The organism is Spirosoma liriopis (assembly GCF_023196085.1).
Classification (GTDB): Bacteria; Bacteroidota; Bacteroidia; order Cytophagales; family Spirosomataceae; genus Spirosoma; species Spirosoma oryzicola.
Map to the genome: position 1 here is coordinate 461,372 of NZ_JALPRF010000002.1, position 461,373 is coordinate 922,744.

The following is a 461,373-nucleotide window of genomic DNA, read 5'->3' on the forward strand; positions in this document are numbered from 1 at the left end:
TTCACTCGAACAGCGGAATTACCAATTTTGCTTATTACAAATTTGCGACGGCTATTGGCAAAGACAAGGCCGAACAGGTTTACTACCGGGCGCTTACCCGGTATCTGGTGCGCACATCGCAGTTTCTGGATTTGCGGTTGGCCGTTATCAAGGCGGCTGGTGACCTGTATGGTCCTTCGGGAGCTGAAGTGACCGCAGCTCAAAAGGCGTTCGATGCGGTAGGTATTGTTGAAGGTACGGGAACCGATCCCGGTCCAGGTAAAAATCCGGATCTGCCTGTGGCTTCTGGCGAGGATCTGATGCTGCTCACGGAGATAGAAAGCGGACAGTTGTATTCGACCAATATGGGCGTAACGCCCGCCAATTTCGAGCAAAAAACAACGACCGCTTTGACGCACCGTCCGAGTGTGACCGATGATGGAACGCTGGCGTACTATGTTTCATCCGACAAACGAATTCGAGTCGTCAATCTGACGGGTACACCCAGCGAGTTTGTCGTCTCTAGCGACACCATCTGGGACAATGTGGCTATTTCGAAAGACGGGACTAAACTGGCTGCGCTGACGGCCGACCGCGACGGCTCCATTTACGTGTACAGCTTCGAGCAGGAAAAGTGGGCTCAATTCAAATTGCACAACCCAACGTATTCGGAAGGTGTTCAAACGGGTGACGTTCAGTTTGCGGATTCATTTGAATGGGATTTCTCCGGCGAAAATCTTATTTACGACGCCTACAACGGGAGTGGAGATACTGGTGGTTATTGGGACGTAAGCTTTATCAATGTCTGGAGCAAGAAAGCGGGTGACTTTGCCGAAGGGCGAATTTCGCGGCTGTTCTCACGGCTGGATAAGGGCGTGAGCATCGGAAACCCGTCTTTCTCGAAAAATTCCCCTCATATTATTGCTTTCGATTATATGAATGAAAACGACGATACCTACGCGATTGTGGTCGCTGATCAGAACGTCGGCAAAGCGGTGATTGTATACGAGAATAACACACTGGGCCTGCCCAATTATTCTCGTCTGGACGATCAGCTGGTGTTCAGCCATATAATTGACGACAAGGAAACGATTGTCAGCATTGCTTTAGGAGCCGACAAGCTATCTGCTACCGGTAAAGCCGTTGAACTGTACAGCGGGGCGAAATGGCCGGTCTGGTACACACAGGCCACGCGGACTATACCCGCCAAAGCAGCGCAAACTATTACGTTCAATACCATTGCCGACCGCTATACCAACCAGGGCGATCTGACGCTCAAAGCAACGGCATCTTCGAAACTAAAGGTTAGCTTTCAGGTGAAAAGTGGCCCGGCCAAGCTAAACGGAACAACGCTTAAATTCACGGGAACAGGAACGGTTACGATTCGCGCTATCCAGGAAGGTAATGACCAGTTTAGTGCGGCTGCCCCGGTTGAACGGACATTTAAAGTGAAGGCCGTTACCGCTCTGGAGCCGACCTGGGCGGATGTGCTGTCGGTTTACCCCAACCCGGTTAGTTCAACCCTAACGATTGAACTGCCTGCTTACGAAACCGTAGAAAACATTTCTCTCAAAACGGTCAGTGGTGCTTCGGTAGCGGTTCCTACCATGCGAGAGAATCGAAAAACCGCGACGCTCGATATGGCAAGCCTGCCCAAAGGGATGTATATTCTTCAGGTCCAGACGCTCAGCGGAAGCACCAGTAAGAAGATCATTAAAGAGTGATTTTTTCAAGGTATTCCATTCAGTCTAAAACCAGTGGGGGCATCTGATGATCAGATGCCCCCACTGGTTTTAGACTACAGATAACACCGTTTACTTGGTAGTGATGGAAGCGGTGCCGGTCTTACTGGAAACGTCTACGCGGGCTATTTTATCGGGTGAAAACGCGTTAAATTCTTCTTTGGAAACCGGTTTTCCGTTGATCAAAAAACGTGCAATCTCCACGGGTGCGCTGGCAGTTTTGCTGGGAACGGGCGGTGGGGGCGGAGGAAGGGCTACCCCGGCGGTTGATTTATCGGAATCCTCCAACTGAAAATTAATGGGTAGGTTGAACTTCACATTCACGGGCTTACCCGACTGCATGGCAGGCTTCCAGTTAGGCATCTGACTGATAACACGCATTGCTTCTTCGTCCGCGCCGTGACCAATGCCTTTCTCCAGTTTCACATCCGTAATCTCACCGGTTTTGGTGACAATAAAACTCACAAACACTTTACCTTGTGCTTTGGCTTTCTGGGCAGATTCGGGATATTTTAAATTTTGACCCAGATACTCAAAAAGCTTATTTCTCCCACCCGGAAACTCAGGTGAGTTCTCTACTGCTGTAAAGACTTCGCCCTCTACTTTTACTGGCTTTCGAGCCGACGAAGTAGTTGCTGCCGTTTGGGGCAGCTCTTGTTCCGACTGCGTACACATGGTTAGCAGAGCGGCCAGGGGGAGCGTCAGGGCATAGCCGAGTAACGCCCGGTGGTTGGATGCGGGTTTTTGTAGCATAATAATCCGTTGTTTAAGGGTTGATTTAGAGACAAAAGGAGTAATTAACGTTGTTGCTGGTACGTTGAGCGCATAAGCGACCAACTGTTGTGGGTAGTCGGGTTGTGGTGTTTTCAGTACGGCCCGATCCGCCAGAAATTCATGGACTTCCTGTAAGCTGTGCTTGTAAAGCCGCAAAACCGGATTGAACCAGAAGGCTGCTTGTAGAAGCTCGATCAGCAGAATGTCGAGGGTGTGGCGCTGCTGGATGTGAGCCTGCTCGTGGCGCAGAAGGGCATCGGGCGGAGTCTGGGCATCGGTTTGGTTTAGAACCAGGTAGCGACCGAAGGAGAACGACGGTGAGGTGTCATCGGCTAGACGTACTAGGGTAAATTGCGACTCCTTTTGTGGAATCCCACTTTTGATGAGCCGAAGCACGGAACGCACCTTCAAGGTCAGTCGAATCAGCATCACTCCAACGCCTAATCCATACATCAGCCAAAGCCATTGATCGATGGTTAGCGTGTTGGTTTGGGTTGAGCGCGAGCCAACCGTAAAGGCCGGTAATCGAAGGGTTTCTATGGGTAATCCCTCCGTTCCGCCGGGTAGCCTGACGAGGGGCAGCACCAGCGAAAGCGCAATTGAACTCAGCAGGTAAGCCCGATTCAGGCCGAAGAAGGTGTTCCGGCGTAGTAATAGCCAGTAGCAGCCGTAGAACAAAAGCATATACAGGCTGGCGATGAGAAAATAGGGAAGACCGCTCATTGCTTTTTCGTGGTTATGATGACGACGCCATTTCTACCTTTTTCGCCATACTGTGCTATGGCTGATGCGTCTCTCAAGGCGTCAATACTGTTGATTGTTTTACGGTCCATTGATGCCAGTGTGTCGCCCGGAACCTCCACGCCATCCAGTATATAAAGCGGTCCAGGGCCTAACTGACCAAGTGGGCCTCTACCCCGAATGGTTATGGTGCTTGCTTGTTTCCGACCCGTATCGGGCGGTGTCGAAAAGCTAACGATCGGTTTGTGAGCAGGATCCCCAGTATTCAGTTGTCCTGTTCGCTTGTCTTCGTTTTTCTCCAACGTAAAGCGAATCGGGAGCTGATAACGCACGGCCACGGCTTTGCCATTCTGTTTCGCCGGAATCCAGTTAGGCATCTGGCTGACGACCCGCATCGCTTCTTCTTCGCAGCCTCCGCCAAGTCGTTTGCTATTTTTGTTCACGCTGGCTTCACTGACTGCCCCCGTTGGTAGTACGGTAAACAAGACATATACGTCGCCTTCGATTCCAGCTGCTTTAGCTTTGGCCGGGTAACGTAATGCATGAGCAACGTACTGCATCAAACCCGGAATGCCCGTTGGAAAGACGGCTTTTTCTTCGACGGCGGTGTACACTTTTCCGTTAATGGTTTGGGAAGATGGAGGGGTAACCAGCGGCATAGCCGGATTAGGCTTGATCGCTCTGTACATAGCCGTTGCACCCATTGCTGGTAGCTCGTCTTCCATAACCGCCGTTAGTGTATGATTCATCGTCAGTGTGTTACGTCGAATGCGGTGGTCCAGCGCGTCTAGTCGCAAGACGTCCATTCGGTAGCCGAGGTGACTATAGGCCAGTTGCGATGACTTTGGTACGTTGGCGATTGTGTAGTATCCGTTCCGGTCGGTTATTGTGCCTTTACCTGTGCTGCCCACGCCGACATGACCACCCGCCAGCGGTTTCCCCGCTTCGTTTGTTACCCGGCCCGATACGGTGATTGTTTCGTCTGTTGCCTGATGCACGACGGCTTCGATCTGCTTCTGTGCCGTGGTCATAGCTAGCAAGGTAAGCGCCAGCGGTAGGATCAGGACGTATTTACCCAGCGCCCAGCGTGTAGTGGCCTGACGATGCAGCATCTGAATCCGCTGTTTCAGCAGGGATGGATTAAAGAAGCCATTGGTGAGTGGACTCGGTTGCAGCCCAAAGCTGTATTCGACCAGAAAATGGGCGTAGCGGGTAGGTTGATCCGCGTGTTGATCGGCGGTGAATTCGTGCACTTGCCGAAGCATACGGTCGAGCAGCCACAAGGCGGGACACGCCCAGAATACGATTCGCAGCAGGGCCAAACTCATTACGTCGATGCTGTGCTGTTGTCGGACGTGGATCAACTTATGCTTTAGAATCTGGTCATTGGCCCGGTCGGCTGGGTTCAGGATGATGAACCGAAAAAACGAGAACGTTGGCGTCGTTGCGTCGTTTATTTCTACCAGCGTATAGCCGTCACGCACTTGCCGGGGAGCGCGTCGTATGAGTAGCAGCAGGCTCCTGATCTGGATAATTAACCGAGTCAATAAACCGAAGGCCACCAGCGCGTAGGCCAGCCTTCCCCATAATTCCCAGTTCAGTCCGGTCTCTGCTACCGATGGACTTGCTTCGACTGCGGGAAGGGTAGCGATTGGAATGGTAAGAACGCCAGTTGGAACCGGTAACTCCTCAACGGTCTGCGTGGGCAGACTTACGAGCGGTAAGGCCAGGGTTAATAGCACAGAAACCAGTAAATACGCCCGGTTCAATCCAAAAAACGTATGTCGGCGCAGCAATAACCAGTAGCAGCTCGCAAAGAGCAAGCCGTATAGGTTGGCTTTTAGGAAATAGTCGAGGGCGGTCATTGATCTTTCTTTTTGTTTAGGAGGTTAATGATCTCGTCGGCTTCCGAAAGACTGATGTTTTTATCTTGGACGAAAAAGGAAACCAGCTTTTTAAGCGAATTATCGAAGTAGTTCGCCATCAATTGCTCGGTCTGAAAACGGCGGTATTCCTCTTCCGTGATGAGCGGATAGTACTCATGCGTTTTTCCGTATGCCGTGTAGCCTACCAACTCCTTTTTCTCCAGAATGCGAATAATGGTCGATACGGTATTATAGGCTGGTTTTGGTTCGGGCAATTCGGCAAGCACGTCTTTGACAAAACCTTTTTTTAGTTGCCATAAGACGCGCATAATCTCTTCTTCGGCTTTGGTGAGTTCTCGGAGCTGCATAGAATTAGGTGGAGTGCTGTTGGCTGGTGAAAGGTATGACTAATGATTTAGTTTTACAACTAATGTATTAGTTGTATTGTTCAAAAAAAAGAACAGCCCGAAAAGACTGTTTAGAAATTAGTTGTTCTGACTACTATGGAATCTTTCGCCAAAGCGACAAAAAAGAAGGCAAAAGCCCTGATGGTAAGTAGCTTCTACCGCTTGCTGGTCTGTCTAGCCGGGCAAGCGGTAGAAGCAGTGATGCTTTCTCTTAAAGCGTTTCGGCACTATTCGTGTAAATCAGAATCGACTCGGCCTGTACCAAAACTGACGCATCGCCCGCCAATTCGAGAGGTGACGCCAACGGACCGGCCCACTGCGGAGAAGCCGAATCGATCAGGACTTTCCAGGGCCGGATGCTTGCCGGTAGCACAAGCGGTGCTGGCTGCGATGAGAAGTTCATGAGGCAAACAACGGCGACATCGGGCGTGTGCTGGCGGAGCAGGCAGAGTGTATTTTTTGTTTCGTCCATAATGACCGCTACAGATTCGCGGTTTGGGTGTCGCAACGACGATTGCTTGCGAAGGGCTAGTAGCGTTTGGTAGTACCGAAAAAGAATCCGATGCGGTTCTTGGTTCAGTCGCCCCCAGTTTAGTTTAGATCGTTCGAAGGTCTGTTCGGCTTGGGGGTCGGGTGCTTCCTGCGACGTTTGAAAAGCGGCAAATTCCCGCTTACGGCCCTGCCGCACCGCTTCGATCAGCGCTGGATCAGAATGGCTAACAAAGTATAAGAACGGATTCAATTCACCCCATTCTTCGCCCATGAACAGCATCGGCAGGTACGGACTGCTGAGTACCGCTCCGGCCATGAGCTTTTGCATCGAAAAACTAACCAGCTCACTGGGTCGTTCACCGAGCATACGGTTACCGATCTGGTCGTGATTTTGGGAGAAAACAACAAACTGTCGGCCTGGATGGCTGATCGTTGTTTTGCCGACAATTTTAGCGCGTCGGGGCATGTACACGCCATCGTACACGTAGGCATCACGAAACGATTTGGCGAGGTGCTCGATACCGTTGTAGTCGGCGTAGTAGCCGCTGCGTTCGCCCCCTGCTGTAACGCGCAAGGCATGGTGGAATTCGTCGTTCCACTGGGCATCCATTCCGTAGCCATCGTTGGCGATGGGCTGAATAAACCGCGTTTCGTTCTGATCGGACTCGATAATCAGGTAATGCCGTTGTCCCGTTTGCTGCGATAACTCATCGACGTACTGCCGAATCTCGCGGAGAATGTGTAATGCACTCTCGTCACGAATCGCATGAACGGCATCCAGTCGTAAAGCGTCAATGTGAAAATCGCGGAACCACATCAGCACGTTTTCGATGAAATAACGCCGGACGCTATCGCTGTAATCGTCGTCGAAGTTAAGCGCATCGCCCCAGGGGGTCCGGTGTTTATTGGTGAAGTAAGGCCCGTAATCCGTGAGATAATTGCCTTCGGGGCCAATGTGATTGTACACCACATCGAGCACAACGGCCAACCCTTTCCGGTGACAGGCATCAACCAGTTGTTGCAATCCGGCTGGACCACCGTACGAGTTCTGGACCGCGTAGGGAGAAACGCCATCGTAGCCCCAGTTGCGCGTACCGGGAAACTGAGCGACGGGCATGATTTCAATCGCATTAACGCCCAGTTCGACAAAGTAATCAAGCTTTGCTTCGATACCGGCGAACGTGCCTTCGGGTGTAAACGTACCCGTGTGCAGTTCATACAGCAGATAATCCTCCAACGGCAGGTTGTTCCATTCCGCATCCGTCCACGCAAACTGACTCGTATCAATCGCCTGCGACGGGCCATGAACGCCTTCCGGTTGGAACAAGGATGCCGGATCGGGCCGCTCGATTGTGTCGTTCAGGACAAATTTGTACGTGTCGCCGGGGTGTAGCTGCGTGGTTTTCGCTTGCCAGTAGTACCCGTTATTTTGCAGGGGAATAGCCGTATCTTGTTGACAAAGACGAAGGGAAACGGTTTTGGCCAGCGGTGCCCAAACCCGCACGGTCGCGCTGTCGGCTGCGAACGTAACGCCGAGGGTTCGTTGGTTTATTAATGACTCGTTCATACGTTGAGAATGGTGAAAATCAATGCATCTAAGGATTAACAACCTACAAAGAGTATCTGTTAGCGTAATCGGCGAAAAACTCTATTCCACCGCCAGACGTTACGAAACAGCATCAACCGTTACTTCAACCGTAGTACCTTCTTCGGCAAAAACGCGGAAGCTGCCACCGAGTTCTTCCGCACGGGTCTGCATGTTTCGCAACCCATAATGATGATCGGAAACCGCTCCGTTCGCCCACGTAAAACCCCGACCATTGTCGTGAATACGTAGACTAATGCGGCCGCCCGCCAGAACCTGCAACCGTACCTTCGCTTGCGTGGCGTTGGCATGTTTGATCACATTGTTCAGGGCTTCCTGTACGATTCGGAAGAGATTCAAAACCTGCGTCGAGGTAAGCCGCTGCGCCTGCGTGCCCGTTACGACCACATCGACGTGCAAACCGTCGGTTTCCTGCACGTAACGGTTGATGTACTGATTGAGCCGCTCCGAAAATTCTTCAACCGTAAAGCTTTCCTGATGAATCGCCCAGATTGTTTCGCGCAGGAGCTTGATGGCTTCGCGGGTGTAGCTGACAATGGTTCGCAACTGGTCAGACCACAATTGTCTATCCATGCTGGGCTGTTTTTCCGCCTGATCGCTGATGTGCGTGAGGTTGGTAACGACAAAGGCCAGATGAGCGCCCACGTTATCGTGCAGATCGCGGGCGATGCGCGTCTTTTCGATCAACAGGCTGTTTTTCATCGCCAGTGTCTGAACCTCTGCTTCATACGTTCGCTTTTGCTGAATGGTTCGTTCTTTAATAAGCCGCTCCGTCTGATCGCGATTCATCTTGTAGCGGTACGCAAGGCCAACCGTCAGCACCAGCACTTCAAACAGGGCGGCTGGGGCATAATACATGAACTTGGCAACGAGTTCATACGTAGGCAAGAGGCCAAAATTGGCCAGAACCTGTCCAAGATTCAGAGTATAGAACGGCAGCACGGCAATAAGGTACAGCCAGGCTTCTTTAACGTGGTAGTTCCGAACGATGCTAATAACAATGTACGCGACAATGACCGGGACCGGAAACCAGTAAAAAATAGAAAACAGCCGAATTAGAAACAGTTCCAGCAGGGGCGAGTAAGGCGTAAAACGTTCGATGATAAGCGCTAACAGGCAGAAAACGCCACACCCTAACACGACGGTGCCGATCTTGTGCCAGCGGTAAGACGGTGTCCGGTGCAACGGCAGAAAGGTACGGACAAACAACAGCTGCGAATAAAAAAGAATGAGCGGGAACAAAAAATAAACGTTCTGCCGGGGTAGCCAGAATTGCTCGTCAAACGCAAACTGATTCAGGAACCCATCGTTGATAATGAAAAAACCAACGAGGCCGAGTAAACAAAAGATGTATTTCGAATAAATGCGGTCGAGCGTAATCAGAAAAAAGATGAAGCTCATGACGGCCACGAAAGCCAGTGTAAACAGGACCCCGCCCCAGAACAAATAGCTTTCCTGAAGCAGTGGTTCGTAAGCCGACGCGCGGATCAGTTCAAGCGGGACAATTTGTGTACCTCGTTGTTTGACCACACGCAGGTAAGCGGTGACGTTTTGGTGACCAGCTAGATTGATCGGAAACCAGTAATGCCGGTGATTGAACGGGCGCCTGGCTGCGGGTGTTTTCCAGCCGATAACGGGAGAGGTCGAAAAAATCCGGTTCTGATCATCGACCAAGAAAAGCTGAAGCTCGTCGAAACACCAGAAATCGATTTCGGCCAGCCACCGTTGTTCTTCCGCCGACTTGTTCTGAACCCTAAACCGGAGCCAGGCCGGTTTTGCCACCTTCACCCCCGTGATAATACCAAAGTTAGGAACCGGCGTCGTGACTGGCTGAAATGTTGCAGTAATGACATCCTGAACCGACTTACGGGCTGACGAATCCCGGAAATAAGCCAACTTCCCCCGCAAGCTTATCTGATCATCGCTGGTCGATAGATCGACAACCGGCTGATGGCGTAAGGGTTGCCCCAACAGAGGCAGCGTTGTTAGGCAAGCAGTCAGAAGACCAAAAAGTAATCGGCGAAAAGGACCCATTAGTGCTCTTGTCTGTCACTAAAGTAAAGCCTATTCGATTAGAAACAAAGTTCCCTAACTGCCTGCCTATGAGAAGATTTAATGAAGCTGATAGCTGATTGTACTATTTGGATGGCCCAAAATGAATCTATAACGTATAGCCACCATTGTACTGGCGTCTTACAAACTGGTTAGCGTAGTCGTAATTGGTAATTTTCATGGTAGCGCCGTCCCACAAAAGTTTCTTGCGCCCCGTGAATTTATCGCCTTCGCGTGCCAGATACGAACGCGTAGCCAGATTGCCCATCAGGACGGTTTCGGTGAGTGGACCCGCTTCTTCGAACGAAGAGGATGTATACGCGCCGTAGCCTTGCTTGCAGGCTTTGACCCACTGCTGCTGGTGCCCTTCCGTTTTCCCGTCAACCAGCGGTTTTTTCGGACTGGGTAAGGCTGTATTGGCAAACTTATCGACAGGCAGCAGCTTGGGGTCGTTGCCGAACAGACTACCAACCAGCATTCCTTTTGTGCCGATAAATAAAACGCCACCGTCGATGTCGCGAAATACGTCGCTGTACTCCACGCCGTCGGGCAATTGTGGGCGGATACCCCCGTCGAACCAGGAGAGCTTGATTTCCTTCACCTTCTTGTCGTCGGACGGAAAGGTCAGGTGAATAGCCGATGAAGGGGGGCATACATCATCATAAAAGGCTTCTTTGAAAAAATCGGCGTATACCGATCCGACGCTGCACTCTACTGAGGTAGGATACTTGAGTTTCAGCGCCCGAAATGGTACGTCCATAAAGTGGCAACCCATATCGCCGAGCGCGCCCGTGCCAAAGTCCCAATAGCCGCGCCAGCGGGTCGGCATGTAGGCTTCGTGATAGGCGCGGGTAGGAGCGGTGCCAAGCCAGAGCGGCCAGTTGACTTCGGCGGGAACGGGTTGCGATTCGCCTTTGTCTTTGGGCGAGCGCACGCCCTGCGGCCAGACGGGGCGGTTTGTCCAGCAATAAACCGTGTGCACGTGACCGATTATCTTGTCCTGGATGGCCGTTTCGATAATCCGTGTCGCGTCGCCCGAACTTCCCTGATTGCCCATTTGGGTCACCACTTTGTATTTGCGGGCTGCTTCGGTTAGCATTCGGGCTTCGTAAATATCGTGCGTAAGCGGTTTCTCAACGTATACGTGCTTGCCAAGCTGCATGGCGGCCATCGCAATGGGCGCGTGCATATGGTCGGGCGTACTGATGATGACGGCATCGAACGTATTCGCCACCTTGTCGAATAGCTCGCGGTAATCCTGAAAATAAGGTGCTTTGGGAAATTGAGCCCGGTATTTTTTCGACTGACGGTCATCCACATCGCACAAGGCTACCATGTTGTCAGAACCTTTGTTGTAAGCCAGTCTGATGTTGACATCGGCCTTGCCTCCGCAACCTACTGCCGCTATATTGAGCCGATCAGAAGGGGCAATGTAGCGGGAGCCATCGGGGTGTTTGCCGCCTAGTACATGACGGGGAACGATAAAGAAGCCAGCGGTAGCCAGGATGCTACCTTGCAGAAATTTACGACGGGAAGTAGGCTGCTGATTAGACATTGGACGGTAGATATTGGTACGATGAACTACACTATAAAAAGCCTACCGTCCAATATCTAATGTCCAGGTGAAAAGATTTTAGGCCATGACCTGCCCCATCTTCATGGCAATGCCCATATCGCCTTTTACTTTAAGCTTTCCAGTCATGAAGGCCATCATCGGATTCAGGTCGCCCGTGCCCATTTTTACCAGATTATCGACACTGACGTGCAGGTCGCAATCCGCTGGTTTGTCGTCGTTCGAGACAACAACGGGCGACTGTGTGGCATCGATATAAACAACCCCCTGATCCGTGACGAGCTTTGCCGTAGCATTGAGACTGTCAGCGTGAGAGGCTTTTGTGCGAATTTGGTCTGTTAGTTCTTGTAAAGTCATGTTTGACAGGTTTCGTTGGTTGATTATGAAACTCTGCCGCGAAAATAAGGTTTTCTCCTGGTGCGGATGGACTGCCGTTACAGTATCTTGCCCGCTTATTAATAAAACGGCCCAAAAGCCGTCCTGACAATGCGCTCGCAATTTTTGACCTTACTTTGTGTTCTTACGTTTCTTAGTTGCACCTTGGGCCTTTTTGACTCGGTTGTATCGTTTTCGAAAACGCGCGCTGTAGCCGAAACCTCCTACGTCAAACGCAAGCCCGACGCCGAAGAACGTCGAAATCAGCCAAAGCAGTACTTTGAGGATCGGGCTGCCACGGGCGAACAGCCGATGCCCGGCGATCCTGATGAAATTCGATTGCTGGCGGTTGCTCAATTTTTTTACTCGCTTATTACGCTGGTTGGCGCCATTCTTATGTTTCAACTGCGTCGAGTCGGTTTTTGGGTGTATATAGCGGGTATAGCCGTCGGTCTTTTGTTACCCGTGGTCTTGGTTGGTTTTGGTGCGTTGAATACGTCGTTTGGTGTTTTCTTTAGCATTATTTTCGCTGGACTCTATTGGCTAAATCTAAAAGATATGCATTGAGCGAACGGATGTTGAGCATCAGCTTAAAAATTCAATGCTTAACAGTCAACACACAACAGCTAGCCAAGCGTTAAATCCAAGGCTGCCAGCTTTTCGCGGGTCGATTCGTAGCTGGTGTGGTGTATGCAGTGCATACCCAGCGTCCGGGCCACCTGCACAAACATGAGCCGATCATCGATGTACACCACCTGATTAGGTTCGATCTGGGATACATCCAACGCTAGTTGAAAAAGGTCCGTGTCGGGTTTGCGTAGGTGGGCGTAACACGATGAGACAAACGCATCGAAAAAGGTATTGAGTTGAAACTGCTTGATCCGGTACGCGTTGATCTCGCGTCCTTCGTTATTGACCGCAACCAACTTTAGATTATGTTCCTGCTTTAACTGGCTCACCAGCTGAATCATATCCGGATACGGCTGCGACTGTTCCATAATGAACTGAGCAAATTCCTGGGGCGAGTAGGGCCTTTCTTCATAAAACACAATGCGCTTCAGGTAGTCATCCAGACTCAGTTTGCCCGATTCATAAGTGTCGAAGGTAAGATGATGCCGCTCGTCCAATTGCTCGTAGTCGAGATTAAAGAGTTGGGCCGCTCGTCGGCGGGCGTGCCGGTCCCAGCCGTTCGTTAACAATACTCCACCGATATCCAGAAAAAGCGCTTTGATCGACTGCGTTGGCAACGTACTCATGGTTGTCGTGAATTAATTGATACTTGATTTGTTCGCTTATTGACTTAAGAAGCTTTTTCCACCCAAATCGTTTTCACGTTCGTAAATTCTTTGATGCCTGCTTCGGAGAGTTCACGCCCAAAGCCGGAAGTCTTGATACCGCCGAACGGAACGCGGGCGTCTGATCGCATCAGTCCATTGACAAATACAGAACCGGCCTGAATTTGTCGGGAAAGCCGGGCCGCTTTGTCCAGATCCTCTGTCCAGAGCGCTGATCCCAGCCCAAAGTCAGATTGATTAGCCAGTTGTATGGCGTCGGCTTCGTCTTTGGCTTCAATAAGAACGGCTAGTGGACCAAAGGTTTCTTCGTCAAAAGCAGCCATACCGGGTTTTACGTGGTCCAGCAGCATAGGCTGCACGTTGCAACCCTCCCGGTGGAGTGTAGTTCCGCTGCCTCCCGCAATCAGTTTGGCCCTTTTCGTGATGGTTTCGCGAAACTGACGTTCGATATTGTCGGCCAGATCGAGCCGAGCCATTGGCCCCATTGTCGTTGCCTCGTCCATTGGGTTCCCTTGTTTGATTTGCGCGATATGATGCTGGACAAGCTCCGTGAACTGCTTTTTAACCGACTTCTCGATGATAAACCGCTTGGCCGCGATGCAACTTTGTCCCGCGTTCTGCATCCGGGATTTGACGGCTGTCTCGGCAGCTTTTTCCAGATCGGCATCGGCCAGCACGATCAAGGCATCCGAGCCCCCCAGTTCCAGCACCGATTTTTTGATCTGACTTCCCGCAATAGCCGCCATCGACGCACCCGCCCGACCGCTGCCCGTAAGCGTAGCGGCTTTGACGCGCCGGTCTTTCAACAGCGTTTCAACAACCGGAACGTCAACCAGCAGCGATTGAAAAACGCCTTCGGGCAATCCCGATTCGCGGAACGATTCTTCAATCGCCAGTGCGCAGCCCATTACGTTGGGCGCATGTTTGAGTAACCCGACATTGCCCGCAATCAGGCCGGGTATGGCAAAGCGCATGGCTTGCCAAAACGGAAAATTCCAGGGCATAATTGCCAGGACAGGACCCAATGGCTGATAGGTGATCACACTGCGGGCCGCCGGTCCACCGTCGCTATCTGATTCAATCGACTGGTCGGCTAGATATGCTGCGGCATGATCGGCGTAAAACGTGCAGGTTGTTGCGCATTTCTCGACTTCGCCGAGGGCTTCCTGTAGTGTTTTTCCCATCTCGGCGGTGATCAGCTCCGCGTACCGCTGTTTATTGGTTTTTAAATAATCGCCTACTTTTCGAAGAGACGCGGTGCGGTCCGACAACGACAAAGCCGACCAGTCGGCAAAGGCCCGGTCGGCTTGTTTTAGTTTACGCTCAATACCAGCGGAGGAGTCAGGCCGGTAGGTTTTGAGCTTTTTCTGCGTATATGGGTTGATTGACGTAAACATAAGCCGGATGATGTATGCGATTGGATGAGTAATGGACGCGAGCGTCAATCATACATCCTATACCATACATGATCCGTTCCTTTATTGTTCGTCTTGTTCGAGCGTGTTTACCAATTGGGACATCGTTTCAATAACCTGTTCCATACGGTCCGCGCCCACAATCGAATTGAACTTAGAGCGTACTTCCTGCATGCATTCCTCCAAGGCAACAAATAGCTCTTTCCCCCGCTCATTGAGGAAAATGATGCTCGACCGCGAGTCGTTGGGATTTTTCTGCGTATATATATACCCTTCCTCTTCCAGCAAACCGACAATTTTACTCATCATCTGCTTCGTCACGCAGGCACGCTTCGCCAATTCGTTATTCGTTATCCCATGTTCCTCAATATTTGACAAGAACATCAGGTAACTCATTTTGAAGTCAGTATAACCCATTGCCTGCAAACGAGGCTCAATAAAATTTGAGGTAAATCGCTTCAGCCGCCAAAAAAGCCGACCAACCGACCGATCTCTTATCAATCGAAACTGGTTAAAATCAAAGGAATTTTTATCTGTTTCCACGATCATTCACGAAAATAACAAAAACTGAAACAATCTACGACTGAATTTTGTACAAATATAGTCAACCTCCTTGACTTCATAGTCAACCTGGTTTACTTTTGCTGTACAATAGTCAAACAAGTTGACTAAAGAAAAGTTCTGTATTTTCATTAACACGTCCTGGATAATACGACCATGGCAACCACAATGGCGACTGAAGAAACAACTACTGAAGAGAAGAGCGCGGTAAAAACGTACTTGCCTCGTATTATAATAGCGCTCATCGTATTGGTGGGGGGCTATTTCGGCTACCGCGCTTACGTGCATAGCCAACACTACGAATCAACGGACAACGCCCAGCTTGAAAGCAACTCGGCCCCGGTACTGGCGCGCGTAGCGGGCTATGTGCAATCGGTCAATGTACAAGACTATGCAGACGTAAAGCAGGGGCAACCACTGGTTACGATTGATCCACAAGAATTTGATGTGGCACTGGCTCAGGCGGAAGCCGATTATCAGCAGTCGGTGGCTGATCTGGAAACGGCACGGGCCGACCTTCAAACTGCACTAGCCAATGCCCGCAACGTCACTCAGAACGCACGGGTAGCTCAATCAAACGCGGATGTACAGGCATCGCGTCGTAGCAAGGCGCAGCAGGATCTACAGCGTGATCAGAATCTGTACAAAGAACAGTCGCTGACCCGCAAACAACTGGAAGATTCGCAGAACAACGTAGAAGTGCAATCCCGGCAGTACACGGCCAGCGTCGAGCAGATCAATCTGGCCAAAACGTCGCAGGGCGTTGCGCAGGCGGGTATTGCTAAAGCACAGGCAAACATCCAAAAAATTCAGGCTGTGTTGAAAGTGAAACAGGCTGCCATCGACAACGCTAAGCTGAAAGTAGGTTACGCGCACCTGACGGCTCCCATCACGGGTAAAATTGGCCGGAAAAACGTCATCGTCGGTCAGTACGTGCAGCCTGGGCAAACTCTGTTCACGATTGTTGACAACTCAACCTTATGGGTTGTGGCTAACTTCAAAGAAACGCAGCTTGAGAAAATGCAGTTGGGACAACCCGTCGACATCAAGCTGGATGCCTATCCCGACCTCGATATCAAGGGCCGTGTTAGTTCGCTGTCGGATGCTACGGGTGCTCGCTTTGCTTTATTGCCACCGGACAATGCATCCGGAAACTTCGTGAAGATCACCCAACGGGTTCCGGTCAAGATTGAAATCCTGAATCCAGAAAAATACAAAAATCAGCTGCGGGCAGGTCTGAGTGTGGACGCTGAAGTACGAGTCGCAAACTAAACGGTTTTCGGTCTTACGTTTTCGTGACAGTCGCTTGACGCCGTAACGGGCAATGAGAGCGACCTCAGAAAACTACACCCCGAACGGAAAACGCACACAAATGGCAACTCAAACAATGGCCCTCCCGGCACAACCGGCTTTGCCAACGGGTTTTAAGCGGTGGATAATTGTGATCACAGCGGTTTCGGCGGCTATCGTCGAGCTGATCGACACATCCATCGTCAACGTTGGTCTGACGGATATTGCTGGTAATCTGGGTGTAACCATCGAAGACGTATCCTGGGTAGTCACTTCTTACGCGATTGCCAACGTCATCGTCATTCCCATGACCGGCTTCTTGCAGCGGTACTTTGGGCGAAAGAACTACTACGTCGGATCGATTATCCTCTTTACGCTATCATCCTACGGGTGTGGATTTGCGACAAATCTGGAAACGCTTATCTTATTCCGGTTTTTGCAGGGAGTAGGGGGCGGTGCTTTGCTCTCCACGTCGCAGGGGCTTATTTATGACGCTTTTCCCGCATCACAACGAGCACTTGCTTCGGCTTTGTTCGGTATGGGTATCGTACTCGGCCCAACGCTCGGTCCAACGCTCGGCGGTTTTATCATCGATAATTACCACTGGAGCTGGATGTTTTACATCAACGTTCCGATTGGTATCATCGCAACGTTTCTGAGCCTGACCTACATCGACAAGAAACCCGACGAAATCAATATCAACCGACGGGCTATTCATATTGACCAGCTTGGCATTCTGCTACTCGCGGTTGGGATCGGTAGTTTGCAGTACGTGCTGGAACGGGGTGAAGCCGATGACTGGTTTGACAGCGACGCGATTTTTTATCTGTCGATCGTTGCGGCCATATCACTGCCATTCTTTATCTGGTGGGAGCTGCGGGGGACCAAAGAGCCCGTTGTCGATCTAAGGGTAATGAAAAACCGGAACCTGACAATTGGCTCGATACTCGTTGTTGTTGTCGGGTATGGTCTGTTCACGTCCGTACTGCTGTATCCCTTGTTTGCCCAGCGAGTTGTAGGATTGACCGCTACGCAGACAGGCTTACTGCTCATGCCCGGTGGCATTATAACACTACCAATGTTTGCCATTTCGGGACGGATGCTGGCCAAAGGTGTATCGCCGAGGCTGATCGTGGCGGTGGGTTACGTCGCTTTTTCGTCCTTCTGTTTCCTGATGTCAACGTACAACGCCGATGCATCGAATGGTGATTTTATCGTAGCGCTTATCATTCGGGGTATTGGACTGGCCTTTGTCAACGTGCCGCTGATCAACCAATCGGTATCAACGCTGGAACCACGCCAGATGCCTACGGGAATCGCCATTGTCAACATGATGCGCCAGATTGGCGGAGCCTTTGGGGTGGCTATCACCAACACCTACGTAACGCAACGGACCGCACTGCACCGGAGCGACCTGGTTTCGAACTTGCAACCCGGAAGCCCGCAGCTGACCGAACGGCTTAACGCGCTTACGCAGGGGCTGAGCGCGCGTGGTATAAACCCATTGGATGCGGTATCGGGTGCGTACAAAACACTCGATGGGATTATTACCCGGCAGGCGCTGATGATCTCTTATCTGGACACTTTCCGGCTGGCAGGACTCTTTTTCGTCCTCTCATTCCCGCTCTTGTTCTTACTGAAACGTAAACAAATGTCTGCCGAAGCGGCCAAAGCTGCTGCCGATGCAGCCCACTAATAGTAGAGTACCGTTTTTCGCTGATCCAGTTTTGGAAGCGCTGAAAACGGTACGTTGAAACGTCTATCAATGAAATCGACATTTTTAACCCTAATCGCTCTTAGCACGATTGGTTTCGCTCAGGCTCAGAATCAAACGGCAGCTGTTACGGTGCCCGACGATCTGAAAGCGTTGGTGCAGCAGGCGAACACAAACTATCCCGCGCTGAAGCAGCAGCAACAACAGATCCAGGCTGGCGAAGTACGGGTCGATATTGCCCGGACGGCTATGCGGCCCAGCGCTACCCTGAACGGTACGTACACGTATGTAACGCCAGTCCCCCAATTTGCTATTCCGCTGAATGGGCAGGAAGTCGTTGCTAAACTGGCTCCCAACAACAACATCAACGCGAACGTATCCGTTGGGCAAACCATCTACGACTTTGGCCGGACGGATGCCGCGATCAAGCAGGCCGCTGATAACGTGCAGATTCTGCGCCGAAACTTTGAGCTGACGCAGCAAACGCTTGGCTATCAGGTGGCTGCGGCTTATTACGGCATCGGGTACTTACAGCAGGGCATTATCGTTCAGGACTCGGTGATTAAAACGGCAGCGGCTAATGTGCGTTTGCTGGCATCCCGCTTGCAGAATGGCGATGCACTTGAGTACGATGTACTGACGCAGCAGGTACGACTGAAAGCGTCAACCAACCGCAAGATCGAACTGCAAAATCAACTGGAGCGTCAGTTAGCGACCTTAACGTACCTGACCGGTGTGGCCAATCCTGCTACCGATCTGGCGATACAGCAGTTTCAGTTAGGTGTGCAGACGGCTCCGGTACAACTGTTTGATATTGAGGGTCAGCTACAGTCGGCGGCTACCGGCAACAAAGAGGTTCAACTGGCTCAGGACCGGGTTCGGGCGGCTGAAACGGACGTTCTGGTTTACAACCGGGCTGGCCAGCCCAGTATTAGCTTCAGTGGGTCAGCGGGTTACAAAAATGGTTATCCGCTTGAGGTCGAAAAGCTCCGGGCTAACATGGCTGCTGGGGTCAACATTGTAGCACCCCTCTACGCGGGCCGACGGTACAAACTGCAAAATCAAGCCGCTCAATTGAACCTGAATGCGAGCCGATATGCCGTTGAAACCGCCAATGCACAATTGCGACAAACGATTGCACAGCTAAACGCCGACATACGGAGTAACCAGACTCGGTTAGCCAACCTCGAAACGCAGGTAGTTCAGGCACGTAAGGCCCTGCAAATTGCCAATGCCCGGTTGCGGAACGGTGTTATTACCAACGTAGAACTACAAAGCGCTGAAACCGGCGTAGAGGAAGCCGAACTGGGCCGCCTGACTTTTCAGTACCAGTTACTGCTCAATCAGCTGGAACTGAAGCGGCTCTTGGGTGAACCGTTGTTTTAAAAGATCGTATTCCGAAGATTACAAAGCAACGGCTGTATCCGAATACGAGTCATTTGTTAAAAAACGATTAGTAAAGCAACAAAGAATAGTAACCAACCGTTACTAACGAATGGTAGCGGACTTCCTTACCGATCGATTATGAAAGCGCGTGTTACGGAGATATTGAAAAACTTTGGCGTTGCAGAATCCGCCATTACGAACGATGTACACTTTGTTCGCGACCTTGGCTTGGACAGCCTCGATACCGTCGATCTGATCATGCGATTGGAGCAGGAGTTCGGTATTCGGATTCCTGACGAAGACTACCCGAAACTAACGACGCTGCAAGGAGTCTTAGATTACCTCGAACACGAACAGCGCGTATCGGTTACGGCATAATCTAATTGGTGAATGCATTGGCTGGCGTCGCGCACGCCAGTCAATGCATTCACCAACTGCTTTTTTTATACTTCCATACTCACCAGCGAATTGCCCCGCAAAACAGGAACAACGTCGTACAGATCGTGTTGTAGACAATAGGTGATGTCTTTCTGAATGCCCAACCGTTGCAAGCGCCGAATGTGCGACGAGTTTGCCAGATAGCTAGGCAGATTATCTTTACCCTGGCAGTAAAGCCGCCAAGCCATGATGGCACTGTCTTCCGCCATCGCGTAGCTTTCCTTTAACCGTTCTACCAGCGCTCCGGCAAATAACGTGTCCTCCAGGTTGACGCGGCCTTTCCAGCCAGCGCACAAAACCAGCACGTCATACGGCTCCGTTTTCAAGCTTCGGGCAATGGCGTCCAGATTCAGGAACGACCCGACCAGCACTTTTACGGCTCCCCGCGAACGAGTGATCGCTAACGTACCATTGGTTGTTGTCATCGCTACATCAGCGCCCCGAATCTGCTCGTCCATGTAGGTGAATGGCGAGTTGTCGAGTTCAAAACCCTCTACTTTACGGGCGTTACGCTCGGCAGCCGCCAGGTAACCGCGCTCCTGCCACTGCCGACATTCGTCAATGGTTGCTACGGGTATAATACTATTAACCCCGTAAGCGAAAGCCGTAACCATGCACGATGTTGCGCGAAATACGTCGGCAACCACCACAATGGTATTTTCGGTGGTGTGAAGGTGTAATAAATCAGGGGTTAAGCAAACGTCAATTTGTTTCATAGAGCGATGTCTGAACCAGGATTTTTTTGATTAAACTGATCCTATCGATTATGTCGTAGAGACACTAATCAGGGTCGTCACTCAAATCAAAAAATCCTGGTTCAGACAGTTATTTTTTCACGAAAGGAAGTTTAACAACGTGCGATTTTAAGAGCCGGTCCCGCACTTTCACGTAGATTTCTGAGCCAGGTTTGCTAACAGCGGTTGGAACATACCCCAGACCAATACCTTTGCCGAGCGTAGGCGATTGAGTACCCGACGTTACTTCGCCAATGGTATTGCCGTCGGCATCGGTCAGTTCATAATGCCCGCGTGGGATACCCCGGTCAATCATTTCAAAGCCAACCAGTTTTTTGCCCACACCTTGTTCTTTCTGGCTCTTCAGCACGTCGGCGTCAACGAAATCGTGGGTGAACTTAGTAACCCAGCCCAGCCCCGCTTCGATAGGGGAGGTTTCGTCGGTAATGTCGTTGCCGTAGAGGTTGTAGCCCATTTCTAACCGGAGCGTGTCGCGCGCGCCAAGACCAATCGGCTTGATACCGTAAGGTTTCCCGGCTTCCATGATCGCATTCCATACGCCCTCAGCTTGGTGGTTTGACACGTAAATCTCGAATCCACCCGCGCCGGTATAGCCCGTTGCCGATACGATCACGTTCGCGTAACCGGCAAAATCGGTTTTCTCGAATGTGTAATAGCCCATCGAGTCCAGCTTGGCGGGGGTAAGTGATTCCAGCGCTTTAGCCGCTAACGGTCCCTGAACGGCAAACAAGGCCATATCGTCGGAAATGTTAACCAGCGTAACGTCGTAGTCAGGTGCGTACTGGTTGATCCAGTTCCAATCCTTCTCAATATTCGACGCGTTGACAACCAGCATGTATTCGGTTGCGCTGATACGGTACACGAGCAGGTCATCAACAATGCCGCCCCGACCGTTGGGCAGGTAGCTGTACTGAACCTTACCGTCGAAGAGGGTGCTGGCGTCATTGGCCGAAACCCGCTGAATCAGGTCCAGGGCACCGTCGCCTTTGAGAATGAACTCACCCATGTGCGACACGTCGAACATACCGACGCCGTTGCGGACGGTATTGTGCTCGTCCAGATCGGACGAATAACGAACGGGCATCTCGAAGCCCGCGAACGGCACGATCTTCGCGCCTAATTGCTGATGAATGTGATGGAGAGGGACTTGCTTAAGCGACATTTGCGCGGAATTTATCCGGCGAATTTACGAACAGATTATAGGTTTTGTCCTGTGGTTGTTCAGATTAACTTCAATGAAGCGAAAAATTGATCGGTAGATTGTACAAGACCCGGACGTTCTGACCTCGTAAGGAACCCGGTTTCCAGCGACCGCTCATTTTTCTAACTACGCGCAGAGCCTCTTTGTCCAGTTCGGGATGCACACTGTTGATCACTTCGTAGTCGCATAACGTACCATCCGTACAAACCACAAACTTAATAAACACTTTCCCTTCAGCACCAGACCGTTGTGCGTTAACAGGATAACTTAGGTTCTGCGCCAGGAAACTACCCAACGCGTTCATCCCCCCTTTGAATTCGGCTTGTTTTTCGACTTCGGTGTATCGCAGCGTATCGCTTCCGCTGATGTATGCTTTCCCCTGCTGACAAATACCTTTATCATACTGCTCGTCAAAGCCGTACGATCCGTCTTTGTAGCGACCCGTCCAGACACCTTGTTTAAGGCCATTCTGGTACAAACCCTGTTCTACCAATGTCGTTTGCTGTGAGCTGTCGATTTGTGATTCTACCGCTTCTGTGTAGACGGCATAACCGTTTCCTTCTTTTACGAGCTGCTGTCCTGCATCGTTCCAGTAAGAGGTCACCTCAATAGGTTTGTTGGTAGCAAATACGGTGGTACTATTGCTCGTCCATACGCGCTTGATCTGGCCGTTGGGATGCCACGATGTAAAGGCAAACCCGGTATCCGTTGATTCCGATTTCTGGGCCACTAATCCGTTCGGGTGGTAAGTCGTCTCTATGCCCGTTGGTTTTCCACCGTTATAGTAGGTTTGTTTCAGTAGATCCCCCGACTCGCTGAACGTTAAAACCTTGCCCTCCCACAGACTATCGGTATGATAATAGCCATGACGACGGGTCGGGGGATTGGATGAATCGTTTTTAGTATCTGTCTCGCGTATGAACGGTATGCGGTATTCTTCTTTCCAGGACGAACCTTTGGTTCTGTACACAATAATGTCGCCGTTGGCAAAGCCGTTGCTATCCAGCGGAGATACCTGTTTGAATCGAACGTTAGCGCTGCTGTCCGTCAGGCGTTTTTGATCGGCATCGAAGTATGCGATTTGTGCTCCGTCGCGATAAACGAATGGCTGATTGGCCTTGAACACAACCGAAGCTGTGATTTGCTGCCGAACGGCTTTGCCATCTTTCTGCGCGGGTTTCCAGGCGTTGAAAAGGTGAAAGACCCGCAGCGCTTCCCGGTTAAAGTCGGGCCGCAGATTATTCATCAGCTTTACATCGGATGGCTTGCCATCGGGTTCGATAACAGCGCTGATAATAACCCGTCCGCCAACGCCCGCTGCTTCAGCCGCAATAGGTTTTCGCAGATTAGCCTGAACGAAGGTGTTGAAATAAGCAATGCCACCACGCGGCTCGGCAACGCTATCGACTTCGAATGACTGGTAAGGCGTTTGTTGAGCGACAGCCGTCAAGGACAACAATAACAAGCTAAAAAGAAAGAATCGCTTCATAGGATTAAATGGATAGAAAGACATTTGGTAAGTAATCAGATACGCTTCCGGCAGTCGCAAAACGGGCGTGTATCGGTGCCGGGTAGAGACTACAATAGGGAGAAGCTGATGGGTATGTTGTATTTTGTTCGTGATTTCTGACCTCGCTGAATGCCTGGCTGCCAGTGGCCGCTCATTTTTTCGACAACCCGCAGGGCTTCCTGATCCAGATCGGGATGCAGGCCTTTCACGATATCATAATCACACAAACTACCATCTTCACAAACAACGAAGCTGACAAAGACTTTGCCCTGAGCCCTGTCTCGCTGAGCACTGACCGGATACCGCAAATTTGCGTTTAGAAAATTCTGTAATCCAGGTAATCCACCCTTGAACTTGGGATCTTCTTCTAACTGGTTGTAATGAACGGTATCTGCGTTCGCTGTCCAGGATTTCCCTGACTGAAAAATGCCCTTACTGTACTGTTCTTCGTACTGATAAGAGTTGTCTGCGTATTGACCGGTCCATTTCCCCTGCTTAACGCTGTTTTCGTAGGCTCCCTGTTCCGTATAAGAAATTTGCTTAGCTGGCTCCTTTCGCGATTTGACGGTTTGGGAAAAGACAGCCCACCCGTTTCCGTTCTTAACCAACTGACGGCCTGTGCTATCCCAGAGTCCAATACATTGGTTTGAAATCAGTTCGTGGGACGGACCAGCCGTCATTATTTCTTGTACTGACTTAATCTGACCCGTATCATACCAGGAGAATACAAGCTGGCCAGTACCTGAGTAATCTCGTTTTTCGGCGATTATTCCGTTTGCGTGGTAGAAGAGATGCGTATCAGCTGGCCGATTATTTTTGTAGGTGACTTTTTCGAGCAAGTTGCCTTCTTTATCGATTGTATAGATGGAGCCCAAGCCATCCTGCATCGCACTTTTGTAGCCTACCTGATACACCGGATGACCCAAAGGGCTTACGCGCTGCGTCCTTCTGCGTAGCAAACGATCTCTGTAATGCTCCTCCCACGTTTTGCCGTTTAGTTTATAGACAATACGATCGCCGTTAGGCAAACCATTCGTATCAACCGGCACTACTTCCTTAAAAGCTAATACATTGCTGACGTTCGTAGACGCTTGATTGTTGTCATTCAGATAGGTAATAATTGTCCCGTTCCAATAAGTAAACGGGGCGTTAGGCTCAACAAGTACAGGAGCCGTTATTTGCTGTCGAACGGCTTTGCCATCTTTCTGCGCGGGTTTCCAGGCGTTGAAAAGTTTGAATACCCGCAACGCTTCACGGTCGCAGTCAGGGCGTAAACGGCTGACCAGTTTTACACTCGAGGTACTGCCATCGGGTTCGACAACGGCGCTGACAATGATTCGGCCACCAATGCCTTCCGCCTGGGCCGCAATGGGTTTTCGTAAATTAGCTTGGATAAACGTGTTCAGCGAAGCAATACCGCCATGAGGACTAGCGACACTATCAACTTCAAAGGATTGGTAAGGTGTTTGCTGGGCAAAGGAACTGACACTGATAAAAAGCAAAAAGCAACGGAAAAGAACCTTCATAAACAGGAATGATGTAGATAGCCACTAAGGTATACTAAAAGCAAATTCCTGGTACGTGTTCGCCGATAAATTTAAGGGGTAAGCGGGCTTATCGACAATCGGTCAACACCAACTGCTACAAGTTGCTCAAGTTCTGCTTCTGTTGCGCCGTCGGCCACAATTTTGACGCCTACGGACTTAGCAACGTAACGACGAAAGGCCAGTGCCGCATCCAGCGAAAAATGGGTCGGTAAAGCACCCGTTTTATCTTTTATAAAATCGGCTCCGGCATCGGTCGCTAATTTGATCATCGCTTTCGTCTGATCCTGGTCGAGCAAAGACGATTCCAGAATGACCGTAAAAAACGTTTCCTGCGCGTGAGCCAACGCGACTAGCTTGGCTAGTTCGATTTTGAGCCAGACGGAAGTGGGGGAGAACAACGCCGATGTATTCAGGACAACTTCTAGTTCGCCCGCTCCGTCGCGCAAAGCCCACTCCAGTTCGGCTTGTTTTGCTTCGGTGCGCTGATACCCGAACGGATAACCAATAACCGTCGACAGAACCGCCGGGTGGTTGTCGCCTAGTTCGCGCCGGAACTTCTTAACCCAGAATGGCGCAACGGTCAGGCCCGCCAGACCAAGCTGGGTAACCTCGTCGAGCGCTTCGTATTGCTGGTTGATCGTGACACCGGGGTGTAGCAGTGTTCGTTCGATATAAGGGAAAAGATGATTCACGGCCGTTGATAAACAAATGGACGACCAATTTGGTCGTCCATTTGTTTGCTCTGAGAATACTAGTTGTTGAAATATTTCAGCTTTACCACCTCTTTGGGGTCGAGGAACCGCCATTTGCCGCGTGGAAGCTCTTTCTTGGTAAGACCCGCGTACGTCGTCCGGTCGAGTTTCGTTACTTCATAACCGAGGTGTTCGAAGATCCGACGCACGATTCGGTTACGCCCTGAGTGAATTTCGATGCCGATAACCTGAGCGTCGGGGGTAACGATGCTCACAGCGTCGGGTTTGATCGGGCCGTCTTCGAGCGTGATTCCCTGCTGAATCTTTTCGAAATGTTCGTCCGTGATCGGTTTATCAATCTCAACCTGATAGATTTTCCGAACGTTATTAGACGGGTGCGTCAGTTTGTCGGCCAGTTCGCCGTCGTTGGTCAGCAGCAGCAGGCCCGTTGTGTTACGGTCCAGGCGGCCAACCGGATACATCCGGAAATTGCCCGCGTCGGCAACCAGTTCCATCACCGTTTTACGCTCTTCAGGATCTTCCGTCGTTGTGATATAATCCTTAGGCTTGTTCAGTAACACGTACACAAAACGCTCGGGATTGAGAATTTTAGTGCCGTACTTCACGGTATCGCCATCTTTCACCTTATAGCCCATCTCCGTCACGACCTTACCGTTGACCGAAATATCACCCCGCGCAATCAGTTCGTCGGCTTCACGACGCGAACAAACGCCTGAGTTGGCAATGTACCGGTTCAAGCGCGTTAAGCCCGAATCAGCTTCCGAACGGTCGGGACGTTCACTGGTGTCTTTCTGCCGAGTGTTGCGAGGTTTGCTGTAGCGTTCGGTACGAATCTGCTCCAGGTTGTAGTCCGGAGCCTTTTTGAAAGCACCCGTCCGCCGTTCGCCCGATTCTTTACGTTGCTCTGGCGAAAAGCGCGGGGTACTGTCCTGCGAATCCCGGCTACGGAAATCGCTCCGTTTGTTATCGCGCTGATCGTCACCGCCGAAGCGGTTGCGCTCATCAGCATCCCGATTGAAACCGCCAACCCGTTTAAAAGCGGGCTTGTCCGAACTATCGTTTCGGTTGCGTGAGAAGCGCGAATCTTTACCGGCAAAGCGGTCGTTGCCACGCGATCCTGAACGATCCGACCGGTTTCTGGACTCATCGTTACGGTCAAACCGGGGGCGGTCGTTACCCGAACGGTCGTCATTACGTGGTCCGTCATTACGTGGTCCGTCATTACGGTTGAAGCGGGGCCGGTCATTGTCTGAACGATTTGACTCATTGCCAAAGCGATTCCGGTCGCGGTCGAAGCGGGGCCGCTCATCGCTTCGGTCGTTGAATCGCCGTTCGGTACCGAAACGATCGTTGTTCCGATCGAAACCTGGCCGTTCATCCCGGTTAAACCGAGGCCGTTCGTCGTTCCGGTTCGGACGCGAATCGCCAGACCGGTCGTCGCGACGACCCCGAGCGTTATCGTTCCGGTCAAAGCGCGGTTTGTCGTCGCGGTTGAAACGTGGCCGGCCGTTATTCTGATCCCGATTGAAGCGCGGGCGGTCGTTGTTCTGGTCGCGGTCGAAGCGGGGCCGACGATCACCAGAGCTGTCTGACCGCTTATCGTCGCGGTTAAACCGAGGCCGTTCGTCATTACGTGGTCCGTCATTACGGTCGAAACGGGGTTTGTCGTCGCGGTTGAAGCGAGGGCGGTCACCTTCAGAACGGTCGTTGTTACGTGGTCCGTCATTACGTGGTCCGTCATTACGGTTAAAGCGGGGTCGGTCGGAGTTGGTATCGCGGGAGCCATCGTTGCGATTGCCCGAGCCAGACGCGCGGTTGAAACGTGGGCCGTCATCCCGACGACCGAAGAAACGAGACTCACCGTCACGGCGGTCGTTCTTATCTGAATCCTGATTCATGGAAAAATACAGTAAATCGTACTGCTGTGCCTAATTTATTTGCTGATTATCAGCTTAGTCGCTGAAGCGTAGTTCAAAAGGGACGCAAAGTTACGGCTTTTCCTGATAACCGTACCGTGTCCGCTTTTGTCTAAACACATTTTGTTTTAAAAACAATCCATAGAAGGCATTGGTCGTTACAGATTTGTCATCTGTCTATGGCGCAGCTACGGACGACCAATTGGTAACGGTAACGGTTATTATTATGTCTCGCCCAACACTCACTCCTGTTTACACTCCCTCCCGACGCATTGCTGAGCAGTCACTCCTGAAAAAATACATGGACTGGCTATTTATTAAGAAAGGTTTATACTTCCGAGATTATGATGATCTGTGGGATTGGTCGGTGACCGATCTCGAAGATTTCTGGGAAAGTATCTGGCAGTTTTTCGACGTATACAGTCATTCGCCTTACCTACAGGTCGTGCTGGAAGGAAACTCGCGCGATATGATCGGTACGGAGTGGTTTAGAGGGGCAACGCTCAACTACGCCGAGCACATCTTTCGGCATAGCAACCTCCAACGGCCCGCCCTCATCTTCGCTTCCGAACAACGACCAAGACCGTTGAGTATATCCTGGCAAACGCTGGAACAGCAGGTCAACGCCGTAGCGACGTACCTTCGGCAGCAGGGCGTTGGCGTTGGCGACCGGGTCGTATCGGTATTACCCAATAGTCCCGAAGCCGTAGTCGCGTTTCTGGCTACGAATGCAATCGGAGCCGTTTGGTCGAGTTGCTCGCCCGATTTTGGTACCGCGAGCATTACCGACCGGTTTCAGCAGATCGAACCGAAGGTGCTGATTGCCGCCGATGGCTACACGTACAATGGAAAAGCAATTGATAAAACCGAAGCCATCCGGGAGCTGCGGATCAACCTGCCCACGCTCCAACGTGTTGTCTGGGTGCCATATCTCGACCGAAACAGTCGGCTGGAGCGGGCCGTTCTGTGGCAGGAGGTGCTGGACACGCCCACTTTTGACGAGCTGACGTTTGAACCCGTCCCGTTTAGTCATCCAATCTGGGTGCTTTACTCATCGGGAACGACGGGCAAGCCGAAGGCGATTACCCATAGCGTGGGTGGCTGTCTGCTCGAACACCTCAAAGTGCTGGCGCTGCATCAGGACGTTCACGTTGGCGAACGGTATTTCTGGTACTCAACAACGGGCTGGATGATGTGGAATTTCGCCATTGGGTCGATGCTGGTTGGCGCTACTCTTGTCCTGTACGATGGGGCTGCGGGTAATCCCAACCTGAATGTACTCTGGAACCTGGTCGATGAAGCCCGGATCAACCACTTTGGCGGGGGAGCCGCTTATTATATGGCTTGTCTACGAGCGGGGTTGACACCGATGAAAACAAACAAGCTGACACAACTCCGGACAATTGGCTCTACCGGGTCTCCCTTACCACCGGAAGGATTTCGCTGGATTTATGAACACATCAAGTCCGATGTGTGGCTGATTTCATTCAGTGGGGGGACGGATGTGTGCAGTGGCTTTGTGGGCGGCAATCCGTTGTTACCCGTCTACGAAGGCGAAATTCAGTGCAGGCTACTGGGTTCTAAAGTTGAAGCGTTCGATGCGGCTGGTAAACCCGTGCGGGGGGAGCTGGGTGAGATGGTGATCCTGCAACCCATGCCGTCGATGCCCATTTATTTCTGGAACGATCCGGGCAATGAGCGCTACCGCAAAAGTTATTTTGACGTATATCCGGGGGTGTGGCGACACGGCGATTACATTCGGATTACAGAACACAATGGCGTAATCATTCACGGTCGTTCCGATGCTACGCTCAACCGAGACGGGGTGCGGATTGGTACCAGCGAAATTTACAGTGCCGTAGAAAGCCTTCCCGAGATCATGGACAGCCTGATCGTTGGTCTGGAACAGCCGGGTGGCGGCTATTTTATGCCGCTGTTTATCGTGCTGAACGAGGGTTTTTCGCTCACCGACGAGTTGAAATCACGCATTAAACAAGCGTTACGGACTCAATTCAGTCCTCGTCATGTGCCCGATGCCGTGTACGAAATCAGCGAAATTCCATACACCATCAACGGTAAGAAGCTGGAAGCGCCCGTAAAAAAAATCTTGTCGGGGGTCGATGCATCGCTGGCGGCCAGCAAAGATACGTTGCGCAACCCGGCCTCATTGGATCAGTTCACGAGTTTTACAATCGGTAGTTAGGCGATGTTTTGGGGGAAATCGTTGTACAGAATTTGTACGTATACCAGCGTAAAATTCGCCAAAAAGGACGCGAGGATTGTAACTGGACTTAGGGATAATTCGGTAAGCCTGCGTGATCATCAATCAGTTCATTAATTGTTTTACAGCATTCCCTATTTTTTTGTGCCGAATACGGCTATGTGGCAAACATTTCGCTATATTCCAATCGTTTAGGGTATATACGAATGTGTTTAGGGAGGAACGAACGAATGGAGTCAGGAGAGCGCTTCAATAATGATCCGGCGGGCCAAAAAGGGGGCCGTCCAGTGATTCAAAACAGTAAGGCAACGGTTCGGCTACCTATGCTGCTGGGTATTACCCTAGCCGGTGGAGTGCTTATCGGCGCAACGTTTTTTGGTGGTACCAAAAGCCTGAATACCATCGGTCGAGGGTACACCAAATACCGGGAGATTTTACAGCTCATCGAAAATAACTACGTCGATACGGTCAATACCGACGAACTGGTTGATTATTCGATCGAGAAGATGCTGCAAAAACTGGATCCGCACACCGCTTACATGAATCCCCAGGATGCTATTGCGGCCCGGTCGCAGCTGGAAGGGGGGTTCGATGGCATTGGCGTCGAGTTCAACATCTTCAAGGATACGGTTTATGTGGTGACGCCGTTAGCCGGTGGTCCGTCCGAAACGGCTGGTATCCAGAGTGGTGATAAGATCATTAAGGTGGATGATACGCCTTTGGCGGGTAAGAAGATCGAAAATAGCGCTGTATTCAAAGCGTTGCGTGGTAAACGGGGAACGGAAGTAAAACTGACGATTCTGCGGAAAGGAGAGAAGGAGCCTAAGGTATTTGCGATCACCCGCGACCGGATTCCGACGTATTCAGTGGATGCCGCTTACATGATCGATAACAAGACCGGTTATCTTAAAGTCAATCGTTTTTCGGAAACTACGTACGACGAGTTCAAAACGGCCTTGACCGCACTGAAAGCGCAGGGAATGACGCAGTTGCTCATGGACTTGCGCAACAATCCGGGAGGGTACATGGATCGGGCTACGAGTATTGCCGATGAGTTTATTTCGGGTAACAAACTTCTTGTCTACACCGACGGCAAAGACAACCGGTATGACCGTCAGACATTTGCGCGTATTGCCGGACAGTTTGAAGAAGGTCCGCTGATCGTGCTGGTTGATGAGGGTAGTGCGTCGGCATCGGAGATTGTAGCCGGTGCGTTGCAGGATCACGACCGGGCTCTGATTGCTGGTCGCCGGTCGTTTGGAAAAGGACTGGTACAAATGCCGGTAACGCTTTCCGATGGTTCGGAGCTGCGTTTGACCATCTCACGCTACTATACACCAAGCGGTCGTAGCATTCAAAAACCGTACGTGCCGGGCCAGGAGGGCGATTACGAAAAAGACCTTGAACTACGCTCGAAGCGGGGTGAATATTACATCGCCGATTCGATTAAAAATGACCCAAAGCTAAAGTTTAAAACCGACGGTGGACGCGTCGTATACGGTGGTGGTGGTATCACACCCGATTACTTTATCCCGCGCGATTCGAGCTGGCAGACGAGCTATCTGGTGCAGTTGTACAGCAAGAACATCATTCGTGAGTTCGCGATGGAGTACACCAATGATAACCGGAAGAAACTGGAAAAGATGCCATTCGCTGAGTTCGACCGGGCTGTTACAATCAACGACGAAGAACTGGGCAAATTGACAAAACAAGCAACGGCTGAGGGCGTAAAATTCAACGAGAAAGAATACAATCGCTCGAAAAATTACATCCGTACGCAGGTGAAGGCGCTGGTTGCCCGGAGCATTTACCAGAAAAATAACAAAGGCGGACAGAACAACGAATTCTTTCGGGTTATTAGCGAATCGGACGATACGTACCAGAAAGCCCTGCGACTTTTCGACCGGGCGGGCAAACTGGAGCACGGCATGTTTACATACAACGCGCCGGATAAAAAGTAAGCGTAGATAAAAATGGATCAGGGTCCAATGAGCAACACAAATCGCTCGTTGGACCCCGGTCCGTTTTATGGCTTTGGCTTTTTGCTAAACTGGTAAGCTAACCCGAGGTAGGTTTGCATGATACCGTACTTAAAATCTTTGCGGGAGTAGGGCGACAGTTCGAAAGCAGCCCGTAAGTTTGGAATAAAAGGCACTTTCGCCCGAACGCCAAAATGAAGCGAATAGCCTTCCAGCACATCGCGGTTGTCGATACCGTTCAGGAAGTTGGCCCGAATACCGAGACCTGCGTAGTAGTTTACCTGCTCGCGCCGAACAATGTTGACCATGGGGCAAAGTGTCGTACTCAACGATTCGAACGCGGTGTTGGTCTGAAAACGAGCGTCTAGCCAAATGGCGCGGTCGGCATTGCTGCTAACTGTCACAACGGAGTTAAACGGGTAGTAGGCCACAGAAGCCTGACCAAAGGCAGTAGCGGCAAGGCTCAGTAAGAGGGCGGTTAATGCATGTTTCATGGCCGCAAAACAACAACTTTCCGGCCACAAACAAAGTCAACGGTCGGTAAAACGACTCATTGGCATTGTTGGCAGTAATTGAGAGGGGGTCTGATTTGTGGTATGCCGTATCCCCAGGATACGGCATACCACAAATCAGACCCCCTCTCAGTCGGTTACTTCATCATTTTATTCAGCTTGCCCGATGCCTGCATGGTGTTCATTTTCTTCATCATCTTCCGCATCTCGTCAAATTGCTTCAACAGATTGTTTACCTGCGTGATGTTGGTACCGCTACCGGCAGCGATGCGTTTTTTACGGCTTCCGTCGATAATGTCGGGACGTTGCCGTTCTTTAGGCGTCATTGAGCTGATGATTGCTTCAATAGGCTTGAAAGAATCGTTGTCGATATCCAGGTCTTTGATCATCTTGCCCATTCCCGGAATCATACCCAGCAGATCCTTGACGTTACCCATCTTCTTGATCTGCTGTAGCTGCGAGAGGAAGTCGTCAAAGTCGAACTGGTTTTTGCGCATCTTGGCGTTGATGCGTTTCGCTTCTTCTTCGTCAAACGCTTGTTGCGCCCGCTCTACCAGCGAAATGACGTCGCCCATCCCCAGAATCCGGCTAGCCATCCGGTCGGGATAGAACACGTCAAGGGCTTCCATTTTTTCGCCCGTGCTGATGAACTTGATAGGCTTATTGACAACCGTCTTGATCGAAAGAGCCGCACCACCGCGTGCATCACCGTCGAGCTTGGTTAGTACAACACCGTCGAAGTCAAGGCGCTCGTTAAACGTTTTCGCCGTGTTGACCGCATCCTGACCCGTCATGGAGTCAACGACGAACAACGTTTCGGTCGGGCTGATCGCTCGCTTAACGGCTTCGATCTCCTGCATCATCGCTTCATCGACCGCCAAACGGCCGGCTGTATCAACGATCACAATCTTCTTGCCCGTTTTACGAGCTTGAGAAATCGCGTTCTGCGCAATCTGAACAGCATTTTTGTTTTCTGGTTCCGAGTAGACCTCTACGCCAACCTGCTCGCCAAGTACTTTCAACTGGTCGATAGCCGCCGGGCGGTAAATGTCAGCCGCTACCAGCAGTACATTGCGACCCTGCCGTTTCAGGTGCGATGCCAGCTTACCAGAGAACGTGGTTTTACCCGATCCTTGCAAACCGGCGATCAGAACAACGGCAGGATCACCTTTGACGTTGATGCCCTGCGCTTCGCCCCCCATCAGTTCGGTCAACTCTTCCTGCACGATCTTAACGAACAACTGGCCGGGTTCTACCGAGATAAGCACTTTCCGGTCGAGGGCTTTGTCGCGAATCCGGTCTGTAATGTCTTTGGCAACCTTATAGTTTACGTCGGCATCCGTTAATGCTCTACGTACTTCTTTAATGGTGGCCGCAACGTTGATTTCGGTGATGCGACCTTGCCCTTTTAGGGTCTTGATCGCCTTATTGAGTTTATCCTGAAGGTTCTCGAACATAGTTTATTACAAACGATAGCACAAAGATAACAGTTTCCGTCGGGCATCAATTGTTACATCGTATTCTGCCTTATTTTATGAAATGCTTTCCGACAAGCTAAGTATACAATAAGAGTAGCTGCTATATGCATAGATAATAGACGAAATACACACGTATGTAGCTCACCATAAAAATATGTTCTTTTTATGATTGTCAGAACAATATAATATTTGGCATTATAGTTGATAGTGTAAAACTATTTCCAGTTGCTTAGTTTGAAAATAAATACAATTATATGGCTTAATTGTACTAATCTTGTGGTTATATTTGTAGCTGTGCTTCATACGTACATAGATTACTGATACTACCCTAGAGTAACTTTACTAAACTACCTCATGAGAACTAACTTAACTAGGAAAGTAACGAACTGCGTAGCTATTCTATCATTGGTAGCCTGCCCGTTTGTACCATCAGTTGTCAAGGCAATGCCAGCGCAGGGTGGTCTCCGAACCGTAACCGAAACGGAGAAGCTTGCTAAAACGCCCGTCTTAGCGCGCAACACAACCGCAAAAACGGAAACTACGCCGACTACAACAACATCGAAAGAGCCACAACATGACAAGAAGACAATCAGCCGCTGTTGGAAGCGACTGATGAATATGGTTCGCGAGGTAAATCAGGCTCATAAAAACACGGATAAATAACCTATCTTATTTCTTATAGATAAGGCTCTGCTCACGCAATCAGGTGGGTGGAGCTTTTTTTCGTCCTTTCGCAGGACTTTTTAGCACGCATCGGGCGAAAAATAATAGTATATTAAGTTAAAATTGTCTGTAAATAAGTGCATATAAAAAGAATTTCGCATAAGTAGAATAAGCCGATCTTACTATTACGTAAGTACATTTAACGCTCTGGTAATATAGACCAATCTAATTTTGCAGCATTATCAGCGATGGTAATGGGTGTCTTTTTATAAGTCTGTATCGTATTCCAATTCGTTAGGACACGTAATTCTTCCTCAATTTTTTCTAAATTTTAAAGCTATGAAGAGAAATGTACCGCTAAGGCAGGTTGTTTTTCATTCTTGCAGAACAACGCGTGTGAAGTTAGCTGCCTCGCTGCTCATTGGAGGCTTATCAGTCGGCAGTGTGTTTGCTGGAGAGGCCGTTCGGCACACCAAGCCTTTCGTTCATGCGGCTCATTCGGTCGCAGATCAGGTGGTGACGGGGACGGTATCCGACGAAAAAGGCGATCCCTTGCCGGGCGTAAGCATTGTGGTCAAAGGGCAGCAGCGCGGCACAAACACAGATGCGAAAGGACAATACCGCATCTCGGTGCCGAACGGATCCGCAACGCTGGTCTTTTCCTTTGTCGGGTATCTCCCGCAGGAAATCGTAGTTGGCAATCAAACGGCGCTGAGTGTTACGCTTAAGACTGACACTAAATCGCTGGAAGAGGTTGTCGTCGTTGGGTATGGTACGCAAAAGAAAATCAACCTGACGGGCGCGGTCGATCAGGTGACGAGTGAAGTGCTTGAAAACCGCTCGTTGCCTAACCTGACCCAGGGCTTGCAGGGTACGATTCCGAACCTGAACCTGACGATGGGTGATGGTAAACCAACTCAGTCGCCTGTTTATAACATTAGAGGAACTACATCGATCGGTCAGGGTGGTAATGCACTGGTGCTGATTGATGGGGTAGAAGGTGACCCCAGCCGACTTAATCCCAACGACGTAGCGACCGTTTCGGTGCTGAAAGACGCGGCATCGGCGGCTATCTACGGAGCGAGGGGTGCGTTTGGCGTGGTATTGATCACGACGAAAAATCCGACTAAAGATCGGACCAGCTTCACGTATTCGGTCAATCACTCGATCAAAAGCCCGACGACCGTTCCGAAGTTTGTGACGAACGGATATCAGTTTGCCAAGCTGTTCAACGAAGGCTGGACGGCCTGGAACGATTACTCGCAGACGCCCCAGAACATTAACAAAACGGTGCGTTTTTCGCCTGCCTATCTTGCGGAACTTGAGCGTCGGAACAATGATCCGAGTCTGCCCAAAACGGTTGTCGATCCAACATCGGGGGAGTATGTGTATTACGAAAACACGGATTGGTACGGTGAACTCTACAAAAAGAGTACCAGTGCTACTGAGCATAACCTGTCGTTTTCGGGCAGCAGCGGTAAGGCCGACTTCTACGTGACGGGTCGCTACTACGGGCAGGATGGTCTTTTTCGGTATAATTCCGACGATTACAAAATCCTGAGTTTGCGGGCCAAAGGGTCTATCCAGTTGTACCCCTGGCTGAAAGTGTCGAACAATGCCGACTTCTCGTCCATGAAATACCATAACCCGCTGAACGTCGGTGAGGGCGGTGGTATCTGGCGCAATATTGCCGACGAGGGCCACACGGTTGCTCCCATGTTTAACCCGGATGGTACGCTAACTTACTCGGCGGCTTATACGGTTGGCGATTTCTGGTACGGCAAAAACGGCATCGACATGGACCGTCGGGTGTTTCGGAACACGGCCGACTTCGCTACCCAGTTTTTCGATGACCGCTTTCGGGTAAAAGGAAATTTTACGTTCCAGACAACGGACAACAACGAATACCGCACGCGCGTACCAATTCCGTACAGCCGCAAACCGGGCGTTATCGAATACGTCGGAACGAACACGAACGACCTGCAAAATATTTATCGCGAAACGCTTTATACGGCAACCAATCTGTACGCTGAATACGAACCTCGGTTCAGCCAAAATCACTACGTAAAAGTGCTGGCCGGTTATAACTATGAGAACTCGAATTATCGGCGGCTCGAAGTGCTTCGCAATGGGCTTATCTACGAAGATGCGCAGGATATTAACCTGGCCTTGGGCCAAGCCATTACAACGGGCGGTGGTATGGAAAAATGGGCGATCCTGGGCGGATTCTATCGGCTGAACTACGGCTTCAAAGACCGTTATCTGCTCGAACTGAACGGGCGCTACGACGGCTCATCGAAGTTTCCGTCCAGTGAACGGTACGCGTTTTTTCCATCGGTGTCGGCGGGCTGGCGCGTCTCGAACGAATCCTTCTGGAAAGTATCGCCCAAGTTGTTTACGGATCTGAAAATTAGGGCCTCATACGGATCGTTGGGGAACGGTAGCATTGCGTCTTACGCTTTCCAGGAGCAATTCGCGATTTCGCAGGCCAACGTTATTCTGAACGGAGTAAAGCCGCAGTACACCCGTCAGCCGAGCGTAATTCCAAACGGTCTGACGTGGGAAACGTCCACAACGGCTGACTTAGGTATCGATCTGGGAATGCTGAACAATCGACTGACCTTTACGGGCGATGCCTATGTTCGGAAGACGACCGGAATGTTTACCGTTGGGATGACGCTCCCCGCCGTTTTCGGAACCGATGTGCCGAAGGGTAACTACGCTGACCTAACCACCAAAGGGTGGGAAGCGGTGCTGACCTGGCGCGATAAGTTTGCCGTTGCCAGCAAGCCGTTGAACTACGAAGTTCGCTTTACCATGTCTGATTATCAGGCTACCATCGACAAATTTAACAACCCAAACAAGCGGCTGACGGATTATTACGATGGGCAGAAAGTAGGCGAGATCTGGGGTTATGAAACGGCTGGCTTTTTCACGTCCGAAGAAGATATAAAAAACTCGCCGAAGCAGACGCTGTTCAAAGCGTCCAACACGGGACAGTGGCTACCGGGCGACATTAAATTCCGGGACCTGAACGGCGACGGCGTTATCAATAACGGCGACAATACCGTGGGGAATCCCGGCGACCGGCGCATTATTGGTAACTCGACGCCCCGCTATACCTACGGTGTTATGCTCGGAGCCGACTGGAACAACTTCTTCGTCTCTGCTTTCTTCCAGGGCGTCGGTAAGCAGGACTGGTGGCCCGGTTCAGAAGCAGGTAGTTTCTGGGGGCAATACAACCGGCCTTACAACAAACTACCCGAATGGCAATTGGGTAACATCTGGTCGGCAGACAATCCGAATGCGTACCTGCCACGCTACCGGGGGTATGTATCGCAGAACAGCGCCGGAGAATTGTACCAGACTCAGACTCGGTACCTTCAGAACGCGGCTTACCTACGGATGAAGAATGTTCAGGTCGGTTATAATCTGCCGCGTTTGTTTATCAAAAAAGTGGGTATGAACAGTGCGCGCGTGTTTGTGTCGGGCGAAAACCTGCTAACCTGGTCGCCACTTTACAAGATCACGAAGGATATCGACATCGAGAACATTGGCCGGTCGGACGCGGTGCTGAACCCACCATCCAGCAGCGATCCGAACAGCAACAACAGCGGTAACGGAAACAACTACCCAATTCTGAAAAGCTTCACGTTCGGGCTGTCGGCTACATTTTAATAGCTACGGCAAAAACGAACGGTGCTTTCAATAGACAAATCATTGACATCATCAATCATGAAATCATACTATAGCTTGCTTGTCGGGGTTGGGCTTTTCCTGACCGGATGCAGCGATCTGGAGCAGATCCCAGAATCGACGGCTTCGAAGACAGCGGTATTTTCGAGTGAAAAAGGGCTTGAACTGTACGCCAACTCTTTTTATACCCCGCTGACGGGCCCCGACTTTAGTATTCTGCCAACGGCCAACAGCATTATCCGGGCCGATGAAATGGCCGATTATTCGGCTCGTACGCAGGTACCTGATTTTCTACGTGATGGCGCGTATGGACCTCGGCAGAGTTCGGGCTGGGATTGGCGCGCTTTGCGGAACATCAATTACTTTATTGCTAACGTACCCAATCCGGCCATTGCACCCGATGTACAACGCCATTACATTGGCCTGGCCCGGTTTTTCAGAGCCTTATTTTACTTCGATAAAGTGAAGCGGTTTGGCGATGTACCCTGGATCAACAAGCCCCAGGATATTACCGATCAAAGCTTATACAACGGTCGCGATTCGCGGGCAGTGGTCATGGACTCGGTGCTGGCCGATCTTGACTACGCTACGCAGAACATCCGAACCACGAGTGATAACTCACGTAGTATGATCACCAAGTCGGTCGCGTACGGCTTCAAATCGCGGGTGTGTCTGTTCGAAGGAACTTTCCGAAAATACCGCACCAGCTATAACCTGGGTAGCACGGCCAGCAAATGGCTGACCGAAGCGGTCAACGCGGCTGATAAAGTGATGAAAGAAGGCGGGTTTAGTCTGAACGAAGCGGGCGGGACCGACAAGTCGTACCGGCAACTGTTTATCAACAAAACCCCGGTGACGAATGAGATTATGCTGTCGGCGGTGGTTGACCCAACGTTAAGCGTGTATAATGACGCCAACTGGTGGTGGACAAGCGCAACCTACGGTTCGCGGGTAAGCCTGATCCGAACGTTTGTCAATACGTACCTGAACAGCGACGGAACACCGTTCACGAGCAAAGCCGGTTACGAAACGTTGCCGTTCACCGAAGAAGTAAAGAATCGCGATAAGCGGTTGCAACAAACCATCCGTATGGGCAACTACACCCGCGTAAACGGCGGTGCGGTTGAAGCTGCTCCACCTATTTTCTCCTACACCTACACGGGTTACATGCCCATCAAGTGGTCGCTGGACGATACGTATTACGATGGCGGCACGCGCAATGACAACTCGATTTCGATTATGCGCTACGCCGAAATCCTGCTGAACTACGCTGAAGCCAAGACCGAACTCGGCACACTAACCGATGACGACTGGGCGAAAACGGTGGGTGCACTTCGGAAACGGGCCGGAATTACGAGTGGCTTAACCACCAAACCGGCAGTGGCGGACCCGTATCTGAAAGCTAACTATTTCCCGGATATAGCTGATCCTGTCCTGTTGGAAGTGCGTCGGGAGCGGGGTATCGAGCTGGCGTTGGAAGGATTTCGTTTTTACGACATCGTCCGCTGGAACCGTGGACAATTGATGGAGCAGACCTGGAACGGTTTTTACGTACCCGCCCTCGACAAACCGCTCGATTTGAACGAAGACGGTAAAAACGATGTCGTTTTCTACAAAACCAAGCCCGCTACGCAGCTACCGGGCGTTACGTACGTCAATGTAGCCGAGACGGTCAACGGCGTTGCGAATCCACAACGTTTGAAAAACGATACCTACGGCGAATTAACCTGGCTGGCTAACATTCCCCGAAAATGGGATGAGAAATATTACCTCTACCCAATCCCGGAAAATGATCGGCTACTGAATCCCAAGCTCGGCCAAAATCCCGGCTGGTAAACAAACCGGTCTTATTTCGCGCCTTTATGGGGAGAAATAAGACCAGTTGCCCTTCCTTTGACAAGCGTTTCTAAAACAAACATACAATGCGCGTACTCTTTATTCTTTTAGTAAGCAGTGTTTTGATGGCACAAGCTAGCATGGCTCAACCGGTCAATTCGTTCAATGTTGCCTCCTACAACCTTCGCTACAACAACAAAGGCGACGGAATAAATGCCTGGCCGAACCGCAAGGAAAACGTAAAAGCGCTAATCCAATTCCACGAGTTCGACATTTTTGGAACACAGGAAGCACTGCGCGATCAGTTGAATGATGTTGCTGAATTGAAAGACTTTGCGTTTTTCGGCGCCGGTCGCGATGATGGTAAAGAAGCGGGTGAGCACTCCGCTATTTTTTACCGCAAAGACCGATTCAAGATGCTACAGTCGGGTAATTTCTGGCTGAGCGAGACACCCGACAAACCCGGTAAAGGCTGGGACGCGACCTGCTGCAACCGCATCTGCTCGTGGGCTAAATTCTCGGATTTAAAAACAAAAAAAGAGTTTTACTTTTTCAGCGTTCACTTCGATCACCAGGGCGTTGAAGCGCGTCGGCAGTCGGGTAAGCTGATGGTGGAAAAAATTAAAGAAATCGCGAAAAACACACCGGTTATTCTGGTTGGCGATTTAAACTCGACTCCCGATACCGAGCAGGTCAAAACAATTGAAACCCTGCTGAGCGATTCGCGGTCCGTTTCGGCGCTACCTCCATACGGTCCGGAAGGTACATTCAACGCCTTCAAATTTGACGCGCCGATGAATCAGCGGATCGACTACATCTTTGTTAGCAAGCAGTTCAACGTGCTGAAGTACGGGGTGCTGACGGACGCCAAAGAACAGCGTTATCCATCTGACCACCAACCCGTAGTGGCGAAAGTGGTCTTGAAATAAGCAGCCTTACAGACCAATGTCCGCCGGTAATCAGTTATCGGCGGACATTTGCTTTTTATCCGCGTACATCGGCGAGAAATAACGTTGATTAAAAACAAAAAAGCGGTGATTGATAGCCATCACCGCTTTTCGTTAGCCTAGACAAAGATCCCGAACGTTTTCACCAGAACGTAAGTGGTGCCGCATTCGGGAAGATTAGACCGATCCGTTGTCTAAACGAATGGTATACCTACCGAGACGACGAAGAAGATACTTTTGCCGCTGTCGATTTTTCTTTTTCTACCTGCTTCTTGACCGCTGTCCGTTGATCGTCGCGCACGGTTGGGTACTTGATTCCTAGTTGTTCGAGGTACGTTTTATACTTGCTCGGATCGTAGTAAAACTTCTCCAGCTTCGGCTTAAATTCCGCCATGATCTTCTTGTTCAGATAAATAGCTGGCTGCTCTTTGGGCGAAATGAGCGGTTCGTATTTGATATCTTTAGTTTGCTCATCTTTGTAATACGCCCAGGCATCTTTGATGATTTCGGGTTTCAGCAGCAGATCAAGCAAGGTCATAGCCTCCGCTTTGGCACCGTAGACGACGCCTTTGTGCGCAATGGGCGTAGCCATCGAAATCGCATTGGCCCAGTGGTGACCTGGCAAGCCCGGAATGTTGCTCGGATAGCGCAAAACAATTGTTGGCAAGGACCATGAAATGTCGGCAATATCGTCGGAGCCACCGCCCATTGGCGTCATCGCCTGGCCACCCATCATCACGACCGGAGCCGACGAGGTCGGCATGCCCATTGAATCCAGTTTTACGGCCAGCCCCTCGGCTTTGGGTGCCTGTAACTCAATCTGCGAAGCCCGCGCCAGCAACTGGTCTTCTTCCGACCAGGTTGGCAAACCTACTTTCTTGATGTTGTCGTACGCTGCGGCTGCGATTACGCGGTTGGTATGCACCGGCCAGGCTGAACCCAGAATTTCGTACGTAAACTTTGTATCGGTCATCATCGCGGCTCCTTCGGCGATTTTTACGCCGGTTTCGAACAGCTTCTTGATCTTGGGGTACGTCCGTTCGCGGAAATAATACCAGACGGCGGCTTTTGATGGTACAACGTTGGGTTGGTCGCCACCGTCCGAAATAACGTAGTGGGAGCGTTGGGTCAGTTCGAGGTGTTCGCGCCGGTAGTTCCAGCCGATGTTCATCAACTCTACCGCGTCCAATGCACTACGTCCGCGCCAGGGTGCACCCGCTGCGTGAGCCGCCTGTCCTTCAAAATTGAATTTTACTGAAACCAGACCGTTGTTGCCATTATCGCCCCAGGAAACGGCCAGGTTGTTGCCAACGTGGGTGAAAATACAAGCGTCTACATCTTTAAAGTAACCGTCTCGCACGTAGAACGCTTTGGTACCAACTAACTCCTCGGCAACGCCCGGCCAAAGCATGAGCGTACCCGGAATTTTTTCCCGTTCCATCAGCTTTTTCACCGCCAGTACCGCAACGATGTTCAGCGCCTGACCCGAGTTGTGCCCTTCGCCGTGGCCGGGAGCGCCTTCCACAATGGGGTCTTTATAAGCTACACCCGGCTTCTGACTGGCTTTGGGAATACAGTCGATATCGGAGCCGACGGCGATCAGTGGCTTCCCTGATCCCCAGGTAGCTATCCAGGCGGTGGGAATACCCGATATGCCTTTCTTGACCGTAAAGCCTTCTTTTTCAAGCAGGTTGGTTAGGTATTTAAACGACTCTTCTTCCTGAAAACCGAGCTCCGAGAAGCTGAACAGCATGTCATTGATCTGCTGAGCCATAACCGTATTGGCTTCAACGGCAGCCACGGCTTCCTGCTTCAGTTTTTCGATACGGCCAGACGGTTGGCGGTCACCTGACTTCGCCGTTTTTTTCGACTGACCGAACAGGAGCGCGGGCAGTAAAAATAAGGCTACTAATAGATTTGTACAGTTTTTCATTGATAATGCCAAATTATATGAGGTATGATTGGGTAGAACTTCATAAAAATACGGAAAATACGTTGTTTGTGCGAATGATCGGATTCTGATTTTCGATTTCACCCGTTGCCCCTAATTCACTACTTTTGCGCCGGACCGCCGGGCGGCCAAGTAGTGTATCGTTTCAATCGTTTTATATACCCAAGTCCAATGGAAAAAATTAAGGTGGCAAATCCGGTTGTCGAACTGGATGGCGACGAAATGACCCGTATCATCTGGAAATTCATCAAAGACAAGCTGATTTTGCCGTATGTCGATGTTGATATTAAGTACTATGACCTCGGTATTGAGTACCGCGATGAAACCAACGATCAGGTAACGATTGACGCGGCTAACGCGATCAAAGAATACGGCGTGGGTATCAAATGCGCGACCATTACGCCCGACGAGGACCGCGTTAAAGAGTTCAATCTGAAGCAGATGTGGAAATCGCCAAACGGTACAATCCGTAATATCCTGGATGGTACGGTGTTCCGCGAGCCGATTGTGATGAGTAACGTGCCACGTCTGGTTACCAACTGGACGGCTCCGATCATCATCGGTCGTCACGCGTTCGGTGATCAGTACCGCGCTACGGATTTCGTTGTTCCCGGTCCCGGTAAGTTGACGATGAAGTTCGAAGGTGAAGACGGCTCTGTACACGAGTTCGACGTATACCAGTTCAAAGCGGGTGGTGTAGCAATGGGTATGTACAACGTTGACGAGTCGATTCGTGGCTTTGCCCGGGCTTGTTTCAACGTCGCGCTGGACAAAGGCTGGCCGCTGTACCTGTCGACCAAAAATACCATCCTGAAAAAATACGACGGTCGTTTCAAAGACATCTTCCAGGAGATCTACGACGCCGAGTACGCGGGTAAAGTACATTACGAACACCGCCTGATCGATGACATGGTCGCTTCGGCCCTGAAATGGGAAGGTAATTTCGTATGGGCCTGCAAAAACTACGATGGTGACGTTCAGTCGGATACCGTAGCGCAAGGGTTTGGTTCACTGGGTCTGATGACGTCGGTATTGGTTACGCCAGATGGCAAAACGCAGGAGGCTGAAGCGGCTCACGGTACCGTGACACGTCACTACCGCGAGTACCAGAAAGGTAACAAAACGTCGACCAACCCAATTGCATCGATCTACGCCTGGACCCGTGGTCTGGCTTTCCGGGGTAAACTCGATGGCAACCAGCCGCTGATCGACTTCGCTAACGCGCTTGAAGCCGTTTGCGTGGAAACCGTAGAAAGCGGTAAAATGACGAAAGACCTGGCGCTGTCGGCTTTCCCTGCTGGTACGAAACTAGTAGCTGGTGAGCACTACCTGTACACCGAAGAGTTCCTGGAAGCGCTGGACGAAAACCTACAAGCGAAACTGGCGAAGTAATCGCTCAGGATTTGACCCATTTTCCAGTGCTTTATCAGAGCAAAAAACCGGGTTAAGCAATTAAATCAAAAAAAATCCTGGTTCAGACGAATGCCGCTCTATAGTAGGGCGGCATTTTTATTTTCTTTGCTAGCCAAACGCTTTTTGTCTTATGAAACATATCTTCGCCGTCGTAGTCTTGGCACTGCTATCTGTCACAACCTACGCTCACACGCCGAAAGGCGAACCACCCGTCAAAAAAATGAAATCAAATTCTGTCCAGCACATTGTGCTGTTTAAGTTCAAACCCGAAACGACACCCGAGAAGCTGAAGGAAATTCTGGCGGCTTTTGAAGCGCTTCCGTCGAAGATCAAAGAAATCAAAGGGTTTCAGTGGGGAACCAACAATAGTCCCGAGGGGCACGCGCATGGCCTGACGCACGCTTTTATTCTGACGTTCGACTCGGAAAAAGATCGCGATGCATACCTACCGCATCCGGCTCACAAAGAATTCGGCTCCATCGTGGGACCCTGGATTGCCGACCTGACCGTCGTTGATTTCACCAACCAGGCAAAATAAAATCGTCCTCACTCGTGGTGTCAGGTTTGAGAACCGCACGGGCGGCCCCGCTGACACCACGAGTAAGGACGATTTCTAGACAAGACAGTCGCACCCCGGCGGCTGATTGAGTTAAGGAAATTACTTAACCGGTTCCGCTACCGCATTCTCGGGTAAGAAGCCTTTCCGGCGCAGAATAGCATCCGTAAATTTCAGGTCGTGATCGCTGTTGAAAATCGAATAAGGCAGGTAAATAAACTGCGCTTTCGCTAGTCCTTTCGTCACAGTGCGGGCAATCCAGTTGGCTTTTACATTTTTCAGCGCTTCCGCGTTATTGAGGTAAAGAATGTAAGCCTCTTTGTCTTTTTCGACACCGCTGATCTGATCCCATTTCAGAATACCGCCTTCTTTAACATTGATACGCATCAGAATCTGACGGCTATCAATTTCGTAGATGTATTTCTGAAACAAAGCTTTGCTCTGCTCCATCTGCGCTATTCCCGTAATCTGGACGGCCCAGAACAATACATACAAGATCGTAAGCAGTACGATAACAATATAAATCCAGTAGTTGGGATAAACCCCCGTCAAACTCAGAACGACATTCAACAGGATAAGCCCCAATGGTACGAATCCCCACTTCCAATTATCTCTTACCCACTGCCGTAGCGCGAGGTTGATGTACGTTTTCTGGTCTAATGCGTATTTTTTTGTTTTAACAATCATAGTACTGGCAACGGCCAAACGTCAAAATGAAACACAAAGATACGGCGATTTAGCATGTATGCTTTCGTGTAGTTCATGAATTATGAGTTGACGAATGGACCAGCCACCAATTATTTACTCCGGAAGATCTTTATTCTTTTCGAAAGTGAAGTGCGTTGATAACGTATTGGTGGTTAGCGTTCTGACGCATGAGCACGTAAACCGAGAAGGCATTTCCTTCGGTGGCGTAGGTACCGGTACTGTAACGTAGTCGGTTGGACGATCCCCGGTACACGAATTCAAAGCCGTGGGGTGGGTATCTGCGGAAGAACGTACGAAGTATCAGTTCAGCGTGCGTAGCATCCACCGACGAAAAATCGACTTTCTCGGTGTCGATCACCAATTCAATGGTTTTGTCGAACTGAGTGGCTAGCTGGCCCGCGTTGCCTTTCCGTAACGAAGTCTGTACAGTCTGGCTTACCTCCGCATCGGATGCAGTTTCGGGGAAAAAGCAAGTCAACGTAAAGCCCAAAAAGATGGTTAGTAGGAAGTTCATAACTCGTTAAGACCAGCAGATCATGTTTACGAGTTGCGAAAATTATGCCAGAAATTGAGGGTGGATAACAATATATTTAGGCTACCCGCAAACTTGCTTCGTTGTCTTGCGTCTATTTTCCCATCTTTGCGCCGTCAATTGAATTTGCCGTCTCTATGAAAACCGCTGAACCGACGCTTATTCTGAATGCAGAGCAGATCCGCCAGAAAATTCGACGGATTGCCTTTCAGATTTACGAAACGAATTTTGAAGAAACGGCCTTGCTGCTGGCCGGTGTTGCCGGTGAAGGCTATGTGCTGGCGAAGGCGTTGGCACGCGAACTAGAGATGATTACGCCGTTTACAATCGAATTGATTCAGGTTAATCTGGATAAGTCGCAGTCTCTGCAACCCGCTGTCGATCTCGATCCCGCTGCCAGCAATTATACCGACAAGGTAGTCGTGGTTGTGGATGACGTTTTATACACAGGACGTACGTTGACATTTAGTCTGCAACCGTTCTTGCGCGTGCCGGTGCGCAAGTTGCAGGTAGCCGTCCTCGTTGACCGTAACTTCCCGAACTACCCCGTAGCGGCTGATTATAAAGGGTACGAACTCAGCACAACGCTGACCGACCACGTAGAGGTGGTCCTTGGCGACGAAGACCGAATGGGCGTTTACTTGCGCTAACAAAAAGGGAGTAGGTGATTGAGCCGAATCGGCGCATAGTCACCTACTCCCTTTTTAGCTAGGCCCTGGTGCCGCGAATTAAACTGACGCCGGTAAAGAAAAAGATACCACCCAGAATCAGGTACACAAACGATGCCTGTGCCACACCGCCTTTGGTAAAGTCGATACCCCCGTACACCAAACCAATCAGGCCGACCAGAGTCAGGATAATGCCGAAGATGCTTTTAACGTTCATATGTTGAGCTTATTGAGGTGAATGATATGTACTGGGCTAATAACTAATTTCAGTCGATTTCTTCCCTGAAACTCATCAATCTCGTTTTAAAACTTATTCGAGCAGTACCATAATATCTTCCTTGGTCAGCGATTTCATGAAGTTTTCCTCTGTGGCAATCAGACTTCCGGCCAGTTGCTGCTTGGCGCGTTGCAAGGACAGAATCTTCTCTTCGACCGTGTTTTTGGCAATGAACTTATACGTGAAAACGGTTTTCTGCTGACCAATGCGATGGGCGCGGTCAACGGCCTGCGCTTCAATGGCTGGGTTCCACCAGGGGTCCAGAATGAAAACGTAATCGGCTGCGGTCAGGTTATGACCTAATCCGCCCGCTTTCAGTGAAATCAAAAACAGCTTTACCGAATCGTCGGTCTGAAAGAGTTGAACCTGGCTTTGACGATCCTGCGTAGAGCCATCCAGGTACGCGTACTTGATGTTTTTTTCTTTTAGATACTGCCGAACCACATTCAGGTGTTTGATGAACTGGCTGAATACCAAAACTTTGTGATGCTCGATCATGGCGCTTTCCAGGCGAATGAGTACGTCGGAAAGTTTGCCCGAATCGCCTTCGTACTCGTCGTCAACCATGCGCGGATGGTTGGCAATCTGGCGTAACTTCGTCAGACCCTGCAAGACAATCATCTGCGATTTAGCCATGCCGTCTTCCTCAATGCGTTCGAGAATCAGATTTCGGTAGAAGGATTTCGCTTCTTCGTACTGCTTCTCCTGATCGGGCGTCATTTCCGAAAAAAGAACACTTTCTACTTTTTCCGGCAGATCAGTGGCGACCTGCGCTTTGTTGCGCCGAAGCATAAACGGCTTGATGAGGCTATACAGTCGTGCGGTTTTAACGTCGTCGTGGCGCTTTTCAATCGGTATCTGAAACTCATTCCGGAAAAACGACTGACTACCCAGCAAACCGGGGTTGATAAACGACATCTGCGTCCAGATATCCATCGTACTGTTTTCGAGCGGGGTACCCGTCAGGATAAGCCGGTTTGCCGTGTTCAGTTGCATCACCGCTTTGGTGATGTGCGACGAAGGATTTTTGATGGCCTGCGATTCGTCCAGAATGACGTAGTTGAAGCGGTAATCGCTCAGGATATCGATGTCGATGCGGACAATGCCATAGGAGGTCAGGATAAGGTCGTAGCCGTCAAACTGAGCCGTATTTTTCTCCCGATACGTACCTGTATACACCATCACGCGCAGGTTAGGCGTAAACTTTCGGGCTTCCAGTTCCCAGTTGTACAGCAGCGACGTAGGCATGACCAGCAGGGAAGGTTCGAGCGCACCCGCTTCCTTTTGTCCCTGAAGCATAGCCAGCGTCATTACCGTTTTACCCAGACCCATGTCATCGGCCAGGCAACCACCAAAGCGATACTGCCGCAGAAAATTCATCCAGTCGTAACCAGCCTGCTGATAAGGACGGAGGGTTCCGTTAAAACCTTGGGGCACAGCAAACGATTCAATTTCTTCAAAATCGCGCAGGCGTTCGAGCTTGCGGCTCATAATCGTCGTCGCGAGATTGTCACGCTCCAGTTCCTGAACCAGCGCCAAGTGATGTTTTTGCAGGACTAGTCGGTCGGCATCGCGCGGATCAACACTGTCGGGTTGCTCCATGAAGCCGAATAATTCCGAGTACTTGGTGAACCACACCTCCGGAATAACGGCAATCTCACCATTGGGAAGCGTAAACTCATGCTTCTTGTTGAGAATAAGGGTCCTGAGTTTCAGAAACGGAATTTCAAACTCACCGAACCGGACATTGGCGTAAATATCAAACCAGTCGCGGCCCTCTTCGATGGAAACATCAATGCTCGAATACCCCAGAAAATACCGCTTGGTGTCCTCGGCGTTCTGCCGAAGCGTGAAACCTGCTTCGTTGATTGCCAGGTTATTGGCTGACAACCAGGCAAAAGCTTCTGATTTGGGGATAGCCAGACGGCCATGACGCAAGTCCAGACCCGTTTCGCGCAGAAACGCCAGCTTTTGTTTTTCCAGACGCAGGTCACGCCGAATTTTGTGGAAAATGTAATCTTCTCCCTTTTTTTCCAGGCTGACATTGGCCGATGGGCCGAAACTATCGAACCGAAACGTAAAATCGCCGTATTGAAACGACAGGTCAAACGCAATGCGCTGGCTGGCTTCATCATCGGCGTCCGGTCCGTCGTTGGCGGCTCCAACGGCTACCGTCCGGCTTGACGTTACCATTTCCGAAACGGTCAAAACAGGAACGGGCTCAATGATTTCAGCCCGTATTTCGAACCCTTTGGCATATACGTCATAGGATGCTATAAGCTGCGTTACAAAGCGTTCGTAGTACTGCTGCTCAATATTTTTCGGGATAATAATGTGGTTCTTCGTAAAGAACGGCCTGAGCTTTTTACCGTCGACGTGCTTGCTGAAATGATAGACTCGGTTGTTAACCATCAGGTAAGCCGGTTCGTCACAGATCATCAGCGCACCTTTGAATTGAAACTCCACGCGTTCGGTTTCGCCATTTTCGCCAATCGGGTAACGAATGATCGGGAAGTAGTTGGTCGAATCGGCGTTACGGACAAAATGGAAATGCACTCTGGCGGGCTGCGGCATCCATTCGATGGGTGCCCAGACAGGGTTACCGTCGCTGCCCATCACGTAAAACGTTTTGCCGGGAAGAAGCGCCAGAATTTTTGCCTTGATCGTTTCCAGATAACTGCAAATTGCTTCCTGAATGAGTTTGTCGCCTTTGTGGGGGTCGTATATCTTCAGGAAGAAATCGATAGCGGGCAGTTTGCGCGTGTTGAACTTCTTGACAATGGTATCCTGCTGGATGCTTTCGATCAGGCGGACCAGCTCAAAATCACGTTCGTCAAGCTCCTGAGAAAACTCGCTCACGTTTTGTGTGGAAAGCGTCTGGTTCAGTAAGGTCAATTCGCCCCGCCCATTTAATTGCACGACAAATGCTTCAATAAGATAGCCCAGAAATTCATGCTCCAACAGCGAGTAAACAATCTGGAAGGGTTCGGAAGGCGAAACTTTCATGATACAGCAACGACAATAATCTACAGCTTACAGATAAGCAGCCTCAGAAAGGCGCGTCAACGGTCGAAAAAGATGGCGGTGGGCGACCTTAAAAGAGTTACTGAAAGCGAGCAAGTTAGGCTCGTTTCGGTATGGCTACTGGTCTCAAATATACGAACAGAAATAAGAAACCCAACTGTAGATTTACCCGCCGGGAAAAACTTCAAAAGTGAGCTACAGGGCCGTATTTCATCTATTAACCCGGTCGCTGTCTCTGCGGGAGCAGCGCTCGACAACGGTGAAAACAAGGACACAGCGTCTGCACCCGATTGACGAAAAAGTCATTGACGATCAAGCTAGTAAATGCTCTGTTGCTGCTAAACTCTTTTGCTTTGCTCTGTTCGTTCCGGTAGTGTGGCCGGAAGCCAATTTGAAAAATCGGCTGAAAGAGAGCGGAGCAATCCGAAAAGTGAGGATAAAAACAATTGTGTAAAACCAGCCAATGGGACTACACGGCTTTTTTCGATGAGTCGCGTACGATCAGTTCCGAGTGTAAAATAATTGTGTTCGTGGTTTGAATGTCCATCGCTCCGTTCAGATGATTGATCAGGCTCTGGGCTGCGACTTCGCCCATCTTTTCACCCGGATAATGAACGGTCGTCAGGGTAGGCTCAACAACGGATGAGACCGGGTCGTCGTTAAACCCCACAACGGCAATATCTGCCGGGATAGACAAGCCCGCTTTTTTAAGCGCACTCATGCAACTGACGGCACAAAAGTCATTGGTAACGAACAGGCCATCGGGGGGATTTTTCATCGTCTGTATATGGCTAGCTGCTTTCAGACCCGCTTCGTGACTCAAATCGGTTACCATAACCAGCTCGTCTTCGTAGGCCAACCCAAAGTCAAGCAGGGCCAGCTTGTAGCCTTTCAACCGGTCGGCATAGACGTTTCGTTTTAAGTTGCCCGTTACGTGCATTACCCGACGACAACCTTGCTGAATCAGATGGGCCGTCGCTTCGTAACCCGCTTTTGCGTTGTCGATAACAATGCAGGTGCTTCGTTTATGGGCAAGGACGCGATCAAAAAACAGCAACGGAATCCCTTTATTGACGAAGGCGTCAAAATGTTCCGACATCTCGGTATCATAGGCAACCGAAACAAGCAGCCCGTCCACGCGGCTGTTAAACATTGTTTTTGCGTTGGCTATTTCTTTCCTGACAGACTCTAGCGATTGGCTGATAATCAGATTATAAGAAGCTGCATTGGCTACTTTTTCCATGCCCGCCAGGACGGTTGACATAAAATGACTGTCCAATCGGGGAACAATAACGCCGATGGTATTGGTACGCTGACGGCGCAAATTGCTGGCGAAAGTATTGGACCGATAGCCCATTTCCTTTGCCGTAGCAGCAATCGTGCTTTTGGTGTTACTGTTGATAGCCGGGTGATCATTCAGCGCTCTACTAACCGTTGCGGGCGAGAGCTTTAGCCGTCGCGCAATGTCGTATATAGTAGTTTCTTTTTCCATGAGAGCCCAAAAGCGGTGTGCAAACTAATTAAGATACAGGACGATTGAGTAAAAAATTAATGCAATCGGTTGCAATTATAAAAATTAATAGGATATTTATATCTCAAATTTTATTCTCGGGCAAATTGTGAAGCGGAATAGGCTACCAAAGTCCCCGTTTCGTCAGGTACGCTATCGGTAATTAACGCTTTTTCTGTTCATCATAGGTAAACAGGACTCCCTTCTGCCAGTTGGCGGGAGGGATGTTTAATAAGAATAAGCCTCCAGGCTTACCCTGTGGTTAGAAATTCAATCGGTTGCAGAGGGTAGAATTGGGGGTGAGTGAACCTTATTCCATACGAATGCTAAACCCTTAAATTCTGTATCATTTGTATGAAATTGGTGATTGGTATCCTGGCCACGCTATGTCTGGCCGGAACGATAACAAAATCGTCAGGTCAGCAGATTTCCCGCGACGAGCTGATCTTTTTAACCCCTGATTGGAAAGGTGAACGCTTTCCCGATGGTCGCCCTAAAGTATCCGATGCGCTTCTGCAACGGATGAAACGAGTAACGCAGGAGGAAGCTTGGTCCGTGCTGAAAGGCGAAAACTACAAATACCAGTTTGCGGGCGACTGGCAGACCATCAACCCCGACAGTGTGCTGGTCGGGCGTGCTTTAACCGCGACGTTCATGCCCGGTCGGCCCGACGTGCATCGGGTGACGGACGAGAAAGGACATACCAAAGACAAGCGGGTAAAATCGCAGAATGCCTGGCCGATTGATATGCTGACCAAAGGCGATGTGTACGTTGTCGATCAGTTTGGGATGCACGAAGACGGGCCAACGATCGGCGACAATCTCGGTAACTCCATCTTCGCCAAGACTGGCAACGGCATTGTGTACGAAGGGGCTATCCGCGACTTGGCTGGCCTGAAAGAAATCGGCGGGTTCACCTCATACTATCGGAGCTACCACCCGTCTCACCACAATCCCGAAGGCAATCTGAATACAACGCTGGTGGGTATCAACCGCCCGACGCGGATTGGTAAAGTCATGGTCATGCCGGGCGATATCGTACTGGGCCGCGATGGGGGCGTTTGTTTTATCCCGCCACACCTGGTCGAAAAGGTGGTCAAAACGTCGGAAATCATCCGATTGCGGGATATGTTCGGTCACCAGCGCTTACGGGAGCAGAAATACACGCCCGGTCAGATCGATACACGCTGGTCGGATGAGATTGAGAAGGACTTTTCGCAGTGGCTCAACGCCCACATTAGCGAACTGCCCGTTCCGAAAGAGCAGATTCAGGATTATCTCAAAACCCGCACCTGGTAAACCGAACACCTAAACCTTTACAAACCATGAAAAACTCATCATCTACCGGCGGAATTGACCGTCGCTCGTTTCTGACCAAAAGCGCCTTAGCCAGTGTATTTAGTGCGGGTGCTTTATCCAGTTTCGGCGAAGGGCTGGAAACGGCCGTTGACCGTGCTCCACTTTCGTCGGCTCCATCGCAGTTAAAAATTACGGATATCAAATGCGGCTACACCCGCAACGGACATAGCCTGTTCGTGAAAGTGCATACCAACCAAGGCATCTGGGGTTGTGGTGAAGCGGTCGATGCCTCGGTCGGAACGTACCATCTGGTGAAGCTGATTGGCGAACGAATTAAAGGCAAAAGTCCGCTGAACGTAAACCGTATCTTCGAAGACGTGCGCAAAGCGGGTTTTTTCGAGGGAGCGCAGGCGGGTATTTACATTTCCGTGCTCTCGGCGGTCGAAACGGCCTTGTGGGATTTGGTCGGAAAAGCGCTCGGTATGCCGGTTTACCAGCTGCTGGGCGGTAAATTCCGGGATAAGATTCGCGTTTACTGCGACACGGGTGCTTATCGTGAATCGGATACCAGTGCCGAGGCTTTCGGGAAAAGTGCGAAGAAAGCCGTCGATATGGGTTTCACGGCGGTGAAATACGACATCGATGAACGCAACGACCCCAATAAATACGACGCGTATAACTGGACCGCCAGCCAGGGCGAACTGGAACGGATGTACAACCAGATCGCGGGTGTTCGGAAAGCCGTTGGCCCGAAAATCGACATTTGCGTCGATATGCACGGACGCTATGATGTAACGACCGGTCGACGCGTGGCTAAGATGATGGAGCCGCTGAATCTGCTGTTTCTGGAAGAACCGATTCCGGCCGAAAACCCCGAAGCGTACAAGCAGATTCGCGAAGCCTCGAACACGCCGATCTGTGCGGGTGAGAATCACTATCTGGCGCACGGGTTCCGCAAACTACTCGAAATAGGAGCCGTAGACATCATCATGCCGGACTTACAAAAAGCGGGCGGCCTCGGCGAAGCGCAGCGAATTGCGAACCTGGCGAACCTGTATTACGTGCCGTTTGCTCCGCACATGGTAGCCTCGTATTTGGGAGCGATGGCGTCGAGCCACGTTTGTGCGTCGGTGCCGAACTTCCTGATCCTGGAATGGCAGATTTACTTCCACGAGGAGCCGATGTTCAAAGATATCGTCACGTTTGATGGACCCATGATCGAGAAAGGATTTATTCCTTTATCCGAGAAACCGGGTATCGGCGTTGAAATCAACGAAGAAGGCATGAAAAAATACGCGCCCAAAGACGTACCGTTTTTTGTCTGATCAAGCTGACGGCAACGTGGTGTCAGCAGGGGCGCCCGCGTCTCAAACCTGACACCACCCTAACTCAAACGCCTGCCCGAACTGGTTTGTCAATTTGCCCACAATCATGAGAGTCAACATGCGTCCCGGCTGGTTTCTGATTCCTTTCGTAGTGCTCGCTCTGACGGTACATCGGGTCAATGCCCAGGCTCCTGATTTTCAGAAAATGACGCCGGAGGAGCGAAAAGTATATATGGACAAGATGCGCGAGGCTAGTCAGGAAGACTGGCAACGCGTTATGAATCGCCTGAACCTGAAACTACCGACGCTGCCGCCCCCGGCTGATGACCCCAAACGACCATCGCATCTCAAGCAAAAGGAAGGATCAACGAACTGGTACGACGACGAAGGCAATACACACGTACGGTCGGGCTGGGGCAACTGGTCGAATTATGACGAAGCCAAAGCGGGGGGCTACACACTGCCTGATCCGCTGGTGTTGAAAAACGGTAAACCGGTAAAAAATGCCAACTCCTGGTGGAAACAGCGTCGTCCTGAACTACTGGCCGATTTTCTAACCGAGATATACGGCAATACGCCCAAAAACACGCCAAACGTAACGTTTACTGTAACCGCTGTTACCGACACGGCCTTGCGCAGCCGGGCGATTCGCAAAACGATTGCTGGCCGGATCGATAACTCCCGGTATCCTTCGGCTAAGCCGAGCATCGACATGACACTGTACACACCCGCGAATGCGAAGGGGCCGGTACCGCTGATCGTACTGGTCTGGGGTGCTTTCCCAACACCGATGGTAACCATTGATCGCGTTATTTCGGCGGGGTGGGCCGTGGCTGTTGTCAATACCGGCGCTGTTCAGATGGATAGCGGAGCGGGTCTGCACGAAGGCATTATCGGGCTGGTCAGCGAGGGCAAAGACCGGAAACCCGACGAGTGGGGCGTTCTGGCGGCCTGGAGTTGGGGCCTGAGCCGTGCGCTCGATTATTTCGAAACCGATAAAGCCATTAATCCCAAACAGATCGGCATCCAGGGCCATTCGCGATGGGGCAAAACGGCACTGCTGGCCGCTGCTACCGATCCCCGCTGGGCTATCGTCTATGCCAGTTGTTCAGGGTCGATGGGCGCTTCCTTAGAAAAACGGAATTACGGCGAAACGATTGATAACGTAGCGGGTTCGGGTGAATACCACTGGATGGCCGGAAATTTCGTCAAATACGGTGGGAACTGGCAGGCTATGCCCGTCGATGCGCACGAGTTGATCGCCCTGATCGCCCCGCGTCCAGTATTTATTACGGGTGGCACGAAGGATAGCTGGTCTGACTCGCACGGTGAATTTCTGGCCTGCGTAGCGGCTAGCCCTGTCTACGAATTGCTCGGTAAAAAAGGGTTGTCGACAACGGTCATGCCGAAGCCCGACGAATCGCTGATGGATGGCGATCTGGCGTTTCGCAACCACGAAGGCGGCCACACCGATTTGCCCGACTGGCCCGTATTTATCGAATTAGCCAAAAAACAGTTTAAACAAACCAACTAATTATAGGGCACGTCAACGATGCCCGTAACGGTATCGTCCGACTGTCAAATTTTGCTTATGGGAATGCTACAAACCATGCGCTGGTTCGGCCCGAACGATCCGGTTTCTCTGATGGATATTCGACAGGCTGGCTGTACTGGCGTGGTAACCGCACTACACCAGATTCCGGTGGGGGCCGTGTGGTCCGTTGAGGCCATTGAAGAACGGAAACAACTTGTCGAAGCGGCTAATGATCGCTATTCGCCGTTGCACTGGGCTGTGGTGGAGAGCTTGCCCGTTCACGAGGATATCAAAAAAGGTAATCCGGATCGTAGCACCTACGTTGAGCATTACAAACAGTCGTTACGGAATCTGGCCGCTTGCGGGATTCAAACGGTCTGTTACAATTTCATGCCCGTCCTTGACTGGTCGCGGACGAATCTTACCTACGAAATGCCGGACGGATCACGGGCGTTGCGGTTCGTGTGGGAGGATTTTGCCGTGTTCGATTTATGCATCCTGAAACGGGCCGGTGCCGAAACCGACTACGAACCCGAAGTAGCCCAGGCTGCCCGACACCGGTTTGATCAGATGACCGCACAGGAGATTACCCAACTGAGCAATATTGTCTTGCTGGGGTTACCCGGTTCCGAAGAAGCGTTTACGCTCGATACGTTTCAAGGGTTACTGAATGAATACGCGACTATTGACGACCAGGCCTTGCGCGAAAACCTGTATTATTTCATTCGGGAAGTAGCGCCGGTAGCCGACGAACTGGGTATTAATCTGTGTATTCACCCCGACGATCCACCGAGACCACTGCTGGGTTTACCGCGCGTTGTCAGCACCGAGGCCGATCTGGCGCAACTGATGGATGCCTGTGATGTTGTTGCCAACGGGATTACGTTCTGCACTGGCTCGTTGGGCATTCGCCCCGACAACGACCTGCCCGGTATGATTCGTCGGTTTGGCAATCGGATTCATTTTATTCATCTCCGCACAACCAAGCGCGAAGACGATCCGCGTAATTTTCACGAAGCCGATCATCTGGCTGGCGATGTAGACATGTACGCGGTGGTGAAAGAAATCGTATTAGAGCAACAACGACGCGCTCAGGCGGGGACTGGCGTTACGTCCATTCCAATGCGTCCCGACCACGGGCACCAGATGCTCGACGACCTGTATAAAGTGACGTATCCCGGTTACTCAGCCATCGGGCGTCTGCGTGGATTAGCTGAGTTGCGCGGACTGGAATTTGGCATTATTCGGTCGCTGGCGGAGTAAAAAGAGTATACCCACTTCATTGCGAAAAATGATACATCGTAATCAATCCATGATTTTGACAATACGCGTTCTCTTTTCTTTACTGCTGTTACTGACTAGCCGCAGCTATGCCGACGACGGCTATCGGCTTTGGCTAAAATACGATCTGATCAAAGACGCGGCTAAGCGGGACGCGTATGCCCGTTCGGCCCAGTTTATTGCGGTGACTGGAAACAGTCCTACTTTAAAGGCTGCTGCCGACGAATTGCAAGTGGGCTTGCAGGGCTTGCTGGGCAAAGCGGTGCCGGTGCTTACCAATGCGGGCAATCGTACGGGGGGCATAATTTTGAGCGTTGGCAATGGACCTGTCGCGGGAGCACAACTGCGTACGCAGGAAGGCTATCAGATTACCAGTCGTTCCAACAACATTGTCGTCAGCAGCAAAAGCGACGCGGGCGTTTTGTACGGTGCCTTTGCTTTGCTACGGCAACTGCAAACGCTACAGCCCATCAATGCGCTGTCGTTAACGAGTGACCCGAAAGTACGGTATCGGATGTTGAACCATTGGGACAACCCAAACGGTACGATTGAACGGGGTTACGCGGGTGAAACACTCTGGAAATGGTATGAGCTTCCCGAACGCATCAGCCCGCGTTACCGCGATTACGCACGGGCGAATGCGTCGCTGGGTATCAATGGTACGGTTGTCAATAACGTCAATGCCAGCGCCCGGTTTTTGACTGCTGAGTATCTGGGAAAGGTAGCCGCCCTGGCGAACGTCTTTCGGCCTTATGGCATCCGGGTGTATGTGTCTATCTATTTCCCGGCTCCGAAGGTGATTGGAGGTTTGAAAACCGCTGATCCGCTCGACCCGGAGGTTCGCAAGTGGTGGGCCGACAAGACCAAAGAAATTTACAAGCTGATTCCCGATTTTGGCGGGTTTCTGGTAAAAGCCAATTCGGAGGGCGAACCCGGACCGCAGGATTACAACCGGACCCACGCCGATGGGGCGAACATGCTGGCCGAAGCGCTCAAACCCTACGATGGTATTGTGCTGTGGCGGTCCTTCGTCTACAAAGCGGACCCGAAAGCCGACCGGTTCAAAGCAGCACTCGAAGAATTCGGGCATCTCGACGGTACATTTGACAAGAAAGTAATTGTACAAGTTAAAAACGGTCCGATTGATTTTCAGCCACGGGAACCGTTCTCGCCTTTGTTCGGAAAAATGCCCAAGACCCCGCTGGCGATAGAATTTCAACTGACGCAGGAATACCTGGGCTTTGCTACGCACCTGGTTTACGAAGCGCCGATTTTCAAGGAATGCCTGGATTCGGATACGTACGCGAAGGGGCAAGGAGCACCGTCCAGTGGGGCAACCGTTGCTAAAGTCGTTGACGGTAGCGTCGATGGGTATCCGATTACGGCGATGGCGGGTGTGGCCAATACGGGTTCCGACCGCAACTGGACGGGGCATCCGATGGCGCAGGCTAACTGGTACGCGTTCGGTCGGCTTACCTGGGATCATACCTTATCCTCCGAAGCGATTGCCAGGGAATGGATCGCCATGACCTTGACCAAGGAGCCGCAGGCTATAACGCGTATTGCCGACATGATGCTTAAATCGCGGGAAATTTACGTGAATTATAATACGCCAATGGGTCTTTCGCGTCCGTGGACGGGTGTGCATTTTGCGCCTGAACCCTGGCAGAACAAAAGCCCCCGGCCCGACTGGACCGCCGTGTATTACCACCGCGCGGATTCTGTCGGCTTAGGTTTCGACCGGACCGAAAAAGGAAGTAACGCGCTGGCTCAGTACAATCCCGAGGTTCAAAAGCAGTGGAACAATCCCGAAACGTGTCCTTTGCCGTACCTGCTTTGGTTTCACCATGTGCCGTGGACGAAAAAACTGTCTACGGGTCGAACGCTGTGGGATGAGCTTTGCACACGTTTTTACACCGGGGCCGATTCAGTTGGCTGGATGCAGCAGCAGTGGGCGCAGGTAAAAGGCTCGGTCGATCCAGAAACGTACGCTGAGGTAGCGGGTCGTCTGGAAACGCAGCACAAAGAAGCAATCTGGTGGCGTGATGCCTGGGTGCTGTACCTTCAGGAGTATGCCAGGAAACCGATTCCGGCCCCGTTCAAAAAGCCAGAACGGACGCTGGATGAAGTGAAGCAGTTGGTTGATGTTTACCTGTTGCGGTAAGTTTTTTCGCCGAGAAGCACGGATGTAAGGCAGATCTCGCGCTGATTAGTCAGAAAGGTCTGGGTTACATTCTTAGGGAAGTCGGTGCGAAAGAATCGGATGAAATCCGTTCCGAATGGATAGATAGAATAGTGAAAAAGCTTTTGATTAGTATCAAGTCCTAAACCTGTAAAGTCATGAAAAAAGATGAAGTCGTAGATGCATCGAGACGTAACTTTCTGAAAACAACCGCCACCGGCGCCCTAGCCACAACGGTTTTGGGTGGCTTTCCAACGATTGTACCCGCGTCGGTCTTTGGAAAAAATGCGCCTAGTAATCGGATCAACGTAGCGGCCATCGGAACCGGTCGAATTTCGCGCGGACACGATATACCGGGCGTCTGGCAGTACGACAACGCGCTGATCATGGCTGTTTGCGATCTGGATAGCAACCGGGCCGAAGACGCTAAAAAGCTGGTTAATAACTATTATTCAAAGAAAAACGGAAAGGAGTACGACGGCGTTCGGGTCTACACCGACTACCGCGAATTGCTTCTCAACAAAGACGTTGACGCGGTGATCGTCAGTACGCCCGACCACTGGCACGCGCCGATTGTGGTTGATGCGGTACGGGCGCGCAAGGATGTGTACATGCAGAAACCGGCTTCGCTCACGATTGCGGAAGGGCGCATGATGGCCAATGCCGTGAAGCAGTCGGGGCAGATTGTACAGGTCGGAAGTCAGCAGCGTTCGTCCGAGCAGTTTCGGTATGCCGCCGAACTGGTGCGAAACGGTCGGATCGGACAACTGAAAACGGTATACGTTGGACTTCCCGGCGATCCGGCGGGTGACGACGAGCCGCAAATGCCTATTCCCAAAAATCTGGACTACGACATGTGGCTGGGCACCACGCCAGAGGTGTATTATACCGAAAAGCGGGTCCATCCGCAGGTTGGCTACGACCGGCCCGGCTGGTTGCGCTGCGAGCAGTTTGGCGCGGGTATGATCACCGGTTGGGGATCGCACCACATCGACTGCGCACACTGGGCAATGGACACGGAGCATACCGGACCCGTCCAAATCTGGGGACACGCTGATTTCCCCAAAAAAGGCTTGTGGAACGTGCACGGTATTTTTCGGACGGAAGCCTTGTACGACAACGGCGTACGCATGATTGTCAGTAACGAGATTCCGAACGGGATCAAGTTTGAAGGGACCAACGGCTGGATTTTCGTGTCGCGCGGAGACGGATCGGTAACGTCCAGCGATCCCGTTGCCAAACAGAATGCCGCCAAAAAACTAGACGCCAGCGACCCAAAACTGCTGACATCAGTGATCGGCCCAAATGAAATACACTTGCCTGTCAGCAAGGAGCATCACGGCAACTGGCTCGAAAGCGTGGTCAGTCGGAAGGAGCCTATTGCGCCCGCCGAGATAGGGCATCGGTCTTGCTCCGCTTGCCTGCTCCATCACGCGGCCATGAAACTCGATCGGAAGCTGTATTGGGACCCGAAAAAAGAGCAGTTCAAAAACGATGCGGAAGCAAACGCGCTATTATCTCGTCCCCAGCGGGCACCGTATGCGATCAAGGCGGTAGCTTCTGCGAAAGGCAAATAGCGGTTGCGGCAAAAACTCTCTTACAACCTACCATTTACAAACCGAAAGTATGAAGTTAATACCCACCGTTAGTAGCCTGTTTCTGGCGGCCCTGTTTGCCGCCTGTCAATCGTCGGAGAAAACGACCGGACAAGGTTCGGAGAAGGATATGATTCGCCTGATTACGTTAGATCCTGGTCATTTCCATGCTGCTCTGGTGCAGAAAACGATGTACGACGGGGTCGATTCGGTCGTGCACGTATACGCTCCCGACGGCCCGGATGTTCAGTTGCATCTGGACAAGATCCAGGGTTACAACACGCGCGCTGACGAACCGACTCACTGGAAAGAAGAGGTGTACAAAGGCTCGGATTTCTTCGATAAAATGATTGCGGATCGGGCCGGAAACGTAGTCGTTATGGCGGGTAATAACCGACTGAAAACCGACTACATTCAGAAAACCGTCGGGGCTGGCTTTAACGTACTGGCCGATAAACCGATGGTTATCAGTTCGGACAAGTTTAACGAGTTGAAAGATGCCTTTGCCACCGCCGACCAAAAAAAGGTGCTACTGTACGACATCATGACGGAGCGTTACGAAATAACGACGATGCTCCAACGGGCTTTTTCACGGCAGGCCGATGTGTTTGGAACGTTGCAGAAAGGGACGCCCGAGAATCCGGCGGTAACCAAGGAAAGTGTACACCACTTCTACAAAAACGTGTCGGGAAGCATCCTGACGCGTCCGGCCTGGTTTATGGACGTGGCGCAGCAGGGCGAAGGCATCGTCGACGTAACAACGCACCTGGTCGATCTGGTGCAGTGGGAATGTTTTCCCGAGCAAACGATTGACTATGGGAAAGACATCCGCTTGACGTCGGCCCGGCGGTGGACAACGGACATGAACCTAAGCCAGTTCAAGGCCATCACGAAACAAAACGCGTTTCCCGATTACCTCAAAAAAGACGTGGTAAACGACAGTATCCTGCGTGTCTACAGCAATGGCGAAATCAATTACCAGCTGCGGGGTATTCACGCGAAGGTGTCGGTTACCTGGGCTTACAAAGCACCCGAAGGCGCGGGCGATACCCATTACTCGATTATGCGGGGTACAAAAGCCAACCTGATCATCCGGCAGGGGGCCGAACAGCAGTACAAGCCAACTTTGTACATCGAATCGGCCTCGGGTGATGCAGCGACGGAAACCGCGCTTAAAACGGCGTTGCCTGCTATTCAGAAGGAGTTTCCGGGCATAGACGTCAGGAAGCTGGCTAAAGGCTGGGAGGTAATCATTCCCGAGAAATACAAGGAAGGCCACGAAGCGCATTTCGGGCGGGTCACGCAGAAGTACCTGCAATACCTGAAAGACGGGAAGATGCCTGCCTGGGAAGTTCCTAACATGATCGCCAAATATTACACCACCACCCAGGCGCTGGAACTGGCGAAAAAATCAAAACAAAAGTAACCCGGACAGTTACGTTCGGAAGCAGTTTTCGTACTTAGTCTTCTCCGGACAGGAATGTCCGGAATAAAAATCCTACCCTTATGAATCGCTCACAAGATAATCGACGCAAATTTCTGAAAGATTCGGTGGCCACGGCGGCTGGTCTGGTTATGCTTCCAGGCTTATCGACCGAAGCCCTGAGTAGCCCCCAACGACTGGTTATCGACCAGGCCCCCGAGAAAATCAGCCTGCCCCTTGCATCCCGGATTCGATTCGCAGTGATCGGTATGAATCACGGCCATATCTACAGTCAGGTCGAAGCGGTTATTCGGGGTGGTGGCGAACTGGTTTCGTTTTACGCCAAAGAACCCGATCTGGCGGCTGCTTTTGCCAAGCGATATCCGCAGGTGAAGCAGGCCAAAAGTGAGAGCGAAATTCTGGACGATAAGACTGTTCAGCTCGTGCTGAGTTCGATCATTCCTGATGAACGGGCACCACTGGGCGTTCGGGTTATGAAGGCGGGCAAGGATTACATGGTCGATAAACCCGGCATCACCACGCTTGACCAGCTAGCCGAAGTGCGTCGCGTTCAGAAAGATACCAAGCGGATCTACTCGATCATGTACAGTGAGCGCTTCGAAAACAGGGCGACCGTAAAAGCCGGTGAACTGGTAAAAGCCGGAGCTATCGGTAAGGTTATTCAGACCATCGGTTTGGGACCACACCGCATGACGCCCCAATCGCGACCCGACTGGTTTTTCGACCGGAAGCGTTTTGGCGGTATTATCTGCGACATTGCATCGCACCAGTTCGACCAATTCTTGTTTTTTACCGGCTCCACAAAGGCCGATATCGTAGCCGCGCAGGTGGGTAATACAAACCATCCGCAGTACCCTAATTTCGAAGATTTTGGTGATGTAATGTTGCGCGGTGATGGCGGAGTGGGCTACATCCGCGTCGATTGGTTTACGCCCGACGGGCTGAAATCCTGGGGCGACGGACGCTTGACAATTCTGGGTACCGAAGGATTTATCGAGATCCGTAAAAACATTGATCCCGGTGGGCGCGAGGGTGGTAATCATTTGTTCCTGACGGACAATAAGGAAACTCGCTACTTCGATTGCAGCAAAGAACCACTACCGTATGGCGAACAGCTAGTCAACGATGTGCTCAACCGCACCGAAACAGCTATGTCGCAGGAGCATTGTTTTCTGGCTACTGAATTAGCCCTAAAAGCGCAGAAACAGGCCCAGACCATCCACCTAAGTCGGAAAAGTTAATAGGCGATGTAACGGGATCGCTACAATACAACCAATCAAACCAAAATGGAACAAGTACAAGACGTTCAGGGCGACGCACGACAAGCAACGGCCCCGATATTTCCAACCGTTTTTTCGCTCGATGGGAAGTTAGCGCTCATTACGGGCGGGGGCAGCGGTATCGGGTTCGATATTGCCCGGTGCATGGTACAAGCCGGAGCCAGCGTCGTCATCACGGGTCGTCGGGAGCAGCCGCTTCAGGAAGCCGTTGCAAAACTATCGGAAGGGCAGTCGACCGGGCAGGCTCACTATAGAATCAATGATGTAACCGTTCGTGAATCGCTGGATAGCTTGGTGGAGGAAATCGAAGCGACACACGGACCCGTTGATATTCTGGTTAATAACGCAGGAATCAACATGAAAAAACCGGCCCTGGAAGTCAGTGACGAAGATTTCGACCGGATCGTGCATACCAACCTCAATTCTGTTTTCAGCCTGACCCGCGCCTGCGCAAAACGCATGATGGCCCGTAAGAGTGGTTCGATCATCATGATTTCATCGATGGCAGCCTACTACGGTATCGACCGGGTGGTAGCATACGCAGCGTCTAAATCGGCGGTCGAAGGGATGGTGAAAGTGCTGGCGTCGGAATTTTCGGGCAACGGTGTTCGCGTCAATTCAATCGCTCCCGGTTTCATTGAAACAGCCATGAGCAAAACCGCCATGAGTGGCGATCCTGACCGCTTTGCTCGTGCTATGCGTCGGACCCCAATGGGTACGTTCGGCAAACCCGATGATATTGGCTGGGCTGCCGTTTTTCTGGCTTCGGAAGGGGCCAAGTACATTACAGGGGCCTCGTTACCTGTCGATGGGGGCAATTCGATTGGCTTTTAAAGGTACACAGGTCTAATTGCTTTCGTTTTACTGCTATCCTCTATGAAACCGCTCTTTCAATACTTGCTTGTTAGTATGTTCGGGTTATCCGCCCTGGCCGCAAACGCACAATCAGAGAAGACGTTTACCTATCTGATCTATCACAAATTGTCGCCCGGTCTGACGATACAGGACGCCTTGCCCGTCGAACGTGAGTGGCGGGCTATTAACCAGGCTGCCGTTGACGAAGGAAAATTGCTTGGCTGGTACATGATGGTCAGGCAGATGAGCTCCGATCAAAACGCTGAGTACGATTACATAACGATGATCGTTTCGCCGGAGATGAACATGAAAGGGGCCTCGCCAGCGGCTATGGCGAAAATCTACGGCGACAGCGTCCAGACGCGGATGGCTAGTCTGCAAAAGCGCGACAAGGCCACGGCTCCGGTCGTGAAGATGGAAATCTGGGAGACGATGGTAGCGTCGTTTGGTGCTGGCTTCGACCCCAGCAAATCCCCACTACTCGTCGTTGACTTTATGCGATCGCGTGATGCAACGCCCGGCTGGAAAGTCATGGCACCCTTGTCGCATTCTTATAGCGAAGGAATAAAGCGCAACGAGATTGTAGGAGGAGGGTTGTCTGGACTGGTCGTTCCAAGAGGTAGTGAAAAAGGATACGGTCTGATTTCGTTTCAAAACGTGACGAACCTGAACGTACTGGGCAATCCAACGTCCGAAGTAAGACAACTTCGAAATCAGCTGGCGCAGTCATACGACATCGTCCGTGAAGAAGTGCTTCGTGCCACGGAATTTACGGTGAGGCCGAAGAAGTAGTTATGCTCGTGGTGTCGGTTTCTGGCTGTGGTGTCGGTTTTGAGAAACCGACACCACGAGTCAATTAAAAAATAGTACTTCTATTCGTACACCCTGATTTCGAGTAAGGAAGCGAGTGCGTCGCCGTTCATGGCTTCGAGGTGAACGCTTAAACTCGTCGTGTCGAGGGGTTGTGCGAACCGGATGACGTTGCGGCTCTGGTGGTTCTCGGTCTGGTGAAACACCCGCTCGTTCCGGTCATTGCAAAGCACGTATTCCCGCACGCAAAATGGTGACGCCGTTTCGGGATGAATCATAATCACCGATTCCAGTGGATGGTCGTAATCCGAATCAAAAAACAACTCGACACGGCTGATTGCTTTTCGTTCCGGCCAGCGTAGTGTCAACGTCGGTCGGGTGTCGGTCGGGGCGGCTACCCAGGCGTTGGGCTGGTTCGTTGGCCGTTGGAGTCCATTGCGCACGTTTTCGGCTTCAAACAGCCGAACCCCCGGTTCAATGGTCAGCGCAAGGTTATGGCCTTTGGGACGCCGTTCGGGACACCAGAACTCAAACGTATCGACGCCAATGTCTTCGGTCGGTTCCTGCTTGCCGTAATTGGACACCGCCGGATTGGTTTTATTGAAAACGGACAGCAGCCCCGTGGCTTTCCGCAAACTATACTGAAGCTGAACAGCGTCGTTTTTTAGAAAACAGACGAAGATGTAGCTAGCCTGATGGAGATGTGCATCAAACGCCAGCGGGATCTCCTGTTTGCCTTTTTTAAGCGAAATAGACAGCGTTTTCAGGGTTACATCGGGTGTATGATTGTCCGGTTTGCTACTTTTCCGCAATTCCACTGTCAACACCGTATCTTCATCCGCCGTGACCCAGGCCGTCAGACGAGGGATCGGGCCAGCGGGTAAGGGAAGCATCTGAGCCGCTGGTTGTGCCAGCTGAACCAACGGGCCATCGGGGGGTAAACTAGTCAGAACGAATTCGCTGGATGCCGTCAGTTGTGCACGATGCGTTAAGTCCTGTTCATCGTGTAGCCGCAGACCAGGTATGTGCTGACCGGTTTTTAATAGCTTCTGTTGCAGCGATGCGATGCGGGATGTTTCGCTAAGATCGCGCGGATTCAACCCATCGCGGACGCACAAAGCTGCGGCCATACCAACTGCCTGTCCAACATGGGCGCTGGTTCCCATCACCCGCGACGAGCCAAACGCTACGTGTGACGCGCTGATGAGCCGACCCGCCAGAAACAAATTGCTGACGTTACGCGAGTACAGGCACCGGTACGGAATTTGGTAAATGCCTTTGCTGTGCCACTGGTTGCAGCCCGGTTTTTCGCTGAATACGCCGTCGGCGGGGTGTAGGTCGATGCTCCAGCCGCCAAACGCCACAGCATCCGGATGTTCGCGCTGCTCAACAATGTCCTGCTGCCGGAGTATATAATCTCCTTCGAAACGTCGGCTTTCGCGCTTGCCGGGAATTTGTCCAACCCATTCGAGCGTCAGATTTGCGGCTTCGGGAAACTGACCGGAGTTTTTAATGTAGTTCCAGACGCCATACACGACTTTCCACAACTCCCACTTAATCTGCTCGGTGTCATGAACGGTGTCCAATCGTCCGCCGTATTCGATCCACCACAACTGACAGCCGTATTCCTGCGCGTTGAACCGGCGGTAACGCGGAATTTTCGTGATGTCGTCTAGTGCGTAGGCGGGTGGCACGAAACGAACGGGTCGACCCGTATCCTTGGTGTAGAAATACAGCGAATGACCCAGCAACTCCCCGTACTCAGCCGAAGGGGCAAATTTTTCGTTGAATTCATCCCCTGACTCGGCTCCCATCCGAAAAGCGGCCCCCGCCTGAAAACCAACGATTCCGTCCCCGGACGCGTCGCAAAACAAGGGAGCTACCAGATCGTAGAGCGTACCGTTCTGACTGCAAAAGGCTTTGAGCTGACGAATACGGTCGTGATTTGTCGGATCTTTCTCGACTTCGTAGACCGCCGTGTTCAGCAGTAAGGTTATGTTTGGTTCACTAATGACTTTTTCCAGCAGAATCGTGTCGAAGATAAGCGGATTGCCTTCGGGATTTCGGTACCAGTTTTCGAGCAGCAACTCGTCAATAACACCGCCCTCGCGCGCCCAACGGTTGTTGTTACCCATGTGTGACGTGGCTCCGAGAACCCACAGTCGTACTTCGCTCGATGCGTTGCCACCAAGCACGGGGCGGTCCTGCACCAGTACCACGCGAATGCCCGCCCGTGCCGCTGTAAGGGCACCGCATACGCCCGACACGCCACCGCCCACTACAATCAGATCGGCGTCGTGACGGATGGTTTTTAAGGTTCGTTTATCGGTTGCTTGTTCGCGTATCATTCGTTAAGTCGATAGATTGAGAAAGAATAGAAAAGTCGGTCGGTTTCGAAACCGTAACGGTAAGCGTTTTGTCGAAGCCACGAACCGGAATGGTCAGGTCAACGCTTTGCCCCGGTTGGAGCGTCGGAAGGGGTAATTTGTCGGCTCGCGCCAACACATCTCTTTCCAAAGAAGGATCGGTCGAGAGTCGAAGGGAATAGCCCTGCACCACATACGCCGGAAAATCCTTGCGAGCCGTTACGCGTAGGGTAAGTGTATGAACGCCTTCCGGGCCGGGTTGCCAGCTTAGTTTCTCAACGGTGACCGGAGCCATTTCGCGCTGGTAGGTAGCGTACATCGGGCGTTTGTTGCGGTCCGGTCCGACAAGGCCCCACGGGCGGTAACCGTTAGCGTTCGTACCCTGATGGCGGCTTTGGTAATCGTTGAACGACCACCACGACGCACCAATCACGTAAGGCCGTTTTCGTATCTCCTGGATGACCTGTTCTACGTCGGCGATTTGTCCGGTATCGCCCTTGTCCGTATCAGCCCGGCGGCCCCATTCGCTGATGAGTATCGGCTTGTCGGGGTAAAGCTGATGAATATGATCGAGCGCCCGCGCGTGGTTGCCGTAGGTATTCGTTGACACAAAATCGCAGTACTGACTCGCTTCATCTTCCGGCTTCTTCGGAAGAATATTCAACCGCATCGACGCGAAGGTGTACAGCCGGGTTGGATCGACCGAGCGGGCAAAAGCGATCATATCTTTGGTCCACCGTTGGCCGGAAGCCATTTCCGACAGGTACTCATTCCCAACGCTGTAGGCAATCACGCAGGGGTGGTTCCAGTCACGTTCGGCCATTTCGCGAAACTGTTGCTGAAACTTCCGCCGAACGGTGTCGCTATCCATCTGGCTGGGCGTCAACTGCCAGTTGCCTGCTTCGGTGATGATCAGCATCCCGTTGCGGTCGGCCCAGTCGTACACGGCTTCGCTGGGTGTGTAATGCGTCAGCCGATGAAATTCCATGCCCGCTTCTTTCATCAGCCGCAGGTCTTTCTCAATCAGCCAGTCGGGTTCCATCGAACCTAGTCCAGGATAGTCGACAACCCGGTTGCCGCCCGCCACTTTAATCGGCTGGCCGTTCAGCAGTAACTGTGTATTCCGAACCTCGACTTTTCGAATACCGAAGTGGGTCCGTACAGTATCGTTTCCAGCAACAACTTGTAGATCGTACAGCGTTGGCCGGTCAACGCTCCAAAGCGTTACGTCGCTTGCTTTAAGCGGAGCTTCGGCTTCGAACACCGCCGTCTGATTCGAACCAACCGCGCTACCCGTATTTTTCCATTTCAAGGCCAGCGTCTTGTTGCCCTGCCGAACCTGATACTGCGTCGTTGGCGTAACCGCCTGGCCCGATGCGTTGCGAATGCGGGTTCGGATGGTCAGGGTAGCGGTTCCTTTGGCTAAGTCCGGTACGGCTTCAACCTTCACGTTTTCGACGTAAACGTCTGGCTCAACGGTTAGGTATACCGGACGGATCAGACCGCCGTAATTCATCCAGCCGGGAAACGGATCGTTGGGGCGGCCATTGTCTTTGGCTCCCGGAATAGAGCCCGGTAGCCACGTATTGTTATTGACCGAAATTGCCAGATCGTTGTCCGAACCGGTGGTTAGGAAATCCGTAACGTCGAAGCTGAATGGTGTATAGCCACCTTCGTGCGAACCGACTTTTTTGCCGTTAAGCCAGACCGTTGTCGCGTAGTAGGAACCGTCGAAATGCAGCAGAACGCGTTTACGGCCCGATGGTTGCCAGGCAAACGTGCGTCGGTACCAGGTTGCGCCGGTATAAAACTGGTAGCGCGGATCGACCGAGAAGCAATGCGGCACCTTTACTTTGTCCCAGCCATTGGGCTGATTTTTGGACCCGTACCATTGTTCGGTTTCGCCGACACCAACGGGGTCGAGGGCAAACCGCCATTCGCCGTTCAGCGGTATTGCTTTCGGATCACGAATCGAGTACTGACCCTGGGCGAAACCCGTGACTAAAAGGCCAGCGGCCAGCAGCAAACGTTGTATTTTTCTGCGCATGTTATTCGGTAATTCGTTCGTTAACGGGAGCATCAACAGAAGCTTCCAAAGTGCTGGCAGACCCCGCTGCCCGCCAGGGAATCAGGGCGGCTACTAGAACCACGCCGGCAATGCCTGCGGTGATACCTGCGCCGGTAGACGTTAGTAAGCTTAAGCCAAACAGCATAAAGGCCGTGAAAACCAGCGATCCGGCAATAACCTGCAAGCCGAACCGGTTCTGTTTGCGTACCTCGACCGCTTCGGCGGCTAATTCAGTTTGGGCGTTTGCGGTTTGGGCTTCATCCCTTTTTTGTTGCCGGGCTACCAGATAGCGGTAGTATTCGTTGGCAACGAGATTGCGGGAGCGCGCCCATAGTTCATAGCCAAGTAGCAACAGCAGCGGGATGCCCATGCCAATCGCCGTTTCCCAGGCGCGGGTCAGTTTGAAATCAAGCAGCCAGGGCGACAGCACTTTAAAGAACAGGTTGACTACCAGGCCAATGCCTGTAATCCAAAGCGTTGCGCGACTGGTCAGGCGTTTGGAAAACAAGGCCCATAGGGGAGGAGCCAGTAACGGACCACCCGAAATAGCCGAAATGCTCAGCACGACTTCGACAATGCCACCAGCCGCCGGAACCAGCAAGGCGATACCGATCATGCCCAGGCCAAACACCCACGACGAGCCACGGGCCACCCGAATAAGCTGTCTATCAGACGCGTTTGGGTTGATGAGCCCTTTGTAAATGTCGTTTGTGAAAACGGCAGACACGACGTTTAACGCAGTATTCGCACTGGCTGATGTCGAGAAATACATGCCTGTCAGCATCAGGCCCAATAGACCGGGCGGTAGTACAAGCTGGCATATTTTCAGGTACGCATTTTCGGTGTCCAGCCCTAATAAATCTGGGTTGATGGCCTTGTAAATCATGGGTGGCATCATCCAGATAATCGGACTAATCAAGTAAAGTCCGGCGAACAGGAACGCCACTTTTCGGGCCGACTTCGGGCTATCTACGCTGGTGTAGCGCTGTACGAACGTCCAGTTGCCGCCGATGTAAGCGATGTGGTAGAACACAAAGGCAAGTACAAACCCAATCGTATATTCTCCGTTGAGCAGGTTGAAAAAATCGTCGGGAACGGCCTGCGTAAAGCCATCAAAACCGCCCACCCGGTCCAGCGACAAGGGCAACAGAATGAAAACGGCGGCAGACAGCACCACAAATTGCAGAATGTCCGTCACCATCACGGCCCATAACCCGCCTACTGCCGTGTAGGCGATCATAAACAAACCTAGCCCAATCGTGCAGGGAATCAGCGGTAGATTGAGCGAGGAGCTAACGAGTTTGGCCACCGGATAGAGTACTGATCCTTTGATGAATACACTGACCAGCGTGAAAATAAAAATGTATACTTTCTGAACCGTCAGGCCGAGCCGCTCCCGAATAAACTCAGCCGCGGTCAAAGCTCCGGCTGCTTTCCAGCGCGGGGCCAGATACAAACCCGTTACCAGCGCGCCAATGCACATGGTCCATTGGATGGTAATGGCTACCCAACCGTACTTGTAGGCAATGGAACCCCAGGCCACGAACGTACCGGCGGAGAAAAAACTCATGAACAGCGATAACCCACCGATGAACCATGGAACGGCTTCTCCACCGGCAAAAAACGATTTCAGGTTGCGTCCCGTCCGGGCAAACAGCATCCCAATTCCCAGCACGAAGGCGGAGAAAATAACGATAACGGCGGTATCAATGGTTGTATTCATCAGGTCAAAAAGAAGCGGTTGGGCTAAAGGTCAGGCGGTCATTTCCATTCGTAGACGAGCGTGGTGATCCCATAGGCTGGCAAGCTAATCGTTGTATCGTTAATGCTGGTTATAGCCTGCTTGGTCGTTAGGTTGGTTAGCTGACCATTCCCCGTACGAAGAAGCGCCGGTTGAAGTTTCACGGTCGTATTGACAGGTTGGGCCACATCGTTGAGCAGGATGATAAACAGCTTTTTCTGATCGGTTGAAACGGCGGTGATTGCTTCAATGTTTGGGTTGACAGACGTTGCCAGACCGTCCTGGATCAGCAGATTCGCCTGTTCACCCAACACCGTTCCGGGTGCAAAGCCGTAGGTCTGGTGCGGACCGACTTTAGGCGTTACAAATCCGCGCGGAAACGAAATCTGGCCTTTCGACCGGAGGTTTGCTTCGGCCAGCAGATAATCGTTGATCCAGCCGATTTGCCACCAGGCGTGGTGTGGATACGGACCCGCTCCCCGGTTCATGGCATTCCAGTAATAGGACGCAACGCTCGTCTTGGCGTCTACGAAAGCGTCGCGACCGATCGCTCCGGCGCGGGCCATGTCGGCAAAAATCGGTTCGCCGGTCAGCTGGTATAGTCGGATAAACAAACCCGCGTGGCTGGCTAACTGAATCGGTCCGTGTCGATTGGCCGACCCGAAAATGCCCCCGTGTTCAAAACTCAATCCCGATTGCGAAATTTCCCAATCTTCGCGCGCTGTACCGTTAACTGTCTTGGGTTTGTGACTGGCAACTGGGTGCGTGTAGATAGACGTCGTGTAGATCTTGGCAGCCAGAATAGCCGCTTCTTTGTACCGGGTGTCGTTCGTCAGGTCAAACAAATCGAGGAGGGCCTGCGCTGATTGACCCGTGGCAAAGTCGGGCGCGTACCGAGCGTCGCCACACACGCCCAAAAAGCTCCCCGTCTTGACCGCGTTTTCGATAAACCAATCGGCCCCTTTACGGGATGAGGCCAGGTATTTGGGATCTTTCAGAATGCGATAAGCCACCAGTGATCCGTAAAATGTAGGTCGGAGGTCTTTGATATCGGTGAAGGCTTCGGCTTCCGATTGCCGGTCGTAGGCAACGGCCCAGCTACCATCGGGTTTCTGCCAGTCGAGCAGCCGGTCGGCTCCGATTCTCAACCGTTCTTTCAGTTCCTGGTTATCCGGTTCGAACAACAGCATATTGCCCACATCGAGCATGATGTAATAGGTCAGCGCAATCGGTTCGACCACGGCTCCCCATTCTTCCACGAATTTTTTAGACTTCGCCAGGTAATATTGACCGATGGCCGCCCCCTTGAAAAAACCGTCGGCTGTTTGCTGCTGCGTGAGCTTGAAATTCAGCGCGTAAGGCAATACATTCTTGGTCAGCAGCGAGTCTCGGGTTGCGGTTGCCAGTAGCCACATCGCGCCGTAATCGGAGTTTTTCATGGCGTCTTTGTTCGAACCTACCACCCCGCCCAGGTATGACTGTGCGCCAATCGACCGACCTTTGTACGCTTCAACATTCCAGAGCGACGTTTTGGGGTCCGTCAGATAATGGTGCATCTTCTGTACCCGATCCGTCAGTGACTGTTTGTTCTGCCGTAACGCCAGCGACTGCTTGAAGTCGTATAGGTCGTAGACGGCATGATTCAATGCCCGGAACCAGTCGCCGTCGGTCAGGCTGTAGCGGAAGGTGTAGCTGATCACATCACCAGCTTTGAGCATGGATTTTGGTTCGCCTAAAACCGGGTAGTACAGCGTTGGTGTCAGTTGCGACTTCCGGTTTTTGTGCGATAAACCGATAAGCCAATCTTCCTGCGTAATCTTGTCCGACGCCCACGGATCACGACCGAGCGAAGGGTCGGGAATGACCGATACCGTTACCCCCTGTTTGCTGCTAACCAGTGGACACAGCGTACTCGCGCACCGCTCCCGATACACAACGGGTAGGGACGGCACCCCGTGGCCGTATGCGTACGCCAGCGCGAAGTTGGGCTGAATCTGGTTGCCCTGAAAATAGCCCGGTACGGTTGCCCAGGCCAGGTCTTTTTCGGACACGCTCGCCAGCGTTGGACTGGCCAGCGAAAAATAACCCGGTTTCTTCGCCGTCAGCGTTTGCCTGACCAGAATGTCCGTAGGAAACTTCGGATCGAATGACCAGGTGGTTTCGACGGAAGCAATAGTTGTTTCGTGCCGGAACTGAAGCTGGTTCGCACTGGTCTGCTTTCCTGACTGAGCCGCAAAATGATACGCTTCCCCCGCTTTGTTCAGCGAAACCGGATTGGTCGTCTCGGCCCACTGCGACTGCTGGTAGTGGTACAGCGGACCCGGAAACAGGGCCCCTGTTCTATCCGTGAATGTTGTATCGGGCTTAGCGCTCGGTTTGTCGGCTGCGTAGAGCAAGGTGTTTTCACCGGATGGATTCGCTATCGTTACCCACCCATTGCCCTTGCGAACGGCTAGCTTATGGATTGCCCAGCCGGTTTTTGTTAAATGCCAGTCCAGATTGATGCGGTCGTTTTTCAACGATAGCGTCTTTCCCGACTGGCCCTGAACCAGTCCGATGGATACCAGTAAGCAAAACCATACATAACCCGGTCGTATGCACATCATAAGTGGAGCGTTTGGGTTTAAAAGCAACTTACTTCCAATCCGCATTTTGGTCCAGCTTTCCGTTGGCATTCAGCTCATCCAGCGGAATCGGGAAATACTTGTTTTTTGCCAGAACGGGTCTGTTGGGATAGACGCTGTTTACGGCTTTCGTCAGGGCGGTTGTAAACTTACCCGTCCGGGTCAGATCATACCAGCGGTCACCCTCGGCGAAGAATTCCCACGACCGTTCCTGTAGAATAGCATCAATGAACGCATCTTTACTCAATCCGGTAGCCAGATCCGTTAAACCCGCCCGTTTCCGAACGGTGTTGATGAATCCATAGGCCGTAGCCGTTGGTCCATTTTGGCGGGCTTCGGCTTCTGCCGCGATCAGGTACATGTCGGGTACCCGAAGAATCGGGATGTTGGGCGTGTTGCCGACCGTCGAAGCGGGGTCCTGGTATTTCTTGATCAAAACACCCTGCGTGGTGATCGGGGTGATGCTGCGTTGCGGAACGACTTTGTTGCTTTTGTCTACGTAAGTCGTGTCCAGCAGTTGCCGCCGTTTGTCTTTCGGGTCGAACGAATCGAAAAACGACTGATAGGCAAACATCGAACCGTACGAAGTTTTCGAATAAGCCGGGGCGGCACTACCCGATGGACCACACAAACTCGTCAGCTGGTGACCGCGCGACGGACTAAACCCACCTTCCGATTCAAAAGCCCACATGTTTTCGACGCGGGCTGCATCTTCGTTGTCGTAGCGGTACACATCAAGCACATTCGGGAGGAGCGAGTATTTGCCGGAGTTAATAACTTCCTGCGCTTTCTGCGACGCTTTTACCCAATCCTCGTTGTAGAGTGCCGCTTTGGCGTACAGCGCGCTCACGGTTTCTTTCGAAGGCCGGCCTTTTTCAATGCCGGGACCAGAGACCAGTCCGGCGGCACCGGCCAATTCCAGATCAGCATAGATCTGTTTATAAACGTCTGCTTTCGCGCTTTTGCCAACAACGGCTTCGGCCTGCGTAACGCTGGCTTTCGTTTTGATGGGCACGTCACCAAAGTTTTTCGTCAGGGTCCAGTGGTAGAATGCCCGCATGAAATACGCTTCGCCGATGATCTGTTTTTTGCGGGTTTCGTCCATGCTGGCAGCGGGCACTTTCTCGATGATCCAGTTCGCCTTTTCAATGCCGTCGTAGCAGGAAGACCAGATTTGCTGGGGTGATTCACTGACGCGACCGGCGGTTTTCTGCGTGGTATAGTTCGGGTCGTACGCAAACAGCGTAAGCGTGTTCCGACCGACCACCGCTCGGGGATACGACTGATCGGCGCTAAAATCCGACACGACCGTCAAAGCAGGACCAACGCACATGTCGGCCAGCGGGTCGTAAACCGCAATCAGCCCTTTTTCGGCGTCGGCCGCTGTTTTGTAAAACGCTTCGGTGTAAATCGACGAATAAATCGTCTCGTCAAGCTGGCAGGAAGCCAGACTCAAGGCAAGCAGTATAGGAAGAACTATCTTTTTCATGGATTTAGAAATTAGCTGAACCGCTCCGGTAGATTGTTAGGGTTAATCGGACTGCCTTTGAATTTCTTTTTAGGGAAACAGATGAATCAAAGTCAGTCCGATTAATCGTATAAATCCCGGTTTAGAAAGTAACTTGTAGACCACCTAAAACCGAACGAGCGGGTGGGTAAACCAGATTGTCGACGCCGAGAACGGTATTTGACCCGGCATAACTGTTGACCTCCGGATCGAAGCCTGAGTACTTGGTGATCGTGAATAAATTGTTGACGCTGGCGTAGAACCGGATGCGCTGAATTCCTTTGATCTGCGGCAAGGTATAGCCCAGGGTGATGTTCTTGCACCGGAGGTACGAACCATCTTCAACGAATCGGTCGCTAACTGGTAGGCGGCTACCCTGAGCGGCACTGGCGTACTCCTGATTTGGGTTCGTAGCCGACCAGCGATTCGCTACGCCTTTTAGCAGATTGCGCTGACCCAGCGGGGTTTCGAACGCAAACCGAGCCTGGTTGTAAATGTCGTTGCCTTGCGAGCCGGACAGAAAGGCGCTGAAATCGAAGTTTTTGTAAGCAAGGTTCGTCGAGAAGCCGAAAATAAGCTTGGGATTTGGATTGCCCGTAATCACCTGATCGGCAGCCGTAATCTGACCGTCACCATTGATGTCTTTCAACTTGTGACCGCCGAGCCGACCGTCGTAGCCCGGCAGAATGGTTTCACCTGATTGGTTGATCCCATCAAACACGTAGGTTTTGAACAGACCCAGCGGTTGGCCAACGCTCAGGATGCTGTACGTTGTTACGAACCGCTCCTGCGTGGTGCCACCGTCCAGGTCGAGTACCTTGTTGCGGTTGATCGTCGCGTTGGCCGATACGTCCCATTTCAAGGCTCCCTGCAAAATGCGGGCGTTGGCGGCAAGTTCGATGCCTTTGTTTTGAAGAGAAGCAAAGTTGCCGGTGATGGTAGCGTAACCCGACGAGAGGGGGAGCGCCCTTACGTACAGCAGATCGCGGGTCGTTTTTTGGTATACATCGACAATGAAGCTCAGGCGGTTATTCAGCAAGCCAATGTCCAGACCAATATCGGTTTGCGCCGATTTTTCCCAGCGCAGATCGGGGTTGGCAATGCCCGACGGGTTGATGCCAGTCAGGTAGGTATGATTGAACTGGTAGTCGCTGCCTGACGACGAAACCGTGGCTAACGACTGGTATGGGTTTATACCGCCCGCGTTGCCCGTGATTCCCCAGCTACCACGTAATTTCAGATCAGACAGCCAGTTGACGTTTTTCAGGAACGGCTCGTCAATAATCCGCCACGCACCCGCTATCGCCGGAAAAAAGCCGTATTTATGATTTGCTCCGAATTTGCTTGACCCGTCGATACGAGCCGTCAGGTCCAGAAAATACCGGTCGCGGTAGCCGTAGTTGATGCGTCCCAGATACGAATCCAGTCCTTCTTTAGACCGGTAGCTGTTAACGGTTCGGGCCAGTGCCAATTGAAGGGCTTCGTCGCCGGTGGCATCGTTGGGAAAACCTGTCGCGTTGATCGTGTTGGTATTGTACAGGTTGCTTTGTGTCGCGAACACGCCCGTGAACTTAAGCGAATGCCGTTCGGCCAGGGTTGTGTTGTAGGTAAGGATGCTTTCGTGCAGCAATACCGTGCTGTTGCTGTTGATTTTGGAACCTGAGCCCGAATTATCGTTTAGATCCGTCCGGCTGACAATGGAGCGGGGCGAGTACGTATCGCGCAGGCTATTTTGCAGGTCGATGTTAAAGCTGGCGCGGTAGTTTAAGCCTTTCAACAGCGTGGCATCGGCAAAAAAGTTGGCGAGTGTGCGCCGGATGTTGGTTTGGTTCATCACTGCCGCCAGTCCCAACGGGTTAGTTACTTCCCGATACTGGCCGTTAGCCTGTTCGCCGAACGGAAAAACGCTGCCGTCCGGACGGTAAGGCTGTAGCGTAGGGGGCGCACCGAGTGCCGCACCCAAAATACTACTCGACACCACATCGGCATCACCCAAACTTGTTGACCCGTAAGGCACGCCATTGTTGATGGCGTAGGTACCCAAAATACTGGTTCCGATCTTTAGCCGGTTGTTGATTTTATGATCGACATTGATCCGGTAGGAATACCGTTTGAAGTTGGACGCGATGATAATACCATCCTGATTAAAGTAATTGCCCGACAGGGACAGCTGCGTTTTTTCGGAACCACCCGTGATGCTTAGCTGATGGCTTTGAATCGGAGCCTGCCGGAAGATGAGATTTTGCCAGTTGACGCCTTCGCCTAAGCTGGCAGGGTTCTGGTAAAAGTTATTTCTGAACACCTCATTTTCAAGCTGACCAAATTCGGCTGCGCTTAATACGGGCAGCGTTTTAGCCGCTTTTTGTACGCCGTAATACCCGTCATACGTAATCCGCGTAGCACCCGCTCGTCCACGTTTGGTCGTGATCAGCACAACACCGTTAGCCGCCCGTGACCCGTAGATCGCCGTTGCCGACGCATCTTTCAGGACCTCGATCGACTCAACGTCATTGGGGTTGATGGTCGAAAGCGGGCTTAGGGTGGTGACGTTGTCGCTGGGATTGCTGTTCGAGATCTGAATGCCATCGACGATGTAAAGCGGTTCCGAATTCCCGTTGATCGAGTTGGTACCCCGAATCCGCACGCTGACATTGCCGCCGGGCGCACCTGAATTTTGCGTGACCTGTACGCCCGATACCCGCGCCTGAAGACCCTGAGCGACGTTGGCTACCGGGGTCTGGACCAGATCTGTCGACTTCACCGAAGCAATTGAACCTGTGGTTTCAATTTTGCGCTGCGTACCGTAGCCGACCACGACGACTTCGTTGAGTGAACGATCGTCCGTTTGTAGTGTGAGGTCGATTGTCGTCCGATTCCCCACCGTAACGTCCTGCGAAACATACCCGATGAACGAAAAGGTAAGCACTGCAGGCTGACCGTTGGTAGCCTGCACGTTGGGGAGTGAGTAGCGACCGTCGGCATCGCTTGTTGTGCCACGCTGTGTATTTTTCAGAATGATGCTGACACCGGGCAAGGCATTTCCATCGGGACCCGTTACGCGTCCACTGACGGTAGACCCCTGAGCGTGGGCTTTCCAGGCTGCTACCAGAATCGTTAACCCCAAAACCAGAAAGAAGCGTATTCGTATTTTCATGAGGATGGTTATAGGAATAGTTTAATTTTTGGACGAACAAAGACGGATGAGAACAAAGCGGGTGTACATAAGACAAATAAGTACAGAACGCTTAAAACAGGCTGATTTTGCGTCTTCTGTTCGAATCTCATCACAGAAATGGCTTTTGTCAAGGAAAATTTGGGCTATTTTTTTGGGAACATTCCCAAAGATTAATGGGAATGTTCCCAAAAAAATAGGTACTTGATTAGAGTATTTAAGCCTTTAATCTGCCTCTTATAGTTAAAGTACAATTTCATGCAACAGCATCTGACGACAATCATTGATATTGCCCGGCAACTGGGGATATCAAAATCGACAGTATCGCGGGCCTTGACTGGTCATCCGAACGTAAATACGAAAACTCGTCAGCGCGTACTGGAACTAGCTGAGCAACTCGACTATCAGCGGAATCAGTTAGCTATTTCATTGCTTACGAATCAGACCCGGACAATCGGGATTATGGTCCCCGAATTCATTAGTTTCTTTTTTCCGAAAGTGATTATCGGGGCTCAGGAGGTATTGGCCGAAGCAGGCTACAACGTTGTGATCTGTCACTCCAATGAATCGTACGAAACCGAAGTAGCCAACGCTAAAGCGTTGCTGGCGAGCCGGGTCGACGGGCTGATTGTATCGCACACAAAAGAAACCCGCAACTTCGATCACTTTCGGGTGTTTCAGCGAAGGGGCATCCCGGTGGTGTTTTTTAACCGGGTCTGCGAAGACATGAACGTATCGAAGGTGACTGTCAACGATTATGACGGCGCGTTTCAGGCGGTTGAGCACCTGATTCAGACGGGCAAACGCCGAATTGCCCACCTTGCCGGACCAGACAGCTTACCCAACAGCCGCAACCGGCTCAATGGGTACCGGGATGCGTTGCGGAAGTACGGTATCGACGAGGAGCCAGAGCTAATCATTTCGTATGATCTGACGCTGGAAAAAGCGAATATCTATGTCAATCACCTCCTAAACTTACCGCAGCCACCCGACGCCCTGTTTACCATCAATGACCCCACGGCCATCGAAGCGCTGCAAGTCATCAAAAATCGTGGCCTGCGCATTCCTGACGACATTGCGATTGTCGGTTTCAGCAATGACCCTATCTCGGCGCTGGTCGAGCCGGGTCTGACCACCGTTGCTCAGCCCATTAGCGAAATCGGGCAGCAGTCGGCTCATTTATTGATGGAGCAATTGGCTGATAAGGAACAGATGAAGCCTGCGCGAACTGTTGTGCTGGAAACGCAGCTGATTGTCCGAGGATCGACCGTACAGGGAAAGTAAAGCACTAAAAAAAGCAACGCGGTCAGCACGTTGCTTTTTGAGTATACTGAAGTGATTAGGCTAGCGATTACGCGTTGTGAAATAATAAACGGGAATGCCTAAACCTGCAATTAGAAGGCCCATGCCCGTATTGAATGTCTTCGTGTAAAGCAAAATAAAGCAGATTGTCAGGCCCGCGATGATGTAAAGCGCTGGAACCAGCGGATAGCCGAATGCCCGATAAGGCCGCTCGGTATTGGGCTCCGTGCGCCGAAGCCGGAACAAACCCGTAATAGTGATGATGTAAAACAGCAGCGAAGCAAAGGTGCAGTAATCCAGTAAGTCGCCGTATTTGCCTGACAGACACAGCAACGAAGCCCAGATGCATTGCAGCCACAACGCCCGGCCCGGCACGGCGTTTTGGTTCAGGTGTGAAGCCTGCTTCAAAAACAAGCCATCTTTTGCCATAGCGTAGTACAGTCGCGCGCCCGCCAGAATTAACCCGTTGTTACAACCAAAGGTGGATATCATGATAAGCACCGCCATTACGCCGACCGCTACGTTACCAAAAATCGTTTCGACGGCGGCCGTAGCGACCCGGTCGGCTTCGGCAAACTGAATACCGCGGCCAACAATATCCGTCGCGGTAGGCGAACCTTTCAGGGGAAGAAGCGACAGGTACGAGATATTCGCCAGAAAATAAATCGTGGTAACCAGCAACGTTCCGAAGAATAACGCCAGCGGAATGTTCCGACGCGGATTCTTGATCTCGCCCGCAATGAACGTGACATTGTTCCAGGCATCCGCCGAAAACAGGGAGCCAACCATCGACGTACCGAAGGCCAGCACGAGCGCAATGCCCGCCAGCGGAACGATGTCGCCCGTGGCCGATGTGCTACTCGCTTCCCAGGCGTTGGTCAGATTGACCGATAGTAGGCCACTGCTTAGCCCGAGGGCAATGCCGACGATGATCAATCCAAACAAGGCAATGAGTTTGGCGGAGGTAAATACGTTCTGAATCAGCTTCCCGCTTTGCACCCCCCGACTATTCAGCCAGGTAAGTAAAACCAAACTCCCAATGGCAAACAGGGAGCCTAACGTAATTTTTATAGGACCGAGAGCCAACAACACGTTTTCGGGACCGAGCGCCGGAATAAAAACGGCGGTATATTTGGTAAACGCTACCGCGACAGCGGCAATGGTGCCGGTCTGAATCACCGTGAAGACGGTCCAGCCGTATACGAAGCCGGTCAGATGACCGTAAGCGCGTTGAATGTAAATGTATTGGCCACCGGCTTTAGGCATCATACCCGCCAGTTCGCCGTAACTAAGGGCAGCCGCTACGGTCAATACGCCCGTCAGCACCCACAGCATCAACAGCCAGCCCGACGAGCCCAGGTTACGGGCCATGTCGGCGGTGACGATAAAAACACCTGAGCCAATCATCGAACCCGAAACGATAAGCGTCGAGTCGAGCAGGCTTAAAGAACGTTTGAATTCGGTTGGTTCGTTGGCTACATCAGCCGGAGAAACGGAATTAGTTTGGTTGTCTGCCATGAAGAAGGAAAGATCTACCCAAAATAGGGCCTCAAGTGGCAGAATAGCAAACCTTCACCCGTAAAATTGCAATCTTGACAAACGAAAAATTCTGTCATCGTGCTTCGTGACAGAATTTTTGCATCGTTCTTTGGGCCTTATTCAAACCAATACGGCTTCGGGTATAGGCGGAATCAGAGGGACGCTTACCAGAAACTTCTGCTCGTCCTCCTGAATGAAAACCGACGGATGATCAAGCAATTTGTACTTCATGGTAATGTTTTGTAAGCCGATCTGATTCGACGGGACCGTCTGCTTCTTTTTCTGCAGGTTGTTCTCTACGTAAAGCTGACCGTCCTGCGTGTAAAGCTTGATCGTAAGGGGGCGACTGGCCGAAATTACGTTGTGTTTGATGGCATTTTCGAAAAGGACCTGGATCGTCAGGGGTGGGATCAGATAACGCATGTACGACGTGTCGATGGCGTGTTCCATAAATATGCCATTGCCGTAGCGGGTCTTGAGCAGATGAAAATAAGCGTTGATGAAGGTGATTTCCTCCGTAAGCGGGCAAAGATCGCGGTTGTCCTGCTGAAGCAGGTAGCGATAAACGGATGACAGTTCGTCGAGAAATCGTTCGGCCTGTTCGGCGTCACTGGTGATCAGCGATGACAGGGAGTTCAGATTGTTGAACAGAAAATGCGGATTGATCTGCGTTTTGAGCGAGTCGAGCTGGCTTTGCAGGTTTGCTTTTTTGAGTTCCTGCGCTTCGGTAAACGACACTTTCCAGCGCTGGTACAGATAAACCCCTTCGTAATAGGCGGCTAGCTGAATTGTGCCGACAACGGATACGAGTGTATTGAAAAAATAGGGCTTGAAAAGTAAGTAATCTTCTGACGGCCAAAGACCTATTACGTGGTAAAAAAACGTTTGGGTGATACGGATAAGACTCGAAAAAATAAGGAACCAGATCAGCTGATAAAGCACTCGCTGGCGCGTCTGCGTCAGGTCCGGATAGCGCCGTCGCGACAGAATAATGCCCCGCCGATTTATTTCCCACACCACTACCGTGCCCAGGATAAAAAGGAAAGGAATGCGCCAGTCGTTGGGATACGGGACATTGGTATAGCCGTACATCATCCACTGCCCCGCCAGAGCCAGCAGAGGAATTCCGATAAGGCGCATCCACTTGTCGTTCAGCTTCTGCATCTTATCTGCTTAGCCATTGATAGAATTCGTTGGCGCGGTCACCACTCACCAAGGCATTCGTTGGGTTCGAATCAACTTTGTACTGTCCGTTTTGGGGGTGAATTGGATCAAGCGGTGTTTCGGACGAGGTTACTGGTTTGACTTCGGGTGCCTGCTGATACTTGGCTAAGATCTGATCAAGCTCTTCTTTTTTAATAGGTTTGAGAAGGTAATCCAGACTATTGCCTCGGAAGGACTGGATGGCTGATTCGTTATAAGAGGTCGTGAAGACAACTGGACAAGTGATCGATACCAGGTTAAAAATCTCGAAACTTTGCCCGTCGGCAAGTTCAATATCCATCAGGATCAGATCGGGCTGCGGGTTGGCGTTCAGCCACGCGACGGTTGATTCTATTCCGTCCGTGACCCCTGCTATACGAGTGGTACACGCGCTGGAATTCAGCAGTTTTATCAACTTCTGAACGGCCAGAGACTCGTCTTCAACAATCAGGATATCCATAGGTCTAACGTATTCTCCTTTCAAGTAAGGACAAATTCTGTTCCTAAAAAACCAGGTGTGGAATAAGACGGAACAAGTAGTGTATGAACTGTTGATTTAGCTGTATGAACTGTACGTCTCTAAAAAGAAGCGGCACCGATTAGTGGACTTCAATTTCGTCTACGGCTAACTGAGCGGCTTTGCCGGGGTTTCGTAAACCGGCGGGTACTCGTCCGACGTTGTAAGCAACGATACGTACATAACGGGCAGTAGTAGCCGTAAAGTCGAAAGAAAGGCGGACGAAACCCCTTTTCCCGCCTTCAGCAGCGTTGGTCTTAGTCATTGACACCGACTGGAATGTCTTTCCGTCTTCGGATACGGCGATAGCAACCTGTCTGGGTAAGCAGATATTGCGGGCTGTGTATTTGAGAAACCCCACCCGAACGCTCCGAACGGACTGCGACTGCCCAAGATCAATTACGGCATTAATGTCGTTCGCGAAGGATACGACGCCCGCTACTTCATAACCGCCCATACCGCCGGTGGTGCCATCCGTCAGACTATAATTTTTGTCGGGACGGCCACGCGTTGGGGCGTTGAGTAGGGTATAGGGTTTGCCCGTCGCTTTCGAAACCAAATACTCGTTCTTTACTTTGGCCGGTTGGCTGATTGGCTGTCTGTCAGCAAAAGCTGCGGTTCGGATCGTTGTTGACTGGGCAAGGATAATTGGCTTTTCGTAGCGGGGAGACTCACCCGAAGGAACACTACCGTCCAGCGTGTAGCGAATTGTGGGAACCTGCGTATTCGCTGATAGTGAGACTTCTACCTGACCGCCAGCTGTTGGCTTAGCCGCAAACGATACATCGTAAAACGTCCTGGCATAATTGACGTTAAGAGTCGTTAAGCGCTCAAAATGCACAGGTAGGCGACGACTAAAATCGTCGTAATTTTTTACGTTCAACGGTGTCCAGACGACTTCGGCCAGGGCGGCTGCTCTGGGCCAAATCATGTACTCAAGCTGATCGGTATTGTTGATATACTCCGTCCAGAGATTACCCTGTGCGCCCAGGATGTGGGTGGCTTCGGCGGGTGTTAACGTTGATGGTGTGGGATTGTATGCGTACACCGTTGACAGCGGCAGATAATCGCCAAAGGCAGTGGGTTCCTGCGCCGGATTGCCCTGGTAGTGGTCGAGGTAGCAGAACTGGCCGGGTGTCATGATTACATCATGGCGCTGCTTGGCTGCCTGAATTCCGCCCTTTGTACCACGCCAGCTCATCACGGTTGCATTAGGCGAAATACCACCTTCCAGAATTTCGTCCCAGCCAATAATCCGACGACCTTTTGACGTAACAAATTTGTCGATGCGTGTGATGAAGTAGCTCTGCAACTCGTTCTCGTTCTTAAGCTTTTCGCGCTTGATCAATTGCTGGCAAAAAGCGCTATTTCGCCAGGCTACCTTAGGACACTCGTCGCCACCGATGTGAATGTATTTGCCCGGAAACAGACCCATTACTTCCGTGAGTACATCCTGTAAAAATGAAAATGTTTTCTCAGTCGGGCAGAATACATCGTTGAAAACGCCCCACTTGGTCGCCACCTGGTAGGGGCCGGGGGCGCAGGCAAGCTCAGGGTAGGCCGCCAGTGCTGCCTGTGCGTGGCCGGGCATTTCAATTTCCGGTACTACGTTGATGTGTTTGGATGCGGCATAGCGAATAACCCCGCGCACGTCGTCTTGCGTGTAAAAGCCGCCGTAGGGTTTACCGTCAAACACTTGCGGGTCGTATTCGTCGTAATGATCGACAATGGTCTGGCGTCGCTGCGAACCGATCTGCGTCAACTTGGGATACTTTTTGATTTCAATCCGCCATCCCTGGTCGTCGGTCAGGTGCCAGTGAAAGTTATTGAACTTGTGCAACGCCATCAAATCAAGGTAACGCTTGATGAAAGCAACCGAGAAAAAATGCCTGCTCACATCAAGGTGTAAACCCCGGTAACTGTAGCGCGGCCGATCCTGAATGCGGCAGGCCGGAACGCTTAACGTTGTCAAGTTGGTCGCGGGAACGGCGTGACTTGTCGCCAGAACGGTTGGCGGAAGCAGCTGATATAGGGTTTGAACGGCGTAAAAAAAGCCTTTCGGATTGGTGGCTTCGATGGTGATGAGTCGGTCCGTGGCGTCGATGCGGTATCCTTCATCGCCCAGTGTTGTATCGACCGAGGGGGCAAACTCGATGAGATTGTCCGGCTGATTCATTTTCGTCACGTTCCGCACGGACAGGGCCAGACCCGTACTACGGTTAATGTGGCTGGCCAAGGTATCAGCTATCGCTTTTAACCCATTCTGGGCAAAGGGTACACCGATGGTAGTGGTTCGACTAATGATAAAATCGCCAGCGCGGGGTTCGAGCTGGGCCGGACGAGGAATAAGGGAATAGCGCTCAACGGATTGGCCATTGACGGAAATCAACCGCAACAGCAAAGCAGCAACTAAGAGAATACGATTCATTCGCAATACAACTAAACGGCGGGAACACTACCGCTTCAACGCGTAAAGCTACAAAACCGTATGGAGGCCATTGTGTTCGTATGGGCAATACAGAATGTTTTCAAGCTACCACCGAGTAAAGAAGAAATTAACCGCTATAAGCTTACCGGGCTAGTAAAATGAAGTCGTATTGGGACGTATAACCAATCTGCGCAGCACAGCAATCTCCTTTTGACTGGTTGTTGAAAGTGACGCTATAATCCCTGTATGTATGGTATAAGGTCGAATCGGTATTGAACTGATTCGCTACTTCAAGGCTTCTATATTGGTTGGATGGTACAAAGGTGATCGTATACTCGCCCTGTCGGTTTGTGTAAACCGCTTCCAACTTATCAAAATGATACAGCGTACCTTTTCGTAGACCGGCAATGATGATGGGCACATTCGCAATGGGTTGATTGCTGTCGTCGGTAACCTTACCGTGAATGGTCGTAGAGCGGTTGCTGTGAATACAGCCCGAAAGACAAAGACCGAGAAGTAGAATTGAGAAGACCAGTGGTAATTTCATAGCTTGGTAAACAGCTATTCGTCAGTAGCCAGCAAGCCCGTTACGCCGAATAACAGGGTTCCTACGATCTTGGGTCCGAACTTCTTTCCAGCAAACCGACCAAATTCGCTCATCCACCGGGTCGTTTCGAGGGCTTTGTCACCCGTTTCTTTTAAAGCTTCTGACGCTTCCTTCCCAGCGGCCCGTTTGGTGAGGTACATGACAGGAGCGCTCAAGCCAAATACAGAAATACCCAGCAAGGTTCCGGCTACCGCACCAACCGCGCCGGATAGTTCTTTACCCGATTCCTCCAGCTGCTTCCATTTTTCTTCAAACTCCTGCTCGTTGGCTGCCATAACTTCGTTTGTGTTAAGAAAAATTATGCTTAAAGATACTGACAATCAGTGTAGAATGTTTACGGTGGAGCGAGGAGCTATCAGTGCTGCCAAGCGTTGAATCCTGAATTTTTGTCGGTTATTGAGCCACAATGGCTTCGTTTGCCTGATCCAATCGTAGTCAGTTTTGTTAAAATTTATTGTAAGGTTACAGGTTGGCCAGGGATTTTTAGAAACGCCCTGTGTAGCTCGTAGGCGCATAATTTTCGCATGAACGTGATTATCCTGAACCGCTTTAGTCAGCCAACAGCATATAAAGTCAAAGATGGTTAAATCGTAAACCATTGATTTATACGCTTTTCGTTGTAGTTTTGTGAATCATCCGGATGAAATAAAGTGTCTATTGCAAGTTAAGGCAAATATTATTTGCTAATCGAGCGGATGGATAAAGTGCCTTATCGGCGTATCAGTCGATAAAAAAGAGTACAATAAGCGTAAGTTAAGCATACGTGACGCGGCTGCTGGATTCGTGCAGCACAGGCAGAACAGAGAGAGGAGCGAGAAGCCGCAATAATCAATTACCGTTCAAATGAGCGGCTTGTACGCGTACCTACCGTAACTCACTGTTGTCAATGACGAAATTCATTCAGATGGTTGCAGCTGGAATCGGCTGTTTAACCACTCTTAGCAGCCTGTCGGCCTTAGCCCAAACAAACCAATTCCTTGCCCTCAATGCGAGCAGTTCAACTACCGAGTTCCTGCTGTCAGCAAAGCCCAACTTAGTTGAAGCGGTACATTTCTGTGGCGAAAATCTGCCGACCAATCAACCGACGATCACGGCGCATTGGAGCCGGACCTTATCTCGTCAGGCTGCGCTGGCCAGTACATTGTCTTTACTGAAACGGCGGGCGTCAGTCGTATTTCCGTTAATCGAGCCTATTCTAAAGCAATATGGAATTCCGTCCGATTTTAAGTTTTTGCCACTGCTGGAGAGCGCCGTAACCAATCGGGCTGTTTCGCGGAAAGGAGCGGCTGGTTTCTGGCAGCTTATGCCCCAGACAGCGCAGTCGCTTGGACTGAACGTATCGCGCCGACACGACGAACGCTTCAATCTTCAGAAAGCGACCCATGCCGCCTGCCAATACCTGAACGAATTGTACGATCAGCTAGGTTCATGGATGTTAGTGGCTACGGCCTATAACGCCGGACCGAATTATATTCAGCAGTTGAGTCGTCGGTATCCTGATGTGCACCCAATGGCACTGCCTTATCGGGCCGCAGAAACAAAAGCCTATCTGTTTCAGGCTATTGCTATCAAAGAACTTCTGACACGGCCTCAGGCTTATCCATCGCATCTGAGCAACCACCACATAGCCGCATTGAGTGATTCGGAAATGTCGGTATCCGCTGCTGAGCGAGCAGCTATTTTAGCGTCCTTCGACATGGATGAAACGGATTTCCCGGAAGCGATCGAAAAAGGAGAACCGACGTTTATCGCTGACTCGACGACAACGGTAGTGCTGTTGACTGAAGATGAAACGCCGGCTGAAAGTCCCGAACCAATGGAGTCGCCAGTGGCCAATGTAGCTGGTTCGTCTAGTTCAGCACCGGTAGTAGCGCCAAATCGATTAATTACCCGAAGTTTAAGTGATGGCCCTCTTGTCGAAGGAAAGTTCTTTATGTTCCAGGTCGTACAGCCTGTAACAATCAATGAACGGACGTTTGCCGTTGGCGACGTGATTCACGCGTACGTAGAATTGATCGATCCGGTCTCCAAACGAGCTTTTTTGCGTACAGACCGGCTGATCAGCGCTCAGACGCAGGAAACCATTCCGCTGAAATTAGTGGCCACTGAGCAGCCAAAACAACCCGGCGCGGCCCTACCGACGCAGGTAAATGGCTGGCAACTCGGTTGGGAGCAACTTTAGCATGCCAGCAGTGTACCAAGTAAAAGCGACGAAAACGTTTACTGTTCGTTGGTAACTGCTTAGTGAGCTAATACTTTTGGTCCCTGCCGATTGATCTCCGAAACGTACGTCTCGCTCGTAATGCCGACCGATAAAAAGGCTTGCTGCATAGCCGCTCCGACCTTCTCCGCTGTCTGTATGTCGCGGCTGAGGGCAAACATCGACGGACCCGATCCCGAAATGCTACAGCCGAGCGCACCGTTCGCTAAGGCAGCCTGCTTCACTTCGTTGAACTCAGGAATCAGAATAGACCGTACGGGTTCAATAATTACATCGACCAGCGAACGACTGATCAGGCCGTAGTCTGGCGTCATCAGACCGGCAATCAGGCCGGCTACGTTGCCCATCTGCGTGATGGTGTTCTTGAGAGACACCTCGTTTTTCAGAATAAACCGGGCATCTTTTGTGTTGACCTCTATATCAGGGTGAACAAGCGTACAAAATAACGTGGCGGGTGTTTCAATGCGAACCACATCCAGTGGTTGATAGCTCCGAATGACGACAAAACCGCCTAATAATGATGGGGCAACGTTGTCGGCATGGGCCGAACCGCAGGCAATGCGCTCGCCTTCCATAGCGAACGGCAACAGCTTTACGATTGGCAATGGCCGTCCGAGCAATTCATTGATGGCATACACGCCTGCTACGGCGCTGGCTGCGCTGGAACCCAGTCCACTACCCAATGGCATCTGTTTGCGCAAAATAACGTCAACGCCAATGTCGGTCCGATTGATCTGTTTAAGATAGGTCTGGATAGCAATACCGGCTGTGTTTCGTCCGGTTTCGCGGGGTAGGCGCCCTTCATCGCCGATGATGTCCTTGATGCGCACACCTGGTTCAGGACTAATTGTCAACGTGATCTGATCGCCGGGATTATCGACGGCAAAACCAAAAATATCGAATCCGCAAGCCACATTGGCAACGGTAGCAGGAGCAAAGACTGTAATTGAATCCACGATGGAAGAGAGCAACGTCAACGCAAGTTTAGCAATTTCAGGCCAGTAAATCAATTTAATAGCGTTCGCTCTTAAATCCTTTGGGCTCGGTAACCTATTTCTTAGCAAACGCTTAGTTATTGGAGTTATTAAGCTTGGTCTGGTTTGCGAAAACGCAGCTCATTAACTGACTGCTTAAACTATTTGGTGCTGTATAATCGTTTAATCTATAGTTCTACTATGGAATTTAAGTCTGTATTTCGTTTCTTCGTAACAAGTGTCGGCGTGGCTCTTTTGCACGCCTGTACGGGTGTTGGTCCGGCAACAAACCTATTTCGTCCATCGTCACCCCACGACCAGTACGGCCAGTCGCTGAAAGACGCGAAGCTGGATCGTACGGCATTAGGGGCCGACTGGGCCGCTGCTGGCGAGCGTGCGCTACGTGATTCATTAACAATTTCAATTCCCTACCGCGAGAGCGGTTATTTCTCGGCCAATAAGCCCTTTGCCGTTGGGTATCGGATGAGTGCCCAGCGGGGAGATCGCTTCTTGGTAAAGGTGGAAACGCAGGGTCAAAAAGAAGCACAGGTATTTATTGATGTGTTTGCGCTGGATGACCGAAATCGAACCAGTTTGCAGGCGGCTTCAAAAGCCGATACCAATGTGTTGGCCTGGGAGCCCCGCCGAACGCAAAATTTTCTAATCCGAATCCAGCCTGAGCTGTTGCGGAGCGGCAACTACACCATTTCCATTACCCGGGAGCCTGCGCTTAGCTTTCCGGTGCAGGGTCGCGACAGTCGGCAGATCAGTAGCTTTTTCGGAGCCTCGCGTGATGCCGGACGCCGACGTCATGAAGGCGTGGATATTTTCGCCCCGCGCGGAACACCCGCGGTGGCATCGGTCGATGGCGTTATTACAGGCGTCACAACCAATAGTCTGGGCGGTAACGTTGTGTTTCTGTCGGACAATGAACGCGACATTCGGCTGTACTACGCCCATCTCGACCGCTGGAATGTGAACGCTGGTCAGCGCGTGTCGATTGGTGATACTGTTGGTTATGTTGGTAATACGGGTAATGCCCGCACTACGGGACCTCATCTGCATTTTGGTATCTACAGCTCTGGTGGCGCAACTGATCCGTTGCCGTTTATCCGGCTTGGTCGGGGCCCTGCCCGGCAGGCATTGTTGCCTGCGTCGCGGTTGGGAGATTCTGTTCGTGTGGTGGCCGCACGCACGTTTATTCGGTCAGCACCCGGCAGTGATGCGCCCGTTGTCCGGGAGGTCGTTAAATCAACCGCGCTAACGATTGCAGGCGGAACAGAAACCTGGCTTCGTATAGAACTACCTAATGGCGAACTAGGATATGTAGCCAGCAGTGCAACGGAAACGATCAAACGACCGCTCCGGCGATTCGCGCTTACAACATCCACTAATTTGCTCGATGCCGCCGATAGTCAGGCTGGTATCCTAAACACGTTGCCATCGGGTTCGTCCATCGATATATTGTCGGTATTCGCTGGTTTTCAGCTTGTTCGTAGTATGAACGGCCAAATCGGTTGGGTTAACAAAGGAACCCTTTCCTACTAGAATAAATATTGTTTAGAAATTATCTAAATTGAGCGTTCGTTTTTTTATATTTGCACATCTTTTGTGTGACTATGACCAGTAACGTACCGGCTACCTATCAGGAAGTCTTTAAAACGGATCGAGGTGTTGTTTATCAGTGCGATGTAACGAATCGACTGGTTCTGGAGTTTTGGGACACCCATACACAACTGTCAGCGCGCGATTTTGCGCAGTTCCGGCGGATGGTCGAAACGATTGATGTTCGGCAAATGGCACTCAGTACCGACGCTGCCTATGACGTAGAGATCTTGACGCCACCCCGTTCTGAGCGTTGCTATGTGCTAACGCTTTGTGAAATCATTCATTTGCGGGAGTTGTTGAATGGCGCTAAACTCATGCTTGAACTCAATACGATGCTTCGTGAGTGTGGTTGTTCGTTATCCAAATACTAATAAATAGACTGCTTCTAAATTTTCTGATAATCAACCGGCTGCGTAACAACAGTCGGTTTTTTGTTGTTGTTTTGTTGAACAATTAAGCAGAATCAACTCACCGAATACGGTAACACATACTATGAAAGATCTAGCAAGACTTCGTACGTCTATCAAAGAAAGCGTCGAGCTGGCCCTGAATCAGCAAATACAAATGGAAATGATCTCGTCGTCGAAATATTTGGCGATGGCGGGTTGGTGTGATCGGAACGGCCTCGATTACAGCGCTGGGTTCTTCTATAAGCAGTCGGAAGAAGAACGTAACCACGGTATGAAGATATTTCATTATCTCTGCGACCAGGGTGCAACTGCTTATTCTCCGGAAGTACCCGCTGTCAGCCAGGAGTTCGATTCATTCCGGTCCGTGTTCGAAGCTGCCTTAGAGCAGGAGATCGCGGTAACCGACTCAATCAACCGGATCATTGGAATCTGCCGTCGGGAGAGCGATTTCGCTTCCGAAGAACTAATGAAATGGTACGTGAAAGAGCAGATGGAAGAAGAATACATCGCTCGTCGCTGCCTCGATCTGTTTGATCAAATCCCAGCCGATCAGATCTACTACCTAGATCAAAAAGTATCGAGCGTTACTTACGACGGAAACGTTTTTGAAGCGTAGCTCCGAATCAAACTATACAAAAAGGCACCTGTTGAGGGTGCCTTTTTTCGTTTAAGCGATACGCGTTTTAAAAAGTCGGTGGGTATATCTAATTCAACACTTCACATTGAAGGCCGGCCCGAGTCAGCAACCTGATAATATCCGACTCAGTGAGCGATTCGGTTTCAATGCGTAGAACGCAGTCACAGTCTTCCAGATCAACGCTCCATCGGCATATTCCCCGCAATTTACAGAGTCGACAGGCCGCCCGATGAACTCGTTGGTCAGTATTGATATTTGTCCTGAAAACAAGCACGTTTTGCATGGTATTTAATTCTGTGCGTTACGGAGGGTTTCAATCCAATGGAGTCTGGCCACCGCCCGACCTAACATCTGCCTCAACTCAATTAGCTCATTTGGACGAAAGCTAAAGCTTAAGTAGCGGGAAGGGGTGCTTAAATGAACACGATCCTCGTGCGGGTGAGCGTCAAAATAAGCGTTCGCGTCGATGCATCTTACGTTCCATTCCAACGCCAGAAAGTCTTCGTAGCACAGCCATTGAGTTATGTTGTTGAACTGTAAGGCAATATTATGGGTGTCGTCGGGAGCGGTATGTCCATAAAGCACGATACGCCCACTGACTGATTCAGACAAGAGGTGGCACTGGCATATCATAATAATATATATTTTAAGCAGTTAGCCTGAAAACTTCGATTTATAAGCTGGTTGCAGCCGCTCACCAATAACTGACGAGACAAGGCTTGTACAGCGGTTCTGTATGGCAAACCTAGTCTTTGTTTAGAAAGATTCCAAACAAATAAGTATATTATTTATAATAAATCTAAATAATTATAAAAGGAGCACAAAAGCTTATCAAGGATGTGGTTAAGTCAATGCGAGTGGGTCAATTGTGAACATGCCCGCTGATAAACTAATCATCGTTCTCCTTTACCTCAATAGGTTGAGAAGCCAAGAGTCTCGCCTTTAGTTGTGGCTAACAACATGTTTCGAGTCACGGGGAGATAGTTGCCAGGAGGTGTCGATGGGAGCGACGGAGTCAACCGTGTCGCAATTTTCGAGTCGTTGCTGTAGATTCTTGATCTGCCTATCCTGCTGATCGAGGCTGCGTCGGAGGTCGTGTGTCGTATCTTCGAGCCTCTGGTGTCTGCTGTACGCTACCATGAGCAAAGCCGCAATGCCTAACAGTAGAACAAATACTACGGTCAGGAGCGAATAAACGACTCCTCGGCTAGCAGACATGTGGTTTAGTTGGAAAACTGCAAATAAACAAAAAGCTATGGCCATAAAAAAACCTACGGTACAGACGTACCGTAGGTTTTAATTAAGGACCTGAATTCCTTAGCGCGCTGCACCGTAGTCCTGACCAGCACTTTCTGGGAAGTTTTTCATGATGCTGGTTACTGTTTCCCGGAAGGTTTGATCGCGGTCGCGTTCTTTGTTTCGGTTGTTTAGCTGACCGGTTGCCCAGCCCTGCCAGACGATATCGTTCGTACGAGCGTCGGAAACGTTAATAACGACACGGTTCTCTTCATACTGCCGTGAGTAAACATTGTTACCCATACCACCGTACCACCACGAATAAGGTGAGTACATATTGTTAGACTGGATTTGCTGACGATCACGGGAGTCCGTAAAGAAACGAACAACAAGATCCGCTTCACCTTGCGTAACAGGCTTATAGCCGCGCGCTTTCAGCGACTGATCAAGTGCATCAGCGATCCGGCGTTGGTTTAGGTTGCTACCAACGATAGGATCAGCGTTACGTTGACGGTCCGCTTCAATCCGGTAGGTAGTAAACTGACGAACGTTTACTTTAGGATCGTAATCGTATTTAACCGTAATGGCAGGAGCGCAGGACGCCAGCGTACCGGCGATAAAAAGACTGCTAATTATACCTTTGAGTTTCATGTGATTTGGAATCGTTATGGGTGTCAAACCGATTACTTAACGTTAAGAAAAGCGTCCTTCGTATATGACAACTAAATAACTAAATGTTACCTTGATTGGTTCCTGATTTTGCTTGATAATTAATGGCTCCAATAGAATGTAAATTATTGATAATCAGAGTATAATGAGTTTTTAATCAGGCCTTAAGCCAATCTTAACAAGGATTGGCTTAAGGCAATTATACACAAAAAAAGCACGACTGGATCGGTCGTGCTCTTTGTACGATAGAAAAAGATATTTAGGCGCTGGCCAACGCTTCAGCACCACCGACAATTTCGAGAATTTCGGTCGTAATAGCAGCCTGACGAGTCCGGTTGTATACCAGGCGAAGCTCTTTCAGCAGTTCACCGGCATTGTCAGTAGCCTTATCCATGGCCGTCATTCGCGCACCGTGCTCTGACGCGTTTGAGTCAAGGACGGCTTTGTACAGCTGAATCTTCAGCGTTTTAGGAATCAGCTCCGTGATGATTTCTTCTTCGGCGGGTTCGAAAATGTAATTGATAGCTGATGCTGTTGATCCCGCTGGCGCTTCCGTAGCGACAATGGGTAGCATTTGCTCCGTCCGCACGATCTGTACCGCTGCGTTCCGGAACTCATTATAAATCACTTCAACCACATCGTAGCTTCCGTTGACGAAGCCTTCCATTGCTTCCTCAGCCGCAGCTCGTACGGTTGCGAAGTTTAACGATCCGAAGGTATCAATGTGGTTTGTATTGACTTTGAAACCCCGACGCTGGAATGCCTCTGCACCTTTCTTGCCAATGCCCATAATCTGTACGTTGCCCTGGCGAGCCTGTGCAGCGTATTTTTCATCGATCAAGGTCAGCGCAGCTTTTACAACGTTTGCGTTAAAGGCTCCGCATAAGCCACGATCGGATGTAATAACGATCAGAAGCACCCGGTCAACAGGGCGAGCCTGCTTGTAAGGACTTTCTGACGCTGTTTCTGCACCCGCCGATACCGTGCCGAGCATCTGGCTCAGCTTCTGAGCGTAAGGACGTAGTTGCGTAATGTTATCCTGAGCCCGACGTAACTTGGCCGCAGCCACCATTTTCATGGCTTTGGTGATCTGCTGCGTTGAGTTAATCGACGATATCCGGGCGCGTACTTCTTTTAGTGAGGCCATATGATAGTTTTCAGTTAATAGTTTACAGTTTTCAGCCTGACGTCAACGCGTTGATTGCCCGCTAAAAACTGTAAACTGAAAACTAGTTTAATACTGTGCTGACAGATCAGCCGCAACTTTCTTAAGCGTCGCGGTTGCTTCGTCGGTAAGCTTACCTGCGCGGAGGTCAGCCAGAATGTTTGGATACTGCGCGCTAAGTACCATCGCAAATTCGCTTTCAAACGCTTTTACTTTGTTGACGGGGACTTTGTCAAGTAACCCGTTTGTCGAAGCGTAAATGATAGCTACTTGCTGATCGACAGGAACTGGTGCATACTGAGCTTGTTTCAGCATCTCCTGGTTCCGGCGACCCCGTTCGATGGTCAGCTTCGTCGAGGCATCAAGGTCTGAACCGAATTTCGCGAAGGCTTCTAACTCGCGGAACTGAGCCTGATCAAGTTTAAGCGTACCCGCTACTTTCTTCATCGACTTGATCTGCGCGTTACCACCTACCCGCGATACCGAAATACCAACGTTGATAGCAGGCCGAATACCAGAGTTGAACAAGTTCGACTCCAGGAAGATCTGTCCGTCCGTAATCGAAATTACGTTGGTTGGAATATAGGCAGATACGTCACCGGCCTGGGTTTCGATGATTGGAAGTGCCGTCAACGAACCACCACCTTTCACCTTGTCTTTCAACGAAGGTGGCAGGTCATTCATGTTTTTGGCAATCTCGTCGTTACCGTTGATTTTAGCCGCCCGCTCTAATAACCGGCTGTGCAGATAGAATACGTCTCCTGGATACGCTTCACGTCCTGGTGGGCGACGCAGCAGCAGCGATACTTCACGGTAAGCAACCGCCTGTTTCGACAGATCGTCATAAACAACAAGCGCTGGACGGCCTGTGTCGCGGAAGTATTCACCAATAGCTGCACCCGTAAACGGCGCAAAGAATTGCATTGGCGAAGGGTCTGACGCGTTAGCCGACACGATAACCGTGTAGTCCATAGCGCCTGCTTTCCGTAGGGTGGCTTCTACCTGCTTTACGGTCGAGGCTTTCTGACCGCAGGCAACGTAGATGCAGTATACGGGCTGACCTCTGTCGTAAAATTCTTTTTGGTTAATGATGGTATCGATGGCCACAGCGGTTTTACCCGTCTGACGATCGCCGATGATCAACTCGCGCTGACCCCGTCCGATGGGGATCATGGCGTCGATTGCTTTGATACCTGTTTGCAGCGGTTCATTTACCGGCTGACGGAAGATAACGCCTGGTGCTTTCCGCTCCATCGGCATTTGGAATAGCTCGCCCTGAATAGGACCCATGCCGTCAATAGGCAGGCCGAGCGTGTTAACAACACGACCGAGGATACCATCGCCAACGCTTACGTAAGCAATCTGATCAGTGCGCTTAACCGTGTCGCCTTCTTTGACTTCCGAATAGTCGCCGAGTAATACGGCTCCAACGTTGTCTTCTTCGAGGTTCAGGGCCATCGCCTGAAGCCCGTTGTTGAACGACAGCAATTCGCCGGCCTGCACTTTCGAGAGGCCGTAGATACGCGCTACGCCGTCACCGATTTGCAGCACCGTACCGACTTCTTCGAGTTCAGCCTCGGTTTGTGTACCGGCTAGCTGCTGGCGCAGGATGGCTGATATCTCGTCGGGTCTTACGGATTCCATATAAGTAGGATGAAATTTATAGATCGATTTTCGGCCGCAAAGGTATGATTAAAATTTAATAAAATTATGAATAATTCAATAATCATTCGCTGAACCTTAGACTTTTCCGGCAGACGCCTATTTATTAGAAGGACCATTAAGCGAAGAATTAAGCCGTTCGTCCAAATTTGGAGTATTTTAAGAAGGTAAGCGTAGCGAAAGCAGTTTGTATGCGTTACTTTTAATGGGTAAGCAGAATAGTCTTTCTGGAAAGGTTTATCGCCACTGTTTATGGAGCGGTAAAGTAAAATTTCATCGAAACCGTTATTCTCCAAACTTTTCTAGTATCTGTTCACGTTTTATCAGTAATCAGTTTAGTGTATATCACTCCCTTTTAAGTTCGCATGAAGTTCAACCAATGGATGCTGGCCGGTGTTGCGTCGGCTGTTTTTGTCGCCAGCGCTGCGACGGCCCAAGTTAAAAAACCAGCTGTTAAAAGACCCGCCACAGGTGTCAAACCTGCTTCGACTGCCAAATCAACTACAGGAGGTGCCATCGTGTCGTCTCAGGATTCCATAAGCTACAGCATTGGTCTTTTTATGGCCCAGAACCTGAAACAACAGGGCATGACCGAGCTGAATAACGACCTGTTGACGCGTGGTCTTCAGGATGCATTGAGTGGTCAAAAAACGCAATTGACGCAGGAGCAGGCCGGGCAGATTCTAAATGCTTACGCTCAAAAGCAATACGCCATCCGTAACGCTGAAGGGCAGAAAGCATCGGCCGAAAACAAAAAAATCGGGAGTGCTTTCCTGACTGAGAATAAAGCAAAATCGGGCGTTGTTACGACAGCCAGCGGATTGCAGTATTCTGTTGAAAAAGAAGGTACAGGTGCTAAACCAACTGCCACGGATCGGGTTAAAGTACATTACACGGGCCGCTTACTTGATGGTAAAGTATTTGATAGTTCAGTAGAACGTGGTCAGCCAATGGAATTTGGTGTGAATGAAGTGATTAAAGGTTGGACCGAAGCGCTTCTGTTGATGCCGGTCGGTTCAAAATGGAAACTATTCATTCCTTCTGATTTAGCCTATGGTGACCGGGGGGCCGGTGCTGACATCAAACCGGGCTCGACATTGGTGTTTGATGTCGAATTGCTTGATATAGTTAAACAATGAGGGAATGGCGAATAAATAAATGAGCGCCGATAGTCTGAACAGACAATTGCTGGCTCATTTACTTATTCGCCCGTTCGCGACTAATCTGGGTAATGTAGATGAAGAAGTATCTGGTGACCCTATTGCCCGTGCTGATGCTGAGTTTTCAGCCGGATTCTCCTTCTGGAGCCTACACTCCAGGCGGTGCGCCCCTTTCAGGTGGCCAAACCTCGTCTCCCAATGACGATTTGAAACCGTCTATTTCGCAGGAGAAGGTGGAAACGCTGGTAGCTAAGCTATTAACGACCTACCATTACCGCAAAGTAAGACTGAATGACTCGCTGTCGTCCGTTGTTTGGGACAATTATCTGAAAGAAGTAGATGGTAGCAAAACCTACCTATTGGCGTCAGACGTAGCGGCTTTTGAGAAATATCGTTATCAGATTGATGACGCCTTGGTTAACGGCGATCTGACAGCGGCCTACGACCTGTACAACGTCTTCCGCAAGCGGTACCAGGAACGTAGCGAATTCATTAAAGAGCAGCTCAAAAAACCGTTGAGCTTCACGACGGATGAGACGTTCAATACGGATCGTGAAAAAGCGGCCTGGCCAAAAACGGCAGAAGAACAAAACGAACTGTGGCGGAAAATCCTGAAAAACCAGGAGCTGGAGCTTCGTTTAGGCAATCGCAAAGACAGCGCCGTAGTCGCTCTGATGACCCAGCGGTACACGAATCTTGATAAGGCGATCAACCGGATCAAGAGCGCCGATGTATTTCAGATGTATATGAACTCGTTTGCCGAAGCGCTTGACCCTCACACGAACTATCTTTCGCCCACAAACGCGGATCGCTTCAACCAGGAGATGAGCCAGTCGCTGGAAGGGATCGGTGCGATGCTTCGGGAAGATGGTGATTACATTCGTATCACGGACATTCTGCCGGGCGGTCCAGCTTTCAAAAGCAAGCTGCTCAACAAAGACGATAAGATTGCCGGCGTTGCGCAGGGCGATAACGGGCCGATGGTTAACACCATGAACTGGCAGGTCGATGATGTAGTCAAGCTTATCAAAGGACCGAAAGGCACGATTGTGCGGTTGCAGGTTATTGCTCCTAACGCATTAGCTGGTGCGCCACCGAAAGAAATCCGACTGGTACGGGAGAAGATCAAGCTGGAAGAGCAGCGAGCCAAAAAAGAAGTCATTGAGGTTTCCGATAACGGTCGGGCATTCAAAATCGGTGTTATCAACATTCCGATGTTCTACCGTGATTTCGAGGGAGCCCGCAAGCGCGAAGAAGGATTCAGCAGCACAACGAGTGACGTGAAGAAATTCGTGGAAGAGCTGAAAGGCGAGAAAGTAGACGGTATTGTTATCGATCTGCGCGACAACGGAGGTGGATCGCTTACCGAAGCTATTAACCTTACCGGTCTGTTTATTCCCAAAGGACCCGTTGTTCAGGTTCGCGAGTCATCGGGTGAAACAGAAGTTTACACCGATCCCGATCCGTCTGTGGCTTACGATGGCCCAATGGCTGTGCTGGTAAACCGATTCAGTGCTTCGGCGTCTGAAATCTTTGCTGCGGCTATTCAGGATTACAAACGGGGCGTTATTGTGGGTGGACAGACCTTCGGTAAAGGTACGGTTCAAACATTGATCGATTTAAACCAGTGGCTGCCTAAAGAGCCGGAAAAAGTTGGTCAGGTGAAAATGACGATCCAGAAGTTTTATCGGATAAATGGTAGCAGTACGCAACACCGGGGTGTTACGCCAGACATCGAGCTGCCATCCGCTTTCTCGGCTGAAGAGTATGGCGAAAGCTCGCAGCCAAGTGCGTTGCCTTGGGATCAGATCAATTCGACGCGTTATGAGCAGTCACGTGGCCTCGACGATAAAATCCTGGCTCGTCTGCGGGATCGCTTTGATCAGCGACTTAAATCCGATCCGGAGTTGAAGCAACTGGCGCAGGATCTGGCCGATTTCAAAAAGGCAAAGGAGAATACGGTTGTGTCGTTACAGGAAACGAAACGTCGGAAAGAACGGGAAGAGGCAGAACGCAAACGCACTGCTGCGAACAAGGTCTCTCAGATAACGGCTACTGTTGATGAAACCGGAACGCCGACTCCGAAGAAAAAGAAAGATTTGTATCTGACTGAGGCTGGTTTAGTACTCGCTGATTACATCTTGGCAGCTAACAAGTAAGCGAGTCAGGTTGTGTTGCCCCAGTAAAACGAAAACCCCGTGTAGCAAACTGTTACGCGGGGTTTTCGTTTATTGACATAAATCTTATTTCTACATGTGGTACTTCCTTATAAAACAGGCTACCCTCGAAACAAATCAATATCAGGCGCTGCAGAAAAAAGCCTCGCTGACGGAAGTTGAGCTATTCAACGAACCTTACGAAAACTGGTACGTGTTCACGGTTGAGAAAGACCGGCACCGTGAGTTTATGGACTATCTGGACCTTGAAGGCATCAGCTATGATTTGAACGCTGATCGACCAACCCGAGAAGAAATGCTGGCCGGAATGCGCTAAGCCATAACGCTACTTCTTCCAAGCAAGGGCATTGACATTGGCTCCAATCTTCTTTCCTTCGGCTAATCCCGTCTCATTGTCCTGACGGGTGTGAATGTTTCCGTAAAAGCGGGAGTCTGCCGATTCCTGCGCGGACTCGACAAACGATTTGAACGAGCGGGCTTTAAACTCAACGTTCCGACTGGCATCCTTTGCCCGACCGACGTGCGAATCATCTGTGAAAGCGAAACTCTCGCCGTACAAGTCAGTCAACACGATAGCGGCTGACGACGACTGCGTAGCGTGACCTGAAGGATAGCCGGGGAAGGGGGGAGCTGGCCAGAATGGAACCCAGGCCGGATCAATGGCCAGCCGAGCATAGGTGTAGGGCCGAAGGTTATTGAACAAATATTTACACCGCCAGCATAATACGAACGCATCAGAGACTGCGATACCTGTTCTGGCAAACGTTTCGGCGGCTTTCGCCAGATCTGCTTTAGCCGTCTTAACAGTAATGTTGGCGATGCTGTACGAATGACCAGGTGGTGTGAACGTTTCAGCAGGATTATCGGCCCACCATACGGCAATCTCCTTTTCTGTCTGGGTCAAGTTTTTCGATTTTACATATACATCCAGATACTGTGCGAACATTGCTGACTTCACATCCGTCGAATAGGGTAGCGGTTTAGGCATCGGCAAGTCCATATTTGCTTTGACAAACGTTCGGTTCTTCCCCCAGTAAGGCTGCATCGGAATCTTCTGTCCGTTTTCTGTCGTTTGCCAAAGTCCCGGCCCCGTCGGTACGACATAGCTGGTCGGAAAATTTCGGCTATAGCCCTCATGTCCCCCGTCGGTTTTAGACCATTCAAACAACGCATTGGCTACATTCTGCCCAAACGTTACAGAACGTTGATTGACGCCCTCGTCTGAGCCCTTAAAGTCGGCGTACAGCGTTTTTTCGAGCGCGTCGATGGCTGACTTGTTCGCAGTCGAGGCCGTTGTGTACAGGCTACGTAAGATCGTTGCTTCGGCAGCATTGGCGCAAAGTGCCCAGTTATATTCCTTGGCGTCGGGCTTGGGGAGGGTTGTTAAGCCCTGAAGTTGACCCGCCAGCGACCTGTGATCCGTTATGCCGGGAACAACCGCTTCGTACATAGCCAGACCAGCGTAACCAAACGCTCGGGAAGCTACTGGTGGACTAAAGCCAGGTGTTGTCATTGTCAGCTTCAGTTGAAGGGCTGCCCACTGGCTAGCTACGTCGGCATTGTATTGATTGGCTGGTTTACCGCTTGGTGCGTTGGCATCCGGTTGGGTTGGTTCAACAGGCTGAAGGCGGCACGCTTGAAGAATAGCTAAAATTAGTAGCGGCACCCATGCTCCGCGTAGCACACGCAAAGACACCAGTTTGTCCACTAGAACTAACGGTAAATAATCGTTCATAAGCTACGGATAAGGACATGATCTGGGATCAAGTGCCTAGCTGATCCGTCAGCAAAAAATTTGCCAGATGCAGATTAATATTCCTGTTTTGCGTTTGCGAACTGGCAAAGGGGCCGACTTTCAGAGTAAATTTGATTTCTCAATTCTCATTGTCCATGCGTATTCCCGAAGAAACAGTTGAGCGAATCCGCCAGTCGGCTGATATTCTCGAAGTTATTAATGACTTTGTCTCTCTAAAGAAGCGCGGCAGTAATTACATTGCCTGTTGCCCGTTTCACAACGAGAAAACGCCGTCATTCAACGTTAACCCCGTTCGACAAATCTATAAATGTTTTGGCTGCGGTAAAGCGGGAGATGCGGTGAAATTCGTAATGGACATAGAAAACATCGGTTACGGCGAAGCACTTCGGTACCTGGCTAAGAAGTACGGTATTGAGATTGAAGAACAGGAGCAGACGCCCGAAGAGTTGTTGCGGCAAAACGAGCGGGAGAGTTTGCTGATTGTTTTAAATTTCGCCAAAACGTTTTTCCAGGAGGCTCTGCTGAAATCGGATGAGGGGCGAAGTATCGGACTAACTTATTTCCGTGAGCGTGGTTTTACCAACCCTACGCTCGAAGCCTTTGAACTGGGCTACAGCTTCGATCAGTGGGATGCGCTCATGAACGAAGGAGTGCGTAGAGGCTACAATCGCGATCTCCTGGAGAAAGCGGGTCTCATACTGAGTAAGGAAGGCGGTAAAGTATTCGACCGCTTCCGGGGGCGCGTTATGTTTCCAATCCATAACGTTTCGGGGCGTGTCATTGCGTTTGGTGCTCGTATCCTAAAGACGGATAAGAACCAGCCTAAATACCTGAACTCGCCCGAGACGACGGTTTACCACAAAAGCCAGGTTCTGTACGGAATCTATCAGGCAAAACAAACCATCAGGCAGGAAGATGTCTGTTACCTGACAGAAGGCTATACCGACGTTATATCGCTTCATCAGGCCGGGATTAAAAACGTGGTGGCTTCGTCGGGTACTTCGCTCACAACGGAGCAGATCCGGTTGATTGCCCGCTTCACATCAAACGTTACTATTTTGTATGATGGCGATGCTGCCGGGATAAAAGCGGCCCTGCGTGGCCTTGATATGGTGCTTGAAGAAGGGTTGAACCTAAGGTTGCTTCTTCTTCCCGACGGCGAAGACCCCGACAGTTACGTTCATAAGGTAGGCGCTGATGCATTCAAGCAATACATCAAGACAAACTCACAGGATTTTATTGACTTTAAAGCTGGACAGTGGCTCTCAGAAGCTGGTGATGACCCGCACAAACGAGCGGAAGGTATTTCAGACGTGTGCGCTAGCATTACGCGAATTACGGATCACTTAAAGCGCCAGACACTTTCGCAGCGGGTCGCGCAAGTGTTTCATGTCAGTGAGCAGTCTGTCATCTCCGAGATCAACCGCTTGCTCCGAAAACGGCAAGCCCAGACTCAAAAAGAATATGATCGTCAGCATGACCGTGCTTCTAGGCAGGATACACCACAGCAGGAGCCATCGGTCGACGAATTGAACGCGCTGTTTGCTGAGTCAGGTATCGAGGGTATACAGCCAACGGTTCCGAAACAGCCGCTTGCTCCGGGAAACCGAACATCCACTGCCCGAACACCCCTGTCGTATCAGGAAGAAGAGTGCATCCGTCTGTTGATGAACTACGGCGCTCGGGAGCTTGAACCCGGAATTACCCTTTGCCAGTATGTGCTAAGCGAACTTCACGATATAGAGTTTCAAACGCCCCCCTTCGACCTTATTCTTACGCTTTTCCGGGAAGCCTATCACCGGGGAGATATCTTGACGGCTGGCGACTTTTTGACGCAACAAGCCTCGGACGATTCTATCGTTCAGAATCAGGCTATCAACCTAACTACGCCACGCTACGAAATCAGCGAAGGGTGGATCAAGCACGAGATTTATGTGCCATCCGAAGAAGAGATTTCTATTCTTGCTGATTCAGCGTACAAGAATATCCTACGAATCAAGAAAATGCTCGCTGAGCGACGCATGAACACCTTGCAGCAGCAATTGCGGGACAGTAAAAACAAGAGTCCTGAAGAAGCAGATCAACTTTTGTCCGAATTCATGCACTTCAAGCGAATCGATATTGAAATATCTAAGCTTTTGGGCACAGTCATATCCGGCTAGTACTCACACCATGCATTAAAGCCTTTCGTAGTAACAAAATAACGCAGAGTGTTAACAATCTGTCGATTACTTTTTTATCTTAGTACAATAGTAATTTTTTACTATAATGACCACAAAAAAAGTTCCCTAATTACCTAGGGAACTTGCCTTTATCAAGAAGGAGAGGTGAACACTAAGCTATAGCTACCGTTTTAACACTGGTCAGTTCAGCGTCAATTTCCCGGTTCAGTTCAGTTAACAAACGAGCGTGAGAATGAAGTTGTCCAGGCTTAGAAGGTTGCATGGCACGGCCCGCTTTTTGACCAGACATATCAACCATTAAAGTCATTAAGACATCGCTCATATGATGACGTAATGTAATAAGTTTGCGTAAGCGCGACCGGTTGTTTGCGTTCGACTGCCGATGACTATTAGACTGGAGCGAATTGATAACCTCAGTGAGTTTAGCGTAGCGACGATGGAACTGTTCCGTGGCTTCTACCCACTCCATGATTATACTTTGTATTTCAGTTGAGGACGCTTCGTAAGCAGACGACATTGTTTCTTCCTGGATCATCATATCGCTAGTTTCTGAATAGACAGACGGTTGGCTGATGATCAAAAGTAGTATGGTACTATAAGGTAAAACAAGTCGTTTTGCGTGAAATCACCATTTCTCCGGACGAAATCACCCATAAAAAGGGCCTGTTTTCGGTGATTTCGTCCGGAGAAATGGTGATTTCAGAATGTTGTTGTTGTTTAAACTCTAAATAGGCTAGTACTTTCAATCACTCTTTTACAAATAACAGACATGGATCAGCCAACGACAAATCAGGATGGCGCAAAAAACTTCGCACTACGTCGACGGGATTTTTCTATTCTCGTGGCGCAGTCAGAAGTATTCAATTGTGAAGTATTGAGTCAACTGCTAAAGGAGCAAGGATACAATGTAGTAGGACGTGCTGTCGAGATGGAGGATACGCTGAAGCAAATTCGTGTCAAACGTCCCCAATGCGTTATTCTTGAGTCCGAGATCTCCGGTAAACGAAGTTTTGATATAGTTGAAGAGATGCAACAGTCTAATTATCAGACTAAGTTCATTCTGTATACGAGTAAACCTGACCTGCGCATGATTGCCAAAGCCATGCAAATGGGCTTCTTTGGCTTTTTGTACGCTAGCGATGGGTTGGATGAGCTATATCGTTGTTTTCAGACCGTCAGTGCAGGCGGGTGCTATTACAGTAGCGGATTTATGAGCTTGCTGAAGAATTTTGGTGTGGAAGTACTCTCCGATAGCACACGAGATGAACTAAATCGATTGACGGACCGGGAGCGCGAGGTCTTAAGAATGGTCGCTAATGGCTTAACTGCTGGAGAAATTGCCGATCAGTTGGGGATTAGCTACCGAACTGCCGTAAATCATAAGACCCATATAGCAAAAAAGCTACAATTAGGTAGCTGTCGTCAATTGCCAAGATACGGTATATCCGTAAAGAGTTACTTATGAAATCAATTACTTAGGAGGCCATGATAAACGAATCCGTAGACGTATCAGCGTATGGACGCTGACCATTACCCTGTAACCATTCACGAAATTCCTGCATACGGGCACGAGGAACCACTATTTCGTGTCGATCAGGTGTGTTTAATCGAACAATGTATTTACCATTCTCCCAATATGCGTAATTGAGAACAGCCTGCCGATTAACAATATAGTCGCGTTTGATGCGGAAGAAACGACTAGGATCTAATTCCGTTTCTAGTTCATTCAGCGTTTTTGCGACTAAATACTGGCCTTTTTCCAGCTGAGCGTAGTAGTATCGATCTTCAATGGTGAAGAAGTAAACGTCTTCAACGGGGAAGTCGAGTTCGCCGTGCTGGTTTTTACCCTTCATGTGGGATAAATAATTGCTGGCGGGCGCAGCAGCTACGGTTGTTTGTGCTGCAATGGCAGCTTGAGCTGCCTGAACGGCCATAGCCGCCTGACTCTCAGCTGCTTCCTGAGCTTCCTGTCGCTGCGTAAAATAGTCAGATAGCAGAGACGTATTGGTTACAATGTAACCAATCAACAGCATTGGAATTAGATAACGAAAGTAGATACCAGCGGTAAAAGTGCCTCCCAGGTATACTTCCCAGTATTTTGAAAAGGTATAGTTAGGAAACTGCTCTAGCAAAAAGCGGATCGTTTCAGTTGCCGGGTTGAAAACGAAAAACGACAACAGAATCGTAGGCAGCAGTAAAAGCTCGTATTTGGTTATATCACGCCACGTCAAATCGACCGAATCGATCTTATAACGGGTATGATGCAGATTGATTAATGTAATAATGATGTATGTGCTGCATATTTCCGGAATAAGCAGGCTTCTCAACCAAAGGCTGACGTAGGGCAGAAGGCCCCCAGCTTTAACCAGCTTTTCTACTTTGACTGTGTAGGCAGATGTCCAGGATAGCCCTTCAATAAGCAGAACGATACCTAACAGAAGCCCAATTCCGTAGATCGGCTTTTTTAGGAAAGTCCTTGTTAATTGTATTGCTTTCATGTTGCCCTTAGCAAAAATCTGGACTAAGATAATGGTAATAATTGACTAATCCAATACGCATTATTGAGACTTTTCTTCGATTGATGACCCTTGCCCTGGAATCTAATTTTGTATCAATCAAACGGCGCACAAAACAGCGCCAACCAGGCAAGTAAACCAAACGAAAAAATAGAAAAGTCATCATGAAAAAGCAATTCGCAATCAAAGCCGTTCAAGCAACTAAAAACAACGTTCTATCAATTGCTAAAAGAGAATCAGCAAGCATTCTCCGACTAGCTGCCGACGATAACGGTTGCTGCCAAGTAATGGCCTTCAACAGACTTTCTTCCAAGCTTACTCTTTCCCTTTAATAGGTAAAAGTAAGCCATCCGCCCAGCATCTCCACAAACAAGAAATTGCTTCTTGCCGAGATCGCTTTCAAACAGTGCCTAAAACAGCGCTGATCAAGCAAACAAATCGAACGAAAAAACAGAAAAGTCATCATGAAAAAGCAATTCGCAATCAAAGCCGTTCAAGCAACCAAGAACAACGTTTTGTCTGTTGCTAAAAGAGAATCAGAAAGTATCTTACGACTGGCTGCTGGAGATATACCATGCTGCTATGTAATGGCCTTCCAAGGAGTCTCTTCTAAACTTACTTTTTCCCTTTAACAGGTAAAAATTATGTCATCCGCACTGCGTCTTTACAAACAAGAACTTTCCCGTTGTCGGGATCACTTCCAGCAGATTGATCTGCACAAGGAACGAGGCTACCTGATGAAGTTCACAACGTTTTCTGCTAATGTCGAAAACATCATGCCCTTCATTCCTCGCAGTGAACACGAAACGCTATTTCAGGAGTTATTGTTGCAACAGGTTTTTACTACGTTCGATCACCAGTGTTTAACGGCCGGCGATCTAGTAAAAACAAGTGGAGCGCAGGAATTATTAACAAAGCTGGATAGCCCTCGCATCTATTGTACCTATCACCTTGGATCGTATCGAATTCTGACGAGTTTATTGTTTCGACGGGGAGTCGATTGTGTACTGCTGCTTGGCAGCAATGCAAACCGTCATCAAGGAGAAGGAATGATAGAACATGCTGAAGGTTTACGCAAAAAGTATAACCTGACCAATATTTTCCGCATTGTCGAAGCGAACAGCCCCTCTGCTGGGCTAACCGTTCTGCGGGAATTGAAAGCAGGAAGGTCGTTGATTGTTTATGTCGATGGTAGCCCTGAGACAGCACCTGAACCCGGCGAGGAAGATAAGTTTATTTCAGTGCCGCTAGGGGATCGTCGAGTATTGACGCGTAAAGGAGTTGCGTATCTTTCTCATGCTACCGGTGTACCCATTGTACCCGTAGTTTGTTATCGTCAACCTGATTTAAGAAATGTAGTTCATTGTCTTGACCCCATCCGGCCTATTCGCCACAGTGATCGGGATATGTACTGTCAGGAAGCAATGACGCAGTTGTACAAGGCTTTCTGGCCTTATCTAAAGCGCTACCCAGCCCAATGGGAAGGGTGGACATATATCAATTCGTTTTTGGAACCAGAAGAACCAAAACGAACGGAACAGGGGCGCTGGCCTGCACGCCCAAGGTTTAATCAAGATCGGTACACCCTTTGTGATCTTGAAAAGGCACCTATTCTATTTGACCGTCGTTTGTATCAGACGTATGAAATTACGGAGGACCTACGTGATCTGCTTTTGAACATCAACTCAGTTGATTCCGTAGAGGGACTTGTCGGCAAAGATATGTTCGGCGAGTTAATGGAAATGGAGGTTCTCCACTAAGACATTGTAGCGAAAGTAAAGGGGTTTCATTCGAGATGAATGAAACCCCTTTACTTTTAACGGGTTACGTTAAATTACTTGTAGCATTACTTTATTTATTAAGCTCCGCTACCTGTTTCGATCTCCTCACCTGACTTATTGAAAAATTTGAAGTTGACAATGCCCAGTGAGCTGTCCTTTACAATCTTGATCCACGTTTTGTACTTCATATACCATTGCATTTGCTTGGAATAAAAGCCTTTGGTATAGTAGGCATACAGAAATGGGTGCATTGTAATGGAAATCCCTCGCTCATTCTGTTTGGTCAAAATGTAATCAAGGTTATTTTCAATAACGTCGGTGACAAGCACACTTGCCTGGATCGTGCCGGTTCCTCCGCAAGTTGGACAAACCTCGCGAGTAACAATGTTCATTTCGGGCCGTACTCGCTGACGCGTGATCTGCATCAGCCCGAACTTCGTTAAAGGCAGTATCGTAAATTTAGAGCGGTCTGACTTCATCTCATCGCGCATGATGTCTTGCAGAAGCTTTTTATTTTCTGCTTTTTTCATGTCGATAAAGTCAATCACGATAATCCCGCCCATGTCCCGTAACCGAAGTTGCCGGGCAATTTCTTTGGCTGCCTCACGATTGACACTGATAGCGGTTGCTTCCTGATCTTCTTCCGAATTCGACTTATTACCGCTGTTGACATCAATGACGTGCAGCGCTTCCGTGTGTTCGATAATCAGATAGCCGCCACCGGGCAAGCTTACCGAACGGCCAAACAAAGATTTTAACTGCTTCTCAAGCCCTAACGCTTCAAAGATCTTTGCCTTGCCGCTATGAAGTTTAACAATTTTCTCTTTCTCGGGAGCAATCGTATGAATGTACTCCCTGATCTCGTCGAACGATTCGCGGGTATCAACTGTGATGCTTTCGAACGACTCATTGAGCATATCGCGCAGGATGGACGACGCTCGATTCATTTCACCCAGTACCCGGTCGCGGGGTTTGGCGTCGGCTAATGTCTTAATTGCCTGTTCCCATTTAGCGAGCGAATGCTGAAGGTCGCGATCAAGCTCTTCAACATCTTTGTCCTGCGCAACAGTACGTACAATGACGCCGAAGTTTTGCGGTTTAAGCGACGACATCAGTCGTAGCAACCGCGACCGCTCGGCTCGGTCTGTAATCTTTTTGGATAAATTTACTCCGTCCGAAAACGGCACGAGGACCAGATAACGGCCCGCAATCGATATATCGCAGGAAAGGCGTGGACCTTTGGTCGAGATGGGTTCTTTGACCACCTGAACCAGGATGGGAGCGTTCTTTGTCAGCACCTTATCGATCTTCCCAATCTTCTCGATAACAGGCTCCAGCTTCATGTTGCTGAGCTTGCCGGTAGTGACGCGCTTGGCGATTACATCTTTGACAAACTTATTAAACGAATTGATATTCGGTCCTAAGTCCTGGTAGTGCAAAAAGCCATCTTTCTCGTGCCCAACATCCACAAAAGCGGCATTGAGCCCTGATGAAAGCTTTTTGACGGTTCCTAAGTAAAGATCGCCAACGGTGAAGCTGCTGTCTAACTCTTCTTCGTGATATTCCAGCAATCTCTTGTTTTGCAAGAGTGCAATCCGATCACCTTTCTGAGTCGAACTGATAACTAATTCATTACTCACAAGATGAATGAACGGTTAAGAATGGCTATATAAAAAAAAAGAAGCCACGCTCGGGCTTTTTACAGACCGGCACGAGGCTTCCAAAACGCGTAGGCAGTAGACAAGTTTACAGTAGGCAGCTATCGGCGGAAAAGCCGACTGTAAACTGCCGACTACTTACTACTTTTTCTTGTGCCGGTTTTTTCTGAGCCGTTTCTTCCGCTTGTGGGTGGCAATCTTGTGCCGTTTCCGTTTTTTACCGCAAGGCATAGTGCGAATGCTGTTTAGTGGTTTAAAATATGTGTCGGCCTATCACTCGATAAAGCCCAAATGGTTGTAAAGTTTTAACGTTGACGGTTCCTAAGTATCAATGAACTTTATCCGTGTCAACTATATACCCTACTTATTTTAACCGCTCTTCGTATTCTTGAACAGCGGCTAGAATTTGTGGATCTTTCTCCTGTGTTTTTACCTGAGCCAGTACTTTTTTAGCTTCCGCTTTCTGACCCGATTCCGCTAGACTGACGCCCAGATAAAACTGCGCTTTACGACTCGCCGGATTCGTAATTAATATCTGACGGAACCGTTCAACAGCCCGCTCGTACTGACCTGACCGCATCGATAATAGGCCGAGGTTGAACAAGGCTAGCTCGTTGGTCGGATCTTGCTTCAGCACATCGCGCAAAAGCATAATTCCTTGCATCGGTGTATCCGTATTGACGTAGGTCATCGCCATATTAGCTTTGGCCGCCAGTAAGTTCGGATTCTTTGCAAGTACTTTCTGGTAAAAATCACGGGTCTTCTGACCCAACATTGCTGTTTTGTTCTCGTCAACAGCGAACGTGTAAGCTTCAAAATACTGATCGCCCGCCTGGAGCATATTCTGTTCGGTTGGTTGACTAGTCGCTAGCAGATCAGCGTAGTGAGCTGCGCTATCATACTTGGTCACGTCCCGGAACAGAGCAATTAACTTTGTTGCTGCCGATTCTTTCTGGGCCGAACTCGCCGTTAAAAACTGAGTCCTTAACGCCGTTAGTTGCTTTTGTTGTTCTGGAGAAAGAGGCTTTTCATGAGCCGCTGCGCCCTCAAGGGCTTCGTTGCCAGCAGCTGCCCCGTGCTGAGTCGAGGTAGGTGTTTGCTTCGTGCGGTTTACTGGTAGTGATTCACCCAATTGTTTGCTTTCATTGCGCACGACAACTTTAGGCAAGGTATACAACCCTGCGGTTAAAGCGGTAGCTAACACGACAACAAACAGTACTGACTTATTCATGATAGAAACGAATCACGGAGCAAATGCCTAGACTGGACTCAGACACTGAGGACCGCTTTTAGTGCTTACTCAGCCGCAACTTTGGCTTTGTCGCTGGTTTTTACTTGTTCAACAAAAACCTTGGCGGGCTTAAAGCTCGGAATATAATGCTCATCGATTACCATAGCGGTGTTCTTCGAGATGTTCCGGGCTACTTTCTTGGCTCTTTTCTTGTTGATGAAACTGCCGAACCCTCTCACATAAATATTCTCTCCCTCGGCCAACGAGTCCTTAACTACCGAAAAGAAGGTCTCAAGGGTGTTCGTTACCTCAGCCTTATCAATTCCGGTCTTATCGGCGATCTCTGCAATTACGTCTGCTTTCGTCACGACTTCTTAAACTTTAACGTTTACTGTGTTGTTGAAAATTCGGGTGTCAAAAATGGGAGCACAAAGGTAGGGGTTTCTAAGAAATTATAAAACCCTGTGTTCCAGTTTTTCATCGTTAACGACGCTTTTTCCTTTTTTATTTTGAATTGGCAATCAGACCTTAACGTCAATGAAACGGTATTTGTACCTAGTCTTGAACACTGGTATGAGTACCACAAACGCGACTTGCCCTGGCGTCACACGCGCGATCCATATTCCATCTGGCTGTCGGAAGTAATTCTCCAGCAAACCCGTGTAGCGCAGGGAAAACCTTACTATGAACGGTTCCTGAAGACCTATCCAACAGTACAGGACATGGCCCGTGCTGATGAGCGCGAATTGCTTCGACTCTGGCAAGGGCTTGGGTATTACTCCCGTGCTCGAAATCTGCACCAGACAGCCCGTTACGTAACGGACGAACTTAATGGAAAGTTTCCGGACACCTATCATGATCTGTTGAAAATGAAGGGCATAGGCGTGTATACCGCTGCCGCCGTTGCTTCGTTTGCTTTTGGTGAGCGGGTACCCGTTGTAGACGGCAATGTGTATCGGGTGCTCGCCCGCGTGTTTGGTATCAACGAGGACATCACGACAACGGGAGCTAAGAAGACATTTGCGGCACTGGCGACTCGTCTGATTCAACAGGCTAACGATCCGGCAACGTACAATCAGGCTATTATGGAGTTTGGTGCCATCCAGTGCACGCCCGTAGCGCCCGACTGCCTGCTATGTCCGGTTCAGCAGCAGTGTGTAGCGTATCTGACCGGTCAGCAACATCGCTTACCCGTCAAGGCAAAAAAGGCTCCCGTTCGCGAGCGCTATTTTCAGTATCTGATTTTTAGAAATGGCGATAAGGTAGCCATGCGTGAACGTACTGACCGGGATATCTGGCAAAATCTGTACGATTTTTGTTTGATTGAGACGGATGAACCTAAAGCGATGTTACGCGATCTGCCGCTGCCTAACTTAGTGAACGAATTGGTAATGCAAGGCGTTTTTGCCACTATGCCGACCGAAGCAACGCAACTGCTGTCGCACCAGCGGATCAAGGCAACATTCTATGAAATCGACTTACCCGACAAGCTTGCAGACCAGTTGCCTATGGGCTTACAATGGTACTCAACAGGTGAAGCGGGGCAGTTGCCCAAGCCCGTATTAATAACGAACTATTTGGAGAAATCCCTTGGATAAGTGCGTTGATTTCAGTATCTTTAATCTCATTAAACCCAGCGAAATTTTCGCACGTAACTAATAAAACGATACATATGGCAAGCCTTAACAAAGTAATTATTATTGGTAATGTGGGCAATGATCCGGAAGTACGCTACCTAGATGGCGGTTCCGTTGTTGCCAAATTCAGCGTTGCCACTAATGAGCGATATACCACTCGCACCGGTGAACAGGTTGAGTCAACGGAGTGGTTCCGGGTTGAGGTCTGGAATGATCAGGCAAAAACAATTGAAAAATACGTGCGCAAGGGGCAGCAGATTTATGTCGAAGGCCGCCTGCGGACAGAAACCTATACAGATCGGGAAGGTAAAGAGCGGTTCTCGCTCGGCGTTCGTGCTACTACATTTCAATTTTTAAGTGGCCCGAATGATCGTCAGGACGGTGCTTCGTATGAAGCGCCCGCTCAGCAGTCGGCTCCGGCTCCCCGTCAGCAGCCTGTTGCTCAAGCCGCTCCGGCACCAGCACCTCGTCCGCAGGCCGCTCCGGCACCGCAGCCAGCCGCAGCGCCCGAACGTCGTAGGCAACCCGATCCGGTGCCTTTTGAGAGCAACAGTGGCGACGACGATTTGCCGTTCTAAACTGCTCAACGCTCTATTGTTGAACGAGATCTGATATACATGGACCCCAGTAGTGATCCTCTTCCTCGACAGGTGCTTTCAGCCGCTGATGGCTGGAGCACCTATTTTGATTTATACGCACCTTACGCGGCCCTGATTTTGCTGCTTCTGGTTCTGGCTGGTTTAGTATCCGCTTCCGAAGCTGCTTTTTTCTCTCTTTCCCCGGACGATCGTGCTCAATGCCGGAGCAGCGTTCAGCCCAGTGATCAACGAATTGCCAATCTACTTGACCGTCCCAAACGGCTGTTGGCATCGCTGGTTATTTTTAATAATCTATTAAATATCGCCATTGTTGTTATCGTCACGTATTTGACGTGGGAGTTTCTGGAAGCATACCATGCCTCGGGCTGGATACTTTCCGGTGTAACTCTGGTGGTTACATTGGCAATTGTTTTGTTTGGCGAGATTGTACCTAAAGTATATGCTAGCCAGAACAACATAACCGTTGCCCGACGAACAGCCCCGCTGGCACAAATCGGGCTAGCTGTCTTTCGGCCCTTAGCGATGCTACTTGTCAACTTCAGCAACCAGATTGACCGACGAGTTGAACGCCGGGGGTACAAATTGTCCGTCGAAGAGCTTAGCCAGGCTGTCGAATTAACGGGCACGAATGCTACAACCGAAGAGAAGGAAATACTTAAAGGTATTGTCAATTTCAGTAATCTGACGGCTCGGCAGGTGATGCGGGCCCGACTCGATATCTCAGCCATTGAAGATGACCTTACTTTCTCTGAGCTGATGACGCAGATCAATGCCTCGGGCTATTCGCGAGTACCTGTTTACAAAGAGTCATTGGACCAGATTGAAGGTATCCTTTACATAAAAGACTTGCTTCCACATCTTCACGAAGATGATTCCTTTCAATGGCAGACGCTGGTGCGACCCGCGTTCTTTATCCCTGAGAACAAGAAGGTGGACGATCTGCTACAGGACTTTCAGAAACGTCGCGTTCACATGGCCGTTGTGGTGGACGAATACGGTGGAACGCGCGGTCTGGTAACGTTGGAAGACATCATCGAAGAAATTTTTGGTGATATCAACGATGAGTTCGATGATGAAACGCCCCTTGGTTATCGACGTGAAGACGAGCGGACAGTGGTATTCGAAGGCAAGGTTCCTATCACTGACGTGTGCCGTGTATTAAACGTAGACGCTACTACCTTTGAGTCTGTGCAGGGCGATAGTGAATCGTTGGGCGGGTTGTTACTCGAACTGTTTAGTCGGTTGCCCAAGTCCGGCGACGAAACAACCTACGCTGGCTTTACTTTCCACGTGTTATCGGCAGACGACAAGCGGATCAATGAGGTCCGGGTTACGAAAGATGACGCCGTTGAAGTTAGCTGAAAGATCAACACGCTACAATCTCGTTAAACCCAAAGACCTTTGCCGCGATTATAGTCTTCGCCGATGCGTTGGATGTCGCTGGCTGAATAGGTAAGAAAGTTCTTGGCACGTAACTGGCGGAGCCGCTGTTTTTCAACCCAAGACAATTTACCATCCACCAGCACACCAAAAACAATTAGTCGCTCAAGACTTCTGCGTACTTCGTCGGGAGCGTTGGCTGCCTGCTCAACAAAGTGCCCTGTCAATGTAACGTTTGTCCGTAAGTTGAACCGATCAACCAGCGTCTCTGTGAGTAGAAAGTGGGCGTAGTTGTACTGACGTTTCAGAATAGCCACGTATTGCAACGCTTCTAGTATGAGGGGACGGAACTGCTCGTTGTTGCCCCACTCGTCGTAAAGTTCGTTTACAAATTCGCGGATTGTGAGTGGAGCCATAACCCGCACTTGCGCTTCGTGAAGGACCTGCCAGGATGCATAAGCATTCCAGGCCGCGTAGATTGGCATCCCTGCCAGATCGGTAACCTGCCGTAACGCAAAACGGCCTAAGAAGCGCTTTAACAAAAACTTCAGAACCAGATTAGTTAGAGCCGCTTTAACAACATTTAGTACAAAGAAGATAGTGAGTCCCCAACGCGGCATGTTCAGGTAAGGATCGATGCCAAAGCGCAAAATGCCCCGGTTTGTTTTTTCCAGTGCGGCACTAGCAAGCGCTTGCAGATGGCGATCATATTGCGCATCGTGAGCACGAGGAAACTGGCATACCTGCATGATTGTCTTAACGCCCAGCAGATTCAATCCGACCAACAAGTTGATCTCGATGTAGACCAGCAACAGGCCATACAAGGCTGTGATGATAGGTACGTAATAAGTCGTTCCAAAAATGGGAATCGGGGTGTTCTGAAAAAAATCCGGCCACGTGTACTGCGGAATGTACAACAGTAAAACGCCCATAATACCCAATAGGGCCGCCAGGCTGAGCGTCAAAATTTTTGTGCGCCGAATTATGCGGCTTTCAACGGGATTAAGTACGTACGGCTCATCAGTCGGATGCGATGTGTCGAGTGCCTGCCGCAGATAGCGCATGGCCAGATGGTCGAGGGGACCAAAACTGTTATTCGGTGGCCGGGTTGACATGATCGTAGAGTGACAGTGGATTTATTTCTACAACTAGTGAAAGGGCCGGGTTGTTAGCAAAAAGTGTACAAATCATCAAAGCTTTTGACTGATTTCAATCGAGAGGGATTGGGACGAAATACTTGGCAACTTTCGGCGATAGAGCGCTACTTACTACTCAGTAAAATTTAAGCGGGGAGTGCTTTACAAAAAAAGCACTCCTTATGTTGAGGTTAGTACGCATTCTCTTTTGCTGTCTGATCGTCGGACAAATACGAGCACAAAGCGTAGCTCCACCAAAAAGCAAGCCGTCAACTCAGCAGGTACGTGACGAAATGCAGGAAGCGGTTCAGGCTTTCCTACAAACGTTGTCCCCAGCCCAACGGCAGCAAGCAATCTTCGCCTTCGATGATCCCGAGCGGTTCAACTGGCACTTTGTTCCGAGAGAACGCAAAGGATTACCCCTAAAGCAAATGACTCCTGAGCAGCGTCGGACTGCTATGGCGATGCTCAAGACGGGGCTTAGCCAGCAGGGATACGATAAAGCATCGTCTATAATGGATACGGAAAACGTGTTACGAGTCATCGATAACCGTCCGCCCAACGATACATACCGTGATCCAGAAAATTACGCGTTTACCGTGTTCGGCGATCCGACGACCAAAAATCCGTGGAGCTGGCGGGTCGAAGGGCATCACCTATCGCTTCAGTTTTTGTCTCTGACAGGACGCGTACTTGCCCAGACACCTACGTTCTTTGGTAGTAATCCGGGCGTTCTGGAATACGATACCCACATGGCCGATAAGCGGATGTCTGACCCGCGCGTTCAGAATCTTCCCCAGAAAGGGCGGCAAATTTTGAAACAGGAAACCGAACGCGCGTTTGCGCTGCTAAAAACGCTTGATTCTGAACAGCGTAAGAAAGCAGTACTGGCTACTGTCGCATACCCCGACATCATTACGAGCAATCGGCGGAAGGCATCGATTGAAAAGATGGATGGTCTGACATTGTCAGACATGAACGCCGACCAGCGTAAGTTATTTCTGGAACTGCTACAGATCTACTTAAACAACTACCGGATCACGCTGGCCAACCAGCAGATGGCCAAGCTACAGAAATCAGGTCTGGACAGTTTACGCTTTGCCTGGGCCGGCGATTTGACGCCCGAATTGGGGGAGGGTAAGGGCTGGTATTACCGCATTCATGGCCCGACGATCTTGATTGAGTATGACAATACGCAGACTAATGCCAATCATATTCACACGGTTGTGCGTGACTTAACCAACGATTTTGGTGAAGATCTGCTGAAAGAGCATTATCAGAACAGCACGCACGGCAAGCCCTGAACGTTAAAAAGTTAATAAATCGCACCGATTGTATCTACCTATATGAATGAGTTAACGCGCCGACACTTTTTGCAGACAACCTTAGGGATGTTTGCCGCTATGGGTACAGCAACAGCCTCACGTTCGTACAGACCCAAGCCGTTATTAGCTTTTTCAACACTGGGTTGCCCGAAGTGGTCGCTGGAAACGAGTTTGGATGCAGCCGCAAAAAATGGCTACGATGGTATTGAAATCCGAGGAGTCGCGGGCGTGCTGGACTTAACCAAAAGCCCTGCTTTCGACAGTGCGGAGCATATTGCCAGTAGCCGCCGACTTGCCGCCGACAAAGGCGTGAAAATCATCAATCTGGGTGCGTCAACGCAACTGCATCATGCTGACGCGGCAACCCGCCAACGCCATCTGGATGAAGCAAAACGATTTATCACGCTGGCCGATCAATTGGCCTGTCCCTACGTCCGGGTGTTTCCCAACGATATACCCAAGAACGAAGAGCGCCGACCCACCATTGATCGAATTACGCAAGGGCTGACCGAACTGGCTGATTATGCAAAAGGTAGTCAGGTAAGTATACTGCTCGAAACCCATGGTGACGGCGTTCAGCCCAACGAATTAGTGGGCATGATGCAAGCGGTCAAATCACCCAAAGTGGGCCTGATCTGGGATGTTTTCAACATGTGGTCCGTCACTAAAGAGCCGCCCGCCCAGGCGTACGCAACCTTAAAGCCTTATATCCGGCACGTCCACATCAAAGACGCAAAACTGGTGAATGGGGCGTACCATTATGTACCGTTAGGTCAGGGAGAGTCCCCAATTTTTGACGCTATCACGGCCTTGGCAGATGGAGGCTACAAAGGGTATTACAGCCTGGAATGGGAAAAAATGTGGCATCCTGATCTGGAAGAGCCCGAAGTTGTTTTTCCGCAGTACCCCAAAATTTTTAATCAGTTTTATGCTTCGGGTAACAAGCCTGGACAAAGCAAATAGGGCCGTTGATAATCCTTTTCAAACGTTGGCCTTTTTGACTATTCTGAGAAATAAGTGTGCCATTTAACAACTTTTAAGTCCTACTGCTGCTTGTTTCTTCGTAATTTGTGAATATTTTTTTGTTACCAATTCATGAAGAAACTCCTTATCAGCGCGTCTGTCTGTCTGTTTTCCATAGCAGCAACGGCGCAGGAAACGCAGTGGTATCTGCGGGATAAAACCGATAACACAGCTGGCATCAGCGTTGAACGTACCTACCGCGAGTTGCTCAAAGACCGGAAACCCACGCCTGTAATTGTCGCAGTGATCGACGGTGGTATCGACACAACGCATGAAGATCTGAAGCGGGTATTGTGGATCAATCCAAAAGAGGTTGCAGGTAATGGCAAGGACGACGATAATAACGGCTACGTAGATGATGTGCATGGCTGGAACTTCATCGGCGGTAAAGATGGGCGTAACGTCAGTTATGAAACGGCGGAAGTAACCCGGCTTTACGCGCAGCTCAAGCCAAAGTACGAAGGAAAAACCCGCTCTTCGCTGAAACCCGATCAGCAGAAAGAGTACGATCTGTACGTAAAAACAAAAGCGGAAGTCGAGAAAAATCAGGCGCAGTACAAAGCGCAATACCAGGGTATCAGCCAGTTTTACGAGCAGTACACCACCGCCGTTGACGTGTTGAAAAAAGCGCTGAATGTCACAAAGCTTGACACGACTACGTTGCAAAAAGCCGCTGATACACTGACGGACGCTAACCTTAAACGGCCTGTGGCGGGTATCCTGCGTCTGTTGAAGCAGCAGGGAGCATCAGACGCTGACGCCGTCACCAGCGAACTGGAAAAGGCCAACGAGCAACTAAAGTCGCGGGCAGAATATAACTACAACCCAGATTTCGACAGCCGGGCTATCGTAGGTGATAATCCAAACGATATGAACCAGCGTGATTACGGCAATGCCGACATCGCTGGACCCCGGGCCGATCATGGCACGCACGTTGCCGGAATCATCGGCGCTGACCGGACTAACAATCTGGGTATTATGGGCATTTCTGATGCGGTTCAGATCATGGGTGTTCGGGCCGTTCCCGATGGCGATGAGCGCGACAAAGACATTGCCAATGCAATCCGCTATGCCGTCGATAACGGCGCGCAAATCATCAATATGAGCTTTGGCAAAGACTACTCGCCCCAGCGTAAAACAGTTGAAGATGCCGAGCGTTACGCACTATCGAAAGGGGTTCTGATGGTCCATGCGGCTGGCAACGACGGAAAGGACATCGACACGGCGGCCAACTATCCGGCTCCTCGCTTTATGGATGGCAAAGAAATTCCGAACGTGATTACGGTTGGCGCTAGTGCCGAAACGAATAACAGCGAGCTGGTTGCCAGCTTTTCGAACTACGGGAAGCAAACGGTAGACGTTTTCGCGCCGGGTAAAGATATTTACTCGACCGTACCGGGCAGCAAATACGAAAACAACAGCGGAACAAGTATGGCGTCTCCAGTGGTAGCAGGCGTTGCGGCTGTTCTTAAGTCGTACTTCCCCAAGCTTACTTACGCCGACATCAAGCGAATTATCATGCAATCGGCGACACCTTACAAGACTAAAGTGCGTCGGCCCGAATCAACCGACACGGTCGAATTTTCAAGCTTGTCGAAAACGGGTGGTGTCGTAAATCTGTACGATGCGGTTAAACTGGCGCTTGCTCAGGAAGGGAGCGCGAGCAAAGGAAAATAAGCGAACGAACGGATTTATTGATGAGGCCAGCTATCGCCAAAGGGCGGTGGCTGGTCTTTTTGTTTTGACGTTTGAACAAAGCCCGAAAAATGAGTAGAACGTAACGGGCTGATTCGATAAAACCTATTGGTCTTATGGAAACTCCCCTTGGCTGTTTTACGTTGTTCCTTAGAATAAGCCAACCGCAACGCGGCCCGATTCCAACGTGACTGAAGAAAAAACAACAAATCGGCGTTCTGAACTTACCGATATTGATCTGACGGGTTTTGACCAGATTGAAGTGCTGGGCGCCCGCGAACATAATCTAAAAAATATCGACGTTACAATTCCCCGCAACAAGCTGGTTGTTGTAACCGGAATCAGCGGTAGTGGCAAGTCGTCGCTGGCGTTCGATACCATTTACGCCGAAGGCCAACGGCGCTACATGGAAAGCTTCTCTGCGTACGCCCGTTCGTTTATCGGTGATATGGAGCGACCCGACGTAGACAAAATCAACGGGCTAAGTCCGGTGATTTCCATCGAGCAAAAGACCACGTCTAAAAACCCCCGTTCAACGGTTGGAACCACGACGGAGATTTATGACTTCCTGCGGCTATTCTACGCCCGCGCTGGCGAAGCGTTCTCCTACGTGACAGGCCGCAAGATGGAGCGCCAATCGCAGGACCAGATTATCGACACGATTCTGGGTCAATATGCCGGTCAGAAATTAACCTTACTGGCTCCCGTTATCAAAGGCCGGAAAGGACACTACCGCGAACTGTTTGTGCAGATCGCCAAGACGGGCTACACCAAAGTTCGCGTTGACGGCGTCGTTCAGGACATTGTTCCGAAGATGCAGCTGGACCGCTACAAAATTCACGACATCGAAATTGTCATTGACCGCATCATTCCAAAACCCGACGATCGGTTTCGGCTGAGTCAGTCCGTGCAGACGGCCTTGAAGCAAGGGAAAGGAGCGATGCAGATGCTCGACGGAGAAGGACAGCTGGTCTATTTCTCCCAGAACCTGATGGACCCCGAATCGGGTATCAGCTACGACGAGCCTTCACCGAACTCGTTTTCGTTTAATTCGCCGTATGGTGCCTGTCCCGTTTGTAATGGTCTCGGCGTTATCGAAGAAATTACGGAAGAATCAGTTATTCCGGATAAATCATTGAGTATCAGTCGGGGTGCTATTGCGCCGTTAGGCGAGTATCGGGAGTTGTGGATTTTCAAGGAAATCGAAGCGATTCTAAAGAAATACAAACTCAATCTGACAACGCCCGTTTCCAAGTTCCCACCGGAATTGCTTCACGCGCTGATGAATGGCACCGAAGATGAGTCGGCTGTTCCGTCGAAAAAGCCGTCTGGTGAAGATGCGTATAATTTCAAGTTCGAAGGCATTGTAAACTTCCTTAAGCGGCAACAGGAAAACAGTACCGATAAAATTCAGGAGTGGCTCAAAGACTTCATGGTTGTCAAGTCCTGCCCTGAATGCCACGGTGCCCGGTTGAAAAAAGAATCGCTGAATTTTAAAATCGACCAGAAAAACATTTCCGAGCTGGCCCGTATGGACATCTCGGAACTGACCACCTGGTTCGATGGGCTAGAAGACAGCCTGAGTGATCGGCAGAATGTCATTGCGAAAGAGATCCTCAAAGAAATTCGCAAGCGTATTGGTTTCCTGCTCGATATCGGTCTAGACTACCTCACCCTTGACCGGGCGTTGCGGACGCTGTCGGGTGGCGAAGCGCAGCGTATTCGCTTGGCTACACAAATCGGAACGCAGCTGGTGGGCGTCCTGTACATCATGGATGAACCGAGCATCGGACTGCACCAGCGTGATAACGTGAAGCTGATCGATTCGCTCAAGAACCTGCGCGATCTGGGCAACACGGTTCTGGTAGTTGAGCACGATAAGGACATGATGCTTGAGTCCGATTTTATTCTGGACATCGGCCCTGGTGCCGGTCGGCATGGTGGTCAGGTGGTCGGTATCGGAACCCCCGAAGAGTTTTTGAAAAATGGCAGTACAACGGCGGATTACCTCAGCGGTCGTCGGGCCATCGAGGTTCCTGTCGAACGGCGCAAAGGAAATGGTAAGTTCTTGATCATCAAGAATGCAACCGGTCATAACCTGAAGAACGTAACGCTGAAATTGCCACTCGGCAAGATGGTTACGATCACGGGCGTATCGGGCAGCGGTAAGTCATCGCTGATTCACGAAACCCTATTCCCCGTGTTGAATCGCCATTTTTACAAGTCGAAGCGGGAGCCGCTGCCGTTCAAGACGGTTGACGGTCTGGAACACCTAGACAAAGTAATCGAAGTCGATCAGTCGCCAATCGGTCGGACACCCCGCTCGAATCCGGCCACGTACACGGGTATGTTTTCGGAGATTCGGACGCTATTCGCTGAACTACCCGAAGCCAAGATTCGTGGGTACAAACCTGGTCGGTTCTCGTTCAATGTCAAAGGTGGTCGCTGTGAAGACTGCGAAGGCGCGGGCATGAAGAAGATCGAAATGGAGTTTCTGCCCGATGTACACGTCATGTGCGAAACCTGCAAAGGCAAACGCTTTAACCGCGAGACGCTGGAAGTGCGCTTCAAGGGAAAATCCATTGCCGATGTGCTGGACATGACTGTTGAGCAGGCGCTCGATTTCTTTGCCAGTCAGCCGAAAATTCTGCGCAAAGTGCAAACTCTGAACGATGTAGGGTTGGGCTACATTACGCTCGGTCAACACGCGACAACGCTCTCGGGTGGCGAAGCGCAACGCGTAAAACTTGCCGAAGAACTGTCTAAGAAAGATACTGGCAAGACGCTTTACATTCTTGACGAACCGACAACGGGTCTGCATTTTCAGGACATTGCGCACCTGCTAGACGTGCTAAACAAACTGGCCGACAAGGGTAATACGGTCCTGATTATCGAGCACAATCTGGACGTGATCAAAGTCTCGGACCACCTGATTGATCTTGGGCCTGAAGGCGGTAACAAAGGCGGTAACATCATCGCCGAAGGTACGCCGGAAAAGGTCGCTGATGTGCAGGGAAGCTACACTGGTAAGTTTTTGAAGCTGGAATTGGCGGGATAAAAGACGCAAAAGCTAGTATCTTCGCTGATTGTAAAAACAGCCTGAGAAAATAGAAAAATGCGTAATCCCTTTTTTTACATTTTATTGCTTGCGCTGGTCGTTGTAGACGGCTGGCTGTTGTCGCACCCCAATCTGATCGGTCAGGCTGGGGTGTTCTTTTTCGAGTATGACTACATCGCAACGTTTCCCAAAGCCCTCGGAACGGTAGCGATTGTCGTTGGCGTAACCCTGCTGGTGTCCTGGGGCGTCAGACGATTGAGTCAGGCCGTCGCTTTGGGTATTCTGGTCGCGCTCTTAGCCGCATCAGCTTATTATCTGTTTCAAAGTTTTACCCAGTACAATACGGGTGTTTACAAACTTACCGGAGCTGGTTTTCGGGCAGGCGCTATCCTGTTGCCAGGGCTTCTTGTGCTGGTTTTTGGTAAGGGCGTATGGGATGCCGTGACGAACAAGCGGCCTCAAGTATAAATACCGTCGAACGAGAAAGGGGATGGTTTAAACCGTTCCCTTTCTTATGCTTCTCCTGAATCAACCGACTTTTCTATGAATAAGCTTTACATCCTCTTATGCTGGCTACCCACGGCGCTTTTTGCCCAAACAACCTATCTGCTTAAACCTGATCGTGTCTTCGACGGTGAAACCAGCCATGAGGGGTGGGTGGTTCGGGTTACCGGGGAGAAGATTGAAGCCGTAGGTGCCGCTGCTGCGGTTTCGGCCAGCGGAGCCGAAGTGATTGATCTGAAAGGAACGACGTTAATGCCGGGACTGATCGAAGGACACTCGCATCTGCTGCTGCATCCCTACAACGAAACACCCTGGGATGATCAGGTTCTGAAAGAAGCCCGGTCATTGCGGGTGGCGCGTGCGACGGTTCACGCCGAAAAAACGCTGCTGGCTGGTTTTACAACCGTACGCGATCTGGGAACCGAAGGTGCTGATTACGACGACGTAGGCATCAAACAGGCTATCAACAAAGGAATCATCCCCGGTCCGCGTATGGTTGTCGTGACGCGGGCGCTTATCGCATCGGGTAGCTACGGTCCGAAAGGCTTTAGCGCTGATATTGAGGTGCCGCAGGGCGCAGAGGAAGCAGACGGGCACGATGCCTTGATTCAGGCTGTTCGGCGGCAGATCGGTAAAGGAGCCGACGCCATAAAAATTTACGCTGATTACCGCTGGGGACTTATGGCCGAAGCCCGTCCGACCTATACGGTTGACGAAATCAAGCTTATTGTCGAAGTGGCAAAGAGCAGCGGTCGTGGTGTCGTTGCGCACGCCAGCACTGCCGAAGGAATGCGTCGGGCGATTATAGGTGGCTGCGAAACGGTAGAACATGGTGATGCCGGAACCCCCGAAATCTTTGCGTTGATGAAACAGCAGGGTACGGCGCTTTGTCCAACATTGGCGGCTGGCGATGCGGTTAGTCAGTATCGGGGCTGGAAAAAAGGACAGGAGCCAGAGCCCGCTCGTATTCGCGAGAAGCGGGTGACGTTCAAACAGGCGCTCGACGCGGGCGTAACCATCTGTGCCGGTGGCGACGTCGGCGTGTTCAGTCACGGTGATAACGCCCGTGAACTCCTGATGATGGTCGATTACGGCATGAAGCCACTCGATGTGCTCCGGTCGGCTACGTCTGTCAATGCTGATGTGTTTCACCTGACCGATCGCGGGCGGATCAAAGCAGGGTTACTGGCTGATCTGGTAGCGGTAGACGGCGATCCAATAAAAACAATTGCTAATCTGCGTCAGGTTAAGGCAGTTATAAAAGGCGGAATTTTCTACAAACGATGAGTATAAACTTATTGTAATTTCTCTCTGTTACATTTTAATGCAAATGTATTGCTGCTTTTTTCACATAATTTCATTCGCCGTTAGGGTTTTTGGGTTAATTTCGCCCGGCATGGACGTGACCCGACACTCAACGAGCTGCTAATCCATTATATCTGAATACTCTACCCTGATTTTTTGTATGGCCAACACTGCTGAACTTACTGTCGATGGTAAATCGTACCAATTTCCAACCTTTGAAGGAACGGAACACGAAAAAGCCTTCGACATCTCTAACCTCCGTGACCAAACCGGCTACGTCACCCTAGACCGGGGCTACAAAAACACTGGTGCCACCAAAAGCGCCATTACATTCCTAGACGGTGAGCAGGGTATCCTGCAATATCGGGGGTACTCGATTGAAGATTTGGCCGCCAAAGCGTCATTCCTTGAAGTGGCTTATCTGCTTATCTACGGTGAGCTGCCAACGAAAGAGGAGTATTCCAAATTTGAGAACGCTATTCGGCGTCATACCCTGGTGAACGAAGATATGCGGAATATCTTCAACGGTTTTCCCGTTAGCGCTCACCCGATGGCCGTTCTGTCTTCGCTCGTGAGTGCGATGAGCGCTTTTTATCCTGATTCGCAGGACGAGAAAGGCGACGTTGACAAGCATATCGTTCGGTTGCTGGCGAAATTGCCAACGATTGCGACCTGGTCGTACAAGCGGGGAATGGGCCATCCAACCAACTACCCGAAAAACGAACTCGATTATATTCCCAACTTCCTGCACATGATGTTTGCGCTGCCGGTAGAGGAGTATAAAGTTGATCCGGTTGTAGCCGAAGCGCTGAACATTCTGCTGATCCTGCACGCTGATCACGAACAGAACTGTTCAACGTCAACGGTTCGGCTGGTCGGTTCGTCGCAGGCCAACATCTATTCGTCGATTTCGGCGGGTGTAAGCGCCTTGTGGGGACCTCTGCATGGTGGTGCCAACCAGGAAGTAATCGAAATGCTCGAAGCGATTAAAGCAGATGGCGGTGATGTAAGCAAGTATGTGGATATGGCGAAGAACGCCAAAACAACGGGCTTCCGTCTCTTTGGTTTTGGTCACCGCGTCTACAAAAACTTTGACCCACGCGCTAAGATCATTAAGAAAGCGGCTGACGATGTACTAGGTAAGCTTGGCGTAAACGATCCTGTTCTGGAGATCGCCAAAGGTCTGGAAGAAGCCGCGCTGAATGACGAGTACTTCATCCAGCGGAAACTTTACCCGAACGTTGATTTCTATTCAGGGATCATCTACCGGGCGTTGGGCATTCCAACCAACATGTTTACGGTTATGTTTGCCATCGGTCGGTTGCCGGGCTGGATTGCGCAGTGGAAAGAAATGCGTGAGCAGAAAGAGCCAATCGGTCGGCCACGGCAGATTTATACAGGAGCAACGCTACGTGAGTTTGTTCCCCTCGAAAATCGGTAAGCAGTTACTATACTGTAATACTAAAAAACCCCAGTCGTCCAACTGGGGTTTTTTAGTACTCTAAGCGACTGTCTAAGAATTTGTCTTGTACCATTTTGTAGGAGGGATCTTCGGAGATAGTATAATATACCGGTTCGCGGAGATCCCTCCTACGTCGGGATGACAAAAACACTCGTTTCGATCCGTCCAGGACAAAATTTATACAGCCTTTAAAAGGTTAGAAAGCCAACTCCGAGAGCACCTAACAGGAAAAACATAGCTGTGAGGCCGTACATCATGCTCAGCAGGAAAAACTTGAGGATTGTCTTACCCCACGACTGTCCATAAACGCGCTTGATCGAGAGGAGGAAATAAAGCCAGCTAATCCAAAAGGTCCACAATAATACCGATGAGCTGAGTTTTGGATTGGCAAAAAATGTGGTGGCCAGTGCGATTGAAAAGAGCAGAAAGAGAACGGTATGAATATGTACGGAGAAAATCAAATGCTCGTAATAGAACCGACCGCGTCGAAAATAAAAGAGTAACAGCAGGATGGCGACGAACGGCATCAGGATAAACATGACGACAGAAAAGTTTTTCATGATCGCATGTAGCAGTTCATGGGTATTCTCGCCTTTCATCAAATGGGAAAATTTGCCCTGTTGCCCGTATAGCTTTCTCGTAAACCAATTGGGCGTACTTCCTTCGGCTCGGATGAGTGAATCGATCTGTACGCTGGACATCTGCCCTAGTTTCGCTTCGTAATTTTCCCGTTCCTCCTTTGTTTTAAACTCTTTGCCCATCATATTGGAAAAAGATAGTGACAATGTCGGTTGCTGAGGAACAAGGGCGATCAGCTCACGCAGCTTGGTCTGGTTTGAGTCGACTACGGTTAAATTAGCCTCCTTCAACGTAGAATCCAGTTGGGCTGGCTGGAGTCGTTTGATACGGCGGGCCGTTCGTGCCAGACCCTCTCTGGTCAGTGATGTATTAACGTCAATCTTTCTGGCCATTCTATGCAGCCCACGACTACGAAGTAAACTATCATTGCTAATCAGATCTTCAATGTCAACTCTTATCACGCTGGAAGCGTCAGTTGTGTCGGTGCCTGATACATTCTTCAAGCTGTTTATTCCCTCTTCCAACTGGTGGTCGGCGAATTTTCCAATCAGAAAGAAAAAGATAACGCTCACGAAAACGTAAAGGCGGGCAGGTGGCACATACCGCGCCCGTTTTCCTTCCAGAAACTCGGCGGTCATCTTACCGGGGCGGGTAAAAATGGCTTTTAGCGAGTTCCACAGCTTGTTATCAAAATGCGTGATGCTTTCAACAAACTCGTAGATGATGTGGCCCAGGGGCAGCTTGACTTCGTGGTTTTCCTGCCCACAGTTCGGACAAAAATTGTCATGGGGACTAAGGTTTTGTCCGCAGTTGGGACAAACCGAGAGTTTGTTGTGATGGTTGGACATTCGGTGTTAAATCGGTTGATGGGGCAACTGCCTCATCGCGTTAGGTAGGTGAATTGACGAATGAACACAGCGAATGCTAGTTGCTTAGCCGTGGTACGTACATACAAAAATAAAAAAAGAGGTGGCTGAGAAAACTCAACCACCTCTTTCTGTACAGATTTATGAAGCTTAATCGTCAATTTCGCCTTCATCGTCAGCATCAGTGCCTTCGATAACAGGGTCAAGCAGCGCATTTTCGTCTTCAGAAATTTTCGTCCGGATTTTATTTTCCAGTTCTGCCATCAATTCAGGGTTGTCGAGCAGCAGTTCTTTAACCGCGTCACGTCCTTGAGCCAGACGGCTGGTACCGTATGAGAACCAGGAACCTGATTTCTTAACGATATCCATCTCAACAGCTAAGTCAAGAATTTCGCCGACTTTCGAAACGCCCTGGCCGTACATAATGTCGAACTCAACCACTTTGAACGGAGCGGCCAGTTTGTTCTTCACGACTTTCACTTTCGTGCGGTTACCAACAACGTTGTCGGCACCTTCTTTGATCTGGCCGATACGACGAATATCGATCCGAACCGACGCGTAGAATTTTAGGGCGTTACCACCGGTCGTTGTCTCGGGGTTACCGAACATCACACCGATCTTCTCACGCAGCTGGTTGATGAAAATGCAGCAGCAACCGGTTTTGTTGATCGTACCGGTCAACTTCCGCAGCGCTTGCGACATCAATCGGGCTTGCAGACCCATTTTGCTTTCTCCCATTTCGCCTTCAATCTCGGCCTTCGGCACAAGAGCGGCAACGGAGTCAATAACGATAATATCAATAGCACCTGAGCTGATCAGATGTTCCGCAATTTCGAGGGCTTGTTCGCCATTATCGGGTTGCGAGATCAGCAGGTTTTTGGTATCAATACCAAGTTTCTCGGCGTATACGCGGTCGAACGCGTGTTCGGCGTCGATGAACGCAGCTAGGCCACCGTTCTTCTGGGCTTCGGCAATGCAGTGCATTGTAAGCGTGGTCTTACCTGACGATTCAGGACCGTAGATTTCAACAACGCGGCCGCGTGGCATTCCACCAATACCCAATGCCAGATCAAGCCCCAAAGAACCCGTTGAGATAACCGGAACGTCGACAACTTTGGTTTCGCTCAGGCGCATCACGGTGCCTTTTCCGAACGCTTTGTCTAACTTCTCAATGGTGGTTTGAAGGGCTTTTAACTTGTTGTCATTAGCAGATGCTGTGGCTTGCGCCGTATCTGATTTTGCCATGTTAGGATGGTTGTTTAAACAGATAAAATTAACGAAAAAGGCCCAGATTACCAAACGGATTTTTGAAATAATTAAGGCGTTTTAGACTTCCTGAAAGCACAAATTTTAGGCCAGTTTATAAGTCTATAATACTAAGCCTGTTAGCGCTTAAAAAGTTATCGGTCTAGCGCTTCGTATAACCCAAACACCTGCCTTTTCTATTGATTATCAATAAATTGTAAAATGAACAAATAAAAACGGACAGCTCAGGCGTTGGAGCTGTCCGTTTATGAAAATGATAGTCTAAATAGGCTAAATGGTCGAGTCGGCGTTGACCGGCTGCTGTTGCGTTGGAGCCGGTTGCGCTTGCTGCTGCTGACCACCCGGATAACCCGGATTTGTACCATACGGATTCGGTGGTGGACCGACCGCTTCTACGTCCGTGATGTAGTATTTCGTTTCTCCGTTCCAGGGAAATTTGATAATCTTTTCTTCGTAGTGAAGCGTGACCCGCTGGCCGGTTTTTACCGCATCGGTGAGTTTTTTGGCTACGGCTTCATCTTTGACCGAGAAGTCGAAATATTGGGGCGTCAGCGAGCCGGTTTCGCCTGAAAAACCACCAACGTTCAGCACGCCTTCGTAGGTTTTGAAAAGGTAGCCCCGGCGGCTAAATTTAGAGATCGTACCAGCTCGTTCGCCATCACTGAAGCTCCAGCCGGTAAGCGCGTATAGAACGCCAAAAACAACTAATAAGAATAATACAAAGTACAATAATCCTCGCATCGATTTGGTCAGTTAAGTTGCGGTTTACTTTGTGCAAATAGACAAAAATTTTAAACAAGTTCAGAAAACAGAACAGAGTCTGCCTTGAATTGTTCGCGAAATGCTATTAACGACAAAGGAAGGGGATAACTGCGCCCAATTGATCATTCGTAACCTACTTCGATCGGATCGCAATAACGGGATCGAGACGCGACGCTGAGTAGGCGGGAATAATGCCAGCCAGAACACCGATGACGCTAGACACGCCCAGGCCCAGGCTTATGTTGCCAATGGTCAATTCCAGCGTAAGGGTACCCAACTGTATAAAGGACAGCAGATAAACCAGCGCTATACCCGCCAGACCACCCACCAGACTTAGCAGTACGGATTCAAACAGAAACTGGAAAAGAATAAAGTAATTCTTGGCACCGAGCGATTTTTGAATGCCAATAATATTGACGCGTTCTTTGACGCTTACAAACATGATGTTGGCTATGCCAAAGCCACCGATCAGGATCGAGAAACCGCCGATTACCCAGCCAGCCGTGGTCAGTACGGCGAAGATACCGCTGATAAACTTAAACAAGGCTTCGGGACGGTTAATGGCAAAGTTATCTTCCTGCGTGGGTTTTAAACTCCGACGCGTGCGCATGATGCCCCGGATTTCACCTTCCAGATTTTCCAGGCCGGGGTCGCTGTCGTATCCTTTGGCAAAGATGGTGATGCTGGGATTGAGAGATGCAAAGTACTTGGCGTAGGTGTTGTAAGGGATCAGGCAGCGTTTGTCCGCGCTACCGCCGATTTCCAGAACGCCCGAGCCTTTTTTCTCCTGAATGCCAATGATCGTAAAATTCAAGCCTGCCACCTTCATAGCCTGGCCAACCGGGTCCTGACCGGGGAACAAGGTTTCGGCTACCTCCGATCCGAGAATGACAGCGTTTCGGGAGCCATCCTGTTCCTGAGCGGTAAAGTAACGGCCATCGGATAGCGCAACATCGGTAACCTGGTTATAATCGGAGGTAACACCCGACAGGCGGATTTTCATGCTGTTATTACCGTTCTTGACGGTCACCCCGTTTTTGCCGCTGGCTGCGGCTACAGCTTCGGCGTCTTCGAGGTGCTCGTGGAGGTAGCGGAAGTCAGCATACTTGAGTTCGGGACGCTGAAAGTACTTCCACCATTGAAAAGGACCATCGAATGTCCAGGGAATCTTCTGAATGTATAACGCATTGCTGCCGAGCACGTTTACGCTATCCTTGACATTGCGTTCCAGCGAATCTACTAGTGTAAACACGGCGATAATAGAAAATATACCGACAGTTACGCCCAATAAGGAGAGCGTTGTGCGCAGGAGGTTGGAGCGAAGTGCCTGCCACGCAAACCGGAAACTTTCTAATACCTGACGGAGAAATCGCATGGTGATTGTATAATTCTGACAGAAGTTATCTCGTCAGTCTAACAAATAAAAAAATAAAATCCGTCCATACCCAATTGTTTCGGACAAGCAGGCCGTTCCAGCGGATGAATGGTTCATTGTATAAGCATCGGGGCTAGGTTAGTTACCCAAGGATTACACGACCAGTCGGTAACCTTCTTTTACGTCGTTTCCTCCCCATTAATTCACTGCGGATGAGTAACGCAAATTTTGTAGTTTAGTGGTTTACAACCGCCTTCCCGCAGTTCTGTATGAAAAAAAATAGTATTTATTATCCTTCCCTACTACTGTTTGCCCTTGCTGTTGCTTCCTGCAAAACGCAGACATCATCTACCGGAACCAGTGCAAAAGTTGGGCAGAGTCAGGGTGTTTACCAATATCGTGACGAAGATCCAACCGTTAAACCATTTTTCTCGGACCGTCAGGGTGTAATTGGCCGTAACGGCATGGTAGCGTCAGCCCATCCGGAAGCTTCTCAGGTCGGATTAACCATTTTAAAAGCGGGGGGCAATGCCGTTGATGCTGCCGTAGCTGTACAGTTTGCGCTGGCGGTGGTGTATCCGGGGGCGGGTAATATTGGTGGTGGTGGATTTATGGTTTACCGGGATAGCCAGGGCAAATCCTATACGATTGATTACCGCGAAAAAGCCCCTGGTCAGGCCAGTAAGGATATGTACCTCGATTCGCTCGGTAACGTTCGCCAGGGCCTGAGTATCAGTGGTCATTTAGCCAGCGGTGTGCCCGGTTCGGTAGATGGAATGGCCGAAGCCCATAAGCGGTTTGGTAAATTACCGTGGTCGCAGGTGATCCAGCCCGCTGTCGATCTGGCTCAGAAAGGTTTTGCGCTGACCGAACGCGATGCACTGGGTTTAAATCGAATCAAAACGGACCTGAATACCATCAATCCGGGTAAGCCTTATTTCCTGAAAAGCACCGTCTCTACCGATACGGTTACCTGGCATAAAGGGGACTTGCTGGTCCAGAGTGATCTGGCGAAAACATTGCAACGTATTCAGGCGCAGGGCCGCGCCGGGTTTTATGAAGGCGAAACCGCGCGGCTGCTCGCTGAAGAAATGAAGCGGGGAAATGGCCTGATCACCGAAGCAGATTTGAAAAATTACCACGCTGTCTGGCGCGAACCGATTCAGGCGAACTACAAAAACTACAAAGTCATCACCATGCCGCCAACCTCCAGTGGCGGTGTTGCGCTTGTGCAGTTGATGCGCTTTACAGAGCCGTATCCACTGCGAAAATGGGGCTGGAATCGTGACTCAACGGTGCAGGTAATGATTGAGGCCGAACGCCGTGTTTATGCAGACCGCGCGAAGTTTCTGGGTGATCCGGATTTTGTTAAGGTACCCGTCGATAATTTGATCGATCCGGGTTACCTGCGCACACGCTGGACAGACTTCTCGTTTGCCAAAGCGACCGACAGCAAAGCCATCAAAGGCGGTACGATTCCGGGTTACGAAAGTCTCGAAACGACGCATTTTTCCATTGTTGATAAAGAAGGGAACGCGGTGAGCATCACGACCACGCTGAACGGTGGTTATGGTAGCCGGGTTGTTGTGAACGGAGCCGGGTTCTTTCTAAACAACGAAATGGACGATTTCAGCATTAAGCCGGGCGTTCCCAACATGTTTGGATTGATTGGCAATCAGGCGAACGCAATTGCGCCGAACAAGCGAATGTTGTCATCGATGACACCTACGATTCTGGAAAAAGACGGTAAGCTGTTCATGGTTGTTGGAACGCCGGGTGGTTCTACGATCATTACCTCGGTTTATCAAACCATTCTTAATGTCATTGAACACGGCATGACGATGCAACAGGCCGTTAACGCACTGAAATTTCACCATCAATGGCTTCCCGATAAAACAACGTTTGAAAACGGTGCCTTTTCTGATCAGACAGTTCAGATGCTGCAAACGCGCGGTTATATCCTTGAAAAACTAACCAATACACTTGGCCGTATGGACTGCGTCTTGATTCGTCCCGACGGTTCGTACGAAGGGGCATCGGACCCAAGAGCCGATAATACCGCCAGAGGATACTAAGTTGACCGCTGGACGGACGGAAGTAGAAGAATCAGTCCGTCCAGCAATAGACTAATCCAGTACGTTTTTCAACTGTTTCGCCAAATCCTTATGCTTACCATCGTCGGTTACTAGCTTCTTTATGAACGCTTTTACACCATCGTTCGGAGCAAGGTCCTGAAGATCATCGGCAACCGAGAGCGCGTCGTCGTTGACGGTCGCCATGTTGTCGAGGTATTGCAGGTCGAACTCGGTGCCCGCATCCATCCCGGTTAGTTTACCCAGCGCACTTTTGCTTTTATCCGAGAGTTCAGTCGGTAAGGTTACGTTCATTTGCTTGGCGAGCGATTGCAACGTCTTGTCGTGCTGCTGATGCTCGTTCATGGCCCGCTGGGCAAAGCCTTTTACCTCAGGATTGGTCGCTTTCTGAAGGGCTACTTTACTCAATTCATATTCAGTCATGCCGCTATTTGACAGGTGAACCATATAACGGCTTACTTTTTTGGCGTCTTCACGGGCGTCGTTACTAACCGCTATGGCCTGTTTCTCAATGCGTTCATCGTTGATCTTATCGGCTTTATCGGTACTGTCGTTACCGGACGAACAGCCGAAAACGAAGGATAAGCCTAGAAACAAGCTGGGGATCAATACAGTGGATTTCATCGTGTAGTTCATTTTGCTGTTTTATGACAACACGCTTTTGAAACACTTGTTCGTTTACCGGACTTGCAGCAGCGTCAGCCAGGCGTCTTTAACATTATTGTTGGCAAGAAGCTGCCTGGCCCGCAGATGGAGCAAATCCGGCAAGTATTGACAACCGTAGCGAGCCTCGTCAAATAGCTCATTTAAAACGCCCGTTTCTTTAAAGGCTTCTATTTCATCAGTTGTCGGAAGCGCGTTGAAGCTGCCTAATTTACCTAAATCGTTGCCCGTTAAAATCGGGCTGTTGCGGATAGAAGCCGGGATCTGGTCAACGCCAATGCCTACTTTAGGGCGAGCTACTTCGAATAATGCATCGCCTTGAGCGCGGGCGTACCAGTCGCCACCCATACGGCCAATTAAATCAATACGGTGCGGATGGATAGCGCCTGTTTCGTCAAAAATGCTGTCGTGGACGTGCGCCATGACTACCTCGCAAATAACCAGATGACCCGCGCCGGGCGTGTCCTGCGTGGATTGGTTATTGGTTGGAATAATCTGTTTGACGACACATTCGTAGGCCGCAGGTGATTCGGCGACTCTTGGTGGACGGACTTTATCGGAAGCCACAGCCGTAAAACCCGCTTTTTCAAACTCATTGACGCCACGCTCGAATTCTGCGCTGGCCAGCGACATTTGCTCGACCATAGTATAATTGACAATGTTAATGACCACTTCGCCTACCTCTTCCAGATTCAGCAATGTGTGTTTCTTTTGACCGTGCCGGTTGATGGTCGGCGCAAACACCACCGTTGGCGGGTTGTAGCCAAACAAATTGAAAAAGCTAAACGGACTTACGTTAACATTTCCCTGGGCATCAACCGTACTGGCAAATGCAATCGGTCGGGGACCAATCGTACCAATCAGATACCGGTAAAATTCATTGGGTTTCAGGTCGGCGGGGTTGATGGTTTTGGTCATCACAGCAAGAAAAGAGACAAGTTGTGGGAATTGCTTCAGGTGGTGGCAGGTTGTCTAGCCTGCAAGAACAGGTGAAGGCAGACGCTTAGCCGCTATTGGCTGATGTTCGTATAAATCGAATCCATGATCCGGACAAAGTGCTGGTAATCTTCCTCGCTTAACTCACCCCAGCCTTTGCGACGCATCGCCGACACAATGGGCAGCACTTCATCGTGTTTTGCTTCACCTGTTTTGGTCAGGTACACCAGAAACTTACGTCGGTCACTATCAGCCATGCGCCGTTCGGCCAGCCCTTTTTGCGAAAGCAAATCGATGATACGGGTTACGGTCGGCGCATCTTTCGTGGTTATTTCCGAGATGGTGTTCTGACTAATGCCGGGGTTACGGTAAAGATGATCGATAATAACCCACTGATCGACTGTCAAATCAAATCCGGCATCGTTGAATTGCTTTTGAAGCGCGTTGCGGATTTTCTTTATCGTGGTGTCAATCTTAAAAAAATAGGCCCGGCTGTCGGAGGGATGCGTCATCGATGAGTGGCATTGGTTGATAATGATCCTGAGAAAAAGCTACGGAGGACTTACCACCGCGAAGCTACTGACAAAACGTTAACCGGTCACTATGCTTGTGAGAGGGCCTGTTTATCGCCAAAAGAATCAGGGTTGCTGGAAGGACAGGGTATGTAGTAGACAACCGTTGTTTTGAACAGAATCCTTACGATAACTAATTCAAATTGTATGTTGTTAAGAATGAATTACCTTAAAGAATGGCGCAAGGGATAAATGAATAGTAAAGGCGCTTTGATTAGGTAGCCGAAATCTTTTGCCTAATTTTGGCGCTGACTGACGATAACAGATTATTGACAAACAATTAAACACTAATGCAACCTACCCTTTTAATTCTGGCTGCTGGTATGGGCAGCCGTTATGGCGGTGTCAAGCAACTCGATCAGTTCGGGCCGAACGGCGAGACAATCATGGATTATTCGTTATTCGATGCGATCCGGGCGGGCTTCGGAAAGGTCGTGTTTATCATACGGGAAGAATTGCGCGCTGATTTTGAGGAGATATTCAACGAAAAACTAGCCGGAAAAATAGAAGTAGATTATGCGATTCAGTCGCTTGATGCATACGTTCCCGCCGAGCTGGGGGAAGTGAGACGCACGAAGCCCTGGGGAACGGGTCACGCCATGCTCTGCGCCAAAAACCACACGATGACGCCTTTTGCTATCATCAACGCCGACGATTTCTACGGCCTCGAAGCGTTTCAACTGATCGGTGAATTTTTGAAAACGGATACCGACGATCAACTGCACGCCATGGTTGGTTATGAAGTGAAAAACACGTTATCTAAATACGGTTCGGTTTCGCGGGGTGTGTGCGAGGTAAATGATAACGGCAACCTGGCGTCGGTCATCGAGCGGACGAAAATCTACGAAAAAGAAGGACGCATCGTATACGAAGAAACCGATGGTGATACGCTTTTGTCGCCCGACACGCCCGTTTCGATGAATTTCTGGGGTTTCAAACCCTCCGTATTTCCGTCTCTAGAACGCCAGTTCGAAACGTACGCCATTGCAAATATCGATTCGCTAAAAGCGGAGTTCTACATTCCGACCGTTATGACGACGCTTATTCAAACCGATCTTGGACACTGTAAAGTATTTCGCAGTCAAGGGGAGTGGTTTGGCGTAACCTATCCCGACGATAAGCCCATTGTACAGGAAGCCCTAAAGCGGCTCCACGATGAAGGGAAATACCCGGATCAGTTGTGGTAAACCGAAAATGGATCACGAAAAAGCCCGCTATCGTTTAATGATAGCGGGCTTTTTCGTAGTATAAGCCTGTTAACTGTTTCGTTCCGGGTATTTTTCAACAATCCGCTCCACTTCTTTAGTCAGCTGAGCCGTGATTCGTGATGGGTCAGCTACCGCGTTTTCGACGGCACCACGCCAGACCAATTTACGGGTACGCGCATCGACCATATCAACTACGAGTATGCCCGCTTTATACTGCTCTTGCGTGTACTGCTGACCACCCCATCCCCACCAACCGGGACCCCAGCCGCCATAGCCCCACCGACCCCAGCCCATGTAAGGACCGTAAAAAGCGGAGTTTGGTGTCGAGACCGTGCGTGTTTTGTCTTCCACGAAAAAGTGGTAGCCAATCAGAAGATCCGGCTTGGTGTTGCTTTCTTTGAGACCCTTTTGGTTCAGCACCCCATTGACCGTGTTCTCCACACTTTCGGTTGCTAGTTGATTGTAATAAACAGGGTTTTGGCCCGCTTTTACGTCGGAGTCCATCCAGGCAAAGGTTTTGTATTTGCTGAAGTCCGTCCGGCTGCTCTTATCGACCGCTACGCGCGGTGAGCACGCATAAATTATCGCCAGTAAACTGGCTAGCATCAGTACCTTTCTCATAACGTTTTGTTGTTTACTTGCTTTTGTAAACGGGTTGATTTATGGAAAGGTTTGCAAAAAATGTCCTAACGGAGTCGTTGTAAGCTATCTCCACTACGAATTTACAGCGCTGGATGCTTCTTGTGCCAATCGGTAGCGTCCTGATAAGCCTTGGCAACGGCCAGTACTTTACCTTCTTCAAACAATTGGCCCATGAACGTGATACTGCCTGGGGTTTGCTGCTTGTTGAAGCCATTAGGAAGCACCACGCACGGATGACCGGTCAGATTCGTGACCGTTAAATTACCGCCCGCATAGGTCGGACTAAGGTACACATCCACGTTAGCGTTCTTAAGCTGAGCGGCCATTTCGTTAATGAGTTTTGTACGAGCGCGGTTTGCCTGTATATATTCCACCGCCGGAATAAACCGCGATGAGCGAAACTCGTTCGGCCAGGCATTCTTACCCTGCCGTACCAGCTGGTCATCTTTTCCCGAACGCGTCAGTTCATCGAAGGCAGCTGCCGCTTCGGCCCCCAGCAGGAACGAAATCCGGTTGGCCGACACGCCTTTTGGCAACTCAAACGGAACGAGTTGAGCCCCTAGCTTACGCAGCACTTGTAACGTCAACGAGTCGTTAGCCCGGTTTGCGTAATTGCTTTCAAACGCATTATTAACATAACCAATCCGCATTCCTTTCAGCGATGGCAACGGAGCGTACCGGAAAGGCGCTGCCATAACGGTCGGGTCATTGCCATCGGGGCCGTAGATAGCGTTGAATACCAGCGCGCAGTCTTCAACGGAGCGCGCAATAGGTCCTATTTTATCCATGCTCCAGCTTAATGCCATTGCACCATGACGACTTACGCGACCGAATGTTGGCCGAAGGCCGGTTGTACCGCAAACTGTCGAAGGAGAGACGATGGAACCCAACGTTTCGGTACCGATTCCAAAGGGTAATAAGCCCGCTGATACCGCCGATGCCGTTCCAGCCGAGGAGCCGCTCGAACCCGTTTCGGGCTTCCACGGATTGCGCGTCATGCCGCCAAACCAAACATCACCCATTGCCAGCTCACCGACCGACATTTTTGCGCAGAGTACAGCACCTGCCGCTTCCAGCCGTTGGATAACGGTAGCGTCCAGATTCAACTTTTGGTCTTTATAGGGTACTGATCCCCACGTTGTTTTGTAGCCTTTCTTGGCCAGAATGTCTTTGGCACCATACGGAATGCCATGTAGTGGGCCACGGTATTTTCCGGCTTTCAGTTCGGCGTCGGCTCGCTCCGCCTGTTTTAGCGCCAAATCGTCGGTCAAGGTGATGACGCAGTGCAACTTAGGATCGTACGTTTTCAGCCGATTCAGAAAAAATTTGGTTAACTCGACGGACGAAATCTGCCGCGTTCGAATCAGCTCGCCCAACTGCGAGACGGTATAGTACGCAAGATCGTTGCGATTGTCCGGTAAGGTGACTTTAGCGGGAGCCGACGCTCTAAACGATGACTGTCCACTGGATAGTTTAAAACCCGTCGGTAATGGATTGAAATACAGAGCCGGAGCAACGTCGTTCGGTAACTCGACTTTTCGCAGAGCCTCGTAGTCCGCACGTGATTCGTTCAAACTGCTGAGCATGGAGTCTTGCTCAGCGGGCGTGAAGTCCAGGCCGAAGATGCGAGAAGCAACCCCGACCATATCGGCTGTTAAGGGTTTTTTGGAGTCATCGGCGGTTATGAACGCGCCAAAAAAGAAACTACCAGCGCAGGCAGCAAGAAGGGTAAAAAATCGTTTCATCAGATCAGGCTGTTGATAGGAGAGTAACAGCCTAATTTACGGCGGCTGAACGATTAAATTGTTTCTTGCCGCAAAAAATCGTTGTGTAGCGCCACCACTTGAGGAAGGAGCAACTGCGTTTCGTCGTTATCAATAACGTAGTCAGCCAGTTTCAACCGCTCGGCGTCGCTAATCTGTCGATTGATGATGTTGATGATTTCTGCTTCGGAGCGGTGCGGGTCCCGCTGTTTGGTGCGTTCGATCCGCAGGGCTAGTGGTGCTTGGACAACAATAACTTTGTGAAGTGAATTGTTTTGACCAGCCGCGTTCATAATAGCCGCTTCTTTGACGACGTAAGGCTTATCGGCATGTTCATTGACCCAGGCGTCGGTATCGCTCATGACACGGGGGTGAATTACGCCATTGAGCCCGGCAAGCAACGTTGGATCTGCAAACACCTGCGAGGCTACCCAGGCCCGGTTGTAGCGTCCCAGCGCGTCGTAGGCTTGCGCACCCAACACGCGCACGATGTCCGCTTTCAGAATAGGATCGTTTTCGGTAAGCCATTTCGCCCGTTCGTCGGCTTCGTAAATCGGAATACCGAACGCCTGAAAGATTCGACAAACAACACTTTTACCGGCTCCAATTCCACCCGTTACGCCAATCTGAAGAGGAGCTTTCATAACGTCAGAGAATCAATACCTAGCGTTTCGTTGCTGGCTTTGGTTTCATGGGTACAGGTGCTGGCGCTGGTGTCGGCAATGGGGATAAGAGTTCACCCACTTCAAAGCTAACGGCAATCCGGTCGGTGCTAACCCGCAGGAGCGGATGCCGAAAATGATTCAGCGTAACCTCGTTATCGTAGTTGTCGGCAATGCGTTTTCCGGGAATACTAACGGCTAATGTATCCGAAATGCCACGCACCAGCCGAGCCGGCCCTTCGACCTGGATCGTATGCGGAGTTAGGTTGATAACGCTCGAAACGAGGTAACGGGGAGCCAGATCGATATGCAAACTATCCGGTATCAACTGAATCGTTTTGGTCATACGACGGTCGAAACCCATCTCGACCGTATCGGCCACCACGTAGTTGACGTGCAGTTTTTTGATGTGTTCAGCCAGAGCTGCTGTCAGCGACGATGTGTTGATTACCGATGCCTGCAACGGATTGGCTACCGTGTAATCAACGGGATCAACCCGAAAAGGAAGCCAGGAATGACGCAGTAATCCCCAGCCATCGCCCGAAACGTTGACGCGCACGGTGCGTGGCAGGGGCTTTATCGGCACAAAAAGGGAATCGTTGTAGACGAAACGAATGGGGTATTCGACGTTCAGCGTGTAACCGGTTTTGTTCAGAGCGCTTAAAAACCAGAACAGCGCAGCCGCTCCCAGACACAACAGGGCCTTGGTCGGCTGAAACGGTCGGTTGTTTTGGGGAATGGTCACAAGGTAGTAGTGTAGTGGACCGACGGAGTTGGCGAACTGTGCGCCTAACTTACCAGGGTTCTTTTATTTTTCAGGTTCGGCTGGTTTTGCCGTTGCTTCGCGCGAAATCGACGATTTCTCAAACGTCATCTTGATTCCCCGGTCAACTTCAAGAGTAACCGTCGTACCTTCAACGGATGCGATACGACCGTGAAGTCCACCGATCGTTACCACGCTATCCCCTTTTTTAAGGTTGTCTACAAAGCTTTTCTGATCCTTTTGTTTCTTCTGTTGGGGACGGATCATGAAAAAATAAAAAACACCGATGATCCCTACCCACAGCAGTACGTTGTAAAGCATGGATGGACTGGAACCGGGTATCGCCTGTACTAAAATCGAATGCATGAGTGAGTGGGTTATGAATTTTTGGTTGAATCGGTCTTTGGGTTCACCAAGGCTCTGAATTGCAAATCAGTCATGGCCGGGTCGGTATTCGCAATAACGGTGACCGTTTTGTTTTGCTCTCCGCTTTTACCCCGGCTATTAAACCGAACGCGAATTGACGAGGAAGCTCCCGGGGCAACCGGTTCGCGGGGCCATTCGGGCGTCGTACAGCCACATGAGGCCGTAATGTTGTTGATAATGAGCGGAAACTCGCCCGTATTGGTGAACTTGAACGTATGTTCAACGGTATCACCTTCGGTTAGCGTCCCGAAGTTGTAGATTCCCTTTTCCGCAAAGGTAATTTTCGGCATCTTGCCCGTAGCTGAAGCCTGAGCCGACTCGCCCTGTTTCCGATTGTCGCAACTGATTTGCCCACAACCCACTGCAATAATAGCCAGGAGAAGGAGCCCTTTTTGTAAGTGCATTGGTAGGAAGGAGTTTTCAGAGTATGACTTTCCGTTTCCCGTTACCTGTCGAAAACTGCTGAAAGTCATACCCTGAAAACTCAGTTTATTTTAGGCATTCTGTTGTTTGATCTGAGCCATCAGACGGTCAACATCTTCCAGCAGCCGCTCGGCTTTTTCACGCGCATCATTCACCACACGCTGCCCTTCGTTTTTCGATAGGTTTTCAGGTAGTTCGGCTGAGTTCACCAGATCGTTGATCATAAACTCAATCTGTTCGCGATACTTCGACAAACGGAACGTTAAACGATCACGGGTGACTTTGCCCTTATCGGGGGCGTACAACAATCCTAGGATAGCACCCGCTGATAGTCCGGTTAGCAAAAAGGTTAAATCACGGCCAATTCTGCTCATTTCTAAAAAAGTTTTCAGTTTACAGCGTTTAGCTTCGGCACAAATTGATATTCATACCGGTAACTAACAACCGAAACCCAATTACTACACTATTTATTGTCCAGCAACCCACGTCCGCTCTTGCGCAGACGCCCTGTAGCCTGTAGCTTTTCGGAGAGGTTGTCTAAAATTCCGTTGACAAATTTACCGCTTTTAGGCGTACTATATGCTTTTGCCAATTCGATATATTCATTAATCGTCACTTTAACCGGAATGTTTGGGAAGTTGAGCAATTCACAAACGGCTAATTTGAGAATAATCTTATCGAGCATGGCGACACGCTCGACATCCCAGTTGCGAAGTTGATCGGTGAGCAACTGCTCGTAATCGGCATCGTTGTTCAGCGCGTTCTGAAATAGCGTGTTCAGAAACCGCTCGTCTTCTTCCCAGTCGTCCGTAAGCGGTTCGAGTTTCAAGCCTGTCGGGCTTTGCGCCGATTTAAGCGTGCGAATAGCCAGCCCCCGTACCACTTCACTGTTTTCGGCCCAACTCAGGTCAATTTCTGCCAGGTGATCGCGAATAACTTCGTGCTTAAAGATAAGCGTACGCAACACATACTGAATCAAGGCCTGGTCTTCGTCGGCCGTATGCGTTCTTTTCTCGCAGTAGGCTCGGTAGGTGTCGTCCGTCTTAAGAACCTCACGCAACGCTTTCCGAATAAAGCCTAGATCTTCGGCCCACGATATGTTGTGCCGGAGTGCTTCATTTTGCAGCGTTTGCAGGTCAGCCAGCGCTTTTATGACGCTATTGTCGTTCAATGCCGACTCAAAGGGGAAAGGCGCTTCATCGACATCGCGGTATTGCCGTTCGCGGTCAATGCGGGCTGCGTGACCAAGTTCGATCAGCAACAACAGAACCCGGATGTAATCTTCGTAGATACCGTTCACCTGCTTAAGCATCATCTGCGCAAAGTGCTGACGATCTTTCTTGGTGCGTATCTGGTAAAATACGAAACCGTCGTTGGCGGCTTTCAATACTTTCGTGGGAGCGTCGTCGTCCTGAGCGGGCTGGTTTGCCTTAATGGCCTCTTCGAAGAGTAGGCCCGCCAATTGTCGGTAGCCTTCCAGCTGCCGTTTGTCCTGAGGCTGCATCGAGTTCAGATCGGGCTGAAAGAGATCCGCGATGCCATCGAGGGCTAGTTGTTGATTAGAGAATTCGGCCTGACGAAGGGCATATAGCGCCTGCATGACCTTTATTCGGAGTAGTCGCCTGTTGAGCATCCCGGATAAAACAAATAAATCTACCGATAAAAAAAAGAACTGCGTTTACGGATTGCAAAAATACGGCTTTATTCGTAGTTTTCCCAATTACAAACCGTATGACTTAACCTCTACCAACTCTTTCATGTTCTTCACTTTCTGGCGTAAGGGCAGCGTTGTCGCTATCCTCGCCATCGCCATGCTATCAGGCTGTGGACCGGCTCACTATGCCTATTTCCAACCGCAACGGAACGCCATTTCACACAGCCGTGTAAGCCCTATTTCGGATAAGATAACCGAAGAAGCCGACACATTAGTGCCCCAAATCGCCACTATTTCGTCCGGCGAAAGCACGTTGGATTCACCCGTAACCACAGCCGCATCGGCAACGAGCTTTACAACACCTACAGCACGGGCGAAATTCACCGTCGATGCGACGCACCACCGAAACCCGGATAGCTACCATACCCGGCGCTCGCGTGGTTGGTTTCGATCCCTGCCCTTGGGCCATGTAGCGCCCCGTACCCACATGATCGACCGAAACAGTGCCGGGCGTAAGACGTATGCACTGGCGTTGGTCGCCCTGGGCGTTGCTGCGTTGTCGCTTGGTTCGCTGTTCGTCGTGTCGAGCGGAACGCTGATGTGGGTCCTGAGCTTAACCTTGCCATTGACCGCTACGCTATTAGGTACGGCCAGCCTGACAACCATCAAGCGCAACCAGGACCGATACCGGGGCAAAGGCTGGGCCATGGCCGCTATTATGCTGGGTACGGGCGTTTTGGGACTGGCGCTCGTTGCCTTAGCCGCGATATCGACATCTGAATTAATCAGCCGGTAGAAACGTCGGAGCAGGGTGGTAGGGGGCTAGATCCTTGATCCACCCTTTTTCGATTGACCACTTACAAAAAGCCTTGCAACTTTTCTAAGATTCGGACGGTTACGAAAATAAAGTTGTTTGGCTGCACTGTGAAAGCACTTTCCTACCTGAATAAATATCTCCTCAAATACAAATGGTATCTGATTTGGGGGACGGTATTTACCATCATATCCAATCTTTTCGGCATTTTTCCGGCGCAGCTGGTACGCTACGCGCTGGACCTGGTGCGCGAAACACTGGACATCTATTATCTCTACGATAAGTCGCCCCTGCAATCGGCTTTGTACGACGTGTTTGCGTTTAGTTTGCTACTGTTTGGTGGACTTACGCTCGTGATGGCGTTGCTTAAAGGATTTTTCTTGTTCCTGGTCCGGCAAACGCTGATTGTGATGTCTCGCCATGTCGAGTACGATCTGAAAAACGAGATTTACGATCATTATCAGACGCTACCGCTCAGCTTTTACCGGCAGCACAGCACCGGCGATTTGATGGCACGGATTTCGGAAGATGTGAGCAAAGTGCGGATGTACGTTGGCCCGAGCATCATGTACGGCGTAAACCTGCTGGTGCTCTTCGTGCTGGTTATTACGTACATGGTGAGCATCAATGCGCGCTTGTCGCTCTACGTGTTGCTGCCCTTGCCGATCTTGTCGGTTGCCATTTACCTCGTTAATAACATCATCATCCAGCGGTCGGAAGAAATTCAACGGAGTTTGTCGAAACTCTCGACCTACGTGCAGGAAGCTTTTTCGGGAATTCGGGTACTGAAAGCGTTTGTGCAGGAGCAAAACTCGGCCACTCGGTTTGAATTGGAAAGTGACGAATACCGGAACAAGTCACTAAGCCTGACGCGCGTGGACTCCCTGTTTTTTCCCATCGTAGCCATTCTGGTGGGTTTAAGTAACGTGCTGGTTGTATTTGTAGGAGGGCAGGAGATTATGGCCGGTCGCCTGACGCCCGGAAATATCACTGAGTTTATTCTGTACGTAAATATGCTGACCTGGCCAGTAATGGCACTCGGTTGGACAACCAGTCAGACACAGCGGGCGGCTGCTTCGCAGGAGCGGATCAATCAATTTTTGCGGATCAAAACCGATATTGTCTCTCAGAAAAATATACGACGGACCATTGCTGGTGAAATTGAGTTCAAGAATGTGCGGTTCGTTTATCCCGATTCGGGTATCGTCGCGATCAAGAATTTTTCGATGCACGTAAAGGCGGGCGAAACCGTGGCTATTCTGGGTACAACGGGTTCGGGCAAAACGACGCTTGCGAACCTGCTGACGCGGATGTACGATGCTTCGGCGGGTGAGATCCGAGTTGATGATGTGTCGATCAAAGATTACAACTTAACGTCGGTTCGGGAGCAGATGGGCTATGTGCCGCAGGATGTGTTTTTGTTCTCCGAGACGATCAGCAACAATGTTCGCTTTGGTAAACCTGACCTTTCGCAGGAGCGCGTCGAGCAGGCCGTTCGGGATGCCGATCTGTACCAGAATGTTCTGGATTTTCCAGAGCAGTTTGAAACGCGGGTTGGCGAACGGGGTGTAACGCTATCCGGTGGTCAGAAACAGCGGTTAAGCATTGCGCGCGCTATCGTTCGTGATCCTAAAATTCTGATTCTGGACGATTGTCTGTCTGCCGTCGATACGAACACCGAAAACAAGATTCTGAATAATCTCAAGCGTATCATGGCTGATCGCACATCGGTGATTATTTCACACCGGGTTTCGTCGGCAAAATTAGCTGATCAGATCATTATGCTCGACGACGGGGAGATTGTCGAACAAGGTACGCACGAGGAACTGTTGGCTAAAAACGGGGCCTACCGCGAACTTTACGAGAAGCAGTTACAGACCGAAGAGGTATAAAAAGCAACGAAGCCTGTCCATTTTATGGACAGGCTTCGTTGTTTAAGGACGAGACTGGTTACCCAACTATCAGTTTCTGACCCGGACGGAGCGCGCTGTTGCGCATGTGGTTCAGCTTTTTGAGTTGATCGATTGTTAAACCGTCGTACCGTTGAGCAATATTCCAGAGAGTATCGCCTTCCTGAACGCGGTGGTATTTCGGCTTATACCGCTTCGTCTTAGCAACAACTTCAGCTTTTTTGCGTCCTTTGGCGGTACCCTGATCGGCCAGTTTTTCCGCACGGGTTTCCGCTGCTTCTTTCAAAATTGTTAGCTTCTGCCCTCGCTGAATTCGAGTTGACCGTAAGTGGTTCCAGCGCTTTAGGTCGTACAATTCAACGCTGAACCGTTCGGCAATGTCACCCAGGTTATCACCACGCTTGACGACATACGTTTGCTTGCGGGGCTTTCGTAAAACGACCGTTTCCATGTCTTCCTCCGGTTCGTCGGCGGATTCCGCTACGGCCAACTGAGCCGCTAGCTTAGCTGGTTTTTCACCCGGGATGGTACCAAGCGAAGGCGTTTCATCCAGCGTCATCCGTGCCAACGGATTGCTACCCAGATTCGACCAGGCCCCAATCGAATCGGCTCCGTAGCGCACATCTTCGGCACTTGCCAGCAGCATATGGGCCATCGCCGGGGGTATTTGGCTGGCCGAGTCCATAATGGCCCGACGCCGTGTCGAGAAATACGCGTATTGCTGACGAGGTATTCGTAACGGGTATCGTCTGGTATACTCGGGCAGAATCGTCGTTGTGATGGCTGGATTCATCTTCTGCAAGTCGGCCAAGGGCATCGTACTGTGTTTGGCGAACGTCTCCAAGTTGAAATAACCCGTAATCTGGATGGTGTCGTGCGGGATCGGATGCTCGTAGTTCTCGGCGAAAATACCGTGGTCGTTAGCGTGGTGCATCAAGTAGGTGAACGCTACAAATTGCGGAACGTAGCCACGTGTTTCCTTGGGCAGGGCATCAAAAATGGTGTAGAATGAATCACCTCCCGAACGGCGCATGGCTCGTTTGACGGCTCCTGGGCCGCAGTTGTAAGCAGCCATGGCCAACTCCCAATCACCAAAGATGTTGTATAGATCGCGGAGGTATTTGCAGGCAGCCTCCGTTGCTTTGACCGGGTCCATACGCTCATCGACGTAATCGTCCTGATACAGGCGCAGGTCGCGGCCCGTACCGGGCATGATTTGCCAGAGGCCACCGGCTCCCGCTCGTGATATGGCACGCGGGTTCAACGCAGACTCAACAATAGACAGGTATTTCAGTTCGTCAGGTAGCCCATAATCTGACAGCATTCGCTCGTAGAGGGGAAAAAAGAGCGGCATCCGTTCGAGCATCAGCTTCGTAGCGCTTGCCTTCCGAAACGTAAAATAATCGACATAGGCCTGAACCGACTTGTGGTAGTTGAGCGGAATCGTTTTCTGAATTTTGGTCAGACGTTCGCGCAGGATACTGTCGGGAACCGTCGGTACTAAGGCAACGGTATCTTTTTTGACAATCGTACTATCAGAGGATTGTGGACTGGCACCACCTTGTCCGGATTGAATCGTAGTCTCGGCGCTGGACATGATCGTCAGGCCCAGCATCGCACTCAACAGCCCCATTCGTAACAGGCTACGGTTCAAGTGATTCATGCAGTTTGTCGGTTATGTAATTGTTACGTTATCTACGATGCCGGATGTATAACCCAGGCAGAATCCTATCATACATCCGGCGTCTTATAGCCTACATCAGTTGCTCATTGCTTTTGCGATCGCCACTAAAGCACTTTCGGCAAAGGGTGGAGCCATCAGCTGAATGCCAATGGGTAGCCCGTTGGAATCGGTGCCGTTCGGGATTGAAACGGCTGGATAGCCTACTACATTGGCCTGCACGGTAAAAATATCGGCGAGGTACATTTGCAAAGGATCATCTCCAGAACGCCGACTCGTTTTTTCGCCTAACTGAAACGCTGGTGTTGGCGTGGTTGGCGACAGTAAAAAATCGTATTGCTCAAAGACACGCTCGGTTTCTTCCCGAATCAGCCGCCGAACTTGCTGCGCTTTGGTATAATACGCATCGTAGTAGCTGGCGCTCAGCGCAAAAGTGCCGAGTAATATCCGCCGACGAACTTCAGCCCCGAAGCCTTCAGTCCGGCTTTTTTTGTACAACGCCAAAAGGTCCATCGCTGGTGTATCCGCTCGATAACCGTACCGAACGCCGTCAAAGCGAGAAAGGTTGGAGGACGCTTCGGCGGTAGTCAGAATATAGTACGTCGGCAGTAGGTATTTCAAAAGCGACAAATCGACAGGTTCGACGGTATGTCCCGCAGCCCGTAACTCGTCGATCCGACGCTGGGTAGCTTCGCGAATACGGGCATCAACGCCTGTACTTTCAACGCCGTCGCGTAGATAAGCAATTCGTAACGGGCGATCTGGAAGTTGTGCCTGCGCGTAAGGCTGGACTGGTTGGCTGGATACGGTGCTGTCGAAATCATCGGGGCCTGCCATAATTTCGAGTAGGAGAGCGGCATCGTCAACGGTGTTGGCTATAGGACCGATGCAGTCAAACGAAGAAGCGTAGGCAATCAAACCCCAGCGGCTAATCCGTCCATACGTCGGTTTTAAACCCACAACGCCACAAAAGGCGGCTGGCTGGCGTACCGAACCGCCGGTGTCAGAGCCGATACTAGCCAAACAAAGACCCGCCTGAACCGCTACGGCAGAACCACCACTCGAACCACCTGGTACCCGGTTGGGATCGGCGGCATTTCGAACCGGTCCAAAAAATGAGCTCTCGTTAGACGAGCCCATGGCGAACTCGTCGCAATTTTGCCGACCAATGATGATTACATCCTCGTCGAGTAGGCGCTGGATGGCAGTTGCTGTAAACTGTGCCGTGAAGTTATCCAGGATTTTACTACCCGCCCGAACGCTGTGGCCGGCATAATTTAAAACATCCTTGATACCAATGACCATACCAGCTAATCGTCCGGCGGTGCCAGCGGCTAGTTTATGGTCGATACGGTCGGCTTGTTGCCGGGCCTCGTCGGCATACACTTCGGTGAAAGCGTTGAGGTGACGCTGTTCGTCAATGCGAACCAGGTATTGCTCTACCAACTGACGGCAGGTGATCGTGCCCGATGTGAGATCGGTCTGTACGGTAGCGAAGTTGCGGTAGTAAGTCAAACGGCAAATAGGTTGGGCATTGGACTCTGGCGAATAGACTTTGGGGTTGTCTAGATCCAACGTTTACGGGCCGGAGTCCTTTAATGCAGAAACAGACAATCAGACGGCTCCAGATTGGGACCGTCTGATTGTCTGCTTATAATCGATTAAATTACTTCTCCGACTCTTTAAGACCTTCTTCGATGTTTTCGCGAACGTCTTTAGTGGCGTCTTTGAACTCTTTAATGCCTTTACCAAGGCCGCGTGCGAGTTCGGGAATTTTCTTAGCGCCGAACAACAAGAGCAGTGCTAAGAAAATGAACACCATTTCTTGACCGCCCAAACCCATAATTGCAAAAATACTTGCCAAGATCATGATTACTAGGATTTGAATGTATGCAAACTTACAAAAACTCTCTCGTACAATCTATTAAAAGTAGGTAAACTTATTGGCTATTCAAACAAAATGGAAAGCAGCCAACTGACAATTTCTAATCGGTTTAGTACTACTTTCTACCAGTGAATACCAATTCGCTCGATTTTAATCACCCAATTTTAATCGCTTCCGTTGCCCGCGCGGCTTCTGAACTCTGACCGGGGACCGTCGATTCCCAGTAGCGGAATTTTTCGATATCATCCTTAATACCGCTGAAAAGCCACAGCATCAGTGCAATATCATCGGTAAGACCAATAATGGGCAAAAAATCAGGTAAGATGTCAATGGGCGAAACAAAGTAAATAAGGACGGCGATCATTCGAATGAGCGTCTTCCAGGGTAACTGCCGATACTCGCCGGATGCGTACGCTTTCAACAAACGGGTTACAACACCCAACTGATCACGAAAGGCCGCAATGTTGGCACCCGATAGACCGCCACTTTTGTCAAGCGCTTCCCGAATCAGATTATACAGACTGCGGGTGTTACGGGCATAACGGACAGCGCCAAGATTAGCTCGCTTAAAAAAAATTGAGCTCAGAACGCGGGTTAAAAGACTTTTATTAGCCATTCGCTTGATAAGGGGACTGGTAGATTGTTGATAACTAACTACGAAACACTGAGTATTAGATGGCTGCTTTATCCTTTTGGTTTAAAGCCAGTCTTTAAGGCAAGCGTTTGTAATTGGTTTCTAGGGTATCTAACAAAAAAATTCCTGTTATAGTCCATAAACTGAGCAATAGGGACGTAAGTTTATTCTAAAGCTTTGGTTTGTCAGGAACTGGGACCTTACTTTGCGCTGCTTGTTCACTTCAAATTCCAAATATTGTATGAAAGTTACTGTAGTAGGTGCCGGGGCCGTTGGAGCCACCTGCGCCGACAACATTGCCCGCCGGGAACTTGCCCACGAAGTCGTACTATTGGATATCAAAGAAGGCATCAGCGAAGGTAAATCCCTCGACATGCTTCAGGCATCTACTTTGCTCGACTGCGATGTGAAAATTACGGGCTCTACTAATGATTACGAAAAAACAGCCAATTCGGATGTTGTCGTTATCACATCGGGTTTGCCTCGCAAGCCGGGTATGACCCGCGAAGACCTCATTGGTATCAACGCAGGCATTGTAAAGGGGGTTACCGAAAATATTCTGAAGTATTCGCCCGAAACAATTTTTGTTATTATCTCCAATCCGATGGACACCATGACGTACCTCGCACTGAAGTCGTCGGGTTTGCCAAAGAACCGTGTGATTGGTCTTGGCGGAGCGCTGGACTCCGCTCGTTTTAAAACCTATCTGTCGCTGGCGTTGAACTGCTCGCCGAACGATTTGCAGGCTTCGGTGATCGGTGGACACGGTGATACAACCATGATTCCGTTGACAAGACTAGCTACGAAAGCGGGTGTTCCGGTAAGTCAGTTTCTGGATGAAGAGACGCTGAAGAAAGTAGCTGCCGACACGATGGTAGGCGGGGCTACGCTAACCGGCCTGATCGGAACCTCGGCCTGGTATGCGCCGGGAGCGGCTGGTGCTTATATGGTTGAAAGCATTCTGCGCGATCAGAAGCGGGTTATCCCGTCGTGTGTATTCCTGGAAGGTGAATACGGTCAGTCTGATATTTGCCTCGGTGTACCGGTTGTTCTGGGACGTAACGGCTGGGAGGAAATCATCGATTATAAATTAAACGACGAAGAGCAAGCCGCTTTCAACAAGTCGGCGGATGCGGTTCGGAGCATGAATAACGTGCTCAGTACGCTGGACATCAATGTGTAAGCGATCAACGTGCGTGTAAAAAAGACAAAAAGGCTTCGTCAGAGAAGCCTTTTTAGTTTACCGTTTCCTAAGCGATCGATTCATTAAAAGAGGATCATCTCTTATTTTGGCACAAGTAAAATCGACAATTCATCATTTGACTTTACGTTCAACCATGAGAAAGTTATCTTTACTGATACTGCTTTGTTTTTGCTTTCTGATGTCGGCGTTTCGGAGCGACCGGATTAGTGTTGACCGAACGGATGATCTCGCGACCATTTACATTTATCGGAGTGGCCAGTTTTATGGATCTGCTCTGAATTATAGTATCTACGTCAACGGTGAGAAGATCTGTAAGCTGAGCAACAACAAATACATTGAGTACAAGGCGAAGCCGGGCAAATTAGCCATAACGGCGCAACGGGGCGGTATCGAAGTGTTCAAGCGTGAAACGGAACTCGAACTCGATGCGGATGCTGGTAAAAAATACTACGTTAAGGGCGATATCAAATCAAGTATTACCCGGACACGGCTGGAAATGTCGGAAGTGACCGAAAATACGGCCAAGCGGGATATGAAAGACATGACCGTTGATAACTGCCAGGAATCGCTTAACAAGCAATAGCACACTACTACCTTCATTCCAAAAAAAAGACCCGCTAGAATCCAGCGGGTCTTTTTTTTGGAATGAAGGTAGTAGTGGTTATTAGTACTTATTTAGAATAGAATCCGGCAAAAACTTCACGTCCAGGCCCGTCGCTTTCATCAGATTAGCGCGATTATTCTGGCCGTCAACGTAGGCTGGGTTCACCACCATCGACCGGTTGTAATAGTAGGAAGCCAGTTGTAATTTCTGCGCGTTGTTCTGCGCGAAACCTTCGCCCTGATAGATCACCCCCAGGTTGTTATAAGCGGGTGCATAAGCGTTGGCCGCCCGAATCGTTTGCTTGTAGTAATACTTGGCCGAATCGACGTTAGGCGTGATTTTTTGAAACACGTAAGCCATCGAAAAATACGCTTCGCCGAAGTTCGGGTAAATCCGAGTCGATTGTTGCAGGTGATCGAGTGCCCAGCGACCGTGGACGTTGGCGTGTGCAATGTTGGAGTCAATCAACGTCTGAGCTTTTTTGATTTGCTCGGGCGATGGCTTGGGCTTGATCGCGTTTGTCACGTTGGCAATAGAATCCGCTTTATTACGGTCTTTAAGCCCTTTCTCGATCCACTCGTTGGCTACGTGCCGCTGTACCTGACAACTGTTGGGCGCATAGGGGAGAGCGGAGTTAAACAGCACGAAGTTATTTTCCCAATCCCGGTTACGTTCTACAGTCTTAAACGAGTACAATCCCGCTACGACGGCCATAATGCCAAGAACAGGCGCATAACGGGCGAAAACGGGTTTTGCAGGTTGTTCCTCGGTGCTAGTGGCCGATTCTTTTACCAGCAGTTTCTGCAAGGCCCAGATCAGGACAAAGCCAAAGCCCATTACCGCTGCGTAAGCAAAACGTTCGGCAAAAATGCCGCCCCGCAGCCAGATGAAGCCCAGACCCGGTGTCATGGTCACGAAGAACCAGAACAAACCGAAACCCCATAGCGTCCGTTTCACGAAGCCTTTCCAGGTTAACCAGATCAGACCAACAAACGTGAAGAACCCTGCCCAAGTCATCCAATCGCCTTTGCTACCTGATGGAATAACGTTGTACGAATAATCGTATACCAGCGGATGCGGCAAAACCAGCAGACGGATGTAATAAAGCAAAAACTTAAACGTGGTCGATTTCTGCGATTTCTCGATAGCATACGGATAGTTCGCCCAATCGACGGGGGGCGTACCGCTCAGCGTGCCGATCATTTTCTGTTTCTGGTAGAAAAACAAAGCGGCTACGATCAGGAACGGCCACAAGCTAATCAGTGATTGCCAGACATTCCGGCGTGCGAACCAATACTGCATGGCTGGAATCAAGCCAAGACTGACAATAGACGATTCTTTGGATAGGAAGGCGAGGTACAAAGACGCACAGGCGCCAACAATCCAGCCGCTCTGCTTGGTTTCCAGATAACGCCAGTAGGAAAGTAGCATGAGTGAGATAAACAGGAAGCTCAAAATCTCGTCACGTCCTTTGATATTAGCGACGATTTCCGTGTGAATTGGATGGGCAATGAATACCAACCCGATCAGAAAAGCGATAATCGTTTGTCCTGGTAACCACTTTTGCAGTAACGCTCCGATCACAAGACCGGTAAGGGCGTATAATCCGGCGTTGATGACGTGGCTAATGTTCGGATCGTCTTTGAAGTATTCCTGTTCAATCGCAAACGTAATCAGCGATAGAGGCCGGTAGTAACCAAGAGAGATATTACTGAAATGCCAGAATTCGGTTCGCATCAGGTCCGGAATACCAGACAGCCCTTTTTTAACGAACAGGTTCTGGCTTACCGCTGCAATATCATCGAGTGCATACTGATGACTAAACGTGTTTGCGTAAAGCACAAAGCCAAGCAACGCCAATACCGCCAGCGGCCACCAAACGACCGGGCGTGTAGCCAATGGTATATCAGACGTTGACGCCGATTTCTCAGCCGTCGGCCGGATGGGCGGACGTACCGGCGTTTCGGTTGTGCGACCTGGTATAGGACGACTATTGGTAGGAGTCAGAGCCGGTTTGGGAGTAGTCGGACGATTAGGACGGTCCTGACCGGGCCGTTCTGAGCCGGGTCCGGCAGGTTGTTTTTTTTTAGCCATGACAGCAGATAACTCGTCTATTTATGGGCAAATTTGTAATTACTTAGCTAGTTAATAGGCTAAGTAGGTTCAAGTTACTTTTTCTCAGTGGTAAAGTTCCGTAAGAATGTCAGTAAAATCAATCAGCGTGCATCATCAACTTAAAAGTATTCTTATTGGGTTAAGTTTAATTACTTGCCTCAATGGCTGTTTACCGAGTGCAGCGCCTAAATCGACGGGCCGTGGATCAACCGAACCCACGCGTGATGATAACCTGGCGCTCGGTAATCCGAGCGGAGCGTCAGTCAGCGATCCGAATAATTATCTGCTCGTTAAATCGGCTTATGTGCTATCCTACAGCCGCAGCCTGGGAATTGCGAACTGGGTTAGCTGGCACCTGAGTTCGGCCTGGAAAGGAGGCAGCCCACGTACCAACGACTTTAAGCCTGATCCTGCTATTCCAACCGGCTGGTACGCAGCTCGCACGTCGGATTACACAAACACGGGATTTGACCGGGGACACCTATGTCCTTCCGACGACCGCGACAGTTCGCCCGACGACAATGCCGCTACATTTCTCCTATCTAACATCGTGCCACAAGCACCCCGACATAACCGCGAAGTCTGGAAAAATCTGGAGGAGTACGAACGGCAATTAACGACAACGGGTAACGAGGTTTACGTAATTGCCGGAACCTATGGAGCCGGAGGGACCGGGCAAAACGGGTATGCTGCCAAACTGGCGAATGATAAGCTAACCGTTCCTGCAACGCTCTGGAAAGTCATCGTGGTACTGCCGACGGGCTCGAATGACGCCGAACGGGTTTCAACCGATACGCGCATTATCGCAGTTAACATTCCAAATAATCAAACGGCTGCCGACAAACCCTGGCGGGCCTACCTGACTAGCGTTGATGCACTGGAGGATCTGACGGGTTACGACTTCCTGTCAAATGTTCCCGCATCGATTCAACGAATTATCGAAGCTCGTATTGATAGCGGGAACAGCTAACACCTGGGAACGAACAGAAACAAAAAAGCGGACAAAGGTCCGCTTTTTTGTTTAAACGACGGCTACAGCAACAGGAACCGTTGCTGGGATACGCTTGGTTCGTCGTTGCAGCAGCGCAATAGCTTCGTGGTCTCCGTCAAAAGCACCATCGACATTAACCATGTGATGAGCCAGTACGTCATAGCGTTTGCGCATCAGCAAAAAGAAGATTTGCAGGAAGTCAAGACCGTCAAAAATGATCGCTTGGTTCTGGGCGTACTTATCAATTGTTTTTTGGAAAAAGGAAGGGTGTTCCGTCCAGTGCAAAGCGGGTCGAATGTGATGGCTGATGTGATACCCATCATTCCAGCATTTTTTGTTGTACTTTACGTTGATGCAGGTGATGCTGTTTTTATACGCATTACCAGGATCGTCGAAATCCACAAACGCGTGCTGAGTCCAGTTGCCCATCATGGCAATTAACCGGTAGATAACCAGCGGTAGGATAAACACCAGTACCGTTGCGGGCCAGTTTATAAAACACAGCGCTATGCAGACGATGGCAAATGCGATCTCGCCCCGCATCGCGCGTGTAGCTAGCTTCGTCCGGTTTTTCCGGCGGAGGTAGTTGAGCAGGTTATGAACGCCTAACACAAAAAAGCGCCCGAAGTAGCTTAAGAAACTACGAAAGCTATCACGCTGAAATTCCATCGTGCTGCTGTCGTCGTCTTCAAGATTGTTTTCGGGATGGTGCATCCCAATGTGATGGCTATAGTACGTTTCAGGTGTATGGCCGAAAAACGGAGCCAGTACCCACGGTAAGTAATTGTTGAGCGACGCGTATTCGGGCTTAAAGAAAGGACGATGGCTTGTGCAGTGGAGCATAAGTCCGAACGGGCCTTTAAAGACGAAATTGCTAATGTAAAAATGAATGGCGGCAACGGTCCACCACAACCAGCCAGTTACGAATGGCATAAATAACAAAACCGCCAGAGGGATCAGGGTAAAACTTATGCGAAGCGTAAGGTACACAAAGGGTAGGTCGCGCTCGTCTTTGATGTAGCCGAGAAAAAACTGGTCAACCCGGTTGTACGGGCGGCTTGTAAAGGTGGGGTCGTGAATGGTGCCAAGCACTTTCATAGACGGTACGGTGGTTAAAGGGTTAAGTAAAAAATTAGGCAGTCTCGATTGTGCTATAGATGACAATAGAGACTGCCCAAACTATTGTTATAACGGAAAAATACAAACTAAATTGAGTAATCCGTTATTTGATTCACTATTAATTCAGTAGACAAGGCAATTAGTCGAAAGAAAAGAACATACTGAGATGATTATCAGTACTATATGTTTCTTTTTTTAACCATTTGCCTATATTATTTTTTTTCGACGGCGTGGCCACCAAACTCATTTCGCAGAGCCGCTACTACTTTTCCTGTGAAGGTATCTTCCTGCAACGAACGGTAGCGCATGATGAGTGAAAGCGCGATAACTGGAGTCGGAACGCCTAAGTCAAGTGCGGTTTCGAGCGTCCACTTGCCTTCACCCGATGAAAACATCTTTCCTTTGATCGCGTCGAGTTTGGCGTCTTTCTTAAACGCGTTTTCGGTTAGCTCCATCAGCCAGCCGCGAATCACCGATCCGTGACTCCACATGCGGGCAACGGCTTCAAAATCGAACGGAAACTGGCTTTTTTCAAGTACTTCAAATCCTTCGGCAATGGATTGCATCATACCGTATTCAATGCCATTGTGCACCATTTTTGTGAAGTGACCGCTACCTGCCGGACCCGTGTAGAGATAGCCGTTTTCAACCGATACATCACTGAATACACCGTGCAGTGGTTCAATCACATCCGGATCGCCACCGACCATTGTGCAGGCACCGTTTAAAGCGCCACTAATGCCACCGCTGGTTCCGCAATCCAGGAAGCCGATACCTTTTTCTTTCAGATAAGCATATCGGCGCAACGAATCCTGGTAATGTGAATTACCGCCGTCAATGACCACATCACCGGGCTGCATTACGGCCAGCAATTGTTCGATCACGTTATCAACGAGCGGACCGGCTGGAATCATCAGCCACAAAACGCGTTTCTCGGGTAAGGCATCGTACAGTTCCTGCAACGTATTAGCTCCCTGAGCACCTTCTGTTTTAATATCTTCTACCAGCGCTGCGTTAATGTCATAGCCAACAACCGTATGGCCGTGACGAACTAGGTTACCAACGAGGTTGAACCCCATTTTACCTAAGCCAATAAATCCAATGTGCATAATGGTCAACGATTAAAGTGGTCAAATTGGCGATTTCCCAAAAATCGCGCTCACGAATAAAAATTAAAAACGGTTTGGGTACAGCCTGGCCCAAATGAGAGCGGCAATGACTCCCAGAATTGTTCCGCCAAAATCAGCGGCCAGATCGTCCCAGTCAGCACTACGGTTGATGGGCAACACATACTGAAGAACCTCGATCAGCGCACCAAACAGCAATCCGGCTACTATGACGGTGCCCACCCGAAAACCAGCTTCTTTCCAGAGAAAACTAAACAAGGCAAATATGGCAACGTGCTGTAGCTTATCGTTCCAGATTGTCAGTGTATCCGGTAGTTCCTCGTGCGGTGTTAAACAGCCTATCAGCATGACAATCGACCAGCCGACAGCCAGCCAGCGTGCTACGGCTACGTAATTCAGTTTGCTGAGGTCAATTCTAAGCATTTGTTTTCAGGCGATTCACTGTTAATAACAAAAAAAAGGCCATTAAGCTTATCAAATAAACGACATTCCGCGAATCTATTAGCCCACGGCCTAGGGAGCGGTATTGCTCATCCAAAGCAAAATACGACAAGTAATACGATAAACTACCCACTATCGACAAACCGGCCAGGGCACTCAAACCGCTGTAAAGCAAGAAACAGAAGAAGACACCCAGCACAAAAGCGACAACCTGGTTATCATTGAGCGATGACGCCCAGAGGCCAATGGCCACAAATACGCCCGCCAGCAGCAAAAGCCCTAGGTAAGAACCGAATACCCCCGCCGAATCGATATTGCCGACCGGGGAGCCAAGCTGGTATAAAGAAACATAGTACAGAACGGTTGGCAACAGAGTCAGGATAACCAACGACCAGCTTGCCAGAAATTTTCCGCCTACTACACCCCAGCGGCTGACAGGCTTTGTCAATAACCATTCCAGCGTACCCGAGCGCACTTCGTCGGCGATGGAGCGCATGGTAATGGCTGGTACAAGAAACAGCATGACATAGGGAGTCAGGTTAAAGAAAGTCCCCATGTCGGCATAGCCGTTTTCGAGCAGACTCGTATCCGGAAAGACCCATAGCATCAGGCCAATGGCCGTCAGGAACGCGGCCATCACGATGTACGCAATGGGAGAGGAGAAAAACTGATTGACTTCTTTGCGAAAAATGGCCAGCACGGATGGTTGATCAGGTAAGCGTGGTCAGCTAATAGAACTCTATTTAGTCAAACGGATTGGCTTTGTTCTGGCGTATAATGGCGGCTATAACTAATGATAGCAGCAGCCCAATGATCAACGTACCGAACACGCCCGCAATGAATGTAAAGCCTGGTGACTGAAACTTCTGCGATATTTCAAGCGCCTGATCGATCTGTTCGTCAGACAAGCCCTGATCCTCCAGTTTGTCCCGGGTTTGTTCAAATATCCGCTGCTGAATCGTCGGATCGATCACAACATTGTAAAAAGTAATAAATGCCGACGACAGTAGTCCGGCTATGGCCGACAGTAAAGCACCCAGGCCAACGCCTTCACCAAAGGTCATGTAGCCGCCTGTACTCATCTTGTATTCGCGCATGCCAAGTACCAGAAAAGCAATCATGGCAACAAGGGTCAGGATATTGAACAGGCCATTCGTGCTTTGATCGGTTACGTACATAACCAACGTAATCAGGATCAATGTCAGGCCCAGAAAAAGGCCCCACTTCAAGGCAATGCGGGTGGAGGTTGGTTGTTCGTTCATAATTAGCGTAAAACATTATAATCCTGCTTTCGGAAAATAAGCGAAATAATCAGGACGGGCAGCACAGCCAGCGCCGTTTTCTTCGTCAGCTCGTCGGGTAATAATACGCCCGGTGTCATATTGCTTACTTTCGCCCACTGGTCCTTGAACGTCTGCGGGCCGAACTGATCGACGAGCTGTTTCTTTCCTTCGAGCAACAACTTCTTCGAATTAATGACGTATTCAGCAAATACGTCCGGATTGATCTGGGTGACGAAAAAGTAAATCAGCCAGCCCGTTACCAATGCCGCAAAGGTGTTCAGTACATAGCAGATGGTGATCCCTTCCCACAAATGCAGCATCCCGTGACCAATGTGTTTTCGGTAGTACCAGACGGATGCAATCATCATAATAATGTGAATCCCAAAATCAAGCACCCGGATATTACCCAGGGGCGGTACACCCAGCGCATACAGCGCGAGGAAGTAAAAAAAGCACAAAACCCCCGTTGCGATCCCGCTAAAGAACGGGATTTTCAACAACGGATGATTGAAGTAAGCAATGAAGTCTTTCATGCACAATGGTTAAATTGTCCCTGATGCACAGTCCCGATCACTCGTCCGATAAGCGTTTGGCCTAAGAAGGGCGAATTCTTTGATTTGGAAGCGGTTCTAGAATAAGTCCAGGTTCCTGTCGGATCGAAAAGCGTCAGGCTGGCGGGTTGACCTTCGGCAATCGTTACAGCCGGTAAACGCAAAATTTGGCGAGGCCGATGGGTTAGTTTGTCAATCAGTTGCGTCAGCGATAGGTTACGGTTGTGGGTGATGGCGGCAGCAAATACGGTTTCGAGGCCGATGATGCCAAATTCAGCCTGGTCAAATTCCAGATTTTTGCTTTCGGCATCCTGTGGGCTGTGGTCGGATACAATAGCATCAATCGTGCCATCGGCCAGTCCCGCCCAGAGCGCAGCTACATCGTCGGCTGAGCGGAATGGCGGATTAACTTTCAGGTTGGTGTCAAAACCGGCTAGTGCCGAGTCGTCAAATACCAGCTGATGCGCGGCAACATCACAACTGACGGGTAGCCCCTGTGCCTTAGCCTGCCGGATTAACTCGACCGACCGCGCCGACGAAATGGTGGAGAAGTGAAGCACGGGTAGGGCGGAGGTCTCAGTCTGCCGGTCGGTAACGCCCAGTACGTAATCCAGCAATCGCAAGTCCCGCTCGATCATCAACTCTTCGGCCAGCGCCGGAAGCCCCTTCAGACCAAGCAGCGTGCTCTGAATCCCTTCGTGCATTTGCCCGAAAAGCGTGAGTAACGTTTCTTCGGGACGGTTCATGAGCAAGCCGTTGACGGGTTGCAGGTACTGCAATGTTTTCAGCAACAAATCCGGATTCTGGAGTGGGTGGTGACCGTCCGTGAACGCGATGGCTCCGGCATGGTGCAGGTCCAGCATTTCGGTAAAGTCCTCACCAGCGGCTTTCTTGGTGATAGCCGCTGTAACATGCACACTCACGGGCTGTCCTTCAGCCATGCGTCGGACGTAGCCAAGCGTGCCTTTGCTATCGATGACGGGTTGCGTATTGGGCAACAGAACAATATCCGTGAAGCCACCGGCTGCGGCTGTCTGACACACGCTCGTAATGTCTTCTTTGTGTTCAAAGCCGGGGTCCTGAGCCAGCACGCGCATATCGACCCAGCCGGGCGAAACGTGCAGATTATCCGCTTCAATGACGCGAACGCCCTCTTCGACGGGCAGGTCAGTGCCAATTTGCCGAACCAGGCCGTTGACAAGTAGTAAATCACACAGCTGACCGTCGAACGACGACGCTGAATCAACAACACGAACAGAACGGAGTATCAGTTGCATAACCTTCATCTCCTCTGCCGTTTAGCAAAAAGGAGGACATGGGGTAAGTGAGTTTAAAAAAAAGGCTCCACAGGCGGTAAGCCGGTCGGAGCCTTCTCAAGTTTTGTCGAAAAGTGAATCAGGCACCAACTAACTCCTGATAGGCATCAGCGTTCAGTAAGCCGTCGTTCTGACCAGCATCAGCGGGCTTGAGCCGGATGATCCAGCCTTCGCCGTAGGGATCGCTATTGAGCAGTTCAGGTGATTTTTCAATGGCTGAGTTCAACTCCAGCACTTCACCTTCAATGGGTAAAAACAGATCGGATACGGTTTTGACCGCTTCAACCGAACCGAAAACGTCACCCTGGGCGAGCGTTTGTCCAACGGTCGTAACGTCTACGTATACGATGTCACCTAGTTCATGCTGCGCGAAATCCGTGATGCCGATCACGGCGGTGCCGTCAGCTTCGATGCGAATCCACTCGTGATCCTGGGTATAACTCAGTTCTGCGGGAAAATTCATTGCGGGGTGATTGATTTATACGCACAAAATACGGTAGACTAGGCCGGATTTGCAAGCGTGAACCCCGCTCGTCCGTCTGCTTACTTTGTAACCGACGCTTGGTTTGGCGAAAAACTGGCCGGAGCAAGTCGGTCACGTTCCTGCCGTTCGATCATCCATTGCGGGTACGGTTTGGGTGTCGCGCTTACTTCGTCCAACCGGTCGAGTTGTTCCATAGTCAGACTAAGTTCTGCCGCTTTGATATTGTCGGTCAGTTGATCCGTATTTTTAGCCCCGATGATCACACTCGTTACGCCCGGTTTAGCCAGCACCCACGCCAGCGCAATACGGGCAACGGATACGCCATGCTCTTCGCCGATGCGTTGCATAACGTCGATAATCTCGTACGCTTTTTCCTGATTAACCGGTGGAAAGTCGAAGTTAAGCCGACGGGAGCCATCTTCTGGTTTGTTGTCGCGGGTGTATTTGCCGGATAAAAAACCACCCGCCAATGGACTCCACGGCAGAATAGCCATCTGCTGATCCTGCACCATCGGAACGAGTTCGTTTTCGAGGTCGCGTCCCGCGATGGAATAATAATTTTGGGTCGATACAAATTTACCCCACCCGTGTTTTTCGGCGATACCGTTTGCTTTCATGACCTGCCAGGCCGCCAGATTGGAGCAGCCGATGTAGCGAACTTTACCGCTCCGGACCACATCTTCCAGACCGCGCATGGTCTCCTCCAGCGGTGTCGAGGGGTCAAAACCATGAATCTGGTACAGATCGACGTGGTCCATCTGCAACCGTTTTAGACTGTCGTCGAGTTGCTGCATGATTTGCAGGCGGCCCAATCCAACTTGATTTTTACCCTCACCCATCCGTCCGCGCACTTTCGTGGCAATGACCAGATCATTACGGGCGATTCCCAATCGTTTTATGGACTCGCCCAGCAGCGTCTCGGATTGCCCGAACGAATAAACGTTGGCTGTATCAATAAAATTAATGCCTTGATCAATAGCTGATTTTACCAGTTCATTGACGCTGTCCTGCTGAAGCTGGCCAATCGCTTGCCAGTAGCCTTCACCACCGAAGGTCATTGTACCCAAACAGATTTCGGAAACCAGCACTCCCGTGTTTCCTAGAAAATTGTAGTTCATGGTTGATTGAGTTAACGTACCTAAAGTCAACCCGCGAAGAACCTGTATTGTTGATTTGATTCGGCAAGCGGCCAAAAAAATAGCCGACCCGAAAATGGGTCGGCTAATCGAAAAGGTAAGGGAATTTCGTAAAAGCTCGCGTTACTCAGCCAGATTAAACTTGACCTGAACACCGCCCGCCGTGGTTGCCCGACGGAACGAGTTGGAGACTAGTGGATCGTTGAATGTCCGGTCGAAATAAAAATTGAGGTTCAACCGGCGATTTACGATGTAGCTAACCTGCGGACGAAGCTGAAAGTTTACGTTACCGGCGGTAATAATCTGCTCGGCGTCGAGTTTTCGCTGAATCGAGCGGGTGTCCCGGAAGGTCATGTTACAGGAAAACGTCAAGTCATTTTTCAAACGTTTGTACGCACCGTTGATCCGGAAGGGAACCCGGAAGTTCTGTTTGGTAAAACCAATCGAAGCTGTCAGATCCTTGTTGCTTAACTCAGCTACCTGCGCATTCGACAAGCTCAGGGCTATATCCCGGCTTTGGTTGTACTCAAGGCGACCACTCACGCGACTCTTCGTCTGGAACTGAACGCCAAACATCGGGGCAAATTTCTCCGACATCGTGATGGTGCTCATCGCTAGGACGGGTACGTATTGATTGAGTTGGTTGACGATAGAAGCCGGAGAAAAATTCTGGACGGCCAGGTTGACATAAGCGGCTCCGTAATCCAGGTTGGAGATAAAGTTGCCAACGCTGTAGTTGGAGGTGTAGCTATGCGTGAGCGTAAACGCACTGAATCGTTTCCGAATGAAATCGAGTCCCGACAGGCCGTTGTAGTCAACGCGCCAGTTGGGAAGCGGGAAACTGTAGAACGGCGATAACTGTGCTTTCTCTTTTGGCTGACCGCTGTAAGCGGCAAAGAAAGCCGGAATCAACACGTCCTGCGACGTTCGGGTGTACTGGCCAACTCCTTCCTTGTTGAGTGCCGTCAATCGATTAACGAAATACTCGCGGTATTCTTCAAATCGATCAAAAATAGGCGAGGTGTTGTCTTTTCGCAGGCCAATAAACGCCGTACGGAACGACCAGAACGACATACTAAACTGTCCATTCCGAACCGGCGATTGCGTTTCGAACGGACCGCCCTGCGTAGCTGGCCGGTAATACTCCTGATACACATCAGAACGGGTCAACCGCCATTCTACCTGCATCCGGAAATCCTTGAAGGGTTCCAGTGTGGTGCGGGCGCTGAAGTTTTTGGCGATGCTTTGCTGGAAGGCGGTATTCTGCACGGTACTCGGCGACAGCCAGCCCTTTTGAGCGGCTTTGTAGGCAATGTTGTAATCCTGCTGACCGAGCACAAATCCTAGTCCTGGTGCATTTTCCTTGCTTAAACCAAAGAACCGGGGCGTTGGCAAAAAGCCCGGCAGAATTGTCGATTCCTGAATAGTGTACGAAAAGTTGATGCCCCGAACCGTGAGCAAAGCCCGCGTGAAATTCTTCAGCACTTTGCTTTCGCTCCGGTCGATTTCTTCAATATCACCGGGGTTCCGGGCAAAGTTCTTGCGAATGGGCGAGGGGGTGTTCGCGAAACGCAGGTAGCGAATTTTGTTGTACAGCCGGATCAAATCAACGCGTCCCGTAACGCCCTGCTCGCGGTCGTTGCGTAAAATATTGCCGAACGGTACGCCCGATGAATCGGCAACGCCGAACGAATTGGCCTGAAACTGGTAGCCTACTTTGTACAGAGCATCAGCTGCCATCCAGTCGAGCAGGGGAATTTTGTCGAGTGGTAAGCGGTACGTTGCCCGAATCTCCTGCACGAAGTTTTTGATACGACCCAAATGCTTGATGCTGTTGATAATCGAGTCGCGCTTGGCCTGCGTATTGATGTCACCCGCCGGTTCGTCAATGATGGCGTTGGCTTGTGCCTTATAGGTCAATACCAGACTTCGCGTTAGGTTCCAGGTCAGATCGTAGTATCGGTTAAACAGGAAGTACTTCTCAAATTGAGGGGATATTCCGTTCGTGGTCAGGTCCGAGGAACGTAATTGTGTTTTGATAAAGCTCCGGTCCACATCGGTCCGAATCGACACCAGCGTTGGCAGCGGAGTTATATTGAAATCCTTGAGCCAGCGCAGATAAGGGACTTCAAACGACGCCTTGTTACGGAACGGTTCAAAGGTTTTAGGCTGACCGCTGTAGGTGTAAGCGATGCCTCCCCGCGTCTGCTGTTGCAGGTACTCCTGCGTCAGAATGTTCGTTCGCTTCATGTCATTGTAAGCGTACGTAAACGACAGGTTCTCGAAATCGTAGAAGTGCGTTTTCGCGTTGGCATTCGTCTTCACTTTCCGGACGTTGGAGAAATTATAACCCCGTCGGGTGGTGTTGTCCTGCACGAGTTGGCGATAGCTGTTCCGCTCGGCTCCTTCCGCTTTTGTCGAGAGCGAGGTTTCCAAAGGCGTATCAGGGTCAAGTGGGTCAAAATGCGGATCGACGTTTCGGTGGTCGTAGTTGACGTACAGCGGAATGCGGAAGCCCCAATTTTGCGGTAAAAACTTGTCCAGTGCAATCGCCGACGAAACGCCAAATTCGGACGTTGTTTCGCGGGCTCGATCACCAATGCGGGTCTGTACACCACCGAAACCAAACGTCGTGATGCGACCGGAAGCGGTTACCGTTGCCAGGTCTGCCAGTTTCATGTTTACGAAACCAATAGCCGCCATACCCGCATGTTGGTCATAGCCGTAAGCGCGTAGTTCATCGACCCAGATGGTAAAGGTTTTTGACCGCTCGCCATCACCTACCAGCTTCGGATTACGCATCCCGATCATCACCGATTGCACCGAGCTAAGGTCCGGGTTACCAACGACAGTAAGCTTGTAGCGACCATCTGCCGACATTTCCGTAAACGCCAGCGCCGTCTGACGTGTGTACTCCCGATTCCGGTTGGCTTTTAAATTGATCAACTCCGAAATCGCCAGATCCAGATTGTTGGCTTCGGGCCAGACCCGCAACCGCAACCCTTCGTCATTGGGGTCACCCGTGATGTTGGGTGGAGTATGCACCAGATTTGGAATTTCGATTTCGTAATAGTTATCCGTATAGTCCGTACCCAACCGAATGAATGCCGACACCTGACCGGATTCTTTATCGGGGTTGTGCATGTGGACAAACATCTTGATGCGCTCCCGGAACAACAAATCCATGTTCACGTTGCGGAACGCCCCCCGCGAATCGCCGTCGCGCAGGTTTGTTACGCTCATCCGCATCGACTGTTCGTTCAGCTCAACCGTGCTAACCTGCGTGTAGTCGCGGTCGCGGACGTAGCCCGGCGGAACGGTATAGATGTATTTTTCGCCACCCTGCTGCGATACCTGCTGACTGCTGTTTTCTTCAATGTTGACCGTCGAAACCGTAAACTGAGCGTCGTAAGGCTCCGGCACTTCCTGCAATCCCCGTTGGTTCAGGTCACCCGTGTATTTACGGTACTGGTTGGCCTCCATCTGCAATTCGGCGAAACGCATGACGACGGGTTGCTCGAAATCCGTAAGGTACATCCGGATAAAGCGCATGGATTTGAATCCGTTGATACCCCCTACTTTACGCGTTGGCTCCCGGACTGGAATGCGGAACTGGTACCAGGTCACGACTCCGCCCGGCGCTCCCTCGGAGGGAACCGTCACTTTGTCAATGATGTACTTGTTCTGTCCAACTTCAAGCTTGCCCGGACGAAGGTCTAGTTCGTATTCGTAATATGCTTCGTTATCGTTGATGGTATTGTCGAGGTTAAGGTCCTCAATGTCGGGTAAGGTTGTCGAAGCGGGGGTCAGAAACTGGTTTGTGGTCGTGTTTTCGGGCGAGTTGTTTTCCATGCCCATGTAGTTTTTGTACCGCGCCACGATGTATCGTTGCTGGTCGGCTTCTTCACCGAGGTAGAATCTAAAATCGTCACCAGCGGGGTCCTGTTGAATAGCCGACAGCGCAGCGGTGTTCGTAACTCGACCCTGAATGGTATTCAAATAGCTCTGAAACTGGGTTCGTTCGGCTGCGTTACCCAAACCATCTAGGCCAATGTCCTGCCGTTCACGTCCGCCACTCTGAAACGCATTGGTGACAAACTGCTGGCTCGGCGCGCGGCCCCAGGGAGTTTGCTCCGTTCCAGGATTACGTGAACTGATCGTCGAATCGATTGGGAAGCCGTTCTCGAACTCATAACGACTATCTTTTATGACGTCCTCCGAAATGTCACCAATGTTGAAGATCAGCTTACCACCGGTTGTGTTGTTGGTGTTCGTCACGTTCGGGTCGTTGCTGCCGCGCACTATACCAGCCTGCCCGGTCACAAACGGGTCCATGAGCCAGAAGGTCAGGTTCTCGATGTTTGCATTGTCGAAGTCAATGTCCGAAGCAATAGCCCGTGTAACTGCTCCGAAGTTTTGCCGAGCATTAGGTAACTGACCGTTAGGATTAAGGTTCGGATTGTAGTTATACATACCCCGTTCTGCCGGGAAGTACGACACGTCCAGAATGCTTTCGGGCAATTGCACCGGGCGGACCGACCGGCCAGGGAACAAGTCTTGCGGCAGGAAATAACGCTCGTAAACGTTTTTCTTGACCTCGTCGGGGTCAACATTGGACACGACACCCTGCGAGCCCGGTGTATACAGCGTTGGGTCCACCGAGTATACCGACATGTGCGCCCGGTTGTAAGCCGACTCAAGCGGATTCTGGAAGCTTCCCTGCGGAAACTGCTGCGGTGTTGCTCCCAGTCGCCAGCGGGTAGGCTGGCGGGTCAGGTCAAAGATTGTTCGGGCCGCTTCGAAGTCGTCCAGGTAGCTTTCGTTACGGGCGCGAGGGTTGGTGCCGGGCAGCAGCTGAGCCACTTCACCGCTAACCTGAACGGTTGACAGTTCTTTGGTTTGCACCATCGGTAGCTTGTCGAGCAGTCGGGTCAGACCGGGTACATCTTTGCGGATGTTGGCGTTTAAACCAAGAATCGTGTTGTTGATCGGTTCGTTGCCGAGGGCCACGCGAGTCAGGTAACCAGCGGGCGTTTCCTTCATGTGCATAGCCGTCAGTCCGATACTGACATCGCGGTTGATGGCGTAATCCAAATGAGTACCGACCAGGGTCCGAATCTGGTTCTGGAACAGGTCGGGTTGTTCGTAGCCAATCCGAATTTCGCGACCAGAGTTACTAACGCTTTCGTTGATAATACGCAGTCTGCCGGTCTGCGGCTCAAATACGTAGTCGGCTCCGGGCGACAGGGGCACCCCACCGGCTGTTACTGTAACCGATTGCTCATTGACCCCGTACGGCAACTGCACTTCCGCGCCGTTACCCGATTGGAAAGCGCCCTTGAGGAAAAACTTGTTTTTACTCGCTATTTGCTGTGCATCCGCTAAGGTCGTTCGGTAAAGCTCGTTGAAAACGTATTTCGCCCGAAGTGCTTCTTCATCCGCTCCGAATTGTCGTTCGAGGTAGGAGCCGAAGGGTTCCAGCACCGGGAATATGATTTTCCCGTATCGGCTATCGACGGTAATATTCTCGACGTAATCAAAGTTACCGTCGGGCTGGGCGTCGAGCTGCTGGTTAAGCCGGTCCATACCAAACAACTGTACCAGCGGACGGTTCTGCGTCAGGCGACCCTCTTGCAGGTTCGGGTTATCGATACCCGTGAGGTCATCCTTGTAAATAACCCGTAGTTGAAACCCCTGACGGGCAATCTGGGCAGAGTTGATCGAGTAAATGTTTTTCATCATCAGATTCCACATCGGCAACTGAAGGTTGTTGCGAATGGTCGATGATTTCAGGAGTTTCAGGACCAATACCTCGTCGTCCTTGCGTGACTGGTAATCTTCGGTCAATTCACCGACTTTGTAGCGACGGCCCTGGTAGGTATATTCGTAGGCAACAGCCAGAATTTCGTCGTTACGCAAGGGCGTCACCAGCGAGATGTAGCCCAACTCCGGCTGAAGTTTGTACTCCCGGTCAGTCAGGCGCTTCGATGCCCGCAATAGATCGTAATCGGTTCCTTTGGCCAGACCAAACGAGTTGGTCAACTGGTCGGAAGTCTGGTCGACCTGTCGGAAGGGCGCATTCGCGTTGACGGTCAGTTTCGAGAACAAGCCGTTGGCTGAGTTGTCTGCTGGGGTCCGGCCATTACGCGAGAACGGCTGAACGTTGGCATTGGTCTGATTGTACGGATTGCCTTCGCCTAAATCCTGAAAACCAACCACGTTGCGAAGCGATTCGGTGGTGTTCGTCCGGTTCGTTACGTAAACCTCAATCCGCGTGACGTTCACACCCGATGTGACCTGTGGCAATGACCGCAACGATTGCTCGTAGATGTTTCGGAAAAACTGCGACAGGAAGAAGTGCCGGTTTTCGTCGTATTGATCAGCCCGGATCTCAAAGGGTCGGTTCGAGGTTCCCCCCCGTAACACAATTTCCGTCTTCCGCGACCGCTGCTGTGACAGCACGACCGTAGCGTTCAGTTTCCCGAAGCGTAGTTGGGATTTCACCCCAAACAGGTTCTGTACACCCGGAATCAACTGACTGTTGACCGCCCAGCTGATATTGCCGACTTCAAGACCCTGGATAATGCTTTCGTTCTGGGGAGTAAAGCCGGGGAGTGTACCGTTGGCTCCCGGTACGCCCGGTAAGCTGGGCGTGTTCGGTAAGTTGGGCAGGTTTGGCAAACCCTGGCCCGTACCAAACGCGGGTAAGCCGCCACCCGGTTTGTAGTTGACCTTAAGCGCGTTTTCGAAGTTAAAGCTGGCTTTCGTGTCGAAATTGGCCAACACGCCTAGTTTTTCTCCAATCTTTCCGTTGAAATTGATACTGATCTGCTCATTGAACAGAAAGTTACCGTTGCGACGCTGCCGTACCGGAAGAACTGGGTTGTCGATAAACTGATACAGGTAGCCAAAGTCGAGCGTGACAAAGCCGTTGGGCTTGAAATCGACGTTGCTGCCGCCAAACAAACGATCAATAACGGGCGGTAACTCTAATTTGGGTATCAGCCCGCGCCCAGTTACGGCACTTTGTCCTTCACTGCGGGCGCTAAACTCCCGTAAGACATTTTGACCTACCCGCTGATTCTGAAGCTGGTTGTAGGTATCGTAAGGAACCGTCTCGGACGGCCGGTAGGGCATGCCGTACTGCGAGGGGGGCAACGCTAAGCCCGGAACCGGAATACCAGGTGAGATTGTCCCCGGTGGGGTTGTGCTAGGAACGGCTGCATCGGGAAACACGGCCGTGGAGCTGCCTGGTGTAGCAATGTTTGTTCGGCCCTGGACGTTGTTTGGCGTTGGTGCACCCGACAGTGAAACTCCCGTGCGGACCCGTTCCGAAATGTCGACGCGACCTGTGGGGTCGAGGTGGAAATCGGTTGAAACACCCTTCGGATCACGCAGAATAAACGGTGATCGTGACGGACGCTCCGAAAAACGCGTAGCCCGTCGGTCGGGCCAGTTGACCGTTGGTCGCCGGTTGGCGCTGCGCACCGCCCGGATACTATCGTTGCGGTCTTTGACGGCTTGCTTAATGGAATCCGCCCGTATAACAGCCCGTCGCCGGACTTCGGCGCGCGCCGAGTCCTGAGCTGCTTGCTGCCGACGCCCTGCGGCTCCGCGCCGGGTGGGGGTAGTCGGTTGATTTTGCGCCGTAGCCAGGCCTGCACTCAGTACAAGCCATAGTAGGGGTATAAGCGTTCCGGTTCGTACAAACACGATCCTCCCCGTAAAAGAGAGGTAAGCGTTACTTATGTATTTGTGAACAAGGTAAGGGTTCACCATCGGCAATACTTTCAAGTTCGGGAGTGGTAGTGCGTACAAGCGCCTTACCTTAAACGGCCAAAATTAAACCAATCGTCTAATCGAACGATAGATTTTTTAAACGGTGCCCAAACAAACATTTATGCGTTGTTGTTTAGTCGCGGCCAACGGTAAAAATACACGAATTTCAGTGGATTTTAATGTATGCACTTCCCAAACTTTAACGATAAGTTTACAAACGGACTTAAAGAAGTAGAAATAAAGTGCGGGGGTAAACTAGGATTTTGTCAATCAAAAGAGTATGATACAACTAAGAGAAGTTAGCCCGAAGCAATAAAGTATAGTTGATAAAGCAGTATTTCTTAAGCAGTAAGCCCCGGTGAAAAAGTTAGCGTACAGGAGGGTAACGATCAGTATTGAGAAAGAGTCAACCCTGATTGATTAACCAAGGTTGACTGGAGAAAAATACGAATGGATCAACGCAGTGCCCGGCGAATTACATCTTCGACGCTTAGTGCAGGGTCCGCTTTGAGGGCATCGTCCACACTTTTCTCAGCGGTCGGTTTAGGGAAGCCAAGGGCAACGAGTGCGGCCAACGCTTCTTCCCGAACCGGGTTTGTGGCTGGCTGCTGACGGTAGGTTGGACCATCGGGAACGACACCGGCCTTTTTCATTTTATCGCGCAGTTCCAGAATGATGCGTTGCGCCGTTTTAGCACCGATCCCTTTAATGGCCTGTACCGCCCGAACATTTTCGCCCAGAATTGCCAGACGAAGATCGGCGGGCTGCATGGCCGAGAGCATGCCAAGCGCTGTGTTAGGACCCACCCCCGAAACGCCAATCAAATCCAGAAACAAGGCTTTTTCATCGGCTACCGCGAACCCGTACAGAATTTGGGCGTCTTCACGAAACAGGTGATGAATAAACAGTTTGATGCGTTCGCCACCACCGGGCAATGTTGAGTACGTTTGAAGAGATATGTGGACTGCGTATCCGACACCGTGTACGTCAATAATCACGTACGTTGGTTCTTTGTAGGACAGCACTCCGTCTAAGTAAGCGATCATTCAGCGGTTAAAAGACGTGTAATCGAAGCAGTTAGAATAAAGTAAAGATACGAAAAAAGTGCGACTTTTCGTGTGGTCAATGGGTAATTCAACCCGCTACTTACCGGGCTTGGTCGGGTCGATTTTGTTGAGCAAACCGGTCATCATTTCTTTGAAATAGTCGCCGTTGTACGGACCAAACCAGTTCATGTCGCGGACTTCGTACGCTTGCCGGTTGTAATAACGGTCAGGCGTAATATAACCGATATAACCACCGTCGAAGCTGGTAACCATTAGGTTAAGTCTTTTTTGAGCCGCTACCGGGTTCAGCTCCGCAGCCAGTTCGCCCGAAAAGTCACAGGGAGTCCCTAGCAGTACCGTTTGTCCGATACGCAACGCTTTCAGATCGGACGGATAATCGCCGTAGAGCGCATAAAACAACCACGGACGAACGCGCCAGTTGCCGAATACGCGCGGATGCGGTTCCCGCAAACCAAGCGGTAAAGTAAGAATAGATAGCGTGCTATCTGGGCGAGGCTGAATCGTCGGGACGGTGCGCTCGATACGAACGGCCAGATCACCAGCGTAGTTGCGGATTTCCTGAAAGTCAGTTTTTCCGCGTGGTTCGGGAGCGGTACTGCCAACGGCACCCGCCAGAAACACGGCGAAACTGGCCGACTTTTTCTCCAATCGATCCACCAGCGAACCGGGGTAATCGCGGCTGAGGTAAGCGCTGTTGTCGCCGTCAAAAAGCGTGGGATGACCGGCAAAGGTGCAGAGCAGCGCTGACTCGCCGGTGGTCTTTTTTAATTCCAGTAATCGAATTTTACCATCGAGCGGGCCGGTGGGGCCTGAGGAGCTAAGCCGGTTCGAAATAAGGTCAGTCGCGTCGGTTTCGCCAAAGCCAACCTGTACCGGAGCCATGTTGGCCTGCGCGTTGCGAATAGCGGTCAGAACGCTTTCGGTAATGCGATTGACAATTTTTTCGTCGTAGCCACCCGCGATCAACTGACCGACCAAACGAGGAGCCCAGCCACCCATGCTGTTATGCGAATGAATGGCGCCCATGTACACGTTCTCCCACCGTAGACCGACTTCGGGCAGGCGTTTCTTGAGTGCTTCCGTAACCGTCGGTGGTGTGATGACCAGATCAAGTCCAACCACGGCAACTTTGGTATTCCCATTGTCGAGCAGGATAGCCCGGACAAAAATAGAATCAGCAATTGTTTTCCAGTGCTTTCCCAGTCGTTCGCCGTAGCCGCCCGTGGGGGTCGTGTAGGAAGGAGTCATGTTTACCTTGGCCCATCCCGCCCGTAAAGGTTGTCCGGTTGTCAGCGGAGCCGGTAACTGCGCTAACCGTTGCTTGGTTTGCGCATAATATGGCATCTCACGGTACGGCGTATCATCGACAGGAGCTAGACTGATGGCTAAAAAGCAACCAATAAAAATCAAAAGTCCTGCTAGGACTTTAAGGATAATACGGACGAATTTCATACCGGCATGGCCGCCGACGCTGGCGAATCTGGGCGCAAGCAACAAAAAAAGACCCGGATGGGAAAGGAAAACGAAAAAGGCACCGGAGAAAATCTCCAATGCCTTTCTTCACTATACCGGTTTCCCGGCCTCCCTATATTCGACCGTTCGCGGGGTTAGCCCAGGAACGGTTTTACGATGGCTAGCACTAGATCACTCGTCAGGGGTTCATCGAATGCTTCACGAATGGCATCGTCTGATTTGCCCGTCAAGGTTTTTAAGTTAATTCCAGCTTGGGTAAACGAGGTCTGTGTCGTATCGGAGACCCACCCCTTCAGGCCTTGCATCCGGCGAATTTCTGACGCGTGCCGCGCTTCGACGGAGTGAATTTGCAGCGCTATCTGTAGAATATCTTTGTCGTTGATAAGTCTACCTGCCTGGCCTTTGTACGCCTGAACGCCCGTATCTTCGAAGGCGCGAGCAGTGGTTAGAAAGGAGGTTGTGTAATTGGTAAAAGTACCCGTCGGAAATTTAAACGTTGGTTTTGCCACAGCAGCAGCACCTAGAGCTGTTTTCAATAGATTGACGTGCGCCGTTTCGTGCTTGCTGATCTGGCTGATAACGGTTCGATCCGTCGATGGAATAAGACCCGATGCCGCAAGACCCGCCTTATAAAATTCATCTTCGAGGTATTCGAGTGTCAGCGCGAAATTAGCCACCTCGATAGCCGCTTGCGAAGGCGTGGTTGTACCCTGGGCAAACGCTTGGTTGAACGAAGTCGCTACGAGCGTTGGAACAGCCGCAGCGGCCAGGTTCGTGCCGAATTTGATCAGGTTGCGACGCGAGTAAAAGCTGTACCGCTCGTTCGCTTCCGGATCAAGCTGCTCAATATCAGTAATTAATTTGAAAAAATTCATGACGTTGGGGTGGGGTTTAAGCCGTTGGAAGATTAGAACCGCTCAGTGGCGTTTGCACAAATTTCTGCGCTGTTGGCAGTATGTCAGCGGGCTTGGTGGCTGGGTCGAGACCCGTCGTGGGAGCAACAACATCATCACCCGCGAAGTCGGCTGATCTTGGGTTAATCAGATCCCGGATAGCCGCAGCATGCCGGGCTTCTACCGATACGATCTTACCAGCCAGCAGCAGGTAGTTCGCATCTTTGATGAGTCGGCCCGCACCATTGTAAGCCGCTACGCCCAAGTCTTCAAACGCTTTCGCCGTACCCAACACACTTGTCCGATCGCTGAAGTTGATGCCCGTAAAGTTGGGCGTTAAGTCGGCAATTCGGTTGGCGGCTGGGATGGCCGCTTTGAAAAACTCGCGGTGAATGATTTCGTGATCGCGAATGTCGGTCAGAAGCGTTTTTTCCGCGTCGCTCATGTTCGTGTACGGCGTGGCAATCACTTGTGTATAAAATGCGGCTTCCAGTTGTTCCAACGCGTACGCATAATTGAGAATACCTACGTCGCCCGTGCCCAGATCAACGGTTGAGGGTACGGTGGTTGGGTTTTCTTCATCTTTGCAGGAAGCTAATATCGCTCCTCCGGCTACCGCAGCTCCCGCATACCGCAGAAACAACCGGCGTCCTACCATCACTGGCTCTAACTGACCCGGCAGCATGGACAGGCCCGAATCTTTCTGTTCTTGATTCATGTTGGAAAACGTTATGTGTGTCGAAAAGACCGTCGTTTTTCAGACGATGTACTACACTTACGGCGACCGCTTACACTTGGATTCATTGACAAGCAGAAAGAAGAGTTTGATAGTCTGAATGGGTAGTTGTCTTACACGAAAGAGGACGTGGCTAATAGACAGTCGATGAAAAGCTGTAGTAAAACCCACATCGTAGGAAAAACAAAGGGTCATTCGGGCTGTTTGGACTGAATAGCAACGCTAAACAACATGATTCGATCCTACCTGAATGCATTTCAAATAGGTATAGTAGCGGGCATGCGTGCCTTGTCGGCTCCGGCGATGGTTAGTCATAAACTGGCTCAGATGCAGCCAGATCCGCTGCCTGATTCAAAACTTCATAGCCTGGCATCACCGAAGACGGCAACTGTACTGAAAGTGATGGCTGTTGGCGAACTGATTGGCGACAAACTACCCAATACGCCAAACCGAACTGAACCGTCATCCGTAGTCGGGCGAATGGCTTCGGGCGCTTTATCGGGGGCAGCCCTCAGCGAAGTTGACGGAAAAGACGCTCGCTATGGAGCAGTGATGGGTGCTGCGGGCGCGCTTGTCGGCACGTTTGCATTCTTCCATCTTCGGCGCTGGCTCACGCACGAACAAGGTCTGCCTGATCCGGTGGTTGCGTTGGCCGAGGATGTTATTGCCGTTGGAACGGCGTGGCGACTAATTCACCAGTCTAAACCGGCTGATGTTGCCGCTTAACCTACCCGCACAAACAGGCAGAACAGAAAAGGCGCATCGGAGATGCGCCTTTTCTGTTTGAAATCTAGTCATCGTATTATCTTTGCCCTCCCAATATTACTTTCTTCAACGGCATCTTAATAACTTGCGTAAAGCGGCCCGACGGCTAGCGGCCAGTCTTTCGCTTATTCACTCTTTCGCTTTTTCGTAATGCAGGTTCTGAAATTTGGCGGTACATCAGTTGGCTCCGTAGACAGTATCAAACAGGTTATCCAGATTATTGACAATCACCGCCGTGGCGACGAACCACAAAATGGTGGTCAGATAATAGTCGTGTTTTCAGCGATGGGTGGGGTTACCAATCAACTCATCGAAATTGGCCGCATGGCTACCACGGGTAATACGGACTATATGGAACTGGTTCGCCGTATCGAAGACCGGCATTTCAATGTGATCAAAGCGCTGATTCCGGTAAAAGAGCAAAGCAAAGTATTTGCGCATGTGCGGGGAATTATCAACGAGCTTGAAGATTTGCTGCGGGGCGTATCGCTCATTCGGGAATTGTCGCTTCGTACGCTCGACCTGATTACTAGTTTTGGGGAGCGGTTATCCACAACGGTCATTACCGAATGTGTAAAAAGTAAGGGAATCCCGGCGCAGTTTCTGGATGCCCGGACGATTATCAAAACTGACGCACAGTTCGGTCAGGCCGAGGTTAACTATACGCTGACGAATCAGCTGATTCAGGAGCATTTTGCGAAAACGACGGATATTCAGATGGTGACGGGCTTCATTGGCTCAACCGAAAAAAATGAAACGACAACGCTTGGCCGGGGTGGTTCTGATTACACCGCGTCGATTATCGGAGCCGCGCTGAACGCCGACATTATCGACATCTGGACTGATGTGGACGGCATGATGACGGCTGATCCGCGTAAGGTGCCCAACGCGTTTAACATTCCGACCATTACCTACGCCGAAGCGATGGAACTGTCGCACTTTGGTGCCAAGGTGATTTACCCGCCCAGCCTGCAACCTGCTTTCGCCCGAAATATCCCGATTCGGGTGTTAAACACCTTCAACGCTACGCATACCGGCACCATCGTTAGTCGGACAGCCGAACGACGGCAGTATACCATTACCGGTATTTCGAGCATCGACGATGTAGCGCTTGTCAACGTACAAGGCTCCGGTATGATCGGAGTAGCGGGGGTGTCAGCCAAGTTGTTTGGGGTGCTGGCGGCTCATAAAATCAGCGTGATTCTGATTTCGCAGGCTTCGTCGGAGCACTCCATCTGTTTTGCCATCGACCCGCGCGGTGCCGAAAACGTAAAGGCCATTCTGGATACTGAGTTCGCCACCGAAATAGGCCACGGGCACATCGACAACATTACAATCGAGCGTGATTTATCGGTGATTGCTACGGTAGGTGAGGGCATGAAAAAAAGCTCCGGTATCGCGGGCAAACTGTTCTCCGTACTCGGTAAAAACGGGGTTAATATCGTTGCCGTAGCGCAGGGGTCGTCCGAGATCAACATATCGGTGGTTATCAACAAAAATAACCTGTCGAAAGCGCTCAACGCCCTGCACAACATCTTTTTCCAGTCCGAAGCGCGGGTGCTGAATCTGTATCTGGTGGGTACGGGTTTGATCGGAAAGACGCTGCTCAAACAGATCTTCAGCCAGTTTGATTTTCTGCGTACCGAGAAGCTGCTAAAGGTTTGTGTCGTCGGCATGACAAACACCAAAAAGATGCTGCTTGATCCGAAAGGAATCGCGCTTGACGATTGGCATGAGCGGCTGCTGACGGAAGGGGTTACTACATCGCTCCCCGCTTTTGTGGAGCGCATAAAAGATTACAACCTACCCAACTCGGTATTCATCGATTGCACGTCCGACAAAGACATTGTGCAGTTTTACGAGTCGCTGCTGGATGCGAACATCTCGGTCGTCACACCCAATAAAGTAGCCAATTCGGGACCTTACAGCGAATACCGGCGGTTGCAGCGGACCGCCCTGAATCGGGGGGTTAAGTTTTTGTACGAAACAAACGTCGGGGCTGGGTTGCCCATCATCAATACCGTGCAGGGCCTGATGACCGCTGGTGACCGGTTCCTGAAAATTGAAGCGATTCTGTCCGGTACGTTGTCGTTTATTTTCAATACGTTCCGTCCCGGTATCTCGTTCGCCGATGTGGTGCGGGAGGCTAAAGAAAAAGGCTATACCGAACCTGATCCGCGCGACGATCTGAGCGGTATGGACGTAGCCCGTAAAATTCTGATTCTGGCCCGCGAAGCCGGTTTCCCGCTCGAACCCGACGACATAACGATCAATACCTTGCTGCCGCAACCGTGTCTGGATGCGCCGACGGTTCCGGCCTTCTTCGAGGAGCTGGAACGCAACAACGATTATTTCGAAAACTTACTCGTCCAGGCCGAAACGACGGGTCAGAAGCTGCGGTTTGTCGCTAGTTTTGAGAATAACAAAGCCGTGATCGGGTTGCAGCCCGTAGGTGTTGATCACCCTTTTTATCAATTGACCGGGGCCGACAACATCGTTTCGTTCACAACGGAACGCTACAAAGATCGGCCGCTGGTAGTAAAAGGTCCCGGTGCCGGAGCGGAGGTAACGGCTTCGGGCGTGTTTGCCGACGTTGTCAGTATTGGTAGCTACCTGGCGTAACTACTCGCATACGTACGAAAAGGTCTGTTTGTTATTCTTTGTCACCGGGTTCGGAACGCTTGCCTGAAAGAGCCGGGCGTTCTGATCCTGGCTCACCACCTTGTTCTCGGCGTCGTAGACCGGCGTGAAGGTTGACGATTCGCGGATGTTTGAGCGGGAGCCGTTGTTGATATTATACGATTGCAAAGCGGTGCAGTTGTTTGCGTGCCAGAGCCGCCCCGGACGCGTTTCAATGGGCTGGCTCAAGGCAACTACCGTCAGCAAAGGCAGCTCTAAAAACCGCTTGTAAGCGGATGGCTTCGTATCAAATTGGTACTCGGTCTCCTGCTCCACAACCGATCCGTCATTCAGCGTAAACCGAGCGCGTTCGAGGGAAAGATTTCCGGTATTGTCGTACACAAAGGTGTAAGCTCGTTGGGTGGTCAGCGAATTGTTGGGCAATACCCGGCGGTCTTCAACGATTTTTGTCATACGCCCCGATTCATTGTATTCCATACCGAACGTTGATTGAACAGTACCGTTCAGGCTCAACGTCGAACTGGTTGGCTTCGTCCCTGATCCATAGCCCAGTGTAATCACCCGTTGCCCGTTCGTCGCCCGAACAACCCGGTCGTTGGTATATTCAACCACGTACACAGCGTCCGACTGCGTTGACTTTTCTGTGATAGAAGTCAGCTTACTGCCCGTATACGTGAAAAAGCGGTTTAGCTCGTCCGTTAGTTTGCCGCTGCTTTCCACCAATTGATCCGTCGCGCTGGTTAACAGACACGTTGAAATTACCGGATTTTCTTCCGGCTGGCAACCCAACAGAGCTACCGGTAAAAAAGCGATCAATAAGCGAATTAGTAAAATTTTAGTTTTCATAAACAGCTGGCTAACTACTAGCAAATGTAGGGTTCTCTCGGGCCTTTCCCTACCGATAAGCCCAAAAAATTGTAGCTTCGCAGTAGGATAAAACGCTTCCGCAAATCGGGCTTCTGCGCAGTCCTGAACCATAAAAACAAAGAAAATTCGTTGTATTTACGTGCTAAAAGAACCCCATCAGCAACCACTCATTGAAAGCATCCGCGCTATTGATCACGCCGAAGCGGTCCGGCGTTTTTTTGGCTTGCTGAAGGAGTTGATCGATATCATTAATCTTCCTAATGGCGACGCCCGACTCGCCTTTACGCCCGGTCGACGTGGTAAGGGAGCAATCTCGGCGGATATCAATTTCTTTCAGGCGCTGCGTATCCATAAACCCCGGCGGGCGGGCGAAGTTGAGTATCATCTGACCGTGAAAAAAACGTGTCAGGAACGGCTGAAAAGCATTGAAGAACTGGTTTTTGAACCGCTAACCGAAAAGTCGGATTACCTGGCGGTGATTATTGGCCAGTCGAATTTTCATTTGCTATACCAGCCAACGCTTCGAACGTGCTGGGAAGATTGTCTGCTCGAACTGGTAGAAAGCAATAAACGGGGGCCGCATTCAGTGCGGCACAACGCCGACGTGTACCGGGCTGCCGAAGACGAAGCTTTTCTGAGCGATTTGATTCGCCTGGCGGATGATCCTTCGCTGGCTGAACGGGGGCTAACTGGTCAAAGCGTTGAGGAGCCCGAAGCCGAGTACGGCGCTCAACCCGAGTTGCCAGACCAACCGCATAACTTGATCTTGTTTGGGCCGCCGGGTACGGGTAAAACGTTTGCGTTACAGCCTTATTTGCAGAAGGAAAATACGAATCTGATTACGTTCCATCCGTCGTATAGCTACGAGGAGTTTGTGGAAGGTATCCGGCCCGAAGTGCACAACGGACAGATCAGTTACCGAATCCGCAAAGGTATTTTTTACAAAGCCTGTCTGTCGGCCATGCAGCAGGCTGGCTACGGCTCGTTTGGCGATTGCCTGGGCGACACGCCCGAAAATCGGCGGGCCAAATTTCGGAAGGCTCCGGTGCATTACCTGCTCATCGATGAGGTGAACCGTGCGAATGTGGCCAGTGTCTTTGGCGATTTGATCACGCTGCTTGAAGCAGACAAGCGACTCGGGGCTGATAACGAGTTATGGTTGACGTTGCCTTACTCGCAGGAGCGGTTTGGCGTTCCGGTAAATCTGTACGTGGTTGGCACGATGAACACAACCGATCGGTCTATCGCGTTGCTGGACATTGCCCTGCGTCGGCGGTTTGCCTTTCGCGAGATGACGCCGGACCCGTCGGTATTGGGTATGATCGATACCATTGATCTAGCGCAGCTTCTCCGAACCCTTAACGAACGCATTGAGTATCTGCTCGACCGCGATCACCAGATTGGACACGCTTATCTGACCGGAGCAACGACGTATGCTGAACTATGCGCCATCTTCCGGGATCGGATCATCCCGCTTTTGCAGGAGTATTTTTTCAACGATTGGATAAAGATCCAGTTCGTATTAGGTGACAACCCAGCCTGGGGAAAAGATCCGGTGGAGCGCCTGGTATGGGTTAAAAAGAAATACACAGCCCTGGCGGCTACCAAATTGTTCGGCGAGATGCCTGACACGGCCGACGAGGTAATTACGTACGAAATAAATCCGCATCTGCAACGGGCTGAGTATGATCAGATTCCCGCTGACACATTTATTAAAATATACCACAAACAGTAACGCGGCCAACCTGTTCGCGTCATACTAATAAAGCGGATCGTTTAGCCGCGTTGTATATGAAAGCACTTGTTTTAACGGAATATAATCATTTTGATCTGCAAGACGTCCCCAAACCGACGATCAAGCCGAATGAGGTGTTGGTACGGGTTCAGGCCGTTGGTATTTGCGGGTCCGACGTTCACGGTATGGACGGCAGCAGTGGACGGCGTATTCCTCCGATTGTGATGGGCCACGAAGCGTCGGGTATCATTGCCGAAGTGGGGGCGGAGGTGCGTGACTGGTCAACGGGTGACCGCGTTACTTTCGACTCGACGGTCTACGCGCTTGACGATTGGTACAGCCGTAAGGGCATGTACAACCTTAGCGATGGCCGCGAAGTGGTCGGTGTTTCAACGCCGGATTTCAAGCGGCAGGGGGCCTTCGCAGAATACGTTTCGGTACCGCAGCATATTTTGTACGCCGTACCCGACAACGTTTCGTTTACGCAGGCTGCGCTGGTTGAGCCCGTGGCGGTTGCCTTGCACGCGGTCGGTTTGACGCCCATTCAGGTGAACGACTCTGCCGTGGTAGTTGGCTCAGGAATGATCGGGCTGTTTATTATTCAGGTGTTAAAACTGGCGGGTTGCGGTACTATTATCGCCGTCGATCTGGACGATGATCGGTTGGCACTGGCCAAAACGCTGGGCGCAACCCATACACTAAACGCCCACGAAGGTGATCTGGTAAAGCAGGTGCAGGCTCTTACCCACGGACGCGGCTCTGATGTTTCGTTCGAAGTGGTAGGGGCGGGGCCAACCGTTAAAACAGCGATCGATTGCGTTCGGAAGGGCGCGACGGTAACGCTGGTTGGTAATCTGGCCCCAACGGTAGAGGTTCCGTTGCAGGCCATCGTTACCCGGCAACTGCGGTTACAGGGTTCCTGCGCGATCAATGGTGAATACGAAGCCGCCTTGGCGTTGATCTCGTCCGGGCGTATTAACGTCGAAGCAATTTTGAGCGCTGAGGTACCGCTCGAAGAAGGTGCAGACTGGTTTCGTCGGTTATACGACAAGGAAAAAGGGTTAATCAAGGTGGTCCTCAAACCATAATTGCATTTTCACGGATAACTTGACGAAAGCCGGGTTTGAATCCATTCTGGGTTAACCCGGCTTTTTTGCATCAATTCGTACCGCAAAACAAGTAGATAAGTGCCCATTCTGTTCATTTGACTAAGATTGCTGGCAAAACCGCACATTGATAATTAACGAACTGCTTTTATGAATATCGCTATTATCGGCCCTGGCAAAGTGGCCCACCTACACGCCAAAGCCGTTTTGCAAACGCCTGATACCAACCTGGTCGCGGTTTACGGACGAACCTACCAGAAAGCGGACGATTTTGCCAACCACTACGGCATCCGAGCCTACAGCGACGTGCACGATATGATTGAGCGCGAAAAGGTCGATCTCTGTCTGGTTTGTACCACCCATCCGGCCCACCGCGAACCGACGATTGCTGCCCTCAACGCGGGTTCGCACGTATTGGTCGAAAAACCGCTGGCTTCGTCGCTGGAGGACTGCGATGCCATGATTGAAGCGGCTAACCGCAATAATCGCTACCTGGGAACCATCAGCCAGCGTCGGTTTTACGCACCGTCCATGCGCATTCGGAACGCTATTGATTCGGGGAAAATCGGTAAGCCCGTGCTGGGAACGATTCAAATGCTCGGCTGGCGCGACGAAGCGTATTACAAGAGTGATGCCTGGCGCGGTACCTGGTCCGATGAAGGTGGTGGGGTGTTGGTGAATCAGTCGCCCCATCAGCTGGATTTGCTGCTGTGGTACATGGGCGATGTAGACGAAGTGTATGGTGTCTGGCGCAATCTCAATCACCCGTACATCGAAGTAGATGACACGGCTTTAGCGATTGTAAAGTTCAAAAATGGCGGACTGGGGAATATCATCGTCAGCAATTCACAGAAGCCGGGAATTTTTGGCAAAGTCCACGTTCACGGGCAGAACGGCGCGTCAGTAGGCGTTCAGACCGACGGGGGTGCTTTATTCATCGCCGGAATGTCGAGCATTACCGATCCTCCCGTCAATGATCTCTGGACGGTGCCAGGCGAAGAAAATCAGTTAGCACAATTCGTGGCTGAGGATACGGCTTTCTTCAACACCATCGACGCAACGGTCTACTACTTCGGTCTGCAAATCGCCGAGTTTCGCGATGCGATCCGCGAGAATCGTCCGCCATCCGTAACGGGTGAAGATGGCCGTAAAGTTGTTGCTCTATTTCAGGCTATTTACGAATCGACCCGAACGGGTTTGCCAGTAAAATTATGACGACAAAATAGAAAAGGGACCACGGTAAGCGGTCCCTTTTTCGTTACGATATTCGGTTTAACCCAAATCAGCTTTCCGGATCTTTGGGGGTTGTCGTATTGTTGTCGCGCTCGGTGCGAGGATAAGGAAAGTAATTCCGGTTTCGCTCCGATCCGGTTGCACCGGGGCCTGGTCGGCCAAACCGGCGGCTATCTTCGAGCCGGAAGCCCTGATACGCCAGTTCGATGTTCCGGTTGCGCAGAATTTCTGTCAGAACTGCATCCGCCGATTGTGAACCGCTGTAGGCCGGCAAACCAGCTTCCACGCCAAACGCATCGGTTGCCGCCGTTTTCGTCAGTACTTTGTTCAACGCAGTTACTGCTCCGGCTACGTCATTTTTGCGGGCCGACGCTTCGGCTTGGATCAGCAGAATTTCGCCGGGGAGATAAACCGGAATAGGCGTAGCGTTCGCCGTATAAAAACCCGTACCCAGGTTCGCTTTGGTGTTGGCCGTCTGCGTATAGAACGCAATGCGTCGGTCGTTCGCTGCCGGAGCCAAGGCCCCCGATAAGCCGAGATTAACATTGGCGGGAGCAAATACGTTGACGTTTCCGAAGGTGTAGAAGAAAACCGGATTCCGCGAGTTGTCATCGAAATTATAAACCGATTTTTTGGTCAGGTCGACTTTTGCCGCAGCGGTTAGCGCTTTGTCGTAGTCACCCGCGAAAAGAGCGTAACGAGCAATCAACGCCTGAAGCGTATTCGAAATATCGATACCCGGTACAATTCGGTTGGTGAAATTCGTCGATACCGGATTTGCAGCCACCTGCGCAGCCGCCGTTTCCAGCGAGGTAATGGCTTCTTTCAGCAATTGCGCCCGGTCAACGAAAGGGGAATTTTCCTGAGAAACAATGGGAGCCGCCTGAAAAAATTGGGCCAACGTACCCAGTGCTAGTGCTCGGAAAATAGAAGCATAGGCCGTTATGCCGCTTTTGGTGCCCGCATCAGCCGCCACGGTGCCCACATTGGCGAGAACCAAGTCGGCGTTGGAGCGAACAAGTTGACACTGTGTCCAGAGGTTGCGGACCACCGCGTTCGTATTAGTAACGTTGGCTTGCCCTTGTTGCAACGCAAACTCATCGCCGTTCCCCTGGTTGAGCACGACAAACTCGCCGGTTGTCAGACCACCACCCGCCACAACATTGTAGATGACGCTCGTTGCGCCACCCACCGTAAAGCGGTATTGCAAACTGTTGCAAACGGTGATAAGCCCCTCCGCCGTACTGACCACCTGTTGCTGACTGGCTGTGCTGGGGTTGATAAAGTCCTGATTACAGGCGTTCTGCGTCAGCAGCAAACCCGACAGGATGGTTGTTAGAAGAATCCGTTTCATAAGTGAAAATCGATGCTTGGCAGTCGTCGTCTTAACGTATGACTGCTGAGAGTTTTAGAATGTCGCTGAGAGTTTGACCTGGTAGGTACGTGGAATGGGTACGTTGCCAAAGTCAAGGCCGCGAAGCAGGTCATTGGTACCACCCGCATTTGTCTCAGGATCAAAACCGGGGTATTTGTCCCACGAATACAGGTTCCGACCAATGAGCGAAACGCTCCAGTTGCTGATTGGCTTAATCACGCTAGGCAATGTATAGCTCAGCGAGACTTCCCGCAACTTGGTGTATGAGCCATTGTCTACCCGCCATTCTTCGGTGTTGTAAATCGCGAAAATATATCCGCGTGGCAATTCACCCCGAAGTTCTCTTTCGGCGTATTCGCCTAGTCCAACACCCTGACGAGTCCGTTTGTCGGCGTTAAATACCTGCACGCCCTGTACGAAGTCCAGCAATACGTGCAATGTCAACGATTTGTAATTCAGATTGGTAGCAAATGAGCCGGTCCATTTTGGGTTCGGGTTCGCAATGACGATGTTGGCCGTGGGAAACCGCGTGTCAGGCTGGCCTTCGGCGGTACGGGCTACGGTGTACTCGGTCGAACCGGTTACCTGACTGGACGCCCGCTCCGATTGCGGGAATCCTTGTGGTGTCAATAGCAATGAACCGTCTGCGTTACGGGCGTATCCGGTACCAAAATACACGCCAACGGGTTGGCCCTGAATTAGATAAGGTGCCCCGGCTGGCGACGGAACTGATATAATCGGGCTACCGAGCGATAGAACTTTGTTGCGGTTGCGGTTGAAGATAGCCGTGAAGTCCCAGCTAAAGTCTTTTGTCTTTACGGGCACAACGTCCAATACAGCTTCGAGCCCTTTGTTTTCCATCGTCCCCACGTTATTGATGATGCTTGAACCACCCGTTGACGGAGCCAGCACGCGGTTTACGACCAGATCTTTGATTTGCTGGTTATACACCGTTACGCCTAAGCCGATGCGGTTGTTCAGAAACGACAAATCAGCTCCGGCTTCCAGTTCGGCCATACGTTCGGGGCGCACCAGCGGGTTGGCCAACTGCGATCCGGGGAGCAGTGTGTTTCTTCCCAGATAAGCCACTGGCGAGAACTGGTAGAATCGGCTGTACGAACCGACGCCCGACAGGTTTCCGGCTTCGCCATAGCTCAGCCGCAGTTTCAGGCTATTGAACGCGTCGTTGAATTGAGCATTTTTCCAGAAACCCAGATCAGACACTACAAAGGAGCCACTTACTTTAGGATAAAACTGATTCGTTACGGAGGGCGAGAACTTCGACGATTCATCGCGACGGATCGCTCCCGTCAGGAACGCTAAATTGCGGTAGCCTAATGTCGCCTGAACGAAATAGCCGCTCAGATTAAAGCGGTCGAGGCTGTAGTCCGCCAGGACCGTCGTACTACCGGCACCCCGCACGGTTTCGATAAACGGAGCCAGGTTTTGCCCCTGCGACGTTGAATAGTCGGACCGGAAAAACTGGTAGTTATAACCGGCAACCGCATTTAATTTAAACTGCTCCGACAGTTGCCGTTCGTAACTGACGTTCAGGTCTGAGTTGAGTTGCAATACGGTGTTGTTACCCGTTGCCGAAAATCCTTGCGGATACAGGTTAGCGCCCAGCGACGCCTGAGCCGCGTAGGGATAAGGCCGGATGTAGTTCTGACCAACCTGGCCGTAGGTATCAACCCCAAAAATGTAATCGACGCTCAGTCCTTTGAAGGGAGTCAGGTTTAACTGTAGATCGCTGATTGTGCGATTCACCGACTGCGTAAATTTCATGTCCTCGATGGTCGAGAGCGGGTTTACGCGGGGGCCTTCCACAGCTTGCAGGTTACCCGAAACATCGCGCTGGGTGATGTCGTAAATGTTGTTAACGATGTTGACCGAATTGATCGGGCTGTAGAACACGTTGCCGTTCGCTTTTTCGTTGGCGAAGCTATTCACGTAACTCAGACCTGCTGATAATTTGGCCCAGTTGGTCAGGCGTTGGTCGAGCCGGGCGCGAAGGTTGTAGCGCGTAAAATCCGTGCCTTTGATGATACCCTGATTTTTTAAATAGCCGAACGACACGTAGTACTGCGTGTTATCACGACCACCCGAAACCGAAATCGCGTTATCGGTACCGTATCCCGTCCGGAAGATCTGGTCGAAATAATTATAGCGCGTTACGTTATCGACTACGTTGGAAAGCAGATTATTGGTTGTTCCGTCCCGAACAATGGGAATGAACGTCGTTGACGGATTAAGCTTTGTTACATCCTGTTGCGCACTTGCCGTGTTGTACGCGTTGATGGTGTACAACCGTTGCTGCGCGTTTCCGAACGTTTTGTTGTACAGATTGACCGGAACGCTTTTGCGCAGTTCGTTGACGTTGAATGACGTAGAAAACGTAACGCGGGGTGCACCCGTCGAACCGCGTTTGGTGGTAATCAGCACAACGCCATTGGCCGCGCGAGAGCCGTACTGAGCCGCAGCAGCAGCGCCATTGATGACGTTCAGGCTCGCAATATCGTTGGGGTTGATGTCAGCCAGTCGGTTGGTTCCGGGCTGGGCGGAGGCTACCTGATCCGCTACCGCCAGTTGCGAAACGTTGGCGCTCTGGTTGCTGACAATAACACCGTCAATGACGTAAAGCGGGTCCGACGAGCCGGATAGGGACTTGATACCGCGCAACCGAATCGAAATCGAACCCGACGGATCGCCGGAGTTTTGCGTGATCTGAGCGCCGGGTACTTTTCCCTGTAACGCATTCAATAGCCCCGCCGAACCGGCTTGTTGCAGGTCTCCGCCTTTGATCGTACTAATCGCGTTCCCCAGTTCGCGCCGGGTCGTCGTGATGGTTGAGCCGGTCACCACAACTTCGTCCAGGTTGGCGATGTCTTCCTTGAGCGTCGCATTCGCCGTTACCGTTTCGGCATTTCCGAGCGTGATAGTTTGCTTCGCTGGGCTATAACCGACGGCCGAAAAGTTGAGGGTGTATGTACCGGCGGCTAAGCTGGTTGCGAATGAATAATTACCGTCAGCGTCGGATGCCGAGCCCGTCGTGGTGCCAAGCACCTGTACCGTAACGCCGGGAATTCCTGCGCCGTTAGCATCAGTCACCCGTCCTTTGAGCGTAAACCGGTTGTTCTGAGCAAATGTGTTTGTACACATCAATAAGGTTAGCCATAGTATCCAGATGTGTCGGATACGATAACTAGTAGGTGAATACCTGCTGGTCATAGGTGAGTAGAAAGTTAGTTATACGGTGATAAAAATGGTTAAGTCCGAAATATACCTATAATAAATTTTGTGCAATTACCGCTCATCCAAATAAGAGGAAAACCCGGTTCGTGATGGTTAAATCCTCTTTTTAGTGCAAGGAAATCCTGACAAATTCGAAGCGTTCGTTTTATAGGCTAGCACGATTCAGCGCACTGGATGAACTCATTTTTCAGTAGCTTTGATGCTTTTATTTAAGTCAACAAACGCATGAATACTCGTATTAAGATCGGCTGGTTTCTGAGCTTCGCCATCTTACTGAACTGGGCTGGATTTGCTCAGTCGACCAATGCACAGACCAAACAACGGTATGCCACGCTTCAACAGGCGCTGGCAGCAACCGGACAGTTGAACGGATCATCAGGACCACGGAGCGTGAACTGGATTGAGGGCGGGACCAAATTTTCGTTCATTGATGGTCAGAACGTTATCAAAACGCTGTCGCCGAATGACCAGAAAGAGGACATCGTTTTCGACGGGAGTCAACTAAAATTTCCCGGTACTGACAAACCATTTACCTACGGCTCGTTTCAATGGTCGAAGGATTCGAAAAATATCCTGTTTCAAACAAATTTTCGACCTGTTTACCGCCGGTCGGGTGTGTCCGATTACTACGTTTACTCCGTTGCCGATAAGAGTTTGAAAATCGTTGCCAAAGACGCACAAACGGCCGAACTGGCACCCGACGGGCAGAAAGTTGGTTACGAGCGGGGTGGCGATCTGTTTGTGTTTGATTTTGCTACGCAGCAAGAAACGCAGCTTACCAACGACGCGAAGCCTGCTTTCTACAACGGTCGGTTTGGCTGGGCCTACGAAGAAGAGTTCGGATTGGCGCAGGCTTGGGAGTGGTCGCCCGACAGTAAGTTCATTGCGTTCTGGCAATCGGACGAGCGGGAGGTTCCGATCTACAAACTAACGGATTACAAAGGTTTCGACGAAAAATTTGATTCGCTGCCGTATCCGCGCGTGGGCGATAAGAATCCGACTGTCCGCATTGGTGTCATCGAAATTGCCAAAAAGGCGAAGCAATGGATGAACGTGGAACTGGGCGACGGCTATATTCCCCGCATTTACTGGACTACGCAGGAAGGACAGCTCGCCATTATACATCTGAACCGCAAACAAAATCACATGCGGTTGTTTATGACAAACGCCCGTACGGGTGATGCTAAACAAATCCTGGAAGAAAAGGCGAATACCTGGGTCGATGTCTTTGACTTTTTCGCGGGTATCAATCATCTGCTGTATTTCCCGGCGGGCGTGCAAGAGTTTTACTGGGTATCGGACCGCGACGGTTACGCCCATCTTTATCGCTACGATTACGCCGGGAAGCTGCTCAATGCGGTCACCAGCGGAAAATGGGAAGTAACGTACCTGCACCATATCGACCCCAAAGCCAAGAAAGTTTATTTTACCTCAACGGAGGTTTCGCCGATGGAACGGCATCTGTTCGTGGCGGATCTGGACGGTAAAAACAAACGTCGTTTGACAACGGTAGCCGGTCGGCACACGGTCAATTTTTCGCCCAATGGTCAGTACTTTATTGACCGGTACTCCAATGTGCAAACGCCCACGCAGGTTGAGTTACGGGACACCAAAGGCAAGCTCCTCAAAGCGCTGGAAACAAATAAAAAAGTCGCTGATTTCGTCGCCAGTCACACGTATGCGCCGAAAGAACTGGTTACGTTTACCACCTCCGACGGACAGCCAATCGACATCTCGATCATCAAACCCATTGACTTTGATCCAACGAAAAAATACCCGGTTGTGCTCGACATCTACGGTGGACCGGGTTCACAGTCGGTTTATAACGAATTTACGGTAGGGGGCTGGCATCAGTGGCTGGCTCAAACGGGTTACGTTGTGGTGGGCGTCAACAACCGGGGAAGCGGTGGTTACGGGCGTGATTTTGAGAAAATAGTGTACGAGAAGCTGGGTAAATACGAAAGCGGGGATTTTGCCGAAACTGCCGCTTATCTGGCGAAACAGCCATGGATTGGCGGTAGTCGGATGGCGATCCGGGGTCACAGCTACGGAGGTTACATGAGCAGTTACACCATGCTGACTCATCCGGGCGTGTTCAAGGTGTCGCTCGTTGGGGCACCCGTTACCGACTGGCGGCTTTACGATTCGATCTATACCGAACGTTATATGGGCCTACTGCCCGAAAATGACGAGAAATATAAAGTGAGTGCTGTGACTACGTACGCTAAAAATCTGGCGGGTAAGCTGTTTGTCGCTCACTCGACAATGGATGAGAATGTGCACGTACGTAACACGTTTCAGCTGATGAATGCTCTGGAAGATGCGGGGAAAGATGCTGATCTACGCATCTATCCGCCTGGCGCCCACGGGGTAGCCTACAGTTCAACGACTCAGCTGCTGCTTTATCAGCAGTATACAACGTATCTGGAGACTAATCTGAAAAGTGCTGGTGTCAACTAGTCGATTAAGCCGACAACTAGTATACAGAGTATCGCCCGACTTTTCCAAAAGGTCGGGCGATTTTTTTAGGGGAGCACTGAGCTTTTGGGGCTACATGCGATCCGTGGTGTCGGTTTCTCAAAACCGACCCTGCGCGTCAGCAATCGGTGTCGGTTTTGAGAAACCGACACCACGGCCCCGCTTATTGACGAAGTCGGAAGAAAAGAATTATGTGTATTAGAACAGACTTATATATCTACTAATAGTTACCGATATTGTTTTATAGTATATATTTGGCGTAGTCAGTGTTTCGCCGAATACAACCTACACTTGTGTCAAGATTATTCTATACAACGCTACTCTGTTCGCTGTTGCTTCGTCCTGCTCAGGCACTTTGCCAGTCTACTGTATCTGCCGATAGCTCGGCTGTTGGTAGTTATCTTAGTCTGGCCTGGGACAATGATGCGTTTCAACTCAGGGCAAAAAATACGTCTGATCGGTACTATACGAACGGTGTTCATATAAAACTACTGAGTAATTATTGGCGAAAATGGCTCACTCATTATGCCTTATTGAAATTAGGAGCTAAAGCAGATCGACGTTATACGTATCAGTATGATTTTGGTGTCGGACAGGAAATTTATACGCCCCGCAACATCACGGTTCGCGACCGGCCATTGTATCCGAACGATCATCCGTACGCGGGGTATCTCTACCTATCATGGGGCTTGGTAACCAGTGATGCAGTAGCGGGACGAAGATTGATCTCAAAGCTTACCGCCGGCGTAATTGGTCCCTTAAGCGGAGCTGCCGAAGTTCAGCAATGGTTCCATCTGGCCGAGAATTTCAAGGAGCCGAAAGGGTGGGGTACCCAGATGCCGAACGACCCGGCGATCAGTTATTATGTCGGATACGATACCCGGATCATCCCACAGTTTACGCCCGTAGTGGACATTATTGGTCACGTAGACGGCAACATAGGCATGCTGAGCAACTACGTTACAATGGGAACCCTGCTGCGGATCGGCTTATTCAACGACTATTTTCAGAACGCTACGGGGCTTTACGATCCGTCGTCGGGTCAATCGCGCCGACGAATACAGTTTTATGCTACGCTGGGAACATCCTTCCGGGCGGTACTCGACAATTCGCTGCTTCAGGGGGGCTGGTTCAAAGGAGTCGATAACTATTACGCCTTGCCCGCTGTAGAACTGGAACATTTCCTTGGCTTAATCGACGTTGGCGGTGTTGTTGCCTACAAAAACGTTCAACTTTCTTTTACGCAATCCTTGCAGACAAGCGAATTCAAGCGAGGATTAGATCACCAATGGGGACGATTTGGCCTGCTTTTTCGGTGTGGTCATAAGTAGCTACTAAGCACTACTACTTGGTAGAATCACTTACCAGGATCTATAGAAAAAAGTCTATATAATCATAAAATTATTAAATATACCTCTTTAGCCGTATGAATGACTGCTTGATAAGTATTTTTTAGAATAATCTATTGTTTAAAATAATAATCTAGTAATATTGTAGCCCTAATTAAAAAGTGATTAAAGAACCTTCTTTTCCTAACACTTCATGAGAAAACTTCTAGTGTGCAGTTGGCTGCTGACTGTCCTTCTCAACTTATCGGCATTCGCGCAAGATGCCAGTATAAGTGGTCGAGTTATTTCCTCCGAAGACAAATCAGGGCTACCGGGCGTCAGTGTCCAACTCAAGGGCACAACCCGTGGTACAACGACCGATGCGGACGGTAATTACCGCTTAAGCGTTCCCGCAAATGGCCGTTTAGTGTTTAGCTTTATTGGTTTCGCGTCGCAGGAAATCGCCGTTGGTAATCAGTCTACCATCACGGTTAGTCTGGTTCCTGATGCGGCAAATCTGGATGAGGTTATCGTTACAACCTTTGGTACCGCCAAGCGAGCTTCTTTTACAGGATCGGCCGGTACACTTTCACCCACTCAAATTCAGGACCGCCCTGTCAACAACGTTGCTCAGGCTTTGTCAGGAGCCGTATCGGGTGTTCAAACAACCGCTGGAAACGGGCAGCCTGGTGCATCTCCGCTTATTCGAATTCGGGGATTTGGCTCTATTTCGTCGGGAAATGATCCGCTTTACGTAGTAGACGGAATTCCATATGCGGGAGATATTTCCAACATCAGTCCGAACGATATTGAAAACATTTCGGTCCTGAAAGACGCGGCTTCAACGGCGTTGTATGGAGCGCGGGCCGCTAACGGTGTGGTTGTCGTGACGACGAAAAGAGGGCAGAAAGATCGTAGCTCGATCAATGTTCGCTACACGAAAGGAGTAAGTACGCGGGGATTGCCGGAGTATGAGCGCGTTGAAGTAGGTGAGTATTACCCGCTCATGTGGGAAACCTATCGGAATAGTGTTGCTTACCGACTCACAAACCCGGTCGCTTTGGCAACGGCTAACCAGAATGCCACGAATCAGCTGATCAGCTTGGTTGGTTATAACGTATATAACGTACCGGATAACCAGGTCGTCGATGTCAACGGCCAGATGAATCCGAACGCGCAGCTGAAATACTCGCCCGATGATCTGAACTGGGAGAAGCCACTGACGCGGCAGGGTAACCGCGATGAAGTAAACGTGAGTTTTGCCGGTGGTCAGAACAAGACGGATTACTTTATGTCGCTGTCGTACCTGAGCGATAAAAGCTATTTGATTCGGTCGGATTTCAACCGGGTTACGGGCCGACTCAACATCAATTCGCAAATGAAGCCCTGGTTGCGGACGGGGGCTAACCTGGCGGCAACCATTACCAAATCGAATCAGGCCGATGCGGGTGGTAACTCGGGGAGCACGTCATTTGTCAACCCCTTCTATTTCTCGCGGAACATGGGGCCTATCTATCCCATCTACGCGTATGATCCCGCGAATCCGGGGCAATTCCTGACGCTACCTAATGGCAATCGGCGCTGGGATTATGGTAACCTGACCTCACTCGGATTACCTTCCAGACCGCAATACGGTGGTCGTCACGCCATTGCGGAAACGATGCTGAACCAGAACTACTTTCGTCGTAACGTATTGAGTGCCCGAGGGTATGCTGAGTTCTCGTTTTTGAACGATTTCAAGTTCACTACCAACATCGGTACCGACCTTACCAACACGAACACCTACACATTCTGGAACCCCGAAATTGGTGATGGCGCTCCGGCGGGTCGTGCAACGCACGAATTCCAAAACATCAATAGCTACAACTTCAACCAGTTGTTGAATTACAACAAGTCGTTCGGCAAGCACAATGTTGAAGTGTTACTCGGTCACGAAAATTTTCAGGTTGGCGACAACAACCTGGAAGGGGCGCGTACGCAGCAGATCGTAGAAGGTAACTACGAGCTGGTCAACTTCACTACCACGACAAACCTGGCTTCGGTTTCCTTCATGCGCCGGGTAGAAGGATATCTCTCACGGATCAATTACGATTACGATCAGAAATATTTCCTGTCCGCTTCGGTTCGTCGCGACGGTTCCAGCAAATTCTCGCAGGATGCCCGTTGGGGAACGTTCTACTCAGTCAGCGGAGCCTGGCGGTTAGATCAGGAAGAGTTTGTCCGGTCTATTCCGGCCATCAACGCGCTTAAGTTAAGAGCGTCTTACGGGCAAACCGGTAACGATGGGGGCGGTAATACTGGCCAAGGGGCTCAGGACAACACCATTAGCTATTTCGCCTGGCAGGCCCTGTATGGACTAGGTAGCTGGAACAACGCATCGGAAGCCGGAATCCTGCAAACCAGCCTGGGCAACCGCAATCTGGAGTGGGAATCTAGCAACGCGTTTGATGCCGCGCTCGAATTCAGTCTGTTCAAAGGACGGGTTTCGGGTACAGTCGAGTATTTCGACCGCCGGTCATCGAACCTGATTTTTGCTGTACCGCTTCCGTTATCGACGGGTACTCTAACGGTTACCCGCAACATTGGTACGATGTACAACCGGGGCGTTGAGGTCGAACTAGGTGTTGAACCGCTTCGCACCAGAGACTTTACCTGGCGTATTGACCTGAATGCTACGCATATCAAAAACCGGATCACGAAAATGCCGGACGAGAACCCTGAAATCATTGATGGAACCAAAAAACTCGCCGTGGGCCGGTCCATCTACGATTACTGGTTACGGGAATACAAAGGCGTCAATCCAAATACGGGAGAGGCTCAATATCGGGCAGCTAACTACGTAGCGTCTAACTCACGCATTACCGAAACGGGTGACACGCTAACAACTAGTGTCAATAATGCTCGTTACCACTACAACGGATCGTCTATTCCGGCGCTGTCGGGTGGGTTTACGAACAAGTTTACGTACAAAGGGCTTTCGCTGACGGCGCTGTTTGTTTATCAGTTAGGCGGTAAAACCTACGATGGCGCTTATGCTACGTTGATGAGTTCGGGCGGGTACGGTAGCGCAAAGCACGTAGACATTCTGAAACGTTGGCGCAACCCTGGTGATGTCACCGACGTACCTCGCATGGACGCAGGCCGGACGAGCGACTTCAACGCAGAGTCCGACCGTTGGTTGATCGATGCCAGCTACCTGAACATTCGGTCCGTAACACTTTCCTATGCGCTGCCGACTACGGTGGCTCGTAAACTATTCCTGGAAAACGCGCAGGTTTATGTGAGTGGTGAAAACTTCTTCTTCCTGTCCCGTCGGAAAGGCATGAACGTACAGCAGCAGTTTAACGGAGTAACCAGTAGTGCATTCAGCCCAGCCAAGAGCTTAGTACTGGGTGTTTCATTTACGCTTTAAGCATCATCAACCCATGAAAATAAAATTTCTGACGCTTGGTATGGCGCTGCTCCTGCTGACCACGTCGTGTGAAAAAGAGTATCTGGACACAGCCCCCACTGGTAGCATCGACGCCAGTGCGGCCTACGCCACAACAAAAAATGCCAGTGCTGCGATCAACGGAATTTACCGGGCGATGGTCGTGCGGTACTTAAGTTCGCAGGGACACTTTGGTCATCCGGCCATGATGATTATCCAGGATGTACTCGGTGAAGACGTGGTAATCAGCAACACATCGAACACCTGGCATTTAAATGAAACACGCTGGCAGGCGCACCGTGACGAGACCTCTACGGGCGACCAGTTGCCTTACCAGCTCTACTACCGGCTCATCGGTAATGCCAACATCGCGATTGCCAACATCGACAATGCCGCTGGTACCCAATCGGAGCGGAATCAGGTAAAAGGCGAAGCGCTTGGCATTCGGGCTTTTTCCTATTTCAACCTGGTGCAGCTCTTCGGTAAGCGGTACGACGCGGCTGCTAAACCCAATAGCCAGCTTGGTGTACCCCTGGTGTTGACGCCCATAACGGAAGGCTTGCCACGAGCAACTGTAGAGGAAGTTTATACGCAGATCAACAAAGATTTAGCCGACGCTGCTACGCTGCTGTCCAGCACCCGCAGCTTTAAGTCGCACATTAATCTTGACGTGATCAAGGGCCTCCAGGCACGCGTGGCTCTAGCGCAGCAAAACTGGGCTGATGCCGCCAAATATGCCGCCGATGCCCGAAAGTCGTACTCGCTGATGAGCGTTGCGCAGTATCAGGAAGGTTTCTCGGACATCAGCAACCCCGAATGGATGTGGGGCTTCGATCACGTTGAAGATCAGTCCGAAACGTTTGGCGCGTTTCATTCGTACATATCGTCGAACTTCAACTCGACCAATATTCGTGCGACGCCGAAGTCCATCAATAGCCTGCTTTACGATCAGATTCCCACGACGGATGTGCGGTCGAAGATGTGGGTGAAAACGCCAACGGCGGCTAACTCCGTTGTGCCGACGGGTGGTGTACGGGTACCTTATCTGAATCAGAAATTCCGGTTGCCGGGTACGCCTTCAACCAGTACGATGGGTGACGTTCCGTACATGCGTGCCGCAGAAATGTACCTGATCGAAGCCGAAGCACAGGCGCGTCTGGGCAATACCGCTCAGGCCGCTACTGCCTTGTTTGATCTGGTCAGCAAGCGCGATCCATCGTATGTCAAGTCAACCAAAACGGGCACAGCATTACTGGACGAGATTTTGTTTAACCGTCGTATCGAGCTTTGGGGTGAAGGTTTCCGGTTTACCGACCTGAAACGTACAAATCAGCCGCTGAACCGCAACGGAACAACCAACATCAACAGTGCTGTGGTGGTGCTCTTCGACGTACCGGCTGGTGATAATCAATGGGAATTCCTGATTCCGCGACGCGAGATTAACGCCAACCCGAAAATCGTCCAGAATCCGCTGTAAACGGCGAGTTTGTTTTCGGACTTGATACCATGCGGCAGACTGACTACTCAGTCTGCCGCATTTTTTTGTGGGTTAAAAGACGGTGTATTATGTTATCCTGACAACGGCCCGGACCGCCAGTAAACATGTAGATAACTTCTAAAAATTGGTAGTTTTTTTGTCATTCCGACGCAGGAGGAATCTTCGGGAGTAAAAGATTCCTCCTGCGTCGGAATGACAAAAACGTTAGTAGGGTAAAAGAATAAATAGCGGTATCAGTTAATATCAAATCCGTAGAAAGCCCTTTAGCGCTTTACATCTGTAGTCAAGGCGACGCCCATATCTCATCCATTCATCCGTAAGCGATTTTGCTGTATCTTGAGCGGTAAATACAACCATCTATTTCCTATGAGAAAACGCTTATTTGCTCTTTTTTACCTTGCGCTCGCCGTTAATTGCCAAATTTTTGCTCAATCGCCCGCTGAGTCTGGCTCGGCGGTGACTATCGCTACGTTTACGAAAGCGATGGAGCGTAATCCCGGTTTTATGACCTATTACTGGGATGCAAAAAAAGGAAAGATCTGGCTTGAGATCGATAAATTCGACACCGAATTTCTGTATTATCCGACGCTGGCGCAGGGCGTTGGATCGAACGATATTGGCCTGGATCGGGGCCGGCTCGGACAGGAACACGTTGTAAAGTTTCAGCGCAGTGGTCCGAAAGTGCTGTTGATCGAACCCAACTATGCGTATCGCGCGATCAGTAACGACCCGCTCGAACGGCAGGCAGTCAACGAATCGTTTGCGAAATCGGTGCACGCCGGTTTCGATATTGTAGCCGAAGAGAATGGAAAGGTATTGGTCGATTTGACCTCTTTTCTGATGCAGGACGCCGTTGGAGCGGTGCAGGCCATCACCCGAACCAAGCAGGGTACCTTTAAATTTGATCCAAGTCGTAGCTCGTTTTATTTGCCGCGCACAAAAGCATTCCCCCAAAACACCGAGTTTGAAACAATCATTACGTTGACCGGCGATAATCCGGGTGCTTTTCTGCGCGAGGTAGCCCCAACGCCGTCCGCGATAACCATGCACCAGCACCATTCGTTTGTGCAACTGCCGGACGATAAATACAAGCCCCGCGCTTTTGACCCCCGCATCGGTTACGGCGGCATCGAGTATTTTGATTACGCTACGCCCGTTAATCAGCCGATTATGAAACGCTACATTTCGCGGCACCGGCTGGAAAAGAAAAACCCATCGGCAGCAGTTAGCGAAGCGGTGAAACCGATCATTTACTATGTCGATCCCGGCACGCCCGAACCCATTCGTTCAGCGCTGGTAGACGGTACAGCCTGGTGGAATCAGGCGTTTGAAGCGGCTGGCTATAAGGACGCCTTTCAGGTGAAACTGCTTCCTGCTGATGCCGATCCGATGGATATTCGGTACAACCTGGTGCAGTGGGTTCACCGGTCCACACGGGGCTGGTCGTACGGCGGCAGCATCATCGACCCCCGAACGGGCGAGATTATCAAAGGAAAAGTAACGCTCGGTTCGCTGCGTGTGCGTCAGGACTATCTGATCGCCCAGGGATTAGTAGGCGATTATGCGAGTGCAGCCGCTCCGTCGTCGGACCCGATGATGCAGATGTCGATTGAACGCCTGCGTCAACTGGCCGCGCACGAAGTCGGTCATACGCTTGGCTTACCGCATAACTACATTGCCAGCACGCAGAACCGGGCGTCGGTTATGGATTACCCAACGATGGTGGCTAAGGTGAAAGGAGCCAGTATCGATCTGTCCGATGCCTATACCAAAAACATTGGTGAGTACGATAAATGGAGCATTCGCTACGGCTACGAACAATTTCCGGCCGGAGCGGACGAGAAAAAAGCGCTGGACAAGATTGTGGGCGATATGCACAAAGCGGGCTTAACCTTCCTGACCGATCAGGATGCGCGTCCGGAAGGATCGGCCCATCCCGGTACCCATTTGTGGGATAACGGCAACAATGCGGTTGACGAGTTGAAACGGGTGTCGGAGGTTCGCAAAATTGCGTTAGCCAATTTCTCGGAGAAAAAAATACCCGTCGGTACGCCAATGGCCATGCTCGAAGAAGTGCTGGTGCCGATGTACATGTTTCACCGCTATCAGGTCGAAGCGGCTGCGAAAGTGGTGGCTGGTCAAACCTACGCCAATGCACTTCGGGGCGACGGCCAATCGGTGCTGTCAACGGTTCCGGTACAAGAGCAGAAACGGGCATTGGACGCTTTGCTGACGACAATCGACCCGGCTTTTCTGGCGCTGCCAAAATCAGTTTTGACGTTGATTCCACCCCGGCCTTTTCGCTATGAGCCCAACTTCCGGGAAGTGTTCAAACGGCGGACGGGCATTACGTTTGACCCAATGGCCGCGCCCGAAGCGGCTGCGGGCATGACACTGCAAATGCTGTTCAATACGGAGCGGGTAAGTCGGCTGGTAGCGCAATCAGCCCTTGATCCGGCGCAACTTAGCCTGGAGTCGATGCTGGATCAATTGCTGGCGGCAACCTGGTACAAAGCGGACCCCGCCGACGGGTATCAGGCCGAAGTAAAGCGGTTAACGGATAAGCTACTGCTGCAAAAGATGATTGATCTAGCCAATAACCAGGAAGCAACATCGCAGGCACGGGCCATAGCAGGGTTGAAATTAAGTCAGCTGAAAGCGAAACTCAATGGCGCTGATGCGAATTCGAAACTAGCCGCTCACCATTTTTTTGCGCTGGATCAGCTTCGTCGCGCCGAGGGTAATGTAGCCGATATTAAGCCGACAAATCCGCAGACGCCACCCGATGGGGCTCCGATTGATCCCGGTCAGGAATGGCTAGCTCCTGCCTGCGACTGGAGACCTTAAACGATATTGCCAGTACAAGGCATAAAAAAAGCGTATCGAGAGCCCTCGATACGCTTTTTGCATTGGTCCGTTCTATTTGCTAAAATTTGTAAGCGATACTTCCAACAAAACTTCTCAGTCGCTGTGGATTCATCGTTGTGTAGCCAATCCAGTAATGCTGGTTGGTGAGGTTGTCAACTTTGGCCGAGATGCGGAACTTCCGCTGGTCGTAGAATGCTGATGCGTTCAATACCGTGTAGGCTGGTAGGCTGAATACGCCCTGGCTTACGCTGTTCTGAATCTTGTTTTCGCTGGCGTAGTTGCCCCCGAAACCAAAGCCTAGCCCTTTCACGACGTAGTCGGGTAAGCGGTAACTCAGCCACAGATTGGCCAGTACGGGCGAGGAGGCTGTCGTGGGGCGACGTCCGTTTACGTCGGCATCGGCTTGAGTCAGTTTCGAATCGTTGTACGAGAATCCGGCTACCACGTTGAAGCCCGCAAACGGGTTGGCAACCACGTCCAATTCTACACCCCGGCTTACCTGCGTACCGTCCTGCGTTTGGGCGAAGCGGGCAGCCGCTAGTGGGTTTGGATCGGTGCGAAGCAGGTTTTTTACTTTAATGTCGTAATAGCTGATCGTTGTCGTTAATCGGCCACTGAACGCGTTCAGCTTTACACCTGCTTCAAACTGATTGGCTTGTTCGAGTTTCGCGAATCGTTGGGTAAGGCTGTCGGAAGCCGTTACGTCATAAGCGTTGTATATGCCCCGGTTGTTAAAGCTGTTCTGGTAGTTGGCAAATACAGACACTTTATCGAGAATGGGTTGATAAACCAAGCCAAACTTGGGCGAGAAGGCTGTTTGCTGATAACCCGCAACGGCGCTCCCTTCTGTACCTCCTTTGTTGTCGAAATGGTCGACCCGCAACGCAGCCAGTACGCTCAATCGATCTGTCAAATTCAACACGTCGGACAGAAAAGCGCTGTATGTGTTCCGAATGCCGGTAACCGGATACGTAAAGTCGGGTGCTTTGCTGGCGTAAAGAGCGTTCAGATTGGCTCCGTTGAACTGGCTATAGTCGTAGTTTCCAGAAAGAGGAACCGTATCGTAGGTACTGCCGAAAAACAACTGGTTCGAATTGACGTGCAGGTAATCCAGACCAAGCACAAACCGGTTGCGCAGGCTACCGAGCCGGTTATCGCCGTTGAACAATTGCTGAACTTCGAACACGTCGTTGGTACTGTTGCGAGTCGACTGATCCGCCCGTACCAGGTTGTTGACGCCTAATGTGGTACCACCCGGAAGGAGGTAAAAATAGGGGCCGATACCGTTCGAATAGCTGTGACTGGTGCTAACGTTAGTCGATGACGTAAAACCGGGCGCGATGCGGTAATTGACCTGACCGAATACGTTTGTGCTTCGTGACTGTTGAGTCAGGCCACCGCCCATGTACGAGTTGCGGTAATCGATTGCTAGTTGGTCAGCGCGCGTAGCACCGAGTGTATAACCGGGAACGTAGAAAAATATAAGCTGCTTACCCACGATTTCAGACCGGAAAATCTCGGCGTCAACCTGGATCGACAGCCGGTCCGAAGGTTTGAACAGCAGGCTGGGAGCGAGCGCAAAATTGCGGTTAAAGCCAATCGTCTGGAAAGTGCCCTGATGGCTGAACGCCGTGTTGACGCGTAGCATCAGATTACGGCTGCTGGTGACAGGTGTATTCACATCGAGGCTGACCCGTTGAAAGTCGTAGTTACCCGCCGATACCGCAACTTCGCCACCGAACGTTTCGTAAGGCTTTTTGGTCACCCGGTTGACCAGGCCACCGTACGACGTGAGCGCACTGCCGAACAAGGTCGCCGATGGTCCTTTGATCGTCTCTAGTTTTTCGAGGTTAACGGCGTCGATATCGCTGGTCACGTTACCGGCCAGACCGTTCCGGAGCTGACTCTGCACGATGAATCCCCGTGTGCTGTAGTAGCTGCCACCGTCACCGGCGCGGCCTGTTGCTTCCCACATTTTCTGAATACCCGGTGCGTTGCGCATTGCATCGTCTACCGTAAAGACAAGCTGCTCGGTCAATAGCTCTTTGCCAATGGTATTGTAGACCTGAGGGTTTTCTATGTTTTTGAGCGGCATTTTAGACACGTAATCGCTGTTGGTCCGGGCAAACTTGTTGATCCGTCCCGTACTGACAATTACCTCCTGCAACTGCGCGGTACTTTCGGCCAGCATAAAATCCAGCGTTGCCGATTCAGAAGCCGTAAGGGTTATTTCTTTTTCGCTGGTCTTCAAGCCAACTGCCGTCGCCTGAACCGTGTAGGTTCCGGCTTTCACTCGATTTATCGTGTACTCACCTTTGCCGTTTGTGATAGAACCCTGGCCTTTTCCTTTCAAACTGACCGTTACGTATTCCGCAGGATCGCCGTCGGCAGTCGTCACTTTTCCTTTGATCGTCGCCACGGACTGAGCCAGCAGCGATACCGGTAACATCAAGACTATAAGAAGATTAGCTAGTCTGAAATGATTCTTCATTACTACTGTAATTATTTCGTCTGGCAAAGCAACAGCAAAAATGGCAGGAATAAAAATTATTTTTAATTAATCTAAATAATGATCGTTGGTAATTTATATTTGCGGCTGCCTCGTTGATCCTACCATTTTTTTATGATGCCACTCTACCGTATCAGCGGCTTGCTACTGCTGTGTTTTTTGCTCGTACCCTTATTGGCTCTAGCTCAAACCGGACAGTTAGCAGGACGCATCGTATTAGCCGACGACAAACCCGCCATTCAGGCGCACGTCACGCTGAAAGACACTAAACAATCAGCCATAACGGATTCTGCCGGTCGCTTTTCTATCCATAAACTTCCAGAGAGAACATACACGGTGTTGGTTTCATCAGTGGGACACCATCGGCACGAAGAAACCATTGCGATCAAAGCCGGGGTAACAACCGAGTTAATCGTTACGCTTAAACCGTCATCGGTCGATCTGGGTGAAGTACAGGTTGTTGGCAAATCGGAGTCGTCTAAACTATCGGCGCAGCCAATTACAGTTTCGAGCCTGGATATCAAGAACGTCTTTGAAAGGAAATCGTCCGTTACCGATGCGCTCGATCAGGTGTCCGGTATTCGGGTACGTTCAACGGGAGCTGCGGGTGCTCCCGCCGATATTTCCGTCAACGGATTACGGGGCAACTCGGTCCGGCTGTACATCGACGGTATACCCATCGAATTTGTGGCCGCTGGCCTGAACATCAGTCAGATACCGATCAATTCAATCAAGCGCGTTGATGTGTACAAGGGGGTTATGCCGGTGGATATCGGGACGGATGCCCTGGGCGGAGGAATCAACGTCGTTACAAATCAGGCTCAGTACAATTACCTGCGGGCTTCCTACCGAATCGGGTCATTCAACACTCATCAAGGTGGTCTGGTGGTGGGAGCGGTGAACCGACAAAAATCGGCTTATATCAACCTGACTTCTTCGTACGATTATTCCGATAACAATTTCAAAATGCGGGCGGTCGATGTGGAGTCGGGACAGCCGATTACGGTCCGGCGGTTCAATGATCAGTATAAATCGCTGTACACCCGGCTCACCGCCGGTTTTATGAACCGGCCCTGGGCCGACGATTTGCAGCTTGGCGTTACGTATGCCGACATCTACCGGGCGTATCAAAACGGCTTAGCGATTGGCAATGTTCCGTTTGGCGAAGCGCACTATAAAGCCAACAACTACACGCTATCGTTGAAATACGAGAAGAGCTTCAACGAAAAAATAGCCCTCTCGTCGCTAACCAGTTACGGTAGGCTTGACTACGTTTTTACCGACACCACCAAAAACATCTATAGCTGGACGGGGAAAGTCATTCGCCGGTCAAATTTTGGGGGTGAAAGTAATAACCATGCCGGACCGCTGTTTCCGCATATTTCAACCGATGGCGTGGTTAACCGAACCACGGTAGCCTACGCATTAGGCAACGCAGGGCGACTCACACTCAGCAACTTTTACGCCTGGAAAAAGCAAACCGGTTACAATCCGCTTATTCAGGAAGCGGAGGGCGAAATCGATTACCTCAGACGTCCGCAGGATCTGATCAAGAATATCACCGGCCTGCAATACGAAACCAATCTGTTCCAAAACAAACTCACCGCTATCGTCGCCGGAAAGCTGTTCCACGTCAACTTGCAGGGTATTGAACGATTGACGAACCTTCCGATCTCGTTGGCGAATACGAAACCCGGTGGAAATGTGTCGTTGAAATATGCGATCAGCGATCAGTTGTTTGTGCGCACTTCGTACGAGAACGCGATGCGTATCCCGGATTTTGTTGAAGTCTTCGGCGACAATGCGACTATTGTGTCCAACCTCGGTATTCAGCCCGAACGAAGCAACAACCTCAATCTTGGTGGTGCCTTCACGCGCTATTTCGGCACTAAGTTCCTCAACGTAGAATTGAATGGATTTTATCGGGCGCAAAAGAACCGCATCATCCTGAACGCGAACAGTGGCTTTTTTGCCCGCTACGAGAACCGGCAGGAAGTAACCGTGAAAGGGGCAGAGCTGGCCGTGAAAGCCAGTCCGCTGGCGAACCTATTGGCAACGGTTAACTTGACATATCAGGACATTCGAATTGTGAAAGTAGCCGATCGTACGCAGGAGTTTATGCAAGGCTTACGGTTGCCGAACGAACCAATATTCTTTTTCAATACGGAGCTGCGTTATACGTTTCGCAACCTGCCTGACGACAACAATCTAGGCGTTTTTGTCTTCTACAACCGCATTAACGAGTTCGCCCACATTTTGACCGGTGCTCAGTACAACCAGGACAATTACATACCGGCTCAAAATGTCCTTGATGTTGGCGCTTCGTACAAATTCCTGAAAAAGCATCTAACCGCTTCGCTGAATGTCCAGAATGTGCTGAACAACGAACTATACGATTATTACCGAGTACCCCGGCCCGGCCGTAACGTCAATTTTCAACTGATTTATGAGTTAAACAACCGCTAACTATGAAGACGATTTGGTACAAATCTTTACTGCTCAGTGCCTCCCTGCTTGCATTGCTATCATCCTGTTCCAAAGAGGATAACGCAACACCTACGACACCCACAACAACCGATAAAACCTCCGGTTTTGTAGCTTCCACGATTGCCTATTCACCCTCTGGCTCCAGCTATTTTGCGGGTTATTTCGATGGAATACCCTCTGGTCAGATCGATCTAACCCAGAAGACTTCGTTTAAATTCATTAGTCCAGTCGCTACGTATAAGAATGCGTTCTTCTCGCAGGCTACTGACGGCACAACGGGCTTATCGAAACTAGTCGTTGATGCGACCGGTAAGATCGTAGTGAAAGGCAACATTCCTACTACGTCGTACATCGGTGGGGTGAAGATCATCAACGAAACGCTGGGCGTTTACGCCGAACAGTCAACTGCCGGAAAGCTGTTCACGTTCGACCCATCGACGATGACCAAGACGGGGGAGATTGATATGACTGGTGCCAAAATCATCGATACCAACGACGCCAACCTGTATTACAACATGGTATACCGTGCGTCGGACAATCGCCTGTTCGCTCCGTTATATACCTCCAATTCAAAAACGTCGCAGTACTACGACGCCACGAGCATTTATGTCGAAGTCATTAACCTAACGACAAAAAAGCGGGAAAAAACAATTGAGTTTGCCAATGCAATGGACCCGTACCAACGGGGTTCGCTCAATCCGCTGATTGATGAAACAGGGAATATCTATTTTCTGACGCAGGGATCGTATGGACTGGACGGTAAAGTGGGGTCTAATGCGCCGGTTTCGTCAAAACCACAGATCATTAAAATTCCGGCGGGGACAACCGAATTTGATGCATCGTACCGATTCAACCCGGTTACGGCACTTGGCTTTCCTAATCTGATCGTTCAGATTGCGGTAGGTGGTGTTTACGACAAGAACGGTATTGCTTATGCCTGCGTAACGGCGGGGGAATATCCGGCTCGTGTTACGGAGCTAATCACTAAGTTCGCCCAGGGTAAAGCCACGGCTGCCGAGCAGGCTGAACTGTATCAATTAGTGATCTACGGCTCAAACTACAAGTGGGTCAAGCTGGATTTGAACGCTAAAACAGCAACGGCTATTCCGGGTATGCCTTTTACCGCCGGATTCTCTTATCCGAACTCGTACAAATACGATGATAAGCTGTACTTCCAGATGCTCAATGACGCGGAGAAAGTAAACGGCTTCTACGAATACAATCCCGCTGACGGTTCAGCTAAGTCGCTATTCAACATCACGGCGGGTGGTGTGGCGGTTGGTCTGGTTAAGTTATCGCAGTAGAAAATAAGAGTAGTCTAACCGAACGTGCTGTTTACTAAATCAGGGTAACCATGAAAGCAGAATCCCTTCGGAAAAAGAAAAACTGGGCCAGCCATCAGAAAACGTGGTACGGTAAATGGCACGTCTGGTTAGGACTGATTGCCGGAACCATTATCCTGATTGTCAGCCTGACCGGAACGATTTTGGTATACCGCGATGAAATTGATCAGGCGCTAAATCCAGAATTATTCAAGGCACCAGCTCAGGGGCAAAAGCTGTCGTTCGGGCAGATTACCGAGCAACTCAAACGGGATCATCCCGACTGGAAACCGGAATTTTTGTTCCGAGCCGAGGGTAATAACCATGAAAATCTGCCTTACCGCGCTCATCTGGAAGGGAAAGAACCGGAGCGGGAAATTTTCGTCAACCCGTACACGGGTGCGGTTACCGGCTCGCGCATTCACGATTCGGCGTTTATCGACATCGTACTGGAGATACACCGCACGCTGCTTATTCCAGTCGTTGGTCGCTATGTGGTGGGGATCAGTGCGTTGATACTCGTTATTTTAACGATCAGCGGTTTGCGGTTGTGGATTCCCCGGCAGTGGAAGTACCTGCAATCGCGGCTGGTTATCAAGCGGAATGCCAGCCTGTCACGTCAGAATTACGATCTGCACCAGGTGCTGGGTCTGTATTCGTCGCCGATGGTACTGCTGATTGCCTTGACGGGGGTCGTTATTACGTTTCTGACGATTATTGCGCCGGTCATGTTTCTGGTGAGTTTCGAGAAGCCGAAATCACTGGCGCAGATTCTCAATAATAAATCGGTCTACGTAAAAGGGGCTAAACCGATCAGCATTGATTCGGCGGTTGCCATTGCGCAACGGGCCTTCCCACCGAAAAGCGAAATTCGGGGGGTGGTCTTTCCCGATGGGGTGAAAGGAGCCTACGCGGTGTATGGGCAGGGACCTTACGTAACGAAAACGGGCGACAACAATTTTCTCTACGTTGATCAGTATTCAGGCAAAATTAATTTCAATACCGCTGTCGATCTGCCGAATACGGGAAAAATGTACTTGAACTGGGTGACGCCCATCCATTACGGAACCTTCGGTGGCAGCGTAACCCGCGTGGTTGCTTTCATAGCCTCGCTGATCCCTTCGATACTGTTTATTACGGGGCTTGTTATCTGGTGGCCCCGCTGGAAAGGGAAAGCAAAGAAAAAGTTGCGTAAACGCCGAACGATGTCCCCGGTTTCTGATTTTGAATCACCGCCAAACCCAAATCAACGATGACTAGTGAATGTCCCACTGCCCAGGAAGCAGTTCTGCCCTGGTTTACCAGTCAGGTGAAGCTGGGTATTCGGTATGGGCTGTATTTCCTTGCCGTAGGTTTTGGCATGGGTGCTATCTACGGTATCTTCGGTGGGCTGTTTCTGCAACCTGCTCTGTTTGCGACCAGCCTGATCGGTATTTTTTGCCTGATGAACTTTCCGGCTTCCGTCGTGGCTATACTGGTCAATCTGCTCCTGGCACTGTTTAAGAAGAGTAGCCGCCCGGTTTACCGTTACTTTGGCCTGTCGCTGGGATTTGCTCTTGTATACCTACTTTTTTTCTACGTGCTCCACGTAAGCCATGTGTCTGTATTCTGATCGATAAATCAGATAGATGTCATAAATTTTTGCATTTTACTAATAAAGGTCATTCTGGTGTTAACCTCAGAATGACCTTTTGTGCGTTATAAATGACCGTTTATCAAAAAAAGCTAAAAATCTGAATTTGACTAAACAAATAAAATCTACCTTTGTTAGATAATTTGCAAGGCGTTAGATAATGAGTGTCACAGATCGCAGAACACGGCAAAAAGCAGAGGTACGGCAACGGATTCTGGACGCGGCTCGGCAGATAGCCCGTGAAAAAGACTGGAATGCGGTAACGATACGGAGTATTGCCGAAGCAATCGACTATACGCCCCCCATCGTATACGAGCATTTTGCCAACAAAGAGGATGTCTTAATGACGATCGTAAAAGCTGGTCACGACGAGAATCGACGCGCGTTTGACGAAATCCTGGCTATGGAACTCAATGCCGACGAAAAGATAGTTCGCCTGTCAATGGAGAACTGGAGGTTTGCCCATGATCGACCCGAGATCTATCGGTTGATGCATAACCCGGATCGCATCGAGCAGCACCGGGACATGATCTTCGAAGGCATGGCCGAGACGAAGCATAAGATTGAAGGGCTGTTTGGCGAAGTGTATTCGGACTCTGAAACAGTGGGCGAAGTCATTTTTAGCTGGTTCTGCATGATGCAGGGGTACATCAACCTGATTACCAATATTCAGCCGCAACAGGGGGCCAAGCTGCTCGAAAAAGTTGAAGACCCCAATATGGTAGCGCTCTTTAAGAAACCGGACATGTTGTTTGAACGGGCCATTCGTCGGTTCATTCAAAGCATTGCAACTCCGCCATTTCCCAGTCTCGAACCAAGTATTAGTACGTAACGAAAATCTAAAAAATTAGCCAACTTTTTTACCCGCAATTTGGTTGATATATCAACATAATGATGGTCTTACGGCATGATTACGGATAAAGAGGCAGAACTACGGGATAAGTTATCGGAGCGGATGGGGCGGATATCGCTCTTCACCATTACCCACGTTGGTCATTTGATGGGTAAGAAAGCTAACCGCGAACTGGTCCGTTCGGGCTTCCGGCTACAGCTGGAGCAATTGCCGATCCTGTTTATTATTTACTTCTCGGGAGATAGTTTGTTGTCGCAGCAGGAGATAGCCAACTTGCTTCACAAAGATAAATCGGGCATTCAACGTTCTGTACGCACTTTAGAACGAGATGGTTATTTACGCATCGTTGCGGATGAGGTGGATCGTCGGAAAAACCTGATCCGGTTGACACCCGCCGGGCAACTGGTGGTCGAGAAGGTTATCGAAACGATTGAACAGATCGATCAGCAGGTTACCAATCAATTACCGGCTGATGAACTAAGCTCATTTCTGTCGACGCTGCATAAAATAACTTCTCTGTTGGATAAATAAATTTTTTATTGATTAGTTGATATGTCTACTGTAGATAGCTCAACTGTATTTGACTCATGAAACATAAAATTGTACTGGGCTTATTGCTGATGCTGGCACAAAGCAGCTGGGCCCAATCAACCACTAATTTTCGGTTGAAAGATTGTATCGACTACGGTCTTCAGCATTTTGGCACCGTACGCATCGCTCAGTATCAGATTGAAAACGCGAATCAGCAGGCTCGTCAGGCGCTGGGACAATATTTGCCTCAGGTGTCGGCATCGGGAACGGCGATCGATAACCTGAAGCTTCAGCAAAGTATTATTCCGGCGGGGTTGTTTAGTCCCGAACCCCAGGTACTGATCATCGGCCAGAAGTATCAGTTGAATGTGACGGGTCAGGCTTCTCAGACGATTTATGACCGGGCGCTGTTGCTTGGCATCAAAGCCAACAAGCCGAACCAGCAACTGGCGCAATTGAACACTCGCCAAACCCGCGAGGATATTATTTACAACATCGCGAGTAACTATTATCAAGTGTTTATCTCGCAGCAGCAGATTGCTTTGCTTCGCGACAACTTGGAACGGACTCAGCAGGTGCTGAACATTCTGAAGTTGCAGCGCGACAATGGCGTCATTCAACCCGTTGATTACACCCGTACCGAAGTTAACTACAACAGTACACAGTCGCAGCTGACCTTAGCAGAAAATGATTTAAACCTGGCTTACAACCGTCTGAAGTACCAGATGGGGCTGCCGGACGATCAGAATCTGGTTTTGTCGGATTCGACCTTGCTTACGCAGCTTCCTACGCTGGAGCAGACGCCATTTAATGCGCAGGACCTGGTTTCGTTCCAGCAGGCTTCGACCAACCTGGATCTGCAACGGCTGCAATTGAAACGGATACAGGCTGGTTATATACCTACTGTCAGCTTTACCGCCAACTACGGTACACTCAACCTGGGGGCTCAGAAACTTGATCAATTGTTTGACCGATTCGCTGGTTTCGGTAGTATCGGCCTGCGCCTGAACATCCCCATCTTTGACGGTTTGCAGCGCGATGCCCAGATTAAACAGCAGCGGCTCACTGTATTGACTCAGGAAGAACAGCAGCGCCTGAATGTGGCGTCGTATCGGTTGCAGTTCAACAATGCGCAGTCGCAGATCCAGCGTGCGCAGACGAATCTTCAGAACAACGACCGCAACGTAAAGCTGGCTCAGGAGGTGTACAACATCACGACCCTGCAATACAAACAAGGCGTCAAATCACTGACCGATCTGGTGAATGCGGACACGTCGTATCGTCAGGCCCAGTCCGATTACATCAATTCGCTCATCAATCTGTACCAGGCCCGGCTTGATCTCGAACAATCCAAGGGCACATTACTTAATTTCTATAATCAACTGTAAGATACAACCGCCAAATATACCATGAACAAGACAACACTAATCGCCGTCGTAGCCGCTGTAGCTATTGTCGCTCTGATTGGGTTCCGGCTGGCCTCGAATAAGGAAAAGATTGATGAGCAGAAAAAGCCGGTCGTCAACGTCAATACGTCAATTCCGGTTACGGTTGCCCGCGCAGAAGAAGGCGCCGTTAGCCAGCAACTGGTGAAGACCGGAAGCCTGATTCCGTTCCGGGAAGCGAACATCACGGCAACTACCGCTGGCAAGGTAACGCGCGTTAACTTTAACTTGGGTACGCCCGTCCGTCAGGGCCAAACGTTGGTGGAGCTGGACAACCGGCTCAAGGAACTGTCTTTGGAAGCGACCAAACTAAACATCGACAAGCTGAAAAAAGACGTTACCCGCTACAACAACCTGCTGGCTGGTAATGCAACCACCGAGATTCAGGTGAACGATACCAAGTTCAACTACGAAAATGCGGTCAATCAGGCGGAGCAGATCCAGAAGCAGATTCAGGATGCTAACGTTAAAGCACCGATCAGCGGCCAGATCGTTCAGAAAAGCATCGAACCCGGCGTGTACATTACGGTAGGCAGCACACTCGGCAAAGTACTGGATGTAGGCCGCTTAAAAGTACAGGTACAGGTCAACGAAAGCGACGTGTACAAGCTGCAAAAAGGACAGTCGGTACGCGTTACCGCCGATGTATTTCCTGGCAAAGTGTTTACCGGTCAGATTTCATACATCGCTCCGCAGGGTAGCGAAGAACATAACTACCCCGTTGAGATCACGATTGCCAATGCCAACGGTCTGAAAGCCGGTACGTTCGTGAACGTGGACTTTTCGCAGAAATCAAACCAGAAAACCTTGCAGATTCCGCGTCTGGCCTTGGTTGAAAGCGTTAAGAATCCGTACGTGTACGTCGTAGATAACAATGTAGCCAAACAACGCATGATCAAGATCGGTCGGGACTTTGGCGACAGCATCGAAGTACTAAGCGGCCTGTCGGCTGGCGACGTGGTTGTAACCACCGGCCAACTGAACCTGACCGACGGAAAACCTGTGCAGATAACCAAATAGTGAATCCGTTTTAAGTCCGTTTGCGACTTATCACTTAATCAGAATAAACCATGTCTGTATCCGAAATAGCAGTTAAACGGCCGCTGCTGATACTCACCGTCTTCACCGTATTGATTTTGTTCGGTGCGCTGAGTTACCAGCAGTTGTCCTACAACCTGTTGCCCAAGTTCGAGGCTAACGTCATCAGCGTGCTGACGACCTACCGGGGTGCATCTGCCGATGAGGTAGAGACCAACGTAACCAAACGCATCGAAGACGCCCTCTCGTCGCTGGAAGGACTCGACCGGATGACGTCCACCTCGCAGGAAGGAGCATCCAGCGTGATCATCCAGTTGAAAAATGGCGTCAACACAACGTTAGCGCAACAGGATGCCCAGCGTAAGATTGAGCAGGTACTGAACCTGTTGCCCGATGATGCGGATCGGCCCATCATCAATAAATTCTCGACCGACGAACTGCCGGTTTTGCGGATGGGCGTAACAGCCGCCATGACGCCAACCGCACTGTACGATTTGATTGACAATGATATCAAACCGCAGCTGTCGAACGTATCCGGCGTTGGTCAGGTAAACATCATTGGCGGTAACGAACGCGAAATTCAGGTAAACGTCAACTCCGAAAAACTCCGGGGCTACGGCGTATCCGTTGGTCAGGTAGCGCAGGCCATCAATGCGGCCAACGCCAGCTATCCGGCCGGGCAGTTAGAAACACGTCAATCGCAGTACTCAATCCGGTTCGATGCCTCGGTTCAGACCATCAACCGCCTGCGCGATCTGATCATTGCGCGTCGGTCGGATGGTAGCCAGGTGTTGCTGCGGGATGTGGCCGAAGTGGTGGATGCAACAACGAAGCCGACCGCCATTAACCACATCAATGCACAGCCTTCGGTGGGGGTGCAGATTCAGAAACAATCGGATGCCAACGCCGTATCGGTGAGTGAACTGACGCGGGCTAAGATTACTCAGCTCGAAAAGCAGTACAGCAACGTAAAATTGAAATTCAACATTGCGGCTGACCAGTCAACGTACACGCTGGCCTCGGCACACGCGGTGGTTGAAGATATGGGACTAGCTATCGTGATCGTGTCCTTGGTGATGCTGCTGTTCCTGCACAGTTTGCGGTCGGCTATGTTCGTCCTGGTGGCGCTGCCTTCTTCCATGATTCCGACCTTTGCGTTGATGTATCTGATGGGCTTCTCCTTGAACCTGATGACCCTGATGGCACTTTCGCTGGTCGTCGGTATTCTGGTCGATGACTCGATTGTGGTATTGGAAAATATCAACCGACACCTCGAAATGGGTAAAGACAAGCGGACAGCGGCTCTCGACGGACGGAGTGAGATTGGCTTTACGGCCTTGGCTATTACGCTGGTGGACGTGGTGGTATTCGTACCACTGGCCATGACGGGCGGACTGATCGGAAACATCCTGCGTGAGTTTGCCTTGGTCGTTGTGTTCTCTACGCTGATGAGTTTGTTGGTATCGTTTACCCTGACTCCGCTGCTGGCTTCGCGTTTCGGCAAAGTAGAGGTGTTAGATCCAAAGACGCTGTGGGGCAAGCTTAACCTCGGTTTCGAGCACATCATCGACCGCATAACGGCAACGTATGGTCGCATTCTGGTGTGGTCATTGGGTCATAAGCGGTGGATCTTCCTGACCGTTATTGCCTTGATGGTAGGCTCCATTGCGCTGGTTCCCGCTGGCTTTATCGGGGGTGCGTTCATGCCGAACAGCGATCAGGGCGAAATGTCCGTTAACATTGAGCTGGCACCAACCGCGTCGATCTATCAGACCAATGCCATAGCACAACGGGCGGAGCAGATCATTATGAAGCACCCGGAAGTGACCAATGTCTTTACGAACGTCGGCTACACAAGCAGCGGGATCGCAACGTCGTCGAATAGCAACATTGCCGATCTGAACGTGAAGCTGATCGACAAAAAACAACGAACCGTTTCTACCGAAGCATTCGGACAGATTCTAAAACGGGAAGTGGGTCAGATTCCGGGCGTGAAAGTAACGGTTAGTCCCGTCGGTATCGTCGGTGCCCAGCAGGCTCCGATTATGATTGCCGTCAAAGGAACAAGCCTGAACAGTATTCGGCAGGCAGCGGCCACGGTTATGAACGTGACCAAATCGGTACCGGGTACGCAGGACGTGAAGTATTCCGTGAAAGATCCGAAACCAGAAGTGTCGGTTAGCCTGGATCGGGAGAAAATGGCGCAGCTGGGTATCAATGCTTCCGATGTAGGGTTGGCACTGCAAAATGCCTTCCGGGGAAATGACCAGTCGAAGTTCAAACAGAATGGGAATGAGTACGATATTCTGGTCAGTCTCGATCAATTTGACCGTACACAACCCTCCGACGTGGCTCGCCTGACCTTCGTGAATAACCAGGGTAAAACGTTCGAACTATCGCAATTCGCCAGGGTGCAGGAGCAGATCGGTGAAAGCGTACTGGAACGGACGGATCGACTTTCATCCATCACGGTCACGGCGCAGGTGGTTGGTCGTCCGGTTGGTACGGTGGGTGGTGACATTCAGGCCAAGATGGCGCAGGTGAAACTACCGGAAGGTATTTCAATCGAGTATTTAGGTCAGCTGCAACAACAATCGGATGCGTTCGGCAGCTTAGGATTAGCTTTAATGATTGCTATTCTGCTGGTTTACTTCATCATGGTGGCCCTGTACGAAAGCGTCGTTTACCCATTTGTCGTACTGTTCTCGATCCCGGTTGCCCTGATCGGTGCCTTGCTCGCACTGGCTTTGACGATGGAAAGCTTAACGGTATTCTCCATTGTCGGTATGATCATGCTGCTGGGTCTGGTTGCGAAAAACGCCATTCTGATCGTTGACTTTGCCAACCAGCTGAAAGCGGAAGGGCATGATGTGGTCGACGCCCTGATTGAAGCCGGTAAGGAACGTCTGCGCCCGATTTTGATGACGACGCTGGCGATGATTCTGGGTATGTTGCCGATTGCGTTAGCCAGTGGTGCTGGTGCCGAAACGAAAAACGGCATGGCCTGGGTAATCATCGGCGGTCTGACTTCGTCGCTGCTTCTAACGCTGCTGGTTGTACCGTCGATGTACCTGGTGGTTGACCGGCTCATTGCCCGCTTCTCTGGAAAGAAAGTGACACCGAAAAAACCACAGGAGCTGGAAGTTGCCAAAGCAATCAACTAAGCAACGAGTGGTTGTATGACCAAAATCCCGGAACTGCTACGTAGCGGTTCCGGGATTTTGGTTTTAATTGATCCGGTCGTAATTCTGTACAGAAGATGCATGACGCTCCGCACTGTAATCAATAATACTAACGTGATGTCGGTTTCTCAAAACCGACATCACATACAGCACCGCTTCACGGATCGATACTTCAGAAAATAGATGGTTTACGCTGACCGATTCTTTAAGTTTAAGTGCTATTCAGCGAGTTGCTTCTCTATTTTCTTGCGTGAAACCTGTTTGTGGTCCCTATAGGTTGGTAGGAATCAGCTTTTTTTGTCATTCCGGCGGCCCGGTCCTACAGTCGGAATGACAAAATTGCTTTAAAACAATTTTGCAGTCCAGCTATATCGAATTACTTATGAACAACGCTACGAAAGCAATTTTTCTGGTCATCGCACTGACGGTTAGTCAGTTGGCATGGGCTCAGCAACCCGTCGCTTCCGATACGACTAATGCGCTTACTCAGCTTAAGCCAACACCCGAGAAAAACGAATTGAAGTATAATCTGAACCAATCGGGTTCTCACTTTTTCAAAGCAACATTCTTGAATCAGGCGTGGTTTCGGTTCAACCAGAGCAACCCCGGTTCGACGGTGATTGGCGAGCCCAGCAACAATACGTTCGACATCGGGCTTCGCCGGACGCGGATGCAACTATTCGGGCAAATCAGCGACCACGTTTTTCTGTACATTCAGTTTGGGATGAACAACTTCAACTACCTGAATGGTGGCTTCAACCCAACAGCTTCTTCGAACCGGAAGATACAAGCCTTCTTCCACGATGCCGTTGGGGAGTATCTGGTGTTTAAAAATAAAAACCTGCTGAACATCGGCGGAGGACTAACAATTGTTAACGGTCTTTCGCGATTTAGCGCGCCAAGCGTGTCTTCCATTATGAGCATGGACGTACCTGTGTTTGCACAGGCAACCGTTGACCAGACCGACGAATTTTCGCGAAAATTGAGTGTCTACGCCCGTGGTCAGATTGGTCATCTGGATTATCGTATCGCGCTGTCTGATCCTTTCCCGATTCAAACAAGTGGTGCCGCATTGCCGGTCTACAGTCAAAACGCCAATTTCGCCTTGAAAGGCCATCACAAGCAATATCAAGGGTTCTTCATGTGGCAGTTTTTTGATAAAGAAGCGCATCAGGCACCGGGCTATAATACAGGAACCTACCTCGGGGTGAAGAAGATGTTTAACCTGGAAGCCGGGTTTATCACCCAGAAAAACGCGACCGCAAGCATTCCCACAGCGGGCGATACAACCTATCACGCGATGAATCTGTGGTCGGTCGCTTCGTTTCTGGATATGCCAATCAATCGTCAAAAGGGTACTGCCGTTAACGCATACCTAGGCTATTTCCATACGGATTACGGTCCAAATTACCTGCGCTTCAACGGTATTATGAATCCCGCCAGTGGTCTTACGACTGGCTATCCAGCGGGGACACAAGGCAATGCATTTCCGATGTTCGGTACGGGAAGTGTTGTATATGGACAGTTCGGCTACCTGATGAAACGGGATTTATTCGGCGCTGGCAACGGGACGCTGATGCCGTACGTACAGGCTCAAGTCGCCAGTTATCAGCGTATAACCGAAACAATGGGTGTTTATAACGTTGGCGTGAACTACCTCATAAAGGGTCACAACGGAAAGTTTACGCTCGACTATCAAAACCGACCTTACTACCAGGCGGCTGGCAATCAGTATGCGCCAGGCGGTCGGCGTGGGCAGGTGACGGTACAATATCAGGTATTCATTTAGAAAAGTTGCTCCAATAAAGTGAAAGCCCCAGTCGGTGTTCGCTGGGGCTTTTGATGCTTAGTTGTGCTCGGCGAGTGCTTCCTGAGCTTGGGTCGCCGTTAGTTCTTTACCGTATAGGGGTGTGTCGGGTTGTAATTTACGCCCTCCATCATGGAGCGAACCCGCATCTACCGGAGCGAATCCTATAGCTCGGATGAGATCCGATACAACGGTTTTGGCACTTGGATCATCGCTGGCAATAAAGATGGCCCGGCGCTCGGCTTCGGGTTTTGCTGGGTCGCCTTGTTCGGCCAAATGTTTGTACCAAATTGTATTGAACGCTTTAACCAGAAGGGTGTCGGGTAATCGACGGGCGGTCTCTTCGCTGGATGTTGACTCACCAAGATCAATGACGTTAGAATCCGCTGAATACGGGTTCATCGCATCGATGACGACTTTATTCGCAACCAGATCAGGGTGTGGGAGCGCTTCCGGCGAGCGCCAGGGAACGGCCAGGAGTACTACCTCGCCAAAGGCTGCTGCGTTATCAACGGTTTCGGCGCGGGCGTTTGGCCCAAGCTCGTCGATGATTTCCTTCAGCGACTCGGGTCCGCGCGAATTGCTTAACGCGACCTCGTGCCCTGCGGCTATGAACAAACGGGCCATTGTACGGCCAATATTACCCGCGCCAATTATTCCAATTTTCATGTTATCCAGCCGGTTAGTTAAAAAGCAGATACTATAAAAAGGAAACAGAAGGGTACTTTGTTATGAATAACTTGCCTGATGAGTAAAACGTGCGCCCGTTTTTAGGTGTATCTACTAAGCAGAACCAAGCTTTTCGTTGGCTCACCATCCATACAGTATAGGGGGCTGTTGCTTTCGAACTATGACTCGCTTAGCAACTCGTTCAGAATTTTTTGGGCTGCTACCGAAATGATCGTTCCCGGACCAAAAATGCCTTTAACCCCTGCGTCGTACAATAACTGGTAGTCCTGCGCCGGAATGACCCCGCCCGCAATCACCATAATATCGTCGCGGCCAATCTTTTTTAACTCGTCAATTAGCTGAGGGACCAGCGTTTTATGGCCCGCTGCCAAACTCGATATGCCTACAATGTGCACGTCGTTTTCAGCGGCTTGTCGAGCTACTTCGGCGGGGGTTTGAAACAAAGGCCCCATGTCCACATCGAATCCGAGGTCCGCGAAACTCGTAGCAATAATCTTAGCCCCCCGGTCGTGGCCATCCTGACCCATCTTGGCAACCAGAATGCGCGGTCGGCGACCATCGAGTTCCGCAAACTGGTCGCTCATCTCGCGAGCCAGCCGGAAGTTTTCATCGTCCGATACTTCCGCAGAATAAACACCCGATACGGCTCGGATGGTGGCCTTGTGACGACCGAACGCGTTTTCCATAGCCTCTGAAATTTCACCCAATGTTGCGCGCTGCCGGGCTGCTGCTACAGCAAGAGCCAGTAGGTTACCATCGCCGGTTTGTTGGGCCGCTTGCGTAATGGCTTCTAACGCATGGCTTACTTTGTGGTCGTCGCGGGTTGCTTTTAGCGCATTAAGCCGTTTGATTTGTGCCTCGCGTACTACCTGATTGTCAATACTCAGTAATTCGATCTCCGTATCCGAGTTGGTTTTATAGCGATTAACACCGACAATCACGTCTTTGCTGCCATCAATACGGGCTTGTTTGCGAGCGGCTGCCTCTTCGATGCGCAGCTTCGGTAGCCCGGTTTCTATGGCTTTGGTCATGCCGCCCAGTTGCTCTACCTCTTCGATCAGCGCCCAGGCTTTTTCCGTCAGCTCTTTCGTCAAAAATTCGACGTAGTACGAACCGCCCCACGGATCAACGGCGCGGGTAATGTCGGTTTCGTGTTGCAGATAGAGCTGGGTGTTGCGGGCAATCCGGGCGGAAAAATCGGTTGGTAGGGCAATCGCTTCGTCCAGTGAGTTGGTGTGCAGACTTTGGGTGCCGCCCAGCACAGCCGCCAGTGCCTCGATGGTTGTTCGGGCTACGTTATTAAACGGGTCCTGTTCGGTCAGGCTGTAGCCCGATGTCTGGCAGTGCGTCCGTAAAGCCAGCGATTTTGGATTCTTCGGCTCGAATTGCTTAACCAGTTTCGCCCAGAGTAATCGGCCCGCCCGCAATTTGGCGATCTCCATAAAATGATTCATGCCGATTCCCCAGAAAAACGACAGCCGGGGGGCAAAATCGTCGATGCTCATACCCGCCTGCAATCCGGTGCGAATGTACTCCAGACCGTCGGCCAGCGTGTAGGCAAGTTCGAGGTGGGCGGGTGCTCCCGCTTCGTGCATGTGATAACCGCTGATACTGATCGAGTTGAACTTCGGCATGTGCCGGCTGGTGTACGCAAAAATATCGCCAACGATGCGCATGGACGGTTCAGGTGGATAGATGTACGTGTTGCGCACCATGAACTCTTTCAGGATGTCGTTCTGAATCGTGCCGGCAAGTTTTTCGGCGGGGGCGCCCTGCTCTTCGGCGGCTACGATGAAAAACGCCATAATGGGCAAAACCGCTCCGTTCATGGTCATCGACACCGACATCTGATCGAGGGGAATCTGATCAAACAGAATTTTCATATCCTCCACCGAATCAATCGCAACGCCCGCCTTGCCAACATCGCCCACCACACGCGGGTGATCGGAATCGTAGCCTCGGTGGGTTGCCAGGTCAAACGCCACCGATAAGCCTTTCTGACCAGCGGCCAGATTGCGCCGGTAAAAAGCGTTCGACTCTTCGGCGGTCGAGAAACCCGCGTACTGTCGGATCGTCCACGGCTGACGCACGTACATGCTGGCGTAAGGCCCCCGCAGATACGGCGGAATGCCCGCTGCGTAATTCAGATGGTCGGAGTTTGCTAGGTCAGCAACCGTAAAATGCGGTTTTAGTCTGATGCCTTCGGCGGTAGTAAAGGAACGCTCCGTCGCTGCTGGCTGGTCGGTAACCGCTGACGAATTCGATACGCTGGTGAAGTTTGGACGCATAGTAATTGGGGTTCCGTCGATTTATTCAAATGCTTCGGGCAGGCGGTGGTTTGGCAAGAGCGGCTTTCCGATAAGTTCCGGTTGAACGGACGGCTTTGGCTGAACGCTTCCTTCGTCAACCCGAAACTTGGTTACGCCGACCAGCACCTTGCCCTGACGCACGGCCTCTTGCTTCGTCAGATAGGCCCGCTCGATCTCGCCCGAAATAAATCCACTCGTAAACGCCCGCTCGAATCCGCCTTGTTCTTCTACGTCCAGGAATAAGGCCCAGGCCGATTCCGCTAACTGATGCGTAAGTGTTTCAACGTAATAGGAACCCGCCGAAGGGTCGGCTACTTTGCTCAGATAACTTTCCTGACTCAACAGAATGGATACGTTTCGGGCGATACGCTCGGAAAACTCCCGATTTGAATTTGTCGCCGATTGATTCAGGACACTGTCGTACGGATGAACAGTCAGCACATCGCATCCTCCCATCACAGCCGCCATCGCTTCCGTCGTCGCCCGGAGTAAATTGGTGTAGGGCGTTGCCGCTGCGTCATAAAAGGTAGACGTTTGGCAGTGAATGAGCGGGGCCTGGATGGGTATGGCCGAGTAATGATTCAGAAAACGATTGATTAGCACGCGTAAAGCGCGCAGTTTCGCCATTTCAACGAAATAGCTGGTACCAACCGAAACCGATAGCGTTGTTTTGGCGATCAGTTGTTCGATGGGTAATCCCGCGTCTGTGAGGTAATCGTACTGATCGGCCAGCGACGCGAGTAAACAGGCAATTTCCTGGGTAGCGGTCGATCCCGAATTGTGGAATAGGTGACTACTCGCGCAAACCGTACGGAACTGGGGCGAATGGGTAGCCGCTTTTGTCACATCGGCTATTTCGGCAAGGCTGTCTCGTAGCGACGTACCAGTTTGTAACCAATGCGCGATTGGATCGATTAATAAACCGCCTTGCCATTGATACGGAGCAATGAGTCGCAGCTTATCAAGCAATGCTCTTGGGTCCGTAGCCTTAAAAAAGACGGGTGTTTCACTTAGCTTGATACCATCCAGCAATTGAATTAAATCGACTTGGTCGGAAAGCGCTAGGATTAGCGCATCGGCTCCGTTGACCAGGCTGTTTCGCAGGGTGTTGTTCGCTGATTTTTCGTTCGTAATCGGATAAGCGGGTGTGTTAAGCCAGCCCGGTAGTTGCTTTTGAGCCGCCTGAATCGTTGCGAGTGGTAAATGGTTTAGATCCTCAGCGGTATAGTATGGGTCAACCACAAATCCTTCGTCGGTGTGCCAACGCAGTGATTCGTAAGGCGTACCGTCAGGCTGATTGCTTTTTAGCTCTTTCTGAACCTGCGTCAGCCAGGCCGATTTATCGACTGCTGGAAATAGATCGCTTAACAGTGGCTCCATCTACTGATTTATAAATTACGTAAGTAAAAGTAGTATTTTCTCTTTTCGGGGGCAAAACAGCTTTCTTCCCCTGCAAATCGATAGCCACTTTGGATTATTTGAAGGGATTTTCTTAAGTCATTGACCTTCCGACCGAAACGATTAATTTTAGCTTATAAAAAATAAGACCAGGCGCAGGAAATGAAAAAAACGCCGACGGTCGCGGTTGCTTCAGTTCGATAATTCCCTACATTTGTCTCCCTTTTTTGCGATACCAACGTAACTGTAATGTACTCCCGTGAATGTAACTACCCAGACAACCATGCAGCGTGAAGTGATGACGGTATGGAATCGCTGTCTGAGCGTTATTCGGGAAATCGTGCCTGAACAAAGCTTCAATACGTGGTTCGAACCCATCGTTCCGCTTCGTCTGAATGGTAGTGTACTGACAATTCAGGTGCCGAGTGAGTTTTTTTATGAGTGGCTCGAAGAAAACTTCGTTCACGCGTTGCGAAAAGCCCTCGATACGGCCATCGGTCGGGATGGGCAGTTGGAATACTCAATCATTGTCGATAAAGGTAATGAGCAAAACCGTCCGCTGACGGTAAATGTACCCACGACCAAGACACCTCAGACCGCTAAACCGGACAATGTCAATCCCGACATTTTGAAGAGTCCGTTTGTGCTGAAAGATCTCGATTCGCTTACCCTGGACTCGTACCTGAATCCGACTTACACGTTTGATAACTACGTGGAAGGTGACTGCAACCGGTTGGCACGGCAGGCAGGGTACGCGGTTGCCGAGCGTCCGGGCGTCACGTCGTTTAACCCGCTGATGATTCACGGTGGGGTAGGGTTGGGTAAAACCCATCTGGTACAGGCTATTGGTAACTACATCAAGAATAATAATCAGAACAAGTTTGTCCTGTACGTCACGTCGGAGAAGTTTACGAATCAGTTTCTTAACGCCATCCGTACCGACGGTATCCGCGATTTTACGGCCTTCTACATGCAGGTCGATGTGCTGGTAATCGACGACGTGCAGTTTTTGCAGAAAAAGGAAAAGACGCAGGAAATTTTCTTCCACATCTTTAACCATCTGCACCAGTCGGGTAAGCAGATCATCATGACCTCCGACCGCGCTCCACGGGCATTGGATGGACTGGAAGACCGGTTGCTATCGCGCTTTAAGTGGGGATTGTCGGCGGATTTGCAGACGCCCGATCTGGAAACACGCATCGCCATCATCCAGAAGAAACTTCAGGCCGAAGGTATTTACATTGACGACACAGTCATTGAGTACCTGGCGCATAGCGTCAATACCAACGTTCGGGAATTGGAAGGCGTGATTGTCTCATTGATGGCGCAGGCCTCGCTGAACCGACGTGAGATTGATCTGGAACTGGCTAAGCATACACTTCGCAACATTGTAGTAGACTCCGAGCGTGAAATCACCATCGACTCGGTTCAGGAAATCGTCGCGGATTTTTTCACCGTAACGGTGGCCGACCTGAAAGCCAAAAGTCGGAAGCGTGAGTTGGTTTATCCGCGTCAGGTAGCGATGTATCTGGCGAAGGAAAAAACCGATCTGTCGCTTAAGTCTATCGGGTATCATTTTGGTGGGCGCGATCACAGCACGGTTATCCACGCTATTCAGACAATCAGCGATCTGGTAACCAAAAACACGGAAACTCGCGCATCGATAGAAAAGCTCAAGGCGCTTTTTAAGTAGTCCAATCACTACCTGCTGCCGGTACAAAGCGCATGAGCCAGCCCCACGCTCTACCAGCTACTGCCTGTAATCAACCCACATTTATTTCTCGTCAGGCGCTTGATGACAAAGCCTGGGATGCATGCGTAACCGCTTCTCCGCAACGAATTGTGTACGGGTATACCTGGTATCTGGATGCGGTTCTACCCGTGCCTGATTGGAAGTGGCTGGGTCTGGTGCTCCCTGATAAGCGGGGCGGTTACCAGGCGGTATTGCCCGTGCCCCTGCGCCGGAAGAAACTGGCCGGAGTCACCTGCGGATGGGTCGTACATCAACCGTTCTTCTGTCAATTTCTGACCGTTTTTACCGTGCAAAGCATTGACGTAATGATTTTTCTAAGGGCGGTGCAACAGCGGTTTCGGTACGGTTCCCGGTTTAACCTGTGTTTCCAGGAAGTACTGCCTACTCATGATACATCTACAATCCGACCGCTGATAACACACGTACTAGACTTGTCGGTCGGTTACGAAACGTTGTCAAAAAACTATTCGCGGGATCGTACACAAAACCTACGGCGGGCACAAAAAGCGGATTGGACGGTAACCGAGTCAACGGATGTCGAACCGCTACTAACCTTATTTCGTGCCAATCATGCTGATAGCATAAATGGGGGCGTGGCTGACTGGTCGTATTCGATGTTGCGCGCTTTATGCGGTACGCTGAATCAACGTGGTCTTGCCACCATTCGTTATGCGGTATGCCAGGGACGTATTGAAGCAGGGGCGTTGTTTATCCGGGAGGGTAATCGGATTATTTACCTGTTCAACGCGGCATCGGCGACGGGTAGAAAAAGAAACGCCCGGACGCTGCTGATTGATCAGGTCATCCGGGAGTATGCTGCAAAGCCGTATCTGTTTGATTTCGAAAGTCCAGAAAAGCCGTCTATTCGTGATTTCTATCGGAGCTTCGGGGCCGTTGACGAGCCGTATTACTCCCTCCAATGGAGCCGGTTGACAGGCGTTGAACAGCTAATGGTTCGGATACGACGTTTGTTCTTAAAATAGCGGGTTCTAAGCGGCAACTAGTAGAAGTGGAGAGGTTGTTTGAGGCCGCCGTTGCGCTTCAAATCCATCACCATCGAACCGACCCACAGATCGACTTCCACCTTAACGGGTATTTTGTTGAGGTCGTCGGATACGAAAATGCGGATGGATTCTTCATCCTTAAAGAGCTTGTTCTGCGGAAGAACGGGGTTCAGCTTCAATACATTGACCTTGCCTTGTTTCGTTTTAACAACGTCCTTACCCCGATAACGAACCTTCATGTTGTAGATCGTATCGTCGTAGAAGGCCGGTACTTCAATGATTTGGCCGTTGCTTAACTTACTAAAATCAATTGTGCGCAGGAAATAATAACCGCTGATGAGATCGTGAACGTTATCGGGCACTTTAAATATGTCGCGCTCGGTGCGTTCCTCGGCCTTCACCGTATTCGTTTCGTGGTTAAAGGTGATGTTTTCTTCCTTACGGTAATTGTTTTCCTGAAGATTCGTGTAGAATTTCTGGGGTAGGATGGCTGAAGTGTCAATATACGAGCGCCACGTGTCCCGGATGCGGGTCACAAGGTCAAAGGCCCCAACCGTACGACCATCAACATTGACGCGGTAGCAGGGCCGCTCGTTGACTTTGTACAGGGTTGGGCTAACGTCGACAACGGCTTCCGCTGCATTGATAAAACCATAATGGACACGGTATTCGAGATGCTCGCCTGGTCCAAAACTCGTGTTGACCACGCGCCGGTAAGCGTTCAGGCTAGCAAAACCAGTCCCTAAAACAAAGATGATACCAAGGCCGATTAAGTACTTCTTCATATGTAACAGCCGCCCGCTACGGGCATCACTTATAAAGATGGATAAGTTTGTTTAAGATATGTAAGGTAACGCTTAAAATTTCCACCGAATTGATTATCAAACTCCTGGCGAAAGCGGTTCTGTTGCTTTCGGTACGTCAGGTACCCAATAAAGTACGCATTATTGGGTAAGTTTAGTTTGTCTAACCGCCGTTTTTTTAGTGAACGTACCGGGTCTTTGCTTCGTTCGTCGGTCAATGTATCCGACGACACTACGATTTGCCGGATTGTCTGCCACTTCAACGAATCTTTGACAGCTACAGCCGTTGTTGGTTTAAACGTTCGATATAAACTGTCGAGCGTTTGTGTCCCCCGCAGGATATGTCCGTCATACCGCTCATAAAACGATTTTGTCGCTAAATAGTCACGATACGGAATTGAGTTTACTCCATATTTTTGGGCTAGAAACCGTAACGCGCCGTATTCACCCACAAAATCGGCTAAATTCTCGTTGTATTCAAGGCTGTTTTTAATGAACAGTGTTCCGTGTGTCAACTCGTGGATAATCAGCTCCGCCAGGCTACCAACGGGTCGATCCAGAAAGCTGGACAAAATGGGATCGTTCAAAAAACCCAATGTCGACCAGGCCGACACTTCCCCGATACGCGTATCAAGTCCTTCTCGTTTTAGCTCGGCAACGGTTGTGTCAGCCCGGTCCTTCTCAAAAAAACCTTTGTACGAAAAGGTGCCCAGTATGGGAAAATGCCATTGTCGGGCCACCAGTTGATACGGTTGAGCTGCCGTTATAACCCAAAGGATCGGTTTTCCTTGCTGGTCGTAAAACGATTCGTAGCTTCCTGACTTGTCTAACCCAAGCGAGTCGATAGCAAAACACTTTATTTCCTGGATAAGTTCTATTTTTTGTTTTAATGAGTCAGGAAAGGCCGGGTTAGCCAGTACTTCGCTGACCGGTTTGGTGTTCCAAAGAATCCGTAATTGACCGCGTGCCTGCATCCATCCGTAGCTCACCAATTCTCGTTGCCATAGGCCAAAGACAACTAAAAGCAGCAGTACCCCCAAACCAATTTTCTTCCACATAAACGAGCGCGTGTTTCCGCTGCAAACATACAGGATGCTGCCTAACAACGCTACGTACTCGCTAGCAGCTTCGCACTCGTGGTGTCGGCGGGGCCGCCCGCATGTCGTGGTGTCGGTTTCTCAAAACCGACACCATCCTAGAAGGGCATCTGATTAGAGCAAATTCAACATTTCGGACAATACTGTTTCTCAAAACCGACACCACTCATCACAGGAACTTCAAAAAACGCGACTGACGAATCAGGCTAGCAAACGGCCTTCCAGTACAGGACGGTCATCTTTCGTGGCTGGATTAAGAATGGCCAGGCTTTTCTTGAATTGAACCTTTACCGTATCCTTATCGAAATTACACGTTATCGTTTCGTAATGAGCAGTTTCAATGAAGCGAACCGTCAGAACAAACGTATTGTCATCAGTCCAGGTACCGCTGGACGCGATCTTGGTCTTGGTTTCACCCGGAATCAGGGTTGGCGTTAGCTTAAGCGGCAGTGCCGACAGATCCGTTTCCTTCTCGACCCAGCGACCCATCCCGCAGTTGATGCGGTGTTCGCCTTTGTCGTCCTGCATGGTAAAAATGCCACCGTCTTTGCCAAAGTTGAGTGAAACCGACTTCACATGAAGCGAGTTATCGGCGATGCTAAACGGCTTGTTGTCAATTTGGGCAATGATCGGCGAGGTCGATTTTACGTTCTGAATCGGTAAGGCCAAAGCCGTTAGTTTTTGCTTTAACTGAGCCTGCTCTTTGGCATCCGCTGGTAGCGTTTTACCTTTTACGCTACCCAGAATATGCTCCCAGACATTGTCCAGAATAGCCTGCATATCGCTGGTCTCGCTCGTAATAGCCACGACTATGTCTTCTTTGGGCATCACAATGCAGTATTGACCAAAGGCCCCATCGCCCCGGTACGCATCGTGCCGACAGCGCCAGAACTGATAACCGTAGCCCTGCAACCAATCATTCTCTTCTTTCTTGCGGGACCCACCTTTCGATTGGATTTCGAACTTGGTGGCATCGTCGATCCACTTGGCTGGCAATAGCTGTTTGCCTTTCCAGACACCCTTTTGCAGGTAAAGCTGCCCGAATTTGGCGATATCTTCGGTTTTAACGCGAAGCCCCCAGCCTCCGGTATTGATGCCCTGCGGATTAACTTCCCAGTCGGCTCCTTCGATACCGAGCGGATCGAACAGCCGGGGTTTCAGGTAAGCCAAAACGGTTTGACCGGTTAGCTTCTGCACAATAGCCGACAGCATGTACGTGGCTATGCTGTTGTAAAGAAAAAACGTTCCGGGCTGATGCTCTACGGGTTGTGCCAGAAACGCCTTCGCCCAGTTCTTTTCCGAACGAACGGCTGGCTCCTTGTCGTGCCCGGTTGACATGGTAAGCAAATCTTTCACCCGCATGGCCGCGAGGTTATCACTAACCGTGGCGGGTAAATCGTCCGGGAAAAACTTGGTAACTTTATCCTCAACGGTCAGGCGCTTTTCAGCGACAGCCATACCGACTGCGGTCGAGGTGAAACTTTTGCTTAAGGAATAAAGCGTGTGCTTCAACTGGGGGGCATAAGGAGCCCACCAGCCTTCAGCGACAACGTTACCATGCCGCAGCACCATCATGCTGTGCAGGTTCAGCTTTTGGGATTCGACGGCATCGGCAAACGCCAGCAAGGACGCCGAAGACATGCCCTGGGCCTCGGGCGTGGTGCGAAGAAGCGCTGAGGAGCCTTTAGCCCATACGTCGCCAGGAAGTGACGACAACAAGCTAATTCCGGCGGCACCAAAACCTAGTTGTTTTAGAAAAAGCCTGCGATTGAGCTGCATAAGTGTTTTCAATACGTGTGCAGTCTAAAGCATGTTCAGGCCGGATTCTCCTATTCAGGGCAGCAAAAATACGGTCAATGTTTTCGAACCGTGGGCACCGATGACCAGCGATTGTTCAATATCAGCGGTTTTGGACGGACCCGCGATAAACGTTCCGAAGCCGGTATGTGTGTCAATGAGTCGGTAAGCCTCGTGCATGTTGCCGACAAGGTTTTTCTCGGATAGTACCAACGAGAGGTTCAATGAAATGAACGGCAGCGCCCGAATACCGATGGCCGCTTCGTCGAGCCAGATAGCGGCATTTTCGGCAACGCCGACTTTGCCTTCCAGCACAACCAAGTGCAAATCGTCTAACAGCCGAAGCTCCGCTGCTGGCGTAAAGTTGCTGATGTCCAGCCCCGGAACATGACTGAGTATGGGTAGCGTCAGGTCGTACTCTTCGGCCAGAAAGGCGTGTGCTTGCGTTAGTGAGGTTACTCGAATCGCCTGCCCGCCGTTTGTTTTTACCATCGCCATGAAGGCTTCGACGAGGTTTTCGGGTTTGATGTTGGGCGCGAAACCAAGGGTTTCGGGGAGCGGGTGCAGGTCGGGTTTACCCTGTCGAATGGCCGCCAGAATGGTATCACGGGTGGTTGTTTCAGCCATTGTCTTTCTGGTTTTGTTGCGCGTACCAGTCCCGGAAACTCTGAGCGGGCGGCTTCGGCATATCGCGGTGGATAGCCCAGGGGTTTAAACTCGATTTGTTGGCCAGCGAGGGAAATTTCTGCATGAACCAACGTCCGGCCCTTCCGGCAAATCGGTACAACTTTGGATGGCTGAACAGCACGTCCATGCCCGTCATACCTATTTTTTTCGTGGGCTCAACAGCACCGGCTTCGCCCAGTACCTGCCGCCATTTATACAACTGCTGGTGAATGTCGATCTTGACCGGACAGACGTTGGTGCAGGAGCCGCAAAGGGTGGAAGCAAACGGCAAATCGGCGTATTCCTTCATGTCGATATTCGGTGCCAGAATCGAGCCGATTGGTCCAGCCACCGCCGTATGGTAGCTGTGCCCACCGCTACGCCGGTAGACCGGGCAGGTGTTCATGCAGGCTCCGCAACGAATGCATTTCAGGGAGTTGCGGAAATCAGGGCTGGCCAGCTGACGCGTCCGACCGTTATCGACCAGTACGAGGTGCATCTCCTGAACGGGCGCGGGTTTGCGAAAATGACTGGAATAGGTTGTCGTGGCCTGACCCGTAGCGGAACGTGCCAGCAGCCGCAGAAACACGCCCAGATGTTCGGCCTTTGGAATGACTTTTTCGATACCCATGCAGGCAATGTGAACCTTGGCCAGATGTGCCCCCAGATCGGCGTTGCCTTCGTTGGTACAGACCACAAAGCCACCCGTTTCGGCAATGGCGAAGTTAACGCCCGTAATCGCTACATCGGCCAGTAAAAACTTCTGGCGCAAGTGAATCCGGGCGGCTTCGGTAAGGTACTGCGGATCGTCGGCTCCGGCGTCGGTGCCTAAGTGCAGGTGGAACAGATCACCAATGTGCCGCTTCTTGAGGTGAATAGCGGGCATCACGATATGACTTGGCGGCTCGTTGCGAAGCTGGATAATGCGCTCGCCCAAATCCGTGTCGATTACCTCAATCCCTTCTTTAATCAGGTACGGATTCAGATGACACTCTTCGGTAAGCATGGATTTACTCTTGACGATTTTGGTCGCCTTGTGCTTCCGCATGATGTCAAGCACAATCCGGTTATGTTCATCGGCGTTAGCCGCCCAATGGACAATGACGCCGTTCTGCCGGGCGTTTTCTTCAAGCTGAATGAGGTAATCGTCCAGCTTTGAGAGGGAGTGCAGCTTGATCTGAGAAGCCTGCTCGCGCAAATCTTCCCACTCCGGCAGCGATTGGGCCGCCCGGTCGCGCTTACTACGGACAAACCAAAGGGTTTCGTTATGCCAATCGGCGTTTTCCTCATCGCGCAGGAAAGCCTCGGCGGCTTTGGCGTGTCTGGGAGAAGCAGTATCCATTCGTTTGTTGTTTAGTTGCCAGCCGTCAGAATCTCGGCGATGTGCATGACGCGTACCGAACTTTTCTGACGATGTAATACGCCTTCCAATTGCATCAGGCATGACATGTCGCCCCCCGTAATCACTTCCGCCCCGTGCTGGACATGGTCGTACACGCGATCCTTACCCATTTTTGACGACAGGGCTTCTTCGAACACGCAAAATGTACCACCAAAACCGCAGCATTCGTCGGGGTGGGTCAGCTGAATGAGATCAAGCCCGTCAACCAGCCGCAGGAGCTGTTCGGGTTTCGAGAATTTAGGTTCCATCCGTTCTGACATGGACGAAAGCCGCAAACCGCGCTGGCCGTGACAACTGGTGTGTAAACCAACCCGGTACGGAAAACGGGCTTTAGGAAGCTGTTCGACTTTCAGTACGTCGGTCAAAAATTCACAGAGTTCGTAGACGTTGTTACGCAGCCGGGCAGCTTCTTCGGGCTGATCGTCGGAATGCAGGTGCTCTTTTAAGTGCAGGACGCAGCTACCCGAAGGCCCAACGACCACATCGCAGTTAGCAAAATTGCGGATAAAATTCTTGTCGCAACCTGCCGAAAGGCGCTGAAAACCAGAGTTTGCCATTGGTTGCCCACAGCAAGTCTGCTCCATCGGAAACACCACTCGAACGCCGAGGGATTCAAGTAATCGTAAGGTGGCAATACCGACCTGCGGATAAAACTGATCGACGTAACAGGGAATAAATAAGCCTACGTTCATCTTTAACACAAAATCACCTACGAAAATAACGAAGGCTGTTTAGAGTTCGGTCTTTTTTCGACAGGATTAACAGAATTAATTAACCTCGATAGATTGGTTACTAGACAGGATTGACAGGATTATCATGATTTTACTCGTGCTTTTTTGATAGCCTGTCAATTTAGTTAGCTGTTATAGATCGGTGTTTTCGACAGGATTAACAGGATGGTAAAAAGAAGAATAGAAAAATCCTGTTAATCCTGTCAAAAAAAAACACTCAGGACGCCGTTCCCATGCCAATCAATACGGTAGACAGTACGATTAGAAATAAGCCTGCGAATACTACGCCATACGTTCGCCGACTGGCTCCGCGCCACTCCCAGAGCACCAGACCCCACAGGGTACTAAACGTGATGATGAACGCCATGTGCATCGTCCAGCCCGCGAACCGGATACCATCGGGTAAGTAGTTATCGCCCATGCCGTAGAAAAAGAACTGGAAATACCAGGTTGTACCAGCCAGCAGTGCCCAGGTGTAATTACGAAGCAACGGCGTCTGGCTGTCTGTATAGTCGCCAAAGGAACGGTTTCTGCGATTCAGAATCATGCACCAGATAAAATTGGTAAGAAAACCGCCGAACATCAGTACCGGATAAATCGCGTTGTTTTGCCAAAGCGGATCAGTACCGTTCGTAACCGCCATTTGCGCTATTGGGCGTCCGGCAGCGAGGGCGAAAGCAAAGCAGGCACTCAAAATACCCGAAATTGTAGCGATGATGATGCCTTTGCGCAGGTCAAACTCGGCAACGGTTGCTTTCTGCTGTTCAGGATTAAGCTCGCCTTCTTTCAACATGCCCGCCCAGCCACAAACCGCAATTCCAGCCAGGCATAAGGCCACTCCGCCCAGCGTGAAATGTCCCGTTCGAGTGTGGAGTAGCATGTCGAATTTTCCTTCCCAGATGGGTGGAATCAGCGTTCCGAACGCCGAGCAAAAGCCGAGGGCTACTGCCATACCCAGCGAAATACCCAGGTAGCGCATGGTCAAACCGAAGGTTAAGCCGCCAATGCCCCACAGGACGCCAAAGAAAAATGTCCAGAAAAGGGTCGAACTGTCGGCGGATGTGATGCTTGGAACCAGACCGTTGACCGTCAGGCCACCCATGACCCAGGGAACAATGATCCACGACGCAAACCCGCCCACGATCCAGGCACTTTCCCACGACCACTGCTTTACGTTACGGAAGGGCAAATAAAAACTGCCGGAAGCAAACCCGCCGACAGCATGATAGAAAACTCCCAAAATGGCATTCATAGAGTAACGGTTTAGGAAATACAATCAGCGACCTCTTGACAGGCCGACCGTGATTTGTAAAGATGAGGGTCAACGATGACAGAACTTTCCTGCTCTCTCCTGCGCCTGGAAAGTCAGTACGCTTCGTCAATCGGTCAGATAAGAATCGCAACGTGGAAGCCTACTCATCGGATTGCGCGACAGTGGATTTGCTTTTGGGGTACTAAAAAACAAAAGCTATCGATACGCTCGGTACCAATAGCTTTTGTGAATTTAATATTCGTCGTTGTGGGGCTACCTAGCCGCGCGTTTCGATCCCCGAGCTTCTTTGCCCATCAATTCACTAAGAGACAAATCAGGCATTTATTCCAGCGCCTGATAAACCGCAATACGGAATTTCTTTACAAAATCACTGTAGTACGCGTACGGCTGAACGTTCGTGAAAATCAAAAGAATGAGTTCTTCTTTCGGATCGATGGTGAACTCGGAACAATACATGCCGCCCCATGTAAACGAACCCGGCGTTGCCTGATCGCCGTAGTGGGAGCTGTCGGTAATGAGCTGAAAACCTAGACCAAATTTGTCGTTCCGGTCCCAGACTTCAGCCGCGCCAATCTGATTGCGCGTCATCAGTTCAATGGTTTTACGCCCAAGAATCCGTTTGTTATTGAATGTGCCGCCGTTGAGCAGCATCTGACAAAGTTTCGCGTAATCTTCGACCGTACTGATCAAACCCGCCCCCCCCGAAAAATACGTTTTTGCGCCCGTCGTTGACGAGTGTCGGTAGGCTTCGTTGGTGTGCAGGGTTAAGGGTTTATCCATACTCGCTTTGCTGTACAGTTCGACCAGACGGCTGGCTTTGTTGCTGGGTAGATAAAAATACGTATCGTTCATGCCGAGTGGGTCCAGCACGCGTTCGCGCATGGCAACATCAAGCGGTTTACCCGACAGTATTTCAACCAGCCGCCCAATGATGTCGGTGTTCAGGCCGTAGGTAAAGCCCGCGCCGGTTGAGTCCGTGCCGGGGTCGCGTAATAACGGACGTTTGGCCAGCTTGTTGATCACGTCTTCGAGCTTGTCAGGAGCCGTAGAGTTGAAAAAAGGGACCGTGAATTCGGGTCGCTGGTCAAGCGGGTGCTCGTACGGAATGCCGGAGTTATGGCTCAGCAACTGGCGGATGGTGATTTCGCTCTTGGCAGGCCGTGTATCGTAACTACCGCCCACCGGATCTTTTTTGTCGTACTTGATCAGCACTTTCGGATTTTTGAATGCCGGAATGTATTTCGAGATGGGATCGTCCAGCAAAAACTTCTCTTCCTCGAATAAGGTCATCAACGTTGTTGTCGTGATGGCTTTCGATTGGGACGCAATGCGGTACATGTCGTCGCGCTTCAACGGCGTTTTCTTTTCCAGATTGCTGTAACCAAACGCTTTGTAATGCACGATTTTACCCCGGTGCGCCACGAAGGTTACGGCGTTCGGAGCAATATCCTGGTCGATCAAGCCTTGCAACCAACTATCGAGTCGTTTGAGCCGGTCCGCCGAAAAGCCAGCATCGGAAGGTGACTTTGCGGTCGAAAAAGTTTGGGGTACCGGTTGAGCAAAAAGCGAAGACGTGACTAGTAGGAGGAGTACAAGGAAGCGCATGGATAAGGATGGAGTTTACATAACGGAAATTACAAGTTATATCAAGTAAGCGTGGGGCATGTTTTTGTCATCCCGACGCAGGAGGGATCTTTGGGGCAACTTCCGAAGATCCCTCCTGCGTCGGGATGACAAAAGAATCTTTACTCATACTTACGAACGACAAAGCTATAAATCAAAAATTGGGTACTTTTTACTTTTGCCAGTCCCACAGAACAACCACCCAGGTTTCACCGATAGCCGGATCGTGGAACTCGTGCAGGGGTTCGAAACCGACACGGGCGTGGGCGCGTAGCGAGCGGCTATTATTGGCCGAGATGTCGGTGATGAGTAGCTGGTAGCGGTTGCTGTACACATCGCGGTGATGCTGGTACATCCGGTCGAATAGTTGCTGCCCCCGATAGCCTTCGGCCACGCAAACCTGCCCCATCACGTAATACGCGTACTCCCGAACCGGCTTACCGTTGTAGTCGAGCGCATCAATCAACGAAAAGAGAGGAATCAGTTCGGGAATGTCAGCGCCGAATTCGGGTAGCATGGTTAGGCAGTAGCCTACGACGGTATCACCCGCTTTGGCAATGATGCTAGGTGCGGCCTGATTCATACGAGTCAGTACCGTCGGGTCATGTTCAACGGTCACGAATCCTTGGTTAGCCTGCACCTCAACGGGAACATTTTTGCGAAGATTCGCTTGTTGCAGAGCCAGAATGCCCTGTACATCTGCTTCGGATTGGACGGTGGTAATGGAAATCATCTAGGCAATGGTTTTACGTTCCGACTGAGCCAGAAAAGCAGCATCTACTTCGGCCCCGATGCCGGGGGTATCTGGCAGCGTAATCTGGTAACCGTTGTAGGTAATGCCTCCATAAATTGGGTCAAGAGCGTGTTCGAAACAGCCGTCCAGATCGTAGAAACGCACGTTTTGGCGGGCGGAGGCAAAGTGGGCGTTGGCGGTTAAGGCCAGTCGCGACTCCGACATACAGCCGATCATGCAGGGAATGCCAGCCGCTTCGCCAATCGCGTTGATGTTGAGCGCTTCAAAAATACCCCCGCTTTTCGACAGTTTGATGTTGAAATAATCCACAGCTTCTTCCCGCACTAATCGAATCGCGTCCGTCGCGTCGAACAAGCTTTCGTCAGCCATAATGGGGACATTGCCCTCGGATTTAAGTTTAGCTAAATGATGTAAATCCTGCTTACGTACTGGCTGTTCGCAGTATTGAAATTGATGGTCAATAAAACGAGTTTGATAGAGGACTGCTGAAGCCGTAACATAATCCCAGCCTTGGTTTGCGTCAATTCTATAAGGTACTTTATAGTAATCTCGACTATCATCGCCAAGCTCCATTAAGGCTTTTTCAATAGCATACAACCTGTCAATGTCAGCTTTAAGAGTCGTACCGAGTTTGATTTTGATAGCTTGAGCCCCGTTTTTATAGATCCGTACAGCATCTTCAGCCATCCGTTCGGGCGTATTGATGTAAATCGTTTCGTCGGTCACCAGCGTTCGTTTGGAGCCGCCCAAGAACTGATACAGTGGCATACCGGCGGCCTTGGCAGCAATATCGTACAAGGCCATATCGAAAGCCGAGCGCGTTGTCGGGTGACCGGGTAGGTAGCGCGTCAGGATCGTCAGACAACCTTCGATGTCGAGTGGGTTTTGACCGATCAAAAGCCGGGCCATGTCCTCAGCAGCCGCCAGACCCGATGCCTGCGTTTCCCCGACGATCATCCAGAACGGCGACCCTTCGCCCCAACCCGTAATACTTTCGTCGGTCTGAATTTCGATCAGGATGTTCCGGGCGTGTTCAATCGTGCCGAGAGAGATGGTGATGGGTGCTTTGAGCGGAATGTTGAACGGATAGATACGTATCTGCGTGATTTTCATGGCAGGGAGTTAAACACAGAGAAACAGAGGTTTCACGGAGAAAACAGAGAAACGGTCTGATGACACGAAGGAAAACCTCAGTGACCGCTGTGTATCCTCCGTTTCTCTGTGTTCAAACCAGAACTTACTTTGGAAACTGACTCTTATCGAGTCCGGGAATAAGGCGCAGGGCGTTTTTATAGTATACCTTTTTCAACACCTCATCGGGAAGTCCCATGCCGTACATGCGCCAGAACGCGTGGTATTTTTTGTGATAAGGAAAATACTCGTCGTCGGTTTCGAGAACGCGGAAGTAAGTCGCATATTCGGAAGGCACCCAACTGTCTTTGCCAAACAGAATCCGGTCTTGATATTTCTCGAAAAACTTGCGGGCTGCGCGGGGTTGGCGACCTAGCTCCGCGATAACAGCGCCAATCTCAACGTTCATGTTTGGAAAAACCTTCATCAAACTGTCCAGCTTGTCCAGGTCGTTCGGAAACCAGCCCATGTGAGCCGCAATGAACGTTGTTTTGGGATGCTTCCGAAACACATTATGCTGCTCGGCAATGAGTTGTTCCCAGGGGACAGGATCGTTCGGTGAGCGTTTGCGGCCACCGTGGAGTTTCAGCTCAAGCCAGCGTTCGTTGTACCGGTCCATCGGGTCCCAGAACGATTTAGGGTCGGCAGTATGAATCAGTACCGGAATGCCTAATTCACCGCATTTGTCCCAAATCGCGTCCAGACGCGAATCGTCCACGCGAACGCGCTGGCCCGATTCGTCTTTGTTATTGATACCGAGGTTTTTGTAGATTTTCAATCCTCGGGCTCCTTTCTTAACGTCTGCTTCCAGCATCGTCACGGCGTCTTCTGTCCAGCCTTTTTTACCGATATCGTCGAAGTTAAGATTCGTAAACAGCACTAGCCGTTTGGGATTGGTTTTGGCCGTGTTCGCTAAGGCGTTATCGAAAAACTTGGTCCCCTGTTCTACGTTGCCGAAACCGCGTCCGCTCAGGTTCACCATGATTCCCATGTTCAGACTGTCCATCTGGGCCAGGAGGGGACGTAAGTTCGCGTTGTCCATGTTCCACTGGTGGTTATGAACATCAATGAACGGATACTTCGAGCGGGTGATTTTGTGCTCCGGTACTTTCAGGGTCGAAACGGGATCGTATTCTTCAAAGCCAAGCGGTTCGGCTGGTTTTGCCGGTTTTGACTGGCCAAAGGCAACGATTCCTGTCAGCAGGAGCGCCGGAAGGTAAAGCAGTTTTTTCATAGACAGGTTGCGTTTACGAACTAAGCCTTAAAGATAAGCGCCACACAATGAGCCGCAATACCTTCACCGCGCCCGACAAAGCCGATATGCTCGGATGTGGTAGCTTTAATCGAAATATCGTCCTCGGGAATAGCCATTACATCGGACAGACAGGTTTTCATCGCCGGAATGTGCGGATTAAGTTTCGGTTCCTGCAAAACAACCGTCACATCGACGTTCGAAATCTCGTAACCCGCCCCGCGCACCATGCGAAGGACCTCGGCTAATAGCAACTTGCTGTCTACCCCTTTCCAGCGCGGGTCTTTGTCGGAAAAATGGTAGCCGATGTTACGCATGTTGGCCGCGCCCAATAGTGCATCGCACAGCACGTGGCAAACGACATCAGCGTCGGAATGGCCCACAGGACCAAACGAACTTGGAATCTGAATACCACCCAGCCAGAATGGTCGTCCTTCTTCCAGGCGGTGAACGTCATAACCTTGACCTACTCGTATTTTCATAAGGGAAAGCCGTTTTCTCGTAAATACGCTTCGGCTTGAAGCAAAAAGTCAGCGGCTATTTCAATAGCTTTTTGGGTGTCTGACTCGGATATATCTTCGTCTGGATCGTATTCTCCAGTTTGTCGTAATTCAAATAATTCGTTTAACGAAGTGGAGTCCTTCTTGGCAAAAGGCCCTTCTTTCACAAAATGGGCACTAAACAAGCCACGCGCAGCAGCGTGGGATTTAGTGGTGATCTCTTTGGTAGCTAATAGAGCGCGAATCGCGTTGAAATAAGCGTAATAGGTTCTGCCACAAGCTCCTCTATACTTGCCGTATCGATGTAGGAGCCGGGCATCTTCCAGGCAGTCTTCGGCAATCAGCATGTAATTGTCAACTGTACTCATAAGCATTTACCATCCTGCCGAACATTCTGGTAAAAAAGTAGGTCAGTAGAAAGGTACTTTGCCAGGGGTACTGGCTTGAACGAAACAAAAACGCCGAATTTGTCCGTCAAATCGCTTGCCCGTTCGCCAAAAAACCAAATCTCTGTACCTGCTTTCACCTCCGGATCGTTTAGAACGACCAGATAGTCGACGTCGGACTCGGCGTGGAAGTCGCCCCGCGCGTAGGAGCCGTACAGGATCACCCGGTTCAGGCGGTCGCCGTACAGTTCCGTGAGCGCTTGTTTGACTTCCTGCGACAAAGCGTGCAGTGCGTCGGGCGTAAGGGCTTTAGGTTGATAAGTCGTTTCCATAGCCGAGTCCGATAAGGGTGGTTAAGCCGCCCGGTAGTACAGTGTCGAAGCGTTGTCTTTGCGCAGCACATTCCGCGCTGCGGCCTGAATGGAGTCGGGTGTGGCAGCCTGTATGTGGTCGGCCTCCTGATTGATCAGGTCCGGGTTTCCGGCATTGGCCGCGTAGGCCAGATTCATTGCCCGGTTGAGCAGTTCCACTTCCGAGAACGCAAGCGTCGCTTCGGCCTGGTTTTTCACCTTCGCTAGTTCCTCTTCGGATACGGCCTGATCGATAAACTCCTGAACGATTCTTTCGACAGCCGCATCCGCTTCTTCAAGGGCGACTCCTTGGTTCAGGGTTCCTTGAATAACTAGTAAACCGGGATCGATGGACGAGGTGATGTACGCGCCAACGTTGCTGAACAGCGGGTTGTCGCGCAGCACTTTCTGGTACAAACGCGAGGATTTACTCCGGCCCAGCATATCGCTCAGCAAATCGGTGGCGTAAAAATTGGTATCGAAACGACCGGGCATGTGATACGCTTTATAGAGTCCATTCAACGGAACTTTCGCCGAAGCTTCCAGCTTCCGAGCCTCGGTCTGAATGGGTTCGGCGGGCAGTTGGCGAATGTATTGCTCCCCCGCCGGAATGGGTTCGAACCACTTGGCACAAAGCTGCTTTACCTGTTCAACCGTTACGTTACCCGCTACGACCAGAATGGCGTTGTTGGGCAGGTAATACTTGAAGAAAAAAGCTTTAACGTCGTCCAGCGTGGCGTTTTCAATGTGACTGATGTCTTTGCCAATCGTTGCCCAGCGGTAAGGATGTTCTTTGTACGCGAGCGGACGCAGCTTGAGCCAGACATCACCGTAGGGTTGGTTTAGATACCGCTGCTTAAATTCTTCGATGACCACTTTCTGCTGTACATCAAGCACTTGTGGATCGAAAGAAAGGCTCAGCATCCGGTCCGATTCGAGCCAGAACGCTGTTTCCAGATTAGCCGCCGGAAGGGTGATGTAGTAATTGGTAATATCGGGGCTGGTAAACGCGTTATTCTCACCGCCTACCTTTTGCAACGGTTCGTCGTAGCTCGGTATGTGCCGCGATCCACCGAACATCAGGTGTTCGAACAAGTGAGCAAACCCCGTGCGGGATGGATCTTCATCGCGGGAGCCAACATTATAAAGAATATTAACAGCCGCAATCGGCGTCGATTCGTCTTCGTGAACAAACACCCGTAGGCCATTGTCCAGCACAAATTGTTCGTAGTGAATCATGGATAAAACTTTTGCGTGTAACCGTTACTTGACAACACGCTGTTAACAAAAGTACGTTCCTGCTTGTATAGAATCAAACGCTTATTCGGACCACCAACTATACTGAATTTTGAAAAAGGCCTTTTTACTTGTTCTGCTCATCTTGCCCCTGTTTGTACGCGCTCAGGTTTTAACTGACCCTGGCGTGCAGCAAACGATCCTCCAGGCGATGGACAAGATCTACAATTGTGAGTTTAGCGAAGCGGACGGTCTGGTTCGGCAAATTCAAACGCGCTATCCGCAGCACCCGATTGGGCCTATCCTGCGGGCTACTCAGCTGGAGATTCAATACCTACCGCTTCATGAAAACAAAGCGGCTACGGCTCAATTCGTTCAGGCAGCTGATCAGGCACTTGGTCTGGCCAAGAAAATGCTCGATAGAAATGAAGAGGACCCCGAAGGAATCTTTTTTGCCCTGACCGCGCATAGCTATCTGGCTTCCCTGCATAACAGCAAAGGCGAATCGGTGAAGGCCGTCGGGGAATCGAAAAAAGCGTATAGTTTTCTGAAAGAAGGCTTCGGGCTGGTCAACAAAAGCCCTGATTTTTATTTTACGTCCGGCCTCTACAACTACTACATCGAACGCTACCCGATGGATCATTCAATTGTGCGACCGTTTATGTTTTTCTTTCAGGACGGCGATATGGAGCAGGGACTGAAACAAATTGACATAGCCTCTAAAAAAGGAATCTTCATGCGCCCGGTTGCCAATTATTATTTGGCGCACATTTACATCAAGCACGAAATGAATCCAAGCCGGGCCACGACGTACACCAAATACCTGGCCGATAAATACCCCAATAATCCACTGTTCGGTATGATCAACGCTGAAGCGTTGCTGTTAGCCGGACGTTATGCCGAAGCCCGTCCGTATGTGCAGCGGCTCAAGCAACAATCGAACAAGCTAGTGCCCCTGGCGGTCAACACTTTCGACGGAATCTTAGCCGAGTACGCTGACAAAAACGATAAGCAGGCTGCCCAGTACTACGAGGCTGCGTTGAAATTACCATCCAGCGAGTCGTATACCAAAGAATACCACGCCTTTGCCTATGCCGGTATTGCGCGCATTGCCGCCCGCGCTAACGACCGTAACCGCGCTAAACAGTTTTACAAAAAAACCTTGGCCGTTGCCGAATACAAAGCACTGATTCGGGAGGCCAAGGCGTATAATTAAGCGGGGTCATTTGGCTTGATTAGCCTGATCCTTTTCTATGACAAAACAAATCAGGCTAATCACTAAAATCACGCAAAGCCGGGTTAGTAATCGACTTCGAGGTTTAGGGCTTTTCTTAGTTCGTGGAGAGCTGGGTTTTTCTCGGCCATATAATTAAATTTATCCAGCGAACTGTAAATCATCTTCTTGACTTCCTGCACCTGCACCGTGTGTTCCAACTGAATCTGGCTGTTCTGTAGCTCTCTGCGTAGATAACCAAGTAGGTCAGGTCTTAACTCCGTCAAGAATCCGACTTGCAACGTGTTGTCCAGCGTTAGGCAAATCGTCGTACCGTTGAGCGTCAGCTCCCGGTTAAGAACCACCTGCTCCGACGTAATGTCGTTCTGCTGTCGGCGGAGTCGGGCAAACGTCGCCCAGGCATCCTGCAATTCTTCCAGCGTAAACGATTTGTCGGGCCGGGCCGGAGCCGTTACGACAGTTTCTTCTGGCGTAGCAGCCGAAGCCTGAGCCGGACCGCTTGTGAGCGCAACCGTAGAACGAAGCCGACTGGTAGCTGGTCGTGTTGGTGGCGCTATCTGTGGCTTCGTTGGTGCGGTAACCGGTGGGGCCGCTACTGCAGTGGCTACCTCGCTTTTCGCGCTGGCATAACCGTTTCCGTTGAGCTCGGCGGGAGACTTTCCGTTTGTGCCGTTCGTTGGTAGTCGGTAGTCATGGACCGGCTCGCTCGTGATCGGTTGCGATTCGGTTAGCTGACTGCCGTTGTCAGACGAGGGCCGGGGAGGGCTGGGTATCGGTTCGGCGTTTTTTTTTTCGGAAGATGCCTGTTCAGCGATCCCATTGTCGGCGGTTTGCACACCATTGAGCGGTAACTCAGGCAACGCTTCCCAGTTGAGCAGGTTCCGAAGATTAGCCAGCTTCATCAGCCACAGTTCGGTGTGTAACCGCTGATCTTTGGCTTGCTTGTAGTTCATGTCGCACTGCCCACCCAGACTAAGCGCCGATAGCAGGAACGACATGGGAGCCCGCGCCGACTGGTCGAGGTACTGCCGCCGTACGCTTTCCGTTACCTGCAACAGCTGGACCGTCGCGTTGTCTTTACAAACCAGCAGATCGCGGAAGTGACGACACAGACCAACGACGAACTGGTGTCCATCGAAACCCTTGCGTAGAATTTCGTCTACCGTCAGCAAGCTTTGGGGCAGATTGCCCGCCAGTAGCAGATCCGTCAGTTTGAAGTAATAATCGTAATCAAGGATGTGCAGGTTGTTCAGCACCTCCTTGTAGCGAATCACTCGATCCGCCGAGAACGTCACGTTCAGGTCGAACATCGACAACGCATCCCGAAGGCCACCGTCCGCTTTTTGGGCGATCAGGTCGAGCGCTTCGCTTTCGGCGGTGATGCTTTCTTTCTGCGCAATCTTCGCCAGGTGGTCCGCGATGTGCTGCGGCTGAATCCGGTTGAAGTCGAAAATCTGACAGCGGGATAAAATCGTCGGCAGAATTTTGTGCTTCTCGGTCGTTGCCAGGATAAAAATCGCGTAGGAGGGCGGTTCTTCCAGCGTTTTCAGAAAGGCGTTGAAAGCTGCCGACGAGAGCATGTGCACCTCGTCAATGATGTAAATCTTGTACTTACCCGACTGGGGCGGATACCGAACCTGATCGATCAGGTTCCGAATATCTTCGACGGAGTTGTTCGAAGCCGCATCTAGTTCATGAATATTAAAGGAAGCACTTTGGTTGAAGCTCACGCACGACTCACAAGTGTCGCAGGCTTCGCCCTCGGCAGTTAAATGTTGACAGTTGATTGTTTTCGCCAGAATGCGGGCGCAGGTGGTCTTGCCAACCCCACGCGGTCCGCAAAACAGAAATGCCGACGCTAAGTGGTTCGTCTTGATGGCGTTCTGAAGCGTAGTGGTGATGTGCTCCTGGCCGACGACGGTGTCGAAGGTGGCAGGGCGGTACTTGCGGGCCGAGACCACGAAATTTTCCATACTCAAAGTTAACAAGGCGGGGGCGGATTTCAAACGGCGGTTAGGGCAGTTCGGTGCTTAAATCGTGTGCGAATTGGTCCGTGAGCACTTAGTTGCCGTTTTTAATTTTCTCAAAAGATAACGGTCCGAAGCGCCGTGCCGATGCAAATACAATTGTTTATAGGTTTATTTGCATTTTAGGCTGTAGTAGGTGGTGTAACGATGAGAAGTATCCGTAAGCTGCGACAGGTTGTACGTCTTGGACTAGGCGCTTTGCTGCTGGCGGGGTGTACGCAACGGGTGGACACCGACCGTTCGCTGACATTCTGGTGCTCCAACAACGCCGGAGAAATTGCCTTTGCGAATGAGTTTGTCCAGCGCTGGCAACAGCAGCGACCCGATAAGCCCTTGCGCTACCAACCCATTCCCGAAGGACAGTCGAGCGAAGAAATTATTCTGGCGTCGGTTGTCGGAAAAACCACGCCCGACATATACGCCAATATGTGGCAGGGCAGCGTCGAGATGTACGCCAAAGCTGGTGTGCTGGTGCCGCTGGATACGCTGAAAGGATTCCTGGAGTTCATAACGGCCCGGTGCGATAGTGCCGTTATTGGGGAAATTACCTCGTCGGATGGGCATATTTATCAGGTGCCCTGGAAAGTCAACCCGATCATGTTGCTGTTCAATACGCGTCTGGCTAATGCGCTCAACGGGCAAAAGCCACCGTATACCTACGCGGGCTATCTCAATGCGGGCAAACAAATTCAGCGCGACAACAACGGCGATGGCTACGTCGATCAGTGGCTTGGCTACACAGAGGTCAAAGCGATCTGGTACGAACGACTGTTCAATTTTTACCCGCTGTATCTGGCCGCTTCGAACGGTGCTCCGCTGATCAAACGAGACGCCAACGGACGGATGCGGGCCGCCTTCGATAATCCGTATGCCGTTGGGGTGTTTCGATTTTTGCAGACCTTGTACCGCGACAATTACTTTGCCCGTGAGCGACTGTCGGCCACCCGCGATCCGTTTATGGCGCAGCGCATTGCGAGCCAGTTCACCGGTCCCTGGACAATTGGATTTGTGGAGAAATTTAAAGATCCCGGCTTTGAATACGGTACGTACACAATGCCTGTCCCCGATACTCACCAGGGACCGATTTACACGTATGGCGATCCGAAAAATATTGTGATTTTCAATACGTGCCGTGATCCACAGGCTGCCTGGGAGTTTGTCAGAACACTGGTTGACAAGGCTGGCGATTTACGACTTATGGAGTTGACCGCTCAGTTTCCGCGCCGGAAGGCTATCGACAGCGATCCTTTTTTTAGGGGTTTTCTCGCTCAGAACCCCCGCCTGGTGCCGTTTGCTCGACAAACGCGCTATATTAAAGGTGTAGATAACAGCGAGGTGATTGTCGAAGTGTTCGATATTATTTCGCAGGAGTACGAAGCCTGTGTCATCTTTAACAAAAAAACGCCCGAAGCGGCCATCCACGATGCTGCTGAAGCGGTCAACGTCTTACTAATGAGTGAATAAGCGAACGATTGGCCGGGACTTGGCCTAAATTTTTTATTCATCTGTTGCTGCCTATGAAAAAATGGACGCCTTACCTGCTCGTTGCGCCTTACATCCTGCACTTTACGGTGTTTGTCCTGTTTCCGGTGGTGTTCTCGGTCGTGCTGACGTTTCACAGTTGGAACATCATTGCGCCGATGAAATACGTTGGGTTGGCTAACTACACACACGTATTTCAGGATCGGTTGTTCTGGCAAGCCGTCTGGAATACGCTTCGGTTTCTGATCGTTCATATTCCGTTGCAGATTATCGTCGCGTTGGGGCTGGCCGAACTGTTGAACCGAACCGTGAAAGGCGCGTCGTTTTTCAGGGCGGCTTTCTTTTTGCCCGTCATTGTGTCGGGCGTGGTCGTCACGATTTTGTGGCAGCAACTGCTTAGTTTCAATTCGGGAATCCTGAACCGCATGCTGACCGCCTTAGCCTTACCACGTGTGGCCTGGCTCGACGATCCGGCAATCGCCATGTATTCGATTGCGGTAATGGCTACCTGGAAAAACGTCGGTCTTTACATCATCCTGTTTCTGGTTGGATTGCAATCGGTGCCCACGCAGTATTACGAAGCGGCTGATCTGGAAGGGGCGTCGAACTGGCAGAAATTTCGGTATATCACGCTGCCGATGATCAACCCGACGATGTTTACGGTGGTGGTTCTTTCGACCATCGGCGGCTTTTCGCTTTTCGTTGAACCGTATATCATGACCCAGGGTGGCCCGATGAACACGACGCTTTCGGCGGTGATGTACATTTACCGGCAAGCGTTTCAATATTACCACATGGGTTATTCGGCCACGCTGGGCTTTTGTTTCGCCTTGATTATTCTAATGGTGGTCGTCCTTCAACGGCGGTATGTCGAGCAGGAAGTCTAGCGTGTTTCGGTCAACCGGCTTCCTGTGCGGAAAACTATAAACAGTAACCTTTAAACGAAAGGCATGTCTTCTTTTTTGCGGTATGGTCTTCTCACGTTGGCGGCATTATCGTTTATCTATCCGTTTATCTGGATGGTTAGCGCATCGTTGTCGTCGGAGCGGGGGTTGGGCGAGCTGACCTTACTACCCATCAGCTTTACGCTTAGCAACTACGCCACCGTATTCACGAAGATTCCGCTTGACCGGGCGTTTCTGAACAGCGCGTTCGTAGCCCTGCTGACAACGGGTTTGGTTTTAGTGTCGGGAGCGATGGTCGGCTACGCGCTGGCCCGGATGGAGTTTGTCGGGCGAAGCCTGATTTTCTACCTGATCATTTTTACGATGACGTTGCCGTTCCAGATCACGCTGATCCCGAATTACATCACCATGGTTCGGTTCGGCTGGGTCGATACGTATCTTGCGCTCATTGTCCCGTTTGCGCTTAATTCCTTGTCGATTCTCTTGTTTCGGCAGGCGTTTCAAAGCTTACCGCAGGCACTTATCGACGCTGCCCGAATCGATGGAGCCGGGGAGTTACGAATCATTTTTCAAATTCTGGTGCCGAACGTACTGCCGACGGTCTTGACCATTACCATTCTGACATTCATGGGCTTGTGGAACGAAGCGTTGTGGCCATTGATCGTTATTCGTGATGAAGAAACGATGACCATGCCGCAGTTGGTGACACTGTTTTCGGTGGGCGGACGGGCCGAAGGGCAGTTAGGCGTTAAGATTGCCGCTGCCGTTATGCTGGCTATTCCGATCGTGATTTTGTACCTCTTTTTTCAGAAACACTTTATCCGAAGCATGGCGTCTTCGGGTTTGAAAGATTAATTCATGCGGTTATTCTTACTCGTTCTGTTATCGTTTGTCTCGGCGGACCTGATTGGGCAGCATCCTGTCGGGCAGCGCTCTGCCGGGCGGCAAGCCGTTGCACGGCGTCCGGTTCCGAAGCGGTACGTGAATGTCAGTCACCTCAATCACCTGTACCAGCCGTTTACCCTGGCTAATGGAACCGAAGTCGGAACGGTATTTATTTACAGTGAAGCCCCGACTTATACGCTGGTGGCCGACTCCGATGAAGGATTTACCTGTGTGGACGACGTAGCGCGGGCGGGTCTGTTTTTGCTCCACGAACCGGATCTGCCGACGGACACCGACAAGCAGAATAAATTGATGAAACTGACCGAAATGGTCCTTCAGATGCAGGCGACGGAACCGGATAGCGTTGCCGGATATTTTTATAACTTTCTCTTCAAACGATCTTTAGAGCCGATTAATAAACGATTTCGCACCAGCGTGGCCAGTCCTAATTTCTGGTCGTGGCGGGCGTTCTGGTTTTTGACGGAAGTCTACTCGTACTTCCATAAAACCAGCCCGACGCTGGCCGACTGTATTGAGCAGGCTAACCGGCGGTTACAGGCGGTTATGCTGCGCGATTTTGGCAGTAAGCCACGCACGTTTGTAACAGTCCGAGGAGTTCAGGTTCCTACGTGGTTACCATTTGGATCTGGTTCGGATCAGGCGGCTATCATGTTGCTTGGCTTGCTGAATCGATACCAGCAGAAACCTGATTCAGCTGTAGTTCACTTGATTGAACAGCTTGGCGACGGTATTGTGGCGATGCGGCAGGGTGGTCCGGGGCAGTTTCCGTACGGAGCTATTCTGAGCTATGAGAACAACTGGCACGCTTACGCCAGCGATCAGTCGTATGCCCTGCAACGCGCCGGAAAAATCCTGAATAAACCGGAGTGGCAGGCCGTAGCCCGGCAGGAGATTAACAACTTTTACCCTTACCTGCTGAAACAAGGATTTCTCGAATCGTTTGAATTGAAACAGGTTGGTAACGAACGTCGGTTGTTCAAGCGGGGGCAGTTCCCGCAGATCGCCTACGGCATACGACCGATGATCTGGGCTGCTTTGGAAGCCTACGAGCAGACTAAAGAAATGAAATACGCCGATCTGGCTGGTCGATTGTCCAGCTGGTTTTTAGGCCGAAACGCTGCTAAAACGTCCCTGTATGATCCGGCGACGGGTAGGGGGTATGACGGTATTATATCGGCGGGGAAACTCAATCGCAACTCGGGAGCCGAATCGACCATTGAAGCACTTTGGGCTTTTCAGAAACTCGAACAATACCCGGCTGCGATGAAGGCGTTGGAAAATTATAAATAGGACGAAATTACAGGTATGGCCGAAGTTATACTGCGTCACATTGCCAAAGCCTACGCCAGCGGGCCAAAGGTGATCAAAGACGTTTCGATAGACGTAAAGGACCGGGAATTTGTCGTGCTCGTTGGCCCATCGGGTTGTGGTAAATCGACACTATTGCGGATGATCGCTGGTCTGGAAGAAATAACCGACGGTGATTTGCTGCTTGACGGACAACGGATTAACGACCGCCCGCCGAAAGATCGCGACATTGCGATGGTGTTTCAGAACTACGCCCTGTATCCGCACATGACCGTTTTTGATAACATGGCGTTTGGGTTAAAGCTGCGCAACCTGGCGAAGGACCAGATTCGGCAGCGCGTCACGCAGGCGGCTAAAATTCTGGAAATCGAAAATTTGCTGGACCGAAAGCCTAAAGACATGTCGGGTGGGCAACGTCAGCGAGTTGCGATTGGCCGCGCCATTGTGCGTAATCCGAAAGTGTTTTTGTTTGATGAGCCACTGAGCAATCTGGACGCCAAACTACGCGGCCAAACTCGCATTGAATTGCAAAAGCTCCACCGCGATCTTCAGGCGACGATGATTTACGTAACGCACGATCAGGTCGAAGCCATGACCCTCGGCGACCGCATTGTGGTGCTTCGGAACGGTGATGTGATGCAATACGATACCCCGCTGACGCTTTACAACCAGCCCGCTAATCTGTTTGTCGCGGGGTTTATCGGTACACCACCGATGAATCTTCTACCTGGTCGAATAGTGAGTAGCAACGATAAACTGTTCTTCGAAAGCGCAGGGGGTAGCGTTCAACTGGATCTCGAAGGGATCGCTCAGGCCAATGCGCTGAAACGATACGAAGGCCGTGACATCGTGTTTGGCATCCGCGCTGAAGCGCTTCATGTTCAGGCGGAGGGGTCGTCTCCTGATTCTCGACTACCCAACATGGGCGTAACAATTGAGGCTGTCGAACATATGGGAAGCGAGATTCTGATCTATTTTACCATCGAAGGGCGTCGACTGGTTGCTAAGTTACCGGGAACCACGTCTGTAAATTTTGGTCAAACGGTACAGTTGAGCTTGGCTATTGACAGCGCACATTTTTTCGATGCACAAACCGAACTGGCGATTCGCTGAATGATCTAGCCTGGGCTTTCTCTTCGCTCTCTGTACTAACGGAGCTACTACGTATGAACTACGATTAGTTTCAGGATGGTTGTTCGCGTGACGTTGAATAATAGCGCAAGGTAGCGAAGGCGCAAAGCAACGCTATACCCGCTAAGCCACCCGCCAGCAAACCAATGGTCGGAGCCTGAACGTACGTTAGCGCGTGACCAGCTACGTACGATCCGGCAATGTCCGACAGATTGACGAAGGCCATATACGTTGTGAACTGAGAGCCTTCAACACCGGGTCGGCAGATGGCCATCAACACGGGCATGGCAGCCACGCTAATGCTGGGGTCCATAAAATACAGCGCGACTAATCCGGTTTGCGCCAGCGTTGGTTTACTCCACAGCGCGTCAATTAGGTTGAAGCCAATCAAATAGACGGTCACCATCGCGAGGACGATAATAAGCAGACGGCGTGGGCCAATGCGGTCGGCAATATAACCCCCGATCAGGGCTGCAGCCGTAGCGACTAGCATACCATACGTACCGGTCAGGAGTGAGACAGACGTATCGGCCCAGCCCAGCCGCTGGATTAAGTGGTAGTTGAACGCGCGCGAAAAAAGACTGACGCTTACGTAAGCCGCAGCCGTCGCTCCGAACAACAGCAGACTTCGTTTCGAGAACAAGCCTTTGAATAATTCAGTAAACAACCACCGAAAATTGTGGTCGGGTGTTACTTGCTGTTCATCAACTGGTTTGAACGACGCTGGAACAGCAATGTTCCCAAAGGGCAGCAGCCGATCCCCTGGTTTCTCCCGGATGAAACAGGTTAGTATCGTCAGGGCCAGGAGGCAGAGGGACTGCGTGAGAGCGGCATCGAAAAAGCCGTAATTGCGCAGTATCTGCGAAAAGACAGCGGCTCCTACGCCCGTCCCGATCAGGAAGCCACCCCGCATAAAGGCGTTGACACGCCCTCGTTCGTCGTCCGGGATAACCGTAATGGCCATCGCGTCAACGCTGGCGTCCTGAATAGCCGCAAAAATACTATGGCCGAAAAAGACCCACCCAAGGGCTTGTATTTGCGTCAGTGGATTATGGATGGAAAGAATTCCCAACGATGCCAGAAAGGCCATGAACTGTGCACCAACCACCCACGGTTTCCGCCGACCCATCGCTGAACCCTGGTACCGGTCGATAACGGGTCCCCAGACAAACTGAAATGCCCAGGGCAAACCGACAACAGCGGCAAATGAGCCAATGGCTGCCGGTTTTATGCCTTCCGCCGTGAGGTAATTGGCCAGGGCCGTCAGCGAAAAACCGGCTGGGATGCCCTGCATCACGTACAGATAAAAAAAGACAAAATAGCGTAGTGGGCGGCTCCTGCTTAGCGTCAACGGATAAGAAGAGGAGGGTAGCATAGAGATCATACAGGAGTGGCATTTCGCCAACGTATAAGGAAGGTTCAAGAGGTAGATGTATATGACTGACCGATTAATAATAATGTTTTCATGGTTGCTGAAACTATATCAAAAAAAAACCGTTATTCTATTGCAAGACACAGAGAAACTCTCTAACATTGCTCCGCGTTTCCAACGCAACACCGATGGCTAAGCTCGTATACATACCGACCTTCTTCCATACTACGCCATTTCGGTTTAGGTCCGAAAGGACTACATCATTTTGTTTGCCTATGTGGTAAACCTTTCCGTTTTTTTCTCGTTTTATTCATCTTAACAAACAGCACGGATTACGCCGTCTCCGTTTGCGGTTAACTAACCGCCGTATTAATGACGATGATTACGCCCGAAGTAGTAAACGATCAATATATTGTTCAGGTCGCCAACGAAAATCACCTGCGGTTGGCAGAGACCATTTGCCGTGAAATGGAAGAAAGCGCGAAAGCCCGTGGAACGGGTATCGCTAAGCGCTCACCCATTTACGTTATGGAGAAAATGCTTGAAGGAAAAGCAATTATCGCCATGACGCTGTCAGGTGAATGGGTTGGATTTTGCTACATTGAAACGTGGGAGCACGGTAAATTTGTTGCCAACTCCGGCCTAATTGTTCATCCTGAACACCGCAAGAGCGGGATTGCCACCCGCATCAAAGCGAAAGCGTTTGAACTGTCCCGAACGATGTTTCCGGCGGCCAAAATCATTGGCATTACTACCAGCTTGGCCGTGATGAAAATCAATTCCGATCTGGGCTATCATCCGGTGACACTGAACGAGTTACCAGGCGATGATGCTTTCTGGAAAGGATGTTCAAGCTGCACGAATTTTGATATTCTGACCCGTACGGGCCGCAAGCATTGCTTGTGCACAGGGATGCTTTACGATCCCGAAGAACATAAGAAAGAAGAGAAAAAAGAGAAATGGAATTTTCTCAAAGAATCAAGTCTATACGAACGTTGGATGCGCATTAAGAAACGTATTTTACTTCGCATAAGTCCATCGGAGCGTTCTCGTGGCCGCAAAACGGAACGCGAGCTAGAAACGGCATAACGAACCGATAACGATTGAAGACAGAAGCCCTCAACGACCTAGTTGGGGGCTTTGCTGTTTTACGGGAAATCAAAAATCAAAGATCGGTATGTTGGCGAAACCAGTCGAACGTCTGCCTGACCGCGTCCCGAATCGGGGTTTGTTGCAAATCAAGTGCTTGAATTGCTTTCGTAACGGTAAAGTAGTGCTTGTCATTAGCCACACGAGCCATGGCCCCATTAAGTCGAGCCGGTCGGCCAAACAAGCGATAAGGCAGTTCGCTTAATTGACCAATTAGCGAGGCCGCTATCGGTGGAATGGATAATGCGGGCGGGCTAACGTTTGTTTCATCGGCAACCAGTGAGAAAAACTCGCGGTAGCTTAGATTCTCGTGGCCGAGAATGTACGACTGCCCCACTGTTCCTTTTGTCAACGCATTGACGGTTGCCTTGGCTACGTCCGTGACGTGAACGTAATTTTTGCCACCGGCGGGAATACCCACCATCTGTCGTCGGAAGAGGGCCAGCAGTAAGGCGTTGGAAGTAACTCGGTAATCCAGCGGACCAAGCATAAATGTCGGATGGACGAGTACCGCAGGTAGTTCATCGTTACGAACAGCGTCGAGGACCAGGTCCGTGGCGGCTCGTTTACTATCCATGTAATCCAGACCGTAGCGCGCACCCGCGTACGGAGAGTTCTCGTCACCAGGCTTATTTCTGGAACCGAAGCCAAAAACGTTGGCCGTGCCTACAAACACCAACCGTTCCACATTGGCCTGTATGGCAGCGGCAAGAACAGCCGCCGTCCCTCCGATATTAACGTCGACTACTTTCCGCGAACGGGCCGGATTGACTTGCGCTAAAGCACCGGCATGGATCACGTAATCGCAGCCATAGGTAGCGGCCCGGACATTGGCGGCTTCCCGAATGTCACCCGTCCAGATGTCTACTGGCAAACCGTCGAGTGCCCGATTGTCGCTATCCCGGCGAACAAAAGCGCGAACGGCATAATTACGGTGGAGCAATTCACGACATAAATGGCCGCCTAAAAAGCCGTTTGCACCTGTTAGTAATACCGTTTTCATACGCTCTGTCCTTGCATGACGTTACAAAGTGCTCAACTCTACTTACGAGATAGTGAATGGATGAGATTGCTTTGACGACTCTGTCATGTATCGGATGAGTAATAATAACACTAATTACAATAGTAAAGCCCATTGAGAGCCGAGATTAAATAAAAAGGTCTTCATGCGTAGCGCATAAAGACCTTTCTTTATCCATCACCTGTTTTTAGCGATTCGTCGAAATAGTTAGATTAGGGGCTCTGGTTCCGGTACCGCCTACTACACCTCGCGCAATGAATGTATAAAAACGACCGGCATACGGCTGGATGGTATAGGCCGTTCCTACAACGGTTGTGGTACCTGTCAGTCTGAGCTGAGCGGGTACAGCGGTGGTCGCGAAGGCAATCGATGGGATCGCTGTGAAGGCTGCACTACCTTTCAAAGGAGCAATGCCCGATGCCACCACGACACCGTTAATCGCTAAATCGTAGGTAGCGCTGGCATCGGCCCCTGATACAAAGTTAATGAGCCGGACGTACGCTTTCGTGGGGTCAGCAGCGGTAAGATTGTCGGTGAGTACTAAGCTGTTGTACGTTGGCGAATTTCCGTAAAAAAACACAGAGGTGTACGTATTATCCTGAACGGTAAGATCTGTCGTCGCCAACGTAGCGTCCGAACTAGCCGTTGTACTGGCGGGAGCTACAGCGCGTACTTTAGCCGTACCCGGTGTTATGGTTGCGTAATCCTGGTTTGGAAAAGAATTCGTGTAACTCAACGGAAGCGACGTGGCCGGGGGCACCGTATTGACACCCGAAAACTTTTGATCGTTTACGTAAATATCGATACCTGCAGCATCGGGGGCTAGGTGATAGAATTTCACCCGGGCGCCCGTTGCGGGAGCTACTGAGTTCAGAAAGTTCGCTTCATCGCCACAGGCGAGCAGGAGCAGGCCAGCGCTAACGAGCAAAAGTGTTGTTAGAATAGATCTCATTGATGGACGGGGTCTTTGGGTGCTTGTGGGCTGGCGGTTCTCAGGAACCGCCAGCATCGTCTTTATTTCAGAGAAAACCACTGTTCGACAGTGTGATAATCAATTGCATTACCGCCGTATTTATCCAGTGAAGCCCGGTTCCAGACATACTCGGAATTGTAGCGGGGCCGCACCCGATACACCAGTTTACCGTTGTTGTCGGGATAAAGCTGCTCGGTTGATGGGGGTGTAAAACCGGTATAAACACTTGACGAGTAGTGATACCGACGCAGGTCTACCCAACTTTCGATGATCCCGTGACCGACCAGGGCCAGGTACTTTTGCAGCATAATATCATTGATCTTCAGAGCGCTGGCCGATTGCGCTACGGCGGCACTCGCCAGATACTTTGCCTTGTCGGCTGCGGATACACCCGCGTAGTCGAGGGCTGCCCCGATGCCGGCCTGGTAGGCGCTTAGTGCTGTTGCTTTGTCGCCCTTGATAAAAGCCGCTTCCGCTTTAATAAACTGAATCTCGGCGTAAGTCAGGATTGGGAATGAAGCGCCGTCTCGGTAGATGTACTTACCGGGTGTTGTGCCCGATACAACCAGGTTAGCCACTTCGCCCCAGACCGTTGGAATGCGCTTCGTATTGTTATTTACGTTGTTTGGGTCACCCTGTGTTACGGTTACACCCCGGTATACACCATCGGGAGAGGCCGATGTTAGAATCGACTGACGAGGATCGACTACACCGTTGAAAACACGACCGTCCAGCAGGCTCACCAGAAAATCAGTTTGCCGATAGGTACCCAGGTTGCTGCGTGAAGGACCAAAGAAATTAGCCAGCGATGAGTTGCCCCCTGCGGTAAATGGTACGTTAAAATTGTCGGCATTGCTGGCCAGCGACTTGTTGCAGAAGTCAATAACCGCATCCGGGTTGTAGGTGCTTTTGTTGCTGAGGTGGTTGGCATTGCGGGCCAGTACACCATACACAAACTTGATCCATTTGCTGCGGTCGCCACCATAGGCCAGATCACCCCGCGCCAGCGATGCCTGTGAGACGGCCCCATCGGTGCGGTTAAGATCCGTCAGTGCGTCGTTGGCTAACTGACGAACGTACGCGTAAACTTCCTCCTGCGTGTCGTAATCGAATACGTAGCGGTTAGGCTCGAAGGCTTGTTTCAAGATTATTTCGCCGTGGTAATCGGTCGTTGTCTGCCAGCTCCAGGCAAAGATCGCTTTGGCCGCTCCGCTGTAGTCCCATTTCTGTTTAGCCTTGGCATCGTCCAGCACCAGACGAATATTTTCGCCCAGGTTCCAGTAATGCGTCCGCCAGATGTTACCGGCATTGTCGGAACCCGGTGCGTAACCCATCCGGTCCCAGGTATCATTGGCCGTAGCTTCGCCCCAGTTCTGAATGTATTTGCCGATAAAGCGCGAATCGAACTGTTCGCCGAAAGCCATGTTGGCAAACATAGGCGGTAGCAGAACGTAGCCCTCAGCAACCTGCGGATTGGACGGGTCGCGGTTTATGTCGAGGTATTTTTCACAGCTACTGAGCGTAAACAAACCCAGTAAGAGTGTGAGTATTGTGATTCGTTTCATTGATACTAGAAGATAGGTATGATAGATCAGCAGGAGACCGCTTCTAACGTGTACGGGCGACCTCATGCGTTGTTTCTAATTAGAATCCAATCCGGAAACCGGCAGACAAACCGCGAGGAACAGACAGTGTACCGTAGTCGATACCGCCCGCGCCAACGCCCCCGGAGGTTGCCGTTGTACCGTTTACGTTCGGGTCAGCGCCTGTGTAGTTGGTCAGCAGGAATAGATCCGTACCGTTCACAAAAACGCTGGCCTGCTTAAATACCTTATTGCCGTTCAAAAGCGAAGAAGGTAGTACGTAGCTGATTGTCACATCGCGCAGCCGCAGCCAGTTGATGTCTTTTTCGACGAACTCCGATTCGGGAATCGAGTTGTAATAATCGGCTGAGCGAAGAGATGGAATAACCTGTATCGTGTTGGCCGTTGGCGCGTCGGTATCTTCTTTGCCGTCGCGTAGCACGCCTTTGAACGTTACGGGTGTATCGCGGTCGAGCGACTTCTTGCTTAAACCATTCCGCCAGAGGTACATCGCTGTACCATTGAACACGTCGCCCCCTTTCCGAATGTCGAGCAGGAACGACAGGCTCAGCGATTTGTACCGGAACGAGTTTGTCAGACCAATCGAGAAATCGGGGTTCCGGTCGCCGATGGGCAGGAAGTTGGTGTTGGTGATGGGCAATCCGTTGAGCGGATTGATCAGGATGTCGCCGTTTTTGTTCCGCGCGTAGCTGTAGCCTCCAATCGCTGTAGCCGAACCGCTGCCCCGTTGATAGTAGTCGAAGTTGTAGCTTCGGTACGCTGGGTTGGTGCTGGGGAAATAATTCGGCAAGTTGTTGACAAACGCACTAGAACGAGCGTTCAGGTACACCCAGGTGTCGGAGTTATAATATTCCGGTACATCAGCGGGCAGGTTTTTTACGTCGGTGTTCAACTTCGTAAAGTTCAGAATCACGTCCCAGCCATAATCGGCTTTCTTAATCGGCGACCCTTTCAATTGCAGCTCAATCCCCCGGTTATTGAACGTACCGCCGTTGAGCAGCCCGAAGATGTAGCCCGTGCCGTAGCTCAGCCGTTGCGTAACGATCTGCTGTGACAGCGTTTTGTTGTAGTAGGCAAAGTCAAGACCGAACCGACCGCCCCAGAACATCAACTCGGTACCGAATTCGTAGCTTTCGCCCCGCTCTGGTTTTAAGTTTGGGTTGCTCCCGTAAAAACCGTAGGCAAAACCACCGCCCGTTGTCGTCTGCGGAACCAGCGTCGAATTAACCTGATACGGTGGTGCATCACGTCCGGTCTGTCCGTAACTGGCTCGTAGCTTACCGTAGTAGAATGTGTTGCCCCGGTTTTTCAGAGCAGGCAGATCCGAGAAATTAAAGGCCAGGGAAGCGGCTGGGTAGAAGAAGCTCCGGTTGGCAGCTGGTAACGTCGACGACCAGTCATTACGTCCTGTCAGGGTCAGAATTAGCAAGTCGTCGTAGTTCAGCGTCAGACTTCCCAGCACGCTCTGCAAGCGCTGCATGGTCTGTGTGTATTTGTTGCGCTGTGTAGTCGGGTCTGTATTGTTAACCGAATTAAAGTCAGGCAGATACAGTTTTTCGCCGTACGCCGTCGTAACCTTGTAGTTACGGTCATCGACGGTAGTACCTAATAGTAGCGATGTACTCAGCTTGCCGAAGTTTTTCTTCAGCGTGGCCAGGAAGTTAGCGTTCAGTAGCTGGCTGTTTTCGAGCGCATTTTCAACTGACCCTCGGGTCGAATAACCGCCGAGCGTTACGTCGGTTCCCTGCCACGATTCAGGACTCAGAAACAAATTGCTTTGAGTCGAATAAATATCCGCTCCGAAACGCCCTGTCAGGCTTAACCACGCCGTCGGATTGTAATTGAGCTGAAAGTTGCTGATGGTCCGGTTTGTAATGTCGCCGTTCCTATTCTTGTTGACCGAGAAGAAGGGGTTGTCCGCTTCGCCCTGGTTGATACTTCCTAGCAAAATCCGTCGTGTTCCATCGGGGTTCAGGTAATTGGTGATGTCGTCGTTGGCTGGCCAGCTCAACAGACCCAGCAAAAAGCCGTTATTTCCGCGAATGGCCTTGTCAACCTGCGTATTTACGTAGTTGAACGAACTCATCACGTCTAGCTTAGGCCCAATTTTAGCCGTTCCAGTCAGCCGTACTGACAGACGTTTGTAGCCGGTAGTAGGTACTACGCCTGATTGATTGGTGTAGTTGGTCGATAAGCGGTACGTTGCGTTGTCACTTCCCCCTTCGATACCCAGATTGTGAACCTGCGTAAACCCCTTTTTGAAGAAGCTCCGCACGTTGTCATAAATGGGCGCATCAGCTGCGTATCTTGGACCGAAGTACGTCGTTGCGTTTGCGTTGCTATAGCTTTGTGTACCTCGTCCGTATACAGTTTGCGCTTCGGGAAAACGATATACTTCTGTGCTCTGAAAGCGGTTGTCATACGTTACGCGACCGGGACCTTTCGTTCCTTTTTTCGTTGTGATAACAATAGCTCCCGACGAGGCATCGATACCGTAAAGAGCGGCTGCTTCGGGGCCTTTGAGGACCGTAATGCTTTCAATGTCGTTAGGGTTAATGTCAGCCGCCCGGTTCAGGTAATCGTTGTCGCGGTTGGGCCGGTTCGACACCAGCGCGCCTTGATTAAACGTGCGGTTATCAATGGGTAGACCGTCTACTACGAATAAAGGTTGGTTGTTGCCGCCAATCGAGCTGGCACCCCGCAGTTGAATCGAGGCCGATGCGCCGGGGGTTCCCGAGGTGGTGGTCATGGTCAGACCCGCCACGCGTCCCTGCATCCCGACCAGAAAATTATCGCGCTGGGCATTGGAAATATCGGCGCCCTTCACCTCACCAACCGAGTAGCCCAAATTGCGTTTTTCCTGGCGGATACCCAATGCCGTTACTACAACTTCGTTTAGTTCTGACGACGATTCTGCCAAACTAACGTCTACCTGATTCTTGGAACCAACGTCAACGGTTTGGCTTATCATACCAATCAAGCTGACAACCAGCGTTGCGTTTGGACCGACCGAGATTTTGTAATTCCCGTTCCCGTCCGTTGTCGTTCCCCGGCTTGAGCCTTTAACCTGGATGTTTGCTCCGGGTAATACTGTACCATCGGTGGCTGACGTGACCTTCCCCGTGATCATCCGATCTTGGGCATAGGCACCTGTCATCACTGATAACCCAATCAACAGCAGCAAGAAACTGCGTATAAATGATTGCATAAGCAGAAAAGGTTAAGAAAATAGTAAAGAAAATTACCTCAAAATTGACCTAAAAAAGACAAAGACGCAACTAACTGGTAAGAATTGGCTTACAGAAATCTTTTTTTGACTTATATAGTGAAAAAATAGACTTTCATCTTTATCGGTAATTTTACTTAATATGTATTTAATAGAATTTTATTGCGCATAAGAATATTAAGTCAGAATAATATTTGATTTTTTAAGTAGTTATCTATCTTTGTTGCGTTGGTGTTTATGCCTTTAGGCAAGCTTTGCGAACAGATTTATAACTGACTGATTGCAGACTATACCGCCAATTAATCAACGTATTCATACATAGTTTCAACATCCCTTTTGTCTTACTATCAACGCTTACTTATGTCAATCAACCGTCGAGACTGGCTCCGCGCCAGTGTATTATCGGGACTAAGTCTGGCTGCTGCTCCGGCTGCCTTCTGCGAACCAGAATTAGAAGTACCTGCGGGCTACGCTCCCCCCAAAAGTGGTGCGTTGAAGGCGCGGCTTTCGGCAAACGAGAATCCGTATGGTCCTTCGCCCAAGGCGCTTAAAACCATCACGGAAGCGGCTCCCGATGGATACCTGTACGCGATGGAGTACGCCCGGCAATTTCGCAAGATGGTAGCTGATACAGAAGGGGTTCCGGAGGAGTATGTGTTACTGGGTGCTGGCTCGGGTGAGTTGCTGACGGCGGCTGCGCTCTGGGCAGCTTACCGACCAAATGCTGGTCGCACGATTGTTGCCCCCGATCCGACGTTCGATGCGCTACCTCGTTCGGCGGTAAAGCACGGCATCACGATGGATCGAGTGCCGCTCGTGGCTGCCGATGGGTACGACATCAACCTGAACAAGCTAAACGAACGGGTGGGGAGCCAGACCGGGATGGTTTACCTCTGCAATCCTAACAACCCAACGGCCATCACCGTAGACCCTGCCAAACTACGAGCCTTCTGCGAAGCTGTAGGAGCCAAAACGCCGATTCTGGTTGACGAAGCCTACATCGACTATACTCCCGACCCAAAAGCCTACACGATGGTGGATATGGTCAAGAAAGGGAGCAACGTCATTATTACCAAGACCTTCTCGAAAGTACACGGTTTTGCTGGTCTGCGGACGGGGTACATGATTGCCAAGCCTGAGCTACTGGAGCAAATCAGCAAGTTTGCGACGGGGGGAGGCTGCCTGAGCATGACTACCTTGCGGGCAGCCATGGTTAGCTTACAGGACAAAGATTTTATCAAATTCTCGCTGGGAAAAACGCAGGAGTCGAAAGATTATCTCTACGGTGTGTTGAAACAACACAACTATGAGCCGTTGCCGTCGGGCGCGAACTTCGTTATGTTCCCGATTCGGATGAAGGGCGAGGATTTTGTTGGTCGCATGATGGACCAGGGCGTAAGTATCCGTCAATGGAAATTTGACGGGCAATATTGGTGCCGGGTCAGTCTCGGGACGATGGACCAGATGAAAGCATTTGCGGATGGTTTGAAAACCATCTCGTAGCTAGTAAATACAACGAAAGGCTGGAATCGAGAAGGAGGCACAACCCTCTTCCTTGATTCCAGCCTTTTCTATAGTCTGACACTTAGTATTTATAATCGATTCCCATTTTTTTCGCCATATCCGCAAACATCTGCGGATCAAAGTCGTCGGCGCCGGGAGCGTTAAGTTGCGGTTCTTCGTCCAGATCGGGTGGTGTATGGCCGGGAATAGCTCCTTCGATAACGACACACTCCTGCCCATCTTCCGGGTGCGGACCGTTCCAGATCAGACCCGCCTGCTTATAATCGTTCTGGCTGAAGGTGTACAGTTGCAGGTGCAACTTTTGCTCCATGAATTTCTTCGCTTCTGGAAACTTGTCATTACTCAAGTCCGGAATGGGCAGCAATTTAGTCACCTCCACACCAGTCAATTTCTCTAAAGCTTTGGCGTAAGCGACTACGTGCAATCCTCCCCGAACCAGCAGATAACCGACCATCGTTCGGGCCGTTGGGGTATCGACCATTTCGTAAACCCGCATTTTGTTGGCCCGCGCTCCGCACTCCAGAAAGAAATTGTGCAGTAAGTCCAGCTTGAGATTACCGCTGTTGAACACGTTTTCACCAGACCAGAATCGTCCCATCGAATCCATCGGAAGGGCTGACTGACCACTGGCAATGAAATGGCTTGTGTTACGCGCATCCACACCGTTCGCCAGTGGGGTCGTCGTCGGGTCCATACCTCGTTTGCTGGTACCCGTCAGTAGCAGGTTGGTTGTGTAAGCTACGACTTCAATATGCCCGTATTCTTCCCCGGCAATACTACAGATCAGATCGTAGAAAGGCCGCAGCTTCTTCCGACCCCGAAAATTGAACGACTGAAACGTGTAGTTCATTAGGGTCGACATCTCGCCAAACTTGCCACCCAGTAATTCTTGAACAGCCGCTGCGTTATTGGCAGAGGGATTAGTGGGAACTGGTAGCTCGATAGGGAGCTGATCCATTTTTAGAATCATAGCCTTGTGGTTTTAGGGAGCGATTTGCTTTCCTAAATACCAACCCAATCTATAGAGATTAGTTAGATTAAACGGCTAATGAGAGCGTGTTATAAGTAAACGGCCCCGAACCGAATAATAATCAGCGTTTTACAAACAATATGGGGTGTTACGCGTTTGGCTCGCTTTTTACAAGGGTTACTGGTTTAGTAGGGTCAATCCGGAGCCAGAGCAGGGCGCTCACCAGCAGACAACCCGAAATCATGAAGAGTGGGTAGTTGAAATTCTTTGTTTGCTCGACGATGATGCCAAACAGGATGGTGATGAAAAAGCCACCCAGTTGCCCGGCAAAGTTCATGGCACCGGCCACAATACCTGCGTTACGCTGCCCGATATCGACGCATACGGCAAACGCAACGGGTAACGCCAGATCTTTAAGCAATACACACAGAGCGAGCAAGTAGGCGGCTGTTTGGTTATTGGTGGCGAGTCCAGCCAGCAGAAAGAATAAACTCGACAATCCCAGGCCACCGATACCGACGGCCCGACGCCCGAATTTCAATCCGTAATGTTTGCTCAGTAAATCGCTCAGCGCGCCACCCAGCAGGCAGCCTACAGCACCCAGGAAATAGGAGAGCGAGATAAACGTCTTTGTGTCGGATTCGGTCAGGCCACGACCTTCCTGAAAATAAACCGACGACCAGTTTGTAAAAAAGTACGACCCGTAGAAGAACAGGTGACACATCAGCATCAACGCCCACAGGTCGGGGTTTCGCAGAATCGCTTTCCAGGGAATCTGGTGATCCGAGTATTTGATCTTACGTCCCTTCTCAATTTCCCGAACTTCTTCGTCGCTGATTCCAGGCTGGGCCGCTGGTTCATCGCGGAAGGAAATAAACCAGCCAATCGCCCACAAAACGCCGACAACACCCAGCATAACAAAAGCCCAGCGCCAACCCGCCCAGTGCACCAAGGGGATGACAATCAACGGCGTCAACGCCCCGCCCAATCGTCCGGCAGCCCAGATAACCGACTGCGCCCGGCCTATCTCAACAGTCGGAAACCAGCGGGCAATGACGATGGATGCGTTGGGATAGGCACCGGCTTCACCCGCACCGAAAAGAAATCGAATTACCAGAAGATACAGAAAGTTGAAGGCCGTACCGGTAAGTGCCGTAAAAGCCGACCACCACACCACCACTCGTGTCAGAACCCGGCGCGGACCAATCCTGTCTCCGAGAGAACCCGTTGGCATTTCAAACAAAGCGTAGGCCAATGAGAACGCGCCTAGAATGTAGCCAAATTGTTGGTTATCAAGATTTAAATCGGCTTTTACATATTTGCTTACCACGTTCATACAAACCCGGTCGAGGTAAGTAATGGTAGATAGCAAGAACAGGCCGCTCAGTACACGGTGACGGAACTTCATGAATAGATCGATGTAGGTTAAGTTTATTAGGAGTTACAAAGCTATAATTTCGGTTGAGATTAAAAATACTTACCGTTGGCTACCGTATTTTTACAGCATGTCAACTGTAACGATTGCCCCACTCGCTGAAAGCCTTCCTGCTTTCTTAGACGCTAACGATTTCTCGGCCATTGCTGTCATCGCCGACAACCATACCTTCCGTTTCTGCTATCCCGACCTAAAAGCGGTGCTACCCAAGCACACACTCGTTCGGATCAAGGCCGGGGAAGAACAAAAACACATTGCTACCTGCGAATTGATCTGGGATGCACTGACGCGCGCTAACTTTGACCGTCATGCGTTGGTCATCAATCTCGGTGGCGGTGTTATTGGGGATATGGGCGGCTTCTGTGCGGCTACCTACAAGCGCGGCATTGCCTTCGCGCAGGTTCCTACAACGCTGCTCTCGCAAGTTGACGCCAGTGTGGGCGGTAAACTTGGTATTGATTTTCGCGGTTTTAAAAACCACATCGGAGTTTTTCAGCAACCCAATACGGTACTGATCGATACGGCGTTTCTGGCTACGCTGCCTGAACGCGAGCTTCGTTCGGGCTTTGCCGAGGTTATTAAACACTGTCTTATTGCCGATGCGGCCATGTGGGACGAAATTCGTCGGCGCGATCTCGACGAACAGGACTGGTCGGCTCTGGTCGCTCACTCGGTTGCGGTAAAGCAGCGGGTAGTGGAGCAGGACCCGACGGAGAAGGGACTACGTAAAATTCTGAACTTCGGCCATACGCTGGGTCATGCCGTCGAAACCTACTTTTTGACCCAGCCCCGGAAGCGGCTATTACACGGTGAAGCCATTGCAGTGGGTATGGTCGCCGAAGCGTACATCGCTTTTCACAAAAAGATGATCGACGAAAATTTGCTGACTCAAATCGAAGAATACGTGTTTGCCGTATATGGAAATATCCGACTAACCGATGCAGACATTGAACCGATTCTGGCGCTTACGTTGCAGGACAAAAAAAACCGGGGAAATCAGGTTCGCATGGCCCTGCTGGATGGCCCCGGCAGTTGTGCATTCGATGTGTCGGTTACCGCTGCCGAAATGCGCCGTGGGGTCGAGTTTTACCGGGGGGTAAATAAGCATTAAAATTTGGCAATATCCAGTTGCTTACCAAACATTTACGATTATATTTGGGTTCGACCAGAAGATTGATTCCGCTACTAATTATTCCTAGTATTTCATTGAAAAAACTTTTACGAGCTGGTGTATGAAAAAGTGCGTTGGTGTTTTGTTTGTACTAGCTATTGTGGCTATGGCGGGCTGTTCGCCCAGTAGGTTGTTTGTGGAGCATGATTATAGCTACGAGGGCCATTTCAAGAACTACGAATCGTTTAATTTTTTAGAGTGTGAATTTGTCGATTCAACGTTGCTTTGCTCCGATATCCAGGATGCAATCCGTCACCAGATGGAAGCACGTGGCTACCGGGTCAGCAACCGCAATCCGAACCTGCTGATCTCGTATAACATCTTCCGTTCCGACCTGCGGTTCCGGGGCTATCAACAGCCGGTTATCAAAGACTGGGTGGTTCGGGAAGATGATGATGCAACGTACAAGCGTATTGATTACAACCTGGATGAAGGAACATTGATGATTTCGTTGATCGACGCAGAGTCGTATCAGGTTATCTGGAAAGGCTACGCGTCGAAGATGATGCGTAATCCGAACTTCAAGAATAATTATTTCAAAGGGATCGTTCGATCTATCTTCGACCAGTATCCTTTGATGGCAACGGTGAAATAAGCAGCGCGAACAGAGTGTTCGCATATCGATAACAAACGAACGGCGAGACAGTGTGTCTCGCCGTTCTGCATTTCATACGCTTACTCGTTCTTCTATAGGACAGAGTTTATCTATTGCGGACAGGATGTCGGTATACCACGTCACCGCGTTACTTGGTGAGTTCCTTAAAGATTCCTTCCAATGAGTTTTCCTGTTGACGCAAGCCGACAAGTGTTAGGTTCTGGTCGGCAGCCAGTCGAAAAATCGATGCTCGTAGATCGGTGTTTGCAACGGCCGTAATCCGGTACTGGCCCTGGCCTAGCGGCTCTACCCGTTGCACTCCCGTGACAGTCGTCAGTACATCAGAACTGGCTAATTCATCTTCAAACTCGGCAACGACAACGATTACACCTTCTCCCGCTGATGCGCTTCTCAGCTGATTCAGCGAGCCATCCGCGACAATCTGACCCCGGTTGATAATGACGACACGGTCACAAACGGCTTCGACTTCCTGCATGATGTGCGTGGAGAAAAGTACGGTTTTGTCGCGACCGGCTTCGCGGATCACCTGACGAATCTCCGCTAGTTGATTTGGGTCCAGACCCGTTGTTGGTTCATCGAGAATCAGTACGGGTGGGTTGTGAAGCAGTGCCTGGGCTAAGCCAACCCGCTGCCGGTACCCTTTTGACAGTTGTCCAATCTTTTTATGCTGCTCGCGTCCTAAACCAACCAGGTCGATCATATCGGAAATGCGCCGGGTCAGGTTTGCGCCATGTAGACCGTGGAGGGAACCCGCAAAGCGCAGGTACTCCTTGACGTATAAATCGAGATAAAGTGGGTTGTGCTCGGGTAAATAACCAACACTCCGACGGACGTCCATCGGGTTCGTTCGCACGTCAAAGCCATTCACTTCGACCGTGCCATCGGTTGGGGGCAGGTAGCCAGTGGCAATTTTCATGGTGGTCGATTTTCCCGCACCATTGGGTCCCAGGAAGCCGACAATTTCGCCCGGCTGTACGGTCAGCGAAATCTGGTTGACAGCCCGCTGGCTATTGTATTCTTTCGTAAGGTTCTGAACTCGAATGGACATGGTATCGCTGAATTATTGGACAACTGACCAAGGCGGATGCTACAGACAGGACTGTTGCCGATAGTATGTGTATTGTCCAACATCCTGTATCTAACGTCCAAAGTCCTGTATTGAATGTGAAAGCAACGTACAAAAAACCGGAAAGAATTTCTATTTTTAGCGTTTAACGGGAATAGACACCGTTTTTTATAACCTGTACATGTCCATTTTTCGCAAAAAGACCGTCCGGCAAATTTTGAGCGATGCCGAAGAGGGCGAGTCGAGCAAGCTGGTAAAGACACTGGGTGTTCGTGATTTGACGTCGTTTGGTATTGCCGCTATCATTGGTGCTGGTATTTTCAGTACAATCGGGTTGGCCAGCTACAACGGCGGACCCGCGGTGTCCCTGCTTTTTGTTTTTACGGCAATTGCCTGCGTGTTTACGGCGCTTAGTTACGCACAGTTTGCCAGCACAGTGCCCGTGAGCGGTAGTGCCTACACCTACGCGTATGTCGCGTTCGGTGAGATTTTTGCCTGGGTAATCGGTTGGGCGCTGATTCTGGAATATGCCGTCAGCAACATGGTCGTGGCGATTTCGTGGTCCGAATATTTCACGTCCATGCTCAGCGGTTTCGGTATTACGTTTCCTAAATATTTGGCGACCGATTACGGCTCGGCAACTGCCGCGTTCGAACTGGTTCAGCAGGCAAAACAAAGCGGTACGGCCCTGAGCGAGATCCCCGAAAATACACGGCTGCTGGCCGATGCGTACCTAAATGCCCCCGCACTCGGTAGTTTGAAACTGATTGCTAATCTTCCCGCCGGAGCCGTTACCGTCCTAATTACGGCGCTAGTTTACATCGGTATTAAAGAATCGCGGACGGCCAGCAATATTCTGGTTGTGCTGAAGCTGGCGGTTATCGGACTGGTAATCGGCGTCGGGGCTTTTTACGTGAAACCCGCCAACTGGTCGCCCTTTGCTCCGAATGGCATGTCGGGTGTACTGAGTGGGGTCGCATCGGTATTTTTCGCCTTTATTGGCTTCGATTCCATTTCAACGACCGCCGAAGAGTGTAAAAATCCACAACGCGACATGCCCCGCGCTATGTTGTACTGTTTGACCATCTGTACGGTTCTGTACGTGTTAATTACGCTGGTCTTGACCGGTATGGTCAATTACAAAGAGCTGGGGGTAAGCGATCCTCTCGCGTACGTGTTCCAGAAAGTCAACCTCGATTTTGTGGCCGGTATCATATCCGTAAGCGCCGTCGTTGCCATCACCAGCGCGTTGCTTGTGTATCAGCTCGGCCAGCCGCGCATCTGGATGACCATGAGCCGTGATGGTTTGCTCTGGAAACGATTTGCCACCATCCACCCCAAGTTTAAAACCCCATCCTTTGCGACCATCATTACGGGCGTTATCGTTGCTATTCCGTCCATGTTCATGGATCTTAAGTTTTTTGTCGATCTGACGAGCGTAGGGACGTTTTTCGCGTTTATTCTGGTCTGCGCAGGTATCCTGTTTCTGGATGCGAAAGGATTATCGGCACAGTCCAAGTTCAAGGTTCCATACGTAAACGGGAAATACATCATTGGTTTGGTTTTGCTAGCCGCCTTCACTTATTCGCTGACGGGGTCCAACTTGCTGGAAACCCTCGAAAGCAAACCACTCCTGTTTGTGTTCTGGGGCGTGTGGGTGGTGCTAGCCGTGCAGGGATTCCGGCATAATTTTTCGCTGCTTCCCGTGATCGGCATTTTAACGAACCTGTACCTGATGACCGAACTTGGCGCGAGTAACTGGCAGATCTTCGGAATCTGGCTTGCTATTGGCTTGGTCATCTACTTCTCGTACGGATTTCGAAGAAGCAAGCTGGCGAAGCAGGAAGATCGCGTCGGTGTGTAATCATTCCAGCGTAAAAGCGATGGGCAAGTTGTACTTAACCCGGACCGGGCGGCCCGACTGTTTCCCCGGTTTCCAGTGGGGCATCTTCTGAACAACCCGAATGGCTTCTTCATCGCAGCCGAAGCCAATTCCTTTCAGAAGCTGTACGTCCGTGAGGCTACCGTCGGAATTGACCACGAAGCTCACGAAAACACGACCCGAAACACCTGCCGAAGCCGCCGAGCGAGGATACTGTAAATTTTTTGATAAAAAGCTACGCATCGCTTCGAGGCCGCCGGGGTATTCGGGTTGCTGCTCGACGCCAATAAAAATTTCCTCTGTCTTTGGGGCGACTTCGAGTGCGTGTTCAACGATAGTAGGAGCGCTGGCTTCGGGAGCGGTAATCACCTCCACGTCACCGGTTCCCTCGGCGGTTTGGGTGCCAGACGTTGCGTTCTGAAGCTCGTCTGTTGTTGGGGGCAAGGTTTCCTCCACGACCTCTGCCTCGGGCATGACCACCAGCGGCAAATTACGAACCGTATTCACGGCGGGAGCCTGCTCCACGGGTGGCAATTGAATAGGCGGTTCGACGGGCGGCTCCGCTAGTTTTGTCAGCGTAACTTCCGTTTCTACGTGCTGATCAGCCAGTAGGTTTTTTGGCCAGAACCGGTTGTATAAAACGGGAGCTGACAAACCGATTACAAACAAGCCAATACCGACCCCCAGCGCGCGGGTAAGCGTTGATCGGTACGTCTGGCGTAAGTTGAAAGCGCCGTATGCCTGGTTGCGAGTCTGAAAAATGATCTCGTCGAATGTAAGTGCAGTCGCATTGGATTGATGCATGACCTTGTGCGGTTTGGTGTATACCGCATAGATGGCCAGCCATACTGAATTCCATAACAGCTCTACAGACTGTCGTACTGCTTCATCACGAGCACCGCATCCGCTTCGGTATTGACAGAAAGGTTTTCGCCCTTCACATAAGCTTTTAACGCGTTCTTATGGTCGTCCAGCGCATCGAGCAAGGCTTTCTGCGATAATTTTATTTTACTCAGCGTTTGGTCTGGTTTTAGGATGTAATATGAATAAACATCCTTGAACGAGTCGTAGCGTACTCCGGTCGAATAAGGGTCTTTATAATCGGCTTGCTTAAATCGCTTCAGAACCCGTTTCAGAAGTGCGCTTTTACCTTGGTATAAAACCAGGAAATACCCTTCTTTTAATGTTTCATCATCGGTTTTAACGGCTGGCAAGCGTTTGAACAGGTACGACTGGCCGTCAATATCGTTTAATCGGAACGACTTCACCTGATCCGCGTTGACAATGATTGAATCGTTACCGACCCACGTCCGCAGCAGGATCAAATGCTGGCGAAAGGCGTCAAACTTAATCGGTACTTCCGTGTAGTTCTGCCCAGCTGTCATTTCAATTTGCCCTTTGTGCCACGCTGGCAGAAAATACGGCGTTCCGCGTAATCCTTCGTATCGGTGATCGATGGTAATAACCGTTGTTGGCCCTGTTCCAGCACCAACAATCTGATCACTATTGGAGAAGGTTTCGTAGCCGTTGCGCCGGGTATTTGGGTTCAATACTACTACACCCCGATTTTTTGTTTTTGTTGTATCGCGGATCTGGGCGTCTGCATTTGTGTACAGAAGCGCAAGCAACATAGGGAACAGCAACAATTTCATGGGGATAGGAATAATTACTGTTCAATATAACTAATCCGTAAGTAAATAGCAATTAATAAAGCCGAGTTAGCCTATTTTTATAAACTATCGTACTGCTTAACAAGCGTTATCGCGTCTTCTTCCGATTTGAAGCTAAGCTTTTGCTGATCGATAAACGCTTTGAGGCCGCTTTCTTTGTCGCTCATCGCGTCGAGAAAGGCTTTTTTTGAGAGTTTAATCTTGGTTAGTGTCTGATCCGGTTTGAGCAGATAGTAGGAGAACGCGTCGCCGTACGAATCATACCGTATGTCTGCCGAGTAGCCGCCTTTGTAATCAGCGGGCTTGAATGTTTTTGCAATTCGCTTAAGGAGGGCTGTTTTTCCTTCGTACAAGATTAGAAAATAGCCGTCTTTTACGTCATCGTCAGTGACTTTAGCTGATGGGTATCGGCTAAACAAATACGGTTGTCCGTTGGGAGTGGTCAACAAAAACCGGTTTACGGTCTGGCGGTCGATAATGATCGAATCATTACCCGATTTAGGTCGGAGGAGGAGCAGCGCCTGCCGGTAAGCATCAAACTTAAGCGGTACATCTTTGTACTGGCGACCATCGCGCAGGCTAACCTGGCCGTTGGACCAACCGGGCAAAAAGTAAGGCGACCCGTGCTGACCCTCGTAGCGGGCATCGACCTTGAAGATCAGCGGTCCGGTAGACGGGTTGTTCAGGTTGTTAAGACGCAGGTCAACAGTAGGGTCAGTGACTGCCTGCGCCCGAGCGACTTCGCTTAGTGCGACCAGAAAGCAGATGAATAGATAGTTCATACGTTACAGCGCAGTAGCGTTCGAAATGATAATAAACAGAAAGCCGTGCCAGGCTTCTGATGTCACTCAAAATAACCATAGCACGGCTTTCAATGCAAGCGATCAGGCACTAATACTCGTGCGGCAGCGGTACATCGACGCGCTCATTGACCGGTAAACCTTGCTTGTTCATTTGCTCGATAAACGGATCTGGGTCCAGTTCTTCGCAGTTCCAGACGCCGGGTTTCAGCCAAACGCCCGTAACGATCAACATAGCGCCGATCATGGCCGGGACGCCCGTTGTATAACTAACGGCTTGGCCCCGCACTTCGCGGTAGGTTTCAGCATGATCGCAGTTGTTCCAGATGTAGTACGTGCGGTCAGCACCGTCTTTTACACCTTTAATCTGGCAGCCGATGCTGGTCTGACCCGTATAGTTTTCACCAAGCGTGTCGGGAGCTGGTAGAACCGCTTTTAGGAATTCAAGCGGTACGATATCCATTCCGTTGAATTTCACCGAGTCGATGCGGGTCATTCCCACATTTTGCAGCACTTCGAGGTGGGTCAGGTAAGCCTGTCCGAAGGTCATCCAGAACCGCGCCCGTTTCAGCGTCGGGAAATTTTTGACCAGCGATTCCAATTCTTCGTGATACAGAACATACGACTCACGCGGACCGATTTCGGGGTAATCGATTGGCTTGTGAATGCTCATGGCTGGAATCTCGACCCATTCACCATTTTCCCAGTAACGACCCGGTTGTGTAATCTCGCGAATGTTGATTTCGGGGTTGAAATTCGTCGCAAACGCTTTTCCGTGATTACCGGCGTTGCAGTCAACAATGTCCAGGTAATCCATCCGGTCGAAGTGATGCTTGTTGGCATAAGCCGTGAACACCTGCGTAGCGCCGGGGTCGAAGCCACAGCCTAGCAGGGCCATTAAGCCGGCTTGTTCAAACCGCTCTTTGTAAGCCCACTGCCAGCTATACTCAAATTTAGCGACATCTTTGGGTTCGTAGTTTGCCGTGTCCATGTAATGAACACCCGCTTCCAGACAGGCGTCCATGATCGGTAAGTCCTGATAGGGTAGGGCTACGTTGATAACCAAAAACGGGTTAAACGACCGAATGAGCGACACCACTTCCGCAACGACATCGGCGTCTACCTGAGCCGTCTGCACCGTTACGCCGTGCATCTCCTGGATTTCGGCTGCAATTCGGTCGCATTTGGACTTGGTGCGACTAGCCAGCATTATATTCGTGAAGACTTCGTTGTTCATTGCGCACTTATGCGCAACGACACTACCAACTCCGCCCGCTCCAATAATGAGCACATTTGCCATATTGTTATGATCAGATTTTTGGCCGCAAAGATAAAGAAAGTCGGGCAGAGAGTCGGTTAATAGATTGTGATCTCACACAAACCGGACTAGCGGACGACTTCACTTTACTTCTAATTACTCGCTGACGAATTTGTCGGCAAACAAACTGCCGGTTTATTTGTTTATTAACTTACTAAGCTGTTGTAAGCTGCTCTTTATTATGAAATTTATCTCTTCTGCCGGCTCTTTCGAATTTTCCATAGTGGGTTATGGTGCCAAGACCACAAACTGGCGCGAACGTAACAATTTGCAGTGCCAGGTATCAACGATCTGGCGGCAGCACCACGATTCGCAGGCGACCCCGTTGCAAACGTGGGAGGTTCAGCGTCTGCTGAGCGGCTTGCGTTCGCTCTCGCACAAAGCAGCCAATCATATTACCCTGACGTTCTCTCAGTCTGGGCTAAGCCTTGACGCGACGGCGTTGCCCGGTGATAAATATCGGTTGCAGATTCAACTGGACCATGCTTTGACGCCAGCCTGGCATCCTTACCCCGATTTTCCGCTGGAAATGGATATGGTGCTCAACCGAAAACAACTGGATGAAGCGATCCGGGATCTGTCGGGACAGCTGGCTACGTATCCGGAGCGGTAGACCAAACTGCCCAGAGAGAAACCTTTTTGTAAGTACGCGAGCTTGTTAAGTTGTGCTTTCTATACGTTCGGATCTACTTTTGACGTATATACATGGCGTTAGATACGCTCATGTTTTCATGTCTTGCTAAATAGACCCTGAGCTTATGCTTTTGGCTGGCCAACGCAGCTTTTTTGAGCTAAATCTTTTAAACTACAGCAATCCTTCTACCAGCGTTTCGGTTGCTGACCGGAATTTGTTGCAGGTAGCCGTTCGGTCTGGTTGGCAGCATCACCGATCAGTATCTACCGCTGCTATTATCTACACCTACGAAATTGACTTGCTGATCAAGTGGTTACGGCATCTGCACAAAACAGGACGGCCTGAGCCACGGCTGCTCTTTTCCCAGCCTTCTCTGAGCATCGAGTGCCTTTCGGCAGGTACTAATGAGTATTTACTTCAGGTCAAGCTGGCCCACGATGTGGCTCCGGTATGGCATCACGACCCTTATTCCCCTTTTTGGCTCCCCGTAGTAATCCCCAAACTCAAAGTTGCTGAGGCTGTCAGGCAATTAGAGCAACAATTTTCGGAATTTCCTGTACGTTGGTAAGATTATTGCTTGGTAACATCATTAGTTATTTTCATATTTGTCGCCAGATGGAGAATTCAGTAGATTTCTTTGTTGGTCTCTTCGCGAAATCCAACGACATCTTTATCCCTCTTTAACACAAAAACTTTAACGAAATGAAAATTGTCAAGCGTAGGAACCGTCAGATGACTATGGAGCGCATCTTGCGGGCGATGGGTGATGTAATGGCCGAACGGGGAACCGAGAAGGCTGGTATTAACGCTGTAGCCGAAAAAGCAGGTGTTAATAAAGTGCTCATCTACCGGTATTTTGGCGGTTGGAATGGATTGTTAGAAGCTTATGTCCAACGCGGCTTCTTCCTGTCAATGTTCAACGAGAAGTTTATGGAGTCTGTACCCGAAAAACTTCCCGCTGAAACGCGTAGTAAAATATGGTCGGAGTATACGATCCAGTTTATGCGGGAGTTTCGCACTCGCAAACCATCGCAGGAGCTTATCCGTTGGGAGATGAGCAATGGCGAAACTGAACTGGCCCGTCGACTGGCTGAATTTCGTGATAATTCGTACAAAAAACTGGTTGATCGCCTGGCACCGTACTCCGACTATGACCCTATCGCTATAACAAGCCTGATGGTTGCCGCCGTAACGAACATTGTGCTGACCAGCACCCAGCGCGACCACATTGTTGATATCGACTTAACGTCCGACGCGGGCTGGGAACGTTTGGAAACCGCAGTCCGTCGTATTTATTCGAGCTTGAGTATTGCACTCGAGCTGGAAGAAACCAAAAAGGTGGAAGCGAAATAGCTTTACTGTTTGTCGTTTATACGGTATGAACGCTTGGTTAACAAACACAGGACATACCGTATAAACGACAAACTAAGCAACATTACGCATTCATCAATTCCTCAATTTCCGCTGCTTCAACCGGAATATTCGCCATCAGGTCTACGTTGCCTGATTCGGTAATCAACACATTGTTCTCAAGTCTGATGCCTAGCTTTTCGCTTGGAATGTAAATGCCTGGCTCAACGGTAAAGACCATACCCGGCTCCATTCGGCGGTATTTGTTGCCAACATCGTGTACATCGAGTCCCAGAAAATGAGATGTGCCGTGCATGAAATATTTTTTGTACAACGGTGCGTCGGGGTCCTGCTTTTCTACTTCACTACGGTCAAGCAAACCAAGGCCAATCAATTCCGACTCCATGATTTTGCCCACTTCACGGTGGTATTCATCCCAAAGATTTCCCGGACGAAGCATCTGTGTCGCTTCTCTCATAACACGTAGTACGGCGTCGTACACCGCCCGCTGGCGTTGCGTGTATCGGCCATTGACAGGAACGGAACGGGTCATATCGGCATTGTAATTCGCGTATTCGGCACCAATGTCGAGCAGAATCACATCACCATCCTGACACTGCTGGCTGTTGTCGATGTAGTGCAACACGCAGGCGTTGGCTCCCGACGCAATAATCGGTGAATAAGCGGCTCCCCGCGATCGGTTGCGCAGGTACTCGTGCATCATTTCGGCCTCAATCTCATATTCCCACACCCCCGGCTTGATAAAACCAAGCAACCGACGGAACATTTTGTCCGTAATGTCAATGGCTGTTTGGATAAGCGGTAACTCCTGCGGCTGCTTGATGGCCCGTAGATAGTGCATCAGCGGAGCCAACCGCTCCAGATGGTGCAATGGGTATTTCTGTTTAAATTCTTCGATGAAGCGGGCATCGCGGGTTTGCACGTCCACGGTAGCACGGGTGTGTTCGTTTGTATTGAGATACACATGTTCGGCTTCGAAGATCATTTGCTGGAAGATCTGCTCAAACTGGTGCGTCCAGTAAACTTGCTTTTGCGAAATACCCGATGTTTGTTCGGCTTCCGCTTTGGTCAGTTTATGCCCTTCCCAGATTTCAATCAGCTCGCTGGTTTCGCGCAGAAATAAGACCTCCCGAAACTTCGGGTCCGGGTGCGTTGGGAACAAAACAAGCCGGGTTTCTTCCTGATCAACGCCGGTCAGGTAAAATAAATCGTTGTTTTGACGAAAGGTCATCGTGCCATCGGCATTGGTCGGCAGGATGTCATTGGCATTCAGTACCACCAGCGATTTTGGTTTCAGGAGCTGGGCAAGCCGCTGGCGGTTGTGAACGAATAGTTGGTTGTCAATAGGCAAGTAGCGCATATGGGGACGTTGAAACTGCTTTTCTAACTAAATTGCAAAGAAAACTCAAAGCTATAAGAGTTTTCGCGTGTTTTTGCGTTTAGCTTTCTATACAACGCTTACTACAAAACACGTTTAACGGCTTTCATTCGTTCATGACGTTTCGCTTAACCTCATTCATTTGCCTGGTTGCCCTGTTGATTCAGGCGAATTCGGGGGTGTCGTATCCCCAACCAACTGGACCAAACACGAGTAAACAAAACTCCGATAAACCAAAGTATTGGATTCTGTTCAACGCGAAAGATCAAGGTACTCAGCCCGCCTTATCGGAAGCCGCTCTAGTACGGAGATGGTCGCAGAATCTACCGCTGGATGATACAGATCAACCGGTTTCTGCTCATTACGTTAGCCGTTTACAACACGAAGGTATTCAGTCGATTACGCAATCACGCTGGTTAAACGCGGTGTCGGCCCGGCTTTCGGCTGACGAGTACGCTCGGGTAGCGGCCTTACCTTTTGTCGCAGGCATTCAGGCGATTGATCCGGCAATTATCATTACGTCAATAGGGGGGCAGGACCAGGGTATCAGCCCGCACATGGCACCAGTGATGACGCAGATTCAGGCACCTGATTTTATGCAGGCTGGGTTGACAGGCCGTTTTGTGAACGTTGGTGTTATCGACGCCGGATTTTTTGGCGCTGATTCGGCGAATGCGCTGAAGCATGTATTTACGCGTGACGGGGTAAAGCGAGTCCGCGATTACGTGAATGACAAAAAGACGCGTGGTGACTTATTTCATACGCTCGAAACCATGTCCGATTTTCACGGTACGGAAGTATTGGCCGCCATTGCGGGTAATGATCCTATTGAAAAAACGCAGTACGGTCTGGCTACCGATGCGACGTTTTATCTGGCGAGAACCGATCAGGGCAATCGCGAATACCGAGGAGAAGAGGATAACTGGGTAGCTGCGATGGAATGGATGGACAGTCTTGGCGTTCGGCTCATCAACACATCGCTGGGCTACGCCAAAGGCATGAGCAACCCAAAGGAAAACTACCAGCCGAGTCAGATGGACGGTCACACAAGTCTCATCAGCCGGGCCGCGCAGATTGCCGCTGATAAGAAAGGAATTTTAATTGTCGTGTCCGCTGGTAACGAGGGCGACGACCGCTCGTGGCGCATTATCAGCACACCCGCCGATGCGCAAGGGGTATTAGCGATTGGCGCTACTAACGCCAAGCTTTGGAATCGTATTGGCTACAGCAGCATTGGCCCGGAGAGTCTACCTTATCTGAAACCCAATGTTTCGTGCTTCTCGCTTTACGGAACGTCCCTGTCGGCTCCGGTGATTACGGGTTTTGCGGCTTGTATCATGCAGGCAAATCCCAAACTGACAAATAAGGAAGTGATGGCTATTATCGAGAAGTCGTCTCATTTATACCCGTACGGCAATAACTATGTGGGGTATGGCGTCCCTCAGGCTTCGCGGGCTATTGCTTTACTGCGCAACCAGCCCTTGCCACCCACGGCCCGATCCGTGAAAGCGTCGGGTAAATCGTTCTCGTTACCGGTTTCTACCGATGACACTGTTGTGTCCGTTTTTCACAAAAAAGATGCGACGCATATCTTGCAGCAGGAAGCCATGAAAGTTAACAACGGGAAGCTGGCGCTTCGTCGGTCGGCAACGGAAAAGCAGACAACCGTGGACCTGAAAAAAGAAGTAATCGAAGTGATCTGGGAATAAAATCGCCCTAGTAGTAAAAGGCGTCTATTACCTCATCAACCAACTTTACGAGGCTAGCCTGAACTATTGCTTCACGCGCAGTAACCCAGGCTAGCTTATCGCTCTATTGCAGAGCGTCTTTCTGTCTTGAAAAAGTAAACCGAGGCTTCTATAAACAGCGTTGAGACAGCTTGGCGAATACTTATAAATACTTCCCTTCTTTCAGGTAATTTTTTACGTAGTCTGAAATGCCTTCCTCTAATGTACAGAATGGGCGATCATAGCCAATGGAGCGAAGCTTGGCCATATTGGCCTGCGTGAAATACTGGTACTTATCGCGAATATCGACGGGGGTATCGATGAATTCAATCTGTGGGTCGCTACCCATCGCCCGGAAGGTGAGAGTCGCCAGATCGAGGAAGGTTCGAGCCTTGCCGCTACCCAAGTTATAGATGCCCGAGTTACGGCGGTGATGCATTAGGAATGAACAGACATTGATAACATCTTTCACGTAAATGAAATCACGCATCTGCCCACCGTCCGTGAAATCGGGATTGTGTGAGCGGAACAGCTTCATGTGGCTCGTCTGACCAATCTGGTTGTACGCGTGAAAGATTACGGATGCCATCCGGTCTTTGTGGTACTCATTCGGACCGTAGACGTTAAAGAATTTCAATCCGGCCCAGAAGAAAGGTTTACGCTCCTGTTCCAGCGCCCAGATGTCGAACTCGTTCTTCGAATCGCCGTAGGGATTTAGCGGTTTCAGGTGCGGGATTACAGATTCGTTGTCGTCGTAACCAAACTCGCCCAAGCCGTAGGTTGCCGCCGATGACGCATATACGAGGGGAATCTGGTAGTCGATGCAGCGATTCCAGATTTGCTTCGAATACTCGACGTTCAGGTGCTCGAAAATCTCCCGGTCAAATTCGGTCGTATCGGTACGCGCACCGATATGAAAAATAAATTCGACTTCCTGATAGTTATCGTCCAGCCAACTGAAAAACTCTTCGCGGTCAACCCGTTCCTGGATGCGTTTACCCGTCAGATTAGCTTCTTTACGAGGGTCTGAGAAGTCATCGACAGCAATGATAAAATTGAAATTTTCCTGATTCAACTTGCTGATTAAACAGCTTCCGATAAAGCCAGCGGCCCCCGTAACAATAATCATAAAATGCTAGGAGTAAACGTATTAACTGCGATAATAAATTAAGTTTCGGCCGGGACGAAGTGAAAGAGGGTGTAAAGATACGGCATTTAAAACGAACAAAGGAATAGCGTTTTTTAGGATTAAATTGTATTTTTCTTATTTTAACCTAAGCGCTAAACTCGAACTCTTTCTGCTGGCAAATGGTTTTATAACGCCTAAAGAGTTCGTACCTTTGCGGCTTGTTTTACAAATCGGCGTTTCTGGCAACCGCCCCATCTAAACCAGAAAAATGGTCTATATCAACAGAATCGAACATTTCAACGCTGCCCACCGGCTCTACAATCCGGCCTGGTCTGAGGAGCGGAATAAGGAAGTTTTTGGTCCTTGCGCCAACATAAACTGGCATGGCCACAACTTTGAATTAATTGTGACGGTAAAAGGAGAGCCCGATCCCGACACCGGCTTCGTCATTGATTTAAAAGTGCTGGGCGATATTATTAAGCGCGAAGTCATCGAGAAAGTTGACCACAAAAATTTAAACCTTGATGTTGATTTTATGCAAGGCAAAATGGCCAGTTGTGAAATCTTTATCATGGAGATCTGGAAAATTCTCGAACGGGCACTAGCTCCCGTAACCGAAGCGCATCTGCACCAACTTCGACTGTACGAAACACCGAAAAATTTTGTCGATTATTTCGGAGAATAGGCAATGATTGTCATTCTTGGTCATTGATCGTTACGGTCAGCAATGCGTTGTCAGTAACATTAAATGACTGTATGCCATATCAATGACTACCGATGACAACTTACGACTGTAGATGAAATACTATCTAATTGCTGGTGAGCGCTCCGGCGATCTACATGGAGCCAATCTGATCCGGGCTATTCGGCGTCATGATCCCGCTGCGCAGTGTCGGGCTTATGGCGGTGAGCAGATGGAGGAGGCTGGGACTGTGCTGGTCCGCCACTACCGCGAGATGGCGTTTATGGGCTTTCTGGAAGTCGCTAAAAATTTGGGTACTATCCGTCGGATCTTGCGCGAGTGCCAGGCCGATGTGCTCCAGCATCGCCCGGATGCGTTGATTCTAATCGACTACGCCGGGTTTAATCTACGCATGGCGCGCTTTGCCAAGAAGCACGGAATTCAGGTGTTCTATTACATTTCGCCAAAGGTTTGGGCATGGAATCAACGGCGTGCGCTGAAAATTAAAGCTACGGTGGACCGGCTCTTCACGATTCTACCGTTCGAAACTGAGTTTTTTGCCAAGTACGACTACGACGTATCGTACGTTGGCAATCCGTTGCTGGATGCGCTTGCGGATTTCAAACCCAATCCTTCGTTTCGGTCAACGCTAAAGCTTGATGATCGGCCGGTTATTGCCTTGCTTCCCGGCAGCCGTCGGCAGGAAATCACCTCGATACTTCCCGTTATGCTGGCGGCAACGCGTCAGTTCCCGAATTATCAGTTCGTAGTCGGGACGGTTGGTAATCTGCCTTCGCCCCTGTACAGTAATTTGATGGCTGGTTATCCAACTGTTAAACGGGTGAATGATGCGGCTTACGATCTGCTTCACATTGCTACCGCTGCGCTTGTTACATCGGGTACCGCCACGCTCGAAACGGCGCTGCTAAACATCCCGCAGGTCGTATGTTACAGAACGACAACAATATCTTACGCCATTGCCAAAAGCCTGATTGCGGTACCGTTCATATCGCTCGTCAATCTGATCGCCAACCGGGAAGTAGTAACGGAACTGATCCAGAGTAATTTGAACACAGAGCGGGTTACCGATGCATTGCAGGCCATTTTACCGGGCGACAAACGGCGGGAAATACAATTGGCAGGTTACGCAGAAGTACAAGCGAAAATGGGGGAGCCGGGCGCGTCGGAGCGGGCCGGACAGCAAATGGTTGAGTTGGCAAAAGCGAACAGAAACGGGTAGGAAGGCTATTACTGCATGACTCCTATTTCTTCCCATTTCTTCAACCAGTCCTTCTTGATACCGTGAACCTGAGCGAAAAATTCGTAGAAAGGAATCATGTCTTTCTCGTAGTCGCCTGTCACGTAGATGGGATCGCCAAGAATTGCAAGTTTGCGGGGCCAGTCGAAACCAACCGGAATGATAGGTACGTTGGCTTCGAGCGCAATGTAATAGAAGCCCGTTTTTAGCTTTTCCACATTGCTGCGAGTCCCCTCGGGTGCAATGCAAATATGAAGTTGTTCGTTCTGGTTAAACACGTTAACCACCGAATCAACCATGTTACGCGATTTGTCGCGATAAACAGGTTTGCCGCCTAACAGGCGAAAAAGCCAGCCCGCATACCACGTAAAAAGCGAGCTTTTAGCCAGATATTGAATCCAGATGTGAATGGTAGGGCGAATCCCCAGACCAATCAAAAAGTCCCAGTTGGTCGTATGAGGAGCAACCGCCCAGATACCTTTGGGTAAATGCGGTATAGGACCAACTACCCGCCATCCGGCAATTTTAAATAACCAACGGGTTAGAGCACTTAGCATCAGTTGATGTGTGGTTTTCAATTTATAGTTTTCAGTGGGTGTCGCTGGCTGAAAACTATAAATTGAAAACGTATTTAGTACTTCCGGTCTTTGCGCTCTAACCAGCGACCCGTAACGAAGGCTGCTGAGAGTAAAACAACGTAGAACAGAATAGTTAGCGGAGTTGATAAATCCATGTCGGTATTCAGTTGAATTCGGATGCAAAAATACGATAGACGTTGGATATTAAGCACCGGGAGTCAGACAAAAAGTAAAAATCGTCTGCTGGGTTCTAAAATCAACGACTTATTACAGAACGCCCTTCGTACTCGGAAGGTTGTCAAGTTCTTTAATATCGCGCCCAACGGCCATTTTTATGGCTTTGGCAAACGCTTTAAAAATCGCTTCAATCTTATGATGCTCATTGTCACCTTCTACTTTGATGTTCAGGTTGCACAAGGCCGCATCGGAGAATGATTTAAAGAAGTGAAAGAACATTTCGGTTGGCATATCGCCGACTTTTTCGCGCCGGAATTCGGCCTCCCACACCAGCCAGGGCCTCCCCGAAAAGTCAATGGCTACCTGAGCAAGTGCTTCATCCATAGGGAGTAAGAAACCGTAGCGGCTAATTCCCCGTTTGTCGCCCAGCGCACGTCGGTACGCTTCGCCCAGCGCGAGGGCCGTATCCTCGATGGTATGGTGTTCATCAATGTGCAGATCGCCTTTTACGTGAATGGAAAGATCCGCCCCCGAATGCTTGGCTACCTGATCGAGCATGTGGTCGAAGAAGCCAAGACCCGTATGCATGTCGGCCTGACCCCGGCCATCAAGGTTTAGATCGACCCGAATCTGCGTTTCTCTTGTATTGCGTTCAACGGTAGCGACGCGGGCGGGTAAGCGTAAAAATTCGTAAATCTTATCCCAATCGTCGGTTGTGAAGGCAATCACCTGTTTCATTTCGTCGGTTAGGCCCGTAACATCGGCAGCCTGTACCGTGGCTAATCCGTTGGGCGGCAAAAACAGAATGGCTTTAGCCCCCAGATTAACGGCTAGTTGTACATCGGTCAGGCGGTCGCCGATAACGTAGCTGTTGGCGAGGTCGTACGCATCGCTTAAATACTGCGTGAGCATTCCGATACCGGGTTTGCGGGTAAGCGAGTTCTCGTGGGGAAAATGGCGGTCGATGTGTACCGCAGAGAACGAAATATTCTCGCTCGAGAACGTAGCCAGCATTTTGTTATGTGCCGGCCAGAACGTATCTTCCGGAAACGAACTGGTGCCGAGGCCATCCTGGTTGGTAACCATCACCAACTCATAGTCGGTCTCCTCGGCAATTTTACGCATCGCCGAAATCGCTTTAGGAATATAATCGAGTTTCGCTAGGGAATCGACCTGCTGATCGGGTTGAGGCTCAATAATAAGTGTACCGTCACGGTCAATGAATAATATTTTTCTCATAAAAAGAATATCTGGCTGACAAAGATACCTTACCGACCGTATTGTAAGCGAAAACCTATTAATTTTGCGGTGTCTTAGCGTTTTCGATACTCTTACAAAAGGATTCTGTTACACCCTCTCTGGTTTTATACGTTTAAAGTCCTATCAGTTCGTAACTCGCTTTACTAATAAAAAGTAAGCTATCTATCCCATCATAGAAAACGATATTAATAAAAGTGCATTTCGTACCATACATATACTGCAAGATAAACTATGCCTACAACAGCATCCAGATTGACCCGTATTGGGGTTTTTTATGACGGAAACTATTTTTTACACGTAAGCAATTATTATAATTATTCTCACGAACGACGTAGTCGAATCAGTATATCCGGTTTACACGCATTTATACGCCGTCAGGTTGCCGAAGAAGAAGGGGTCAATGAGCGTTTATGTCAGATTGTAGATGCGCATTATTTTAGAGGACGCCTGAATGCCCACGAAGCCAACCAGCGGGGGAATCAATTATTCTACGACCGTTTATTCGACGACATTCTGATGTCGGAGGGGGTTGTTACGCATTATCTGCCCGTAAAAACCTACCAGGGGTATCGCCAGGAGAAAGGCATAGATGTCTGGCTGGCTCTCGAAGCCTTTGAATTGGCGCAGTACAAAAAGTTTGACGTAGTTGTGTTGATAACTTCCGATGGCGATTATGTGCCGCTGATCCGTAAGCTGAATACGCTTGGCTCACGAATTATGGTGCTGAGTTGGGACTTTGAGTTCCTGAACGAGCAGGGCGAAAAGCAGGTAACCCGTACATCGCAGGATTTGCTCGAAGAAGTATCCTATCCGGTAGCTATGCACGGTCTGATCGACGACCGGAGCCGTCGAAACGATATCGTTATCCAAAACTTGTTCGTCAAGCCGCAACAGCAGCAGGCCCGCCCAACATTCACGGCAGTAACCAGCAATAGTGGAAGCTACACCAATGGCTTCAGCGGTGGGATTCCCGAAGAAGGATACGACGATTATTTACAGTCCGATGAGCCTAATTATAACATCGCGGACGGCATAGACCCCGATCCGGAAGGTCGTAAAATCAGTACCATTCGTAGTTTAAAGACGGGTTATGGTTTCGTGAATTTTCCGCCCAACAACCTATTCTTTCACTACACAAGCCTGATTGATACCGATTTCAACGAATTGCAGGTAGACGACGAAGTTGAGTTCACCGTTGGTCAGAACGCCGAAGGGAAAGATATCGCGGTTGACGTACGGCTATTACGCTCGTAAGTATGAACACGAAGCGCGTGGCCATTGATGATGCACTGGCGTTTCGGTGGAAAGCACTGGCGTGGGCTTTGGACCAGCAGGCGCACCAGCACGGCTTCGTGGCTTTTCTAAACAATAATAAGATTGCTTATCCCAATGACCCGTTTCCCAATCGACTGTTTGTCGGGGCGAAACGGGTCGTTTCATTTTCAGATACGGACACGTTTCAGGAGTTGTACAAAGCGCACACGGAGCAGCCAGGATTTTTGGTTGGTTACTTAGGGTACGACCTGAAGAATGAGCTTGAAACGCTAGGCAGCCGTAATCCGAATCGACTGGGTCTGCCTAATGCTTATTTTGTCGAACCCGAGTGGGTCATTGATTTTGAAGAAGATGGCATAATCGTCTGGGGTGGCAATGATTCTGATTCGCTAATTGAAGCGATCAAGCTTACGGGTTTCCAAAAAGAGTACGTAGACAAGACAGCTCAACGCACCAGCAAGAATGTTCAATGCCGTGTTACGCCTGAAGAATACCAGGCGAATGTCCGTCGGATTCAGCAGCATATTCGAGCTGGTGATGTGTATGAACTAAACTACTGCATTGAGTTTTTCGTCGAGCAGGTCCTACTTGATCCTTTAACTGTCTACCGAGCGTTGAATGAACGGTCGCCCATGCCGTTTTCAAGCCTTCTCAAACTAGGCGATCAGTATAGCATCGGTGCTTCACCGGAGCGATTTTTAAAGAAGCAAGGACCAAAAATCCTGTCGCAGCCCATCAAAGGAACCATTCGGCGGGGGCGTAACGCCGAAGAAGATGTTATCCTGCGCGAGCAGTTGATTCATTCCGAAAAAGAACGGGCCGAAAACCTGATGATTGTCGATCTGGTGCGTAACGATCTGGCCCGTAGCGCTCAAACGGGTTCTGTACAGGTCGATGAACTCTTCGGTATTTATGGCTTTCAGCAGGTCTACCAGATGATCTCCACCGTTTCGGCAACCTTACGCGATACAGTTACCTGGGCCGATGCTATTCGCCACGCTTTCCCGATGGGTAGTATGACAGGCGCACCCAAAATTCGGTCTATGGAACTGATCGACGAACTGGAAGTCAGTCGGCGGGGGCTCTACTCGGGGGCCATTGGGTTCATCACGCCTGACGGTGATTTTGATTTCAGCGTTGTCATTCGAACGCTGTTATATGATGCCCAGCGTCAGTACGCATCTTTTTCGGTAGGAAGCGCAATAACCTACGATGCGATCCCTGAACAGGAATGGGAGGAATGCCTGCTAAAAGCACGAGCCATTCGAGAAGTAGTCGAGAGTTATCTGCACGCCAAGCGCACTTAGTCAAGCGGATACCGTTTAAAATATTATTGCCTTTTTCGTGTGGAATCCACTCAAATTTCGCTCCTTCTTCTATGAGCAAAGCGCCGTTTTTTAACAAAATGCGCTTGTTGTAAGTCCGGTATACCGCTTACTAAATACGCTACTATAAAAATAGTTAAAAAACGTTAACCGTATAACCGGCCATTAGAAGCCGGTTATATTTGCCCGTAATACACCCGTTCAACCTTTACCTATTCCCTAATGAAAAACCTTTTCGTCATGGCCGTGCTATGGCTATTTGCGGCCGTTGTCTACGCCCAAAACCCGGCAGCACCGTCGCGCTTTACGTTACAGGGGCAAGCCGTTGATACCGCTGCCGCTCCGCTACCTTCGTCAACAGTCATGTTGCTAAGCCCCAAAGATTCGTCGCTTGTTAATTTTACCCGAACCGACGAAAAAGGGGCTTTCTCATTCAAGAATGTTAAATCGGGGACGTACGTGCTGAAAATTTCGTTCGTCGGCTTTATCCCCTACAATCAGGTGATTAAGTCAGGCAGTGAATCGGTTGTCAACCTGGGCGCGCTAAAGCTGAAACCGATTACGAAAGAGCTATTCGAAGTAGTCGTCAGAACGGCCAAGGCTCCACTCACAATCAAAGGGGACACGATTGAGTATAATGCCAGTTCGTTTAAAGTGCCCCCCGGTTCGACCGTCGAAGATTTGTTGCGTAAACTGCCGGGCGTGCAGATCGATCAGGATGGCAACATTCGGGCGCAGGGGGAGGAAGTAAAAAAGGTGACGGTTGATGGAAAAAGTTTCTTTGGCAATGACCCGAAGCTGGCTACCAAGAACTTACAAGCCGAATCCATCTCGAAAGTTCAGGTGTTCAACGATAAAACTGAACAGTCCAAACTGACGGGCGTACAAGACGGTAAAAAGGAAAAAACCGTAAATCTGGAACTGAAAGAACAGTTCAAAAAAGGAGGGTTCGGAAAGTTGACCGCTGGTGGCGGACCGGCATCCAACGATGTATCGGCGCGCGGGGAGATCAAAGGCAATTACAACAAGTTTGATTCGAAGCGGCAGTTTTCGGTTATCGGACTCGCCAACAATACGAATCAGGACGGTTTATCTTTCAATGATTATCAGGACTTTCGGGGTAGCAATTCGTTCAACTGGAACGATAATGCCGACTTTGGGTTCGGAGGAAGTGGCCGGTCTATTTACTTTGGCAATGACGATGAAACGCTCGGAATACCCGTCGGCGGGGGCGATGGGCGGGGTTTTTCAAACAACGTAGCGGGGGGCGTCAATTACAACTACGACACAAAAAAGACCAAGCTCAGTACCAGTTATTACTACAATCAGAGCCGAATTGAGTTGGATGCGGAGCGCAACCGTAGAAACCTGCTGGAAGCTAGCTCGTACCGGACCGAAGAGAACAGCAACCAGATCAACTTCAACGGCAATCATCGGGTAAGCCTGCGTTACGAACAGATGCTCGATTCGACTAATACGCTGGTTGTTTTGAGCAATGCTCGTCTAAACAACGGAAACACGAATCTGCTGACGTTTCAGGATCTTTACCGGAGCGCCGGAGCCAACGGTGGAGAAGCGCTTTCGACGCGCAACCGAACCAAGAACTTCAGTACAGCGCGGCAGTTTGGTATGGCGAATACAGCGCTTTACCGATTGAAATTTAAGAAAATGGGGCGTTCGTTTGCCGCCAGTGCTACGTATCAGATCAATACGAACGATGCGACGCTTGATCTCGATGCGCGCAATGAATTCTTGCAGGCAACGAGCGTAAACGACATGTTGCGGGTGATTCGGCAGGACCAGAATACCAATAGCCTGCGTAACGAGTATAAGGTCAGCTTGCAGTACGTGGAGCCGTTTGCCAAAAAGTTTTTCTGGGAGACGTTTTACAATTTCAGCCTCCGGTACGATGAAGTTGACCGCAACGTATTGAACGTAGGTGATGCCGGTATGAGTCGCAATGACTCGCTGAGCCGCTATTACAAAAATAATTACCTCTACAACCGGCTTGGCTCCAGCATCCGCTATTCATTCAAAGGGATGAACGTATCGGCCGGTCTGGCTGGTCAGCAGTTTACACTCGACGGGGAGTACGCGCCTGATCAGACATCGACTCAATTCAACCGGATCAATCGAACTTTTACCACCTTGGTGCCGAATCTGTCGCTCAATTATGACATGAAGAAAAATCGGTACCTCTACGGTGGCTATGGGCTCAACGTCCGTATTCCTTCGTCGCGCGATCTGCAACCGATTATCAACAACAGCAATCCTTTGTTTATCAACGAAGGAAACCCTGACTTGCTGCCTCAGCTGGAACATAACCTGAACGCAGGATTTTATTACTTTAACCCCGGAAACTTTACCAACGTAAACGTCAACCTCTACGGATCGTATTTCGAAAATCAGATTGTCTACAGCCAAACGGTAGATCCACAGACGCTGATTACGAGAACGCGGCCCGAAAACCTCACTGGTGGCCGTAGCCTTGGTTCGTACCTGAATTTTGGCTTCCCGCTCAAGAAAACAAAGGCGACGCTGAACCTCAACACACAACTAAACTTCGGGAAGAATCTGACGAGAATCAACCAGGTGTTGAACGAGACAAACAATCAGAATTATAACATCGGTACGCGACTGGACCTGACGCCCACCGAATGGCTAACCTTTTACGCGAACGCCAATTGGGGAATCATCGATACGCGCTACTCGATCAACACAGCGCAGAACCAGATTATTATCAATAATAACTACCGGGGCGACTTGAACCTGAAGCTGCCCGCTGATTTTTACGTGAACACATCGCTGAACTACCGAACTTACAGAAACGACCGGTTGGATTTCCATCAGCAAATCCCCATCTGGAATGCGTCTGTGTACAAAATTATGGGTAAGGCTAAGAAAGCAGAAGTGCGTTTGACGGCTGTCGATATGCTGAACCGAAACGTAGTGGTGTCGCAGTACGCGGGGCAAAACTACGTGCAGGATGAACGGATTGCGACGCTGGCCCGGTATTTTATGCTCAGCTTTACTTACAACATGCGTGGCGTTCAGGCAAAGATGCGCCGGGATGGATATTAACGACTACGAACCCTGAAGCCATAAACCCAAACCGAAATAATTATGAACCGCCTTCTTGTTTTACTTTTTGCTATACTGGCTACGGTAACAGCCCAGGCCCAGAAAACCGAGGGTATCGCGACGTACGAACGAAAAACGTACTGGACTAAACTCATCAATCGCATGTCGTTTTTGAGTCAGGAAGAGAAGGATCGGGCCGCTCAAACCTGGAAAAACGATGATGAATCCAAAGAAAAAATGAAGCTGGCGTTCAACGCCAACGAAAGCATCTACACATACAGCAGTGACGAGCCTTCCGAGAGCGGTTACTCATGGCGCAGATCGGAGTTCTTACTGTATCGAAACTTCGATAAAGACAAGAAAACCGACATCATCGAAATGCTTGGTAAAACGTACGTTATCGACGATTCACTGCGCACCCCAACCTGGAAAATTGGTAACCAGATCAAAGAAGTCGCTGGTTATATCTGCATGAAAGCCGAAGCCGAAGACCCTATCAAAAAGCAGAAAATTGTAGCCTGGTTCGCGCAGGATATTCCGGTTCCGGCAGGCCCCGAGCGCTACACGGGGCTACCGGGCCTGATTCTGGAACTGAATGTGAATGATGGCGATGTTGTTGTCGAAGCAACGAACGTCAACTTCAAAACGTTGACGCCCGACGACTTGAAACTCCCAAAAACAAAAGGTAAGAAGATAACTGACGCTCAGTACGATACCATAATCCGCCAGCATATTGCCGAAAGCATGACCGCCCATCGAAATCCGTACTGGACAATCCGGTATTAACAAAGACCGTCAACCCGTGGATTGGATGCCGTTGCCGGGTCATATAACATACCGGTGCAGAGGCAATATTTTCGATCCGTTCTGGCCAGAATATCGCAGTTTTGACAGGATGAACACTGATTCCAGAAGCGTTCATCCTGTGGTAATTCGCTGAAGGCAACGGGGCGAAAACCTAGTTGACTGTTAAGATTCATCACCGCCTGACCCGTTGTAATGCTGAATAGTTTCGCGTTTGGAAAAAGGCAGCGGCTTAAGTCAAACAAGGCTCGCTTGATGTGCTGCGCAACACCGTGTCGGCGAAAATCTGGTGCCACGATCAGACCGGAATGCGAAATGTATTGACCGTTTTCCCAAACGTCCAGATAAGCAAATCCAGCCCACTGGCCGTCTGGCAACAGGGCGATGATGGCTCTACCATCCTGTATTTTCTGGCGCAAATAAGCCGGAGAGCGTCCGGCAATACCCGTTCCTCGGGCGTGGGCGCTCTCGGCTATTGTACGACAGATCGATTCTACGTGAATCAGGTGGGCATCCGATGCAACTACAACCGTTAAGCCACTGGCCACCGTTGCGTTTTCGTTGATTCGGCTATCTGAAAAGGCTATCATGGAATACAGGCATTTAGTTGGCGATGGTATTCGGTGCGTAGACTGCGTGGCAACAGGTAGTGAATCACTTCCGAGCGGTCGTCCCGTTTATCCATCAGCATAGCCAGTCGGTAGATGAAAACCGTACAGACTGCGTTGCTTATATGTTTGTCGCCATCTTTCAAGAGTTCTTCAGCGGCCAGCAAACAGCGTTTTACGGCTCTGAACTTATTCTGGTGGGCCAAGACGGAAGTGACTTCGCAAAGTTTATGCAGTGTTGTATAGATACTGGTTTCGCGCGGTAAGCACATAAATTCTCGCCGGGCTTCTGGTATCCGATTGATCAGTAGGTTGAGCAAATCGGCTTTACTAATCACATCATTCATAGCGATGATTATTGACGTTCTTCCCGACTAATTAGCAATTTCGTGCCACATTATTTAGGCTTAAGAGCGCCCTTGATAATCAACCAATTACTGGAAAAGCGAACTTAGGATGCTAATAATAGTGCGTCATTTTGATAAAATGGCTTATCATAATAGAAGGGTATGTCCTCCAAAATAGCTAAATAGGATTGGATAGGGGATGGGAGGAATATGGCTTTCGCTAGCCGGATGCCAACAGAGCTCGTGAACCAACGTTTTATGTATCTTGGAGCTGTGCCAATTTACTAGTAAGGAATGAAAATTAAGCTTAGAACTACTGCCGTTTTTTTTATCATTGGTGCTACGGTACCCTACCTTCTGTTTGCTTTCGGTGGGCGACTCGTAGGGCCTTTCCTTTCTGCTCTGTTATTGCTTCTGTCGCTTATTCTGTTGATCATTTCGGCAATCAGACTAACCATTACGGAAACGGGCAATGGGTATCGATTCTATTATCTGCCGGTCGCGATAGGGGCTATCGTGTTGTTTTGGTATAGCCTTGGCTTGCTGGCTCACATAAGTGATTTTATTTATTTTAAGCTCAACGAGAGTGCGCTGAATAAGATGGTCAGCGACATAAAAAGCTACGGGAAAATCGAAAAGATGTCAGATGGACAGCGATTCTGGAAGATCCTTAACGGTACGGCTTATGAGTTCAACAGCAAAGATACCGTCCGCGAATTCGAAACGTCTCCCAAAAAATACCTGCTCAACGAAGCATTGGCTCGGGAAGGCGTTGATCGACAGCATTTTGAAGCCATTCGGCAAGGTTTGATTGAAACAGAGTACATGAGTTTTGCCATTTTGCCAGATGGAACCATCTCGTTTACAGAGGATGGGCTGATTGACAATTGTTATGGTATAGCCTATTCGGAAACCGGAACGATGCCTGTCTATAATGACTGTGGAGAACTGATCCGATGGGTCAAGATCAGCGGCAATTGGTACGCCTGGGGAACAACTTGAAAAGAGTAAGGCGGCTTTGAAAGCCGCCTTACTGATCAAATGCCTAACGCTCTGAGAATTTTATCGGCGTCGAAGGTTTCGATAGACGGGAAATACGTTTGGTAGGCTTCCCGCTGAAGTTTCGTGGCGTAGGTGCGGTGAAAGAAATACCGACCGTACTTAATGACGTAGTTGAGAATAAAGAAGCGATAAACTTCGGGCAGAAAGCGGATTTCGTTTTCCGTCAACGGATATACCTTGTGATATTCTTGTAGAAACATCAGGAAACGGTCTTCCATGAGTGGCCCAATGACGTAACTAAATACCGTACGGTCGCCAATGTTGGAGGTAACCCGACTGAAAAAGTAAAAATCCATCACGCGATAACTGATTCTGAACCAATCGTAATCCCAACGGGAATACAACTCTAGATTCTCCGTTACCGAGAAATTACCGATATTCCAGTCAACAAACACAGGCATGGTTTCAACCGTCTTGGCGACCAGCTTTTGCCGGTTTTCCAGAAACAGATGACACTGCCTTTTTAGCTCCTCGATGTGCAGCCGGTGTTCAAACTGGCCGTTTTCCGTTTCCAGCATATCCAGCAGATCCCATACGTCGGAGCGTAAAGTTTTCGACGATTGGGGTAGGACCGTGCTAACACGTGAACAGGCTTTATGAAATTTAGCGATCTGCGACCCCATCTTTCGGATATGCTCCTCTTCCAGCCGACGCGGTAATTTGTACTGACTACGGATTGGATTGTAAAACACGACCCAGGCGTCGACCATGCCTTCTTTGTGTCGATACGTATACACCTGACCATCACGCACCAGCGATTTAGCGAGCACATTCTCAAACGGGTATAGTAAATTGTTTGAGAGGGCGTGAATAATGCGATGATCTTCGACAAAGTGTTCGTACTTGCCAAAGTAGGAGAGCTTCGCAATAATGCTTTCGCCATCCTCAAAGACAACTTTAAAAACGTGATTGGTCGAAACCTTGGCACTTATATCCGTAATGGTTTGAATCTGGACCGACGGATCGAAACTCGCCCAGGCTTTTTTTATAATAGAGGGATAATCGACAAGACGCATGAACGAATTATAGCTTTCAATTTTTGTTTCCGGACTGTGTACCATGCAGGAGAAGTACTAAACAGATATGGAAAGCAAAGGACTAAAAACTTTTATATAATTTCAAAATATCGTTTTAATTCCCAATCGCTGACCTGACCGACGTATTGCCGCCATTCCCAGTCACGCGAGCGGGTGAAATGGTCAACAAATTCGGCCCCAAACAGTTCATTTGCCACCGAAGATTTTGCCATTGCCCGCGTCGCTTCGGATAAGTTGGCGGGTATAACGCCGTGTTGTTTATCGACGTAGCCATTCCCGACGGAAGCCGGAATGTCGAGGGTTAGCTGGTGACGGATACCATATAGGCCGGATGCCAGAGCCGCAGCAATGGCCAGATAAGGGTTGGAATCCGATCCGGAAACCCGATGTTCAACGCGTGTGTAGGCTTCGGTACGGTTCAATACGCGCAACGCCGTGGTGCGGTTATCCACCGACCAGGTTACGGTTGTGGGGGCCCAGGCTCCTTCAACCAGCCGCTTGTAGCTATTGACGGTAGGGGCAAACATAGGCGTAATGTGCGGTAGACAGTACAACTGACCCGCAATGAACTGGCTCATCAGTTCGCTCATGCGGTTGGGCTGGGCCGGATCGTAAAACAGGTTTTTCGTTTTTTCGGCATTCCACAGACTTTGATGAATATGGCCGCTGCAACCCGGCAGGTCTGCGTTCCACTTCGCCATGAACGTAGCCACAAGCCCGTGTCGATACGCAATTTCCCGAACCGCCGTTTTAAACAAAACGGCTTTGTCCGCAGCCCGCACCACATCGTCGTGTATGATCGCGGCTTCGTATACGCCCGGTCCGGTTTCGGTATGAAGCCCTTCGAGGGGAATATCGAACTGACTCAGCAGATCAAATAAGTCGTGGTAAAACGAACGCTCAAGCGACGGACGCAGGATCGAGTAACCAAACATCCCCGGCGTCAGCGTTTCGAGGTTGCGAAAATCCTTCTGGTGCAGACTCTGCGGGGTTTCCCGAAAGTTGAACCACTCAAATTCCTGCGCGTATTCGGCATGATAACCCATGTCCTGGCACTGAGCCGCAATTCGTTTTAGCAGCGACCGGGGGCAGGCTGCCAGATCGTTGCCATCGGGCTGACTAAAATCCGCGAGAAAAAAAGGAATGTTATTTTCCCAGGGTATTTGCCGAAATGTGGTTAGGTCAAGGCGAACAGGCGCATCGGGATAGCCGGAATGCCAGCCAGTCGTTCGCCCGTTATCGTAAGGCGTATCGGAGGAGTCCCAACCCCAGACAACATCGCAGAAGCCGTAGCCATCGTTCAGCCCATCCAGAAATTTTTGCCGACTAATGATTTTACCGCGTAACACACCATCAATGTCAGCAAAGGCATACTTGATTTTGGCGTTGTCGTTTTGTTTGATGAAGGCAATGATGTCTTGTTGATTCATGGCGTGTTTCTGTGACGAAGAGCTACGTTAAATGACGTTACCGAAAGGTGCAAGGTAACAGAGTCTAACTTTATTCTTTTATCCATTCTACTTCCATATTCGGTAAAAGAAGCGTCCGGTGGGGCGAAACGGGGTTGTGGGCCTGCCAGCGAACGGGATAATACGACCCACCTTTCAACGAAACGGGTAATAGTTGTTTCCGGTAAATAACCTGCGGGACAGCATAATCTATACCAGCCGGCGTCTGCTTCTGAAAATTATTGAATAGCTTGATCAGCAGTTGATTCTTTCCTTTTTGCAGAGGAAGCAGCAGGACATCTTTTTCTGAGGGCTTCTTTTCCGGGTTGTTGCGCACAAACAACTGCTTCCCATTGAGCGCAACGACCAAGCCGTCACCGCTGGTAATACCGACCAGTATGGATTGATCAGCGGGAGCCGTGATTTCCTGCAATAGATAATACGCAGTTGTCATGTCGGCGGGTAAGGGGTAGACTTGTCCGTTTTTCCAGTCGCTTTTCGATTGCCAAAGCTGTCCTTTAGCAGTAGGCCAGGGTTTAGCAGGATCGATGTTTTGGGCGTCGCTGCTTAGGGCGCCGATACCTGAGTCAAAGGGGCCAGATAGGTAAATTGGGCCAAAGGTTAGTTTTGTCAGATCGGTTGCCAGCTTGATCGGCTTATCACCATCCAGGGTCACAACCGATGTGTTGGTAGCGAGGGTTAAATCGATTTTCTGTCCTTTCTCTTCGTCGGTATACACAAGCGTTGGCCGGAAGCGGCCCGACTGACGCGGCTGTACGGTCCAGGACTCCGCTACGGTACTCTGGAAGCGGGAGTTGTAATCGACGCCCGAATTGCTGTAGTGCTTGTAAGCGTTGGCGCTGGTAAGTAAAATTTTCTTGTCCGATTCCAAAACTGGATTGTAAGGCGCTACTTTATAGCCATCAGTAAATTCAACAACAAGTACATTGACTTCTTTTTTCGGATTCAGGCCGGAAGGAAGCGTGATTACAGGGCCATTTTTTTCCTGGTTAAAACGCATGGATTCCGTTTTCTCTCCCAGAACGGATACGCTCTTGATGGTTCCTGTCAGATTGGATAGTGTTATCTTGTTGCCTTCCGGTCGGGAAAGCACGTGAAGGTACAATTTGTTGGGACGGCTGGTCACGCTGCCCCAGGCAAACGTCGTATAAAAAGGATCAGGATCGACACCGTAGATCGCTTCGCCGTTTTTTTGCAGCCAGCTCCCTATTTTCAGCAAGATATCTTTCTCGTACGGAACAACCGAGCCATCGCCTTTGGGGCCGATGTTGAGTAAATATTTGCCACCCCGGCTGACGACCCGAATAAGGCTGGTTAGCTTCTCCCGGTATTTTTCATCTTCCGGCACGTGCTTCTGCCAGGACCGGTACCCCCACGTCTCATCAAAAAACGACGCGGGTGATTGCCAGGGTACACCAATGGTATAGTCGGGTTCCTGGTTGTCGCCCATCACCGTAAAATCGCCCATGTCGTTGCCGATGCGGCTACCGATCATGCAGTTGGGTTGTAACCGATGAACCAGATTGCGCATGTCGCGGCTTTGTTCCAGCGACTGAGAACCCATATCGAACCAGAGTTCGGCCACGGGGCCGTAGTTCGTTAAAAGCTCAGTAATCTGTTGTTTATTGTAAGTATGATGGGCGGGCGTAATAAGATCAGAATTGTGGCTCGAAATGGGTGATGCTTCCGGAAAATGCCAGTCGATCAGGGAGAAATATAAGCCAAACGTGATCCCATGTCGGCGGCAGGCATCCGAAAGCTCCTTAATTACATCGCGTTTAAAGGGCGTAGCGTCAACCACGTTAAAATCAGTCGTTGCTGTTTTGAACATGCAAAAACCGTCGTGGTGTTTTGAGGTTATCACAATCGAGCGCATACCGGCCCGTTTAGCAAGCAGCGCAATCGAGTCAGCGTTCCAGTGCGTGGGATTAAACTGGCGGGCTACGCGCGCATACGTATCGCTGTAAATACCCGCGTGGGCCTGTATCTGTTCGCTTAGGCCAACCGTAACGGGTTTATCATTCCAGACGCCACCCAACACCGAATAGATCCCGCCAAAGTGAATGAACATGGAATACTTCTGGTCTTTCCATTCTTTCAGCGCTTTCGGCTCGATCTGGGCGTGGAGAGAAGAAAACGAAATGACGGCAAGAGCCGCTAACAGAACTGTTCTGATCGTCATAAAAGCGCTGCGAATGATGTAAGCAGTGCGATTTATAAAAACTGAATCAGTTACACAAACGAAACAGGCTACCTATGTTCATAAGCAGCCTGCAACGATGGATTTACTAGTGATTAATTACAGAAGCAGACCCGCTAGCGTGGCCGACATGTAGCTGGCTAGTGTACCACATATAAGTGCTTTGAAACCAAGTCGGGCCAGGTCGCTCCGGCGTTTAGGGGCAAGCTCACCAATCCCGCCAACCTGAATGGCGATAGAACTGAAGTTAGCGAAACCGCATAAGGCAAAGCTTGTAATGGCAATCGTTTTGGGTTCGAGCGTTGGCCGGATCTTGATCAGTTCAAGGTAAGCGACGAATTCGTTTACTACCATTTTGGTGCCCATCAGCGACCCCGCTGCCTCAATGTCTTTCGACGGGACACCCATTGCCCAGGCGAATACAGAGAATAGTTTGCCCAGCAGAAAATTAAGACTCAGGTTGTCCATGTTCAGCACGTAGAAGCCCAATCGGAACAGCAGGCTGTCGATCAAAGCGATTAACGCAATAAAGCCGATCAGCATGGCAATGACGTTGAAACCAACTTTTAGTCCTTCGCTGGCACCGGCGGCAATGGCATCGAGCAGGTTCGCGTGCGCTTTCTTAATCTCGACCTTTACCGTACCCTGGGTTTCCGACACCTGCGTTTCGGGCATAACGATCTTGCTGATGACCAGCGCACCCGGTGCGGCCATAATACTCGCAGCCAACAGATAAGGAGCCGGAACGCCGAGCGAAATATAAACCGCCAGTACACCACCCGCAATACAGGCAAACGAGCCGGTCATGGAGGCCAACAACTCCGAATTGGTCATCCCGTTCAGGTACGGTTTGATCATAATCTGCGCTTCAACCTGTCCCACAAACGTACTGGCTACGTTGGATAAGGCTTCGGCACCACTAACACCCATCAGCCATTTCATCGCCCGCGCCATGATGGCCACCACCCGTTGCATGATACCCAAGTGGTAGAAAATGTTAACCAGTACGGCGACGAAAATGATGGTTGGAATGATCTGGAAGAAGAAGATCAGGTTGTTGTCACTTCCAAACGCCTGCGAGAGTAGATACCGCTTGACCAGAGGCCCAAACACAAATTCGGCCCCCGAACTTGCTTTTTGTAGCAGACCATCTACGTAATAACCCAGCGCCTGAAAAAGATTGCGACCCACGTCAGTCTTTAATACAAAAACGGCCAGGCCAAATTGAAGGGAAAGCCCAACGATGACAGTACGATAATTTATTGCTTTTCTATTGTCGGAGAGGGCATATGCAATACCCAAAATCAACACAACGCCAATGAGGCCGGTAAAACGATCCATTCAGAAAAAATACAAATCCAGTTAGGTTGGCGAATATACAAAAAGATGGAAAGCAATAAGTCTTGTCTACGGCTTTGTAAACGAAAAGAGATTGAATTGACGAATTTTATTTGCCAATTCAATCTCTTTTCGGTCTTAGAACGGTGCCAGCTGATCAACGCTGCCAAGTCTAACGGGCTGCTAGATCATGGATCTCTACCTGATAATTTTCCTACTTGTAGGCTAAATATCGGCGATGGCCCGTTCCGCTCCTTCCTGATACTCTTCTTCCAGCTTGGCTACTTCAGCAGGTTTGATCTCAGGGTCAAACAGTCGGATGTCCATAGCCTCTTTCTCGGTGATATCAAAGAAGCGCTGGTGCATGTTGAACGGTTCGCTACCGGCAGCAACCTCGCATTTTTTGAAATTACCATCTTCCATCAACTCGTAGGCGTTGATGTTATCCCTTAGGTTATAGTCGAGGATGGCAATAACAAGTTGTTTTACGCGCTGATCGGCCAGGAAAAATAATGATTCAATACGTCTGTCAAAGCTTCGTACCATGATATCAGCACTACCGCCGTACACTTTTGGATCACCGTTATTATGGAAATAATAAACGCGGGTATGTTCCAGAAAATCGCCGACAATCGACCGAACGGTGATGTTATCGCTCAGTCCGGCGCGTTGCGGACGTAGGCAGCAGATGCTACGGACGATCAGCCGAACGGGAACACCCGCCTGCGATGCCTTGTACAGTTCATCGATAACCTGTTTGTCCTCCAGCGAATTCACTTTTATGCAAATCCCACTCGGTAAACCACGCTGGGCGTTGTCCGCTTCAATTCGGATCAGCCGAAGCAACTGCTCGCGCATATCGCGGGGAGCCGTAATCAGGTATTGGTACTCGTTTGGCAGCGAGTGACCCGTAATGACGTTAAAAAATTCCGAAATGTCGTGCGTGTAGATCTCGTTGGTTGTCAACAGCCCGATGTCGGTATACAGGCGTGAGGTATCTTCGTTGTAGTTTCCGGTGGCCATGTGGGCGTAGCGAACCACACGGCTGCCTTCATTGCGTACGACCAACAGCAGCTTGGTGTGCGTTTTGTACCGGCTGATGCCATAGATCACGAAACAACCCGCTTTTTGCAGACGCTGTGCTTCCCGGATGTTGTTTTCTTCGTCGAAACGGGCTTTTACTTCGAACAAAACCGAAACGTGTTTGCCATTCTCAGCTGCCTTCAACAATGCTTCGGTGACCCGTGACCGCTTCGCCAGACGATAAACCGTGATTTTGATCGCCAGCACGTTCGGGTCTTCAGCCGCTTGTTCGAGCAATTGCAGTACCGGCTCGAAATTGTTGTACGGATGGTGCAACAGCAAATCCCGTTGCTTGATCACGTCAAAAATATTCTCATTTTTATCCCGGTCGCGTCCGAAGCCAAGCGGTGGTACCGGCGCGTGCGGACGCGGCATGTCATTTTTGAATTCCGGATGGCCGATGACCTGCCAGAACGCCGAGAAGTCAAGCAATGTGCTCGATTCAAAGATGTTCAGCTCGTCAATTTCCCAGCGCTTTTTGAGCAGGTTGATCATCCACGGAGAACCGACTTCGCTTTTGCCGTTTGTTTCGACCTCGATGCGGGTAACGCGGCCCAATCGGCGACTCTTGATCTTCTGCCGTACCTCATCCAGAAAGTCTATTTCGTCGTCGTCGTTTTCCTCTAAAGTAAAGTCGCCGTTCCGGGTGATGCGAAACAAATCGACGGACAGAATCTCTACATTGCGGTAAAGCTTTTTAATATTCTGCCGAATAATGGTCTCGATGGGTAAAAACAGCGTTAGGTCTTCCCGTTCGAACGAAAGAAAACGGGGAAGGTTAGCTGGAATCTGGACAAACGATAAACGTTGCCGATCATCTTCGTCTTCAGAGCGAAGGCTTTGCAGATCCGCCCCGTCCGGATTTTGGGTAACAACCCCGAAAATAAGCACTTTGGCCAGCAGCACCGGGAAGGTGTGCGTATAGTCATAGAGCATCGGCGTCAGGGTCGGATAAATGGCCCGGTCAAAGTAATTGGTAGCTTCGGTTCTTTCGTCGTCGGTCAACTCATCGTAGCTGGCTAGCTTGAGTCCGTTTTCGAAAAACAAGGGCAGCAACTGATCCGTGAAGACAGCCTGCTGATCGCGGCAAAATTGTTGAGAAGCGGTGTACAGGGCTTTCCGGAAGGGTACTTCGCGTAAGCCTGAGTAATCGATACGTTGCTTGTGGTAGTCGAGGTAGTTGTACAGACTGCCGACACGGATCATAAAGAACTCGTCGAGATTCGAGGCCGAAATAGCCAGAAATTTCAACCGCTCCATGAGTGTCCGGTTTTCACTACGCGCCTGATCCAGAACACGTTCATTAAACTTAAGCCAGCTTAAATCGCGACTAAGGTAATCGCTCTGGTCAATAACGCTACTAACTTTTTCGCTAACTTTTGCCATTTTATCAGTTGACGACTTCGTTTGATCTTGCTGACGGTGGGTGAAACGGGAAACGAGGTTTTCCAGTAACGAACGGTTTGGGTTTAGGGAATAGCGCATACAGCAATAAAACTTTGAAGTACAACAAAAAAGCGGGCTTTTCAGCCCGCTCTATGTTATCATTCGGTTAAACATCCACTCGGGCATATTTAGCGTTTCGTTCGATAAAGTCGCGTCGGGGTGCCACTTCATCGCCCATCAGGGTTGAGAATACGTGATCAGCATCTGCCGCCGATTCTACCGTCACCACTTTCAGGCTCCGGGTGTCGGGGTTCATCGTCGTGCTCCAAAGCTGTTCAGCGTTCATCTCACCGAGACCTTTATAACGCTGAACGCCTACATTTTCTTCTCGACCACTACCGGCAAGTTCTTTAACGGCAGCTTCCCGCTGCGCTTCGGTCCAGCAGTACCGTTCTTCTTTACCTTTTTTGACCAGGTAAAGCGGAGGCTGCGCAATATAAATATAACCGTTGTCGATCAACGCTTTCATGTTCCGGTAGAACAACGTCAGAATAAGCGTCCGGATGTGGCTACCGTCAACGTCGGCGTCAGTCATGATGATGATTTTGTGATAACGAAGCTTATCCAGGTTCATTACCGTTTCATCGTCTTTTTTCTCCAGTCGAACGCCGAGAGCCGTCCAGATATTTTTGATCTCTTCGTTTTCGTAGATCTTGTGCTCCATAGCTTTCTCTACGTTGAGGATCTTACCCCGCAGCGGCAGAATAGCCTGGAATGCCCGGTTGCGGCCTTGTTTGGCCGTTCCACCCGCCGAGTCACCCTCTACTAGATAAAGCTCGCACTTTTCTGGATCGGTATCCGAGCAGTCGGCAAGCTTACCGGGTAGGCCCATGCCCCCCATAAAGTCTTTCCGCTCGGTCATGATCCGCTTGTAGGCCAGATCAGCAGCAATCCGCGCCTGAGCCGACACAAGTACTTTTTTGACAATACCGGCTGCCGTTTTTGGATTTTCTTCCAGCCACGTTTCCAGTAGGTCGGCCATTGCCTGACTGACCGCACTAACCACATCCTGGTTGCCCAGCTTGGTTTTTGTCTGTCCTTCAAACTGAGGTTCGGCTACCTTCACCGAGATAACGGCCGTCAGCCCTTTGCGAAAATCTTCACCACTAAAGGTTACTTTGCCCGCGTTTTTAGGCAACACCCCCGGATTTTTGTCCGCGTAGTTTTTCAGAACCCGCGTCAGCGCCGAACGGAAGCCTTGCACGTGCGTACCGCCCTCGTGCGTGTTGATGTTGTTAACGTACGAAAGGACATTCTCGCCCGCTTCGTAGTTGTACACCAGGGCAACCTGTACGGGCGTCGAACCTTTGTCGCTTTCCATGTAGACGGGCTTCATACCGTCGAGCGCAGGGCGCGTTTCATCCAGAAACTGAACGAACTCCACCAGGCCACCTTCCGAGAAGAACTCGTCCTGATTGATCGGCTCGCCGTTTTCATCCAGCTCGCGCAGATCTTTCAGGAAGATGTGAATGCCTTTGTTGAGGTAAGCCAGTTCGCGCAGACGACCGGCTACCGTTTCGTACCGGTAAACGGTTTCGGTGAAGATGCTGTCATCCGGCTTGAAATGCACGGTAGTTCCGGTATCTTCTGCCTCGCCAGCAACACGGACGTCGTATTGAGGATAGCCTATTTTGTACTCCTGTTCGAATATCTTGCCTTCGCGGTGAACTTCGACGCGTAGGTCGGTCGACAGCGCGTTAACGCAGGAAACGCCGACCCCGTGCAGACCACCGGAAACTTTGTATGTATCTTTATCAAACTTACCACCCGCGTGTAATACAGTCATAACGACCTCCAGGGCGGACTTGCCCATTTTGGTGTTGATGCCAGTCGGAATACCCCGGCCGTTGTCCTGTACCGTGATGGAGTTATCGGGATTGATGGTTACAGTAATTTTATCGCAATAGCCCGCCAGCGCTTCGTCAATCGAGTTATCGACGACTTCCCAGATGAGGTGATGCAGGCCGCGAATGCCAACGTCGCCAATGTACATAGCAGGACGTTTGCGAACGGCTTCCAGTCCTTCTAAAACCTGGATATTGTCGGCACCGTAATTGCCTAACGCGGTTTCAACGGGGGCTTCTGCGTCAATCAGTTCGTTGGTCATATTGGAATGGGAGCGTGTCAAAATGTGTTATTTAGGGCTCAATAAACAGCACACTCGGGTGAGCCTAACAGATTGTAAAAATACAAAAAAAAGTTGTCTTTTCCTACCCATTTTGGTAAGATTGGCATAATATACAAAAAAATACTTTCAGTCCCAACCCGTCAGATAACTAGCGGTTTTTTGCGGTTTTTAGGACGATTTTGGCTGTTCTGTAGGACGGTTGCCTACCCCTCAGGTAACTTCTAAACAAGTGGTTTTTAATCCCTTTCTTGTTCGAAGGTATTTCTCAAAAAAGTATTATTAGCTTATTCCCAAAAGGTCTGCCGGTTGAGGAAGCCTTTTTTCGCCGAAAAGAAGCCGTATCGAGAGAATTTGAGCTATTTCTAAAAAAAGAAAGCCGAAGCGTACAGCTCCGGCTTTCTGAAAAAATAAGGTCTGCTGGTCGTTAATCTTCGGGGTAGGGAATGTAAACGAAACCGGCAAAATCGCCGTGCACGACAAACAAGCAGCAGTACTCGTCCGGCTTCTTGTAATTCTCTTTCCACAAATCGACGGACTCAGGACCGATAAGCCCGCGCTGCATGAATTCATCCAAAAACGACGCTTTGTAGTTCCACTGATTTTCGAGTTCAGTGGCACCGAACAATAGCTGACCGAGCGGTACATCCCGGCGCGAAGCCACAAAAATGGGGTATTCCGAAAACCCACGTGTTCGAATCTGATAGGACGCTTCTTTAAGCGGGTCAGCTACTTTAACAAAGTCCGACGAGATGACTCCCATCAGCTCTTTGTTGACGTCGTACGAGTTGGCGTCGTCAAGTAGCGTATTTTCGTTACTATGATTGATCATATCCGTTGTCAGTTAGTAGTCAACAGCTAGCATGGCTCAGAACGTCGGGGTGTTAGACCACTGTTGGCTATCTACCGTTAGCTGTTAGAACCGGGCTGCCAGCAACAAATCTAAATCTTTGAAGCGCATGTTGAATTTACGCGCGATGTAGGCGTTGGTGAGCGTTCCCTTATGGGCATAAACACCTTTCATGAACCAACGGTTCGCGTACATCATCTGCTCGATACCGCCTGTTGTTCCCGTTTCGAGCAGGAAAGGCAGAAAGATGTTGCTAAGGGCCATACTGGCCGTATAAGCCACACGGGCCGCAATGTTGGGCACGCAATAGTGAATGACACCCATGTGCTTGAACGTAGGGTCCTTGTGCGTGGTCATTCGTGAGGTTTCGAAATTACCACCCTGATCGATGGATACGTCGATGATGACCGAACCCGGTTTCATTCGACCGATCATTTCTTCGGTGACAACAATCGGGCTAAGGCCGTCTTCGGCGCGCATGGCTCCAATAACCACATCGGCCCGCTGGATGGCTTCGGCCAGGGTATCGGAAGCGATAATCGACGTGTAGACGTGCTGACCGACAGAATACTTCAGCCGCTGGAGTTTGTAGAGGTGCTTGTCGAACACTTTGACATCGGAACCCATGCCCAATGCCGTTCGTACAGCGTATTCGGTTACGGTTCCGGCTCCCAGCATAACGACTTTTGTGGGCGGAACCCCCGTGATACCACCCAGAATAATGCCCCGGCCATTGTCGGCGTTGCTGAGGTATTCACCCGCAATAAGCATAACCGTGCTGCCTGCTATTTCGCTCATCGAGCGAATAATCAGCATGTTGCCCGCCTGGTCTTCGATGTATTCGTAGCCGAACGCCGTCAGGTTTTTGCTATTGATTTTCTCGAAGTAGCCCCGGTCGTGTGCGGGTAGGTTCAACGCAGAAATAACGGTACTGCCCGATTTAACGTGTTCAAACTCACCATCAACGAGGGGTTCGACTTTTAGGATCACGTTAGCTTCGTACACTTCTTGGGGCGATTGCGCTATTTGCGCTCCCGCTTCGCTGTATTCCGTATCTGAAAACTTCGCTTTCTCGCCAGCGCCTTTTTCAACGATTACGTTATGGCCATTGCGGACCAGAATCGCCACGGCTTCGGGCGTGAGTGCAATACGGTTCTCCTGAAGCGATACTTCTTTCGGCAAGCCGATAAGTAAACCGTTCCGACTGGTTTTTACCGCCAGCGGAGCTTCCTGTGGATATAGGGCCGTTTGTTTGGCCAATTCCTCGAATCCAGTCACGCGTTTTTAGTTTTCAGTTTTCAGCGTTCACCTTCCAGTTCGTGAGCGTATATAAGATGTATCGCCGTAACCGGAAGCTGAACACTGAACGCTAGTCAACCAATAAAGTTTCCACCGTGCGACGACCAACGTGATCGGCGGACAGATGGACTTGATAATAAGTAGCGGGCCACAACGATTCGATGCGCTCCGGCCACTCGATGAAACAATAATTGCCCGAATCAAAATACTCTTCAATGCCAATGTCCAGCGCTTCGGCTTCGTTGCGCAGTCGGTAACAGTCGAAGTGATAAACCGGTTTTCCTTCGTGCGTCGTGTACTCGTTGACAATGGAAAAGGTTGGACTTTGTACCATACTGACAACCCCCAGAGCACGGCAGAGCGCCTTGATAAGCGTTGTTTTTCCCGCACCCATTTCACCGTTGAACAGCCACACCGGGTTTTTACGTCCTTCGGCCAGCAACTGACGAGCCACTGAATCCAGTTCTTCGAGCCGATGAAAGTGTACCGTCATAGATGCGTTGTTTAAACCAGACAAGAACAATCCGTCTGGTATTGATGCTAAATGAGCGCTAATGGCCAACAAAGATACATAATTTTAGGAGGTCCACTCCTTTCGCATCGGTCGACTTAACAGCTTGTTTGCTTCGGCGTCGTTTTCGAATTTCTCTTTCGCCGGATTCCAGCGCAGCGGACGACCGAGTTGGTAAGCGATATTGCCAAGCGTACAGACCGAAGCGGTTCGATGGCCGACTTCAACGTCACAGATCGGATTCTTACGGCTCTTGATCGCATCCAGAAAGTCTTTGTAGTGATTGTCACTGTAGTAAACGCGCTTGTCTGACTCGCCAATGACCTTGTCTTTCAACGTTTCGGGGGTTGTGACGAGCGAACCCCGTCCCACTTTTACTTCGCCCTCCGTACCGATAAAGTGACAGAATTGCGGACCCTCGACGGGGGTATGGTGCATTTCTACGCCGTTGGCATAGCGATAGATCAATCCTTTTCCTTCTTTTCCCGGTTGCAGTTCGGTTGGGCCGGAATTGTCCATATCAAGACCCCACTGCGCAATATCAAACATGTGAGCGCCCCAGTCGGTCATGCCACCCCCGCCAAAATCGCGGATGTCGCGCCATTTCCCCCAAAAATCAGCGCCCAGAGCAGGATCGAGCACGTTGTTGTACGGTCGGGCAATGGTGTTCGGACCGAGCCAGGCGTCCCAGTTTAAGCCAGCCGGAACGGGTTCGGCTGTCAGATCGAAATCGCGTGGGGGACCGCCCACGTTTACGTTCACCGTTTTTACCTGACCGATATAACCGTTGCGTACCAGTTCGACCGCCTGCCGAAACTCTTTCCAGGAGCGCTGCATGTTGCCGGTCTGAAATACGCGCTTATACTTCCGCGTGGCGTTCACCATATCGCGCCCTTCTTGAATGGTAAGTGACAGGGGTTTTTCGCAGTAGATATCTTTGCCCCATTTGGCCGCCTGAATCGCTAATACGCTGTGCCAGTGGTCGGGCGTAGCAATAACTACCGCATCGATGTCTTTATTGGCGAGTAAGGCGCGGTGATCGTCGTACCCCTGGCAACCTTTGTAGGTTGTCTTTTCGGCCTTCTCGGCGTAGTGTTTGTTCACGGCTTCGGCGAAGGCGGCTACTTTGGGTTTGTCAACGTCACAGGCGGCTATGACACGCGCTTCATTTTTAAGGAATTGACGTTGCAAACCACCCGCTTGTTTGCCAAGCCCAATAAATCCTACGGTAATCTGATCACTGGGGGCCAGAAAGCCGCGACCCAGCACGTGACGCGGTACAATAGAAAAGACGGCCAGTCCAGCCGCTTGCTTAAGAAACGTGCGCCGGTTGGGTTGAGAAGAGTCGTTCATGGGACTAAGAGTTGATGCAAGCAAAAGAGGGTAGCGAGCAAGCTATACTTACTCACTACCCTCTAGATTGCTTCCGGTCAGCTTACCCGTCCATGAGAACCTGTTTAATTTCTAATTGTAGCCGGGATTTTGCGTTAGCGTGGCTGTGCCCCCTTTTTTACTGTTGAAAATTTCCTGAATCGGAATGGGGAAATATTCGTGCTGACCTTTGATGAACTTAACTCCTTTCAAATACGAGCGTTTGGCCGATTCCACCGAGTAATACGCGTTTAGCGTTTGATCGGCCAGATCCCAACGAACCAGATCGAACCGACGGTGGCCTTCCATGCCAAACTCCAATCGCTCTTCAAACTGTACGGCCTTCCGGGCGGTGACTTTGTCGGTCCAGGATGCGGTATACTCTTTGATAACATAGTTTGCAGCGGCTGTTCCGTCCGAATTTTTAACAAAACCGTCGGGGTTGGCGGCTCTCCGACGCACCTGATTGACGTAAGACCGCGCTTTTTCCAGATCACCGACTTCTACTTCCACTTCAGCCAGCCAGAGTAGCACGTGATCGTAGCGAATCAGGCGGTAGTTATTGGCATTCAACCGGGGGTTACCCGCGAACGTATTGGTGCCCACATCCGAGCGATACATGAGGTGTTTCTTGGGTGAATACGGACCTCCGTACGACTGATCACGAATATACGCCTTGCCGGGGTGAACGCCCCAGTCCAGAAAGGGAATCCCCCGGCGACCTACCGTCCAGTCCAGGCGAGGGTCGAGGTTTCCTGTGTAAGGCGTAAATGAGGCTGTTGATTCGATTCCCTGGTCATTTGGTACATCCGTCGAATTGAACGAGTCGAGCAAGGGCAGGCCATTGACGTCGGTTTTGAAGGCGTTTACCAGGTTCTGAGAAGGCTGGAAAAAACCACAGCAGGTCGTTACGCCACCGCCACCATAGGGATAGTTCAGCGTAGAGCCGATGTTCCCGTTTTCACCACCCGATGCACCATCGTTAACCGAATACTGCACTTCGAAAATCGACTCGGCATTATTATTGGTAACCGCTCTGAAATTGTCGTGGTAGCGATCCATTAACCGGTATTGGCCGCTAGCTACGATCGCTTCGAGATACGGTTTTGCTTCGGAATATTTCTTCTGGAAAAGATACGCTTTGCCAAGCTCAGCCGCAGCGGCCCACTTCGTCGGGCGACCCACCTGCGACTGCTTGGCGGGCAACACGTCATAAGCCGCTTTTAGATCGGCTACGATACTGGGCCAGATATCCGACGTGTTCGGGAGCTTCGTACTTTCGAGGTCATTGGGGTTGTACGTTTTCTCGTCAATGTAGGGAACCATGTTGTACATCTTCTTGAGTTCAAAATGGTAATGTCCCCGCAGAAAACGAGCTTCGGCCGTAATCTGCTGCTTTTCCGAATCGGTCATATCCTTCGCGACGGCCAAGGTCTGCAATACGTCGTTCGACCGCGCAATGCCATCGTACATGCCCCGCCATTTACCCCGGAAATAAATGTTATCCGACTGAATGTTTGCCTGCTCGATGAGCGAGATAGGGGGTTGGTCACCGGCGATGGTTCCTTTGTACGCATCGTCGGACGCTACGCTGCCGTACACCCAGTTGTCGGCTCCCACCTGATAAGACCGGTAGGCTCCTTCGGGTGTTGCCCACCCGTCGAGCAGGGAGTAGGCACCAATAAGCAGCGCATTGACGCCCGCTTTGTTTTGCAGTGGACTGATTAGTAACGCAGCTTTGGGTTGAACATCCAGAAATTTGTCGGAACAAGACGTAGCGATAGCCAGCGAGACTGTTGTTATGAATAAAGTCGTTTTTTTCATGGCAAGGAATGGGGTACGTTAAAAAGAAAGATTCAGACCAACCAATACGGTTTTCGCTACGGGATACGAACCACCGTCGACACCAATTTGCCGATCGTTACCAGACGAGTACGAACGCAAATTGATTTCTGGGTCCATTCCCGAGTATTTCGTGACGGTGAACAGGTTTTGGCCCTGAATGTAAACCGACGTAGCGCCCAGTTTCAGGCGAGATAGCAGGGCCTGCGGGAGTTGATACGTGAGCTGAATGTTCTTCATCCGGAAGTACGAACCACTTTCGAGGTAATACGTCGACGGCTGGATACTCACCTGATCGCTCGAACGCAGCTGGGGCAGAACGGCGTCGGTACTGCCCGGACGCCAGGATTGATACAGCATCCGGGTGCTGCGGTTACCGCCAAACGTGGGGAAATCGGTCCAGTATTTAACGTAGTTGAAAATCTGATTCCCCTGAACACCCTGTCCGAATACAGTCAGCCCGAAGTTTTTGTAGTTCAGACTAACGTTCAGGCCGTAGGTAAACTTTGGGTGCGGGCTCCCGATGATGCTTAGATCCTGGGAGTTAATGACGCCATCACCGTTTACGTCGCGGAACTTGAACCGACCTGCTACGTTTTCGGAAGCAGCGTTCCCAAATTGCACAGGATGTGCTTTGGCTTCTTCGTTCGATTGGAAAATACCGTCGATGGTATAGCCAAAAAAGGAAGCAATCGGGTAATTCTGCTGCGTGACGACGAAGTTCTGGATGCGCTCATCGTTGATGCCGAAATACTGGGTGCTGGGATCGCCATTTGTTTTCGTAACGACGTTGCGATACGTACTGAAGTTGGCGTTGACGTTGTAGGTTAAACCACTTGCGCCAATCTTATCCCCGTAGCCGATCATAAGATCGACACCCCGGTTGCGCATCGAACCGATATTCCGGAACGGATTGGTCGCTACGCCCTGCGTAAGCGGGGGCTGAACGGGGAAAAGCATGTCTGATGTCGTGCGGGTGTACCAGTCGAAACCAACGCTCAACCGATTCTTTAGCAAGGACGCATCAAAGCCAATGTTCAGGCTGGTCGTTGTTTCCCACTTGGCCTGAATATTCCCGAACTGCGTTAGTTCGTACCCCGATACGGCCGACGTGCGCGTGCCGTTGATGTCGTAGAACGACGTAATCGGGTTGGTACTGAATTGTGTAAAGGAGTTGTAGTTACCGATTTCCTGGTTACCTGTCTGACCAAATCCTACCCGGAATTTCAGGTCATCGACCAGCGTAATAGGCTTAAAAAAATTCTCCTTCGAAATGCGCCAACCCGCACTAGCTGCCGGAAACACCGCCGACCGATATTCTGGGGCAAAGCGGGAGGAACGGTCCCGGCGAACCGTCAGATCGAGCAGGTATTTGTCGTCCAGGCCATAGTTGATCTTCGCGAACTCGGAGGCCAGACTCCAGTTCGATGCGGTGCCGTTGTTGGTCTGAATACCGGTACCTGAGCTAAGGTAGCGGTTGTCCAGGTCATCCACGAAGAAATTGGTACGGGTAGCATCGAAGGTTTCGAAGTAGTTTTTGATCGCTTCCGTACCGGCAATGACGTTGAACCGGTGCCGATCTCCCAGATTGATGTTATAGGTCAGCGTGTTATACCAGGTCCATGTCCAGCCGTAGTTGTTATTGGTTGTCAGGCTGTTTGATCCACGTGCTTCTGAGGCTTCGATATTCCGGATCGAATAGTTGCGGAAGTTATAGTTGTTGTAGTCAATCCCGAAACTAGTACGAGCCGTCAGATTGGGCAGGATGTCTACTTCGGCGAACGCATTTCCAAATAACCGAACCTCGATCTCTTTATTATCCTTGTTTCGGTAGAGATCTGCCATTGGATTGAAAGCATTGTCGAGGTCCCCCCCGCGTGTACCGGCAAAATTTCCCGCTACGTCGTATACGGGAATAATAGGCTGAATCCGGTAGGCAAATGAAATGGGGTTACTCTCCGCATTGTTACCATTGGGCTGACCGACACGTTCGCCATAAGCCACCTGAAAATTCTGCCCAAGGCGCACCCGTTTGGTTACGTTGAATTCGGTGTTGGCACGAAGCGAATACCGTTTGTAACCCGTGTACTTCATGATACCTTCCTGATTGAAGTAATTGAGCGACATGGCATAACGCCCGGTTTCGCTGCCACCCGATACGCCCAGCTGATGATTCTGAATCGGAGCCGTCCGAAAGATTTCTTCCATCCAGTCGGTCCCCGTTTTGTTAGCTTTCGTAATCAGCAGGAATTTAGATGAATTGATGTCGTTGTTGTAGTTGACATACGTACCGTCGGCATTGCGGGCAACCCGAGAGTCTCCTTCCATAGCGCCACTTGGCAAAATATAGTCGGGGATGACGGGCGTAGCGCCATTCCCGAACTGCGAATGAAGCGGGTTCCCATTAGCGGAAACAACCCCTGAATTTTTCCGAGACTCCCAGATCAGATTAGCGTATTCCTGGGTGTTAAGCATGTCCAGCAGCTTGCCATGTCGCTGAGAACCGTAGTACGTGTCGTACGTAAATTTGGGTTTACCCGCTTTACCCTTTTTCGTAGTGATGATAACGACACCGTTACCGGCCCGAGAACCATAGATAGAAGCCGCCGATGCGTCTTTTAGAATCTGCATACTCTCCACGTCGTTGAGGTTCAGTGTGTTCAGGTTTCCCTTGGTCGGAACACCGTCAATGACGTAAAGCGGAGAATTATCGTTGATCGTACCAAAACCACGGATACGTACCATGACGCCACCGCCGGGCGAATTTTCGTTACCGACCTGCACGCTGGCTACACGGCCTTGTAAGGCTTGCCCGACGTTAGTCGATGGAACGGACAGCAACTGCTTCGTATCGACCGTCGCAACCGCCCCCGTGATGTCGCGTTTGGCCTGAGCACCGTAACCCGTCACAACGACTTCGTTGAGCGTTTTTACGTCAGGAGCTAGGGCAATGGTGAGCGTTGTACGAGCGCCTATGGTAATATCCTGGGAAACGTACCCGATGGCCGAAACTGTCAGAATATCACGACCGGAGGATACATTGAGCGAAAAATGGCCGTCGGCGTCGGTGACTACGCCTGTCGTCGTACCTTTAACCAAGACGTTTGCACCGGGCAATCCCGAATTGTCATTTCCATCGATGATCCGACCGGAAATTTTTCGATCCTGGGCAAATGCCCCCACGCACAGAGCCCAGCTCATCAGGAGCAAAGGGACGGTACGATACAACTTTTGTAAAACACTACGAGTCATACGATTAATTAGAATAAGTGGTGGCAATTAGGGAATATACTTGAGTATTATTCCCTAATTGCCACCACTTATTCTAATTAATCTTACTTTATTTCTATAACTATTATTTGTACAAACGAAAACCCCGGTCGTGTGAATGACCGGGGTTTTCGTTTGTACAAATAATAGTTATGCGCTACCTAAACGAGTTGCAACTCGTCTATTACCCGCTGTACTTTTTCTTTCAGCTGAGCGTAGGTGTCGTCAAAGGCTTCTTTGCTTTCGAGCGGTTCACGCACGCTGACGTAAAACTTGATCTTGGGTTCGGTACCCGATGGGCGAGCCGATACTTTAGTGCCGTCTTCCGTAAAAAATTGCAGCACGTTCGATGATTCGATACCTAGCTTTCCTGCTTCAATGGCTGAAGTTTGTCCACTTTGGGCATCCAGGCGTGTCAATGCTTTGTAATCATCAACCCGAACGACGGGCGAACCAGCAATTGATTTCGGTGGGTTAGCCCGGAAGTCGGCCATCATCTGCTGAATTTCTTCAGCGCCCGCTTTTCCTTTTTTGGTCAACGACACCAGCGCTTCGTAGTAGAAGCCGTTTTCCTGGTACATCGCCATCAGCAAATCAAACAGGCTCTTGCCATTGTCTTTGGCATAAGCCGTCAGTTCGGCAATCATGGCACAGGAAGCAATTGCGTCTTTGTCGCGGACGAAATCACCGATGAGGTAGCCGTAGCTTTCTTCACCACCACCAATAAATTTCTCTTTTCCTTCCAGTTCCCGAATCACTTCGGCAATGTATTTAAAGCCAGTTAGCGTGTTGTAGCATTTAACACCGTACCGTTCGCACATCTGATCGATGAGGTCAGTGGTAACGATGGTTTTGGCTACGAACTCTTTACCCGTCAGCTTGCCTGCGTCTTTCCAGGCATTAAGCAGGTAATAAATAATCAGGCTGGCCATCTGGTTACCGTTCAGCAGCTCAAATTCGCCGTGGTGGTTGCGGGCACCTGCGCCTACGCGGTCGGCGTCGGGATCGGTCGCCATGACCAGATCGGCGTTGATTGATAAGGCCAGATCAAGCGCGAGCTGCATGGCAGCCCGTTCTTCCGGGTTCGGTGACTTCACCGTCGGGAAATTGCCATCGGGTGTTGCCTGCTGCTCAACAATGTGAACGTTGGTGAAGCCCAGCCCATCGAGCGCGCGGGGAACGAGCGTAATGCCGGTTCCGTGAATGGGCGTGTAAACAATGTTGAGATCGGCCTGACGCTTAATTACGTCTGGATTAACGGCGTTCGACTTGATCCGTTCGATATACGGAGCATCGATTTCTTCGTCGATCAGGTGGATTTTTTCGGGAACGCCCTCAAACTTGATGTCATCGACCGACGTAATTTTACTTACCTCGGCAATAATGGCTTTGTCGTGCGGAGAAACGACCTGCGCGCCATCGTTCCAGTATACTTTATAACCGTTGTATTCAGGCGGATTGTGCGAAGCCGTTACGACGATACCACTTTGGCAGCCCAGTTGCCGAATTGCGAAAGACAGTTCGGGTGTCGGGCGAAGCGCGCTGAACAGATACACTTTAATGCCGTTGGCCGAGAAAATATCCGCCACCAACCGGGCGAACTCGGGGCTCATCCGGCGACTGTCGTGCGCAATGGCAACGCTAATATCCTCATCGGGAAACGCTGCATTGATGTAGTTGGAAAGTCCTTGCGTAGCGGCTCCAACCGTGTACCGGTTCATGCGGTTTGAACCAACGCCAACCACCCCGCGCAGGCCACCCGTTCCAAATTCGAGATCACGGTAAAACGAGTCGGTCAACTCCGTGACATTGCCTGAATCAATCAAATGCTGAATGGCTTCTTTGGTGTCGGCATCATAATTGCCGCCCAGCCATTGGTCTACGCGCTGCTGTGTGGAAGCGTCAAGGGTCGTTGTCATACGAAAAGGCTTATTAAAACTATAAATGATTGTGCGCCAAAATTACAATTCCCCAACTGCCTACCAAATCCTTACAATAGATTGCGTAAAGAATGTGGATAAGTTTACGTATTATCTAGAAATTATAATTGTTGTAACCTAAAAATGTGTAAAGTCGCTGCTTCGGCCATCTTTATTCAAACTTGCCATTCAGTTGAACAGATAGTAGCCTAGTTGCCTGCACAACTACTAAATATACCTCGCCGTAATGTGAGCAGTTTGCTCAACTGTTTCAATAAGTAGCGAATGGCGCGGCTGGCTTAGCGCTATTTCCAACTCGACAATCGTGTCTTTGAAAAGTAGATAAACCGGAATCTCGTGCGATTCAGCCTTCCCTTTGATGTACATAAGCGACGGACGAACGACTCCGGAGGCTGCTAACTCGTTGTATTGCTGCTTGGCTGCCAAGAATTCCTCGTCGCTCGATCCAAACGAAATAACCCGTTCGGGTAGCGGATTGGCTTTGCGGTTGGCTAGTTGAGCGTCAAGATCGGTCAGCAATCGTTTGAGGTGGAAAGTGTCTTTTCCCGAGCGAATCCGTTCTCGCAGCGACTGACGAATCAGGTAAGTCAATGAGTTCGACAGGTTCAGACCAATTTCGGCCATTTGCTTGAAAATAAGGGAGGACGGCGACATACCCGGAATGGTGTTCGGATCGTGAAGCAGTACCCGACCGTCGGGCGTCAGGAACCCATCAATGCGTGCGTACACATTAATCCCTAAGCGCGTAAATACTTCGGCTACCGCTAATTGAATCTTCCGGTTGTTTTCCAGCGTCGTTTCGACCGGAATCCGTTTTTTGGTAGTGTTGAGTTTGTACTTCGACTCGAAATCAAAGCTGGTTACGTTGTAAATTTCGGTCGGTGGCAACGCAATCGCCATTTGGTCGTCATCCTGAATAACTCCGCACGAAAATTCCTGCCCGCTGATAAATTCTTCGAACAGCACTTCGTCTTCCGCATTGAGTGAGGCCAGCGTAATGGAGGAGCCACTCGAAGCCAGCGCATCAAGTTTTTCGATGAAATCGTTGGGGTGATGAATCACTTCGCCCGTTTGCTCGATCACGACGGGAAAGCTAATACCCGAATCCAGGCTTACCATTGTCTGAGCCATTTCCCGCTTCTCGCCGGCTGACAGGTCGGACCATTCGCTTAATTTACTCCATCCGTCGGGACGAATGCTCATCGTAAAGAAGCACTGCTCGACCGCCCGGCAGAACTGCGCCAGGTCAGCTTCCCGCACGATGGCTACGCCGATGGACGAACCCTGATGGGGTGCTTTCACAACGATGGGCAAACCCAGATGCTCCGTCAGTGACTGAAAAAACTGGGCTTTGTCGGCCTGTTCATAGGCATCGCGGCTAATGGTAGCTGTTTTCTTTTGTTGCCCATTGGCGAGCGCGATCAACTCATTTTGTAATATTTTATTGATGCCTACCGCTGAACCAACCAGACCAGGACCCGTGTAAGGCATTTTGTACCATTCGAGTAAACCCTGAATCGCACCGTCTTCGCAGTCGGGTCCATGCATGGCCAGAAATGCCATATCGAAATGATCGCGGAATTGTTCGGGGCGTATCTCAGGCAGGGCTGCTTCCAGTACGTCCTGGTCGAGTGATTCGTCGTACACCGAGAATCCTGATTTGTCCTGGGGTAAAGCGTCGCGCAGGGACGGATGCATCAGAAATTCAGGTTCAACGAGTCGGAACCGTCCGCGCCCGTCTACGAATACCAGAACTGGCTCGAACAAGCCTTTGTCTAAATTTGCCAGAGCTGTGCGCCCACCTGCATACGACACCTCGCGCTCCCGCGCTGGGCCCCCGAAGAAAATGCCTATTTTCACTGGTTTGAGAATATTACGATTCGCAAATAAACGAAAAAGCCGCCTGTTTATGGACAGACGGCTCAAGTCAATACGATATGAAATTCCGGGCGCTTGTTCTATAATCGCTTATCGAAAGCAGGCAACCCTACTTGGCAAGCGCTATAAATAGGCCATTGGATGTAAATCAAGAGCAAGAAGCAGCCAGTTCGTTAAAACGCAGGCGTAATGTTGATTGCTTCTACTTTGGTGATTTCAGGAACGGCTTTCAGGATTGCTTCTTCCAGGCCACCTTTGAACGTCATGGCCGACATGGGACAAGAGCCACACGCACCGATCAACTCGAGTCGTACGGTTTTATCGTCGGTCACTTCCAGCACTTTCACGTTGCCACCATCGGCAGCCAGGTAAGGCCGCATGCCATCAAGCGCTCGTTCGATTTTCGTAATCAGTTGGTCGTTATTAACTACCGTCTCCATGAATTTTGTATTTACGGTAAATTTACAGGATATCGAGGTTTTATGCAACTAACAAACCAAGCTCAGACTTGGTCCAAATAAACAGGTTACGCTACTTCTACGCGCTTGGTGCGGTCAATCGATGCGTTCCGGATGGCTACTTGCTGTGCCAGCGCTTCCGCTGCCGACCGGAATGCCTCAAGCGTTACCGGATCGCCCATGCTGACAGCAGGACGGCCTTCGTCGCCCGCTTCCCGTATGCTTTGCACAAGCGGGATCTGGGCCAGCAGCGGCACGTCGAACTGCTCGGCCAGCTCTTTACCGCCCCCTTTACCAAAAATGTGGTATTTATGATCAGGTAATTCGGCAGGGGTGAAGTAAGACATATTTTCAATAACGCCGAGTACCGGAACGTTAATCTGCGGCTGCCGGAACATGGCAAGCCCTTTTGTTGCATCGGCTAAGGCTACTTTCTGGGGAGTCGTTACGATAATTGCCCCCGTTACCGGTACCGTTTGAACCAGCGTCAGGTGAATGTCGCCTGTACCCGGTGGTAAATCGATGAGCAGATAATCCAGTTCGCCCCAATCGGCGTCGGAAAAGAATTGCTGCAAGGCCCGACCCGCCATTGTACCCCGCCAGATAATGGCCTGACCCGGTGCAACCAGAAAGCCCATCGACAGAATTTTGATGCCAAACTGCTGAATGGGCTCCATCTTCGTCTGACCATCTACCTGAAAAATACGAGGCTGTATGTTTTCGGCACCAAACATGGTTGGCATCGAAGGACCGTAAATATCCGCATCGATGATCCCAACTTTAGCCCCCGATTTGTGGAGCGCAATGGCCAGGTTTGCTGTAACGGTAGATTTGCCAACGCCACCCTTACCTGATGATACGGCAATAATATTTTTTACGCCCGGCAGCGTCGGTGCGTTGTTACGCGTTGACGTTACGTCAGACGTCATGTCGATCTTGACTTCAATCTCCGGACCTATGTGCGTGTGAATAGCATCTTCGCATCGTTTCCGAATGACTTCCTTCAGCGGACAGGCAGGTGTTGTCAGTACAACCGTAAAGCGCACCTGACCGATGCTTAACTCAATATCTTTGACCATGTTGAGCGAAACAAGATCCTTCTTGAGATCAGGCTCCTCAACGGTACTTAGGGCTTGTAAAACAGCTTCTTTGGATAATCGGTAATCAGACATAATATTGGAAAAAAGAAGGGAGGAAGGCCGGGATAGTTGAAAATCAGGCAAATTCTATTTCGCCATCTTTCCTGTCCGCGCTTTGGCTTTCAGGCTGTTCTCCGCCTTTTAAACGACTACGAACCGCTGCCAGTTCCGCCGAAACGTCTACTTGCGCAGATAAGCTTTCTAATTGGGTTAGCAACCGTCCTAAAAATTGCTCGTGAGCGGGGCTATTGCCATAAAGTGGACGATGAGCCAGCGATTTTTTTAGTTTGGACCACTGAACAATAAAGTCACGAAGTTCGACGTCAAATGCACTTTCAGCAAGTTTGTCGAAAATATAATCGTGGGCCAGTGCGTTCGGGTGGATCAAATCCGCTTCGTAAAACCGGTAATCCCGCAGATCGTCAATCATCAGCTCATAAGCTGGGAAATAGGATACCCAGTTATTCCAGACCGTCAGCTCGTGAGCGATCACGCGCAGCGTCGATTTACTGACCTGATTGATGGGTAGCGTGTCGCGGGTGTGACGAACGGGGCTAACCGTCAGCAGGACGTTGAGCTTCGGATTGGCTTTGCGCAGTATTTTCAGCAGCAGTGTCAGCTCATCGCGAAGATGGTCAATCTGATATAAGTACTTCTCGAACAGTTGCCCCGGCATTTTATGGCAGTTTGCCACGACTTTACCCGTTTCGATGTGCCGATAAACAACCGCCGAGCCGAGCGTAAGAAACAGAAAATTAGCTTCGCGTAAGGCTAAGCCGGTTTGTGCCAATGTTTGGATGAGTAAAGTGCGTAATTCATCCCGATTGGTAGCCCAGAGCGACGAATGAAAGTCGTAGTGAAACCAGGTTCCATCGCGTTCGATGTAGCGATCTTCATCCGGTGGTGTTCCGTAGAGCGCCATCGTTAACAGCCTGACAATCGAGACGGGGTTGAAGATCGTTCCGAAGGGGTTGTCCAGCACAGTTAGCTTATGATCGGCCAGCCGACGCCCCATGACCTCCGCAAAGCACGACCCAATCGTTACAATACGGCTGTTCAGGCCGATCGAATGGGGGAGCGATTCAGGTACTAATTCGGTATGAAACTGCATACTGAAAGAACACAAAACAAAGGCAATTAGGTTCTGGCTATGAAATATAATCGACTAGTCAATTTATTGATTTACAGTTATTTGTGATGAGTACATTTTGTTTGAGAAGTAGTCAGGGTTTCTTTCTAAAGCTGATTCTGAGTAAGTAGCGTATAGCCTCAATTTTGGCAATGCCTTGCGTTCGCCGTGAAGAGCCACGACTTTTCTTTACATTCACGGAGAAATCCTTTTTTCCGCCATTACGTAACGATGTCCTTTCAAAAACGCATTAAAACCCTAAGTTTTGAGTCATTAAATGAATTAATCACGCAAGCTCATCAGGAAATTGACCGCCGACAAGCGCTTATTGAGCGAATTCCACCGTTAAAACTACAGGAGATTGCCTTTTCCGTTCGTGCCCGTGATCTGTTATACCGAACGATTGCCGAAAAGAAAAAACTTGTTTATTGGCAGGACGCCCAGAAACTTACACTGGGCGAAACGCTAAAACTGTTGGAACAAAGTGATTGGCGACTAATAAAGTACAAGAACAATAAAGTCTTCGATGAGATACAGTCGTTGTTTCAAACCTACAAAGCTCCGTTGGACTGGTACTACAGTGAAGTAGAAGGAAACATGTAAGCATAAAAAAAGGTCGGTCCTGATTTATTCAAGACCGACCTTTTAGTTGGAAGCGTGTACGCTTATTCAGCCGATACAACTTCAAATTTTACTTTGTGCTTCACGTCCTTGTGCAGGTCAAGCGAAGCTTCGTAGGTACCAAGCGTCTTAACGTCATCAACCGTGATTTTCTTCCGGTCAATGTCAAAGCCTTTTTCACGCAGGGCATCAGCAACTTGGGTGTTGGTAACACGACCAAAGATTTTGCCGCTGTCGCCCGCTTTTGCTGGAATCGTCAGCGTGATGTCGCCGATACCATCTGCAATTGCTTGCGCGTCGTTCTTGATTTTTTCGGCTTTGTGAGCAGCCTGACGGATGTTTTCGGCAACGATCTTCTTGTTCGAAGAAGTAGCCATAACCGCATAACCCTGAGGGATCAGGTAGTTGCGGCCGTAACCTGGCTTCACCGCTACGGTGTCGTTTTTATAGCCCAGGCCGGCAATATCGGTTTTTAAGATGATTTCCATTTGTTCAGAATAATTTTCCGTTTTCTGGTTTCAGTGGGGTGATCCGCTGAGGGCTCACGGTGTACTGAAAACAGTAAACTTTATTTCAGTGAATCTCCTACGTATGGCAGGATGGCCAGATGACGAGCGCGTTTAACGGCTTGTGCCACTTTACGCTGGTTTTTCAGGCTCGTGCCAGTTAACCGCCGGGGAAGGATCTTGCCCTGTTCGTTCAGCAGTTTCAGCAGGAAGTTACCATCTTTATAATCGATGTATTTGATGCCGGCTTTTTTAAAGCGGTCGTATTTTTTGCGGGTCTCAGTTTTCGAGACAGATTCGTTTTGCAAACTCATGGTTACGTAGCCTAAGCGTTTTCGGTTTGTTTTTTCTTGCCCACCAAGCCATTACGCTTGCGGTCATTGTAAGCAACGGCGTGTTTATCGAGCGAAACCGTCAGGTGACGGATGATGCGCTCATCGCGGAGGTACTCAGTGTTGAGTTTCTCGATGATCGTGCCGGGAGCCTTAAACTCGAAGAGTTGGTAGTAACCCGTGTTCTTGTGCTGGATCGGATAAGCCAGTTTGCGAAGGCCCATGCTCTCTTCGTGAACGAGTTCCGCACCGTTATCGGTCAGCACCTTGCGGAACTTGTCAACGGCGTCCTTTATCTGAGTCTCAGATAAAACGGGAGTTAAGATGAACACCGTTTCGTAGTTATTAGGAAACATTGTACGTAATTGGTTTGAAATGAGGGCGCAAAGGTAAGAAAAAAAGTGTTTAGTTGATAGTACTTGTCTATAAATAGTATGAAAAAAGGCGGAATCTCTTCCGCCCCAATCGTTTGTAAGTACCTGTGCTTCGAAAATTACTTGACCGTAAAGTCGCCCTCACCAATGCGGAAACCCTCGCAGTAAATTTCAATCGTGTGGCGACCCTCGTTGAATCGCTTTCCACCCCGACCGTAAATAAAGTCAACCTGCTGGCGGCTGTTATCGAAAGTAAACCGCTGCATCGCGGTATAAATCATGCCTTCTCCGTTGTACGTAAACTCGCCGGAGCCAGTAGCCATGTCCGACACCACCGCACCGCTCGGGTCAAGAACACGCATGTACATTGTTTTTTCTTCCTGTTTCGCCAAGCCGTTGGGGGATAACCGAACCGACACCCGTATTTTATCGATGCGTTTGGCTTTGTAGCTACCACCGTCGTTTTCTTTGCCGCGCGCGTTGATGGCACTAACGGTAACGCTTTCTGCGTGCAATGCTGCCGCTATGGTCACTTTTTCGGATAGCTCCTGATTCCGGGTGGTCACCACTGCCACCGAATCACTCAACGTTTGCCGTTCGGCCTTTAGGCTCGTATTCTCCGTTGACAACGAGTCATTGCGTTGGGTCAGTAGGCCATTTTCCTGTTTTAGCCGGACGATCTCCTGGTCTTTCTGGGCCAAAAGAGCCTGGTAGTTCCGGATCTTCTGGTCATATTTTTTGCCGTCGAACGAGTTCACGTTCCGTAGTTCACGCTTATCCGTTTCCAACTGCGTTCTCACTTTCATAAGCGAATCCACATTACCACCCAGTCGTTGAATCTCGGCAATTTTGGCATCCAACTGAGCTGAAATGGAATCTAGCTTTGTTTTCGCTGCTAGCACTTCTTCGGTTTTGGCGGCAATGGTGGCGTCTTTCGTTTTGTTGTCCTGCCGTTCCTGATAATAGAAGTAGAGTAACAGAATGTTCAATGCAGCCAGAATCAGTAGGGCGGCCAGCAGGTAGCTGCGACTATTGTTTCGGGGTTGGGTTCTAGGTTCCATTGGATTCATTATTACTGAAGGGTTGCGGTTAAATCCTTTCCAAAACTATATCATCTACTCGTTTATTGTACCAAGTGGATGCTTTACGGCCAAAAACTACAGGATTTCGCGTAGTTCTCAAGCGTATCTTTGCACAATATTAATAAACGGTCCCAGTTGACCTACTTTCAGGTTATATATGATTGCTGATGCTATTCACCAAATCCAGACGGAACTAGCCGGGCGCGCTCAGTTGATAGCCGTCACCAAAACGAAGCCCATTGCGATGCTACAAGAGGCTTACGACGCGGGTTGCCGAAAGTTTGGCGAGAACAAAGTGCAGGAAATGGTTGAAAAGCAGCCGCAGCTTCCTGCCGACCTCGAATGGCATCTGATCGGCCACTTGCAAACAAACAAAACGAAGTACATCGCCCCGTTTGTGACGCTGATTCACTCGGTCGATAGTTTGAAACTGTTGCAGGAAATCAACAAGCAGGCTGCCAAATACAACCGGGTGATTGACTGCCTGCTCCAGATCTATATTGCCGACGAAGAAACCAAGTTTGGTCTTTCTGCCGACGAGGCTGAGGAACTGCTAAACGATCCGGCTTTAACGAGTCTATCGAATGTTCGGATTGTTGGCCTGATGGGGTTGGCGACCAACACGGAGGATGAAGCCCAAATTCGCCAAGAGTTTCGCGGATTGAAGCAGTTGTACGACAAGCTGGCTGCGACATCATGGCCGCACGGCAACGGTGAACGCATTCAGTTTAGCGAGCTATCGATGGGCATGAGTGGTGACTACCGCATCGCTGTGGAAGAAGGCAGTACGCTGGTTCGGGTGGGGAGCGCTATTTTTGGCGCGCGGAATGTTTCTACCCTCTGATTTTGTTTCTAGAATAGATTGACGTGTTGCTTAAAAAGTTTAGTATCTCAATCATACCGACCGCCGTCGCGATTTAACCTTATGAAATTTTTTATTCAAGCAGGTGCTGTATTGGGTTTATTGGGGGTTGCCCTTGGTGCATTTGGTGCGCATGCCCTGCGTACTATGCTGGAAGCATCCGGCCGCGCAGCAACCTTCGAGACCGCCGTGAAATACCAGTTTTATCATGCGCTGGCGCTGGTGCTGGTTGGCGTTTTGATGCAGCTGTTCGGTAGTAATCCGTCGATTGTTAAACTGCTCAACTACGCGGGTTATTCCTTTATTGGGGGTGTGTTGATTTTTTCCGGCTCCTTGTACATCCTGTGTTTTACGGGTATAACCTGGTTGGGGGCTATTACACCAATAGGTGGTGTCGCCCTGATTGCGGGTTGGGCCTTGTTGCTGTGGGCCTTTTTATAACGTATACGAAGAAGTGCACAACGCCACGGGTAGGCCGTTCTTGATTCTACCGATTGGCGCGTCAATCTTTATATATATTCGTATCTTTGTGTTCTGATTCTGAGAATAATGCAAACAAATATAAAGGCCGAAACCGCTCGTCGGCGGACGTTCGCCATCATTAGCCACCCCGATGCCGGTAAAACAACACTGACGGAAAAGCTACTGCTTTTTGGCGGAGCGATCCAGACGGCGGGGGCTGTAAAATCAAACAAAATTAAAAAGTCGGCCACCTCCGACTTTATGGAAATCGAGAAGCAACGGGGTATCTCGGTTGCTACCTCGGTGATGACATTTGAGTACGACAATCTCAAAATCAATATTCTTGATACCCCTGGTCACAAAGACTTTGCGGAAGATACCTACCGGACGCTCACTGCTGTAGACAGTGTTATTCTGGTGATCGACTGCGTAAAAGGCGTTGAGGAACAAACCGAGCGATTGATGGAAGTATGCCGGATGCGTGATACGCCGGTGATCATCTTCATCAACAAGCTTGACCGGGAAGGCCGCAACCCGTTCGATTTGCTCGATGAACTGGAAGAGAAACTAAACATTCGGGTTCGGCCCATGACCTGGCCCGTTAACATGGGCTCGGACTTCAAAGGCGTTTACAGCCTGATCGAGAAAAAGTTATATTTCTTTAAAGTCAACAAAACGAAAGTTGAAGACGACGTACTGCCCATCGAACTGGCTGATTCGTTGCTGGACCAGAAAGTGGGTGAACGGGACGCGGCTCAGCTTCGGGAAGACGTTGAACTGATTGAAGGCGTGTATGACGCTTTTGACCGGCAAGCGTATCTGGACGGTAAGCTGGCTCCGGTATTTTTCGGCTCGGCGGTCAACAACTTTGGCGTAAAAGAATTGCTGGAAGGCTTCTGCGACATTTCGCCCGAACCGATTGCTCGTCCAACCGACAAGCGGGAAGTGTTGCCCGAAGAGAAAAACTTCAGCGGCTTCGTCTTTAAAATTCACGCGAACTTAGACCCACGCCACCGCGACCGGATCGCCTTTCTGCGTATCTGTTCGGGCGTATTTGAGCGGGGTAAGTTTTACCACCATACGCGTCTGGATAAAAACGTTCGCTTTGCTTCGCCATTCAGTTTCATGGCCGATAGCAAAAGTGTCGTGGAAGAAGGCTTCCCTGGCGACGTTGTGGGACTGTACGATACGGGTACGTTCAAGATTGGCGATACGCTGACGGAAGGAGAGGAGTTGCAGTTTCAGGGTATTCCGAGCTTTTCGCCCGAAATCTTCAAAGAACTGGTCAATCTGGATCCGATGAAGTCGAAGCAGCTGGATAAAGGGATTCAGCAGTTGACCGACGAAGGGGTTGCGCAGCTGTTCACGCTTGAAATCGGTAACCGTAAAATCGTTGGAACGGTGGGTGAACTTCAGTTCGAAGTTATTCAGTACCGACTGGAAAATGAGTACGGAGCCAAGTGTCGCTGGGTACCGCTGAACTATACCAAAGCGTGCTGGATTACCGCCGAAGACCCTATTAAGCTTCGTGAATTTATCCGGTTGAAAGGTAATCAGATCGCGTTTGATAAAGATAATAATCCGGTGTTTCTGGCTGAGTCGGAATGGATGCTGCGCATGAACCAGCAAAATAATCCTGACATTCAGTTTCACCTCACGTCGGAGTTCAACGTGGCGGTGTAGTGTAAACCGTTTGCTTGGATTCTGTACTGCGTAAAAACTACCGGCAGCGGCAGCAGTTAATTGATCATCACTAGACAAACCTTACTGATGATGAATTCACTTGCAGCCGCTGCCTTTGTTTTACTGCTATCCGGTTCAGCCATAGCGCAACAACAACCGCAACAAAAATCGAAATCGTCTGGCTCAACTTCAAAAACCGGAACCAGATCATCAACGGACGCTGTCCGTTCCGATCCGTCAGCCGCTAATACCCACGACGGAACGATGGGCATATCGACAGGAACCGGAACGACAGCCGAACAAGCGCAGGTCAGTGGTGCGGGTGGTGCTCGTACGACAACGACCGATCCTACTAGTAGTGTTAAGACCAGTGCCCCCAATGTAAAGGCGAAAAAGAAAGCACCTAAATCGAGCAATCAGTGATACTGTTTGTCGGGCCGTATTGGTTTAAGCAAAGTTTAATAACCTTTTAGTCGATAGACTGTTAAGCTATCGTTGATACTATTTCACTTAGCTAACTAACACGATGAAAAAGGTAATGATGGCGGCTATCACCGCTTTGTTTTTGACGAGTGCTGCTTTTGCACAGGACGATGCTAAAATGGCGCACAAGGAAATGAAGAAAGAAGCCAAGCAAGCAAAGAAAGATGCCAAGAAAATGGGCGACGACATGAAAGCGGATTCGGCCAAAAGCATGAAGCACATGCACAAGAAGATGAAGAAAGAAGCGTCGAACCGCTAGTCTATACAGTTCATCATGAAAAAAGCCTCCCGAACATCGGGAGGCTTTTTTCATGAGAAAAGGGGTAAAGTTGAAGTCACGGTATACTAGTTTATGTCTTGTATGTAAACTTATGTAGATTGTATTTCAATAAAGATATTTATCCGTATTTTATTCTGACACAAAGATATATAATAAAATTTAATCAAGTATAATTGCTTCTTTATTAAATAAAGACAAATTCTCTCGACATCTTTTCATTGAAGGCTTCTCTGTACTTTTTCAAAACAACTACCTCTCTAAGTTAACCACATGACTCGTTACTTCTTTCGATCATTGGCTGTCCTGATGCTCAGCCTGAACATGGTCTGGGCGCAGATTCCATCGCCAAAACAGCATTTTGGCTTTGCCATCGGCGATGATTATCAGCTCGCAACGTATACCCAGACCGAAGCTTATTTCAGAAAACTGGCCTCGGCGTCGGATCGGGTTAAGCTCGTTGATATTGGTGCTACCGAAGAAGGACGGCGGCAATTGATGTTGATCGTATCGTCGCCCGCGAACCTCAAAAAGCTGAGCCGTTACAAGGAAATATCCCAGAAGTTGGCCCGTGCCGAAGGACTCAACGACGAGCAGGCGCGGGCAATGGCGCTGGAAGGAAAAGCCGTGGTCTGGATCGACGGTGGCCTTCATGCTACCGAAACGGTGGGTACGCATCAGCTGATCGAAACGGCCTACCAACTGATTAGCCGGAAAGACCCCGAAACGCTTCGCATTCTGGACGACGTTGTGATTCTGCTGACCCACGCCAATCCTGACGGGCAGGAGATCGTAACGAACTGGTACATGCGCGAAGCGAAGCCCGAAAAGCGCTCGCTGGATAATGTGCCTCGCCTATATCAGAAATACGTCGGCCACGATAACAACCGCGATTTCTTTATCATGAACATGAAAGAAACGCAGAACATTGGTCGGCAGTTGTTTGTCGAGTGGATTCCGCAGATCATGTACAACCACCACCAGAGCGGCCCGGCGGGGTCGATCCTGGCGGGGCCGCCGTACCGCGATCCGTTCAACTACGTCTTCGATCCGTTGATGGTAACGGGTATCGACGCCTTGGGCGCGGCTATGATCAACCGAATGAATGTCGAAAACAAACCCGGTTTTACACGCTTGAGTGGTTCGGTCTTTTCAACCTGGTATAACGGTGGTTTGCGCACAACGACCCACTTTCACAATATGATCGGTCTACTGACCGAAATTATTGGTGGACCGACGCCCGAAGACGTACCGCTGGTGCCAAAACGCCTGATCCCAAACGGGGCTACCCCGTTCCCGGTAACTCCGCAGAAGTGGCATTTCAAGCAGTCGATTGATTATTCCGTATCACTGAACTACGCCGTACTGAATTACGCAGCCCGGTATCGTGACGAGGTGCTGTTCAACATTTATCGGATGGGTAAAAACTCAATCGAACGGGGTAGTAAAGACACGTGGGCGCTTTCCCCCAAACGGATCGATGCCATCACGCAAGCCTACGACTCGGATCCTAAAAAAGTAGTGACGCCCACGAACGCAGCGTTGGCGCAGTACGGCTACATACCCAAAGGCGGTGGTATGCCCTTGAAATACTACGATACGATCATGAAAGCGCCCGCCTTGCGCGATCCGCGCGGGTTTATCATTCCGGCGAATCAGGCTGATTTTGCGACGGCGGTGAAGTTTGTCAACGCGTTGATCAAAACGGGGATTCAGGTACAGCAGGCCACGGGCGATTTCACCGTTGCCGGTAAGAAATATCCCGCTGGTTCGTACGTGGTTAAATCCGATCAGGCCTTCCGCCCGCACCTGTTGGACATGTTCGAGCCACAAGATCACCCCAACGATTTTCAGTATCCAGGCGGTCCGCCGGTTCGTCCGTACGACGCGGCAGGCTGGACACTGGCTTATCTGATGAACGTGCAGTTTGACCGGATTCTGGATGCGTTTGATGGTCCTTTCAAGAAATTGCCGTATGGCGAGCTACAATCGCCGGAAGGACACCTGGCCGGAACGGCGGGCGAAGGGTATCTGCTGAGTGCACGTGCCAACAACTCGTTTATTGCGGTCAACGATCTGCTGGCGTCGGGTGTGGAAGTGTTTCGGTTACCGAACGGAACCGGTCTGCAACCGTCGGGCGAGTCGGGTGCGTTTTACGTTCCGGCTTCGGCGAAAGCTAAATCGTTGCTCGATAAGTCGGTCAAGGATCTGGGCATCGACGTTGTCGGACTGGCGAAGCGACCAACGACAACTATGACGAAAATGACGCCCATGCGCATTGCCTTGTGGGATACGTACGGCGGATCGATGCCTTCGGGCTGGGTGCGCTGGCTGATGGAGCAGTATCACTTCCCGATGAAAGTGATTTACGCGCAGGACATCGACGCGGGCGAGCTACGAAAAAAGTACGACGTCATCGTATTCGTTACGCGGGCTATTCCATCGACCAATACCAAAGAAGTTGACCTCTACAGCCTGTTTGGGTCGGAGCCAAAAACCGAAACCACGCCTGCGGAGTATCGACCCTGGTTAGGAAAAATTACAGCTGATAAGTCAGTTCCGCAGTTGAAGACATTCTTGGAAAACGGCGGTACGGTGGTAACCATCGGGTCAAGTACGAATCTGGCCTATCATTTGAAGTTGCCCGTCAAGAGTGCTCTAACCGAGATGACGAATACAGGCGTAGAGAAACCACTGCCGGGCGAGAAGTATTACATTCCGGGTAGCGTATTGCAGATGAACGTCGATTCGACGCAACAGGCAACCTGGGGCTTACCAACCTTGACGGATGTGTATTTCGATGCAAGTCCGGTCTTTAAAGTGGCTCCCGAAGCCATTGCCAGCGGCAAAGTAAAACCGCTAGCCTGGTTCTCAACGAACAAGCCCTTGCGCAGCGGTTGGGCTTGGGGACAATCGTATTTGCAGGATGGCATAGCCGCTTTTGTTGCTCCCATCGGCTCGGGTAAACTGTACGCCTTTGGGCCTGAGATTACATTCCGCGCACAGTCGCACGGAACGTTCAAGCTATTGTTTAATCAACTGTATGTTACTGGTCCGGCTTCTGTAGCCGCTACGAGTGGTAATTGATAGAATAAACTAGGGTTTACAAACAAAAATGGAGCTATCAGATAGTGATAGCTCCATTTTTGTTTGGGGAAATTTGAGTAGGTTCCTTATGGTGGTGTCGGTTTCTCAAAACCGACACCACTCACTATGATATTTGCACTACTTGCACCTACTGCGTCACAGATGTATTACCGGATCAGTTATACCCCGGATTCTGTACTAACGCTTTGTTCGTGTCGATTTCCCGTTGTGGGATCGGTAAGACCAGATTGTTCGCGTTATAAGCCGTTGTCCCAACCGTACCGCCTGTCCGCTTGATATCCGCAATTTGTTGACCTTCAAATGCTAATTCCAACCGGCGTTCGAGCAAAATAGCTGCCAGATCAACCGTCGTCAGCGGGGTAGCTTTGGCGCGGTTACGGATCAGGTTAATGTCGGCCAGCGGTGTCGCCCCGACAGCTGTATTCAGTCGCAGGTTCGTTTCAGCGCGGGTCAGGTACATCTCCGCCAGGCGCACGACAGGAACGTCGCCATACAGGTCATTGAACTTGCTGGTAAACGTGTTCTGGTTAGCCGTGCTGAAGAACGAGCCACGCACATCGTTCGCTTCGTACAATTGGCGGAATTTGGGCTGCACCCGTACATCTCCCCGGCCCTGATTCGGTACTGATGCGTAAAACGTGTTTAGGTCGTTCGTACCATCCTGATCGGTTACGATAATCCGGAAAATAGTTTCGGGCGATGCGTCGGTAAAAGCGTCCGCAAAGGTACTGGCCAGCGAATAGGTACCGGATGTGATTACCCGGTTCGCGGCATCGCGCGCGGATGCAAAATTCTGCTGCTGAAGATACACACGAGCTAATATAGCCGCAGCGGCATCTTTAGTGGCAAAACCGCTACTGACCGCGCTACCATACGACTGGGTTTGCGGCAACAGGCTTTCGGCTTTGGTCAGATCGTCCAGTACCTGGGTATATACTTCGGCTACCGTATTGCGCGCCCGAGAATCAGCGTCTGTAACAACGCTGGTAGGGGTCAGTACCAGTGGTACGCCGGGGTTGGCTGTTGGCGTACCGTCATTCCAGCTCTTAGCGAAGGCCTTTACCAACTCGAAATACAAAGCTCCGCGGATGAAGCGAGCCTGTCCTTCAATGTTATTGCGATTCGCCTGACTGACTTTATCAAGCGCCGACAATACATTGTTGGCCCGGTTAATGGCGTTGTAACCATCCAGCCAGAAATCCCGCGTAACTGTGTTTGAAGTCGTTACCGTTTTACGCCAGATTTCGTCAAGCGTAGAGTATGTACCACCAAAAACGACGTCGCGGTTGTCGCCGGTTAGATCGCCGATGTATTGAATGCCACCGCCGTACAGGTTTACGTCGCTCAAGCCATCATAGGCACCTACGAGTGTAATTCGTACGTCCTGTTCGGTATTCAACGCCTGACTCTGCTCAACACTCTGGGTGGGTTCGACATTCAGGCGATTACCACAAGCCGTGACCAGAAAGCTAACGGCCCCAGCGAACAACCAGTGTTTTATGTATGTATTCATAGAAAGAAATTCGTAGGAAAAGTGATTGTATCCGTTGCGATGTACCCGATTAGAAACCGATGTTGATACCACCCGTGATCGTACGTGCCTGCGGAGCCGTGTAGAAATCATAACCCTGGGCAATGTTCGAAACGGCGTAGTCTGTATTGACCTCAGGGTCCCAACCCGCATACTTGGTGAACGTTAGCAGGTTCTGGCCGGTTACGAACACACGTACCGTGTTCAGCTTCGCCCGGTTGACAAGCAGCTTGGGCAGGTTGTACGACAAGGTAACCGTGCGTAACCGAACGAATGAACCATCGAGCACGAAACGACTCGAAGGCTGAGCGCCATTGTTGTAAAACAAGCGGGCTTCCGGTACGTTGGTATTCGGATTTTCCGGGGTCCAGGCGGCCAACTGGTTCACCGTCTGGTTATCTTCGAATCGGCCATTTGCCGACGAAAAGCGTCCTACACCGTAGAAGTTCAGCTTGTTACCAAACACACCGTTGAAGAAAACACTCAGGCTGATACCCTTATAGCTAAACGTGTTGGTGACACCACCCGTCCAGGTTGGGAGTGGGCTACCAACTACTACGCGTTGTGCCTGACTGTACACGTTCGTTGTTGACCGATCCAGGCTGCCGTCAGGATTTGGCGTATTCTTGTACCAAAGCGCATCACCCTTAGCTGGATCAACACCGGCATACTCTTGTGTAAAGAACACACCGAGCGGTTGCCCTTCAACGGCACGGCTCATGGCGTTAAGACCGCCTTCGATGATCTGACTTTGTAGATTCGTAATCTTATTCTGATTCGTTGCGGCATTCAGACTTGTGGTCCAGCGGAAAGCACCCGTCAGGTTTTCCGTGTTCAACACAAACTCAAAGCCTTTATTTTGCAGATTACCGACGTTTTTGAACTGGGTAGCAAACCCGGTTGTACCCGGTACGTTGACGTTCAGCAGCAGACCCGACGTTTGTTTGTTATAATAGTCGATTTCGCCATTGATGCGATTATTCAGAATACCGAAGTCGATACCGATGTCGAATTGATCGGTAGTTTCCCACTTCAGATCAGGGTTGGCCAACTGGAATGGGCGCTGACCGGGCTGTGCGCCATAGCTGGCGTCACCCGTGAACAGACCTAACTGGGGGAAGTTTTGCAGCGATACGTTCCCCGCTGTCTGGATATCGGCGTTCCCCGTCCGGCCATAGCTCGACCGCAGTTTCAGGAAGCTGATGGCGCGATTATTTTTCAGAAAGCTTTCTTCCGACAATACCCAGCCTGCCGATACCGCCGGGAAGAAACCGTAACGGCTGTTCCGACCGAAACGCGACGATCCATCGATCCGGGCGCTGACGCCTACCAGATAACGATCCGAAAACTTGTAGTTGGCACGGGCAAAATACGACAGAAAGCGGAAATCCGACTGAGTCGAGCTACCATCCGTTTTCCGGGCGGCACTGGCGATCTGGCGGTACGCATCCGAGGGAAAGTCACGTCCTTCTGTATAGTTGGTCTTCTGTTGCGACTGTTGGTACGACATCCCGACGGTAGCGTCGATGTTGTGGCGACCGAACAACGTGTTGTACGAGAAGAAGTTGTTCGTATTGTAGTTCTCAACACGAACGTAACGGTTCCGACCGTAGCCTAGCGGAGCGCTAAAGTTCCGTTGTGTTTTGCTGTTGTAATACAGTTCTTCCTGCTGATTGAGGACGTCAACGCCGAATTCAGAGCGGAACGATAAGCCTTTGGCAATGTTCAGCTGACCGTACACATTACTGATATTCCGGTAAACCGTCGTGTTGAAATACGAGTTGCCGATGTTGATCAGCGGGTTATAATAAACCGGAATGCTGATGTCACCAGGCGGAGTACCAACCGGAAGTCCTGTTTGTGGGTCGTTGGCGGGTGTCATTGGGGGCAACGCAACCATCTGCATCGGGTTGTCGAACTGGTTGTCAGCCGAAAGACGCTCGTTGTAGGTGCGTGTCAGGCCCATGTTCAGGCCAACCCGGAACCGGCTCGATACCTGGTGATCGAGGTTCAGGCGACCGGCATACCGTTTGATGGCATTGCCAATCAGAATTCCTTTCTGATCCAGCAACTGACCTGATAGATAGAACGTCGTTTTCTCGTTACCGCCGTTTATGTTCAGGTCGTACTGCTGATAGGGGGCATCCTGATAAGCCAGATCACCCCAGTTGGTGCTTACCTGATTCGGCGTTCCGTACGTACCCAGCCCCTGCGTTTCGTAGAAGCTTTTCATATACGACGTGTTTGATGACGGATCGCTTGGGTCAAGACCGTCCAGGCGGTCAGCGTTGGCCGCTGCCTTGTTGTAAAAATTGACGTACTGCTCCGTATTCAGAAACTCGAGTTTGCGCGTTGGTTTGCTGGAACCGTATTGCGCGCCGAAATTGATGTTGGTCCGGCCCGCTTTCCCTTTCTTGGTGGTAATCAGTACGACACCATTGGCGGCCCGCGCTCCGTAAATGGCACCCGCCGACGCGTCTTTCAGAATATCAACTGATTCAATATCCTGCGGGTTAATATCGGCCAGTGGGTTGGTCGAGCCGCTGTTGATACTCAGGTTATCCGTAGTAACCGGAATACCATCGACAATGTAAAGTGGCTGGTTCGACGCCGATACCGACGACTGACCCCGTACCCGTACCTGAATACCCTGCCCCAGTTTACCCGAACCGGCGTTGATCTGTACACCGGCTGCTTTTCCCTGAAGCGCCTGATCGAAGGTAGTAACGGGCTGATCCTGAATGTCAGCGGCTTTGACTTTGGCGATGTTACCCGTAAGATCACGCTTGATCTGCTGACCATAGCCCGTGACCACTACTTCGCTCAAATTGCGAACATCGGTCTGCAAGGTTATGTTGATCACCGATCGATTGTTGACGCGTTCTTCGACCGATGTAAAGCCGATGAAGCTATAAACAAGCGTAACGTCTCCGCTAACCGACAGGCGATAATTACCCGAGGCATCGGTCAAGGTACCCTGTGTCTGTCCTTTTACGCTGACGGACACTCCCGGCAAGCCCGACCCATCATCGGAGGAGGTGACTCGGCCCGAAACAACCTGACCCTGTGCAAAGCTGCTCCAAGTTGCGACAAGCATCAGAAGGCTAATCAAGAAGAGTTTCTTCATATTCTTTGTGCTGAAATTTGAAAATAACCGTAAAAGTACAACGCAATGATAAAATTTGGAATAATAAACTTACAACATAGAATCATTATAAGTTGTGATTCGAAATATTCATTGGAAAAATAATATGTGTACAGAATAAAACACCTTTCAAGAGTGCCTAATAGGATAAAGTAAGATAATTATAGTTTTAATTATATTTTTGATCAAATTATCACTTAACTCATAGAAAAATTAAACCATAAACTACTCGGCAGCATCAAACGTTTATTAGGTATAAATTCCTGTAAACAACGAACATGAACCGCCGATTACGTTTACTCCTTGTCTTGTTGCTGGCTGCGTCAGGCTTGCGGGCGCAGGTTCAATACACCACCGAAAATCCGCGCATCGATGACATTAACGACCGCGACGTGTCGATCCAGCGCGTAGAACTGACTGCGCAGTATACGATCATCTACATGAAATTCGTATCCAGCGAACGCGGTTCGTCACGACGAAGCTTTCCTTTTTCAATTCCAATGCCGAATGGGCGTGGGCAACAGATGGAGTCGACAAACAACATTGGTTTTCAGCCAACGTCGCGTTTGTACGTCAATCAGGGCGAGCGGTCGTATAAATTCGTGCGGGCCGAAAATATTCCGCTCGAAACAAGGCGACAAGTTCAGCCGGGAGAACGCGTTGACTTTGTCGCTTATTTTGAACGAATTGATCCCGGCTACACAACGTTCGACTTATTTGAATGCCGGGATGGAGGGGGCTATATCTGCTTTAATTTCTGGGGCGTCCATATCATCAACCCGCTTAAGAAAACATATTCGCAGCGTACCCCAAAACCACAGGTACAGCCAAGAGCGCAGCAACCCCGTTATATACCGCGCACGTCGCCGGGGGTAAGCCCACCCGCTTCAACACCGCCCGTTACACCGCCTAAAGCCGAACCAGCACCCGCGCCGGCAGCTGTGGCCATTAACGGGATTACGCGTGATGCCAAAACCAAAGCGCTTTTAGGAGCAACCATTACCTACCGGCTAATTTCGGGAGCCGAATCTGTCGGTGATGGCCCTGCCGATTCGGTACGCAGCAACAAGTCAACCGGCGCGTATACCATTCCAATTACCCAGCGAGGAGTTTATGCTGTAACCGCTTCGGCGAAAGGCTATTTCAGTCAGAGCGACACGCTGGCGACAAACCGTGTTGCGCTCAATCGTAATTTCGATTTGGTACCCATTGAAGCTGGAGCCACGATCACGCTTAAAAACATTTATTTCAACGTTTCTAAGTTTGATCTTCAGCCGGAATCGTACCCCGAACTGGATCGGCTCGTGACCGTCATGCGGCAGAACTCGACGATGACGATCCGGCTTGAGGGGCATACGGATACCGTCGGCGATTTTGACGCCAATGTTGAACTATCCCGAAACCGGGTCAATGAAGTGAAACGGTATCTGGTTTCGAAAGGAATAGATGCCGGGCGGATCGACACGGTTGGTTACGGACCGTCGCGACCCATTAATACCAATAAAAGCTTAAAAGAACGACCCGAAAACCGACGCGTAGAAATGGTGATCATTAAGGTGTAAAAACCTTGCTGTAAAACTTTGGGTTAGATTGCTTACGTCCGTTCAGTAATGGCCAACACCGATTGGGTGTGTGAGCTAACCCGACTGGCGTAAGCAACAACCGAAAGCTAGTCCATGAAACCTAACTTTGACCTCAACGTCGTTCTTGATCGTATCGAAGAGGCTGTTCGTCCCTATCCCAAAGCGGCTATGTTCGATTTGTTCGAACGTGGGTACAACACACTCTTTGAGCAGTTGATTTCCTGCATCGTATCCATCCGGACGCTCGACGAGACGACTATCCCCGTCTCGCTACGACTTTTCGACGTAGCCCGTACCCCGGAACAACTGCTGGCACTCGATATACCGACGCTTACAGATCTTCTGTATGGTACAACGTACCCCGACCAGAAGGCGTATACGATGCGTGGCATTGCCGAGCGTGTGGTCAACGAATTTGGCGGCAAACTACCCGCTGATTATACTACACTGACCTCGTTGAAAGGGGTTGGTCCGAAATGCGCAAATCTGGCGCTTGGCGTCGCAACGGGACAAGCCGCCATCAGCGTTGATGTGCACGTGCATCGGGTCGTTAACCGCTGGGGCTTTGTGCGGACCAAGCAGCCTGAACAGACATTGAAAGTACTGGAAACACAGGTGCCTCGCGAGCAGTGGGTAAACATCAATCGTCTGCTCATGCCGTTTGGTAAGCACATCTGCACGGGTACGCTTCCTCATTGTTCAACCTGCCCGGTAGTAGAGTTCTGCGAGCAGGTTGGCGTCGATCGGCATCGATAAGTACGTGCGGGCTACTCGGCTTTTTTGGTGCCCCAGGAGGTCATGTTTTCTTTCAGGCTGGCTAGGGTAGCGCGGCAGTCTTTGTCGAGCTCTCTGTACAACTCAGCCTGCTGGGCTACCGCCTGATTGATCACGCTGGTGTTCTTGGCTTTATTGTCAGCCGTTCGGCCCAGGTCTGTTGCTGTCGGGCTAGTCGGCTGAACGGGTAACGAAAGCCCTTTACTTTCCGTAATCAAATCCGTGATGGTCGCCCGGTAACGACCAAATTTGGCTTCAATGGTAAGCGTGTAGCGTATCACCTGGTCCTGAATGCGATAAGCGGACTTTACAAACACGATGTTATGCTCCTGGTCGAACTGTTGCTCGGCGTCGCTTTCGTTCGGAAACTCTGTATCGAGCCACGCGCGCGCTTGAAGGATAATCTGGCGGGCCGGGCGTGTGGCGTCAGGTAGGCGCACTAGTTCCTGGTATTGTACCTGCCCGATTTCGTTGGTTGGTAGCTTAACCTGAGCCAGTACGTTAACGGAAAATAGCAAGAGAAATGGTATCAGAGCTTTCATAGTCAGCAAGGCCGATTTAATCACATCCTGACCGGCCGAATACGCCTGAATGGCTACCTGTCAGGATGGATAAGTTCGCTATAGTTCTTTAGTCAGAAGTTTATGGCTTCGACTGGACAAAGATACAGCTTACCGGCGGTTTGCTGCCTGCTATTTATGCTGCCGTTCCTGATTAAATTGTCCGTGTTTCGTCGTCTACTGCAAGGCCCTGTTCGATCAGTCCTTCCAGATCAAAGGCTTGCTTTTCAAGGTAAGTTACTATCGAACGGGCGTTTATACGCGCGGGGCCAACCCGGTAGCCACTGTCTTTGCTTGAGGCCACTACACCTTTTGCCGTGATAATAAGCGTTATCGGATCGGCGTATAGTTCAATATAATCATTACCCCGCGTTACTGATAGGTCCGCATCTTCTTCCAGTGCGTAGGCCAATTTGAAGCAGTCAAGCGCTTCTTCATTGGTGATGGTTACCAGTTTTCGTAGTACCGGACGGACCTGCTCAGGCGACAATTCGTGCTCCGTGCGGCTTCCCTCGTAGCAAACTTTTACCTCATCGTTGGATATGTTCACGGCCACTAGTTTAGCGTTACGGTTGGGGGCATCTGTACCTTCAACCAGTACCTGTACGCGGGCGCCTAAGTAGCGAGCCAGCTCCAGCGCTGTTAAACCAGTAGTTCGTGTCTTCATTGTACGTTTTGGGTGATGTGTTGATACTTGGTCAGAAAGGATCATTTGTAATACATCGGTTAAACAAAGCTAACACTTTAATATATTCCGAACTCAAGAAGAATACTAAATAAAATGAGTAGCCTGGATTGGTAATCAAAGTGTTTACATAATCCATATACTTCATATAAGAAGTAGTCTAACTTGCTATTGTTCGTAAAGGTCTGGCTGATTACGCTGGTTTACAGTACCCGCATTACGGGTTACGACAGGGCAGATAATCAGCTAAAACCGCTCAATAGCTTGAGTTGCTTCTGAAAGAATCAAATTCTATACCAAAAAGGGGGATTGGATTTGTTTGCCAGTAAAGATTTTAGCTATGTATCTATATTCGAAAATATGGCTACGCTGGTTGTTTACGGATCATTTTTAGGCGTAATGTTTATATAATCGACTTGGTAAATTATGTAAATGAATATAGTGAAATAATTTCATATATAAAGCTGAAAATTTTTGAAATCTGGTGGTAGCAAGTATTCAGCCAGAATCAAGAAATGGCCCGCGTGCCAGACAATTCCCTATAAAGTGGTTAAGTTACTGATAGAGTATAAACAAACCGGCCTGACTAGCTAATCCGATACCGTCAATCAGACTGGCTAATCAGGCCGGTTTGTTTACTGCCGTCATTTGTTTGTCAGCGACGGCACGGCATAGCGCTTATAGTTCAGTTCCTTCTTCAATCGGCTCCGGTATGTGTTTACCGGTAGAGTCCAGCGCAGTTGGCCGTGGCCGACGACGATTGACCAGGTAAAAAAGCGGAGGGATAATCAAAGGTGTAAGCACTAGCGTCGTTGTTAGGCCACCAATAATCACTGTAGCCAGCGGACGCTGTACATCGGAGCCAATACCGCTTGAAATAGCCGCCGGTACAAGACCAATGATGGCTACCACCATAATCGCCATGATTGCCCGGAATTGCTCCTGGGCCGTTTCGATCGTAATGTCAAGCAGCGGTTTCTGACTAGCCAGCAGGTTTCGATTCAGGGCTGATACGAGTAACACACCCGCCATCACGGATATACCAAAAATAGACACAAAGCCAACCCCCGCCGAAACGTTGAAATTGTAGCCCCGTAGCAACAACGCACCAATGCCACCCGCCAGGGCAAAAAGTAGGCAGGTTAAGGTAAGCAGCGTATCGCGTACGTTGCCGTAGAGCATAAAGAGAAATAAGAATACGACCACAATGGTCAGGGGAATCGAAATACTTAGTTGACCACCCGCCCGTTCGAGGTTTTCGTACTGACCGCCGTAGATAACGCTGTATCCTTCGGGAATCTTGACGTGCTGACTAACTTTTTGACTGATTTCCTTGACAAAGCCGCCCTGGTCGCGACCTCGAATGTTGGTACGTACCGTAATCATACGCTTGCCGTTGATGCGGTAAATGTTTGTCTGCCCCTGCACGTACCGGATATCGGCTAGTTCGTTCATCGGAATCAAAGCGCCCGTGGCGGAGGGAACTTGTAATTGCCGAACGGCGTCGATGCTGCCTCGACTTTCGGGCGTAAAACGAACCATAATATCGTAACGCTTGGCTTCGTCGTAAATCGTGCCGACGGCTTTACCCCCGATAGCGGCTTCGATCATATTCTCAATTTCGGACACGTTGATTCCGTAACGGGCGGCTGCCGGACGGTTGATCGTGATAGCGAGCTGGTCCTGCGGTCCTTCCTGTTCGATATTTACCGAAACCGCTCCGTTCATGCCCCGCACGAGTGCCGCAATGCTGTCGGCTTTGGCGCGCATAAGCGTTAGGTCGTTGCCGACGACCGATATGGCTAAATCTGCCGCGCTTCCCGTTACGATTTCCATCACCTGATCGATAATCGGTTGGCCCGACGAAAAGAAGGCACCCGGAAAGGCTTCCTGTAATTCGTTTTGCATCAGCCGCACAATTTCTTTCTTGGAAATGCTGTCCGACCAGGTACTGTAATCCTTTAAACCAACCAGAATTTCGGTTCGGTCGGAGGGGAAGGGGTCGGTTCCGTCGTCGTTGCGCCCTGACTGTGTAATGACGAAGCTAACCGGCTTGTATTTGGCAATGATATCGCGGATTTTGGGCGCGATCTTGGCGTTTTCCTGAATCGTAATGCCTGATGGCATAAAAGCCCGCATAAAAATGGAGCCTTCATCGAGTTCCGGCAGAAATTCGGTTCCCAGCTTAAGACCAAAGCCAATCATAACCAGTACGATTGCCAGACCCGCACCTACGACGAACCGAGGGAATCGGAACAAGGTCGAGTGGAGCAACCACTGGTACCCTTTTTCCAACGGCGACAGCAAGAAGTTTTTGTGTTCTTTGAGTGGTTTGCCGTCAGGAGCGAGGGCTTTACGAAACGCAAATGAAATCAGTACCGGGATAACCGTTAGTGCGCAAATTAATGAACCGATAACGGCAAACGACAAGGTCAAGGCCATTGGGCTAAAGAGCTTGCCCTCCACCCGCTGCATCAACAGAATTGGCATGTAGGCCAGGATGATGATCGTAACTGAAAAGAAGATCTCGCGGGCTACCTCACCGGCAGATCGGGCCGTAACGTTGACGATGCCCTGGTTGCGTTCGGCGGGTCCTGATGACCGATACCTACGGATGAGGTGTTCGGCCATGACGCTGGCTCCGTCCACGATGATACCAAAGTCAATCGCGCCCAACGACAACAGGTTAGCCGGAATACCCACCAGCTTCATCAGGATAAAGGCAAATAGAAGCGAAAACGGTATCGTGACCGTAACGACCAGGGCCGCTCGTAGACTGCCCAAAAACAGCACCAGCAGGATCACAACAATCGAGATGCCTTCGATAAGCGTATGGGCAACGGTTTCGAGCGAGTGATCGATCAAAAAGCCCCGGTCGTAAAGAACCCGCAGGTGAACACCCTTCGGTAATTCGTTGGCTTCGAGATCCGCAATTTTAGCCTTGAGCAGTTCGAGTACTTCACTTGGGTTTTCACCCCGGCGCAGCAGCACGATGCCCTCGGTAGAACCAACCTCATCCAGATGCTCGTCGGGAATCCGATAACCCAGAATACCCGACGGCGAAGGAGGATTGATCTCGACGCTGGCCACATCACGGACAAGCACGGGTACGCCTTCGTTCGTTTTTAGGACGATATTCTGAATGTCTTCCGGTGATTTCAATGCGCCCAACCCGCGAACGGCAAAACCTTGTCCTCCTCGAGCAATGATATTTCCTCCCGTATTCTGATTGTTATTCTGAACAGCCGCGATGACTTCCTGCAAGGTCAGGCTGTACTTGCGAAGCTTGGCCGGATCGGGAATGACCTGATACTGCTTGATAGGTCCGCCAAAAGTTGTCACGTCTGCCAGACCCGGTACCTGCAACAACTGCGGAATAATCGTCCAGTCCTGCAAATCGCGCAATTGCATGGGGGTTATGCTCGACGGTGCTTCGATAACGTACCGGTAGATCTCACCAACCGCCGTCGTCAGCGGAGCCAGTTCGGGTTCGACACCTTCGGGAAGCTGCGCTCCGCTCAACCGTTCGATAATCTGCTGACGGGCAAAGTAATCGGTAACGGTTTCGTCGAAATTCAACTGAACGACTGACAAACCAAAGATCGTCCGGGAGCGCCGGTCCGTTACGTGCGGCACGTTGTTGAGTACCCGCTCGATGGGAATCGTCACCTGCTGTTCGACTTCCTCGGCGGCCCGACCGTCGTATTTGGCGATGATAATAACGTTGGTGTCGGCAATATCGGGGTAGGCTTCGATCTTGAGAAGTTTGAAGCACCATAACCCCAATCCCATTAGCGCAATAGCCAGACCGACTACGGCCCAGCGATTTTTCAGGGAAAATGTTATTAGTTTCTGAATCATGTATACAGACCGGGGCTAACTCCAGAAGCTGGCCCCGTTGTTAATAGCCAAAACTTAAGCCTTTCAATTGTAGCGTATTGACGACGACAACCGACTCATTCTCGCGTAAACCGCCAAGAACAACGATCCGGTCATTGCGTTGCTGACCGAGCTGTACTGCCCGACGTTCAATCGCCTGCGGACCGGTTTGTACAAAGACGTAATCGCGGCCCTGCACCGTCACGACGGCATCGCGTGAGACAGTCATAAACTTGCCTTCCGTTACGCCAAAGCCTACCGTGGCAAACATGCCCGCCTTGAGCCGTCCGTCGGGGTTGGGTACCGAAATGCGCAGCTTGATCTGTCGGGTCGTGTTATCGACATAGTCGTTGACGTTATCGATACGGCCCGCAAACCGCTCGTTGGGGAACGATGTGAAATTAAGCGTACAGGGCAGCCCTTTCGTGATGGCGCCAAACTGGTTTTCCGGAATTTCACAAACCACCAGAATCGTGTTGGGTCGAGCGCGTCTTAACTCTTCGGGGTCGAAACCCGCTAACTTAAGCGTCGCTTCATCCGATATAATGGCCGCTTCTTCGTTGGCGAGTTGCGTTTGGGCTTCGATCACTTCCTTGCCCGATGCCGCACCGTGAGCCTGCAAATCTTTTACCCGTTCAAGGTTACCCCGCTCGGTCTGAATATTAATCCGGTGTTGCAGAATGGCGGTGTAGTTGTTGGACAGGCTCGGATCATCAAATAATACGAGCCGTTCTGCCGGGTTTTCGCTCGACTTCAGGACCATCGCGGCTACATGTCCCGGTGCCGCAAAGTCGGTCCGGATGGTTTCTGAGCGGGTCGGTTGTGTCGTGAACGAGCGCATCATGACCGTATTCGGAAACGCTATGCGGTTGCCGTCGGGGCTGACCGTAGGGCGCGGAATCGAGTTAGCAACTGGTTTAGGCTTATCCTTGCAGCCCGCGATTGCTAGAAAGGTGAAGAAAAATAGGGGATAGAGCTTCATGGTCAGTACGAGTTGATCTGGCCGGTTGCATACAGCAATCGAACGTAATTTTGACGGTAGGTGTAGAGCGTTTCGTAGTAAGCGGTTTGCGTGTCGAACCAGGCCGTTTGCGCTTGCAGCAAGTCAATCAAAGTAGTTGCTCCCCGCAGATACGCGTAGCGCACCGAAGCCAGCACCTGATCGGCGTCGCGCCGGATGCCGGTGTAGCGATCAACGTTCTGGCGGCTGGTCATAAAAGACTGGTAGGCCGTTTGCACTTCCGCCTGGATGCGAGCCTGAACAAAAGCGGCTTGCTGACCGGCCTGCTCCTGCAACACCCGCGACTTCTGAATCTCACCCTGATTTCGGCTGTACACCGGTAGTTCCAGCGTAATGAAAACACCGGCGTAGGGTATTGCATTTTGCGGGTTCCAGATAAAACCCGCTTCGTTGCGGGGCTTCGCCAGCACTTGCTGTAAATCCACGTTGCGCCGGGCCGTTTCAAGATTGGCTTCCGCTACTCTCACGTCCGAGCGCGTAGTAGCCGCCAGGTGGAGCAGACTATCAGCGCTCGCGATCACCGTCGGGTAGAGCTTAAGCGGATTAAAAACGGTTGCGCTGACAATAGAATCATTCATCGCCACGCTTACGCTGTCGGTTGTTCCCAAGATCAGCCGCAGTTCGTTCAGGCGGTTGCGGAGTTCCTGCTGGGCGGTACGAGTCTGAAGGTCATATTGATCCGAAATCAGTTGTGTACGGGTCAGATCCGTATTGCTGATAACCAGATTTTTCAGCCGTACCTTATTTAACTGAACAAGCGTATCGACGTTTGACTTAGCGCGTTGCAACAGCGAAAGCTGAATACGGGCGTACCAGGCGTCCAGAAAGCGGTTGGCCGCATCGAAGAGCAGATTACGTTCGGTTTCGTCCACGCTCCGGGTTGCCAAGGCGGTATTGGCTTCGGCAAAACGGCTTCGATAGAGACGCTTGTTGTGAATATCAAACTCTTTGGTAGCCTGAAGCCAGAACTGCCGTCGTTGCCGACTAAACGGTCCTACCGCTTCAGCGCCGGGCGTTGGCGTGAGTTGAATCAGGGTCTGGTTGTTCAGAACTGGGTTAGGACGCAGATTGGCCGTTACCTGGTCGGCCTGAGCCGCATTGATATTTAGCCGCTCAACGCGCAAGGCTGGGCTGTTCGTACGAACTTGCTGTAGAGCCTGGCGTAACGTCAAAGGCGTCTGAGCCGAAGCTGCTACGCTTAGGAAACTCAGCCACAACAGATAATGGATAACGTTTTTTGGAAGCATTCGATCAAAAAGAACTCAACAAAATAACATGGATCGAATGCCAAAACGGTTATAAGGTCAATTAAAAGGTTGTTAAATATACTTAGTATTTTCTGACTAATGGCTTAAAGTAAGTCTTTGACTTCCGGGGCTATATAACCCTGCTTAGCCGGTAGGTATTTGTCAGAGATCAGTATTTTAGAGAGCCGTTCACGACAGTGTCAGCCAAGATTAGTTGTTAGAAGCGGTTATCAAATAGAAGACGCCCAATAGTCCGTTTGCTCAGTCGTCCTTGCTTTGATACCACTCATCCCGGCAAGCAACCGCTCCGGTAGTTTGTAATGCATAGTACTAGCTAGAGCCTATATCTTTGTTTCACCAATCAGAGCAACATTAACTACCTTTTGAACACAGCAAAAAATCTACTGCCATGAAAACGATCATCAAATCCCTGTTCTTTGCTCTTTCAGTAAGTGTACTTACTTCATTCGCAGCCCTGGCCGAAGGTAATCCTGAACGCCCCGCAACCGCAGCCTCGTTTAAATCCGGTGTGTACACCACAACGCAGGGTAAACTAAGCATCGCACTTGATAAGCAGACGGGGGGCACCGTCGATGTTCGGTTGAAAAACTCGGAAGGTGCAATTGTGTACAGTAAGCGCCTGAGCAAGAACGAAAGTACGTGCCGAATGCGCCTGGACATGAGTGAGTTACCGGACGGTGCTTACCAGTTGGAAATTACCAATGGCGTAGAGATGACGAAGCAGAACGTAACGCTATCAACTAAAAAGCCAACCATGCCTAGTCGTCTGGTAGCCGTTAATTAATAAACTGGACCTGATGTACAGTAAAAGCCCCGCCAGATTGGATTGGTGGGGCTTTTCTTTTGAGAAAATAGGGGATGCTATAGCTTACTGAGCCGTTCGGCGGCTTCCTGCAATACGGCATCGTCTTTGGCGAAGCAGAACCGCAAAATTCGGTAGTCGTTCTTTTGCTGGTAAAAAACAGACACGGGGATGGAAGCTACACCAATTTCTTTGGTCAGTCGCACCGCCAGCTCGTAGTCGGGTTCATCGCTGATGGCAGCGTAGGAAACCGTCTGAAAAAAGCTGCCTTCCGCCGGTTGGAACTGAAAACGCGACTGGCGTAAACCGTCCAGAAATAAGTCGCGCTTCCGCTGGTAGAAGTCCGACAAGTGCAGATAGTGTTCCGGCTCTTTCAAATAATCGGCCAGTGCGTACTGAATCGGTGTAACGGTGCTGAACGTCAGATACTGGTGAATTTTTCGGAATTCGGTACTTAACTCCTTCGGAGCCAGACAATACCCAATTTTCCAGCCGGTGATATGAAATGTTTTACCAAACGAGCCGACCACAAACGTGCGTTCCTGTAGCAAAGGGTGCGTCATCAGCGAACGATGAACACGACCGTCGAAGAGAATATGCTCATACACTTCGTCACTGACTACCCAAATGTCGCGCTCCTGAATCAGAGTAGCCAGTTGCTGAAGATCGTCCGCTGTCCAGACGCGCCCGGTTGGATTGTGGGGTGTGTTGACCAGAATCAGCCGGGTTTTGTCCGTGATCTTCTCGCTTACGGCCTGCCAGTCAACCGTATAGTCAGGTGGTGTCAATGACACGTAAACCGGAATCCCACCGTTCAACTCGATGGCGGGTACGTAGCTGTCGTAAGCAGGTTCAAACACAATCACTTCATCGCCAGGCCGGACCACCGCCGTAATAGCCGCAAAAATAGCTTCCGTCGCGCCTGATGTGATAGTTACTTCATTGTCAGGGTCGTAGGCAACGTTGTAAAGTTCGAACGTTTTCTGAGCAAGGGCTTCGCGTAAGGCCGGTACACCCGTCATCGGCGCATACTGGTTGAAGCCTGTCCGCAAGTACCGTTCTGCGAAGGCCACTAGTTCGGGCGAGCAATCGAATCCCGGAAACCCCTGTGACAGGTTGATGGCTCCGTTTTCGGCTGCCAGCTTCGACATGACCGTGAAGATGGTCGTACCAACGTGGGGAAGCTTCGAGACAAGTCCTGGCCCGGCTATCGTATTCATAAGTTTACTGGTAATTAAGGTAATAGTTCGTGAAGCGCCAGGTCGATCGGTTGCAGGTAAGGGTCTAATTCGCTCGACGCTGACAGTACCCGTAGCAGCATTACGTCATGGTTCTGCTGACAAACCCACAATTCCACAAACAAAGCGCCGATGGCATAAAGATGAATCCAGAAGTCAGGAATTTGCCTTACTTGCAGTGCCTGACCCTGCTGCTCGATGGCTTCCAGCTGTTCCTGGTAGGTAAGGCGGTTAAAATAAGCCGCTTTGTTTAGGTTTCGGTCGTTTTGCATCGCACACCTGCCAATCAGTGATCACCGTAACGCTTTTCTCCAGCGGTAACCGATAGAGCCAATTTATTTTGCTTGGGTGGCAACGGACAAGTGGCGTAGGGGGTAAAGGCGCAGGGCGGATTGATCGCCTGGTTGAAATCAAGTACAGTCGTGCCGTCGGCACCAGGCTTATCAACATACAGAAAACGACCGGAACCGTAGGTTTGATGCGCGTTGGTCAAGTCGCCAAACAAGATGAACAGCTTGGGCCCGTCGCCGACTGCGTCGAGCCGGTAGGTCTTTCCTGCTCGCTCAAAAACAAGCGTACCCGCCAGCGCTTGCTGCGACGTCATGCCAAGAACGTCCAGAATAGGAATCGTTTTGGGGACGGATGGAACTTCGAGTTTGGCATTCACCCGCCAGCTTTCATCCACCGGAAAGCGGTCGATACCGTGAAACTCGCTCAGGTATGGGCTGTTCAGATCGCGTAGCCGCACACCGTATTTATCGCCCCGTTTGATGATAAACCACCGCAGCGATCCGTGTGCTAACGTTGTTGAGTGGTCATCAGAGCCAAAAATTGTGATGGGGGCCGTTACGGCCTTGCCATTTGCGGAAACTTCGGCTCCTTTGGCTGGTACGAAGCGAACTTCGCCTTTCTCCAGGTATAATGCTCCCAGATCGACGCGAGCGCCGGCTTCGGGGAAAGATACCGCAAAGTTAGTGCCGCGACCAAGCGAGTTTTTGCCCGGTTCGAGCCAAAACAAGCCCGCCAGATTAAGCCAGCCGTTTTCACTTTTCAAGGAGGTTACGCGCTCCTGGTGCCATTGATCTATCCTGGTGCGATACGCTGGATCATCAACTATCAGTCGGAAACCAGAAGCGGTTATAAGCGTCAGTAATAATGAAGCCGTCAGCCAGCGTGAACAAAGGAAAGTACGTTTCATCAGGTGTCTCATGGTATTTTTTGTGCAAGGACAGAGTAGCTTTGTTAGTAAGTAAATGTATTCTATAGAGTTTATAGATTTATTTTTATGCGTTGAAACGCTTTGTCTGCAAACATAGCCGTTTGTCATTGCCAGTCAACGGTTTTGGCGCTTTTTTTTGTTCCTCCCAACTGATTTACTGTGCGATATACTTTTATTTATAGTTTTTTGGATTTAGGATTGGTGTTATTTAGAACACTCGATAGTAACTGCGAAGAAACGCTTCTCGCTAAAAGCCTGTTTTTCTTGCCCGTTTACAAAAAATTTATCGCTTTTTTGCGTGAACAGCTAAGCTAATTGGTTTATCCATGAATGAGTCTGTACAGTGATCATCGGCGTGGTGTCGGTTTTAAGAAACCGACATCACGCCGATGCTATGACCGTCGACACCGTGCCGAAAGCAATGCCGTCGTGGGTCTATACTACTGAAGCTAGTACTCATTCGTGGTTTTTGGTGTTCAATCTATTTTGCCAATTTCGGACAGTGAGGTTTGGTAAACTATGCGGGTGGCCCTGCCGACACCACAGCCAGGCTGTAAAAATCAATTATCGACACAGGATGTTATGCGAGTTTTAATCGTTGAAGATGAATGGGAAGTGGCATCGCTCATCGAAACGGGTTTGGAAGATTGTGGCTTTATGGCCGACATTGCCGGCGACGCTAAAGAAGCACAACAGCGACTGGCTGAAAACGAATACGATATTGTGGTACTTGACGTGAATTTGCCCGTAATCAGTGGGTTTGATTTATGCCGAATGATTCGCAATCGATTTGATACATTACCGATTCTAATGCTGACTGCGCTGGGTAACACGGACAGTAAACTGAACGGATTCGACGCGGGGGCGGATGATTACCTGGTAAAACCGTTCGAGTTTCGGGAGTTGGTTGCCCGGCTGCGGGCGCTTACCCGGCGCAACTCCGCCCAATCCACCGAAGCGACCGTTCTCCGCATTGCCGATCTTGAATTCAATCAGCAGAGTAAAACCGTAAAGCGTGGTAATCAGAAAATTCTGCTGACAGCGCGTGAACTGACGTTGCTCGAATTTTTTCTCAAAAATCAGAATCGGGCGCTTACCCGAAACGAAATCATCGAGCAGGTCTGGGACCTTAACTTCGATACGGGGACCAATGTCGTTGATGTGTACGTCAATTACCTGCGGAAGAAAATAGACAAGGATTTCGTGCCGAAACTGATTCATACAATCAGCGGAATTGGCTACATCATGCAGGCTTCTGACGACTAACTCATGAAAATACGCGCGCGTCTTTCGCTGACCTTCGTCGGTATAGTGGCTGCCATTCTTCTGCTTTTTTCGTTTGTCGTCTACGCCACCGCTGAGTATTACCGACAGCGGGATTTCTACTTAAGGCTCAGCGATAAGGCCAAAACGACGGCCCGCCTTCTCCTCGACGAAGACGAGATAACGACGCGGCTGCTGCGGGTTATCGAGCAGAACAACCTGACGGCGCTGCCCGAGGAGCAAATCAACGTGTACGGTCAGGATAACCGGATGCTCTACGCGACTCAGGATAGCGCCATTGTGAAGCCGGAAGTGTTGACGCTTATTCGCGAAAAGAAAGAGGTTTTCTTCCGGGAGAAGCGCAAAGAAATCATCGGGTTCATTCATGTGCACAACAAGCAGGAGTACATACTCGTAGCATCCGCTCACGATCAGTACGGATTGGAAGAAATGCAGCATTTGGGGGCCATTATGGTGATGGGGTTGCTGTGTAGTCTGGCCCTGATGGGTGCTGCGGGCTGGGCGTACGCGGGACGTTCGCTACGACCTATTTCGGATGTGGTTCAGCAAGTTAGCCGGATTACAGCTTCTAATCTGGATCAACGGGTATCGGCGGGGAATGATCATGACGAATTATCGCAGTTGGCGCACACGTTCAATCTGATGCTCGACCGGGTCCAGGAAGCGTTTGAGATGCAGCGCAATTTCGTTTCAAACGCGTCTCATGAACTGCGAACTCCGCTGACCATCATTACCGGACAGATCGAAGTAACCTTACTGAAACGACGTACGGTTGAGGAGCACGAAGCCAAATGGAAAGCGGTGCTTGAGGTGATTCACCGGATGAATAAACTGACCAATAATTTGCTGGATCTGACGCTGGTGAATCTGGAATCGACCCCGTTGAAATTCAGCGAGGTATCCGTGGACGAGGTTATCTACCAGGCCTCGCAGATGCTGGCTAATCGCCAGCCCGATTACTCAGTCGTGTTCTCTTTTGCCGGACAGATGGAGACGATACAACCGTCGCTGACTATTGCGGGTAACAAGTCGCTGTTGTATTCGGCTTTTTTTAACCTGATGGAAAACGGGTGCAAGTTTTCCGAAAACAAGCAGGTGCAGGTCACGCTTGGGGCCAACGAGCGCTGGGTAACCGTGGTATTCAAAGACGAAGGAGTCGGCATCCTCGAATCAGACATCAAACGCATCTATGAGCCATTTTTCCGCGCTGAGAACGTAAAAAGGATTCACGGACACGGAGTCGGCCTACCGCTGACCTATCGAATCATTCAGCTTCATCGCGGTCAGATCGAAGTGACATCCGAAATAAACCGGGGTACTACGTTCACCGTTCACCTGCCCAAAAAGTTCTAATCGATTTCTAATCAATCTCTAATCGGTTTCTCATCACCTTCTAACTAGTCCCTAATGAACCCCGTTAGCCATTGTGCTAACTTTGTTGGGGTGGAAAAACTGTGCCTTATCGGCTGACTTGAGGTATGAGAAACAACGGCAAAAAAACGAAGAAATACATCCTCTGGCTGAACTGTCTTCCGGGAGTTTATCGGCTTTCGTGGGTAATAGCCGAACGAGTAACAGTACCTTCTATGCAAAACTAAACGCCAAAAATAAGGCAGGTAAAATCATACGTCTATCCCGCACAACCAAAAAGCTCAACGCAAAAATGGAGACAAAGAAGAGTTTTCTTCAAACAATTGATTTTAGTAATCTACAAGGTGATTTTCGGGGCGGAGCCATCTCATTCCTGGTGGCTGTGCCGCTGTGTCTGGGTATCGCGCTGGCGTCGGGCGCTCCACTTTTCGCGGGTATAATTGCCGGAATTGTCGGGGGCATCGTTGTCGGAGCTTTTAGCCGGTCGGCCGTCAGTATTTCAGGGCCAGAAGCCGGGTTGATCATCGTGACGCTCAGTGCAATTCAGGCATTGGGGTCCTTTCCGGCTTTTTTGCTGGCTACCTGTCTGGCCGGCCTGATTCAGATCGGATTAGGCTTCGCCAAAGCCGGGATGATTAGTAACTTTTTTCCGTCCTCGGTCATCAAGGGAATGCTGGCTGGGATTGGTATTATTTTGATTATAAAACAATTGCCACACCTGGTTGGCTACGATGCCGATGCGGCAGAAGGCTTTGCACTTTTTCAGCCCGGCAATTTCAATATTATTGAACAGTTGCGCATGGCACTCGGTCAGTTCCGGGCCGTAGCGATTCTGATTGCGGTGCTATCGCTGGGTATCTTCTTTTTGTGGGAGCGTCCGGCTCTTCGGCAACGGGCCTTTGTTAAAAACGTACCCGCTGCGTTGGTGGTAGTTTTGTTGGGTATCGGGATCAACGAGTTTTTTCGGATGGGCTTTCCCGAGTGGGCATTGCGGGGAAATCACCTGGTGCAACTGCCGGTGCCCGAAAGCGCGGCTGCCTTCCTGAACTTATTCACGTTCCCTGATTTCTCGCAATGGAACAATCCGTTGGTATACACTTCGGCGGTGTCTATCGCGTTGGTTGCTAGTCTGGAAGCCCTCCTGGCTATCGAAGCATCCGACGAACTGGACCCGCTAAAACGTAAAACACCTACGAATCATGAGTTGAAAGCACAGGGCATCGGTAACCTGGTTAGCGGCCTCGTTGGGGGGATACCACTCACGTCGGTTATTGTGCGAAGTTCGGTTAGTATCAACGCGGGTGCTCGTACAAAAGTGGCCGCGCTGGTGCACGGTACGCTGCTGCTGGTGTGCGTGGTAACGCTGCCTACGCTCCTGAATAAAATTCCCTGGGCAAGTCTGGCGGCTATTTTGCTCGTCACGGGTTATAAACTGGCGCGGATCGAGGTCGTCAAAGGCGTTTTTGCCCAGGGTATGTCGAAATTCATTCCGTTCGTAGTAACGGTCGTTGCCATATTACTGACCGACCTGCTGATCGGTATCGGGATTGGTATGGTAGCAGGTATCTTTTTCATCCTGCGCGATCATTACCTCAACGCGCACCGGGTCCGGACGCATTGGGACAGCGACAAAGACAAAACGCGGATTTACGTACGGCTTGGCGATCACGTATCATTTCTTAGCAAAGCCCGACTGATGAAGTTGCTGAAAGGAGTACCCGACAATGCAATTGTTGAGATCGACGGAACGAACTCTTCGTACATCGACAGCGACGTTGTGACGGCTATTCAGAATTTCGGTGGTGTGGCTAAACAGCGAAACATTCAGCTTATTTTCCGGCAGGAACAGCGGAACGATTATCCGTTCAGCCATTCTCGTGCGGATATAGCAATGGAGGTAATTGAGTAACTCAGAAACATAAGGAAACCAAAAACGACTCAGGCCATTTCTGCGAGGAATGGTCTGAGTCGTTTTTGATTAATTGCGTTCTCGGATCAGCGCAATATTTTTAGGAATGGAGAAGAGGAGCGGTACGTCTTCTACCACGATGTTGTTCGTATCCAGCCCATACGCTGGCGCTTCGTGCAACGCCGTCCGCCGGATCAGGAAATAACTGTTCATGATAAGCTTCTGGCCGAGGGGCAGGTCGTTTTCGTAGGAAAGAAACGTCTTAAAGACTACAAACCGGAAATCGCCCGTTAATTTCTTTTTGCTCAACGATTGGTAGCGGCTGGTAATTTCGACTTCCTTGTCTTTGACCATATCCTCGACAACAAGCCGGAAAAACAAATTCAGGCGCGGTTCGATGCGGAATCCCAGGAAGAATTTGATGTAGTACACGTCCTGATCGGCCAGCGTTTCTACTTTGTAGCGCATGGTAAACGGCTCGTCCATAACCTCTACGTGCAACAACCAATAGACATCGGCTCGTTTGGGCGATCGGTATAAGATCGACTCAATTGTTTCGGTTTCGATCTGGTCGGCACTATCAGAACTGGTCAGGTACACAAGGTGAGTCGCGTATTTCGGGACGGTTGTGTCGTTACTGAGTTCTTTGAGCGTTTCCAGGAAGGGAGGTAGCGGTTCGAACTGAACAAAACTGTGCTTGAGCTCTTTACCACGGTGCCAGAGCGTCATCACCGTAATAAGAATCAACCCCAGGAGAATTGATATCCAGCCGCCTTCTTCGAACTTAATCAGATTGGCGATCAGAAACGAGCTTTCGATACCCAGGAAGAGCAGGGTTATGGCGAGGGTCAGCAACGGATTAACGCGCTTTATGCGAAGGTAAGCGTTCATCAGCACGGTAGACATGAGCATGGTGAGCGTTACGGCCAAACCGAAGGCAGCTTCCATATTTTTCGACTCCCGAAAGTGAAGTACCACGCCGATACAACCCGCCATCAAAAGCCAGTTGATCTGTGGAATGTACAATTGCCCCCGGAAATCAGTCGGGTAGACCACGCGCTGACGGGGCCAGAGCTTGAGCCGTATCGCTTCGCCAATTAGCGTAAATGATCCGCTGATAAGTGCCTGACTGGCAATAATGGTGGCGAGTGTGGCAATGCCGATGGCAAAGATCAGCAACGAGGGCGGTACAATTTCGTAGAAAGAACTCGTCGGGCCGAGCTGTTTTCCCAAATGCTGCATCAACCAGGCTGCCTGCCCGGCGTATGATAGCAGAAGCATCAGTTTCACAAAGCCCCAACTAACCCGGATATTACCCCGACCGCAGTGTCCCATGTCCGAATAGAGTGCTTCGGCTCCGGTCGTGCAAAGGAAAACACCACCCAACAGCCAGAATCCTCCGGGGTAGTCGCGCAGCAAGGTAACAACATGCCACGGGTTCAGGGCACGTAACACCCCCGGATGCTGCACCAGCGATAAGAATCCGATAATACCGATAAAGGCAAACCAGACAACCATGATTGGGCCAAATAACCGGCCAAGCCATTGCGTGCCAAACTGTTGCGTAATGAACAGCAAAACGATGATCGCGAGTACAATCGGAACGGTGTCGAGTTTGGGATAATAAATCAGCAAGCCTTCGATAGCCGATGATACGGAAATGGGGGGCGTAATGATGCCATCAGCAAGGAGAAAGCTGCCACCGACAATTGCTGGATAAAGCATCCACCGTCCCGTGTATCGGCGCACGAGGGTGTACAGCGAGAAAATACCGCCCTCGCCATTGTTATCGGCATTGAGGGTGATGATCACGTACTTAAGCGTAGTCTGAAACGTTAGTGTCCAGAAAACAGCGGAGAACGAGCCAAGGACTAGATTTTCCGTCAGGATGCGTTCGCCGAAGATGGCTTTGTAGGTGTAGAGGGGCGATGTGCCGATGTCGCCGAAGACGATACCAATCGAAATTAGTAAGCCTTGTAAAGAAACTTTATTGAGATGAGAATGGGCAGAAGGTAGCGAAGCCGAGTTCATGCTGCAAAGCAAATTAAATCTAATCAGGCGTTAAGTACCGGGTAATCGAAAAAAGAAAACGGCTCCGGCTTCTGGGTCGGTTCGTAGCCCGATTTCGCCACCCATCGACTCGATAAATTCTTTCGAGATAGCGAGTCCCAGCCCTGTACCACTCGATTGCCCGTTGTTGCCCGGTGCCCGAAAATAACGGTCGAAAATACGATCCCGGTGCTCAGGACGAACCCCGGCTCCATAATCGCGGACTTCAAACTCGACCTGCTTACCAAGCGAAGAAACCGACACATCGATTTTGTTTTCCTCGGGGCTATGGCGTACGGCATTCGATAGAAAATTGACCAGTACCCAGGAGACTTTATCCGGATCGGCTTTTACTGTTGGTAGGTCGGCGGGCGCATGAATGGCAAAATGAACGTGTTTTTGGCTGGCTGACACCTGAAGCGCCCGGGTTGCGTACCGGACAATGTCCATCGGCGCTACGTTTTCGATCTTGAGTTGAATCTGTCCGGATTCGACCTGCGCCATATTGACCAGTTCGCTTGTAATGCTGAGCAGCCGCTCGGCATCATCGCGGACGTGGCCGATGAGTTGCTTTTGTTCGACGTTCAGTTCGCCAATGCGATTGTCTTCCAGAAGTTTTAAACTCAGTTTGATGCTGCTGATCGGTGTTTTCAGCTCATGCGAAACCGTAGCAATGAAGTTGGTTTTAGCCTGATCAAGTTCTTTAAACGGAGTAATGTTTTCGAGCATGATGACCCAACCCGCCGGACGTAATTCACCGTCGCCGGTGGGAGCGACCGTAACCGCATGAATTTGTTTGTTGAAAAAGCTTTCTTTGCCAGCGCCATCTAGCCCCGGATCGTAGATTTTCAACAGGCCGTTATAAGTCGGCTGACTGGGTGCTTCGGTCCAGTGTTCGGCCATGAGGTCCTGAATCAGCGTGCGTAGCAGGTCGTTGACGGATGCCACATCGGGCGCATAGCGTCCAACCAGCTTGGCTTCGTCAATGCCGAGCAGGCGGCACGCAACCGGATTGGCGAACAGGATTTTTTTGTTTTCGTCGAGGCCAATAATGCCGTCGCTCATCAGTTGAATCAGCGTATCGATCCGCTTTTTCTCAAACAGCAGCTTAGCCAGGTTCGAATGTTCGTACTCGTCCAGCTTCTGCGCCATCGAGTTGAACGACCGCGCCAATTCGCCAAACTCGTCACTCGACCGAAAATGCAATCGCTCTTCAAAATTGCGGCTGGTTATTTCCCGAATCCCTCGGGTTAGCTCCCGAACGGGTCGGGCAATGTAGCTGGGGAAATTAATGATAAACGAAAAGACGATCAGAAAGCAGATAGTACCCACCACGGCCAGCAGCAGCAGCGCGTCCGTAGCGGTTTTTTCGGCGGTACCGTTCTTTCGGAACATAGCCTGCCGGTTGATGTCATCAAGCTGGAGCAAAGCCGATTGCAATCGTTTCAGGGCTGCTGAGTCGGCGGGTATCGTCTTTAGCCGGTTAAAATCGCGTCGTAAAGCGGTGGTAAGTTCCTGCTCGCCTTCTTCCGTTACATTGGCTTCCTGCTTCATCAAATTCTCGTTGAACCGGTGCAGGGCGTCGGGGTCGGTAGCCCGGTCAAGCAGGGCTTTCTGCATGTCGCTGGTGTACTGAAGCGAGCTGTAATTGTCTTTTAGAATCGCCTGCGAATCGTCGGCTAGCTCATGGAGATAATAAGCTCCCAGCCCGCCGAGTCCGAGAATGATGGCGAACATAAAGCCTAAGCCGAGCGATATTTTTGCTTTAATCGTCATGACAGAATAATCAGGTCGGTAGCGGAGTCAGATAGTTTATTCAGCAATTGGTTAAAGGCGTTCGTGCGTAAAATGACCTGAATTAAGGTAATGTGTGGTTTCCCAATGCATACGGTGGTGACTTTTCGTTGCTCCGCCGTTTCGGCAATAGCGCTGACAATGTTCTTGCTTTTCACCTGTATTACTTCCGCCCCCAGCTCCGTCGCCAGTTTAAGATTGTTGATCAAATAGCGCTGCACATCCAGTTTGATTCGGTCGGCGTCTTCGTCGGGTGTCTGAACGTAGAGCACAAACCAGCGGGATTGGTAGTAACTCGCTAGCCGTGCCGTTTTGCGAATGACCCGCCGGGCTACCTCGTGGTTACTGCTGATAGCCGCCAGAAACCGTTCTGGCTTCAACTGCGTGCTGGGCGACACCTGTGTTTCGATCTTGCGCTCGACGGCGGTAGCCACTTCTTTGAGTGCTAACTCGCGAAGTTGCAGGATCTTATCGGGCTGAAAAAAGTTGCCCAGCGCCGTTTCGACTTTCGCCCGGTCATAGATCTTACCGTCTTTAAGCCGGGTAATCAGCTCATCGGCAGTCAGGTCGATATTGACCACTTCATCGGCCATCTGAAGCACCCGGTCAGGCACGCGTTCGGTTACGTCGATGGCCGTAATCTGACGGACGGCGGAGTAAAGGCTTTCGATGTGCTGAATATTAACCGCGCTAATCACATTGATGCCCGCATCCAGAATCTCCAGGACATCCTGCCAGCGTTTTTCGTTTTTCGAACCCGGAATATTCGTATGCGCCAGTTCGTCAACGATGACCAGTTCAGGGTGTAAATTGATCACCGCCTGCAAATCCATCTCATCGAGTTCGCGCCCCTTGTAAAACAGCCGACGGCGGGCAATAACGGGTAAACCCGTAACCAGCGCCTGGGTTTCGGCCCGGTTATGGGTTTCGACAAAGCCAATCCGGACATCAATGCCCCCGCGCAACAAGGTGTGCGCTTCCTGCAACATCCGGTATGTTTTACCTACGCCGGCACTCATACCAATGTAAATTTTGAACTTCCCCCGCCTGGACTGGCGGAGGAGGTTCAAAAAATGTTCGGCGTTCTGATCGCGGTTGTCGCTCAGCATTACGGGACGATTGACGGCTAGAACGAAACAGCCAGACTGGTTGTCAGCGACGTATTGGTCCGGCTAAGGTTGCTAGTGGATTCAAAGATAGCGTCTTGGCTATTATAGAGTTTACCTTCGATGCGGAACACCGCCGAGGGCAGGATAAAGTAATCGACGTTGAGCGAATACCCCCAGGTTTTAAAGCCGTTCGGTGTACCCGTGGCAATGATGACCCCATTTTTGTCGTCGTAGTATTCAACGCGTCCCGCCAGTTTCAGCGCGTCGCTGATCGAGTACCGCACGATAGCCACGGGCGAATACCAGACGTAGCTACCAGTACCAAACCGCTGATTGTTGGAGTCGACGGGTTTGCGGTCAGCACCAATATCGAAGCCGAGAATGGCGCTGACCTTCCGGTTGGAGTTCAGGATAGCATAGACATTATTGTAGAAACGCGTTTGCTTGAGCGAGTCGGGACGGTCACTGCCGAGGAACGTGCTCCAGTTCAGGACAACGTTGGCGTTGGGTTTGTACTGCACCTGCGTGCTGAGGGCAGGACCCGAATAGCCGGGCAATTTTGCAATTCGCTGCCAGCCATTAACGACGGAGCCAAGCAACGTCCATTTGCCGTTCGGCGTGTTGTAGGTCAGCTTGGCTCCCGACAGGTAGTAAGGCGAATTTTCGGCTACCAGGCTGCGGGTCAGCGTCCAGCAATCTTTCGAGATGGCGCTTTCGAAACCGATGTGCGATCCGAATATACCCGCGTCCAGCCATAAATCGCGCGATTTGCTCAGCTTAACACCCGCATTTGCTTCAAACACGTTTCGTAACAATGGTTGTTCAGCCGCGTAGTTGTATTGGGCATACGTACCGACCTGGATCGCCAGATTAGCCCGTACGCGTTCGGCGCTGTAGGCGGCTTTCAGGAAGGCTAGGTTGATGTTGATTTCTCGGTTACGCTTGTGGTTGTACAGAAAGCCGGGCCGTTCCTGGCTGGTTTTGGGAGCCGTAAAATCGTGGGTATAATAGGCTTCTGCGTAGCCACTAATGGTAAGCCCCCCATTGGCTGGTGGGGTTGGAGTCGTGGTTGTAACAATTGTCGTATCTGTGGTTGTTTGTGCCCAGCAGGGGAGGGTAGCCGCAGCACACGCGGTAGTCAGCATGACGTAAACGAATGGTTTCATGGTTGTTTTGTTGTACTCAATGCACGAAGCGAAAAGAAACTAAATTGTTCAGCGACAGAAGGCTCCGTCGCTAAACGGGAGGGGTTATGGTGTTATTTTAGCTGGTCCAGGGCGACATTCAGTTTCAGGACATTTACTGTAGACGGACCGAACAGTCCCAGCAGTGGACCTTTGGTTTGTTCGTCTACCAGTTGATTCAAGCGTTCGGCACCGATACCCCGGATTTTGGCGATCCGAGCCACCTGAATTTTAGCGGCTGCGGGCGACAAGTCCGGGTCAAGTCCCGAACCCGAAGCGGTGACTAATTCCGCCGGAATGTCTGCCTTCCGAACGCCCGGATTGTGCACCAGAAACGTGTCGATGCGGACCTGAACAGTTTTCAGGTAATCGGGATTGGATGGCCCTTTGTTCGAGCCAGCGGAACCGGTTGCGTTGTAATCGACGGCTGATGGACGGCCGTTAAAATACCGGTCTTCCGTGAATTTCTGACCGACTAGCGCGTATCCGACAACCTTACCGTTAACGGTGACCGTTTCGCCTTTACCACCACCCGGAGCCAATCGGCTGACGCCAGCGATCACAAGCGGATAAATAACGGATAAGATGACCAGCATCACAAGCGTGAGCCGAAGTGCGGGTCCGATGTGCATTTTCATGACGATTAATTTTTTATTGAGCCGTAGCCGGGCTTGCCGGTTGCGAAGTACTATTTAGATGAATAAGCCAATAACCAGGTCGATCAGTTTGATACCGATAAACGGAGCGATAATACCGCCCAGGCCGTAGATAAACAGGTTTCGACGGAGCAGCGCCGATGCGCCAATCGGTTTGTATTCGACGCCCCTTAGTGCTAGTGGAATGAGCATCGGAATAATGATTGCGTTGAAAATAACCGCCGATAGAATCGCTGATTCAGAACTGTGCAGCTTCATAATGTTGATCGCCTGCAAAGCCGGGATCGATACGACGAACAGGGCGGGTACAATGGCGAAGTATTTGGCTACGTCGTTGGCAATCGAGAAAGTCGTCAGCGTACCGCGCGTAATCAGCAATTGTTTACCGATTTCAACGACTTCAATCAGCTTGGTTGGGTCGTTGTCCAGGTCCACCATGTTACCCGCTTCTTTGGCCGCCTGCGTTCCTGAGTTCATCGCAACCCCTACGTCGGCCTGGGCCAGTGCCGGAGCATCGTTGGTACCGTCACCCATCATCGCGACCAGTTTACCCCCGGTTTGCTCGTGGCGGATGTAGTTCATCTTATCTTCCGGTTTGGCTTCGGCGATGAAGTCGTCTACCCCTGCTTTCTGCGCAATAAACTTAGCGGTCAGTGGGTTATCGCCCGTTACCATCACCGTCTTGACGCCCATCTTCCGAAGCCGGTCAAACCGTTCCGAAATGCCGGGTTTAATGATATCCTGCAACTCAATAACACCTTTCACAACTTCATCTTCGGAGACAACCAGCGGTGTGCCCCCGTTGGCGGCAATCTTTTTGGCTTGCTCTTCTGTTGCGCTCGGAAATGGATTGCCCGCCCGTGTCACGATGTTCCGAATGGAGTCGGTAGCCCCTTTGCGAATGCGGGTAATCGAGCCGTTCTGACCCGTTGGAATGTCGATACCCGACGAGCGCGTTTCGGCGGTGAACTTGATTAGCGTAGCGCCATCCGTCGATAAGCGGTTGGTCAATGTTGGACCCCACTCTCCGCTACGCGCCAGCTCAACGATGGATTTTCCTTCCGGCGTTTCGTCGGCCAGCGAACTGAGCGCCGATGCCCGCACCATGTCGTCTTCCGATACGCCTGGAGCCGGGTAAAAATGAGTTGCTTTCCGGTTACCAATCGTGATCGTTCCGGTTTTATCGAGCAGCAAAGTGTCGATGTCGCCCGCTGTTTCGACGGCCCGGCCTGACTTGGCAATAACGTTTGCCCGCAAAGCTCGGTCCATACCCGCAATTCCGATGGCCGACAGTAGCCCGCCAATCGTGGTTGGAATCAGACAGACAAACAAAGAGATCAGGGCCGCAATCGTGATCGGGGTGTTGGCGTAATCGGCAAACGGCTTGAGCGCTACGCAGACGATAATAAAAATCAAGGTAAAACCGGCCAATAGAATCGTCAGGGCGATTTCGTTCGGCGTTTTCTGGCGGCTGGCGCCTTCAACGAGAGCAATCATTTTGTCGAGAAACGATTCGCCCGGCTGCGTAGTAACCTGCACTTTGATCCGATCCGACAGCACTTTTGTACCGCCTGTGACCGACGATTTATCGCCACCGGCTTCGCGAATGACCGGAGCCGATTCGCCCGTAATCGCAGATTCGTCGATGGTGGCCAGCCCTTCAATGATTTCGCCGTCGGCGGGGATGATGTCACCCGGTTCGCAAAGAAAAATATCCCCTTTAGCGAGTTGCGCCGACGAAATAATCTCTACTTCGTTGGTGTACATGTTACCCACCGGACGGACCACTTTAGCGGGCGTTTCCTGCCGCGTTTTGCGGAGCGATTCGGCCTGCGCCTTGCCCCGTGCTTCGGCAATGGCTTCGGCGAAGTTCGCGAACAGGATCGTCAGTAACAGAATCGCGGTAACAGCAATGTTGTAACCCAGCGAGCCTTGGGATGTGTCGCCCGTTGTGGCAATGTAAGCTGTTACCAGCACCATGACCACCGTACCGATTTCGACCGTAAACATGACCGGATTCTTGATCAGAATCGACGGGCTTAATTTAACAAATGACTCCCGGATGGCGGTACCAACGAGTTCACGCTGGAATAAAGAGGGAGAAGATGATTGCTTTGCCATTGTATGGGTATGAACGATGACTCCGTTGATTTCAGGAGTGGTAGCTTCGGGTGAAACCAGCGAGATCAATGAATCAGAAAATCAGTGTTTGAGACTAAAGTACTCGGCCAGCGGACCCAGCGTCAGCGCGGGGAAGAAAGAAAGCGCCGTGATGATGAGGATGACGGCGAAAGTCATCAGGCCAAACGTGGCGGTGTCTACCGGAAGCGTACCGGCTGATTCAGGAACGAATTTCTTTTTGGCGAGCAACCCCGCAATCGCAACTGGTCCGATGATCGGAATGAACCGACCCAGGATCAGGACGATACCCGTTGCGTAGTTCCAGAAAAAATTATTGTCGCCCAATCCTTCGAAGCCCGATCCGTTGTTGGCGTTGGCCGACGTAAATTCATACAGCATTTCGGTGAATCCGTGATTGGCTGGGTTATTGAGCCAGGCCGATGGTTTGACAAGCCAGTCGGACGCGACTCCCGAAACACCGTCGGTGTTGACGAAGTACCACGCGGCCAATGCCGTACCACCTTTGACTAGTAACGTACTCAGGAGCGCTACGACGGACGCAATCTTGATCTCCCGCGCTTCGACTTTCCGTCCGAACAGTTCGGGGGTACGACCGACCATCAGCCCGGAGATAAACACGGCAATGATCAGGTAATAATAGTAGTTCAGGAAGCCGACGCCACAGCCGCCGTAGAACGCATTCGTCATCATACCCAGCAGTTCCATCGTACCCGAAAGTGCCATCGAAGAATCGTGCATGGAGTTGACCGAGCCGGTCGAAATAACGGTTGTCAGAATGCTCCAGTAAGCCGACGCCATTGGTCCAAACCGTACTTCTTTGCCTTCCATCGCCCCCGTAGGCTGGCTAACGCCCAATTGGGCAATCGCCGGGTTGCCGTGTATTTCGGTGATTAGCGTGGGAACGAGCAGGCAAAGCACGCCAAGCGTCATGACGCCATATACTACCCAGGTAAACCGTCTCCGTTTGATCAGGTAACCCAGCGCGAAAAGCATGGAAATCGGCAGGAACACCTGCGCTACCATCTCAACGATGTTGGTGAAGTAATTCGGGTTTTCGAAGGGGTGCGCCGAGTTTGCACCGAACCAGCCACCGCCGTTGGTGCCGACGTGTTTAATAGCGATCATGCCAGCCGCCGGACCGCGCGAAACACCGACCGTGTCGCCCTGCATCGTGACAATGCTGTCTTTCCCGTCGAAGCTGGCTGGTGTTCCGTTGAAGGCCAGTAGCAGGGCAACGATAAAGGAAATTGGCAGTAAAACCCGGGTGATCGCCTTGACGAAGAATACGTAGAAGTTGCCGACCGTCTCGACCACCGTGGGTAAAAAAGACCGGACAATCAGCAGCAGCGAGGCCATACCTGTAGCGGCTGATACAAACATCAGGAAGTTAATGACAAACAGCTGCGTTAGGTAGGTCACGCCCGATTCGCCCGAGTAGTGTTGCAAATCGCAGTTCACCAGAAAGCTGATAGCCGTATTGAACGCCAGATCGGGGGTCATGGATGGGTTACCGTCGGGGTTGAGCGGCAATGTTCCTTGTAGCACGAGCAGCGTGAAGGCAAACGCCAGCCACACCGCATTGATCGTCAAGAGCGCTACCAGGTTTTCTTTCCAGCTCATTTCGCGGGTCGGATCAATACCGCCTAGGCGGTAGATGAACCGTTCCAAAGGGCCGTTGGCGGATTCTCGTTTAAAGACGTTGGCAATGTATTTGCCTAGTGGTATAGCCAGTAAAACGGTTATTCCGTACATAGCCACAACCCCTATTAATTCAGTTGACATTTGTTTTAAAGAGTGAAAGCGTGAATAATCAGCGGAGTATCAGCAACGTCAGCTTTTGCTCGTGGGTGATTAGAATTTTTCGGGTTTTATCAGTACGTACAGCATGTACGCGAAAACCAGAAGCGAGATGATGAATAAGCCGGTAAGCATGAGTATGGAGTGCGGGATTGAATAAGTCATCGAGTGCGTTATTGGCAGATTTTAATTGCCTGATCACTCATTGGCTCAGATGTGTTCAAACCACTCGATGACTTTATAAAAGAATAGGAAGCAGAGCAGGGCCGTTACGATCAAAAGGACGGTTTCCATGAAAGCATTTCTGTTTGGTTCGAACAGGATATGCCAAAAAGTATTCCAGTGAAAAGATAATTAGTTGCTTTGTAAGCTAATCAGCTGGTGATCAATCGACTGTATGTTTTCGGCTTATGTGTTTTAGCAAACGCAGTTGTCCTGACCTTCTCATTTTGGGAAGGTCAATTTTCATTTTGGGAAAGAAGAAACAGGAGATATTGTATGGGATGGCTCGAAAAACGACCAACGCTAAGCTAGCCTAATCGGTATTCTTCGATCTTTCGGTAAAGCGTACTTAAGCCGATACCCAGTAATCGGGCTGCTTCCGCTTTGTTACCGTTTGTGTGGCGTAAAACCTGTTCAATATGATTTTTTTCAACGCTTGTCAGGTCGTACGAAAACGGGGTCGAAGAGGAATTTGAAGGAGATTGAACATCCAGCGGAAGGTATTCAGGCAGTAAGGTTTGTCCGTCGCTGAGGATGACCGCCCGTTCAATGACATTTTTCAATTCGCGGATATTACCCTTCCAGTTATACCGGGTAAGGGCTTCCATAAAAGCCGGGCTTAGGCTCATCTGCCTTTTGCCGATTTTGGCGGCTTCCTGCTGAGTCAGTACTTGGGCAAGCGCCGGAATGTCGTCGCGCCGGTCACGCAGGGGAGGTAGTTCAATGGAAAACACCGAAAGCCGATAGTACAGATCCGACCGAAAAAGGCCCGACTCGGCATCGTGTTTCAGATCGCGATTCGTAGCGGCAACCACGCGCACGTCGGTTTTTGTGGGTTTTGTGTCGCCCACGCGCATAAACTCGTGCGTTTCGAGTACGCGCAATAATTTAGCCTGAAGGTCGAGGGCCATTTCTCCGATTTCATCCAGAAAAATAGTGCCTTTGTTGGCTTCTTCAAACAATCCTTTTTTGTCGCGTGCGGCACCGGTAAAAGCACCCGCACGATGCCCAAAGAGTTCGCTTTCCAGAATTTCTTTGCCCAGTGCACTACAGTTGACGGCAACAAACGACCCCGTCCGGCGGGGGCTGGCCTGGTGAATGGCCTGCGCAAATACTTCCTTACCGGTTCCGGTTTCTCCGGTCAGCAGCACGGTGGTATCGGTCACCGCTACCCGGCGCGCCAGATCCACCGCCTGTTGAATGGCTTTTGAGTGGCCTATGATCTTCTCGAAACCGTACTTCTGCTGGACCTGCTCTTCCAGCCGCTTGATCCGAAATTGCAGTTCCGCTTTTTCGATAGCCCGGCTCACCAGCGGAATGATTTTATCGTTGTCGTCGCCTTTGGTGATGTAGTCGAACGCGCCGTTTTTAATTGCTTTCACGCCGTCGGCAATGGTGCCATACGCGGTCAGTACGATAACCTCCGTAGCTGGTTGCATCTTTTTTACCTGCGCGGTCAGATCGATACCATTGCCATCGGGTAGCTTTACATCGCTGATGACCAACTGCACTTCGGTGCGTTCCAACGTACGAAGCCCGCTCCGGACATCGTCTGCTTCCAGAACCTGATAATCTTCTAACGTCAGGATTCGAGCGAGCAACTGACGGAGTTTAGGTTCGTCGTCAATAATCAGGATGGTGCCAGGCATAGGGGTAAGTGCCGGTTGGGCGTAATGGAGAGGCCGGAGTCGGCTTGATTCGTTCGGCAAAGATGATAAAGCCGTTGAGGATTTTCAGCGCGAGCGACCAAATAAATTACGTACTGATTCGCAGCCAGCTCCGAACCGACACCTTAAACCCGACTGTAACTCGCCGTTCGGTTTTCGCAATAATGACCAACAGGCTGATTGTAGTGGGTGTTTAACCACCAGTTCATTTAGTCAACAGCTCAAGGGTGATGGCTGATTCGTACCACTTCCTAGGAACGTTCGCCGAATTGATTGGAAACAATCTTTTGGGTAAGTCATCGATAGGTTCATCTGGCGATTTGGGGCAAATAATACAGCTTTTGGGACAAATGTTATAGTGGCTGATACATATGTTATAGTCCAGAAAGGACTTGCTCCGTTACCTTTGCCTGTCTTGGCTATTCAACAATTGCCGACAACCCCAGGCATTTAGCCAGGACTGTCCCGTTAATGTTAGAGCAGGGGCTACATCGAATACAGCTTCAACGCGGAAGCGGGCAACCTGATTTCGAAGGATGAGTGGGGTCCCCTGGATGTTCCGCTCTGTAAGCAGGACTGCAATACGTTTAACCAGCGCGATGGCTATTCGTATAGCAACAACAGCAGTTACTCAACCCCGGATCTCGGCTTGCTCCGCCTGAAATTGGGCGTTTTTAACTAAGCGTTGCAGGCCATAGATCGAGTAATTGACAGCGATACTCCACTGGGCTAAGCTACCCTGTAAGAGCGGTTCTTTGTCAGCAAAATCCAGTGAGTGCTGAGCAACATACAACTGATCTTTACCGAATTATCTATCCGCATGCTATCAACGATACGTTATCAGCTACAAACTTATATTAATACAACCCACCCCCGGACCCGGAAAATACACATCAATACCGTATTCAGTTTATTCAGTAAGGCCGGTAGCATGGGGGTATCATTGCTGTTAGTCCCCTTAACGATTGATTACTTATCGGAAGCTACGTACGGTACCTGGGTGACCATTAGCTCAATGACCTCTATGCTCATGTTTTTCGATTTAGGCATTGGCAACGGACTACGCAACAAATTTGCGGAGGCTGTTTCTAAGCAAGATCGCAGGCTAGCACAGACGTTGGTAAGCACCGCCTATGGTATTTTCGGTATCGTGCAAATAGGCTTTATCGTATTGTTTTTTCTCTTCATTAATTACATTCCCTGGGCGCGGTTGCTCAATACGACTATTGATCAGCAGCAATTGCAACTCGTGCTGCTGGTAATGATCGTGGCTATGGCCATCAAATTGGTACTCGACATTCTGACGTATGTGCTGCTGGCGTTGCAGGAGTCGGGCCAGGTAAACGTGATTAATTTTTTGGCGAACGGGCTAGTGCTAATTACTACCTATGCACTTACCCAGTTTAGCCACAACAAGTTGATTTATCTGGCTGCGGTGACGGCCCTAAGTCCGATCCTGGTGCTGCTGGTGAGCGGTATCCTGTTCTATCGATCTCGCCTAACCATATACCGGCCACTGGTTGGACTCATCGACTGGACTCACGCCCGAAGTATCTTATCGCTCGGCTACAAGTTTTTTCTGATTCAGCTCTGTTTTATCGTGGTATTTTATACCGATAATCTACTGATCAATTATCTATTTGGCCCCGTAGCGGTAACCACCTATTCGATTGCCTTTCGCTATTTTATGATTGTCAACACGTTGTTTGGGCTGGTTGCTGTACCCTACTGGTCGGCCTTTACGGAAGCGTCTACCCGGAATGACATAACGTGGATGAAACAGACGTGTCGGCACTTGTACAAGCTGTGGCTAGGCTTAGTGGGCGTGGTGACCTTGATGGTTGTGTTCGCCCAGCCGGTCTATACGCTTTGGGTTGGTCAGCGGGTAAGCGTTCCGGTAGAGCTAAGCAGTAGTTTAGGCTTGTTTGTGATCATTACCAACTGGAATCTGGTAGCCAGCACGGTGCTCAATGGACTAGGCAAAATGCGCTTGCAAGTCTACTATGCCCTCCTGACAGCGGTGACCAACGTTGCTTTAGCGCTGTTTTTCGGTAAGTTCCTGGGGTGGGGGAGTACAGGTGTGGTACTGGCCTCGGTCGTGGCGTTGTTGTGGGGAGCGATTCTGGGTACAATCCAGATGTACAAACTGCTTAAAGGAACGGCCTCTGGCTTCTGGAATCAATAAGCTACTTATTTGATGAAGGCATAACTCATCGGGGCTTAACGTTGTCTGGAAGCATGAACGAGAGAGGGCTTATCATCAGAAACGATTGACTCCTGATGATAAACCCTCTCTCGTTGCTTGACCGATTATCCGTTTATTTCACGACACTGGTTTGACCGAACTTGGTCCCAAAAAAATCACCCTTGTTCCACGTTGGGCGGCTGTCGGCCTGGGCGGCTAAGTAGCCAATCAGAAACTGCAACTGGACGTGTTTAGCCGCTGCGTTGAAATCGAACGGTTGATTGATGTCGTCCTGTGGCGAATGGTAAATCGTCGCCCGCCAGTCGAGGTTGAGCTTCGTCCCGTCGAGTTTAGGATTGCCCGTCTGAGAGCCGCTTTTGATGTAGATCGCCGGAATTCCCTGCCGCACAAAGCTGAAATGATCGCTTCGCATAAACACGGTCTGTTCGGGAATTGGGTCAGGGCTAATTTGCACGCCCACAAAGTCAGCGGCCAGTTTCGTTTCGCGTCCCAGGCTCGAATGTTCTGCGCCATACGGAACAATGTCGAGCAACGGATGGAAAAAGAAAGGCATGTCCAGACAGAAATTTGCGACGATTTTTTCTTTCGGTACGGTCGGATTGCTGGCGAAGTAATCGGAACCGAGTAACCCCATTTCTTCGCCCGTAACGCCAACGAACACGATTGAACGTCGGGGGGCTTTCGGTAATGCAGCAAATAGACGGGCCGTTTCGAGGTTGATGGCGACGCCCGATGCGTTGTCGTGCGCACCGTTGTAAATCGAATCGCCCGGCGTGGATGCGCCGTTCACGGGTCGGCCAATACCCAGGTGATCGAGATGCGCGACGTAAACAATGTACTCATTCTTGAGAATAGGGTCGGAGCCAGGTAGAACGGCCACTACGTTTTGTCCCGCGACGTCTTCCACTACATCGGTCTGGGTGCGCATCCGTACCGAAATATTCAGCGGGAAAGCTTGTGGTCGGTTCTTCAGGGCAGCGGCAACCGCATCCGCAAACGAAGTTGCGGCATTGGCAAAGATCAACCGCGCTGCCGAATCGCTCAGCGAGGCTGATCCTTTCAAACTAGGAAAGGTGCGCTGGGGTTTGCCGCGTTTGTCGAGCCAGCGGTAGATGCCTTGCCGGGCGCGTGGAGCGGCTGTTTCGATGCGATTGCGCAGGTCGGTGGGCAGGCTAAACGACAGAACGCCCACGGCACCGTGAGCCGCAGCCATTTCGGCCTTCGCCGACGAATAGTAGGCCCGCTGGTTCGACGGGAAAGTGGTTGGTGCCCCGTTGACATACGCTACGATTTTTCCTTTTACGTCAATGTTGGCGTAATCGTCGTAACCCAGTTCTGGGGCCGAAACGCCATAGCCGACAAAAACGACGGGCGCATTGACATCGCTATCAGCATGGTCGGGGTTGGGGTTCAGGATAAACTGCTTACCGTAGGTCAGGAGCTGGTTATTGCCTTTGTTTGACAAGGTCAGCGAACTGGTTTTTTCCCGCACCTGCCACCGGCGTAGCGGTACCGCCTGACGGTACGTGTTGTTTTCGCCAGCCGGTTGCAGACCCAGCGCTTCCAGTTGCGTTTGTACATAATTGGCCGCTAAGGCAAACCCACGAGTACCGGGCTTACGACCTTCGAGGGCATCGTCGGCCAGAAAACGCATGGCCGCTCGAATCGCTTCGGGTCGAACCGTTTTGGCAACGGCCTGGGCTTCGGTGGGTATCGTACCCGGTTGGGCAAAAGAGAGTGCCGCTCCACCTAGACTTAGGAGTAGGGTGAGCGGGAGAGAAACAGAAAAACGCATGATACAACGCTGAAATACGAAAACAATTGACTAAGATAGCCGACGATTTCGTGTCGATCAAATGGTACCGAAGCTACTAGCCGCAGTACGGTTGGTTTCCTGTAAACGGGCGATAGCGTTTATCGCCGTAGCGATTCGACCTGAGTGGTTATCGTAGCGAGACGAATGAACTGAATGTAAATTGACAATGAAGAAAGTACCGGTAATTATTGACTGCGATCCCGGCCACGACGATGCTGTAATGCTTATGCTGGCGGTTGGCAGTGGCTTGTTTGATATAAAAGCGATCACTACCTCAGCGGGTAATCAGACGCAGGAGAAAACGCTCAAAAATGCGCTTCGGCTAAAGACGCTACTGGCGATTGACACGCCCATTTACAAAGGAAGTGACAAGCCGTTGTTCCGTAATCTGATCATTGCCGATCAGGTGCACGGCGAAATGGGAATGGACGGACCTATCCTGCCGGAGCCGGTCATCACGCCAGAGTCTTTGTCGGCTATCGAAGCGATTGCCAAAATTCTAACGGAGAGTTCAGAAAAGATAACGATTGTACCAACCGGTCCTCTGACGAACATTGCTACGTTTCTGCTGGCTTATCCGCACCTGAAACCACGCATTGAGCGAATCTCGATGATGGGTGGTGGCGCTTTTCGGGGAAACATGACGCCTACTGCCGAGTTCAACATTTACGTCGATCCCGAAGCGGCTGCCATTGTTTTTCAGTCGGGCGTGCCGATTACCATGTGCGGTCTGGACGTTACGCACAAGGCGCTGGTTTTTCAGGAAGACATCGAACGCTTCCGCTCGATTGGCAACCGGACGGGGCAGGTCATCGCCGAACTGATGGACTTTTTTTCGATCTTTTACCGGAAAGAACGGCCCGAACTCGACGGTGGGGCCGCATTACACGATCCCTGCGCCATCGCGTGGCTGATCGATCCGTCCATGTTTCAGTCGAAAGCCTGTTACGTCGATGTGGAAGTGACGGGTAAACTGACTGCCGGAACGACGGTCGTTGATTTCTTCGACGTGCTTAAAAAGACGCCCAACGCCGAAGTCGTCTATGACATCGACCGCGAAAAATACATTCAACTGATCTACGATTCGGTTCTTGGGTTGCCCTAGAACCAGGGTCGTCTGACTTTGAACGAACGCTTGAGGCCGCTGATCAGCAACAGGGCACCGATGATGCCGAAGATGACAGCCAGTATCGTAACGTGCAGAATGGCGAACAACACCGCTACGATAAGCACAATGACGGACGCTTTCAGTTTCCAGCTGATGCGCTGCCACCAGTTAAGTTCTTCGCGGAGCGGCATACCTAAACTTTGCCGGATTTTGTTGCCAAGCCGGAGTTGCCCTTTGGGTTTGGGCTTCGGACGCGGTTGCTGACTAAGCGATTCCGTGGATTTCGACAGCAACGACTGAACCCGGTGCATCCGCTGCTGAACCCGGCTCGTAACGGATGCGCTAAACTCATTTTCGCGACTGGCAACTGCCGGGGCGGCTGCCTCTGCCGTATTTACAATAGGCTGTTCACTGGCCAGATCCGAATCCGGAACGGCTGGTGCTGGAAGCGTAGCAGGACGATCAACGGCTAACCGGGCAGCCGCTGGGTGGGCTGTGGGTTGAAAATAAGCGACGGGCCGGTGGCAGGACGAAAGAGAAAAGTATAACGCAGTAACGAAAAGGACGGCGGTATTTTTCATCAGGCTATGTTGTACGAGCGGAAATGGCAAATGCAAAACGTTCCCATACAACGAATCGGAATGGCTAGTTGATATGAATTTAGAAAAAAAGTCTACTAAGCCGTTTTCGTTTGGCCTGAAAATAAGCTAGATAAGTATGATCGGTAGCGCATCTTTCTTTTATCGTAAACTCTCCTTCCATGAAGCGAATTCTGATCGGACTGTCTCTTAACCTTTGCTTACTCGGTTTGGTCAACGGACAGGCAACGGAGCCGACGTACAACTACGACGAAGCAAAAGTAGGAACTTACACACTACCCGATCCGCTGCTTACGAACAGTGGGCAGCGCGTAACGGACAAAAAAGGGTGGGAGCGTCGCCGGGGCGAACTGCTGGATCTGTTTGCCCAACACGTGTACGGTCAAACGCCCACCGACAAGGTGAAATTGCGGTTTCAAACCGTAAAGACGGATAACAATGCCCTGAACGGGCTGGCGATTCGGAAACAGGTGTCTATTAGCTTCGTCGATTATCCGCAGCTTCCGCCGATTGAGGTGCTAGTATACGTACCGAAGTCCGCTAAAAAATCAGTTCCGGTATTTCTCGGCCTGAATTTCTGCGGCAATCACTGCGTAACTATGGAAACTGACATACCGCTTTCGACGCGCTGGATGAATAAAGCTGCGGACGTTACAACAGACGGACCGAACGGCGAACCACGCGCTACCGAAAAAGCCCGTGGCTTGCAGGTTCGGCGCTGGCCTATCGAAACAATTTTGAAGCGGGGCTACGCGCTGGCAACGGCTTATTACGGCGATGTTGAACCGGATCACCCGCAGGGTTGGCGTTCGGGAATCCGCTCGGTTTTGGGCGATACCACCCGCGCGGATAACTGGGGAACCATTGGAGCCTGGGCCTGGGGAATGAGCCGTATTGCTGATTACCTTGCCACCGAATCGGCGATTGACGCACAGCGGATTATTAGTATTGGCCATTCACGCATCGGGAAAGCTGCTTTGTGGGCGGGTGCGCAGGACAAACGTTTTGCCGCCGTGATTGCCAATGAAGCCGGAGAAGGCGGTTCGGCACTAGCCCGACGGTGGTACGGCGAAACCGTTGAACGAATCAATACGTCTTTCCCGCACTGGTTTTGCAACCGGTACAAAACCTACAACAAACGTGTTTCTGACTTGCCCGTCGATCAGCATGAACTGCTGGCGCTGGTAGCACCGCGACCGTTGTACGTTGCCAGCGCGGAGGAAGACCAATGGTCGGACCCAAAAGGGGAGTTTTTGGGAGCGGTTCAGACCGAGCCCGTGTACCGCCTGTATGGTAAAGCAGGGCTGGGAACAGTCACCTTTCCAGTGGTCAATCAACCGGTTGGGCAAACCGTGCGCTACCACGATCGCACCGGCAAGCACGACGTTACGGACTACGACTGGGAGCAGTACCTGCGGTTTGCGGATGAATTAGTTCGGTAGTCCTGCCTACCTTTGCGGTATGACTCCCGATAACGATCCCCGTCCGTGGACGGTTGAAAGCTCCGAATACATTCACCAGTTACCGTGGTTTACGGTTCGTAAGGATGCCATCCGAATGGAAAGTGGCGGCTCCATTCCCGATTATTTTATTCTTGAATACCCCGATTGGATCAACGTCGTCGCGGTGACAACGGACGGTCAACTAGTGCTGATCCGGCAGTATCGCCACGGCATCGCGGGGGTTCACTACGAACTATGCGCGGGTGTTGTCGATTCAAACGAAGATCCGCTTGTGGCAGCCCAGCGCGAACTACTGGAGGAGACGGGTTTCGGGGGCGGTCAGTGGACACCGTTGATGACACTCTCTGCCAATCCGGGGACACACGCTAACCTGACCCATGCTTTTCTGGCAGTGGGCGTAGAATTGCAACAGGCGCAGCATCTCGAAATAACCGAAGAAATTACGGTCCATGTGGTGTCGCCGGAACGCACATGGGAAATTATCAATAACGGCGAAATGATGCAGAGCCTTCATCTGGCTCCTTTACTGAAGTATCTGGCTGGTCGATGATTCTTTATATTTCCTGACCAGCTGGACTTATTTCGCGGTATCTTTGCGGTTCACTATTGAGATTGGGTTGATTTGTTGAACAGGCAACCCAATTTGAAGACGAATCGTTAGGAATGATCATCCCTCTTGCCCACCGCGCTGATCAAACGCAGGAATACTATTTTTCGGTAAAACTGACCGAAGTCCGTCGCTTACAGGCGGCTGGAAACGACGTAATTAATCTCGGTATCGGCAACCCGGACCTGATGCCGTCGGCTAATACGATCGATGCGCTCGTTCAGTCGGCGCAACAGCCAACGGCGCATGGTTATCAACCGTATAAAGGTACCCCCGGACTACGTAAGGCTATAGTGCAATTTTATGCGCATACCTATGGCGTGCCCCTCGATGCCGATACCGAAATTTTACCGCTAATCGGTTCGAAAGAAGGAATTACGCATATCTCGATGACCTTTCTGAACGAAGGCGATCGGGTCCTTGTCCCTGAACTGGGTTATCCGGCATACCGAGCCGTGAGCAGCATGATAGGGGCGAAGGTCGATGAGTATCCGTTGCTGGAATACGGCGGCTGGCAACCCGATTGGGACGTTATGGCTGATCTGGTGGCGCAGTCGTCGGACAGCGGGCAGACCAAAATTTTGTGGATGAATTATCCGCACATGCCGACGGGCGCACCTGCTACCCACGCGTTGTTCGAGCGTGCCGTACGGTTTGCGCATGATCATCGGGTATTGCTCTGCCACGATAATCCGTACAGCCTGATTCTAAACAAAAAATCACCCATCAGTCTCTTGTCCATTGATGGAGCGAAGGACGTTGCTATCGAGCTAAATTCGTTGAGCAAATCGCACAATATGGCCGGTTGGCGCATTGGCTGGATGGCTGGTACCAAAGCGTACGTCGATGCGGTGCTGACGATGAAGAGCAACGTCGATTCGGGGCAGTTTAAACCGCTGATGGACGCAGCCGCCGAAGCGCTGACCAACTCCGACGACTGGCATCGGGAGCGTAACGCCGTTTATCAGGGACGATTGGATGCTATTCACGCGTTTCTGGATGCGCTTGGCTGCACGTATACCACCGATCAGGAAGGATTATTCATCTGGGCTAAACTACCCGAGTCGGTGGAATCGGCGGAGAAGCTAGTGGATGATCTGCTACAAACGAAACATATATTTATCGCACCGGGCTTCATCTTTGGACCGAAAGGTAATCGCTACATCCGGGTGTCACTCTGCATGCCAAAAGAACGCATTGAAGAGGCCGTAAAACGCTTAACATCATGGTCGTAAGTATAGTGGGAATAGGGTTGTTAGGCGGGTCGTTCGCGCTGGCAATTCGTGAGAAATATCCGAAAATGCGCTTTATCGGCGTCGATGCGTCGGTTGTGAATGGTCAGCTGGCGTTGGCTAAAGGCATTGTTGATGAGGTGCTGCCACTGGCCGAAGCGGTAGCGCAAAGTACGCTGGTTGTTATGGCTACGCCGGTCAATGTTATTATTGATCTGTTGCCGGTTGTGCTTGAGCATCTGCCGCCGGGGGCTACCGTGATCGATCTGGGATCAACAAAAGGGCTGATCTGTAGCATTGCCGATGCGCATCCCAAGCGGGCGCAGTTCGTCGCCGTTCACCCGATGGCCGGAACCGAAAATTCGGGACCCGGCGCGGCTTTCAAAGAGTTATTGCCTGGTAAGAACCTGATTGTCTGCGATCGGGAGAAAAGCAATCCAGAAAGCCTGACGCTCACCGAAAGCCTGTTCCGGGATATTGGCATGAAATTGTTTTACATGACTCCGAAAGAGCATGACCTGCATCTTGCCTATGTATCGCACCTGAGTCACATTAGCGCATTTGCCCTCGGGTTGACGGTGCTGGAAAAAGAAAAAGACGAGCAGGCCATTTTCGACATGGCGAGTACCGGCTTTAGCTCGACGGTGCGACTGGCCAAAAGCTCTCCGCAGATGTGGGCACCCATTTTTGACCAGAACCGGGCGAATGTTTCGGATGCACTGACGGCTTACATCGAATTTCTGCAACGTTTCAAAGAAGTTATCGACAACCAGGATTTGACGACCTCCTTCGAGTTTATGCAGCGAGCCAACGTCATTCGGCGCGTACTGGACGGTATTGAAAAACGGTAATAATTTTGTTGCTGACAGACACTTAGACGGAGTTATCTAAAAACTTGACAGCACGGGTTATACAAAAAACGTTTCTGTTGGTTTATGAAGAGAATACAGGACAGTCATACTTGTCCCGTTTCTGACTAACCAACTATAAATAGTTATGCAATCAACAGAAACACCAGCAGTGCAGGCTGGTACAATTACAATTGGCGGTGATCTGACCGTAAATCGGATGGCTTTTGGGGCAATGCGCTTGACGGGTGACGGTATCTGGGGACCACCGAAAGATCACGACGAGTGCATTCGCGTGCTGAAACGTACGGTCGAACTCGGAATTAATTTTATTGATACCGCTGACAGCTACGGTCCCTACGTGTCCGAAGAACTCATTGCCGAAGCGTTACATCCGTACAAAGAAGGTCTGGTAATCGCAACAAAAGGGGCACTACTTCGTACGGGTCCAAACCAGTGGCCGGTAGATGGGAGCCGTAAACACCTGGAAGAAGCTCTTAATGGTAGCCTGAAACGACTAAAAGTAGAGCAAATCGACCTGTATCAATTGCACCGATTTGACCCCCAAGTGCCTTCTGAGGAGTTTTTAGGCTTTCTGAAAGAAGCCCAGCAACAGGGAAAAATCAAGCACATCGGTTTGTCGGAGGTAGATATCGAGCAAATCGAAGAAGCCAAGCAATATTTCGAAGTTGTGTCTGTCCAGAACATGTACAATTTCGGTGAGCAGCGATGGAATAACGTCCTGAAATACTGTGAGAAAAATAACATCGCGTTTATCCCATGGTATCCGTTGAATGCCGGTAACGTATCTGCTCAGCAGGCGATCAAAAAAGTAGCCGAACGTCACAACGCAACGGATTATCAAATTGCGTTGGCCTGGTTGCTAGCTGCATCGCCGGTTATGCTGCCGATCGCTGGAACGTCGTCGGTCAAACACCTGGAAGAAAACGTGCAGGCCGCAACCATCAAGTTGACGGACGAAGATTTTCAGGATATGCCGCTTCCTCAGTAAGGTACTTCCATTCGGCTTGTGGACGGTTATAAGTGCATAAGTCGAATGGAGCATCGCTATTCATCACAAATCAAGCGCTAAACAATCATGGCTATACCAACCAATCAGGATACCCAACAATTGCTGGTTTCAACGCTACAGCGGTTACAGCAGGGAGCCGAGCATATAAGTCCGGTCGATGAGTTAATTAGTCAATGGAGTGATGCCCTGGGAGAAGGTAATCTAACGCTCGAAAACGTCGCTGATGAGTTGTTCGCGCTGAAGCAGGCACTCGCCGAAGGAAAAGCGGCTAAAATTGCCGGATCGTTGCACACGCTTAGCAAACTGACCAAGCAAGCGGCCAGCGAATCGTCGGAGGTGGGCTTGGTTGGGCAATTGCTGCAACTGGCCGAAGTTCTTGATGGTTTGTCTGCCCGAGTCGCTCAGTCGTGATTGTATCGCTGATAAACGAGCAACAAAAAATGGAATGTCTAACGACATTCCATTTTTTGTTTAAGCATGTATAATCTTATGCTGCCTGATGCAAAGCTTTGATCTTTTCGTGAGCGCCTTTTAGCTCGCTCAACTGCTTCTGTAGATCTTCTTTGATGTATGCGGGGATGTTGTCCTTCTCGATTGCATCCTGATAGGCTTCCACCGCTGCGTTCTCACCGAATTCTACGGAACTCAGGATGGTATCCCGGTTTTTGCCCGTAACGGCCGATTTAATGTCGATCCATGCCCGGTGCAATTTGCTCGACAGATCTGTCGAACCTGCATCAGCAACAGCCGTACCATCGATCCGAACGATGTGCTCAGCTAGTTGGCTGCGGAATTGTTCGCTCTGGATGATCATATGCCGGAACAGATCGTTCAGTTGAGCATCTTCGCTGTCTTTGATAGATTCTTCGTAGCCGTGAATGCGGTCATTGTTGATTTTGACCAGATCGTTGAGGTCATCAACGATTTCTTTGTTATCAATCATGACAATTTTGCTTTGATAGTTAATGAATTCAAAGTCAATAACCCTTCGATTGATTAATTGTTTGTGATGTAACGACCTGACAATAAAAAAGAGACTACTAAGAGCCTCTTTTTTATTGCTGTTGCAGGAAGACTGTGATTACAACCGGATAATCTCAGCGCCGATGGCGTTCAGACGGGTATCGATGTGTTGGTAACCCCGATCAATCTGCTCGATGTTGTCAATGATACTGGTGCCCTGCGCCGACAAAGCCGCGATCAGTAAAGCAACGCCCGCCCGAATATCGGGAGACGACATGCGAATACCTTTCAGGGGAATCTGACGGTTCAGCCCAACAACGGTTGCCCGGTGCGGATCACAGAGGATAATCTGCGCGCCCATGTCGATGAGCTTGTCCACGAAGAACAACCGGCTTTCAAACATCTTCTGGTGAATGAGTAGCGTTCCCTGGGCCTGAACCGCCGTAACGAGTACAATGCTCAGCAGATCGGGCGTAAAACCAGGCCAAGGCGAATCGGCAACGGTCATCATGCCGCCATCCAGAAAGGATTCGATTTGATAACGGTCCTGCGCCGGAATAAAAATATCGTCGCCCCGGTACTCGATCTGAATGCCTAACCGACGGAACTGGTCGGGGATGATACCCAGCTCGGGAATCCGGCAGTTTTTGATGGTGATTTCTGATTGGGTCATAGCCGCCAGGCCAATGAACGAGCCAATCTCGATCATATCGGGAAGCATGGTGTGCTCGGTACCGTGGAGTTCCGATACGCCTTCGATGGTGAGCAGATTAGAACCGACGCCCGAAATTTTGGCCCCCATCGAATTAAGCATTTTGCTCAACTGCTGAAGATAGGGTTCGCAGGCTGCGTTATAGATAGTCGTTGTGCCTTCGGCCATAACAGCGGCCATCAGAACGTTGGCCGTACCTGTTACTGAAGCTTCGTCGAGCAGCATGTATGTACCCCGCAGATTGCTGGCATCCACCTGATAATAGCCGCCATCGTTAGCATCGTAGTTGAACTGAGCTCCCAGTTTTTCGAAGCCCAGGAAGTGCGTATCTAACCGACGACGCCCAATCTTATCGCCACCGGGCCGCGGAATCCGGCCTTTTTTGAAACGGGCGAGCATGGGACCGAGCAACATGACCGAACCCCGGAGAGCTGCGGCCTTGCGCTTGTACGTATCGCTTTCGAGATAATCGAGGTTAACATCCGATGCAACGAAGCGGTACGAATTTTCGCCGATTTTGGTTACCCAAACACCGAGGTCGCCCAGCAGATCGATGAGTTGATTGACATCCCGGATTGTTGGAATGTTATGAATCGTGACGGGTTCTTTGGTTAACAGAACAGCGCACAGGATTTGGAGGGCTTCGTTTTTTGCCCCCTGAGGAATCAGTTCACCTTTGAGCTTGCGCCCACCCGTAATTTGAAATGAAGCCATTGCTAGTATAATGAATGATGAAATAACAAACGATGAATGATCAATGCTTTCTGAAAAGGACATTCATCATTCACCGCCCGTTACTGTCGATACTACCGTCTCCGGCGGTCGTTATTGCGATTATTGTTTGGTCGGCCTCCCTGGTTTGGCCCGTCGTTGCGGAAGTTGCGCTGATTACCGCCCTCGTTGCGGTTGTTGGGACGCCCTTGTGGGTTGTCGCCCCGGTTGTTCCGATTGCCCGGTCCGTCGTTGCGGAAGTTGCGCTGGTTGTTGTCGTTCCGGTTATTAGACCGGCCCTGGGCGTTATCATTCCGATTGTTCCGGGCCTGATTGCCGCCGTAATTTCCACCGACGCGTTGTGGTTGATTTTGGTCACCTGTGCGTTCGCGCGGAGTCGCATCTACCAGACCCTGTTCCCGAATCAGTTTGATATCGTCACTCAACTTCCCGTTTGACAGTTCGATCAGACTTTGGTAGATCGTTTCGTCTTCGACGGCCTCCTTGTTCCAGGCCTGATAAAAAGTCCGCATGAGCCGCATCAGGTATGATACGAACGCGCGCTTTTCTTCAGGGTCTTCTACCGAAATTGCTTTCGCTATCAGTAAGTCAACGTTTCGGCCGAAGTGTTTAAATTTCAGATGGTGCGTATTATAAGGAACGGGCTGCGGTTTCTTGCCCAGTGCTTCTTCCGACGGTGGTGGGTATGGACTATCAACATCCAACGTAAAGTTCGATATGATGTACAGGTCATCCCACAATTTGTTGTAGTAGTCCTGCCCATCTTTCATGTTGGGGTGAATTTGACGCATCAACTCAACCAGAATATGCGCGTAGCGGGTGCGCTTTTCCCGGTCTTCGATGTTGACCATGTTGTCAACCAGTTTTTGGATACTGCTGCCGTATTCTTTCAAGGGCATTGACTGATTTATGAAAAGAAAACAAAAGTACAAAGAATGCCGCAAGGGGCAAGGGACAGCCAGCACCTAGTCGGTGATAGATGCGTTCATTGACTGATCTGCAAGTAACCGCACTCGTATAAGCAGAATAGTCAATATCGTTACTTATTTAACAACAGAGCATTTAGCAACCGAACAGGATGGGCGGAAAGCCCTATCTTTGCCGGCCATAGTCAAATTCCGGCCTAAGGCTGTTTACCATGTCATTAATTCGCACCTACCGACCTGAGCTTACCGATACATTCCGATTGAGCGTGCCTATTATCATTGCTCAGCTGGGCGTTGTGTTGATGGGTGTTACAGATAACCTGTTTGTCGGGCGATTGTTAGGAGCCGTTCCGCTGGGAGCCGCTGGTTTGGCCAATTCGCTGTCTTTCCTGATGTCGAGCATTGGTGTGGGCGGACTAAGTGTTGTCGCTGCGTTGGTGTCAAAAGCGCACAGCCAGCAGGACGCAGCCGCCATTAATCGGTTGTTTCGGGGTGGACTACGCGTATCGCTGCTTTTCAGCGTACTATTTGGCGGTTTTTCGGTATTGCTGGCGTTTAATTTTAGCTTGTTTGGACAGACTGCGGAAATAACCAAGCTCGCCCGCGATTTTATGCTGATCGTAAGTGTATCGCTGTTGCCCTTGCTGGTTTTTGTCGCCACTCGACAATTGGCGGATGGTCTACGCTACCCACGGGTCGCCATGGCAATCACCATGTCGGCGCTGGCGCTGAATGCGTTTTTCAATTATGTACTGATCAAGGGAGTCGGGCCATTTCCCGAATTAGGATTAATGGGGTCGGCAATGGCTACGCTACTTTCCCGGCTGTTTATGGCGGTGGCCATGTTGGCTTATGTGTACCGGTCAGCGCGCTTCAAACCGTATCTGCAACAGGCGTTTAGGGCGCTCCCCACTACCGAAGAAGTGAAAATAATCCTGAAACTCGGTGTTCCGGGCGGATTGACATTTTTCTTCGAGGTCGCCACCTTTTCACTGGCGGTTGTGATTGTCGGCTGGCTGGGCGAGGATCAGCTGGCGGCTCACCAGATTGCGATCAACATGGCGTCGGTAACGTACATGATGGCAACCGGCATCTCGTCGGCGGCCGCGATTCGGGTGGGGGCGGCCGTAGGGTCCGGTAGTCGCGAAGGGGTGTTTCGGGCGGGTGTTTCGGCCTTTTTGCTGGCGGTAAGTTTTATGAGTCTGGCTGCTGTCCTGTTTCTAACGGCCAATGACTGGCTGGTATCGCTTTACATTCGCGACAATCCGGCTGTTATCCGTATTGCGGCTTCGTTGGTTATTGTGGGCGGCTTCTTTCAGCTTTCCGACGGGGTTCAGACGGTAGCGCTGGGATGCCTTCGGGGCTTGTCTGACGTCAACGTACCCACGATTATCACCTTGTTTTCCTACTGGGTTGTCGCGCTGCCGCTCAGTTACGTACTCGCTTTCCCGTTTCGGATGGATGCCATTGGCGTGTGGATTGGTTTGCTGATGGGACTGAGTATTGCTGCTGTTCTGCTGACGGTTCGTTTCTTTCGGCGCATCCATCGTTTCGATCTAAAACGAGTTGATCGACAGCCGACCTCGGTTAGTCATTAACGAAAGACCATAGCCAGCTATCTCCTAGAATTACACCATCTTGGCCTGGAATCGCCTAAAGGTGCCGATTCCAGGTAAATTAAATAATAGCTAAAGAAAGATTATATAGGATAAAATACTGGATGTATATTTTAAGGATAAGAAGATAATCGAAAAATAACAGGATGTCGGTATCATTGTGTAGCGCCTGACCTGGTGAATGCGTCTTTGTCGAGATAATGACTCGTTCGCACAGATCACGGATCTATTCTTTTACCAATAAACCCCGTTTGTATGTCTGTTTATCTACTTAACCATTCCCGGAAAAAGCCTCGGTACGGGTGGTTGTTCATCCTCTTGCTGCTGATCTCCTCGGTCGGCTACGCGCAGACAAGTATTACCGGAACCGTTACCGACGCGGGTACGGGTGAAGCACTGGCTGGAACAACAGTCCAGGTCAAAGGAACGAATATCGGTGCAACCAGCGATGCCAAGGGCCAGTACCGGATTTCGCTGCCCGCCACCGGACGGATACTTGTTTTCTCCTTTATCGGTTACCAGCCCACGGAAGTTACGGTTGGTAATCAAAGTGTTGTCAACGTCAAGCTGACGAATTCGGATAATGCGCTTGGTGAAGTTGTCGTGGTCGGGTATGGCGTGCAGAACCGCCGGGACATTACCACATCCATTGGTTCGGTGCGGTCGAAGGATCTGGCCAATCAGCCTGTGGCCAGCTTCGATCAGGCACTGGCGGCTAAGATTGCCGGGGTGCAGGTAACGCAAACGTCGGGGGCTCCGGGGGCGGCTTTGTCGGTTCGGGTGCGCGGTACCGGCTCAATCAGTGCGGGTAACGATCCACTCTACGTCATCGACGGTATTCCGCTTTCGCGCGACACCAAATACGCGACCGGGAGCACCAACACACAGTTTCCCGACAATCCGATCAACGTACTCAGTACGATCAATACCGACGATATCGAGTCGATTGAAGTGTTGAAAGATGCGTCGGCGGCTGCCATTTACGGTTCACGCGGCTCGAACGGGGTGGTCTTGCTGACGACCAAGCGCGGAAAAGAAGGAAAAACAGTCGTTAGCTACGATGGCTACGCGGGTGTTCAGCAGGTGTCGAAGAAGATCGATATGGTCAACGCCTATGAATATGCCCAGCTTAGCTACGAAGCTAAAAATAACGCGTATCTGGACCGCAACCCGAACGGTAAAGCGACCGATGCCAATGACGTTCGCAGTCGGGGGGTTGGTGCGCCAAGTACGCTTATCCAGCCCGAAATTGTGCCGTACCTGTCGGGTCAGTCCGGTTTGACAAATACCGATTGGCAGGATGCAATTTTCCGGTCGGCGGCCATTCAGAATCATACACTGTCTATCTCGGGCGGAAAAGATAACGTTCGTTTTTACGTATCGGGCAACTACCTGAACCAGCGGGGCGTCGTAATCAATTCTGGCTACAAACGCTATAGCGCGCGGGCTAACGTCGAAGTGAAAAGCGGTCGGTTAACGGCTGGTATCAACCTGAACCCAACTTACGGGTACCACGATCTGGTCAAAGCCGAAGGGCCTTATCTGGGCGAAGGAATCATTGGATTGGCCTTGCAAATGCCGCCGATCTTTCCGGTTTACAATACCGACGGATCGTATAACTGGGGTGGCAACGCCTGGGGCTACGGGGCTACGTCCATCCTGAACCCGGTGGCTATTACCAATGAAGTACGGGACAAAATGAGCCAGATTCGGTTGCTGGGTAACGTGTACGCGCAGTATAACTTCACCAAAGATTTGTCGTACCGGCTTAGTCTGGGTACCGACATCAACAGTTTCCAGCGCGATTATTACCGACCCTCGATCCTCGAAGTGCGCGACCGGAAGGGAGCATCGGTACCGACGGGTTTTTCACGGGCGCAGAATTTTGTGGACTGGCTGGTTGAAAACACAGTTAACTACAACCATGCATTCGGCGCGCATAACGTGTCGGCACTGGTCGGGTTTACGTCGCAGAAAGATCGTCGGGTTGCGAATGAACTTACGGCTACCAACTTCCCGAATGATCTGGTAACGACGCTCAACGCTGGGCAAGTTTCGTCGGGTAGCTCGGATATTCAGGAGTGGTCGTTGCTGTCGTATTTAGGTCGGGTTCAGTACGATTACAACGGCAAATACCTGCTGTCGGGCGCCGTTCGGGCGGATGGGTCGTCGCGGTTTGGTCGTGACAACAGGTGGGGTTATTTCCCATCGGTATCAGCTGGCTGGAATATTTCGCAGGAGCCGTTCCTCAAATCAGCTACCTGGATGAGCGATCTGAAAGTACGCGCCAGCTACGGTCTGACCGGTAATTTCCAGATTCCAAACTACGGTTCAATCAGTCTGCTGAGCTACCAAAACTACATTTTGGGACCTGAAACGATTGTGAGCGGTCTGGCACCGAGCAACTCGGCCAACGACAAGCTGAAGTGGGAAAAAACGGCGATGCTCGACATTGGTTTCGACGTTAGTTTCTTCCGCAATAAGCTGAACCTCACTGTCGATTACTACAACGCCAACACCTCCGATCTGCTACTAAACGTGCCCGTTCCGCGTGCGTCCGGCTTCAGCACGGAGTTGCAGAATATCGGTAAGGTGAACAACAAAGGAATCGAGTTTACGCTGGGAACGCGCCAGACATTCGGGCGTTTACGCTGGGATGCCAGTGCGAACATTGCGTCCAACAAAAACAAAGTCGTCGCCCTCGGACCGTCGGGTGATCCGATCATTGTGGCGGGTGGTGTGGCCGGAGCGCAGTTCATTACGCAGATCGGTCGTCCTATCGGCGAGTACTACACCATGATCTACGACGGTGTATTCAAAAATCAGGCAGAGGTCGATGCTTACCCGCATACGTCTACGACCCGCCCCGGCGACTTCAAATTTATCGACAATAACAAAGACGGTAAAATCGATTTCAGCAGCGACCGGGCGGTTACGGGTAGTTATTTTCCAAAGTATACGTTTGGGTTCAACACCAATCTGGCATACGGTGGATTCGATCTGGGCGTTGCTGTACAAGGTGTTCAGGGCCACAAAATCCTGAATCTGCTGCGTCGCTACGTTTATAATATGGAAGGAAACGGTAATCTGTTCAAAGGTGCGTTGAACCGCTGGCAGTCGGCCGAAAATCCGGGCAACGGACTGGTTAACCGGGCCAATCGGCTGGCATCAGGATCGAACGGCGAAATTTCGACCTGGCATATTGAAGATGGCTCGTACGTACGAATCCGTACCATTACGCTCGGCTACACGCTACCGTCTACGCTGCTGTCGCGTCTGGGGCTTAGCCGGGCACGCGTGTACGTAACCGCTCAGAACCCATTCACCTTCACCAAGTACCTCGGTTTCAACCCGGAGGTGAACAGCCGTCCCGACAGTGCTTTATCGTCGGGTGAGGATTATGGTACCTATCCGCTACCGCGCACAACGTCGGTCGGTCTAAACCTTTCATTCTGAAACAGCCATGAAAAAGATAACCTTACTTGTTGCCTGTCTGATCGGCTTGTCGGCTTGTCAGAAAGATTTTCTGGATTTAAAGCCCCAGTCGCAACCAAACGTCGATAACTTTTATAAAACCGCCAACGATTTCGGCAATGCGGTAAACGGTGCGTACGACGCGTTGCAAAGTGCCAATCAGTACGGTGGCGATTATAACACCTTGAGCGAAGCGCGGAGCGATAATGTTCTCGATAACGACCCTTCGTCCGGTTCCGGTCTGCGCTACAACATAGACCGGTTTATTGAACCAACAACGAATACGGTGCTGCGGGATACCTGGGGGAGTCTGTACACGGGCATAAACCGGTGTAATCTGATCCTGGACAAGATCGACGCTGTATCGATGGATGCTACGCTGAAAGCCCGTTACAAAGGAGAAGCGCAGTTTATTCGGGCGTTGTCGTATTTCAATCTGGTACGGTTGTGGGGGCGTGTTCCGCTCGTGCTGACCGCCGGAACGACTACCGAAGCTCGTTCGTACAAGCGCAACGAGGTAACCGAAATCTATACCGCGATTGAAAAAGATCTGACTGATGCCGCAGCGGGTTTGCCAGCCAGCTACACGGGTAACGATGTCGGACGGGCTACGTCGGGCGCGGCTAAAGGGCTGTTGGGAAAAGTTTACGTTACCGAGAAAAAATACGATCTGGCTGTACCCGTACTGAGAGATCTGGTAAACGGAACAACGTACCAACTGCTTCCGAATATCGCCGATGTGTTTTCGGTGACGAATAAAAACAACGCTGAATTGCTGTTCGCGGTGAAATTCAAAAAAGGCGGGTTGTTAGGCGAAGGGCACGGCTCCTGGTACGGAACGAGCATCGGCGACAACATCGAATCGTCGCTACGGGCGGCTTACGCGGCAACGGACAAGCGGCTACCCCTGACGGTTCAGGTTCCGGTACCTAGTAGTATCAACGTTGTACCAAGAAAGTTCTACGATGAGCTATCAGCTACCAACGACGTCGGCAACGACTTTCCGGTATTGCGTTTTGCTGATGTGCTGCTGCTGTACGCCGAAGCGTTGAACGAAGTAGGGTATCAGGCCGATGGCGAAGCGTTTAAGGCGCTGAACCGGGTCCGTACGCGGGCGGGCGTTGCTACCTACACCGCTGCTCAACTGGCAACGAAGGAAACATTTCGGACGGCGGTTATCAATGAGCGACGGCTGGAACTGGCTTTGGAAAATGATCGCTGGTTCGACCTGATCCGCACCGGAACCGCCGTTGAGGCTATCAAGGTAACGGGAATCACCATGCCCGCCAATCGGGTTGTATACCCAATTCCGCAGTCGGAAATCGACGTATATAACAACAAAACCACCTTTCCGCAGAACGACGGTTATTAACTGTAACGTGGGCCTCTGGTCCGCAGGGTGAAGATGAGTGTTGTTCGTGACTATAGCAACCGGCTTCTCTCTGCGGACTAGATGTCCGCGTTAGGCTAGAAGACCAGGTTAAAGGTGCTGCCCGTTCCGGGAGTGGACGTAGCGGTTAACTGACCACCGTGAAGCTGCATGATCTGTCTTGACAGGCTCAGGCCAATGCCGGAGCCTGTTTTTTTTGTGGTATAGAAGGGGATAAAAATCTGTTCCAGCGCTTCGGGTTCGATGCCCGGTCCATTGTCCGATACGCTGATGATAACGCGTGGACCATCCGCTACGGCTTCCAGATGAATTGCCGAGTCGGGCGTTTTGTCAAGGCTTTCTACCGCATTCTTCAGTAAGTTGATCAGAACCATTTCGATCTGATCGGCGTCGGCGCGGATAGCCAGATTGGGCAGCGCTGTTGTCGTCGTAATTTTGACCGATTGTTTATGGCTGTTCGCTTCGGTGAGTTGTACGGCGTGTCGCATCAGTTCAGCTACTGAAACGTCGGCAAAGTTGGGTTGCGGAATCGTTGTGAAGTGCCGGTACGCGTCCACAAACCGCATCACACCCGCACCGCGTTGCTCGATGGTGGTCAGGGCATCCCGAAGATCGGTAACCGAAGAAGAAAACAACTGATCCGATGTATCGAGGGATGAGAGTCCGGATTCGGTGATCGGTACCAGATCGGTTTCGACAATATCGCGCATCGTGCCCGCCAGTGATACGATGGGCGTAATCGAATTCATGATCTCGTGTCGGAGAACCTTGGTCAGGTTTTGCCACGCGTCCAGTTCGCGCTGTTGCAGCTCGGTACGGATATTTTGCAGTGACGCTACCGTTACCAACCGACCCCGTAGCCGAACAGCGGTGCATCGAACGGATAATTCGCCATCGGTTCCGGTTTGGTACGAAACGGGTGTAGACGAAGCCGTGGATGACTTAAGCACGTTGACCAGATCGGCATGGGTAGCGTTTAGATCGCCGAGTGTGCGCAGTCGGTACGTGCCTAACAAGCGCAGGGCGGTCTGATTGACTAACTCCACTTGCCCTGCCGAATCAAACGTCAGCAAACCGACGCTGACATGCTGAACAATCGTATTGACATAATGAAGGTTCGCTTCTTTTTCGGCTCGTGCCTGCCGGAACGCATCCAGTACTTCGTTGAACTGGTCGTTGAGTTCGTGAAACGACGGACCAAGGTTGCTGTCGGCCCGGAAAGCAACGGCAAAATCGGAGTAGCGCACTGACTCCAGAAAGCGCGTTAGCTTGCGGTTCAGGCTGGTAACATATCGGTAGAGGTTTACCGATATGACCACCAGCACAATAAACAAGGGCAAGAACACCAGGCCGTTACTGCCTTGCAGGTAAAAGTAGGTTACGGCAATAGTCAGGGCGACCATCACCGCGATACGCCACCCGACCCCCAAGGCAAAACGATTCATGGCTTAGGCGATCCAGGTGAATGGGTATTCAAGAGTGGGTACTTTGGTTCGATCAGCAATCCGACGTAGCCGGTTTGGTAAGGCCATCACATAATCGCGGGCGCGTTGACCGGCATCGTCGAGATCCGTTATTGATGCGATTTTCCAATCCGTCAACAGATCATCCAGAATCTCAATATAGTCGTGCGTTGTGTAGACACCGAGCCGCTGGGCCGCATCGGAGAAGTGGCTAAATGTCTGCCCGATTTTAACGCCGGTTTCGCGCAGGAAGTGAGCGGGCATCACAATCTTTTTGCGCATCATATCCTCAAAAGCCAGCATCATCTCCGTAGGATCAACCTCAAAAATCTGACTCACGAACGCTTTGTACGCTTTGGCATGACGCATCTCGTCGGAGGCAATGACACCACAGATTTTAGATAGTTGGGTACAACCCGCTTTCTTAGCCAGCGTAGCCGTTCGGCGGTGCGACAGGTTGGTGGCTAATTCCTGAAAGGAGGTGTACACAAAATTGCGGTACGGATCGCGGCCCGTTCCAATGTCAAAGCCGTCGGCAATGAGGTACTGGGTTGATACTTCCATCGCCCGCATGTTGACCCGTCCCGACAAGTACAGAAACTTGTTCAGCAAATCACCATGCCGGTTTTCTTCGGCGGTCCAGCCCCGTATCCACTGCGTCCAGTTCTGCGGACCACTCTGATCGACACCTTCCATATCCATCAACCAGGATTCGTAGGTGGGCAGTGCTTCTTCGGTAATTGTATCGCCGACAAGTACGGCTACGTAATCGTAGGATAGTTCACGAACGCTTTCGCGCAGCAACTTAACTTCGTCCAGAAAATTGTCCTGCGTGGTGTCAGGCAGCAGGTCAGCCGGTTGCCAGTTTGTTTCAATTGGTTTAAGAAAATCACCTAGTACGGTATCTATTTTCTCGCCAACGAAACGCATTACGTCCACACGTGAGGCTGATAATATCATAGGAATAATAAAAGAAAATGATCAATCCAATCAATCGTATTGCAAGGTACGCTTAAAACAAACGATAGATTGGGTATGGTTTGCTTTTTATGGCAGACTAAAACGGACGGATTGCTATTTTTGGGGTAAAATGCCGTCACAGGCGCTTGTGCTACCGAAAAAGATTGTATGAAAAAAATTCTGGATTATCTGCTGAGCTGTGTCTACCTGCTTTTCTTTGGATTAACGTTATGTGTATTTCACGTTCTTCAGGTGGTGGCATTTCATGGATTCGGTAAGCCAGCGCACAAGAAAGTAGTTGACTGGATGAATGCCTTTATTTCGTACGGCTGGTACCTGACCGGAAGCAGCATCCGGTTTGAGCAACCGCAAAACCTGCCAACCGACCGCCCGATTATTTTTGTCGCCAACCACCAGAGCATGTTCGATATTTCGCCGATTATCTGGTTCTTGCGTCGGTACACACCCATCTTTGTTTCCAAGATCGAGCTGGCGCGGGGAATTCCGGGGGTATCGTACAACCTGCGAAAAAGCGGAGCCGCCCTGATCGACCGTAAAGATCCGAAGCAGGCGATTGTTGAGATTGCCCGGCTTGGCAAACACATTCAGCAAACCAAGCATTCGGCGGTTATTTTCCCCGAAGGAACGCGGTCATCGTCCGGTCAGATGCGCCCCTTCGTGGCGGGCGGACTGGCTATGCTGCTCAAGCGGGCTCCATCAGCGCTTGTTGTTCCCATTGCGGTTCGGGGAACGGGACATTTCAACCCCAAAGGAATCTTCCCGCTGACCTCGTTTTCAAAAATGTCGTGGTACGTTCTGCCGGGTATCGAACCCGCCGGACTGACGCCAGATGATATTGTTCGGCAGGCACAGGAAGCTATTGCGCAGGAGCTTGGTGTTGCGGGAGGGGTCGTCAGCGAGTAAGCCAGTACCAGCGCAGACAAGGCCGTAGAATCCAAACATTTATTGCCCTAGAACAGCCAAAAGGCGTATTTCTGAGGTAACAGTTGCTCCTGCCTCCATTACCTCAGAAAAGAAGATTTATAAACCGAATTTTTCGAGTCGTCTGTACAGCGCCTGACGCGATACGCCCAGTTCGCGGGCCACGTCGGTAATGCTACCCCGGTGTTTTTGCATGGCCTGCTGGATGAGTTGGCGTTCCATGTCTTCCAGTTGCAGCGTTTCGTTGACCGGCGAGGCTGTTGCCGATGAATCTTTTCTGAATACGAAATTATCGGGCTCCAACAGCGTTCCCTGTGTTAATTCCGGACGGGCCAGAATGACGGCTCGCTCGACGGCATGTTGCAACTCTCGGACGTTTCCCGGCCAGCGGTACTGTTTCATTTCAGCCAGCAAAGCCGGGCTTAATCCCGAAACCGAACGGTTGTACTGCTTGGCGTACTTTTTCAAGAAATAGTCGGCTAGTGTACCAATATCGGACGGACGTTCGCGCAGGGGAGGTAGATGAAGTTCAATGGTGTTGATCCGGTACAGCAAATCCTGTCGGAATTGCCGCTCGGCTACCCGCTGGTTCAGATCCGAGTTAGTCGCACAAACGAGCCGGACATCAATTGCGCGGGCTTTGTTTGAGCCGACACGGGTAACCTGCCGCTGTTGAAGCACCGTTAGCAAGCGGGCTTGCTGGGCTGGTGTAAGGTTGCCAATTTCGTCGAGGAAAATGGTACCGCCGTTGGCTTCCTCGAACCGGCCCGCCCGATCGTCACGGGCGTCGGTAAACGCGCCTTTCACATGGCCGAACAGTTCGCTTTCAAACAAGCTTTCCGTCAATGCGCCCACGTCAACGCTGACAAATGGTTTGTCGCGTCGGTCCGACTGGTCGTGAATGGCGCGTGCTACTAAATCTTTGCCCGTACCATTTTCACCTAAAATTAGCACGTTAGCGTCGGTCGGGGCTACCTGCTCGACGGTTTCCAGAACCGGGCGCATAGCCGAACCGATGATGGTTGCGTGTTTGCCGTTCGTTTTTCCGGCGGGTTTTTCCTTCGATCCTTTCTCGGGTTCTTCTTTATCCGGCTTCCGGCCTTCAACGGCTCCCCGGATCGTATCCAGAAATTTATCGTTCTGCCAAGGTTTCAGCACAAAATCGACGGCTCCTGCTTTGATGGCTCGTACGGCCATTTCGACGTCGCCGTACGCGGTAAACAAGATGACTCTGGCTTTGGGGTCGATGTCCAGAATTCGGTCGAGCCAGGCAAATCCCTCGCGACCACTGCTTACATCGCGCTGAAAATTCATGTCCAGTACAATCGCATCGTACCGGTTGTTATTCAGCAGAAAAGGCAATTTTTCGGGGTTCTTTTCGATGTCTACCGCACTAACATGCCGTTTTAGGAGCAGCCGGGCCGCTAGCAGCACGTCGGGATCATCGTCGACGAGGAGGAGTTTAGCATCTTGCATATACCAAAGATAAAGAGTCAGCCGATTTGTTGCACGCAGGCACCATTTTCCACTAAATTAAGCATTTCTTACGTACTTTCGCCCCTAAAGTCGTTGAGCGGTTATTGGTCGTGATTTATGGTCATTTACTGGCAATTAATCGTCCAACGATTAGTTAATGCCAACTGATGACAGATAATCCTCAACCACTCAATGACCGCTGGTTTTACGCGCTGGTAGCGGCTGGCGTCTTCCTGAACGCAACGGGACTGTTCCCGCCAATCCTCGAACCCGATGGGGCTTTGTACGCCTGCATCGCCAAGACGATGGCCCAGACGGGTGATTTTGTTGATCTATACGCCGTTGGTCACGATTGGCTCGATAAGCCCCACTTTCCGTTCTGGGTGTCGGCGCTGAGTTACCTCGCTTTCGGTATCAATACATTTGCCTATAAATTTCCGGCGCTGCTGTTTTTTCTGGGTAGCGTTTTGTATAGCTACAAATTCGTTCGACTCTCATACGCCAAACTGACCGCTCAGGTTGCCGTTCTAGTGTTGCTGACGGCCTTTCACGGTGTGCTTTCGAACAGCGATGTGCGGGCTGAACCGTACCTGATTCTGCTAATCATTGGCCCAGTTTACCATTTTTACCGCGTATTTCTCGGCACGTCTCGAAGTTGGCTGCACCTGGTCGTCGGCTCGTTCCTGACGGGTTGTGCGCTGATGACAAAAGGACTGTTTGTACTCGTGCCGATAGGTGGGGGATTGGTAATTCACTGGCTGCTGACGGGCAACTGGCGTGAGTTCCTGAAGCCGCGCTGGTATCTGGCCGTGGTCCTGTCGTTTGTGTTTACGCTTCCCGAAATTTACTGTTTGTATCAGCAGTTCGATCTGCACCCGGAGAAAGTGGTATTCGGCAACACCGACGTTTCGGGTATCCGGTTTTTCTTTTGGGACAGTCAGTTTGGCCGTTTCTTCAACACGGGGCCCATCAAAGGGGCAGGTGACAAATTTTTCTTCGTCCACACCCTGCTTTGGGCGTTTTTGCCCTGGTCGTTGCCGCTGTACCTGGGCGTCGGAAAAACAATCACCGCCCTGGTCAAACGACAGAACCCTTGGCCAACTCAGTCCCTCCAGACCGGGTCAATCCAGACCGGGTCAACTGGAACTAGTTCTGAGTATGTCTCGCTGGGGTCAGGACTCGCTACCTTTCTCTTATTTTCGCTATCTGGCTTTCAATTGCCGCACTATTTGAACATCGTTTTTCCGTTTTATGCCATCATAACCGCTCAGTTTCTGGTCGATCTGAGCCCCGTGAATCTCCGTCGCTGGACCAATGCGCAGACGGTTATCGGGGTGCTATTAGCTGTGCTGATCGTTGCGGTATTAGTCGTTGTGCAACCTGCGCATCTGGGTCTGGCCCTGAGCTGGACAATGCTCATTGGTTTTTCGACGTTTGCCTTTTTTCGGAAAAATACGATGCTCTCGTTGATGGGACGCATGGTCGGGGCGATGCTGTTGCTGGCGGGTATCCTAAATCTGTTTCTATACCCGACGTTTATGCAGTATCAGGCGGGGCTGGCCGCAGCCCGTTTTGTGAATGAACAACCGCAGCTTAAGAAGCGGCCAACTGTGCTCTACGGTTCGGAAACGTTTGGCGAAAGCTCATGGTCGTACGAATTCTACGTACAGACTCCAACGCAGTACATTCACGAAAACTCGATTGCCGTACTGGAGCAAATGAGCCGTCGGCAGCCCGTACAGGTTTTTACGACCAACACCTACGCGGATTCGCTCGAAGCGCACGGGTTTCAGGTTCGTCGGGTCGCCATCTTTCCGTACTTTCATATTAGTCAGCTGACGTACGACTTTCTGAATTACAACACGCGGTCAACAACACTAAAGCCCTACGTACTGGCCGATGTCAGGCGGTAGACAGGGCAATTGTGAAACCGGACAGCTATCTGTCCGAAAGCGGACATGATATTTGCTTCACATGTGCGCAATAGTCTGTTAATCAGTGGGTATTGTTAATTGGCATGACTATTGGCGAAGTGAAATAGGCGGACGAGCTTGGGCCACTGCTCTTTTATTCCCTCGTTCGCTTATTAAACATGGATCGCGTCTTACCTAAACGTTTCTGGACAAACCAACGTATCGCCATTTTCGCAGGGGGTACGCTGGTCGTGAGTTTATTAGCATACACATTTTTGTTCGCCGACCGCCGGTCGAAGCTGAACGTCGAAAAAGATAAAATAACCGTATCGAACGTAGCCACCGGACCTTTCGAAGATTTTATTGCCGTTACGGGCGTGGTGCAGCCGCTAAAAACCATTCGGCTGGACGCTATCGAAGGCGGTTATGTAACGCAGAAATTGGTCGAAGGGGGGAACATGGTTAAAAAAGGCGAGGTGCTGCTGAAATTGGAGAACCAGAGCCTAAAGTTAAGTTTCCTGCAATCCGAGACCGAAGCCAACCGACTTGTCAACGACTTACAAACTACACGCCAGCGCTTACAGGTCGAGCGGTTTACACTCCGTAAAACACTGGCTGATCTCGACGCCCAAATTGATCAGTTAAAAGATACCTACGACCGTCAGGCTAAGCTATACAAAGATAAAGTCGTGTCGGAAGAAGACTACCTAAAAGCCAAGCGTGCCTACGAGCGGATGGCGGGCCAACGTACGATTGAAGTCGAAACGCAGAAGTACCAGGAGCAGAATGCCAAAATACAGATCAAACAACTCGAAGAGACATTGCAACGCACGCAGCGCAACGTTGCGCTCTGGCAGCAGACTCTGGACAATCTAGTTGTGAAAGCACCGGTTTCGGGACAGCTGTCGAGCATCGATGTAGAAGTGGGCTCGAACATCAACCGGGGACAGAACATTGGCCAGATCGATGATTTGAACGGGTTTAAAATGCGCGTGGGCGTTGATGAACATTACATTAGCCGCGTATTTTCGGGCTTGAAAGGTTCGTTTGAGTTCAACGGTAAAACGCACGAGCTGGAGATCAGCCGCGTGTATCCTGAAGTGAAAAGCGGCCGGTTTGAAGTCGATATGAATTTTCCAAAAGGTGCGCCCGAAGGCATCAAGCGGGGGCAGTCGTCACCTATTCAATTGGAACTGGGTAAAGCCGCTAAAGCAACGCTGCTGCCGGTTGGTGGCTTCTTCTCCGACACGGGCGGTAACTGGGTGTATGTGCTGGATAAGTCGGGTAAGCGGGCCGTGAAGCGACAAATCACATTAGGTCGCAAGAATCCTGAGTATTACGAAGTGCTGGACGGCCTACAACCCGGCGATCAGGTTATTACGAGTTCCTACGAAAATTTTGGTGATAACGAAGTACTTGAATTTTAATCTTTTTTTGACAGGATTTACAGGATTGACATGATTAAGCAGACAATTGAAAATCATGTTAATTCTGTAAATCCTGTCGAATAAAACATGATCCTGTAAATCCTGCCAATAAAAAATATGATCCAGACAGTCAACCTTCAAAAACTCTTCGCCACCGAAGAAGTAGAAACCACCGCCCTGAACGGCATCAACATGGAAGTGCGCGATGGCGAATTTGTTGCCATCATGGGACCGTCCGGTTGTGGCAAGTCCACCTTGCTGAATATCCTTGGTTTGCTGGACAACCCAAGCGAAGGTGAATACAATTTCTACGGAACACCCGTTGCCCGAATGACGGAGCGCCAGCGGGCACAACTGCGTAAAGGGTCCATCGGGTTTGTGTTTCAAAGCTTCAACCTGATCGACGAGCTGACGGTTTATGAAAACGTTGAACTGCCCCTGTTGTACCTGAAAACGCCCCCCGACGAGCGTAAAGCGCGGGTTGAAGAGGCTCTGGAACGGATGAGTATCATGCACCGGCGGAATCACTTTCCGCAGCAACTCTCGGGTGGTCAGCAGCAACGGACAGCCATTGCGCGGGCGGTTGTCGCCAAACCAAAGCTAATCCTGGCCGATGAGCCGACGGGTAACCTCGACTCGAAAAACGGGGAAGAAGTAATGAAACTGCTGGGCGAACTGAACGACGAAGGAACAACGATCATCATGGTAACGCACTCACCCTACGACGCTGGATTCGCGCACCGGATCGTGAACCTGTTCGATGGTAAAGTGGTGACCGAAAATTTCCACGTATAACCTGAAACGGGGTTTAAACCGATTGCTAGAAATAAATAGGCGGCTGGGAAACGGCCTGTCTAATTCCGCGCATCTTTTTAGTGCTGTTGATGGCTCTGTTTCGACTTTTATCCTGAACCCTTATGCTCCGCAATTACCTCAAAATCGCTGTTCGAAGTCTGCTCAAGCACAAACTTTACTCGGGTATCAATGTGTTTGGGCTGGCGCTTGGCATGGCCTGTAGTCTGTTGATTGGCCTGTGGGTAAAGGACGAGTTGAGCTATGACCTGTTTTTGCCCGACGCGGAGCGTATTTGCTTTGTACGAGTCAACTTCACGAATCCAAATGATCCTGCGGCTGACATTGCCACCAATTTTGTGACGCCCGGCCCGTTGCAGGAAGCCATCGCCAAAGACATTCCCGAAGTAGCGGCCACTGTTAAAACGGATTACGGCCCGGAATACCTGATCAAAGTCGGTGATAAGACAGCCAAAGAACGCGGCCATTTTGCTACCGATGATTTCTTCGGCGTGTTCAATTTGCCCGTCGTTGCCGGTAATCCTAAAGCGGCTCTGAAACAGCCCAACCAAATCATCCTCACCCGAACAATCGCCGAGAAGTTCTTCCCGAATGGGGAGGCTTTAGGGCAAAAACTTCAGCTGAATAACGATAAATACTACGTAGTCGGAGCTGTGATTGAGGATGTTCCGCATAACTCCAATCTGCAATTTGGCTGGCTTGTCAACTGGAACGTTCAGGCGCAGGACTGGATGAAAACCTGGGGGAATAACTCTTTCAGAACGTATGTTCGGCTAAAACCACATACCACTGTGGCGCAGGCCGAAGCCGCCATGAGTACCATTTATCCGCGTCATGCGGGTAAAAATTTCGCGACTGGGCGACCGACGCTTCAGCCGCTTACCGATCTACATCTGTATTCGGATTACAAAAATGGAAAGAGCGTGGGTGGACGTATCGAATACGTTCGCGTTTTTGCGTTGGTGGCTTTGTTTATCCTACTGATTGCCTGCGTTAATTTCATGAATCTGGCGACGGCCCGCTCGGCAACCCGTGCTAAAGAAGTAGGCGTTCGCAAAGTAGTTGGGGCCTTGCGCTCGTCATTGGCGGGGCAGTTTCTAAGCGAATCCGTGCTGACAAGTCTGCTGGCGGCTACGTTGTCGCTGGGCTTTGTATGGCTTGCGTTACCGTCATTTAATACGGTGTCCGGTACTACATTAACCCTCGATCTGACCGATCCAATACTCTGGCTCATTGTGCTGGGATTAACGATCATTACGGGCGTGCTGTCGGGAAGTTATCCGGCGCTGTTTCTGTCCTCGTTACAGCCTATTAAAATTTTGAAAGGCCGCCTTCAGGTAGGCACGGGGCCTGCGCTGTTTCGTCGGGCTCTGGTTGTTTTTCAGTTTTCGCTGTCTGTTTTCCTGATTGTCGGTATGATGGCAGTCAGTAAACAAATGAATTACCTACGTACCAAAAACCTCGGTCTCGACCGTGAAAACGTGTTGTACTGGCCTATCGAGGGCTTTTCTGAAACGAAACAATACGAAGCGTTCCAGCGCGAAGTTGTTCGGTTGCCGTCGATTGCCTCAGCCACTACGGCTGGGTCGTTACCAATCGACATCCAGGGTTCATCGGGCGATTTGCAATGGCCGGGGAAAGATCCGCGTCAGGATAATCAGGTATTCGCCATGTTTGTGGGTAGTGATTTTGCCCGGACGATGAACATCAAACTGGCCGACGGACGTGACTTTCAGGCCAGCAGCCCCGCCGACTCATCGAACTATATCATCAATGAAGCAACGGCCCGGTTGATGCATATGAAAGACCCGGTCGGTAAAGAAGTGCAATTCTGGATGGGAAAAGGTCGGATTGTTGGGGTGCTGAAGGATTTTCACATGCAGTCGCTTCACGAAACCATCAAGCCGATTATACTCTGCTTCAACTACCTGAACACAAGCTATCTGCTGGTAAAGACCCGACCCGGCCAAACCCAGCAGGCAATTGCCGATCTGGAAAAGCTGTCCAAAGGATACAACCCGAACTACCCGTTCAATTTTCATTTCCTGGATGAAGAATACGAAAAGCTGTACCGGGCCGAGCAGCAGGTGCATACGCTAATTAACTATTTCGGAGTACTGGCTATTTTGATTTCGTGCTTGGGCTTATTTGGTCTGGCCGCATTTACGGCTGAGCAGCGCCGGAAAGAAATTGGCGTTCGTAAAGTGTTGGGAGCCAGCGTTACCAACATTGTTGGGTTACTCTCGCAGGATTTCCTCAAACTGGTTCTGATTGCGCTCGTGCTGGCTTCCCCCTTGGCGTGGTGGGCGTTGAGCAAATGGCTCGATACGTTTGCTTACCAGACGGAGCTAACGTGGTGGCTCTTCGGAGTGGCGGGTGCTCTGGCTATTGTTATTGCGTTCCTGACCGTAAGTTATCAAAGTATCAAAGCCGCTCTGGTCAACCCGGTTACTAGTCTGAAAGCCGAATAACATCACAGTGCTATACGAAAACAAGTATGGCCTCTTATCATACATTTATGCTTCGTAACTACCTCAAGGTTGCTTTCCGAACGCTTTGGAAAAACCGAACTCATACCTTTATCAACGTCGTTGGCTTATCGGTGGCGTTTGGCACATGCATACTGTTGTTTCTGACGGCTACTTTCGAACTGTCGTACGACCACTTTCATACCGATTCAAACCGGCTTTTTCGGTTGTACTTCCTGTCGTCTAATCGGGATGGTTCGGTTAACAAAGAGTCGCCTATGCCTTTCCCGATTTCGCCCGCGCTGAAAGCCGAATTCCCCGAACTAGAAGGGGTGACGCGCTGGTTTGATCGGAGCGCGAGCGTTCGACGGAATGACCAGACGTACACCAAAGATGTTCGGATGGTAGACGCCGATTTCCTGCACATGTTTACGTTTCCGCTCCAGAAGGGAAATACCCGGACGGCTATGAACAGCCTAAGTGATATCGTCATCAGCGGAAACATGGCCAAAGATATTTTTGGTAGCGAAGACCCTGTCGGTAAACCACTTCAACTACGGCTAAACAATGAATGGAAGGCATTTACCGTAACCGGTGTTATCAACAATGCCCCAAAAAACTCGTCGTTCGAATATGATGCGTTTATTCGGAGTGAGAACGCGGGTGATTATGCCGATAATAAAGGCCGCTGGGATCACGGTAGCCATGATGTTTACGTCAAGTTAAAGCCCGGCACGGACCCGCAAACGCTGCAACGACGTACGCAGGCGCTGATGAACAAGTATTTTGCTTCGGATATGAAGGAACGGCAGGAGCAGGGGTACCCGAAAAATGAACTGGGTTTTCAGCGAAGCCTGATACTTCAACCGCTGCTGGACGTTCACTTCGACACCGAAACGACGCATGGTGCCGGTATCAGCCGCACCTACGTATTCACGCTGATGCTCGTTGGCCTGTTCATTCTGGCGATTGCCTGCATCAACTTCATCAACCTGACCATTGCGCAGTCGCTTTCTCGGGCGCGGGAAGTCGGGGTACGGAAGTCGCTGGGGGCGCAGCGGGGGCAACTGTTCGGCCAGATCTGGGGCGAAACCGTGCTGCTGTGTTTCGGTGCGTTGCTCATTGGGTTAGGTCTGGCGTATGGTCTGCTACCGGTATTCAATCGGCTGTTCAGAAGCCAGCTGACGCTGTCCGACTTTCTCCAGCCAACCGTTTTGTTGACAACGATCCTGGGCTTTTTGCTGATCACCTTGGTCGCGGGCGGTTATCCATCCTGGTTTGTAACCCGCTTCAACGCGGTAGAAGTGCTTAAAGGAAAAGTGAAAGTGAGCCGTCCCGGATTACTGCGTAATTCACTGATCGTAACGCAGTTCACAATAGCCTGTCTGCTGATTGTCTGTACCGTTATTGTCCGCCAGCAGATTACGTACCTTCAGCAGAAACCGGTGGGGCTGGATAAAGAGCAGGTCGTTAGCATACCGGTCGGCAACGGACTAAACGGCAACGACGTACTGAAAACCATGCGCGACCGGCTGTCCAATCAACCCAACATCGTGGCTGTGTCGGGTTCCGGCGTCAACATTGGCGCGGGGCTCGACGGGAGTTCGTCGCGGTCCATATACGGATTTATGTACGGTAAACGCGACGTCAGTTGTGACTGGCTACGCGTCGATACGGATTATTTGAAAACAATGGGTATCAAGCTGCTGCAAGGACGCGACTTTAGCCCTAGTTTCAGCACCGACTCCAGCTCGAGCGTGCTGATTACGCAAAGCATGGCCAAGGCGTTAGGCGAAACGAATCCGGTGGGCAAGTTTATCAAGCCTGACAATAAGACGTTCCAGATCGTTGGTGTCGTTGCGGACTTCAATCTATACTCGCTGCACCAGGAAGCAAAACCCATTGCTTTACAAATGCAGTCGAGCTTGCCCATTCAGTACATTCTCGTGCGGGTGAACCCCCAGAATCTAACGGGCGCGATGGAAACCATCAAGGCATCCTGGAAATTGATAGCGCCCAAACAAGAATTTATCGGCTCGTTTCTGGACGAAAACACCGAACGCTGGTACAAACGAGAACGACGACTGGCAAATATCTTCTCATCGGCCGCCGGTATTGCTATCGTGCTGTCGTGCATGGGTCTGTTCGCGATTGCTTTGCTTACCATTCGGCAGCGGACCAAAGAGATCGGCGTTCGGAAAGTACTCGGTGCATCGGTGTTTAGCATTGTCGGACTGCTCTCCCGCGATTTTCTCAAACTGGTTATTGCGGCTATTATTATTGCATCGCCGATTGCCTGGTACGCGATGGATCAATGGCTGGCCGATTTCGCTTACAAAATTGACATCGAGTGGTGGGTGTTTGCGCTGTCGGGAATTCTCGCTATCGTGATTGCGCTGCTGACGGTGAGTTTCCAGAGTATCAAAGCCGCCCTGATGAATCCAGTTAAATCGCTCCGCAGCGAGTAAATAACCACTGGTCTACGCCTTCGGAAAGAAATACTGTTTATTGTTCTTAAAAAAAGCCTGGACACAATTGTATCCAGGCTTTCTGTTTAACGAAAAATCAGTGCGTAAAAGTAACAGGTAGTTTTCTGTGAGGGGATTACATTTGTGTCAAAAAATATAAAATTCAGGTAGGATTGATTGCCGTGAACGGTGGTGTCGGTTTTGAGAAACCGACACCACCGTTCACGGCATCACATCACGTATTTTACGGATTCCGGACAATACGTGATGTTTTAAGAACCGCGCGGGCGGCCCCGCCGACACCACCGTTCACCGCAAATCTGACAGGCGTGTGGGATACGCGGTCGATCATATTCGACCACGAACAGGCTTTACCCCAGGACGTGGTTAGCCAGAACTTTTTGCAGATCGTAGATATTTACGCTCTTGTTGAACTTCTTGGTGATGCTGGGCGTCTGTTCACTCGAGATCCATATTTTCAACTCCGCATCCAGATCTAAGTGTCCGGCTGTTTCGATGCTGAAGCGCGTGATGGCCCTATACGGAATAGACAGGTAATCGATTTTACGGCCCGTAACACCTTGCTTATCGACCAGGATTAACCGTTTGTTGGTGAACATAAACATGTCTCGGATAAGCGTAAAGCCAATTTCAATGACTTCGCTGTCCGACAGTAAATGTCCGTATTCTTTACTGAGTGATTCAGGTGTTACGGTACCTGCGTTGCCTACTAGTGCGGAAAATAAACCCATGCCACGAACTGTAATTGGTTGAACAGGTAAAGTACAGTATTCGCACTTTTTACCTTTAAAATTATTTCTATAGTTGCCGCTACGTATTCTTGATTGCTGGAGTCTGGGCTAGTGTCCACAGCCGTACGAAAATGTCCGGTATCGGACATTTTTTATGTCGTTTTCTGGTTAATGGTCTGATTAGTAGTAAGTTGTTGGTCTGGCATGATCCTGGCTATGAATAGCTACGCATAAGCCTTCTAATTAAGACCTACCCATTGCCGATTATGAAAACGCTACTTACATTATCCCTTCTTGTAATCGGCTTTAGCGCAATGGCGCAATGGTCGTCGTTTAGTAAAGAAGTGACGACCAACGGTCAGCAACTTCGTATTCGTGTTGATGCGCAACAGGGGGAGCATTCGGTTCATTACAACCGTTCCTTCGACGTGTCAGAAATGGACGCCAGAGCCGTCAAAGCACTAGAAAATCACATCCTCGATTCACTAGATCAGGCCTTTGAGGGACGGTATGCCGGAATGTTCAACGAACGCAGACACGACGCGAAGCCCAGAAAAAAACAGGAGGAATCGAGTTATACCGTCAGCGTTACGACCAGCACTACCGAGAGTCGCGATGAAACGGCGGTGGCCAAAGCGACGGGTGAGCTTTCAGCGAGCGATACTACACCTTCGTCGGTTATTCACCGGGAAGACAAAGAGAACGGGCGGCTGTGGATGCAGTATACGTTTCAACGGGATGGCGACGAACTCGTGTTTGAGCGCACGGCCAATGTACTCGGCAAAAGCGACCGTGAAAAGAAAGCGATCATCCGGGAAACGGAGCGTAGCCTGGGCCTTAAATCCGTGAATCAATAAAAAATACGACCTTCGGAAGGGCCACCGGGAGCAAGCGTAATCTTTCTCCCTGATTCTTCATGGACAATCAATTCGTTTGCCGAGACTATACAAGCGAAACTGCAACCACATCATGCGGGTAATTTCTTCGGGACGATGTTGGCTGTTGGCGACAGTCGGTGGAGGAGACGGGCCTATAAATTTGCAACCTCATGTTGACAAGCTACCTCAAAATTGCCTGGCGAACGCTTCAGAAACAGCGCGGTCTCACCTTTATCAACATCGCTGGCTTGGCGGTCGGCCTGGCATGCTGTCTGCTCATTACGCTGTATGTGCTCGATGAGCTAAGCTATGATCGGTACAATACGAAAGCGGATCGAATCTACCGGGTGCAGGCCGATATCAAGTTCGGCGGTAACGATGTTCACCTTGCCGTAACGCCCGATCCAATGGGGCCAACGCTCAAGAAAGATTACCCGCAGGTCGAGCAATTTGTCCGCCTGCACCAACGGGGTACATGGTTGGTCAAGCGGGCTGGTAGCCCAACGAATTTGCGGGAAGATAACATCACGTTTGCCGATTCTACTCTGTTTGCCGTATTCACGCTACCCCTGCTGACGGGTGATCCTAAACGAGCACTGGCTGAACCCAATACCGTCGTCATCAGTGAGTCGGCTGCCAAGCGACACTTCGGGAAGCAAAACCCGGTCGGACAGATTCTGGTGTTTGATAATAACGAATCGTATCGCGTATCGGGAGTAATGCAGGATATGCCGAAGAACGCGCATTTCCACAGCGACTTTTTCCTGGCCATGCTCAGCGACAAGTACCCGTGGGGGCAATGGCTGAGCAATAATTACCATACGTATATTGTGCTGAAACCCGGTACGGACCCTGCCGTTTTTGCTCAAAATTTCGAGACCGTCATTCAGAAATACGCCGGACCACAGGCCCAGCAGATGGTTGGTGTTACCATCGATCAATTTCGAAAATCAGGGAACCGGCTGAACTACTGGATGACACCGCTCACCGACATTCATCTTCGCTCAAAACAACAGATCGAACTAGCCCCCAACGGCGATATTCAGTACGTCTACATTTTCTCGGCGGTGGCGCTTTTCATTCTGCTGATCGCCTGCATTAATTTCATGAATCTGGCTACGGCCCGTTCGGCCAACCGGGCGCGGGAAGTGGGTGTTCGGAAGGTTCTCGGATCGGAGCGTAATCAATTGGCTGGTCAGTTTATGACCGAGTCGGTCTTAACAACCGTACTGGCGATGCTGGTAGCGTTGGTAATCGTCGGTATCGCCTTGCCCGGCTTTAACGCACTGGCCGCCAAAGAGATGCGTATTGAGCAACTGATGTCGCCGGTTATGCTGTCTATCCTGGTCGTTTTACCGATAAGCGTTGGCTTACTGGCGGGTATTTATCCGGCTTTGTTTCTGTCGTCGTTTCGTCCGATTACCGTTTTAAAAGGTAAACTGAACGTGAGTTTCCGAAGCGCCGGATTACGAAGCGGCCTGGTCGTGTTTCAATTTATGATGTCGATTATCCTGATTGTCGGCACCATCATCGTCTATCGTCAGCTAACGTACATTCGGACCAAAAATCTGGGCTTCAACCGGGAGCGGGTGCTGAAGATCAACGATGCCTACGCGCTCAACAAACAAGCCGAAACGTTCAGGCAGGAAGTGTTGCGGTTGCCAGGCGTCGTTAGCGGCAGCATGTCGGGCTATTTACCAACACCATCCGATCGAAGCGACCAGTCGTTTTTTCCGGAAGGGCAGGTCGATCAGAAGAAAGCGGTTAGTATGCAAAAATGGCTTGTCGATTACGATTATGTGCAAACGCTTGGTATGCAGCTAACCAACGGACGAAATTTCTCGCGGGGGTTTGGCTCCGATTCGTCGGGCATCATCCTGAATGAGACAGCGGCTAAACTGTTTGGCGGAAAAAATATCATTGGTAAACGTATCGCAACCTTCGATAATCCGCAAAACACGGTATTGAAGACGTACACGGTCTTGGGTATCGTCAAAAACTTTCACTTCGAGTCGCTTCGCCGTAACATTGGTGCCTTGTCGTTAGTCCTTGAGCCTAGTACGGGTGCGGTCTCGTTCCGGCTTAGCAGTACCGATCTACCCGCATTGCTGCAACAGATCGAAGCCAAATGGAAAGGGCTTGCCCCCGGTCAGCCGTTTAGCTATCAGTTCATGGACGACAGTTTCGACGAGATGTACCGGACTGAACAGCGGGTTGGAAGCATTGCGCTGACGTTTGCCTTGCTGGCTGTACTGATCGCCTGCCTGGGACTGTTCGGACTGGCGGCCTTTATGGCTGAACAGCGGACGAAAGAAATCGGGGTTCGGAAGGTATTAGGAGCCACAACCTTCAGCATTGTTGGGCTTCTGTCCAAAGACTTTCTTAAACTGGTATTGATCGCCATCGTACTGGCTTCACCCATTGCGTGGTGGGCTATGACCCAATGGCTCGCTGATTTCGCCTATAAAGTTAATCTGGAGTGGTGGGTGTTTGCGCTGGCAGGAACGGTAGCCGTCAGTATTGCCCTGCTGACGGTGAGTTTCCAAAGCATCAAAGCCGCCCTGATGAATCCCGTGAAGAGTCTGCGGGCAGAATAAACGGGTACTATTAATTTTAGTCAATCTCTTTTTTTTGTCATTCCGAGGAACGAGGACTCTTCGCGCTCGCCTATTTTTTGTGCCGTGCGGAGGTTCCTCGTTCCTCGGAATGACAAAAACAATCTGAAAATGACATTCTAAAGTACTTTACGTGTAGCTTATGCTTAGAAACTATCTCAAAATTGCCGTTCGGAACCTGGTGACAAACAGGGTTTTCGCGGGTATCAATATCATTGGTCTGGCGGTCGGACTGGCGTCGTGCCTGTTACTGTTCGTATACATTGCGCATGAACTGAGCTACGATGACTTTCAGCAGAAAGCAGATCGAATCGTCCGGGTGACGATGGAATACAGCATGGAAGGCAAAGTCGGTAAAGTACCAGAGACCGGCACGAAAGTAGCCCCCGAATTTGGTCGTCAATTCCCTGAGGTTGAATCGGGCGTTCGGATGATCAACCGGGATGCGGTGGTGATCAAAGGGGACCAGCAGTTCAGCGAAAAACGCGTTGTGTTTGCGGATTCTGCTTTCTTCACGATGTTTTCCTTTCCCCTGCTCAAAGGAAATCCGCAAACTGCACTGGCCGGGCCGAACCTCGTTGTACTGTCTGAAACAAAAGCCCGTACTTATTTTGGCACGGAAAACCCAATCGGAAAGTCCCTTCGCATCAATACCGGCGGCTCTTTTCGTGATTATTCCGTAACGGGCGTGGTGGCCGATTGTCCGGCTAATTCTCAGATTAAATATGATCTGCTGACCTCATTTGCTACGCTACCTGCTGCCAAAACCGAAGAGTGGTACTCCGCTAACTACGCCACATATTTACTGCTTCGTAAGCCCGATGATATAGCCGCTTTACAGGCGAAGATACCGGCCTTTATGAAGACCCAGTTTCCTGATGAAACACCGTCAGCCAGTGATTACCTCACGTACAATCTTGAACCAATTCGGCGGGTACACCTGCATTCTGACGTGGAAGGGAATTTTGAACCCAACGGTGATTTAACCTACATCTACATCTTTGGGGCCATTGCGGTGTTGATTCTGCTCATCGCCTGCGTTAATTACATCAACCTGGCTACATCGCGGGCCGTCGAACGGGCGCAGGAAGTGGGCGTTCGGAAAGTGATGGGTGCAATGCGCGGGCAACTGTTCGGACAGTTCATTGGCGAGTCGGTTATCGTTACCGCAGTAGCCACACTACTCGCGGTGCTATTCGCTTGTTTGACCTTACCGCTTTTCAACAGCGTGTCAGATCGCCAGTTCGCCATCGATGTTTTCTTTAAGCCGGAAAACGGGCTGGTGTTGTTGGGTGCTAGTGTGCTGGTCAGCTTACTAGCCGGCAGTTATCCGGCGTTGGTGTTGTCTGGCTTTCAGCCAATTCGTGTGTTGAAAGGTCATTTGAAAACAACGGGTGCGGGGCAGTTTCGGCGGGCGTTGATCGTGTTTCAGTTTGCCATCACAGCCATCCTGATTGTCTGTACGTTACTCGTTCGGAACCAATTGCAATTCGTTCAGCAAAAAAAGTTAGGCTACAATAAAGACCATGTCCTCTTATTACCCGTCGACAGGGAGGTCAACGAAAAAATAAGTGCCATCAAAAGTGAGTTTAGGCAAAACGCGGATGTACAGCATGTTTCCTTGGCGTCCAATTCGCCGGTGTTCGTAGGCGGTGGCTATGCGATGCGCCAGCCGGGTATGCCGGAAGGCCAGCGTAAGATGGTGACCGGGCTGACCATTGACGAGGATTTTGTGAAAACAACGGGCTTGCATCTCATTGCGGGTAGCGATTTAAATGCGGTGGATATGGACCGCATTGCGCGTTCGGATAATGATAGCCTGACGCGCAGCCGGTTTATCCTGAACGAATCGGCGGTGAAAGAGCTAGGGTGGACCCCGCAGCAAGCCATCAATCAGCGGCTCGATGTAAGCGGGCGACTCGGTCTGGTCAAGGGTGTTGTGTCCGACTTTCACTTTGCGTCCATGAAACAAAAAATTGGCCCAATGGCACTTTTCCCGCAGAACGGTGGTGAAATTCTGCTCGTCAAGCTCTCGGGTAATCAGTTGAGCAATACGCTCCAATTTCTGGAAAGCAAATGGCGGACGCTCATCCCGAACCGGCCATTCACGTATGCGTTTATGGATGAAGAATTTGATAAAATGTATGCCGCCGAAACGCGTACCGGACGTATTTTTAGTGTTTTTGCTTTTTTATCGATCTTCTTGGCGTGCCTGGGTCTGTTTGGCTTGTCGGCTTACACAACTGTTCAGCGCACCAAAGAAATTGGCGTTCGCAAGGTGCTGGGCGCATCCGTATTCAGCATTGTCGGATTGCTGTCTAAAGATTTCTTAAAGCTCGTGCTGGTGGCTATTGTCGTAGCCGTTCCTATTGCGTGGTACGCTATGAATCAGTGGTTACAGGGATTTGCTTATCGAGTCGCTATCGAGTGGTGGGTGTTTGCGCTGGCGGGCATACTGGCTATCGGCATTGCACTCATTACGGTCAGTTTTCAAAGCATAAAGGCGGCTCTACTGAATCCGGTGAAGTCGTTGCGTTCTGACTAATAAGCTTAACGTTTTTTAACACGCTGATAAACAGGTTTGCACGTACCTTGCTAGTACTTGGTAATGCCCGTGCACGATGATTCAGAACTACGCTAAAATTGCCCTGCGCACGTTGCGTTCGCAACGGTCTTACACGCTACTCAATGTAGTTGGCCTTACGGTCGGTATGGCGGGTGGTCTGCTTATTTTTCTGTTTATTCATTATCATCTGAGTACAGATCGGCACCATGCTAAGTTCGACCGTATCTTTCGGGTAGTCACCGATTTGCATCTCGACGACGGATCGGTCGAGTACTATCCCGAAGCGCCCCTGCCGATGGCACAAAAGCTGCGCACCGCCTACGCGCCGGTGGAACAGGCGGCTTACCTGAAAATGATTCGTGAGTTGACGGTCAGTATACAACGGTCCGATCAAACGACGCCAGTCCGTTTTCTGGAACATAAAAGCACGGCATTTGTCGAGCCCGAATTGTTTGGTATTCTGGATTATCAGTGGGTACGGGGCAACCCGAAAACGGCGCTTCGCGAACCCAATAGCGTTGTCCTGACCGAGTCGTGGGCCAGACGGTATTTTGGCAACGCCGATCCGATGGGCCAAACGCTGAATCTGAACCACCGGGCCGATGCTACCGTAACCGGTATTCTCGCTGATCCGCCTAAAACGACCGATACCGACATCAATCTGTTTATTTCGTTGCCGACGATTGGACAACTCGATCCCGGTTATGACCGACAGGATTGGGGAAATATCAACAGCACAGACCGCATTTTCGTTGCGCTCAAAAGTCCGGAATCGGGTGCAGAAATGGAGGCTGCCATGCCCGCCCTGCTAAAGACACAGTTCGGTAAAATGGCCCGGTTTTACCGGTTTCATTTCCAACCCCTTGCTGCTGTCCATTTCGATGTCAAACGAATTGTAGGCGGGGCAGTTCGTTCCTCGCTGCTGTGGTCGCTGGGTCTAGTCGGCTTGTTTCTGGTGCTGACGGCCTGCATCAATTTCGTCAATCTGGCGACGGCTCAGGCAATCCGGCGAAGTAAGGAGGTTGGGATTCGTAAAACGCTCGGCAGTACGCGCGGGCAATTGGTGCGACAGTTTTTATTCGAAACCGTCCTTATTGTGGTGGCGGCTGCGATTCTTGCGCTCCTGTTGGTTCTGGTGACACTACCGTTATTCAACCAATGGCTATCCAGTCAATTAGCGCTTCAACTGGACTGGCCAACGATCGGATTTGTGGTGTTGCTGTTCGGTAGTATTGTTGGGCTGGCGGGCGGCTATCCGGCTGCGGTGTTGTCAGGGTTCAGTCCCTGGGCGGCTTTGAAAGGAAGTTTACCTGCTCGGGCTGGGGGCAATTATTCGCTGCGCCAGGGGTTGATCGTCGTTCAGTTCGTTGTTTGCCAGGCGTTGATTGTCGGGGCTATGGTCGTCGCTACGCAAGTGCGGTACATGCGCGAGGCCGATCTGGGGTTCAACAAAGATAACGTCGTTATGGTGGCGCTTCCCGATAATCAGAAAAATCGACTAGAAGCACTCCGCAATAAACTGCTACAGTATCCAGAAATCAAATCGGTTAGCGTTAGTCGTGATCCACCTTCGGGTCGGTTGCTGTACGGCGGTTCATTCAAGCTAGATAACAAAGCGGATTGGGAGGCTTACCCCATCCGCGAACGAATTGCAGATGCCAATTATCTGAACACATATGGCTTACGGCTGGTTGCCGGACGTAACATTATCCAGAGTGATACCATTCAGGAGTATCTGGTCAACGAAGCGTTTCTACAGAAAATTGGTGTGCGCAACCCGCAGCAGATTCTGGGCCGTAAACTGCACTATCATCTGTCGAAAGTGCCCTTGCCCATTGTCGGTGTTGTTAAGGACTTTCACCAGCGTTCACTCCACGAACAAATAGGCCCTTGCTTGATCGCCAGTTACGCGCCTTTCTTTAAGCAGGCGGGCATTCGCGTGTCTGGACAAAATCCGGAACAGACACTTGATCAGATCAGAAGAACCTGGGAGCAATTATTCCCGAACGAAGTTTTCGAATACAGCTATCTGGACGAACAACTGGCTAAATTCTACGAAATGGAAAGCCTGGTCTTTCGATTAGTAAACATTTTTGCGGGCATTGCCATTCTGATTTGTTGTCTGGGCTTATACGGGTTGGTTTCTTACGCGGTAGTACAGCGACGAAAAGAGATTGGCGTTCGGAGAGTATTGGGGGCATCGGTAGCGAGTATCGTTTCGCTGCTTTCGGGTGATTTTCTGAAACTGGTCCTCCTGGCTATTGTCGTTGCTTCGCCCGTTGCGTGGTGGGCCATGAACCAGTGGCTACAGGATTTTGCCTACCGGATTGATTTGTCGTGGTGGATGTTCGCGCTGGCGGGTGTACTGGCAACGGGCATTGCCTTTCTGACTGTTAGTTTACAGAGTGTGAAAGCCGCTCGGGTAAACCCAGTCAAAAGTTTGCGAAGCGAATAATCGACGTTGAAATCGAGTGTTCTAGCCGGTTGTAAGCTCGTCCGGTTCAGGACGGTTAGTTGTCCATAATCGGACATTGGTTTTTGTTGTCAAGATGATAAAAAGCGGCTCAGACGTATCTGAGCCGCTTTTTCGTTTTCTGGCCGGTCATTTGCTCAGCAAAAATAGAAGTAACCCTGCCGATGGAATGAAACGCACGTACTTGGGCGAGTTTGAAGAAGTGGTTTTGCTGACGGTTGCCGTGCTGGAACTGGAACACCGGGCTTATGGGGTAGCCATCACGCACGAGATTATCGGGGAGACGGGCCGGTCGGTGCGGTTGAACCAGATTCATGCGGCACTGCAACGGCTGGAAGAGAAAGGCATGGTAAAATCAGAAATGGGAGAGCCCACCGCCGAGCGGGGTGGGCGTCGTAAGCGGTTATTTACGGTCACGGCCTATGGGCGTCGGACCATGCAAGAAATTCAGGATGTGCGGGCGAGTTTGTGGACTCGCCTGATTAGTCCGTTCAAACTGGTTACGAGCTTATGACATCCACCCCACCTCGCTTCGCCGATCGACTGCTTCGGTTTTTCTGCGATCCGTATCTACTGGAAGAAGTGCAGGGCGACTTGCACGAGGAGTTTGCCTATCAGGTTCAGCGAGTTGGCGAGCGTCGGGCACGCTGGCGCTACTGGCGGGATGTACTGGGGTTTATCAGGCCACTGGCTGGACGGTCCCGGACTGGACGGTCCCAGACTGGAGGGCCGTCTTTTATGAAGCGAAGACAGCGTAATGATCCATCCACTTTTTTCCTAAACGCAGCCATGATTCGAAATTACGTTGCTATTGCCCTCCGCCAACTGTGGAAGAATCAGTTGTTTAGCTTGATAAATATCACGGGACTAACCGTTGGTCTGGCCGTGAGTATGTTCATTGCGCTCTACGTGTGGCACGAATTTCATTATGATCGCTTCGAGCCTTTTGCCGACCGCACGTACCAGATCGTATCGGTTGCCAAATACGGCGATCAGGAGGTTACCTTCTCTGGATTGCACGAATCGTTCGGAAGAGCTATTCAACAGCAGATTCCGGAAGCCGAAGCGGTCGTTCGTTTTTCGGCTGGTTTGGGTGAGGTTGTGTTGCAATCGGATCAAAACCACCGCTTCAAAGAGTCTGCTATTGGTTTTGCCGATCAGTCGATGCTGTCGGTGATGGGGCTGAGGTTGCTTCATGGTGATGCGAAAACCGCACTGAGCGAACCGAGTCGAATGGTGTTGACGCGTCAGTTGGCCGAGAAATATTTTGGTGCGCAGAACCCGGTAGGTAAAACGCTTATTTTCGATAAACAATACCCATTCACGGTGTCGGGTGTTCTTGACGATCTGCCAACCAATTCGGTAATTCAGTTCAACGGGTTGGTGTCGCTAAATTCCATGCCCGCCCTTGGTGCCCGGCATCAGGATACATACCAGCGAACCGGCTTCTTGACTACGTATCTGGTGCTGCGCCAAGGTGCTAAAGTGAGTCAGGTCGAAAAGAAACTGGATAAAGTAAAAGTAGGCGTCAATTTTGTTGATGCGTCCGCAAAGATCTTTCTTGAACCACTGCCAACGCTTCACCTGGGTGGACACGGTGACGGTGCTCGCAATGAGCGGCAGTCGCTGTACATTTTGTTGACGGTCGCTTTGGTGATTCTGGTGTTAGCGGTGATCAACTACGTTAGTCTAACGACTGCTCGTGCAACGAAACGTGCTCGTGAGGTGGGTGTTCGAAAAGCAATCGGCGGACAACGTAGCGAACTAATCTCGCAATTCTTTGTGGAGTCATTTTTGACAACAACGCTGGCCTTTCTACTGTCACTGATCCTGCTTCAGGTGCTTTTCCCGTGGGCGAATCAGGCGCTTGACCTGCACATGGACAAGCGCGTTCTGACGCAGGGACCTTATTGGGGTGTAATGATTGGCTTGTGGTTGAGTTGTTCGCTATTGTCAGGAAGCTATCCGGCCTTGTTGTTGTCCGGTTTCCGACCGGCCCTTGTTCTGAAGGGAAATGTCAGTTCGCGGCAGAGTGGTGCCAGCGTGCGTCGGGTCTTCACGACAGTTCAGTTTACGGCCTCGATTGGACTCCTGATTTGTAGTGTCGTGCTTTACACGCAAATGCAGTTTTTACTGACAAAGAGCCTGGGTATTGACCGGGCGCAGGTTGTCGGCTTACGCATAGACGGCGATATGGTGCCTCAGTTTTCCGGCTTACGGGACAAAATTCGGCAATGGGCGGGTAGTGAAAACGTGGCCGTTACAAACACCCAGTTGTTCACCAACAACATCATGACCTATTTCCTGCAAGCTGAAAAAACAAAGAAACAGCTTATGGTCAATTCCATGACCGTCGATAAGCCGTTCTTTGCCATGATGGGAATTCGATGGCAGTACCCGCCATTGGGGTGGGAGGCTGGTCCGGTAACCAAGGAATTGAATATTTACAACCAAACGCTTATTAAAGAGGCTGGTATAGCCAGCGATCCGCGACAGCAGGCGGCTCCCTTTAAAAATGAACCAACCGACGGGGTTGTCAACGATTTCCACGTGCGCAGTCTGCACGGTCCCGTATCACCCATGCGTCTGACCGTAGTGAGCGATACCAACCGGACGATGCTGGCGGATGGCGGCTATATTCTGGTGCGGCTGAACCCGCAGACGAACGTGCCGCAAGCGCTGGACCACCTCAAAGAATTATACAACGCGCATCAGCCAACATCCCCATTCGACTATTATTTTCTGGATGAAGCCTATAACAAACTGTATGCTTCTGAAACGCGGTTGATGCAGCTGTTCAACGGCTTTACGGGACTTACGCTCTTAGTCGCCTGTCTAGGGTTACTCGGGTTAATGACGTTCACGGTTGAGGTACGGACTAAAGAAATCGGCGTGCGGAAAGTGCTAGGGGCTAGTGTCGCGGGGATCGTCATGCTGCTTTCGGGCGATTTTCTGAAGCTGATTGGCCTTGCTCTCGTCATTGCCTCGCCGATTGCCTGGTGGGCGATGAACAGCTGGTTGCAGGATTTTGCCTACAAGATCGACATCGAATGGTGGGTGTTTGCGCTGGCGGGTGGACTGACGGCGGGTATCGCTTTGTTGACCGTCTCGATGCAAAGTCTCAAAGCGGCTCTGACAAATCCCGTCAAAAGTCTGCGGTCCGAGTAGAAATAATCAGGGCGCCTGCGTAGTCATCAATGACTCGTCAGGTGCCTTTTCCTTACTGTCTGTAAAGCGGACAAACGCTGTCCAAAAACGGACAGTGTTTTCAGCGTTATCTTACCCAAAACTACCAATGTAGCCCGCAAGAGGCTTATTAGTTAATTGGCATTGCATTTGATCGGCATTATCGTATAAAATAGGTTAAAGTATGAAAAGGGCTTTTCTGGGTGAATTTGAAGAGGTCGTTCTACTAGCCGTCGCGATTCTCGATGAGAGTGCTTACGGCGTTACGGTAACGCAGGAGATCGAGCAGCAAACGGGCCGTGCGGTTGGATTCAGTACGGTTCACACCACGCTGCAACGACTGGAAGAAAAAGGGTTTCTATCGTCTACAATGGGCGGTGCTACGGCTGAACGTGGAGGCCGACGAAAACGCTTTTTCGCCGTAACCGCTGCGGGCCGGAAAGCCTTGCAGGAAGTGAAACAGGTACGCGAGCAGTTGTGGAGTGCGTTGCCTCCGCAAACGCTTCAACTGATGGGGGGCTGATATGGATATGAACCAGCCTAATCCGCCCCGCTGGGCGCAGACGCTACTAAGAGGGTGGGGGGACCCTAACACGGAGGAAGAAGTCCAGGGCGACCTGCTCGAACTCTACGCTTATTGGCTACAAACGGTGGGGAAGCGAAACGCAGACACGCGCTACTGCCTCAGTGTCCTGAAGTTGCTGCGACCGCTGGCCCGCCGGAAGCGATCAAACGAATATTCTGCTCCTTACTTTCTCCATCCCATGATGATCTGGAACTACCTAAAAATTGCCCGCCGTCAATTGTGGCGAAACCGGCTTTTCACGGCCTTAAACGTAGTGGGCTTGTCGATTGGCGTTAGTGCCTGCTGGATTATTTACCGCATCGTCGCGTTCGATTTCAGTTTCGATACGCAAAACCCGAATCGGGATCGTATCGTCCGGGTGGTAAGTGGGTATGAAGTGGACGGAAAAGAAGTCAGAAATCCGGGATCGCCCCTGCCGATGGCCGACGCGGTACGTGAACAGATCGGGGGCGTAGAACGAGCTATTCCCGTACGGAAACAGTGGATGGAGTCGGTACAGATTCCGCAGGCAGTGGGCAAACCCGTACGATTTAAAGACGTTGAAGACATTGTGGCTACGGACACCAACTATTTTCGAATGGTACCTTACCAATGGCTTTCCGGCGATCTGGCTCACGCGCTGGTCCGTCCTAAACAGGTTGTGCTGACCCAAAGCCGGGCGAGTCGCTATTTCCCCGGCTTATCGCCCCGGCAACTGCTGAACCGAACGCTGGTGTACGAGGATACGCTTCAGATGCAGATAGCGGGGATCGTTGCGGATCTGCCTTACGCATCCGATTTTAGGGCGCAGGAGTTTGTCTCCGTTTCGACGTTCAAGGAAGTGGCTAGTCCCGAAGAGTGGAGCAACACTAACTCTGGTACGCAACTGTATTTGATGGTCCAGGCCGGAGTAAATTATAAGCAGCTGGAAGGGCAATTGAATGACCTATCACGCAAGAACTCCGAAGCGGCTACGAAAAAATGGAGTCATTTCAAACGGTGGCACTTGGTTCAGCCATTGGCCGACTTGCACTTTGGCGTAGAATACCACGAGCGCGAACGCCGGGCTAATAAAAACGTTTTGTACGGCTTAATTGGACTCGCCGGATTTATCCTGACGCTGGCAGTGATCAATTACGTCAATCTGGCTTCGGCGCAGATACCGCAAAGAGCCCGCGAAATCGGGATTCGAAAAACGCTCGGTAGCCGTCGCCGTCCTCTGATCATGCAATTTCTGGGCGAAACGGCGGTCATTACGCTGCTAGCGTTCGTTCTGGCATACGGTCTTTCCGGGCTCTTTTTTACAAACTTCAGCGATCTGGTACCCGAAGGCATCGATCAGATCCTGATTAGTTGCCTGGGTTTGTTTGGGCTGGCGGCACTGACGGCTCATCAGCGAACGAAAGAAATTGGCGTTCGGAAGGTGTTGGGAGCCAGCGTTGCCAGTGTGGTGGCCCTGCTTTCCAAAGACTTCGTTAAACTCGTGATCGTCGCTATTGGCATTGCCTCGCCGTTGGCCTGGTACGTGATGAATCGCTGGCTGGAGGAGTTTGCGTACAAGATTGCTATGCCGTGGTGGGTCTTCGTGCTGGCGGGTGTACTGGCAACGGGAATTGCTCTATTAACCGTAAGCTACCAGAGCGTCAAAGCGGCCTTGCTGAACCCAGTCAAATCATTACGAAGTGAATAGCTCATGCGCGCCCCGAACAACGAATCTCGAAATGGTGGTGATGCGCGGTTTACCAGCGGAGCACCCCGACCGCCCCGCTGGGCGCAGACGCTGCTGAGGTGGTGGGGCGATCCCACTACCCAGGAAGAAGTCGAAGGTGATCTGCTCGAACTCTATGCCTACTGGGTGCAGACCGTTGGTGAACGTCGTGCCCGCTGGCGTTACGGCCTCAGTGCCCTGAAATTGCTGCGACCGCTGGCCTGTCGGAAGCGATCAACCGTGCATTCAACCCCTTTTCCCCTAAGCCCTGACATGATCCGAAATTATCTCAAAATCGCTTTCCGAAACCTTGTCAAGAACAAGACGTATTCGTTGATCAACATTGGCGGACTAGCCGTAGGCATGGCTGTGGCGATGTTGATCGGTTTGTGGGTGTACGACGAATTATCGTTCGATAAATCGTTTGCCAACTACGACCGGATTGCGCAGGTGATGCAGCACCAGACGTTCAACGGAACAACCTCATCGAGCGAAGTAGTTCCTATTCCAATGCGGGCGGCTTTACACAATGAATACGGGACGAACTTTAGCCATATCGCTCTGTCGTCGTGGGCTACTGAACACATCCTGGCAGCCGGGCCAAACAAATTTATGAAGATGGGTAGTTTTGTCGATCCTGATCTACCCGAAATGCTGTCCTTGAACATGCTGAGCGGAACACGGTCGGCGCTCAATGATCCTACGACTATTCTGCTGTCGGCGTCGGTGGCGAAAGCCTTGTTCGGTGAAACGGATCCCATCAACAAACTGGTCCGATTTGATAACAAGCAGACGGTCAAGGTAGCGGGTGTCTACGAGGATTTTGCCAAAAACACGACGTTTAACGAAAACTCGTTTTTGCTGCCCTGGCAATTTTGGATAAACACGCAGGCATGGGTAAAACGGTCGGAAGAGAACTGGTCTAACAATTCATTTAAACTGTTTGTGCAACTGGCTCCCAATGCCGATCTGGACCGCGTTTCAGACCAAATCAAACGGATTAAAGCGACCCACGATAAAGACCTAGCCAAGTTCGATCCGAGGGTTTTTTTGTACCCAATGAGCCGCTGGCACTTGCATTCGGAGTGGGAAAATGGGGTACCCGTTCGTGGGCGTATTCAGTTCGTGTGGCTGTTTGGAATTATTGGCGTTTTTGTCTTGCTGCTGGCTTGCATCAACTTCATGAATCTGTCAACGGCGCGTTCTGAAAAACGAGCGAAAGAGGTAGGCATTCGCAAAGCGGTCGGGTCGATGCGCAGTCAGTTGATCAGCCAGTTTTTTAGCGAGTCGTTACTGGTCGTGTTTATTGCTTTGGTGGTGTCGCTGGGACTGGTACAACTTATGCTGCCGTGGTTTAACGCTATTGCCGATAAAAAGATGGTAATCCTGTGGGCTGATCCGTTGTTCTGGGCGCTTACGTTTGGATTCAGTCTGCTAACCGGCTTGCTGGCAGGTAGCTATCCAGCTTTCTACTTGTCGGCTTTTCAACCAATCAAAGTGTTGAAAGGAATGGCTTCATCAACTCGGGTGGGTTTCGGACGGTTGGCTGCTACTCCTCGCCGGGTGTTGGTTGTGGTGCAGTTTGCCGTGTCTGTAACGCTGATCATTGGTACGGTCGTTGTTTTTCGGCAAATTCAGCACGCTAAAAGCCGTCCGACTGGCTACGACCGGAGCGGCTTGCTGGGTATTGCGATGAATACCCCCGAATTGTACGGGCATTACGAGGCTATCCGAAACGAACTACGCCAAACCGGTGCCGTACTCGACATGGCCGAATCATCGAGTCCAACGACTGATGTATGGGCCAACGACGCTAGCTTCGACTGGAAAGGTAAAGATCCGGATCTATTGGGCGATTTTGGTACGGTAGCCGTCACGCACGATTTCGCCAAGACGGTCGGCTGGCAATTCAAACAGGGCCGTAATTTCTCGCGCGATTTTTCGACCGACTCGCTCAGCGTGGTTGTCAACGAAAGTGCCGTAAAGTTTATGGGTTTGAAGCAGCCCCTGGGCGAAATTCTGAAATGGAACGGCAAGAAGTATACAATCGTCGGGGTCATTAAAGACATGGTGATGAGTTCGCCTTTTGAACCCGTGAAGCAAACGGTTTTTCTGCTCGATTACCAATGGGCCAATATCGTTATCGTAAAGCTAAACCCGCAGTTGAGTATGAGCGAGGCTCTGGAACGCATCGAACCTATTTTTCGAAAATACAATCCGGGCAGTCCTTTCGATTACAAGTTTGCCAGCGACGAGTACGACCGTAAGTTTCGCGCCGAAGAGCGTATTGGGCAGTTGGCTTCCGTGTTCGCCATCCTCGCCATTTTTATCAGCTGCCTGGGCTTATTTGGTCTGGCTTCGTACATGGCTGAGCAACGCACCAAAGAGATCGGTGTGCGTAAAGTACTCGGCGCGTCGGTATTTAATCTGTGGCAATTGCTGTCGAAAGACTTTATCGTCCTGGTTGTCATTGCCGTTCTGATCGCGTCGCCAACGGCCTATTACGTCATGAATAGCTGGTTGCAGCAGTACGCGTACCGTTCGGATCTGTCGTGGTGGATTTTTGCTTTGTCAGGAATGGGAGCACTGGCGGTTACCATGCTGACCGTAAGCTACCAGAGCATCAGAGCGGCTTTGATGAATCCGGTCAAAAGTCTGCGGTCCGAGTAAAAACGGATTAACAACCCTCCTCGTCCGTCCTGAAAAAGCACTGCCCCCAAAGCAGTGCTTTTTTTGTCCGTTGGTGTACAAATAGTGTCCGTTTCTGGACAGCCTTTTTTCTTTGATTCACCCAAAACAGGCCCCAGTGGAGCGTAACGAGCCACTCTCTAGTTTGGCAAGTGATTTGACATACAGAAATAGAGGAAATAAAACGACGAGGCTAACGCTACTATTTACCGTATGCGACGGAGTGATTTAGGCGAGTTTGAAGAGGTGGTTTTGCTGGCGGTGGCGGCCCTTTCTCCTTCGGCGTATTCGGTCGTAATCGCTGAAGAACTGGAGCGGGAAACGGGCAATACGGTCAGCACGGGAGCGGTTCATGCGGCCCTGCAACGCCTGGAGCAGAAAGGCTACCTGACCTCGCTGCTGGGTGAGGCAACCGCCGAGCGGGGCGGGCGACGAAAACGCCTGTTTACCGTTACGCCCCTGGGCGGACGGGTGCTGAGCGAGGTACGCGCCGTGCGGAATCGACTATGGGACCGGATTGTCCCCCACACGATACTCAAGTGGAGTTGACCCCTGAGCCGTATGAAACCTGATCAATCGCAAAAGCCGCCCTTGTCGAAGTGGGTCGATCAACTGCTCGGTTGGCTGGTGGCTCCACATCTGCGTGAAGAGGTATTGGGCGACATTCACGAACGCTACGCCCGGCGGGTGCAGCGCCTGGGTGAACGCAAAGCCCGTCTTACGTACTGGTGCGAGGTGCTGGCCTACGCAAGACCCTCATTCATTACACGTAAACCATCACCGTATTCTACCCCAAGCTATACAGACATGCTACGGAATTATCTGAAAATCGCTTTTCGCAACCTGATCAAGCAGAAGGGTTACTCGTTTATCAACATCGCGGGGTTGTCGGTCGGAATGGCGGTTGCCATGCTCATCGGTCTGTGGATACACCACGAGTATTCATACGACAAGTTTCTCCCGGACTATCAGCAGCTGTACCAGGTACGACGAAATTTCAACAGCAACGGCGACACGCTCACGTTTACGACGACATCCCTCAAGCTGGCCGACGCGCTACGTTATCAGATACCGGAGGTTGAAGGCGTTGCTGAGAGCGATCACATAGGTGCTCATGGGCTTAAGGTCGGCGATAAGAAAATTTACCTGAACGGTGCCCAGATCGGGGGCGACTTTCTGCAAATGTTTCAATACCCGCTGGTCGAAGGGAAAGCTAGCCTGGCGCTGAAAGACCCTTATTCGATTGTGCTGACCGAATCGACCGCCAAAGCGCTGTTTGGAAGCGAAAATCCAATGGGTAAGATCGTGCGGTTCGACAACCAGAACGATCTAAAAGTAACGGGGATTCTGAAGGATCTACCCACCAATTCGTCGTTGCAGTTCAACTACCTCGTTCCGTTCAGTTATTACGAAGCCACGGTAAACAACGTGCGGATGGATCGCAGCGGCAGCTTTGGTAATAACGGGTATCAAATCTTCGTCAAACTCAAACCCGGCGCATCCTATGCACAGGTTTCCAATAAAATTGCCTTGATTCAGCATACAGAGCGGAACAATAGTAATGCGATGAATTCGGTAGTGATCCTTCAACCGCTGCAAAACTGGCATCTGTACTCCACGTACCAAAATGGAAAAGAAACGGGTGGATTCATTGAGTACATCCGAATGTTCAGCGTGATTGGTATGCTGGTCGTTCTGATTGCCTGCATCAACTTTGTCAATCTGACTACCGCCCGTTCGGCCAGACGAGCCAAAGAAGTAGGGGTCAGAAAATCGGTTGGTTCTCAACGGCAGCAGCTCATCGGACAATTTCTGATCGAATCATTCCTGCTTACGGTTGTCGCCTTCGTGTTCTCCCTGCTCCTGGTGCAGATCCTGTTGCCCGCGTTCAATAGCCTGACCGAAAGCCAGATCGCGATTCCGTACACGACGGCTGGGTTCTGGATGGCGGTGCTGGGCTGCCTGTTGATAACGGCGCTGCTGGCCGGTAGTTTACCCGCCTTTTATCTGTCCTCGTTTCAACCCGTAAAGGTGCTGAAAGGCACGATGCAGGTTGGGAAAGCGGCTTCGTTACCGCGTAAGGTATTGGTGGTCGCTCAGTTCAGCTGCTCCATTGCCTTGATTCTGAGCGCCATCATCGTTTTTAAACAGATCCAGCACGCGAAGAACAGGCCGACGGGGTACGATGTCAACCGGCTGCTGATGACCAATATGAACCTCGAACTCAGCCAGAATTTCACCGTTCTGAAAGACGAATTAATCAAAAACGGCATTGCTGAGCAGGTATCGCAGTCATCGAGTCCGGCGACGGATATCTGGTGGCATTCCGATCTGGACAAATGGCCCGGCAAAAACGCGGGCGAAACGGTAGAACTAGGCGTTATACTGGTTGCCAAGGACTACTTCAAAACGGTAGGCATGACGCTGGCACAGGGCCGGGATTTCAGCGGTGAAAACGATACAACCAGCGTTATTTTCAACGAAGCGGCCATTAAGCGGTTTCGATTGCCAAACCCGATTGGTCAGCTCATCACCTGGCAGGGAAAACCGCTACGCATTGTCGGTGTCGCCAAAAACGCCCTGATGCAGTCGCCTTTTACCAAAGCCGATCCAACGATGTTTGTCTGCACGTCGTTTCCGCTCAACGTTCTTTTGTACCGCATTTCCCCCCGGCTAACAACGCAGGAGGCCCTTAGCAAGATGACAGCTTTGTTCAATACTTATAATCCGTCGTATGCCTATAGTTATCAGTTTGCCGATGAGAGCTACGCAGCCAAGTTTAAGCAGGAATCGCTCATTGGAAAACTGGCTGGGATTTTCGCTGGTCTGGCCATCTTTATTTCCTGTCTGGGTTTGTTTGGTCTGGCTTCGTTCATGGCCGAACGACGTACGAAGGAGATCGGGGTTCGGAAAGTACTGGGGGCATCGACATTCAATGTCTGGGGGCTTTTGTCCAAAGAATTCGTCTATCTGGTTGGGATCGCCTTTCTCATCGCCACACCAGTAGCCTACTACCTGCTCTCAAACTGGTTAGAGAAATACGAATACCGGACGGAGATGTCCTGGTGGATCTTTGCCCTGACGGGTCTGGGTGCCATGGTTGTTACGTTGCTCACCGTCAGCTTTCAAAGCATCAAAGCGGCCTTGCTGAACCCGGTGAAGAGTTTGAAAATGGAGTAGGGCATCAACCGTATGAACGATAACTCGACACCCCGGCATCGTACCGGACCGCCCAAATGGGTCGATCAACTGCTCGGTTGGCTGGTGACACCGCACCTGCGAGAAGAAGTGCTGGGCGACGTTCACGAACGCTACGCCCGGCGGGTGCAGCGCCTGGGTGAACACAAAGCCCGATTTACGTACTGGCGCGAGGTGCTGGCCTACCTGCGGCTTTCTTTTATAAAACGTCAACCGAACGAATACCCCAATCCAACGACTACAGATATGTTTGGAAATTATGTAAAAATCGCCTTTCGAACGCTGAACCGTCATAAGCTGTATACGGCTCTCAATGTGGCGGGTCTGACTTTCGGTATCACCTGTTTTTTACTGATCGGCTTGTACCTCTTCGATGAGTTGACGTTTGACCAGCAGCACCGCAACACGAACCGGATCTACCGGGCGATTCAGCACAAAAAGACACCGACCGATGCGCTGACGATTGCGGCATCGAGCTACAAAATAGCTGAAGAAGCGAAAAAAAACATCGGTGAAATAGACCATTCGGCGCGTATTGCCCGGACCGGACGCGCTAACCTATCAAATCCCGAAAACAAGCATTCGTTTCAGGAAACCGTCACCTTTGGCAATCCGGGCTTGCTGACCATGTTTGATTTTGACGTCATCTATGGTGACAACAAGTCGGCACTGAATGAACCGAACGCCATTATTATCGTCGAAGAATTGGCGCAACGACTGTTTGGTCGAACGGACGTTATCGGTAAAACCGTTGAATTTGAGTTGAATAAACCGCTGAAAATAACGGCTGTTCTGAAAAATCATCCCCGCAATTCGAGCTTCGATTTCAAGGCAATCGTTTCGGAAGCGACCATCAGCAACGACGACGAGTTTACGGAGTGGATACAGGATTGGGACTCTCAAAATTTTACGACGTTTTTTCTGCTAAAAGAAAAGGCTGATCCCCAAATCGCGGCCCGGAAATTAACGGATCTGTTGAACGCCCACGTAAAATGGGAGGCCGGTCATGCGGTGAATTACACGCTGCAACCCCTGGCCGACGTTCACCTGTATTCCGAAGGTATTGTAGACGGTGCCCGAAACGCCAACGTAGACGCCATGAGCCAGGGCGTTTTGCTGTACATCAAAATTTTCGCCATCGTGGGGCTGTTTGTGTTGCTCATCGCCTGCATCAACTACATGAACCTTGCCACCGCCAGAGCGTCTAACCGGTCGAAGGAGATCGGCGTTCGGAAAGCCAATGGAGCGTTTCAAAGCCAGCTCGTTTACCAGTTTCTGATCGAAGCGCTGCTCGTCACCACGATCTCGTTTCTGCTGGCCGTAGCGTTGGTCAATCTACTGCTGCCAGTCTTCAATCAATTCACCAATAAAGAGCTTTCGCTGGGTATTCAGAGCGACTACCGAATCTGGCTTTACAGTCTTCTGGCGATTATCGTTACCAGTCTGCTGTCGGGGAGTTATCCGGCCTTTTTACTGTCGCGGTTTAGCCCGCTTTTGCTACTCCGGAATCTCAAAAGTCAGAACAGCGGAAGCCTGTCGTTGCGGAAAGGACTGGTCGTTTTTCAGTTCACAATTTCGGTGATTATGATGATTGCTACCATCGTGCTTTTCCAGCAGGTCCAGTTTGCAAACAATAAGGATTTGGGGTTCAACAAAGAACTGTTGCTGGTTGTCGATATTAACAGCGGTGACGTACGAAAAGACGCTCAGACGATTAAAACCGAGTTTAGCCGGATTCCAACGGTCAAACACGTATCGGTTACGTCGCGGGTACCCGGCGAATGGAAAGCCATTCCGACGGTTAAAATCAGAACCGTGGGCAATACCGATCCGCACAATGTGGCGTACTGGATCGGAGCCGACGAAGACTTTGCCCGGACCTTTGATGTGAACCTGGTGGCGGGGCGAAACTTTGGGGGAGTGAGCGATTCGTCTTCGGTGATTCTGAATGAAACAGCGGCTAAACTGCTCCACATCAAGGAAGCATCGGGTCAGCAGGTCGAAATACCAGCGCGCGCGATGGGCGGGAGCTACCGGCCACTCAACGAGGCCAATGAGCCGTTTAGAGCCAGAGTCGTCGGCATCGTGAATGATTTTCATTTTCAGTCGTTGCGCGAGAAAATTGCCCCGCTGGTGCTAGGCTACCAGAAAAATCCGGTGCATACTATTGATTACTTTACCGCCCGAATCGAAGGCCGGGACATTCCAGCGACGTTGGCCCGAATGAACGACGTGCTGATCAAAACGGACCCGACCCACCTGCTGGAATATCACTTCCTGGATGAACAGCTGGCGCGCTTCTACGCCGAAGACCAACGCCGGGAAACCCTGCTGATCTGGGTGGCCCTGATTACGATTGCCATTGCCTGTCTGGGTTTGTTTGGGCTGGCTACGTATGCTGCCGAACAGCGCATCAAAGAAATTGGCGTGCGAAAGGTATTGGGAGCCAGCGTGCTGAACTTGAGCGTTTTGCTGTCGAAGGATTTTCTGAAGCTGGTTTTGATCGCCAATGGAATTGCTTTTCCCATTGCCTGGTGGGCGGCTAATCAGTGGCTTAGCGAATTTGCGTATCACATTCAGATTGAATGGTGGGTCTTTGCCGTTGCGGGTGTTCTTGCCATCGCGATTGCGTTGACAACGGTTAGCTACCAGGCTATCAAAGCGGCTCTGGTAAACCCCGTCAGAAGTTTGCGAAGTGAATAGAGACCGGGTACTCGTATGAATTCGAATCGATCCGGAAACCCCCAGCCCCCGCCCACCTGGGCCGACCGGCTGCTGAACTGGCTGGTGGCTCCGCACCTGCGCGAGGAGGTGCTGGGCGACAGCCACGAACGCTATTACCGACGCCTGCAACGACTGGGCCCCGCCAAAGCCCGACGGTTGTATTGGCAAGAGATGCTGGCGTACCTGCGCCCATCGATGATCAAGCGCGAAACCACCAATGAGTATACTTCACCTTATTTTTTAAGTCCGGATATGCTACGAAATTATGTCACGGTCGCCTGGCGAAACCTGAGTCGAAATAGAGCGTTTTCGATCATTAATCTATTGGGTCTTGCCCTCGGTATGGCGTGTAGCCTGCTGATCATGCTATGGGTACAGGACGAACGCAGCGTGGACCGTTTCCATGCCAATGGAAATCACCTTTACCAGGTCTACGAACGGCAATATTTTGAGGGGAAAGCGCAAGCCAGCTATTTTACGCAGGGGCTGCTGGCCGATGAACTCAAGCGTACGATTCCCGAAATACAGTATGCCAGTGCGATCGAGTCGAGTTACCCGACCACGTTTGCCAACGGTGACAAAATCATCAAAATGAGCGGAACGTTCGCGGGCGCTGACTTCTTCCACATGTTTTCCTATCCTTTTTTGCAGGGAACCCCCGCTACTGCACTAGGCAGTCCCGGCGGCATCGCCATCTCCAGAAAAATGGCTGACCAGTTTTTTGAGAGTCCCGAGCAGGCAATGGGCCAATCGATCCGGTACGAGAACAAGGAGGATTTGCGTGTAACAGCAGTCTTCGACGACCTACCGGCCAACTCGTCGCAACAATTCGATTTTCTGAGGCCGTGGGTTGATTTCGTCAAAGAAAACGAGTGGGCAAAAACCTGGACCAGCACCGATCCCATGACGTACGTGCAATTGCGCCCGGACCGGGATGGTAAACCCGCTGATAGGGCAAAAGTCGAAGCGAAGATCAAGGACTTCATTGCTCGCTATTTGCCAAAGAGTAAAGGCTTTGTGGTTGAATTAGGCCTGCAACCGTATCCGGAGAAATACCTGCATTCGACGTTTAAAAACGGTCAGCTCGATGGGGGGCGGATTGAGTATGTACGGCTGTTTAGTATCGTAGCGGTCGTTATTCTGCTGATTGCCTGCATCAACTTTATGAACTTGGCCACGGCCCGGTCTACCAAACGGGCAAGGGAAGTGGGTGTCAGGAAAGTGATTGGCGCGGGTCGTTCGTCGCTGATCGGGCAGTTTGTGGGGGAGGCCTTGCTGATCACGTTCGCTTCGACGCTCATCGCTCTGTTGCTGGTCGTTTTGCTCCTCCCGGCTTTCAGTACGCTCACCGGGAAAATGCTGGTTTTGCCGATTGGCCAGCCCGTGTTCTGGGCCTTTTTAGTAGGGTTACTCGCGCTGACCGGTCTTGTTGCGGGGAGCTATCCGGCCTTGTTTCTGTCGTCTTTAAGTCCGATCAGCGTGCTAAAAGGCAGCGGCCCGTCGGCACGACTGCGGTTCAACCCCGGTACAACGTTTTTTCGTCAGGCCTTAGTCGTGTTTCAGTTTGGCTTGTCGATTCTGTTCATTGTCGGCACGATTGTGGTCTACCGCCAGATGCATTACGTACAGACGAAAAACCTCGGCTATAACCGCGAAAACTTGATCTACGTACCCATCGAAGGTGATTTGATCCAGAAATACGACCTCTTCAAGGACGAGCTAGCCAAACAGGCGGGCATTGTGTCCATCTCCCGGATGCGCGAATCACCGACCGAGATCGGGCATCACGTTGACGATGTCAGCTGGCCGGGCAAAGACCCGAACCTGAGAACCGCCTTTGCCAATACTGCTGTTGGCTACGATTTTGTAAAAACGCTGAAACTGAAACTGCGGGATGGCCGCGATTTCTCGCCCGAATTCGGTACGGACTCAATAAGCTACATCATCAATGAAACAGCAGCGGCCAAGATTGGCGCTAAAAATCCGGTTGGTCAGTCGCTGGATTGGGGGAGACGTACCGGTAAAGTGATTGGCGTACTCGCCGACTTTCATTTCAACTCGATGCGGCAATCCATCGAACCCCTGATCATCCGGCTGGACAAAAACGCCGAATGGGGGACCATTCTGGTGCGTACCGAAGCGGGGAAGACCAAAGAAGCCCTTGCGAATCTGGAGAAGATCTGCAAAGCACTGAATCCGAAAACACCCTTTACGTACCAGTTTTCCGATCAGGAATACGCAAAGCTGTACCGGAGTGAGCAAGTAGTTAGTCAGTTAGCCAACTACTTCGCCGTTTTAGCGATTTTCATTTCCTGCCTGGGTTTGTTTGGGCTGGCGACCTTCACGGCTGAGCAACGCACCAAAGAAATTGGGGTGCGCAAAGTACTCGGCGCATCGGTAGCCAGCGTCGTAGCGATGCTCTCGACCGATTTTCTGAAGCTGGTTCTGGTGGCTATTGTCATTGCCTCCCCCGTGGCCTGGTATGTGATGCAGCAATGGCTAAAAGGCTTTATCTACAAAATGGAGATCGAGTGGTGGGTATTTCTGCTGGCGGGCTTGCTCTCGGCGGGCATTGCGCTACTGACCATCAGCTATCAGAGTATTAAAGCCGCTTTGATGAACCCGGTCAAAAGTTTGCGAAGCGAGTGATGGCGCTACGGTCGTTAGGTGTAGTGTATCGATTGGTGCATCGAATAGGGGATAAATCCGCCGTTCACAATCGGACGTAAACTGTCCACTTTCGGACATGACTAATTGGTGTCAGGCCGTTTCTGATTCAGAAACGGCTTTTTTTGTTCATGGCACGGCTGTTGAACAAGTCCCTGTTAGTCCAATCGAATTTATGAAAGCTATTCTTACGTTCCTGTTGCTCGGTGCTGGTTTTGGCGCGTTGGCCCAATCATCGTCTACGCTGAGCACAACCATCAACGACGACGAAAAAACATTGTCCATCCAGATCGAAGGAGATCGCAATGGACGGACCATCAACTATGATCGTAAATTTGATGTGCGCAAATTGAATGCTGCCGAGAAGGATGCGCTTAAAAATCGTGTGCTGGATTCGCTGGGCGTTGGCGAGTCGGCTCTCGGATCAGAAACCGCTACGAACCGGAATCGGCCAGTCAGAGGTACCGTAGGCGGACCGACTCCGCCGAATCCTGCCGGAAACGGTCCGATAAGCGGACCCAAATCACCTGCTCAACCGAATGCGTCAGCAAATACGGGACAAACGATGGTTACGTTTCGATGCGAAAGCTGCGCGGGAAAAGTCAAGCTGGAAGTGGCCAGTCCGACCGAAGATTACGCGATTGAACGAGACGCCAAAGTAAACACCGACAAACGGCTGTTTCCCTACCAATTGGCCCTAAGTCCGGGTGAATACAAGCTAACCTACTACCAGAACGGCGTATTGCAGATTCAATCCACATTCACGGCGAAGGCGGGTGAAGCAAACACCGTTGTCATCAAATAAGCGTTGCGATTGCTGCGTACGACCAAATTTCCCGAACCGCTATGCTACGGAACTATCTCAAAATTGCCTTTCGCAATCTGATCCGAAACAAGGTCTTTTCGATCATTAACCTGCTGGGTTTGTCGACCGGCATTACCGTATGCCTGATGATCTTTCTGTTCATCAGCAACGAGTTCAGCGTAGACAATTTCCACAAAAATGGCAAAAGCATCTACCGTGTAATGCGCGGTATGGATCATGAAGGCAAAGAAGTCGCTGTTTCTTACCTGTCGGGGCCATATGCAGCCGCGTTACTAACCGATTTTAAGGGGCAGATCACCCAGGCGGTTCGGGTGAACCCTACGAATGCGTTGATTACGTCCCAGAACAAATCGTTTCACGAACGAAAAATAATCAATGTCGACCCGACCTTTTTCACGTTCTTTTCTTTCCCTTTGCTCAAGGGCGATCCGGCTACGGCATTGCTCGACCCGGCGAGTGTGGTCCTGACGGAGTCGACGGCCAAAAAATACTTTGGTAGCGTCGACAACGCAATGGGCAAGATTATTAAAGTCGATAAAAACCTGGCCGTCAAAGTGACGGGCATTGCGCAGGATGTGCCCGCCAACTCCCACCTCGATTTCGATCTGGTCATTCCGCTGGAAAACTACAAAGACCGGGGCTGGATGACCGCCTGGATCAACCACAATCTGTTCACGTATGTGCAACTAGCGCCGACAGTAAGCGAAGCACAGGTCGAACGAAATTTTCCGCGCTTCATGGACAAGCACATCGGTCTTCTCATGAAAGAATCCGGTTTCAAATTCACCTTGTCGCTTACTCCGTTACGAGATATTTATTTTGAAGAAGGAGTCATCGATAGTGCCAAACACGGCGACAAGCGTGTGGTCTATATCTTTCTGTCGATTGCGATTCTTATCCTGCTGGTGGCCTGTATCAATTTCATGAACCTGTCGACAGTTCGGGCCGTGGAGCGCTCCAAAGAGATTGGCGTCCGGAAAGTATTGGGGGCCGTCAAAGGGCATCTGGTATGGCAATTTATTGGCGAGTCGCTCTTGCTGACGGCGCTCTCGTGTCTGCTCTCGATTGGCTTGCTGGCGCTGGCGCTGCCTGCGTATACACAACTGCTGGGCTATCCATTATCCATAACGGCTCACGTCCTGCCAATCGTACTGTTTCTGCTTGGCATCATTGCGGTAGCGGGGTTCCTGTCGGGCAGTTACCCGGCCTTTGTTCTGGCTGCTTTTTCGCCCATTCAGGCCTTAAAAGGTCGGCTGCGGCTGGGCAAAGGTGGTGTTTCGTTGAGGCAGGTACTGGTTATCGTGCAGTTCAGCATTTCGATTTTGCTGATGCTCGGCACCGCCATCGGTACGCAGCAGATGAGCTACCTCAAAAACAAACAGCTGGGCTACAACAAAGAGCAAACGCTGGTCGTCCCCATCGACAACGAAGACACGTATAACTTTTTCGTGGGCCACAAACCGGAGCTGCTGGCCCAGAGCCGGATCGAAGCCGTTTCGATGATGTCGGGCGAGCCGGGTGGTTTTTTCGACGGCTATATGTTCGATGTCGAAGCACACGCCAATCGCTGGAAAGCCCGGACGGAATTTGCCGATTTCGATTACGTGAAAACGCTGGGGCTGAAACTGGTTGCGGGCCGGGATTTCTCGCCCGCGTTTCCCACCGACACGGCGCAGGCCGTTCTGATCAACCGAACAGCCGCTGCCCGATTGGGCTGGACACCCGAACAAGCCATCGGCAAATGGCTGCGAAATACAAGGCACGACAGCACAAGACGCACTATCATTGGCGTGGTCGAGAATTTCAACTTTCTGTCGTTGAAAGAAGCCATCGAACCATTGATTATTGCGCCCAACGACGACCGACGGGTGGTTCTGATCAAGTTAAAGCCCGGCAATTTGTCCGCTGTGGTTGAGACCATCCAGCAACTGTACGCCAAAACACGCCCCGCTTATCCGCTTACGTACCATTTTCTGGACCAGCAGTTCGACCAGATGTACCAGGCCGACCTGCGTCAGCAAACGATCTTAAGTATTTTTGCCGGTCTGGCTATTTTCATTGCCTGCCTGGGTTTGTTTGGTCTGGCTTCTTTTTCGGCCCAGCAGCGTACCAAAGAAATTGGCGTTCGCAAAACCCTGGGGGCATCGGTGGGCAGTATTATCGGGCTGCTTTCGGGCGATTTCCTTAAACCGGTCGGCATAGCGATTCTGATTGCCAGTCCGATTGCCTGGTACGCCATGAATAAATGGCTACAGAGCTTCGCTTACAAGATCGACATTTCGGGCTGGGTCTTTGTGGCTGCGGGTAGCCTGGCGCTGGCCATTGCGTTTATCACGGTCAGTTTTCAAAGTATCAAGGCCGCCCTGGTCAATCCGGTGAAGTCATTACGAAGCGAATAAATCCTTATGCTCATGCTACGCAACTACCTTAAAATCGCCTGGCGGAATATCGTCACAAACAAAGCTTATTCAGCCATCAATATTGGTGGACTGGCGGTGGGCCTGGCGGCTACGCTGCTCATTTTTCAGTACGTTGCTTTCGAACGGAGTTATGATCGTTTTCATGAACATGCCGACCGTATTTTTCGCGTCAAAGCCGACCGTTATGAGAAAGGCGTTCTATCGACCGAATGGGCAGGCGGGCCGTTTGCTGTTGGTAGCCACCTGAAGGCTGCGTTCCAGGAAATAGAAGAATATGCCCAAGTCTATGTTCGGAACAACCTGCTGCTGGAAGCACACAACCGGAAGTACAAAATAGAGCAGGGCGCGTTCGTCACTCCGTCGTTTTTTACCGTTTTTTCCTATCCGCTGCTGACGGGTAGTAAGCAAACCGCGTTAACTGAACCCAATACGGGGGTTATTTCGACCTCATTGGCGAAGCGGTTGTTCGGAACCCAAAATCCGATGGGGCAGATCATCACGATAGAACGCGAGCTTCCGATCAGAATAACCGGCGTGTATCAGGACTTCCCTAAAAACTCTCATTTGAAAGCCGATTACCTGATGTCGTTCAGTACCTTTCAACGGGTGGTGAACCCTAAAAATGAGCCGGATAAAGTTCTCGCTAATGCCTGGGACTGGGATGGTTGCCTGACGTATCTGCTCGTAAAGCAAGGCACAGATCCCGAAAAGCTAACGGCAAAATTTCCCGCTTTCCTACAGAGTAAAGAGCAGGTAGATCCAAAAACGGGGAACCGGCTGGACCTGCACTTGCAGTCGCTACCCGACATTCACCTGTATTCCCATTTTATGTTCGAAGCCAGTCCCAACGGCGATGGAAATTCGGTGTATGTGCTGCTGTGTGTGGCCTTTTTTATCATTTCCATCGCCTGGATTAACTACATCAATCTGGCAACGGCCCGCGCCATTGGGCGGGCTAAAGAAGTGGGCGTGCGGAAAGCCGTTGGGTCATACCGAAGTCAGTTGATTGGACAATTTCTGGTCGAATCAGCCTTACTCAACTTCATGGCCGTCGTACTGGCGTTCATTAGTATCATATTGGCCCTTCCGCTATTCAATCAGTTTACGGATCAGCAGCTAACCTATTCGTTTGTATGGTCGGCCCGTTTCTGGCTCGGCCTGGGATCGATGTATGCCATTGGGACGCTTTTGTCGGGGGCTTACCCCGCGTTTGTGCTGTCTAATTTTAATCCGGTTTCGGTGCTTAAAAATGGCGTTTCAGCGTTCAAAGAAGGCGTTTTCCTGAGAAAATCGTTGGTGGTTATCCAATTTTCGGCTTCTGTTTTTCTGCTGGTTGGCACCATCACCGTATTTCGTCAATTGCAGTTTATGCGTAGCCAAAATTTGGGGATAGATATTGGCCAGACGCTGGTGCTGGACAGGCCGATAAACGACTCTACACGCGTAGCCAAAACAAAGGCATTCAAAACCTATCTCCTTCAGCAGTCGGCTATCAAAAGCGTTGCCGTATCGGGGTCAATTCCCGGCGAAAAGGTGGAGTTCAACGCAGGGGGTATTCGATTAGCGGGTACGCCCCAGGAAACTGGCAAACAGTATCGCGTGATTGGAGTCGATTATGATTTTGTGAACGCATTCGGGATGAAGGTCATTGCCGGGCGTAATTTCGACACGAAACTAGGCGAAAAGGATGCCGTGGTTTTCAATAAAACCGGTATCAAACAGTTAGGATTCACCAGTCCGGAGAAAGCCCTGGGTCAAAAAATAGATTTCTGGGGGGACATACTCACCATAGTCGGGGTAGTCGATGATTTTCACCAGCAGTCCCTTCGGGAAGCCTACGAGCCGCTTATTTTGCGCCTGGACCCTGGCGTAAATGGGCAGCTATCCATCAAACTGGCCGACAGTAATCCCACGCAGGGTATCGCTACTGTAAAGAAAGCTTGGTCGCAATTTTTCCCAACCGACCCGTTTGTGTACTCGTTTTTGAATGAACGGTACGACAAACAATACCGGGCCGATGAGCGGTTTGGGCAGGTATTCGGCTTCTTCACTCTGATGGCCATATTGGTAGCCTGTTTAGGGCTGCTCGGTCTTGCCACCTTCACAGCCCAACAACGCACCAAAGAAATTGGCGTCCGCAAAGCGCTGGGAGCCAGCGTCGGAAGCATTGTCTCGCTGCTTTCCAAAGACTTCCTGAAACTGGTGCTGATTGCCATTCTGATTGCCAGTCCAATTGCCTGGTATGCCATGAACGAATGGCTCCAGGGCTTCGCTTATAAAATCGACATTGAATGGTGGATGTTTGCGTTAGCGGGCGTTCTGGCGGTGCTGATTGCCTTTGCTACGGTGAGTTTTCAAAGTATCAAGGCTGCCTTGGTCAATCCGGTCAAGTCGCTACGCAGCGAATAAATCCTCTTTCTCATGCTACGGAACTACCTTAAAATTGCCTGGCGAAATATCATTCGCAACAAAGCGTTCTCGGCAATCAACATCCTGGGTCTGGCGCTCGGTATGGCGTGTAGTCTGCTGATTTTCCTTTGGATTCAGGACGAGCTACGCGTGGATAATTATCACGCCAACGGTCCTCAGCTGTACAACGTGATGGAGCACCAGTTTTACGACGGTAAGATCGTAACGCACGGGGCAACACCCGGTTTGCTGGCCGATGAGCTGAAAAAGCAGTTTCCCGAAGTGCAGTATGCCGCTGGTATTACCGGATGGGATGCGCGCCTGACCTTTACCGTTGGCGACAAAGTAAATAAAGAATCGGGACGGTGGGTTGGTGCGGACTGGTTCAAAATGTTCAGCATCCCGCTTCTGGCCGGGACACCCCAAACGGCGCTGGCTGAACCGAATAACCTCGCCATTTCTCGAAAAGTGGCCGAAACGTATTATGGTAGTCCGCAAGCCGCTATCGGGAAATCGATGCGGATCGACAACGAAAAAGATTACCGGGTCAGTGCCGTTTTCGACGATATGCCCGAGCAGTCGACGGACAAGTACGATTTTCTGCTCAACTGGCAGGATTGCCTGAGCCGAAACAGTTGGATGAAAGAATGGGATAGCAACGGCCCCCGGACGCGCGTTATGCTTCGCCCCGATGCGAACGTTGCCAGCCTGCAAGCCAAGCTGAAACCATTTATGAAGAAATACAACACGGGTCTTGGCCCTAAATTCAACATCGAGCTGTTTCTTCAACCGTATGGTGACGCGTATCTGTATTCAAGTTTTGAGAACGGACAGCAATCAGGTGGGCGCATCGAATACGTTCGTTTGTTTGGCATTGTCGCGGTTTTTCTGCTGCTGATTGCCTGCATCAATTTCATGAATCTGGCTACGGCTCGCTCAGCCCGGCGGGCGCGGGAGGTGGGTGTTCGGAAAGTGGTGGGTGCCATGCGGAGTCTGCTGGTTGGACAATTCGTCGGCGAAGCGCTGATGCTGACGGTGTTGGCGTTGGTAATCGCGCTGGCCGCTGTCTTTCTGATTCTTCCCGGCTTCAATACGCTGACCGGCAAACACATCAGCCCACAGCCTACTCAGGCATCGTTCTGGCTGATCCTGCTCGGTATGACGCTCATTACGGGGGTGGTAGCGGGGAGTTATCCGGCCTTGTTTCTGTCGTCGCTGAATCCGGTTCGGGTCTTGAAAGGATCGCTTAAGTTCGGGTCGGGAGCGCGGTTGTTCCGGCAGGGGCTGGTTGTCTTTCAGTTCGTGCTATCGATGCTGCTGATCGTGGGTACGATGGTCGTGTACCGGCAGGTGAATTATGTACAAACCAAAAATCTGGGCTACGACCGCGAAAACCTGATTCTGTTGTCGTCCGACGGCGAGGTTGGTGCGAAGTACGAAACGTTTAAAAGCGAGGTGCTGCAATTGCCCGGTGTTCAGACGGTATCCTTCATGGATGAATCACCGACGGGTTTGGGGAATAACACGGGTGGCGTCGAATGGCCCGGAAAAGACCCCAATGTGGATATCCTGTTTACCCACGTAGGGGTAGGCTATGACTTTCTGAAAGCCTTGAAGATCAAGGTAGAGGGCCGCGACTTCTCGAAAGAGTTCGGGACGGATTCCAGCAACTATTTAATCAACAAAGCCGCGTTGCAACGAATCGGTTATAAAAACCCAATCGGTCAGCCGTTGACTATGTGGGGTAAGCCGGGCAAGATTGTCGGGGTGGTAGACGATTTTCACTTTCAGTCGTTACACGAGTCTATTCAGCCCCTGATTGTTCGTCTCACGCCTAATGCAATGGGAAAGAGCATTATTATTCGGACGCAGCCCGGCCAGACCAAACAGGCCCTGGCTACTCTGGAAACGTTCTGCAAAACGTTCAATCCCAAGGTTCCGTTTGCGTACAAGTTCGTAGACGAGGAATACCAGAAGCTGTATAAGAGCGAGACGGTTGTTGGTAGTCTGACGAATTACTTTGCCTTCCTGGCTATTTTCATTTCCTGCCTGGGCTTGTTTGGTTTGTCAGCGTTCACGGCGGAACAACGGACGAAAGAAATCGGCGTTCGCAAAGCGCTGGGCGCATCGGTGAGAAGTATCGTTGGCTTACTCTCGCAGGATTTCCTGAAGCTTGTTGTGCTGGCTATCGTGATTGCGTCGCCGTTGGCCTGGTACGCCATGAGCCAGTGGTTGGAGGGGTATGCCTACAAGACTGAGCTATCGTGGTGGATGTTTGCTCTGGCGGGATCGATAGCCATTGTGATTGCGTTTGCAACGGTCAGCTTCCAGAGTATCAAAGCGGCTTTGATGAACCCTATACGGTCATTACGTAGTGAATAGCGGGGGCAAGCGGGGAGGGCGGGGTGCTTCGCGCACGGACAAAAGCCCTGCCAACCACGCAATCCCCGCCATTTTCCCAATCCCTATAATTTCCAGCCTATATCCCTATGCTTCAGAATTACATAAAAATCGCCTGGCGTAATTTGGTACGCAACCGCGTGTTTTCGGCGATCAATATTATCGGATTGTCGCTTGGTATCGCTACGTGTTTGCTGATCAGCCTGTTTGTGCTCGATGAGTTGAGCTTTGACCGGTACAACGAAAAAGCAGATCGTATGGTACGCGTTATTTTCCGGGGCTCATCGGCCGGCGGGAAAATGAACGAAGCGCATGTGATGCCGCCCACCGCACAAACGCTGAAGACCGATTACCCGGAAGTTCAGGAAGCAACCCGGATTCGGTTGGGTGGAACGCCGGTCGTGACGGTCGATACAAAGACGTTTCGGGATGCCGCGGTTGCGTTCACCGATTCCAACTTTTTTCAGGTGTTTACGCTGCCGCTGCTTGAAGGCAGTGCAAAAACAGCCCTGGTTCGCCCCAACACCGCCGTTATTACAAAGGCAATGGCCCGTAACTACTTCGGCAATGAAGATCCTGTGGGTAAAGTAATTACCATGAAAAGCTGGAACGCCAGCTACCAGATAACGGGGGTTGTCGAGCAGGTTCCGGTCAATTCGCATTTTCACTTCGATTTGTTCCTGTCGATGGCCAGCCTCCCGGAAGCCAAATCATCTTCCTGGGTTACGTCTGAATTTTTCACCTATCTGGTTCTGCCCAGCGGTTACGATTACCGGAAACTGGAAGCTAAACTGCCGCAGGTAATCGAAAAATACGTAGGACCACAATTGCAGCAGAGCATGGGCATGAGTCTGGCGCAGTTCCGTCAGAAAGGCAACGACATTGGCCTGTACCTGCAACCGCTGACGGATATTCACCTGCATTCGGATTTTGCCTATGACTTATCGGCTTCCGGCAACATTCAGTACGTGTATATTTTCGGAGCTATCGCGCTGTTTATGCTGCTGATCGCCTGTATCAACTTCATGAATCTGTCTACCGCTGGGGCGTCGAAGCGGGCGAAAGAAGTAGGTATCCGCAAAGTACTGGGTTCAATGCAGCAAAGCCTGACCAATCAGTTTCTGGTCGAGTCACTGCTGCTAACTGCCATTGCCTTATTGCTGGCTGTCGGGGTAGTTTACCTGGCCTTACCCGCGTTTAATGAACTGTCGGGAAAGGCGTTAACGCTCAATTTCTTAACTACGGGTTGGTTACTGCCTGCTCTGCTGTTCTTTGGTTTGCTGGTTGGGATTCTGGCGGGAAGCTATCCCGCCTTTTTCCTGGCTTCGTTCAGACCCGTGGCCGTTTTGAAAGGGTCCTTGTTCAAGGGAAACAGCAAAAGTATCGGGGTTCGCAGCGGTCTGGTCGTATTTCAGTTCTTTGTTTCGATCATCCTGATGGTAGGCACGACGGTGGTGTATCGGCAACTGGACTACATCCAGAACAAGAAGCTGGGGTACTCGAAAGACCAGGTGCTGGTGCTGCCCGAAACCGGACTGCTGGGTAAAAACGAAGCCGTGTTCCGCGACCAGATTGCCCGCGATTCCCGTGTCGTAAACGTGAGTACATCGGGTTATCTGCCAGCTGGCCCCAGCAACAACAATAATTTCTTTGTTTATCCCGAAGCCAACTCGACCCAACTGGTAAAGACGCTTCGCTACGATGTCGATTACGAATACATTCCCACGCTGGGTATGGAACTGGCCGCGGGACGGAACTTCTCGAAAGCGTACGGAACCGACTCAACGGGGGTAATTCTGAATGAAACAGCCGCCAAAACGTTGGGCTGGGCGAACAAAGCGCTGGGTCGTACCATTACCCACGCCGATAATCAGGGGCGCACGACTTCCTTACGGGTGATTGGGGTGGTGAAGGATTTTCATTTCAAATCGCTGCACGAGCCTATTTCGCCCCTGGTCATGACACTGGGACAAACGGGAGGCACCGTGATTGCAAAAGTGAAAACCAAAGACATCGCGGGGTTGCTCGCTTCACTGAAAACGCAGTGGAATCAGCTTACTACCGATGCGCCCTTTACGTATGCGTTCCTTGATGAACGATTTAACGACACGTACCGGGCCGAGCAGAAAATAGGTCAGATTCTGGGTCTCTTCGCCGGGTTAACCATTTTCGTTGCCTGTCTGGGCTTGTTTGGTCTGGCTACGTTCACCGCCGAACAACGCACCAAAGAGATTGGCGTTCGGAAAGTGCTTGGCGCATCGGTTATGGGTATAATCGCGCTGCTTTCAAAAGACTTTCTGAAGCTGGTTGCGATTGCGCTGGTGGCTGCGATTCCGGTATCGTGGTACCTGATGGACCGCTGGTTACAGGATTTTGCCTACAAGATCAGCATTGACGGGTGGACGTTTGCACTGGCGGGTGCGCTGTCTGTTGGTATTGCCTTATTGACCGTCAGTTCGCAAAGTATCAAAGCGGCCCTGGTCAACCCCGTGAAGAGTTTGCGAAGTGAATAGCGGAGATGGCGGGGGGCTTCGCGCTTAGACAAAGCCCCCGCCATCCCCCGCAACCCCTGCCCCTAAAAATGATGCTCACGAACTATCTCAAAATCGCTTACCGGAATCTGGTTCTGAACAACACATTCACGCTCATTAACGTAGCGGGGCTGGCGGCTGGCCTGGCCGTGGCGTTGCTGATTATTCAGTATGTGCGCTTCGAGCTGAGTTACGAAAACACGAATCCGCTGGCCGATCGGCTCGTGCGACTTACCCTGGACTATACGAACGGTGGTACGGTTGACTATCAGGATACCGAAACGAATCCCCCGCTTGGTCCTAAAGTGAAGCGGGAAATGAACGAAGTGGTCAACTACACCCGTGCTTATCCTATCGACGAGCCCACGGTGACGGTTAAGATTGGGGAAACGTACCATTTAGTCGACAAGGTATACGCAGTCGATTCGTCCTTTTTCTCGATGTTCAATTACCCGCTCCTCCGGGGAAATCGCAACGGTATCTTTACCAGGCCACGGCAGGTTGTTCTGACCCAGAAAATGGCGTTGACTTACTTCAAGACGCCGGATGTACTGGGCAAAACCCTGAAGATCGCCAGGCCCGAAGGCAACATTCTAGTAAAGATAGTTGGTGTAGTGCCCGATAGCCCGGCTAATACACACCTGAAGTTCGACATGCTGCTCTCGTACCCAACGATGCTGTCAGACTTTGGCGAAAGGGAGGATAACTGGAACGGAAACAATACGCTCACATACCTGCAACTGGCCGATAATGCCAGCTATGAAGGGTTTACAAAATCGTTGGCGGCCTTCAGCAACAGATTGGTCAGCGAGAAAAGAATAACCAACGAGCGGGTGATCGGGCAGAAAATCGGCGACATCCATCTGTATTCACATAAAAACTTTGAGACCGAACCCAACGGCGAAGCACGGTCGGTATATTTTTTATTGGGCGTGGCGTTTCTGGTACTCCTAAGTGCCTTCGTTAACTATGTAAATCTGACCACTTCCAAAGCCCTTGATCGCGCGCGAGAAATTGGTATGAGAAAGGTCGTCGGCTCAACCCAGCGCCAGATAAAAACTCAAATTTTTGTAGAAACTATTCTGATTAATATTGTTGCTGGCGCGTTAGCTGTGCTGTTGGTTGCGTTTCTGAGGCCGGTGTTTGTGGAGGTGGCGGGCCTGCCCGAAGGATTCACTGTATTTCAGGACGTATTTTTCTGGGAAAGCGTGGGCTTATTTCTGCTGCTGAGTATCGGGGTGTCCGGGTTTTACCCGGCCTTTGTCCTGTCGTCGTTCGACCCAATTACTGTACTCAAAGGTAATTTTTCGCGTTCTGTCAAAGGTACGTTGCTGCGCAAGTCGCTGGTCGTGTTTCAGTTTGCGATTACTCTGATTCTGCTGGTGCAGATGTTTGTCGTTTACCGCCAGGTCAATTTTCTGCGGGAACAGAACTTAGGTGTAACCCTTGACCGCACCCTTGTGGTGAAAGCGCCCGTGGGGAGCAATGCTCAGAAGGATTACGGTCGGTTCCGGCAAATGCTGCTCAATCAGGCGCAAATAAAAGCCGTATCGCTGTCTAGTACAGTGCCGGGCCTGGGGGCCAATCAAATGAGTACAACGACGGGCGTTAATTTGTCGAATGCCGTCAAGAAAACGTCGTACAACTATTACCTGACTCAGATCGACACATCGTTTATCGACCTGATGGGTATTCAACTGCTGGCGGGCAAAAACTTCGACGCTACGACCAAACCGGCTTTCCCGGAGGCTACCAATCGGCAATTCATTGTCAATGAAGAAGTCCTCCGGCTTTGGGGCATTGCCACGCCCGAAGAAGCTATTGGCAAACGGGTAGATTTATGGGGGCAACAGGCCACAATTCGAGGGGTTGTCAACAATTACCATTACGAGTCGCCCAAGGCACCCTACATTCCGATTATTCACCTGTACTCGCCTAATTTCAGCGCGTTTGCCAGCGTCAAATTCACCGGCGGAAACGCTCGGGAGCAACTTGCTACGTTGAAGAAAATTTACGAAGCTAATTTTCCGTATTCGCCGTTCAGCTATTTTTTCATGGATAGTGAATATGACAAACAGTACAAAGCCGATGACCGCTTTCAGCAGGTATTTGGTGCCCTGACGGGTTTCGCTATTCTAATATCCTGCCTGGGCCTTTTTGGTCTGGCTACGTTTACCGTTTCCAAGCGAACAAAGGAAATCGGCATTCGAAAAGTGATCGGGGCCAGTACCACAAACCTGATGCTACTGCTCTCCAAAGATTTTATAAAAACCGTCCTGCTATCAATACTGATCGGCTTACCCATTACGTATTTTCTGGTTGATAACTGGCTAACTACGTACGCTGTCCGTATCGAGCTAAGCTGGTGGCTTTTTGCCGCGCCTGCTCTCTTTGTCATGGTGCTGGTTCTGCTATCCATTGGAAGCAAAACGATTGCTACAGCCCTGATGAATCCGGTCAAATCACTGCGAAGCGAATAGAAATTGATACTGTCTAACTAGCTGAATTGTATGCTTAAAAGTTATCTAACTACCCTCCGGGCCCTGAAGCGAAACTGGAGCTATTCCGTTATCAACGTGCTGGGCCTAACCCTGGGGCTTGCCTGCTGTTTGCTGCTGTTTCTGGCGATCCGCTACGAACTGAACTTCGACCGGCATAATGCCCACGCGGATCAGCTATACCGGATCATCACGTTTGACGCAACGTCGAACGGCGACCGTCGGGAGGTGGGTATGCCCTTGCCCGCGTTGCCCGCTTTGCGAAACGATTTTCCGGATTTAAAGAACCAGGTGACGATGGTTAACCGAATTACCAACGTCGTGGTGAGCGTTGGGGATAAAGCCAGCCGGACAACGAAAAAATTTCAGGAAGGCGATGGTGTACTGGCTTTTGTCGAGCCTGAATATTTCCGGCTGTTTGATTACGGCTGGAAAAAAGGAAGTGCCCAAGCCGCGCTTTCCCGACCAAATACGGTGGTGCTGAGCGAGCGGATGGCTCAGAAATATTTTGGTACGGACAACCCGATCGGGAAGGTGCTGCGTGTCGAGAATAGAATGGATTTTGTGGTAACGGGTGTCGTACAGGAGCTGCCCGCCACAACGAGCGTTCCGTTTGAAGTCCTGCTTTCGTTTGCCTCGCTGAAACAGTACGGTGCCTCCACAAATTGGGATGACTGGCAATCAACCTACGGCGGAGCGCAGATTTACATGCGGTTGCCCGGTACTACCGCCGAGCAGGCAACGGCTTCGGCGCAGATGGAGCGGCAGTTGGCGGCCTTCATCAAAAAATACCACCGCCCCGAAGATGCTCAAAACCTGCGGTACGAATTACAGCCCCTGACCGCTATTCATTTCGATACGCGCACGGACAACTACAGCAAGCGGACCATTAGTAAGGAAATGATCTGGGCGATGGGACTGATCGGTCTGTTTATCCTAATTACGGCCTGTGTCAACTTTATCAACTTAGCGACGGCGCAGGCTATTCGGCGGGCCAAAGAAGTCGGTGTTCGGAAGGTGCTGGGCAGTTCGCGCGGTCAACTGGTGCGGCAGTTCCTGGGCGAAACGGGCGTACTGACGAGTCTGGCCATGGGGCTGGCTCTGCTGATTGCGCAGCTGGCGTTGCCGTACGTTGGCGAGTTACTGAACATCAAACCGGGAGCCGCTCAGCTAACCGACCCTACGGTGCTTATCTTCCTGGTAGGGCTTGGGGTTCTCACAACCGGATTAGCAGGCTTTTATCCGGCAATAGTGCTGTCGGGCTATCAGCCTATTCTGGCACTGAAAGGTAAAACGCAGGCGTCTACGCCCGGCCGTTCACGGGGTATTGCGCCCCTGTCGCTTCGGCGCGGATTGATTGTTGGTCAGTTTGCCATTTCGCAGCTGCTGATTATTGGTACCATCATTGCCTACAGCCAGATGAGTTACTTCCGGTCTGCCGATCTGGGGTACAGCCGGGATGCGGTGTTGTCGGTGCTTATTCCGGAAAAAAAACCGGGACAGCTGGAAAGCTTGAAGGCAAAGCTGACGGGTCTGCCCGGTATCCAGTCGATGAGCTTCGCTATGACCACGCCTTCCTCGACCAGCAACTGGACCACGGGCTTCCGATTCGAGCATACGGATAAAGAACCGGACTACGGTGTATTGATGCGTCCCGCTGATACGGCCTATGTGCGTACGTACGGTCTGAAACTGCTGGCTGGTCGAATGTATCAACCGGCGGACACCATGCGGGAGTTTGTTATCAACGAAGCTTTTATGAAACGACTGGGCTTTCAGAAACCCGAACAGGTTATCGGTAAATTGATGACGGTGAATGGCGAGGAGACCCGAAAACCCATTGTTGGTGTTGTTAAAGACTTCAATATCTTCTCTTTACACCAGCGAATTGATCCTAGCATCCTAACCTCGTACCGCGATCAGTACCGTAGTTTGGGCATCAAACTGGCAGCGGGTTACACGAGTCCCGAACGCATTAGCCAACTCATGAGCCAGGTAGAAACGGCCTGGAATGCCACGTATCCCGACTTCGTTTTCAAATACACGTTCCTGGACGAAACGCTCGCCCGATTCTACCAGAATGAAGAACGGATGTATTCGCTGTTTCGGCTGCTGGCGGGGATCGCCATTTTTATCGGTTGCCTGGGCTTGTACGGTGTCGTGGCATTCATGGCCGAATCCAGAACCAAAGAAGTTGGTATCCGGAAAGTGCTGGGCGCGTCAACTGGGCACATTTTCGGCTTGTTCTCAATCGACTTCGTGAAACTTGTCCTGATCGCCCTGGTGCTCAGTTCTCCGCTGGCCTGGTACGTGATGAATCAGTGGCTCCAGAAATTTGCGTACAAGATCGACATCGAATGGTGGATGTTTGCCCTGGCGGGTCTGCTAGCTGTAGGGATTGCTCTGCTAACGGTAAGTTTTCAGAGTATCAAAGCGGCCCTGATGAACCCGGTTAAAAGTCTGCGTGGTGAATAAGCTAATCGTCTATCCATTGTTGCCCGTTTATGCTGCTCAATTATTTTAAAATCGCCTGGCGGAATTTGATCCGGTATCGTACGTACAGTCTGCTGAACATCCTTGGATTGGCAGGAGGATTGGCTTGCGGTATCCTCATCTTTCTGACAACGCAGTTTCTCGCTGGCTTTGATACCTATCACACCAAGGCCGACCGCATTTACCGCGTGGTGACGCAGATGAAGCACGACGAGGTGCGGTTCTCACGCGGAACGCCCAAGCCGCTGGCCGAGGTACTGCGTCGCGATTTTCCGGTAGTAGAGCAGGTGGCCCGGTTGGAACGGTTGCATGACCGCATCATCAGCGTACCCAAACCCAACGGCGGTTTTTTAGCCAAGTTCAACGAAACGAAAACGGTTTGTTTCGCCGAGCCACAACTGTTTGGCATCATCGACGCCGACTGGCTGATCGGTAACCCGCAAGCGACACTATCGACGCCAAATTCAGTAGTGCTGACCGAAAAATATGCCCGGAAATACTTCGGCACTGCGAATCCCATCGGCAAAACGCTGCGCTTTGATAATCAGCTGGATCTGAACGTGACTGGTGTGTTGAAGGATCATCCGGCCAATACGAATTTCAATTATGAAGCGTACATCTCCTACAGTACGATTGCCGGACTGGCGGGCGCTAACGAGTCATTACGTGATTGGTACAACGTCAACAGCGAGGCTATGTGTTTCGTTGTGCTACCAACGGGCGTACCGGCGGAGCGCCTGACGGCGGCTTTTCAGTCGATTCGGAGAAAAGCCTATACGCCCGACAATCAGAAAGTGTATAGTTTCTCGCTGCAACCGCTAAACGATATTCAGTTTAACGTTCAGTATGGTGGTCGAGTGGATAGACGGCTTTTGGTTGCGCTGAACCTGGTTGGGCTGTTTCTGGTGATTTCAGCCTGCATCAATTTCATCAACATGGCGACGGCTCACGCGCTTAAACGCTCAAAAGAAGTTGGCGTTCGGAAAGTGATGGGCAGCACGCGCGGGCAGTTGTTCGGGCAGTTTATGATTGAAACCGCGATCATTACGCTGCTGGCGGTCCTGCTTGCACTGGCCCTGACGCACACGGGGCTTCCGGCGATGAATGAAGCCATGTCGGTGCTTAACGCCCACATGTCGTTGGCTGACTTAGCACAGCCCAAACGGCTATTGATCCTATTGTCGCTGGTGCTGGCCGTAATTCTGCTGGCTGGCTTTTATCCGTCGTTGATGATGGCGGGTTTCAATCCGATAACGGCCTTGCGGGGGCGACTAACGACGCAGGCGGTGGGCGGCTTCCCGGTGCGGAGGGGATTGGTGATCGTTCAGTTTTTTATCGCTCAGTTGTTTACGATCGGCGTGGTAGTGATCATGGCGCAGCTGCGTTACGTCCGACAGGCCGATCTTGGTTTCAACAAAGAAGGCATTATGCTGGTGGATCTGCCCGGTCAGGCGATGGCCGATCCGCTCAAGCAGGAAATGCTGCGGCATCGGATGCTGCAAACACCCGGCATTCGGCAGGTTGCGTTAATAAATCAGCCCCCCGCTTCGGGAACCATCAACCAGTATTCGTTCTCGTACGATACGCGCACCAAACCGGAAGACTTCGAGATACAAACCAAGATCGGCGACGTAAATTACCTGCCTTTGTTCGGCATGAAACTCGTGGCCGGACGTAATTTTCTGACTACTGATAGCACCTCGCAGGACGTGATCGTGAACGAAACGGTTGTCTCCCGACTGGGAGCGCGCGCACCGGGCCAGGTGATAGGCAAGCGGATTCATATCTGGAATACCGACAAAACGATTGTCGGCGTCGTGAATGATTTTCACACCAATTCGCTGCGGGGTTCGGTAGAGCCGGTGATGATCGTCAATGATGGTATGCGCAGCCGCATGGCTGCGCTGAAAATGGATGGTAACGACTTGCCAAAGATGGTAAAAGCAATCGAAGCTGTTTTTAACGGGGTCTTTCCCGAATACGTCTTCGAGCACCGATTGGTCGATGAACTAGTGGACGAATTCTACAAAGCCGAGCACATCATGTTGGCTCTGACGCAGGTTTTCGCCCTGACCGCTATTCTGATTGGTTGCCTGGGGTTGTACGGGCTGGTGGCGTTTATGGTGGAGTCGAAAAGCAAGGAGATTGGGGTGCGAAAAGTGCTTGGCGCTAGTGCCGGGCAGGTGCTGTGGCTGTTCGGACAGGAGTTTGGTCGCCTGATTATCGTAGCTTTTCTGGTTGCCGCTCCGCTCGGATGGTGGCTAATGAATACCTGGCTACAGGATTATGTCTACCGTACGCAACTGACAGGCTGGATGTTTTTTCTGACGATCCTAATGACAACCGTTATTACCCTGCTGACCGTTTCGGTGCAGTCTGTGAAAGCGGCTCTGATGAATCCGGTCAAAAGTTTGAAGAGCGAGTAAATACGTTGTCAATCTCAATTTCATAACGCTAAACACCTATGGCACACATCGCTATTCCTATTCCCTCGACACCCGGTAAACAGGATATTGAAATCGACGTGACGATCAACGGTAAAAAGCACGAATTGCATTACCGTGTGGAGCTATTTTACTGGGGTGATTGTACCGTTCCGACCTTCGATCGCGTAGAATGCCTGCGTGAGATGATTTCGCACTACGATCAGGACTGGTCGCTTTACTACATCGGCGCACCCACCGACGATTTTGTCCCCATCGCATTTATGAAAAAAGGCGACCGGGAAACGCAGCGAAAGCTGATGATTGGTACCATCTGATTTCTGATAAACTGCTTAATCCGTTGTAAGCTATGTTCCGCAACTACCTTAAAATTGCGCTGCGCAATCTCTTGAAACATAAAGCCTTTAGTTTTATCAACATTGCCGGTGTAGCGGTGGGACTAGCTTGCTTTCTGCTCATTGCGCTCTACGTTAAGGATGAACTCAGTTACGATCGCTACAATGCAAAGATCGACCGGGTGTATCGGGTGAGCCGTACCTTTCTGTCTTCGCAGGGCGCTGTATCGTTGAAACTGGCGCGGCTGGCTCCCCCGTTTGGACCGTTGATCAAGCAGGATTTTCCGGAGGTCGAGCAAGTTGTCCGGACGCTTGAAAATGGGGGTCTGATTCGCTACGGCGAACATGCTTTCAACGAAGACGATTTGTTATTCGCCGAGAAAAACCTGTTCGACGTTCTGGATTTTCACGTTATGCGCGGCAATCCCGCTCAGGCGCTGACGAACCCGTTTTCGATTCTGTTTTCCCGACCGATGGCGGAAAAGTATTTTGGCAACGAAAACCCCATTGGGAAAACAGTCCGGCTCGACAACCAGTATGATTTCACCGTTACGGGGGTTTACGAACCACTGCCCGCTCAGGCGCATTTTCACCCTGGCTTTTTGCTGTCGTTCTCTACGCTAAATGATCCGCGCGTTTACGGGGCCGAAAGGCTGCGGACGGACTGGGGTAACAACTCCTTTACTACCTATGTACTGCTTCGCGCAGGGGCGAGCCCGCAGCGGCTGGAAGCGGCTTTTCCCGACTTCCAGGACAAGCACTTTCCGGCGGGCGACAGTAAGGTATCGGCCTGGTCGGTGCTGAACTTGCAGAACGTAGCCGATATTCATCTGTACTCGCATACCGACTCAGAAATCGAACCTACCGGCGACATCAAGTACATTTATCTGTTTTCGGCAATCGGTTTATTCATTCTACTGATTGCTTGCATCAATTACATGAATCTGGCAACAGCACGCTCGGCTGGGCGGGCCAAGGAGGTGGGTATGCGCAAGGTTGTAGGGGCCTTGCGCACTCAGCTTATTAGTCAGTTTCTGAGTGAGTCGCTGGTCGTGGTCTTGTTTGCGCTGGGTATCGCCATCGGTCTTGTGCTTCTCTGTTTGCCGGTACTCAACGATTTTGCGCACAAGCAACTCGAAATCAGTCAGCTGTATGATCCACTGTTCCTGAGTATTCTGATTGGAATAACCTTGCTGACAGGATTGGTTGCGGGTAGTTATCCGGCCTTTTTCCTGACTTCCTTCCGGCCATTGGGTGTATTGAAAGGACAGGTTACATCGGCGGTTCGGTCGGGGAGATTACGGCAGACGCTGGTCGTGACGCAATTCGCTATTGCGGTTACGCTGATCATCAGCACGGTGGTCGTTTACAACCAGATGAGCTATATCCAGCGGTACAAACTGGGATACAACAAAGATCAGGTGTTGCTACTGCCCGATGTTGGCGACGCGAACGTAAACTACGAAACCCTCAAACAGCAGCTTAAAGAAACGGGCGTTGTCGGTGAGGTAGGCCGGTCGTCGCGCATTCCTTCGGGCCGGTTGCTGGATTCGTACGATGCTTCTGCCCAAAAAGGCGACAGCATGGCACCGGTCAACGTTAATTTGCGCGGGCTGCTCGTCGATTATGATTTCATTCCGGCGTACCAGATTGGTATGGTGGCCGGGCGCAACTTCTCCCGGTCGTTTTCAACCGATACAACGATGATCGTGCTCAATGAAACAGCCGTGCGGTTGTTGGGCTGGACACCCCAGCAGGCGATTGGCAAGTCATTTCGTTACGGTCCCACCAAAGGGCAGATTATCGGCGTAACAAAAGATTATCATTTTGAATCCCTGCACCAGAAGGTGTCGGCGATTGCTATGGTGATGACGACCAGTTCGCTCAATTGGCTGTCGGTACCGATTTCGGGGGATGTGGCTACGGGTATCCAGCGAATCGAAGCTGTCTGGAAACGGCTGTTCCCCAACCGACCGTTCAAGTATCAGTTTCTGGACGAACGCTTTGATCGGCTCTACGCCAACGAGCAGACGCAGCAGACCTTGTTCAGCGTTTTTGCGAGCGTTGCCATTCTGATTTCGTGCCTGGGTTTGTTTGGCCTGTCCATGTTTATGGCAGAGCAGCGCACCAAAGAGATCGGGGTTCGAAAAGTGCTGGGCGCGTCGGTAGCGAGTCTGGTTACGTTATTGTCGCAGGAATTTTTAAAGCTTGTCGGTATCGCCATCCTGATTGCTTCGCCCGTTGCTGGCTGGGCTATGATGCAGTGGCTCGACGGTTTTGCTTACCACACGGCACTCAACTGGTGGGTGTTTGTACTGGCCGCTGTGCTGGCGGTTGGTATTGCCTTATTAACAATTAGTTTCCAGAGCATCAAAGCGGCTTTGATGAACCCGGTAAAATCGTTACGGTCCGAATAATCAGCAGACACGTACAAGATTCATTCCTGTGCGTGCTTTCTACATCCTAAACTTCTCGCTCTATGTTTTTCAACTACCTAAAAGTCACGCTGCGTAACCTGCGCAAAAATCGCGTCTTCTCGCTGATCAACATTGCCGGACTCGCGCTGGGCATTGCCACGTTTTTGTTTATTCTGGAATACATCGCCTACGAGCGAAGCGTCAATACGTTTCACCAGAATCTGCCCACGCTCTATCGGTTGCTCACCCAGAACCGTGAGGGCGACGTTTGGGTAGATATGTCTCCGCCCGTAGGGCCGCTGGCCAAAGAGTCGTTCCCAGAAGTGCGTAACTTCTGCCGGATTGCGGAACATTCGGCCAATGGGATCGTCAGTGTTGAGGACGGCAAACGTACACCTCAGTCGTTTCGGGAGGGCCGCCTGGCTTACGCGGATGCCAGCTTTTTTACTCTCTTCACGTTTCCACTCGTACGGGGAACGGCTACTACAGCACTCACCCGGCCTAATACGGTTGCGCTGTCGCAGACGCAGGCCCGTACCTATTTTGGCGATAAAAACCCAGTGGGTAGCACGCTGACGCTAAGCAATCAGTTCGGTAAAACACTCTACACGGTTACGGCGGTGTATACCGATATGCCCCACAATTCCGACTTAGCCTTCGATGCGATTTTTTCGTTGCAAACGCTGGCCAATCCGGCCAATCTGGCGGGCAACGACTGGGCGCGGTTAGACAGCTTCTACGGTACATACCTAACCACATTCTTACAACTTCCTGAGCAGCGACCCGGCTCACCGGCAGACTACAAAGCGTTAGAAGCTAAGATCAACAAGCTGGCGAAACAGCGTAATCCTGATGAGCAAAACCGGTATCTGCTGCAACCTGCCGAGACTATTCATCTGGCAGCCTCATTGAGCGATGTGTATCAGACTAGTGGTAGTTTGGGCTTTGTGTATTTGCTCAGCGGTATTGCGGGTCTCATCTTACTGATTGCCTGGTTCAACTACATCAACCTATCAACGGCGGGTGCGCTGAAACGAGCGAAAGAAGTGGGCGTCAGGAAAGTGATTGGAGCCGGACGACAGCAGCTGATTGGGCAGTTTTTAGGTGAATCCCTTTTGTTGAACATCGTTGGGTTTGGTCTGGCGCTGGGATTGGTTTATTCATTACAGGGTGTGTTTAATGATTTCGTGAAGAAAGATCTGTCGGTGAGTGGCCTAAATACGGGCGGTTTCTGGATTGTTGGCCTTTTCCTGCTGATCGTTGGGGCCGTAGCCTCGGGTGGCTATGTGGCGTTTGCGCTTACGTCGTTTCAGCCGGTGCAGACCTTGAAAGGAAATTTACAGAAAGGAAAAGGAGGGTGGTTGCGGAAAACTTTGGTAGTAGCGCAGTTCAGTGCATCCGTAGCCTTGGTTATTGCTACGATGGTGCTGTACCGGCAATTGCAGTATATGCAAAACAAAGACCTCGGCGTACGACTGGCCCAACGGCTGGTGGTCAAAGGTCCGCAGGTTGATCAGAACGGCTCATTTAAAGCCGGAACAGCCGCCCTCGAAGACGAACTGAACCGCTTGCCCTATGTAAAAAGCTTTTGTCAGACAAGCATTGTACCGGGTAACTTCTACAACTTCTCGGTGAATGGGATAACCAAACAAGTTCCTCGGCCCGGTGACGAAAAGAAAGGCTATTCGATGGGGATCGTCGACGACCGGTTCCTGAAAACCTACGAAATCGGACTGGCCGCCGGTCGAAATTTTACGGTGGGAGAGGCCGAGTTGGGTTACGAAAAAAGTGCCAAAGTGATGGTTAATGAAACCGCAGCCCGGCAACTGGGCTTTGCTTCCCCCGAAAAAGCCGTTGGGCAATTGATCAACTGGGGTCAACCGTTTGAAGTGGTAGGTGTGGTCAAAGATTATCACCACCAGGGCTTGCAAAAGGCCATCGAGCCCGCCATTTTCCTGCCTCGCCGGTCAGTAAGCGACCTAACGATACAACTCACCACCGACCGAATGCCCGAAAAAATAGCGCAGCTGGAACGCCTGTACAAAGCCAGCTATCCGGGCAATCCGTTCGATTATTACTTCGTTGACGAACGATTCAATGAACAATACCAAAGTGAGCAGCAATACGGTCAGGTATTTACCGTAGCATCGGCGTTGGCGATTTTTATTGCCTGTCTGGGCCTGTTCGGACTGGCGGCTTTCACGACCGAACAGCGTAAAAAGGAGATTGGGGTGCGCAAAGTGCTCGGCGCATCGGTAGCGAGCATCGTTACACTGCTCTCCAAAGATTTCCTGAAGCTGGTTCTGATTGCCATCGTTATTGCATCGCCCCTGGCGTGGTGGGGTATGAACCAATGGCTCCAGAACTTCGCCTACAAAGTCGAGTTGGAATGGTGGATTTTTGCCCTGGCGGGATTGCTGGCAACCGGAATTGCGGTGTTGACGGTGAGTTTTCAAAGCATCAAAGCCTCAATAATGAACCCCGTGAAGAGCCTGCGGAGTGAGTAAGGAAGAACTGATACATAAACCTTAACGTTTTTTAACAGAGCTGTTTACGTAGGTGTACGTACTTTGGTGCGTAATCTTTCACGTTCGCTCCATGTTCAAAAATTACCTTAAAATTGCCTTTCGTACGCTGGCGCGCAGGCGACTCTACGCGCTGGTTACGCTACTCGGTCTGACGATTGGCATTACGTTTCTGCTACTGATCGCCAATTACATCCAACGTGAACTAACGGTCAACCAATCCCTGCGCAATGCCCATCAGCAGTACATAGTGAAGAGCCGGTGGAAGATAACCGGAATGGGGAATGAGATTGCCACGCTGGCTCCTTTGGGTCCTACGCTAAAGCGACTGTACCCTGATCTGGTGGCCAATTATTACCGCAATTATGGCGTCACGGCCATCGTGTCGAATGGGCAAACCCATTTCCGCGAGTCGGTGCAGGTGGGCGACTCCACATTACTCGCCATGTACGGGTTTCCACTGGCGTATGGCGATCCGCGAACGGCGCTTCGCGATCCTAACTCAATCGTTGTTACGACCGCATTGGCTCAGAAGTATTTCGGGGAAACCAACGTACTTGGGCGGCAGCTGGTCATGCAAACGCCGAGGGCGGGCAAACAGCTTTTTACCGTTACGGGCGTGCTTCAGGAGTTGCCCGCCAACAGCGTTACGCACCTATTCGATCAGGGTGGCCAGGCGTTTATTCCGATGCGTAACTTCGGGTATTTCTCCGACGAAACAGCCTTGACGTTGTGGGACAACTGGGCTCTTGTTTCTTACCTTGAATTAAAGCCCGGTATCACAGAACAACAATTGAATCGGGCGGCAGCACAAACGATAAAAGCCTATGCTCCGCCGGAGGTGCAGAAAAACTTACAGGCTTATGCGAGCCCTTTACGGACCTATCATCTGAAAGCAAACAATGGGCTGATCGAGAAAATGGTATTGACCCTGGCGCTCGTCGCGTTGTTTATCCTGCTGATGGCCGTCGTCAATTTTGTTAACATCACCATTGGCATGTCGGCTTCGCGGGTACGTGAAATCGGTGTTCGCAAGGCGCTGGGCGGACTGAAAAAACAGCTTGTTGGCCAGTTCCTGACCGAAGTGCTGCTGTTGACCGCTGGCGCTACGATGCTATCGTTGGTCTGCCATGAGTTGTTTCGACCGCTGTTTGCCAGTTTGCTTGATAAGCCCCTTCTCTCGCTGATCGACTGGTCGCCGGTTGCCTGGCTGGTTCTACTGGGAGCAATCGCTTTCGTTACCCTGCTGGCGGGCAGTTACCCCGCATTCGTCTTGTCGGCATTGCCCTCGGTCGAGTCGCTGAAAGGTCGGCTTACCCGTTCCTTACGGGGTGGCGTTGGCCTGCGTCGGACCCTGATCGTTTTTCAATTTTCCGTTGCGGTATGCGTGGCCGTGGGTGCTTTGATCATTGGGCGGCAGGTTACGTTTTTCTTTACCAAAGAGCTGGGTTATCAGAAAGAGCAGGTCATGACCGTAGCATCCGTACCGCGCGACTGGTCGCCGGAGGGGGTTCGCCGGATGGAGAACGCCAGAAACCAACTGGCTCGTATTGCGGGCGTTGCGGACGTAAGTTTCTCGTTTGAAATTCCTGACGGAGCGAGCAACGGTAGCGTCAGCGTGTTTCCGCAGGGGGGCGACAGTACACAGGCCGTAACCGCTACGGCGCTTGCAACCGACGAGCAATTCGCGCAAACCTACGGGCTGCAACTCAAAGCGGGACAGTTTTTTACCGGCGGTAGCCGCGACTCGCTGAGCGTTGTTCTGAACGAGTCAGGAGCGAAGGCGCTGGGCTGGCTTAACCCAGTGAAGGCGGTAGGACAGTTTGTTCGGTTCCGGGGCGAAGCGTTTCAGGTGGCTGGCGTGCTGAGCGATTTTCATTTCGGTTCGCTACACGATGCTATCCGGCCACTGGTTATCACCTCCGTTCGGAAAGACCCGATCTATCGCTATTTCTCGTTTAAACTCGCTACTCACCAGTTGCCCGAAACCGTGGCCGCTGTTGAACAAGCGTGGTCGCAGCTCTTCCCTGATTCGCCTTTTGAATATGCGTTTATGGACGATACGCTTCAAAAGCTGTACAGGACCGAACTGCAACTGAAAAAAGCGTCCTCGCTGGCAACCGTACTGGCACTCGTCATTGTGCTCCTGGGCGTATGGGGCCTGGTGTCGCTCAACGTTACCCGGCGGACCAAAGAGATCGGTATTCGGAAAACGCTGGGCGCATCAACGCTGGGTATTGTCAACCTGTTCGTTGGTGAGTTTGTATTGATTCTGCTGATTGCCAATGTCATTGCCTGGCCGCTGGCGTATTACTTCCTGGGCGGATGGTTAGCTGAGTTTGCCTACCGCATCGAACTGTCGTGGTTGCCGTTTGCGGGCGTGGCGGGTGCGCTGGTTTTTCTGACGGGCCTGGTAATCAGTACCCAGGCGATCCGGGCCGCGCTGGTGAATCCGGTCAAAAGTCTGCGCAGCGAATAGACCCGGCCTTTGGTATTCTCTTATTGTCCGCAAGTGGTCAGAAAAAGCGTCCATTTGCGGACAGTAAGAGAATTGCTAGCTTGATATATTGCTGATTAATAGACTTTTATGTTTTTGGTATGCCGTTTGGGACAAAGGTTGTAACGCTATACCTAAACGAAGCGATCTATGCTACGCAACTACCTGAAAATAACTGTCCGGACACTCTGGAAAAACAAATTGTTCAGCGGTCTGAACGTCGTCGGTTTAGGAATTGGTATGGCGGCCGTATGGCTGATGGTGCTGTACGTGGTCGATGAACTGAGCTACGACCGGTTTCATGCGAAAGCCGATCGAATCGTGCGGGTGGTGCAGCACGCGCAGTGGTCGGGTGGGAATCTCAATCTGGCCGTGACTTCGGCCCCGTATGCACCGGCCCTGCAAGCCGATTACCCGGACGTTGAGAAAACCGTTCGGTTCCATCCCGAAGGCGGGGGGACGATTACGTTCAAGGACAAGAAAATGGACGTACCCAACATCTTCTTCACCGACCCGACGGTGTTCGACGTATTTACGTTTCCGTTTCTGTACGGCGATCCGGCTACGTCACTAAGCAAACCGCAAAGCATTGTTCTGACTAAAAGCGTCGCCGAGAGTCTGTTTGGCGATGCGGGAAAAGCCGTTGGAAACGTGGTTGAATTCAGCAATCATTTTCCCAATACGGTAACGGGGGTTGTCGAGGATGTACCGGCTAACTCGCATTTGCAGTTCAGGGCGTTACGGTCCCTTCCCGATAAATACACGAGTGGCTGGCAAAACTTTGAGTTGTACACGTATCTGCTGCTTCGCGAGGGTAGCGATTATCGGACGCTGGAAGCTAAACTGCCCGGTTTTTTCCAGAAATACATCCGGAAAGAAATGGGTGAGGTCGATTATCGGATGGAGCTTCAACCGCTTACGTCTATTCACCTGCACTCGCATCTGAATTACGAAACCAGTCCAAACGGCAACGTGGCTACCGTGTCGATATTCAGCGTTGTGGCGGGGCTGATTCTGGTGATTGCCTGCATCAATTACGTGAACCTGTACACCGCCCGCTCCCTCAAACGAACCCGGGAGGTGGGTGTTCGGAAGGCCGTTGGTTCGCACCGGCTGCAACTGATCGGCCAGTTTCTAACGGAGTCGATGCTGATGGCCTGGCTGGCGGGGCTGGTGAGCATTGGGCTGATAACGACGGCTCTGCCTTATTTCAATCAGTTGGCCGATAAGAAGTTATCCGTCGGTGGAGTGAGTGACTTACTGGTAGCGGCTACCCTGTTTTCCGTATTGATTGGGGCGTTGAGCGGTTTGTATCCGGCCCTGGTGTTGTCGAACTTTCGACCGGTAGCCGCACTGAAAGGGTTGGTCAGTAATCAGTTGGGAGGCATTACGCTTAAGCAGTCGCTGGTGGTGTTTCAGTTCGTCGCAACCATTGCGCTTATTGCCTGCTCGGGTGTGGTGTATCGACAGATGAACTTTGTGCAGCATAAAGGTCTCGGATTCAACAAAGAGCAGGTGCTTACCTTCCACATTGACAACGAAGCGGTTCGTCAGCGGGTCGATGCGCTGAAAGAGCGGTTGGTGCAGAATCCCCTTATCGAAAGTGCCTCGGCAGCCAGCAACCCGATTGGCAACAACAATATTGGCGGATCTGGGATGTTCATCGAGCAAAATGGCGTGATACCTACCCACACGCAGATTATTCAGCGGTTTGCGGTGGATGAGGACTACCTGAAAACGCTGCAAATAAAGCTGTTGCAAGGACGCACCTTTGCCGGATCATCCAAAAGTGAGCAGGAGAAAAGTGTGCTGATCAACGAAACGCTGACGAAAGAAATGGGCTGGAACGATCCAATCGGCAAGCGGATCGTCTATTATACGGATGCCGCCAATCACACGGCCGAAGCCCGCGTAGTTGGTGTAGTGGCCGATTTTCACACGTATTCGCTTCAGCACAAGATTGAGCCACTGGTTTTACAACTACCTCAACCTGCGGATAAAGACAACCTGTACGTCCGAATCCAACCCGCCAAAACCGCCGAAGCGCTGGCGTACATCCGGTCTGTTTACCGAACATTCGATCCAGCCGCTACCCTTGATTTTCACTTTCTCGATGACAACTTCTCGCAGCAATACAAAGCGGAACAAAAGCAGGGGCAAGTCTTGCTGACGTTTACGATGCTGGCGGTTTTGATTGCCTGCATGGGCTTGTTTGGTCTGGCTGCATTCGCTGCCGAGCAGCGGACCAAAGAAATCGGGGTGCGCAAAGTGCTGGGCGCGTCGGTGAGTAGCATTGTCCTGTTGCTCTCGCGTGATCTGTTGAAGCTGGTAGTGATCGCTCTAGTCGTGGCTACGCCCATTGCCTGGTACGCCATGAATCGCTGGCTTCAGGATTTTGCCTACAAAGTGGATCTGGAGTGGTGGGTGTTTACCGCAGCGGGACTATTGGCGGTTGGCATCGCGTTGTTGACCGTTAGTTTCCAAAGCGTCCGGGCGGCTCTGACTAATCCGGTGACCTCGTTGCGGTCGGAATAGAGCCGCCCCGTAACCTTAACTTTTTTTAACGGGGCTGTTTTCGTCGGCGTACGTACCTTGATCGACAATCACTCACGAACGGTCATGGTCAAAAATTATCTGCTAATCGCCTTCCGAAATCTTCGGCGGAACAAACTCTACACCGGCATCAACGTAGGTGGGCTGGCCATCGGACTGGCCGCCTGCCTGCTCATGGTGCTGTACGTGAATCACGAATTTTCGTACGATTCTTTCCAGCCAAAAGCGGCCCGAATTGCGCGCGTAACCACGGGGATGAAAACGCCCGAATCGTGGTTTTCGCTCGGTGCTAGTCCGATGTTGCTGGCGGATGTGCTCAACCGGGATTACCCGGAGGTAGAAAAAGCGGTTCGGTTTCGAATGACGGCCGCGACGGTACAAACTGAAAACAAACTGGCCAGTGAAAGCGACGTGTACTACGCCGACAGTACTATTTTCGCGGTGTTTGCCTTTGATTTTTTAGCGGGAAATCCGGCAAAAGCGTTGGTAAATCCCAACAGTGCCGTTGTAAGCGAAACGTTTGCCAACAAATACCTGGGGCGTACCGATGTATTGGGGCAGCCGATCCGGATCAACCGGGAGACCTACCAGATTACGGGGGTCATGGCTGATCTGCCCAGCAATACCGATCTGCCCTTTACGGCGTTGTTGTCCAAAACGTTTCCGCCGACCACGGCCTGGCTAGCCGACGATTTTCCGGCGTATACGTACGTGCTTTTCCGCGACCGGCCTGACGACCTGACCAGCTTCAACAAAAAACTGACGCGCATTGCCCAATCGTACGTTAATCCCGAACTGAAAAAAATGGATGCCGAGGGCTACTTCGTCAATTTCACGGCGGAAATGCTGGAAGATGTTCATTACAGCCAGGGCAAACTGGAGGATACGCCGAAGGGCAACAAGCAATACATCTACCTGTTCGTTTTTCTGGCGGCTTTCGTGCTCGTCGTTGCCTTGCTGAATTACATCAACCTGCTGACGGCGAAAGCCACCGAGCGAGCCAAGGAAGTGGGTATTCGGAAAGCCAACGGCGCTTTGCGCAAGCAACTGATCGCTCAGTTTCTCTTGGAATCGTTTCTGATGAGCGGACTGGCTCTTCTGGGAGCGGGCAGCCTGCTGCTACTGAGCATCCCGTTTTTTAACCAGCTGCTGAGCATCCGGCTGGTTTTCTCCTGGCAGGAACTGGTCATGCTAATCGGTTGTACGTGGTTGCTGATAACGGTATTAGGTGGTTTGTACCCTGCATTTGTGATGGCGGGTTACCGACCGGAGGTGGTGCTGAAAGGAAGGCTGAGTGGCTACGGGAGTGGGTTGTGGGTACGAAAAACAATTATTGTTTTTCAGTTTACGCTGGCCGTGAGCATGATTGCCGGGGTACTGATCGTATACCGCCAAATGACATTCATTCAGCAATACGACGTTGGCTTCAACCGGGAAGAGATTCTCAGTGTCTACCTGCCCGACGATTCGACGGCGCGTAGCAATGCCCTGGCAATGGCCCATAGTCTGGAAGCGCGCAGTGAGATTGGCTTGTTGACACTCGGGACGGGTTTGGCAAACGGACCAATGGCTATGGCGTCAACCAACATTCAGACGCAGGGTAAGAAGCGAGAGTTGATGGTCAATTACCTGTTTATCGATGAGCGTTTTTTACCCCTCCTGAACATACGCTTAAAGGCGGGTCGTAACCTGTCGGCTCGGTCGAAAGCGGATCTGAACGGCGGTTTTCTGGTCAATGAAGCGTTCGTGAAACTGGCCGGCTGGAAAGAAGGGGTGGGTCAGGCCATTGAAGGCTTTGGTCACAAAGGAAACGTAGTCGGCGTGATCAAAAATTTCAACTACCGCTCCCTGCATAACCCGGTCGAACCGCTGGTGCTTATCTACAACACGGCACCGGTAAATAACGTGATGATGCGGATAAAGCCCGCAAACCTGACTATCGTAAAAACAATCTGGCAGCGCCATTACCCGAATTTTCCGTTCGAATACACGTTTCTCGACGACTCGGTTGATGAGCAGTACCGCAAAGATCGGTTGATGATGTCGGTGTTTACCGGGTTTGCCGGACTTACGGTGCTGGTTTCCTGCCTGGGGCTGTTTGGACTGGTGGCCTTCACGACCGAACGGCGCACGAAAGAGATTGGTATTCGGAAAGTACTGGGCGCGTCGATAACGGGTATCGTGTTGCTGCTTTCCCGCGATTTTCTTAAATTGGTTCTGGTTGCCATCGTGATTGCCAGTCCGTTCATTTATTGGTCGGCGAATCGATGGCTACAGGAGTTTGCTTTTAAAATCGAGGTGGAGTGGTGGATGTTGGTAGGGGCCGGGCTGATCGCCGTTGGCATTGCGCTCACGACGATTAGTGTTCAGTCGGTCAAAGCTGCGCTGGTTAATCCAGTGAAAAGTCTGCGAAACGAGTGACGAAAACTAGTCAGCGTAGCTTTATCCATGAAACGTGCTTTTACTTTTTTCGTCATGATGCTTTGGAGCGGACTGGCTAATGCCCAGCCAGGGCTGAAAGGGGAGTACTACAACGGAACCAACTTCGAAAAAAAAGTGGTGACGCGCATCGACCCAACGATTAGTTTTAACTGGCGGAATCGGAACCCCGCGCCGGGTGTCAATACGTCTTACCACTCCGTTCGTTGGACAGGCAAGTTGTTAGCTCCGTACACCGGACGGTACACCTTTTCGGCGAAGGTAGACGATGGCATTCGGCTCTGGGTGGGTAATCAGAAAGTTTTGGACGTGTGGCAGTTGAATGACTCCAAAAGCTTCACCGGTAGCGTTTCTTTACGAGCCGGCCATTATTACGATCTGCGCGTCGATTATTTTAACGATCTGCTGGAAGGCGAAATCTTCCTGGAATGGTCAACGCCCGACCCCAAGAAGCTGTTTCCCGGTCCGTTTGCGTTCGAACCGATTGCGGCTCGGTATTTCTGGCAAAAGGCTCCACCGGTAGCTGCCGCACCCAAGCCGGTCAACACGATTTCAAAAACAGCGCCGGTAAAAGCAGCAGTCGTAGTCAAGGCCAAAGAACCCGTTGTCAAAGCAACGCCTAAGCCTGTCGCGTCGGTCGTGTCAACGCCGGTTCGTACGGCAAAGTCCGTTACCAAGGCAATGGCGGAACCGAACTCTTCCGAATCCTCATTAACACCAACGACGGAGGCTACGTTGACGCTCAGACCCGGCGAAACCGTTGTGCTCCACAATGTTCAGTTTGAGCAGAGTAGCTACGTGTTACTGCCGGAATCGTCGGTAGAGTTAAATAAACTGGTGCTGGCGCTGAAACAGAACCCGCAGTGGCAACTGGAGATCGGTGGTCATACCGACAATGTGGGCGATGCGCGTCTGAACCGGGCACTGTCTGAGAACCGGGCGAAAGTAGTCGCTAATTACCTGATTCGCTCTGGCATTGCTGAAGAGCGAATCGACGCAAAGGGATACGGCAGCGCGCAGCCGATTGCGGATAACACGAACGAAGCGGAGCGCCTGAAAAACCGGCGGGTAACGATTCGGATTCGGTAGCATGACTTTATGCGCTAAGGTTGCGACGGTTCATGCTGTATGACGAAACACGAATCAGAAAATCTTTGGAACCGTGCAACCTTGGCAACGACAACCGCATCTTTAGGCTATAAACCACAACAAACCTTATGAAACGCACCCAGTTTCTACTAACCCTTTTGAGCGCGAGCACCTTTGCGCTGACATCATCAGCCGAAATCAAGAGCAGTAGCCGCATTAACGACGATAAGCCTTATTTGACGAAAAGTTTTTCGGGACGAATCAATGCGGTTCGAGCGGAAACCTCCGGCGGTAGTCTGACGATTGAAGGCGGAACGGACATGAACGCGAAAGTGGAAATGTACGTGCGAGCCAACAACGGAAACGACGATCTTAGTAAATCCGAGATCGAAGACCGACTCCGCGACTACGACATTACGGTTGCTTTAGAAAACAATACCATCGTTGCCACCGCCAAGCGAAAGAATAACGATTGGAAGCGGGGGCTGAGTATTAGTTTCCGGTTTTACACACCCCGCAACGTATCGACCGATCTAAGAACATCGGGCGGTAGCATTCACCTGACAACGCTTTCGGGAACACAACGCTTCCGAACCAGCGGTGGTAGCCTGCATCTGAGTGACATTGAAGGCGACATCAACGGTCAGACATCGGGCGGGTCCATCCACCTCGACCGTTGCCGCAAAGACATCGACCTGCAAACGTCGGGCGGATCTATTGACGCTCGGGAGTCGTCGGGCAAACTGCGGTTGCACACCTCTGGCGGTAGCATTCGACTGGCCGATCTGAAAGGTAGCGTTGATGCGCAGACGAGCGGAGGCAGCGTAAACGGTGATGATATTGAAGGGGAGATCAAAGCCGGAACATCGGGTGGTTCGGTACGGCTTTCGCGCGTGGCGGGTAGTATCGATGCCAGCACAAGCGCCGGTAGCGTTGAGGTAGAAATCGTCAAACTGGGTGAATACGTCCGGCTGAATACGAGTGCGGGTGGTGTTCGGGTACGGATGCCGCTTGACAAAGGAATGGATTTGAACCTGAGCGGCAATCGGGTTAACCTGCCGGAATCGCTGGCAAAGTTTGACGGTACGATTGAAAAAGAACGCGTTCGGGGCCGATTAAACGGTGGCGGTATTGCGGTCAATATTTCGGCCAGCAGCGGCAGCGTTACGGTTAATCGATAGTATAATAGCGTTTACAATGTATCAACGAACACGGCCCGTCCATACGTATAGACGGGCCGTGTCGTTAGTAGTCTGAAAAAGACAGCAGGGAGTTAGTAGGCAATCAAATACGGAAGATTACCAGCTATTTTTAGTTCGTTAAGCACGTAAGCAAAAGTGCCAAGCGTTGATGCTGCCTTAGGCGCTATAACAATTGTCAGCTCTCCCGAAGTTGATGCTGCTTTTCGGTAAGGTAACAGCAATGCTCGCAACTGGGAAGAATGTTTCTTTATCAGGACAGGACTCTTCTGAGTTACAGAAATAGACGGGTAGTGGTACAACTGAATACGTTCACCGTCAAGCAACAGGATCTTCAATGCCGACTTTGAGCGGTCGGGTTCTATTCCTTTTCTACATCCCTGTATATCCCGAACACCCATCACGTTTTGCTGTTCCTGTATTTTTTGCCAGACAAAAAAGGCAATGAGCAGTAGAGCAATGTTCGCAAACGGACTGAAGTCAATACGAATCGAGGTAACTTTGCGACGGGTTTTCATGATAATGACAGACCTATAGTTTATGGATGGTTGAAGGGCGTAGGTTCCATAAAGCCGCATCACTTTTCGTATCTTTACGAGACGTTTAATGCTTTGCTTGCTATGTTCCGTCTTGCCCATAAACTGCCCTTCGCCAATCTGTTGCCGTCATTCGAGGGTGATCTGTATTTCGATGAGTCTCCCGAACATTCCGCTCAGCGAGTGCTGTACGCAACGGATGCGTCGGTGTACCAAGAGATGCCTATCGCGGTAGCGCTGCCGAAGTCGGTTGCTGACATCAAGCAGTTGTTACGATTTGCCCAGCAGCACAAGCTGGGCCTGATTCCCCGTGCGGCAGGAACGTCGCTGGCCGGGCAGGTCGTTGGCAGCGGAATCGTTGTCGATATTTCGAAGTATTTTGGGCAGATACTGGATGTCAATGCCGCTGAGCGCTGGGTACGGGTGCAGCCGGGCGTTATCCGTGATGATCTGAATGCGTACCTGAAGCCGTATGGTGTCATGTTCGGGCCGGAAACGTCAACGGCCAGCCGGGCGATGATCGGCGGAATGATCGGGAATAATTCCTGCGGTCTTCACTCGATTGTCTGGGGTACTACCCGCGATCATCTGCTGGATGTGCGTACGGTGCTGAGCGACGGTGCCGAGGTGACGTTTGGTGCACTAACGCGCGAGCAGTTCGACGCTAAATGCCGGGGGGAGAACGTCGTTAGCCCACTCGAACAGCAGCTCTACGTTCAGTTTCGCGACTGGCTATCGAACCCAACGATTCAGCAGCATATCCGGGAAGGGTACCCTAAACCAACCGTTTCCCGGCGAAATACAGGCTACGCGCTGGATGCGTTAGCGCATTTCTTTACGTCAAGTGACCAAGTCGGTGAGCTAAAGACATTCAATTTTGCGCAACTGATTGCCGGATCGGAAGGAACGCTCTGCTTCATCACCGAAGCCCGGCTAAATCTGTTGCCGTTGCCGCCCAAAGAAGCGGCTCTCGTCTGCGCACACTTCCCGACGATTCGGCAGTCGCTCGAAGCGAATTTAGTGGCGTTGCAGCATCAATGTTACGCGTCGGAACTGGTCGATGATTACATTCTGCAATTGACCAAAACCAATATCGAACAGGCCAAAAACCGTGCGTTTGTGGAACGCCACCCGGTAGAGGGCGATCCGAAGGCTATTCTGATGGTCGAGTTTTTCGATGATACGCCGGACGGGGTTCGAGAAAAAGCAGAGCGGTTCGTGGCCGACTTACAGGCTCAACAGCTTGGCTATGCCTATCCGATTCTTTTCGATGAAGATACCAAGAAGCCCTGGGCCTTGCGCAAAGCGGGATTAAGCATCATGTACAACATTCCCGGCGACGAAAAACCCGCGAACGTTATCGAAGATACTGCCGTCGATGTGCACGATTTGCCTAACTATATCGATGAACTGGACCGCATGGCGTGGGAAAATCACGGCCTGAAACTGGAATACTCTGCCCATGCCGGAGCCGGTGAAATCCACGTGTTGCCGCTGATCAACCTAAAGTCGTCGGAGGGACGTACCACGTTCAGAAATTTGCTGATGGATACGGCGCAACTCGTCAAGCGGTACGGTGGTTCGCTGTCGGGTGAGCACGGTGACGGTCGGTTGCGGGGTGAGTGCATTGCTTTTATGCTGGGACCCGAAAACTACCAATTGTGCAAAGACGTGAAGGCGCTCTGGGACCCGCATAATACGTTCAATCCCGGCAAAGTAGTCGATACGCCCCCGATGAACGAATTTTTGCGGTCGGAAGCCGATGTGGTGATCGAACAGCCTAAAACCGTTTTCGACTTCTCCCGTGATGGGGGATTGCTCGAACTGGCCGAAAAATGTTCGGGTTCGGGCGACTGTCGGAAGACGGCCTTGTCGGGTGGTACGATGTGTCCGAGCTACATGGCTACCCGGCGCGAACACGACACCACGCGGGCGCGCGCAAACATCCTGCGTCATTTTTACAGCAATGCGCAAAAACCAACGGAGCACGATTACGAAGCCGTCAAAGACGTGCTGGATCTGTGTCTATCGTGCAAAGCCTGTAAAGCCGAATGCCCGTCGAGCGTAGACATGACGCGTATGAAGGCTGAGTTTACCCAGCAGCATTACCGCGAAAAGGGTGTTCCATTGCGGACAAAACTGGTTGGTAATTTCACGAAGCTGATGTCGCTGGCCAGTGTGGTTCCGTGGGCGTACAATGCCATTTACGAGACCCCCGCGCTACGTAAACTGGCTAACAGAACCGTGGGCTTTCACCCCGACCGAACCATGCCGGAACTGTCGAAAACGACGTTGAAGAAGTGGTTCGACGGTAGGAAGAAAACGCCATCGCAAAGCGCTCCACGCGTGCTTCTTTTTGCGGATGAATTCACGAATTACAACGATGTAGAAGTCGGGCAAAAAACCGTTCAGTTGCTGGAACGGCTGGGCTACGAAGTCATCATTCCTGATCATGCAGAAAGTGGCCGGACTTACCTGTCAAAAGGACTCGTTGACGACGCCCAGAAGATAGCCGTTCGGAACGTAACCTTACTGAAAGACCGTGTTACCGAGGAGACTCCGCTGGTTGGTCTGGAACCTTCCGCCATTCTAACCTTTCGGGACGAATACCCCGATCTGGTTCCGACCGAACTGAAAGCCGACGCGCAACGAATCGCCAAACACACCTACCTGTTCGAAGAATGGTTAGCTCAGGAAATCGAAAACAAGCGCATTGATCGTAAGCTATTTACAACCGAAACCCGGCAGGTGAAGATACACGGGCATTGTCACCAGAAAGCCTTATCATCGATGGTGCCTGTGAAAAAAGCATTGTCATTGCCGTTAAATTACCAGGTACAGCTGATTCCGTCGGGTTGCTGCGGGATGGCAGGTTCGTTTGGTTACGAAGCGGAACATTACGATTTGTCGATGCAAATTGGTGAATTGGTGCTGTTTCCGGCGGTCCGGCAGGCTAACGAAGCGATTATTTCGGCGGCTGGAACCAGTTGTCGACATCAGATCAAAGATGGAACCGGCCGTAAAGCGCAACACCCGGCGGAGATTTTGTTCGACGCCCTTATATGAGTTTCTTTCTGACAGGATTTACAAGATTGACAGGATTTTTCATTTAGTGAGCATTTAATCCTGTCAATCTTGTAAATCCTGTCAGAAAACCTTTCCGCCCGTAACCTTTCGTTTAATAGGAACATCTAATCCTGTCAGAAAACCTTTCCGCCCGCCAGCAATCTTCATCTAGTAAGTGTAATTCATCCTGTAAATCCTGTCAAAAAACCTTTTCGTCTGCCAGTGGTTTTCCATATACCTAAAGTATTCACGATTATGGAAAGCAACGCAAATCTTACCGATGGAGCCAGACAGGCTGATATAGTTTCGAGCGAACATGCGGAAACGATGTTCAGTGCCGACCAGGCCGAAACCAACATGGTAAAGTTGGTGGATGGCAAATTAGTCTCGACCGGCGATACCGATGATGATGTCTCTGACGATATGCCACGTATCCGCCTAGGAAGTGATGAAGAACGGGCGTTGACTGGCGACGATAAAAAGAAATATGAAAATTCAGATGCCGCCCTTCGGGTAGGCACTATGTTCGATCCGTCAGTGATGCCCAATGATCCAATAGCCGTTGGCGATATCACGGGTAATCCGGATGCCGGAGCGACGGTTAATACAGGATTACCTTCGGAAGGCGAATCGAATGATCGTACCGAGAAAGATTCGGATGCTACACCAACGAGTTCATTTGGCGCATGGGCATTTCCGGCAGGCGTGGGATCGACAACAATTCAGGCGATGATTCCAACGACTCCGCCTTCACCCGATCCAACGCAACCCGTGCCGGGCATTCCCGAGACGCCACCCGCACCGCCCGTGCCAGGACCTGAAATTCCGGATCTGCCGGGAACGCCAAAACCAGCGCAACCAGAGATTGAGGAACCGAGTCAGCCCGACCGGTCGCACGAAATCAATGCCGGTACAACGGCGCAGCACAGCGTATCGACGACCAACTTTTTGACGTACACCGCCGAAGCATCGGGCCTGATCGATCAGTCTGACGTAAAGTCGGGTGAAGCGGTTCAGGGAACACAGTACCAGGGATTAGCAGCCGGTCCCGATGACGAAGGCATGGAGGAAAACCCTGACACAGGCGACTCTGCTCACGCTTATGATGTAAATGCTAAAGATGCTGATACCTATCAGCCAGGCGAACGGCCCGAAGAGAAAAAAGAATCGGAGAAATTGCCCCGCGAACTGGCTGATGAGAGCAGCGTTATGGCTCAAGATGCTATCTCCGGCCCGGATCGTTCTGATCAAAAATCAACGGATGGGTTGGATCGGAAATACAACGACCCGGAAGCAGCCCGCGATATGGCGAGCTAAACAGAAGGAATTTATCCAATGCGGGAGGGAATCTACGCTCAAAGGGTGCCATCATGGTATCTCTGAGGCATAGGTTTTCTCCCGCGTTACTTTTTTCATACTTTTAACGGCTAAATCGTTTTAAGCCCATGAAAAAGTTACTGATACCCTGTCTGTTGCTGAGTGCACTAGCCCTGGCAACTCCCCCCGGAAAAAAATCAAAGTGGACGTCGCTTTTTGACGGTAAAGAAATCAAAGGATGGCATAGCTATCACAAAGATGGCGTCGTTGGCTGGAACGTCGAAAATGGGACATTAACGCCCGATGGTACGGGCGGGGACCTTGTAACAGACAAAGAATACGAGAATTTCGAACTCGAATTCGAGTTTAAAATACCGAAGGGTAGTAACAGCGGTGTTGTGTACAAAATCATCGATAGTCCCGATATTAAATCAACCTATATGTCTGGTCCCGAATACCAGGTGATTGATGACAAAGGGTACGTGGATGGTGAGGGCAAACCGTACAAATTAAAAGATACTCAACTGACGGGCGCTAACTACGATATGATTCCTCCTTCGGACATGGCGGCTACAAAGGCTCCCGGCGAATGGAATAAAGGCCGGATTGTTGTCAACAACAACCACGTTGAGCACTACCTGAACGGCAAAAAAGTTGTTGATTATGAATACGGCTCCGACAACTGGAAGCAACTGGTTGCGAAAAGCAAATTTGCTAACTGGCCGTATGCTACGGCGCACGCAAAAGGTAAGATCGCCTTACAAAACCACAGCCCCAAAGAGCAGGTCTGGTACCGGAATATCCAGATTCGGGAATTGTAAGAGCTGCCTTTCAGTTGCGTTGAGATAGTAAAAGGTCACTCAGCCGTCATTCTAAAGCAAAAGCCCTGTACCGAGATACAGGGCTTTTGCTTTTACCTGTATTGAGTTTGGTCTACAGTCTGTACGTTTTTCTGAAAACGGATTTATATTTTATGAATCAGCTACTAGTAAGCAGTACTGAAAAATGCTTATCAACGTCAAGATTTCGTTGGGGTATTATAACTCAGTGAAGCAACTCTACTGATTGTCTATTACTAAGAACGCCGGGAAGTCATCTTGTAAAAGTGATAGTTGGCGCTACACATCTGTAAATCATACGTTTAAAGATAAGTGCGTAATAGCAATAATAAAGTAAGGAGTCAGTTCAACAGACTGCTTATCCATACCCGTGACGAAGGCATTTTATATAGGTAATCATAGGGATATAAATACTTAAAGTAGTAATTTTTTACGTTTTGTATCATATGTATATGATAAGTATAGGATAGGATAATAGAATTTTAACAAACCAATAATACTAGTATCATTGAAAACTTATTGGTAAGTGTGAATTTATTAATCTATGAAAAATTTAATTCTCCTCTTTCTCTTAACTGTTGCTTTTACTGGTTGTAAGCATGCTATTGATAACCCACCTGTTCCCGTTGCCGCTCGGGAGTTCACGATTGCTTCTGATTCAGTCCAATTAAACCCATACGGTTATACACCATTGTCAGCTAGGATCAACTTCTCCGCTCCAATAGCCGGTAGATCGTTTATTCGGGTTAGAGGCAAGCATGGCAAGCTCACTAATGTCGAGCATGCGTTCAACGACAAGGGAACTACGCATTCTATACCCGTGATCGGCTTGTACGCCAATTATACAAACACAGTTGACGTACGTGTACTGAGTGATGGTGGTGATACACTGGCTAAAAGTACGCTTACGATCCAGACGGGCGATTTGCCTCCCAACATGCCGCAATCTATCACGGCGGCTCCGTTTGACGAAAATAAGGTGGCTCCAGGGCTTATTCTGGTCAGTAACTTTAGTACATACGGAACGGGTGCGCCTTCGACTCCCTACTTTATGGATGCGTACGGCGACATACGATGGGTGTTGGATTACCGCAGTCACGATCAGCTAAAAACATTAAGTTTTGACAACGGCATTGAGCGGTTACGCAATGGTAACTTCTTTTTTGGCGATATAAATACATCCAGAATTTACGAAGTCGATCTGCTGGGTAAAGTAATAGATAGCTGGAACTTATCAGGCTATGTATTTCACCACAACGTCATTGAAAAACCGAACGGCAACTTCCTTCTGACCGCTAGTAAGCCAGGTAGTATGGGCCTTAACGGGGTAGCAATGGTCGAAGATTACGTTATTGAAATTGACCGAACGGAGGGCGGTCTTGTCAACGAGTGGGATTTAAAACAATCGCTCGATGAACGACGGACGATCTTAGCCCAAAGCCCGCTGGTTAATGCGGATGATTGGTTTCATGGTAATTCTGTAGCCTACGATTCAACCGACAACACCATCATTGTATCGGGTCGTCACCAGGGCGTGGTCAAACTGGATTACGAGAATCGGGTGAAGTGGATTCTGGGCGCCCACAGAGGTTGGACCGTAAACCGACGTGGTGAAGATCTGAGAAAATTTCTGCTGAGCCCTGTTGACGCAAGTGGTGTTATCATTGCCGATACCGCCGTAAGCGACGGATCAAAAATAACGTCTGACTTCGAATGGAACTGGTATCAGCATAGTACTATATTCCTGCCCAACGGCGATATCATGGTATTTGACAACGGCGAGATACGAGAGTATAACCCTACGGCCAGCAAGTATAGTCGTGCTGTCGCCTACAAAATTGACCCTGTCAAGATGACTGTGCAGCAAAGCTGGGCTTACGGTAAGGAAAGAGGAGTCGAAACGTATTCGCAAGTGGTTAGTGGCGTGCAGTTTTTGGCGTCGTCAAATCATATTCTGTTCACCCCCGGTTTTCAGGTCCCAAATACTACGGGTGAAGGAGGCAAAGTAGTCGAAGTGGAACTAGCGAATAAAACGGTTGTGTCCGAGATCAGTATTTCGTCAGCGAACAAGATGGGCTTTCACCGAGCTCGGAAAATGAGTGCTTATCCTTAATTGAATGGAGTAATTTCAGCAGACATAGGCTACTGATCTACTTCATCGATTGGTTATAGTACTGTCATAATTACAAGGTCTTAGGCTATCTGTTTAAAGAGCGCTTAAGACCTTTTTTATTTTCCAGGCACACAGGTTGTTGGACGGTGTTAAGTGCTCCACAAACAATACGGGTCTTGGTCGTAGCTATAGTCGGTAACGATAATTTACTTATAAGTAAGATACTGAGTTTTATAAATTATATCATTAATTATTTTAAACTTTCATATAAAAACAGAATATAATTTTACCTATAAAAGCTTTTCTATTAGATTAGCTTCGAATCTATTTTAACGCCAATACAATTGAACTGTTTACGGAACGTGACTTTGCCGATGTGCAGAAACCAGCCGTGTAGTGCCTATTTGTGAGCGTTTTAGCCACTTCTAACCTATCTAACTCTTTAGTAACAATGAGAGAACTTTTTACGCGATGCTGTCTGGTCGCCTGTTTGCTACTTAGTGTAGCGGGCTATGCGCAGGACAAAATGTTGAAAGGACGGGTACTGTCCAAGGCGGATGGGACTGGTTTGCCGGGCGCAAACGTACTAATAAAAGGTACCGACCGGGGCAGCACAACGAATGCCGATGGTGAATTTACAATGAATGCGTCTGCCGATGCGATTCTGGTCGTCTCGTACATTGGTTATAAGCCAACGGAAGTAGCAGTTGGCTCGAAATCATCGGTTGACATCACGCTGGAAGAAGACGCGTCGAACCTGAACGAAGTGGTCGTTACCGCATTGGGCATTACCCGGGAAAAGAAAGCCTTGGGTTATTCTGTACAGGAAGTAGGTGGCAAACAGTTGACACAGGCACGGGCTACGAATTTTGTCAACGCGTTGTCGGGTAAAATTGCCGGCGTGCAGGTTACGGGATCGAATGGAGCACCGGGCTCCTCATCACGCGTTCTGATCCGTGGTGCAAGCTCGATCGGTAGCAACAACCAGCCGCTTTTTGTGGTGGACGGTGTACCCATTGACAACAGCAACATCGGTTCGGGAACGGGTGTCGACTACGGGAATGCGGCCGCGTCGATCAACCCCGACGATATTGATAATGTAAGCGTACTGAAAGGACCGAGCGCGGCTGCCCTTTACGGGTCTCGCGGGGCCAACGGTGTTATTCTGATCACCACCAAAAGCGGACGAGGCAGCAAAGGCATCGGGGTTTCGGTCAACACCAATACGGCGTTTGACAGCCCATTCCGGCAACCCGAATGGCAGAACGAATATGGGCAGGGAAACAAAGGACTTTTTTCGTTCGTCGACGGAACCGGTAAAGGCGTCAACGATGGTGTGGATGAAAGCTGGGGTCCCAAACTGGACGGTCGCCTGCTGCCACAGTTCGATTCGCCTATTGCCGCCGACGGTACCCGCACGCCAACCCCCTGGGTGGCTCATCCCGACAACGTAAACCAGTTTTTCCGGACGGGACGCACCCTGACCAATAATATTTCGGTGATGGGCGCGAACGAGAAAGGTGATTTCCGCGTGTCGTTCACTGATCTAAACCAATCGGGTATTCTGCCTAACACTGATTACAAAAGACGCACGGTTTCGATTA

At 50.7% G+C, this 461,373-nt stretch carries 339 protein-coding genes and 1 pseudogene (2 of these 340 only partly in view); 165 read left to right on the forward strand and 175 right to left on the reverse strand.

Annotated features, from left to right (window positions below):
• A protein-coding gene (locus M0L20_RS11040) for a M4 family metallopeptidase (protein ID WP_248476989.1) crosses the window boundary here: on the forward strand, positions 1–1,703 show its 3' portion. It extends 1,588 nt beyond the left edge of the window; only the last 1,703 of its 3,291 coding nucleotides appear in the window; its start codon lies off the left edge, out of view; its stop codon occupies positions 1,701–1,703.
• A 90-nt stretch (positions 1,704–1,793) separates the two neighbouring features.
• On the opposite strand, the gene M0L20_RS11045 is transcribed toward M0L20_RS11040, so the two are convergent.
• The 7 genes from M0L20_RS11045 to M0L20_RS11075 all read right to left on the reverse strand — a co-directional run bounded on the left by M0L20_RS11045 (position 1,794) and on the right by M0L20_RS11075 (position 11,588).
• The gene (locus M0L20_RS11045) at positions 1,794–3,218 is read right to left on the reverse strand and encodes a M56 family metallopeptidase (RefSeq protein ID WP_248476991.1); all 1,425 of its coding nucleotides are present in this window, start codon (positions 3,216–3,218) and stop codon (positions 1,794–1,796) included.
• Positions 3,215–5,101, reverse strand: coding sequence for a M56 family metallopeptidase (locus M0L20_RS11050; protein WP_248476993.1), 1,887 nt, complete (start codon positions 5,099–5,101; stop codon positions 3,215–3,217). The genes M0L20_RS11045 and M0L20_RS11050 overlap by 4 nt, the downstream gene beginning before the upstream one ends.
• Positions 5,098–5,469 (reverse strand): BlaI/MecI/CopY family transcriptional regulator, encoded by a 372-nt coding sequence (locus tag M0L20_RS11055; protein ID WP_232561025.1) that lies wholly within the window; start codon positions 5,467–5,469, stop codon positions 5,098–5,100. The genes M0L20_RS11050 and M0L20_RS11055 overlap by 4 nt, the downstream gene beginning before the upstream one ends.
• 250 nt (positions 5,470–5,719) lie before the next feature.
• Positions 5,720–7,567 (reverse strand): malto-oligosyltrehalose trehalohydrolase, encoded by a 1,848-nt coding sequence (gene treZ, locus M0L20_RS11060; protein WP_248476995.1) that lies wholly within the window; start codon positions 7,565–7,567, stop codon positions 5,720–5,722.
• Positions 7,568–7,666: 99 nt separating this feature from the next.
• A complete protein-coding gene (locus tag M0L20_RS11065; protein ID WP_248476997.1) occupies positions 7,667–9,640 on the reverse strand; it encodes a sensor histidine kinase in 1,974 nt (657 codons plus the stop codon).
• A 127-nt stretch (positions 9,641–9,767) separates the two neighbouring features.
• Positions 9,768–11,213 carry a Gfo/Idh/MocA family protein gene (locus tag M0L20_RS11070; RefSeq protein ID WP_248476999.1) on the reverse strand — a complete coding sequence of 482 codons (1,446 nt, stop codon included), beginning with the start codon at positions 11,211–11,213 and terminating at the stop codon, positions 9,768–9,770.
• A 78-nt stretch (positions 11,214–11,291) separates the two neighbouring features.
• Entirely contained in the window at positions 11,292–11,588 is a 297-nt protein-coding gene (locus M0L20_RS11075) for an SCP2 sterol-binding domain-containing protein (protein WP_232561029.1), read from the reverse strand.
• Positions 11,589–11,717: 129 nt separating this feature from the next.
• Between M0L20_RS11075 and M0L20_RS11080 the strand changes: the two genes are divergently transcribed.
• Positions 11,718–12,173, forward strand: a complete 456-nt coding sequence (locus tag M0L20_RS11080) for a hypothetical protein (RefSeq protein WP_232561030.1) — start codon at positions 11,718–11,720, stop codon at positions 12,171–12,173.
• 59 nt (positions 12,174–12,232) lie between these two features.
• Here the strand turns inward: M0L20_RS11080 and M0L20_RS11085 are convergent, their stop codons facing one another.
• From M0L20_RS11085 to M0L20_RS11095, 3 genes are all read right to left on the reverse strand, one after another.
• A complete protein-coding gene (locus tag M0L20_RS11085; protein ID WP_248477001.1) occupies positions 12,233–12,862 on the reverse strand; it encodes an HAD family hydrolase in 630 nt (209 codons plus the stop codon).
• Positions 12,863–12,906: 44 nt separating this feature from the next.
• Positions 12,907–14,298 carry an NAD-dependent succinate-semialdehyde dehydrogenase gene (locus M0L20_RS11090; RefSeq protein ID WP_248477003.1) on the reverse strand — a complete coding sequence of 464 codons (1,392 nt, stop codon included), beginning with the start codon at positions 14,296–14,298 and terminating at the stop codon, positions 12,907–12,909.
• A gap of 81 nt (positions 14,299–14,379) precedes the next feature.
• A complete protein-coding gene (locus M0L20_RS11095; RefSeq protein ID WP_232561033.1) occupies positions 14,380–14,865 on the reverse strand; it encodes a MarR family winged helix-turn-helix transcriptional regulator in 486 nt (161 codons plus the stop codon).
• Positions 14,866–15,033: 168 nt separating this feature from the next.
• Between M0L20_RS11095 and M0L20_RS11100 the strand changes: the two genes are divergently transcribed.
• From M0L20_RS11100 to acpP, 4 genes are all read left to right on the forward strand, one after another.
• Entirely contained in the window at positions 15,034–16,149 is a 1,116-nt protein-coding gene (locus M0L20_RS11100; RefSeq protein WP_248477005.1) for an HlyD family secretion protein, read from the forward strand.
• Between the two features lie 100 nt (positions 16,150–16,249).
• Positions 16,250–17,863, forward strand: a complete 1,614-nt coding sequence (locus M0L20_RS11105; RefSeq protein WP_232561035.1) for a DHA2 family efflux MFS transporter permease subunit — start codon at positions 16,250–16,252, stop codon at positions 17,861–17,863.
• A 69-nt stretch (positions 17,864–17,932) separates the two neighbouring features.
• Positions 17,933–19,267: a TolC family protein gene (locus tag M0L20_RS11110; RefSeq protein WP_232561036.1), complete on the forward strand. Its 1,335-nt coding sequence runs from the start codon at positions 17,933–17,935 to the stop codon at positions 19,265–19,267.
• A 138-nt stretch (positions 19,268–19,405) separates the two neighbouring features.
• Complete coding sequence (gene acpP, locus M0L20_RS11115) at positions 19,406–19,645, forward strand: acyl carrier protein (RefSeq protein WP_232561037.1); 240 nt, start codon at positions 19,406–19,408, stop codon at positions 19,643–19,645.
• A gap of 65 nt (positions 19,646–19,710) precedes the next feature.
• On the opposite strand, the gene M0L20_RS11120 is transcribed toward acpP, so the two are convergent.
• The 6 genes from M0L20_RS11120 to M0L20_RS11145 all read right to left on the reverse strand — a co-directional run bounded on the left by M0L20_RS11120 (position 19,711) and on the right by M0L20_RS11145 (position 27,329).
• Entirely contained in the window at positions 19,711–20,421 is a 711-nt protein-coding gene (locus M0L20_RS11120; RefSeq protein WP_232561038.1) for a 2-phosphosulfolactate phosphatase, read from the reverse strand.
• A gap of 109 nt (positions 20,422–20,530) precedes the next feature.
• On the reverse strand, positions 20,531–21,622 hold the full coding sequence (gene gcvT / locus M0L20_RS11125) for a glycine cleavage system aminomethyltransferase GcvT (RefSeq protein WP_232561039.1): 1,092 nt from the start codon (positions 21,620–21,622) through the stop codon (positions 20,531–20,533).
• A gap of 70 nt (positions 21,623–21,692) precedes the next feature.
• Complete coding sequence (locus tag M0L20_RS11130; protein WP_248477007.1) at positions 21,693–23,150, reverse strand: TonB family protein; 1,458 nt, start codon at positions 23,148–23,150, stop codon at positions 21,693–21,695.
• Positions 23,151–23,239: 89 nt separating this feature from the next.
• A complete protein-coding gene (locus M0L20_RS11135) occupies positions 23,240–24,697 on the reverse strand; it encodes a TonB family protein (RefSeq protein WP_248477009.1) in 1,458 nt (485 codons plus the stop codon).
• Positions 24,698–24,768: 71 nt separating this feature from the next.
• A complete protein-coding gene (locus tag M0L20_RS11140) occupies positions 24,769–25,410 on the reverse strand; it encodes a deoxyribose-phosphate aldolase (protein WP_248477011.1) in 642 nt (213 codons plus the stop codon).
• Positions 25,411–25,469: 59 nt separating this feature from the next.
• A complete protein-coding gene (locus tag M0L20_RS11145) occupies positions 25,470–27,329 on the reverse strand; it encodes a pseudouridine synthase (protein WP_248477013.1) in 1,860 nt (619 codons plus the stop codon).
• A 244-nt stretch (positions 27,330–27,573) separates the two neighbouring features.
• Between M0L20_RS11145 and M0L20_RS11150 the strand changes: the two genes are divergently transcribed.
• Complete coding sequence (locus tag M0L20_RS11150) at positions 27,574–29,550, forward strand: acetoacetate--CoA ligase (RefSeq protein WP_232561044.1); 1,977 nt, start codon at positions 27,574–27,576, stop codon at positions 29,548–29,550.
• Between the two features lie 248 nt (positions 29,551–29,798).
• Positions 29,799–31,529, forward strand: a complete 1,731-nt coding sequence (locus tag M0L20_RS11155) for a S41 family peptidase (protein WP_248477015.1) — start codon at positions 29,799–29,801, stop codon at positions 31,527–31,529.
• Positions 31,530–31,594: 65 nt separating this feature from the next.
• On the opposite strand, the gene M0L20_RS11160 is transcribed toward M0L20_RS11155, so the two are convergent.
• Positions 31,595–32,041: a hypothetical protein gene (locus M0L20_RS11160; RefSeq protein WP_248477017.1), complete on the reverse strand. Its 447-nt coding sequence runs from the start codon at positions 32,039–32,041 to the stop codon at positions 31,595–31,597.
• A gap of 155 nt (positions 32,042–32,196) precedes the next feature.
• Positions 32,197–33,516, reverse strand: coding sequence for a signal recognition particle protein (gene ffh / locus M0L20_RS11165; protein WP_232561047.1), 1,320 nt, complete (start codon positions 33,514–33,516; stop codon positions 32,197–32,199).
• A gap of 375 nt (positions 33,517–33,891) precedes the next feature.
• On the opposite strand from ffh, the gene M0L20_RS11170 reads away from it, so the two are divergent.
• The 4 genes from M0L20_RS11170 to M0L20_RS11185 all read left to right on the forward strand — a co-directional run bounded on the left by M0L20_RS11170 (position 33,892) and on the right by M0L20_RS11185 (position 40,661).
• Positions 33,892–34,200, forward strand: a complete 309-nt coding sequence (locus M0L20_RS11170) for a hypothetical protein (RefSeq protein WP_248477019.1) — start codon at positions 33,892–33,894, stop codon at positions 34,198–34,200.
• Between the two features lie 339 nt (positions 34,201–34,539).
• Positions 34,540–37,878, forward strand: a complete 3,339-nt coding sequence (locus tag M0L20_RS11175) for a SusC/RagA family TonB-linked outer membrane protein (RefSeq protein WP_435531829.1) — start codon at positions 34,540–34,542, stop codon at positions 37,876–37,878.
• 57 nt (positions 37,879–37,935) lie between these two features.
• Positions 37,936–39,732: a RagB/SusD family nutrient uptake outer membrane protein gene (locus tag M0L20_RS11180; RefSeq protein ID WP_248477023.1), complete on the forward strand. Its 1,797-nt coding sequence runs from the start codon at positions 37,936–37,938 to the stop codon at positions 39,730–39,732.
• An 86-nt stretch (positions 39,733–39,818) separates the two neighbouring features.
• The gene (locus M0L20_RS11185; RefSeq protein ID WP_248477024.1) at positions 39,819–40,661 is read left to right on the forward strand and encodes an endonuclease/exonuclease/phosphatase family protein; all 843 of its coding nucleotides are present in this window, start codon (positions 39,819–39,821) and stop codon (positions 40,659–40,661) included.
• 229 nt (positions 40,662–40,890) lie between these two features.
• Here the strand turns inward: M0L20_RS11185 and M0L20_RS11190 are convergent, their stop codons facing one another.
• On the reverse strand, positions 40,891–42,612 hold the full coding sequence (locus tag M0L20_RS11190) for a peptidase dimerization domain-containing protein (protein ID WP_232561052.1): 1,722 nt from the start codon (positions 42,610–42,612) through the stop codon (positions 40,891–40,893).
• Positions 42,613–42,801: 189 nt separating this feature from the next.
• On the opposite strand from M0L20_RS11190, the gene M0L20_RS11195 reads away from it, so the two are divergent.
• Together M0L20_RS11195 and M0L20_RS11200 are read left to right on the forward strand one after the other, a co-directional pair.
• A complete protein-coding gene (locus M0L20_RS11195) occupies positions 42,802–44,022 on the forward strand; it encodes an NADP-dependent isocitrate dehydrogenase (protein WP_248477025.1) in 1,221 nt (406 codons plus the stop codon).
• 151 nt (positions 44,023–44,173) lie between these two features.
• Positions 44,174–44,581, forward strand: a complete 408-nt coding sequence (locus M0L20_RS11200; protein ID WP_232561054.1) for a Dabb family protein — start codon at positions 44,174–44,176, stop codon at positions 44,579–44,581.
• 120 nt (positions 44,582–44,701) lie between these two features.
• Here the strand turns inward: M0L20_RS11200 and M0L20_RS11205 are convergent, their stop codons facing one another.
• Positions 44,702–45,286 (reverse strand): YcxB family protein, encoded by a 585-nt coding sequence (locus M0L20_RS11205; RefSeq protein WP_232561055.1) that lies wholly within the window; start codon positions 45,284–45,286, stop codon positions 44,702–44,704.
• Positions 45,287–45,416: 130 nt separating this feature from the next.
• The gene (locus M0L20_RS11210; RefSeq protein WP_248477026.1) at positions 45,417–45,821 is read right to left on the reverse strand and encodes a DUF4783 domain-containing protein; all 405 of its coding nucleotides are present in this window, start codon (positions 45,819–45,821) and stop codon (positions 45,417–45,419) included.
• Between the two features lie 155 nt (positions 45,822–45,976).
• On the opposite strand from M0L20_RS11210, the gene M0L20_RS11215 reads away from it, so the two are divergent.
• Positions 45,977–46,489: a phosphoribosyltransferase family protein gene (locus M0L20_RS11215; protein ID WP_248477027.1), complete on the forward strand. Its 513-nt coding sequence runs from the start codon at positions 45,977–45,979 to the stop codon at positions 46,487–46,489.
• Between the two features lie 58 nt (positions 46,490–46,547).
• Here the strand turns inward: M0L20_RS11215 and M0L20_RS11220 are convergent, their stop codons facing one another.
• The 3 genes from M0L20_RS11220 to M0L20_RS11230 form a co-directional block, all read right to left on the reverse strand.
• On the reverse strand, positions 46,548–46,724 hold the full coding sequence (locus M0L20_RS11220) for a hypothetical protein (protein WP_232561058.1): 177 nt from the start codon (positions 46,722–46,724) through the stop codon (positions 46,548–46,550).
• Between the two features lie 93 nt (positions 46,725–46,817).
• On the reverse strand, positions 46,818–49,790 hold the full coding sequence (locus M0L20_RS11225) for a DEAD/DEAH box helicase (RefSeq protein WP_248477028.1): 2,973 nt from the start codon (positions 49,788–49,790) through the stop codon (positions 46,818–46,820).
• Between the two features lie 487 nt (positions 49,791–50,277).
• Positions 50,278–51,300, reverse strand: a complete 1,023-nt coding sequence (locus M0L20_RS11230) for a LacI family DNA-binding transcriptional regulator (RefSeq protein ID WP_248477029.1) — start codon at positions 51,298–51,300, stop codon at positions 50,278–50,280.
• Positions 51,301–51,672: 372 nt separating this feature from the next.
• On the opposite strand from M0L20_RS11230, the gene M0L20_RS11235 reads away from it, so the two are divergent.
• The 10 genes from M0L20_RS11235 to M0L20_RS11280 all read left to right on the forward strand — a co-directional run bounded on the left by M0L20_RS11235 (position 51,673) and on the right by M0L20_RS11280 (position 64,905).
• Positions 51,673–52,617, forward strand: a complete 945-nt coding sequence (locus M0L20_RS11235; protein ID WP_232561061.1) for an RraA family protein — start codon at positions 51,673–51,675, stop codon at positions 52,615–52,617.
• Positions 52,618–52,643: 26 nt separating this feature from the next.
• A complete protein-coding gene (locus M0L20_RS11240) occupies positions 52,644–53,942 on the forward strand; it encodes a mandelate racemase/muconate lactonizing enzyme family protein (protein ID WP_248477030.1) in 1,299 nt (432 codons plus the stop codon).
• 106 nt (positions 53,943–54,048) lie between these two features.
• Complete coding sequence (locus M0L20_RS11245; protein ID WP_248477032.1) at positions 54,049–55,476, forward strand: alpha/beta hydrolase family protein; 1,428 nt, start codon at positions 54,049–54,051, stop codon at positions 55,474–55,476.
• A 57-nt stretch (positions 55,477–55,533) separates the two neighbouring features.
• The gene (gene uxuA / locus M0L20_RS11250) at positions 55,534–56,739 is read left to right on the forward strand and encodes a mannonate dehydratase (protein WP_248477034.1); all 1,206 of its coding nucleotides are present in this window, start codon (positions 55,534–55,536) and stop codon (positions 56,737–56,739) included.
• 49 nt (positions 56,740–56,788) lie between these two features.
• A complete protein-coding gene (locus M0L20_RS11255) occupies positions 56,789–58,921 on the forward strand; it encodes an alpha-glucuronidase family glycosyl hydrolase (RefSeq protein ID WP_248477036.1) in 2,133 nt (710 codons plus the stop codon).
• Positions 58,922–59,097: 176 nt separating this feature from the next.
• On the forward strand, positions 59,098–60,516 hold the full coding sequence (locus M0L20_RS11260) for a Gfo/Idh/MocA family protein (protein WP_248477038.1): 1,419 nt from the start codon (positions 59,098–59,100) through the stop codon (positions 60,514–60,516).
• A 49-nt stretch (positions 60,517–60,565) separates the two neighbouring features.
• Positions 60,566–61,960: a putative oxidoreductase C-terminal domain-containing protein gene (locus tag M0L20_RS11265; RefSeq protein WP_248477040.1), complete on the forward strand. Its 1,395-nt coding sequence runs from the start codon at positions 60,566–60,568 to the stop codon at positions 61,958–61,960.
• An 80-nt stretch (positions 61,961–62,040) separates the two neighbouring features.
• Positions 62,041–63,219 (forward strand): Gfo/Idh/MocA family protein, encoded by a 1,179-nt coding sequence (locus M0L20_RS11270; protein ID WP_248477042.1) that lies wholly within the window; start codon positions 62,041–62,043, stop codon positions 63,217–63,219.
• A gap of 45 nt (positions 63,220–63,264) precedes the next feature.
• The gene (locus M0L20_RS11275; RefSeq protein ID WP_248477044.1) at positions 63,265–64,092 is read left to right on the forward strand and encodes an SDR family NAD(P)-dependent oxidoreductase; all 828 of its coding nucleotides are present in this window, start codon (positions 63,265–63,267) and stop codon (positions 64,090–64,092) included.
• A gap of 42 nt (positions 64,093–64,134) precedes the next feature.
• Complete coding sequence (locus tag M0L20_RS11280) at positions 64,135–64,905, forward strand: hypothetical protein (protein WP_248477046.1); 771 nt, start codon at positions 64,135–64,137, stop codon at positions 64,903–64,905.
• An 80-nt stretch (positions 64,906–64,985) separates the two neighbouring features.
• Here the strand turns inward: M0L20_RS11280 and M0L20_RS11285 are convergent, their stop codons facing one another.
• The 6 genes from M0L20_RS11285 to M0L20_RS11310 form a co-directional block, all read right to left on the reverse strand.
• Entirely contained in the window at positions 64,986–67,271 is a 2,286-nt protein-coding gene (locus tag M0L20_RS11285; RefSeq protein ID WP_248477048.1) for an FAD-dependent oxidoreductase, read from the reverse strand.
• Complete coding sequence (locus tag M0L20_RS11290; RefSeq protein WP_248477050.1) at positions 67,246–69,336, reverse strand: glycoside hydrolase family 2 protein; 2,091 nt, start codon at positions 69,334–69,336, stop codon at positions 67,246–67,248. Before M0L20_RS11290 ends, M0L20_RS11285 begins: the two co-directional genes overlap by 26 nt.
• Before the next feature lies 1 nt (position 69,337).
• Positions 69,338–71,080, reverse strand: a complete 1,743-nt coding sequence (locus M0L20_RS11295) for a sodium:solute symporter family protein (RefSeq protein ID WP_248477052.1) — start codon at positions 71,078–71,080, stop codon at positions 69,338–69,340.
• 38 nt (positions 71,081–71,118) lie between these two features.
• Positions 71,119–73,704: a glycerophosphoryl diester phosphodiesterase gene (locus tag M0L20_RS11300; RefSeq protein WP_248477054.1), complete on the reverse strand. Its 2,586-nt coding sequence runs from the start codon at positions 73,702–73,704 to the stop codon at positions 71,119–71,121.
• 28 nt (positions 73,705–73,732) lie between these two features.
• On the reverse strand, positions 73,733–75,211 hold the full coding sequence (locus tag M0L20_RS11305; RefSeq protein WP_248477055.1) for a RagB/SusD family nutrient uptake outer membrane protein: 1,479 nt from the start codon (positions 75,209–75,211) through the stop codon (positions 73,733–73,735).
• 121 nt (positions 75,212–75,332) lie between these two features.
• Positions 75,333–78,383: a SusC/RagA family TonB-linked outer membrane protein gene (locus tag M0L20_RS11310; protein WP_248477056.1), complete on the reverse strand. Its 3,051-nt coding sequence runs from the start codon at positions 78,381–78,383 to the stop codon at positions 75,333–75,335.
• Between the two features lie 276 nt (positions 78,384–78,659).
• On the opposite strand from M0L20_RS11310, the gene M0L20_RS11315 reads away from it, so the two are divergent.
• The gene (locus tag M0L20_RS11315) at positions 78,660–79,685 is read left to right on the forward strand and encodes a LacI family DNA-binding transcriptional regulator (protein WP_232561077.1); all 1,026 of its coding nucleotides are present in this window, start codon (positions 78,660–78,662) and stop codon (positions 79,683–79,685) included.
• A gap of 60 nt (positions 79,686–79,745) precedes the next feature.
• Here the strand turns inward: M0L20_RS11315 and M0L20_RS11320 are convergent, their stop codons facing one another.
• From M0L20_RS11320 to M0L20_RS11345, 6 genes are all read right to left on the reverse strand, one after another.
• Positions 79,746–81,221 carry an APC family permease gene (locus M0L20_RS11320; RefSeq protein WP_248477057.1) on the reverse strand — a complete coding sequence of 492 codons (1,476 nt, stop codon included), beginning with the start codon at positions 81,219–81,221 and terminating at the stop codon, positions 79,746–79,748.
• Between the two features lie 141 nt (positions 81,222–81,362).
• The gene (locus tag M0L20_RS11325; RefSeq protein WP_248477058.1) at positions 81,363–82,406 is read right to left on the reverse strand and encodes a sensor histidine kinase; all 1,044 of its coding nucleotides are present in this window, start codon (positions 82,404–82,406) and stop codon (positions 81,363–81,365) included.
• Position 82,407: 1 nt separating this feature from the next.
• Positions 82,408–82,905: a LytR/AlgR family response regulator transcription factor gene (locus M0L20_RS11330; protein ID WP_248477059.1), complete on the reverse strand. Its 498-nt coding sequence runs from the start codon at positions 82,903–82,905 to the stop codon at positions 82,408–82,410.
• Between the two features lie 139 nt (positions 82,906–83,044).
• Positions 83,045–85,390 carry a beta-N-acetylhexosaminidase gene (locus M0L20_RS11335; RefSeq protein ID WP_248477060.1) on the reverse strand — a complete coding sequence of 782 codons (2,346 nt, stop codon included), beginning with the start codon at positions 85,388–85,390 and terminating at the stop codon, positions 83,045–83,047.
• Positions 85,391–85,532: 142 nt separating this feature from the next.
• Entirely contained in the window at positions 85,533–85,937 is a 405-nt protein-coding gene (locus tag M0L20_RS11340; RefSeq protein WP_248477062.1) for a carboxypeptidase-like regulatory domain-containing protein, read from the reverse strand.
• Between the two features lie 14 nt (positions 85,938–85,951).
• The gene (locus tag M0L20_RS11345; protein ID WP_248477064.1) at positions 85,952–86,272 is read right to left on the reverse strand and encodes a hypothetical protein; all 321 of its coding nucleotides are present in this window, start codon (positions 86,270–86,272) and stop codon (positions 85,952–85,954) included.
• A gap of 611 nt (positions 86,273–86,883) precedes the next feature.
• On the opposite strand from M0L20_RS11345, the gene M0L20_RS11350 reads away from it, so the two are divergent.
• Positions 86,884–88,179 (forward strand): lytic transglycosylase domain-containing protein, encoded by a 1,296-nt coding sequence (locus tag M0L20_RS11350; RefSeq protein WP_248477066.1) that lies wholly within the window; start codon positions 86,884–86,886, stop codon positions 88,177–88,179.
• A 59-nt stretch (positions 88,180–88,238) separates the two neighbouring features.
• On the opposite strand, the gene M0L20_RS11355 is transcribed toward M0L20_RS11350, so the two are convergent.
• Positions 88,239–89,174, reverse strand: coding sequence for a homoserine kinase (locus M0L20_RS11355; protein ID WP_248477067.1), 936 nt, complete (start codon positions 89,172–89,174; stop codon positions 88,239–88,241).
• Positions 89,175–89,393: 219 nt separating this feature from the next.
• Here M0L20_RS11355 and M0L20_RS11360 point away from each other — a divergent pair, with 219 nt between their 5' ends.
• The 3 genes from M0L20_RS11360 to M0L20_RS11370 all read left to right on the forward strand — a co-directional run bounded on the left by M0L20_RS11360 (position 89,394) and on the right by M0L20_RS11370 (position 91,826).
• Positions 89,394–90,740, forward strand: coding sequence for a M23 family metallopeptidase (locus M0L20_RS11360; RefSeq protein ID WP_248477068.1), 1,347 nt, complete (start codon positions 89,394–89,396; stop codon positions 90,738–90,740).
• A gap of 71 nt (positions 90,741–90,811) precedes the next feature.
• Entirely contained in the window at positions 90,812–91,171 is a 360-nt protein-coding gene (locus M0L20_RS11365) for a hypothetical protein (protein WP_232561087.1), read from the forward strand.
• 121 nt (positions 91,172–91,292) lie between these two features.
• Positions 91,293–91,826, forward strand: coding sequence for a ferritin (locus M0L20_RS11370; protein ID WP_232561088.1), 534 nt, complete (start codon positions 91,293–91,295; stop codon positions 91,824–91,826).
• A 309-nt stretch (positions 91,827–92,135) separates the two neighbouring features.
• Here M0L20_RS11370 and M0L20_RS11375 read toward each other — a convergent pair whose 3' ends face one another.
• The 5 genes from M0L20_RS11375 to atpA all read right to left on the reverse strand — a co-directional run bounded on the left by M0L20_RS11375 (position 92,136) and on the right by atpA (position 96,561).
• The gene (locus tag M0L20_RS11375) at positions 92,136–92,459 is read right to left on the reverse strand and encodes a hypothetical protein (RefSeq protein WP_248477069.1); all 324 of its coding nucleotides are present in this window, start codon (positions 92,457–92,459) and stop codon (positions 92,136–92,138) included.
• Positions 92,460–92,789: 330 nt separating this feature from the next.
• On the reverse strand, positions 92,790–93,065 hold the full coding sequence (locus tag M0L20_RS11380; protein ID WP_248477070.1) for a CbtB-domain containing protein: 276 nt from the start codon (positions 93,063–93,065) through the stop codon (positions 92,790–92,792).
• A 99-nt stretch (positions 93,066–93,164) separates the two neighbouring features.
• Positions 93,165–93,734 carry a DUF4136 domain-containing protein gene (locus tag M0L20_RS11385; protein WP_232561091.1) on the reverse strand — a complete coding sequence of 190 codons (570 nt, stop codon included), beginning with the start codon at positions 93,732–93,734 and terminating at the stop codon, positions 93,165–93,167.
• Positions 93,735–94,011: 277 nt separating this feature from the next.
• Entirely contained in the window at positions 94,012–94,899 is an 888-nt protein-coding gene (atpG, locus tag M0L20_RS11390) for an ATP synthase F1 subunit gamma (protein WP_232561092.1), read from the reverse strand.
• A gap of 87 nt (positions 94,900–94,986) precedes the next feature.
• Positions 94,987–96,561 (reverse strand): F0F1 ATP synthase subunit alpha, encoded by a 1,575-nt coding sequence (gene atpA, locus M0L20_RS11395; RefSeq protein ID WP_248477071.1) that lies wholly within the window; start codon positions 96,559–96,561, stop codon positions 94,987–94,989.
• A gap of 383 nt (positions 96,562–96,944) precedes the next feature.
• Here atpA and bamJ point away from each other — a divergent pair, with 383 nt between their 5' ends.
• The 3 genes from bamJ (at position 96,945) to M0L20_RS11410 (ending at position 100,232) form a co-directional block, all read left to right on the forward strand.
• Complete coding sequence (bamJ, locus tag M0L20_RS11400) at positions 96,945–97,718, forward strand: BamJ family beta-barrel-assembly machinery protein (RefSeq protein ID WP_262923904.1); 774 nt, start codon at positions 96,945–96,947, stop codon at positions 97,716–97,718.
• 98 nt (positions 97,719–97,816) lie between these two features.
• Positions 97,817–99,898: a carboxy terminal-processing peptidase gene (locus tag M0L20_RS11405; protein ID WP_248477072.1), complete on the forward strand. Its 2,082-nt coding sequence runs from the start codon at positions 97,817–97,819 to the stop codon at positions 99,896–99,898.
• A 94-nt stretch (positions 99,899–99,992) separates the two neighbouring features.
• Entirely contained in the window at positions 99,993–100,232 is a 240-nt protein-coding gene (locus M0L20_RS11410) for a hypothetical protein (RefSeq protein WP_248477074.1), read from the forward strand.
• A 9-nt stretch (positions 100,233–100,241) separates the two neighbouring features.
• Here the strand turns inward: M0L20_RS11410 and M0L20_RS11415 are convergent, their stop codons facing one another.
• The gene (locus M0L20_RS11415) at positions 100,242–101,651 is read right to left on the reverse strand and encodes a vanadium-dependent haloperoxidase (protein ID WP_248477075.1); all 1,410 of its coding nucleotides are present in this window, start codon (positions 101,649–101,651) and stop codon (positions 100,242–100,244) included.
• A 155-nt stretch (positions 101,652–101,806) separates the two neighbouring features.
• Between M0L20_RS11415 and dnaG the strand changes: the two genes are divergently transcribed.
• Positions 101,807–103,834 (forward strand): DNA primase, encoded by a 2,028-nt coding sequence (dnaG, locus tag M0L20_RS11420; RefSeq protein ID WP_248477076.1) that lies wholly within the window; start codon positions 101,807–101,809, stop codon positions 103,832–103,834.
• Between the two features lie 172 nt (positions 103,835–104,006).
• Here the strand turns inward: dnaG and M0L20_RS11425 are convergent, their stop codons facing one another.
• Positions 104,007–104,393: a hypothetical protein gene (locus tag M0L20_RS11425; protein WP_248477077.1), complete on the reverse strand. Its 387-nt coding sequence runs from the start codon at positions 104,391–104,393 to the stop codon at positions 104,007–104,009.
• A gap of 231 nt (positions 104,394–104,624) precedes the next feature.
• Between M0L20_RS11425 and M0L20_RS11430 the strand changes: the two genes are divergently transcribed.
• Positions 104,625–105,320, forward strand: coding sequence for a LuxR family transcriptional regulator (locus tag M0L20_RS11430; protein ID WP_232561099.1), 696 nt, complete (start codon positions 104,625–104,627; stop codon positions 105,318–105,320).
• A gap of 10 nt (positions 105,321–105,330) precedes the next feature.
• On the opposite strand, the gene M0L20_RS11435 is transcribed toward M0L20_RS11430, so the two are convergent.
• Positions 105,331–106,353 carry a LytTR family DNA-binding domain-containing protein gene (locus tag M0L20_RS11435; RefSeq protein WP_232561100.1) on the reverse strand — a complete coding sequence of 341 codons (1,023 nt, stop codon included), beginning with the start codon at positions 106,351–106,353 and terminating at the stop codon, positions 105,331–105,333.
• A 182-nt stretch (positions 106,354–106,535) separates the two neighbouring features.
• Between M0L20_RS11435 and M0L20_RS11440 the strand changes: the two genes are divergently transcribed.
• From M0L20_RS11440 to M0L20_RS11450, 3 genes are all read left to right on the forward strand, one after another.
• Complete coding sequence (locus M0L20_RS11440) at positions 106,536–106,703, forward strand: hypothetical protein (protein ID WP_232561101.1); 168 nt, start codon at positions 106,536–106,538, stop codon at positions 106,701–106,703.
• A gap of 132 nt (positions 106,704–106,835) precedes the next feature.
• Positions 106,836–107,003: a hypothetical protein gene (locus M0L20_RS11445; RefSeq protein WP_232561102.1), complete on the forward strand. Its 168-nt coding sequence runs from the start codon at positions 106,836–106,838 to the stop codon at positions 107,001–107,003.
• 12 nt (positions 107,004–107,015) lie between these two features.
• Positions 107,016–108,131 (forward strand): lysophospholipid acyltransferase family protein, encoded by a 1,116-nt coding sequence (locus tag M0L20_RS11450; protein WP_248477078.1) that lies wholly within the window; start codon positions 107,016–107,018, stop codon positions 108,129–108,131.
• Positions 108,132–108,229: 98 nt separating this feature from the next.
• On the opposite strand, the gene M0L20_RS11455 is transcribed toward M0L20_RS11450, so the two are convergent.
• The 3 genes from M0L20_RS11455 to M0L20_RS11465 form a co-directional block, all read right to left on the reverse strand.
• On the reverse strand, positions 108,230–109,792 hold the full coding sequence (locus tag M0L20_RS11455) for an Rne/Rng family ribonuclease (RefSeq protein ID WP_232561104.1): 1,563 nt from the start codon (positions 109,790–109,792) through the stop codon (positions 108,230–108,232).
• Between the two features lie 382 nt (positions 109,793–110,174).
• Positions 110,175–111,041 (reverse strand): tetratricopeptide repeat protein, encoded by an 867-nt coding sequence (locus M0L20_RS11460; RefSeq protein ID WP_232561105.1) that lies wholly within the window; start codon positions 111,039–111,041, stop codon positions 110,175–110,177.
• Between the two features lie 65 nt (positions 111,042–111,106).
• The gene (locus M0L20_RS11465) at positions 111,107–111,409 is read right to left on the reverse strand and encodes an HU family DNA-binding protein (RefSeq protein WP_171741255.1); all 303 of its coding nucleotides are present in this window, start codon (positions 111,407–111,409) and stop codon (positions 111,107–111,109) included.
• Positions 111,410–111,550: 141 nt separating this feature from the next.
• On the opposite strand from M0L20_RS11465, the gene mutY reads away from it, so the two are divergent.
• The 3 genes from mutY to gldE all read left to right on the forward strand — a co-directional run bounded on the left by mutY (position 111,551) and on the right by gldE (position 114,639).
• Positions 111,551–112,639 carry an A/G-specific adenine glycosylase gene (gene mutY, locus M0L20_RS11470; protein WP_248477079.1) on the forward strand — a complete coding sequence of 363 codons (1,089 nt, stop codon included), beginning with the start codon at positions 111,551–111,553 and terminating at the stop codon, positions 112,637–112,639.
• A gap of 74 nt (positions 112,640–112,713) precedes the next feature.
• Positions 112,714–113,256, forward strand: a complete 543-nt coding sequence (locus M0L20_RS11475; protein ID WP_248477080.1) for a single-stranded DNA-binding protein — start codon at positions 112,714–112,716, stop codon at positions 113,254–113,256.
• Between the two features lie 39 nt (positions 113,257–113,295).
• Positions 113,296–114,639 (forward strand): gliding motility-associated protein GldE, encoded by a 1,344-nt coding sequence (gldE, locus tag M0L20_RS11480; protein ID WP_232561108.1) that lies wholly within the window; start codon positions 113,296–113,298, stop codon positions 114,637–114,639.
• A gap of 23 nt (positions 114,640–114,662) precedes the next feature.
• Here the strand turns inward: gldE and M0L20_RS11485 are convergent, their stop codons facing one another.
• Entirely contained in the window at positions 114,663–115,772 is a 1,110-nt protein-coding gene (locus tag M0L20_RS11485) for an LBF_2804 family protein (protein WP_248477081.1), read from the reverse strand.
• A gap of 203 nt (positions 115,773–115,975) precedes the next feature.
• On the opposite strand from M0L20_RS11485, the gene M0L20_RS11490 reads away from it, so the two are divergent.
• From M0L20_RS11490 to M0L20_RS11520, 7 genes are all read left to right on the forward strand, one after another.
• A complete protein-coding gene (locus M0L20_RS11490; protein WP_248477083.1) occupies positions 115,976–117,097 on the forward strand; it encodes a DUF3500 domain-containing protein in 1,122 nt (373 codons plus the stop codon).
• A gap of 42 nt (positions 117,098–117,139) precedes the next feature.
• Positions 117,140–118,081: a sugar phosphate isomerase/epimerase family protein gene (locus M0L20_RS11495; protein WP_248477085.1), complete on the forward strand. Its 942-nt coding sequence runs from the start codon at positions 117,140–117,142 to the stop codon at positions 118,079–118,081.
• 132 nt (positions 118,082–118,213) lie between these two features.
• Entirely contained in the window at positions 118,214–119,818 is a 1,605-nt protein-coding gene (locus M0L20_RS11500) for a S8 family peptidase (RefSeq protein WP_232561112.1), read from the forward strand.
• Between the two features lie 205 nt (positions 119,819–120,023).
• Complete coding sequence (gene uvrA / locus M0L20_RS11505) at positions 120,024–122,894, forward strand: excinuclease ABC subunit UvrA (RefSeq protein WP_248477087.1); 2,871 nt, start codon at positions 120,024–120,026, stop codon at positions 122,892–122,894.
• A gap of 57 nt (positions 122,895–122,951) precedes the next feature.
• The gene (locus M0L20_RS11510; RefSeq protein ID WP_248477089.1) at positions 122,952–123,362 is read left to right on the forward strand and encodes a hypothetical protein; all 411 of its coding nucleotides are present in this window, start codon (positions 122,952–122,954) and stop codon (positions 123,360–123,362) included.
• A gap of 75 nt (positions 123,363–123,437) precedes the next feature.
• Entirely contained in the window at positions 123,438–124,685 is a 1,248-nt protein-coding gene (locus tag M0L20_RS11515; RefSeq protein ID WP_248477091.1) for a metal-dependent hydrolase family protein, read from the forward strand.
• Between the two features lie 178 nt (positions 124,686–124,863).
• The gene (locus M0L20_RS11520) at positions 124,864–126,144 is read left to right on the forward strand and encodes a citrate synthase (RefSeq protein WP_232561116.1); all 1,281 of its coding nucleotides are present in this window, start codon (positions 124,864–124,866) and stop codon (positions 126,142–126,144) included.
• 209 nt (positions 126,145–126,353) lie between these two features.
• Here the strand turns inward: M0L20_RS11520 and M0L20_RS11525 are convergent, their stop codons facing one another.
• From M0L20_RS11525 to M0L20_RS11540, 4 genes are all read right to left on the reverse strand, one after another.
• Positions 126,354–127,592, reverse strand: coding sequence for a DUF3667 domain-containing protein (locus tag M0L20_RS11525; RefSeq protein WP_248477093.1), 1,239 nt, complete (start codon positions 127,590–127,592; stop codon positions 126,354–126,356).
• Positions 127,593–127,760: 168 nt separating this feature from the next.
• Complete coding sequence (gene recA / locus M0L20_RS11530) at positions 127,761–128,855, reverse strand: recombinase RecA (RefSeq protein ID WP_232561118.1); 1,095 nt, start codon at positions 128,853–128,855, stop codon at positions 127,761–127,763.
• Positions 128,856–129,146: 291 nt separating this feature from the next.
• Entirely contained in the window at positions 129,147–129,617 is a 471-nt protein-coding gene (locus M0L20_RS11535; RefSeq protein ID WP_232561119.1) for a DUF8785 domain-containing protein, read from the reverse strand.
• A 154-nt stretch (positions 129,618–129,771) separates the two neighbouring features.
• Positions 129,772–131,013 (reverse strand): ABC transporter permease, encoded by a 1,242-nt coding sequence (locus M0L20_RS11540; RefSeq protein WP_232561120.1) that lies wholly within the window; start codon positions 131,011–131,013, stop codon positions 129,772–129,774.
• Between the two features lie 269 nt (positions 131,014–131,282).
• Between M0L20_RS11540 and ggt the strand changes: the two genes are divergently transcribed.
• Positions 131,283–133,088, forward strand: coding sequence for a gamma-glutamyltransferase (gene ggt, locus M0L20_RS11545; protein WP_232561121.1), 1,806 nt, complete (start codon positions 131,283–131,285; stop codon positions 133,086–133,088).
• 51 nt (positions 133,089–133,139) lie between these two features.
• On the opposite strand, the gene M0L20_RS11550 is transcribed toward ggt, so the two are convergent.
• The 3 genes from M0L20_RS11550 to M0L20_RS11560 all read right to left on the reverse strand — a co-directional run bounded on the left by M0L20_RS11550 (position 133,140) and on the right by M0L20_RS11560 (position 135,217).
• Positions 133,140–133,730, reverse strand: a complete 591-nt coding sequence (locus M0L20_RS11550) for a DUF4142 domain-containing protein (protein WP_232561122.1) — start codon at positions 133,728–133,730, stop codon at positions 133,140–133,142.
• Positions 133,731–133,784: 54 nt separating this feature from the next.
• Positions 133,785–134,687 carry a flavin reductase family protein gene (locus tag M0L20_RS11555; protein ID WP_248477094.1) on the reverse strand — a complete coding sequence of 301 codons (903 nt, stop codon included), beginning with the start codon at positions 134,685–134,687 and terminating at the stop codon, positions 133,785–133,787.
• Between the two features lie 92 nt (positions 134,688–134,779).
• The gene (locus M0L20_RS11560) at positions 134,780–135,217 is read right to left on the reverse strand and encodes a MarR family winged helix-turn-helix transcriptional regulator (protein WP_232561124.1); all 438 of its coding nucleotides are present in this window, start codon (positions 135,215–135,217) and stop codon (positions 134,780–134,782) included.
• A gap of 350 nt (positions 135,218–135,567) precedes the next feature.
• Between M0L20_RS11560 and M0L20_RS11565 the strand changes: the two genes are divergently transcribed.
• A complete protein-coding gene (locus M0L20_RS11565; RefSeq protein ID WP_248477095.1) occupies positions 135,568–136,464 on the forward strand; it encodes a nucleotidyltransferase family protein in 897 nt (298 codons plus the stop codon).
• A 69-nt stretch (positions 136,465–136,533) separates the two neighbouring features.
• Here M0L20_RS11565 and M0L20_RS11570 read toward each other — a convergent pair whose 3' ends face one another.
• The 8 genes from M0L20_RS11570 to nusB all read right to left on the reverse strand — a co-directional run bounded on the left by M0L20_RS11570 (position 136,534) and on the right by nusB (position 142,764).
• A complete protein-coding gene (locus M0L20_RS11570; protein ID WP_232561126.1) occupies positions 136,534–137,106 on the reverse strand; it encodes a DUF4136 domain-containing protein in 573 nt (190 codons plus the stop codon).
• Between the two features lie 101 nt (positions 137,107–137,207).
• Complete coding sequence (locus M0L20_RS11575; RefSeq protein ID WP_248477096.1) at positions 137,208–138,872, reverse strand: amidase; 1,665 nt, start codon at positions 138,870–138,872, stop codon at positions 137,208–137,210.
• A gap of 53 nt (positions 138,873–138,925) precedes the next feature.
• Positions 138,926–139,534, reverse strand: coding sequence for a dephospho-CoA kinase (gene coaE / locus M0L20_RS11580; RefSeq protein ID WP_248477097.1), 609 nt, complete (start codon positions 139,532–139,534; stop codon positions 138,926–138,928).
• A gap of 19 nt (positions 139,535–139,553) precedes the next feature.
• Positions 139,554–140,297 carry a YbbR-like domain-containing protein gene (locus M0L20_RS11585; RefSeq protein WP_248477098.1) on the reverse strand — a complete coding sequence of 248 codons (744 nt, stop codon included), beginning with the start codon at positions 140,295–140,297 and terminating at the stop codon, positions 139,554–139,556.
• Positions 140,298–140,360: 63 nt separating this feature from the next.
• A complete protein-coding gene (yajC, locus tag M0L20_RS11590; RefSeq protein WP_232561130.1) occupies positions 140,361–140,681 on the reverse strand; it encodes a preprotein translocase subunit YajC in 321 nt (106 codons plus the stop codon).
• 11 nt (positions 140,682–140,692) lie between these two features.
• Complete coding sequence (locus M0L20_RS11595) at positions 140,693–141,145, reverse strand: DUF1573 domain-containing protein (protein WP_232561131.1); 453 nt, start codon at positions 141,143–141,145, stop codon at positions 140,693–140,695.
• 90 nt (positions 141,146–141,235) lie between these two features.
• Positions 141,236–141,538 carry a YtxH domain-containing protein gene (locus M0L20_RS11600; RefSeq protein WP_232561132.1) on the reverse strand — a complete coding sequence of 101 codons (303 nt, stop codon included), beginning with the start codon at positions 141,536–141,538 and terminating at the stop codon, positions 141,236–141,238.
• A gap of 89 nt (positions 141,539–141,627) precedes the next feature.
• Positions 141,628–142,764, reverse strand: coding sequence for a transcription antitermination factor NusB (gene nusB / locus M0L20_RS11605; protein ID WP_248477099.1), 1,137 nt, complete (start codon positions 142,762–142,764; stop codon positions 141,628–141,630).
• A 157-nt stretch (positions 142,765–142,921) separates the two neighbouring features.
• Here nusB and M0L20_RS11610 point away from each other — a divergent pair, with 157 nt between their 5' ends.
• A complete protein-coding gene (locus M0L20_RS11610; protein ID WP_248477101.1) occupies positions 142,922–143,614 on the forward strand; it encodes a hypothetical protein in 693 nt (230 codons plus the stop codon).
• A 128-nt stretch (positions 143,615–143,742) separates the two neighbouring features.
• On the forward strand, positions 143,743–145,524 hold the full coding sequence (locus M0L20_RS11615) for an ABC transporter ATP-binding protein (protein ID WP_248477103.1): 1,782 nt from the start codon (positions 143,743–143,745) through the stop codon (positions 145,522–145,524).
• 58 nt (positions 145,525–145,582) lie between these two features.
• Here the strand turns inward: M0L20_RS11615 and M0L20_RS11620 are convergent, their stop codons facing one another.
• From M0L20_RS11620 to M0L20_RS11635, 4 genes are all read right to left on the reverse strand, one after another.
• The gene (locus M0L20_RS11620; protein WP_248477105.1) at positions 145,583–147,205 is read right to left on the reverse strand and encodes a lytic transglycosylase domain-containing protein; all 1,623 of its coding nucleotides are present in this window, start codon (positions 147,203–147,205) and stop codon (positions 145,583–145,585) included.
• Between the two features lie 96 nt (positions 147,206–147,301).
• Positions 147,302–148,738 carry an Asp-tRNA(Asn)/Glu-tRNA(Gln) amidotransferase subunit GatA gene (gatA, locus tag M0L20_RS11625; RefSeq protein ID WP_248477107.1) on the reverse strand — a complete coding sequence of 479 codons (1,437 nt, stop codon included), beginning with the start codon at positions 148,736–148,738 and terminating at the stop codon, positions 147,302–147,304.
• Between the two features lie 151 nt (positions 148,739–148,889).
• A complete protein-coding gene (locus M0L20_RS11630; RefSeq protein ID WP_164041534.1) occupies positions 148,890–149,093 on the reverse strand; it encodes a Sec-independent protein translocase subunit TatA/TatB in 204 nt (67 codons plus the stop codon).
• Between the two features lie 169 nt (positions 149,094–149,262).
• On the reverse strand, positions 149,263–149,724 hold the full coding sequence (locus M0L20_RS11635; RefSeq protein WP_232561138.1) for a YkvA family protein: 462 nt from the start codon (positions 149,722–149,724) through the stop codon (positions 149,263–149,265).
• Between the two features lie 259 nt (positions 149,725–149,983).
• On the opposite strand from M0L20_RS11635, the gene mdh reads away from it, so the two are divergent.
• Together mdh and M0L20_RS11645 are read left to right on the forward strand one after the other, a co-directional pair.
• Positions 149,984–150,925 carry a malate dehydrogenase gene (gene mdh / locus M0L20_RS11640; protein WP_248477109.1) on the forward strand — a complete coding sequence of 314 codons (942 nt, stop codon included), beginning with the start codon at positions 149,984–149,986 and terminating at the stop codon, positions 150,923–150,925.
• Positions 150,926–151,079: 154 nt separating this feature from the next.
• The gene (locus M0L20_RS11645) at positions 151,080–151,529 is read left to right on the forward strand and encodes a DUF2846 domain-containing protein (RefSeq protein WP_248477111.1); all 450 of its coding nucleotides are present in this window, start codon (positions 151,080–151,082) and stop codon (positions 151,527–151,529) included.
• Positions 151,530–151,610: 81 nt separating this feature from the next.
• On the opposite strand, the gene M0L20_RS11650 is transcribed toward M0L20_RS11645, so the two are convergent.
• On the reverse strand, positions 151,611–153,644 hold the full coding sequence (locus M0L20_RS11650) for a glycosyltransferase family protein (RefSeq protein ID WP_248477112.1): 2,034 nt from the start codon (positions 153,642–153,644) through the stop codon (positions 151,611–151,613).
• A gap of 106 nt (positions 153,645–153,750) precedes the next feature.
• Here M0L20_RS11650 and M0L20_RS11655 point away from each other — a divergent pair, with 106 nt between their 5' ends.
• A complete protein-coding gene (locus M0L20_RS11655) occupies positions 153,751–154,635 on the forward strand; it encodes a DNA/RNA non-specific endonuclease (protein ID WP_248477113.1) in 885 nt (294 codons plus the stop codon).
• Positions 154,636–154,686: 51 nt separating this feature from the next.
• On the opposite strand, the gene M0L20_RS11660 is transcribed toward M0L20_RS11655, so the two are convergent.
• The 14 genes from M0L20_RS11660 to M0L20_RS11725 all read right to left on the reverse strand — a co-directional run bounded on the left by M0L20_RS11660 (position 154,687) and on the right by M0L20_RS11725 (position 174,043).
• Positions 154,687–155,754, reverse strand: coding sequence for a fatty acid desaturase family protein (locus M0L20_RS11660; protein ID WP_232561143.1), 1,068 nt, complete (start codon positions 155,752–155,754; stop codon positions 154,687–154,689).
• A gap of 233 nt (positions 155,755–155,987) precedes the next feature.
• Positions 155,988–156,884: a phosphogluconate dehydrogenase (NAD(+)-dependent, decarboxylating) gene (gene gnd / locus M0L20_RS11665; RefSeq protein WP_232561144.1), complete on the reverse strand. Its 897-nt coding sequence runs from the start codon at positions 156,882–156,884 to the stop codon at positions 155,988–155,990.
• 63 nt (positions 156,885–156,947) lie between these two features.
• The gene (locus M0L20_RS11670; RefSeq protein ID WP_232561145.1) at positions 156,948–157,325 is read right to left on the reverse strand and encodes a VanZ family protein; all 378 of its coding nucleotides are present in this window, start codon (positions 157,323–157,325) and stop codon (positions 156,948–156,950) included.
• Positions 157,318–158,043, reverse strand: coding sequence for a gliding motility-associated ABC transporter permease subunit GldF (gene gldF, locus M0L20_RS11675; protein ID WP_232561146.1), 726 nt, complete (start codon positions 158,041–158,043; stop codon positions 157,318–157,320). The genes M0L20_RS11670 and gldF overlap by 8 nt, the downstream gene beginning before the upstream one ends.
• Positions 158,044–158,086: 43 nt before the next feature.
• Complete coding sequence (locus M0L20_RS11680; RefSeq protein WP_232561147.1) at positions 158,087–158,605, reverse strand: DUF4199 domain-containing protein; 519 nt, start codon at positions 158,603–158,605, stop codon at positions 158,087–158,089.
• 2 nt (positions 158,606–158,607) lie between these two features.
• Positions 158,608–159,159, reverse strand: a complete 552-nt coding sequence (locus tag M0L20_RS11685; protein ID WP_232561148.1) for a DUF4199 domain-containing protein — start codon at positions 159,157–159,159, stop codon at positions 158,608–158,610.
• Positions 159,156–160,454, reverse strand: a complete 1,299-nt coding sequence (locus tag M0L20_RS11690) for a dihydroorotase (protein ID WP_248478076.1) — start codon at positions 160,452–160,454, stop codon at positions 159,156–159,158. The genes M0L20_RS11685 and M0L20_RS11690 overlap by 4 nt, the downstream gene beginning before the upstream one ends.
• Before the next feature lie 118 nt (positions 160,455–160,572).
• Positions 160,573–160,956: a glycine cleavage system protein GcvH gene (gene gcvH / locus M0L20_RS11695; protein ID WP_232561149.1), complete on the reverse strand. Its 384-nt coding sequence runs from the start codon at positions 160,954–160,956 to the stop codon at positions 160,573–160,575.
• Positions 160,957–161,036: 80 nt separating this feature from the next.
• On the reverse strand, positions 161,037–162,095 hold the full coding sequence (locus tag M0L20_RS11700) for an aldo/keto reductase (protein WP_248477114.1): 1,059 nt from the start codon (positions 162,093–162,095) through the stop codon (positions 161,037–161,039).
• Positions 162,096–162,236: 141 nt separating this feature from the next.
• Positions 162,237–169,892 carry a T9SS outer membrane translocon Sov/SprA gene (gene sov, locus M0L20_RS11705; RefSeq protein ID WP_248477115.1) on the reverse strand — a complete coding sequence of 2,552 codons (7,656 nt, stop codon included), beginning with the start codon at positions 169,890–169,892 and terminating at the stop codon, positions 162,237–162,239.
• 455 nt (positions 169,893–170,347) lie between these two features.
• The gene (gene ruvA / locus M0L20_RS11710; protein ID WP_232561152.1) at positions 170,348–170,938 is read right to left on the reverse strand and encodes a Holliday junction branch migration protein RuvA; all 591 of its coding nucleotides are present in this window, start codon (positions 170,936–170,938) and stop codon (positions 170,348–170,350) included.
• A 96-nt stretch (positions 170,939–171,034) separates the two neighbouring features.
• Positions 171,035–172,411, reverse strand: a complete 1,377-nt coding sequence (locus tag M0L20_RS11715; protein WP_248477116.1) for a neutral/alkaline non-lysosomal ceramidase N-terminal domain-containing protein — start codon at positions 172,409–172,411, stop codon at positions 171,035–171,037.
• Positions 172,412–172,566: 155 nt separating this feature from the next.
• Positions 172,567–173,307 carry a ferritin-like domain-containing protein gene (locus tag M0L20_RS11720; protein ID WP_248477117.1) on the reverse strand — a complete coding sequence of 247 codons (741 nt, stop codon included), beginning with the start codon at positions 173,305–173,307 and terminating at the stop codon, positions 172,567–172,569.
• A 16-nt stretch (positions 173,308–173,323) separates the two neighbouring features.
• Positions 173,324–174,043, reverse strand: coding sequence for a ferritin-like domain-containing protein (locus M0L20_RS11725; protein ID WP_232561154.1), 720 nt, complete (start codon positions 174,041–174,043; stop codon positions 173,324–173,326).
• A gap of 249 nt (positions 174,044–174,292) precedes the next feature.
• On the opposite strand from M0L20_RS11725, the gene M0L20_RS11730 reads away from it, so the two are divergent.
• Together M0L20_RS11730 and thrA are read left to right on the forward strand one after the other, a co-directional pair.
• On the forward strand, positions 174,293–174,787 hold the full coding sequence (locus M0L20_RS11730) for a DUF4126 family protein (protein ID WP_248477118.1): 495 nt from the start codon (positions 174,293–174,295) through the stop codon (positions 174,785–174,787).
• 189 nt (positions 174,788–174,976) lie between these two features.
• On the forward strand, positions 174,977–177,448 hold the full coding sequence (gene thrA / locus M0L20_RS11735; RefSeq protein WP_248477119.1) for a bifunctional aspartate kinase/homoserine dehydrogenase I: 2,472 nt from the start codon (positions 174,977–174,979) through the stop codon (positions 177,446–177,448).
• Here the strand turns inward: thrA and M0L20_RS11740 are convergent, their stop codons facing one another.
• On the reverse strand, positions 177,449–178,312 hold the full coding sequence (locus M0L20_RS11740; protein ID WP_248477120.1) for a hypothetical protein: 864 nt from the start codon (positions 178,310–178,312) through the stop codon (positions 177,449–177,451).
• A gap of 160 nt (positions 178,313–178,472) precedes the next feature.
• Between M0L20_RS11740 and M0L20_RS11745 the strand changes: the two genes are divergently transcribed.
• From M0L20_RS11745 to M0L20_RS11755, 3 genes are all read left to right on the forward strand, one after another.
• Complete coding sequence (locus M0L20_RS11745) at positions 178,473–180,068, forward strand: McrB family protein (RefSeq protein ID WP_248477121.1); 1,596 nt, start codon at positions 178,473–178,475, stop codon at positions 180,066–180,068.
• Between the two features lie 56 nt (positions 180,069–180,124).
• Positions 180,125–181,156, forward strand: coding sequence for a galactitol-1-phosphate 5-dehydrogenase (locus M0L20_RS11750; protein ID WP_232561159.1), 1,032 nt, complete (start codon positions 180,125–180,127; stop codon positions 181,154–181,156).
• 168 nt (positions 181,157–181,324) lie between these two features.
• Complete coding sequence (locus M0L20_RS11755) at positions 181,325–182,389, forward strand: Gfo/Idh/MocA family protein (protein ID WP_248477122.1); 1,065 nt, start codon at positions 181,325–181,327, stop codon at positions 182,387–182,389.
• A 67-nt stretch (positions 182,390–182,456) separates the two neighbouring features.
• Here M0L20_RS11755 and M0L20_RS11760 read toward each other — a convergent pair whose 3' ends face one another.
• Together M0L20_RS11760 and M0L20_RS11765 are read right to left on the reverse strand one after the other, a co-directional pair.
• Positions 182,457–183,761, reverse strand: a complete 1,305-nt coding sequence (locus tag M0L20_RS11760) for a RagB/SusD family nutrient uptake outer membrane protein (RefSeq protein WP_248477123.1) — start codon at positions 183,759–183,761, stop codon at positions 182,457–182,459.
• Between the two features lie 54 nt (positions 183,762–183,815).
• Positions 183,816–187,010 (reverse strand): SusC/RagA family TonB-linked outer membrane protein, encoded by a 3,195-nt coding sequence (locus M0L20_RS11765; protein WP_248477125.1) that lies wholly within the window; start codon positions 187,008–187,010, stop codon positions 183,816–183,818.
• A 249-nt stretch (positions 187,011–187,259) separates the two neighbouring features.
• Here M0L20_RS11765 and M0L20_RS11770 point away from each other — a divergent pair, with 249 nt between their 5' ends.
• From M0L20_RS11770 to M0L20_RS11790, 5 genes are all read left to right on the forward strand, one after another.
• The gene (locus M0L20_RS11770) at positions 187,260–189,494 is read left to right on the forward strand and encodes a S9 family peptidase (protein WP_248477126.1); all 2,235 of its coding nucleotides are present in this window, start codon (positions 187,260–187,262) and stop codon (positions 189,492–189,494) included.
• Between the two features lie 311 nt (positions 189,495–189,805).
• The gene (locus M0L20_RS11775; protein WP_248477128.1) at positions 189,806–190,843 is read left to right on the forward strand and encodes a lipid A deacylase LpxR family protein; all 1,038 of its coding nucleotides are present in this window, start codon (positions 189,806–189,808) and stop codon (positions 190,841–190,843) included.
• Between the two features lie 211 nt (positions 190,844–191,054).
• A complete protein-coding gene (locus tag M0L20_RS11780) occupies positions 191,055–194,252 on the forward strand; it encodes a SusC/RagA family TonB-linked outer membrane protein (protein WP_248477130.1) in 3,198 nt (1,065 codons plus the stop codon).
• A 13-nt stretch (positions 194,253–194,265) separates the two neighbouring features.
• A complete protein-coding gene (locus M0L20_RS11785; RefSeq protein WP_248477132.1) occupies positions 194,266–195,747 on the forward strand; it encodes a RagB/SusD family nutrient uptake outer membrane protein in 1,482 nt (493 codons plus the stop codon).
• Between the two features lie 387 nt (positions 195,748–196,134).
• Positions 196,135–198,615: a zinc-dependent metalloprotease gene (locus tag M0L20_RS11790; RefSeq protein ID WP_248477134.1), complete on the forward strand. Its 2,481-nt coding sequence runs from the start codon at positions 196,135–196,137 to the stop codon at positions 198,613–198,615.
• Between the two features lie 79 nt (positions 198,616–198,694).
• Here the strand turns inward: M0L20_RS11790 and M0L20_RS11795 are convergent, their stop codons facing one another.
• On the reverse strand, positions 198,695–201,085 hold the full coding sequence (locus M0L20_RS11795; RefSeq protein ID WP_248478078.1) for a TonB-dependent receptor: 2,391 nt from the start codon (positions 201,083–201,085) through the stop codon (positions 198,695–198,697).
• Between the two features lie 174 nt (positions 201,086–201,259).
• Here M0L20_RS11795 and M0L20_RS11800 point away from each other — a divergent pair, with 174 nt between their 5' ends.
• From M0L20_RS11800 to M0L20_RS11845, 10 genes are all read left to right on the forward strand, one after another.
• The gene (locus tag M0L20_RS11800) at positions 201,260–203,611 is read left to right on the forward strand and encodes a TonB-dependent receptor (protein ID WP_248477136.1); all 2,352 of its coding nucleotides are present in this window, start codon (positions 201,260–201,262) and stop codon (positions 203,609–203,611) included.
• Between the two features lie 2 nt (positions 203,612–203,613).
• Complete coding sequence (locus M0L20_RS11805) at positions 203,614–204,936, forward strand: DUF4374 domain-containing protein (RefSeq protein ID WP_248477138.1); 1,323 nt, start codon at positions 203,614–203,616, stop codon at positions 204,934–204,936.
• A 50-nt stretch (positions 204,937–204,986) separates the two neighbouring features.
• Complete coding sequence (locus M0L20_RS11810) at positions 204,987–206,210, forward strand: PepSY-associated TM helix domain-containing protein (protein ID WP_248477140.1); 1,224 nt, start codon at positions 204,987–204,989, stop codon at positions 206,208–206,210.
• Positions 206,207–206,566, forward strand: coding sequence for a hypothetical protein (locus M0L20_RS11815; protein ID WP_248477141.1), 360 nt, complete (start codon positions 206,207–206,209; stop codon positions 206,564–206,566). The genes M0L20_RS11810 and M0L20_RS11815 overlap by 4 nt, the downstream gene beginning before the upstream one ends.
• A gap of 181 nt (positions 206,567–206,747) precedes the next feature.
• Complete coding sequence (locus M0L20_RS11820) at positions 206,748–207,419, forward strand: TetR/AcrR family transcriptional regulator (RefSeq protein WP_248477142.1); 672 nt, start codon at positions 206,748–206,750, stop codon at positions 207,417–207,419.
• A 75-nt stretch (positions 207,420–207,494) separates the two neighbouring features.
• On the forward strand, positions 207,495–207,971 hold the full coding sequence (locus M0L20_RS11825; protein ID WP_248477143.1) for a MarR family winged helix-turn-helix transcriptional regulator: 477 nt from the start codon (positions 207,495–207,497) through the stop codon (positions 207,969–207,971).
• Positions 207,972–208,027: 56 nt separating this feature from the next.
• Complete coding sequence (locus tag M0L20_RS11830; protein WP_248477144.1) at positions 208,028–209,359, forward strand: TolC family protein; 1,332 nt, start codon at positions 208,028–208,030, stop codon at positions 209,357–209,359.
• Between the two features lie 21 nt (positions 209,360–209,380).
• Positions 209,381–210,436 (forward strand): efflux RND transporter periplasmic adaptor subunit, encoded by a 1,056-nt coding sequence (locus M0L20_RS11835; RefSeq protein ID WP_248477145.1) that lies wholly within the window; start codon positions 209,381–209,383, stop codon positions 210,434–210,436.
• Positions 210,437–210,486: 50 nt separating this feature from the next.
• The gene (locus M0L20_RS11840; protein WP_248477146.1) at positions 210,487–213,618 is read left to right on the forward strand and encodes an efflux RND transporter permease subunit; all 3,132 of its coding nucleotides are present in this window, start codon (positions 210,487–210,489) and stop codon (positions 213,616–213,618) included.
• A gap of 400 nt (positions 213,619–214,018) precedes the next feature.
• Positions 214,019–215,425 carry a hypothetical protein gene (locus tag M0L20_RS11845; protein WP_248477148.1) on the forward strand — a complete coding sequence of 469 codons (1,407 nt, stop codon included), beginning with the start codon at positions 214,019–214,021 and terminating at the stop codon, positions 215,423–215,425.
• A 57-nt stretch (positions 215,426–215,482) separates the two neighbouring features.
• Here M0L20_RS11845 and M0L20_RS11850 read toward each other — a convergent pair whose 3' ends face one another.
• From M0L20_RS11850 to M0L20_RS11860, 3 genes are all read right to left on the reverse strand, one after another.
• Positions 215,483–216,160: an NADPH-dependent F420 reductase gene (locus tag M0L20_RS11850; RefSeq protein ID WP_354004196.1), complete on the reverse strand. Its 678-nt coding sequence runs from the start codon at positions 216,158–216,160 to the stop codon at positions 215,483–215,485.
• Positions 216,161–216,291: 131 nt separating this feature from the next.
• Positions 216,292–218,421, reverse strand: coding sequence for a methylmalonyl-CoA mutase (gene scpA / locus M0L20_RS11855; RefSeq protein ID WP_248477150.1), 2,130 nt, complete (start codon positions 218,419–218,421; stop codon positions 216,292–216,294).
• Positions 218,422–218,442: 21 nt separating this feature from the next.
• On the reverse strand, positions 218,443–219,822 hold the full coding sequence (locus M0L20_RS11860) for a methylmalonyl-CoA mutase family protein (RefSeq protein ID WP_248477151.1): 1,380 nt from the start codon (positions 219,820–219,822) through the stop codon (positions 218,443–218,445).
• Between the two features lie 301 nt (positions 219,823–220,123).
• Here M0L20_RS11860 and dnaA point away from each other — a divergent pair, with 301 nt between their 5' ends.
• Entirely contained in the window at positions 220,124–221,533 is a 1,410-nt protein-coding gene (gene dnaA / locus M0L20_RS11865) for a chromosomal replication initiator protein DnaA (RefSeq protein ID WP_232562791.1), read from the forward strand.
• Between the two features lie 32 nt (positions 221,534–221,565).
• Positions 221,566–222,576, forward strand: coding sequence for a GNAT family N-acetyltransferase (locus M0L20_RS11870; protein WP_248477152.1), 1,011 nt, complete (start codon positions 221,566–221,568; stop codon positions 222,574–222,576).
• Positions 222,577–222,593: 17 nt separating this feature from the next.
• Here the strand turns inward: M0L20_RS11870 and M0L20_RS11875 are convergent, their stop codons facing one another.
• From M0L20_RS11875 to M0L20_RS11945, 15 genes are all read right to left on the reverse strand, one after another.
• The gene (locus M0L20_RS11875; RefSeq protein WP_248477153.1) at positions 222,594–223,382 is read right to left on the reverse strand and encodes a DUF3108 domain-containing protein; all 789 of its coding nucleotides are present in this window, start codon (positions 223,380–223,382) and stop codon (positions 222,594–222,596) included.
• 29 nt (positions 223,383–223,411) lie between these two features.
• Complete coding sequence (locus M0L20_RS11880; RefSeq protein ID WP_248477154.1) at positions 223,412–224,458, reverse strand: aminopeptidase; 1,047 nt, start codon at positions 224,456–224,458, stop codon at positions 223,412–223,414.
• Between the two features lie 240 nt (positions 224,459–224,698).
• Positions 224,699–226,276, reverse strand: a complete 1,578-nt coding sequence (locus M0L20_RS11885) for a serine hydrolase domain-containing protein (RefSeq protein ID WP_248477155.1) — start codon at positions 226,274–226,276, stop codon at positions 224,699–224,701.
• Positions 226,277–226,330: 54 nt separating this feature from the next.
• Positions 226,331–226,921 carry a LutC/YkgG family protein gene (locus M0L20_RS11890; protein ID WP_248477156.1) on the reverse strand — a complete coding sequence of 197 codons (591 nt, stop codon included), beginning with the start codon at positions 226,919–226,921 and terminating at the stop codon, positions 226,331–226,333.
• Entirely contained in the window at positions 226,914–228,302 is a 1,389-nt protein-coding gene (locus M0L20_RS11895; RefSeq protein ID WP_248477158.1) for a lactate utilization protein B, read from the reverse strand. Before M0L20_RS11895 ends, M0L20_RS11890 begins: the two co-directional genes overlap by 8 nt.
• An 11-nt stretch (positions 228,303–228,313) precedes the next feature.
• On the reverse strand, positions 228,314–229,054 hold the full coding sequence (locus tag M0L20_RS11900; RefSeq protein ID WP_248477160.1) for a (Fe-S)-binding protein: 741 nt from the start codon (positions 229,052–229,054) through the stop codon (positions 228,314–228,316).
• A gap of 256 nt (positions 229,055–229,310) precedes the next feature.
• Positions 229,311–230,345, reverse strand: coding sequence for an L-rhamnose/proton symporter RhaT (gene rhaT / locus M0L20_RS11905; protein ID WP_232561189.1), 1,035 nt, complete (start codon positions 230,343–230,345; stop codon positions 229,311–229,313).
• Between the two features lie 342 nt (positions 230,346–230,687).
• Positions 230,688–231,971 (reverse strand): serine hydrolase domain-containing protein, encoded by a 1,284-nt coding sequence (locus tag M0L20_RS11910; RefSeq protein WP_248477161.1) that lies wholly within the window; start codon positions 231,969–231,971, stop codon positions 230,688–230,690.
• A 190-nt stretch (positions 231,972–232,161) separates the two neighbouring features.
• On the reverse strand, positions 232,162–232,722 hold the full coding sequence (locus M0L20_RS11915) for a GNAT family N-acetyltransferase (protein WP_248477163.1): 561 nt from the start codon (positions 232,720–232,722) through the stop codon (positions 232,162–232,164).
• Entirely contained in the window at positions 232,723–233,856 is a 1,134-nt protein-coding gene (locus tag M0L20_RS11920) for a mandelate racemase/muconate lactonizing enzyme family protein (RefSeq protein WP_248477165.1), read from the reverse strand. It lies immediately after the preceding gene.
• A gap of 124 nt (positions 233,857–233,980) precedes the next feature.
• Positions 233,981–235,108, reverse strand: coding sequence for an amidohydrolase family protein (locus M0L20_RS11925; protein ID WP_248477167.1), 1,128 nt, complete (start codon positions 235,106–235,108; stop codon positions 233,981–233,983).
• 20 nt (positions 235,109–235,128) lie between these two features.
• Positions 235,129–235,608 (reverse strand): 2-C-methyl-D-erythritol 2,4-cyclodiphosphate synthase, encoded by a 480-nt coding sequence (ispF, locus tag M0L20_RS11930; RefSeq protein ID WP_248477168.1) that lies wholly within the window; start codon positions 235,606–235,608, stop codon positions 235,129–235,131.
• Positions 235,605–235,994, reverse strand: a complete 390-nt coding sequence (locus M0L20_RS11935; protein ID WP_248477170.1) for a HEPN domain-containing protein — start codon at positions 235,992–235,994, stop codon at positions 235,605–235,607. Before M0L20_RS11935 ends, ispF begins: the two co-directional genes overlap by 4 nt.
• Positions 235,991–236,344 (reverse strand): nucleotidyltransferase domain-containing protein, encoded by a 354-nt coding sequence (locus M0L20_RS11940; protein WP_248477171.1) that lies wholly within the window; start codon positions 236,342–236,344, stop codon positions 235,991–235,993. The genes M0L20_RS11935 and M0L20_RS11940 overlap by 4 nt, the downstream gene beginning before the upstream one ends.
• Before the next feature lie 21 nt (positions 236,345–236,365).
• The gene (locus tag M0L20_RS11945) at positions 236,366–237,601 is read right to left on the reverse strand and encodes a M16 family metallopeptidase (RefSeq protein WP_248477172.1); all 1,236 of its coding nucleotides are present in this window, start codon (positions 237,599–237,601) and stop codon (positions 236,366–236,368) included.
• Between the two features lie 109 nt (positions 237,602–237,710).
• Between M0L20_RS11945 and M0L20_RS11950 the strand changes: the two genes are divergently transcribed.
• Positions 237,711–238,814, forward strand: a complete 1,104-nt coding sequence (locus M0L20_RS11950) for a hypothetical protein (RefSeq protein ID WP_248477173.1) — start codon at positions 237,711–237,713, stop codon at positions 238,812–238,814.
• An 83-nt stretch (positions 238,815–238,897) separates the two neighbouring features.
• Here M0L20_RS11950 and M0L20_RS11955 read toward each other — a convergent pair whose 3' ends face one another.
• Positions 238,898–240,805, reverse strand: a complete 1,908-nt coding sequence (locus tag M0L20_RS11955; protein ID WP_248477174.1) for a DNA polymerase III subunit gamma/tau — start codon at positions 240,803–240,805, stop codon at positions 238,898–238,900.
• 201 nt (positions 240,806–241,006) lie between these two features.
• On the opposite strand from M0L20_RS11955, the gene M0L20_RS11960 reads away from it, so the two are divergent.
• The 5 genes from M0L20_RS11960 to M0L20_RS11980 all read left to right on the forward strand — a co-directional run bounded on the left by M0L20_RS11960 (position 241,007) and on the right by M0L20_RS11980 (position 246,573).
• Entirely contained in the window at positions 241,007–242,323 is a 1,317-nt protein-coding gene (locus M0L20_RS11960; RefSeq protein WP_248477175.1) for an extracellular solute-binding protein, read from the forward strand.
• A 53-nt stretch (positions 242,324–242,376) separates the two neighbouring features.
• Complete coding sequence (locus M0L20_RS11965; RefSeq protein WP_248477176.1) at positions 242,377–243,228, forward strand: carbohydrate ABC transporter permease; 852 nt, start codon at positions 242,377–242,379, stop codon at positions 243,226–243,228.
• 63 nt (positions 243,229–243,291) lie between these two features.
• Entirely contained in the window at positions 243,292–244,101 is an 810-nt protein-coding gene (locus tag M0L20_RS11970; protein ID WP_248477177.1) for a carbohydrate ABC transporter permease, read from the forward strand.
• A 3-nt stretch (positions 244,102–244,104) separates the two neighbouring features.
• Positions 244,105–245,442, forward strand: a complete 1,338-nt coding sequence (locus tag M0L20_RS11975; RefSeq protein ID WP_248477179.1) for a hypothetical protein — start codon at positions 244,105–244,107, stop codon at positions 245,440–245,442.
• Positions 245,443–245,457: 15 nt separating this feature from the next.
• Positions 245,458–246,573: an ABC transporter ATP-binding protein gene (locus M0L20_RS11980; RefSeq protein ID WP_248477180.1), complete on the forward strand. Its 1,116-nt coding sequence runs from the start codon at positions 245,458–245,460 to the stop codon at positions 246,571–246,573.
• A 70-nt stretch (positions 246,574–246,643) separates the two neighbouring features.
• On the opposite strand, the gene M0L20_RS11985 is transcribed toward M0L20_RS11980, so the two are convergent.
• Positions 246,644–247,975, reverse strand: a complete 1,332-nt coding sequence (locus tag M0L20_RS11985) for an MFS transporter (protein WP_248477181.1) — start codon at positions 247,973–247,975, stop codon at positions 246,644–246,646.
• A 366-nt stretch (positions 247,976–248,341) separates the two neighbouring features.
• Here M0L20_RS11985 and M0L20_RS11990 point away from each other — a divergent pair, with 366 nt between their 5' ends.
• Positions 248,342–249,052 carry a GNAT family N-acetyltransferase gene (locus M0L20_RS11990; RefSeq protein ID WP_232562792.1) on the forward strand — a complete coding sequence of 237 codons (711 nt, stop codon included), beginning with the start codon at positions 248,342–248,344 and terminating at the stop codon, positions 249,050–249,052.
• A gap of 76 nt (positions 249,053–249,128) precedes the next feature.
• Here M0L20_RS11990 and M0L20_RS11995 read toward each other — a convergent pair whose 3' ends face one another.
• From M0L20_RS11995 to M0L20_RS12010, 4 genes are all read right to left on the reverse strand, one after another.
• Positions 249,129–250,115 carry an NAD-dependent epimerase/dehydratase family protein gene (locus tag M0L20_RS11995; RefSeq protein WP_248477182.1) on the reverse strand — a complete coding sequence of 329 codons (987 nt, stop codon included), beginning with the start codon at positions 250,113–250,115 and terminating at the stop codon, positions 249,129–249,131.
• A gap of 205 nt (positions 250,116–250,320) precedes the next feature.
• On the reverse strand, positions 250,321–251,085 hold the full coding sequence (locus M0L20_RS12000; protein ID WP_232561207.1) for a DUF4397 domain-containing protein: 765 nt from the start codon (positions 251,083–251,085) through the stop codon (positions 250,321–250,323).
• Between the two features lie 62 nt (positions 251,086–251,147).
• Positions 251,148–252,671, reverse strand: coding sequence for a SusD/RagB family nutrient-binding outer membrane lipoprotein (locus tag M0L20_RS12005; RefSeq protein ID WP_248477183.1), 1,524 nt, complete (start codon positions 252,669–252,671; stop codon positions 251,148–251,150).
• Positions 252,672–252,750: 79 nt separating this feature from the next.
• On the reverse strand, positions 252,751–255,918 hold the full coding sequence (locus M0L20_RS12010) for a SusC/RagA family TonB-linked outer membrane protein (RefSeq protein WP_248477184.1): 3,168 nt from the start codon (positions 255,916–255,918) through the stop codon (positions 252,751–252,753).
• 378 nt (positions 255,919–256,296) lie between these two features.
• On the opposite strand from M0L20_RS12010, the gene M0L20_RS12015 reads away from it, so the two are divergent.
• On the forward strand, positions 256,297–257,439 hold the full coding sequence (locus M0L20_RS12015; RefSeq protein WP_248477185.1) for a pyridoxal phosphate-dependent aminotransferase: 1,143 nt from the start codon (positions 256,297–256,299) through the stop codon (positions 257,437–257,439).
• An 82-nt stretch (positions 257,440–257,521) separates the two neighbouring features.
• On the opposite strand, the gene M0L20_RS12020 is transcribed toward M0L20_RS12015, so the two are convergent.
• Complete coding sequence (locus tag M0L20_RS12020) at positions 257,522–258,430, reverse strand: manganese catalase family protein (protein ID WP_232561211.1); 909 nt, start codon at positions 258,428–258,430, stop codon at positions 257,522–257,524.
• Between the two features lie 148 nt (positions 258,431–258,578).
• Positions 258,579–259,838 carry an MFS transporter gene (locus M0L20_RS12025; protein ID WP_248477186.1) on the reverse strand — a complete coding sequence of 420 codons (1,260 nt, stop codon included), beginning with the start codon at positions 259,836–259,838 and terminating at the stop codon, positions 258,579–258,581.
• A 97-nt stretch (positions 259,839–259,935) separates the two neighbouring features.
• Between M0L20_RS12025 and aroB the strand changes: the two genes are divergently transcribed.
• Positions 259,936–260,976, forward strand: coding sequence for a 3-dehydroquinate synthase (gene aroB / locus M0L20_RS12030; RefSeq protein WP_248477188.1), 1,041 nt, complete (start codon positions 259,936–259,938; stop codon positions 260,974–260,976).
• A 121-nt stretch (positions 260,977–261,097) separates the two neighbouring features.
• On the forward strand, positions 261,098–261,631 hold the full coding sequence (locus tag M0L20_RS12035) for a DUF4136 domain-containing protein (RefSeq protein ID WP_232561214.1): 534 nt from the start codon (positions 261,098–261,100) through the stop codon (positions 261,629–261,631).
• Between the two features lie 148 nt (positions 261,632–261,779).
• Here the strand turns inward: M0L20_RS12035 and gldA are convergent, their stop codons facing one another.
• Positions 261,780–262,700 carry a gliding motility-associated ABC transporter ATP-binding subunit GldA gene (gene gldA, locus M0L20_RS12040; protein WP_232561215.1) on the reverse strand — a complete coding sequence of 307 codons (921 nt, stop codon included), beginning with the start codon at positions 262,698–262,700 and terminating at the stop codon, positions 261,780–261,782.
• A gap of 199 nt (positions 262,701–262,899) precedes the next feature.
• Between gldA and M0L20_RS12045 the strand changes: the two genes are divergently transcribed.
• Entirely contained in the window at positions 262,900–264,582 is a 1,683-nt protein-coding gene (locus tag M0L20_RS12045) for an amino acid permease (protein WP_248477190.1), read from the forward strand.
• On the opposite strand, the gene M0L20_RS12050 is transcribed toward M0L20_RS12045, so the two are convergent.
• From M0L20_RS12050 to M0L20_RS12065, 4 genes are all read right to left on the reverse strand, one after another.
• On the reverse strand, positions 264,583–265,404 hold the full coding sequence (locus M0L20_RS12050) for an energy transducer TonB (RefSeq protein WP_248477192.1): 822 nt from the start codon (positions 265,402–265,404) through the stop codon (positions 264,583–264,585). It abuts the gene before it with no gap.
• 62 nt (positions 265,405–265,466) lie between these two features.
• Positions 265,467–266,252, reverse strand: a complete 786-nt coding sequence (locus tag M0L20_RS12055) for a hypothetical protein (protein WP_248477193.1) — start codon at positions 266,250–266,252, stop codon at positions 265,467–265,469.
• A gap of 77 nt (positions 266,253–266,329) precedes the next feature.
• Positions 266,330–267,052: a hypothetical protein gene (locus M0L20_RS12060; protein WP_248477195.1), complete on the reverse strand. Its 723-nt coding sequence runs from the start codon at positions 267,050–267,052 to the stop codon at positions 266,330–266,332.
• A gap of 109 nt (positions 267,053–267,161) precedes the next feature.
• On the reverse strand, positions 267,162–268,370 hold the full coding sequence (locus M0L20_RS12065; protein ID WP_248477196.1) for a saccharopine dehydrogenase family protein: 1,209 nt from the start codon (positions 268,368–268,370) through the stop codon (positions 267,162–267,164).
• Between the two features lie 199 nt (positions 268,371–268,569).
• Here M0L20_RS12065 and M0L20_RS12070 point away from each other — a divergent pair, with 199 nt between their 5' ends.
• The 3 genes from M0L20_RS12070 to M0L20_RS12080 all read left to right on the forward strand — a co-directional run bounded on the left by M0L20_RS12070 (position 268,570) and on the right by M0L20_RS12080 (position 270,375).
• Positions 268,570–269,001, forward strand: coding sequence for a WapI family immunity protein (locus M0L20_RS12070; RefSeq protein WP_232561221.1), 432 nt, complete (start codon positions 268,570–268,572; stop codon positions 268,999–269,001).
• A gap of 145 nt (positions 269,002–269,146) precedes the next feature.
• Entirely contained in the window at positions 269,147–269,590 is a 444-nt protein-coding gene (locus M0L20_RS12075; protein WP_248477197.1) for a WapI family immunity protein, read from the forward strand.
• A 164-nt stretch (positions 269,591–269,754) separates the two neighbouring features.
• Positions 269,755–270,375 (forward strand): TetR/AcrR family transcriptional regulator, encoded by a 621-nt coding sequence (locus M0L20_RS12080; protein WP_232562793.1) that lies wholly within the window; start codon positions 269,755–269,757, stop codon positions 270,373–270,375.
• An 82-nt stretch (positions 270,376–270,457) separates the two neighbouring features.
• Here M0L20_RS12080 and M0L20_RS12085 read toward each other — a convergent pair whose 3' ends face one another.
• Entirely contained in the window at positions 270,458–271,753 is a 1,296-nt protein-coding gene (locus tag M0L20_RS12085) for an aminopeptidase P N-terminal domain-containing protein (protein WP_232561223.1), read from the reverse strand.
• Between the two features lie 134 nt (positions 271,754–271,887).
• Here M0L20_RS12085 and M0L20_RS12090 point away from each other — a divergent pair, with 134 nt between their 5' ends.
• A complete protein-coding gene (locus tag M0L20_RS12090; RefSeq protein ID WP_248477198.1) occupies positions 271,888–273,480 on the forward strand; it encodes a S8 family serine peptidase in 1,593 nt (530 codons plus the stop codon).
• A gap of 181 nt (positions 273,481–273,661) precedes the next feature.
• Here the strand turns inward: M0L20_RS12090 and rfaD are convergent, their stop codons facing one another.
• The gene (gene rfaD, locus M0L20_RS12095; protein ID WP_248477199.1) at positions 273,662–274,627 is read right to left on the reverse strand and encodes an ADP-glyceromanno-heptose 6-epimerase; all 966 of its coding nucleotides are present in this window, start codon (positions 274,625–274,627) and stop codon (positions 273,662–273,664) included.
• Positions 274,628–274,895: 268 nt separating this feature from the next.
• Between rfaD and M0L20_RS12100 the strand changes: the two genes are divergently transcribed.
• A complete protein-coding gene (locus M0L20_RS12100) occupies positions 274,896–275,312 on the forward strand; it encodes a 6-pyruvoyl trahydropterin synthase family protein (protein ID WP_232561226.1) in 417 nt (138 codons plus the stop codon).
• 112 nt (positions 275,313–275,424) lie between these two features.
• The gene (lpxB, locus tag M0L20_RS12105; RefSeq protein ID WP_248477201.1) at positions 275,425–276,549 is read left to right on the forward strand and encodes a lipid-A-disaccharide synthase; all 1,125 of its coding nucleotides are present in this window, start codon (positions 275,425–275,427) and stop codon (positions 276,547–276,549) included.
• Positions 276,550–276,557: 8 nt separating this feature from the next.
• Here the strand turns inward: lpxB and M0L20_RS12110 are convergent, their stop codons facing one another.
• Both M0L20_RS12110 and hisB read right to left on the reverse strand, forming a co-directional pair.
• Positions 276,558–277,124: a 1-acyl-sn-glycerol-3-phosphate acyltransferase gene (locus M0L20_RS12110; protein ID WP_248477203.1), complete on the reverse strand. Its 567-nt coding sequence runs from the start codon at positions 277,122–277,124 to the stop codon at positions 276,558–276,560.
• A gap of 288 nt (positions 277,125–277,412) precedes the next feature.
• The gene (gene hisB, locus M0L20_RS12115; RefSeq protein ID WP_248477205.1) at positions 277,413–278,561 is read right to left on the reverse strand and encodes a bifunctional histidinol-phosphatase/imidazoleglycerol-phosphate dehydratase HisB; all 1,149 of its coding nucleotides are present in this window, start codon (positions 278,559–278,561) and stop codon (positions 277,413–277,415) included.
• A gap of 252 nt (positions 278,562–278,813) precedes the next feature.
• Here hisB and M0L20_RS12120 point away from each other — a divergent pair, with 252 nt between their 5' ends.
• The 4 genes from M0L20_RS12120 (at position 278,814) to M0L20_RS12135 (ending at position 285,049) form a co-directional block, all read left to right on the forward strand.
• Positions 278,814–279,836, forward strand: coding sequence for an NYN domain-containing protein (locus tag M0L20_RS12120; protein ID WP_232561230.1), 1,023 nt, complete (start codon positions 278,814–278,816; stop codon positions 279,834–279,836).
• 2 nt (positions 279,837–279,838) lie between these two features.
• Positions 279,839–281,164, forward strand: coding sequence for an aminodeoxychorismate synthase component I (gene pabB, locus M0L20_RS12125; protein ID WP_248477208.1), 1,326 nt, complete (start codon positions 279,839–279,841; stop codon positions 281,162–281,164).
• Between the two features lie 240 nt (positions 281,165–281,404).
• Complete coding sequence (locus tag M0L20_RS12130) at positions 281,405–284,263, forward strand: TonB-dependent receptor domain-containing protein (protein WP_248477211.1); 2,859 nt, start codon at positions 281,405–281,407, stop codon at positions 284,261–284,263.
• Positions 284,264–284,305: 42 nt separating this feature from the next.
• On the forward strand, positions 284,306–285,049 hold the full coding sequence (locus tag M0L20_RS12135; RefSeq protein ID WP_248477213.1) for a GLPGLI family protein: 744 nt from the start codon (positions 284,306–284,308) through the stop codon (positions 285,047–285,049).
• Here M0L20_RS12135 and M0L20_RS12140 read toward each other — a convergent pair.
• Positions 285,046–285,657 carry a GNAT family N-acetyltransferase gene (locus tag M0L20_RS12140; protein WP_248477215.1) on the reverse strand — a complete coding sequence of 204 codons (612 nt, stop codon included), beginning with the start codon at positions 285,655–285,657 and terminating at the stop codon, positions 285,046–285,048. The genes M0L20_RS12135 and M0L20_RS12140 overlap by 4 nt on opposite strands.
• Positions 285,654–286,022, reverse strand: coding sequence for a DUF7674 family protein (locus M0L20_RS12145; RefSeq protein ID WP_248477217.1), 369 nt, complete (start codon positions 286,020–286,022; stop codon positions 285,654–285,656). The genes M0L20_RS12140 and M0L20_RS12145 overlap by 4 nt, the downstream gene beginning before the upstream one ends.
• 294 nt (positions 286,023–286,316) lie before the next feature.
• On the opposite strand from M0L20_RS12145, the gene M0L20_RS12150 reads away from it, so the two are divergent.
• Entirely contained in the window at positions 286,317–287,024 is a 708-nt protein-coding gene (locus tag M0L20_RS12150) for a hypothetical protein (RefSeq protein WP_248477219.1), read from the forward strand.
• Between the two features lie 35 nt (positions 287,025–287,059).
• Here the strand turns inward: M0L20_RS12150 and M0L20_RS12155 are convergent, their stop codons facing one another.
• The 17 genes from M0L20_RS12155 to M0L20_RS12235 all read right to left on the reverse strand — a co-directional run bounded on the left by M0L20_RS12155 (position 287,060) and on the right by M0L20_RS12235 (position 313,451).
• The gene (locus M0L20_RS12155; protein ID WP_232562794.1) at positions 287,060–288,100 is read right to left on the reverse strand and encodes a protein kinase family protein; all 1,041 of its coding nucleotides are present in this window, start codon (positions 288,098–288,100) and stop codon (positions 287,060–287,062) included.
• A gap of 92 nt (positions 288,101–288,192) precedes the next feature.
• Complete coding sequence (locus M0L20_RS12160; protein WP_248477221.1) at positions 288,193–289,551, reverse strand: glutamine synthetase family protein; 1,359 nt, start codon at positions 289,549–289,551, stop codon at positions 288,193–288,195.
• A gap of 70 nt (positions 289,552–289,621) precedes the next feature.
• Complete coding sequence (locus M0L20_RS12165; protein WP_248477223.1) at positions 289,622–291,772, reverse strand: alpha-L-fucosidase; 2,151 nt, start codon at positions 291,770–291,772, stop codon at positions 289,622–289,624.
• A 117-nt stretch (positions 291,773–291,889) separates the two neighbouring features.
• Entirely contained in the window at positions 291,890–293,131 is a 1,242-nt protein-coding gene (locus M0L20_RS12170) for a NupC/NupG family nucleoside CNT transporter (protein WP_248477226.1), read from the reverse strand.
• Between the two features lie 222 nt (positions 293,132–293,353).
• On the reverse strand, positions 293,354–295,696 hold the full coding sequence (ppk1, locus tag M0L20_RS12175) for a polyphosphate kinase 1 (protein ID WP_248477228.1): 2,343 nt from the start codon (positions 295,694–295,696) through the stop codon (positions 293,354–293,356).
• Positions 295,697–295,763: 67 nt separating this feature from the next.
• Positions 295,764–297,764, reverse strand: coding sequence for a DNA topoisomerase (ATP-hydrolyzing) subunit B (gene gyrB, locus M0L20_RS12180; protein WP_232561241.1), 2,001 nt, complete (start codon positions 297,762–297,764; stop codon positions 295,764–295,766).
• 445 nt (positions 297,765–298,209) lie between these two features.
• The gene (locus M0L20_RS12185; protein WP_248477229.1) at positions 298,210–298,614 is read right to left on the reverse strand and encodes a hypothetical protein; all 405 of its coding nucleotides are present in this window, start codon (positions 298,612–298,614) and stop codon (positions 298,210–298,212) included.
• Between the two features lie 84 nt (positions 298,615–298,698).
• Positions 298,699–299,910, reverse strand: coding sequence for an alanine dehydrogenase (locus M0L20_RS12190; protein WP_232561243.1), 1,212 nt, complete (start codon positions 299,908–299,910; stop codon positions 298,699–298,701).
• Positions 299,911–300,001: 91 nt separating this feature from the next.
• Positions 300,002–300,424, reverse strand: a complete 423-nt coding sequence (gene tsaE / locus M0L20_RS12195; RefSeq protein WP_248477230.1) for a tRNA (adenosine(37)-N6)-threonylcarbamoyltransferase complex ATPase subunit type 1 TsaE — start codon at positions 300,422–300,424, stop codon at positions 300,002–300,004.
• Positions 300,425–300,508: 84 nt separating this feature from the next.
• Positions 300,509–301,795, reverse strand: a complete 1,287-nt coding sequence (locus tag M0L20_RS12200) for a Gfo/Idh/MocA family protein (protein ID WP_248477231.1) — start codon at positions 301,793–301,795, stop codon at positions 300,509–300,511.
• Positions 301,796–301,906: 111 nt separating this feature from the next.
• Positions 301,907–303,637, reverse strand: a complete 1,731-nt coding sequence (locus M0L20_RS12205) for a RagB/SusD family nutrient uptake outer membrane protein (RefSeq protein WP_248477232.1) — start codon at positions 303,635–303,637, stop codon at positions 301,907–301,909.
• An 18-nt stretch (positions 303,638–303,655) separates the two neighbouring features.
• Positions 303,656–306,907 carry a SusC/RagA family TonB-linked outer membrane protein gene (locus M0L20_RS12210; RefSeq protein ID WP_248477233.1) on the reverse strand — a complete coding sequence of 1,084 codons (3,252 nt, stop codon included), beginning with the start codon at positions 306,905–306,907 and terminating at the stop codon, positions 303,656–303,658.
• Between the two features lie 179 nt (positions 306,908–307,086).
• Complete coding sequence (locus M0L20_RS12215; protein ID WP_248477235.1) at positions 307,087–308,844, reverse strand: phospho-sugar mutase; 1,758 nt, start codon at positions 308,842–308,844, stop codon at positions 307,087–307,089.
• 228 nt (positions 308,845–309,072) lie between these two features.
• The gene (locus M0L20_RS12220) at positions 309,073–310,725 is read right to left on the reverse strand and encodes a D-alanine--D-alanine ligase family protein (protein WP_248477236.1); all 1,653 of its coding nucleotides are present in this window, start codon (positions 310,723–310,725) and stop codon (positions 309,073–309,075) included.
• A gap of 191 nt (positions 310,726–310,916) precedes the next feature.
• Complete coding sequence (locus M0L20_RS12225; RefSeq protein WP_232561251.1) at positions 310,917–311,183, reverse strand: NifU family protein; 267 nt, start codon at positions 311,181–311,183, stop codon at positions 310,917–310,919.
• Between the two features lie 86 nt (positions 311,184–311,269).
• On the reverse strand, positions 311,270–312,373 hold the full coding sequence (locus M0L20_RS12230) for an Mrp/NBP35 family ATP-binding protein (RefSeq protein ID WP_232561252.1): 1,104 nt from the start codon (positions 312,371–312,373) through the stop codon (positions 311,270–311,272).
• Between the two features lie 43 nt (positions 312,374–312,416).
• On the reverse strand, positions 312,417–313,451 hold the full coding sequence (locus M0L20_RS12235; protein ID WP_248477237.1) for a GSCFA domain-containing protein: 1,035 nt from the start codon (positions 313,449–313,451) through the stop codon (positions 312,417–312,419).
• A 249-nt stretch (positions 313,452–313,700) separates the two neighbouring features.
• On the opposite strand from M0L20_RS12235, the gene M0L20_RS12240 reads away from it, so the two are divergent.
• Positions 313,701–314,072, forward strand: a complete 372-nt coding sequence (locus M0L20_RS12240; protein ID WP_248477238.1) for a hypothetical protein — start codon at positions 313,701–313,703, stop codon at positions 314,070–314,072.
• A 62-nt stretch (positions 314,073–314,134) separates the two neighbouring features.
• On the opposite strand, the gene rplI is transcribed toward M0L20_RS12240, so the two are convergent.
• The 4 genes from rplI to M0L20_RS12260 all read right to left on the reverse strand — a co-directional run bounded on the left by rplI (position 314,135) and on the right by M0L20_RS12260 (position 316,363).
• Positions 314,135–314,578, reverse strand: a complete 444-nt coding sequence (gene rplI / locus M0L20_RS12245) for a 50S ribosomal protein L9 (RefSeq protein ID WP_232561255.1) — start codon at positions 314,576–314,578, stop codon at positions 314,135–314,137.
• An 80-nt stretch (positions 314,579–314,658) separates the two neighbouring features.
• Positions 314,659–314,910 (reverse strand): 30S ribosomal protein S18, encoded by a 252-nt coding sequence (gene rpsR, locus M0L20_RS12250; RefSeq protein ID WP_106139615.1) that lies wholly within the window; start codon positions 314,908–314,910, stop codon positions 314,659–314,661.
• Positions 314,911–314,921: 11 nt separating this feature from the next.
• Positions 314,922–315,284 carry a 30S ribosomal protein S6 gene (rpsF, locus tag M0L20_RS12255; protein WP_232561256.1) on the reverse strand — a complete coding sequence of 121 codons (363 nt, stop codon included), beginning with the start codon at positions 315,282–315,284 and terminating at the stop codon, positions 314,922–314,924.
• A 137-nt stretch (positions 315,285–315,421) separates the two neighbouring features.
• Positions 315,422–316,363, reverse strand: coding sequence for a DUF8428 domain-containing protein (locus tag M0L20_RS12260; RefSeq protein WP_248477239.1), 942 nt, complete (start codon positions 316,361–316,363; stop codon positions 315,422–315,424).
• A 178-nt stretch (positions 316,364–316,541) separates the two neighbouring features.
• Between M0L20_RS12260 and M0L20_RS12265 the strand changes: the two genes are divergently transcribed.
• The 6 genes from M0L20_RS12265 to M0L20_RS12290 all read left to right on the forward strand — a co-directional run bounded on the left by M0L20_RS12265 (position 316,542) and on the right by M0L20_RS12290 (position 323,238).
• Positions 316,542–317,228, forward strand: coding sequence for a YggS family pyridoxal phosphate-dependent enzyme (locus M0L20_RS12265; RefSeq protein ID WP_248477240.1), 687 nt, complete (start codon positions 316,542–316,544; stop codon positions 317,226–317,228).
• A gap of 81 nt (positions 317,229–317,309) precedes the next feature.
• Positions 317,310–317,687 (forward strand): DUF423 domain-containing protein, encoded by a 378-nt coding sequence (locus M0L20_RS12270; protein WP_232561259.1) that lies wholly within the window; start codon positions 317,310–317,312, stop codon positions 317,685–317,687.
• A gap of 108 nt (positions 317,688–317,795) precedes the next feature.
• Positions 317,796–319,391: a peptide chain release factor 3 gene (locus M0L20_RS12275; protein ID WP_232561260.1), complete on the forward strand. Its 1,596-nt coding sequence runs from the start codon at positions 317,796–317,798 to the stop codon at positions 319,389–319,391.
• An 87-nt stretch (positions 319,392–319,478) separates the two neighbouring features.
• Positions 319,479–319,814 carry a hypothetical protein gene (locus tag M0L20_RS12280; protein ID WP_232561261.1) on the forward strand — a complete coding sequence of 112 codons (336 nt, stop codon included), beginning with the start codon at positions 319,479–319,481 and terminating at the stop codon, positions 319,812–319,814.
• A gap of 103 nt (positions 319,815–319,917) precedes the next feature.
• A complete protein-coding gene (locus tag M0L20_RS12285) occupies positions 319,918–320,133 on the forward strand; it encodes a hypothetical protein (RefSeq protein ID WP_232561262.1) in 216 nt (71 codons plus the stop codon).
• A gap of 291 nt (positions 320,134–320,424) precedes the next feature.
• On the forward strand, positions 320,425–323,238 hold the full coding sequence (locus M0L20_RS12290; protein ID WP_248477242.1) for a M14 family metallopeptidase: 2,814 nt from the start codon (positions 320,425–320,427) through the stop codon (positions 323,236–323,238).
• Between the two features lie 175 nt (positions 323,239–323,413).
• Here M0L20_RS12290 and M0L20_RS12295 read toward each other — a convergent pair whose 3' ends face one another.
• Positions 323,414–324,772: a RagB/SusD family nutrient uptake outer membrane protein gene (locus M0L20_RS12295; protein WP_248477243.1), complete on the reverse strand. Its 1,359-nt coding sequence runs from the start codon at positions 324,770–324,772 to the stop codon at positions 323,414–323,416.
• Between the two features lie 49 nt (positions 324,773–324,821).
• On the reverse strand, positions 324,822–327,917 hold the full coding sequence (locus M0L20_RS12300) for a SusC/RagA family TonB-linked outer membrane protein (protein ID WP_248477244.1): 3,096 nt from the start codon (positions 327,915–327,917) through the stop codon (positions 324,822–324,824).
• A gap of 296 nt (positions 327,918–328,213) precedes the next feature.
• Here M0L20_RS12300 and M0L20_RS12305 point away from each other — a divergent pair, with 296 nt between their 5' ends.
• Positions 328,214–329,497, forward strand: coding sequence for an OmpA family protein (locus M0L20_RS12305; RefSeq protein ID WP_248477245.1), 1,284 nt, complete (start codon positions 328,214–328,216; stop codon positions 329,495–329,497).
• 114 nt (positions 329,498–329,611) lie between these two features.
• Positions 329,612–330,274, forward strand: a complete 663-nt coding sequence (locus M0L20_RS12310) for an endonuclease III domain-containing protein (protein WP_248477246.1) — start codon at positions 329,612–329,614, stop codon at positions 330,272–330,274.
• Between the two features lie 11 nt (positions 330,275–330,285).
• Here M0L20_RS12310 and M0L20_RS12315 read toward each other — a convergent pair whose 3' ends face one another.
• The 5 genes from M0L20_RS12315 to M0L20_RS12335 all read right to left on the reverse strand — a co-directional run bounded on the left by M0L20_RS12315 (position 330,286) and on the right by M0L20_RS12335 (position 337,684).
• On the reverse strand, positions 330,286–330,834 hold the full coding sequence (locus M0L20_RS12315) for a DUF4468 domain-containing protein (protein WP_248477248.1): 549 nt from the start codon (positions 330,832–330,834) through the stop codon (positions 330,286–330,288).
• A gap of 172 nt (positions 330,835–331,006) precedes the next feature.
• Entirely contained in the window at positions 331,007–331,519 is a 513-nt protein-coding gene (locus M0L20_RS12320) for a hypothetical protein (protein ID WP_232561269.1), read from the reverse strand.
• Positions 331,520–332,215: 696 nt separating this feature from the next.
• Positions 332,216–335,398: an efflux RND transporter permease subunit gene (locus tag M0L20_RS12325; protein ID WP_232561270.1), complete on the reverse strand. Its 3,183-nt coding sequence runs from the start codon at positions 335,396–335,398 to the stop codon at positions 332,216–332,218.
• A 40-nt stretch (positions 335,399–335,438) separates the two neighbouring features.
• Positions 335,439–336,398 carry an efflux RND transporter periplasmic adaptor subunit gene (locus M0L20_RS12330; protein WP_248477249.1) on the reverse strand — a complete coding sequence of 320 codons (960 nt, stop codon included), beginning with the start codon at positions 336,396–336,398 and terminating at the stop codon, positions 335,439–335,441.
• A gap of 2 nt (positions 336,399–336,400) precedes the next feature.
• The gene (locus tag M0L20_RS12335; protein ID WP_248477250.1) at positions 336,401–337,684 is read right to left on the reverse strand and encodes a TolC family protein; all 1,284 of its coding nucleotides are present in this window, start codon (positions 337,682–337,684) and stop codon (positions 336,401–336,403) included.
• A gap of 409 nt (positions 337,685–338,093) precedes the next feature.
• On the opposite strand from M0L20_RS12335, the gene M0L20_RS12340 reads away from it, so the two are divergent.
• Complete coding sequence (locus tag M0L20_RS12340; protein WP_248477251.1) at positions 338,094–338,489, forward strand: T9SS type A sorting domain-containing protein; 396 nt, start codon at positions 338,094–338,096, stop codon at positions 338,487–338,489.
• 77 nt (positions 338,490–338,566) lie between these two features.
• Here M0L20_RS12340 and M0L20_RS12345 read toward each other — a convergent pair whose 3' ends face one another.
• From M0L20_RS12345 to M0L20_RS12355, 3 genes are read right to left on the reverse strand one after another with little or no spacing between them, the layout of a single operon-like run.
• A complete protein-coding gene (locus tag M0L20_RS12345) occupies positions 338,567–339,727 on the reverse strand; it encodes a methionine aminotransferase (protein ID WP_248477252.1) in 1,161 nt (386 codons plus the stop codon).
• Positions 339,728–339,741: 14 nt separating this feature from the next.
• On the reverse strand, positions 339,742–340,017 hold the full coding sequence (locus M0L20_RS12350) for a hypothetical protein (RefSeq protein WP_232561275.1): 276 nt from the start codon (positions 340,015–340,017) through the stop codon (positions 339,742–339,744).
• 14 nt (positions 340,018–340,031) lie between these two features.
• Entirely contained in the window at positions 340,032–340,943 is a 912-nt protein-coding gene (locus M0L20_RS12355) for a DUF1684 domain-containing protein (RefSeq protein WP_248477253.1), read from the reverse strand.
• A gap of 603 nt (positions 340,944–341,546) precedes the next feature.
• Here M0L20_RS12355 and M0L20_RS12360 point away from each other — a divergent pair.
• The 3 genes from M0L20_RS12360 (at position 341,547) to M0L20_RS12370 (ending at position 345,528) form a co-directional block, all read left to right on the forward strand.
• Positions 341,547–342,230, forward strand: coding sequence for a response regulator transcription factor (locus tag M0L20_RS12360; RefSeq protein ID WP_232561277.1), 684 nt, complete (start codon positions 341,547–341,549; stop codon positions 342,228–342,230).
• A gap of 3 nt (positions 342,231–342,233) precedes the next feature.
• Complete coding sequence (locus tag M0L20_RS12365; protein WP_232561278.1) at positions 342,234–343,601, forward strand: HAMP domain-containing sensor histidine kinase; 1,368 nt, start codon at positions 342,234–342,236, stop codon at positions 343,599–343,601.
• A 310-nt stretch (positions 343,602–343,911) separates the two neighbouring features.
• On the forward strand, positions 343,912–345,528 hold the full coding sequence (locus M0L20_RS12370) for a SulP family inorganic anion transporter (protein WP_232561279.1): 1,617 nt from the start codon (positions 343,912–343,914) through the stop codon (positions 345,526–345,528).
• 69 nt (positions 345,529–345,597) lie between these two features.
• Here M0L20_RS12370 and M0L20_RS12375 read toward each other — a convergent pair whose 3' ends face one another.
• The 9 genes from M0L20_RS12375 to M0L20_RS12415 form a co-directional block, all read right to left on the reverse strand.
• Complete coding sequence (locus M0L20_RS12375; RefSeq protein ID WP_248477254.1) at positions 345,598–347,559, reverse strand: KUP/HAK/KT family potassium transporter; 1,962 nt, start codon at positions 347,557–347,559, stop codon at positions 345,598–345,600.
• Positions 347,560–347,589: 30 nt separating this feature from the next.
• Positions 347,590–349,353, reverse strand: a complete 1,764-nt coding sequence (locus M0L20_RS12380) for a sensor histidine kinase (protein ID WP_248477255.1) — start codon at positions 349,351–349,353, stop codon at positions 347,590–347,592.
• Entirely contained in the window at positions 349,350–350,480 is a 1,131-nt protein-coding gene (locus M0L20_RS12385) for a sensor protein KdpD (RefSeq protein ID WP_232561282.1), read from the reverse strand. Before M0L20_RS12385 ends, M0L20_RS12380 begins: the two co-directional genes overlap by 4 nt.
• A 17-nt stretch (positions 350,481–350,497) precedes the next feature.
• On the reverse strand, positions 350,498–351,646 hold the full coding sequence (locus tag M0L20_RS12390; protein WP_248477256.1) for a porin: 1,149 nt from the start codon (positions 351,644–351,646) through the stop codon (positions 350,498–350,500).
• A 92-nt stretch (positions 351,647–351,738) separates the two neighbouring features.
• Entirely contained in the window at positions 351,739–352,302 is a 564-nt protein-coding gene (locus tag M0L20_RS12395; RefSeq protein WP_248477257.1) for a K(+)-transporting ATPase subunit C, read from the reverse strand.
• Positions 352,303–352,356: 54 nt separating this feature from the next.
• Positions 352,357–354,441, reverse strand: a complete 2,085-nt coding sequence (gene kdpB, locus M0L20_RS12400) for a potassium-transporting ATPase subunit KdpB (RefSeq protein WP_248477258.1) — start codon at positions 354,439–354,441, stop codon at positions 352,357–352,359.
• Between the two features lie 81 nt (positions 354,442–354,522).
• On the reverse strand, positions 354,523–356,244 hold the full coding sequence (gene kdpA / locus M0L20_RS12405; RefSeq protein ID WP_248477259.1) for a potassium-transporting ATPase subunit KdpA: 1,722 nt from the start codon (positions 356,242–356,244) through the stop codon (positions 354,523–354,525).
• Between the two features lie 69 nt (positions 356,245–356,313).
• Positions 356,314–356,424 (reverse strand): potassium-transporting ATPase subunit F, encoded by a 111-nt coding sequence (locus tag M0L20_RS12410; protein WP_341871365.1) that lies wholly within the window; start codon positions 356,422–356,424, stop codon positions 356,314–356,316.
• A gap of 365 nt (positions 356,425–356,789) precedes the next feature.
• On the reverse strand, positions 356,790–358,130 hold the full coding sequence (locus tag M0L20_RS12415; protein ID WP_232561287.1) for a sigma-54-dependent transcriptional regulator: 1,341 nt from the start codon (positions 358,128–358,130) through the stop codon (positions 356,790–356,792).
• Positions 358,131–358,638: 508 nt separating this feature from the next.
• On the opposite strand from M0L20_RS12415, the gene M0L20_RS30510 reads away from it, so the two are divergent.
• Positions 358,639–358,830 carry a hypothetical protein gene (locus M0L20_RS30510; protein ID WP_494338092.1) on the forward strand — a complete coding sequence of 64 codons (192 nt, stop codon included), beginning with the start codon at positions 358,639–358,641 and terminating at the stop codon, positions 358,828–358,830.
• Here the strand turns inward: M0L20_RS30510 and M0L20_RS12420 are convergent.
• Positions 358,780–358,941: a hypothetical protein gene (locus tag M0L20_RS12420; RefSeq protein ID WP_248477260.1), complete on the reverse strand. Its 162-nt coding sequence runs from the start codon at positions 358,939–358,941 to the stop codon at positions 358,780–358,782. The two genes, M0L20_RS30510 and M0L20_RS12420, sit on opposite strands and share 51 nt — an antisense overlap.
• 27 nt (positions 358,942–358,968) lie before the next feature.
• Here M0L20_RS12420 and M0L20_RS12425 point away from each other — a divergent pair, with 27 nt between their 5' ends.
• Positions 358,969–360,333 carry an oligosaccharide flippase family protein gene (locus M0L20_RS12425; protein ID WP_248477261.1) on the forward strand — a complete coding sequence of 455 codons (1,365 nt, stop codon included), beginning with the start codon at positions 358,969–358,971 and terminating at the stop codon, positions 360,331–360,333.
• Between the two features lie 133 nt (positions 360,334–360,466).
• Here the strand turns inward: M0L20_RS12425 and M0L20_RS12430 are convergent, their stop codons facing one another.
• Positions 360,467–362,149 (reverse strand): M28 family metallopeptidase, encoded by a 1,683-nt coding sequence (locus M0L20_RS12430; protein ID WP_248477262.1) that lies wholly within the window; start codon positions 362,147–362,149, stop codon positions 360,467–360,469.
• A 187-nt stretch (positions 362,150–362,336) separates the two neighbouring features.
• Here M0L20_RS12430 and rihA point away from each other — a divergent pair, with 187 nt between their 5' ends.
• The gene (rihA, locus tag M0L20_RS12435; protein ID WP_248477264.1) at positions 362,337–363,275 is read left to right on the forward strand and encodes a pyrimidine-specific ribonucleoside hydrolase RihA; all 939 of its coding nucleotides are present in this window, start codon (positions 362,337–362,339) and stop codon (positions 363,273–363,275) included.
• Here rihA and M0L20_RS12440 read toward each other — a convergent pair.
• Entirely contained in the window at positions 363,272–363,859 is a 588-nt protein-coding gene (locus M0L20_RS12440; RefSeq protein ID WP_248477266.1) for a hypothetical protein, read from the reverse strand. The two genes, rihA and M0L20_RS12440, sit on opposite strands and share 4 nt — an antisense overlap.
• Positions 363,860–364,038: 179 nt before the next feature.
• On the opposite strand from M0L20_RS12440, the gene M0L20_RS12445 reads away from it, so the two are divergent.
• The 6 genes from M0L20_RS12445 to M0L20_RS12470 all read left to right on the forward strand — a co-directional run bounded on the left by M0L20_RS12445 (position 364,039) and on the right by M0L20_RS12470 (position 369,471).
• Positions 364,039–365,319, forward strand: coding sequence for a glucuronyl esterase domain-containing protein (locus tag M0L20_RS12445; protein ID WP_248477268.1), 1,281 nt, complete (start codon positions 364,039–364,041; stop codon positions 365,317–365,319).
• A gap of 19 nt (positions 365,320–365,338) precedes the next feature.
• Complete coding sequence (locus tag M0L20_RS12450; RefSeq protein ID WP_248477269.1) at positions 365,339–365,890, forward strand: NUDIX hydrolase; 552 nt, start codon at positions 365,339–365,341, stop codon at positions 365,888–365,890.
• A 113-nt stretch (positions 365,891–366,003) separates the two neighbouring features.
• Positions 366,004–367,182: a pyridoxal phosphate-dependent aminotransferase gene (locus M0L20_RS12455; protein ID WP_248477270.1), complete on the forward strand. Its 1,179-nt coding sequence runs from the start codon at positions 366,004–366,006 to the stop codon at positions 367,180–367,182.
• Complete coding sequence (locus M0L20_RS12460; protein WP_232561295.1) at positions 367,173–368,030, forward strand: prephenate dehydrogenase; 858 nt, start codon at positions 367,173–367,175, stop codon at positions 368,028–368,030. The genes M0L20_RS12455 and M0L20_RS12460 overlap by 10 nt, the downstream gene beginning before the upstream one ends.
• Positions 368,031–368,175: 145 nt before the next feature.
• On the forward strand, positions 368,176–369,039 hold the full coding sequence (locus tag M0L20_RS12465) for an aldo/keto reductase (RefSeq protein ID WP_248477271.1): 864 nt from the start codon (positions 368,176–368,178) through the stop codon (positions 369,037–369,039).
• 87 nt (positions 369,040–369,126) lie between these two features.
• Positions 369,127–369,471 (forward strand): hypothetical protein, encoded by a 345-nt coding sequence (locus M0L20_RS12470; protein WP_232561297.1) that lies wholly within the window; start codon positions 369,127–369,129, stop codon positions 369,469–369,471.
• A 76-nt stretch (positions 369,472–369,547) separates the two neighbouring features.
• On the opposite strand, the gene M0L20_RS12475 is transcribed toward M0L20_RS12470, so the two are convergent.
• The 3 genes from M0L20_RS12475 to M0L20_RS12485 all read right to left on the reverse strand — a co-directional run bounded on the left by M0L20_RS12475 (position 369,548) and on the right by M0L20_RS12485 (position 372,360).
• Entirely contained in the window at positions 369,548–370,003 is a 456-nt protein-coding gene (locus M0L20_RS12475; RefSeq protein WP_232561298.1) for a ferritin-like domain-containing protein, read from the reverse strand.
• Positions 370,004–370,141: 138 nt separating this feature from the next.
• Complete coding sequence (gene murA / locus M0L20_RS12480) at positions 370,142–371,449, reverse strand: UDP-N-acetylglucosamine 1-carboxyvinyltransferase (RefSeq protein ID WP_232561299.1); 1,308 nt, start codon at positions 371,447–371,449, stop codon at positions 370,142–370,144.
• 92 nt (positions 371,450–371,541) lie between these two features.
• A complete protein-coding gene (locus M0L20_RS12485) occupies positions 371,542–372,360 on the reverse strand; it encodes a DUF4290 domain-containing protein (RefSeq protein ID WP_232562796.1) in 819 nt (272 codons plus the stop codon).
• A 245-nt stretch (positions 372,361–372,605) separates the two neighbouring features.
• Here M0L20_RS12485 and M0L20_RS12490 point away from each other — a divergent pair, with 245 nt between their 5' ends.
• The 3 genes from M0L20_RS12490 (at position 372,606) to M0L20_RS12500 (ending at position 378,855) form a co-directional block, all read left to right on the forward strand.
• The gene (locus M0L20_RS12490; RefSeq protein WP_248477272.1) at positions 372,606–373,991 is read left to right on the forward strand and encodes an MATE family efflux transporter; all 1,386 of its coding nucleotides are present in this window, start codon (positions 372,606–372,608) and stop codon (positions 373,989–373,991) included.
• Positions 373,992–374,264: 273 nt separating this feature from the next.
• Positions 374,265–377,465 carry a SusC/RagA family TonB-linked outer membrane protein gene (locus M0L20_RS12495; protein ID WP_248477273.1) on the forward strand — a complete coding sequence of 1,067 codons (3,201 nt, stop codon included), beginning with the start codon at positions 374,265–374,267 and terminating at the stop codon, positions 377,463–377,465.
• Positions 377,466–377,472: 7 nt separating this feature from the next.
• Complete coding sequence (locus tag M0L20_RS12500) at positions 377,473–378,855, forward strand: RagB/SusD family nutrient uptake outer membrane protein (RefSeq protein ID WP_232561302.1); 1,383 nt, start codon at positions 377,473–377,475, stop codon at positions 378,853–378,855.
• A 95-nt stretch (positions 378,856–378,950) separates the two neighbouring features.
• Here the strand turns inward: M0L20_RS12500 and M0L20_RS12505 are convergent, their stop codons facing one another.
• Complete coding sequence (locus tag M0L20_RS12505) at positions 378,951–380,318, reverse strand: sensor histidine kinase (RefSeq protein ID WP_248477274.1); 1,368 nt, start codon at positions 380,316–380,318, stop codon at positions 378,951–378,953.
• A gap of 3 nt (positions 380,319–380,321) precedes the next feature.
• A complete protein-coding gene (locus tag M0L20_RS12510) occupies positions 380,322–381,296 on the reverse strand; it encodes an acyl-ACP desaturase (protein ID WP_232561304.1) in 975 nt (324 codons plus the stop codon).
• Positions 381,297–381,464: 168 nt separating this feature from the next.
• Between M0L20_RS12510 and M0L20_RS12515 the strand changes: the two genes are divergently transcribed.
• The gene (locus M0L20_RS12515) at positions 381,465–382,220 is read left to right on the forward strand and encodes a lysophospholipid acyltransferase family protein (RefSeq protein ID WP_232561305.1); all 756 of its coding nucleotides are present in this window, start codon (positions 381,465–381,467) and stop codon (positions 382,218–382,220) included.
• Between the two features lie 117 nt (positions 382,221–382,337).
• On the opposite strand, the gene M0L20_RS12520 is transcribed toward M0L20_RS12515, so the two are convergent.
• Positions 382,338–383,714 carry a sigma-54-dependent transcriptional regulator gene (locus M0L20_RS12520; protein ID WP_248477276.1) on the reverse strand — a complete coding sequence of 459 codons (1,377 nt, stop codon included), beginning with the start codon at positions 383,712–383,714 and terminating at the stop codon, positions 382,338–382,340.
• Positions 383,715–383,881: 167 nt separating this feature from the next.
• Between M0L20_RS12520 and M0L20_RS12525 the strand changes: the two genes are divergently transcribed.
• The 5 genes from M0L20_RS12525 (at position 383,882) to M0L20_RS12545 (ending at position 392,803) form a co-directional block, all read left to right on the forward strand.
• Positions 383,882–385,627, forward strand: coding sequence for an ArnT family glycosyltransferase (locus M0L20_RS12525; protein ID WP_248477279.1), 1,746 nt, complete (start codon positions 383,882–383,884; stop codon positions 385,625–385,627).
• Between the two features lie 179 nt (positions 385,628–385,806).
• On the forward strand, positions 385,807–387,054 hold the full coding sequence (locus tag M0L20_RS12530) for an efflux RND transporter periplasmic adaptor subunit (protein WP_232561308.1): 1,248 nt from the start codon (positions 385,807–385,809) through the stop codon (positions 387,052–387,054).
• Between the two features lie 117 nt (positions 387,055–387,171).
• Complete coding sequence (locus M0L20_RS12535; RefSeq protein ID WP_232561309.1) at positions 387,172–387,849, forward strand: ABC transporter ATP-binding protein; 678 nt, start codon at positions 387,172–387,174, stop codon at positions 387,847–387,849.
• Between the two features lie 122 nt (positions 387,850–387,971).
• Positions 387,972–390,338, forward strand: coding sequence for an ABC transporter permease (locus M0L20_RS12540; RefSeq protein ID WP_248477280.1), 2,367 nt, complete (start codon positions 387,972–387,974; stop codon positions 390,336–390,338).
• 47 nt (positions 390,339–390,385) lie between these two features.
• Entirely contained in the window at positions 390,386–392,803 is a 2,418-nt protein-coding gene (locus M0L20_RS12545; protein ID WP_248477281.1) for an ABC transporter permease, read from the forward strand.
• 371 nt (positions 392,804–393,174) lie between these two features.
• Here the strand turns inward: M0L20_RS12545 and M0L20_RS12550 are convergent, their stop codons facing one another.
• On the reverse strand, positions 393,175–393,555 hold the full coding sequence (locus M0L20_RS12550; protein ID WP_248477282.1) for a PH domain-containing protein: 381 nt from the start codon (positions 393,553–393,555) through the stop codon (positions 393,175–393,177).
• A gap of 266 nt (positions 393,556–393,821) precedes the next feature.
• On the opposite strand from M0L20_RS12550, the gene M0L20_RS12555 reads away from it, so the two are divergent.
• From M0L20_RS12555 to M0L20_RS12695, 30 genes and pseudogenes are all read left to right on the forward strand, one after another.
• The gene (locus M0L20_RS12555) at positions 393,822–394,412 is read left to right on the forward strand and encodes a hypothetical protein (RefSeq protein ID WP_248477283.1); all 591 of its coding nucleotides are present in this window, start codon (positions 393,822–393,824) and stop codon (positions 394,410–394,412) included.
• A gap of 191 nt (positions 394,413–394,603) precedes the next feature.
• Entirely contained in the window at positions 394,604–397,030 is a 2,427-nt protein-coding gene (locus M0L20_RS12560; RefSeq protein WP_248477284.1) for an ABC transporter permease, read from the forward strand.
• A 160-nt stretch (positions 397,031–397,190) separates the two neighbouring features.
• Positions 397,191–399,593 (forward strand): ABC transporter permease, encoded by a 2,403-nt coding sequence (locus M0L20_RS12565; RefSeq protein WP_248477285.1) that lies wholly within the window; start codon positions 397,191–397,193, stop codon positions 399,591–399,593.
• A gap of 76 nt (positions 399,594–399,669) precedes the next feature.
• Positions 399,670–402,069: an ABC transporter permease gene (locus M0L20_RS12570; protein WP_248477286.1), complete on the forward strand. Its 2,400-nt coding sequence runs from the start codon at positions 399,670–399,672 to the stop codon at positions 402,067–402,069.
• A 187-nt stretch (positions 402,070–402,256) separates the two neighbouring features.
• Complete coding sequence (locus M0L20_RS12575; RefSeq protein ID WP_232561317.1) at positions 402,257–402,601, forward strand: PadR family transcriptional regulator; 345 nt, start codon at positions 402,257–402,259, stop codon at positions 402,599–402,601.
• On the forward strand, positions 402,598–405,255 hold the full coding sequence (locus tag M0L20_RS12580) for a permease prefix domain 2-containing transporter (protein ID WP_248477288.1): 2,658 nt from the start codon (positions 402,598–402,600) through the stop codon (positions 405,253–405,255). The genes M0L20_RS12575 and M0L20_RS12580 overlap by 4 nt, the downstream gene beginning before the upstream one ends.
• A gap of 202 nt (positions 405,256–405,457) precedes the next feature.
• Positions 405,458–405,796 (forward strand): PadR family transcriptional regulator, encoded by a 339-nt coding sequence (locus M0L20_RS12585; protein ID WP_232561319.1) that lies wholly within the window; start codon positions 405,458–405,460, stop codon positions 405,794–405,796.
• Positions 405,797–405,803: 7 nt separating this feature from the next.
• A pseudogene (locus M0L20_RS30480) lies at positions 405,804–406,724 on the forward strand (permease prefix domain 2-containing transporter); the annotation flags it as partial.
• 9 nt (positions 406,725–406,733) lie between these two features.
• On the forward strand, positions 406,734–407,528 hold the full coding sequence (locus tag M0L20_RS30485) for an ABC transporter permease (protein WP_435531834.1): 795 nt from the start codon (positions 406,734–406,736) through the stop codon (positions 407,526–407,528).
• Between the two features lie 3 nt (positions 407,529–407,531).
• Positions 407,532–410,216, forward strand: a complete 2,685-nt coding sequence (locus M0L20_RS12595) for an ABC transporter permease (protein WP_248477290.1) — start codon at positions 407,532–407,534, stop codon at positions 410,214–410,216.
• A 231-nt stretch (positions 410,217–410,447) separates the two neighbouring features.
• The gene (locus M0L20_RS12600; RefSeq protein ID WP_232561323.1) at positions 410,448–410,783 is read left to right on the forward strand and encodes a PadR family transcriptional regulator; all 336 of its coding nucleotides are present in this window, start codon (positions 410,448–410,450) and stop codon (positions 410,781–410,783) included.
• A gap of 12 nt (positions 410,784–410,795) precedes the next feature.
• On the forward strand, positions 410,796–413,414 hold the full coding sequence (locus M0L20_RS12605) for an ABC transporter permease (RefSeq protein ID WP_248477291.1): 2,619 nt from the start codon (positions 410,796–410,798) through the stop codon (positions 413,412–413,414).
• Positions 413,415–413,426: 12 nt separating this feature from the next.
• Positions 413,427–416,135 (forward strand): ABC transporter permease, encoded by a 2,709-nt coding sequence (locus M0L20_RS12610; RefSeq protein ID WP_248477292.1) that lies wholly within the window; start codon positions 413,427–413,429, stop codon positions 416,133–416,135.
• Between the two features lie 15 nt (positions 416,136–416,150).
• The gene (locus M0L20_RS12615; RefSeq protein ID WP_248477294.1) at positions 416,151–418,805 is read left to right on the forward strand and encodes an ABC transporter permease; all 2,655 of its coding nucleotides are present in this window, start codon (positions 416,151–416,153) and stop codon (positions 418,803–418,805) included.
• A gap of 97 nt (positions 418,806–418,902) precedes the next feature.
• Positions 418,903–419,628, forward strand: coding sequence for a hypothetical protein (locus tag M0L20_RS12620; RefSeq protein WP_248477296.1), 726 nt, complete (start codon positions 418,903–418,905; stop codon positions 419,626–419,628).
• 41 nt (positions 419,629–419,669) lie between these two features.
• Positions 419,670–422,048, forward strand: a complete 2,379-nt coding sequence (locus M0L20_RS12625) for an ABC transporter permease (protein ID WP_248477298.1) — start codon at positions 419,670–419,672, stop codon at positions 422,046–422,048.
• Positions 422,049–422,060: 12 nt separating this feature from the next.
• A complete protein-coding gene (locus tag M0L20_RS12630; protein ID WP_248477299.1) occupies positions 422,061–424,478 on the forward strand; it encodes an ABC transporter permease in 2,418 nt (805 codons plus the stop codon).
• A gap of 12 nt (positions 424,479–424,490) precedes the next feature.
• Positions 424,491–426,860 (forward strand): ABC transporter permease, encoded by a 2,370-nt coding sequence (locus M0L20_RS12635; protein WP_248477300.1) that lies wholly within the window; start codon positions 424,491–424,493, stop codon positions 426,858–426,860.
• 107 nt (positions 426,861–426,967) lie between these two features.
• Positions 426,968–429,391, forward strand: coding sequence for an ABC transporter permease (locus tag M0L20_RS12640; protein WP_248477301.1), 2,424 nt, complete (start codon positions 426,968–426,970; stop codon positions 429,389–429,391).
• 68 nt (positions 429,392–429,459) lie between these two features.
• Entirely contained in the window at positions 429,460–431,889 is a 2,430-nt protein-coding gene (locus M0L20_RS12645) for an ABC transporter permease (protein WP_248477303.1), read from the forward strand.
• 30 nt (positions 431,890–431,919) lie between these two features.
• A complete protein-coding gene (locus M0L20_RS12650) occupies positions 431,920–434,382 on the forward strand; it encodes an ABC transporter permease (protein ID WP_248477304.1) in 2,463 nt (820 codons plus the stop codon).
• Between the two features lie 29 nt (positions 434,383–434,411).
• On the forward strand, positions 434,412–436,826 hold the full coding sequence (locus M0L20_RS12655; RefSeq protein ID WP_248477305.1) for an ABC transporter permease: 2,415 nt from the start codon (positions 434,412–434,414) through the stop codon (positions 436,824–436,826).
• A 38-nt stretch (positions 436,827–436,864) separates the two neighbouring features.
• On the forward strand, positions 436,865–437,161 hold the full coding sequence (locus M0L20_RS12660; protein WP_232561336.1) for a hypothetical protein: 297 nt from the start codon (positions 436,865–436,867) through the stop codon (positions 437,159–437,161).
• 32 nt (positions 437,162–437,193) lie between these two features.
• The gene (locus M0L20_RS12665; protein WP_248477306.1) at positions 437,194–439,596 is read left to right on the forward strand and encodes an ABC transporter permease; all 2,403 of its coding nucleotides are present in this window, start codon (positions 437,194–437,196) and stop codon (positions 439,594–439,596) included.
• Positions 439,597–439,658: 62 nt separating this feature from the next.
• Positions 439,659–442,103 carry an ABC transporter permease gene (locus M0L20_RS12670; protein ID WP_248477307.1) on the forward strand — a complete coding sequence of 815 codons (2,445 nt, stop codon included), beginning with the start codon at positions 439,659–439,661 and terminating at the stop codon, positions 442,101–442,103.
• Positions 442,104–442,194: 91 nt separating this feature from the next.
• Positions 442,195–444,600, forward strand: a complete 2,406-nt coding sequence (locus tag M0L20_RS12675; protein WP_248477308.1) for an ABC transporter permease — start codon at positions 442,195–442,197, stop codon at positions 444,598–444,600.
• A gap of 168 nt (positions 444,601–444,768) precedes the next feature.
• Entirely contained in the window at positions 444,769–447,153 is a 2,385-nt protein-coding gene (locus M0L20_RS12680) for an ABC transporter permease (RefSeq protein ID WP_248477309.1), read from the forward strand.
• A gap of 84 nt (positions 447,154–447,237) precedes the next feature.
• Positions 447,238–449,592: an ABC transporter permease gene (locus tag M0L20_RS12685; protein WP_248477310.1), complete on the forward strand. Its 2,355-nt coding sequence runs from the start codon at positions 447,238–447,240 to the stop codon at positions 449,590–449,592.
• A gap of 27 nt (positions 449,593–449,619) precedes the next feature.
• On the forward strand, positions 449,620–450,699 hold the full coding sequence (locus M0L20_RS12690) for an OmpA family protein (protein ID WP_248477311.1): 1,080 nt from the start codon (positions 449,620–449,622) through the stop codon (positions 450,697–450,699).
• Between the two features lie 128 nt (positions 450,700–450,827).
• On the forward strand, positions 450,828–451,880 hold the full coding sequence (locus M0L20_RS12695) for a DUF4097 family beta strand repeat-containing protein (RefSeq protein WP_248477312.1): 1,053 nt from the start codon (positions 450,828–450,830) through the stop codon (positions 451,878–451,880).
• A gap of 92 nt (positions 451,881–451,972) precedes the next feature.
• On the opposite strand, the gene M0L20_RS12700 is transcribed toward M0L20_RS12695, so the two are convergent.
• Positions 451,973–452,416, reverse strand: a complete 444-nt coding sequence (locus M0L20_RS12700; protein ID WP_248477313.1) for a biopolymer transporter ExbD — start codon at positions 452,414–452,416, stop codon at positions 451,973–451,975.
• A gap of 102 nt (positions 452,417–452,518) precedes the next feature.
• Here M0L20_RS12700 and M0L20_RS12705 point away from each other — a divergent pair, with 102 nt between their 5' ends.
• From M0L20_RS12705 to M0L20_RS12725, 5 genes are all read left to right on the forward strand, one after another.
• Positions 452,519–455,500, forward strand: a complete 2,982-nt coding sequence (locus M0L20_RS12705) for an FAD-binding and (Fe-S)-binding domain-containing protein (RefSeq protein WP_248477314.1) — start codon at positions 452,519–452,521, stop codon at positions 455,498–455,500.
• Positions 455,501–455,755: 255 nt separating this feature from the next.
• Positions 455,756–456,817 (forward strand): hypothetical protein, encoded by a 1,062-nt coding sequence (locus tag M0L20_RS12710; RefSeq protein ID WP_248477315.1) that lies wholly within the window; start codon positions 455,756–455,758, stop codon positions 456,815–456,817.
• 128 nt (positions 456,818–456,945) lie between these two features.
• Entirely contained in the window at positions 456,946–457,638 is a 693-nt protein-coding gene (locus M0L20_RS12715) for a 3-keto-disaccharide hydrolase (RefSeq protein WP_248477316.1), read from the forward strand.
• A 562-nt stretch (positions 457,639–458,200) separates the two neighbouring features.
• Positions 458,201–459,769 carry an aryl-sulfate sulfotransferase gene (locus M0L20_RS12720; RefSeq protein ID WP_248477317.1) on the forward strand — a complete coding sequence of 523 codons (1,569 nt, stop codon included), beginning with the start codon at positions 458,201–458,203 and terminating at the stop codon, positions 459,767–459,769.
• A gap of 451 nt (positions 459,770–460,220) precedes the next feature.
• Positions 460,221–461,373, forward strand: partial view of a SusC/RagA family TonB-linked outer membrane protein gene (locus M0L20_RS12725; RefSeq protein WP_248477318.1) — the 5' portion only. 1,991 nt of this gene lie beyond the right edge of the window; only the first 1,153 of its 3,144 coding nucleotides appear in the window; the start codon lies at positions 460,221–460,223; its stop codon lies off the right edge, out of view.

Excerpts from the sequence above, each read along its gene's own strand:
- M0L20_RS11045 (WP_248476991.1), bottom strand. The coding sequence starts at position 3,218 with ATGAGCGGTCTTCCCTATTTTCTCATCGCCAGCCTGTATATGCTTTTG.
- M0L20_RS11050 (WP_248476993.1), bottom strand. The coding sequence starts at position 5,101 with ATGACCGCCCTCGACTATTTCCTAAAAGCCAACCTATACGGCTTGCTC.
- M0L20_RS11055 (WP_232561025.1), bottom strand. The coding sequence starts at position 5,469 with ATGCAGCTCCGAGAACTCACCAAAGCCGAAGAAGAGATTATGCGCGTC.
- treZ (WP_248476995.1), bottom strand. The coding sequence starts at position 7,567 with ATGAACGAGTCATTAATAAACCAACGAACCCTCGGCGTTACGTTCGCA.
- M0L20_RS11065 (WP_248476997.1), bottom strand. The coding sequence starts at position 9,640 with ATGGGTCCTTTTCGCCGATTACTTTTTGGTCTTCTGACTGCTTGCCTA.
- M0L20_RS11070 (WP_248476999.1), bottom strand. The coding sequence starts at position 11,213 with ATGTCTAATCAGCAGCCTACTTCCCGTCGTAAATTTCTGCAAGGTAGC.
- M0L20_RS11075 (WP_232561029.1), bottom strand. The coding sequence starts at position 11,588 with ATGACTTTACAAGAACTAACAGACCAAATTCGCACAAAAGCCTCTCAC.
- M0L20_RS11080 (WP_232561030.1), top strand. The coding sequence starts at position 11,718 with ATGCGCTCGCAATTTTTGACCTTACTTTGTGTTCTTACGTTTCTTAGT.
- M0L20_RS11085 (WP_248477001.1), bottom strand. The coding sequence starts at position 12,862 with ATGAGTACGTTGCCAACGCAGTCGATCAAAGCGCTTTTTCTGGATATC.
- M0L20_RS11090 (WP_248477003.1), bottom strand. The coding sequence starts at position 14,298 with ATGTTTACGTCAATCAACCCATATACGCAGAAAAAGCTCAAAACCTAC.
- M0L20_RS11095 (WP_232561033.1), bottom strand. The coding sequence starts at position 14,865 with ATGATCGTGGAAACAGATAAAAATTCCTTTGATTTTAACCAGTTTCGA.
- M0L20_RS11100 (WP_248477005.1), top strand. The coding sequence starts at position 15,034 with ATGGCAACCACAATGGCGACTGAAGAAACAACTACTGAAGAGAAGAGC.
- M0L20_RS11105 (WP_232561035.1), top strand. The coding sequence starts at position 16,250 with ATGGCAACTCAAACAATGGCCCTCCCGGCACAACCGGCTTTGCCAACG.
- M0L20_RS11110 (WP_232561036.1), top strand. The coding sequence starts at position 17,933 with ATGAAATCGACATTTTTAACCCTAATCGCTCTTAGCACGATTGGTTTC.
- acpP (WP_232561037.1), top strand. The coding sequence starts at position 19,406 with ATGAAAGCGCGTGTTACGGAGATATTGAAAAACTTTGGCGTTGCAGAA.
- M0L20_RS11120 (WP_232561038.1), bottom strand. The coding sequence starts at position 20,421 with ATGAAACAAATTGACGTTTGCTTAACCCCTGATTTATTACACCTTCAC.
- gcvT (WP_232561039.1), bottom strand. The coding sequence starts at position 21,622 with ATGTCGCTTAAGCAAGTCCCTCTCCATCACATTCATCAGCAATTAGGC.
- M0L20_RS11130 (WP_248477007.1), bottom strand. The coding sequence starts at position 23,150 with ATGAAGCGATTCTTTCTTTTTAGCTTGTTATTGTTGTCCTTGACGGCT.
- M0L20_RS11135 (WP_248477009.1), bottom strand. The coding sequence starts at position 24,697 with ATGAAGGTTCTTTTCCGTTGCTTTTTGCTTTTTATCAGTGTCAGTTCC.
- M0L20_RS11145 (WP_248477013.1), bottom strand. The coding sequence starts at position 27,329 with ATGAATCAGGATTCAGATAAGAACGACCGCCGTGACGGTGAGTCTCGT.
- M0L20_RS11150 (WP_232561044.1), top strand. The coding sequence starts at position 27,574 with ATGTCTCGCCCAACACTCACTCCTGTTTACACTCCCTCCCGACGCATT.
- M0L20_RS11155 (WP_248477015.1), top strand. The coding sequence starts at position 29,799 with ATGGAGTCAGGAGAGCGCTTCAATAATGATCCGGCGGGCCAAAAAGGG.
- M0L20_RS11160 (WP_248477017.1), bottom strand. The coding sequence starts at position 32,041 with ATGAAACATGCATTAACCGCCCTCTTACTGAGCCTTGCCGCTACTGCC.
- ffh (WP_232561047.1), bottom strand. The coding sequence starts at position 33,516 with ATGTTCGAGAACCTTCAGGATAAACTCAATAAGGCGATCAAGACCCTA.
- M0L20_RS11170 (WP_248477019.1), top strand. The coding sequence starts at position 33,892 with ATGAGAACTAACTTAACTAGGAAAGTAACGAACTGCGTAGCTATTCTA.
- M0L20_RS11175 (WP_435531829.1), top strand. The coding sequence starts at position 34,540 with ATGAAGAGAAATGTACCGCTAAGGCAGGTTGTTTTTCATTCTTGCAGA.
- M0L20_RS11180 (WP_248477023.1), top strand. The coding sequence starts at position 37,936 with ATGAAATCATACTATAGCTTGCTTGTCGGGGTTGGGCTTTTCCTGACC.
- M0L20_RS11185 (WP_248477024.1), top strand. The coding sequence starts at position 39,819 with ATGCGCGTACTCTTTATTCTTTTAGTAAGCAGTGTTTTGATGGCACAA.
- M0L20_RS11190 (WP_232561052.1), bottom strand. The coding sequence starts at position 42,612 with ATGAAAAACTGTACAAATCTATTAGTAGCCTTATTTTTACTGCCCGCG.
- M0L20_RS11195 (WP_248477025.1), top strand. The coding sequence starts at position 42,802 with ATGGAAAAAATTAAGGTGGCAAATCCGGTTGTCGAACTGGATGGCGAC.
- M0L20_RS11200 (WP_232561054.1), top strand. The coding sequence starts at position 44,174 with ATGAAACATATCTTCGCCGTCGTAGTCTTGGCACTGCTATCTGTCACA.
- M0L20_RS11205 (WP_232561055.1), bottom strand. The coding sequence starts at position 45,286 with ATGATTGTTAAAACAAAAAAATACGCATTAGACCAGAAAACGTACATC.
- M0L20_RS11210 (WP_248477026.1), bottom strand. The coding sequence starts at position 45,821 with ATGAACTTCCTACTAACCATCTTTTTGGGCTTTACGTTGACTTGCTTT.
- M0L20_RS11215 (WP_248477027.1), top strand. The coding sequence starts at position 45,977 with ATGAAAACCGCTGAACCGACGCTTATTCTGAATGCAGAGCAGATCCGC.
- M0L20_RS11220 (WP_232561058.1), bottom strand. The coding sequence starts at position 46,724 with ATGAACGTTAAAAGCATCTTCGGCATTATCCTGACTCTGGTCGGCCTG.
- M0L20_RS11225 (WP_248477028.1), bottom strand. The coding sequence starts at position 49,790 with ATGAAAGTTTCGCCTTCCGAACCCTTCCAGATTGTTTACTCGCTGTTG.
- M0L20_RS11230 (WP_248477029.1), bottom strand. The coding sequence starts at position 51,300 with ATGGAAAAAGAAACTACTATATACGACATTGCGCGACGGCTAAAGCTC.
- M0L20_RS11235 (WP_232561061.1), top strand. The coding sequence starts at position 51,673 with ATGAAATTGGTGATTGGTATCCTGGCCACGCTATGTCTGGCCGGAACG.
- M0L20_RS11240 (WP_248477030.1), top strand. The coding sequence starts at position 52,644 with ATGAAAAACTCATCATCTACCGGCGGAATTGACCGTCGCTCGTTTCTG.
- M0L20_RS11245 (WP_248477032.1), top strand. The coding sequence starts at position 54,049 with ATGAGAGTCAACATGCGTCCCGGCTGGTTTCTGATTCCTTTCGTAGTG.
- uxuA (WP_248477034.1), top strand. The coding sequence starts at position 55,534 with ATGGGAATGCTACAAACCATGCGCTGGTTCGGCCCGAACGATCCGGTT.
- M0L20_RS11255 (WP_248477036.1), top strand. The coding sequence starts at position 56,789 with ATGATTTTGACAATACGCGTTCTCTTTTCTTTACTGCTGTTACTGACT.
- M0L20_RS11260 (WP_248477038.1), top strand. The coding sequence starts at position 59,098 with ATGAAAAAAGATGAAGTCGTAGATGCATCGAGACGTAACTTTCTGAAA.
- M0L20_RS11265 (WP_248477040.1), top strand. The coding sequence starts at position 60,566 with ATGAAGTTAATACCCACCGTTAGTAGCCTGTTTCTGGCGGCCCTGTTT.
- M0L20_RS11270 (WP_248477042.1), top strand. The coding sequence starts at position 62,041 with ATGAATCGCTCACAAGATAATCGACGCAAATTTCTGAAAGATTCGGTG.
- M0L20_RS11275 (WP_248477044.1), top strand. The coding sequence starts at position 63,265 with ATGGAACAAGTACAAGACGTTCAGGGCGACGCACGACAAGCAACGGCC.
- M0L20_RS11280 (WP_248477046.1), top strand. The coding sequence starts at position 64,135 with ATGAAACCGCTCTTTCAATACTTGCTTGTTAGTATGTTCGGGTTATCC.
- M0L20_RS11285 (WP_248477048.1), bottom strand. The coding sequence starts at position 67,271 with ATGATACGCGAACAAGCAACCGATAAACGAACCTTAAAAACCATCCGT.
- M0L20_RS11290 (WP_248477050.1), bottom strand. The coding sequence starts at position 69,336 with ATGCGCAGAAAAATACAACGTTTGCTGCTGGCCGCTGGCCTTTTAGTC.
- M0L20_RS11295 (WP_248477052.1), bottom strand. The coding sequence starts at position 71,080 with ATGAATACAACCATTGATACCGCCGTTATCGTTATTTTCTCCGCCTTC.
- M0L20_RS11300 (WP_248477054.1), bottom strand. The coding sequence starts at position 73,704 with ATGATGTGCATACGACCGGGTTATGTATGGTTTTGCTTACTGGTATCC.
- M0L20_RS11305 (WP_248477055.1), bottom strand. The coding sequence starts at position 75,211 with ATGAAAAAGATAGTTCTTCCTATACTGCTTGCCTTGAGTCTGGCTTCC.
- M0L20_RS11310 (WP_248477056.1), bottom strand. The coding sequence starts at position 78,383 with ATGAAAATACGAATACGCTTCTTTCTGGTTTTGGGGTTAACGATTCTG.
- M0L20_RS11315 (WP_232561077.1), top strand. The coding sequence starts at position 78,660 with ATGCAACAGCATCTGACGACAATCATTGATATTGCCCGGCAACTGGGG.
- M0L20_RS11320 (WP_248477057.1), bottom strand. The coding sequence starts at position 81,221 with ATGGCAGACAACCAAACTAATTCCGTTTCTCCGGCTGATGTAGCCAAC.
- M0L20_RS11325 (WP_248477058.1), bottom strand. The coding sequence starts at position 82,406 with ATGCAGAAGCTGAACGACAAGTGGATGCGCCTTATCGGAATTCCTCTG.
- M0L20_RS11330 (WP_248477059.1), bottom strand. The coding sequence starts at position 82,905 with ATGGATATCCTGATTGTTGAAGACGAGTCTCTGGCCGTTCAGAAGTTG.
- M0L20_RS11335 (WP_248477060.1), bottom strand. The coding sequence starts at position 85,390 with ATGAATCGTATTCTCTTAGTTGCTGCTTTGCTGTTGCGGTTGATTTCC.
- M0L20_RS11340 (WP_248477062.1), bottom strand. The coding sequence starts at position 85,937 with ATGAAATTACCACTGGTCTTCTCAATTCTACTTCTCGGTCTTTGTCTT.
- M0L20_RS11345 (WP_248477064.1), bottom strand. The coding sequence starts at position 86,272 with ATGGCAGCCAACGAGCAGGAGTTTGAAGAAAAATGGAAGCAGCTGGAG.
- M0L20_RS11350 (WP_248477066.1), top strand. The coding sequence starts at position 86,884 with ATGACGAAATTCATTCAGATGGTTGCAGCTGGAATCGGCTGTTTAACC.
- M0L20_RS11360 (WP_248477068.1), top strand. The coding sequence starts at position 89,394 with ATGGAATTTAAGTCTGTATTTCGTTTCTTCGTAACAAGTGTCGGCGTG.
- M0L20_RS11365 (WP_232561087.1), top strand. The coding sequence starts at position 90,812 with ATGACCAGTAACGTACCGGCTACCTATCAGGAAGTCTTTAAAACGGAT.
- M0L20_RS11370 (WP_232561088.1), top strand. The coding sequence starts at position 91,293 with ATGAAAGATCTAGCAAGACTTCGTACGTCTATCAAAGAAAGCGTCGAG.
- M0L20_RS11380 (WP_248477070.1), bottom strand. The coding sequence starts at position 93,065 with ATGTCTGCTAGCCGAGGAGTCGTTTATTCGCTCCTGACCGTAGTATTT.
- M0L20_RS11385 (WP_232561091.1), bottom strand. The coding sequence starts at position 93,734 with ATGAAACTCAAAGGTATAATTAGCAGTCTTTTTATCGCCGGTACGCTG.
- atpG (WP_232561092.1), bottom strand. The coding sequence starts at position 94,899 with ATGGCCTCACTAAAAGAAGTACGCGCCCGGATATCGTCGATTAACTCA.
- atpA (WP_248477071.1), bottom strand. The coding sequence starts at position 96,561 with ATGGAATCCGTAAGACCCGACGAGATATCAGCCATCCTGCGCCAGCAG.
- bamJ (WP_262923904.1), top strand. The coding sequence starts at position 96,945 with ATGAAGTTCAACCAATGGATGCTGGCCGGTGTTGCGTCGGCTGTTTTT.
- M0L20_RS11405 (WP_248477072.1), top strand. The coding sequence starts at position 97,817 with ATGAAGAAGTATCTGGTGACCCTATTGCCCGTGCTGATGCTGAGTTTT.
- M0L20_RS11410 (WP_248477074.1), top strand. The coding sequence starts at position 99,993 with ATGTGGTACTTCCTTATAAAACAGGCTACCCTCGAAACAAATCAATAT.
- M0L20_RS11415 (WP_248477075.1), bottom strand. The coding sequence starts at position 101,651 with ATGAACGATTATTTACCGTTAGTTCTAGTGGACAAACTGGTGTCTTTG.
- dnaG (WP_248477076.1), top strand. The coding sequence starts at position 101,807 with ATGCGTATTCCCGAAGAAACAGTTGAGCGAATCCGCCAGTCGGCTGAT.
- M0L20_RS11425 (WP_248477077.1), bottom strand. The coding sequence starts at position 104,393 with ATGATGATCCAGGAAGAAACAATGTCGTCTGCTTACGAAGCGTCCTCA.
- M0L20_RS11430 (WP_232561099.1), top strand. The coding sequence starts at position 104,625 with ATGGATCAGCCAACGACAAATCAGGATGGCGCAAAAAACTTCGCACTA.
- M0L20_RS11435 (WP_232561100.1), bottom strand. The coding sequence starts at position 106,353 with ATGAAAGCAATACAATTAACAAGGACTTTCCTAAAAAAGCCGATCTAC.
- M0L20_RS11440 (WP_232561101.1), top strand. The coding sequence starts at position 106,536 with ATGAAAAAGCAATTCGCAATCAAAGCCGTTCAAGCAACTAAAAACAAC.
- M0L20_RS11445 (WP_232561102.1), top strand. The coding sequence starts at position 106,836 with ATGAAAAAGCAATTCGCAATCAAAGCCGTTCAAGCAACCAAGAACAAC.
- M0L20_RS11450 (WP_248477078.1), top strand. The coding sequence starts at position 107,016 with ATGTCATCCGCACTGCGTCTTTACAAACAAGAACTTTCCCGTTGTCGG.
- M0L20_RS11460 (WP_232561105.1), bottom strand. The coding sequence starts at position 111,041 with ATGAATAAGTCAGTACTGTTTGTTGTCGTGTTAGCTACCGCTTTAACC.
- M0L20_RS11475 (WP_248477080.1), top strand. The coding sequence starts at position 112,714 with ATGGCAAGCCTTAACAAAGTAATTATTATTGGTAATGTGGGCAATGAT.
- gldE (WP_232561108.1), top strand. The coding sequence starts at position 113,296 with ATGGACCCCAGTAGTGATCCTCTTCCTCGACAGGTGCTTTCAGCCGCT.
- M0L20_RS11485 (WP_248477081.1), bottom strand. The coding sequence starts at position 115,772 with ATGTCAACCCGGCCACCGAATAACAGTTTTGGTCCCCTCGACCATCTG.
- M0L20_RS11490 (WP_248477083.1), top strand. The coding sequence starts at position 115,976 with ATGTTGAGGTTAGTACGCATTCTCTTTTGCTGTCTGATCGTCGGACAA.
- M0L20_RS11495 (WP_248477085.1), top strand. The coding sequence starts at position 117,140 with ATGAATGAGTTAACGCGCCGACACTTTTTGCAGACAACCTTAGGGATG.
- M0L20_RS11500 (WP_232561112.1), top strand. The coding sequence starts at position 118,214 with ATGAAGAAACTCCTTATCAGCGCGTCTGTCTGTCTGTTTTCCATAGCA.
- M0L20_RS11510 (WP_248477089.1), top strand. The coding sequence starts at position 122,952 with ATGCGTAATCCCTTTTTTTACATTTTATTGCTTGCGCTGGTCGTTGTA.
- M0L20_RS11515 (WP_248477091.1), top strand. The coding sequence starts at position 123,438 with ATGAATAAGCTTTACATCCTCTTATGCTGGCTACCCACGGCGCTTTTT.
- M0L20_RS11520 (WP_232561116.1), top strand. The coding sequence starts at position 124,864 with ATGGCCAACACTGCTGAACTTACTGTCGATGGTAAATCGTACCAATTT.
- M0L20_RS11525 (WP_248477093.1), bottom strand. The coding sequence starts at position 127,592 with ATGTCCAACCATCACAACAAACTCTCGGTTTGTCCCAACTGCGGACAA.
- recA (WP_232561118.1), bottom strand. The coding sequence starts at position 128,855 with ATGGCAAAATCAGATACGGCGCAAGCCACAGCATCTGCTAATGACAAC.
- M0L20_RS11535 (WP_232561119.1), bottom strand. The coding sequence starts at position 129,617 with ATGCGAGGATTATTGTACTTTGTATTATTCTTATTAGTTGTTTTTGGC.
- M0L20_RS11540 (WP_232561120.1), bottom strand. The coding sequence starts at position 131,013 with ATGCGATTTCTCCGTCAGGTATTAGAAAGTTTCCGGTTTGCGTGGCAG.
- ggt (WP_232561121.1), top strand. The coding sequence starts at position 131,283 with ATGAAAAAAAATAGTATTTATTATCCTTCCCTACTACTGTTTGCCCTT.
- M0L20_RS11550 (WP_232561122.1), bottom strand. The coding sequence starts at position 133,730 with ATGAAATCCACTGTATTGATCCCCAGCTTGTTTCTAGGCTTATCCTTC.
- M0L20_RS11555 (WP_248477094.1), bottom strand. The coding sequence starts at position 134,687 with ATGACCAAAACCATCAACCCCGCCGACCTGAAACCCAATGAATTTTAC.
- M0L20_RS11560 (WP_232561124.1), bottom strand. The coding sequence starts at position 135,217 with ATGACGCATCCCTCCGACAGCCGGGCCTATTTTTTTAAGATTGACACC.
- M0L20_RS11565 (WP_248477095.1), top strand. The coding sequence starts at position 135,568 with ATGCAACCTACCCTTTTAATTCTGGCTGCTGGTATGGGCAGCCGTTAT.
- M0L20_RS11570 (WP_232561126.1), bottom strand. The coding sequence starts at position 137,106 with ATGAGAAAGGTACTGATGCTAGCCAGTTTACTGGCGATAATTTATGCG.
- M0L20_RS11575 (WP_248477096.1), bottom strand. The coding sequence starts at position 138,872 with ATGAAACGATTTTTTACCCTTCTTGCTGCCTGCGCTGGTAGTTTCTTT.
- coaE (WP_248477097.1), bottom strand. The coding sequence starts at position 139,534 with ATGAAAGCTCCTCTTCAGATTGGCGTAACGGGTGGAATTGGAGCCGGT.
- yajC (WP_232561130.1), bottom strand. The coding sequence starts at position 140,681 with ATGCATTCGATTTTAGTACAGGCGATACCCGGTTCCAGTCCATCCATG.
- M0L20_RS11595 (WP_232561131.1), bottom strand. The coding sequence starts at position 141,145 with ATGCACTTACAAAAAGGGCTCCTTCTCCTGGCTATTATTGCAGTGGGT.
- M0L20_RS11600 (WP_232561132.1), bottom strand. The coding sequence starts at position 141,538 with ATGAGCAGAATTGGCCGTGATTTAACCTTTTTGCTAACCGGACTATCA.
- nusB (WP_248477099.1), bottom strand. The coding sequence starts at position 142,764 with ATGCAGGCGCTATATGCCCTTCGTCAGGCCGAATTCTCTAATCAACAA.
- M0L20_RS11610 (WP_248477101.1), top strand. The coding sequence starts at position 142,922 with ATGTTCTTCACTTTCTGGCGTAAGGGCAGCGTTGTCGCTATCCTCGCC.
- M0L20_RS11620 (WP_248477105.1), bottom strand. The coding sequence starts at position 147,205 with ATGAATCACTTGAACCGTAGCCTGTTACGAATGGGGCTGTTGAGTGCG.
- M0L20_RS11630 (WP_164041534.1), bottom strand. The coding sequence starts at position 149,093 with ATGATCTTGGCAAGTATTTTTGCAATTATGGGTTTGGGCGGTCAAGAA.
- M0L20_RS11635 (WP_232561138.1), bottom strand. The coding sequence starts at position 149,724 with ATGGCTAATAAAAGTCTTTTAACCCGCGTTCTGAGCTCAATTTTTTTT.
- mdh (WP_248477109.1), top strand. The coding sequence starts at position 149,984 with ATGAAAGTTACTGTAGTAGGTGCCGGGGCCGTTGGAGCCACCTGCGCC.
- M0L20_RS11645 (WP_248477111.1), top strand. The coding sequence starts at position 151,080 with ATGAGAAAGTTATCTTTACTGATACTGCTTTGTTTTTGCTTTCTGATG.
- M0L20_RS11650 (WP_248477112.1), bottom strand. The coding sequence starts at position 153,644 with ATGGCTAAAAAAAAACAACCTGCCGGACCCGGCTCAGAACGGCCCGGT.
- M0L20_RS11655 (WP_248477113.1), top strand. The coding sequence starts at position 153,751 with ATGTCAGTAAAATCAATCAGCGTGCATCATCAACTTAAAAGTATTCTT.
- M0L20_RS11660 (WP_232561143.1), bottom strand. The coding sequence starts at position 155,754 with ATGAAAGTGCTTGGCACCATTCACGACCCCACCTTTACAAGCCGCCCG.
- gnd (WP_232561144.1), bottom strand. The coding sequence starts at position 156,884 with ATGCACATTGGATTTATTGGCTTAGGTAAAATGGGGTTCAACCTCGTT.
- M0L20_RS11670 (WP_232561145.1), bottom strand. The coding sequence starts at position 157,325 with ATGCTTAGAATTGACCTCAGCAAACTGAATTACGTAGCCGTAGCACGC.
- M0L20_RS11680 (WP_232561147.1), bottom strand. The coding sequence starts at position 158,605 with ATGAACGAACAACCAACCTCCACCCGCATTGCCTTGAAGTGGGGCCTT.
- M0L20_RS11685 (WP_232561148.1), bottom strand. The coding sequence starts at position 159,159 with ATGAAAGACTTCATTGCTTACTTCAATCATCCGTTGTTGAAAATCCCG.
- M0L20_RS11690 (WP_248478076.1), bottom strand. The coding sequence starts at position 160,454 with ATGCAACTGATACTCCGTTCTGTTCGTGTTGTTGATTCAGCGTCGTCG.
- gcvH (WP_232561149.1), bottom strand. The coding sequence starts at position 160,956 with ATGAATTTTCCCGCAGAACTGAGTTATACCCAGGATCACGAGTGGATT.
- M0L20_RS11700 (WP_248477114.1), bottom strand. The coding sequence starts at position 162,095 with ATGAACTACAATTTTCTAGGAAACACGGGAGTGCTGGTTTCCGAAATC.
- sov (WP_248477115.1), bottom strand. The coding sequence starts at position 169,892 with ATGGTGAACCCTTACCTTGTTCACAAATACATAAGTAACGCTTACCTC.
- ruvA (WP_232561152.1), bottom strand. The coding sequence starts at position 170,938 with ATGATCGCTTACTTAGACGGAGTGCTGTCCTACAAAGAACCAACGTAC.
- M0L20_RS11715 (WP_248477116.1), bottom strand. The coding sequence starts at position 172,411 with ATGAAATTCGTCCGTATTATCCTTAAAGTCCTAGCAGGACTTTTGATT.
- M0L20_RS11720 (WP_248477117.1), bottom strand. The coding sequence starts at position 173,307 with ATGAATTTTTTCAAATTAATTACTGATATTGAGCAGCTTGATCCGGAA.
- M0L20_RS11725 (WP_232561154.1), bottom strand. The coding sequence starts at position 174,043 with ATGAATCAAGAACAGAAAGATTCGGGCCTGTCCATGCTGCCGGGTCAG.
- M0L20_RS11730 (WP_248477118.1), top strand. The coding sequence starts at position 174,293 with ATGATTCGATCCTACCTGAATGCATTTCAAATAGGTATAGTAGCGGGC.
- thrA (WP_248477119.1), top strand. The coding sequence starts at position 174,977 with ATGCAGGTTCTGAAATTTGGCGGTACATCAGTTGGCTCCGTAGACAGT.
- M0L20_RS11740 (WP_248477120.1), bottom strand. The coding sequence starts at position 178,312 with ATGAAAACTAAAATTTTACTAATTCGCTTATTGATCGCTTTTTTACCG.
- M0L20_RS11750 (WP_232561159.1), top strand. The coding sequence starts at position 180,125 with ATGAAAGCACTTGTTTTAACGGAATATAATCATTTTGATCTGCAAGAC.
- M0L20_RS11755 (WP_248477122.1), top strand. The coding sequence starts at position 181,325 with ATGAATATCGCTATTATCGGCCCTGGCAAAGTGGCCCACCTACACGCC.
- M0L20_RS11760 (WP_248477123.1), bottom strand. The coding sequence starts at position 183,761 with ATGAAACGGATTCTTCTAACAACCATCCTGTCGGGTTTGCTGCTGACG.
- M0L20_RS11765 (WP_248477125.1), bottom strand. The coding sequence starts at position 187,010 with ATGACCAGCAGGTATTCACCTACTAGTTATCGTATCCGACACATCTGG.
- M0L20_RS11770 (WP_248477126.1), top strand. The coding sequence starts at position 187,260 with ATGAATACTCGTATTAAGATCGGCTGGTTTCTGAGCTTCGCCATCTTA.
- M0L20_RS11780 (WP_248477130.1), top strand. The coding sequence starts at position 191,055 with ATGAGAAAACTTCTAGTGTGCAGTTGGCTGCTGACTGTCCTTCTCAAC.
- M0L20_RS11785 (WP_248477132.1), top strand. The coding sequence starts at position 194,266 with ATGAAAATAAAATTTCTGACGCTTGGTATGGCGCTGCTCCTGCTGACC.
- M0L20_RS11790 (WP_248477134.1), top strand. The coding sequence starts at position 196,135 with ATGAGAAAACGCTTATTTGCTCTTTTTTACCTTGCGCTCGCCGTTAAT.
- M0L20_RS11795 (WP_248478078.1), bottom strand. The coding sequence starts at position 201,085 with ATGTTACCGGTATCGCTGCTGGCTCAGTCCGTGGCGACGATCAAAGGA.
- M0L20_RS11800 (WP_248477136.1), top strand. The coding sequence starts at position 201,260 with ATGATGCCACTCTACCGTATCAGCGGCTTGCTACTGCTGTGTTTTTTG.
- M0L20_RS11805 (WP_248477138.1), top strand. The coding sequence starts at position 203,614 with ATGAAGACGATTTGGTACAAATCTTTACTGCTCAGTGCCTCCCTGCTT.
- M0L20_RS11810 (WP_248477140.1), top strand. The coding sequence starts at position 204,987 with ATGAAAGCAGAATCCCTTCGGAAAAAGAAAAACTGGGCCAGCCATCAG.
- M0L20_RS11815 (WP_248477141.1), top strand. The coding sequence starts at position 206,207 with ATGACTAGTGAATGTCCCACTGCCCAGGAAGCAGTTCTGCCCTGGTTT.
- M0L20_RS11820 (WP_248477142.1), top strand. The coding sequence starts at position 206,748 with ATGAGTGTCACAGATCGCAGAACACGGCAAAAAGCAGAGGTACGGCAA.
- M0L20_RS11825 (WP_248477143.1), top strand. The coding sequence starts at position 207,495 with ATGATTACGGATAAAGAGGCAGAACTACGGGATAAGTTATCGGAGCGG.
- M0L20_RS11830 (WP_248477144.1), top strand. The coding sequence starts at position 208,028 with ATGAAACATAAAATTGTACTGGGCTTATTGCTGATGCTGGCACAAAGC.
- M0L20_RS11835 (WP_248477145.1), top strand. The coding sequence starts at position 209,381 with ATGAACAAGACAACACTAATCGCCGTCGTAGCCGCTGTAGCTATTGTC.
- M0L20_RS11840 (WP_248477146.1), top strand. The coding sequence starts at position 210,487 with ATGTCTGTATCCGAAATAGCAGTTAAACGGCCGCTGCTGATACTCACC.
- M0L20_RS11845 (WP_248477148.1), top strand. The coding sequence starts at position 214,019 with ATGAACAACGCTACGAAAGCAATTTTTCTGGTCATCGCACTGACGGTT.
- scpA (WP_248477150.1), bottom strand. The coding sequence starts at position 218,421 with ATGCGTCCAAACTTCACCAGCGTATCGAATTCGTCAGCGGTTACCGAC.
- M0L20_RS11860 (WP_248477151.1), bottom strand. The coding sequence starts at position 219,822 with ATGGAGCCACTGTTAAGCGATCTATTTCCAGCAGTCGATAAATCGGCC.
- dnaA (WP_232562791.1), top strand. The coding sequence starts at position 220,124 with ATGCAGCGTGAAGTGATGACGGTATGGAATCGCTGTCTGAGCGTTATT.
- M0L20_RS11870 (WP_248477152.1), top strand. The coding sequence starts at position 221,566 with ATGAGCCAGCCCCACGCTCTACCAGCTACTGCCTGTAATCAACCCACA.
- M0L20_RS11875 (WP_248477153.1), bottom strand. The coding sequence starts at position 223,382 with ATGAAGAAGTACTTAATCGGCCTTGGTATCATCTTTGTTTTAGGGACT.
- M0L20_RS11880 (WP_248477154.1), bottom strand. The coding sequence starts at position 224,458 with ATGTGGAAGAAAATTGGTTTGGGGGTACTGCTGCTTTTAGTTGTCTTT.
- M0L20_RS11885 (WP_248477155.1), bottom strand. The coding sequence starts at position 226,276 with ATGCAGCTCAATCGCAGGCTTTTTCTAAAACAACTAGGTTTTGGTGCC.
- M0L20_RS11890 (WP_248477156.1), bottom strand. The coding sequence starts at position 226,921 with ATGGCTGAAACAACCACCCGTGATACCATTCTGGCGGCCATTCGACAG.
- M0L20_RS11895 (WP_248477158.1), bottom strand. The coding sequence starts at position 228,302 with ATGGATACTGCTTCTCCCAGACACGCCAAAGCCGCCGAGGCTTTCCTG.
- M0L20_RS11900 (WP_248477160.1), bottom strand. The coding sequence starts at position 229,054 with ATGAACGTAGGCTTATTTATTCCCTGTTACGTCGATCAGTTTTATCCG.
- rhaT (WP_232561189.1), bottom strand. The coding sequence starts at position 230,345 with ATGAATGCCATTTTGGGAGTTTTCTATCATGCTGTCGGCGGGTTTGCT.
- M0L20_RS11910 (WP_248477161.1), bottom strand. The coding sequence starts at position 231,971 with ATGCGCTTCCTTGTACTCCTCCTACTAGTCACGTCTTCGCTTTTTGCT.
- M0L20_RS11915 (WP_248477163.1), bottom strand. The coding sequence starts at position 232,722 with ATGATTTCCATTACCACCGTCCAATCCGAAGCAGATGTACAGGGCATT.
- M0L20_RS11920 (WP_248477165.1), bottom strand. The coding sequence starts at position 233,856 with ATGAAAATCACGCAGATACGTATCTATCCGTTCAACATTCCGCTCAAA.
- M0L20_RS11925 (WP_248477167.1), bottom strand. The coding sequence starts at position 235,108 with ATGAAAAAACTGCTTTACCTTCCGGCGCTCCTGCTGACAGGAATCGTT.
- ispF (WP_248477168.1), bottom strand. The coding sequence starts at position 235,608 with ATGAAAATACGAGTAGGTCAAGGTTATGACGTTCACCGCCTGGAAGAA.
- M0L20_RS11935 (WP_248477170.1), bottom strand. The coding sequence starts at position 235,994 with ATGAGTACAGTTGACAATTACATGCTGATTGCCGAAGACTGCCTGGAA.
- M0L20_RS11940 (WP_248477171.1), bottom strand. The coding sequence starts at position 236,344 with ATGGAAACGACTTATCAACCTAAAGCCCTTACGCCCGACGCACTGCAC.
- M0L20_RS11945 (WP_248477172.1), bottom strand. The coding sequence starts at position 237,601 with ATGATTCACTACGAACAATTTGTGCTGGACAATGGCCTACGGGTGTTT.
- M0L20_RS11955 (WP_248477174.1), bottom strand. The coding sequence starts at position 240,805 with ATGGAAAATTTCGTGGTCTCGGCCCGCAAGTACCGCCCTGCCACCTTC.
- M0L20_RS11960 (WP_248477175.1), top strand. The coding sequence starts at position 241,007 with ATGAGAAGTATCCGTAAGCTGCGACAGGTTGTACGTCTTGGACTAGGC.
- M0L20_RS11965 (WP_248477176.1), top strand. The coding sequence starts at position 242,377 with ATGAAAAAATGGACGCCTTACCTGCTCGTTGCGCCTTACATCCTGCAC.
- M0L20_RS11970 (WP_248477177.1), top strand. The coding sequence starts at position 243,292 with ATGTCTTCTTTTTTGCGGTATGGTCTTCTCACGTTGGCGGCATTATCG.
- M0L20_RS11975 (WP_248477179.1), top strand. The coding sequence starts at position 244,105 with ATGCGGTTATTCTTACTCGTTCTGTTATCGTTTGTCTCGGCGGACCTG.
- M0L20_RS11980 (WP_248477180.1), top strand. The coding sequence starts at position 245,458 with ATGGCCGAAGTTATACTGCGTCACATTGCCAAAGCCTACGCCAGCGGG.
- M0L20_RS11985 (WP_248477181.1), bottom strand. The coding sequence starts at position 247,975 with ATGATCTCTATGCTACCCTCCTCTTCTTATCCGTTGACGCTAAGCAGG.
- M0L20_RS11990 (WP_232562792.1), top strand. The coding sequence starts at position 248,342 with ATGATTACGCCCGAAGTAGTAAACGATCAATATATTGTTCAGGTCGCC.
- M0L20_RS11995 (WP_248477182.1), bottom strand. The coding sequence starts at position 250,115 with ATGAAAACGGTATTACTAACAGGTGCAAACGGCTTTTTAGGCGGCCAT.
- M0L20_RS12000 (WP_232561207.1), bottom strand. The coding sequence starts at position 251,085 with ATGAGATCTATTCTAACAACACTTTTGCTCGTTAGCGCTGGCCTGCTC.
- M0L20_RS12005 (WP_248477183.1), bottom strand. The coding sequence starts at position 252,671 with ATGAAACGAATCACAATACTCACACTCTTACTGGGTTTGTTTACGCTC.
- M0L20_RS12010 (WP_248477184.1), bottom strand. The coding sequence starts at position 255,918 with ATGCAATCATTTATACGCAGTTTCTTGCTGCTGTTGATTGGGTTATCA.
- M0L20_RS12015 (WP_248477185.1), top strand. The coding sequence starts at position 256,297 with ATGTCAATCAACCGTCGAGACTGGCTCCGCGCCAGTGTATTATCGGGA.
- M0L20_RS12020 (WP_232561211.1), bottom strand. The coding sequence starts at position 258,430 with ATGATTCTAAAAATGGATCAGCTCCCTATCGAGCTACCAGTTCCCACT.
- M0L20_RS12025 (WP_248477186.1), bottom strand. The coding sequence starts at position 259,838 with ATGAAGTTCCGTCACCGTGTACTGAGCGGCCTGTTCTTGCTATCTACC.
- aroB (WP_248477188.1), top strand. The coding sequence starts at position 259,936 with ATGTCAACTGTAACGATTGCCCCACTCGCTGAAAGCCTTCCTGCTTTC.
- M0L20_RS12035 (WP_232561214.1), top strand. The coding sequence starts at position 261,098 with ATGAAAAAGTGCGTTGGTGTTTTGTTTGTACTAGCTATTGTGGCTATG.
- gldA (WP_232561215.1), bottom strand. The coding sequence starts at position 262,700 with ATGTCCATTCGAGTTCAGAACCTTACGAAAGAATACAATAGCCAGCGG.
- M0L20_RS12045 (WP_248477190.1), top strand. The coding sequence starts at position 262,900 with ATGTCCATTTTTCGCAAAAAGACCGTCCGGCAAATTTTGAGCGATGCC.
- M0L20_RS12050 (WP_248477192.1), bottom strand. The coding sequence starts at position 265,404 with ATGCATCAATCCAATGCGACTGCACTTACATTCGACGAGATCATTTTT.
- M0L20_RS12055 (WP_248477193.1), bottom strand. The coding sequence starts at position 266,252 with ATGAAATTGTTGCTGTTCCCTATGTTGCTTGCGCTTCTGTACACAAAT.
- M0L20_RS12060 (WP_248477195.1), bottom strand. The coding sequence starts at position 267,052 with ATGAACTATCTATTCATCTGCTTTCTGGTCGCACTAAGCGAAGTCGCT.
- M0L20_RS12065 (WP_248477196.1), bottom strand. The coding sequence starts at position 268,370 with ATGGCAAATGTGCTCATTATTGGAGCGGGCGGAGTTGGTAGTGTCGTT.
- M0L20_RS12070 (WP_232561221.1), top strand. The coding sequence starts at position 268,570 with ATGAAATTTATCTCTTCTGCCGGCTCTTTCGAATTTTCCATAGTGGGT.
- M0L20_RS12075 (WP_248477197.1), top strand. The coding sequence starts at position 269,147 with ATGCTTTTGGCTGGCCAACGCAGCTTTTTTGAGCTAAATCTTTTAAAC.
- M0L20_RS12080 (WP_232562793.1), top strand. The coding sequence starts at position 269,755 with ATGACTATGGAGCGCATCTTGCGGGCGATGGGTGATGTAATGGCCGAA.
- M0L20_RS12085 (WP_232561223.1), bottom strand. The coding sequence starts at position 271,753 with ATGCGCTACTTGCCTATTGACAACCAACTATTCGTTCACAACCGCCAG.
- M0L20_RS12090 (WP_248477198.1), top strand. The coding sequence starts at position 271,888 with ATGACGTTTCGCTTAACCTCATTCATTTGCCTGGTTGCCCTGTTGATT.
- rfaD (WP_248477199.1), bottom strand. The coding sequence starts at position 274,627 with ATGATTATTGTTACGGGGGCCGCTGGCTTTATCGGAAGCTGTTTAATC.
- M0L20_RS12100 (WP_232561226.1), top strand. The coding sequence starts at position 274,896 with ATGGTCTATATCAACAGAATCGAACATTTCAACGCTGCCCACCGGCTC.
- lpxB (WP_248477201.1), top strand. The coding sequence starts at position 275,425 with ATGAAATACTATCTAATTGCTGGTGAGCGCTCCGGCGATCTACATGGA.
- M0L20_RS12110 (WP_248477203.1), bottom strand. The coding sequence starts at position 277,124 with ATGCTAAGTGCTCTAACCCGTTGGTTATTTAAAATTGCCGGATGGCGG.
- hisB (WP_248477205.1), bottom strand. The coding sequence starts at position 278,561 with ATGAGAAAAATATTATTCATTGACCGTGACGGTACACTTATTATTGAG.
- M0L20_RS12120 (WP_232561230.1), top strand. The coding sequence starts at position 278,814 with ATGCCTACAACAGCATCCAGATTGACCCGTATTGGGGTTTTTTATGAC.
- pabB (WP_248477208.1), top strand. The coding sequence starts at position 279,839 with ATGAACACGAAGCGCGTGGCCATTGATGATGCACTGGCGTTTCGGTGG.
- M0L20_RS12130 (WP_248477211.1), top strand. The coding sequence starts at position 281,405 with ATGAAAAACCTTTTCGTCATGGCCGTGCTATGGCTATTTGCGGCCGTT.
- M0L20_RS12135 (WP_248477213.1), top strand. The coding sequence starts at position 284,306 with ATGAACCGCCTTCTTGTTTTACTTTTTGCTATACTGGCTACGGTAACA.
- M0L20_RS12140 (WP_248477215.1), bottom strand. The coding sequence starts at position 285,657 with ATGATAGCCTTTTCAGATAGCCGAATCAACGAAAACGCAACGGTGGCC.
- M0L20_RS12145 (WP_248477217.1), bottom strand. The coding sequence starts at position 286,022 with ATGAATGATGTGATTAGTAAAGCCGATTTGCTCAACCTACTGATCAAT.
- M0L20_RS12150 (WP_248477219.1), top strand. The coding sequence starts at position 286,317 with ATGAAAATTAAGCTTAGAACTACTGCCGTTTTTTTTATCATTGGTGCT.
- M0L20_RS12155 (WP_232562794.1), bottom strand. The coding sequence starts at position 288,100 with ATGCGTCTTGTCGATTATCCCTCTATTATAAAAAAAGCCTGGGCGAGT.
- M0L20_RS12160 (WP_248477221.1), bottom strand. The coding sequence starts at position 289,551 with ATGAATCAACAAGACATCATTGCCTTCATCAAACAAAACGACAACGCC.
- M0L20_RS12165 (WP_248477223.1), bottom strand. The coding sequence starts at position 291,772 with ATGACGATCAGAACAGTTCTGTTAGCGGCTCTTGCCGTCATTTCGTTT.
- M0L20_RS12170 (WP_248477226.1), bottom strand. The coding sequence starts at position 293,131 with ATGGATCGTTTTACCGGCCTCATTGGCGTTGTGTTGATTTTGGGTATT.
- ppk1 (WP_248477228.1), bottom strand. The coding sequence starts at position 295,696 with ATGCGCTATTCCCTAAACCCAAACCGTTCGTTACTGGAAAACCTCGTT.
- gyrB (WP_232561241.1), bottom strand. The coding sequence starts at position 297,764 with ATGACCAACGAACTGATTGACGCAGAAGCCCCCGTTGAAACCGCGTTA.
- M0L20_RS12185 (WP_248477229.1), bottom strand. The coding sequence starts at position 298,614 with ATGATCAATCATAGTAACGAAAATACGCTACTTGACGACGCCAACTCG.
- tsaE (WP_248477230.1), bottom strand. The coding sequence starts at position 300,424 with ATGACGGTACACTTTCATCGGCTCGAAGAACTGGATTCAGTGGCTCGT.
- M0L20_RS12200 (WP_248477231.1), bottom strand. The coding sequence starts at position 301,795 with ATGAACGACTCTTCTCAACCCAACCGGCGCACGTTTCTTAAGCAAGCG.
- M0L20_RS12205 (WP_248477232.1), bottom strand. The coding sequence starts at position 303,637 with ATGAAAAAAACGACTTTATTCATAACAACAGTCTCGCTGGCTATCGCT.
- M0L20_RS12210 (WP_248477233.1), bottom strand. The coding sequence starts at position 306,907 with ATGACTCGTAGTGTTTTACAAAAGTTGTATCGTACCGTCCCTTTGCTC.
- M0L20_RS12215 (WP_248477235.1), bottom strand. The coding sequence starts at position 308,844 with ATGACAACGACCCTTGACGCTTCCACACAGCAGCGCGTAGACCAATGG.
- M0L20_RS12225 (WP_232561251.1), bottom strand. The coding sequence starts at position 311,183 with ATGGAGACGGTAGTTAATAACGACCAACTGATTACGAAAATCGAACGA.
- M0L20_RS12230 (WP_232561252.1), bottom strand. The coding sequence starts at position 312,373 with ATGTCTGATTACCGATTATCCAAAGAAGCTGTTTTACAAGCCCTAAGT.
- M0L20_RS12235 (WP_248477237.1), bottom strand. The coding sequence starts at position 313,451 with ATGCAGTTTCATACCGAATTAGTACCTGAATCGCTCCCCCATTCGATC.
- M0L20_RS12240 (WP_248477238.1), top strand. The coding sequence starts at position 313,701 with ATGTCCTTTCAAAAACGCATTAAAACCCTAAGTTTTGAGTCATTAAAT.
- rplI (WP_232561255.1), bottom strand. The coding sequence starts at position 314,578 with ATGGAAATCATCTTAAAAACCGATATTGCCGGCCTGGGCTATAAAAAC.
- rpsR (WP_106139615.1), bottom strand. The coding sequence starts at position 314,910 with ATGAGTTTGCAAAACGAATCTGTCTCGAAAACTGAGACCCGCAAAAAA.
- rpsF (WP_232561256.1), bottom strand. The coding sequence starts at position 315,284 with ATGTTTCCTAATAACTACGAAACGGTGTTCATCTTAACTCCCGTTTTA.
- M0L20_RS12260 (WP_248477239.1), bottom strand. The coding sequence starts at position 316,363 with ATGGAACCTAGAACCCAACCCCGAAACAATAGTCGCAGCTACCTGCTG.
- M0L20_RS12265 (WP_248477240.1), top strand. The coding sequence starts at position 316,542 with ATGATTGCTGATGCTATTCACCAAATCCAGACGGAACTAGCCGGGCGC.
- M0L20_RS12270 (WP_232561259.1), top strand. The coding sequence starts at position 317,310 with ATGAAATTTTTTATTCAAGCAGGTGCTGTATTGGGTTTATTGGGGGTT.
- M0L20_RS12275 (WP_232561260.1), top strand. The coding sequence starts at position 317,796 with ATGCAAACAAATATAAAGGCCGAAACCGCTCGTCGGCGGACGTTCGCC.
- M0L20_RS12280 (WP_232561261.1), top strand. The coding sequence starts at position 319,479 with ATGATGAATTCACTTGCAGCCGCTGCCTTTGTTTTACTGCTATCCGGT.
- M0L20_RS12285 (WP_232561262.1), top strand. The coding sequence starts at position 319,918 with ATGAAAAAGGTAATGATGGCGGCTATCACCGCTTTGTTTTTGACGAGT.
- M0L20_RS12290 (WP_248477242.1), top strand. The coding sequence starts at position 320,425 with ATGACTCGTTACTTCTTTCGATCATTGGCTGTCCTGATGCTCAGCCTG.
- M0L20_RS12295 (WP_248477243.1), bottom strand. The coding sequence starts at position 324,772 with ATGAATACATACATAAAACACTGGTTGTTCGCTGGGGCCGTTAGCTTT.
- M0L20_RS12300 (WP_248477244.1), bottom strand. The coding sequence starts at position 327,917 with ATGAAGAAACTCTTCTTGATTAGCCTTCTGATGCTTGTCGCAACTTGG.
- M0L20_RS12305 (WP_248477245.1), top strand. The coding sequence starts at position 328,214 with ATGAACCGCCGATTACGTTTACTCCTTGTCTTGTTGCTGGCTGCGTCA.
- M0L20_RS12310 (WP_248477246.1), top strand. The coding sequence starts at position 329,612 with ATGAAACCTAACTTTGACCTCAACGTCGTTCTTGATCGTATCGAAGAG.
- M0L20_RS12315 (WP_248477248.1), bottom strand. The coding sequence starts at position 330,834 with ATGAAAGCTCTGATACCATTTCTCTTGCTATTTTCCGTTAACGTACTG.
- M0L20_RS12320 (WP_232561269.1), bottom strand. The coding sequence starts at position 331,519 with ATGAAGACACGAACTACTGGTTTAACAGCGCTGGAGCTGGCTCGCTAC.
- M0L20_RS12325 (WP_232561270.1), bottom strand. The coding sequence starts at position 335,398 with ATGATTCAGAAACTAATAACATTTTCCCTGAAAAATCGCTGGGCCGTA.
- M0L20_RS12330 (WP_248477249.1), bottom strand. The coding sequence starts at position 336,398 with ATGAAGCTCTATCCCCTATTTTTCTTCACCTTTCTAGCAATCGCGGGC.
- M0L20_RS12335 (WP_248477250.1), bottom strand. The coding sequence starts at position 337,684 with ATGCTTCCAAAAAACGTTATCCATTATCTGTTGTGGCTGAGTTTCCTA.
- M0L20_RS12340 (WP_248477251.1), top strand. The coding sequence starts at position 338,094 with ATGAAAACGATCATCAAATCCCTGTTCTTTGCTCTTTCAGTAAGTGTA.
- M0L20_RS12345 (WP_248477252.1), bottom strand. The coding sequence starts at position 339,727 with ATGAATACGATAGCCGGGCCAGGACTTGTCTCGAAGCTTCCCCACGTT.
- M0L20_RS12350 (WP_232561275.1), bottom strand. The coding sequence starts at position 340,017 with ATGCAAAACGACCGAAACCTAAACAAAGCGGCTTATTTTAACCGCCTT.
- M0L20_RS12355 (WP_248477253.1), bottom strand. The coding sequence starts at position 340,943 with ATGAAACGTACTTTCCTTTGTTCACGCTGGCTGACGGCTTCATTATTA.
- M0L20_RS12360 (WP_232561277.1), top strand. The coding sequence starts at position 341,547 with ATGCGAGTTTTAATCGTTGAAGATGAATGGGAAGTGGCATCGCTCATC.
- M0L20_RS12365 (WP_232561278.1), top strand. The coding sequence starts at position 342,234 with ATGAAAATACGCGCGCGTCTTTCGCTGACCTTCGTCGGTATAGTGGCT.
- M0L20_RS12370 (WP_232561279.1), top strand. The coding sequence starts at position 343,912 with ATGGAGACAAAGAAGAGTTTTCTTCAAACAATTGATTTTAGTAATCTA.
- M0L20_RS12375 (WP_248477254.1), bottom strand. The coding sequence starts at position 347,559 with ATGAACTCGGCTTCGCTACCTTCTGCCCATTCTCATCTCAATAAAGTT.
- M0L20_RS12380 (WP_248477255.1), bottom strand. The coding sequence starts at position 349,353 with ATGACGATTAAAGCAAAAATATCGCTCGGCTTAGGCTTTATGTTCGCC.
- M0L20_RS12385 (WP_232561282.1), bottom strand. The coding sequence starts at position 350,480 with ATGCTGAGCGACAACCGCGATCAGAACGCCGAACATTTTTTGAACCTC.
- M0L20_RS12390 (WP_248477256.1), bottom strand. The coding sequence starts at position 351,646 with ATGAAACCATTCGTTTACGTCATGCTGACTACCGCGTGTGCTGCGGCT.
- M0L20_RS12395 (WP_248477257.1), bottom strand. The coding sequence starts at position 352,302 with ATGAAAATGCACATCGGACCCGCACTTCGGCTCACGCTTGTGATGCTG.
- kdpB (WP_248477258.1), bottom strand. The coding sequence starts at position 354,441 with ATGGCAAAGCAATCATCTTCTCCCTCTTTATTCCAGCGTGAACTCGTT.
- kdpA (WP_248477259.1), bottom strand. The coding sequence starts at position 356,244 with ATGTCAACTGAATTAATAGGGGTTGTGGCTATGTACGGAATAACCGTT.
- M0L20_RS12410 (WP_341871365.1), bottom strand. The coding sequence starts at position 356,424 with ATGACTTATTCAATCCCGCACTCCATACTCATGCTTACCGGCTTATTC.
- M0L20_RS12415 (WP_232561287.1), bottom strand. The coding sequence starts at position 358,130 with ATGCCTGGCACCATCCTGATTATTGACGACGAACCTAAACTCCGTCAG.
- M0L20_RS12425 (WP_248477261.1), top strand. The coding sequence starts at position 358,969 with ATGCTATCAACGATACGTTATCAGCTACAAACTTATATTAATACAACC.
- M0L20_RS12430 (WP_248477262.1), bottom strand. The coding sequence starts at position 362,149 with ATGCGTTTTTCTGTTTCTCTCCCGCTCACCCTACTCCTAAGTCTAGGT.
- rihA (WP_248477264.1), top strand. The coding sequence starts at position 362,337 with ATGAAGAAAGTACCGGTAATTATTGACTGCGATCCCGGCCACGACGAT.
- M0L20_RS12440 (WP_248477266.1), bottom strand. The coding sequence starts at position 363,859 with ATGAAAAATACCGCCGTCCTTTTCGTTACTGCGTTATACTTTTCTCTT.
- M0L20_RS12445 (WP_248477268.1), top strand. The coding sequence starts at position 364,039 with ATGAAGCGAATTCTGATCGGACTGTCTCTTAACCTTTGCTTACTCGGT.
- M0L20_RS12450 (WP_248477269.1), top strand. The coding sequence starts at position 365,339 with ATGACTCCCGATAACGATCCCCGTCCGTGGACGGTTGAAAGCTCCGAA.
- M0L20_RS12455 (WP_248477270.1), top strand. The coding sequence starts at position 366,004 with ATGATCATCCCTCTTGCCCACCGCGCTGATCAAACGCAGGAATACTAT.
- M0L20_RS12460 (WP_232561295.1), top strand. The coding sequence starts at position 367,173 with ATGGTCGTAAGTATAGTGGGAATAGGGTTGTTAGGCGGGTCGTTCGCG.
- M0L20_RS12465 (WP_248477271.1), top strand. The coding sequence starts at position 368,176 with ATGCAATCAACAGAAACACCAGCAGTGCAGGCTGGTACAATTACAATT.
- M0L20_RS12470 (WP_232561297.1), top strand. The coding sequence starts at position 369,127 with ATGGCTATACCAACCAATCAGGATACCCAACAATTGCTGGTTTCAACG.
- M0L20_RS12475 (WP_232561298.1), bottom strand. The coding sequence starts at position 370,003 with ATGATTGATAACAAAGAAATCGTTGATGACCTCAACGATCTGGTCAAA.
- murA (WP_232561299.1), bottom strand. The coding sequence starts at position 371,449 with ATGGCTTCATTTCAAATTACGGGTGGGCGCAAGCTCAAAGGTGAACTG.
- M0L20_RS12490 (WP_248477272.1), top strand. The coding sequence starts at position 372,606 with ATGTCATTAATTCGCACCTACCGACCTGAGCTTACCGATACATTCCGA.
- M0L20_RS12495 (WP_248477273.1), top strand. The coding sequence starts at position 374,265 with ATGTCTGTTTATCTACTTAACCATTCCCGGAAAAAGCCTCGGTACGGG.
- M0L20_RS12500 (WP_232561302.1), top strand. The coding sequence starts at position 377,473 with ATGAAAAAGATAACCTTACTTGTTGCCTGTCTGATCGGCTTGTCGGCT.
- M0L20_RS12505 (WP_248477274.1), bottom strand. The coding sequence starts at position 380,318 with ATGAATCGTTTTGCCTTGGGGGTCGGGTGGCGTATCGCGGTGATGGTC.
- M0L20_RS12510 (WP_232561304.1), bottom strand. The coding sequence starts at position 381,296 with ATGATATTATCAGCCTCACGTGTGGACGTAATGCGTTTCGTTGGCGAG.
- M0L20_RS12515 (WP_232561305.1), top strand. The coding sequence starts at position 381,465 with ATGAAAAAAATTCTGGATTATCTGCTGAGCTGTGTCTACCTGCTTTTC.
- M0L20_RS12520 (WP_248477276.1), bottom strand. The coding sequence starts at position 383,714 with ATGCAAGATGCTAAACTCCTCCTCGTCGACGATGATCCCGACGTGCTG.
- M0L20_RS12525 (WP_248477279.1), top strand. The coding sequence starts at position 383,882 with ATGACAGATAATCCTCAACCACTCAATGACCGCTGGTTTTACGCGCTG.
- M0L20_RS12530 (WP_232561308.1), top strand. The coding sequence starts at position 385,807 with ATGGATCGCGTCTTACCTAAACGTTTCTGGACAAACCAACGTATCGCC.
- M0L20_RS12535 (WP_232561309.1), top strand. The coding sequence starts at position 387,172 with ATGATCCAGACAGTCAACCTTCAAAAACTCTTCGCCACCGAAGAAGTA.
- M0L20_RS12540 (WP_248477280.1), top strand. The coding sequence starts at position 387,972 with ATGCTCCGCAATTACCTCAAAATCGCTGTTCGAAGTCTGCTCAAGCAC.
- M0L20_RS12545 (WP_248477281.1), top strand. The coding sequence starts at position 390,386 with ATGCTTCGTAACTACCTCAAGGTTGCTTTCCGAACGCTTTGGAAAAAC.
- M0L20_RS12550 (WP_248477282.1), bottom strand. The coding sequence starts at position 393,555 with ATGGGTTTATTTTCCGCACTAGTAGGCAACGCAGGTACCGTAACACCT.
- M0L20_RS12555 (WP_248477283.1), top strand. The coding sequence starts at position 393,822 with ATGAAAACGCTACTTACATTATCCCTTCTTGTAATCGGCTTTAGCGCA.
- M0L20_RS12560 (WP_248477284.1), top strand. The coding sequence starts at position 394,604 with ATGTTGACAAGCTACCTCAAAATTGCCTGGCGAACGCTTCAGAAACAG.
- M0L20_RS12565 (WP_248477285.1), top strand. The coding sequence starts at position 397,191 with ATGCTTAGAAACTATCTCAAAATTGCCGTTCGGAACCTGGTGACAAAC.
- M0L20_RS12570 (WP_248477286.1), top strand. The coding sequence starts at position 399,670 with ATGATTCAGAACTACGCTAAAATTGCCCTGCGCACGTTGCGTTCGCAA.
- M0L20_RS12575 (WP_232561317.1), top strand. The coding sequence starts at position 402,257 with ATGAAACGCACGTACTTGGGCGAGTTTGAAGAAGTGGTTTTGCTGACG.
- M0L20_RS12580 (WP_248477288.1), top strand. The coding sequence starts at position 402,598 with ATGACATCCACCCCACCTCGCTTCGCCGATCGACTGCTTCGGTTTTTC.
- M0L20_RS12585 (WP_232561319.1), top strand. The coding sequence starts at position 405,458 with ATGAAAAGGGCTTTTCTGGGTGAATTTGAAGAGGTCGTTCTACTAGCC.
- M0L20_RS30485 (WP_435531834.1), top strand. The coding sequence starts at position 406,734 with ATGGTCCAGGCCGGAGTAAATTATAAGCAGCTGGAAGGGCAATTGAAT.
- M0L20_RS12595 (WP_248477290.1), top strand. The coding sequence starts at position 407,532 with ATGCGCGCCCCGAACAACGAATCTCGAAATGGTGGTGATGCGCGGTTT.
- M0L20_RS12600 (WP_232561323.1), top strand. The coding sequence starts at position 410,448 with ATGCGACGGAGTGATTTAGGCGAGTTTGAAGAGGTGGTTTTGCTGGCG.
- M0L20_RS12605 (WP_248477291.1), top strand. The coding sequence starts at position 410,796 with ATGAAACCTGATCAATCGCAAAAGCCGCCCTTGTCGAAGTGGGTCGAT.
- M0L20_RS12610 (WP_248477292.1), top strand. The coding sequence starts at position 413,427 with ATGAACGATAACTCGACACCCCGGCATCGTACCGGACCGCCCAAATGG.
- M0L20_RS12615 (WP_248477294.1), top strand. The coding sequence starts at position 416,151 with ATGAATTCGAATCGATCCGGAAACCCCCAGCCCCCGCCCACCTGGGCC.
- M0L20_RS12620 (WP_248477296.1), top strand. The coding sequence starts at position 418,903 with ATGACTAATTGGTGTCAGGCCGTTTCTGATTCAGAAACGGCTTTTTTT.
- M0L20_RS12625 (WP_248477298.1), top strand. The coding sequence starts at position 419,670 with ATGCTACGGAACTATCTCAAAATTGCCTTTCGCAATCTGATCCGAAAC.
- M0L20_RS12630 (WP_248477299.1), top strand. The coding sequence starts at position 422,061 with ATGCTACGCAACTACCTTAAAATCGCCTGGCGGAATATCGTCACAAAC.
- M0L20_RS12635 (WP_248477300.1), top strand. The coding sequence starts at position 424,491 with ATGCTACGGAACTACCTTAAAATTGCCTGGCGAAATATCATTCGCAAC.
- M0L20_RS12640 (WP_248477301.1), top strand. The coding sequence starts at position 426,968 with ATGCTTCAGAATTACATAAAAATCGCCTGGCGTAATTTGGTACGCAAC.
- M0L20_RS12645 (WP_248477303.1), top strand. The coding sequence starts at position 429,460 with ATGATGCTCACGAACTATCTCAAAATCGCTTACCGGAATCTGGTTCTG.
- M0L20_RS12650 (WP_248477304.1), top strand. The coding sequence starts at position 431,920 with ATGCTTAAAAGTTATCTAACTACCCTCCGGGCCCTGAAGCGAAACTGG.
- M0L20_RS12655 (WP_248477305.1), top strand. The coding sequence starts at position 434,412 with ATGCTGCTCAATTATTTTAAAATCGCCTGGCGGAATTTGATCCGGTAT.
- M0L20_RS12660 (WP_232561336.1), top strand. The coding sequence starts at position 436,865 with ATGGCACACATCGCTATTCCTATTCCCTCGACACCCGGTAAACAGGAT.
- M0L20_RS12665 (WP_248477306.1), top strand. The coding sequence starts at position 437,194 with ATGTTCCGCAACTACCTTAAAATTGCGCTGCGCAATCTCTTGAAACAT.
- M0L20_RS12670 (WP_248477307.1), top strand. The coding sequence starts at position 439,659 with ATGTTTTTCAACTACCTAAAAGTCACGCTGCGTAACCTGCGCAAAAAT.
- M0L20_RS12675 (WP_248477308.1), top strand. The coding sequence starts at position 442,195 with ATGTTCAAAAATTACCTTAAAATTGCCTTTCGTACGCTGGCGCGCAGG.
- M0L20_RS12680 (WP_248477309.1), top strand. The coding sequence starts at position 444,769 with ATGCTACGCAACTACCTGAAAATAACTGTCCGGACACTCTGGAAAAAC.
- M0L20_RS12685 (WP_248477310.1), top strand. The coding sequence starts at position 447,238 with ATGGTCAAAAATTATCTGCTAATCGCCTTCCGAAATCTTCGGCGGAAC.
- M0L20_RS12690 (WP_248477311.1), top strand. The coding sequence starts at position 449,620 with ATGAAACGTGCTTTTACTTTTTTCGTCATGATGCTTTGGAGCGGACTG.
- M0L20_RS12695 (WP_248477312.1), top strand. The coding sequence starts at position 450,828 with ATGAAACGCACCCAGTTTCTACTAACCCTTTTGAGCGCGAGCACCTTT.
- M0L20_RS12700 (WP_248477313.1), bottom strand. The coding sequence starts at position 452,416 with ATGAAAACCCGTCGCAAAGTTACCTCGATTCGTATTGACTTCAGTCCG.
- M0L20_RS12705 (WP_248477314.1), top strand. The coding sequence starts at position 452,519 with ATGTTCCGTCTTGCCCATAAACTGCCCTTCGCCAATCTGTTGCCGTCA.
- M0L20_RS12710 (WP_248477315.1), top strand. The coding sequence starts at position 455,756 with ATGGAAAGCAACGCAAATCTTACCGATGGAGCCAGACAGGCTGATATA.
- M0L20_RS12715 (WP_248477316.1), top strand. The coding sequence starts at position 456,946 with ATGAAAAAGTTACTGATACCCTGTCTGTTGCTGAGTGCACTAGCCCTG.
- M0L20_RS12720 (WP_248477317.1), top strand. The coding sequence starts at position 458,201 with ATGAAAAATTTAATTCTCCTCTTTCTCTTAACTGTTGCTTTTACTGGT.